At 63.0% G+C, this 452,744-nt stretch carries 413 protein-coding genes, 10 tRNA genes, 3 rRNA genes, 1 other RNA gene and 2 riboswitches (1 of these 429 running past the window's edge); of the genes, 269 read left to right on the plus strand and 158 right to left on the minus strand.

Annotated elements, in window-relative coordinates; all coding sequences use genetic code 11:
- The first annotated feature begins 100 nt into the window (after window positions 1-100).
- From dnaA to gyrB, 3 genes are all read left to right on the plus strand, one after another.
- Window positions 101-1,495, plus strand: coding sequence for a chromosomal replication initiator protein DnaA (gene dnaA / locus GYH29_RS00005; protein ID WP_043592546.1), 1,395 nt, complete (start codon window positions 101-103; stop codon window positions 1,493-1,495).
- Window positions 1,496-1,549: 54 nt separating this feature from the next.
- A complete protein-coding gene (gene dnaN / locus GYH29_RS00010) occupies window positions 1,550-2,659 on the plus strand; it encodes a DNA polymerase III subunit beta (protein WP_043592545.1) in 1,110 nt (369 codons plus the stop codon).
- Between the two features lie 149 nt (window positions 2,660-2,808).
- Window positions 2,809-5,199 carry a DNA topoisomerase (ATP-hydrolyzing) subunit B gene (gyrB, locus tag GYH29_RS00015; RefSeq protein WP_161522996.1) on the plus strand — a complete coding sequence of 797 codons (2,391 nt, stop codon included), beginning with the start codon at window positions 2,809-2,811 and terminating at the stop codon, window positions 5,197-5,199.
- Window positions 5,200-5,628: 429 nt separating this feature from the next.
- Here gyrB and GYH29_RS00020 read toward each other — a convergent pair whose 3' ends face one another.
- The 3 genes from GYH29_RS00020 to GYH29_RS00030 are packed head-to-tail and all read right to left on the minus strand — an operon-like array spanning window position 5,629 to window position 8,559.
- A complete protein-coding gene (locus GYH29_RS00020; RefSeq protein ID WP_161522997.1) occupies window positions 5,629-6,600 on the minus strand; it encodes a PmeII family type II restriction endonuclease in 972 nt (323 codons plus the stop codon).
- A gap of 3 nt (window positions 6,601-6,603) precedes the next feature.
- The gene (locus GYH29_RS00025; protein ID WP_161522998.1) at window positions 6,604-7,980 is read right to left on the minus strand and encodes a DNA cytosine methyltransferase; all 1,377 of its coding nucleotides are present in this window, start codon (window positions 7,978-7,980) and stop codon (window positions 6,604-6,606) included.
- Window positions 7,981-7,992: 12 nt separating this feature from the next.
- Entirely contained in the window at window positions 7,993-8,559 is a 567-nt protein-coding gene (locus GYH29_RS00030) for a recombinase family protein (protein ID WP_161522999.1), read from the minus strand.
- A gap of 612 nt (window positions 8,560-9,171) precedes the next feature.
- Between GYH29_RS00030 and GYH29_RS00035 the strand changes: the two genes are divergently transcribed.
- The gene (locus tag GYH29_RS00035) at window positions 9,172-9,906 is read left to right on the plus strand and encodes a hypothetical protein (RefSeq protein ID WP_161523000.1); all 735 of its coding nucleotides are present in this window, start codon (window positions 9,172-9,174) and stop codon (window positions 9,904-9,906) included.
- Between the two features lie 81 nt (window positions 9,907-9,987).
- Here GYH29_RS00035 and GYH29_RS00040 read toward each other — a convergent pair whose 3' ends face one another.
- The 3 genes from GYH29_RS00040 to GYH29_RS00050 all read right to left on the minus strand — a co-directional run bounded on the left by GYH29_RS00040 (window position 9,988) and on the right by GYH29_RS00050 (window position 12,620).
- Window positions 9,988-10,359: a DUF1484 family protein gene (locus tag GYH29_RS00040; RefSeq protein WP_161523001.1), complete on the minus strand. Its 372-nt coding sequence runs from the start codon at window positions 10,357-10,359 to the stop codon at window positions 9,988-9,990.
- A gap of 373 nt (window positions 10,360-10,732) precedes the next feature.
- On the minus strand, window positions 10,733-11,890 hold the full coding sequence (locus GYH29_RS00045) for a histidine decarboxylase (protein WP_161523002.1): 1,158 nt from the start codon (window positions 11,888-11,890) through the stop codon (window positions 10,733-10,735).
- Between the two features lie 457 nt (window positions 11,891-12,347).
- On the minus strand, window positions 12,348-12,620 hold the full coding sequence (locus GYH29_RS00050; RefSeq protein WP_161523003.1) for a phosphopantetheine-binding protein: 273 nt from the start codon (window positions 12,618-12,620) through the stop codon (window positions 12,348-12,350).
- A gap of 124 nt (window positions 12,621-12,744) precedes the next feature.
- Here GYH29_RS00050 and GYH29_RS00055 point away from each other — a divergent pair, with 124 nt between their 5' ends.
- Window positions 12,745-17,139 (plus strand): amino acid adenylation domain-containing protein, encoded by a 4,395-nt coding sequence (locus GYH29_RS00055; RefSeq protein ID WP_161523004.1) that lies wholly within the window; start codon window positions 12,745-12,747, stop codon window positions 17,137-17,139.
- Window positions 17,140-17,213: 74 nt separating this feature from the next.
- Window positions 17,214-18,530, plus strand: a complete 1,317-nt coding sequence (basC, locus tag GYH29_RS00060; protein ID WP_174243627.1) for a putative histamine N-monooxygenase — start codon at window positions 17,214-17,216, stop codon at window positions 18,528-18,530.
- A 458-nt stretch (window positions 18,531-18,988) separates the two neighbouring features.
- Here the strand turns inward: basC and GYH29_RS00065 are convergent, their stop codons facing one another.
- The gene (locus tag GYH29_RS00065) at window positions 18,989-21,139 is read right to left on the minus strand and encodes a condensation domain-containing protein (RefSeq protein WP_161523006.1); all 2,151 of its coding nucleotides are present in this window, start codon (window positions 21,137-21,139) and stop codon (window positions 18,989-18,991) included.
- Window positions 21,140-21,500: 361 nt separating this feature from the next.
- Here GYH29_RS00065 and GYH29_RS00070 point away from each other — a divergent pair, with 361 nt between their 5' ends.
- The 8 genes from GYH29_RS00070 (at window position 21,501) to GYH29_RS00105 (ending at window position 31,653) form a co-directional block, all read left to right on the plus strand.
- Window positions 21,501-22,070 (plus strand): sigma-70 family RNA polymerase sigma factor, encoded by a 570-nt coding sequence (locus GYH29_RS00070; protein WP_052370690.1) that lies wholly within the window; start codon window positions 21,501-21,503, stop codon window positions 22,068-22,070.
- Window positions 22,067-23,866: an ABC transporter ATP-binding protein gene (locus GYH29_RS00075; RefSeq protein WP_161523007.1), complete on the plus strand. Its 1,800-nt coding sequence runs from the start codon at window positions 22,067-22,069 to the stop codon at window positions 23,864-23,866. Before GYH29_RS00070 ends, GYH29_RS00075 begins: the two co-directional genes overlap by 4 nt.
- Window positions 23,860-25,629, plus strand: coding sequence for an ABC transporter ATP-binding protein (locus tag GYH29_RS00080; RefSeq protein ID WP_161523008.1), 1,770 nt, complete (start codon window positions 23,860-23,862; stop codon window positions 25,627-25,629). Before GYH29_RS00075 ends, GYH29_RS00080 begins: the two co-directional genes overlap by 7 nt.
- Complete coding sequence (locus GYH29_RS00085; protein ID WP_043592528.1) at window positions 25,626-26,570, plus strand: ABC transporter permease; 945 nt, start codon at window positions 25,626-25,628, stop codon at window positions 26,568-26,570. The genes GYH29_RS00080 and GYH29_RS00085 overlap by 4 nt, the downstream gene beginning before the upstream one ends.
- The gene (locus tag GYH29_RS00090) at window positions 26,567-27,517 is read left to right on the plus strand and encodes an iron chelate uptake ABC transporter family permease subunit (protein WP_019102306.1); all 951 of its coding nucleotides are present in this window, start codon (window positions 26,567-26,569) and stop codon (window positions 27,515-27,517) included. The genes GYH29_RS00085 and GYH29_RS00090 overlap by 4 nt, the downstream gene beginning before the upstream one ends.
- Window positions 27,514-28,296, plus strand: a complete 783-nt coding sequence (locus GYH29_RS00095) for an iron ABC transporter ATP-binding protein (protein WP_019102307.1) — start codon at window positions 27,514-27,516, stop codon at window positions 28,294-28,296. Before GYH29_RS00090 ends, GYH29_RS00095 begins: the two co-directional genes overlap by 4 nt.
- A complete protein-coding gene (locus tag GYH29_RS00100) occupies window positions 28,293-29,282 on the plus strand; it encodes a siderophore ABC transporter substrate-binding protein (RefSeq protein ID WP_019102308.1) in 990 nt (329 codons plus the stop codon). Before GYH29_RS00095 ends, GYH29_RS00100 begins: the two co-directional genes overlap by 4 nt.
- Window positions 29,283-29,412: 130 nt before the next feature.
- Window positions 29,413-31,653 (plus strand): TonB-dependent receptor, encoded by a 2,241-nt coding sequence (locus GYH29_RS00105; RefSeq protein WP_081950387.1) that lies wholly within the window; start codon window positions 29,413-29,415, stop codon window positions 31,651-31,653.
- 161 nt (window positions 31,654-31,814) lie between these two features.
- On the opposite strand, the gene GYH29_RS00110 is transcribed toward GYH29_RS00105, so the two are convergent.
- The gene (locus GYH29_RS00110; protein ID WP_118266234.1) at window positions 31,815-32,513 is read right to left on the minus strand and encodes an NUDIX hydrolase; all 699 of its coding nucleotides are present in this window, start codon (window positions 32,511-32,513) and stop codon (window positions 31,815-31,817) included.
- A 133-nt stretch (window positions 32,514-32,646) separates the two neighbouring features.
- Here GYH29_RS00110 and GYH29_RS24950 point away from each other — a divergent pair, with 133 nt between their 5' ends.
- Window positions 32,647-33,459 (plus strand): ribose-phosphate pyrophosphokinase-like domain-containing protein, encoded by an 813-nt coding sequence (locus GYH29_RS24950; RefSeq protein WP_081576231.1) that lies wholly within the window; start codon window positions 32,647-32,649, stop codon window positions 33,457-33,459.
- 26 nt (window positions 33,460-33,485) lie between these two features.
- On the plus strand, window positions 33,486-35,204 hold the full coding sequence (locus tag GYH29_RS00120) for a nicotinate phosphoribosyltransferase (protein WP_161523009.1): 1,719 nt from the start codon (window positions 33,486-33,488) through the stop codon (window positions 35,202-35,204).
- Window positions 35,205-35,264: 60 nt separating this feature from the next.
- On the opposite strand, the gene GYH29_RS00125 is transcribed toward GYH29_RS00120, so the two are convergent.
- The 4 genes from GYH29_RS00125 to GYH29_RS00140 all read right to left on the minus strand — a co-directional run bounded on the left by GYH29_RS00125 (window position 35,265) and on the right by GYH29_RS00140 (window position 40,112).
- Window positions 35,265-36,011 (minus strand): fimbrial protein, encoded by a 747-nt coding sequence (locus GYH29_RS00125; protein ID WP_161523010.1) that lies wholly within the window; start codon window positions 36,009-36,011, stop codon window positions 35,265-35,267.
- Between the two features lie 283 nt (window positions 36,012-36,294).
- The gene (locus GYH29_RS00130) at window positions 36,295-38,691 is read right to left on the minus strand and encodes a fimbria/pilus outer membrane usher protein (RefSeq protein WP_161523011.1); all 2,397 of its coding nucleotides are present in this window, start codon (window positions 38,689-38,691) and stop codon (window positions 36,295-36,297) included.
- A 41-nt stretch (window positions 38,692-38,732) separates the two neighbouring features.
- Window positions 38,733-39,419 carry a fimbrial biogenesis chaperone gene (locus GYH29_RS00135; RefSeq protein ID WP_161523012.1) on the minus strand — a complete coding sequence of 229 codons (687 nt, stop codon included), beginning with the start codon at window positions 39,417-39,419 and terminating at the stop codon, window positions 38,733-38,735.
- Between the two features lie 111 nt (window positions 39,420-39,530).
- On the minus strand, window positions 39,531-40,112 hold the full coding sequence (locus GYH29_RS00140) for a fimbrial protein (protein ID WP_161523013.1): 582 nt from the start codon (window positions 40,110-40,112) through the stop codon (window positions 39,531-39,533).
- A 421-nt stretch (window positions 40,113-40,533) separates the two neighbouring features.
- On the opposite strand from GYH29_RS00140, the gene GYH29_RS00145 reads away from it, so the two are divergent.
- The 6 genes from GYH29_RS00145 to GYH29_RS00170 all read left to right on the plus strand — a co-directional run bounded on the left by GYH29_RS00145 (window position 40,534) and on the right by GYH29_RS00170 (window position 49,489).
- Window positions 40,534-43,470, plus strand: a complete 2,937-nt coding sequence (locus GYH29_RS00145) for a type VI secretion system Vgr family protein (RefSeq protein WP_161523014.1) — start codon at window positions 40,534-40,536, stop codon at window positions 43,468-43,470.
- A 2-nt stretch (window positions 43,471-43,472) separates the two neighbouring features.
- Window positions 43,473-45,413, plus strand: a complete 1,941-nt coding sequence (locus tag GYH29_RS00150; protein WP_161523015.1) for a phospholipase D-like domain-containing protein — start codon at window positions 43,473-43,475, stop codon at window positions 45,411-45,413.
- Window positions 45,406-46,470: an SEL1-like repeat protein gene (locus tag GYH29_RS00155; RefSeq protein ID WP_161523016.1), complete on the plus strand. Its 1,065-nt coding sequence runs from the start codon at window positions 45,406-45,408 to the stop codon at window positions 46,468-46,470. The genes GYH29_RS00150 and GYH29_RS00155 overlap by 8 nt, the downstream gene beginning before the upstream one ends.
- A 61-nt stretch (window positions 46,471-46,531) precedes the next feature.
- Window positions 46,532-47,506, plus strand: coding sequence for an SEL1-like repeat protein (locus GYH29_RS00160; RefSeq protein ID WP_161523017.1), 975 nt, complete (start codon window positions 46,532-46,534; stop codon window positions 47,504-47,506).
- Entirely contained in the window at window positions 47,499-48,545 is a 1,047-nt protein-coding gene (locus GYH29_RS00165; protein WP_161523018.1) for an SEL1-like repeat protein, read from the plus strand. Before GYH29_RS00160 ends, GYH29_RS00165 begins: the two co-directional genes overlap by 8 nt.
- A gap of 149 nt (window positions 48,546-48,694) precedes the next feature.
- Window positions 48,695-49,489 (plus strand): N-acetylmuramoyl-L-alanine amidase, encoded by a 795-nt coding sequence (locus GYH29_RS00170; RefSeq protein ID WP_161523019.1) that lies wholly within the window; start codon window positions 48,695-48,697, stop codon window positions 49,487-49,489.
- A gap of 218 nt (window positions 49,490-49,707) precedes the next feature.
- Here GYH29_RS00170 and GYH29_RS00175 read toward each other — a convergent pair whose 3' ends face one another.
- On the minus strand, window positions 49,708-50,442 hold the full coding sequence (locus tag GYH29_RS00175; RefSeq protein ID WP_161523020.1) for a glycoside hydrolase family 16 protein: 735 nt from the start codon (window positions 50,440-50,442) through the stop codon (window positions 49,708-49,710).
- A gap of 560 nt (window positions 50,443-51,002) precedes the next feature.
- On the opposite strand from GYH29_RS00175, the gene GYH29_RS00180 reads away from it, so the two are divergent.
- From GYH29_RS00180 to GYH29_RS00260, 15 genes are all read left to right on the plus strand, one after another.
- Window positions 51,003-51,443 carry a MauE/DoxX family redox-associated membrane protein gene (locus GYH29_RS00180; protein WP_052052126.1) on the plus strand — a complete coding sequence of 147 codons (441 nt, stop codon included), beginning with the start codon at window positions 51,003-51,005 and terminating at the stop codon, window positions 51,441-51,443.
- Between the two features lie 64 nt (window positions 51,444-51,507).
- The gene (locus tag GYH29_RS00185; RefSeq protein WP_019104277.1) at window positions 51,508-51,939 is read left to right on the plus strand and encodes a carboxymuconolactone decarboxylase family protein; all 432 of its coding nucleotides are present in this window, start codon (window positions 51,508-51,510) and stop codon (window positions 51,937-51,939) included.
- A 104-nt stretch (window positions 51,940-52,043) separates the two neighbouring features.
- Window positions 52,044-53,786 (plus strand): class I adenylate-forming enzyme family protein, encoded by a 1,743-nt coding sequence (locus GYH29_RS00190; RefSeq protein ID WP_043592497.1) that lies wholly within the window; start codon window positions 52,044-52,046, stop codon window positions 53,784-53,786.
- Window positions 53,787-53,789: 3 nt separating this feature from the next.
- Complete coding sequence (gene paaA, locus GYH29_RS00195; protein WP_019104275.1) at window positions 53,790-54,752, plus strand: 1,2-phenylacetyl-CoA epoxidase subunit PaaA; 963 nt, start codon at window positions 53,790-53,792, stop codon at window positions 54,750-54,752.
- Window positions 54,745-55,026: a 1,2-phenylacetyl-CoA epoxidase subunit PaaB gene (paaB, locus tag GYH29_RS00200; RefSeq protein ID WP_019104274.1), complete on the plus strand. Its 282-nt coding sequence runs from the start codon at window positions 54,745-54,747 to the stop codon at window positions 55,024-55,026. Before paaA ends, paaB begins: the two co-directional genes overlap by 8 nt.
- Entirely contained in the window at window positions 55,023-55,793 is a 771-nt protein-coding gene (gene paaC / locus GYH29_RS00205) for a 1,2-phenylacetyl-CoA epoxidase subunit PaaC (protein WP_019104273.1), read from the plus strand. Before paaB ends, paaC begins: the two co-directional genes overlap by 4 nt.
- Window positions 55,790-56,311: a 1,2-phenylacetyl-CoA epoxidase subunit PaaD gene (gene paaD, locus GYH29_RS00210; RefSeq protein ID WP_198001625.1), complete on the plus strand. Its 522-nt coding sequence runs from the start codon at window positions 55,790-55,792 to the stop codon at window positions 56,309-56,311. Before paaC ends, paaD begins: the two co-directional genes overlap by 4 nt.
- Before the next feature lie 10 nt (window positions 56,312-56,321).
- A complete protein-coding gene (locus GYH29_RS00215) occupies window positions 56,322-57,389 on the plus strand; it encodes a 2Fe-2S iron-sulfur cluster-binding protein (protein WP_019100034.1) in 1,068 nt (355 codons plus the stop codon).
- Between the two features lie 22 nt (window positions 57,390-57,411).
- Entirely contained in the window at window positions 57,412-58,593 is a 1,182-nt protein-coding gene (locus GYH29_RS00220) for an MFS transporter (protein WP_043592495.1), read from the plus strand.
- A 76-nt stretch (window positions 58,594-58,669) separates the two neighbouring features.
- Window positions 58,670-59,869, plus strand: coding sequence for an iron-containing redox enzyme family protein (locus tag GYH29_RS24635; protein WP_019100032.1), 1,200 nt, complete (start codon window positions 58,670-58,672; stop codon window positions 59,867-59,869).
- Window positions 59,870-59,982: 113 nt separating this feature from the next.
- Window positions 59,983-62,748 (plus strand): 3-deoxy-7-phosphoheptulonate synthase, encoded by a 2,766-nt coding sequence (locus GYH29_RS24640; protein WP_198001626.1) that lies wholly within the window; start codon window positions 59,983-59,985, stop codon window positions 62,746-62,748.
- The gene (locus GYH29_RS00245) at window positions 62,742-64,259 is read left to right on the plus strand and encodes an anthranilate synthase component I family protein (RefSeq protein WP_161523021.1); all 1,518 of its coding nucleotides are present in this window, start codon (window positions 62,742-62,744) and stop codon (window positions 64,257-64,259) included. The genes GYH29_RS24640 and GYH29_RS00245 overlap by 7 nt, the downstream gene beginning before the upstream one ends.
- Window positions 64,250-64,858: an anthranilate synthase component II gene (locus GYH29_RS00250; RefSeq protein ID WP_161523022.1), complete on the plus strand. Its 609-nt coding sequence runs from the start codon at window positions 64,250-64,252 to the stop codon at window positions 64,856-64,858. The genes GYH29_RS00245 and GYH29_RS00250 overlap by 10 nt, the downstream gene beginning before the upstream one ends.
- A gap of 47 nt (window positions 64,859-64,905) precedes the next feature.
- The gene (locus GYH29_RS00255; RefSeq protein WP_019100028.1) at window positions 64,906-65,334 is read left to right on the plus strand and encodes an acyl-CoA thioesterase; all 429 of its coding nucleotides are present in this window, start codon (window positions 64,906-64,908) and stop codon (window positions 65,332-65,334) included.
- On the plus strand, window positions 65,331-65,723 hold the full coding sequence (locus tag GYH29_RS00260) for a RidA family protein (RefSeq protein WP_081549478.1): 393 nt from the start codon (window positions 65,331-65,333) through the stop codon (window positions 65,721-65,723). Before GYH29_RS00255 ends, GYH29_RS00260 begins: the two co-directional genes overlap by 4 nt.
- Window positions 65,724-65,818: 95 nt before the next feature.
- Here GYH29_RS00260 and pdxR read toward each other — a convergent pair whose 3' ends face one another.
- The gene (gene pdxR / locus GYH29_RS00265; protein WP_019100026.1) at window positions 65,819-67,276 is read right to left on the minus strand and encodes a MocR-like pyridoxine biosynthesis transcription factor PdxR; all 1,458 of its coding nucleotides are present in this window, start codon (window positions 67,274-67,276) and stop codon (window positions 65,819-65,821) included.
- A 269-nt stretch (window positions 67,277-67,545) separates the two neighbouring features.
- On the opposite strand from pdxR, the gene GYH29_RS00270 reads away from it, so the two are divergent.
- A complete protein-coding gene (locus GYH29_RS00270; protein WP_174243653.1) occupies window positions 67,546-68,163 on the plus strand; it encodes a VTT domain-containing protein in 618 nt (205 codons plus the stop codon).
- 11 nt (window positions 68,164-68,174) lie between these two features.
- On the opposite strand, the gene dsbG is transcribed toward GYH29_RS00270, so the two are convergent.
- From dsbG to dsbD, 3 genes are all read right to left on the minus strand, one after another.
- The gene (dsbG, locus tag GYH29_RS00275) at window positions 68,175-68,924 is read right to left on the minus strand and encodes a thiol:disulfide interchange protein DsbG (RefSeq protein ID WP_019100024.1); all 750 of its coding nucleotides are present in this window, start codon (window positions 68,922-68,924) and stop codon (window positions 68,175-68,177) included.
- Between the two features lie 7 nt (window positions 68,925-68,931).
- Window positions 68,932-69,750, minus strand: a complete 819-nt coding sequence (locus GYH29_RS00280; RefSeq protein ID WP_043592492.1) for a TlpA disulfide reductase family protein — start codon at window positions 69,748-69,750, stop codon at window positions 68,932-68,934.
- A gap of 131 nt (window positions 69,751-69,881) precedes the next feature.
- Window positions 69,882-71,660: a protein-disulfide reductase DsbD gene (gene dsbD / locus GYH29_RS00285; protein WP_161523024.1), complete on the minus strand. Its 1,779-nt coding sequence runs from the start codon at window positions 71,658-71,660 to the stop codon at window positions 69,882-69,884.
- Between the two features lie 110 nt (window positions 71,661-71,770).
- On the opposite strand from dsbD, the gene GYH29_RS00290 reads away from it, so the two are divergent.
- Window positions 71,771-72,436, plus strand: a complete 666-nt coding sequence (locus GYH29_RS00290; RefSeq protein ID WP_043642421.1) for a response regulator — start codon at window positions 71,771-71,773, stop codon at window positions 72,434-72,436.
- Window positions 72,433-73,749 carry an ATP-binding protein gene (locus tag GYH29_RS00295; RefSeq protein WP_161523025.1) on the plus strand — a complete coding sequence of 439 codons (1,317 nt, stop codon included), beginning with the start codon at window positions 72,433-72,435 and terminating at the stop codon, window positions 73,747-73,749. Before GYH29_RS00290 ends, GYH29_RS00295 begins: the two co-directional genes overlap by 4 nt.
- On the opposite strand, the gene GYH29_RS00300 is transcribed toward GYH29_RS00295, so the two are convergent.
- The 3 genes from GYH29_RS00300 to GYH29_RS00310 all read right to left on the minus strand — a co-directional run bounded on the left by GYH29_RS00300 (window position 73,724) and on the right by GYH29_RS00310 (window position 78,605).
- The gene (locus GYH29_RS00300) at window positions 73,724-74,821 is read right to left on the minus strand and encodes a ferritin-like domain-containing protein (protein ID WP_019100019.1); all 1,098 of its coding nucleotides are present in this window, start codon (window positions 74,819-74,821) and stop codon (window positions 73,724-73,726) included. The genes GYH29_RS00295 and GYH29_RS00300 overlap by 26 nt on opposite strands.
- A 39-nt stretch (window positions 74,822-74,860) precedes the next feature.
- A complete protein-coding gene (locus GYH29_RS00305) occupies window positions 74,861-76,819 on the minus strand; it encodes a hypothetical protein (RefSeq protein ID WP_161523026.1) in 1,959 nt (652 codons plus the stop codon).
- 181 nt (window positions 76,820-77,000) lie between these two features.
- Entirely contained in the window at window positions 77,001-78,605 is a 1,605-nt protein-coding gene (locus GYH29_RS00310; protein ID WP_161523027.1) for an FAD-dependent oxidoreductase, read from the minus strand.
- Window positions 78,606-78,841: 236 nt separating this feature from the next.
- Here GYH29_RS00310 and GYH29_RS00315 point away from each other — a divergent pair, with 236 nt between their 5' ends.
- The 8 genes from GYH29_RS00315 (at window position 78,842) to GYH29_RS00350 (ending at window position 87,983) form a co-directional block, all read left to right on the plus strand.
- Window positions 78,842-81,451, plus strand: coding sequence for a glycoside hydrolase family 15 protein (locus GYH29_RS00315; RefSeq protein ID WP_198001627.1), 2,610 nt, complete (start codon window positions 78,842-78,844; stop codon window positions 81,449-81,451).
- Between the two features lie 246 nt (window positions 81,452-81,697).
- Window positions 81,698-82,708 (plus strand): taurine ABC transporter substrate-binding protein, encoded by a 1,011-nt coding sequence (tauA, locus tag GYH29_RS00320; RefSeq protein WP_232060466.1) that lies wholly within the window; start codon window positions 81,698-81,700, stop codon window positions 82,706-82,708.
- Between the two features lie 16 nt (window positions 82,709-82,724).
- Entirely contained in the window at window positions 82,725-83,519 is a 795-nt protein-coding gene (locus GYH29_RS00325; RefSeq protein ID WP_081575775.1) for a taurine ABC transporter ATP-binding protein, read from the plus strand.
- The gene (tauC, locus tag GYH29_RS00330) at window positions 83,506-84,378 is read left to right on the plus strand and encodes a taurine ABC transporter permease TauC (protein WP_161523028.1); all 873 of its coding nucleotides are present in this window, start codon (window positions 83,506-83,508) and stop codon (window positions 84,376-84,378) included. Before GYH29_RS00325 ends, tauC begins: the two co-directional genes overlap by 14 nt.
- Window positions 84,379-84,432: 54 nt before the next feature.
- A complete protein-coding gene (tauD, locus tag GYH29_RS00335) occupies window positions 84,433-85,263 on the plus strand; it encodes a taurine dioxygenase (RefSeq protein ID WP_161523029.1) in 831 nt (276 codons plus the stop codon).
- A gap of 188 nt (window positions 85,264-85,451) precedes the next feature.
- A complete protein-coding gene (locus GYH29_RS00340) occupies window positions 85,452-86,279 on the plus strand; it encodes a S1/P1 nuclease (protein WP_081575758.1) in 828 nt (275 codons plus the stop codon).
- A gap of 49 nt (window positions 86,280-86,328) precedes the next feature.
- On the plus strand, window positions 86,329-87,426 hold the full coding sequence (locus GYH29_RS00345) for an AAA family ATPase (protein ID WP_161523030.1): 1,098 nt from the start codon (window positions 86,329-86,331) through the stop codon (window positions 87,424-87,426).
- A gap of 119 nt (window positions 87,427-87,545) precedes the next feature.
- Entirely contained in the window at window positions 87,546-87,983 is a 438-nt protein-coding gene (locus tag GYH29_RS00350) for a DUF2846 domain-containing protein (protein WP_198001628.1), read from the plus strand.
- Between the two features lie 90 nt (window positions 87,984-88,073).
- Here GYH29_RS00350 and GYH29_RS00355 read toward each other — a convergent pair whose 3' ends face one another.
- The 3 genes from GYH29_RS00355 to GYH29_RS00365 all read right to left on the minus strand — a co-directional run bounded on the left by GYH29_RS00355 (window position 88,074) and on the right by GYH29_RS00365 (window position 91,128).
- The gene (locus GYH29_RS00355; RefSeq protein WP_081575756.1) at window positions 88,074-88,508 is read right to left on the minus strand and encodes a lysozyme; all 435 of its coding nucleotides are present in this window, start codon (window positions 88,506-88,508) and stop codon (window positions 88,074-88,076) included.
- Window positions 88,509-89,109: 601 nt separating this feature from the next.
- Window positions 89,110-89,931, minus strand: coding sequence for a class I SAM-dependent methyltransferase (locus tag GYH29_RS00360; RefSeq protein WP_048416074.1), 822 nt, complete (start codon window positions 89,929-89,931; stop codon window positions 89,110-89,112).
- Window positions 89,932-90,195: 264 nt separating this feature from the next.
- Entirely contained in the window at window positions 90,196-91,128 is a 933-nt protein-coding gene (locus GYH29_RS00365; protein ID WP_161523032.1) for an alpha/beta hydrolase, read from the minus strand.
- A 437-nt stretch (window positions 91,129-91,565) separates the two neighbouring features.
- Between GYH29_RS00365 and GYH29_RS00370 the strand changes: the two genes are divergently transcribed.
- Window positions 91,566-91,937, plus strand: a complete 372-nt coding sequence (locus tag GYH29_RS00370; protein WP_019103410.1) for a DUF1484 family protein — start codon at window positions 91,566-91,568, stop codon at window positions 91,935-91,937.
- A 36-nt stretch (window positions 91,938-91,973) separates the two neighbouring features.
- On the opposite strand, the gene GYH29_RS00375 is transcribed toward GYH29_RS00370, so the two are convergent.
- From GYH29_RS00375 to GYH29_RS00455, 17 genes are all read right to left on the minus strand, one after another.
- Window positions 91,974-92,555 (minus strand): GNAT family N-acetyltransferase, encoded by a 582-nt coding sequence (locus GYH29_RS00375; RefSeq protein ID WP_043592479.1) that lies wholly within the window; start codon window positions 92,553-92,555, stop codon window positions 91,974-91,976.
- Between the two features lie 10 nt (window positions 92,556-92,565).
- The gene (locus GYH29_RS00380) at window positions 92,566-93,111 is read right to left on the minus strand and encodes a cysteine hydrolase family protein (RefSeq protein ID WP_107731375.1); all 546 of its coding nucleotides are present in this window, start codon (window positions 93,109-93,111) and stop codon (window positions 92,566-92,568) included.
- 438 nt (window positions 93,112-93,549) lie between these two features.
- A complete protein-coding gene (locus GYH29_RS00385; protein WP_081575753.1) occupies window positions 93,550-94,428 on the minus strand; it encodes a phosphoribosylaminoimidazolesuccinocarboxamide synthase in 879 nt (292 codons plus the stop codon).
- Window positions 94,425-95,111, minus strand: coding sequence for a DNA alkylation repair protein (locus GYH29_RS00390; RefSeq protein ID WP_198001629.1), 687 nt, complete (start codon window positions 95,109-95,111; stop codon window positions 94,425-94,427). Before GYH29_RS00390 ends, GYH29_RS00385 begins: the two co-directional genes overlap by 4 nt.
- Window positions 95,108-95,527, minus strand: a complete 420-nt coding sequence (locus tag GYH29_RS00395) for a fosfomycin resistance glutathione transferase (RefSeq protein WP_161523033.1) — start codon at window positions 95,525-95,527, stop codon at window positions 95,108-95,110. Before GYH29_RS00395 ends, GYH29_RS00390 begins: the two co-directional genes overlap by 4 nt.
- 184 nt (window positions 95,528-95,711) lie before the next feature.
- Window positions 95,712-96,842, minus strand: coding sequence for a 5-(carboxyamino)imidazole ribonucleotide synthase (locus GYH29_RS00400; RefSeq protein ID WP_043592475.1), 1,131 nt, complete (start codon window positions 96,840-96,842; stop codon window positions 95,712-95,714).
- Window positions 96,842-97,330 (minus strand): 5-(carboxyamino)imidazole ribonucleotide mutase, encoded by a 489-nt coding sequence (purE, locus tag GYH29_RS00405; RefSeq protein ID WP_019102123.1) that lies wholly within the window; start codon window positions 97,328-97,330, stop codon window positions 96,842-96,844. Before purE ends, GYH29_RS00400 begins: the two co-directional genes overlap by 1 nt.
- A 102-nt stretch (window positions 97,331-97,432) precedes the next feature.
- On the minus strand, window positions 97,433-98,254 hold the full coding sequence (locus GYH29_RS00410) for a CPBP family intramembrane glutamic endopeptidase (RefSeq protein ID WP_039755302.1): 822 nt from the start codon (window positions 98,252-98,254) through the stop codon (window positions 97,433-97,435).
- A gap of 131 nt (window positions 98,255-98,385) precedes the next feature.
- A complete protein-coding gene (locus GYH29_RS00415; protein ID WP_161523034.1) occupies window positions 98,386-99,864 on the minus strand; it encodes a S8 family peptidase in 1,479 nt (492 codons plus the stop codon).
- Between the two features lie 27 nt (window positions 99,865-99,891).
- Window positions 99,892-101,559, minus strand: coding sequence for an RCC1 domain-containing protein (locus GYH29_RS00420; RefSeq protein WP_083860661.1), 1,668 nt, complete (start codon window positions 101,557-101,559; stop codon window positions 99,892-99,894).
- Between the two features lie 333 nt (window positions 101,560-101,892).
- Window positions 101,893-102,636 (minus strand): tol-pal system protein YbgF, encoded by a 744-nt coding sequence (ybgF, locus tag GYH29_RS00425; protein ID WP_019102119.1) that lies wholly within the window; start codon window positions 102,634-102,636, stop codon window positions 101,893-101,895.
- A 161-nt stretch (window positions 102,637-102,797) separates the two neighbouring features.
- Window positions 102,798-103,325 (minus strand): peptidoglycan-associated lipoprotein Pal, encoded by a 528-nt coding sequence (gene pal, locus GYH29_RS00430; protein WP_019102118.1) that lies wholly within the window; start codon window positions 103,323-103,325, stop codon window positions 102,798-102,800.
- A gap of 14 nt (window positions 103,326-103,339) precedes the next feature.
- The gene (tolB, locus tag GYH29_RS00435; protein ID WP_019102117.1) at window positions 103,340-104,629 is read right to left on the minus strand and encodes a Tol-Pal system beta propeller repeat protein TolB; all 1,290 of its coding nucleotides are present in this window, start codon (window positions 104,627-104,629) and stop codon (window positions 103,340-103,342) included.
- Window positions 104,630-104,703: 74 nt separating this feature from the next.
- Window positions 104,704-105,564, minus strand: a complete 861-nt coding sequence (locus GYH29_RS00440) for an energy transducer TonB (RefSeq protein WP_161523035.1) — start codon at window positions 105,562-105,564, stop codon at window positions 104,704-104,706.
- Window positions 105,561-105,971: a biopolymer transporter ExbD gene (locus GYH29_RS00445; protein WP_019100362.1), complete on the minus strand. Its 411-nt coding sequence runs from the start codon at window positions 105,969-105,971 to the stop codon at window positions 105,561-105,563. The genes GYH29_RS00440 and GYH29_RS00445 overlap by 4 nt, the downstream gene beginning before the upstream one ends.
- A 266-nt stretch (window positions 105,972-106,237) precedes the next feature.
- Window positions 106,238-106,906 carry a class I SAM-dependent methyltransferase gene (locus tag GYH29_RS00450; RefSeq protein ID WP_161523036.1) on the minus strand — a complete coding sequence of 223 codons (669 nt, stop codon included), beginning with the start codon at window positions 106,904-106,906 and terminating at the stop codon, window positions 106,238-106,240.
- A gap of 62 nt (window positions 106,907-106,968) precedes the next feature.
- Entirely contained in the window at window positions 106,969-107,148 is a 180-nt protein-coding gene (locus tag GYH29_RS00455) for a DUF3460 family protein (RefSeq protein ID WP_019101069.1), read from the minus strand.
- Between the two features lie 238 nt (window positions 107,149-107,386).
- Here GYH29_RS00455 and GYH29_RS00460 point away from each other — a divergent pair, with 238 nt between their 5' ends.
- Genes GYH29_RS00460 through GYH29_RS00515 form a run of 12 tightly spaced genes read left to right on the plus strand, consistent with a single transcriptional unit; the run spans window position 107,387 to window position 122,654 of the window.
- A complete protein-coding gene (locus GYH29_RS00460; RefSeq protein WP_081575744.1) occupies window positions 107,387-108,820 on the plus strand; it encodes an undecaprenyl-phosphate glucose phosphotransferase in 1,434 nt (477 codons plus the stop codon).
- Between the two features lie 7 nt (window positions 108,821-108,827).
- A complete protein-coding gene (locus GYH29_RS00465; RefSeq protein WP_019104151.1) occupies window positions 108,828-110,291 on the plus strand; it encodes a mannose-1-phosphate guanylyltransferase/mannose-6-phosphate isomerase in 1,464 nt (487 codons plus the stop codon).
- A complete protein-coding gene (locus GYH29_RS00470; RefSeq protein WP_019104152.1) occupies window positions 110,288-111,202 on the plus strand; it encodes a glycosyltransferase family 2 protein in 915 nt (304 codons plus the stop codon). The genes GYH29_RS00465 and GYH29_RS00470 overlap by 4 nt, the downstream gene beginning before the upstream one ends.
- A 5-nt stretch (window positions 111,203-111,207) precedes the next feature.
- Window positions 111,208-112,014 (plus strand): polysaccharide biosynthesis/export family protein, encoded by an 807-nt coding sequence (locus GYH29_RS00475; RefSeq protein WP_019104153.1) that lies wholly within the window; start codon window positions 111,208-111,210, stop codon window positions 112,012-112,014.
- 27 nt (window positions 112,015-112,041) lie between these two features.
- Window positions 112,042-114,036 (plus strand): GumC family protein, encoded by a 1,995-nt coding sequence (locus tag GYH29_RS00480; protein WP_019104154.1) that lies wholly within the window; start codon window positions 112,042-112,044, stop codon window positions 114,034-114,036.
- A complete protein-coding gene (locus GYH29_RS00485; protein WP_118266310.1) occupies window positions 114,033-115,217 on the plus strand; it encodes a glycosyltransferase in 1,185 nt (394 codons plus the stop codon). The genes GYH29_RS00480 and GYH29_RS00485 overlap by 4 nt, the downstream gene beginning before the upstream one ends.
- Window positions 115,210-116,541 (plus strand): cellulase family glycosylhydrolase, encoded by a 1,332-nt coding sequence (locus tag GYH29_RS00490; protein WP_081575740.1) that lies wholly within the window; start codon window positions 115,210-115,212, stop codon window positions 116,539-116,541. The genes GYH29_RS00485 and GYH29_RS00490 overlap by 8 nt, the downstream gene beginning before the upstream one ends.
- Window positions 116,538-117,800: a glycosyltransferase gene (locus GYH29_RS00495; RefSeq protein WP_198001630.1), complete on the plus strand. Its 1,263-nt coding sequence runs from the start codon at window positions 116,538-116,540 to the stop codon at window positions 117,798-117,800. The genes GYH29_RS00490 and GYH29_RS00495 overlap by 4 nt, the downstream gene beginning before the upstream one ends.
- Window positions 117,784-118,887: a glycosyltransferase family 4 protein gene (locus GYH29_RS00500; RefSeq protein ID WP_043592462.1), complete on the plus strand. Its 1,104-nt coding sequence runs from the start codon at window positions 117,784-117,786 to the stop codon at window positions 118,885-118,887. The genes GYH29_RS00495 and GYH29_RS00500 overlap by 17 nt, the downstream gene beginning before the upstream one ends.
- On the plus strand, window positions 118,884-120,308 hold the full coding sequence (locus GYH29_RS00505; RefSeq protein WP_081549957.1) for an O-antigen ligase family protein: 1,425 nt from the start codon (window positions 118,884-118,886) through the stop codon (window positions 120,306-120,308). Before GYH29_RS00500 ends, GYH29_RS00505 begins: the two co-directional genes overlap by 4 nt.
- On the plus strand, window positions 120,305-121,168 hold the full coding sequence (locus GYH29_RS00510) for an acyltransferase (protein ID WP_019101438.1): 864 nt from the start codon (window positions 120,305-120,307) through the stop codon (window positions 121,166-121,168). The genes GYH29_RS00505 and GYH29_RS00510 overlap by 4 nt, the downstream gene beginning before the upstream one ends.
- Window positions 121,169-121,181: 13 nt before the next feature.
- A complete protein-coding gene (locus GYH29_RS00515) occupies window positions 121,182-122,654 on the plus strand; it encodes a lipid II flippase MurJ (protein ID WP_161523037.1) in 1,473 nt (490 codons plus the stop codon).
- Between the two features lie 61 nt (window positions 122,655-122,715).
- On the opposite strand, the gene GYH29_RS00520 is transcribed toward GYH29_RS00515, so the two are convergent.
- Together GYH29_RS00520 and GYH29_RS00525 are read right to left on the minus strand one after the other, a co-directional pair.
- A complete protein-coding gene (locus GYH29_RS00520) occupies window positions 122,716-123,105 on the minus strand; it encodes a VOC family protein (RefSeq protein WP_161523038.1) in 390 nt (129 codons plus the stop codon).
- Between the two features lie 21 nt (window positions 123,106-123,126).
- Entirely contained in the window at window positions 123,127-123,681 is a 555-nt protein-coding gene (locus GYH29_RS00525) for a cysteine hydrolase family protein (protein ID WP_043642348.1), read from the minus strand.
- A 1,023-nt stretch (window positions 123,682-124,704) separates the two neighbouring features.
- Here GYH29_RS00525 and GYH29_RS00530 point away from each other — a divergent pair.
- Window positions 124,705-125,154 (plus strand): hypothetical protein, encoded by a 450-nt coding sequence (locus GYH29_RS00530; RefSeq protein WP_161523039.1) that lies wholly within the window; start codon window positions 124,705-124,707, stop codon window positions 125,152-125,154.
- A gap of 50 nt (window positions 125,155-125,204) precedes the next feature.
- Here GYH29_RS00530 and GYH29_RS00535 read toward each other — a convergent pair whose 3' ends face one another.
- Window positions 125,205-125,924 carry an ArsR/SmtB family transcription factor gene (locus GYH29_RS00535; RefSeq protein ID WP_161523040.1) on the minus strand — a complete coding sequence of 240 codons (720 nt, stop codon included), beginning with the start codon at window positions 125,922-125,924 and terminating at the stop codon, window positions 125,205-125,207.
- 80 nt (window positions 125,925-126,004) lie between these two features.
- On the opposite strand from GYH29_RS00535, the gene GYH29_RS00540 reads away from it, so the two are divergent.
- The 3 genes from GYH29_RS00540 to GYH29_RS00550 are packed head-to-tail and all read left to right on the plus strand — an operon-like array spanning window position 126,005 to window position 128,084.
- The gene (locus GYH29_RS00540; protein WP_052052119.1) at window positions 126,005-126,631 is read left to right on the plus strand and encodes a DUF6058 family natural product biosynthesis protein; all 627 of its coding nucleotides are present in this window, start codon (window positions 126,005-126,007) and stop codon (window positions 126,629-126,631) included.
- Window positions 126,628-127,734 carry a cytochrome P450 family protein gene (locus GYH29_RS00545; protein ID WP_161523041.1) on the plus strand — a complete coding sequence of 369 codons (1,107 nt, stop codon included), beginning with the start codon at window positions 126,628-126,630 and terminating at the stop codon, window positions 127,732-127,734. Before GYH29_RS00540 ends, GYH29_RS00545 begins: the two co-directional genes overlap by 4 nt.
- Window positions 127,731-128,084 carry an antibiotic biosynthesis monooxygenase family protein gene (locus GYH29_RS00550; protein ID WP_161523042.1) on the plus strand — a complete coding sequence of 118 codons (354 nt, stop codon included), beginning with the start codon at window positions 127,731-127,733 and terminating at the stop codon, window positions 128,082-128,084. The genes GYH29_RS00545 and GYH29_RS00550 overlap by 4 nt, the downstream gene beginning before the upstream one ends.
- Here GYH29_RS00550 and GYH29_RS00555 read toward each other — a convergent pair.
- The gene (locus tag GYH29_RS00555) at window positions 128,056-128,838 is read right to left on the minus strand and encodes a class I SAM-dependent methyltransferase (protein ID WP_052052118.1); all 783 of its coding nucleotides are present in this window, start codon (window positions 128,836-128,838) and stop codon (window positions 128,056-128,058) included. The genes GYH29_RS00550 and GYH29_RS00555 overlap by 29 nt on opposite strands.
- Before the next feature lie 363 nt (window positions 128,839-129,201).
- On the opposite strand from GYH29_RS00555, the gene GYH29_RS00560 reads away from it, so the two are divergent.
- The 6 genes from GYH29_RS00560 (at window position 129,202) to GYH29_RS00585 (ending at window position 142,035) form a co-directional block, all read left to right on the plus strand.
- Entirely contained in the window at window positions 129,202-135,528 is a 6,327-nt protein-coding gene (locus GYH29_RS00560; RefSeq protein WP_232060468.1) for a DUF4347 domain-containing protein, read from the plus strand.
- A gap of 52 nt (window positions 135,529-135,580) precedes the next feature.
- A complete protein-coding gene (locus tag GYH29_RS00565; protein ID WP_052052311.1) occupies window positions 135,581-137,104 on the plus strand; it encodes a TolC family protein in 1,524 nt (507 codons plus the stop codon).
- On the plus strand, window positions 137,101-137,862 hold the full coding sequence (locus GYH29_RS00570) for an efflux RND transporter periplasmic adaptor subunit (RefSeq protein ID WP_019104302.1): 762 nt from the start codon (window positions 137,101-137,103) through the stop codon (window positions 137,860-137,862). The genes GYH29_RS00565 and GYH29_RS00570 overlap by 4 nt, the downstream gene beginning before the upstream one ends.
- A gap of 7 nt (window positions 137,863-137,869) precedes the next feature.
- Entirely contained in the window at window positions 137,870-139,201 is a 1,332-nt protein-coding gene (locus tag GYH29_RS00575; RefSeq protein ID WP_161523043.1) for an efflux RND transporter periplasmic adaptor subunit, read from the plus strand.
- A 2-nt stretch (window positions 139,202-139,203) separates the two neighbouring features.
- Complete coding sequence (locus GYH29_RS00580; protein WP_232060469.1) at window positions 139,204-141,312, plus strand: HlyD family efflux transporter periplasmic adaptor subunit; 2,109 nt, start codon at window positions 139,204-139,206, stop codon at window positions 141,310-141,312.
- A gap of 186 nt (window positions 141,313-141,498) precedes the next feature.
- Window positions 141,499-142,035, plus strand: a complete 537-nt coding sequence (locus GYH29_RS00585; RefSeq protein WP_107731368.1) for a GNAT family N-acetyltransferase — start codon at window positions 141,499-141,501, stop codon at window positions 142,033-142,035.
- Between the two features lie 84 nt (window positions 142,036-142,119).
- On the opposite strand, the gene GYH29_RS00590 is transcribed toward GYH29_RS00585, so the two are convergent.
- Together GYH29_RS00590 and GYH29_RS00595 are read right to left on the minus strand one after the other, a co-directional pair.
- Complete coding sequence (locus GYH29_RS00590) at window positions 142,120-142,452, minus strand: hypothetical protein (protein WP_019104297.1); 333 nt, start codon at window positions 142,450-142,452, stop codon at window positions 142,120-142,122.
- A gap of 79 nt (window positions 142,453-142,531) precedes the next feature.
- Window positions 142,532-143,119, minus strand: a complete 588-nt coding sequence (locus GYH29_RS00595) for a phage tail protein (protein WP_019104296.1) — start codon at window positions 143,117-143,119, stop codon at window positions 142,532-142,534.
- A gap of 324 nt (window positions 143,120-143,443) precedes the next feature.
- Between GYH29_RS00595 and GYH29_RS00600 the strand changes: the two genes are divergently transcribed.
- Window positions 143,444-145,714, plus strand: a complete 2,271-nt coding sequence (locus GYH29_RS00600) for a DNA internalization-related competence protein ComEC/Rec2 (protein WP_161523044.1) — start codon at window positions 143,444-143,446, stop codon at window positions 145,712-145,714.
- A gap of 52 nt (window positions 145,715-145,766) precedes the next feature.
- Here GYH29_RS00600 and GYH29_RS00605 read toward each other — a convergent pair whose 3' ends face one another.
- From GYH29_RS00605 to GYH29_RS00620, 4 genes are all read right to left on the minus strand, one after another.
- Window positions 145,767-146,660 (minus strand): ATP-binding response regulator, encoded by an 894-nt coding sequence (locus GYH29_RS00605; protein ID WP_043594632.1) that lies wholly within the window; start codon window positions 146,658-146,660, stop codon window positions 145,767-145,769.
- Window positions 146,635-149,223 carry a sensor histidine kinase gene (locus GYH29_RS00610; RefSeq protein WP_161523045.1) on the minus strand — a complete coding sequence of 863 codons (2,589 nt, stop codon included), beginning with the start codon at window positions 149,221-149,223 and terminating at the stop codon, window positions 146,635-146,637. The genes GYH29_RS00605 and GYH29_RS00610 overlap by 26 nt, the downstream gene beginning before the upstream one ends.
- 45 nt (window positions 149,224-149,268) lie before the next feature.
- Entirely contained in the window at window positions 149,269-150,060 is a 792-nt protein-coding gene (locus tag GYH29_RS00615; RefSeq protein ID WP_081576133.1) for a ParA family protein, read from the minus strand.
- A gap of 116 nt (window positions 150,061-150,176) precedes the next feature.
- Window positions 150,177-150,659: a surface-adhesin E family protein gene (locus GYH29_RS00620; protein WP_019102160.1), complete on the minus strand. Its 483-nt coding sequence runs from the start codon at window positions 150,657-150,659 to the stop codon at window positions 150,177-150,179.
- Between the two features lie 381 nt (window positions 150,660-151,040).
- On the opposite strand from GYH29_RS00620, the gene recQ reads away from it, so the two are divergent.
- The 19 genes from recQ to speB all read left to right on the plus strand — a co-directional run bounded on the left by recQ (window position 151,041) and on the right by speB (window position 172,460).
- The gene (gene recQ / locus GYH29_RS00625; protein ID WP_161523046.1) at window positions 151,041-152,846 is read left to right on the plus strand and encodes a DNA helicase RecQ; all 1,806 of its coding nucleotides are present in this window, start codon (window positions 151,041-151,043) and stop codon (window positions 152,844-152,846) included.
- A gap of 84 nt (window positions 152,847-152,930) precedes the next feature.
- Window positions 152,931-154,148 carry a bifunctional glutamate N-acetyltransferase/amino-acid acetyltransferase ArgJ gene (argJ, locus tag GYH29_RS00630; protein WP_161523047.1) on the plus strand — a complete coding sequence of 406 codons (1,218 nt, stop codon included), beginning with the start codon at window positions 152,931-152,933 and terminating at the stop codon, window positions 154,146-154,148.
- A gap of 435 nt (window positions 154,149-154,583) precedes the next feature.
- Window positions 154,584-156,119: ribosomal RNA gene (locus tag GYH29_RS00635) — 16S ribosomal RNA — on the plus strand.
- A gap of 87 nt (window positions 156,120-156,206) precedes the next feature.
- Window positions 156,207-156,283 (plus strand) — tRNA-Ile (locus GYH29_RS00640).
- 105 nt (window positions 156,284-156,388) lie between these two features.
- Window positions 156,389-156,464: transfer RNA gene (locus GYH29_RS00645), tRNA-Ala, on the plus strand.
- Between the two features lie 257 nt (window positions 156,465-156,721).
- Window positions 156,722-159,610, plus strand: a 23S ribosomal RNA gene (locus GYH29_RS00650).
- Between the two features lie 122 nt (window positions 159,611-159,732).
- A 5S ribosomal RNA gene (gene rrf / locus GYH29_RS00655) occupies window positions 159,733-159,847 on the plus strand.
- The 16S, 23S and 5S rRNA genes sit together here with 2 tRNA genes alongside, the layout of an rRNA operon.
- Before the next feature lie 187 nt (window positions 159,848-160,034).
- A complete protein-coding gene (locus GYH29_RS00660; protein ID WP_269473809.1) occupies window positions 160,035-160,556 on the plus strand; it encodes a GspH/FimT family pseudopilin in 522 nt (173 codons plus the stop codon).
- Window positions 160,557-160,558: 2 nt separating this feature from the next.
- Window positions 160,559-161,128, plus strand: a complete 570-nt coding sequence (gene pilV, locus GYH29_RS00665) for a type IV pilus modification protein PilV (protein WP_052052115.1) — start codon at window positions 160,559-160,561, stop codon at window positions 161,126-161,128.
- On the plus strand, window positions 161,125-161,883 hold the full coding sequence (locus GYH29_RS00670; RefSeq protein ID WP_043592430.1) for a PilW family protein: 759 nt from the start codon (window positions 161,125-161,127) through the stop codon (window positions 161,881-161,883). Before pilV ends, GYH29_RS00670 begins: the two co-directional genes overlap by 4 nt.
- Complete coding sequence (locus GYH29_RS00675) at window positions 161,880-162,287, plus strand: pilus assembly PilX family protein (protein ID WP_161523049.1); 408 nt, start codon at window positions 161,880-161,882, stop codon at window positions 162,285-162,287. The genes GYH29_RS00670 and GYH29_RS00675 overlap by 4 nt, the downstream gene beginning before the upstream one ends.
- 11 nt (window positions 162,288-162,298) lie before the next feature.
- On the plus strand, window positions 162,299-166,678 hold the full coding sequence (locus GYH29_RS00680; protein ID WP_081576207.1) for a pilus assembly protein: 4,380 nt from the start codon (window positions 162,299-162,301) through the stop codon (window positions 166,676-166,678).
- A 9-nt stretch (window positions 166,679-166,687) separates the two neighbouring features.
- Window positions 166,688-167,137 carry a type IV pilin protein gene (locus tag GYH29_RS00685; RefSeq protein WP_019100700.1) on the plus strand — a complete coding sequence of 150 codons (450 nt, stop codon included), beginning with the start codon at window positions 166,688-166,690 and terminating at the stop codon, window positions 167,135-167,137.
- 293 nt (window positions 167,138-167,430) lie between these two features.
- Window positions 167,431-167,931, plus strand: a complete 501-nt coding sequence (rfaE2, locus tag GYH29_RS00690) for a D-glycero-beta-D-manno-heptose 1-phosphate adenylyltransferase (RefSeq protein WP_043592428.1) — start codon at window positions 167,431-167,433, stop codon at window positions 167,929-167,931.
- Window positions 167,928-168,893: a biotin--[acetyl-CoA-carboxylase] ligase gene (locus GYH29_RS00695; RefSeq protein WP_232060471.1), complete on the plus strand. Its 966-nt coding sequence runs from the start codon at window positions 167,928-167,930 to the stop codon at window positions 168,891-168,893. The genes rfaE2 and GYH29_RS00695 overlap by 4 nt, the downstream gene beginning before the upstream one ends.
- Window positions 168,890-169,606 (plus strand): type III pantothenate kinase, encoded by a 717-nt coding sequence (locus tag GYH29_RS00700; protein ID WP_019100845.1) that lies wholly within the window; start codon window positions 168,890-168,892, stop codon window positions 169,604-169,606. The genes GYH29_RS00695 and GYH29_RS00700 overlap by 4 nt, the downstream gene beginning before the upstream one ends.
- Window positions 169,603-170,418: an SPOR domain-containing protein gene (locus GYH29_RS00705; RefSeq protein ID WP_019100844.1), complete on the plus strand. Its 816-nt coding sequence runs from the start codon at window positions 169,603-169,605 to the stop codon at window positions 170,416-170,418. Before GYH29_RS00700 ends, GYH29_RS00705 begins: the two co-directional genes overlap by 4 nt.
- 146 nt (window positions 170,419-170,564) lie before the next feature.
- Complete coding sequence (locus GYH29_RS00710) at window positions 170,565-171,344, plus strand: YoaK family protein (protein WP_019100843.1); 780 nt, start codon at window positions 170,565-170,567, stop codon at window positions 171,342-171,344.
- Window positions 171,345-171,494: 150 nt separating this feature from the next.
- Entirely contained in the window at window positions 171,495-172,460 is a 966-nt protein-coding gene (gene speB / locus GYH29_RS00715; RefSeq protein ID WP_019100842.1) for an agmatinase, read from the plus strand.
- Between the two features lie 31 nt (window positions 172,461-172,491).
- Here speB and GYH29_RS00720 read toward each other — a convergent pair whose 3' ends face one another.
- From GYH29_RS00720 to cobT, 4 genes are all read right to left on the minus strand, one after another.
- Window positions 172,492-172,956 (minus strand): GNAT family N-acetyltransferase, encoded by a 465-nt coding sequence (locus GYH29_RS00720; protein WP_019100841.1) that lies wholly within the window; start codon window positions 172,954-172,956, stop codon window positions 172,492-172,494.
- An 89-nt stretch (window positions 172,957-173,045) separates the two neighbouring features.
- Window positions 173,046-173,774 (minus strand): adenosylcobinamide-GDP ribazoletransferase, encoded by a 729-nt coding sequence (cobS, locus tag GYH29_RS00725; RefSeq protein WP_043592425.1) that lies wholly within the window; start codon window positions 173,772-173,774, stop codon window positions 173,046-173,048.
- The gene (locus GYH29_RS00730) at window positions 173,762-174,364 is read right to left on the minus strand and encodes a histidine phosphatase family protein (RefSeq protein WP_019100839.1); all 603 of its coding nucleotides are present in this window, start codon (window positions 174,362-174,364) and stop codon (window positions 173,762-173,764) included. The genes cobS and GYH29_RS00730 overlap by 13 nt, the downstream gene beginning before the upstream one ends.
- A complete protein-coding gene (cobT, locus tag GYH29_RS00735) occupies window positions 174,361-175,404 on the minus strand; it encodes a nicotinate-nucleotide--dimethylbenzimidazole phosphoribosyltransferase (protein ID WP_043592424.1) in 1,044 nt (347 codons plus the stop codon). The genes GYH29_RS00730 and cobT overlap by 4 nt, the downstream gene beginning before the upstream one ends.
- Before the next feature lie 149 nt (window positions 175,405-175,553).
- Window positions 175,554-175,798, plus strand: a riboswitch (cobalamin riboswitch).
- Window positions 175,799-175,979: 181 nt separating this feature from the next.
- Between cobT and GYH29_RS00740 the strand changes: the two genes are divergently transcribed.
- The 9 genes from GYH29_RS00740 (at window position 175,980) to GYH29_RS00775 (ending at window position 181,801) form a co-directional block, all read left to right on the plus strand.
- Window positions 175,980-177,830 carry a TonB-dependent receptor domain-containing protein gene (locus GYH29_RS00740; RefSeq protein WP_161523050.1) on the plus strand — a complete coding sequence of 617 codons (1,851 nt, stop codon included), beginning with the start codon at window positions 175,980-175,982 and terminating at the stop codon, window positions 177,828-177,830.
- A 50-nt stretch (window positions 177,831-177,880) separates the two neighbouring features.
- Window positions 177,881-178,673 (plus strand): IS5 family transposase gene (locus tag GYH29_RS00745; protein WP_118268077.1). Its coding sequence is split into 2 segments (ribosomal slippage): window positions 177,881-178,140 and window positions 178,139-178,673, totalling 795 coding nucleotides; the frame shifts between segments, so codons are not numbered across the junction.
- A gap of 20 nt (window positions 178,674-178,693) precedes the next feature.
- Window positions 178,694-179,227, plus strand: a complete 534-nt coding sequence (gene cobU / locus GYH29_RS00750) for a bifunctional adenosylcobinamide kinase/adenosylcobinamide-phosphate guanylyltransferase (protein WP_081576201.1) — start codon at window positions 178,694-178,696, stop codon at window positions 179,225-179,227.
- Window positions 179,224-180,096 carry a cobalamin-binding protein gene (locus GYH29_RS00755; protein ID WP_161523051.1) on the plus strand — a complete coding sequence of 291 codons (873 nt, stop codon included), beginning with the start codon at window positions 179,224-179,226 and terminating at the stop codon, window positions 180,094-180,096. Before cobU ends, GYH29_RS00755 begins: the two co-directional genes overlap by 4 nt.
- A 21-nt stretch (window positions 180,097-180,117) precedes the next feature.
- Complete coding sequence (locus tag GYH29_RS00760; RefSeq protein WP_019101794.1) at window positions 180,118-180,327, plus strand: hypothetical protein; 210 nt, start codon at window positions 180,118-180,120, stop codon at window positions 180,325-180,327.
- Window positions 180,324-180,635 (plus strand): cell division protein ZapA, encoded by a 312-nt coding sequence (locus GYH29_RS00765; protein ID WP_019101793.1) that lies wholly within the window; start codon window positions 180,324-180,326, stop codon window positions 180,633-180,635. Before GYH29_RS00760 ends, GYH29_RS00765 begins: the two co-directional genes overlap by 4 nt.
- Before the next feature lie 31 nt (window positions 180,636-180,666).
- Window positions 180,667-180,850, plus strand: a non-coding RNA gene (gene ssrS / locus GYH29_RS25200) — 6S RNA.
- A 10-nt stretch (window positions 180,851-180,860) separates the two neighbouring features.
- The gene (locus tag GYH29_RS00770) at window positions 180,861-181,478 is read left to right on the plus strand and encodes a 5-formyltetrahydrofolate cyclo-ligase (RefSeq protein WP_051002646.1); all 618 of its coding nucleotides are present in this window, start codon (window positions 180,861-180,863) and stop codon (window positions 181,476-181,478) included.
- A complete protein-coding gene (locus GYH29_RS00775; protein WP_019101791.1) occupies window positions 181,469-181,801 on the plus strand; it encodes a DUF1294 domain-containing protein in 333 nt (110 codons plus the stop codon). Before GYH29_RS00770 ends, GYH29_RS00775 begins: the two co-directional genes overlap by 10 nt.
- Window positions 181,802-181,805: 4 nt before the next feature.
- Here GYH29_RS00775 and GYH29_RS24575 read toward each other — a convergent pair whose 3' ends face one another.
- A complete protein-coding gene (locus GYH29_RS24575) occupies window positions 181,806-181,979 on the minus strand; it encodes a hypothetical protein (RefSeq protein ID WP_162835138.1) in 174 nt (57 codons plus the stop codon).
- A gap of 128 nt (window positions 181,980-182,107) precedes the next feature.
- Between GYH29_RS24575 and GYH29_RS00780 the strand changes: the two genes are divergently transcribed.
- The 8 genes from GYH29_RS00780 to GYH29_RS00815 all read left to right on the plus strand — a co-directional run bounded on the left by GYH29_RS00780 (window position 182,108) and on the right by GYH29_RS00815 (window position 189,727).
- Complete coding sequence (locus GYH29_RS00780; protein WP_039755129.1) at window positions 182,108-182,572, plus strand: EVE domain-containing protein; 465 nt, start codon at window positions 182,108-182,110, stop codon at window positions 182,570-182,572.
- On the plus strand, window positions 182,566-183,375 hold the full coding sequence (locus GYH29_RS00785; protein ID WP_019101788.1) for a sulfite exporter TauE/SafE family protein: 810 nt from the start codon (window positions 182,566-182,568) through the stop codon (window positions 183,373-183,375). The genes GYH29_RS00780 and GYH29_RS00785 overlap by 7 nt, the downstream gene beginning before the upstream one ends.
- 39 nt (window positions 183,376-183,414) lie before the next feature.
- Window positions 183,415-184,368 carry a prolyl aminopeptidase gene (gene pip, locus GYH29_RS00790; protein ID WP_161523052.1) on the plus strand — a complete coding sequence of 318 codons (954 nt, stop codon included), beginning with the start codon at window positions 183,415-183,417 and terminating at the stop codon, window positions 184,366-184,368.
- 74 nt (window positions 184,369-184,442) lie between these two features.
- Window positions 184,443-184,829: a hypothetical protein gene (locus GYH29_RS00795; protein WP_152596936.1), complete on the plus strand. Its 387-nt coding sequence runs from the start codon at window positions 184,443-184,445 to the stop codon at window positions 184,827-184,829.
- 192 nt (window positions 184,830-185,021) lie between these two features.
- The gene (leuS, locus tag GYH29_RS00800) at window positions 185,022-187,640 is read left to right on the plus strand and encodes a leucine--tRNA ligase (RefSeq protein WP_161523053.1); all 2,619 of its coding nucleotides are present in this window, start codon (window positions 185,022-185,024) and stop codon (window positions 187,638-187,640) included.
- A gap of 81 nt (window positions 187,641-187,721) precedes the next feature.
- The gene (locus GYH29_RS00805; protein ID WP_019101784.1) at window positions 187,722-188,282 is read left to right on the plus strand and encodes an LPS-assembly lipoprotein LptE; all 561 of its coding nucleotides are present in this window, start codon (window positions 187,722-187,724) and stop codon (window positions 188,280-188,282) included.
- On the plus strand, window positions 188,263-189,267 hold the full coding sequence (gene holA, locus GYH29_RS00810; RefSeq protein WP_043592420.1) for a DNA polymerase III subunit delta: 1,005 nt from the start codon (window positions 188,263-188,265) through the stop codon (window positions 189,265-189,267). The genes GYH29_RS00805 and holA overlap by 20 nt, the downstream gene beginning before the upstream one ends.
- 67 nt (window positions 189,268-189,334) lie before the next feature.
- Window positions 189,335-189,727: a YidB family protein gene (locus GYH29_RS00815; protein WP_043592419.1), complete on the plus strand. Its 393-nt coding sequence runs from the start codon at window positions 189,335-189,337 to the stop codon at window positions 189,725-189,727.
- 216 nt (window positions 189,728-189,943) lie between these two features.
- On the opposite strand, the gene GYH29_RS00820 is transcribed toward GYH29_RS00815, so the two are convergent.
- Entirely contained in the window at window positions 189,944-190,459 is a 516-nt protein-coding gene (locus GYH29_RS00820; RefSeq protein ID WP_019101781.1) for a YcnI family copper-binding membrane protein, read from the minus strand.
- Window positions 190,460-190,663: 204 nt separating this feature from the next.
- On the opposite strand from GYH29_RS00820, the gene GYH29_RS00825 reads away from it, so the two are divergent.
- The 3 genes from GYH29_RS00825 (at window position 190,664) to GYH29_RS00835 (ending at window position 193,924) form a co-directional block, all read left to right on the plus strand.
- Complete coding sequence (locus tag GYH29_RS00825; RefSeq protein WP_198001631.1) at window positions 190,664-192,670, plus strand: S9 family peptidase; 2,007 nt, start codon at window positions 190,664-190,666, stop codon at window positions 192,668-192,670.
- Entirely contained in the window at window positions 192,651-193,112 is a 462-nt protein-coding gene (locus GYH29_RS00830; protein ID WP_161523054.1) for a YiiD C-terminal domain-containing protein, read from the plus strand. The genes GYH29_RS00825 and GYH29_RS00830 overlap by 20 nt, the downstream gene beginning before the upstream one ends.
- A 185-nt stretch (window positions 193,113-193,297) precedes the next feature.
- Window positions 193,298-193,924, plus strand: coding sequence for a hypothetical protein (locus GYH29_RS00835; RefSeq protein WP_019101778.1), 627 nt, complete (start codon window positions 193,298-193,300; stop codon window positions 193,922-193,924).
- Between the two features lie 198 nt (window positions 193,925-194,122).
- On the opposite strand, the gene GYH29_RS00840 is transcribed toward GYH29_RS00835, so the two are convergent.
- The 3 genes from GYH29_RS00840 to uraH form a co-directional block, all read right to left on the minus strand.
- The gene (locus GYH29_RS00840) at window positions 194,123-194,572 is read right to left on the minus strand and encodes a hypothetical protein (RefSeq protein ID WP_043592416.1); all 450 of its coding nucleotides are present in this window, start codon (window positions 194,570-194,572) and stop codon (window positions 194,123-194,125) included.
- Between the two features lie 399 nt (window positions 194,573-194,971).
- Window positions 194,972-196,225, minus strand: coding sequence for a urate hydroxylase PuuD (locus GYH29_RS00845; protein ID WP_019102212.1), 1,254 nt, complete (start codon window positions 196,223-196,225; stop codon window positions 194,972-194,974).
- Between the two features lie 33 nt (window positions 196,226-196,258).
- Window positions 196,259-196,612 (minus strand): hydroxyisourate hydrolase, encoded by a 354-nt coding sequence (gene uraH, locus GYH29_RS00850; protein WP_019102211.1) that lies wholly within the window; start codon window positions 196,610-196,612, stop codon window positions 196,259-196,261.
- A gap of 177 nt (window positions 196,613-196,789) precedes the next feature.
- On the opposite strand from uraH, the gene GYH29_RS00855 reads away from it, so the two are divergent.
- The 7 genes from GYH29_RS00855 (at window position 196,790) to GYH29_RS00885 (ending at window position 202,728) form a co-directional block, all read left to right on the plus strand.
- Window positions 196,790-197,533 carry a GntR family transcriptional regulator gene (locus GYH29_RS00855; RefSeq protein ID WP_019102210.1) on the plus strand — a complete coding sequence of 248 codons (744 nt, stop codon included), beginning with the start codon at window positions 196,790-196,792 and terminating at the stop codon, window positions 197,531-197,533.
- A gap of 17 nt (window positions 197,534-197,550) precedes the next feature.
- Window positions 197,551-198,489 carry an allantoinase PuuE gene (gene puuE / locus GYH29_RS00860; protein ID WP_232060477.1) on the plus strand — a complete coding sequence of 313 codons (939 nt, stop codon included), beginning with the start codon at window positions 197,551-197,553 and terminating at the stop codon, window positions 198,487-198,489.
- Window positions 198,480-198,989: a 2-oxo-4-hydroxy-4-carboxy-5-ureidoimidazoline decarboxylase gene (uraD, locus tag GYH29_RS00865; protein ID WP_161523056.1), complete on the plus strand. Its 510-nt coding sequence runs from the start codon at window positions 198,480-198,482 to the stop codon at window positions 198,987-198,989. Before puuE ends, uraD begins: the two co-directional genes overlap by 10 nt.
- 11 nt (window positions 198,990-199,000) lie before the next feature.
- Window positions 199,001-199,618: a LysE family translocator gene (locus tag GYH29_RS00870; RefSeq protein WP_052370563.1), complete on the plus strand. Its 618-nt coding sequence runs from the start codon at window positions 199,001-199,003 to the stop codon at window positions 199,616-199,618.
- Between the two features lie 57 nt (window positions 199,619-199,675).
- Entirely contained in the window at window positions 199,676-200,716 is a 1,041-nt protein-coding gene (gene alc, locus GYH29_RS00875; RefSeq protein WP_161523057.1) for an allantoicase, read from the plus strand.
- A gap of 36 nt (window positions 200,717-200,752) precedes the next feature.
- The gene (locus GYH29_RS00880; protein ID WP_019102205.1) at window positions 200,753-201,262 is read left to right on the plus strand and encodes an ureidoglycolate lyase; all 510 of its coding nucleotides are present in this window, start codon (window positions 200,753-200,755) and stop codon (window positions 201,260-201,262) included.
- A 110-nt stretch (window positions 201,263-201,372) separates the two neighbouring features.
- Window positions 201,373-202,728, plus strand: a complete 1,356-nt coding sequence (locus GYH29_RS00885) for a nucleobase:cation symporter-2 family protein (RefSeq protein ID WP_081574443.1) — start codon at window positions 201,373-201,375, stop codon at window positions 202,726-202,728.
- A 23-nt stretch (window positions 202,729-202,751) separates the two neighbouring features.
- Here the strand turns inward: GYH29_RS00885 and GYH29_RS00890 are convergent, their stop codons facing one another.
- The 18 genes from GYH29_RS00890 to GYH29_RS00975 form a co-directional block, all read right to left on the minus strand.
- Window positions 202,752-204,209 (minus strand): sensor domain-containing diguanylate cyclase, encoded by a 1,458-nt coding sequence (locus tag GYH29_RS00890; RefSeq protein ID WP_161523058.1) that lies wholly within the window; start codon window positions 204,207-204,209, stop codon window positions 202,752-202,754.
- A 387-nt stretch (window positions 204,210-204,596) separates the two neighbouring features.
- On the minus strand, window positions 204,597-206,297 hold the full coding sequence (locus tag GYH29_RS00895) for a hydrogenase maturation protein (RefSeq protein ID WP_161523059.1): 1,701 nt from the start codon (window positions 206,295-206,297) through the stop codon (window positions 204,597-204,599).
- 227 nt (window positions 206,298-206,524) lie between these two features.
- Window positions 206,525-207,265 carry a LytR/AlgR family response regulator transcription factor gene (locus GYH29_RS00900; protein ID WP_043592411.1) on the minus strand — a complete coding sequence of 247 codons (741 nt, stop codon included), beginning with the start codon at window positions 207,263-207,265 and terminating at the stop codon, window positions 206,525-206,527.
- Window positions 207,253-208,968, minus strand: a complete 1,716-nt coding sequence (locus GYH29_RS00905) for a tetratricopeptide repeat-containing response regulator (protein ID WP_019102367.1) — start codon at window positions 208,966-208,968, stop codon at window positions 207,253-207,255. Before GYH29_RS00905 ends, GYH29_RS00900 begins: the two co-directional genes overlap by 13 nt.
- A 96-nt stretch (window positions 208,969-209,064) precedes the next feature.
- Entirely contained in the window at window positions 209,065-211,221 is a 2,157-nt protein-coding gene (locus GYH29_RS00910; RefSeq protein ID WP_081574439.1) for a UvrD-helicase domain-containing protein, read from the minus strand.
- Window positions 211,222-211,340: 119 nt separating this feature from the next.
- A complete protein-coding gene (locus GYH29_RS00915; protein WP_161523060.1) occupies window positions 211,341-213,431 on the minus strand; it encodes an acyltransferase family protein in 2,091 nt (696 codons plus the stop codon).
- Window positions 213,432-213,500: 69 nt separating this feature from the next.
- Complete coding sequence (locus GYH29_RS00920; protein ID WP_019102370.1) at window positions 213,501-213,971, minus strand: DUF2269 family protein; 471 nt, start codon at window positions 213,969-213,971, stop codon at window positions 213,501-213,503.
- Window positions 213,968-214,336, minus strand: coding sequence for a DoxX-like family protein (locus tag GYH29_RS00925; RefSeq protein WP_043592408.1), 369 nt, complete (start codon window positions 214,334-214,336; stop codon window positions 213,968-213,970). Before GYH29_RS00925 ends, GYH29_RS00920 begins: the two co-directional genes overlap by 4 nt.
- The gene (locus GYH29_RS00930) at window positions 214,333-215,172 is read right to left on the minus strand and encodes a complex I NDUFA9 subunit family protein (protein ID WP_043592407.1); all 840 of its coding nucleotides are present in this window, start codon (window positions 215,170-215,172) and stop codon (window positions 214,333-214,335) included. The genes GYH29_RS00925 and GYH29_RS00930 overlap by 4 nt, the downstream gene beginning before the upstream one ends.
- Complete coding sequence (locus GYH29_RS00935) at window positions 215,169-215,540, minus strand: hypothetical protein (RefSeq protein WP_019102372.1); 372 nt, start codon at window positions 215,538-215,540, stop codon at window positions 215,169-215,171. Before GYH29_RS00935 ends, GYH29_RS00930 begins: the two co-directional genes overlap by 4 nt.
- 101 nt (window positions 215,541-215,641) lie before the next feature.
- Entirely contained in the window at window positions 215,642-216,169 is a 528-nt protein-coding gene (locus tag GYH29_RS00940; protein WP_161523061.1) for a GbsR/MarR family transcriptional regulator, read from the minus strand.
- Between the two features lie 118 nt (window positions 216,170-216,287).
- Entirely contained in the window at window positions 216,288-216,518 is a 231-nt protein-coding gene (locus GYH29_RS00945) for a DUF2061 domain-containing protein (protein WP_019102374.1), read from the minus strand.
- Between the two features lie 157 nt (window positions 216,519-216,675).
- Window positions 216,676-217,518 carry an isopenicillin N synthase family dioxygenase gene (locus tag GYH29_RS00950; protein ID WP_019102375.1) on the minus strand — a complete coding sequence of 281 codons (843 nt, stop codon included), beginning with the start codon at window positions 217,516-217,518 and terminating at the stop codon, window positions 216,676-216,678.
- Between the two features lie 145 nt (window positions 217,519-217,663).
- Entirely contained in the window at window positions 217,664-218,470 is an 807-nt protein-coding gene (locus GYH29_RS00955) for a DUF3658 domain-containing protein (protein ID WP_043592406.1), read from the minus strand.
- Entirely contained in the window at window positions 218,467-219,249 is a 783-nt protein-coding gene (gene cysE, locus GYH29_RS00960) for a serine O-acetyltransferase (RefSeq protein WP_019102377.1), read from the minus strand. The genes GYH29_RS00955 and cysE overlap by 4 nt, the downstream gene beginning before the upstream one ends.
- Window positions 219,250-219,282: 33 nt before the next feature.
- Complete coding sequence (locus tag GYH29_RS00965) at window positions 219,283-219,993, minus strand: TIGR02117 family protein (protein ID WP_161523062.1); 711 nt, start codon at window positions 219,991-219,993, stop codon at window positions 219,283-219,285.
- 6 nt (window positions 219,994-219,999) lie between these two features.
- Entirely contained in the window at window positions 220,000-221,496 is a 1,497-nt protein-coding gene (gene rng / locus GYH29_RS00970; RefSeq protein ID WP_039755437.1) for a ribonuclease G, read from the minus strand.
- 17 nt (window positions 221,497-221,513) lie between these two features.
- Window positions 221,514-222,110 carry a Maf family protein gene (locus GYH29_RS00975; RefSeq protein ID WP_043592405.1) on the minus strand — a complete coding sequence of 199 codons (597 nt, stop codon included), beginning with the start codon at window positions 222,108-222,110 and terminating at the stop codon, window positions 221,514-221,516.
- Between the two features lie 248 nt (window positions 222,111-222,358).
- Between GYH29_RS00975 and GYH29_RS00980 the strand changes: the two genes are divergently transcribed.
- From GYH29_RS00980 to GYH29_RS01005, 6 genes are all read left to right on the plus strand, one after another.
- Window positions 222,359-223,540 carry a Bcr/CflA family efflux MFS transporter gene (locus GYH29_RS00980; RefSeq protein ID WP_161523063.1) on the plus strand — a complete coding sequence of 394 codons (1,182 nt, stop codon included), beginning with the start codon at window positions 222,359-222,361 and terminating at the stop codon, window positions 223,538-223,540.
- A 176-nt stretch (window positions 223,541-223,716) separates the two neighbouring features.
- On the plus strand, window positions 223,717-224,514 hold the full coding sequence (gene rsmA, locus GYH29_RS00985) for a 16S rRNA (adenine(1518)-N(6)/adenine(1519)-N(6))-dimethyltransferase RsmA (protein ID WP_161523064.1): 798 nt from the start codon (window positions 223,717-223,719) through the stop codon (window positions 224,512-224,514).
- A gap of 123 nt (window positions 224,515-224,637) precedes the next feature.
- On the plus strand, window positions 224,638-225,543 hold the full coding sequence (locus GYH29_RS00990) for a glutamate/aspartate ABC transporter substrate-binding protein (protein WP_019102383.1): 906 nt from the start codon (window positions 224,638-224,640) through the stop codon (window positions 225,541-225,543).
- A 162-nt stretch (window positions 225,544-225,705) separates the two neighbouring features.
- Complete coding sequence (locus GYH29_RS00995) at window positions 225,706-226,446, plus strand: amino acid ABC transporter permease (RefSeq protein WP_043592404.1); 741 nt, start codon at window positions 225,706-225,708, stop codon at window positions 226,444-226,446.
- Window positions 226,443-227,117, plus strand: coding sequence for an ABC transporter permease subunit (locus tag GYH29_RS01000; protein WP_174243629.1), 675 nt, complete (start codon window positions 226,443-226,445; stop codon window positions 227,115-227,117). The genes GYH29_RS00995 and GYH29_RS01000 overlap by 4 nt, the downstream gene beginning before the upstream one ends.
- Window positions 227,114-227,857 (plus strand): amino acid ABC transporter ATP-binding protein, encoded by a 744-nt coding sequence (locus GYH29_RS01005; protein WP_408610175.1) that lies wholly within the window; start codon window positions 227,114-227,116, stop codon window positions 227,855-227,857. The genes GYH29_RS01000 and GYH29_RS01005 overlap by 4 nt, the downstream gene beginning before the upstream one ends.
- Before the next feature lie 204 nt (window positions 227,858-228,061).
- Here GYH29_RS01005 and GYH29_RS01010 read toward each other — a convergent pair whose 3' ends face one another.
- The 6 genes from GYH29_RS01010 to GYH29_RS01035 all read right to left on the minus strand — a co-directional run bounded on the left by GYH29_RS01010 (window position 228,062) and on the right by GYH29_RS01035 (window position 234,606).
- On the minus strand, window positions 228,062-228,403 hold the full coding sequence (locus GYH29_RS01010) for a hypothetical protein (RefSeq protein ID WP_019101103.1): 342 nt from the start codon (window positions 228,401-228,403) through the stop codon (window positions 228,062-228,064).
- 65 nt (window positions 228,404-228,468) lie between these two features.
- A complete protein-coding gene (locus GYH29_RS01015; protein WP_081574430.1) occupies window positions 228,469-228,837 on the minus strand; it encodes a GIY-YIG nuclease family protein in 369 nt (122 codons plus the stop codon).
- The gene (locus GYH29_RS01020; protein WP_019101105.1) at window positions 228,824-230,404 is read right to left on the minus strand and encodes a TerC family protein; all 1,581 of its coding nucleotides are present in this window, start codon (window positions 230,402-230,404) and stop codon (window positions 228,824-228,826) included. Before GYH29_RS01020 ends, GYH29_RS01015 begins: the two co-directional genes overlap by 14 nt.
- 252 nt (window positions 230,405-230,656) lie before the next feature.
- Window positions 230,657-231,802, minus strand: a complete 1,146-nt coding sequence (gene ccsB, locus GYH29_RS01025) for a c-type cytochrome biogenesis protein CcsB (protein ID WP_043592442.1) — start codon at window positions 231,800-231,802, stop codon at window positions 230,657-230,659.
- Window positions 231,802-233,820, minus strand: a complete 2,019-nt coding sequence (locus GYH29_RS01030; protein ID WP_107732974.1) for a cytochrome c biogenesis protein ResB — start codon at window positions 233,818-233,820, stop codon at window positions 231,802-231,804. Before GYH29_RS01030 ends, ccsB begins: the two co-directional genes overlap by 1 nt.
- Before the next feature lie 168 nt (window positions 233,821-233,988).
- Window positions 233,989-234,606, minus strand: coding sequence for a c-type cytochrome (locus GYH29_RS01035; protein ID WP_039755110.1), 618 nt, complete (start codon window positions 234,604-234,606; stop codon window positions 233,989-233,991).
- Window positions 234,607-234,697: 91 nt separating this feature from the next.
- On the opposite strand from GYH29_RS01035, the gene yihA reads away from it, so the two are divergent.
- The gene (gene yihA, locus GYH29_RS01040; RefSeq protein ID WP_039755109.1) at window positions 234,698-235,330 is read left to right on the plus strand and encodes a ribosome biogenesis GTP-binding protein YihA/YsxC; all 633 of its coding nucleotides are present in this window, start codon (window positions 234,698-234,700) and stop codon (window positions 235,328-235,330) included.
- A gap of 179 nt (window positions 235,331-235,509) precedes the next feature.
- Here the strand turns inward: yihA and GYH29_RS01045 are convergent, their stop codons facing one another.
- The 3 genes from GYH29_RS01045 to GYH29_RS01055 form a co-directional block, all read right to left on the minus strand.
- Complete coding sequence (locus GYH29_RS01045; protein WP_039755108.1) at window positions 235,510-236,382, minus strand: septal ring lytic transglycosylase RlpA family protein; 873 nt, start codon at window positions 236,380-236,382, stop codon at window positions 235,510-235,512.
- A 131-nt stretch (window positions 236,383-236,513) separates the two neighbouring features.
- The gene (locus GYH29_RS01050) at window positions 236,514-236,978 is read right to left on the minus strand and encodes a tRNA (cytidine(34)-2'-O)-methyltransferase (protein ID WP_081574427.1); all 465 of its coding nucleotides are present in this window, start codon (window positions 236,976-236,978) and stop codon (window positions 236,514-236,516) included.
- Between the two features lie 40 nt (window positions 236,979-237,018).
- On the minus strand, window positions 237,019-237,729 hold the full coding sequence (locus GYH29_RS01055; protein ID WP_039755113.1) for a ComF family protein: 711 nt from the start codon (window positions 237,727-237,729) through the stop codon (window positions 237,019-237,021).
- A 144-nt stretch (window positions 237,730-237,873) separates the two neighbouring features.
- On the opposite strand from GYH29_RS01055, the gene bioB reads away from it, so the two are divergent.
- From bioB to GYH29_RS01105, 10 genes are all read left to right on the plus strand, one after another.
- A complete protein-coding gene (gene bioB / locus GYH29_RS01060) occupies window positions 237,874-238,857 on the plus strand; it encodes a biotin synthase BioB (protein WP_043592400.1) in 984 nt (327 codons plus the stop codon).
- Between the two features lie 116 nt (window positions 238,858-238,973).
- The gene (bioF, locus tag GYH29_RS01065; RefSeq protein ID WP_043592399.1) at window positions 238,974-240,128 is read left to right on the plus strand and encodes an 8-amino-7-oxononanoate synthase; all 1,155 of its coding nucleotides are present in this window, start codon (window positions 238,974-238,976) and stop codon (window positions 240,126-240,128) included.
- A 72-nt stretch (window positions 240,129-240,200) separates the two neighbouring features.
- Window positions 240,201-243,050, plus strand: coding sequence for a bifunctional diguanylate cyclase/phosphodiesterase (locus GYH29_RS01070; protein ID WP_081950365.1), 2,850 nt, complete (start codon window positions 240,201-240,203; stop codon window positions 243,048-243,050).
- A complete protein-coding gene (locus tag GYH29_RS01075; RefSeq protein ID WP_043592397.1) occupies window positions 243,040-243,669 on the plus strand; it encodes a class I SAM-dependent methyltransferase in 630 nt (209 codons plus the stop codon). The genes GYH29_RS01070 and GYH29_RS01075 overlap by 11 nt, the downstream gene beginning before the upstream one ends.
- A 24-nt stretch (window positions 243,670-243,693) precedes the next feature.
- Window positions 243,694-244,458 carry a pimeloyl-ACP methyl ester esterase BioH gene (gene bioH, locus GYH29_RS01080; protein WP_043592396.1) on the plus strand — a complete coding sequence of 255 codons (765 nt, stop codon included), beginning with the start codon at window positions 243,694-243,696 and terminating at the stop codon, window positions 244,456-244,458.
- A complete protein-coding gene (gene bioC / locus GYH29_RS01085; protein ID WP_043592395.1) occupies window positions 244,455-245,357 on the plus strand; it encodes a malonyl-ACP O-methyltransferase BioC in 903 nt (300 codons plus the stop codon). The genes bioH and bioC overlap by 4 nt, the downstream gene beginning before the upstream one ends.
- A 2-nt stretch (window positions 245,358-245,359) precedes the next feature.
- Window positions 245,360-245,905 (plus strand): GNAT family N-acetyltransferase, encoded by a 546-nt coding sequence (locus GYH29_RS01090; RefSeq protein WP_019101745.1) that lies wholly within the window; start codon window positions 245,360-245,362, stop codon window positions 245,903-245,905.
- A gap of 15 nt (window positions 245,906-245,920) precedes the next feature.
- Complete coding sequence (locus GYH29_RS01095) at window positions 245,921-246,820, plus strand: patatin-like phospholipase family protein (protein WP_161523065.1); 900 nt, start codon at window positions 245,921-245,923, stop codon at window positions 246,818-246,820.
- Between the two features lie 90 nt (window positions 246,821-246,910).
- Complete coding sequence (locus GYH29_RS01100; RefSeq protein ID WP_019101743.1) at window positions 246,911-247,564, plus strand: glutathione S-transferase family protein; 654 nt, start codon at window positions 246,911-246,913, stop codon at window positions 247,562-247,564.
- Between the two features lie 123 nt (window positions 247,565-247,687).
- Window positions 247,688-248,545 carry a sterol desaturase family protein gene (locus GYH29_RS01105; RefSeq protein ID WP_019101742.1) on the plus strand — a complete coding sequence of 286 codons (858 nt, stop codon included), beginning with the start codon at window positions 247,688-247,690 and terminating at the stop codon, window positions 248,543-248,545.
- 293 nt (window positions 248,546-248,838) lie between these two features.
- Here GYH29_RS01105 and GYH29_RS01110 read toward each other — a convergent pair whose 3' ends face one another.
- Window positions 248,839-249,576, minus strand: coding sequence for a glycine zipper 2TM domain-containing protein (locus GYH29_RS01110; protein WP_198001632.1), 738 nt, complete (start codon window positions 249,574-249,576; stop codon window positions 248,839-248,841).
- A gap of 514 nt (window positions 249,577-250,090) precedes the next feature.
- Between GYH29_RS01110 and GYH29_RS01115 the strand changes: the two genes are divergently transcribed.
- The 3 genes from GYH29_RS01115 to GYH29_RS01125 all read left to right on the plus strand — a co-directional run bounded on the left by GYH29_RS01115 (window position 250,091) and on the right by GYH29_RS01125 (window position 254,727).
- Window positions 250,091-251,467 (plus strand): amino acid permease, encoded by a 1,377-nt coding sequence (locus GYH29_RS01115; protein WP_052052110.1) that lies wholly within the window; start codon window positions 250,091-250,093, stop codon window positions 251,465-251,467.
- A 353-nt stretch (window positions 251,468-251,820) separates the two neighbouring features.
- Entirely contained in the window at window positions 251,821-253,197 is a 1,377-nt protein-coding gene (locus tag GYH29_RS01120; RefSeq protein ID WP_043592393.1) for an amino acid permease, read from the plus strand.
- 216 nt (window positions 253,198-253,413) lie between these two features.
- Window positions 253,414-254,727 carry a sodium-dependent transporter gene (locus tag GYH29_RS01125; RefSeq protein WP_161523066.1) on the plus strand — a complete coding sequence of 438 codons (1,314 nt, stop codon included), beginning with the start codon at window positions 253,414-253,416 and terminating at the stop codon, window positions 254,725-254,727.
- Between the two features lie 86 nt (window positions 254,728-254,813).
- Here GYH29_RS01125 and GYH29_RS01130 read toward each other — a convergent pair whose 3' ends face one another.
- From GYH29_RS01130 to GYH29_RS01145, 4 genes are all read right to left on the minus strand, one after another.
- A complete protein-coding gene (locus GYH29_RS01130) occupies window positions 254,814-255,125 on the minus strand; it encodes an AzlD domain-containing protein (RefSeq protein WP_161523067.1) in 312 nt (103 codons plus the stop codon).
- Complete coding sequence (locus tag GYH29_RS01135) at window positions 255,122-255,826, minus strand: AzlC family ABC transporter permease (RefSeq protein ID WP_161523068.1); 705 nt, start codon at window positions 255,824-255,826, stop codon at window positions 255,122-255,124. Before GYH29_RS01135 ends, GYH29_RS01130 begins: the two co-directional genes overlap by 4 nt.
- Before the next feature lie 128 nt (window positions 255,827-255,954).
- Window positions 255,955-256,788 (minus strand): AraC family transcriptional regulator, encoded by an 834-nt coding sequence (locus GYH29_RS01140; protein WP_161523069.1) that lies wholly within the window; start codon window positions 256,786-256,788, stop codon window positions 255,955-255,957.
- Window positions 256,789-256,809: 21 nt separating this feature from the next.
- Window positions 256,810-257,454, minus strand: a complete 645-nt coding sequence (locus GYH29_RS01145; RefSeq protein ID WP_019103921.1) for a MarC family NAAT transporter — start codon at window positions 257,452-257,454, stop codon at window positions 256,810-256,812.
- A 176-nt stretch (window positions 257,455-257,630) separates the two neighbouring features.
- Between GYH29_RS01145 and GYH29_RS01150 the strand changes: the two genes are divergently transcribed.
- From GYH29_RS01150 to dinB, 3 genes are all read left to right on the plus strand, one after another.
- Window positions 257,631-258,104: a copper chaperone PCu(A)C gene (locus GYH29_RS01150; RefSeq protein ID WP_161523070.1), complete on the plus strand. Its 474-nt coding sequence runs from the start codon at window positions 257,631-257,633 to the stop codon at window positions 258,102-258,104.
- Window positions 258,105-258,436: 332 nt separating this feature from the next.
- A complete protein-coding gene (locus GYH29_RS01155; RefSeq protein WP_043592389.1) occupies window positions 258,437-258,742 on the plus strand; it encodes a SelT/SelW/SelH family protein in 306 nt (101 codons plus the stop codon).
- Window positions 258,743-258,755: 13 nt separating this feature from the next.
- Window positions 258,756-259,913, plus strand: a complete 1,158-nt coding sequence (gene dinB, locus GYH29_RS01160; RefSeq protein WP_019103924.1) for a DNA polymerase IV — start codon at window positions 258,756-258,758, stop codon at window positions 259,911-259,913.
- 22 nt (window positions 259,914-259,935) lie between these two features.
- On the opposite strand, the gene GYH29_RS01165 is transcribed toward dinB, so the two are convergent.
- From GYH29_RS01165 to GYH29_RS01190, 6 genes are all read right to left on the minus strand, one after another.
- Window positions 259,936-262,671 (minus strand): M16 family metallopeptidase, encoded by a 2,736-nt coding sequence (locus GYH29_RS01165; protein ID WP_161523071.1) that lies wholly within the window; start codon window positions 262,669-262,671, stop codon window positions 259,936-259,938.
- Between the two features lie 318 nt (window positions 262,672-262,989).
- Entirely contained in the window at window positions 262,990-264,084 is a 1,095-nt protein-coding gene (gene rodA, locus GYH29_RS01170) for a rod shape-determining protein RodA (protein ID WP_019103926.1), read from the minus strand.
- Window positions 264,065-266,005, minus strand: coding sequence for a penicillin-binding protein 2 (mrdA, locus tag GYH29_RS01175; protein ID WP_081574417.1), 1,941 nt, complete (start codon window positions 266,003-266,005; stop codon window positions 264,065-264,067). The genes rodA and mrdA overlap by 20 nt, the downstream gene beginning before the upstream one ends.
- A 15-nt stretch (window positions 266,006-266,020) precedes the next feature.
- Complete coding sequence (gene mreD, locus GYH29_RS01180) at window positions 266,021-266,524, minus strand: rod shape-determining protein MreD (RefSeq protein WP_019101651.1); 504 nt, start codon at window positions 266,522-266,524, stop codon at window positions 266,021-266,023.
- Window positions 266,525-266,530: 6 nt separating this feature from the next.
- Window positions 266,531-267,436: a rod shape-determining protein MreC gene (mreC, locus tag GYH29_RS01185; RefSeq protein WP_081574416.1), complete on the minus strand. Its 906-nt coding sequence runs from the start codon at window positions 267,434-267,436 to the stop codon at window positions 266,531-266,533.
- A gap of 139 nt (window positions 267,437-267,575) precedes the next feature.
- Window positions 267,576-268,619, minus strand: a complete 1,044-nt coding sequence (locus GYH29_RS01190) for a rod shape-determining protein (protein ID WP_043592385.1) — start codon at window positions 268,617-268,619, stop codon at window positions 267,576-267,578.
- A 366-nt stretch (window positions 268,620-268,985) separates the two neighbouring features.
- On the opposite strand from GYH29_RS01190, the gene gatC reads away from it, so the two are divergent.
- The 21 genes from gatC (at window position 268,986) to moaC (ending at window position 291,240) form a co-directional block, all read left to right on the plus strand.
- Complete coding sequence (gene gatC / locus GYH29_RS01195; RefSeq protein WP_043592439.1) at window positions 268,986-269,273, plus strand: Asp-tRNA(Asn)/Glu-tRNA(Gln) amidotransferase subunit GatC; 288 nt, start codon at window positions 268,986-268,988, stop codon at window positions 269,271-269,273.
- Between the two features lie 112 nt (window positions 269,274-269,385).
- Window positions 269,386-270,837: an Asp-tRNA(Asn)/Glu-tRNA(Gln) amidotransferase subunit GatA gene (gene gatA, locus GYH29_RS01200; protein WP_161523072.1), complete on the plus strand. Its 1,452-nt coding sequence runs from the start codon at window positions 269,386-269,388 to the stop codon at window positions 270,835-270,837.
- Window positions 270,838-271,003: 166 nt separating this feature from the next.
- Entirely contained in the window at window positions 271,004-272,431 is a 1,428-nt protein-coding gene (gene gatB, locus GYH29_RS01205) for an Asp-tRNA(Asn)/Glu-tRNA(Gln) amidotransferase subunit GatB (RefSeq protein ID WP_161523073.1), read from the plus strand.
- Between the two features lie 375 nt (window positions 272,432-272,806).
- Entirely contained in the window at window positions 272,807-273,253 is a 447-nt protein-coding gene (mraZ, locus tag GYH29_RS01210; RefSeq protein WP_039755270.1) for a division/cell wall cluster transcriptional repressor MraZ, read from the plus strand.
- On the plus strand, window positions 273,250-274,212 hold the full coding sequence (gene rsmH / locus GYH29_RS01215) for a 16S rRNA (cytosine(1402)-N(4))-methyltransferase RsmH (RefSeq protein WP_019102081.1): 963 nt from the start codon (window positions 273,250-273,252) through the stop codon (window positions 274,210-274,212). Before mraZ ends, rsmH begins: the two co-directional genes overlap by 4 nt.
- Window positions 274,209-274,481: a cell division protein FtsL gene (gene ftsL, locus GYH29_RS01220; RefSeq protein WP_019102080.1), complete on the plus strand. Its 273-nt coding sequence runs from the start codon at window positions 274,209-274,211 to the stop codon at window positions 274,479-274,481. Before rsmH ends, ftsL begins: the two co-directional genes overlap by 4 nt.
- Entirely contained in the window at window positions 274,481-276,229 is a 1,749-nt protein-coding gene (locus tag GYH29_RS01225; RefSeq protein ID WP_019102079.1) for a peptidoglycan D,D-transpeptidase FtsI family protein, read from the plus strand. The genes ftsL and GYH29_RS01225 overlap by 1 nt, the downstream gene beginning before the upstream one ends.
- Before the next feature lie 7 nt (window positions 276,230-276,236).
- Window positions 276,237-277,715 carry a UDP-N-acetylmuramoyl-L-alanyl-D-glutamate--2,6-diaminopimelate ligase gene (locus tag GYH29_RS01230; protein ID WP_081574413.1) on the plus strand — a complete coding sequence of 493 codons (1,479 nt, stop codon included), beginning with the start codon at window positions 276,237-276,239 and terminating at the stop codon, window positions 277,713-277,715.
- On the plus strand, window positions 277,712-279,073 hold the full coding sequence (locus GYH29_RS01235; RefSeq protein ID WP_019102077.1) for a UDP-N-acetylmuramoyl-tripeptide--D-alanyl-D-alanine ligase: 1,362 nt from the start codon (window positions 277,712-277,714) through the stop codon (window positions 279,071-279,073). The genes GYH29_RS01230 and GYH29_RS01235 overlap by 4 nt, the downstream gene beginning before the upstream one ends.
- 1 nt (window position 279,074) lies before the next feature.
- A complete protein-coding gene (gene mraY / locus GYH29_RS01240; protein WP_019102076.1) occupies window positions 279,075-280,160 on the plus strand; it encodes a phospho-N-acetylmuramoyl-pentapeptide-transferase in 1,086 nt (361 codons plus the stop codon).
- A gap of 8 nt (window positions 280,161-280,168) precedes the next feature.
- Window positions 280,169-281,548, plus strand: a complete 1,380-nt coding sequence (gene murD, locus GYH29_RS01245; RefSeq protein ID WP_107732962.1) for a UDP-N-acetylmuramoyl-L-alanine--D-glutamate ligase — start codon at window positions 280,169-280,171, stop codon at window positions 281,546-281,548.
- Window positions 281,545-282,702 carry a putative lipid II flippase FtsW gene (gene ftsW, locus GYH29_RS01250; RefSeq protein WP_019102074.1) on the plus strand — a complete coding sequence of 386 codons (1,158 nt, stop codon included), beginning with the start codon at window positions 281,545-281,547 and terminating at the stop codon, window positions 282,700-282,702. Before murD ends, ftsW begins: the two co-directional genes overlap by 4 nt.
- Window positions 282,703-282,832: 130 nt before the next feature.
- Entirely contained in the window at window positions 282,833-283,915 is a 1,083-nt protein-coding gene (murG, locus tag GYH29_RS01255) for an undecaprenyldiphospho-muramoylpentapeptide beta-N-acetylglucosaminyltransferase (RefSeq protein ID WP_161523074.1), read from the plus strand.
- A gap of 37 nt (window positions 283,916-283,952) precedes the next feature.
- Entirely contained in the window at window positions 283,953-285,344 is a 1,392-nt protein-coding gene (murC, locus tag GYH29_RS01260; RefSeq protein ID WP_043592378.1) for a UDP-N-acetylmuramate--L-alanine ligase, read from the plus strand.
- A gap of 23 nt (window positions 285,345-285,367) precedes the next feature.
- Window positions 285,368-286,279, plus strand: a complete 912-nt coding sequence (locus GYH29_RS01265; RefSeq protein ID WP_043592438.1) for a D-alanine--D-alanine ligase — start codon at window positions 285,368-285,370, stop codon at window positions 286,277-286,279.
- On the plus strand, window positions 286,269-286,994 hold the full coding sequence (locus tag GYH29_RS01270) for a cell division protein FtsQ/DivIB (protein WP_019102324.1): 726 nt from the start codon (window positions 286,269-286,271) through the stop codon (window positions 286,992-286,994). Before GYH29_RS01265 ends, GYH29_RS01270 begins: the two co-directional genes overlap by 11 nt.
- Before the next feature lie 19 nt (window positions 286,995-287,013).
- The gene (ftsA, locus tag GYH29_RS01275) at window positions 287,014-288,252 is read left to right on the plus strand and encodes a cell division protein FtsA (protein ID WP_039755402.1); all 1,239 of its coding nucleotides are present in this window, start codon (window positions 287,014-287,016) and stop codon (window positions 288,250-288,252) included.
- 90 nt (window positions 288,253-288,342) lie between these two features.
- The gene (ftsZ, locus tag GYH29_RS01280) at window positions 288,343-289,533 is read left to right on the plus strand and encodes a cell division protein FtsZ (RefSeq protein WP_039755403.1); all 1,191 of its coding nucleotides are present in this window, start codon (window positions 288,343-288,345) and stop codon (window positions 289,531-289,533) included.
- A gap of 111 nt (window positions 289,534-289,644) precedes the next feature.
- A complete protein-coding gene (gene lpxC / locus GYH29_RS01285) occupies window positions 289,645-290,556 on the plus strand; it encodes a UDP-3-O-acyl-N-acetylglucosamine deacetylase (protein ID WP_039755405.1) in 912 nt (303 codons plus the stop codon).
- Window positions 290,557-290,558: 2 nt separating this feature from the next.
- Window positions 290,559-290,741 (plus strand): hypothetical protein, encoded by a 183-nt coding sequence (locus GYH29_RS01290; RefSeq protein WP_019102328.1) that lies wholly within the window; start codon window positions 290,559-290,561, stop codon window positions 290,739-290,741.
- A gap of 19 nt (window positions 290,742-290,760) precedes the next feature.
- On the plus strand, window positions 290,761-291,240 hold the full coding sequence (gene moaC / locus GYH29_RS01295) for a cyclic pyranopterin monophosphate synthase MoaC (protein WP_019102329.1): 480 nt from the start codon (window positions 290,761-290,763) through the stop codon (window positions 291,238-291,240).
- Window positions 291,241-291,270: 30 nt separating this feature from the next.
- Here moaC and panS read toward each other — a convergent pair whose 3' ends face one another.
- Window positions 291,271-292,212 (minus strand): ketopantoate/pantoate/pantothenate transporter PanS, encoded by a 942-nt coding sequence (panS, locus tag GYH29_RS01300; protein WP_043592376.1) that lies wholly within the window; start codon window positions 292,210-292,212, stop codon window positions 291,271-291,273.
- 171 nt (window positions 292,213-292,383) lie between these two features.
- On the opposite strand from panS, the gene dsdA reads away from it, so the two are divergent.
- From dsdA to GYH29_RS01320, 4 genes are all read left to right on the plus strand, one after another.
- Window positions 292,384-293,742 (plus strand): D-serine ammonia-lyase, encoded by a 1,359-nt coding sequence (gene dsdA / locus GYH29_RS01305; RefSeq protein ID WP_161523075.1) that lies wholly within the window; start codon window positions 292,384-292,386, stop codon window positions 293,740-293,742.
- 14 nt (window positions 293,743-293,756) lie between these two features.
- Complete coding sequence (gene dsdC / locus GYH29_RS01310) at window positions 293,757-294,683, plus strand: DNA-binding transcriptional regulator DsdC (protein WP_118268580.1); 927 nt, start codon at window positions 293,757-293,759, stop codon at window positions 294,681-294,683.
- A 99-nt stretch (window positions 294,684-294,782) separates the two neighbouring features.
- Window positions 294,783-295,481 (plus strand): glutathione S-transferase family protein, encoded by a 699-nt coding sequence (locus tag GYH29_RS01315; protein ID WP_081574407.1) that lies wholly within the window; start codon window positions 294,783-294,785, stop codon window positions 295,479-295,481.
- Between the two features lie 51 nt (window positions 295,482-295,532).
- Complete coding sequence (locus GYH29_RS01320) at window positions 295,533-297,557, plus strand: M13 family metallopeptidase (RefSeq protein WP_232060486.1); 2,025 nt, start codon at window positions 295,533-295,535, stop codon at window positions 297,555-297,557.
- A 153-nt stretch (window positions 297,558-297,710) separates the two neighbouring features.
- Here GYH29_RS01320 and GYH29_RS01325 read toward each other — a convergent pair whose 3' ends face one another.
- Complete coding sequence (locus GYH29_RS01325) at window positions 297,711-298,487, minus strand: AraC family transcriptional regulator (protein WP_048413555.1); 777 nt, start codon at window positions 298,485-298,487, stop codon at window positions 297,711-297,713.
- A 95-nt stretch (window positions 298,488-298,582) separates the two neighbouring features.
- On the opposite strand from GYH29_RS01325, the gene GYH29_RS01330 reads away from it, so the two are divergent.
- Window positions 298,583-299,755: an MFS transporter gene (locus GYH29_RS01330; RefSeq protein WP_081574405.1), complete on the plus strand. Its 1,173-nt coding sequence runs from the start codon at window positions 298,583-298,585 to the stop codon at window positions 299,753-299,755.
- Between the two features lie 90 nt (window positions 299,756-299,845).
- Here the strand turns inward: GYH29_RS01330 and GYH29_RS01335 are convergent, their stop codons facing one another.
- From GYH29_RS01335 to GYH29_RS01350, 4 genes are read right to left on the minus strand one after another with little or no spacing between them, the layout of a single operon-like run.
- Window positions 299,846-301,183, minus strand: a complete 1,338-nt coding sequence (locus GYH29_RS01335; RefSeq protein WP_161523076.1) for a CsgG/HfaB family protein — start codon at window positions 301,181-301,183, stop codon at window positions 299,846-299,848.
- Between the two features lie 27 nt (window positions 301,184-301,210).
- The gene (locus GYH29_RS01340; RefSeq protein WP_081574403.1) at window positions 301,211-301,852 is read right to left on the minus strand and encodes a hypothetical protein; all 642 of its coding nucleotides are present in this window, start codon (window positions 301,850-301,852) and stop codon (window positions 301,211-301,213) included.
- 42 nt (window positions 301,853-301,894) lie between these two features.
- Window positions 301,895-302,959, minus strand: a complete 1,065-nt coding sequence (locus GYH29_RS01345; protein ID WP_118266376.1) for a hypothetical protein — start codon at window positions 302,957-302,959, stop codon at window positions 301,895-301,897.
- Complete coding sequence (locus GYH29_RS01350) at window positions 302,950-304,119, minus strand: hypothetical protein (protein ID WP_198001633.1); 1,170 nt, start codon at window positions 304,117-304,119, stop codon at window positions 302,950-302,952. Before GYH29_RS01350 ends, GYH29_RS01345 begins: the two co-directional genes overlap by 10 nt.
- Window positions 304,120-304,454: 335 nt before the next feature.
- On the opposite strand from GYH29_RS01350, the gene GYH29_RS01355 reads away from it, so the two are divergent.
- Window positions 304,455-304,835 (plus strand): cupin domain-containing protein, encoded by a 381-nt coding sequence (locus GYH29_RS01355; protein ID WP_161523077.1) that lies wholly within the window; start codon window positions 304,455-304,457, stop codon window positions 304,833-304,835.
- A 68-nt stretch (window positions 304,836-304,903) separates the two neighbouring features.
- Here GYH29_RS01355 and GYH29_RS01360 read toward each other — a convergent pair whose 3' ends face one another.
- Window positions 304,904-305,443: a YfaZ family outer membrane protein gene (locus GYH29_RS01360; protein ID WP_081574401.1), complete on the minus strand. Its 540-nt coding sequence runs from the start codon at window positions 305,441-305,443 to the stop codon at window positions 304,904-304,906.
- A 92-nt stretch (window positions 305,444-305,535) separates the two neighbouring features.
- Window positions 305,536-306,177 carry a YceH family protein gene (locus GYH29_RS01365; RefSeq protein ID WP_019103765.1) on the minus strand — a complete coding sequence of 214 codons (642 nt, stop codon included), beginning with the start codon at window positions 306,175-306,177 and terminating at the stop codon, window positions 305,536-305,538.
- Window positions 306,178-306,349: 172 nt separating this feature from the next.
- Here GYH29_RS01365 and GYH29_RS01370 point away from each other — a divergent pair, with 172 nt between their 5' ends.
- Window positions 306,350-307,096: a TlyA family RNA methyltransferase gene (locus GYH29_RS01370; protein ID WP_043635529.1), complete on the plus strand. Its 747-nt coding sequence runs from the start codon at window positions 306,350-306,352 to the stop codon at window positions 307,094-307,096.
- Window positions 307,097-307,155: 59 nt separating this feature from the next.
- On the opposite strand, the gene GYH29_RS01375 is transcribed toward GYH29_RS01370, so the two are convergent.
- Complete coding sequence (locus tag GYH29_RS01375) at window positions 307,156-307,632, minus strand: universal stress protein (RefSeq protein ID WP_107732960.1); 477 nt, start codon at window positions 307,630-307,632, stop codon at window positions 307,156-307,158.
- Between the two features lie 168 nt (window positions 307,633-307,800).
- On the opposite strand from GYH29_RS01375, the gene GYH29_RS01380 reads away from it, so the two are divergent.
- A complete protein-coding gene (locus GYH29_RS01380) occupies window positions 307,801-308,121 on the plus strand; it encodes a hypothetical protein (RefSeq protein WP_161523078.1) in 321 nt (106 codons plus the stop codon).
- A 68-nt stretch (window positions 308,122-308,189) separates the two neighbouring features.
- On the opposite strand, the gene GYH29_RS01385 is transcribed toward GYH29_RS01380, so the two are convergent.
- The 7 genes from GYH29_RS01385 to GYH29_RS01415 all read right to left on the minus strand — a co-directional run bounded on the left by GYH29_RS01385 (window position 308,190) and on the right by GYH29_RS01415 (window position 316,161).
- Entirely contained in the window at window positions 308,190-309,539 is a 1,350-nt protein-coding gene (locus tag GYH29_RS01385; protein WP_161523079.1) for a glutamine synthetase family protein, read from the minus strand.
- 251 nt (window positions 309,540-309,790) lie between these two features.
- Window positions 309,791-311,398: a methyl-accepting chemotaxis protein gene (locus tag GYH29_RS01390; protein ID WP_019103760.1), complete on the minus strand. Its 1,608-nt coding sequence runs from the start codon at window positions 311,396-311,398 to the stop codon at window positions 309,791-309,793.
- Between the two features lie 186 nt (window positions 311,399-311,584).
- Window positions 311,585-312,976, minus strand: a complete 1,392-nt coding sequence (locus GYH29_RS01395; RefSeq protein ID WP_019103759.1) for a DUF2252 domain-containing protein — start codon at window positions 312,974-312,976, stop codon at window positions 311,585-311,587.
- 297 nt (window positions 312,977-313,273) lie between these two features.
- A complete protein-coding gene (locus GYH29_RS01400) occupies window positions 313,274-313,657 on the minus strand; it encodes a hypothetical protein (RefSeq protein ID WP_043592362.1) in 384 nt (127 codons plus the stop codon).
- A 148-nt stretch (window positions 313,658-313,805) separates the two neighbouring features.
- A complete protein-coding gene (locus GYH29_RS01405; RefSeq protein WP_019103757.1) occupies window positions 313,806-314,228 on the minus strand; it encodes a DUF2214 family protein in 423 nt (140 codons plus the stop codon).
- Window positions 314,229-314,299: 71 nt separating this feature from the next.
- Entirely contained in the window at window positions 314,300-314,776 is a 477-nt protein-coding gene (locus tag GYH29_RS01410; RefSeq protein ID WP_019103756.1) for a WbuC family cupin fold metalloprotein, read from the minus strand.
- Between the two features lie 125 nt (window positions 314,777-314,901).
- Window positions 314,902-316,161: a glutamate-5-semialdehyde dehydrogenase gene (locus GYH29_RS01415; RefSeq protein WP_161523080.1), complete on the minus strand. Its 1,260-nt coding sequence runs from the start codon at window positions 316,159-316,161 to the stop codon at window positions 314,902-314,904.
- 209 nt (window positions 316,162-316,370) lie between these two features.
- On the opposite strand from GYH29_RS01415, the gene GYH29_RS01420 reads away from it, so the two are divergent.
- From GYH29_RS01420 to GYH29_RS01435, 4 genes are read left to right on the plus strand one after another with little or no spacing between them, the layout of a single operon-like run.
- Complete coding sequence (locus GYH29_RS01420) at window positions 316,371-317,363, plus strand: sulfate ABC transporter substrate-binding protein (protein WP_161523081.1); 993 nt, start codon at window positions 316,371-316,373, stop codon at window positions 317,361-317,363.
- A 4-nt stretch (window positions 317,364-317,367) separates the two neighbouring features.
- The gene (gene cysT, locus GYH29_RS01425; RefSeq protein ID WP_019103753.1) at window positions 317,368-318,225 is read left to right on the plus strand and encodes a sulfate ABC transporter permease subunit CysT; all 858 of its coding nucleotides are present in this window, start codon (window positions 317,368-317,370) and stop codon (window positions 318,223-318,225) included.
- A 1-nt stretch (window position 318,226) separates the two neighbouring features.
- Window positions 318,227-319,123 carry a sulfate ABC transporter permease subunit CysW gene (cysW, locus tag GYH29_RS01430; protein WP_019103752.1) on the plus strand — a complete coding sequence of 299 codons (897 nt, stop codon included), beginning with the start codon at window positions 318,227-318,229 and terminating at the stop codon, window positions 319,121-319,123.
- Window positions 319,120-320,196 (plus strand): sulfate/molybdate ABC transporter ATP-binding protein, encoded by a 1,077-nt coding sequence (locus tag GYH29_RS01435; RefSeq protein ID WP_019103751.1) that lies wholly within the window; start codon window positions 319,120-319,122, stop codon window positions 320,194-320,196. Before cysW ends, GYH29_RS01435 begins: the two co-directional genes overlap by 4 nt.
- A 114-nt stretch (window positions 320,197-320,310) precedes the next feature.
- Here GYH29_RS01435 and GYH29_RS01440 read toward each other — a convergent pair whose 3' ends face one another.
- From GYH29_RS01440 to GYH29_RS01450, 3 genes are all read right to left on the minus strand, one after another.
- Window positions 320,311-320,760 (minus strand): hypothetical protein, encoded by a 450-nt coding sequence (locus tag GYH29_RS01440; protein ID WP_043592361.1) that lies wholly within the window; start codon window positions 320,758-320,760, stop codon window positions 320,311-320,313.
- A gap of 792 nt (window positions 320,761-321,552) precedes the next feature.
- Entirely contained in the window at window positions 321,553-323,217 is a 1,665-nt protein-coding gene (locus GYH29_RS01445; protein ID WP_161523082.1) for an acid phosphatase, read from the minus strand.
- A gap of 121 nt (window positions 323,218-323,338) precedes the next feature.
- Window positions 323,339-324,226, minus strand: a complete 888-nt coding sequence (locus tag GYH29_RS01450; RefSeq protein WP_052052105.1) for a phytanoyl-CoA dioxygenase family protein — start codon at window positions 324,224-324,226, stop codon at window positions 323,339-323,341.
- A gap of 238 nt (window positions 324,227-324,464) precedes the next feature.
- On the opposite strand from GYH29_RS01450, the gene GYH29_RS01455 reads away from it, so the two are divergent.
- Window positions 324,465-326,075: an FMN-binding glutamate synthase family protein gene (locus tag GYH29_RS01455; RefSeq protein ID WP_043592359.1), complete on the plus strand. Its 1,611-nt coding sequence runs from the start codon at window positions 324,465-324,467 to the stop codon at window positions 326,073-326,075.
- A 2-nt stretch (window positions 326,076-326,077) separates the two neighbouring features.
- Here GYH29_RS01455 and GYH29_RS01460 read toward each other — a convergent pair whose 3' ends face one another.
- From GYH29_RS01460 to GYH29_RS01480, 5 genes are all read right to left on the minus strand, one after another.
- On the minus strand, window positions 326,078-326,482 hold the full coding sequence (locus GYH29_RS01460) for a hypothetical protein (protein ID WP_161523083.1): 405 nt from the start codon (window positions 326,480-326,482) through the stop codon (window positions 326,078-326,080).
- 68 nt (window positions 326,483-326,550) lie between these two features.
- Window positions 326,551-326,976: a DUF721 domain-containing protein gene (locus GYH29_RS01465; RefSeq protein ID WP_019101716.1), complete on the minus strand. Its 426-nt coding sequence runs from the start codon at window positions 326,974-326,976 to the stop codon at window positions 326,551-326,553.
- 100 nt (window positions 326,977-327,076) lie between these two features.
- Window positions 327,077-328,390: an ABC transporter ATP-binding protein gene (locus GYH29_RS01470; protein WP_043592358.1), complete on the minus strand. Its 1,314-nt coding sequence runs from the start codon at window positions 328,388-328,390 to the stop codon at window positions 327,077-327,079.
- A 10-nt stretch (window positions 328,391-328,400) separates the two neighbouring features.
- On the minus strand, window positions 328,401-330,140 hold the full coding sequence (locus tag GYH29_RS01475; RefSeq protein WP_019101718.1) for an ABC transporter permease: 1,740 nt from the start codon (window positions 330,138-330,140) through the stop codon (window positions 328,401-328,403).
- Between the two features lie 358 nt (window positions 330,141-330,498).
- Window positions 330,499-332,538, minus strand: coding sequence for an alkaline phosphatase D family protein (locus tag GYH29_RS01480; RefSeq protein WP_161523084.1), 2,040 nt, complete (start codon window positions 332,536-332,538; stop codon window positions 330,499-330,501).
- Between the two features lie 428 nt (window positions 332,539-332,966).
- Here GYH29_RS01480 and secA point away from each other — a divergent pair, with 428 nt between their 5' ends.
- Entirely contained in the window at window positions 332,967-335,678 is a 2,712-nt protein-coding gene (gene secA / locus GYH29_RS01485) for a preprotein translocase subunit SecA (protein WP_161523085.1), read from the plus strand.
- Between the two features lie 247 nt (window positions 335,679-335,925).
- The gene (locus GYH29_RS01490) at window positions 335,926-336,450 is read left to right on the plus strand and encodes a DUF2087 domain-containing protein (protein ID WP_161523086.1); all 525 of its coding nucleotides are present in this window, start codon (window positions 335,926-335,928) and stop codon (window positions 336,448-336,450) included.
- 45 nt (window positions 336,451-336,495) lie between these two features.
- Here the strand turns inward: GYH29_RS01490 and GYH29_RS01495 are convergent, their stop codons facing one another.
- Entirely contained in the window at window positions 336,496-336,972 is a 477-nt protein-coding gene (locus GYH29_RS01495) for a TlpA family protein disulfide reductase (RefSeq protein WP_039756458.1), read from the minus strand.
- Window positions 336,973-337,094: 122 nt separating this feature from the next.
- Here GYH29_RS01495 and GYH29_RS01500 point away from each other — a divergent pair, with 122 nt between their 5' ends.
- From GYH29_RS01500 to GYH29_RS01530, 7 genes are all read left to right on the plus strand, one after another.
- On the plus strand, window positions 337,095-338,039 hold the full coding sequence (locus GYH29_RS01500) for a carbohydrate kinase family protein (protein ID WP_019103990.1): 945 nt from the start codon (window positions 337,095-337,097) through the stop codon (window positions 338,037-338,039).
- 139 nt (window positions 338,040-338,178) lie between these two features.
- On the plus strand, window positions 338,179-339,468 hold the full coding sequence (gene gshA / locus GYH29_RS01505; RefSeq protein ID WP_019103989.1) for a glutamate--cysteine ligase: 1,290 nt from the start codon (window positions 338,179-338,181) through the stop codon (window positions 339,466-339,468).
- Window positions 339,465-340,082, plus strand: coding sequence for a hypothetical protein (locus GYH29_RS01510; RefSeq protein WP_019103988.1), 618 nt, complete (start codon window positions 339,465-339,467; stop codon window positions 340,080-340,082). The genes gshA and GYH29_RS01510 overlap by 4 nt, the downstream gene beginning before the upstream one ends.
- A 2-nt stretch (window positions 340,083-340,084) precedes the next feature.
- Complete coding sequence (gene gshB, locus GYH29_RS01515) at window positions 340,085-341,044, plus strand: glutathione synthase (protein WP_081546886.1); 960 nt, start codon at window positions 340,085-340,087, stop codon at window positions 341,042-341,044.
- A gap of 122 nt (window positions 341,045-341,166) precedes the next feature.
- Window positions 341,167-341,538 carry a diacylglycerol kinase gene (locus GYH29_RS01520; RefSeq protein ID WP_107732954.1) on the plus strand — a complete coding sequence of 124 codons (372 nt, stop codon included), beginning with the start codon at window positions 341,167-341,169 and terminating at the stop codon, window positions 341,536-341,538.
- Window positions 341,539-341,580: 42 nt separating this feature from the next.
- The gene (locus GYH29_RS01525) at window positions 341,581-341,964 is read left to right on the plus strand and encodes a DUF1622 domain-containing protein (protein ID WP_019102176.1); all 384 of its coding nucleotides are present in this window, start codon (window positions 341,581-341,583) and stop codon (window positions 341,962-341,964) included.
- A 263-nt stretch (window positions 341,965-342,227) separates the two neighbouring features.
- Window positions 342,228-343,514 (plus strand): hypothetical protein, encoded by a 1,287-nt coding sequence (locus tag GYH29_RS01530; RefSeq protein WP_043592349.1) that lies wholly within the window; start codon window positions 342,228-342,230, stop codon window positions 343,512-343,514.
- A gap of 68 nt (window positions 343,515-343,582) precedes the next feature.
- Here GYH29_RS01530 and topA read toward each other — a convergent pair whose 3' ends face one another.
- The 4 genes from topA to GYH29_RS01550 form a co-directional block, all read right to left on the minus strand.
- Window positions 343,583-345,883, minus strand: coding sequence for a type I DNA topoisomerase (gene topA, locus GYH29_RS01535; protein ID WP_043592348.1), 2,301 nt, complete (start codon window positions 345,881-345,883; stop codon window positions 343,583-343,585).
- Between the two features lie 264 nt (window positions 345,884-346,147).
- Window positions 346,148-346,606: a DUF494 family protein gene (locus tag GYH29_RS01540; protein ID WP_019103374.1), complete on the minus strand. Its 459-nt coding sequence runs from the start codon at window positions 346,604-346,606 to the stop codon at window positions 346,148-346,150.
- Between the two features lie 34 nt (window positions 346,607-346,640).
- A complete protein-coding gene (gene dprA / locus GYH29_RS01545; RefSeq protein ID WP_043592347.1) occupies window positions 346,641-347,720 on the minus strand; it encodes a DNA-processing protein DprA in 1,080 nt (359 codons plus the stop codon).
- The gene (locus GYH29_RS01550) at window positions 347,717-348,751 is read right to left on the minus strand and encodes a LysM peptidoglycan-binding domain-containing protein (RefSeq protein ID WP_043592346.1); all 1,035 of its coding nucleotides are present in this window, start codon (window positions 348,749-348,751) and stop codon (window positions 347,717-347,719) included. The genes dprA and GYH29_RS01550 overlap by 4 nt, the downstream gene beginning before the upstream one ends.
- Window positions 348,752-348,901: 150 nt before the next feature.
- Between GYH29_RS01550 and def the strand changes: the two genes are divergently transcribed.
- From def to GYH29_RS01590, 8 genes are all read left to right on the plus strand, one after another.
- On the plus strand, window positions 348,902-349,405 hold the full coding sequence (gene def, locus GYH29_RS01555) for a peptide deformylase (RefSeq protein WP_019103371.1): 504 nt from the start codon (window positions 348,902-348,904) through the stop codon (window positions 349,403-349,405).
- A 37-nt stretch (window positions 349,406-349,442) separates the two neighbouring features.
- On the plus strand, window positions 349,443-350,363 hold the full coding sequence (gene fmt / locus GYH29_RS01560) for a methionyl-tRNA formyltransferase (protein ID WP_161523087.1): 921 nt from the start codon (window positions 349,443-349,445) through the stop codon (window positions 350,361-350,363).
- A gap of 34 nt (window positions 350,364-350,397) precedes the next feature.
- Window positions 350,398-351,255 (plus strand): zinc metalloprotease HtpX, encoded by an 858-nt coding sequence (gene htpX, locus GYH29_RS01565; protein WP_161523088.1) that lies wholly within the window; start codon window positions 350,398-350,400, stop codon window positions 351,253-351,255.
- 96 nt (window positions 351,256-351,351) lie between these two features.
- The gene (gene rsmB, locus GYH29_RS01570) at window positions 351,352-352,602 is read left to right on the plus strand and encodes a 16S rRNA (cytosine(967)-C(5))-methyltransferase RsmB (protein ID WP_043592330.1); all 1,251 of its coding nucleotides are present in this window, start codon (window positions 351,352-351,354) and stop codon (window positions 352,600-352,602) included.
- Window positions 352,589-353,161 (plus strand): DUF4390 domain-containing protein, encoded by a 573-nt coding sequence (locus tag GYH29_RS01575; protein WP_232060494.1) that lies wholly within the window; start codon window positions 352,589-352,591, stop codon window positions 353,159-353,161. The genes rsmB and GYH29_RS01575 overlap by 14 nt, the downstream gene beginning before the upstream one ends.
- Window positions 353,161-355,269: a sensor histidine kinase gene (locus GYH29_RS01580; protein WP_161523089.1), complete on the plus strand. Its 2,109-nt coding sequence runs from the start codon at window positions 353,161-353,163 to the stop codon at window positions 355,267-355,269. Before GYH29_RS01575 ends, GYH29_RS01580 begins: the two co-directional genes overlap by 1 nt.
- Complete coding sequence (locus GYH29_RS01585; RefSeq protein ID WP_019100015.1) at window positions 355,269-356,537, plus strand: sigma-54-dependent transcriptional regulator; 1,269 nt, start codon at window positions 355,269-355,271, stop codon at window positions 356,535-356,537. The genes GYH29_RS01580 and GYH29_RS01585 overlap by 1 nt, the downstream gene beginning before the upstream one ends.
- Before the next feature lie 248 nt (window positions 356,538-356,785).
- A complete protein-coding gene (locus GYH29_RS01590) occupies window positions 356,786-357,541 on the plus strand; it encodes a HesA/MoeB/ThiF family protein (protein ID WP_161523090.1) in 756 nt (251 codons plus the stop codon).
- A gap of 45 nt (window positions 357,542-357,586) precedes the next feature.
- Here GYH29_RS01590 and GYH29_RS01595 read toward each other — a convergent pair whose 3' ends face one another.
- From GYH29_RS01595 to GYH29_RS01615, 5 genes are all read right to left on the minus strand, one after another.
- Window positions 357,587-358,072, minus strand: coding sequence for a TlpA disulfide reductase family protein (locus GYH29_RS01595; RefSeq protein ID WP_161523091.1), 486 nt, complete (start codon window positions 358,070-358,072; stop codon window positions 357,587-357,589).
- A gap of 55 nt (window positions 358,073-358,127) precedes the next feature.
- Complete coding sequence (locus tag GYH29_RS01600) at window positions 358,128-358,541, minus strand: acyl-CoA thioesterase (protein WP_118266402.1); 414 nt, start codon at window positions 358,539-358,541, stop codon at window positions 358,128-358,130.
- 57 nt (window positions 358,542-358,598) lie between these two features.
- On the minus strand, window positions 358,599-358,967 hold the full coding sequence (locus tag GYH29_RS01605) for a VacJ (RefSeq protein WP_081555036.1): 369 nt from the start codon (window positions 358,965-358,967) through the stop codon (window positions 358,599-358,601).
- Window positions 358,968-358,987: 20 nt separating this feature from the next.
- The gene (locus GYH29_RS01610; protein ID WP_081574331.1) at window positions 358,988-359,848 is read right to left on the minus strand and encodes an energy transducer TonB; all 861 of its coding nucleotides are present in this window, start codon (window positions 359,846-359,848) and stop codon (window positions 358,988-358,990) included.
- A 147-nt stretch (window positions 359,849-359,995) separates the two neighbouring features.
- A complete protein-coding gene (locus GYH29_RS01615) occupies window positions 359,996-360,463 on the minus strand; it encodes a Dps family protein (RefSeq protein ID WP_019100310.1) in 468 nt (155 codons plus the stop codon).
- 99 nt (window positions 360,464-360,562) lie between these two features.
- On the opposite strand from GYH29_RS01615, the gene GYH29_RS01620 reads away from it, so the two are divergent.
- Complete coding sequence (locus GYH29_RS01620) at window positions 360,563-360,859, plus strand: DUF167 domain-containing protein (protein ID WP_019100311.1); 297 nt, start codon at window positions 360,563-360,565, stop codon at window positions 360,857-360,859.
- Here GYH29_RS01620 and GYH29_RS01625 read toward each other — a convergent pair.
- Window positions 360,853-361,290 (minus strand): FxsA family protein, encoded by a 438-nt coding sequence (locus GYH29_RS01625; RefSeq protein WP_043592319.1) that lies wholly within the window; start codon window positions 361,288-361,290, stop codon window positions 360,853-360,855. The two genes, GYH29_RS01620 and GYH29_RS01625, sit on opposite strands and share 7 nt — an antisense overlap.
- Window positions 361,291-361,548: 258 nt before the next feature.
- On the opposite strand from GYH29_RS01625, the gene GYH29_RS01630 reads away from it, so the two are divergent.
- The 6 genes from GYH29_RS01630 (at window position 361,549) to GYH29_RS01655 (ending at window position 363,471) form a co-directional block, all read left to right on the plus strand.
- Window positions 361,549-361,624 (plus strand) — tRNA-Lys (locus GYH29_RS01630).
- Between the two features lie 37 nt (window positions 361,625-361,661).
- A tRNA-Lys gene (locus GYH29_RS01635) sits at window positions 361,662-361,737 on the plus strand.
- A gap of 25 nt (window positions 361,738-361,762) precedes the next feature.
- A tRNA-Lys gene (locus GYH29_RS01640) sits at window positions 361,763-361,838 on the plus strand.
- Window positions 361,839-362,093: 255 nt separating this feature from the next.
- On the plus strand, window positions 362,094-362,675 hold the full coding sequence (locus GYH29_RS01645; protein ID WP_019100594.1) for a biliverdin-producing heme oxygenase: 582 nt from the start codon (window positions 362,094-362,096) through the stop codon (window positions 362,673-362,675).
- Complete coding sequence (locus GYH29_RS01650; protein WP_232060496.1) at window positions 362,672-363,106, plus strand: YbaN family protein; 435 nt, start codon at window positions 362,672-362,674, stop codon at window positions 363,104-363,106. The genes GYH29_RS01645 and GYH29_RS01650 overlap by 4 nt, the downstream gene beginning before the upstream one ends.
- Before the next feature lie 35 nt (window positions 363,107-363,141).
- A complete protein-coding gene (locus tag GYH29_RS01655) occupies window positions 363,142-363,471 on the plus strand; it encodes a hypothetical protein (RefSeq protein ID WP_161523092.1) in 330 nt (109 codons plus the stop codon).
- Between the two features lie 13 nt (window positions 363,472-363,484).
- Here GYH29_RS01655 and GYH29_RS01660 read toward each other — a convergent pair whose 3' ends face one another.
- Entirely contained in the window at window positions 363,485-364,078 is a 594-nt protein-coding gene (locus GYH29_RS01660; protein WP_019100591.1) for a DUF4124 domain-containing protein, read from the minus strand.
- Window positions 364,078-364,722 carry an orotate phosphoribosyltransferase gene (gene pyrE / locus GYH29_RS01665; RefSeq protein ID WP_019100590.1) on the minus strand — a complete coding sequence of 215 codons (645 nt, stop codon included), beginning with the start codon at window positions 364,720-364,722 and terminating at the stop codon, window positions 364,078-364,080. Before pyrE ends, GYH29_RS01660 begins: the two co-directional genes overlap by 1 nt.
- Window positions 364,723-364,796: 74 nt before the next feature.
- Between pyrE and GYH29_RS01670 the strand changes: the two genes are divergently transcribed.
- Together GYH29_RS01670 and GYH29_RS01675 are read left to right on the plus strand one after the other, a co-directional pair.
- Window positions 364,797-365,573 (plus strand): exodeoxyribonuclease III, encoded by a 777-nt coding sequence (locus GYH29_RS01670; protein WP_161523093.1) that lies wholly within the window; start codon window positions 364,797-364,799, stop codon window positions 365,571-365,573.
- The gene (locus tag GYH29_RS01675; protein ID WP_161523094.1) at window positions 365,573-366,166 is read left to right on the plus strand and encodes an RBBP9/YdeN family alpha/beta hydrolase; all 594 of its coding nucleotides are present in this window, start codon (window positions 365,573-365,575) and stop codon (window positions 366,164-366,166) included. The genes GYH29_RS01670 and GYH29_RS01675 overlap by 1 nt, the downstream gene beginning before the upstream one ends.
- Window positions 366,167-366,168: 2 nt before the next feature.
- Here GYH29_RS01675 and GYH29_RS01680 read toward each other — a convergent pair whose 3' ends face one another.
- Entirely contained in the window at window positions 366,169-367,005 is an 837-nt protein-coding gene (locus GYH29_RS01680; RefSeq protein ID WP_019100587.1) for a sulfurtransferase, read from the minus strand.
- A gap of 255 nt (window positions 367,006-367,260) precedes the next feature.
- Complete coding sequence (locus GYH29_RS25085; RefSeq protein ID WP_161523095.1) at window positions 367,261-367,926, minus strand: HIT family protein; 666 nt, start codon at window positions 367,924-367,926, stop codon at window positions 367,261-367,263.
- Window positions 367,927-368,105: 179 nt separating this feature from the next.
- Between GYH29_RS25085 and GYH29_RS01690 the strand changes: the two genes are divergently transcribed.
- The 3 genes from GYH29_RS01690 to GYH29_RS01700 all read left to right on the plus strand — a co-directional run bounded on the left by GYH29_RS01690 (window position 368,106) and on the right by GYH29_RS01700 (window position 371,925).
- Complete coding sequence (locus tag GYH29_RS01690; RefSeq protein WP_019100585.1) at window positions 368,106-369,404, plus strand: hemolysin family protein; 1,299 nt, start codon at window positions 368,106-368,108, stop codon at window positions 369,402-369,404.
- A 79-nt stretch (window positions 369,405-369,483) separates the two neighbouring features.
- The gene (locus GYH29_RS01695) at window positions 369,484-369,795 is read left to right on the plus strand and encodes a hypothetical protein (RefSeq protein WP_191186265.1); all 312 of its coding nucleotides are present in this window, start codon (window positions 369,484-369,486) and stop codon (window positions 369,793-369,795) included.
- Window positions 369,796-370,314: 519 nt separating this feature from the next.
- On the plus strand, window positions 370,315-371,925 hold the full coding sequence (locus GYH29_RS01700) for a glycosyl hydrolase family 18 protein (protein ID WP_118266410.1): 1,611 nt from the start codon (window positions 370,315-370,317) through the stop codon (window positions 371,923-371,925).
- A gap of 101 nt (window positions 371,926-372,026) precedes the next feature.
- On the opposite strand, the gene GYH29_RS01705 is transcribed toward GYH29_RS01700, so the two are convergent.
- On the minus strand, window positions 372,027-375,878 hold the full coding sequence (locus GYH29_RS01705) for a DUF3683 domain-containing protein (RefSeq protein ID WP_161523096.1): 3,852 nt from the start codon (window positions 375,876-375,878) through the stop codon (window positions 372,027-372,029).
- A 306-nt stretch (window positions 375,879-376,184) separates the two neighbouring features.
- Between GYH29_RS01705 and GYH29_RS01710 the strand changes: the two genes are divergently transcribed.
- Genes GYH29_RS01710 through GYH29_RS01720 form a run of 3 tightly spaced genes read left to right on the plus strand, consistent with a single transcriptional unit; the run spans window position 376,185 to window position 378,137 of the window.
- Window positions 376,185-376,787 carry a LemA family protein gene (locus GYH29_RS01710; RefSeq protein ID WP_107733151.1) on the plus strand — a complete coding sequence of 201 codons (603 nt, stop codon included), beginning with the start codon at window positions 376,185-376,187 and terminating at the stop codon, window positions 376,785-376,787.
- A 1-nt stretch (window position 376,788) separates the two neighbouring features.
- The gene (locus tag GYH29_RS01715; RefSeq protein ID WP_161523097.1) at window positions 376,789-377,631 is read left to right on the plus strand and encodes a TPM domain-containing protein; all 843 of its coding nucleotides are present in this window, start codon (window positions 376,789-376,791) and stop codon (window positions 377,629-377,631) included.
- Complete coding sequence (locus GYH29_RS01720; RefSeq protein ID WP_118266419.1) at window positions 377,631-378,137, plus strand: TPM domain-containing protein; 507 nt, start codon at window positions 377,631-377,633, stop codon at window positions 378,135-378,137. The genes GYH29_RS01715 and GYH29_RS01720 overlap by 1 nt, the downstream gene beginning before the upstream one ends.
- Window position 378,138: 1 nt before the next feature.
- On the opposite strand, the gene pdxA is transcribed toward GYH29_RS01720, so the two are convergent.
- The 3 genes from pdxA to GYH29_RS01735 are packed head-to-tail and all read right to left on the minus strand — an operon-like array spanning window position 378,139 to window position 382,694.
- Window positions 378,139-379,119 (minus strand): 4-hydroxythreonine-4-phosphate dehydrogenase PdxA, encoded by a 981-nt coding sequence (pdxA, locus tag GYH29_RS01725; RefSeq protein ID WP_118266422.1) that lies wholly within the window; start codon window positions 379,117-379,119, stop codon window positions 378,139-378,141.
- Between the two features lie 2 nt (window positions 379,120-379,121).
- Window positions 379,122-380,411, minus strand: coding sequence for a peptidylprolyl isomerase (locus GYH29_RS01730; protein ID WP_174243630.1), 1,290 nt, complete (start codon window positions 380,409-380,411; stop codon window positions 379,122-379,124).
- Between the two features lie 9 nt (window positions 380,412-380,420).
- Window positions 380,421-382,694 (minus strand): LPS-assembly protein LptD, encoded by a 2,274-nt coding sequence (locus GYH29_RS01735; RefSeq protein WP_043592336.1) that lies wholly within the window; start codon window positions 382,692-382,694, stop codon window positions 380,421-380,423.
- A 74-nt stretch (window positions 382,695-382,768) separates the two neighbouring features.
- Here GYH29_RS01735 and amgK point away from each other — a divergent pair, with 74 nt between their 5' ends.
- From amgK to ruvA, 4 genes are read left to right on the plus strand one after another with little or no spacing between them, the layout of a single operon-like run.
- Window positions 382,769-383,800 carry an N-acetylmuramate/N-acetylglucosamine kinase AmgK gene (amgK, locus tag GYH29_RS01740; protein WP_019100529.1) on the plus strand — a complete coding sequence of 344 codons (1,032 nt, stop codon included), beginning with the start codon at window positions 382,769-382,771 and terminating at the stop codon, window positions 383,798-383,800.
- 2 nt (window positions 383,801-383,802) lie between these two features.
- A complete protein-coding gene (gene murU, locus GYH29_RS01745) occupies window positions 383,803-384,510 on the plus strand; it encodes an N-acetylmuramate alpha-1-phosphate uridylyltransferase MurU (RefSeq protein ID WP_198001634.1) in 708 nt (235 codons plus the stop codon).
- 4 nt (window positions 384,511-384,514) lie between these two features.
- Complete coding sequence (gene ruvC, locus GYH29_RS01750) at window positions 384,515-385,066, plus strand: crossover junction endodeoxyribonuclease RuvC (RefSeq protein WP_043592300.1); 552 nt, start codon at window positions 384,515-384,517, stop codon at window positions 385,064-385,066.
- A 38-nt stretch (window positions 385,067-385,104) separates the two neighbouring features.
- Entirely contained in the window at window positions 385,105-385,698 is a 594-nt protein-coding gene (ruvA, locus tag GYH29_RS01755) for a Holliday junction branch migration protein RuvA (RefSeq protein WP_019100526.1), read from the plus strand.
- A 431-nt stretch (window positions 385,699-386,129) separates the two neighbouring features.
- On the opposite strand, the gene GYH29_RS01760 is transcribed toward ruvA, so the two are convergent.
- The 5 genes from GYH29_RS01760 to ribB all read right to left on the minus strand — a co-directional run bounded on the left by GYH29_RS01760 (window position 386,130) and on the right by ribB (window position 391,114).
- Complete coding sequence (locus tag GYH29_RS01760; RefSeq protein ID WP_118266425.1) at window positions 386,130-386,816, minus strand: BON domain-containing protein; 687 nt, start codon at window positions 386,814-386,816, stop codon at window positions 386,130-386,132.
- 302 nt (window positions 386,817-387,118) lie between these two features.
- Window positions 387,119-388,468 carry a sigma 54-interacting transcriptional regulator gene (locus tag GYH29_RS01765; protein WP_019100524.1) on the minus strand — a complete coding sequence of 450 codons (1,350 nt, stop codon included), beginning with the start codon at window positions 388,466-388,468 and terminating at the stop codon, window positions 387,119-387,121.
- Window positions 388,465-388,995 carry a hypothetical protein gene (locus tag GYH29_RS01770; RefSeq protein WP_019100523.1) on the minus strand — a complete coding sequence of 177 codons (531 nt, stop codon included), beginning with the start codon at window positions 388,993-388,995 and terminating at the stop codon, window positions 388,465-388,467. The genes GYH29_RS01765 and GYH29_RS01770 overlap by 4 nt, the downstream gene beginning before the upstream one ends.
- Window positions 388,992-390,401, minus strand: a complete 1,410-nt coding sequence (locus GYH29_RS01775) for an ATP-binding protein (protein WP_019100522.1) — start codon at window positions 390,399-390,401, stop codon at window positions 388,992-388,994. Before GYH29_RS01775 ends, GYH29_RS01770 begins: the two co-directional genes overlap by 4 nt.
- Window positions 390,402-390,454: 53 nt before the next feature.
- Window positions 390,455-391,114 carry a 3,4-dihydroxy-2-butanone-4-phosphate synthase gene (gene ribB / locus GYH29_RS01780; RefSeq protein WP_019100521.1) on the minus strand — a complete coding sequence of 220 codons (660 nt, stop codon included), beginning with the start codon at window positions 391,112-391,114 and terminating at the stop codon, window positions 390,455-390,457.
- A 124-nt stretch (window positions 391,115-391,238) separates the two neighbouring features.
- A riboswitch (FMN riboswitch) is annotated at window positions 391,239-391,385 on the minus strand.
- Between the two features lie 88 nt (window positions 391,386-391,473).
- Here ribB and ruvB point away from each other — a divergent pair.
- Both ruvB and GYH29_RS01790 read left to right on the plus strand, forming a co-directional pair.
- The gene (ruvB, locus tag GYH29_RS01785) at window positions 391,474-392,508 is read left to right on the plus strand and encodes a Holliday junction branch migration DNA helicase RuvB (RefSeq protein ID WP_019100520.1); all 1,035 of its coding nucleotides are present in this window, start codon (window positions 391,474-391,476) and stop codon (window positions 392,506-392,508) included.
- Between the two features lie 109 nt (window positions 392,509-392,617).
- The gene (locus GYH29_RS01790; RefSeq protein WP_043592294.1) at window positions 392,618-393,025 is read left to right on the plus strand and encodes a hypothetical protein; all 408 of its coding nucleotides are present in this window, start codon (window positions 392,618-392,620) and stop codon (window positions 393,023-393,025) included.
- Window positions 393,026-393,073: 48 nt separating this feature from the next.
- Here the strand turns inward: GYH29_RS01790 and GYH29_RS01795 are convergent, their stop codons facing one another.
- The 4 genes from GYH29_RS01795 to GYH29_RS01810 all read right to left on the minus strand — a co-directional run bounded on the left by GYH29_RS01795 (window position 393,074) and on the right by GYH29_RS01810 (window position 398,500).
- The gene (locus GYH29_RS01795) at window positions 393,074-394,147 is read right to left on the minus strand and encodes an ABC transporter substrate-binding protein (protein ID WP_043592293.1); all 1,074 of its coding nucleotides are present in this window, start codon (window positions 394,145-394,147) and stop codon (window positions 393,074-393,076) included.
- A gap of 78 nt (window positions 394,148-394,225) precedes the next feature.
- Window positions 394,226-395,344: a glutamate 5-kinase gene (proB, locus tag GYH29_RS01800; protein ID WP_043592290.1), complete on the minus strand. Its 1,119-nt coding sequence runs from the start codon at window positions 395,342-395,344 to the stop codon at window positions 394,226-394,228.
- A gap of 199 nt (window positions 395,345-395,543) precedes the next feature.
- Window positions 395,544-397,046 (minus strand): hypothetical protein, encoded by a 1,503-nt coding sequence (locus GYH29_RS01805; RefSeq protein WP_141113105.1) that lies wholly within the window; start codon window positions 397,044-397,046, stop codon window positions 395,544-395,546.
- Window positions 397,047-397,147: 101 nt separating this feature from the next.
- Complete coding sequence (locus GYH29_RS01810; protein WP_161523098.1) at window positions 397,148-398,500, minus strand: adenosylmethionine--8-amino-7-oxononanoate transaminase; 1,353 nt, start codon at window positions 398,498-398,500, stop codon at window positions 397,148-397,150.
- 195 nt (window positions 398,501-398,695) lie between these two features.
- Here GYH29_RS01810 and GYH29_RS01815 point away from each other — a divergent pair, with 195 nt between their 5' ends.
- From GYH29_RS01815 to GYH29_RS01830, 4 genes are all read left to right on the plus strand, one after another.
- Window positions 398,696-399,118 (plus strand): pilin, encoded by a 423-nt coding sequence (locus tag GYH29_RS01815; RefSeq protein ID WP_043592286.1) that lies wholly within the window; start codon window positions 398,696-398,698, stop codon window positions 399,116-399,118.
- Between the two features lie 12 nt (window positions 399,119-399,130).
- On the plus strand, window positions 399,131-399,571 hold the full coding sequence (locus GYH29_RS01820) for a pilin (RefSeq protein WP_043592285.1): 441 nt from the start codon (window positions 399,131-399,133) through the stop codon (window positions 399,569-399,571).
- 59 nt (window positions 399,572-399,630) lie between these two features.
- On the plus strand, window positions 399,631-401,433 hold the full coding sequence (locus GYH29_RS01825; RefSeq protein ID WP_081950357.1) for a PglL family O-oligosaccharyltransferase: 1,803 nt from the start codon (window positions 399,631-399,633) through the stop codon (window positions 401,431-401,433).
- Between the two features lie 75 nt (window positions 401,434-401,508).
- Window positions 401,509-403,293, plus strand: a complete 1,785-nt coding sequence (locus GYH29_RS01830; protein WP_161523099.1) for a PglL family O-oligosaccharyltransferase — start codon at window positions 401,509-401,511, stop codon at window positions 403,291-403,293.
- 75 nt (window positions 403,294-403,368) lie between these two features.
- On the opposite strand, the gene rpoH is transcribed toward GYH29_RS01830, so the two are convergent.
- The 4 genes from rpoH to ftsY all read right to left on the minus strand — a co-directional run bounded on the left by rpoH (window position 403,369) and on the right by ftsY (window position 407,182).
- A complete protein-coding gene (rpoH, locus tag GYH29_RS01835; protein ID WP_161523100.1) occupies window positions 403,369-404,232 on the minus strand; it encodes an RNA polymerase sigma factor RpoH in 864 nt (287 codons plus the stop codon).
- Window positions 404,233-404,417: 185 nt separating this feature from the next.
- Window positions 404,418-405,326 (minus strand): permease-like cell division protein FtsX, encoded by a 909-nt coding sequence (ftsX, locus tag GYH29_RS01840; RefSeq protein WP_019102028.1) that lies wholly within the window; start codon window positions 405,324-405,326, stop codon window positions 404,418-404,420.
- Window positions 405,323-405,976 carry a cell division ATP-binding protein FtsE gene (ftsE, locus tag GYH29_RS01845; RefSeq protein ID WP_043592279.1) on the minus strand — a complete coding sequence of 218 codons (654 nt, stop codon included), beginning with the start codon at window positions 405,974-405,976 and terminating at the stop codon, window positions 405,323-405,325. The genes ftsX and ftsE overlap by 4 nt, the downstream gene beginning before the upstream one ends.
- A gap of 60 nt (window positions 405,977-406,036) precedes the next feature.
- The gene (ftsY, locus tag GYH29_RS01850; RefSeq protein WP_161523101.1) at window positions 406,037-407,182 is read right to left on the minus strand and encodes a signal recognition particle-docking protein FtsY; all 1,146 of its coding nucleotides are present in this window, start codon (window positions 407,180-407,182) and stop codon (window positions 406,037-406,039) included.
- Window positions 407,183-407,419: 237 nt separating this feature from the next.
- Here ftsY and rsmD point away from each other — a divergent pair, with 237 nt between their 5' ends.
- The 48 genes from rsmD to rplQ all read left to right on the plus strand — a co-directional run bounded on the left by rsmD (window position 407,420) and on the right by rplQ (window position 440,595).
- Window positions 407,420-407,977, plus strand: a complete 558-nt coding sequence (gene rsmD / locus GYH29_RS01855; RefSeq protein ID WP_161523102.1) for a 16S rRNA (guanine(966)-N(2))-methyltransferase RsmD — start codon at window positions 407,420-407,422, stop codon at window positions 407,975-407,977.
- A gap of 103 nt (window positions 407,978-408,080) precedes the next feature.
- Window positions 408,081-408,332, plus strand: coding sequence for a YfhL family 4Fe-4S dicluster ferredoxin (locus tag GYH29_RS01860; RefSeq protein ID WP_019100314.1), 252 nt, complete (start codon window positions 408,081-408,083; stop codon window positions 408,330-408,332).
- Between the two features lie 138 nt (window positions 408,333-408,470).
- Window positions 408,471-408,555, plus strand: a tRNA-Tyr gene (locus tag GYH29_RS01865).
- Between the two features lie 53 nt (window positions 408,556-408,608).
- Window positions 408,609-408,682 (plus strand) — tRNA-Gly (locus GYH29_RS01870).
- A gap of 21 nt (window positions 408,683-408,703) precedes the next feature.
- A tRNA-Thr gene (locus GYH29_RS01875) sits at window positions 408,704-408,778 on the plus strand.
- A 40-nt stretch (window positions 408,779-408,818) separates the two neighbouring features.
- Window positions 408,819-410,009, plus strand: coding sequence for an elongation factor Tu (gene tuf, locus GYH29_RS01880; protein ID WP_081555062.1), 1,191 nt, complete (start codon window positions 408,819-408,821; stop codon window positions 410,007-410,009).
- Between the two features lie 11 nt (window positions 410,010-410,020).
- A tRNA-Trp gene (locus GYH29_RS01885) sits at window positions 410,021-410,096 on the plus strand.
- Window positions 410,097-410,165: 69 nt separating this feature from the next.
- A complete protein-coding gene (secE, locus tag GYH29_RS01890; RefSeq protein WP_019100014.1) occupies window positions 410,166-410,522 on the plus strand; it encodes a preprotein translocase subunit SecE in 357 nt (118 codons plus the stop codon).
- Window positions 410,522-411,055: a transcription termination/antitermination protein NusG gene (nusG, locus tag GYH29_RS01895; RefSeq protein WP_043594671.1), complete on the plus strand. Its 534-nt coding sequence runs from the start codon at window positions 410,522-410,524 to the stop codon at window positions 411,053-411,055. The genes secE and nusG overlap by 1 nt, the downstream gene beginning before the upstream one ends.
- Window positions 411,056-411,154: 99 nt before the next feature.
- Entirely contained in the window at window positions 411,155-411,586 is a 432-nt protein-coding gene (gene rplK / locus GYH29_RS01900) for a 50S ribosomal protein L11 (protein ID WP_019100246.1), read from the plus strand.
- The gene (rplA, locus tag GYH29_RS01905) at window positions 411,586-412,281 is read left to right on the plus strand and encodes a 50S ribosomal protein L1 (protein WP_019100247.1); all 696 of its coding nucleotides are present in this window, start codon (window positions 411,586-411,588) and stop codon (window positions 412,279-412,281) included. Before rplK ends, rplA begins: the two co-directional genes overlap by 1 nt.
- A 179-nt stretch (window positions 412,282-412,460) precedes the next feature.
- Window positions 412,461-412,535 (plus strand) — tRNA-Thr (locus GYH29_RS01910).
- A gap of 86 nt (window positions 412,536-412,621) precedes the next feature.
- Window positions 412,622-413,119: a 50S ribosomal protein L10 gene (gene rplJ / locus GYH29_RS01915; protein WP_039755753.1), complete on the plus strand. Its 498-nt coding sequence runs from the start codon at window positions 412,622-412,624 to the stop codon at window positions 413,117-413,119.
- A gap of 36 nt (window positions 413,120-413,155) precedes the next feature.
- Window positions 413,156-413,527, plus strand: a complete 372-nt coding sequence (rplL, locus tag GYH29_RS01920; RefSeq protein WP_019102910.1) for a 50S ribosomal protein L7/L12 — start codon at window positions 413,156-413,158, stop codon at window positions 413,525-413,527.
- A 158-nt stretch (window positions 413,528-413,685) separates the two neighbouring features.
- Complete coding sequence (gene rpoB / locus GYH29_RS01925) at window positions 413,686-417,861, plus strand: DNA-directed RNA polymerase subunit beta (protein ID WP_039755755.1); 4,176 nt, start codon at window positions 413,686-413,688, stop codon at window positions 417,859-417,861.
- Window positions 417,862-417,915: 54 nt separating this feature from the next.
- Entirely contained in the window at window positions 417,916-422,112 is a 4,197-nt protein-coding gene (gene rpoC, locus GYH29_RS01930) for a DNA-directed RNA polymerase subunit beta' (RefSeq protein ID WP_043594667.1), read from the plus strand.
- Between the two features lie 208 nt (window positions 422,113-422,320).
- On the plus strand, window positions 422,321-422,692 hold the full coding sequence (gene rpsL, locus GYH29_RS01935) for a 30S ribosomal protein S12 (RefSeq protein ID WP_019103491.1): 372 nt from the start codon (window positions 422,321-422,323) through the stop codon (window positions 422,690-422,692).
- Between the two features lie 109 nt (window positions 422,693-422,801).
- Window positions 422,802-423,272 (plus strand): 30S ribosomal protein S7, encoded by a 471-nt coding sequence (gene rpsG / locus GYH29_RS01940; protein ID WP_019103492.1) that lies wholly within the window; start codon window positions 422,802-422,804, stop codon window positions 423,270-423,272.
- A gap of 27 nt (window positions 423,273-423,299) precedes the next feature.
- Window positions 423,300-425,396, plus strand: a complete 2,097-nt coding sequence (gene fusA / locus GYH29_RS01945; protein ID WP_043594665.1) for an elongation factor G — start codon at window positions 423,300-423,302, stop codon at window positions 425,394-425,396.
- Between the two features lie 77 nt (window positions 425,397-425,473).
- Window positions 425,474-426,664 carry an elongation factor Tu gene (gene tuf / locus GYH29_RS01950; protein ID WP_081574305.1) on the plus strand — a complete coding sequence of 397 codons (1,191 nt, stop codon included), beginning with the start codon at window positions 425,474-425,476 and terminating at the stop codon, window positions 426,662-426,664.
- Between the two features lie 15 nt (window positions 426,665-426,679).
- Window positions 426,680-426,991 carry a 30S ribosomal protein S10 gene (rpsJ, locus tag GYH29_RS01955; protein ID WP_011137734.1) on the plus strand — a complete coding sequence of 104 codons (312 nt, stop codon included), beginning with the start codon at window positions 426,680-426,682 and terminating at the stop codon, window positions 426,989-426,991.
- Between the two features lie 158 nt (window positions 426,992-427,149).
- Window positions 427,150-427,794: a 50S ribosomal protein L3 gene (gene rplC / locus GYH29_RS01960; protein WP_043594113.1), complete on the plus strand. Its 645-nt coding sequence runs from the start codon at window positions 427,150-427,152 to the stop codon at window positions 427,792-427,794.
- Window positions 427,794-428,414 carry a 50S ribosomal protein L4 gene (gene rplD, locus GYH29_RS01965; RefSeq protein WP_019100829.1) on the plus strand — a complete coding sequence of 207 codons (621 nt, stop codon included), beginning with the start codon at window positions 427,794-427,796 and terminating at the stop codon, window positions 428,412-428,414. The genes rplC and rplD overlap by 1 nt, the downstream gene beginning before the upstream one ends.
- On the plus strand, window positions 428,411-428,719 hold the full coding sequence (gene rplW / locus GYH29_RS01970; protein WP_019100830.1) for a 50S ribosomal protein L23: 309 nt from the start codon (window positions 428,411-428,413) through the stop codon (window positions 428,717-428,719). The genes rplD and rplW overlap by 4 nt, the downstream gene beginning before the upstream one ends.
- An 11-nt stretch (window positions 428,720-428,730) precedes the next feature.
- Window positions 428,731-429,564 carry a 50S ribosomal protein L2 gene (gene rplB, locus GYH29_RS01975; protein ID WP_043594111.1) on the plus strand — a complete coding sequence of 278 codons (834 nt, stop codon included), beginning with the start codon at window positions 428,731-428,733 and terminating at the stop codon, window positions 429,562-429,564.
- A gap of 6 nt (window positions 429,565-429,570) precedes the next feature.
- Window positions 429,571-429,849 (plus strand): 30S ribosomal protein S19, encoded by a 279-nt coding sequence (rpsS, locus tag GYH29_RS01980; protein WP_019099947.1) that lies wholly within the window; start codon window positions 429,571-429,573, stop codon window positions 429,847-429,849.
- Window positions 429,850-429,858: 9 nt separating this feature from the next.
- Window positions 429,859-430,188 carry a 50S ribosomal protein L22 gene (rplV, locus tag GYH29_RS01985; protein WP_019099946.1) on the plus strand — a complete coding sequence of 110 codons (330 nt, stop codon included), beginning with the start codon at window positions 429,859-429,861 and terminating at the stop codon, window positions 430,186-430,188.
- A gap of 10 nt (window positions 430,189-430,198) precedes the next feature.
- Entirely contained in the window at window positions 430,199-430,900 is a 702-nt protein-coding gene (gene rpsC, locus GYH29_RS01990) for a 30S ribosomal protein S3 (protein WP_043594108.1), read from the plus strand.
- A complete protein-coding gene (rplP, locus tag GYH29_RS01995; RefSeq protein ID WP_019101458.1) occupies window positions 430,884-431,300 on the plus strand; it encodes a 50S ribosomal protein L16 in 417 nt (138 codons plus the stop codon). Before rpsC ends, rplP begins: the two co-directional genes overlap by 17 nt.
- Window positions 431,300-431,488, plus strand: a complete 189-nt coding sequence (gene rpmC, locus GYH29_RS02000) for a 50S ribosomal protein L29 (protein ID WP_011137725.1) — start codon at window positions 431,300-431,302, stop codon at window positions 431,486-431,488. The genes rplP and rpmC overlap by 1 nt, the downstream gene beginning before the upstream one ends.
- A 1-nt stretch (window position 431,489) precedes the next feature.
- Window positions 431,490-431,753 carry a 30S ribosomal protein S17 gene (rpsQ, locus tag GYH29_RS02005; RefSeq protein ID WP_043594104.1) on the plus strand — a complete coding sequence of 88 codons (264 nt, stop codon included), beginning with the start codon at window positions 431,490-431,492 and terminating at the stop codon, window positions 431,751-431,753.
- A 203-nt stretch (window positions 431,754-431,956) separates the two neighbouring features.
- Window positions 431,957-432,325 (plus strand): 50S ribosomal protein L14, encoded by a 369-nt coding sequence (gene rplN, locus GYH29_RS02010; protein ID WP_019104491.1) that lies wholly within the window; start codon window positions 431,957-431,959, stop codon window positions 432,323-432,325.
- A gap of 9 nt (window positions 432,326-432,334) precedes the next feature.
- Window positions 432,335-432,649, plus strand: coding sequence for a 50S ribosomal protein L24 (gene rplX / locus GYH29_RS02015; protein WP_019104492.1), 315 nt, complete (start codon window positions 432,335-432,337; stop codon window positions 432,647-432,649).
- A gap of 10 nt (window positions 432,650-432,659) precedes the next feature.
- A complete protein-coding gene (rplE, locus tag GYH29_RS02020) occupies window positions 432,660-433,199 on the plus strand; it encodes a 50S ribosomal protein L5 (RefSeq protein WP_019104493.1) in 540 nt (179 codons plus the stop codon).
- A gap of 4 nt (window positions 433,200-433,203) precedes the next feature.
- Entirely contained in the window at window positions 433,204-433,509 is a 306-nt protein-coding gene (rpsN, locus tag GYH29_RS02025; protein WP_081546296.1) for a 30S ribosomal protein S14, read from the plus strand.
- A gap of 14 nt (window positions 433,510-433,523) precedes the next feature.
- A complete protein-coding gene (rpsH, locus tag GYH29_RS02030; protein WP_019104495.1) occupies window positions 433,524-433,919 on the plus strand; it encodes a 30S ribosomal protein S8 in 396 nt (131 codons plus the stop codon).
- 9 nt (window positions 433,920-433,928) lie between these two features.
- Complete coding sequence (gene rplF, locus GYH29_RS02035) at window positions 433,929-434,462, plus strand: 50S ribosomal protein L6 (RefSeq protein WP_081574304.1); 534 nt, start codon at window positions 433,929-433,931, stop codon at window positions 434,460-434,462.
- Between the two features lie 13 nt (window positions 434,463-434,475).
- Window positions 434,476-434,829: a 50S ribosomal protein L18 gene (rplR, locus tag GYH29_RS02040; protein ID WP_019104497.1), complete on the plus strand. Its 354-nt coding sequence runs from the start codon at window positions 434,476-434,478 to the stop codon at window positions 434,827-434,829.
- A 13-nt stretch (window positions 434,830-434,842) separates the two neighbouring features.
- A complete protein-coding gene (rpsE, locus tag GYH29_RS02045; protein ID WP_043594101.1) occupies window positions 434,843-435,361 on the plus strand; it encodes a 30S ribosomal protein S5 in 519 nt (172 codons plus the stop codon).
- Complete coding sequence (gene rpmD, locus GYH29_RS02050; protein ID WP_011137715.1) at window positions 435,354-435,539, plus strand: 50S ribosomal protein L30; 186 nt, start codon at window positions 435,354-435,356, stop codon at window positions 435,537-435,539. The genes rpsE and rpmD overlap by 8 nt, the downstream gene beginning before the upstream one ends.
- Window positions 435,540-435,542: 3 nt before the next feature.
- Entirely contained in the window at window positions 435,543-435,974 is a 432-nt protein-coding gene (rplO, locus tag GYH29_RS02055; RefSeq protein WP_019102768.1) for a 50S ribosomal protein L15, read from the plus strand.
- A gap of 11 nt (window positions 435,975-435,985) precedes the next feature.
- A complete protein-coding gene (secY, locus tag GYH29_RS02060; RefSeq protein WP_039755684.1) occupies window positions 435,986-437,305 on the plus strand; it encodes a preprotein translocase subunit SecY in 1,320 nt (439 codons plus the stop codon).
- Window positions 437,306-437,566: 261 nt separating this feature from the next.
- Window positions 437,567-437,680, plus strand: coding sequence for a 50S ribosomal protein L36 (rpmJ, locus tag GYH29_RS02065; RefSeq protein WP_011137711.1), 114 nt, complete (start codon window positions 437,567-437,569; stop codon window positions 437,678-437,680).
- A gap of 70 nt (window positions 437,681-437,750) precedes the next feature.
- The gene (rpsM, locus tag GYH29_RS02070; protein ID WP_019102771.1) at window positions 437,751-438,113 is read left to right on the plus strand and encodes a 30S ribosomal protein S13; all 363 of its coding nucleotides are present in this window, start codon (window positions 437,751-437,753) and stop codon (window positions 438,111-438,113) included.
- A 19-nt stretch (window positions 438,114-438,132) separates the two neighbouring features.
- Window positions 438,133-438,528: a 30S ribosomal protein S11 gene (gene rpsK / locus GYH29_RS02075; RefSeq protein WP_008955659.1), complete on the plus strand. Its 396-nt coding sequence runs from the start codon at window positions 438,133-438,135 to the stop codon at window positions 438,526-438,528.
- Between the two features lie 18 nt (window positions 438,529-438,546).
- Window positions 438,547-439,167: a 30S ribosomal protein S4 gene (gene rpsD, locus GYH29_RS02080; RefSeq protein WP_043594097.1), complete on the plus strand. Its 621-nt coding sequence runs from the start codon at window positions 438,547-438,549 to the stop codon at window positions 439,165-439,167.
- A gap of 23 nt (window positions 439,168-439,190) precedes the next feature.
- Complete coding sequence (locus tag GYH29_RS02085; RefSeq protein ID WP_039755788.1) at window positions 439,191-440,174, plus strand: DNA-directed RNA polymerase subunit alpha; 984 nt, start codon at window positions 439,191-439,193, stop codon at window positions 440,172-440,174.
- Window positions 440,175-440,199: 25 nt separating this feature from the next.
- Window positions 440,200-440,595 carry a 50S ribosomal protein L17 gene (gene rplQ, locus GYH29_RS02090; RefSeq protein WP_019102992.1) on the plus strand — a complete coding sequence of 132 codons (396 nt, stop codon included), beginning with the start codon at window positions 440,200-440,202 and terminating at the stop codon, window positions 440,593-440,595.
- Window positions 440,596-440,705: 110 nt separating this feature from the next.
- On the opposite strand, the gene GYH29_RS02095 is transcribed toward rplQ, so the two are convergent.
- From GYH29_RS02095 to GYH29_RS02105, 3 genes are read right to left on the minus strand one after another with little or no spacing between them, the layout of a single operon-like run.
- Window positions 440,706-441,617, minus strand: a complete 912-nt coding sequence (locus GYH29_RS02095) for a glutaminase (protein WP_019102991.1) — start codon at window positions 441,615-441,617, stop codon at window positions 440,706-440,708.
- A gap of 51 nt (window positions 441,618-441,668) precedes the next feature.
- A complete protein-coding gene (locus tag GYH29_RS02100) occupies window positions 441,669-442,466 on the minus strand; it encodes an MOSC domain-containing protein (RefSeq protein WP_019102990.1) in 798 nt (265 codons plus the stop codon).
- A gap of 35 nt (window positions 442,467-442,501) precedes the next feature.
- Window positions 442,502-443,899 carry an aminotransferase-like domain-containing protein gene (locus GYH29_RS02105; protein WP_039755786.1) on the minus strand — a complete coding sequence of 466 codons (1,398 nt, stop codon included), beginning with the start codon at window positions 443,897-443,899 and terminating at the stop codon, window positions 442,502-442,504.
- A 246-nt stretch (window positions 443,900-444,145) separates the two neighbouring features.
- Between GYH29_RS02105 and GYH29_RS02110 the strand changes: the two genes are divergently transcribed.
- The 4 genes from GYH29_RS02110 to GYH29_RS02125 all read left to right on the plus strand — a co-directional run bounded on the left by GYH29_RS02110 (window position 444,146) and on the right by GYH29_RS02125 (window position 450,882).
- The gene (locus tag GYH29_RS02110) at window positions 444,146-446,023 is read left to right on the plus strand and encodes a methyl-accepting chemotaxis protein (RefSeq protein WP_019102988.1); all 1,878 of its coding nucleotides are present in this window, start codon (window positions 444,146-444,148) and stop codon (window positions 446,021-446,023) included.
- A gap of 178 nt (window positions 446,024-446,201) precedes the next feature.
- Window positions 446,202-447,518, plus strand: coding sequence for an aspartate aminotransferase family protein (locus GYH29_RS02115; RefSeq protein WP_019102987.1), 1,317 nt, complete (start codon window positions 446,202-446,204; stop codon window positions 447,516-447,518).
- 41 nt (window positions 447,519-447,559) lie between these two features.
- Window positions 447,560-449,047 (plus strand): CoA-acylating methylmalonate-semialdehyde dehydrogenase, encoded by a 1,488-nt coding sequence (locus tag GYH29_RS02120; protein WP_161523104.1) that lies wholly within the window; start codon window positions 447,560-447,562, stop codon window positions 449,045-449,047.
- A gap of 197 nt (window positions 449,048-449,244) precedes the next feature.
- Window positions 449,245-450,882: a methyl-accepting chemotaxis protein gene (locus GYH29_RS02125; protein ID WP_141113104.1), complete on the plus strand. Its 1,638-nt coding sequence runs from the start codon at window positions 449,245-449,247 to the stop codon at window positions 450,880-450,882.
- Between the two features lie 44 nt (window positions 450,883-450,926).
- Here GYH29_RS02125 and kynA read toward each other — a convergent pair whose 3' ends face one another.
- Entirely contained in the window at window positions 450,927-451,769 is an 843-nt protein-coding gene (gene kynA / locus GYH29_RS02130) for a tryptophan 2,3-dioxygenase (protein WP_081574302.1), read from the minus strand.
- Window positions 451,770-451,934: 165 nt separating this feature from the next.
- A protein-coding gene (gene lnt / locus GYH29_RS02135; protein WP_081574450.1) for an apolipoprotein N-acyltransferase crosses the window boundary here: on the minus strand, window positions 451,935-452,744 show its 3' portion. 675 nt of this gene lie beyond the right edge of the window; only the last 810 of its 1,485 coding nucleotides appear in the window; its start codon lies beyond the right edge, outside the window — the gene reads right to left on this strand; the stop codon is at window positions 451,935-451,937.

The raw sequence follows: 452,744 nt of genomic DNA on the forward strand, positions 1-452,744 counted from the left end.
AACACACGTCGTCCGCCCCGCGTACGGGGCGCGGCGGCTTCTCCCGCCGCTTGGCCGTAACGCCGACAGCGGGTTTTTCGCTTTTACTTGCGTATATGTAATGACCGAACTGGATCAATTTTGGCCTGGCTGCCTGGCCCGCCTGGAGGCCGAACTGTCTTCGCAACAGTTCAATACCTGGATCAAGCCGCTATCGGCCGAAACCACGGAAGAGGGCATCGCGCTGTTTGCGCCCAACCGCTTCATCATGCAGTTCATCAAGGACCGCTTCCTGGCGCGCATTGAAGAACTGGCGGTGGAACTGGTGGGCGAATGCTTGGTGGAGCTGCGCCTGGGCGCGCCCGCCGGCCGGCCGCTGGCCGCGCCCGCGATGGCGCCGGCCAAGGCCAAGCCCGCACCCAGCGTGCCGGCGCCCAGCGCGCCGTCCCAGGCCAAGCAGGCCGCGGTCAAAGCCATTGGCGGCAGCCACGAAAGCACCCGGCTCAACCCCTCGTTCACCTTCGATACCCTGGTGACCGGCAAGGGCAACCAGCTGGCGCGCGCCGCGGCCATGCAAATTGCGGAAAACCCTGGCGACCAAGCCTACAACCCGCTGTTTGTCTACGGCGGCGTGGGCCTGGGTAAGACCCACTTGATCCAGGCCATCGGCAACCACGTGTTCCAAAAGAACCCGCAAGCCAAGATCCGCTACATCCACGCCGAACGCTACGTGGCCGACATCATGCGCGCCTACCAGCACAAGGCCTTTGACGAATTCAAGCGCTACTACCACTCGCTGGACTTGCTGCTGATCGACGACATCCAGTTCTTCGCCGGCAAGAACCGCACCCAGGAAGAATTCTTCTACGCCTTCAACGCGCTGATCGAGGGCGGCAAGCAGGTCATCATGACCTGCGACAGCTACCCCAAGCAGATAGAAGGCATGGAAGAGCGGCTGATCTCCCGCTTCTCCTGGGGCCTAACCGTGGAAATCCAGCCGCCGGAGCTGGAAATGCGCGTGGCCATCTTGATGAAAAAGGCCGAGGCCGACAGCATCAAGCTGGACCACAACGTGGCCTTCTTCATTGCCCAGAACGTGCGCTCCAACGTGCGCGAACTGGAAGGCGCGCTCAAGCGCGTGGTGGCTTACGCCCGCTTTACCAATCAGAACATCTCGCTGGAACTGGTCAAGGAAGCGCTCAAAGACATCCTGGCCGCCGGCAATCGCCAGGTGACCGTGGACGCCATCCAGAAAACCGTGGCCGAGTACTACAAGATCAAGCTGTCCGACATGCACAGCAAAAAGCGCAGCCGCGACATCGCCCGGCCGCGCCAGGTGGCGATGGCGCTGGCCAAGGAACTGACCCAGCTGTCCCTGCCCAATATCGGCGACGCCTTTGGCGGCCGCGACCACACCACCGTGCTGCACGCCTGCAAGACCATTGCCGAAATGCGCGGCAACGACGCCGATATCGCTCACGATTACGACACGCTGCTGGCCATGCTGCGTAACTAAGACCATGAAGCCTAACTTGAACCGACTCACAAACACCCAACGGGAGCCCGCCCCATGCTGATCCTGCAAGCCGAACGCGATGCCCTGCTCAAGCCACTGCTGGCAGTCACCGGCATTGTCGAGCGTCGTCACACCCTGCCCATCCTGTCCAATGTGCTGATAGAGAAAAAAGGCGGACAAGTGGGCTTCCTGGCCACGGACCTGGAAATCCAGATCACCACCGCCAGCAGCGATGAATTACCGGGCGAAGACTTCCGCCTGACCACCTCCGCCAAAAAGCTGCAGGACATCCTGCGCGCCATCCCGGGCAACGCCACCGTGACCCTGGAACAACTGGACGGCGGCCGCCTGACCCTGAAAGCCGGCAAGAGCCGCTTCAACCTGCAAACCCTGCCGGCCGACGACTTCCCGCTCTTGTCCGTGGGCAGCGCCAGCGACTCCAGCTTCAGCCTGAGCCAGCGCGAACTCAAGCGCCTGATCTCCCAGGTGCAATACGCAATGGCGGTGCAGGACATCCGCTACTACCTGAACGGCCTGCTGATGCAGACCGACGGCAACCAAGTGCGCCTGGTGGCCACCGATGGCCACCGCCTGGCCTTTGCCAGCGCGGACGTGGAAGCCAACCTGCCCAAGTCCGAAGTGATCCTGCCGCGCAAGACCATCATCGAGCTGTACAAGCTGCTGCAGGACATCGACGACCCGATCAATATCGAAGTGCTGGCCAACCAGGTGCGCTTCAGCTTCGGCTCCACCGTCATCATCAGCAAAGTGGTGGACGGCAAGTTCCCGGACTACAACCGCGTCATCCCGCTGGACAACGACAAGATATTCCTGATCGAACGCCTGGAATTCCTGCACGCCTTGCAGCGCGCCGCCATCCTGGCCAACGAGAAATTCCGCGGCGTGCGCCTGGTGCTCAAGCCCGGCTCCATGTCCATCCTCTGCACCAACAGCGAGCAGGAAGAAGCGGAAGAAGAACTGGAAATCGCCTACCAGGGCGGCGAGCTGGAAATCGGCTTCAACATCAACTACCTGATGGACGTGCTGACCAACCTGCCGGCGGACACCCTGCAAATGGCCTTTGGCGACTCCAACCGCAGCACCCTGGTCACCATACCGGACGTGAGCAACTTCAAATACATCGTCATGCCCATGCGGATTTGACGCCGGCCGCCACCCGGCAGCCCGCCGGCGGCGGAGGCCCCGCCCCCGCCCCGGCAAACGGATTTTCAGATTGACCGGCAGAGGCCGGCCGCGCGGCGCCAGGAATCACTCCCGGCCCGCCCGGCCCCTCTCCATACAGAAAGCAGCAGATGAGCGAACAGGAATACGGCGCGGATAGCATCAAAGTCCTCAAAGGATTGGATGCCGTACGCAAACGCCCCGGCATGTATATTGGCGACACCTCGGACGGCACCGGCTTGCACCACATGGTGTTTGAAGTGCTGGACAACGCCATTGACGAAGCGCTGGCCGGCCATGCCGACACCATCAAGGTCATCATCAACCCCGACAACTCCATCACCGTGGAAGACAACGGCCGGGGCATCCCCACCGACATCCACCCGGAAGAAGGGCGATCGGCGGCGGAAGTGATCATGACCATCCTGCACGCCGGCGGCAAATTCGACAGCAACAGCTACAAGATCTCCGGCGGCCTGCACGGCGTGGGCGTTTCCGTGGTGAACGCGCTGTCCGATTGGCTGAAACTGAAAATCTGGCGCGACGGCAAAGTCCATGAAATGGAATTCCGCCGCGGCGACGCCGTGGCCCCGCTCACCGTGACCGGCCACACCAACCACCGCGGCACGGAAGTGACCTTCCGCGCCAGCGAAGAAACCTTTGGCCTGGTGGAATACCACTTCGACATCCTGGCCAAGCGCATCCGCGAACTGTCCTTCCTGAATCAGGGCGTGGGCATCCAGCTGATAGACAAGCGCACCGGCAAGGAAGAAAACTTCGCCTTCTCCGGCGGCGTGGCCGGCTTCGTGGAATACATGAACCGCAACAAGACCGTGCTGCACCCCAAAGTGTTCTACGGCATTGGCGAAAAAGACGGCATGAGCGTGGAAGTGGCGATGCAGTGGAACGACTCCTACCAGGAAAGCGTCCAGTGCTTCACCAACAACATCCCCCAGCGCGACGGCGGCACCCACATGACCGCGCTGCGTCAGGTGATGACCCGCACGCTGAACCAGTACATCGAAGAATCCGAAGTGGCCAAAAAGGCCAAGGTGGACACCTCCGGCGACGACATGCGCGAAGGCCTGACCTGCGTGCTCTCCGTCAAACTGCCGGACCCCAAGTTCTCCAGCCAAACCAAGGACAAACTGGTTTCCAGCGAAATTGGCCCGGTGGTCAATGAAGTGATCAGCGAAGCGCTGAAAACCTATCTGCTGGAACACCCCAACGACGCCAAAATCATCTGCGGCAAGATTGTGGAAGCCGCCCGCGCCCGCGAAGCCGCGCGCAAGGCCCGCGAAATCACCCGCCGCAAAGGCATCATGGACGGCCTGGGCCTGCCCGGCAAACTGGCGGACTGCCAGGAAAAAGACCCCAAGCTGTGCGAACTGTACCTGGTGGAGGGGGACTCCGCCGGCGGCTCCGCCAAACAAGGCCGCGACCGCAAATTCCAGGCCATCCTGCCGCTGAAGGGCAAGATCCTGAACGTGGAACGCGCCCGCTTCGACAAAATGCTGCAAAGCCAGGAAGTGGCCACCCTGATCACCGCCATGGGCTGCGGCATTGGCAAGGACGAGTACAACCCGGACAAACTGCGCTACCACCGCATCATCATCATGACCGATGCCGACGTGGACGGCGCCCACATCCGCACCCTGCTGCTCACCTTCTTCTACCGCCAAATGAGCGAACTGGTAGAGCGCGGCCACATCTACATCGCCCAGCCGCCGCTGTACAAGGCCAAACTGGGCAAGCAAGAGCGCTACCTCAAGGACGACTCCGAGCTCAACCAGTTCCTGCTGCAACTGGCGCTGGAAAAAGCCGAACTGATCCCGGCCGAAGGCGCCGCCGCATTGTCCGGCGACACCTTGGGCGAAATTGCCCGCCAGTTCCTGCTGACCCGCTCCGTGATTGAACGCGAAAGCCGCGTGATAGACCCGCTGGTGCTGGAAGCCATGCTCAAAACCGGCCCGCTGTCCCTCAGCAGCCAGCAAGAAGCGGACGCCGCGCTGGCCAAACTGAGCGCGCTGCTGCCGGCGGACGCCATCGAACTGCAACTGCTGCGCGACGAAAAGAACGACGGCCACCTGATCAAAATCATCCGCAAACTGCACGGCAACGTGATGGTAACGGTGATGGACCAGGACTTCCTGGAATCCGGCGACTACGCGGAAATGAAGAAAACCGGCGACATGCTCAGCGGCCTGTTGCGCGAAGGCGCCCACGTCAAACGCGGCGAAACCGTGAAACCGGTGGCGGAGTTTGGCGAAGCGCTGGACTGGCTACTGGCGGAAGTGAAGAAGGGCATGAACATCCAGCGCTATAAGGGCCTGGGCGAGATGAACCCGGAACAGCTGTGGGAAACCACGATGGACCCCACCGTGCGCCGCCTGCTTAAGGTGCGCATTGAAGACGTGATGAGCGCGGACGACGTGTTCACCACCCTGATGGGCGACGAAGTGGAACCGCGCCGGAACTTCATCGAAGGCAATGCCTTGATTGCGCGGAATATTGATGTGTGAGGGTGTAGGGTGACACTCAAAGTGAAATTTGTGTCAGGTTAGTGAAAAAATGCTGACGCAGATAATGAAAAACCCACCGGTTAGTTTCGGTGGGCTTTTTCACGATGGATCAAACTGTTGCTTTTCGACCTGAGCTGCTGGTGGTAGGCGTTATCTTGTGCGGCAGCAATACTGAGATTAGCGCACTCTGTCGAGAGCTCGCAGTCGAGTCACTGCTTTATCTGCTGGCGAACGGTAGAGGCTAAACATCGACCTCGCACCACCGCTACGCGCTATACCTACAATTTACAATTCCCACTCGATTGTAAGTGGAAAAGATATTCTCAACAATAACAGAGGGTTGGTGTCCTTTTGGTGATGAGCTTTATGACAAATGCCATGCGCAGTCAAGGAGACTCACTCCGCTGAAAGTGACCAAGTGAGGCATGCTCAATCAACGAGTTCGTCGCAGAAGTGATGGGCCATCAAGAAGAGCCACGGAAGTTGACTCCTCTGTAGCAACGAAACGTTGTATTCCTCGCGCACGCGGTGGGTTGAAACTATCTCACCCAGATCCCTTATCGTATACTGATAATTGTTAGCATCTGCTGTACCAACATTGACGCATGCGCGTATTAGTGCAGTGAAAACTTCAATAAAGCACAGATCACCACCAAGATGGTGCCACCAATCTAATCCAATTCGCACTGTCACATCGACCGTGACGTCATTCTGTACAAATTGACAGGCCCATTGATTGTCAGGTGATATCGTTAGGGATGATCCCGACTTCTGCTTTATATTTCGCAGAATGTGCCAGTCTTTCTTATTGGAAAGTTTTTCTGTCCCATAAAGTACCCCGTATGTGAACTCGATCCGTCGTTTATCTGACTCGCTCGACCAAGACGAATAGTTGGTAAGAATCGCATCGGCAAAATTCTCACTCATTTCATCATTGAGACATCGGGGGCCACTTTTTAGCGTAGCTAGGTGATAAACGTCTGAGTCAAGACGCTTGCCGTCCAGTGCGGAATTTGATGTGTGCATTTCACTGGCAACACACTCCCAGCCATACTCAGGAAGAACGACCTCCTCTACCATCCTTCCTGCAGAAGTCTCCATCGAAGAGAACTGCTTTGCAGGAAGGATGTCTGCCTCAATTTCGCTAACCTTGGAATAACCTCGCTGGCGTGCGTGGATCAAAAGCACATAGGGGCTAGTGTTAAACTTTTGGAGAACTGCATCCTGCGTCGGCAGTGATGATATATGCGTCTCGATCTTATTCCGAAATGCAGTCTCTAAACGCAGCACTCTCTCCCTTCGGTCCTGGTTATTATCAACTTGCTGTAATTGCCCAAGCAATTGTTGACGGGATAGCGACCTCTTCTGAGCCCGGGGTAAGCCGGAGTGACCTCGAGCCATTTTTCAAATACTCCTTAATTTTCGCTGCGTTTTCGGCTTAGCGTAGCGGACGTTTTCGCTCCCCTCGCCATTGCCCCAGACGATGGTCTCTCCACCTTTAAACCACTGGCGAGTACGCACATGGGACTGCAAGTATATGATACGCGGTTCAAATGAACTCATCGTTTCGAATTTGGCCCCTTCCCTAAGAGCCTTGTCCAATTCTTGAGAAATGACTCCACCAGCCACACACCCCAGTCTGGTTGGGACAGCGTTCCCAATTTGAGCGTACTGTTTAGATAACGTGCCGCTAAATTGCCAATTGTCTGGAAACTCCTGAATTCGCGCATATTCACGAATTGTAAGTGCCCGATTCTCCCTGGGATGACAAAGAGATGTGCTGGCATGATTGGGCATCGTGACCAAGGTTGGGCAAGGGAGGTCGAAGGTCAACCTTCGCCACCAACCGGATCTTCCTCCCTTGGCATGCCATGCGCGTCCCATAGATTCCTTTTGCACTTCTTCCGGCAAACTGCGCCAGTTTGAACCTTCCGGCACCATTGCCAAGAACCCTTTTTTTCGAGGGCTGAAGTCCATAATCTGAGGATTTGGATCGTCCAGCCCCTCCAACGCATCTCCTAGTGTTTTCCACGGCTGAAGGTTCACAGCCTCAAATAGATTATCTTGAGATCCTGTAGTTTGACTAGGCCCATGAGTCGGTGCAGGAAACTCCACCAATCTGCCAAATCTGTTCCCAATAAATAGTGCGCGCTCTCGAAGCTGAGGGGCACCATAATTGACAGCATTCACTTCAAAAATATCTAAGTGGTATCCGCCGTTAATAGTAGATAGATCCTTGGCAAATAGACGAACAACCGACCCAGGTTTTTCTTCTTCGCTCAGAGGTGCTCCACCTTTTTCTGGGCGTTCTGCTATTGGGCGGTGCTTCAGAGCGGCCGATAGCAACCCCCTAACGTTTTCCATCAGAAAGAACTTCGGCTCCACATATGAAACAAAACGAAGGAAGTCCCAAAGAAGTGTCCCGCGAGGATCCTGTGTCGTTCCCCTTCGTCCGGCCGTACTGAACGATTGGCATGGAGGCCCGCCAACCACAACATCAATAGAACTAGGATCAATCCCCATTTTATCTAGTGCTTCTTTAGGATCGAGCTTTGACAAATCGGCCTCCAAGACCCGCAAATCTTGAGGCAACCGACCTGAATCTCGGTTTTGGCGGATAGTTTCGCAGAAGGCCGACTCTTTCTCGATACAGGCCACTATTTTGAACCTACCGGTACTTTCTAGCCCTAGATCAAGCCCCATTCCACCAGAGAATAAAGAAAGAACACGATATTGCTCGGGAACCTTATGCGCATTATCGGCTTTCGGTCGTTGGTACATCAAAACCTCTCATTAACGTGGCGTAACAACGCCAACATACTTGTAAAGTGTGGTGCGAGAGACGCCATAGCGACGAGCTACCTCGGCTACCTGAATATCTGGATCGCGCAACAAGGCTTTAATCTCACACACTTGCCGTGCATCTAACTTGGGCTTCCGCCCACCGGCACGCCCACGAGCACGGGCCGCGGCCAATCCGGCCAGCGTGCGCTCTCGGATCAAAGTTCGTTCAAACTCGGCTAATGCCGCAAACATATGAAATTGCAGCTTGCCTGAGGCGCTGCCTGTCTCGATCTTCTCAGTCAGGCTCTCGAAATGCACCCCGCGCTGCTCCAGGTCGGCCACGATCTGCACCAGATCTTGCAGGCTGCGCCCGAGTCGATCCAACCGCCACACGACAAGGGTATCTCCTGCTCTCAGCGCTTTACGACATTGCTCAAGCTCCAGGCGGGCGGCATTTTTACCACCGGCAGCTTCCTCATAAATCACGCAACACCCTGCCTGATTGAGCACGTCACGCTGCAGGTCTAGGTGCTGGTCATCGGTTGACACTCGGGCGTATCCTATCCGTTGATTCATTGTTGCAACCAAAACATTGAAAACTTGACGCGAATATTAACACCGATGGCCAGGTTAGACGATCAAAAATCGGCGGAAGGCGGATTGTTCAGAAAACGACCGTTTGTCAAATACCAAGCAGAAACCGAGATAGGTCCAGCCACCGTTAGCAATGACCAAGTTTGATAGCTTCCTGACGCTAGCAATCAGTCTATCTCTGGTAGCCGCGCAATAAACTGGTGCCGCAGACAGTGTAGTGTGATCGCAAACAGAGATCCCGTTGGGTTGGATCTGTAACCATACATTTGTCCATGGTTTATTAGTTGCCGCTGACTGGTTACTGGGGGGACGTCGCAACCGCAGCAAGCGAGACATGCTGGCGGCCAAGCCGCATTTGGAGCGTTGGCTGACGCATCTCTCTAGGCATGGAGATGAGCAGGGTGTGCTATTAGCACAGTTGGGCTTTGTCTCGGACCTGAGGTGCTCGCTTAGCGTGGAGGAGTGGGCGTATCAGAATGGTGACGATATTAGCGCCTTCTCTTGGCTTGAGGGTACAAGTTTAGAACGTATTGATTCCAGTTTGGTTGGGTTATTTGCCGTTACTTCTTGATGTGATTTCAAAGGAGGGGTGCGATGAGTTCGCTCTCTAGCAAGTCGTCAGGCTATTTGAAGCGAGGAAGAGAGGTCTGGCGAGATAAGACTCGGTTGGTGCTTCAGATTTGCGAGTTCTTGGTTAAAATTTTTGGAGTGGCAATTACCTTTTTAGGTGTATGTGCCTGGATAGCAGGGAAGGCTTTTTTTAGTGGTTATTGGGCGGCCGTAGGTAATGGTGGTCCACTTTCCTCATCATCAATTCAGGAGGTTGCATTCTTTGGCTTTGCTGCAGCCATTCGTATTTGGTTTTATGCTATTTTCGTGATTGCTTGTTTTGGTGCTTTGGCATGGTTTTTTGGTATAGGTTTAAATAGGAAAAATAAGAAACCAAGTGATAAATTTATCCGCGTGAGAACGTGGTTTTCAGAGCGGTTCTCATACGATAAAGATAATAAATATATTTCCATTTTTATTATTTGGGTTGCGGCCATTTTGTATAGCTTTGTGGTGTTTCCTTTGGCTGGATGGGTTAATTCAGCAAGTGACGCGGGTAGAGAGAGGTTTGATGAAATTGTATGTCATCGGCTAAAAGGCAATGATTTTCCCACTGGGATATCTATGAGTGAAGGTGGGCAGCTACAGGGCTGGGTCTTGGATAGGTCGGAAAAGTTTATGATGCTGGTGGATAGAAGTTTCGTTTACACCATCTCATTGGGTGAGAAGGTCCGCGTGGTAGAAAAAACCGCACTTAAACTAACCTGCAAGAAGCCCTGAAATTGGTTGTGGAGATGATGCTCTCCTTAGGGTTGATAAGAGAGAAGGAAACGCCGCAGCCCCGCTGCGGCGTTTCCACATCTACATCACCGAGCAAATCAGTCTGTGGCTGGTTTGTAGCTCTTGCCGCACCGGTTCCAGCAGGGTCACGATTTGGTCGCAGTTCAGCGTGCTGTCTTCCGGGCAGCTTTGCAGCAGGGTCAGCAGCGCGTGCAGGCTTTGGTTGGCGTAGTGGAGGTGCATGGTGCCGCGGGTGATGCTTTCGTCCACGTCCAGGTAGCGCTGGTCCAGTTGTTGGCTCAGTGTTTCCAGTTCCGGCCGGCCTTGGGCGTTGACGCGCAGTGCTTTCAGCAGGTCTTGCAGTTGTTGCAGGATGGGGGTGGCGCTGGCGCTGGCGGTGATGGTGTCAGCCAAGGGGTCGGGATTGGCTTGGGGGATATTCAATATATTCACTATGGCCTCCACAAACATTTGCTTAAGGAAGCCTGCGCGGCACGCACGGGAGGCGTGGGCAGGCTCATGACAAAGTGGGAGGACCGGAACGTTCCACGGCAGCCCCAAGGGGCTCAGTGCCATGAGCCCGCCCGGTGGTGGCAGACGCATGAGCACATAGCAAGTCGCAGCCAAGCGATTTGCTAAGAAACGTTCAAAACGGGCCTCCCAGCCCATGGCTGCGTTATTTGGCGCAGCGCATGGGCAGAGTAAGGGGGGCTAGGCCCAGCGTCAAGGCGGCGGTGGGCCGGGGGCGGGGATTACAGCAGAAAGCCGCCCTCTTCGGGCGGCTTTTTACGCGGTATTGCCACAAGGTGGCAGATGTAAGCCGGCTCTAAGCCGCGCTCATGGCGGCGCCGGTTGAGACAGCTCCCAAGTCCTGGATGATGTCGTCAATCAGGCGGTCCAGCCGCTGGCTGTCGTGGTGGTGGGGCGTGGTGATCAGGTGGGCCGCGCCGCCGGATCGGGCCAGGCCGTGTTTGTCGCACACGGGTTCGGACGGGCTGGGGAACACCACGGTAATGGAGTTCTGGCAGCGCCAGGCCTGGATGCCGGCGGCCCGGAAGCGGTCTATCGCGTATTGGGCCATGTCCAGGCAGTGGCGCACTTTGCGACGCCATTCCGCCAGCGGCCGGCTCTTGATGGCGGCCCACAGCATCATGGGGGTGTGGCCGTTGCGGGAGCCGCTGATGGTTTGGTCTCTGGCGGAGATGTAGTCGATTTCCACGGAGATGCGCGACACATTGCTGCGTTTGGCCAGCACGATGCCGCATGGCATGGGCGAACCTATCATCTTGTGGCCGGACACGCTGATGGAGTCGATGCCGTCGGCGAAGGAGTAGGGCTGCGGGGCGTCGACAAAGGGCAGGATCATGCCGCTGAGCGCGGCGTCCGCGTGCAGGTAGTAGTCCTGCCGCGGGATGTCGGCCTTAGCCAGCTTGTCCTGGATGATGCCGATGTCGTCCACGGCTCCTTTCATGGTGGTGCCCACGTTGACGAAGACGATGGGGTGGCGTTCCTGGTCTTGCTGGATTTTGGCCACCAGGTCGTCGTAGTCGATTTCGCCGCTGGGTAGGGAGTCCACCGCGCGGGATTTGATGCGCAGCAGCTTGATGATTTTGGCCACGGAGTAGTGGCTGTCTTTGGAGTAGTACAGGGTGGCGTCCGGGAAGAGTTCTCGGGCGAGGTAGCAGCCAAACATATTGCCTTCGGTGCCGCCGTTGGTCACGTAGCCCCAGCTTTCGTCAAAGGGGATGTGGAACAGTTCGGCGAAGAAGTGCATGACTTCGCGTTCGAAGTCGAAGGAGTTCAGCAGGTAGTTGCTGCTTTCGTTCCAGTCGCCGCAGTTGTTGATGGAGAAGCGCAGGAAGCGGTGCAAGGGGGCGTAGTCGAAGTCGGCCGATTCCGGGTAAGCAAGATTGAAATATTGGTGTTGCAAGCAGTACTGCCAGAAAGATTCGATACGGTTTTGGTCTAGAGAAGACAGCGACATGGGATAGCTCCGTGGTTTCTCAGAACCTGCTCACGATCCGCTGCGCGTCGACGGGATAGTTTAGACCGGGCGTTGAGACCACCTTCGAAATGCTCATGCACGCTGTGCGCATTCCGCTTTCTCAGCTGTTCTCGCCTTGTCTCACTTTGTCTTGTCTTGGCTCGCAAGATCGTGAATGGGTCCTCGGTGGGTGGGTATTGCTGGTGTTCTTCCTTGTTGGCTGGGCGTGTGTCGGCGCCCGGTTTTGTCTGTTTTAGGGGTTCTGTTAGTGGTTCTTAGAGCGTGTTTACGATCTCGCGAGCAAGGGCGAGACAAGGCGAAAATGGCTGAGGAAGCGGAATGTACTAGTGGTACATGAGCATTTCGAAGCCGTACTCACCGTGGGGCGTCTCACGACGCGCGGCAGGTCGTAAACAGGTTCTAAGGGCCGGTTCTGCGTGCCGGCCGCAGCCACTCTTCAAGCGCCCGCTTGCCGGGCGTCCAGCAGCGCTTCCCAGTCCGCCAGGGTGGGGGAGCGGCTCAGTTCTTCCGTGCGCACGGGGATGCCGCGGGCGTTGAGTTCCGCGGCCAGCGTCATCAGGCGCAGGGAATCCAGGCCGTAATACATCAGGTTTTCCGTGGGGTTCAGCGCCCCGTCTTCCGCTATCAGTTGCCGCAGCCGGTCATGCAGCCATTGGCGCGGGCTGGCGGCTTCCGTTGGCGATGGTTTGGCTGGTTTTTCATTCGTCATGACGATTTCACCTTGATCATTGCATCACGCTAATGGTGTAAATTATAATCATTCGCATTTAGAGATGCCATATGGAGATGAAAGAAATGCAAGAAATCCATTTGTCAATTTTCAAGGGCGTGAAATGAGAGAGCTGACTTCAATGCAAGCGGCCTGCTGGATGGGCCGGGGCGATCATTCGGATCTGGGTGGCGTCTCTGCGCATTTGTATGCGGAGTTTGACGGCCAAGCCATTGATCTGCCGCGTTTGGTGGCCGCGCTGGGCAGGCTGGGGCGTGAGCACGGGATGCTGCGCGCCTGCGTAACGGCGGACGGCATGCAGGCGCTGGCGGCGGCGGATAAGGCGCCTCATTTGGAGGTGGAGGATTTCACCGCCCTGGAGGGTGAGGCGCTGGCGCAGCGCCTGGAAGCCAAGCGCCAGCAGTGGACACATCAGCGGCTTGACCTGGCAACGGGTCAAGCCGTTCGTTTTTCCATCAGCTTGTTTGGCGCGGGGGATAGCCGGCTGCATGTGGACGCGGACATGATCGCCGTGGACCCGTCCAGCTTCCGTGTGCTGATGGAGGATTTGGCGCTGTTTTACGAATCCCCGGATGCGGAGCTGCCGCCCACGCCGTCTTTCTTTGAGTGGTGCGACCGGGCGCGGGACGAGCCCTGGCTCAAGGCGGCTCGGGAACGGGACCGCGATTGGTGGCGCGAGCAATTGCCCAATATCGCGCCGGCTCCGTCCTTGCCGCGCCGGGCGGCGCCGGCGGGCGCGGCGTCCAGCCATCGCCTGTGCGCCTGGTTGGAGCCGGAGCAGCGCCAGGCTTTGCGGCGCTTGGCCAAGGCGCAGCGGCTGACGCTGTCCGGCCTGATGCTGGGCTTGTTCGCCCAGGCCTTGGGCGCGGCCACCGGGGACCGGCGCTTCCGGCTGAATGTGCCGGTGTTCTGGCGGCCGCCGTTGCTGGAGGGCGCGGAACGCATCATCGGGGAGTTTGCCAACCTGGTGTTGCTGAATGTGGATTTGGACGCGGCGCCAACTACGGGCGCGCTGTGCCGAAGCCTGGCCGCGAAGTTGCTGGAGCGCGCCGGCCATTGCGCTTATCCGGGCGTCAACCTGATGCGGGATCTGTCCCGCCATCACCGCTCGCCGCAGATCGCGCCGGTGGTGTTTACCGCGGCGCTGGACATGCCGGGCGGCGAGTTGTTCTCTGAGCGGGTGCGGCGCGTTTTCGGCGCGATGAACTGGGTGATTTCGCAAGGGCCGCAGGTGGCGCTGGACGCGCAGATTGTCAGCGCGGACGGCGGGGTGTTGATCAACTGGGACATCCGTCTGGACGCCTTGCCGCAAGATTGGGTCACGCAGCTATTCAACGATTTCGTGGCCCTGGCCACCGCCGTGGCGGCGGACCCGGCCGCGCTGGAGCGCCCGCTGGCGCAGCCGGAGGCGGAAACGCCGTTGACGGTGTTGCAGCAGGCGTATTTGCTGGGCCGCACCGCGCAGCTGCCGCTGGGCGGGGTGGCGATGCAGGAATTCCGCGAATACCACGGGACGATGGATCCGGCGTTGTTGCGCGCCCGGCTGGCCGAGATGGTGCGGCGTCATGATTGCCTGCGCACGGTGATAGACGTTGCGCGCTTGCGGCAGCGGGTCCGCGCGCAGCCGCGGGTGAATCTGCGGGAGGTGGATTTGCGCGCCTTGTCGCCGGCGGCGGCTCAGGAGCGGGTGGCGGCGGCGCGCGAGGATTACGCCCACGCGCTGTTTGATCTGGAGCACTCCCCGTGGGAGCTGACGCTGTTCCTGCTGCCGGACGGCTCCTTGACGGTGTTTGCGCGTTTTGACGCCTTGATCGTAGACGGCCGTTCCATCGCCGCGCTGATGTTGGAGCTGTTCCAGGGCGTGGCGGAGCCGAGCAGGCCGGCCGCCGCCGCGGCGGCCGAGGCGTCCGCTGAAGCCCGCAAGGCGGACGCGCTGTACTGGAAAAACAAGCTGGCCGATTGCGGCGGCGCGCCGAGGCTGCCTTGGCGCAAGCCCTTGGATCAATTGGGCGTGGCGCGCTATGAGCGGCAAAGCCTGACGGTGAGCGCGGAGCGTTTCGAGCGGCTGAGCAAGCTGGGCAACGGCCAACGCTTTTTCAAGAACACCACGGTGATGGCGCTGGTGTTGGAGGTGCTGTCGCACTGGCTGGACGAGGGCGGCTTGTGCGTGGCGGTGCCGGTGGCGCCGCTGCCGTCCGGCGGTTTCTCCAACCGTTCCAGCTTCATCGCGGTGGCGTGGCAGGCGGGGCTGGACAGCCTGGCGGAGCGCGGCCGCCGCTTGCAGGCGGACGTGATGGAGGGCTTGCAGCATCTGGCCTTCTCCGGCGTGGACCTGGCGCGGATGTTGTTTGAGAGCCATGGCCCCGGCCCGGCGCTGCCGGTGGTGGTGACCAATGGCTTGTCGTGGCCGGTGGCGGCGGACGGCGCGATGCGCCAGACGGGCGGGCTGACCCAAACGCCGCAGGTGGCGATGGATCTGCGCTTTTCCGCGCGGGCGGACGGCGCGCTGGTGTTTGACATCGACTACGCCCGCGACGCCTTGGAGCCGGCTCTGGTGGGCGCGGTGCTGAGCGCGCTGGAGCGGGCCATCGAGCAAGTGGTGAACAGCGGCGTGTTTGAGGCTCCGGCCGGGCGGGTGCTGGATTACGGCCATTACCGGCTGAACAGCGTGGAAGCCGATGCGCGCAGCGAGGATTTCCTCGGCCGCATCGCCGCCCAGATCTTCGACCCGGACAACGCCAGGGTGGCGTTGATGAGCGGCCAGCGGCGGATACGCTACGGCGAGCTGGGCGAGGCGGTGTCCCGGGCGATGGCGGCGCTGAAGGCGCGCGGCGTGAGCGCGGGACAGGTGGTGGCGGTATGCCTGCCGCGCAGCCCGGAGCACACCATCATCACCCTGGCGTGCGCCTTTAGCGGCGTGGTGTGGGTGCCGATAGACGCGGCGTCGCCGGAGGAGCGGCTGCGTTATCTGCTGGACAACTGCCGGCCAAACCTGGTGGTGGCGGCCCAGCCCTTGCCGACGGAGCATGCGCGGGCTACGCCGGAACAACTGTTGGCCGAGGCCGCGCCGCTCGCCGCGCGCGGCGGCTGGCAGGCGCTGTCCCTGAGCGAGACGCCGGCGTATTACCTGTACACCTCGGGCACCACCGGCAAGCCCAAGTGCGTGGTGTTGTGCAACCGGGCCACGGCCAATGTCATTGGCTCCACGCTGGAACACTGGCAGGTGAGCCAGCGCGATGTGTGCATGTCGGTGACGCCGCTGCATCACGATATGTCGGTGTTCGATGTGCTGGGCAGCCTGAGCGCCGGCGCCACGCTGGTGTTGCCGGAGGCGGGCGAGGAGAAGGACGCGGTGCGCTGGAACCAGCTGGTGGACGAGCACGGCGTCACGCTGTGGTGCACGGTGCCGGCCATGCTGGAGATGTTGCTGTCTTGCCGGCGGGAAGGCGGGCTGCAAAGCCTGCGGCTGGTGGCCCAGGGCGGGGATTACATCAAGCCGTCCATCATCGCGGATTTGCGCGCCGCCCTGCCGGCGGCGCGGCTGCTGTCCTTGGGCGGGCCGACGGAAACCACGATCTGGAGCATCTGGCACGACATCCTCGCCGAGGATTGCGCCAAGGTGCCCTATGGCCGGCCTCTGCCCGGCAACCGCTATTGGCTGCTGAACGAGCGCGGCGAGCATTGCCCGGCCGGCGTGGCCGGACGCATCCACACCGCCGGCGTCAATCTGGCGCTGGGCTATCTGGAAAACGGCGAGCTGACCCAGCACGACTTCGTCACGGTGCGGGACGAGGCCGGCCAGGAGGCGCGGGCCTTCCGCACGAGCGACTGCGGCCGCTACCGGCCGGACGGGGTGATGATGTTCGACAGCCGGGTGAACGGCTACGTCAAGGTGCGCGGCGTGCGGGTGTCGCTGCCGGACATCGAGATGGAGCTGATCAAGCATCCGGCGCTGGCCCATGTGCTGGTGGTGGATGTGGGCGACGAGCGGCAGGGGGAGCTGGGCATAGGCGCGCTTTACGTGGCCAAGCCCGGCGCGGAGGCGAGCGCGGCGGATCTGCGCGAGCACGCGCGCCGCGTCCTGCCGCAATCCCATGTGCCCACGCGCCTCCTGCGGGTGGAGCAGCTGCCTTTGTCGCAAAACGGCAAGCCGGACCGCCGCGGCGCGCGCGCGCTGTTGCAGGCGCCGGCCCAGGTTCCGGCTCAGAACCCTGTGGCGCCGCCCGCGCCCGCTGCCGCCGTTGCCGAGGCTCCGGCCCCGGCGACACGGCACCGGCGCCCGGTGCTGGACATTTATCTGGGCGTGCTGGGGCGTTCCTACCAGGAGCTGGCCGACGAGTTGCTGGATTTCAGCAGCATGGGCTTGCTGCCCCAGCATCTGAAAGCCATTGCGGCGCGCATGCGGGAAACCTTCGCCGTGGAGCTGTCGCCCGGACAGTTGCTGCGTTGCCGCAATGTGGCGGATGTGGAGCGCTTGCTGGTCGCTGGTCAGCCTTAATCAAACTCTTCCCGGGGCGGCTTCTCCGCCCTGGGGACAACCGATAGAACCTTGGGAGTTTTTCGTATATGGAAATGGCGAACGTAGATGTTGCCGGCGTTGGCATCGGGCCGTTCAATCTGGGCTTGGCGGCCTTGTTGTCGCGCCACTCGGACATCAAAGGAGTGTTTCTGGAGCGCAAACCGGCGTTCCGCTGGCATGAGGGTTTGCTATTGCCGGGCACCACGCTGCAAGTGCCGTTCCTGGCCGACTTGGTCACGCTGGCGGACCCCACGCATCCACTCAGCTATCTGAACTATCTGCACCAGCACGACAGGCTTTACCAGTTCTACTACTACGACAACACCCTGGTGCCGCGCATCGAATACGACGATTACTGCCGCTGGGCCGCGCAACAGTTGCCGGCCTGCCGTTTTGGCGAGGAGGTGCGGGACGTGACTTACGACGCCGGCGCGGGGCGCTTTGTGGTGGACAGCGAATCGGCGTCCGGCGGGATGCGCCGCTATGCCGGCCGTGATCTGGTGGTGGGGGTGGGCACTTCGCCGTGGCTGCCGGCGTGGGCGCGCGCCACCCGCCACCCGCGGGTCATCCATTCCGCCCAGTTCATCCCCAATCAACAAGCGCTGTCGCAATGCCGGCGCGTCACCGTGATCGGCTCCGGCCAGAGCGCGGCGGAGTGCGTGCTGGCGTTGTTCCGCGAGCTGAGCCCGGAGCAGGTGGCGGCCGGGGCGTCCATCCAGTGGATCACGCGCGCGCCGGGTTTCCACCCGATGGAGTTTTCCAAGCTGGGGCAGGAGTGCTTCACCCCGGCTTATATGCAGTACTTCCACAGCATTCCGCGGGAGAAGCGCCGCGAGGTGGTGGCTGGCCAGGGTCTGTTGTACAAGGGCATCAGCTTCTCCACCATCGGCGATATCTTCGACTTGCTCTACGAGCGTTCGATAGGCGGGCGCGATCCGGGCCTGAAGCTGTATTCCAATTGCGATGTGGAAGCGCTGGAGGAGCTGGGCGCGGACGGCGCGCTGCGCATGACTTGCCATCACCGGCAACTGGGCCAGCGCTGCCAGCTGGAGACCGACGCCATCGTGGCCGCCACCGGCTACGCGCACGCTTGGCCGCAGTGGTTTGAGCGGCTGAAGGAGACGGTGCTGGAGGTGGACCCGCAGGGCGATTGCATCGTGGAGGAGGATTTCACCGCCCGCCGCCGCGATCAGGGTCCGGGCCGGGTCTTTGTGCAGAACGCGGAGATTTTCCAGCACGGGGTGGGTTCGCCGGACCTGGGCATAGGCCCGATCCGCAACGCGGCCATCATCAATCAGTTGCTGGGCCAGCCGCGTTATCGTCTGCCGCAGCGTTCGGCGTTCCAGCATTATGGGCTGCCGCAGGGGTAGGTTATTTCGGCCTAGCTGGTTTTGAATCCGCTGCGCGGATGATGGTTTTGATTGCCGGGGCTGCCCGGCGAGCAGGGAGGAGATATTTGCTTGGCCAAATATCCCCTCCACCCCTAAAGGCCACCCTGCAAGCCTGGCCTACGGCTCCCCGCCGGTTCCCGTCAGGCCCGAGGCGCGGCTGAACTCGCGATTTGCTAACGTCAAATCGCTCAAACAGGGCAGCCGCTTAAAACCTCGGGCCTGCCACCCGGCGGCAGGCTTGAAGGGACCCAGGGTACGTCGAATACGAGGTTTCCTACGTATTTACGTAACATCTCAACGCACTTACAAAAGATCGTAAACAGACTCTAAGGCTGTTTCGGCCGGCGATGACATTGACGCCCCCGCTCTCGTTTGAGGGCGGGGGCGTCAGATTTTGCGCGTCTTATCACCGACGCGCAGCGGACATGGAACAGGCCTTAGCCCAGCAGCTCTTCTAGCCTCCGCTCGCTGGCGTCGCCCGCGCTCAAGAGCGCGAACAAGCGGTGCAGCGTGGCGCAGATGGCCTCGAGCTGGGCGGCGGAGTAGCGCTCCGCGCGGTAGGTGATGACCAGGCGCAGCGAGCCGTCGTGCGCGTCTTCCATGATCTCGAACTGCAGGCCGAACATGGATTCGCTCTTGTCCGGGTCGATCTGGCGGTAGCGGATCTCGCCGCCGTCCGGGGCCGGCAGCGCGCCGTTGAGCGCGTTGTTGGCGTGAACCTGGATGTAGACGTCGAACAGCAGGCCGTCCGCCGGCGTCATGCCCAGCGCGTTTTGCACCAGTTCCAGCGGAATGTCGGCGTAGGCCATGGAGTCGTTGATGGTCAGGGTCACGTCCTTGAGCAGGCTGCCCAGCGACTGCCGGCGGTCGAAGCGCACCCGGTGCGCCACCATGGTGGTGAAGTAGCCGACGGTGTCGAAATACGCCGCGTCGGTGCGGCCGGAGGACGAGGTGCCGATCACGATTTCCGGCAGATCGCCCAGCTTATGCAGGGCCAGCGCAATGGCGGTGTAGACCACGCTGAACAGCGAGGAATCGTGGCGCTTGGCGAAGGCGGTGATGGCTTCCAGCGCGCCCGGCTCGGGCTTGAACTCCAGCCATTTGGCTTTGAAGCCGGCGGGCTGGTTGGGCGCGGCGGCCGACGCGGCCGGGTCCGGCAGGCGCAGGCCCGGCGTGGCACCGCGCAACATTGAGGTCCAGTAGTCCATGTGGCGCGGGTTGACGCCCTGGCTCTGTTGTTCCAGCGCGAAGGCGTGGAAGGAGGGCGCCGGGGCGGTCCATCGCGGCGCCTGCCCGGCGGCGCGGGCGCGATAGGCCAGCGCCAGCTCGTCCATCATCACATTCAGCGACCATTCGTCGATGGCCATGTGGTGCACCAGGAAGGACAAGGTCTGGCGGCCGGTGGCCGGGTGGCGCAGGAAGCGTATCCGCAGCGGCAGTTCGCGGCTCAGGTCGAAGCGGTGGGCGGCTTCGTCGGCCAGCGTCAGCCCCTCGCTCTCGGCGCTGCTCCAGAACCACTTGTAGCCGCCGGTTTCCGCCAGCGGCACGATGCGCTGGAGCGCGGCGCCGTCTTCTTCATGGAAGGTGGTGCGCAGGCTGGCATGGCGTTCCAGCAAGTCCGTGAAGGCCAGGCGGAACAGGTTTTCATCCACCGGGTCCAGGAAATCCAGCGCGAAAGGCAGGTTGAAGATGGTGCCGAAGTCATAGGCGGCGTAGGCGCGCCACAGCGAGGCCTGCGCCAGCGCCAGCGGGGCTTGGCTTACTTCGCCGGACGGCGCGGCCTGGCGGCGTTGTTCGCTGACGGTGGCGCGGGCGGCCAGCGCGGCGGCGGTGGGGGCTTCAAAGAAGTCGTTGAAGCGGATCTGAATGCCGTGCTTGCTTTGCAGGGTGCCGATGATGCGGGTGGCCAGCAGCGAATGGCCGCCGAAATCGAAGAAGTTGTCGTCCGGCCGCATGTCGGGTTCGGCCAGCACGGCGCGCAGTTCGGCCAGGATGACGGCGGCGATAGCGTCCACGCCGTCGGCTGCGGGCTGGCCGGCTGCCGGCGGGCGGTCAGCGGCTTCGCCGGCCTCTAGCGGCGTCAGGGTCAGCGGCCGGCGCGTGGGCTCCAGTTGCTGATAACCCTGGGTCAGCGCGTCCGCCAAGGCGTTGAACGGCTGGGCGGGGTCCAGGATGGGGTGCAGGCTCAAGGCCAGCACGGCGCTGTGCTCGGTATGGATGATCAGGGCCTGGAACGGCGGCTGTGTCGCCGCGTCCCAAGGCGCCGCGCGCAGCGCCTGCAGGCGGTCGGCCAGTTCGGCTTCCTTCATGCGGGGGAAGGCGATGCAAGGATGCCAGCCGTCCACGTGGGATTTGCACAGATCGCCGTCGTCGCTGAACTCGTAACGGGCGTTCAGCTCCGGCCGGGCCTGGATCAGCTGTTGCAGCGCCAGGGTGAGCAGGGCGAGGTCCGTCTGCGGGTCCAGCCGCCAGGCGTCGATGTGGCGGCTCAGGCGTTCCGGGTGCTGCTGCTGCAATAGCCAGCATTGTTCTTCGTGAAGGCTCAGGGACAGGCGCTGCGACGGGATGTCGGGGTGGGGGTGCGACAAGGGTAGTCTCCTTCTGGAATTCAACGGCCAATAATCGTTGCGGGCGGCGACTGGAGTTGCTTGGTGGTCGCCTGTTCTCTAAGGGCGTCGTCGGGAGATGACGGCCCTGGGAATGGGTGCGGCTGGTTTTTGCGATGAGATGTTTACGGCATGGGAGGCGCGGGATTCCGGCCGTTTCAGTCATGGCCCCATCGGGCTGAGAGGGCGCTTATACGTCATGTCTGGCGGCCGTAAACTGGCTTTTCGGCATAATTAATGCAAAAGACATTGTTTGTTTGCGTTGGGTATGACGTATTGACAATGTCGATGATAATAATAAAAATGATTATCATTTGCAAATTCAAGTGAAAAGGAGAGGGGCGTGGACAATGGCCCGATCACTTTTCAGTCGCAATTGCAGAGCTTGTACCTGGATCACCACGGCTGGCTGTGCGGTTTGCTGCAGCGCAAGTTGGGCAATCCAAACGATGCGACGGATCTGGCTCACGACATTTACCTGCACCTCATTCAGAAAGGGCGGATTCCGCCGGCGGATGAATCCCGTTGCCACTTGGCGCAGATCGCCAAAGGCAAGGTGATTGATTTGCTGCGCCGCCGCCGCTTGGAGGCCAGCTATCTGGAAAGCCAGGCCCAGCAGCCGGAGCCGCGCGCGCAGTCGGAAGAGGCGCGCGCGCTGGTGAAGGAGGAGATCAAGGGGGTGGACCTGGCGCTGATGGGCAAGTCGTTCAAGGTGCGCCAGGCGCTGCTGCTGTCCCGGCTCAACGGCATGAGCTACGGCGATATCGCCGCGGAGCTTCAGGTGTCGGTGTCTTCGGTGGAGAAGTACGTTGCGCTGGGCCTGCAAGCCTGCCGGCGCAGCGTGGAGGCCGGCCTGGGGCCGGGCGCGTGCAAGCAACAACCATTAATCCGTGTTGTAGAGGAGTTGTCATGAGTGTTGAGGAAGAGGTTTTGGGAGAGGCCGCCGCCGCCGGGCCTATCGCCCGCGTGTTGGCGCCGATACGCGGCCGGCTGATCGCCGCCGGCCTGCTGGCGGGGCTGGGCGCCATGCTGAGCCTGGCGCCGCTGGCCGGCGTCGCCCATATCGCGCAGCTGGCGCTGGGTCAGGGCGCGGCCGCGCTGGGCGGCGATGATTTGTGGCGGGTGGTGGGCCTGAGCCTGCTCTGCCTGTTTGCCGGCATGACGCTGATCCTGGCCGGCGACGTGGTGGCCCACCTGGCGGACAACCGCATCACCGGCCTGCTGCGCCTGGCCATTACCCGCCGGCTGGCCAAGGTGCCGCTGGGCTGGTTCACCAGCCGCGCCTCGGGCGAGGTCAAGCAGGCGATGCACGACGATATCGGCATCCTGCACAGCCTGACCGCCCATTTCTACACCACGCTGGGGCGCAGCGTGGGCGCGGTGCTGGCGTCCATCGTCTACATGTTTGCGATGGATTGGCGCATGGCCACCGCCTCGCTGCTGCCCTTCCCGCTGTTCTTCCTGTTTTTCGCGCGGGCGCACAAGGCCAGCGCGGCCAATATGGAGAGCTTTGGCGCGGGCATGGCGCGCATCAACAACGCGGTGGTGGAGTTCGTCAACGGCATTCCGGTGGTGAAGGCCTTTGGCGCGCAGCACAAGGCGCACGGCAGCTACCGCGCGGCGATAGACGCCTTCGCCAGCGCTTTCACGGATTTCACCCGGCAGTTGGTCAGCGCAATGGCCAACGCCAACGCCATCATCGCGCCGGTGTCGGTGCTGGGCGTGGTGCTGGCTTTTGGCGCGCTGATGGTGGGCCTGGGCTGGATCGCCCCGGTGGACGTCTTGCCCTTCGCCCTGGTGGCGCCGGGGCTGAGCTCGCCGCTCTTGATGCTGAGCTACATCACTCATGACCTTAACCACGCCACCGGCGCGGCCCAGCGCGTGCACGCGCTGCTGCAGATCCCGGTGCTGGAAACCGCCGCCGGCGCGGCGCGGCCGGCCGACGCCGAAATCCGCGTGGAAGGGCTGAGTTACGCTTATTCCGAGCAAGAGCCGGTGTTGTCCGGCATCGATTTCACGCTGGCTCCCGGCACGGTGACGGCCATCGTCGGCCCCTCCGGCGCCGGCAAGTCCACGCTGGCGCGGCTGCTGCTGCGCTTCTTCGACCCCAGCGCCGGGCGCATCACCCTGGGCGGCGTGGATTTGCGGCAGTTGGACAGCGCGGAGCTGTACCGGCGCATCGGCTTCGTCCTGCAGGACGTGCGCCTGATCCACGCCAGCGTGCGCGACAACATCGCGCTGGGCCGGCCCTCGGCCAGCCAGGCGGAGATCGAAGAGGCCGCGCGCACCGCCAATATCCACGAACGCATTCTCAGCCTGCCGCGCGGCTATGACTCGGTGATTGGCGAGGACGTGCAGTTCTCCGGCGGCGAGGCCCAGCGGCTGAGCATTGCCCGCGCGGTGTTGCTGGACCCGCCGGTGCTGGTGCTGGACGAGGCGACGGCGGCGGCCGACGCGGAAAACGAGGTGAAGCTGCAGCAGGCGCTGTCCGCCTTCGCCCGCGGCCGCACCTTGGTGGTGATCGCCCACCGGCTGGATACGGTGATGCAGGCGGACCAGATCCTGGTGGTGGACAAGGGCCGGCTGATTGAGCGCGGCCGCCATCAAGAGCTGCTGGCGCAGGGCGGCTGCTACGCGCGGCTGTGGGCGCAGGGCCATTACGGCAAGACCGGGGAAGCAGAACAGGAAGGATTGGTGCCGCAATGTTGAAAACTTTTATTCGGCTGCTGGGGGACGATGCGGCCAAATTGCGCCGCTACGCGTGGCTGGCCTTGATTTACAGCCTGCTGTGCGGCGTGACCATCGTGATGCTGGCGCCGGTGCTCAGTCATTTGCTGGCCGGCGAGGCGCGCGCGGCCGGCATGTGGCTGGCGGCGCAGGCGCTGGGCGTGGCGTTGTGCTGGGGCCTGCGGCGCAAGGTGGAAAAAGCCGGCATCGCTGTCGGCATCGCCGTGTTGCAAGGCGGGCGCCACCGGCTGGCCGAGCATGTGGGCAGCCTGCCGGTGGGTTGGTTCAGCGCCGGCAACACCGCCCGGCTCAACCACATCGCCACTCAGGGCATGATGGAAATGGCCCAGCTGCCGGCCCATGTGTTCACTCCGTTGTTTGTCGGCGTGGTGACACCGGTGGTGGTGCTGGGCGCGCTGTTCGCCGTTAATCCGTTGATGGGCTGGGTGGGGCTGGCCAGCCTGCCTTGCCTGCTGCTGGTGTTTGGGCTGACCGCGCGGCTGAGCCAGCGCGCGGACCAGGCTTACCAGCAAAGCACGGCTCAGAGCAGCCAGCGCATGGTGGAGTTCGCGCAGGCCCAATCGGTGCTGCGCGCCTTTAACGGCGAAAGCGGCGGCACGCGTTTTCTGGAGCAGGCCATCGCCCAGCAGCAGCAATCCGGTCGGCATTTGATCCGGTTGTCGGCGCTGTCCTCGGTGCTCAATGTGTGGGCGGTGCAGGCCAGCTTCGCCGCGCTGTTGCTGGTGGCCGCCTTGTGGCTGGGCGACCACGCCGGCCTGGGCCTGACCCCGGCCACGGTGATTCCGGCGCTGGTGGCGCTGATGCTGATGAGCCGCTTCATCGACCCGCTGCTGGACGTGGCCGGCTACAGCGAGGTATTGCGCGGCGCGCGCGGCCAGTTGCAGGCGGTGGCCAAGCTGTTTGAGGTGGCGCCCATGGCGGAACCGGCCCGTTCCGGCGCGCCGGCGGACGCCTCGGTGGAACTGAACCGGGTGAGTTTCCGCTACGGGCCGGAACAGGCGCCGGTGCTGAACGGGCTCAACCTGCGCATAGCGCCGGGCAGCATGACCGCGCTGGTGGGCGCGTCCGGCTCCGGCAAAACCACTTTGCTGCGCTTGATCGCCCGTTTCTTCGATGTGGACCAGGGCGAGGTGAAAGTGGGCGGCGTGGATGTCCGCGATCTGTCCAGCGAGCGGCTGGCCGGCCAGATCAGCCAGATCTTCCAGGACGCCTATCTGTTCCAGGGCAGCATTGGCGACAACATCCGCATCGGCAAACCGGACGCCAGCGACGCCGAAGTGTTGGCGGCGGCCCGGCTGGCCGGGGTGGAGGAAATCATCGAGCGGCTGCCGCAGGGCCTGGACACCGCGGTGGGCGAGGGCGGCGCGCGCTTGTCCGGCGGCGAGCGCCAGCGCATTTCTATTGCACGTGCGCTGATCAAGGACGCGCCCATCCTGCTGGTGGATGAAGCCACAGCGGCGCTGGACACCGAAAACCAGGCCGCCATCGCCCAGGCGCTGGCGCGGCTGCGCGGCAAACGCACTCTGATCGTCATCGCCCACCAGCTGTCCACGGTGGAGATGGCGGACCAGATCGTGGTGTTGGAGGACGGCAAGGTCCGCGAGCAAGGCAGCCATGCCGAGCTGAGCGCGCGCTCCGGTCTCTACGCTCACTTCCTGGAGCAGCGCAGAAGCGCCAAGGGCTGGCGCATCACCGCGGCGCCCGTCGCAGAGGCCGTGTCTTGAAACGACTTGCCTTGCCGCTGCTGCTCTTGGCTTGCAGCGGCCTGTCTTTGATGGTGGGGGCCAAGCAGATGGCCTGGACCGGGCCGCTGGCCCTGTCCGACGACAGTTGGCTGACCCTCACCGCCAGCCGGTTGCCGCGCTTGGCGGCGCTGCTGCTGGTGGGGGTGGGGCTGTCGGTGTGCGGGGTGATTTTGCAGCAGATCGTGCGCAACCGTTTTGTGGAGCCGGCCACCTCAGGCGGGCTGGACGCGGCCAAGTTGGGCATTCTGGTGGGGCTGAGCCTGGTCCCGGAGGCCGGAAACCTGGGACGGATGCTGTTTGCGCTGGCTTTCTGCTTTGCGTCCAGCCTGGTCTTCATCGCCATCATTCGCCGCATCCAGTTCAAGAACACCGTGCTGGTGCCGGTGATAGGGTTGATGTACGGCAGCGTGCTCAGCGCCGTGGCCGAGTTCTACGCCTATCGCCACAACATCCTGCAAAGCATGCAGGGCTGGCTGCTGGGCGATTTTTCCAAGATCGTCGAAGGCAATTACGAGATCGTCTACCTGATTCTGCCCATCGTCGCGCTGGCTTATTGCTACGCCCACCGCTTCACCGTGCTGGGCATGGGCGAGGAGATGGCCGCCAGCCTGGGCCTGAGCTACGCGGCCACCGCGGCGCTAGGCCTGGTGCTGGTGGCGGTGACGGTGGCCGCCACCGTTATCACCGTGGGCGCGATTCCCTTTGTCGGCTTGGTCATTCCCAATCTGGTGGCGCTGCGTTGGGGCGAGAACCTGCAGCGCACGCTGCCCATCGTCGCCGCTTGCGGCGCCTTGTTGATGTTGGTTTGCGACATCATCGGCCGCCTGCTGATCTACCCGTTTGAAGTGCCCATCGGCCTGACCGCGGGCAGCGTGGGCGGCGTCCTGTTCCTGATGATGATTCTATGGAAGCACAAATGAGGGATGCCCTGATCCGCCGCGGCGTCTGGGCGCTGGCGGCGGCGCTGGCGCTGGCGTTCCTGCTGCTGGGCTCCGGCCTGGATTTCGATTACGTGATACCCAACCGGCTGCTGCGCCTGGCCGCCATCGTGGTGGCCGGGGTCTGCATCGCCGTGTCCGCGCTCACCTTCCAGACGCTGACCGGCAACCGCATCCTCACCCCGGCCATCATGGGCTACGAGGCGATCTACCTGCTGCTGCAGTCCCTGCTGGTGATGGCGCTGGGCGCGCACAGCCTGGCGCTGCTGGGCCGCCACGGCAACGCGCTGTTGTCCATCGCGGTGATGCTGGCTTATTCCTGGGCCATCCACCGCGCGCTGTTCCGCAAGGAACGCAATGATCTCTATCTGCTGCTGCTGACCGGCCTGGTGCTAACCATGGTGCTGGGCACTTTTACCCAGTTCATCCAGCTCAAGACCAGCCCGGGCGAGTTCGCCATCCTGCAGGGCTTCAGCTACGCCTCCTTCAACCGGGTTCAGCCAGGGGCGTTGCTGTTCGCCGCGCTGCTGACCGCGGCCGCGGCCTGGCTGGTGAGCCGTCGGCTGGCGGTGCTGGACGTGCTGCTGCTGGGGCGCGAGCAGGCGATCTCCCTGGGCGTGGATTACCCCGGTAATGTGCGCATGCAGCTGGCGCTGATTGCGGTGTTGGCGGCGGTGTCCACCAGCCTGGTGGGGCCCACCGCCTTCATGGGCGTCTTCGTGGCCAACATCACTTACGCGCTGGCGCGGACTTTCCGGCACCGGGTCACGCTGCCCATGGCCTGCGCCATCGCCATCGCCATCTTTATTGCTGCCCAACTGCTGGTGGAGCAGCTGTTCAATTACAAAACCACCGTCAGCATCCTGGTCAACCTGGTCTGTGGAGCCTACTTCCTGGCGCTGATGGTGCGTAGCAGAGGACATGCATGATCACGCTTGAGCGCGTCTACAAGGCCTATGGCGACAAACAGGTGCTGCGCGACGTCAATCTCAGTTTTCCCTCCAAGCAAGTCACCTCGCTGATCGGCCCCAACGGGGCCGGCAAGAGCACGCTGCTGATGTCCATCGCCCGGCTGTTGAAGCCCAGCGCCGGACGCATCCTGATGGACGGGGAGGAGATAGAGCGGATCCCGCTGCGCGGCTACGCCAAGCGCGTGGCCACGCTGCGTCAGCACCCCAATATCGGCCTGCGCCTGACGGTGGAGGAGCTGGTGGGCTTCGGCCGCTTTCCCTACAGCCAGGGCCTGCTGAGCCGGGACGACCGCCGCGCGGTGGACGAGGCGCTGGCCTTCCTGGAGCTGGAACCGCTGCGCGTCCGTTATCTGGACGAGCTTAGCGGCGGCCAGCGGCAGATGGCTTTTTTGGCGATGTGCATCGCCCAGCAGTCCGATTATCTGCTGCTGGACGAGCCGCTCAACAACCTGGACATGAAGCACGCGGTGCACATCATGCAGGCCATACGCCGGCTGAGCGAGGAACAAGGCCGCACCGTGATCCTGGTGGTGCACGACATCAACTTCGCGGCCAATTACTCGGACCACATCGTCGCCATGAAGGCGGGCGCCGTGCACGGCTGCGGCCCGGTGGCGGAGGTGGTCACCCAGGCGCGGCTGCGCGACCTCTACGGCCTGGCCGTGGACATCCTGCCCAGCGAGCGCGGCTTCGTCTGTAATTACTTCAACCCTACCCCCACTGGAGAACCCGTATGAGCAACGATAAGAAGCCGCGCGCGCGCGCGGCCCTGCTGGCGCTGGCCGTGGCCGGCGGCCTGCTGGGCTGCGACGCCCGTCAGGCGACATCCGAAACCGCCGCCGCTCCGACGACCCAGGCCGCCTACGCCCCGGTCACCGTCAAGCACGAACTGGGCACCACGCAGATCAACAAGCGGCCGGAGCGGGTGGTGGCCTTCGACATGAGCGAGCTGGACGCGCTGGATCAGCTGGGCGCGCCGGTGGCGGGCATCTCCAAAGATTACGTGGCAGGCTTCCTGAAGAAGTACGAGCAGGATCCCAAGGTGATGGACGTGGGCACCACCATCCAGCCCAATCTGGAGCGGCTGCACGCGCTCAAGCCGGACCTGATCCTGATCTCCCCGCTGCAGGCGCAAAGCTATCCGGAGCTGAGCCGCATCGCGCCGACGCTGCATTACGACATCGACCTCAACAACCGCCCCGGCCATACCCTGGACACGGCCAAGGAGCATTTGCTGACCCTGGGCCGGATTTTGGGCAAGGAGGCGCTGGCGCGCGAGAAAGCCGGCGAGATCGACGCCAAGATCAAGCAGGTGCGCGAGGTGACCGCCGGCCGTCCGGAAAAGGCCTTGATCGTGCTGCACAACAACGGGGCCTTTACCTCCTACGGCGTGCGTTCGCGCTACGGTTACATCTTCGACACCCTGGGGGTGAAGCCGGCCAGCAACGAGACCAGCAGCGGCCTGCACGGCCAGCCTATCTCCAATGAATTCATCCAGCAGGCGGACCCGGACATCCTGTACGTGATAGACCGCACCGCGGTAATGGAGCGGCGTCCGGCCTTGAATCTGAAAACCCTGGACAACCCGCTGCTGCGGCAGACCAAGGCCTGGCGCAAGGGCAAGGTGATCTTTGCCGACGCCGAAACCTGGTATCTGTGCACCGCCAGCCTGAGCTGCCTGAACCGGATTGGGGATGAGGTGATCAAGGGCTACCGTAGTTAAACCGGACGTGGCGCGGGAGGCTTGACGATGTGCTATCAAAAATGATTTTCATTTCTATTTGAGGGTTTGGCACTTTGCTTCGGAATACATAGTGAAGTGAAACAATCTCCTCACGTAGAAAGGAACTTGGATGTTGAGTCAGAAACGGTCGGCCTCCCCCATATCAACTACACGCCGACTCGCGCCGCAATCCGCCTTCCCGCTGAATAAACTTCTCTCCGCCACCCGCCTGGCCCTGATGGTGGGCTTTGGCGGCATGGCCTTGGCTCCTGCCGCGCTGGCGCAAGGCACGGACGCCGCGCCGGCCAAGGCCCAGGCGGGCAACAGCGCGCCGGAACGGCTGGAGCCGGTGGTGGTGCAAGGCCGCCGCGTTTACGCCGGCGGCCAGCTGGCCACCGATAGCCGAGTGGGCGTACTGGGCAATCTGGACGTGATGGACACGCCGTTCAGCACCATCAGCTACACCGAGGACTATGTGGCCAATCAGCAAGCGCGTGAGATAGGCGCGCTGATCGGCGCCGCCGATCCCTCGGTCCACGTGGCCAGCAAGGGCACCATCCTCGAGAAATTCAATATCCGCGGCTTTCCCACCTCCGCCAACGATATGACCTTCAACGGCTTGATCGGCATGGCGCCCAATCTGCGCGGCTCCACCGAGATGGCGGCGCGGGTGGAAGTGCTGAAGGGGCCGTCCACCCTGCTCAACGGCATGCCGCCGGAAGGCAGCCTGGGCGGCAGCGTCAACATCGTGCCCAAGCGCGCGGGCAACACGCCGCTGACTTCCATCACCGCGACTTATGAATCCGACAATATGCCCGGCGTGCACGTGGATGCGGGCCGGCGCTTTGGCGACAAGCAGCAATGGGGCGTGCGTTTCAACGGCGTTTACCGCAACGGCGACACCGCGGTGGACAAGCAGAAACAGGGCATGAACCTGGCCTCGCTGGGCCTGGACTGGCGCGGAGAACGCGCCCGCGTCTCGCTGGATCTCTACCACCAGCGCGAGAAGATGGACGGCATCAACTACTTCGGCATCTTCTCCATCGCCCCGGGAGTGACGCAGCTGCCCACGCCCAAGAAGGGCGATTACCAGTTTGCGCCGGATTGGGCCACCAATACCAACACCACCCAGGTGGCCTTGCTGCGCGGGGAGTACGAGCTGAGCGACGCGCTGACCCTGTACGGCGCTTATGGCCATCGCAAGGCGGACTTCGACGCCACGATCACGCGCGACACCCTGCTCAATAACGCCGGCGATCTCAGCGTGGGCGTCTACCGCCTGGTGAACGAGGGCACGCAGAAATCCGGCGAGGCCGGCGTGCGCGGTCACTTCGACACCGGCAAGATTCAGCATAAGTGGTCGCTGGCGGCCACGCGCTTCACCTCCGAGCGCAGCTACCGGGATGGAATGGGCCCAAGCTTCACCACCAATTACTATGCGCCGTCCTTCGGGCCCAAGCCGACGTTCCGGTTTATGGGCAGAAGCGTTGAGGACAAGCTGGGCAGCATCGCCCTGGTGGACACGCTCTCCTTCATGGACGGCAAGGTGCAGTGGACGGTGGGCACGCGGCGTCAGAATGTGCAGAGCAGCAACTACAACGCCGCCGGCGCGCAAACCTCCAACTACGACCAAAGCCGCTGGTCTCCGGCCACTGCCTTGCTGGTCAAGCTATCGGAACAGCTCTCGGTTTACGGCAACTACATCCAGGGTCTGAACCAGGGCGGCGTGGCGCCGGACACGGCCAAGAACGCCGGCGAAAGCCTGCAGCCGTATCAGACCGAGCAGTATGAACTGGGCGCCAAGCTGGATTGGGGCGGCCTCACCCATAACCTGAGCCTGTTCCAGATCGCCCGGCCCAGCGCTTACACCAGCCCGGACAGCAATGTCTTTGGTGTGTACGGCGAGCAGCGCAACCGAGGTTTGGAGTGGAGCTTCTGGGGCGAGGCCAGCCGCGGCCTGCGCCTGATGGGCGGCGCGTCTTACACCAAGGCCGAGCTGACCAAGGCGCTGGATCCGGCGCATCTGGGCAAGCAGGCCACCGGCGTGCCCAAGGTGATGGCCAAGCTGGGCGTGGAATACGACATCGCCGCTCTACCGGGCCTGACTGCCACCGGCAACGCCCAGTACGTGGGCGAGCGCTTTGTTCGCGACAACAACCAGCTGTCCTTGCCTTCCTACACCCTGTTTGACCTGGGCGCGCGTTACACCACCAAAGTGGCGGCCAAGGAAATCACCCTGCGCGCGACGGTGCAGAACGTCGCCAACCGAGCTTACTGGGTAGGGTCGTGGAGCGGCGGCGACGGCAGCGGCTTGTCCGGCGGCCTGGGCGCGCCGCGTACCTTGCTGCTGTCCGGCACTTTGTCGTTCTGAGGCTCTGCTTGCGATCCGCTGCGCGTCGCGGGATTTCGCTTGAGCGGTGGTTTCCGCTTTGGGCCGTCTTGGCTCGCGAGAGCGTGAGCCGGCGCTAAGCGCGCAGGGAAGCTAGTCAACGCCGCGGCTTCGGCCGCGGCGTTGTCGCGTCTGATGCCGGCTTACCAGCGCGCGCGCTTGAACAGGCTGAGCCGGTTGATGCGGAACAGACGCGCCGGGCGCTGCTTGCCGCCCAGGAATTCTTCGGTGGCCTCCAGTATGGCGGCCTCGTCCGCGTATTCGCCGGGCTTTGCGTCGGTTACTTTGATGCCCAGCCGTGAGCGGAAGGTGCCGCGGGACACGGTTTCGCCAAAGATCTGCTCGTAAGTGCGCTGAAGCTGGGTGAGGGTGAACAGCTCCGGCAGCAGCCAGCAGGGCAGGGTGGAGTAGCTGGCCTTGTTGCGTACCCGCTGCACCGCTTCCCGCACCTGCTCCGCGTGGTCGAAGGCCAGCTCCGGCAACTGGTCCACATCGTAAAAGTGGAACACGCCGTCGCCGGCGTCCCGCAGCTGCTGCAGCGGGATCAACGCCACATGGGCGATGGCCACCGACCAGCCGCGCGGATCGCGCCGCGGGCCGGCGAAGGTGCGCAGCTGTTCCAGATAGCGGGGTTCCAGTCCGGTTTTGTCGCGCAACACGCGCATGGCGGTGGCTTCGCAGCTTTCGTCCTCGTCCACATGCACATAGCCGCCGGGCAGCGCCAGCTGGTGTTGGCAGGGGGCATGTTGGCGACGGTGCAGCGCCACTTGCAGGCCGGTGGCGCCCAGGGTGAGCAGGACGATGTCCACGCTGACGGCGGGCGCGGGGCGAGAGGTGCTCATAGGCAGTCTCCGGTGTGGTTTTACGATATTTTCCGCCATATAGTTGCAAAACTCAACTAAGGTCATTTATACTGCGCGCATGTTAGTTGAAATTATCAACTAAGTAAGCCAACACAGCGCAGGAGTCGGCATCATGTTCAAGGTTTTCGCGGTTTCTCAGCAGGGCGCCAGCCAGCCGCTGGCTTTTCAAAGCACGGTGTTTCCCGGTGGGGAAGTGCAGGTGTCGGTGGAGCTGGATGCGCCGGCGGAAGCCTTGCGGCTGCATGCCCACCTGCCCGACGCGCAAGCGGTGATGACCTTGCTGATGCTGAGCGACGCGTTGCGCCGCGCTTATCCGGGCCGGCCGCTGGCGCTGCATCTGCCTTATGTGCCGTATGCGCGTCAGGACCGGGTAGCCAATCCCGGCGAGGCGTTGAGCGCCAAAGTGTTTTGTCAGTTGATCAACGCCCAAGGCTACAGCCGGGTGGTGATCCAGGATCCGCACAGCGATGTGGTGACCGCTTTGCTGGACCGGGTGGAAGTGGAGGACCCGTTGCCGGCGCTACGTCGGGTGCTGGAGCGGGTAGGCCCGGCGGCGCTGGTGGCGCCGGATGCCGGCGCGCGCAAGCGAGTACTGAAGCTGGCGCGGGAGTTGGGCTGCGAGGCGGTGTTGGCGGACAAGGTGCGGGATACCCAAAGCGGCCGCATCAGCGGCACCCAGGTGACCGGCCCCTTGCCGGCGCTGCCGCTATTGGTGGTGGACGATATCTGCGACGGCGGCCGCACCTTCACCGAGCTGGCCAAGGCGCTGCGCGAACGCCAGCGGGAACAGGGGCTGGACGCGCCGCTGCACCTGTACGTGACCCACGGCATTTTCAGCCATGGCCTGGAACCGCTGCTGGCGCATTACCAGCAGGTGTTCAGCCGCAATAACTGGACTGCGGATACCCGCTGCCAGCTGGTTTGACTTACACATTAGATAGGGAATACATCATGAACGCCCCCATTCGCCCCCTGGCCCGTGAACTGAACCAACTGCAGCCGTTCAATCTGGCGGACTTCTACAAAACCGGCCATCCATCCATGTATCCGGCGGCCACCACCAAGCTGGTGGCCAATTTCACCCCGCGCTCGGCCAAGTACGCGCCGGTGCTGCCGGAGCTGTTCGACAACAAGGTGGTGTGGTTCGGCCTGCAGGGCTTCATTCAGCAATACCTGATCGACTTGTTCGACCAGGAGTTCTTCCGCCAACCGCGGGACAAGGCGGTGCGCAAATACCAGCGCCGCATGGACACGGCGTTGGGTGCGGGCGCGGTGCCAGCAAGCCGGCTGGAAGCGCTGCACGCGCTGGGTCATCTGCCGCTGGAGATTCGCTCCCTGCCGGAAGGCGCGCGGGTGGATATCAAGGTGCCGCCGGTGATCTTCAGCAATACGCATCCGGACTTCCCCTGGGTGGCCACCTATTTTGAAACCCTGTTCAGCTGCGAATCCTGGAAGCCGTCCACAGTGGCCACCATCGCGTTTGAATTCCGCAAACTGCTGGACTATTTCGCTCGCCTCACCGGCAGCGCCCCGGAGTTCGTCAATTGGCAGGGGCATGACTTCTCCATGCGCGGCATGAGCGGGGTGCACGACGCCATGCGCTGCGGCGCCGGCCATCTGCTGTCCTTCACCGGCACCGACACCATTCCGGCGCTGGACTATCTGGAGGACTTTTACGACGCGGACGCGGAGCGGGAACTGGTGGGCGGCTCCATCCCGGCGTCGGAACACAGTGTGATGGCGCTGCGCATCCTGTTGACGCTGCAGCGGCTACGCCGCGACCCGGCCCACGCCGGGCTGGAGGAGGGAGCGCTGCGCCAGCTGGCGGAGCGGGAAGTGGTGCGCGAGTTCGTTAGCCAGGATTATCCGCAGGGCATGGTGTCCATTGTCAGCGACACCTTTGATTTCTGGAACGTGGTCACGGTGATTGCCCGTGAACTGAAGGACGATATCCTGGCGCGGCGGCCGGACGCGCTGGGCAACGCCAAGGTGGTGTTCCGCCCGGACTCCGGCGATCCGGTGAAAATCCTCACCGGCTACCGCGACGACGAGCTGGTCCGTGTTGACGGCCTGCCGGCGCGGGACGCGGACGGCGCGTACACAGCGCTGAGCGGCGGCCTGCGGGTGACGGAGGCGGAGCGCAAGGGCGCGGTGGAGTGCCTGTGGGAGATTTACGGCGGCACGGTCAGCGCCGCCGGCTACCGGCTGCTGGACAGCCACGTGGGCCTGATCTATGGCGACTCCATCACCCTGCCGCGCGCCCGCGCCATCCTGCGCCGGCTGGCGGCCAAGGGTTTCGCCTCCGGCAATGTGGTGTTCGGAATCGGCAGCTTTGTCTACGGCATGAACTCGCGGGACACCTTCGGCTACGCGCTGAAGGCGATTTACGCGGAGGTGGACGGCGAGGCGGTGGATATCTACAAGGACCCGGCAACGGACGACGGCACCAAAAAATCCGCCAAGGGCCTGCTGCGGGTGGAGCGTGAGGGCGATCATTACGTGCTGCATCAGCAACAGACGGCGGAGCAGGCGGAAGGCGGCGAGTTGCGGCCGGTGTTCCGCGATGGCCAGCTGCTGTCGCGGCAATCGCTGGCGGAGATCCGGCAGCGGCTGATGGCCTCCTGGCAGTGTCCGGAGCCGGGCAGCATTCGTTGGAGCGTGGAGGACTGAAGCCGCCGCGTCGCGTTTCCAGGCCGGGCGGCATGCCCGGCCTTTTGCGTCGCCGTAGGCTTAATCAAAGCTCAACTCCACGGTGGCGGCGGCATTGACCTCGCCGGGCTGGATGGGGGCGCCGTTGACGGCGTAGCGCACCACCATGGGCAGCGCGTGCTGTTGCCTGGCCGCCAGGCTGGTGAACTCGGTGCCCAGTACATACGCACCGGTTTCGCCCTGGCGCTGCAGCTCCAGTCCAATGCCCTGGGCGTTGTTTCGCCCGCCGGCGATGCTCAGCAGCGTGCCGGTGTTCCCTCGCGCGTTGGCGTCGCTCAGCCTGGCGCGGATGCTGGTGCCGGGCGCGCAGTCCAGATCGATGTTGAACTGCTTATCGCCGGCGCGACCGGTGCCGGCGAAGTCGAGGGTGCTGACGTCGGGCAGGCGGACAGTCTGGCTGGCGTTGCGGAACGAGCAGCCGATGGCTTTGATCGCGGAGGGGTTGAACGCATACATGTAGAGCGGCTGGTTGTAGATGTGTCCTCCCGGCGGGGCGCTGTAGTGCATGGCGTAATGCATGGGCGCAAGCACCCGGCTTGTGATATTGCCGGTCTTGATCAATTCGAAGGTGTCCTCGAGCATCGTTTTCTTCTTGTAATGAATGCCTCGGCGGTTGGTGTCGCTTTTATTGAGTGGCCCCTTGGAGAAGACTTGCGAGGTACTGGTGTTGTGGTTGTGGTTGCTCCAGCGGATGCCTATGCCCTCGGTTTTGGTATTTCTGACATGGCTCACCGAGGATTTGCCATGGTCTTGATTGCTGGGGGACACATGGACTTTCCAGGAGTAGTCCTGTCCCCGACCCAGCTTCAAACCGGTTGAGTTGCAGGAAATTTCTGTTTTGACTCTGGCCGTGGCCAATACCGTGCCGTTTGGCGCATCCCGTAACACCGTAATCTCGTTGGGGAAAGGCTGGGTCACGCTAGAGGTTGCGGAGCAAGTGGCATGAATGTGGTTGGCAATACCGCTTAGCACGAGCAATAGCAGCAATTGGACTCGTGGTAGGTGCGAACAAGTGCTTTGGGGAAGTTTCTGGCGTTTCATCTGATGACTTTCAATGGCAGGCGAGGGTTTGCCGCTGGTAATGCCGCCCCGGCTTGGCTGGCGGCAGCTTATAGCGAGCGGTGCAGCCGCCGTCGCTCCATTTCACGGCCAGCAGGCCTTGCGGCTGCGTGAGCAAGAGTAGCGTCCGGCCTTGCGGGTCCGCGATGCCCAAGGGCCGGCCGGCGGCGTCTTCTACGCTGGCGCCAAACGGCACAGCGCTGCCGTCGCGGCGACGCAGACTGAATTGAACGCGGCGTCCGCTGCGCGCCTTGAACACGGCCTTCACCACCGCGCCGCGGCGCGGCACCACTTGCTTGACGCTGTCTTCCAGCTCCAGCGCGGCGCCCAGCTTGCGGCTGTTCAGGCTCAGGCTGTTGGCGCGGTAAGGCTGAGCGTCGGCGCGCACGGTATAGCCGTTGCCGCCCAGGCCGGCGGCGCCGTCCACTTGCAGCAGGGCGAAGGTGTCGCCGACTGCGCAGCTGAGGTTGACGCCGCCGGCGTGGACGACAACGGCGCCGCTGGCGCCCAGGCTGGCGGATTGATGGTTGCGCGCTGTGCTGTAAGCGGCGCTCAGCTGCGCGACATCGCCCTGATGGACGCCGCTGGCGCTCAGGCTGGCGCCGCCCTGGCTGTCGCGGCTCACGGAGACGGTGTAGCTGTCGGCCTCGCCCAACTGGCCGCTGAGGCTGGTGTGCAGCGCGTTGCGGCCAAGCTGGGCGCTGAGCTGCGGGGCGCGTCTCCCAGTGTCCAGCGGCAGGCTGAAGCCCAGCATGATCTGGCTGGAGCCTTGGCCGCGGCCGTCGCGGCTCCGGCTGAGGCTGAGGTGGTAGTGAAACTGTTTCCAGCGATGGCTGTAAGCCAGGTTGAGGCTGTGGCTGGCGCCGGGCCGGCCCCAATAGTTCTGCCGGCTTAGGCTGAGATAAAGGCTGCCGCGGCGGCCCTCCCGGCCCAGTGTTTGTTGGGCGCTGAGGTCTATCCGGGCGCGCGCGCGGTGTTGGTTGGCGCGCCGGGCCAGGTCCGCCGCGTGGTCATTGAAGCTGCGGTAGCCGGCGGTGGAGTAGCGGTAAGCGGCCAGGGTGAGCTGGGTCTGGGTGCTGGGCAGGGCCTTGTGGTACAGCAGGCGCAGGCTTTGCCCCTGGCTGCGCCCGCCTTGGGCGCGGCTGAGGGATTGGCTCAGGTCCAGCGACAGCGCGCCCAGCGGCGTGTTGGCGCCCAGGCCCAGGTTGACTGCCTGGAAGCGCGGCGAGAGCTGGAAGCCGGCGGCCACCGTGCTGTCGTCGCTGAGGCCGTAAACCAGCGCGCCGGCGGCCAGCCCGGGGCGGGCCGCTTCGCCGCCCTGGTACTGGCCCAGCGCGGCGTGGTATTTCCAGCGGCCTCGGGCCTGCATCAGCGGCAGGCTGGAGAAGCTTTGATGGCTGACGCGGCGGCTGCCGTCGGCTTCGGTCACTGTGATTTCCAGTTCGCCGTTGGAGCCGGAAGGGGCGATGTCGGTGAATTCGAACGGGCCGGGAGGCACGTCGGCGCGGTGCAGCACATAGCCGTTCTGACGCACTTCCACCGTGGCCTGGCTCTGTGCCTGGCCGCGGACCACCGGTCGGTAGCCGCGCTCGCTGTCCGGCAGCATGGCCTCGTCCTGGCTCAGTTGCGCGCCGCGAATGCGCACGCTGTCGAACAAGACGGCGTCGGTGTATTGCTCGCCCAGCGTCAGTTGGCTGCGCAGTGCGGTGATGTCGCGTTGCAGCAGGGTGCGGTTGCTGCGTATCTCTGCGGCTTGGCCCGTATTCCAACTGAGGGTGGCGTCGTTGCGCAGCCGCCAGTCACCCAGGTTGAGCCCGTTTTGCAGGCCGAGATAAAACTGACGGCTGGCGCGGCCATCCTGGCCACGGCTGTATTGGCTGCTCAATTGATAATTGGCGTAAGCGGCGTTGACGCCGGCGTCCCATAGCGTCGGGTCGACATAGCCGTCGGCGCGGCGCAGTAGATGGGCCTGAGGCACGCTCAGCTCAAGTTGCAGCCGGGTGGAGTCGTAGCGTACTTGCGCATGCTCCAGGCGCCGGGGCAGATCCACGCAGACCTCGTCGCCGGCACGGGACGCGGGCAGTTTGACGCCCAGCTTGCGCAGCAACGCGGCGTCCAGGCAGGGGCGCACTTTGCCGTCCGGCTCCAGGCGGAACAGGATGTCGCGGCGGTCGGCCAGTTGATGGTTGAGCAGGATGTCCACGCGATAACTGCCGGGCAGGATGTCGTTGCCCGCGTTCAGTACCGCTTTGAGATCCGCCGCTTGTCCGTCCAGCTTCAGAAAGCGGGTGTTGAAGGCCGGTGCGTCCGCCGCCAGCGCTTGCGCGCAGGCGAGCAGCCAGCAGGCGCAGGCCAGCGAAGGCGCGGCGTTGCGGCGGGCATGGGGCATCAGCGGCTTGCTTCTCATCGTCTCACGGTACAACGGTCGGCTCAGGGCTCCAGCCGGCGCGGCTGAGCGGGCGCTACGCCTTGCAGCTGGGCTTCAAAAGCCTGGTTGGCGCCAAAGTCGTTGATGATCTGGTAGCGCAAGCGCGCATCGTTTGCGGTGTCGGCGGGCAGTGGCCATTGTCCGCCGGTGCCGGGTGCCAGCATTTGGGCGCGGCTGATTTCCTTGGATTTGCCGCCGGAGAGCAGGGTCAGGCCGGTCACGGTCACGTGGTAGCGGCTGGGGTTGTCCGCTTGCAGCCAGCTGTTGCCGCGCTCGCGCCGCAGCCGCCAACGCAGGCGTTCCGGCGCTTGCAGCGCGTCGCCGTCCAGGCCCGGCGGACGGTAGAACACCTTGACGCGCTGGCGTACCGCCAATTGCAGCACATTGCCTTTCCCGGCTGCCTGAGGGATTTCCTGCACATTGAGCCAGAAGGCGGTTTCCTGTTGATGGGACGCGCCGGCGCCGGCGTAGAGGATGCGCAGCAATTGCTCCTGCCCGGCCGGCAGCCGCGTCAGCGGCGGGGTGATGGCGAAGGGCAGCTCGGCCTTGTCGCCGTCCAGCGCTTCCAGCCAGGATTGCACCAGGATGTCCGCGCCGTCGTTGCGCACGGTGACGGCGGCTTCCGGATGCGCGCCGTCGAAAATGACGCGGGTGCCGTTGAGGCTGATGCCGGCGTTGGCGTGGGGCATGGCGAGCCAGGCCGCCAAGCCGGCGGCTTGCAGCAGGGGGTTTTCATGATGGGAGTCCTGAAAATAGACAACGGCGGGAAACCCGCCGCTGTGGGTGGAAGCGAGGAGGGCTTAGTCGTAGCTCAGTTCGAAGGGGAGGTCGGCTGTGACAGTGCCTGCGGTCATGCTGGTGCGCAAAGCACCGGTGGTGACATAGACGGCGTCGAGATCAATGGCTTCCGAGCCATTGAGAGTTGCTTTGGTGAGAACAACGTCCTTGCTCAGGTCCAGCGGAGTGCCGCCTTTATAGACGGCGACGCCCACGCCTTCGGCATTTCCGCCGCCTATGGCATTAGCCAGGGCGGTCGTTTGGCCGTCAAACTTCGAGCCTGGAAGCGCTGTGAATTTGGCTTCTACATTGTTTGCACTGCTGCATTCGATTTTGATCTGAAAAGTCTGTTTCACCAGCGGTACTTGACCCAGGTCTACGATTTTGTCCATGGAGATGGCAGGCATGTTAACGGTGAGAATGGGCGCGATGTCCATGCCGCTTCTTGTCGCACCGGTGCCGCTAACTACTTTGCAGGTGGGAGCGGTTACGCTGCCGGTGAAATGGATGCTGCCCTTTTGGGGGACGATGGCGGCTTGAGACGCCAGCGGAAGCGCGGCGGCAAAGACGGCCGCCAGGGCCAGCAGGCTGTGTTTTGGTTTCATGGTGGTCTCCAATGGTTGCGGCGCGCAGGTGCTTGGCCTGGGCCTTGAGTGGAGACGGCATGATAAAAACACATTCAATTCAGGTCTTTAGCCTGACTTTGAGTGCTTCTTACCTTTTCTTACCAAGCCATAACTTTTCTTGTTTGGACTTTTTGATGTCGCCAAACAAGGTTTAAGCCGTTCAGGGGATTGATAAGAGTTTCAACCTGTCCTTTTGGCCAGTTTGGTGAAAATGGCAATTTTATTGGATTGTCCGCTAAGTGCCGGTTATCTAAAATGTTTTGCTCAAATTTTGTCATCCCACCCTCATTACGCCTCGCGGCACTTATCCGCAGACCTGGCCACAGCCCGTCGCCATGAGTGCTTTGCCTAAGGCCGGTTTGGGGGTGTTTTTATTTTGGATAGTTCGACGGATCGCCCCATGGACCTCAGCACCCTGCTCGCCAGCTTCGCCTCCGCCTTCAACCAGGACCAGCGCCTGCTCACCCTCAGCCTGGGCGACGGCAGCGTGGCGGCCGAGCAATTGCTGCCGCTGAGTTTGGCCGGCGAAGAAGGCGTGTCCCGGCCTTACGCCTACCAGCTCACCTGTCTGTCTCCGGACGGCGCGATCGAACTCAAGACCCTGCTCGGCTTGCCAGCCCGCATTGGTATCCTGGACGCCGCCGGCGCGGAGAGCTTGCGTTGCGGCGTGGTGTCCAAGGTGGAAAGCCTGGGCTCGGACGGCGGCTTCAGCCGTTACCAGCTGACCATAGAGCCGCCGTTCGCGCTGCTGCGTCATCGCGTCAGCTCGCGGGTGTTCCAGGACCTGACGGTGCCGGACATCGTCAAACAGATCCTGGCCGAGCATCAGCAGGCCAACCCGGTGTTCGCCCGGGTGCAGACGCTGGACTTCAAGACCGGCGCGGCGTCCCCGCGCAGCTACTGCCTGCAATACCGAGAATCCGATTACGACTTCATCGTGCGGCTGCTGCACGAAGAGGGTTATGCCTGGCGCTTCGATCACCTCGATGGCGAGGTACCACAAGTGCGGTTGGTCGCCTTCGACGACCCCTACAGCCTGCCGCCGGCCGGCGTCGAGCGCGTGCGTTTCCACCGCAGCGACGCCACCGAGGCCGAGGACGGCCTGACCGAGTGGAACGCCCTGCGCCAGATCGTCCCCGGCGCGGTGGCGCTGGCCAGCTTCGACTACCAACCCGTCAGCACCCAGCACAGCGGCGACGACAGCCGCATTGATCAAGGCCAGAACGGCAAGGCGCTGCAGTCTTCCTTGCACGACTACGACCCGCAATCGCTGTACTACGCCGGCGACGCCGACCAGCTCAGCCACTACGCCCAACTGCGCCAGCAGGCGCATGACCTCAAGGCCAAGCAATTCAGCGGCGGCGGCTCGGTGCGCGGCCTGGCCGCCGGCCAATGGTTTCGCCTGGACGACCACCCGGCCCACGACGGCGACAGCAGCGAACAGCGCGAATTCGTCGTCACCCGCCAAACCCTGAGCGCGCGTAACAACCTGCCGGCGGACCTCAAAGCGCTGGCAAAAGCAGAGGACGCCCAACCCTTCCGCGCCGAGTTCGACGCTCAGCGCCGCGGCGTGCCGCTGACCCCGGCCTATGCCCACACCGAACTGGCCAAGCCCAAATCCCGTGGCGTGCAGACCGCCACCGTGGTCGGCCCCCAAGGTGAAGAAGTGCATACCGATCAGCACGGCCGCATCAAAGTGCAATTCCACTGGCAACGGCCGGACGAACACCCGAGCATCGGCGCCAACCTGGACGACACATCCTCCTGCTGGCTGCGCGTGGTGATGCCCAGCGCCGGCGCCGGCTGGGGCCACCAATTCATTCCGCGCATCGGCCAGGAAGTGCTGGTCGACTTCATCGAAGGCGACATCGACCGCCCGGTGATCACCGGCGTACTCTACAACGGCAGCCACCCGCCGCCGGACTTCAGCGGCGCCGGCGCGCTGCCGGCGAATAAAACTCTGTCCGGCATCAAATCCAAGGAACACCAGGGCGGCCAGTACAACGAACTGCTGTTCGACGACACCCCGGGCGAGGTACGCGCCAAGCTATCGAGCGAACCCGGCAAGACCCAGCTTAACCAGGGCTTCCTGACCCACCCGCGCAGCAACGGCAAGGCCGAAGCGCGCGGCGACGGCTTCGAACTCAGAACCGACAGCCACGGCGCCATCCGCGCCGGCCACGGCCTGCTGCTGAGCACCGAAGCGCAGAACGGTGCGTCCGGCAAGCAACTGGCGCGCGAACAGGCGCAAAGCCAACTGGACGCGGCGCTGGGCCTGAGCCAGAGCCTGGGCGAGACCGCCACCGGCCAGCAGGCCGACACCATGGAAACCGGGCCGGACAAGGTCAATCCGGACAACAGCAAGGCGGGCAAAGGGGATAAGGGGCATTTACAGCAGCAGGCGGCCGCGCTGAAAGCCTGGGAAGCCGGCTCCAATACTGACAAGGACGGCAAAACCGCCAAGGAGCAGACCGGCCGCCAGCCCTTGATCGTGCTGTCCGCGCCGGCCGGCATCGCCAGCCTGAGCCAGCAAAGCCAGACCGTGGCGGCGGGCACCAATCTGGACCTAGTGGCGCAGCGCGACACCAACCAGACCAGCGGCCGGCGCTGGATTCACAATGTGGGCCAGCACATCAGCCTGTTCGTCACCGGCCTGCAAGACAAGATCGCGTTGAAGCTGATTGCGGCCAAGGGCAAGATCCAGGTGCTGGCGCAGAGCGACAGCATCGAGGTGACCGCGGACAAGGATGTGACGGTGACGTCCTGCAAGGAAAGAATCACCGTGGCCGCCAAACAGGAAATCCTGCTCAACGTCAGCGGTGGCGCTTACATCCGCATCGCCGGCGGCAATATCGAGCTGCATTGCCCGGGCAAGGTGTCGGTGAAAGGCGCCAGCCACCAGATGAGCGGGCCGGCGCAAATGACGGTCACGCATCCGGATTACCCGCAAAGCATTCCCAGGATGCCGCTGTCGCTGCGGCTGGATCAATCGCCGCAAGGCGGCAACAGCAGCTGGACCGGCATGCCCTATACCCTGCATGCCGACGGCGGCGAGGTGGAGCGCGGCATCATTGACGAAAGCGGCCACCTGGCGGTCAAACATGCGGTCACCACGCAAAAATACACGGTGGAGCTGGCCAACGGCGTCAAGTTCGATATCCCGGTGGCCAATGAACTGAGCAAGCCAGACAAGGGCGCGCTGGCCAATGCCGGCTTCCATAAAGTGGTGGCCGGCGGCGCGCCGCCGGACGGCCGCGTGGAGCCGGACGAGCATGTGCGCGCGCGCTACCACCGTTTGCTTAATGGCGAGGCCGATGCTTCGCCGGCAGGAGAATAATAATGAGCGCGAACACGATAGTCTCCCCGATCTGCGTCAAAGAACCGCTGCGGGCCAATTTGACCCTGCCCTGGTTTTTGCAGACCAGCGAATACGCGCCGCATGAGGGCAGCTTCCAGCCCCTGGTCAACGGCGAGGCGGCGTTTGCCTCGGTGCATTACGCCATCGCCAAGGCCAAGAAAAACGTCAGCATCATCTGCTGGGGCTTCCAGCCGTCCATGTACTTCGTCCGCAAGGGCGCCGACACGGTGAAGTACGCGGACATCGCGGAAGCCGTGCCGGCGCAGATAGGCAAGTTGCTGGAGCACAAGGCCAAGCAGGGCGTGCAGGTGCGAGTGCTGTGTTTCGCCTCCAAGCCGGCCGGCCTGTACGTCAACAGCACCGGCGCCACGGTGGATGAGTCGCAAACGCCGGGGCGCTGGGAGGTGGGCATCAAGGACAAGCCGGCTTATGAAACCCCGGAGCAGTATAAATACGATTCGCAGTGGTATTCCTGGTATGACGAGGATCAGCCAGCGGCCGGCGCCACGGACAAGGAAGTGCGGGACCAGTTTCACAAGGATATTCCCAGCAAATACCTGCATTTCCGCAGCCGCGGCTTTGGCCCGTATACCCGTACCCATATCGCGACGCAGGATTACGACGACAAGGGCTTGAAAAAAAGAACCAAGACCGCCTTATCGATAGGTCCCAGCCATCACCAGAAAATGGTGCTGGTGGATTACGACGACGCGCAAGCCCATGTCGGCTTCGTCATGGGCCACAATATGTTGGACGAGTACTGGGACACCAATGCCCACAGCGCCAAGCCCAAAGCGCCCAATCTGGGCCGCAACGGCACGGTGGGGCCGCGCGAGGATTTCTCCAGCCTGATTACCGGGCCGGCGGTGGGCGATCTGTTCCACAATTTCCGCCGCGCCTGGCGCGACGAGACCAAGGAAAACCTGCCGCTGCCCGGCTGCGGTTTCGGCGGCTACGCGCCGCGTGTGGACGGGCAGGCCAATAAGGCCGCCATGGTGCAGCTGCTGCGTACCCAGCCGGAATACAAGAAACAGGACATCAAGAAGCTGTATCTGAAGGCGGTCAACAACGTCACCTCCTACATCTTCATCGAAAACCAGTACTTCCGCTGGCCGCCGCTGGCGGAAAAGATCAAGGACGCGGCCAAGGCGCAGAAGCAGGCCGGCCGCCCTTATCCGATCTACCTGTTCGTGATCACCAATACCAGCGACGCCGGCGTGGGCGCCGGCACGGTCAACACCTACCGGATGCTGGACAGCCTGGGCCGCGCCGACACGATTCCCGGCGTGGCGCGTCTGGAAAAGGCGGATGATGTGGAGGCCCGGCTGGGCCAGGCCAAGCAGGCGGAACGGGAGGCCAAAGTGGTGAGCGCCTTGAACGTCATGGCGCCGGCAAAGCTCAAAAGCAAGATCAAGGAAGCGGAGGCAGACGCCACGGCTTATCGGGAGCGGATGGAAAAGGAGTACGAGGCCGCCCAAAAGCCGGACGCCCCCATTGCCGCGGTTGAGCAGCCTGGCCTGAAAACCCATATTTGCTCCATCGTGGCGCCGGACTCCCCGCCGAAGGCATGGGTAGAAACTTACATCCACGCCAAGCTGATGATCATCAACGACGCTTTTCTGACGCTGGGTTCGGCCAATATCAATACCCGCAGCATGCAGGTGGACAGTGAGTTGAACATTGCTTTGGACCGGCCGGAAATCTCCAAACCGCTGCGCCAGGAGTTGTGGGGAAGGCATACTAATAGTTGGTCTGGAGCGAATCCAGATCGGATGGATAAAGAGGCGGAGGCAAAAGGGGTTTACGACCAATGGCGGGTGATACTTGATGCGAACAACTCCGCATTTAAAAACTCTTACTCTCCTATCGCAGCTTTAAGAGAGTTCCGACGTATTGATCCGGCCCGGAGTAATAGTGATTAAGCCCACATTTCTGACCCTGATTCTGACCCTGAGCCTGGCCGCCTGCGGCGGCGCCAAGGAGCGTTCCGTGCCTGATTTGAAAGAAGTCGAAGCCAAGCTGGCCTTCAACTGCGTATATGAGAAAGACCATTTGCCGGCATTGAACCCGGAGGCGGAGCAGCTATACCGCTACGCCCGCTGGTTGCAGAAGAACCAGATCGAGAAGGAAGACCCGCTGCGTTTCCCGGAGATGGAGCGTTATTACCGCATCGCCACGGCTCACGGCCATTACAAGGCCAATCTGGAGCTGCGCGACATGATAGGGCGGGGCACGGCGCGCAGCGACGACCCGGTCAAGGAAACGCTGGACCTGACTCAGGAGCTGATAGACCGCGGCATTCCAGGCGGCTACTACGATATGGGGCGTTATCTGAAGGCCGGCTACGGCGTGAAGCAGGATGAGGAACTGGCCAACCGTTATTACCGCAAGGCGGCGGACCTGGGTAACCCGGACGCGCAGTATCTGGTGGGAGACAAGCTGACGGGTTTGACGAATGCGCAACCAGGACCGTTTGTTATTGGCAATCAGATGATTAGATGCGCTGGAGAGCAAGGGCATGCCAAAGCAGCGAAGGAGTATGCTGTTCAAATGATGAGTGAAGGGAAGCTTGCAGAAGCTATCAAGTATTTTCAAATTGCTACTAGATTGGGAGATGAAGGTGCGGCGGCATTTCTAGCAAATGGGTTTGCGACTCCATCTATTGATAGTAACGACACAGCCAATCGGTATAGATATTTGGGGTTGCCAAAAGACGAAGAACGGATTCGTCGCTATAAATTGATCGGCGGAGTTCTCAGCGACTACTCCTACGCCCACCCCAAAGTGCCGGAACTGGACGAGATCGTACCGCTGCCGCCGGCCGCGCTGCCGGCCTGGGACGGCAAGCTGAAGTGGTTGGAAGCGTTCAAGGCCAATGTGCCACCGGAAAAGCCGTCGGAAGCCCTGATGAGCCAACTGGCCGCGGCCAAGGGCCTGGATGCCAAGACCGGACGGCCGCTGAACGGCAAGCATGGTTAAAACGCTGTACGCCTTGTCGCTGTTGGGGGCTCTGGCCGCCTGCGGCGCCAAGGAGCGCGCAGTGCCGGACTTGAAAGCAGTCGAAGCCAGGCTGGCCTTCAACTGCGTGTATGAGAAAGACCACCTGCCGGCATTGAACCCGGAGGCGGAACAGTTATACCGCTACGCCCGCTGGTTGCAGCAGAAGCAGATCGAGAAGGAAGACCCGCTGCGCTTCCCGGAGATGGAGCGTTATTACCGCATCGCCACGGCTCACGGCCATTACAAGGCCAATCTGGAGCTGCGCGACATGATAGGGCGGGGCACGGCGCGCAGCGACGACCCGGTCAAGGAAACGCTGGACCTGACTCAGGAGCTGATAGACCGCGGCATTCCAGGCGGCTACTACGATATGGGGCGTTATCTGAAGGCCGGCTACGGCGTGAAGCAGGATGAGGAACTGGCCAACCGTTATTACCGCAAGGCGGCGGACCTGGGTAACCCGGATGCGCAGTATCTGGTGGGAGACAAGCTGACGGGGCTGACGATATCGCAGCCTGTACCGTTTGCTATTGGGACCCAAATGCTCAAGTGTGCAGGAGGGCAGGGGCATGCGATTGCTGCGAAGGAGTATGCAGTTCAAATGCAGGGTGAAACTAATTCTGAAGCAGTAAAATTTTTCCAGTTGGCTATCAGATCGGGAGATGCAACTTCTGCGTTGAATTTGGGAAATGCTTTTGGTCCCATCACTGAAGAGAATAAACAGTGGGATGATCTGGGGCTAAAACAGGACGATGAACGTCGGCGACGTTATCTAAACATTATGGGTGTGTTAAGCGACTACTCCTACGCCCACCCCAAAGTGCCGGAGCTGGACGAGATCGTGCCGCTGCCGCCGGCTCCGCTGCCGGCTTGGGACGGCAAGCTGAAGTGGCTGGAAGCGTTCAAGGCCAATGTGCCGCCGGAAAAGCCGTCGGAAGCCCTGATGAGCCAAATGGCCGCGGCCAAAGGCCTGGATGCCAAGACCGGACGACCTCTGAACGGCAAGCATGGTTAAAACGCTGTACGCCTTGTCGCTGTTGGGGGCTCTGGCCGCCTGCGGGGCCAAGGAGCGTTCCGTGCCCGATTTGAAAGAAGTGGAGGCCAAGCTGGCCTTCAACTGTGTATATGAGAAAGACCATCTGCCGGCCTTGAATTCGGAGGCGGAGCAGCTATACCGCTACGCCCGCTGGTTGCAGAAGAACCAGATCGAGAAGGAAGACCCGCTGCGCTTCCCGGAGATGGAGCGTTATTACCGCATTGCCACCGCTCACGGCCATTACAAGGCCAACCTGGAGCTGCGCGACATGATAGGGCGGGGCACGGCGCGCAGTGAGGACCCGGTCAAGGAAACGCTGGACCTGACCCAGGAGCTGATAGACCGCGGCATTCCCGGCGGCTACTACGATATGGGACGCTATCTGAAGGCCGGCTACGGTGTGAAGCAGGATGAGGAACTGGCCAACCGTTACTACCGCAAGGCGGCGGACTTGGGCAGCCCGGATGCGCAGTATTTGGTGGGAGATAAGTTGACAGGGCTGACGATATCGCAGCCTGTACCGTTTGCTATTGGTAATCAGATGAAAAAATGTGCAGCGGAACAGGGGCATGGGAAGGCTGCGCTTGAGTATGCCAATCAGATGTTTTTTGAGAAAAAATTCGCTGAGGCAGCCATGTTTTTTCAACTTGGAACCAAGTGGGGGAATGAGGTTGCTGTTTTCAGCTTGGAAAAAGGTTTTGGCCCAATTACTGATGCGAACCGGCAACGGAATGATCTGGGGATGAAGCAGGATGATGAGCGTAGCCGTCGCTACAAAATCATTAGCGATGTCCTTAGCGACTACTCCTACGCCCATCCCAAAGTGCTGGAGCTGGACGAGATCGTGCCGCTGCCGCCGGCCGCGCTGCCGGCCTGGGACGGCAAGCTGAAGTGGTTGGAAGCGTTCAAGGCCAATGTGCCGCCGGAAAAACCGTCGGAAGCCTTGATGAGTAAGCTAGCCGCGGCCAAGGGTCTGGACCCGAAGACCGGGCGGCCGCTGGGCGGGCGACGCGATTGACGCTGGTTTTGCAGCGGGACGCGGCCCGCCTGTGCTGAACTGACGCCCGTCACCCCCTCCGAACCCCCGCGTCCGGGAGGACTCAGACTCTATGTGCCGGCTGTCTGGCCGGTGCGCATCCCTTCCCATCCCCCTCCTGGAGATTCTTCATGACGCCCATCCTGTTCAATACCTATCGCTCGGTCCAAGGCTTCAACAAACGCGTTCGTTTCCTGATCCTGCATTACACCGCGCTGGACTTCGCCGGCTCCGTCAAGGCCCTGACCGGCTCCGGTCAGGTGAGCGCGCATTATCTGGCGCCGGATCCTTGCGATCCCAGCTATCTGCAGGCCGGCTTCAAGCAGATGAATCTGTTCAATCTGGTGGACGAGAACGACCGCGCCTGGCATGCCGGTGCCAGTTCCTGGGATGGTCGCAGCAATCTGAACGATTCGTCCATCGGCGTGGAAATCGTCAATCTGGCGCGGGAGGACAAGGGCGGCATGGTGTTTCCGCCCTATCACCCGCAGCAGATGGAGGCGGTGACGGAATTGGCGCGGAACATTCTGGCGCGCTATCCGGACATCAGCCCGGTGAACGTGCTGGGACATTCCGACGTCGCCGTGGGCCGCAAGAGCGATCCGGGCCCGATGTTCCCGTGGCGGGAGCTGTATCAAGCCGGGGTGGGCGCCTGGCCGGAGGCGGAGACGCAGCGTAAATACACAGAGCAGTTCCAGCAGCAGGGCTTGCCCGGCCGGGAGAAGATGCTGGAGGCGTTCAAGCATTACGGTTACGAGGTGGCGGCGGCGGGCGGCGACGCCGGCTTCGCCGCCCTGGTGCGCGCCTTCCAGATGCATTTCCGCGCCGGCGATTACCGCGGCGCGCTGGACGTGGAGACCGCGGCCATTCTGTTTGCCTTGCTGGAGCGTTATTGGCCCAAGCGTTTGGCCCTGATCAAGCTTTGACGCTGTTTGTCCGCAATGCGAAACCCGGCCGCCTGGCCGGGTTTTTCATTGCCGCTCTCTTCGCAAAACGCCGCTGCGCGCTAAGAGCCGCTAACAAAACCGCGCAGCGTACCTGAGCCAAGGCGCGCCGACGCAGAAAACGAAGTTTCTGCGAAGCTACAGTACGAGTAGTACGACAAGGAGGCGCAACGCAGGATCAGGGGTTTTGTTAGCGGGTCTTATTTGGCGGCGGCCGGGATGAAGGAGAACTCCTTGATCACGATCTCCACTTCCTTGCCGTCCTTGGGCGGCCGTCCCTGGAACAGCCACAGATTGATGTGCGGCGGCAGCGGCTGTTGCGGCACCAGGCGCTTGGGGTCTGTCGGGGCGAAGTTCCAGCGCGCCATTTCATACAGGTCGCCGTTCTGGTGGCCGTGCAGCGATTGGTAGAGCACCCGGCTGGAGTCCCAGTTGAAGCGATGGGTGCTGTAGTCGCCGTTGAGGTGCGGTTCAAAGGCGTAGGAGGTGGGCTTGGGGCCGGGCACGGCCGGGTAGACGGTATAGTTGCCCATCGGGTTTTGCCGGTTGCCCCAGCGGGCGAATTCGATGTCGATTTCATTGGTGGCGTCCGGGCCCACGTCCGGCGTCGGGTAGTTGAACAGGCCCAGCACGATGTTGTCGTCGAACAGGTCCGGCCGGCCTATCAGCTTGAACTGGTAGCGGCCAAAGCCCAGCCGTTGCGGCAGGTAGACTTCGGCGCTGCTCCACTTGCCGCCGCGTTGGGCGATCTTGAGGTGGAGCCGGCCTTGGGCGTCCACCCAGGCATTGTTTTCATCCCAGTCGTTGGGGCCGGGGCCGCTTTGGCTTTGATTGCGGACTTCCCAGGCGTAGCCGGAGAAATTCAGGGTCTTGGCCTGGACGGCGGCGGACAGGGTCAGGCCGGCGGCGAGGAAGGGGAGCAGGAGGCGGCGCATGGTTTGCCTTTGCTTGTGGATAAGCTTGTCATTTAAGAGCCTGTTTCCAATCTGCTGCGCTGCGGCGATACCGCGTTGAAAACGGCTTAGAAATGCTCATGTGCCATCTGTGCATTCCGCTTCCTCAGCTGTTTTCGCCTTGTCTCGCTCTTGCTCGCTAGATCGTAAACAGACTCTAAGCGCGGCGGCGGCGGCGGGTAAAGGGTGTTTTTGCCAGGCGGGGCTGTCCGTCCGGACAGGCGGCGGCGCGGACGGGGTCATGCCGGCGCGGCGGCGACGGGGTCATGTCCCGGCGGCTTGGATGTTGGCGCGGCCCCGGCCCGCGCATTCTTGTTTTTGTGAATCTATTTTTCTTTTCAATGGTTTGCGCCATTTGGCGTCAGGCGATCCGCGCGTTGTCTTTCCTGTTTCCAAATACCGTCATGCGCTTTGTCATGGTCGGAAAATTCATTCTTGTCCCTTATGCCTATCGAGTATGTCTATTACAGTGCAATCCATATTGCATAACAAGGCGGCGCGCCGCGGCTTGTTGGCATCCATATCGATTGGGAGGTTTAGGCATGCAAAAGGAAAGCGCCTGGAAGGCGGTGTTGCTATTGGCCCGGTTCGCGTTGGCGGCGGCGTTCTTGTCGGCGGTGGCGGATCGCTTCGGCTTCTGGGGCCATATGGGCGAACTGGGGGTGTCCTGGGGAACGATGGAGAACTTCTATCGCCATGTGGCCAAGCTGTGCCCGTGGGCGCCGGCCGGCCTGATTCCGGTATTGGCCTGGGCGGTGAACGCGTTGGAGGCGGTGCTGGGCGTGACCCTGCTGCTGGGCGTTCAACTGCGCGCCTCCGCCTGGATCAGCGCGGCGCTGCTGTTGGTGTTCGCCTTGAGCATGGCCGCGTTCCAGAGCCTGAAGCTGTCGCTGAATTTCAGCGTGCTCACCTGCGCCGCCTGCGCCGCGCTGGTGTATCTGGCCAGCTCGCTGGAAGCTGCGCCGGGCGCGCGCCGCGCTTGAAGTTTCCGGGCGCGGCCGGGCCGCGCCCGCTTCCTGTCCTTATCCAAATTTAGGAGTGTTGATCATGAGTAGCTTGCGTCTTGCTTATTACGAATTGTCCCCGGAACTGCTGCAGGGCTTCCGCCTGGTGAAGCAGGGCCTGGAAAAGAGCGTGTTGGGTCTGCCGCTGATCGAGTTGATCTATCTGCGCGTGTCCCAGATCAACGGTTGTTCCTTCTGCCTGAACATGCACACCAAGGCGCTGCGCGAGCGCGAGGAAAGCGACCGCCGTCTGGCGGAGCTGGCCGGCTGGCGCGTCAGCGCCCAGTTCAGCGAGCGCGAGAAGGCCGCGCTGGAATGGGCCGAGGCGCTGACCTATGTCGTGGACAGTCACGCCGACGACGCCGCCTATCTGCCGCTGAAAGCGCATTTCAGCGATCAGGAGATTTCCGATCTGACCTTCGCCATCGCGCTGATGAACGGCATGAACCGTCTCGCCGTCGGCATGCGTCAGTAAGCGCCTGAGCCAGGGCCCGCTCGCGGAGCGGGTTCGCGGACAGTCCACCCACCCGCCTGGCCGCAAGCGGCGGGCTTAACCAACGCCAGCAGACACACACCGACATGGACCACCTGATTAAAAAGCAAGCCTGGGACGCGCTGTTCAACGATCCGGAACTGGGCGCCGGCAATTTTCTGTTCAAGGCCCACGCCGCCTACGGCGGCAGCCGGGAAGACTATCTGTTCCTGGAAAAGCCTTTTATCGGCCCGCGCGGCAACGCCTATCAGTCCTTTTCCCTGGACAGCCTGTTCCATCTGGTGAGCGATCTGGCGGCCTGGTACCGCCAGCAGGGCATCCAGGCGGGGCGGCATGTCTGCTTGTTCCTGGGCGACGGCATTCCGTCCTTCCTGCACTTCCTGGCGCTGGGCAGCCTGGGCTGCGTGCCGGTGCTGATCAACGGCCATCTGCGCGCCGACATCGCGGCGCTGTACGCGCAGCGCAACCGCTTCGACGTGTTCGTCTACGACAAGGAAACCGACGCGCGCTGGGACCTGGCCGGCGCGCTGCGCGGCCTCACCGCGCTGGACGCGGGCTTCAACGCCGGCGCGGCGGTGGCGCTGGCGCCGTTGCCGGCCTCCGGCTGGCCGGCGGCGGTGAAGGACGAGGACATCGTGATGGTGTGCCACAGCTCCGGCACCACCGGCATTCCCAAGGCGGTACTGTTCGGCCACGCGCAGTTCTTCAACGGCAAGCGCGAACGCCTGCGCGGCTTCGTCGAGCAAGACGAGGACAAGCTGGCCACGGCGATGCCGCCCACCCACGCGGCCGGCATCAGCTATTTGATGACGGCCACCATGCTGCAATTGCCGGCGCTGGCGCTGGCGACGCAAACCGGTCAGGTGGCGGCTAATCTGATCGCCAGTTTCCAGCCCACCATCGTTACCGCGTTTTCCCAGACTTACGCCTCTTTCGCGGAGCTTAACCTGCCGGACGGCTATTTCGATTCGGTGCGCCGCTATTACAACACCGGCGACACCGCGCACGAGGCGCATATCCGCCAACTGCTGCGCCTGGCGCCGAGCGGCCGCTTCACCGATATGTTCGGCGCGTCCGAGCTGGGCATGTCGCAGTTCTTCAAGGTGTCCACGCCGGAGCAGGTGGCCAGCAAGCGCACCGTGGGCGCGGCCGCGTCCTACGCGCGCTGCGACGTGCTCACTCCGCAGGGCGAGCTGCTGCCGGACGGCCAGCCGGGCTATATCGGCGTGCGTTCGCCCACGGTGACGCCGGGCTATTACGGCCAGCCGCACTTGACCGCGCTGACCACGCTGAACGGCTACTGGCTGACCGGCGACATCGGCCTGCGCCTGGACAACGGCGAGTTCGTGCATCTGGACCGCATTGTGGACGCGGTGCCGACGCCGCTGGGCGTGCCGGCCTACACCCTGCTGCTGGAAGAACATTTGCTGAGCCATGCGGATTTGTTCGACGTCAGCGTGATCGGCGTCTCGCGCGGGCCGACGCGTGAAGAGGCGGTGCTGGTGCTGGCGCGCGGCAAGGCCGGCGCGGCGCTGGACGCGGACGAGGTGCTGCGCCAGGCGCTGGACTGCTTCCCGTTCAAAGGCCGCGGCGCGCTGCCGGACTACACCGTGTGCGTGGGCGTGCTGGGCGACGACTACGCGCTGCCGGTGGGCTCCACCGGCAAAGTGCTCAAGCGCGTGGCGCGCGATCAGTTCTGGAGCTGGCAGCGCGACTACGACGACGGCCTGCGCGACGTATTCAGCGCGCTGCGCTGGAACCAGTCCCTGGACCGTCAGCCGGAGGCGGCGGCGGAGCCGCAGAGCCTGCTGGACTACCTGAGGGGCTGAGGGATGGAGACGACGGACGATCTGGAAGCGCTGGAGCTGGCGTTTCAACAGCGGATAGACCGCGGCGAGAAAATAGAGCCGCAGGACTGGATGCCGGAGGCCTACCGCCGCACCTTGCAGCGGCAGATGGCGCAGCACGCTCATTCCGAATACGTGGGCATGTTGCCGGAGGGCGCCTGGATCACCCGCGCGCCCAGCCTCAGCCGCAAATGCATTTTGTTGGCCAAGGTGCAGGACGAGGCCGGTCACGCCCAGTATCTGTACAGCGCGCTGGAGAGCCTGGGCCTGAGCCGGGAGCAGGCTTACGGTCAGTTGCTGGCCGGCGAGGCCAAGTATTTGAACATTTTCAACTATCCGGCCTTGAGCTGGGCGGACGTCGGCATGATCGGCTGGCTGACCGACGGCGCCGCCATCGTCAACCAGGTGCCCTTGTCGCGCTGTTCCTACGGCCCTTACGCCCGCGCCATGGTGCGCATCTGCCAGGAGGAGAGCTTCCACCACCGCCAGGGCTTTGATCTGGTGCGGCGGCTGGCGGAGGGCACGCCGGCGCAGCGGCGGATGGCGCAGGACGCGCTCAACCGCTGGTGGTGGCCGACGGTGATGGTGTTCGGCCCGCCGGACGAGGATTCGGTGCACTCGCAGCGTTCGATGCGCTGGGGCGTCAAGCTGTATTCCAACGACACCCTGCGCCAGAAGTTCGTCGATCAGACCGTGCCGCAAGTGCTGCACCTGGGCCTGACGGTGCCGGACCCGGATCTGCGTTTCAACCCGGACACAGGCCATTACGAGATCGGCCGCATCGACTGGGACGAATTCAACCGGGTGATCCGGGGCCAGGGCCTGTGCAACCGCGAACGCATCGCCAGCCGCCGCCGGTCCTGGGACGAGGGCGCCTGGGTGCGCGAAGCCGCCGCCTGCCACGCCGTCAAGCTGGCGGCGCGGCCGCAAGGAGAACGAGATGCATGAGTGGAAGCTTTGGGAAGTGTTCGCGCGCAGCCAGAACGGCGTGGCGCACCGCCACGTGGGCAGCGTGCAGGCCAGCGACGCGGCGATGGCGCTGCAGCACGCGCGCGATGTGTTCACCCGCCGCGGCGAGTTCGTCAGCTTGTGGCTGGTGGCCGCCGAAGACCTGGTGAGCAGCGGCGAGGTGGAGCGCGCGCCGTGGTTCGAGACCGCGGCGGACAAGGGCTTCCGCCACGCTACCTATTACGAGGTGCCAGAGGGAGTGCAACACCTGTGACCCTGCATCCGGAATTGAAAAACCTGCGCGCGGAATACCTGCTGCGCCTGGGCGACAACGCGCTGATTCTGTCGCAGCGCTTGTGCGAATGGTGCGGCCACGCGCCCACATTGGAAGAAGACCTGGCGCTGAGCAATGTGGCGCTGGACTTGCTGGGCCAGGCGCGGCTGTGGCTGGACGCCGCCGGCCGCGGACTGACGCCGCCGCAGAGCGAGGACGATCTGGCCTACGGCCGCGACGCCCAAGCCTTCCGCAACGTGCTGCTGGCGGAGCTGACCCGCGGCAATTTCGCCGACACCCAGATGCGCCAGTTCCTGTTCGACAGCTGGCATTGCCTGCTGCTGCGCGAGCTGTCGGATTCGGCGGACGCGGAAGTGGCCGCCATCGCCGCCAAGGCGCTGAAAGAGGCCACTTACCACCTGCGCCGCAGCAGCGGCTGGGTGGTGAGGCTGGGCGACGGCAGCCGGCAAAGCCGCGAATTCTGCCGGTTGGCGCTGGAGCGCTGCTGGCATTACGTGGGCGAATTGTTCGAGATGGACGAACTGGAGCAGGCGATGCTGGCCCAGGGCGTGGGCTGCGACCTGGCCGCGCTGTATCCGGAATGGCTGGCCTACGTCAACGAAGTGCTGGCCGCGGCCACGCTGGAGCCGCCGCGCGCCGCGCCCGGCGTTAGCGGCGGCAAGCGAGGCGCGCACGGCGAGGCGCTGGTGGCCTTGCTGATGGAAATGCAGTTCCTGACCCGCGCCCATCCGGGAGCCGGCTGGTGAGCCGGGTGCACGGCCTGGAGGTGCAAAGCGGCACCGAGCGCGTATGGGAGTGGCTGGCCGGCATTCCGGACCCGGAGATGCCCTACGTCTCCATCGTGGACCTGGGCATCGTGCGCGACGTGCGTTGGGAGGACGACGCGCTGCGCGTGGTGGTGACGCCCACCTACAGCGGCTGCCCGGCCAAGGCGCAGATAGACAGCAATATCCGCCAGACCCTGCAAGACCGGGGCGTGGAGGCGGTGCGGCTGGAAACGCGGCTGCACCCGGCCTGGAGCACGAACTGGCTGAGCGAAAGCGGCCGGTCCAAGCTGCGCGCCGCCGGCATCGCCCCGCCCCTGCCGGCGGAGCCGGGCTGGCAGCGGCTGAGCTTCGTCGCCGCCGCCGCGCCGCGGGTGCCCTGTCCGCGCTGCGGTTCCGACGCCACCCGCCCGCAGGGCGAATTCGGCGGCACCGCCTGCAAATCGCTGTACCAGTGCGACGCCTGCCGCAATCCGTTCGAGCACTTCAAGAGTTTATGAGGAAGCAGCCATGCCGCAGTTTTACCCCTTGCAGCTGACCGAGATCCAGCGCGACACGCCGGACAGCCTGCTGTTGACGCTGGAGCCGTCGGAGGAGCATCGCGACCGCTTCCGCCATGAGCCGGGCCAGCATCTGACCCTGCGCGCCTGGCTGGACGGCGAGGAAGTTCGCCGCAGTTATTCGCTGTGCAACGCGCCGGACGCGCCCAAGCTGCAACTGGCGATCAAGCGGGTGGCCGGCGGCCGCTTCTCGCAATGGGCGCACGATAATCTAGGGCCGGGCGCGATGCTGGAAGCCTTGCCGCCGTCCGGCCGCTTCGGCCTGCCGGCGGCGCCGGAAGCGGCCCGCCATTACGCCGGCTTCGCCGCCGGCAGCGGCATCACCCCGGTGCTGTCGATTTTGCAGGCCACGCTGCTGCGCGAGCCGCTCAGCCGCTTCACCCTGGTCTATTGCAACCGCAATCTGGCCTCGCTGCAGTTCCGCGAAACGCTGGCGACGCTGAAGGACCGCTACCCGGCGCGGTTGTCCCTGATCTATCTGTTCAGCGCGGAAGAGCAGGAGATCGAGCTGTTCAACGGCCGGCTGGATCGCGAGCGCTGCCTGGCGCTGTTGCGCGGCTGCCTGCCGGCGGCCTCCATCGACCACGCCTACGTCTGCGGCCCGGCCGGCATGATGGCGGCGGTAAGCCAGGCGCTGAGCGACAGCGGCCTGCCGCCGGAACGCATCCGCAGCGAACACTACGCCGCGGCCCCGGCCGCCGGCCCGGCCCGCGCCGAGCGCGCGCTGGCGGACAGCCCGGAGCGGGTGCGGGTGACGGTGAGGATGGACGGCATGCAGCGCCAGGTGGAACTGGGCGCGCCGGTGGACAACCTTTTGGACGCGCTGCTGCAAGCCGGCGTTACGCCGCGCTATTCCTGTAAGGCCGGCGTTTGCGCTACCTGCCGCTGCCAGGTGCTGGCCGGCGAAGTGGACATGGAGGCGCCGCACGCATTGGCGCCCGAGGAGGTGGCCGCCGGCTATGTGCTCAGCTGCCGCAGCCGCCCGCTGACTTCAACACTGGCGCTGTCATTCGACTGATCCGCGCCTAAGGACACACATCATGACCTCTCAAAACGCCCTGTCCCGCTGGGCGCTGACCCTCTATTGCCTGGCCACCGGGTTTTCCGTGGCGGCGGTGGTCTACCACCAATCGATGACGCAGCTGATCGCCGTCTCCTTCGGCCTGTCCGCGGACTCGCTGTGGGGGCTGTCGGTAGCCACCCAGTTCGGCTACGGCGCCGGCCTGGTTCTGGGCCTGCCGCTGGGCGACATGATCGCGCCGCGTCGGCTGATCCCCGCCGCCATGCTGGCGTTGGGCGTGGTGCTGCTGCTGGTGGGCATCGCCCCGTCGCCTTGGCTGATGGTGCTGCTGTGCGGCCTGGCCGGCCTGCTGTCCATCGCTGGCCAGCTGTTGCTGGCCTACAGCGCCAAGGCGCTGGCGGCGGAGCAGCGCGGGCGGGTGGTGGGCAGCTTGCTCACTTCTTTGTTCGCCGGCCTGCTGCTGGCGCGGGTGCTGGCCGGCTGGGGCGGCGAGCATATCGGCTGGCGCGGCATTTATCTGACGGTGGGCGCCCTGACCTTCGTCATCGGCCTGGCGCTGCGCGGCTGCATCGGCGAGGTGCCGCTGGCCGGCCAGCTGCGCTACGGCCGCATGCTGAGCCAGCAGGGCGCTTTGTGGCTGAAGCTGCCGGAGCTGCGCCGGCTGGCGCTGGTGGCCGCTTGCTTCTTCGCCGCCTCCAACGGCATCTGGGCCAATTTGTCCTCGCTGACCCACTCCACCCTGAACTGGAACGCGGGCCAGACCGGCCTGCTGGCCTTTACCTCCATCGCCGCGCTGCGCGCGCCGTGGCTGGCGCAATGGCTGCAGCGCCGGCTGGACTGGCACGGCGTGATCGCGCTGCTGGGCGTCGGCATCGCCGCCACCTCGCTGGCCGGCGTCTGGCTGGGCAGCCAGGTGCTGATGATAGTTGCCTTCCTGATGGTGACCGATCTGGGCGTGCGTTCGGTACAGACCATTGCCCAGGGCCGGGTGCTGGGCATAGACCCCGCCGCCGCCTCGCGGCTGAACAGCTTGTTCATGACGGTTTTCTTCTTCGGCGCCGCGCTGGGCTCCTGGTTGGGCGGCATCGCCATCCACCGGTTGGGCTGGGCCGGCATGTATCTGTTCCCGGCGGCCTGCGCCGCCGCCGGGCTGCTGTTCCTGAGCTGGCGCAACCCCGCGCTGCGCTTTGCCCGGGCCTGATTTCGCAACACCGCAACACCTGGACGCCGCGGCGCTTTCCGCGCCGCGAACCGCACACTTCGATTGGGAGATGGACATGGAAGCATTGTTGGAAAAGAGCGGCAGCAAGACCCCGTTGATCGCAGGCATGAGCTTGATCTGGGCCGACTGGCTGAAAGAAGAAGACCTGCAGGACCTGGTGGAACACCCGCTGCTGCAAGCGCTGGAACGCAATGAGGCCAGCCTGGCCACCGTGCGCACCCTGCTGATTCAGCACAGCCATTACTCGCGCCACTTCACCCGCTATCTGTGCGCCTTGATGGGTCAACTGAGCGATCCGGCCGACGTGATGGCGCTGATGGAAAACATGCGCGAGGAAATGGGCGTGGACGGCGGCAGCGCCATCACCCACGCGGAAATGTTCCAGCGCACCTTGCGCGTGGTGGGCGCGGCGCCGGCCTCGCACGCGCCGCTGCCGCAGACCCTGGCGATGGTGGACACCATGATGGGCCACTGCCAGTCCTCGGACGCGCTGGCCGGCCTGGCCGCGATGTGTCTGGGCGCGGAAGCCATCGTGCCGCTGATCTACCGCCCCATCCTGCAAGCGCTGCAACACCACGGCTTCGGCGAGGACGCCACCGAGTTCTTCAGCCTGCACATCGAGGAAGACGAAGACCACGCGCTGACCATGCTGGCCATCATGCAGCGCCTGACCCTGGACCAGGACGCGCGCCGCGAGCAGGCCATCGCCGTGGGCCGCGAGCTGATCGCCCGCCGCGTGGCGATGTTCGACGCCATCTGGGCGCATTGCCAGGCGCAGCCGGCCGCCGCGCCCGCCGCGGCCCCGGCCGGCCATTTCTCCTCCGCCGATTTCTGGCGCGTGCCCAGCCAGTTGCAGGCCCAGTTGCCGGCGCGGCTGAGCCACGAGCAGGTGATGGCGGCCAGCCAGGGCGGCGACCAGGCCTTCTCCTCCGAGCGCAAGCACAAGGTGCACATCGTCGATCTGCCCAGCCGCACCATCAGCCTGACCATAGGCCGGCTGGAAGAGGGCGAGTCCACCCGCCTGCACCGCCACAACTACGAGACGGTGATCTACGTCACCCAGGGCCAGGGTTATTCCCGCATCGGCGACCGCCAGGTGCCGTGGCGCGCCGGCGACGCCATCTACGTGCCGGTCTGGGCCGAGCACCAGCACGTCAACACCGGCGCGGAGGAGTGCGTCTACCTGGCCTGCGAGAACGCGCCCTTGTTGCAGAACCTGGGCGGCATCGCGCTGCGCGAAGAACTGAGCGCCTGAAGCCCGGCCGCGTCTCCCGCCCCCCGGGCGGCGCGGCCCGCCAGCCTTGCCCGGCGCAAGCGGCTCTTGCCGGGCGGGCTTTTCCCAATCAGCACCCGATAAACGAGATCACGATGCTGACACTATCCAAAGCCTGGAGCCCAAGCAGCTGGCAGGCGAAACCGCACACACAAATGCCCGATTACGACGACGGCGCCGCGTTGCATGCCGTGCTGTCGCGTTTGAGCGCCTATCCCAACTTGGTGCCCTCCGCCGAAATCCGCCGGCTGCGCGCCGCGCTGGCCGACGTGGCGCGGGGCGAGGGCTTTGTCATCCAGGCCGGCGACTGCGCCGAGCGCTTCGCCGGCCTGCGGCCGGACGTGCTGGGCGGCCACTACCGCCTGCTGGAGCGCATGGCCGCGGACCTGGGCCAGGCGCTGCAACGCCCGGTGCTGCGCATCGGCCGCATCGCCGGCCAGTACGCCAAGCCGCGCAGCCAGCCGCAGGAAGCCCTGGGCGGGCTGAGCTTGCCCAGCTATCGCGGCGACATCGTCAACGGCGTGGAATTTGCCGCCTCCGCGCGCGCCCACGACCCGCAGCGGCTGGAATCCGCCTACTTCCACGCCGCCGCCAGCCTCAATTACCTGCGGGGTCTGGACCGCGAGGCCGCGCCGCGCGACAGCGGCTACTACGTCAGCCACGAGGCGCTGCTGCTGCCCTATGAACAGGCCCAGCTGCAACAGGACGAGCGGGGCGATTGGTATTGCGGCTCCGGCCACTTTTTGTGGGTGGGCGAACGCACCCGCCAACTGGACGGCGCGCACGTGGAATTCCTGCGAGGCGTGAACAATCCCGTGGGCGTCAAAGTGGGCCCCGGCATGGCGCGCGACGAACTGCTGCGCCTGATCGACGCGCTGAATCCGGACAACGAAGCCGGCCGGCTGACCCTGATCACCCGCTTCGGCGCGGCTCACATCCAGCGCTTGCCGGAACTGCTGAACGCGGTAAACGCCGAAGGCCGTCAGGTGCTGTGGCTGTGCGATCCGATGCACGGCAACGGGGTACAGGCCGCCAACGGCGTGAAGACCCGGCGCTATGAAGACATCCTGGCCGAGGTGGAAGCCTTCCTCTCCGCCCACCGCGACTGCGGCAGCCACGCCGGCGGCGTGCACCTGGAATTGAGCGCCCAGGACGTCACCGAGTGCCTGGGCGGGCCGGACGCGCTGGCAGAGGAAGACCTGGGCCGCGCCTACCACAGCAGTTGCGACCCGCGGCTCAACCCACGCCAGGCGCTGGCCCTGACCGATCGCTTGATTGCCGCGTTGACCCAGCCCTCCGGCGCGGCGGCGAGGCCGGCGCCGGACGCCGCCGCCCCGGAACCGCTGATCAATCTGGCCGAGCGCCTGGCCGCCAGCCGGCCGGACAGCGACCGGCTCTGCTTTGTCGGCCCCGGCTTCAGCCTCAGCTACCGCCAGCTCAACCGCGCGGTGCGCCGCCAGGCCGCCTGGCTGCAAACCGAAGGCGTGGCCGCCGGCGAGCGCGTGCTGATTGCCCTGGACGACGGCCCGGAGCTGGCGGTGGCTTTCTACGCCGCGCTGGCGGTGGGCGCTTTGCCGGTGGTGGCCAATCCGCGGCTGGACGCCGCCTCGCTGCACCATCTGCTGGCCGACGCCGCCCCGGCGCTGTGCCTGGGCCAGTCCTCGCAGATCGCGGTGTGGCCGGCCGCGGCCAAGCTGCGGCTGCTGGACGCCGGCGCTCACCTGGAATGGCTGGCCGGCGACAGCGCCGACGACGATTGGGACGATTTCGCGCGCCAGCCGGAAGACGCGCCGGCGCTGATCCAGTACACCTCCGGCAGCACCGGCCAGGCCAAGGGCGTGGTGCACAGCGCCCGCTCCATGCTGGCGGTGTGCTCGCACTTCGCCGCCGGCCAACTGCGGCTGGGCGCGGACGACGTGCTGTACTCGGCGCCCAAATCCTTCTTTGGCTACGGCATGGGCAACAGCCTGTTCTTCCCGCTGTATCTGGGCGCTTGCGGCGTGCTGGACGGCGCCTGGCCGTCGGCCGAACGCGTGGCCGGCGTGCTGCGTCAGTTCCGCCCCACCGTGCTGTTCGCCGTGCCCACTCTGTACCGGCTGCTGCTGGAACACGGCCTGGAGCCATCCGACGTGGCGATCCGGCTGGCCTTCTCCGCCGGCGCTCCGCTGTCCGCCCCCTTGGCGCGGCGCTGGCGTCAGCGTTTCGGCTTTGATCTGCACGACGGCATCGGCGCCACCGAAATGTGCCATGTGTTCGCCACCAGCTATCCGGACGCGCTGCGCTCCGGCAGCGTTGGCCGCATGTTGCCGGGCTGGGAGGCGCGCATCGTCGACGCCGACGGCCGGGACGCGCCGGCCGGCGAATGCGGGGTGCTGCTGGTCAAGGCGCCCAGCCGCGCGCTGGGCTACTGGCGGCGTCCGCAGGAAGAACAGGAGCGTTTCCAGGACGGCTGGTATCGCACCGGAGATCTGTTCAGCCGCGACGAGCACGGCTATCTGAGCTTCCACGGTCGCGAAGACGACCGCTTCAAGGTGTTTGGCCGCTGGGTGGTGCCGGTGGAAATCGAAAACCTGCTGGCCGCGTTGTTGCCGGAACTGGGCGACGCCTATGTGGTGGCCGCGCCGGACCGCGACGGCGAAGCCCGTCCGGCGCTGATTCTGCGCGCCGGCGACGACCGCGAGGCGCTGGTACGCCTGGTGCACGCCACGCTGGAAGCCCATCTGGAAAGCTATAAGCGTCCGGCGCTGGTGCTGGCGCTGGAGGAGATTCCGCTGAACAAGAACGGCAAGCCGGACCGGCGCGCCATGGCGCAGCTGGCCGCCCGGGAACAGGCGGAGCGCAAGGAGGAAAAAGTATGCTGAGCGAAGAGGCGTTTCTGCGTTACGGCGACCACGGCTTCAGCCTGGCGCCGCTGTGGCGGACCCTGCCGCTGCCGGCGGGCGCGGACCCGCTGGCGCTGTACCAGGCGCTGGCCAACCAGGGCAGGGACTATCTGTTTGAAACCGGCCACTGGCGCGACGGCGAATTCCAGCGCGTCTATTCGGTGATCGGCCTGCCCTGCCGCGAGCGGGTGGAACTGGACGAAGGCCGGCTGCGCCATTGGCGCGACGGCCAACTGCTGCGCGAACTGGAGTGCGAGGACCCGCTGGCGGAGCTGGCCAGGCTGCGGCAGGGCTGGACCGCGCCGCATTTCAGCGCCTTGCCGCCGTTCTCAGGCGGCCTGTTCGGCTATTTCGGCTTTGAAACCACCCGTTTGATCGAGCCGCGGCTGCGCCGCCAGCCGCGCAAACCGTCAGGGCTGGCGCTGCCGGACGCGCTGCAATGGCTGAGCCTGGATTTGCTGGTGCTGGACCACCAGCAGGCCAGCGTCTACTGCATCGTCCACGAATCCACCGAGGCGACGGCCGCTTACGCGCGCGGCCAGCGGCGCTTGAGGGAGCTGTGCGAGCGCACCCGCGCGCTGCTGGCGGAACCGCCGGCGCCGCCGCCGGCGTTCGCCGCGGACGCGGCGGCGGACCCCGCGCTGAATCACGCTTTTTCGCGCGAGGACTTCCAGCGGGCGGTGGGCCGGATCAAGGACTACATCGCCGCCGGCGACGTGATGCAGGTGGTGCTGTCCCAGCGCATGAGCCAGCCCTTCGCCGCCGATGCGCCCACGCTGTACCGGGCCTTGTCCGGCCTGGGCGACACGCCTTACCGCTACCTGCTCAATCTGGGCGACGCCCAGATCGTCGGCGCCTCGCCGGAAATGCTGTTCCGCCAGCAAGACGAGCGGGTGACCAGCCGCCCGATGGCCGGTACCCGCCGCCGCGGCGCGGACGCGGCGGAAGACCAGGACCTGCGCCGCGAACTGCTGGCCGATCCCAAGGAAATCGCTGAGCACATGATGCTGGTGGACCTGGCGCGCAACGATCTGGGCCGGCTGGCCGAGCTGGGCAGCGTGCAGGTGGACGAGTTGCTGACCGTGGAGAACTTTTCCCACGTCATGCACATCGTCTCCACCGTGTCCGGCAAGCTGCCGCAACAGGCGCAGGCGCTGGACGTACTCAAGAGCACCTTCCCGGCCGGCACCCTCAGCGGCGCGTCCAAGGTGCGGGCGCTGGAAGTGATCGCCGAGCTGGAGCCGCATTCGCGCGGCGTCTACGGCGGCTCCATCGGCTACATCGGCTGGCGCGGCAACGCCGACCAGGCCATCACCATACGCACCGGCGTGCTACAAGGCGGCCAACTGCACGTGCAGGCCGGCGCCGGCGTGGTGCAGGACTCGCTGGCCGAGCGCGAATGGCAAGAGACCCTGGAAAAAAGCCGGCTGATGCTGCTGGCGGCCAAGCTGGCCGCGGCGGCGCGGCAAGAGGAGGCGGCATGCATTTGATGATCGATAACTACGATTCCTTCACCTACAACGTGGTGCAGTACCTGGGCATGCTGGGCGCGGACATCATGGTGAGGCGCAACGACGAGATCAGCCTGGAGGAGATAGAAGCGTTGCGGCCGCGCTCGCTGATCGTTTCGCCCGGACCCTGTTCGCCCGCCGAGGCCGGGGTCTCGCTGGCGGCGATCCGCCGCTTCGCCGGCCGCCTGCCCATCCTCGGCATCTGCCTGGGCCACCAGTGCATCGCCGCCGCCTTCGGCGCGCAGGTGCGCCGCGCCGACGAAGTGCTGCACGGCAAAGTGTCGCGCATCCATCACGACGGCGAGGGCTTGTTCGAAGGCCTGGCCGACGGCCTCAAAGTGGCGCGCTACCACTCGCTGGTGGCGGACGCGCTGCCGGAGGTGCTGGTGGCCACCGCCTGGGCGCTGCGCGCCGACGGCAGCCGGGGCGAGATCATGGCGCTGCGCCACCGCAGCCTGCCCATTCACGGCTTGCAGTTCCATCCGGAATCGGTGCTGACCGAACAAGGGCTCAGCATGCTGGGCAATTATCTGAGGCTGGCCGAGCGCGCCGCGCAAGCGGAAGCCGAACCCGTCTGACACACGCAAGGGGCGGCCATGGCCGCCCATGCCAAGAAAGCGACAAGATGCAAGATCCCCATTTTTCCAAGGCCTACCCGATCCGCTTCTCCCACTGCGATCCGGCCGGCATCGTTTATTTCCCGCAATACCTGGTGCTGAGCAACTGGCTGGTGGAAGACTGGTTCACCGAAGGGCTGGGCATCAGTTTCGCCGACTTCATCGGCCCGCGCCGCTTGGGCCTGCCCATCGTCAAGCTGGACTGCGAATTCCTGCGCCCGTCCCGCCAGGGCGACCAACTCACGCTGCAGCTGCGCGTGGCGCGGTTGGGCGGCAGCTCGCTGACCCTGGACATCGAAGGCCACGCCAACGGCGAACTGCGGCTGCGTTGCCGTCAGGTGCTGGTGCACATCTCACTGGACAGCGGCGGCGCCATCGACGCCCCGGCCGACGTGCGCGCCGCCTTGAGCGGCTTGCTGGAGGAGGCGACGGCATGATGCAAATTCTGCAACCTCCGGAATGGGCGCGCCCGCGCGGCTACGCCAACGGCATCGCCGCGCGCGGCACCCTGGTGTTCACCTCCGGCCAGCTGGGCTGGGACGCGGAGGAAAAGCTGGTGGGGCCGGGCTACGCCGAGCAGGCGATCCAGATCCTGAAGAACATCGTGGCGGTCCTGGCCGAGGCCGGCGCGCGGCCGGAGCATCTGGTGCGGCTGACCTGGTATGTGTCCGACCGCGACGCCTATTTCGCCGAGGCCCGGGAAGTGGGCCGCGCCTACCGAGAGCTGATCGGCCATTTCCCGGTGATGAGCGCGTTCCAGGTGGCGTCCCTGATGGTGCCGGGCGCCAAGGTGCAGATCGAGGCGACGGCGGTGATTCCGGATTGAGGCTTGTTGGACCGGACGGTTGGGTCGGGTGGGGCCGCGAGGCGATACCCGCCAAACCCCGCCGTTTCCGCCGGCGACATCAAGAGAGCCCGCCCTCAGCCATCCGACGGCAAGGACCGGCCTTCCAGGCATAGGCGCAGATTCCGCGCCTGTTGCGCGGCCTGCTCCGGCGTGGCCACATTGGCGAAACCGAACAACAGCCCTTTGCCGCAATCCGCCTCCAGCGCCCGCGCAGACAGCGCGGCGATGCCGAAGCGCTCGCGCTTGGCGCGCTGCGCCAAGGCGATGTCGTCCTCAGAACGATTCAGCCGCGCCAGCAAATGCAGGCCGCAGGCCGGCACGTCGAAACTCATTCGTTCGCCGAACTCATGCCGCAAACTGGCGATCACCAGCTCGCGGCGCTGGGCGTAGGCGGAGCGCATCTTGCGCAGATGGCGGATGAAGTGTCCTTCCTGCATGAAATCCACCACCACCCCCTGATTCAACAACGGACAGCCGTCGTGCCAGGTGTGGCAGGCGGCGTTGAAGCGTGTCAGCAGGGGCTTGGGTACCACTAGATAGGCCAGGCGTAGCGCCGGGCTCAGCACCTTGCTGAAGCTGCCGACGTAGAGCACGTTGTCGTTGGCCCCCAGGCTTGCCAGCGCCGGCTGCGGCCGGCCGTCGTAGCGGTATTCGCTGTCGTAATCGTCTTCGATGATGAAGGCGTTGTTGTGCTCGGCCCAGGCCAGCAGCTCAAGGCGCCGCACCAGGGACAGCGACACCCCCAGCGGGCTTTGATGCGCCGGCGTCACCAGCGCGAAACGGGCGTGCGGCGCCCTCTCCTTGGCGGCGGCCACCTGCATGCCGTCCCGGTCCACCGGCACCGGCACCAGCTCCGCGCCCATTTCCGCCATCAGGTGGCGGCTGGGTGGGAAGCAGGGGTCTTCAATCCACACCTGATCCAGCGGCCGCAGCAGGGTGCGGCCGATCAAATTCAGCGCGCCGCGGTAGCCGGCGGTGATGAACACCTGCTGCGGCGAGCAGTCCAGCCCGCGCGACAGGTGCAGATAGGCGGCGATGGCCTCGCGCAGCGGCCCGTAGCCGGCTGGTTGCGGATAGGATAGAAAACGGTTTTGCAGCCGCAGCTGGCGGGTGTTCAGGCTGGCCCACAGCTTGCGCGGGAACAGGTCCAGCGCCGGCAAGCCCAACTGATAGGGCAGGGGTTGCCAGTCGGAGGCGGAATCGAACAAGGACAGGCCGGCCGGACGCGGGGCTGGCGCATCCGCCGGGCGGGGCTGCTGCATGCGCACTTCCGCCAGCCGCGGCGACACCACGGTGCCGGCCTGGCCGCGCGCTTCCAGATAGCCTTCGCCTATCAATAATTCGTAAGCCAGCTCCACGGTATTGCGCGACACTTGCAGCTCGCTGGCCAGCGCGCGGATGGACGGCACCCGTTGTCCCGGCGTCAGGCTGCCCTGGCTGATGGCCTGGATGAAGCGTTGATACACTTGGCGGTACAGCGGCAGCGCGTCGTCCTGGTTGGAGAGTTCCGGGGCGGCAAGGCCGGCGCTCACGTCGGCGCTCCCGCGCGCGGACAGGAGGAGAGGGGGGCTTGCGGCAACTGAGGCATGGCGGCTTCCTGAAAGCGGTTTAGTTTGAAAGTCGATAGCCGTTGCAGAATCAATTCTGACATTTGCTGTCATCATTAAAAACAAAACGATATGCCCATGTCAAATTAAGATTCCGCGGCCGCGCCAGCAGGCCGGGGAAACATCCGCCCGGCGCGGCGGTCAAGCACTAGACGCGACGAATTCATTGAGGCAAGGAGAGCAGTGTGTTGACCATGGGGTTTCTGAGCTGGTTGTTCGGCGATGAGAATCTGATGTCTCTGCTGGCGCAGAACTGGGCGCTGGGGGTGTGGATCGTGGCCGCCATCGTGTTTTGCGAAACCGGTCTGGTGGTCTTGCCCTTTCTGCCCGGCGACGGGCTCTTGTTCGCCACCGGCGCCTTGCTGGGCGCGCAGGGCGTGTCGCCGTGGTGGCCGATGGGGCTGATCACGCTGGCGGCCATCCTGGGGGATTTGCTGAATTACAGCATTGGCCGCTCCGCCTTGGGGCAGACGCTGATCCGCCGCGGTTGGGTCAAGCCCCAGCATCTGGCCAAGACCCAGGCCTTTTTCGACCGCTACGGCGCGCCCACCATCACCATCGGCCGCTTCGTGCCCGTTGTGCGCACAGTGGCGCCGTTCCTGGCCGGGTTGACCGGCATGTGCCCGCGACGCTTCGCCTGCTACAACGTGCTGGGCGCGGTGATCTGGTGCGGCGGGCTGGTGTCCATGGGTTACTGGCTGGGGGCGATTCCATGGGTGCAGGACAATATGCTGTGGCTGGTGCTGGGCATGGTCGCGCTGCTCTTGCTGCCGCCCTTGTGGCAATGGCGGCGCAGCCGCCGCAAGGGCTGAGCGACTCGGGCTCAGCGCGGCCCTAGCAGTTTTTGCAGCGTGGCCGCCGTGGGCGCGCCCTGCACTTTTTGCAGCTGGCCCCTGGCGTCGCGGTAGAAGGAGGCCGGGGTGGCGAACACGCCGAAGCGCTCCATCAACTGCTGGTTGGCCGCCAGTTTGGCGCTGACGGCTGCCGGGGGTTTGGCCAGCGGTTGGATTGAAGCGCCGGCCTCGTGGCGCGCCAGCGCGGCGGCCGGGTCCGGCGCGGCCAGCAGGGCGGCGGCCTTGGCCGGACTGTCTTCGGCCAGCAGGCCCACCAGGATGTGGCGGATCTGGACCTTGCCGGCCTGGACCCAGGGCCGGGCGTCGCGCCAGAGCTGTCGGCAGTAGGGACAGTTGGGATCGGTGAAGGTGTAGATCACGCGTTGGGCGCCGGTCTTCCCGTCGGCTATCCAGTGGCTGGTTTCCAGCTGCCGCCACAGCGCGGCGCTGAACTGCCGGTCTAGCCGCTCGGGATTCCATTTTTCGCCCTTGGCGTCGGTGACGTTGCCGACGATGGCCTGCTGGCCGTCCGCTGTCAGGTAGACGGCCTGCGGCCGGCCCAGGTAGAGCGAGGCGTAGCCGGTGAGCCCGGACGGGCCGGGGAAGCTGCCGAGGATTTCATAGCCCTGGGCCTCCAGCGCCTGGATAGGCGCCGGCCAGGGCTGGGCGTGGGCGGGGAGGGCGTTCAGGCTGAGCCAGAGCGCCAGCGGCGCCAGGCGGAGAAGGAGCGGGGCGGTCATGGCGCGTTTATTCCTTGGAGTTTGAGCGGGCGAGCGCTTGCAGTTTGCTGGCCAGGGTGGCCGCGGATAGTTCGCCCAGATGGACGGAGGACAGACGCCCGTCGGCGTCGAAAAACAGCGTGGTGGGCAGCGCCACGGAGCCGTATTCCCGGCCCAGGGCGCCGGCGGGGTCCAGCAGCACGTGCTGAAGCCGCAGCGGCTGTTTGCGGAAGAAATCGCGTACCGCGACTTCATCCTCGCCCTGGTTGGCGAAGATAAATCGTACGTCCGACCTTTGCTGCTGGGCGTCTTGCAGCAGCGGCATTTCCCTCAGGCAGGGCGGACACCAACTGGCCCAGAGATTGAGCGCCACCGGTTTGCCGCTGGCCAGGGCCGGCAGCGAGGCGGGCGGGCCGTCCAACTGGCGCAGTACGCGCGGAGACAGCGCGGTCTCGGCGCCGCTTCGTTGCAGCGCCTCGCCGCCGGCCCAGACCAAAGCGCCGGACAGGACGGCGGCGGCCAGCGGGCGGCGCACCTCCGGGCGATGCCAGCCGCGCCAAGCGGCCAGGGCGAGCGCGGCGGCGATGCCGGCCCAGGGCAGAAAGCCGCCGTCGCGCAGGTCCAGCATCGCCAGCGGCTGGTGGGAGTACAGCGAAAACCAATACAGGACGAAACCGACGCGCGCGGCGACGAAACCCCACAACAGCATGTCGTTGAGGTGGGCGGCCACGCTGACGCGGCGGCTTCTGCCGGCGAGCAGGCCGGCGCCGTGGGCGGCCAGCCAGGCGGCGGCGACGATGGTCAGGCTGATGGGAATGGCCAGCGGGCCAAGGTGGAAAGAAAGCATGGTTCAGTCCTGTGCCGCGCGGAGCGGCATGACGGGGGGCTCCCTTCGCTCCGGCCGCTTAATCAAGGCCGTGCGCGTGGGGGAGGCTTATTTTTTAATCGTTTGAATAGACTGGGTCTTTTCCAAAAGATTCAGCGGGCCTGTCGTGCCTGGTGCAGGCGTTCGAGGAAGGCGTCCGGGCTGAGCGCGCCGACGATGCGCTGGGCGCGGCGCTCCTGGCCGTCGGGGCCGATCAACAGCAGCGTGGGCGGGCCTATCACCTGGCGCGAGGCGAGCAGCGCGGCGCTGTCCGGACTGGACTCGGTCACATCGGGACGCAGCAGTTTCATGCCGGCCAAGGCTTGTTGCACGCGGGGGTCGCCAAACACTTTGTGTTCGATTTCCTTGCAGGCCACGCACCAGTCGGCGTAGTAGTCCACCAGCGCCCACTGACCTTGGCGCACGGCTTCGTCCAGGCCGTCTTGCAGCGCGCGGACATCGCGCACGGTGACGAAGCCGAGTTGTTCCATGCCGGCGGCGGGCGGAGCCGCCGCGGAGACGAAGGCGAGCGGCCGCAGCGGATCGCTTTGCCCGGCGGCCGCGCCGATCAGCATCGCCGCCGCCCACAAGCTCAGCAGCGCCGCCGCGCCGCGCAGCGTCCATTGGCCTGGGCTGGCGCGCCAGGGCCGGGTCAGCGTCAACAAGCCGACGGCGACGGCGAACAGCCACGCGCCCCATAAGGCCAGGCTGGCAGCCGGGGGCAGCACGCGGCCGAGGAACCAGATGGCCATGCCCAGCAGGAGGAAGCCGAACACCGCTTTGACCCGGTTCATCCACAGGCCGGGGCGCGGCAGCAGCTTGGCGCCCAGCGCGCCCACCAGCAAGAGCGGCACGCCCATGCCCAGGCCCATGGCGAGCAAGGCCAGGCCGCCTTTGAGCACGTCGCCGCTGTCGCTGATGTAGAGCAAGGCGCCGGCCAGCGGCGCGGTCATGCAGGGGCCCACCAGCAAGGCGGACAGCACGCCCATCGTCGCCGAGCCGCCCAGGGTGCCGCCGCGCTGGCGCTGGCTGGCCGTGGCCAGCCGGTCGCGCAGCACGGCCGGCAATTGAAGCTCGTAAACGCCGAACATGGCCAGCGCCAGCAGGACGAAGAGCGCGGCGAACAGGCCCAGCGCCCACGGCGTTTGCAGTGCGGCTTGCAGGTTGGCGCCCATGCTGGCGGCCAGCGCGCCCAGCGCCGCGTAGGTCAAGGCCATCGGCAGCACAAAGGCCAGGGCGAGCACCAGGCCGCGCCGCGGCGTGGCGCCGCTGCCCATGATCAAGCTGCTGAGAATGGGCACCATCGGCAACACGCAGGGCGTGAAGGTCATCAGTAGGCCAAGGCCGAAAAAGGCCAGCAAAACCCAGCCCGCGCCGGATTGAGCCAACCGCGCCGCCAGCGCCTGGTCCTCGCCCAAGGCAGGCGCGATGGGGACGGCGGCATCCATCCCTGTCGCTCCCGCCGCGCTGGTGTTAACGGCCTTGCCGCTTCCTGATAGTTCAACGGCGCGATGCTGCGGCGGATAGCACAGTCCGGCTTCGGCGCAGCCTTGCCAGCTCAGCATGAGACGGCGCGCCTGGCCGGCCTGCACCAGTAGTTCCAGCCGCTGGTAATACACCTCGGATTCGCCGAAGAATTCATCACGGATGGTTTTGCCGGCCGGCATCGCCGGCGGCGGGACGCTGCCGACGGGGTCGGCCGCGATCTTGATGTTCTTGCGATACAAGTAATAGCCGTCCCGGATGTCCCAGCGCAGGCGGACTTGTCCGTCGCCCAACTCGCTGACGCTGAGGCGGAAGGCTTGTTCCGGCGGCAGAAAACCGGTTTGCGCCTGGGCGGCGGGCATCCAGAGAAAAAGCAGCAGCAACAGGCTGCGGAAGATGAGCGGCATTGCGGTCTCCATGGCGATGAATGCGCACAGCCTGGATGCCGGGGATTAAGCCGCCGTTAACAATGGGATAATCCGTCGTCGGCAAGCTGGCGGCGGCAAGGAGGCAGGAAATGCGGGTGTTATTGGTGGAAGACAACGAGTTGATCGCGCTGGGCATCGTCGCCGGGCTGCGCGCTCACGGCCTGACGGTGGACGCGGTGGGCAGCGCGGCCCAGGCCGAGGCGGCGCTGGCGACGCTGGACGCCGATTTGATGATTCTGGACCTGGGGCTGCCGGACGAGGACGGCATGCGCTTGCTGGCGCGCTTGCGCGCGCGCGGAGAGGCGCTGCCGGTGCTGGTGTTGACCGCTCGCGACGCGGTGGAGGACCGGGTGGCCGGTCTGCGCGCCGGCGCGGACGACTATCTGCTCAAGCCTTTTGATCTGGACGAACTGGTGGCCAGGCTGCACGCTTTGCGCCGGCGCGCCGCCGGCCGTTGCGTGGATGTGATCGAGGACGGTCCGCTGCGGCTGGACCCGGTGCGCGGCGAAGTCTGGCTACACGGCCGGCCGGTGGCGCTGGCGCGCCGCGAACTGGCGCTGTTGGCGGCCTTGATGCAGGCGCGGGAGCGGATTCTCAGCGCCGAGCAGCTGAAGGACCGGCTCTATGATTACAGCGAGGAAATTGAAAGCAACGCCTTGAACGTGCACATCCACCATTTGCGGCGCAAGCTGGGGCCGGCGGTGGTGGAGACGGTGCGCGGCCTGGGCTATCGCTACGGCAGGGCCGGTGAATGAGTTTGCGCCTGCGCTTGCTGTTATGGATAGGGGTGTCGCTGTGCCTGCTGTGGGGCGGCGTGGCGGCCTGGACGCTGCATGATCTGGACCGGCAGATGCGGCTGACGCTGGACCGGCGGCTGGCGATGTCCGCGCAGATGGTGGCCGGGCTGATGGAGCAGCTGCCCGCGCCGCCGCCGCGCGCCGTGCCGCTTTTCGAGGGCTTAGGCGCCGGCATTGCCTGTCAGATCGTTTCCGTGCGCGGCGAGGTGCTGGCGCGCACGCCGGGCGCGCCGGACACCCGCGCGGATCCGGCGTCGGGTTATGCGGAACAAACCGTGCGCGGCGAGCGCTGGCGCAGCTATACGGTGGTGGCCAACGGCCTGCGGGTGACCACGGCGGACCGGCTGACCGAACGCGACGCGATGTTGACGGATATCCGCTGGGCCGCCGCCGTGCCCTTCATCGCGGCCCTGGCCGGCAGCCTGGTGGCCTCGTGGCTGGGCGTGAGCCGGGGCTTGAGGCCGCTGGAGCGGCTGCGCCGCGCTTTGGCCCGCCGCGCGCCGGAGGCGCTGGAGCCGGTGGCCACTCAGGGCTTGCCGCGCGATGTGTTGCCGCTGGCGGACAGCCTGAATCAGCTACTGCGGCGCGTGGGCGAGGCACTGCAACGCGAGCGGCGTTTGACCAGCGACGCGGCCCATGAGCTGCGAACCCCGCTGACGGCGATCAAGACCCATCTGCAAGTGGCGCGCATCACCCAGGGACCGGACGCGGCGCAGGCGCTGGCCCACGCCGCCGAGGGGGCGGAACGCTTGCAGAACACCCTGGGGCAGTTGCTGATGCTGGCGCGGCTGGAAGGGGCTTTCGATTGGGAAGAAGGGCCTCCGGCCCGCGCGGACGAGGTGGCGCGGCTGGCGATGCGCGACGCGGAGCCCGCGCCGCCGCGGCGCATTGTCTGCGGCCCGTTGCCTGAGGCCGCGCTAGCCTTGCCTCAGGCGCTGGCGGCCACCGCGCTGCGCAATCTGCTGGACAATGCCCTGCGCTACTCGCCGCCGGACGCGCCGGTGCGTTTGGAGGCCGCGCTGAACGAGGCGGGCTTGCGATTTGAAGTGCGCGATCAGGGGCCGGGATTGACGGCGGCTCAACGCGAGCAGGCCGCGCAGCGCTTTTGGCGCGGGCGGCATGCTGGCGCCGGCAGCGGCCTGGGCCTGTCCATCGTCTCCGCGATAGCAGGGCGTTTTGGCGGCCGTCTGGAGTTGCTGGCCGGCGAGGAGGGCGGGTTATGCGCCGCCCTGACGCTGCCGGCGCTCAGCTCGACTGATGAAGGCGCATGAAGGGCGGCGCGGCCACCACGTCCGGCACGCTGCTGCTGACCGGGTTCTGCATCACCTTCTGCGCTACCAGCTTCAGTTCGTACATGATGCCGATGGCGGCGTCCAACTGCTGTGGCTGACCGTTGAAGGTGCGGTCCAACGCGGCCAGCAGGTTTTGATAAGCCTGGTAGAACTGGGCGCCGCTGATGGCCGCGCCGCTGCCGGCCGGGTAGTCGCTGAGCGCGGCGTTGGGCAGCAGATTGAACACGCCGGTTTCGTCCAGCGGCACCGGCTCGCCGGTGTAGGACCAGCCTGAGGGGCTGGCGTAATCGCGGATCAGCCGCTTGCCGTAGTAGATTTCGCCAAACTTGAAATAGTGGGCGTAGCTGCCGCCGGCGTCTTCCTTGGGATTGATCCAGTCGTCCTCTACCTGCACGCCCTCGCCTTGGCGCACGATGGTGTCTATCACCGCGCGGGCGCTGGCCATATCGTAGACCTTGCCGTCCGGACAGCCCGGCACCTCGTGCGGGAACCACTGGCTGACGTCCACCTGCTCGTCCAGCCGCGGCTGGGCGAAGCAGTCGTGGCCGTGGTTTTCCAGGTGTTGCAGCCGTTCCAGTATCGCCTGGTAGAAGCGGCCGATGGAGTCGAAACCGGGTTGGTTGTCGACATAGGCCTGGGTTTCTCCGGGCAGGATGGCCTGGGTGTCCGGACGTTCTATCTCCATGAACACTTCCTGCGCCTGCTGCCGGCTCAGCGCCTTGAGGCTGACGATGAGACCGGTGTCCACGCACATCGGCAGCGGTCCCGGGTAGTTGAGCGCCTGGCCGTCTTCGACGACGCGCGGGTTGCCGCCGATGGCGATCAGGGTGTTGGCGGCCAGGGTCATGTGCAGCATTTCCTCCACCACTACCGATTGCACCAGCGCGCGCGCTTCCTGGTTCTGGCCGGGCTTGATGGAGAACAGCGCGGTCAGGTAAGTGGGGATGGTGGACAGCTCCAGCCGCACCGCGCCGGCCAGCATGGTTCGCACATGTTGGATGTGGTCGGCCTGGCGCAGTTCGTCCATCAGTTCTTGGCGTATCTTCAGCATCGCTTGGTTTCCTTGGAAGGTCGGATGACGGGGCCGAGGTCAGCCGCGGGGCTTGCGCAGCTTGCTGGCGGACGGCGAGCTGAGCGTGGCGGCGATGTCGGCCTGGCTGGGCGGCGCGCTTTGGCGCAGCGGGCAGCGCTTGCCGTACATCAGCTGGCGGTCGAAGGTTTTGCCGGTGCGGTCTATCACGTTCTGGAAGTAATTGATCAGCATGCGCCGTTTGCTGGCGGACAGATCGCGCGTCACCGGCATCTGGTCCGGATCTTCAATGGGCTTGTCGAAGACGAAGCGCATGATGAAGGCGCTGGCGTCGGCCACCGCCTGCTTGGAAAAGTCGAACAAGCCCTGGCTCATCACCGGGTAAAGGTTGGCGTATTGCTGCAGGATGGGCTGCACGTCCTCCCAACGGGGATTGTCCAGATCTATGTCCTGGCCCGGCTGCGGGAAGCTGCTGAACACCACCACCGCCAAGTTGTCGTAATGCTGCTGCAGGGCCGGATCGGAACCGGCCAGATTGTAGGAAAGGGTGAACAGCTGGCCGTCCATGTATTCGCGCGGGGTGCCGAAGCTTTCCGGACCATGCAGGGTGATGGCGGCCCGGCCGGCCTGGTCGGTGATTGGCGCCGCCGGGCTGATGCGGATGGCGGCGTTGGGCACGTTGTTGACCGGCAACAGCGCGCGCGGGGTGGTGCCCATGGTGGCGTCGGCGGGGGTGTTGCCGTAGTCCAGCATCGGCGCGCCGGCCCAGAAGGCCAGCTCCGCGCCGGCCAGCGGCTGGCCGTAGCATGCGGCGTAGATATGAGTGTGCAGGTGGTTCTTGTCCGGGTGGTTGGGATCAAGGCGGATGGCGAAGTCCTCGGCGCGCACCTCATTGCCCAGCAGTACTTCGCGCACGCAGACCGTGGCGCGCCCCTGGGCGTCCACCGGCTGAACGATGGCCAGCGGCAGCGGCTGGCTGGCCAGCCGCAGTTGCGTTTCGCTCAACGGTACGGACTGGATGCCGGACTGCTGGTCTTGCAGCGTTTGCGAGGCGTCCACGCCGGCGATGACGGTGTAGTCGTCAGGCCCTATCTCCGCGTCCTGCGCGGTCAAGGCATTGTGCAGGATGGCGTACTGAAGCGCCGGCAGCGCGGCGATCTGGTTGTTGCCGTCCAACGGCAGCGCGTTGCTCAGGTCCACTTGCAAGCTGGCGCTGTCCGGGTCCAGCCAGGAGGAGAAACAGCCGATGCCGTTGCCGGACACCGAATCCTGCAGGCTGTTTTGCGTGGTGGGCATGAAGCGGCGGCCCAGGATGAAGGAGCGCGGCTGGCCGGTATAGGCCGGGCCGATGGCGCCGAGCACGGTGCCGTAGCCGAACAGCGGCGAGCCGGCGTTCATATCGTAGCCGTAGGTGGTCAGGCGGATGGATAGCCGATCCTGATCGCTCAGTTCGATCAGACGCGCCAGCAGCGGGCTGTCGAAGCCGTCCAGATGCCAATGGATATTGGTGAGCACGGATTGGAAGATCGCCGAGGCGCCCATATCGCTGCCGTTGCCCTGGCCGCGGCCGAACCACAGATCGCGGAAGGGGTTGCTCTGGTAGTCGGCGGTCATCAGCGGCGTGCCGTCCGGCTTGAGCAACGACACCGCCAGGCCGTAGACATTGGAGGCCAGCTGCCAGTCCGGGTCCAGGTCCACCATCTTGGCGGACGGCTTGCCGATGGCGTTGCCCACGCTACAGGACAGCAGCGGGTCTTGCGCCGGGTTGGTGACCAGAATGCCGCTGGGCCCGCGCAGGCTGGTCACCTGGCAGTTGGCGAAGCGCATGATGGCGGTGCCGGTGGGGTGCCACCAGCCGTTGTAAGTCTTGGTGTTGCCGGCGGCGTCCGCTTGCTGGAATTCCTGGAAGTGGGCTTCGAAGTTGGCGTTGTCGAAATGGCGCGGATCGTTGTTGACGGTGGAGACGTCGGCCTGGAACTGGCCAGAGAAGGCCAGGCGGGGGAACTGCAGATAGCTCATATTGGCTCCTTGCTGGCAGGAAAATCCGCGGACGGCTGTCGTGGGCGATTTAATTCCATGGGCATAGCGCGGGTATAGGCAGCGCTGGCCGTAAGGGCAATGTTCTTTAGGACAGGTGGATGCCGGGCCGCGGCGCGGAGGCGAGGTCGGCGCCTTGCGCGCGCCGGCCGGCGTTGAGCGCTTACTCCGCGCCTAGCGACATCGCGTGCTTGAACACATTGCCCGGGTCGTATTTGCGCTTGATCGCCACCAGCTCCGGATACAGCGCGCCGTAATACAGCTCGCCCCAGCTATAGCCGGGCGTGCCCGGCCGCGCGCCGTTCAACATGTCCACGTCCGGGTAGTTGATGTAGCAGCCCTCGTAGGGCGAGTCCGGCAAGGCCGCCGAGGCCGGATAGGGCGTGCCGTTGAAGCCGTCGGCGGCGTAGACGGCGTCGAAGAAGTCGCGCATCCAGCGCAGATGCTCAGCGTCGTTGGCCGGGTCGGTCCAGTAGCTTTGGTACTGCAGCTTCATTACCGAGGCGCGCTGAGGCACCGCGGTCTGGTTGTCGGCCGGGTCGAATCCGTTGTTGCCGGCGCCGCGGTGGTTGATCGCGCCGCCGTAGGAATCCACTTGCAGCAGCGACTGGGCAAGGTCCTGGTTGTTGGGATCGGATGTCAGATGCAGGTGGATGGCTTTGCATTCTTCCGCGGAGAAGTTCTGCTTCATGTAAGCGGATTTGTACTTGCCGCGCTGGTTGTTGCCGGAGCCGTTCAGCGTCTGAGTGGCGTACAGCCAGTCCATCGCCTGCGCGTGTTCCGGCAAGGGAGCGGCGTTTTTGGGCTGCGAGCGGTGCGGAATATGGGGCAGGTGGCCGCCGCCGGGCAGGTAGGTATTGAGCAACTGCGGCCGGGTCACTTGCTTGATGCGCTGGTAGAAATCGTTGAAGGGCGCGGTGTGGTTCAGCTTGCCGTCCCTGTCGGTGTATTGCACCACCAGGCCCAGGTTTTTGGCGCTGATGTGGGTGAGCTTGAGCAGGCTGAACAGGCCGTAGCCTTCGGGTTCGCTGTCCGCATCCTGCCAATATTGGCCATAGGTTTGCAGCAAGTCGGTGAAGCGGCCTAAGTCTTTGAAGTCGTTCCAGTCGAATTGCAAGAGCTGCACGCCCACCTGCTGCGGCGCTGGCGGCAAATCGTCAAAGTAATAGCTGGTGATCAGGCCGACATTGCCGCCGCCTGCCCCCTTGCACAGCTTGAGCAAGTCGGCGAATTCATTGTCGGCGCGGGCGTGCACCTTGCGCGCCTTGCCGCCGTCCGCAAGCAGAATGTCCACCGCGCTCAACCAGTCCACGGTCAGGCCCTGCAGCCGCGACAGCAGGCCGTAGCCGCCGCCGCTGATGTGGCCGCCGGCGCCCACTGAGTAGCAGGAGCCGCCGGGCACGGTCTTACCGGTGAGTTTGTACAGGCCAACGTAACCGTCCCAGTTTTGATTGCCGGCTAGAAGCTGAAAGCCGTAGCGGCGGCCGTCCGCCGCCACGTCGCGGCGTAGGCCGGAGAGCTGGCCGATGTCTATGATCAGGCCGCCGGGATTGTTGCTGACGAAGCCTTCGTAGCAATGGCCGCCGCTGCGGATAGTGGGATTGAGCTTGTGGTCAAGCGCGTATTGCAGAGCGGCGACGGCCTCGGCTTCATCGCTGCAGATGATGATGCCGCCCGCGGCCTGGCCAGCTGCCGGCCAGCGAAGATTGAAGCCTTTTTTCAGCGTTTCGTAGCGATGGTCGTCCGGGGTGATGGCATTCAAGCCCATAGCGTTTTCTCCTTGTGCGGCCGGGGTGGCGGCGTCTATTTGATTTGCATGACATTGTTTTATAGACGAGCCGAAAGCGGAGAAAGCTGGCAAATGCTGAGCGTGAGAGGGTTTGAGTGTTTTATCGCTTCATTGCCGGCGCTCGATGCTTGAAACAGCTGGGTTTTGTTCTGGCATGAAATGACATTTGTATGTTGCTTTGCTACGCTCCCAGCCAAATTCAGGAGCGAGCGGACATGATCAAGCAATGGATGGGCCTGGCCCTGCTGGCGGGAAGTTTGAGCGGCGCGGCGCAGGCCGGCGAAGCGTTTGGCGCGCCGGGGCTGACGGCGGTGCGCGGCCCGGCGGCCAAGTCTTTCGTGGGCGTGGCGGCGGAGGGGCCGTCGCGGGTGTATTTTACCGGCTATCGCGGGGTGGTCTCCGAGGTGTTCTACCCGGCGGTGGACACCCAGGCGGCGGTGGACCTGCAATTCCTGGTGGGCGACGCCGGCGGCGGTTTCGTCGATGAGGAAAAGCGGCAGGACTACCGCGTACAGCGGCTGCATCCGCGCAGCATGAGCTGGCAGGCGCAGACCGGCAACGCGGCCCATCACTGGCGCATCAGCAAGCGCATCTTCACCGATCCGGCGCGCGACGCGCTGATCCAGCGCGTCACCTTCAGCGCGCTGGACGGCCGCCGCGTCGGCGATTTCCGACTCTATTTGCTGTTCAAGCCTTATCTGGACAATGCCGGCGCCGGCAATAGCGCCGCCACCCTGGCGCGCGCCGGCGGCGACGCGGCCTTGGCGGCCAGCCGCAATCAGCGCGCCTCGGCACTGCTGAGCAGCCTGCCGTGGAAGACGCAGAACGGCCGCCGCATGCTGTCCAGCGGTTTTGTCGGTTTGAGCGACGGCTGGACCGATCTGCTGGGCGGCGCGGCGGACAAGCGCATGGACTGGACCTTCGATTCCGCCGGCAACGGCAATGTGGCGCAGATGGGCTGGCTGGATGCGGGCGACCCGCGCGCCACCAGCGTGTCCTTCGACGTGGTGCTGGGATTCGGCGCCAGCCAGGGGCAGGCGCTGGACACGGCCGCCGCCGCCCTGGGCGGTGATCTGGATGCGGCGCAGCGGCGCTACGACGCCGGCTGGCAGGCCTACGCCGCCGGCCTGTCCGATCAGGGCGGCAGCGCCGACGATGGCTACTACCTGGCGGCGATGACGCTGAAAACCATGCAGGACAAGGCCAGCGGCGCGATGGTGGCCGGCCTGGGCACGCCGTGGGGGGCGACCCAGGGCGACGCCAACGCCGGCGGCTACCATCTGGTGTGGCCGCGCGACCTGTTCAAGTTCGCCAACGCCCTGCTCACCGCCGGCGACCGCGCCACCGCCGCGCGGGTGACGGACTATTTGTTCAATACCTTGCAGCAGCGTCGCGACTGCGGCGCGGCGGAATACGACGCCGCCGGCTGCCCGGACGGCTTCAGCCGCAACGGCCGTTTTCCGCAAAACGCCTGGGTCAGCGGCGCGCAGTATTGGCAGGGGACCCAGATGGACGAGCAGGCCATGCCCATCCTGCTGGCCTGGCGGCAGGGGCCGGCGGTGTACTCGCCGCTGTGGCCGCGCATCAAGCTGGCCGCCGATTACATCCTGAACGCCGGGCCGTGGACCTATCAGGAGCGCTGGGAGGAGAACAGCGGCTACTCGCCGTCCACGCTGGCGGCGCAGATCGCCGGGCTGGCCGCCGCCGCCGACATCGCCCGCGCCAACGGCGACGACGCCAGCGCCGCGCGCTATCTGTCTGCGGCCGACTACTGGCAGCAGAACGTGGACGCCTGGACCTTCACCCGCAGCGGCGGCTTTGGCGACGGCCGCTATTATCTGCGCCTCAACCCGTCCGCGCGCGCAGGCGGAGCCAGCCGCGCAGGCCAGGCGCCGGCGCTGGGGCCGGATACGCCGCAAACGCTGGAAGTGAAAAACGGCGGCGGTAGCCGCGACGCGCGCCGGGTGGTGGACGGCGGCTTCCTGGAACTGGTGCGCATGGGGGTGAAGCGCGCCGACGATCCGGCTGTGCTCGCCACGCTGGGCATTTACGACGCGGTGCTGGGCCAGCGGCTGGAACTGCCCGGCGTGCCGGCTTTGCCGGTCAACGCCTGGTTCCGCTACAACTTCGACGGTTATGGCGAGCGCAACGACGGCGGTGATTTCGCCGGCAGCGGCGTGGGCCGGCTGTGGCCCATCTTCACCGCCGAGCGCGGCATCTATGAAATTGCGCGCCAGGGCGGCGGCGCGGCCGGCCAGCCGTATCTGGCCGCGCTGAAACAGCTGGCCACGCCTGAGGGCATGCTGCCGGAGCAGGTGTGGCCGCACAGCGCGGTGCTGCCGGACGGCTGGGCGGTGGAGACGCCGGCCGGTAACCGCGCCGGCACGCCCACCCGCTCGATCGCGCCGCTGAGTTGGGCGATGGGCGAATACATCAGCCTGCTGGCTTCCATCCGCGCCGGCCGCGTCGTCGATCTGCCGGAAGCCGCCTGCGCGCGTTACTACGCCTGCCGCGTTGAACCCAAGGCCGGAGAGGCGACGGTGGAGATCCAGGCTGCCGCCGAGACCAGCTGGGGGCAGCAGCTGTACGTGACCGGCGCGGCGCGCGCGCTGGGCAATTGGAACACCGACCTGGGCCTGCCGGCGGACGCGGCGGCCTACCCGCTGTGGAAGACCCGGGTCAATCTGCCGGCCGGCCAGCGCATCGAGTACAAGTACTACCGCAAGAACGCCGACGGCAGCGTGAGCTGGGAGCAGCGCGCCGGCAACCGGGTGTTGCAGGCGCCGGCCGGCGGGCTGACGTTGAATGATCAGGTGAACTGGTAAGAGCCTGTTCAAAGCCTGCTGCGCTGCGGCGATACGGTGTTGAAAACCAGCTCAAAATGCTCATGTACCACTTGTACATTCCGCTTTTTCGCTCGTTTTCGCCTTGTCTCGCTCTTGCTCGCGAGACTTTGAACAGGCTCCAATACGCTATTGATTTATTTGGAATATTGAAAGCAAATTTAATTACTTTTTGATATTAAACATGGCTTTTATAGTGTGCTGAGTCCCCTTGTTCAGGAACTCGCCATGTCCATGTTCATCTCCCGCCGTTCCCTGCTGGCGCTCAGCCTCGCCAGCCTGTCTCTCCTTGCCTTGGCGGCACACGCCGCCGAGGCCCCCATCGTCATCGGTTACCAGACCGGAGTCGATCCCTCCAAGGTGGCCCAGGCCGACGGCCTGTACGAAAAAGCCATCGGCCGGCCGCTGCAGTGGCGCAAGTTCGAGAGCGGCGCGGAAGTGCTCGCCGCGCTGGCTTCCGGCGACGTGCACATCGCGGACCTCGGCTCCAGCCCGCTCAGCGCCGCCGCCACCCGTCAGCTGCCGATCCAGACCTTTCTGATCGTCGCCGAGATCGGCAACTCCGAAGCGCTGGTGGCGCGCAAGGGCAGCGGCATCAAGACCCCGCGGGACCTGATCGGCAAAAAGGTGGCGGTGCCCTACGTTTCCACCACCCATTACAGCCTGCTGGCCGCGCTCAAACACTGGAAGCTGGACCCGGCCAAGCTGTCCATCGTCAATCTGCGCCCGTCCGAGATCAGCGCCGCCTGGCAGCGCGGCGACATCGACGCCGCCTATGTCTGGGACCCGGCCTTGAGCCAGGCGTTGAAAACCGGCTCGGTGCTGGTCAACTCCGAACAAGTGGGGCAATGGGGCGCGCCCACCTTCGAAGCCTGGGTAGCGCGCAAGGATTTCGCCGCCGCCCAGCCGCAGGCGCTGGCCGCCTTCGCCAAGGTGACTTTGCAGGCCTTCGCCGATTACCGCGCCAAGCCGGCGGCCTGGAGCGCCGGCTCGCCGCAGGTGGCCAAGATCGCGCGGCTGACTGGGGCCGATCCGGCGCAGATTCCCGGCCTGCTGGCCGGCAGCCGCTTCCCGCTGGCGCAGGAGCAGCTGTCGCCGCGCTTGCTGGGCGGCGGCACCGCCAAGGCGCTGCGCGACACCGCGCTGTTCCTGAAGGAGCAGAAGAAGGTGGAAGCGGTGCTACCGGATTATCAAGCCTATGTCGAGCCGCGCTTCGTGCGGCTGGCGCAGCCGCGCTGAGCGCCAGGAGGCCGCGATGGCGAGCTTGATCGTGGAAAACGCCGGCGTCAGCTACGCCGGCCCGTCCGGCCCGGTGCAGGCGCTGGACCGGGTGTCGCTGGAGCTGCGTTCCGGCGAAATCGTGGTGGCGCTGGGGCCGTCCGGCTGCGGCAAGTCCACCTTGCTGGGGCTGATGGCCGGTTTTCAGACGCCCAGCCAGGGCCGGGTATTGGCCAACGGCCGGCCGGTGCGCGGACCGGGAGCGGACCGCGGCGTGGTGTTCCAGGACGACGCGCTGATGCCCTGGCTCAACGCCGAGGACAATGTGGCCTTCGGCTTGCGCCTGCGCGGGGTGCCGCGCGAGCAGCGGCGGCGCGAGGCGCGCCGCATGCTGGGCTGGGTGGGGCTGGAGGCCTTCGCCGGCCACGCGCTCAGTCAGATGTCCGGCGGCATGCGCCAGCGCCTGGGCCTGGCGCGCGCGCTGGCGGCCGATCCCGACTTCCTGCTGCTGGACGAGCCCCTGGGCGCGCTGGACGCGCTGACCCGGGAAAAGATGCAGTCGCTAATCCTCAGCCTGTGGCAGCGCAGCGGCAAGGGCATCTTCCTGATCACCCACAGCATCGAGGAAGCGCTGTTTCTCGGCACTGAGCTTTTGGTGCTGACGCCGCGTCCCGGCCGCATCGCGCTGCGGCAGAAGCTGGGCTTCGCCCAGCGCTACGCCGCCGGCGAATCGGCGCGCTCGATCAAGGCCGATCCCGCCTTTATCGCCATGCGCGAGCACTTGCTGGACTGGATTTTCCGCGCCGAGGAGGCCGACCATGCCGCCGCTTGAACTGACCGAATTGGGCCCGGCCGCGCAAGCCGAGCTGAGCGCGCCGCCGCCGGCCCATCCTCCCGCCCCTCTCGCTGGCCGTTTCGCCGCCTGGCGTCGGCGCTGGCCCACCGCCTTGTCGGTGGGCGGTCTGCTGCTGTTGTGGTGGGCGGCCAGCGCCGGCGGCCTGGTGTCGCCGCTGTTTCTGCCCGGCCCGGCCCAGGTGGCGGCGCGGCTGGCGGACCTGGCGGTCAACGGTTTCATGGACGCCAGCCTGTGGCGTCACGCCGCCGCCAGCCTGGGCCGGGTGGGGCTGGCGCTGCTGCTGGCCGCGGCCACCGCGGTGCCGCTGGGCATGCTGATGGGCCTGAGTCGGCGCGCGCATGCGGCGCTGGACCCGCTGATCGAGTTCTACCGGCCGGTGCCGCCCCTGGCCTATCTGCCCCTGATCGTGATCTGGTTCGGCATCGGCGAAGCGAGCAAGGTGCTGCTGATTTATCTCGCCATCTTCGCGCCGCTGGCTATCGCCACCGCCGCCGGCGTGCGCCGCGCGGACCCGGCGCGGCTGCAGGCCGCGCGCTCGCTGGGCGCCAGCCGTGGCCAGCTGCTGCGGCTGGTGGTGCTGCCCAGCGCGCTGCCGGAAATCCTGACCGGGCTGCGCATCGGCCTGGGCGTGGGCTGGTCCACGCTGGTGGCCGCGGAGCTGGTGGCAGCCACCCGCGGCCTGGGCTTCATGGTGCAGTCCGCCGCCCAGTTCCTGGTCACCGACGCGGTGATCGCCGGCATCCTGATCATCGCCTGGATCGCGCTGGCCTTGGAGCTGGGGCTGCGTTGGGTGGAGCGACGCTTCGCCGGCTGGGTCGCGCCGGAACGGTTTTGAGCGGGTTTTCGATTTTTTGGATTTGAATCCGCTGAGCGGATAAGGAGCACAGTCATGAGCCTGCAACTGCAAGCCATCAGTCCGGCCCTGGGGGCCATCGTTTCCGGCGTCGACTTGAGCGCGCCGCTGTCCGGCGCCGAGCGCGACGCGATCGAAGCGGCGCTGCTGCGCCATCAGGTATTGTTCTTCGAGAACCAGCCGCTGACGCCGCGCCAGCAGCGCGACTTCGCCGCCCGCTTCGGAGATCTGCATCTGCATCCGGTCTACCCGACGGTGGCGGAGCAGCCGGAAATCATCGTGCTGGACACCCACGTCGACAACTTGCCGGACAACGACAATTGGCATACCGACGTCACCTTTATCGCCACCCCGCCGTTGGGCGCGGTGCTGTCGGCGCGGCAGCTGCCGGACGTAGGCGGCGACACGCTGTGGAGCAGCAACAGCGCCGCTTACGAGGCCTTGTCGCCAGCCTTGCGCGCGCTGCTGGACGGCCTCAGCGCCGAGCATAGCTTTATTCATTCCTTCCCGGAAAGCCGCTTCAAGGACACGCCGCAATACGCGCGCTGGCAACAGGCCAGCCGCGACCATCCGCCGGTGGTGCACCCGGTGGTGCGCACCCACCCGGTCACCGGCCGCAAGGGCCTGTTCGTCAACGAGGGCTTCACCACCCGCATCCTGGAGCTGGCGCCGCGAGAGAGCGATGCCCTGCTGGCCCTGCTGTTCGCCCATGCCGCGCGGCCGGAATTCACCGTGCGCTGGCGCTGGAAGGAAAACGATCTGGCGTTCTGGGACAACCGCGTCACCCAGCACTACGCGGTGGCGGATTACCTGCCGCAGCGCCGGGTGATGCACCGCGCCACCATCCTGGGCGACCGGCCGCGTTGAGCGGAGCGGGAGGAAGGGAACAAGCCCGGCTATGCCGGGCTTTTTCTATGGGCATCGAGCTGTGACATATCTCCACGTGAAATGATAATGGCATTTAAATTTAACGATTTTCGGGTAATATCCGTCCGCCATAAAAGCGGCGGGCGGAGCGCCCGCCTTGGCCAATCACAATCACAAGAGAAACCGTCATGAAGAAATTTACGCTCGCCCTGCTGTTGTCCGCCGCCTTCGCGCTGCCCAGCGCCCAGGCGCTGGCCTGGGGTCAGGAAGGCCACCGCATCACCGGCTACGTCGCCCAGCAACTGTTGAGCCCTCAGGCCAAGGCCGCGGTCAATCAGTTGATCCCCAACGCGGACTTCGCCCAGCTGGCCCTGTACATGGACCAGCACAAGCAGGAATTGAAGCAGCAGCTGCCGGGCTCGGATCAATGGCATTACAACGACGAACCGGTGTGCGACGGCGTGGAAGAGGACGATTGCCCCAGCGGCAACTGCGCGTCCAATCAGATCACGCGCTACAGCAAGGTGCTGGCCGACAAGAGCGCCAGCAAGTCCGCCCGCGCCCAGGCGCTGACCTTCTTGCTGCACATGATCGGCGACATCCATCAGCCGCTGCACGCGGCCGACAACCACGACCGCGGCGGCAACGACGTCAAGACGCGGCTGGCCGGCAGCAACAAGACCGGCAATCTGCATTCGGTGTGGGACACCGCGCTGGTGCAGCAGGCCTTGAGCGGTACCAACGAGCAGAGTTGGGCGGCGCAGAACCTCAAGTACTACGCGCGCAACATCGCCGGCTGGCAGAGCGGGCAGGTCAATGACTGGATCAAGGAATCCAATCAGTACGCGCGCAGCGAGGTCTACGGCCCGCTGTCCAACTTTAGCTGCGGCAGCGCGCCCAGCGACGTGGCCTACCTGGACCGCACCTACCAGACCGCCGGCGCTCAGCTGGTCAAACAGCAGCTGGTCAAGGCCGGCGCGCGCATCGCCATGGTGATCAACCAGGCGCTGCAGTAAAACGGCGCGTCCGCGCTAGAATGGCGGCTCCGTCGTCACCGGAGCCGCCATGTCCATTCACGAGCTCAGCCTCAAGGGCTTCCGTTCCATCCGCCAACTGCGGCTGGAGCTGGAGCCGCTCAACGTCGTCGTAGGCCCCAACGGTTGCGGCAAATCCAATCTCTACAAGGCGGTGCGCCTGCTGCACGAGGCCGCTTGCGGCCGCCTGTCCGCGGCGCTGGCGGAAGAGGGCGGCATCCAGAAGGCGATGTGGGCCGGCGGCCCGCGTCGAGGCGACCGCAAGGGCGAGCCCAAGCGCATGGTGCTGGCGGCGCGGCTGGCCGATTACGACTACGAATTGCAGCTGGGCTATCCCGAGCCCAGCCTCAGTCTGTTTTCGCTGGACCCGCTGGTGAAGGAGGAAACGCTGTGGCTGGCCGGCCAGGGCCGCCGCCCCTCGGCCCAGGTGCTGGAGCGGCGCAATCAGAGCGCCTTTCTCACCAGCGTGGACGGGGTCAGGACCACCTATCCATTGGGCCTGCAAGCCGAGGAGTCGGTGTTCGGCCAATTGTCGGAGCCGCATCTCTATCCCGAGGTGTCGCAAGTGCGCGAGACGCTGCGGCGCTGGCGTTTCTACCATGAGTTCGCGGTGTGGCCCGGCTCGCCGCCGCGCGCGCCGCAGGTGGGCATCCGCTCGCCGGTGCTGGCGCACGACGGCGGCAACCTGGCGGCGGCTTTCCAGACCATTGTGGAGATCGGCGACGTCGAACTGCTGCGCAGCGTGTTGGCCGACGCGTTTCCGGACAGCCGCTTCCAAGTGGAGGCGCTGCACGGCCGTTTTCAGATGCTGATACAGCGCGACGGCATCCTGCGGCCGCTGGAGGCGGCCGAATTGTCCGATGGCACCCTGCGTTTCCTGTGCCTGGCGGTGGGCTTGCTCAGCCCGCGCCCGCCGGCCTTCATGGCCTTGAACGAGCCGGAGAACAGCCTGCACCCGGATTTGCTGCCGGCGCTGGCGCGGCTGATCGCCGAGGCCGGCCGCCACAGCCAGCTGTGGGTGACCAGTCATTCGCTGCGCTTGGCGGAGCTGATCGCGCGCCACCGGCCGCTGCGCCGTTTCATGCTGGCGCAGCGTGACGGCGAGACGGTGTTGGCGGACGAGGATTGAGTTGGGCTTGCGAGGTCGTGTAGGTATGGCCGGAAAGTGAAAATGTATGGGTGCGAAGTGGAATGTTTGCATGTAGAATCCCCGCCGCCATACCGTTTGAATATAAGAAAGAACTTTCCGTGAAAAAACTATTTGCCGCTGCTTCTCTGCTGGCGCTGCTGTCCGGCTGCGCCTCCACCACACTGGCCACGCCCGAGGCGGACGCTCAGGCCAAGCAGTTCAATGCCCAGCCCAATAAGGCCCGCGTCTACATCTACCGCAATGAAGCGATGGGCGCCGCAGTGAAAATGAACGTGCAGGCCGACAACAAGGCTCTGGGCGACACCGTGGCCAAAACCTACATCATGGCTGATCTGGAGCCGGGCTCGCACACGCTGGTGGGCAAGGCCGAGAACGACTCCAGCCTGACCATGGATATGGTGGCCGGCAAGATCTACTACGTTTGGCAGGAAGTGAAGATGGGCGTGCTGTACGCCCGCAACAAGCTGCAGAGCGTGGACGAGGCCGAAGGTCAAAAAGGGGTGAAAGAATCCCAGCTGGTGCAGTCGCCGCAATAAGACATGACTCGAACGCGGTTGAGTCAGCCGCGCTCCGTAAAAAAAGCCCAAGCATCCGCTTGGGCTTTTTTCATGGTTCAGACCACAAGCTCAGGCCGGCTGCAGAAACAGCGCCTGCTCCGCCGCGCGGCGGCGGGTGAGGCCGGGCAGGACCTTGCCGCCGGCCTTGTTCCAGCGCGGGAACTGGGCGGCGGCGCCGGCGTAGTCGCGCTGATTGAGCAGGCGCAGCAGCGTGGAGTTTTGCAGCGAGCCCAGGCCCAGGTTGTAGCTGAAGCTGACCAGCGCGTCGAACTGGTTCTGGTTCAGCGGCACCGCGGCCAGCCGGGTGACGCCGGCTTCGAAGCGGCTCAGATCACGCGCCAGCAGCGCGTCGGCCTGGGCCTGGGTGATGACCAGGCCCGGCGTCACGTCCGGACCGGTGTGGCCGTAGCCTATGGTCCAGACGCCCACCGCGTCCTGGTAGGCCTTGAGACGCAGGCCTTCGAATTGCTGGATCAATTTGATGCCGTTGGCGCTGATATTCATGTCGGGCTCCTGTGGGAAGGGCCCCCGGCGGACGCGGAGAAACGCTCGAAAGAATCTGAGGCGGGAGGAGAAGCGGGCGGGGGCGGGACCGGCCGCGCGGGGCGGTCCGGGTGCGTCGTTCCCATTATGCTCAGGGCCCGGAAACGGGCCGTGGCGACGGACGTCAGTGCTGGGCGGTGGGTATCGCCTGCGGCTCCACCCACCCTACGCGCGGCGGCTAGTCATCGGTAGGGTGGGTGGAGCGCAGCGATACCCGCGCGGGAGTCTTCTCGGTATGAAGCGGACCGGAGCTAAAACCTGCCGGTGCGGACTGCGGCGGGCGGCGGTATCGCCTGCGGCTTCAGCCACCCTACGCGCGGCGGCTTGTCATCGGTAGGGTGGGAGGAGCGCAGCGATACCCACGCGGGAGTTTTCTCGGTATGAAGCGGACCGGAGCTAAAACCTGCCGGTGCGGACTGTGGCGGGCGGCGGTATCGCCTGCGGCTTCAGCCACCCTACGCGCGGCGGTTTGCCATCGGTAGGGTGGGAGGAGCGAAGCGATACCCGCGCGGAAACCCCTTGCGTACAAGGTTTCGCGGCGTGTCAGGCTTTGAGCCGGTGTTTAATACACAAAGCGCTCGCGCAGGTCTTCCAGGTTCAACTCTTTCAGAATCGCCTCCTGGCGTTCGCGCGCGCTGTTTTTGCGCTGGCCAGTGTACTTGGCGATGATCAGCTCGTTCTTCATCGAGTGCTCCCAGCCCACCAGCTCGGTGACGGTGAGCTGATAGCCGCGCGCTTCCAACTGCAGGCAGCGCAGCACATTGGTCAGATGGCTGCCGAACTCGCGGGTGTGGATGGGGTGGCGCCACATTTCGGACAGCGGGGTCAGGCCGAAGCTCTGGTTTTTCTTTTGGCGCAGCACGCCGGCCACTTCCGCCTGGCAGCAGGGCACCAGCACGATGTAGCGCGCGTTCTTGGCCAGTGCGAAGCGGATGGCGTCGTCGGTGGCGGTATTGCAGGCGTGCAGCGCGGTGATGATGTCCACCTGCTGCGGCAATTGGTCCGAGGTGATCGACTGCTCCACGCTCAGGTTCAAAAAGCCCATGCGCTCGAAGCCCAGGCGGGCGGCCAGCTCCTGCGAGCGGCTGACCAGTTCCGGCCGGGTTTCGATGCCGTAGACGCTGCCGGCGGCCTTGTCCTTCAGGAACAGGTCGTAAAGGATGAAGCCCAGGTAAGACTTGCCGGCGCCGTGGTCGGCCAGGCTCATCTCGCCTTTTTCCGCCAGCACGTCGGCCATTAGCGGTTCGATGAACTGGTACAGGTGGTAAACCTGTTTCAGTTTGCGGCGGGTGTCCTGGTTGATCTTGCCGTCGCGGGTCAGGATGTGCAGCTCTTTGAGCAGTTCCAGCGATTGCTGTGGTTTGATCTCGGGAATCAGGCTCATGGCGGCCTCCTGCGAAAAACGAATCGCCGGATTTTAGTCCAATTCGCGGCGGCGCGCTTGGGAGCTGGTTTCAATGCTCCTGTCTAACTGTCCCGCCGAAGCGCGGCGGACATTCTCAGGCGTAGAGCCTGTTCAAAGTCTCGCGAGCTAAGGCGAGACAAGGCGGAAACGGCTGAGAAAGCGGAATGTACGCGTGGTACATGAGCATTTCGAAGGTGTTTTCAACGCCGTATCGCCGACGCGCAGCAGACTATGAACAGGTTCTCAGCCTGTACTGACCGGCTGCACGCTAATCCGCTCCAACCAGCGCAGCATGTCTTGCTCCACTTCCACGCGGTTGGTTTCGTTCAGCATTTCGTGGCGGCCGCCGGGGTAGACCGTGGTTTGCACGTCCAGCAGGCCGGCCTCGCGGTAGCGGATTTCCAGCTGGCCCAGCCCCAGCTTGCCCAGGCTGACCGGGTCGCGGCTGCCGGCCAGCAGCCAGACCGGACAGCGGCGCGGCAGGCTGTCGCCGCTCGCCTCGCCGCGTTCCATGGCGATAATGCCGCCGAACAAATCTATCCACAGGCCGGGGCAGGGGTCGAAGCCGCACAATGGGTCCGCCAGGTATTTGTCCACTTCCGCCGGGTCGCGGCTCAGCCAGTCCATGCCGGTGCGGGCGGGCAGAAAGCCCAGGTTGAAGCTGCCGAAAATCAGCCGCGCCAGCAGCCGGCTTGGCCGTTCCGGGCTGCCGAAGCGGGCCACCAGCCGCGCCAGGCCGCGCAGCAGCCAGGCCAGCGGGCGTTGGCGGTAGCCGGTGGCGGACAGCGCCAGGCCGGACAGCGCCGCGCCGTGGCGCAAGAAATAGGCGCGGGCAATGAAGGAGCCCATGCTGTGGCCGAACAGCGCCACCGGCAGGCCGGGATGTTGCTCGGCGGCATGGCGGCGCAGGGTCTCCACGTCGGCCACTACCTTGTCCCAGCCATTCTCGGCGGCGAAATGGCCGCGCAAGCGCGGCGCGGCGCCGTGGCCGCGGTGGTCGTGGGCGTAGACCGCGTAGCCGGCGGCGGTCAGCGTTTGGGCGAAGCGGTGGTAGCGCACCGCGTATTCGCTCATGCCGTGGGAGATCAGCACCACGGCGCGCGGCGCGCCGTCCGGCAGCCAGCAGGCGGCGTGCAGGGTTTCCCCGTCGTCGGCGTTCAGTTGGAAGGTTTGCATGGCGGTGAGCCCTTTTATGGCCTGTTTTGACTACGCCGCGGCATCAGGGTTGCGGTGGAGCGGCGGCTTCACAGCAAAACATGGCGCGGTGATGCTGGCAAGCGCTATCCAAATGTCCTGGCGCTGTCGCCGTTATTGGAGTGGGGCGCAGGGTTTCGGGTCACGCGGGGACGCGCCGCGCTTGACCAGGCCTAGCAGGGTGGGCAACATGAGCCGCGTGCCGTTTCATAAAGCGCGGCATCAGGAATGGAAGCCTGAATTGAGTAGGAGGGATTTATCATCCCTCGCCACGCTATAGTTGCGCCCATCAGGGCAGGTTATGGCAGGGAGGCCTTTGGCCTGCTGGCTCCTACTCGCCTGTCTTCCAACCCTGCCATATGCCTGCCCATCTTGATTGGAAGCGGGGTGGCAGGCGCTCTGTTCAGTAGGAGCCCGTCATGCCGATATTGTCAGTTCTGTCCCTGCTTGCAAAACCGCCTCCATCCAAGGAGGCCGCTGAATCTCCAGCCGCTCTCCCTGCGGCCAGCCGTCTGATCAAGACCGTCAAACATCTGCAAGGTCTGCGTTCGGAAAATACCGCGCTTTCCACCATCGATCCCGTTCTGATTCATCTAGCCCGTTGCTGTGAGCATTACGACGATATCGCCGAAGAGCTGCGTCAATGCAGCGAGGCCTTGGGCGCGGTGCTGTTGATGCTGCGCCACACTGAAAACGCGAAAGTGCGCGGCAAGGCGCTGTGGGCCTTGCTGGAGCCTTTACAGCAGCGTTTGCAGGGGGCGATGGAGAGGCTGGAAGCCGTCACGTCTTGAGCCCGCCGGCCGACGGAGGCGATTGCGGCCGGATGCTCAGGCCAGCATGTGCTCCGGGTCGAAGTCCGGATTGAGCCGCGAGGTCAGCACGTGGTCGCGCCAGCCGCCGTTCAGGTAGAGGTAGTTCTTGGCGTGGCCTTCGACCTCGAAGCCCAGCCGTTTGAGCAGGCCGGCGCTGCGCAGATTGTGCGGCTGGTAGTTGGCCTGGACCCGGTGCAGCCTGAGGGTGTCGAAGGCGCAGCGTATCACCGCTTCCAGCGCTTCGCGCATCAGGCCCTGGCCCTGGCAGTGCTGATCCAGCCCATAGCCCAGATGACAGGACTGGAAGGCGCCGCGGCTGATGTTGCTGAGGCCGACGCTGCCTATCACCCGTTCCGGCTCGGCGTGCAGTGCCAGCAGGAAGCGGCCGCCGCGGCCTTCTTCCCAGTCGCGGGCGCGCTGGCGCAGCTGCATGGTCCAGTACAGCTCGGTGTAAAACATGTCGCCGGGCTTGGGGTCCCAGGGTTCGAAGTGCTGACGGTTGCGGACGTGGAAGTCCAGCATCGCGCGCGCCAGCGCGGGCTGCGCCGGCAAGAGCAGCAAGCGCGGCGTGCTGAGGGTGGGCTGGGCGATGGGCATGCGGGGCGGGTCAGGAGCTGGCGGGAAAGGCGATCTCAGCAGCCGCGCGCAGCAGGATGGGCACGCCGAAGCTGCCCAGCTTGGGCAGAGTGGCGTTTTCATGGGCGCGGATTTGGGCGGCGCTGGCGTGGTCCTTGTCGTGGGTGGTGTGCGCGTCGCTGGCCAGGATGATGGCGTAGCCGTGGGCCGCCGCGCTGCGGGTGGTGGTGTCGATGCAGAATTCGCTGGCGTAGCCGGCGATGACCAGTTGGCCGACGCCCCATTGTTGCAGTTGCTGATGCAGGCCGGTGCGCAGGAAGGAGTCCGGCGTGGTCTTGCGCAGGTAGTGGTCGTCCGGCTGGGCGTCCAGGCCGCGGGCCAGCTGCCATTCCGCCGAGCCGTGGATCAGCGGCGCGCTGGCGCGTTCGTGTTGAACCCAGACCACCGGCGTTCCGGCCGCGCGGGCGGCGGCGGCCAGTTGATTGAGGCGGGCGATGACGGCGTCGGCCTGGTCGGCGCGGGGTTCATTGTCGAACATGCCGCTTTGCACGTCGATGATCAGCAGGGCGGTTTTCATCGGGGTTTCCTGTCGCGGGATTGAGTCGCCAATGTCATATGAAACGCGGCAAAAAGCAAGCCCCGCTAGGGCGGGGCTTGGAACTGGTCCGGAGAATGTGTTTACGATTTTCCGGCAGTGCTTTGAAACATTTTTCAATACTCAGGAAACCGCGTATTCGACGCGCCCCAACTCCCTTCAAGCCTGCCGGCGGGTGGCAGGCCCGAGGTCTTAAGCGGCTGCCTGTTCGAGCAGCGCGACGTAGCGCGCTGCGAGTTCAGCCGCGCCTCGGGCCTGACGGGAACCGGCGGGAAGCCGTAGGCCAGGCTTGCAGGGCGGCCTTTAGGGTAAAGGGAGATTTGGCCGCGCAAATCTCCCTTTCCGTTTGCCGGGCGGAACCGGCCCTTAATCATTATCCGCGAAGCGGATTCGAAAGTACCCGGCAAGGTAAACAGGCGCTTAGGCAGTCAGCCTGTCCAGCGCTTCCCGATACTTCGCCGCGGTCTTCTCGCGGACCTCCAGCGGCACCGTCGGCGCCGGCGCCTGCTTGTCCCAGCCGGAGGCTTCCAGCCAGTCGCGGACGAACTGTTTGTCGAAGGACGGCGGGTTGCCGCCCGGCGCGTAGCTGTCCGCCGGCCAGAAGCGGCTGGAGTCCGGGGTCAGCGCTTCGTCCATCAGCGTCAGCACGCCGTTCTCGTCCAGGCCGAACTCGAACTTGGTGTCGCAGATGATGATGCCGCGGCTGGCGGCGAATTCGGCGGCGGCGCGGTAGAGCTTGATCGCGGTGTCGCGCACCTGAGCGGCCAGCTCGGCGCCGACGATTTCCTCGCAGCGCTGGTAGCTGATGTTTTCGTCGTGGTCGCCCACCGCCGCCTTGGTGGACGGGGTGAAGATGGGTTCGGGCAGCTTGTCGGCTTCGCGCAGGCCGGCCGGCAGCGCCAGGCCGCAGACGGTGCCGCTCTGGCGGTATTCCTTCCAGCCGGAGCCGGCCAGGTAGCCGCGCACCACGGCTTCGATCGGCACCGGCTTCAGGCGCTTGGCCACCACGGCGCGGCCGGCCACTTGCGGCAGGTCGGCGGCGGAGACCACGTCTTCCGGCGCGTCGCCGGTCAGGTGGCAGGGCACCAGCGCTTGGAGCTTGTCGAACCAGAAGTTGGAGATGGCGGTGAGGATCTGGCCCTTGCCGGGAATGGGGTCGTCCAGGATCACGTCGAAGGCGGACAGCCGGTCGGTGGCGATCATCAGCATGCGCTTGTCGTCGATCTCGTACAGGTCGCGGACCTTGCCGGAGTAGATTTTCTTCAAGCTGGTCAGTTGGGTGGTGTTGAGTCCGGTCATCGGAAATCCTCGGTGGAGCGGGCAATGTGTTTCAGAGCTTCGCGCCGGCTGAGCCCGGATAGCGGCGTGGCCGCGACAAAGGCGCGCACGGCGCTGGCGTCGGTGTAAGCGTATTCGCGCAAGGCCCAGCCTATGGCCTTGCGAATGAAGAATTCGGCGTCGCCGGCATTGGCGGCGCAGTAGCGGAACAGCCGTTCGGCGTCGGTGTCGGCTTTCCAGCGCAGCTGGTGCAGGATGGCGACGCGGCGCAGCCAGAAGTCGGCGTCGTCGCTGAGCGCGTCCATGTCGCGCTGCAACTCCCGGTGTTGGCGCACCAGGGCGCCGACCACCCAGGCGGCCAAGCCGTCCACGCAGTCCCACCAGGGCTTGGCGGCGGCGAGGGCCAGCAGCCGCGGCAGGCTGGCGGCCGGCAGCGCTTCGGCACGCGCGGTCAGCAGGTCCACCGCCGCGTACTGGAATTCGCGCTCCGGCTGCCGCCACAACTGCTCGGCCAGATCCAGGCAGTGTTCCGCGGATTGGGTGTTCAGCGCGCGGATCCAGGGCGTGGAGACTTTGCGGCGCGCCGGCGTGGGCACGCCGAGATAGTCGAACTGCTCGCGCATATAGGCGCGCATCGGCGCGGCCCCGGCGGGAACGGCGGCGGCGCTCAGTCCGGCGCGCAGCGCGGCGATGGCGGCGTTCACGCCGGGGCCTCGTCGAAGAAGCGCATGCCGGCGTAAGGCCGGGCGCGGCAGGCGGCCAGCCGCGAGGCCAGCGTGCCGACGTGCAGTTCCAGCTGATGGCCGTCCGGGTCCAGGAAGTAGAGCGAGTCGCCCTCGCTGCTGTTGTCCCGCCATTGACGGACGCCGGCGGCGGCCAGGCGTTCGCGCCAGGCCGGGAAGTCGGCGGCGTCCACGCTGAAGGCGTAATGGGTGTAGCCGGGGGCCGGCGCGGCGGCCGGGTCCAAGGACAGGCACAGCCACAGGCCGTTAAGGCTCAGATAGCCGCCGCCGTCCCAGCGCGCGTGGGGACGGCAGCCCAGGGTGAGGGCGTAGAAGTCCCAGGCGCGCTCCAGATCGCGCACCGCCAGGGTCAGGTGATTGAGGCCGTTCAGTGTCATGGCGAAAAAATGGCGAAGCCCTGTAAGAACCTGTTCAAAGTTTAGCGAGCTAGAGCGAGACAAGGCGAAAACGGCTGAAGAAGCGGAATGTACATGTGGTACATGAGCATTCTGAAGCCGTTTTCAACGCGGTATCGCCGACGCGCAGCAGACATTGAACGGGTTCTTAGGCTTCGCCATGTGCTTACAACGTATCCTTCAAGGCCCGGGCCTGGTCCAAGGCTTCGTCGGCCGTGGCCGCCATCACATTGAAGTGGCCCATCTTGCGGCCGGGGCGCGCGCTTTTCTTGCCGTACAGATGCAGTTGGGCGTTGGGCGCTTCCGCCAGCACGTCCCAGTTGGGCTGGCCGCCGTTGTCCTTCCACACATCGCCCAGCAGGTTGACCATCACCACCGGGCTGAGCAGGTCGGTGCGGCCCGGCAGCAGGCCGCACATTGCGCGCACCTGTTGCTGGAACTGGTCGGTGAGGCAGGCGGTGAGCGTGTAGTGGCCGGAGTTGTGCGGCCGTGGGGCTATCTCGTTGACCACCAGGCTGTCGTCGGCCAGCACGAAGAATTCCACCGCCAGCACGCCAACGTAGTCCAGCGCCTCGGCCAGCCGCATCGCCATGCTCTGCGCTTCGGCCGCCAGCGCCGGTTTGATGCGCGCCGGCACGATGGATTCGTCCAGAATGCCGCCGGCGTGGATGTTCTCGGCCACCGGGAACACCGCGCTCTGAGTGGCGCTGACTCGGGTGACGATGGCGGACACTTCCAGTTGCAGGTCCAGCATCTTTTCCAGCACGCAGGCCTGGCCGCCCAGATTGGCGTAGGCGGCGCGCGCTTCTTCCGCGGTGCCGACCCGTACTTGGCCCTTGCCGTCATAGCCCAGGCGCGCGGTTTTCAGGATGCCGGGCAGGTAGGGCGCGAGCTCAACCTGAATGTCCTCCACGCTCTGGATGGCCAGATACGGAGCGGTGGGCAAGCCGGCCTTGGCGATCCAGGCTTTTTCCGCGATGCGGTCCTGAGCGATGGCGACGCAGTCGCCGGACGGCGATACGCGGGTGGTCTTGGCCAGGACGCGCATGGCGTCGGCGTTGACGTTTTCGAATTCGGTGGTGACGGCGGCGCAGCTTTTGGCCAGGTCTTCCAGCGCGGCGGGGTCGTTGAACGGCGCGCACAGGTGGCGGTCGGCGAAGTCCGCCGCCGGCGCGGCTTCGTCCGGGTCCAGCACGGTGACGCGGTAGCCCATGGTCTTGGCGGCCACGGCGAACATGCGGCCCAATTGGCCGCCGCCCAGGATGCCCAGCATTGCCGGGGGCAGGATGGCGGACATTATTCGATCTCCGGCAAGGTCATCGCCAGCACGGTTTCTTCTTGCTTGCGGCGGAAGGCGATCAGCTGTTCCGCCAGTTCCGGGCGGGTGGCGGCCAGCATGGCCACGGCGAACAGCGCGGCGTTGGCGGCGCCGGCCTCGCCGATGGCGAAGGTGGCCACCGGGATGCCCTTGGGCATTTGCACGATGGAGAGCAGCGAATCCTCGCCGCGCAGGTATTTGGACGGCACCGGCACGCCCAGCACCGGCAGGTGGGTCTTGGCGGCCAGCATGCCCGGCAGGTGGGCGGCGCCGCCGGCTCCGGCGATGATGGCCTTCAGGCCGCGCTCGGCAGCGGTTTCTGCGTATTCGAACAGCAGGTCGGGAGTACGGTGGGCGGAGACGACGCGGGTTTCACAGGCGATGCCGAAGTCTTTGAGCACGCGGGCGGCGTTCTGCATGACTTCCCAATCGCTGTTGCTACCCATCACGATGCCGACTTCAATCATGGCGGAGAAGCTCGCTGGTTGAGGCTAAAGCCGTGATTTTACCCGATTGGGGCCTGCTGCCGTTATGGTTTTTTATTTTGACATCAAGGTACTTAGGGCATATCACATCAGCCGCGGATAAGTGAACAGAATCAGGTGTACAGCGTTGAAAGCGACATGGGCCAGCACCGCCCACAAGACCTGGCGGGTGGCGGCGTAAACCAGGCCGTAACCCAGGCCGGCCAGGGTGGCGAGGCCGACCCAGACCCAGCCGCCGGCGACATGGACCAGGCCGAAGGCCACGGAGGCGGCCATCAAGGCGGCGAAGGGTTCGGTGCGCAGCTCCAGCCAGCGTTGCAGGCCGGCGCGGAAGAAGGCTTCCTCGGCCAGCGAGACCAGGAAGAAGTTGGCGAACAACCAGGGCAGCAGCCAGTGCGGCAACTTCGGCGCCCAGGCGATGACGCCGGCCACGCTGGCCAGGCCCAGCACGATCAGCAGCAGCAGCGCGCCGACGCCGGCGGCGGCCGGGCCCCAGCGTCGCTCCACCTGCGGGCTGGCGCTCAGCACCATCAACAGCAGCCAGCCGGCGGCGCCCTTGTCGTAGCTCCAGTAAAGCCGGTAGGGCGCGCTGTTGGGCGTGCTCAGGCCCTGCCACAGCAAGGGGTTGTCGAAGCCGGGCAGGGCGTGCAGCGCCAGCGCCAGCAGCAGCGCGATCCAGACCAGCCACAGCTCCGGCCGCCGGTAGTGGCGCGCGGCCAGGCTGACGGCGAGGGCGGCGATGAGGGCCGCCGCGCCCAAGGGCTGCACCAGGCCGCATGCGACGGCGACGCCGGCGCTGCTGAGCGCGGCCAGACGCGACGGCCAGCGCAGACGCAGGCTTTCCGCCAGCAGGGCCAAAGCCAGCAGGGCGAAGGCGGCCAGGGTGAGGGTATCGGGCAGGGGCATGGCGGGCTCGCGGAGGATGGGCGGAAAGCCAATGATACTGAAGCGGGGCGGCGACAAAAAGACCGCCGCGGGTCAGGCCGGAACCGGACCCGCGACGGTAGAGCGCTCCCGTGTGCGGGGAGAGGCGATCTTTAGTTGAGTTTGGCCGCGCGCACCGCGGCGGCGGCGTCGGTGATGCCGGCGGAGCATCCTTCGCAGTCCGCCGCCGGTGGGCGCGCGGTCTTGATCAGGATGTTGCGCACCGCTTTCCAGTTGAGGCTGGGGTTGGAGGACAGCATCAGCGCCACCAGGCCGGCGACGTGGGGCGTGGCCATCGAGGTGCCCTGGAAGGCGGCGTAGCTGTCGGCGCCCGGCACGGTAGTGCCGCTGTTCAGCGTGGAGTAGATGCCGGGGTCGCCGCTGTTGAGGTCGCCGCCCGGCGCGGTGACGGTGGTGATCGCGCCGTAGTTGGAGTAGGAGGCGATACCGCCGGATTTGCCGTTGGAGGCCACGGTGATCACGCCGGGGCAGCTGGCCGGGTTGGTGTTGCGCACGTTCTTCATCGCGTTGCCGGCGGCCACCACCACCACGCCGTTGCGGGCGTTGACCTGCTGGATGGCATCGCGATAGGTGCGGCTGCAAGGCTGGGCCCCGCCCAGCGACATGCTCAGCACCCGCGCCACATTGGCGTTGATCGGCGTGCCGGGCACGGTGGCGCCCACCGCCCACAGCATGGCGTCGGCGATGTCCGAGCTGGCGCCGCCGCACTGGCCCAACACGCGCAACGGCAGCAACTTGGCCTTGGGCGCCACGCCGGTCAGGCCGTTGGCGTCGCCGGCGGCCGCGGCGATGGTGCCGGCCACGTGGGTGCCGTGCCAGCTGCTATTGCCGGCGCGGCACAGGCTGCCGTCGCTGTAGTCGCCTTGGTCCAGGCCGTTGTTGGTGCGCGCGCTTTGCACCGGTTGGCCGTTGCTGTCCAAGAGCGGGCTGCCGTCGGCGTTGGTTTGTGCCACGGCGGGCAGGCGGGCGCGTTTGGGGTCGGAGATGAAGTTGTAGCCCGGCTCCAGCAGGTTGGGCTTGAGGTCCGCGTGCGGACGGTAGCCGGTGTCCAGCACCGCCACTGTGACGCCGGCGCCCAGCGACAGGTCCCAGGCGGCGGGCAGGTTCATCGCGCCCGGTTCGCCGGCGCTGGCCTGCATATCCCATTGCTTGCCGGCGTATAGCGGGCTGCTGGGCAGATAGTTGGGGCTCATGACGAAGTCCGGCTCGGCGTATTCCACCGCCGGGTCTTGCTGGATTTTGCGCGCCAGGGTCTGGGCCTCGGCCACGCTCAGCGCTTTGCCGCTTTGATAGACGTAGGCGCCGGTGCCCATCTGATGATGGAATTGCAGCGGGCTGCCGCTCAGTTGCTGCACGCGTTGGGTGCGGGCGGCGAAATCCGCCGGGCGGCTGGACGGCGCGCGGCCGCCGTTGGCGATGCGCGCCTGGGTCAGTTGCAGCTGGGAGACGCTGTGGTATTTGACGATGATGCCGGTGATGCCGGCGGCGGAGGGCGCGGCCGCCGCGATTTCAGCGCCGGCGCCGGCCAGCAGCGCGGCGATCAGCAGGGATAGCGAGTTCTTGCGGTTCATGTTCTGTTGCTCCAATGCGTCGGGGACTTAGTTCTTGACGTAGGGGATGGCGGCAAGACCGGCCGGCGCGTTGCCGCCGGCGGACGGGCTGCCCCAGGCGACGAACTTGCCGTCCTTGGCCACGGCGAGGAAGCCGCCGAGCGGGGTGCTGTAGATGGCGCGGATATTGACCAGGCGCGAGCGGACGGCGGAGCTGTCGCCGCCGTGGGTGGGCGCGCCCCAAGTGACCACGCTGCCGTCGGCCTTCAAGGCGGCGAAGGCGTAGTCGTTGGCGAACACGGTCACCACATCGCGCAGGCGGTGGCGCACCGCGCTGCTGTCGCCGCCGCGCAGTTCATCGCCCCAGGTCACTACGCTGCCGTCCTGGCGCAGCGCGGCGAAGGCCAGTTCGGTGGCGGCGATGGAGCGCACGCGGTTGAGCTGGTGTTGCACGCCGCTGGCGTCGTTGCGGGCGCCGTCGCCCCAGGTGACCACGCTGCCGTCCTTGCGCAAGGCGGCGAAGGCGGTCTTGCTGGCGTAGAGTTTGGCCACGCCCGCCAGGTTGCCGGCCACCGGGCCGGTGTCGGCGCCGCGGTCGAAGTAGGCGCTGCCTATGGTGGCGACCGAGCCGTCCTGCTTCAGCGCGGCGAAGACGTTGAGGTTGGTCTGCACGGCGCTGACGCCGGCCGGCATCGGCTCGCTGCCGTCGTAGTAGTCGCTGGTCTGGCCATCCCAGTTCAGGCCCCACACCACCACACTGCCGTCTTTTTTCAGTGCGGCGAAGTTGTAGTCGGTGGCGGCGATGCTGACCACGTTGTTGAGCTTGGCGGCCAGCGGCGAGGCGTCGCCGCCGGAGTTGGGGTCGCCGAAGGCGAGCACGCTGCCGTCCTTTTTCAGCACCGCCACCGCGCCCAGGTTGTGGCTGACGCTGGCGACGTCCTTCAGCGCGGCCAGGCGGCCGGCGTCGAAGTAGGAGGAGATGGATTTGGAGCCGCCGTTGCCGTCGAAGGTGGTTTCGATATTGCCCCAGCTGGTGGCGCTGCCGTCGCCGTTGAGCGCGACGAAGCCGCGCTTGGTGGGCCACAGTTTGGACACTTTGCTCAGCGGCGCCACCGGCGAAGTGGCATCGGTGCTGCCTATGCCCACCGTGCCGGCGAAGCTGGCGCCGGAGCCGGCGCGGCCCCAGCCCACGACGGTGCCGTCGGCCTGCAAGGCGGCCATCGCGCGTTCATTGCCGGCTACCGCCACTACGTCTTTGGGTTGGGCGGGCAGGGCCGAAGTGTCGCCGCCCAGGCGGCGGCTGCCCCAGACCGCCAGCGTGCGGTCCGCCTTCAGCACGGCGAACACCGACGGCGCGCTGAACACGTTCTGCGGCACCAGGGTCTGGCTGGCGCTGGTCAGCGCGCAGCTGACGGTGGCGGTCAGCGGCTGGTCCGGCGCGCTGTCTTCGGCGCTGAAGCCGCGCGCGCCGTTGCTCCACTGCACGCGCGGCTGGCCCAGGCACAGGCCGCTGGGCACTGCGGTCAGCACGCCGCCGCGGTTGCCGAAGATGTCCACCGCCAGGCGGCCGCTGCCGCCATGATGGCTGGACCCGTCGCCGGGCTGGCTGCCGCTGCCGTCGTCTTCGCAGCCGGCGAGGCCGCCGATCAGCGCTACGCCCACGGCGATAGCGCCAAGCCGGAACCATTGGGTTCCGCTTGCTTGTGTGGTTCTCATCACGGGTAACTCCTTTGTATATCTTGTCGTTTGTGTTTTTATCCTGGGTTTAAACCCAGAATGAATATATTGTCATGCGGTAAGCATGTTTGGTAGAGAAAACGCATGGACGAGGCAAGAGGGAGCGGGAGGAGAAGCGGATGGAAAAGACGGAGCAATGCGCTATTTTGGTGCGGCGTGCCGATAACCAGTGGTTATAATTATTTGTGTTTTAATTTTTTGTTGAAAAATCAGATATTTGCCGGGGGAGAATATGGCGCATAAGACAAAGCCAGCCGCGGCGGGCTGGCGTCAAAATGGGGCATGAAGGCCGGAAGGGAGCCGGCCGGGGTGTTACATTTTTGCCAGTTGCTGACGCGCTTTCTGGGCGGAATCGGTCTTGGGATACAGTTTGATCAGGCGTTTGTAAGTGGTTTTGGCCTGATCCATCTGGCCCAGATCGCGCTGGCAGTTGCCGATATTGCGCAGGGCCTCCGGCGCGAAGTGATTGTCCGGAAATTGCTCGACGAAGCGGCGGTGGATGTCGATGGCGGCGTCGTATTGGCGCAAGGCGGTGTGGGACACGCCCAGCCAGTAAGTGGCTTCAGCCACTTGCGGCGCCTGCGGGTTTTGTTCGATGAAGCCGCGCAGCGCGTCGGCGGCTTTGGCGAAGTCGCGAGCGCGCAGCAAGTTCAGCGCCTTGTCGTAATCCGGGCTGGTGGCCGCGCCGCCGTCCGCGGAGCCCGAGGCGTCGCCGTGCGTGGCGGGCATGGGCTTGGCGCCGCTGTTCTCCAGATGGCCCAGCCGGCCGTCCAGATCGTTGTACAGATCGTTCTGGCGCTTTTGGGTGGTTTGCAGATTGTAGTTCAGCACTTCCACGTCGCCGCGCAGTTTGGCCACTTCGGCCTTCATCGTTTCCAGCTGGCTGACCATTTCCAGCAACTTTTCATTGGAAAGCTTGCTTTCCACTTCATTGAGACGGGTGGAGGCCTGGCGGTTGACTTGGTCCAGCTGGCGGCGGGTTTCTTCCAGATCGCCGGTGGTGGCGCAGCCGGTGAGGACCAGCAGCAGCGCGCTGCAAAGGGTGAGCCGTTTCATGGTTGTCCCGGGATGTCCCGCCGTCCGCCCCGGAGGGGACGACGCTTTTGAGTTGGGTGGCAATGAATACAGCCGGATATCTTAACGGCAAGCGCGTGAAAACGCACCCGCCCGATGTCCGGCTGTAAAAGCCGACCCCGAATCGGGCCGGCGGTCTGGGCTTAGTGCCCTTGGTACACGATGTCGGCGCGACGGTTCTCTGCGAAGTCCGCTTCGGTATTGCCGGTGGCGCGCGGTTTTTCCTTGCCGAAGCTGACCGCTTCCAGCTGGCTTTCCTTGGCGCCCAGCACTTCCATCGCCTTTTTCACGCTTTCGGCGCGGCGCTGACCCAGGGCCAGGTTGTATTCGCGGCTGCCGCGGGCGTCGGTGTTGCCCTGGATGATGACTTTTTTGTCAGCGTTCTGCTTCAGGTAGGCGGAGTGGGTTTCCACTACCGGTTTGCCGTTGGCGTCGACGGAGGAGGAGTCGAAGCCGAAGTAGACGCTGCGCTTGGCCAGCGGGCTGTTGGGATCGTTCAGCGGATCCACGGACACCTGGTTCTGGTTGCCGCTGCCGGTGTCCACCGGCGCGGTGGTCTGCGGCGCGGTGGGCTGCTGGGTGCCAGTGGTGGTGTCGGCCGGTTTGGTGCTGGCGCAGGCGGCCAGCAGGGTTACGGTGGCGGTGCCGAGGACGAGTTGTTTCCAGTTCATATCAATAGCTCCAATTAAGGACGATTAAATGGGCCCCAAGCCGGGTCCTGTACATCGCCGTTGATAACGGCCAATTTCACTTTGCTGCTGCCATCCGTGGTGGCGGCGTACAACACGCTCTTGCCGCCGGCGTCGCTGGCGTACAGCACCATGCGGCCGTTGGGGGCGAAGCTTGGGCGTTCGTTGTAGCCGCCGTCCGACAGCACTCGGCTGTCGTTGGTGGCCAGGTCTTGCGCCATCACGCGGAAGTTGCCTCCCTCGCGACGGATGTAACTCAGGGTCTTGCCGTCCGGCGACACCTTGGGCGACACGTTGTAGCGTCCTTCCCAGGTGACGCGCTGGGCGTTGCCGCCGTCGGCGGACACGCGGTAGATCTGCGGGCCGCCGGCGCGGTCGGAGACAAAGTACAGGCTGCCGCCGTCCGGACTCCATGTGGGCTCGGTGTCGATGCCTCCGTTGTACATCAGCCGGCGCGAGCCGCCGCCGTTGGCGTTGATCACGTAAATCTGCGAATTGCCGCTGGTGGTCAGCACCACCGCCAGCTTGCTGCCGTCCGGGCTCCAGGCCGGGGCGGAGTTGCTGCCCTTGAAGTTGGCGGCGGCAAAACGCTGGCCGGTGGCCAAGTTCTGCACCCAGACCACCGGTTTCTTGCTTTCAAACGACACGTAGGCGATGCGTCCGCCGTCCGGGCTCCAACTCGGGGAGATGATGGGCTCCCTGGAGCGCAGAATGGTCTGGGCGCGTCCGCCGTCCACGTCCGCCACTTGCAAGAGATAGCTGCCGCCGGTCTTCAGCACGTAAACGATGCGGGTGTTGAAGAAGCCTTTCTGGCCGGTGATCGCCTCGTAAATCATGTCGGCGATCGCGTGCGCCACTTGGCGGGTGCGGTCCGGGGTGACGGTGAATTCGCCGCCGGTCAGTTGTTTCTTTTGCGCGACGTCCATCAGCCGGAAGCTGATTTTCAACTGCCCGCCTCCGGCGGCCTCCACCTTGCCGATGGCGACGGATTGCGCGCCGGCGGCTTGCCACAGCGGGTAGCGGATGTCAGCAGGCTCAAACGGCACATTGGCCACGCCGGCCGCGTCCACCATGCGGAAGACGCCGGAAATCGTCAGATCGTTCTTGATCACCGGACCCAGGCCGCCCTGGGCGTTGGCCTCGTCCTTGAACGGAGCGATGGCGATGGCGTGGCGATTCGCCCCGCCGCCGACGATCTCAATAGTCATTTCCGCTTGCGCGCCGCCTGCGGCCATCAGGCCCAGCGTGACGAGCAGCATATTCAACAGAGTTTTAAAGCTGGACATTAGTTCCCTCGAATCAGTCTATCGGCATGAGGCGACGCCGCAGCCGTTCCATCATGGCTTGTGCTTGATCCGTCTTATGACCTGGGACGGAATTCCATTTTGAACTGCCGGTAGCCGTCGTTGAAATTGGCGCCGGGCGGCAGCGCCGGAAAGGTTTTCGCTTCCCAGATCGCCCTTTGCACCGCGTCGTCGTAGGCCTTGCTGCCGCTGCTTTGCAGCAGTTGAACCCGGTTCACTTCCAGCGAGGGCAGCAGGCTGACCTGCAACACTACCTTGGGGTTGCCGCTCAGTTCCGGCGGCACCTGCACCAGCGGAGTGACTTTGGCCTTGACCCGGCTGATCCAGCCGGCCTTGGCCGTTGACGAGCCGTTGGCCGCGCCGCCGGCCACGCCGTTGGGGGAACCGGCCTGGTCGCTGCGCGCATTGGCTTTGCCGTGGGTGCGGGGGCTGTCCAGGCTGGCCAGCAGGTCGTCAGCCTCCGGATTGTAGGTCTTGGACGGCTTGGGTTTGGCCTGCGGCTTGGCGGCCGTCGCCGGCGGCGCTTTGGCCTCCGGTTTTTTCTCGGCCGGTTTGTCCGCTTGTTTGGGTTCGGGCTTCTTCGCCGGCTCGGGTTTGGGCTCCGGCTTAGGCTCGGGCTTGGGTTCAGGTTTGAGCTTGGGCGGCTCCGGCGGTTTCTTGTGGCGGCCCAGGTTGACGTCGGCCGGAGGCTCCGCCACGGCGGGACGCGGCGGCTCCACCACCGGCGCGGGCTTGGGTTCGGCCACCGCGGACGGCGGCGGCGCGGTGGTCCATAGCTCCAGCGCCACCGGCGCTTGTTCCTGCAAGGTTTGGGAATGGAAGCTGCCCCACAGCAGCAGGCCGCCCACGGCGACGTGCAGCAGCACCGAAACGATCAGCGACCAAGGACGCGGCGAGGTGGACACTGCGGCCATCATCCCTGCTTTTGCTGCTTGACCGTCAGCGCCACGCGCTTGACGCCGGCCTGGTGGAGTTTGTCGGCGATGCGCACTACCTCGGCGTATTTGAGGTTGGCGTCGGCGGAGATGGCCACTGGGCGCTCGGCCGCGCCCAGCGCCTGGATCTGCGTGGCCAGGTCGGCGACGGAGGCGACGTCTGTCTTGCGGTCTTGGTCTATCAGTTGAATCTTGCCCTGGGCGTCCACGGTCACTTCCAGCGGACGGGTGTCGATGCTGGCGGCTTGGGACACGCTGGGCACTTCTATCACGCCAGGCGTGAACATCGGCGCGGTCACCATGAAGATGACCAGCAGCACCAGCATCACGTCGATGTAAGGCACGACGTTCATCTGGTTCATCTGGCGGCGGGGACGGCGATTGAGCATGGAGCGTCTGTTAGCGTTGGCAAGCGGTCATGATACACCGGGCTCCGGCCCAAGTGGGCCGGCTAAGAACCTGTTTACGATCTGCTGCGCGTCGGCGATACGGCGTTGAAAACCCCTTCGAAATGCTCATGTACCGTATGTACATTCCGCTTTCTCAGCGGTTTTCGCCTTGTCTCGCCTTAGCTCGCGAGATCGTCAACACGTTCTAAAGCGGGTCAGACCGCGGCGGATCATGAAAAGTTCATGGCCGCGGTCGCCTGTGGGGCTCAGGCCAGCCGCGTGCACAAGGTCAGCCCATCCCCCACCGGCAGCACGCACATGCGGATGCGCGAGTCGTGTTTCAGGCCGGCGTTGAATTCGTGCATCAGGTGGACGCCGGGCGGGTCTTCCGGCTTGGGTTCCACCACGCGGCCGGACAGGAAGATGTTGTCGATGGCGATCACGCCGCCGGGGCGCACCAGTTGCAGGCAGGCTTCGTAATAGTCGCGGTAGGCGGGTTTGTCCGCGTCGATGAAAGCCAGGTCGTACTGACCCGCTTGGCCGGAGGCCAGTTGCTCGCGCAAGGTGGCGAGCGCCGGTTGCAGCACCAGTTCGATGCGATCGGCGACGCCGGCGCGGGCCCAGTAGTCGCGGGCGACGGCGGTGAAGGTTTCGCTGACGTCGCAGGCCAGCGTGCGGCTGTCCGCCGGCATCGCCAAGGTGACCGCCAGCGCGCTGTAGCCGGTGAACACGCCGATTTCCAGATAGCGGCGCGCGCCGATCAGTTGAGCCAGCCAGGCCATGAACTGGCCTTGTTCCGGCGCGATCTGCATTTTGGCCATGCGGTGGGTGGCGGTGAATTCGCGCAGCTCGCGCATCACCGGATGTTCGCTGAGGCTGATGTTCAGCAAGTAGTCGTGCAAGGCGCCGTCTAGCGCCAGGGTGCGGCTGGTCATGGGTATGCAGTGCAATCGGAAACGCCCGCGGCGCGGGCGTCGGGTCAGGCGGGGAGCCGGTTTTATTCCGGCTGGTAAACGTAGGGCTGCTGCGGAACGCGGGATTCTTTCCAGCGCTTCTGGTCGTCGGCGTTCAATTGACGGTCCCACAGGGTCAGGCGCAGCTCGCGGCGCTGGCTGTCCACTTCCGGGTGTTCTTCCAGAAAGCCGTTGATGAATTGGGTGAAATCGGACTGATACATCGCATCGTTCCTTACTAAGGCTGATCTTGTGATTTTAATCGATAAATCGTTGCGCAGTCAGCCTGTGGGCTTCGCTTTACATTCATTTTGACAACAGATTTCACGGTACAGCGTAAATCCTGGTTGCGTTGCTGGCGCTTTGCTGCGATATTTAGCAAAATATTTAAAGACATTAAAGTAAAATTTTAAACTGAAAAGGTGGATTTGTTTAATCAAATTAAACTTAATGGTTTGTAATATGCGAATTCGCAATGTGGACGGCTTGGTGCAGTTCTACCCCGAGACCTTGACCTATCTGCGGCTGCTGGCCCGGTTGACGCACCTGGCGATGGTGCTGGCGCCCGGCTGTATTTTGCTGTTGTTTGATCCGGCCGCCGCGGCGGCCCGCGGGCAGGCCGGACAGCTCTTGTTGTTGGCCGGCGTGCTGGCTTTGTTGTCTTTTCAGGCGTTGGGCGTTTACGGCGGAGGCATGTTTTTACGCCAGTTGCGCCTGCGGCCCTTGGCCGCGGCGTGCGTGCTCTTGTTTTTGGTCTTGTGGCTGGCCCGCGGGCTGTCCCCGGCCTTGGCCGCCTTGCCGGACCGGCTGTGGCCGGTCTGGTTTACGGCGACGCTGGCCTTGTTGCTGGCGCAGCGTTTGTTGGTGCACGTGTGGTGCCGCCGGCTGGTGCGTCGCGGCGTGGGCCTCCAACGCACGGTGATCCTGGGTTGTACCGCCAGCGGCCATTTGCTGGCCGGCTTTCTGAGGGAGAACGCGGACATTCGCGCCTGCGTGATCGGCTTTGTGGACGATCGTTCGGACCGCTTGCAGCACGCCATGGCCGGCCTGCCTTATTTGGGCGGCATGCGCCGGCTGGAGACGATGGTCCGCGAGGGCGAGGTGCAGCAAATCCTGGTGGCGCTGCCGTGGGCGGCGGTCAAGCGGATGGGGGACTTGGTCAGCTTGCTGCGGCGCTTGCCGGTGACGGTGCTGCTGGCGCCGGACATGGCGGGCTTGCAGCACGCTCATCATCGGGTGACCGCGGTGGCGGGGTTGCCGATGTTCAATATTTCCGAGCGCCCGCTCAAGGGATGGTCGCCCTTGCTCAAACGCTGCGAGGACGTGTTGCTCGCCGTTTGCGCGCTGGCGCTGACCACGCCGCTGATGTTGCTGATCGCCTTGTTGATCAAGCTGGATTCGCCGGGGCCGGTGTTGTTCCGGCAAAGGCGCTACGGCTACAACAACCGTTTGATCGAGGTCTACAAATTCCGCTCCATGTACGTGGAGAGGACCGACGCCGACGCCGAGGCGCAAACCACACGCAGCGACCCGCGCGTGACTCGCGTCGGGCGCTTCATCCGCAAGACCAGCCTGGACGAACTGCCGCAATTGCTCAATGTGCTGGGCGGCAGCATGTCCATGGTGGGGCCGCGTCCGCACGCAACCGCCACCAAGGCCGCCGGTGTCTTGTTCGAAGACGCGGTGGCGGAGTATTCCGCCCGCCATCGGGTCAAGCCGGGCATTACCGGCTGGGCCCAGGTCAACGGCTACCGCGGCGAAACCGACACGCTGGCCAAGATAGAGGGCCGGGTGGCGCACGATCTCGAATACATCGAGAACTGGTCGCTATGGTTCGACGCCTACATTCTGATCCGCACTCTGCCGGCCGTGCTGTCGGCCGACGAAGCCTATTGAGGCCGCCATGCAAACCCAAATTCCAGAACTGATTCCCTGCATCGTGTCCGGCGGCGCCGGCACCCGCTTGTGGCCGGTGTCCCGGCAGGCTTTTCCCAAACCCTTCATCCGCTTGGCCGACGATCAGAGCCTGCTGCAGAAGGCCTTTCTGCGCGCCGCGCGCCTGCCGGGGGTGAAGCGGGTGATGATCATCACCAATCAGCAGGCGCAACTGCGCACCCTGGACGAATGCCGGGCGGTCAACGCCGGCGGGTTGGCGTTGGAGCTGCTGTTGGAGCCGGAAGGGCGCAATACCGCTCCAGCGCTGGCGGCGGCCGCCGCGGACCTGCTGGAGCGCGAACCGGCGGCGAATCCCTTGCTATTGGCGCTACCGGCGGATCATCTGATCGCCGACGAAGCCGCCTTCGCCGCCGCGGTGGAGAAAGCCGCGCGGCTGGCCGGCGATGGACGCATTGTCGTTTTCGGCTTGAAGCCCAGCCGCGCGGAAACCGGTTTCGGCTATATCGAGGCCGGCGCGGCGATAGGCGCTGACGGACAGGAAGTAGCTCGCTTCGTGGAAAAGCCGGACCACGCCGCCGCCGAAGGCTATCTGGCTGGCGGACGGCATTTGTGGAACAGCGGCATGTTCTGCTTTTCCGCCGCTGCTTTGTGCGAGGAACTGGCCGAACACGCGCCCGATGTGTTGGCGGCGGTGCGGGATTGCCTGGCGCACAGCCCTGCGTCCCAGAGCGCGGACCACCGCTTGCGGGCGCTGGAGCGCGAGCGCTTTGGCCGTTGCCCGGACATTTCCATCGACTACGCGGTGATGGAGCGCACCCGCGCCGCGGCGGTGGTGCGTTGCGAACTGGGCTGGAGCGATATCGGCAACTGGGACAGCCTGGCCGAGCAGTTTCCCGCCGACGCGGACGGCAACCGCGTCAGCGGCGACGCCTTGCTGCGGGACAGCCATGATTGCTTCATCCAGAGCCGCGGCCGCTTGATCGCGATGCTGGGCGTGGACAATCTGGCGGTGGTGGACACCCCGGACGCCCTGTTGGTGGCAGACCGCGGGCGCAGCCAGGAAGTGCGCGAGCTGGCGCGGCGGCTGCAGGACCAGAATCATCCTGCCTGGCGGCTGCATCTGAGCTCGCAGCGGCCCTGGGGCCATTACACCGTGCTGGCGGACAGCGAACGCTACAAGATCAAGCGCATCGTGGTGAAGCCGGGCGCGTCGCTGTCCTTGCAGATGCACCACCACCGCAGCGAGCACTGGATCGTGGTCAGCGGCACCGCGATGGTGACCCACGGCCAAGAAGAGCGCTTGCTGCACACCAATGAATCCACCTTCATTCCCGCCGGGGAAACGCATAGATTGAGCAACCCCGGGCTGATCGACCTGGTATTGATCGAGGTGCAAAGCGGCGAATACCTGGGCGAGGACGACATCGTGCGCTTCGCCGATGACTACGGCCGCTCGGAGGCCGCGCCGTGAGCCGCACCGCGTTGATCCTGCCTGTGCGCAACGCCGGCCGCCACCTGGACCGGCTGTTGCCGGCACTGGCGGCGCAAAGCTTGCGGCCGGACGAATGGCTGGCGCTGGACAGCGAGTCCAGCGACGGCAGCCGGGCGCGCCTGCTGGCCGCCGGCGCCAGCGTGGTGCCGGTGCGCGCCGCGGATTTCAATCACGGCGGCACGCGCCGGCTAGCCAGCGAACTGACCGACGCCAAGGTGTTGATCTATCTGACCCAGGACGCCATCCCGGCCGGGCCCGACGCCTTGCGCCGCTTGCGCGACGCGCTGCTGGCGGAGGACGACATCGGCGTCGCCTACGGCCGCCAACTGCCGCAGCCGGACGCCGGCCTGTTGGGCGCGCACGCGCGCCGTTTCAATTACCCACCGTTCAGCCGCACCAAGCGGCTGGCCGACGCCGCCGAACTGGGCATCAAGACCTGTTTCAGCTCGGACTCCTTCGCCGCCTATCGCCGCGAGGCCTTGCGGGAGGTGGGGGGCTTCCCCTCCGACGTGATCGGCTCCGAAGACGCCCACGTCGCCGGCCGCATGCTGCTGGCCGGCTGGGCGGTGCGTTACGAGGCCGCCGCCTGCGTTCACCACTCGCACGATTACGGACTGCTGGAGGAAATGCGCCGCTATTTCGATATCGGCGTGTTTTACGGCCGCGAGCGCTGGATCGCCGAGCGCTTTGGCCGCGCTGGCGCGGAAGGGCGGCGTTTTCTGCGCTCCGAGCTGGAAACCGTCCGCCGGGCAGGCCAGCCGTGGCGGCAGTCCGAAGTGTTGCTGCGTTGCGCGCTCAAGCTGGCCGGCTACCGCCTGGGCCATGTCGAGCGCTGGCTGCCGCGCGCGCTCAAGCGCCGCCTCAGCATGTTCCCCGCTTATTGGAAATGAATGCGATGACTACCGCCAAACTCGCCGCCGTTTTGTTGTTCGCCGTTCTGGGCGGTCTGACGGCCTGTTCCACCCCCAGCACCATCGCGCTGCCGGACGCCAAGACCGTGGAAGCGCGGCAGCTGGCGCTGCGCGACATCAGCCAATTGCCGCCGCCCGTCACCAGGGTAATGAACGGCGACACCCTGCGCATTGTCCGCGACGCGCAATCTCCGGCCGAAAAAGACGAGATGGCGCTGTTCTTCGTGCGCCCGGACGGCAGCTTTTCCTACCCCCACGCCGGCCTGGTCCGCGGCGGCGGCCGCACGCCGGAGGAAATAGGGGCGGAGATCACCGACCGGCTGTCCACGCTGTATCGCCAGCCGCAAGTCACCGTCAACATCGCCATCGCGCCGGGCAACCGCGTCTTCGTAGGCGGCGCAGTGCGCAATCCGTCCGCCTTCGAACTGAGCGCCGCCGCCAGCATAGAACAAGCGGTGATCGGCGCCGGCGGCGTCCTGCCGTCCGCCGACAGCGAGCACGTGGCGCTGCTGCGCATGGACGAGACCGGCCTGTATCAGATCTATTTCACCGATCTGGCGCGGATGCTGGACCCGGCCGCCGGACGGCGCGGAGTCATGCTGCAACGCGGCGACATCGTGTTTGTGCCCAAATCCGCCATCGGCAAGGCGGTGGAAGGCGTGGACATGTACGTCAACCAGCTGCTGCCCTTCTCCAAGGCGATAGGCATCGGCCTGAATTACGACCTGGGCGGCAAAGGCAGCAACAACGTCAACATCCAGAACAACCCCACCATCAAGGCCGGCGGTTAGCCCCTGGTCCGCACCGGCGATAGCGACATGATAGAAATCCGCTCCTTCCGCGATCTGGCCCGCCTGTTTTTCATCTTCCGGCGGGAGTTCAAATGGGCGTTCGCCGCCACCGTGCTGGTGGCGGTGCTGGGCGCTTTCTTGCTGCCGGCCCGCTACGAATCCGAGGCGCGGCTGCTGGTCAAGCCCGGCCGCGACACCAGCACGCTGCCGATCGAATACGCCGACCGTCAGACGCTGGTGGCGCCCAGCACCCAGCGCGATCCCATCGTGGATGAGGAAAAGCTGCTGACCGGCCGCCCCATCATCCACCAAGTCGCCGACTACTACCTGAACGAAATGCGTTCTCCGCCGCCGCAAGGCTGGTGGAAAACCTTCAAGTATCAGGCGAAGCAGGCCGCCGCCACGGTGTTGGACGGAGTGCGCGACGCGCTGGCCCTGATCGGGGTGGTGGAAACGCAGACCCCGCAAGAGCGGCTGGCCGCCAGGCTGGAAAAACAGTTCAGCGTCAGCCATCAGAGCGGCTCCGCGGTGATGGAAATCGCTTTCAGCTGGGACGATCCGGCGGTGGCGCAGCAAGTGCTGGCCAAGTGGCTGTCCTTGTACATCGATGAGCGCAGTCGCGCGCTGGGCCGCAAAAGCCTGTACGCGTTTTACGAAACCGAGAGCGGCAAGCTGGCCGAGCAGATCGCCGGCTACAAGGAACGCATCGGCCAACAATTGCGCCAGATCGACGGCATCAGTTCCAAGGAGAGGCTGGACAGCCTCACCGACCAGCTCAACAAGCTGGAGGCGGCGCGCAGCGCCGACCAGGCGGACTGGATGGCGGCGCAGGGCGGCATCGCCAATGCCCAGGCCAGCGGCGGCAAGCTGCCGCGTGAAATCACCAAGGAGCGCGAACTGAGCCTGAATCCGGCGCAGCAGGATCTCAAGCTCAAGCTCAACGGCTTGGAGTTGGAGCGGCTGGACAAGCTCAAGACTTATCTGCCGGACGCGCCGCCCATCCGCGAGCTGGACGAAAACATCGCCGCGCTCAAGGCGCTGATCGCGCGTGAAAAAGACACGGTGCAGCGCTCGGAAAACCGCGTGCCCAGCGACCTCGTCAATCTGCTGGAGCGCGGCAAGCTGGAGCGCGGCATGCGCGCCGGCGAGCTAAAGGCCAAGGTGGCGGCTTACGACAAGGCCATCGCCGCGCTGAAGGACGAGCGCGCGCGCATTCTGAGCGTGGAGCCGGAGCTGTCGCGGCTGGAGCGCAATCTGGCGGTGGCGGAAAAGAACTACCTGCTCTACCGCGACAGTCTGGAAAAAGCGCGCATCGACCGTGAGCTGGACAACAGCCGCATCAGCAATATCGCGGTGATCGAGCAAGCCACCTTTAGCCCGGCGCGAGTGTTTCCCAAGAGCCTGGCCATCCTGTTGGCCGCGGTGCCGGCCGGTTTGGCGGTGGGGCTGTTCGTGCTCTACCTGTGCTACCTGCTGGACCAGCGCATTCACGATGGTGGGGGCGTTGAGCGCCGTTTTGGCGTGCCGCTGTGGAGCACGCTGATGGAATTGGAACCGGGCCAAACCCCGCCTCCGGCGTTCGAAGCCAGTGTCTATCGACTTTACAGCCAACTGCCGGCAGACAAGCTGGCGCGAGACGGCCTGGTGATCGGTCTGGTGTCCTCGCGGCGCGGCGAGGGCGTCAGCTTCATCGCCGGCCAGTTCCTGCGCGTGTTGGCCGAGCGAGGCGTGCCGGCAAGGCTGGCCGCCGGCGACGCGCGCGTCGGCCCCGGCGAAGTGGCGCTGATCGAGGCGCCGGCGCTGCTCGACAATCAACAGGCCTTTGTGCAGTTGAAGCGCGCCGATCTGATCCTGCTGGTGGTGGAGGCGCGCGCCTCCACGGTGCCGGTGGTGGAAAACGCGCTGGCCATCCTCGGCACCGCGTTTGGACAGGTGGACGGCATTGTGCTCAACCGCCGCCGTTTTGAAATCCCCGCCGCCGTGCTGAAACGCGCGGCGCGCTGGAAAGGAGAAGGCAGATGAAGATCGCCCTGTTGGCTCCGCTGCCGTCGGAGCAGAACGGCATTGCCGACTATGCCGACGCCTGGCGCCGGGCTTTGGAAAACGAAGGCGTCAGCGTCGTCTCTCCGCTGGGGGGGCTGCCGCTGGCGAGCAACGCTCTGGAACTGTCCTGGCAGATGCAGAACGTGGACTGGCGGCGTTTCGATCTGGTGCACGCGGAGCTGGGAGGCGGGCGCTGCGGCGAGTTCATGGCGCTGGAGTGGCTGGCGCGTCATCAGCCGGAACTGAGACTGACCGCCACCGTTCATGACCCGGAACGCCTGGTCTGGAGGCCGCCCGGCTTGCCGCGGCGGCTGCCGCGCCCGCTTGGCCAGGCCGCCGCCTTGCTGGCCGCTCCGCTGACGCTGGCGCGAGAGCGGCGGCTGGCCCGGCGCTTGACCCGGCTGGTGACGCTGACGACCATCGGCGCGGAACGCCTGGCCCGGCGGATGCGGTTGCCGGACGGGCGGGTGTTCCATATCGCGCACGGCAATTGCGAGATCCCCGCTCAGCCGTTGCCGGCCTTGCCGCCGCAAGGGCCGTTGCGGCTGCTGTACTTCGGCTACATCTACCAGGGCAAGGGCATCGAGGATGTGCTGGACGCGCTGGCGCTGCTGCAGGAAGAGCCGGATACCCGTGACCGGGTGAGGCTGACCCTGGCGGGCGGAGTGGCGCCGGACGTCGCCTTCGGCCGCTCCGGCTCTTATCTGGAATCCCTGCGCCAGCAAGCCATCCTGCTGGGGCTGCACCGGGACATGCTGGAATGGCGGCCGGACCTGCCGGCGGCCGAGATCCCCGGCCTGATCCAGGCCAATCACGCCATGGTGCTGCCTTATCGGGAATCGTGGAAGCTGGCCTTGCTGGGCCGGATGTGCGGCGCCAGCGGCGCGCTGTCCTGGGCGGTGGCCTGCGGCCGCGGCGTGGTCTGTTCCGACGCCCGCGCCCTGGCCGAGGAGGCCTCCTTCGGCAACGGCGCGGTGTACGCCCGGGGCGACAGCGCGGCGCTGGCCCGGACCTTGAGCGGGCTGCTGCGTCAGCCGGAGCGCTTGCGTCAGCATAGCGAGCAGGCGCGGAGCTTGGGGCGGGAGCGCGCTTGGCCGCGTGTGGCGACGCAATTTCTGCAATTGTTTCAGACGGCGCTGCGGGAGAGAGCGCATGGCTAGCGCGCGCGGCGGCGCGGCGCGGCGGATGTTGGTTCTGGCGGCGGTTCTGGGTTTGGCCGCGGCTGGCCCGCGCGCGGAAACCACCGAGCTGACCGCCGGCCGGCCGGTGGTGTGGCGCGATTTCCTTGGCGTCAACGCGCATTTCCTGTGGTTCACGCCGCCGCAATACCAGCGCCAGATGCAGCAGCTCAAGTCCTTGGGCCTGAACTGGGTGCGCGTGGATCTGCATTGGGATCGCCACGAGCCCAAGGAAAACCAGTTTGTGTTTGCACCGCTGGACCAACTGGTGGACACGCTGAAGGCGCAGAAGCTCAAATCGGTATTTTACTTGGTGGGGTCGGCGCCCTTCGCCAGCAGCGTGCCGCCGCTGCTTGGCTCCAGCGACCAGTACCCGCCCAAGGACGACAAGGTGTTCGCCAAGCGCATGGCCATGTTGGCGCGGCGCTATCCGACGGTGGATGCCTGGCAGGTGTGGAACGAACCCAATCTGCCCGGCTTCTGGCGGCCGCTGCCCAGTCCGGAAGGGTACGGCCGTTTGTTGCAGGCCAGCGCCGAAGCGCTGCGCGCCGCTGCGCCGGGCAAGCCGGTGGTGATGGCCGGCATGGCTTATTACAGTCAGATGCCGGTGCGCGGCGGGCTGATGCTGGAGGAGCTGGGCAAGAAGGGAAGCCTGAACCTGAAAACCATCGTCGCCTACCACCCATACAGCCAGCAGCCGGAGGGCGACGATCCTAAAACGCGGGACTTCGTGCTGCGCGCGCAGCAGATCAACGCCCGGCTGCGTCAGGTCAAGGCGCCGGGGATCTGGGCCACCGAATGGGGCTGGTCCAGCTACGCCGGGCCCAAGGAAGAGCAGGACATCATCGGCCGCGACGGCCAGGCGGATTATCTATTGCGCCGGCTGGCGTTGATGAGCGCGCTGGATTACGACCGCGTCTTCCTGTTCGCGTTGTCCGATCTGGACCAGCGCGCCAGCGCGCGCGACCGCGGCTACGGCCTGCTGGATCTCGACGGCAAGCCCAAGCCCGCCTATAAGGCCCTGGCGCGTTTCCTCGCCATTACCGGCCCGCGGCTGGAGCCGGCGGCGCCGCCGCGCTTGGACGCCGCGCCGGATGGTTTGTACAGCATCGCCTGGCGCAAGCCGGACGGCGCGCGCCTGTGGATGTTCTGGAGCGCGAGCGGCGGCGCGGCGCGTTTGCCCGGCATCGCCCGCGCCACGCTGCGTCAGCCGCTGAGCGGAGGCAGCACCGCCTTGAGCGCCGCTGGAGACAGCCTGCGCGTGACGGTGACGCCGCAGCTGCAAATTTTGGAGTGGCGAGAATGAAACCGGGGTCTCTTCACCGTCCTCTTTCCCTCGGTTCCACCGGCGCGTGTCCGCCGCTGCGTATCTTGTGGACCCTGCCTTATCTGCCCTGGCCCACCACCAGCGGGGGCAAGCTGCGTCAGTTCCAACTGCTGCGCGCGCTGGCGGCGCGCGGCCATCGCATCACCTTGCTGGTGCAGAGCAAGGAGCCCGCCAGCGACGCCTGCCGCCGCCAGCTGGAAAGCATTGTTGAACGGCTGATCGTGCTGCCGCGCCGGCCGCTGAAACACCCGCTGACGCTGTTGGCCGCCGCGCTGGGCCCGTATCCGCTGCTGGCCAGCGTCAACGGCCTGGCGCCGGACTTGAGCCGAACCTTCGACGGCCTGCTGCGCCAGCGTTGGGACGTGGTGCAAATCGAGCACAGTTACGGCTTGCAGCCCTTTCTGGACGTGTTGGGCCGCCACGGTCAGCCTTTCCTGCTGACCGAGCACAATGTCGAATCCGAGCTGGGCGCGGCCACTTATCAGCACCTGCCGCGCTGGTGCGCGCCCTTTGTGTGGTGGGACCGCTGGCGTTATCGGCGCTGGGCGGCCCTGGCGTTGAACGCCGCCGAGCGCGTCGCCGCCGTCACCTGGGAGGATGCCGCGGCAATGGCTCAGCACAGCGGCCGGCTGGTGGACGTGGTGATCAACGGCGTGGACGCCGACGCCTTCTCCGAAGTGCGTCCGGATTACGCCAGCCAGCGCCTGCTGTTCGTCGGCAATTTCGAATACCCGCCCAACCGCGACGCCGTCGTCTGGCTGGCGGAGGAAGTGATGCCGCGGTTGTGGCGGCGGCTGCCGCGGGCGCGGCTGGCGATATGCGGTTACGCGATGCCGGAAGACTGGGCGCGGCGGTGGCCGGACGAGCGTCTGGAGTGGCTGGGCTTTGTGCCGGAACTCTCGACGCAGCAGCGCCGCGCCGCCGCCTTCATCGCCGGGCTGCGCCAGGGCGGAGGCTCCAAGCTCAAAGTGCTGGAGGCGCTGGCCGCGGGCCTGGCGCTGCTGAGCACGCCGCAGGGCGCGTCCGGGCTGGACCTGCGGCCCGACAGCGATTACCTGAGGGGCGACGACGCCGAGCAGCTGGCCGAGGCCGCCGCCGCGCTGCTGAGCCGGCCGGAGCGCGCCGCCAGCCTGGGCGCGGCTGGGCGGGAATACGTGAGGAGGCGGCACGATTGGGCCATCGCCGCCGACCAGCTGGAAACCTTGTATCGGGAGCTGAGACATGCGCATCGGAATTGATTACCGTCCGGTCACCGCCGCGCCGCGCTCCGGCATCGCGCGGCAAGTGCTGGCGCTGGAAGCCGCGTTGGCGGCGCGGCCGAACGTGGAAGTGCTGCGCTTCACCGCCTGTCCGGCAGACCATCCCCACCGGCGGCTGGCCGAATGCCCGGCGCGGCCCAGTCCTGCGGACGGACTGCACCGCCCGCGCGAGCGTTGGCATTTCGAATGCCGTTTTTTGCCGCGGGCCATCCGCGCCCGTCGGCTGGACCTGTACATCGCCACCGCCAACACCGGTCTGCCGCTCTGGCGCGCGCCCGGCGGCGTGCGCTACGCCATGCTGCTGCACGATGTGTTCCAGCTGACTCTGGACAACTATCACGTCAGCCTGCTGCGCGCGCTGGCTTACCGCGTAATCGACTGGGCCGGCACCGCGCGTTCCTTGCAGCGCGCCGACGCGATATGGACGCCGTCGCAATTCACCGCCGACGCCGCCGCGCGGCTGTTCCCGCGTCAGCGCGCCAAACTGGCGCTGCTGCCCAACGCGGTGCCGCAGCCGGCCGCGCCGGCCGCGGTGCTGCCAGCCTCGCTGCCGGCGCGCTACTGGCTGGCGGTGGGCGCGCGCGAACCGCGCAAGAACATGCCCTGGTTTGTTGAGCAATGGCGGAAGGCGCGTCAGCGCCAGCCGGACCTGCCGGCGTTGGCGCTGGTGGCGCGGCCGGAAGACCTGCCGGCGGAACTGCGGCGGCTGGAGGGGCTGATCTGGCTCAGCGATCTGGACGACGGCATGTTGAGCGCGGTGTACGCGGCGGCGGAACGGCTGTGGCAACCGTCCTACGCGGAAGGCTTCGGCCTGCCGGTGATAGAGGCGCTGGCGCAAGGCACGCCGGTGGCGGTGGCCACCGGCTCGGCGCTGGACGAAGTCGCGCCGCCGCAAGCAGCGCGCTTCGCCCCCAACGACGCCAGCGGGCTGCAAGCCCTGATGCACCGGCTGGCCGCGGCCGGGCCGGACGGCGACGCCGACGCCAACCGCGCCTGGGCGCGACGCTACGATATGGATGCCTATCGCCGCCGCGTGGATCAGCTATTGGACCGGCTGCTGGCATGACGCCGCTGAACCGCGCGCTCGCCCTGGTCTGCGGGCTATTGTTCGGCGGCTTACTGGCCTTCAGCCCGGCCGCCGCCGCGCTGGCGCTGGCCGCCGCCTGCGCCGGAGTCGCCGTGCTGCGCGCGCCGCTGCTGGGTCTGGTTTTGTTCGGCTTCGCCGCCACCCTGACGCCCTATTCCACGGTGCAACTGGGCGTGCGCGTCACCGTATCCGAGGCGCTGCTGGGCCTGGCCTGGCTGGGCGCGCTGCCGCGCTTGGCCGTCGGCGTCCTGCAATGGCCGAGCGGCCGCGTCGAGCGGCGCTTGTTGTGGCTGATGGCCTTCAGCCTGCTGCCGTTTTTGGCGGGACAGCTGATGGTGCAGGCCGACGGCAACGGCCCGGTCAACTGGGCGCGCTGGCTGCTTAATCTGTCCGCCTTGTTCCTGGCCCCGCTGTTGCTGCCGGACGAGCGCAGCCGCGACCGTCTGATCGTGATGTTGCTGTTGGGGACGCTGGCCATGCTGCTGCTGTCCATCGGCTACTTTCTCAAGGACCGCGACGCCAACAGCTTCATCCCGGTGCTGGAGAAACTGCGCTACGCCCACCCGGAAGCGGTGCGCGACATCTTCTCCGCCAACTACACCCGCATGGCCTCGCCCTGGGTGCACCCCAACCTCACCGGCGGCGCGTTGGCGCTCTTCCTGCCGCTGGCTTTCTTTTACGGTTTGACGCAGCGCGGCTGGCGCCGGCTGCTGGGCTTGACGGTGGCGCTGTTGGGCGCGGCCGGCCTGTTGTTCAGCATTTCACGCGGGGCCATCGTCAGCCTGGCGCTGGTCTTGCTTTGGCTGAGCTGGCGGCGCGCGCCGCATGCCGGCCGCATCATCGGCCTGGCCGCGGCGCTGGGCCTGGCCTTGGTCCTGTTTTACCCGCCCTTGCAACAGCGTCTGGCCACGACCTTTTCCGCCAGCAACGCCAGCACCGAGGTGCGCATGGACGAATACCGCCGCTTCCCCGACGCGGTGCGCGCTTACCCGCTGGGCCTGGGTTTCAAGGTGGATCCGCCGCCGCCGGACAGCGGCCTGCTCGGCATCTCCAATCTGTGGCTCAACTTCGTCTACAAGCTGGGCGCGCCCGGCATGTTGCTATTCGTCGCCGTCACCGTGGCTTGGTGGCGCGAGGCGCGGCCGCGTGGCCCCTTGTCCGCGCTGGACCCGGAGCGCGCCATCTGGCTCGGCACCCTGTCCGGCTTGCTGGCTGCGCTGCTCACCGGTCTGTTTGACCACTATTACAGCTTCACCATGGTGCTGATCGGCCTGTTCTGGCTGCTGATGGGCGTCAATCTGCAAGCGGCGCGCCGGCTGGCCGGCCGCGGCGACCCGCTGTTGACCCTCTCCGCGCCGGCAGGCTCCGCGCCAATCGATTCGAAAGCGAAACCGCGATGAACCCGACCGACCTTCCCCCCGCGCCGCCGGCGCTGACGCTACGCCACCGTATTTACCACAGCAGCGCGCTGCGCGAGCGCCTGGACGGCTACGCCGCGCGCCTTGGCGTTCCGGCGGCGGAACTGGCCGCCGCCTACGACTGGATGCTGGCCAATAATGTGGCCTTCGAAGAGGGCGACGCCGCGGAGCCGCGCGTCTCCATCGTTTCCGTGAATATGGAAAGCCGCATCCCGCATCCGTTGGCGAGCCGCTTCTACGCGCTGCTGCGCGACGAAGTGCCCACCCAACTGGTGCCGCGTTACGGCCTCAACTGGCCCACTTTCAAGGACCGCTGGCTGCGCGCCTGGGAGCAGTGCTACAACATTCTGATCAACAAACTGCCGTCCCATCATCTGCGCTTGGCCTGGCTGCGCCTGGGCGGCGCGCGCATCGGCAAGGGCTCCAGCGTGTGGCGCAACACCGAGGTGCTGGGGGTCAACAATCTGGTGATAGGCGCGGACAGCTGCGTGGCCTGGCATTGCCTGCTGGACGCCCGCGCCGGGCTGATCATCGGCGATCACGTCGCCATTGCCTCCTACGCCAAAATCATCGCCGGCAGCCACGACCTGAGCGCGCCGGAATTCTGGTCGGTGTCTGCGCCGGTGTATATCGACGATTACGCCTGGATCGCCACCGGCGCGCTGATCGGCCACGGCGCGCGCATCGGCCGCGGCGCGGTGGTCACCGCCAACACCGTGGTGGGCAAGGAAGTGGCCCCGTACAAGATCGTCGGCGGCAGCGGCGCCAAGCCCATGGGCGAGCGGCCGCGCGATCTCAACTACAAGGTGGGCGGCAAAGGGCTGTTCACCCTGTTCCACTAATGACACTGAGCCCATGTTCGGTCCCGCCGCCTTATTGACCCTGGCCACGCTGGCCGGCCTGTTGGCCGGTTTCGCCCGCGAGTGGCTGCTGGTGGCCGCCTGGGGAGCCGGCGGGCGCAGCGACGCCTTTCTGGTGGCGATGTTCCTGCCGGAAGCCTTGCGCACTCTGCTGGCCGGCGGCCTGCTGTCCGCCGCGCTGCTGCCCTTGTGGCAAGCGCAGACGCCGGCGCGGCGCGGCGCCTGGTTGGCTGGTCAACTGCGCCACTGGTTGGGCGTTGGCCTGGGGCTGGCCGCGTTGTTGAGCCTGGCCGCGCCGTGGCTGACGCGGGCGCTGGCGCCCGGCGTCGACGCCGCTCACGCGGCGCAGGCAGCCGCCGCGCTGCGCCGGCTGGCCTGGCTGGCGCCTGGCCTGCTGGCCCAGGCGGCGCTGGCGGCGCCGCTGCAAGCCCAGGGCCGTTTCCTGCTGGCCGGGCTGGGTTCGCTGCTGTTCAATCTGCCGGCGGTGTCCTACCTGTATTGGGCCGGGCCGGCCGCGACGGAGACGGCGCTGGCGCAATGTTTTCTGGCCGGCAGCGGACTGATGGCGGCGGCCTTGCTGCCCGGCAACTGGCGGCAGGGCTGGCGGCCCTGGCTGCGCGCCGGCCGCGGCGAGACCGGCCAAGCCTGGCGGCAGCTGTGGCCCTTGCTGGCCAGCGGCGCGGCCAGCCAGGGCTTGGGCTTGCTGGAACGTATGGCCGCCTCGCTGCTGGGGGAGGGGACGATTACCCTGCTCAATCTGGCGCGCAAGCTGATCAACCTGCCGCTGATCGCGCTGATGAGCTTGAACCAGGTGCTGTTGAGCAAGATGAGCGGCGCGCTGGGCGAGGACCGGCGGCGGTTGCTGGACAGCGGCCTGGCCGCCTGCACCCTGCTGACCCTGCCGGCGGCGGCGGGTTTGATCGGAGCCGCGCCGGCGCTGGTGGCCTTGCTGCTGCCGGCCGGGCTGGCGGCGAGCAGCCTGCCGCTGCTGCTGGCGTTGTACGCGCCGGGCATTGTGTTCGGCGCCTGGAACGCCTTGTTGGCGCGCTATTGCTACGCCGGCGGCGATACCCGCGGGCCGATGCTGCTGGAACTGGCGGGCAGCGCGTTGAGCGCGGCGTTGCTGCTGACGCTGCCGCGCTGGCTGGGCTTGCCGGGTCTGGCGCTGGCCGCCTTGGCGGGGGTATGGCTGACCGGCGCGCTGCTCGCCGCTCGCTTGGGTCAGGGCCTGTTGCCAAGGCTGGCGCGCCAGGGCCTGGCGGCGTCCGTACCGCTGGCCGCCGCCGGCCTGCTGTTGTTTCCGCTGCGCGGCTTTGGCCCGTGGCCGCAACTGGCGTTGGCCGCCGTGGCCGGCGCTGTGCTGCTGTTCGGCCTGGGCTGGCGTTTTAGAGCCGGCTCAAAGTCTCGCGAGCAAGAGCGAGGCAAGGCGAAAACGGCTGAGGAAGCGGAATCTACAAGAAGTACATGAGCATTCCGAAGACGTTTTCAACGCCGTATCGCCGAAGCGCGGCAGACCTTGAACAGGTTCTTTAGGAAATGGGCGAGCACAACTCCAACAGCAAGCCATCCGGACAACGCAGATGGGACACGGTCTGGCCCCAGGGCTTGAGCGACGGCGCGTGCAGCTCAACGCCGCCGTGGCGCAAGGCCTGGGCGTGCGCGGCGGCCACGTCGTCGGTGACCAGCGCGATTTCCATGCCCAGCGGCAGCGGCGAGGCGTCCGCCGCCACATAGCCTTCCGGCAGATTCATCCGGCCCAGCGGGTGGGCGGCGAACGCCAGAGTGGTGGCGCCGGTGTTCAGTTCGCCGTAATCGCCGGATTCGTGCAGGAAGCGGCGCTTCAGGCCGAAGGCGTTTTCAAAGAAGGCCAGCGAGGCGGCGACGTCGGAGACGTAGAGAATGGTGTAACCGAATTGCATGGTTGTGCTCCTGATCAGGGTTTATTGCAGTTGCCGCAGAATGTCGGCGCATTCAACGACGCGAGCGTACTCGCCGTCCAGATTGGCCAGCGCCATGGCGTGCACTTCATCTGCGCTGCGGGGTGTGCCGGCGTAGTCCACTTTGTCGAAGGCGAAGCAGGCGTCCGCGGCCACCAGGGTGCGGAAGCCGAGGTTGCCGGCGCTGCGGGCGGTGGCTTCCACCGAGTTGTTGGTGCTGACGCCGACAATGAGCAGTTGTTCGATGCCGCGCACGCGCAGCCAGCGTTCCAGGCCGCTGTGTGCGAAGGCGTCCGGCACGTTCTTTTCCATGACGTGTTCGCTCGCCAGCGGGGTCAGCGCCGGCTGGAATTCGACGCCGGGCTGACCGGGCCAGAACGGCGAGCCGGGGGTGCGGGAAATGTGGCGCACGTGAACCAGCGGCGCGCCGGCTTGGCGCCAGGCGTTCAGCAGTTGGGCGATATTGGCTTCGGCCTGGGGGTTGTTGCGCGGGCCGGCTTCGGGGCGGCTCATGCCTTGTTGCATGTCGATGATGATGAGGGCGGGGGCGGTGTGCATGGCGGGAATGCCGGGGTCATGGCGGGGGTTTAGTGTAGCAGGGGAGGTGGGGTATAGGGTGAAAGCCCTGGCTGGGCTTTCGCTAGTTTGAATCCGCTGCGCGGATGATGTTTTTGGTGCCGCTTTCCGCGCGGCGAACGGGGAGGGGGCGGGCCGCCGCCCCCTTCCATCCCCCTCGTCCCCCAGGACGCGAAACCCCGAAGAAAAAGGGGCCTGCAAGGCGCGGCTGAACTCGCGATTTGCTAGCGTCAAATCGCTCAAACAAAGCAGCCGCTTAAAACCTTGCAGACCCCTTTTTCTCCGGCGCGCCCCGAGGGGACACTTGGTCGCTATACGAGGTGGTTTTTTTTGAAAAAGAAGGGTGGTTTAGCAAAGCGAATCATTGCTTGTGGGTAACTTGGCTTCACAGCTTTTTCTTGTGGATAAGTCCTACATCCCAAGAATAAACCACGTATCCGACGCACCCTGGGTCCCTTCAAGCCTGCCGACGGGTGGCAGGCCCGAGGTCTTAAGCGGCTGCTTGTTCGAGCAGCGCGACGTTAGCGCGCTGCGAGTTCAGCCGCGCCTCGGGCCTGACGGGTCCCGGCGGGAAGCCGTAGGCCAGGCTTGCAGGGCGGCCTTTGGGGTGAAGGGGAATTTGGCCGAGCAAATTCCCCTTCCTGCCTGCCGGGCAGCCCCGGCAATGAACATCATCATCCGCGCAGCGGATACAAACCCCAAACACCTAGCCACACCAACCACCCCACCTTGACCCCGCCGGCCCCCTCGGCAACAATCCCCACGTTGCCGCCAAAACAAGCGGCACACGGGATTGGCGTCCCGTAATCACTGTTAACTTGCTTGCGCAGAATTCTGCGCAAGCTGCTTTTCCATGGTCGTGCCATTCGGCAGGCGCATGGTGGGAGAGTGCTATGCACTCACCGGGTTAACAGTGTCCGGTACGCCAATCCTGCCACGCGCCTGCCTAATACCTCAGCCTCACTCGGCAGGTGGTTTATCTTGTGTCACAGCAGGAGAAACACCATGCATCACGCTCAAAACTTTCCCCGTCGTCGCCGCTACAAACTGCACTCGCTGGAACAGCAGGAAGCCCTGCTCCCCTTTGTTCGCTTCTGCCCCGGCCGCACCTATCGGCATTACTGGCAAATGCCCGCGCCCCGCAAGGATTACCCCGCCGACAGCGCCTACGGCCGCGAATGCGCGGCTCACCTGTTGCAATGGATGAAGGACAACCGCGAATACGTTGGCAAAGGCCTGCTCAGCCGCGTGGCGCGGGACATCGACTTTGACGACCGCGACGGACGCGGCCAGTGGATGGGCTTTTTCAACTATCTGGAAATCATGATGCTGTTGGGCGCCGACCGGGTCAGGGTCTACCGCCATGTCGATAGCCAACATCAGTTCTATCTGGCGCTGGGACAACGGCTCAAGCTGGAGGCGCGTTTCCGTCGCATCCGCCTGCGCAATCGCTGACCTCCGCCGCGTGGGTATCGCCGTCCGGCGATACCCACCTTATATCCCCCTCACTCCCCCCGCAGCTGCTCGCTGCCCACTCCACATTCCTGCTTCAAGAAGGCGTAACCGGCCGGCGTGATCCGCAAGGCGCGGCTGTCGTTGCGGCGCTCGGTCAGGCCGCGCAGCAAAAAGGCCTGGCACAGGGCCGCGCCCAGGCTGCCGGCGATGTGGTCGCGGCGTTCGCTCCAGTCCAGGCAGGCCCGCGCCAGCGGCCGGCGCGGGCGGGCGATGCCGTCCAGTTGAATGTCCAGCCGCGCCGCCAGCCAGTCCGAGCCGGCCGGCGTCACCGCGAACTCACGCTCCTCGCGCCGTTGCAGCAGTTGCTGCTGTTGCAGGAAGTCGGCGACGGCGATGCCCAGCCGGCCGGCCAGGTGGTCGTAGCAGCTGCGCGCCAGACGGATGTCGGCGTTGCCCTTGGGACGCACCGCGGTCCGGCTTTCGCCGGCGGCTGCGGACAGCGCTTCCAGCGCGTGGGCGATGGCCGGGCTGGCCAGGCCGTAATAGCGGTGGCGGCCGCGCTGTTCCACCCGCACCGCCTGGCCGTGCAGCAGCTTGGCCAGATGGTTGCTGGCCGCTTGCGGCGACAGGCCGGCGGCCTGGGCCAGGTCGCTGGCCGGGTAGAGGCGGCCGTCTTGCAACAGCAGCAGCATCAGCGCGCGGCCGGGATCGGCCAGCAGGCTGGCCAGGCGGCTGATGTCGGGTATGCGGTCGTGCGGGGTTGCAAGCATGGTTCATCCTTGGCTGAAACTTTGGCGGACGCCGCCGGCTACGATAAACCCATCGTCAAGTTGGAACAAGGAGAGCGGGAGTGGAGGATTTGCTGGACTATTTGCGCCGTCATTTTCTGGCGGAACCGGAGCTGTTGGCGCGCAGCGGCGTGAGCCTGGACACTTTGCGCGGCTGGCAGCGGGCCGGCGCGGCGCCGTGGCCGTCGTACCGGCTGACGCTGGCCGGGGAGGCGGCGTCCTGCATGGGCGCGGCGGCCTTGAGCGCGGAGTCGGCCTGGTATCCGTGGGGCATGCTGTGCTGGCTGGGTCAGGCGCTGGCCTTGGGCGGCGAGCCGGAGCGTTTGCGCACCGGCTTTGAGAGCGCGTGGCGCGAGGGGCTGGCGGCGTTGGAGCTGCCTCCTGCCGAGGCGGAGCCGGACTTGGCGGCCGTGTGGCGGGATTTCCTGGCCGGAAGCTACGGGGTGTGCACCCGCGCCGGCTTGCCGGGGGAGGTCGCGCAGAAGGAGGCGCTGGTGTTGCTGATCGACGCGTTGACGGATCGTCAACGCCGGCCCGGGTTGGCGCCGGCCGAGCGGGAGCGCCTGGCGTGGGCGGTGGATTTGCTGGACGCGGTAGCGGCGCCGTTTGCGCCGCATGAGCGGGCGGGCAGTTCGCGCGCCCGCTGTGTCGAGCTGACGCGGCGGCGCTATCTGGGAGCGGCGGCGTGAGCGCCTGGCCCTTGGACCCGCTGGCGGCGGTGGTCCACGCCCATCCCTATCCCTATTACCGGGATCTCGCGCAGCGGCGGCCATTGTATTTTGATGCCGGCCTGGGGTTGTGGGTGGCCGCCGGCCACGCGGCGGCGCAGGCGGTGTTGGCCTCGGCGGCATGCCGGGTGCGGCCGTTGGAGCAGCCCGCGCCGCCGCTACTGGGCGACGGCGGCTTGGCGCGGACGTTCTGTCTGTGGGCGCGGATGAGCGAGGCGCCGAGTCACCCGGCGCTGAAGGCGGCCTTGAACCGGGCCTTGGCGACGGTGGCGGGCGCGGAGGCCGGGCGCTTGGCTGAAAGCCTGGCGCGGGACTGGTTGGCGCGCGAGCCGCTGAGCGGCGGCTTGCTGGACCGGATGGCGCAGGGCTTGCCGGTGCTGACGCTGGCCGGCTTGCTGGGGCTGGAGGTGGAAGACGAGCCGGCGCTGGTGGCGGAGGTGGCGGCCCTGGCGCAAGCGCTGGCGGCGGATGCCGACGCCGAGACGCTGGCGCGAGGGGAACAGGCTTTGGCGGCTTTACAGGTTCGGGTGGCGGAGGCTTTGCCGCGCTCCGACGGCCTCTTGGCGGAGTTGCGACGCGAGTGGACGGTGGAGGAGGCGGCGCTGACGGCGAACGTGATCGGCCTGCTGTTCCAGAGCCTGGACGCCGGCGCCGGCCTTTTCGCCGCCGCGGTCTGGCATCAGGCCCAGGGCCGGCCGCTGGCGGCGGGCGCGGCGGCGGATTGGGCTTGGCTGGCCTTGCATGATCCGGTCTTGCACAACACGCGCCGTTTCGTCGCGCGGGATTGGCATCACGGCGGCCAGACGGTGCCGGCCGGCGCTTCATTATTAGTGGTGCTGGCCGCTGCGGCTTTGGACCCGGCAGGGCCGGGCGAAGGCTTGATGTTTGGCGCGGGCCGGCATGCGTGTCCGGGCCAGGCGCTGGCGCTGGAGATTGCCCGCGGCGGCTTGGCCGCCTTGGCGGCGATGCGGCCGGATTGGAAAACCTTGACGGCGGCGGCGCGTTTTCGCCGGCTGCCCAATGCGCGCGTGCGCATCTACGACGAGGAAGGGAGTGCGGAATGATTGCGGTGATTTTCGAGGTGGAACTGGCCGAGGGCGGCCGGGATGGGTATCTGGGCTGGGCCGAGCATCTGGGGCGGGAGTTGGCGACGGCGGACGGTTTCCTGTCCATCGAGCGCTTCGTCAGCCTGAACCGGCCGGACAAAATGCTGTCGCTGTCGTTCTGGCGCGATGAAGAGGCGGTGGCGGCCTGGCGGCGGCTGGAGCCGCACCGCGCGGCGCAGCGGCAGGGCCGGGAGGCTTTGTTCGTCGATTACCGGCTACGGGTGGCGACGGTGTTGCGGGACTATGGGATGAACGAGCGGGCGCAAGCGCCCGATGGCGTCAGCCCTGAACGGGATGCAAGGCCTTGATCACGTAAAGATCAAAGCGGGTGGACTTGCCGTCCAGCACCGCGGATGGCTTCACGCCTTCGATGGCCGCGCCCAGCCGCGGCCGTTTCACCACCACGCGGTTCTTGGCCGCAGCGATGGCGGCTTGCAACAGCGCGGCGCTGTCCTGGTCGTCGCCTATCACCTGCTGAAAGGCTTGCATGTCCTTTTTGGCGGCCGCGCTTTTCTTGTCGGTATCCGGGAACATCGGGTCGACGAAGACCACATCCGGCCGTTCGGCCTCGCTCAGCGCAGCCAGCCAGGCGATGGAGCTGGCGTGAACCAGTTGCATGCGAGCGGCGATGTCGGCGGTGTCCGGGTGGCCGGCGGCGCGTTCCAGCGCGTCGGCCAGCAGCGCGGCGGCCACCGGCGAGCGCTCCACCAGGGTGACGCGGCAGCCCAGGCCGGCCAGCACAAAGCTATCGCGGCCCAGGCCGGCGGTGGCGTCCACCACATAGGGCAGCTCCTTGGCGCCTTTCAGACCTATGGCCTTGGCTACCGGCTGGCCGCGGCCGCCTCCCTGCTCGCGGCGATGTTTGGCCGCGCCTTCGACGAATTCCGCATACACCGCGCCGTGTTTGCCGGTGGTCAGCAGTTCCAGTCGTTCCTCCCCCAGTTCCAGCCAATAGCCTTGTTGCGGTCTTTGCTCCAGCAGCGGCAAAGCGAAACGCTGGCTTAGCAGGCGGGCGGCGTCCAGACGGCGGGGACAGGCGCAGTACAGCGGGGTGGCGGGCATGGATAAATCCTTGGATGGAGCGGACGGCGGACGAACGATACGGGATGGCGCGGACGAGGGCAAGCCGCGGCACATCGCATATGTTGATCAAATATCGTGTGTGCTACGTATTTGCACTTAGCTTACTTCGCGTGAGGAACAACTATTTTTTAAAGAGGGGCCTTCTTCGTTGCGGTTGACAGCTTTTGTCAGCTTGCCGGCGGCCAGGTTTGTTACGTTGTCGCAGTTGTTCTGGTTTGAATTTATTTAATTGTCATTTATTTTTGCTTTGATACAGGTTCTAATCCGCTGAGCAGTTTTTGGGATGCAGTCATAGGCGAGGTTCGACCGGTGCTTTAAGCCGAAATGATCGGGGAGAGCGTGATGGGGTGGTGGAAATCAGCGGGGCAATCGCAAGGCAGTAATAAGAAGACACCGGTTCTCAAACGCTCCCGCCTGCTGTTGCAGGCCTTGGAGCCCAGGTTGATGTTCGACGGCGCGGCGGCCGCTACGGCCGCCGCCTCGGCGCATGCGGACGCGCCGCACCCCGTGGAGCGCCCGGCTCCGGCGGAAGCACCCGCCGCGCCGCGGTCCGCCGCGGTGGAGCGGCTGGCGGAGAAGTTCGCCGCGGCCTTGGCGCCGGTTGCGCCGGCCAAACAGGTGGTGTTTGTCGAATCCAATGTCGTCAATTACCAGAGCCTGTTGTCGCAAATGCCGGCCGGCATGGAAGTGGTGGTGCTCAATGCCGGCAAGGACGGCCTGAGCCAGATGGCGGAATGGGCCAAAACCCATCACGGCTACGCCGCCATCCACGTGATTTCCCATGGACAGAGCGGAGATCTGATGTTGGGCAGCGTGGAGCTGACCACCGCCAAACTGGATAGCCGTCAGGCGGACCTGAAAGCCATCGGTCAAGCCCTGAGCGCCAACGGCGACATCCTGCTCTACGGCTGCGATATCGCCGCCGGCAGCAGCGGCGCCGCCTTCGTCAGCGCGCTGTCCCGTTACACTCAGGCTGACGTGGCCGCGTCCACCGACGCCACCGGCGCGGCAAGGCTGGGCGGCGACTGGACGCTGGAGCGCAACAGCGGCCATATCGATGTGGATGCGCTGCATTTCAGCTACGACGCCTTGCTGGCGCGGCCGGTAACCGGCACCACCGATTTCACCGCGTCGGATGGCAATTCGTACAACCCTTCAGGCAGCGTGGTCAATGCCAGTCCTGTTCAAGGCTGGGATTTCTCGCTGCAACTGGGCGCCACCAACAACGGCGGCCAGACGATCATTGTCGAAAAAGTCGGTTCGGTGACCACGGAAACGGTGGACGGCTACAGCGACGGCACCATCCCCATCTCCTATTTTAGCGTCAAGTCCAACGACAACAGCCGCTTCACGCTGAATTCCATCGGCGTGGTGCTGAACGGCTACGATTCCGGCACCACCGGCGGCAATCTGCAGCTGGTCGGCTATATCAACGGCGTGGCGGTCAGCGGCGCGACGCTGACGCTGAATGTGGGCGACGCCTTGCAGGGCAGCGGCGGCCTGGTGACCTTCACGGTGTCGGGCAACAGCGCTTTCCAGGGCATCGATTCCTTCCGGGTGCTGGCGGCCAACGGCCATACGGTGACCGGCATGATAGGCATCGGCGCCATCAACGCCATCAATTTCGGTTTCGCGCCGACGCTGACCGCCAGCGGCGGTTCCAGCGCCTACAGCAGCGGCACCGGCACCGCGGTGACGGTGGACAGCGGCATTACCCTGTCCGATTCCGACAGCAGCACCCAGGCCAGCGCCACCGTGTCCGTCACCGGCAACTTCCACAGCGGCGAGGACGTGCTGGCCTTCACCAACAACGGCAGCACCATGGGCAATATCAGCGCCAGCTACAACAGCGGCACCGGGGTGCTGACGCTGACGTCCAGCGGGGCGACGGCGACGCTGGCGCAATGGCAGGCGGCCTTGCGCGCGGTGACTTACTCCGACAGCTCGCTGACGCCGAACACCAGCAGCCGCACTATCAGCTTCCAGATCAACGACGGCGCGATCAACAGCAGCGCGGTGACCAAGACGGTAACAGTGGCGGCGGACGCCGCGCCGGTGATAGGCAACCTCAACGGCGACAATCCCACGTTCACCGAGAAAGGCGGCGCGGTGAAACTGGACACCGGCACCGCTGTGACGGTGACGGATAGCGACACGCCCAACTTCAACAGCGGCAACCTGACCGTGCACATTTCCGCCAACGGCCAAAGCGGTCAGGATGTACTGGGCGTGGACACCAGCGGCACGGTGAGCCTGTCCAGCGGCACAAGCGTGGGCAGCGTGGTGACGGTGGGCGGGGTGAGCATAGGGGTGATCGCCAGCAACGGCGATGGTGTCAGCGGTCATGATCTGATTGTCACCTTCAACAGCAACGCCACTCCGTCGCGAGTGGCCACGCTGGTGGCGGCGCTGACTTACAACAACACCAGCAACGATCCCAATACCGCCACCCGCACCATCAATGTCAGCGTTAATGATGGACGCGGGGGCACCGGGTCCAGCAATGTGACGGTGGCGGTGGCGGCGGTCAACGACGCGCCCACCGGCAGCGCCACTGCCAGCAACCCCACCTTCGCCATGGGCGGCTCCGCGGTGGCGGTGTTCAGCGGCGCCAGCGTTAGCGCGATTGAATCCAGCCAGAGCATCATCCTGCTGACCCTGACCGTGTCCGGTTTGCATGACGGCAGCAGCGAAATCCTGTCCATAGACGGCAGCAATGTGGCGCTGACCAACGGTAACTCGGTCACCACCAGCGGCAACGGCCTGAGCGTCACCGTGTCGCTCTCCGGCGGCACCGCTACCGTATCCATCAGCAGTAGCGGCATATCCGGCAGCACCGCGGCCAGCGTGGTCAACGGCATCACCTATCGAGACAGCAACGGCAGCCCCACCGCCGGCAACCGGGTGGTGACGCTGACCAGCGTCAAGGACAACGGTGGCACCAGCAATGGCGGCGTCGACACCACCACGCTGGCGCTGGCTTCTACCGTCAACGTCGCCGTGGTGCCGGTAGTGACCACCAGCGGTGGCAGCGTCGCCTTCACCGCCGGCGACAACACCGCCTCCACCCCGGTGGCGATAGACAGTGGTCTCACCGTCACTGACAGCGCCAGCCCCACCCTGGTCAGCGCCACCGTTTCCATCTCCGGCAACTTCCAGAGTGGCGAGGACGTGCTGGCTTTCAGTAACGACGGCAGTACCATGGGCAACATCATCGCCAGCTACAACAGCGGCACCGGGGTGCTGACACTGACTTCCAGCGGCGGCAGTGCCACGCTGGCGCAGTGGCAGGCGGCTTTGCGCGCGGTAACCTACACCGACAGCGCGGTAAGCCCCAACACCGCCACTCGCACCATCAGCTTTCAGGTCAACGACGGCAACGCCAGCAGTAGCGCCGTGACGCGCACGGTGACGGTGGCCGCCACCGATCAAACCCCGATCGCCACCGCCAGCGGAGGCAGCGCCGCCTTCACCGCCGGGGACAATACGACCTCCACGCCTGTGGCGGTGGACCCGGGTCTCACCGTCAGCGATTTGGACAACACCACGCTGTCCAGCGCCACGGTGTCTATCAGCGGCAACTTCCAGAGCGGCCAGGACGTATTGGCCTTCACCAACACCAGCGCCATCACCTTCGGCAACATCACCGCCAGCTACAACAGCGGCACCGGAGTACTGACGCTGACCTCCAGCGGCGCCACGGCGACGCTGGCGCAATGGCAGGCGGCCTTGCGCGCGGTGACTTACACCGACAGCGCTGTGACGCCCAATACCGCCACCCGCACCGTCAGCTTCCAGGTCAACGACGGTAGCAAGAACAGCAGCGTCGTGACTCGCAGCGTGACGGTGGCCGCCACCGATCAAACTCCGATCGCCACCGCGAGCGGCGGCAGCGCGGCTTTCACCGCCGGGGACAATACGACGTCCACGCCGGTGGCGGTGGACACCGGCATTACGGTCAGCGACCTGGACAACACCACGCTGGCCAGCGCCCGAGTGTCCATTACTGGCAACTTCCACAGCGGCGAGGATGTGCTGGCTTTCAACAACAGCAACAGCAGCACCTACGGCAATATCACGGCCAGCTACAACAGCGGCACCGGGGTGCTGACGCTGACCTCCAGCGGCGCCACGGCGACGCTGGCGCAATGGCAGGCCGCGCTGCGCGCGGTCACTTACACCGATACAGCGGTGACGCCCAATACCGCCACTCGCACCGTCAGCTTCAGTGTTAACGACGGGAGCAAGGACAGCGCGGCGGTGACTCGCAGCGTTACGGTGGCGGCCACGGATCAAACGCCGATCGCCACCACTACCGGCAGCGCCGGCGCCTATGTGGTGGGCGGCGCGGCCACGCCGGTGGATGGCGGCCTGACCGTGTCCGATCTGGACAACACCACTTTGGCCAGCGCCACGGTGGCGATTACCGGCAATTTCCACAGCGGCGAGGATGTGCTTGCCTTCAGCAACACCAGTAGCAGCGCCTTCGGCAATATCACGGCCAGTTACAACGCCGGCACTGGGGTGCTGACGCTGACGTCGAGCGGTGCGACGGCTACCTTGGCGCAATGGCAGGCGGCCTTGCGCGCGGTGACCTACAACGACACCGCCGGTTCGCCCAATACCGGCGCCCGCACCGTCAGCTTCACCGTCAACGACGGTACCAAGAACAGCGCCGCCGCCACCCGCAACATCGCCATGCAACTGATGCCGCCCAGCGTCTCCGGCCTAACCAGCGGCACCGACACCGGCAGCAGCAATAGCGACGGCATCACCAGCAACGCCACGCCCACGGTCACCGGCACCGCTATCGCCAACAGCATCGTCCAGATTTATGTGGACGGCGTGCTGATCGATGGAGTGACCGCGGACGGGAGCGGAGCATGGAGCTACAGCTTCGTCTCCAGCCTGACGTCGGGCGCGCACGCCATCACTGCCGTGGTTAGCAGCGGCGGGGTCAGCAGCGGCCAATCCAGCGCTTGCAACGTGGTGATCGACACCAGCGCGCCGTCCGCGCCGTCCGGCGTTGCCTTGAGCACGGCGACAGATACCGGCAGCAACCACGGCGACGGCATCACCGGCAATAACCGTCCCACCGTCACCGGCACGGCGGAAGCCAATAGCACGGTGACGGTGTACGTGGACGGCACGGCGGTGGGCACGGCGACGGCGGACGGCAGCGGGGCATGGAGTTACAACCTGAGCAGTGCTTTGGCGGACGGCAATCACAGCATTCGTACCACCGCCACCGATCTGGCCGGCAACGCCAGCGGTCAATCGACAACTTACGTCATCACCGTGGACACCGCCGCGCCGGACAGCCCGGCGAATACCGGTCTGACCCAGGCCACGGACTCCGGCTCCAGTAACCGGGACGGCATCACTAACGTCAACCGCCCCAGCGTGACTGGCTTGGCCGAGGCTGGCAGCAAGGTGGCTGTGTTTATCGACGGCGTGCAGGTAGGCACTGCCACTGCCGACGGCAGCGGCGTCTGGTTGTTCAATCTGAGTCAGGCGTTGGCGGACGGCAACCATAGCGTGCGCGCCACGGCCACCGATGTGGCCGGCAACATCAGCGCGCAGTCGGCGTCGTTCATGCTCACCGTGGACACCGCCGCGCCGGCGCCGCAGTCCTTCACCCGCTTGGATCCGGTTTCCAGCTCCGCCGGCAGCCTGCGTTACGACCTAGTGCTGAACAAGCCCATCGTCGGCCTGAACGCCAGCGATCTGAGCGTGATCACCAGCGGCGGCGCTCGCGCCAGCATCGGCAATATTGTCCGCATCAGCGATAGCCACTACGTGGTGCAGTTGACTGGGGTGGGCGGCGCGGGCTCAGTGGCGTTGGCGCTCAAGTCCGGCGCGGCGGCTGATTTGGCCGGCAATGTGACCCAGCAGCAGACGGTGGCTCCGGCCTATCAACTGAGCTCCGCCACCACTGTGGTGCTGCCGCCGCTGCCGCCAGCGGAAGCGCCGCCGCAGCCCAACGCGGCGCCGGTCATCAACATCGCGCCCATTACGCCCAATATCGTGCTGGCCGCGGTGAGCGGCGCGGGCAACGGCAATGGCAATGGCCCCGCGCAGACGCCGCAAGGCCCTGTCGGGCCTTTGACTAGCAACCTCGTTCAGGTTTCTTTTGGTCAGGACCGTTTCACCCCGACGCCCAGCGAGCCGTTTGGACGCGGCAACGCCGGTCTGCCCTTTGTTTCCAATCTGGGCGGCACCTCGGGCGCGCCGCTGCAAGTGATGCCGGATCTGGGCGTAAGGCCGCTGGTGGCCGGGCAGGGCTTCAACTTCAGCCTGCCGCCCGGCACCGTGATTACCCGCAACCCGGACGCGGTGCTGAACATTCAGGTGCGTCAGAGCAATGGTCAGCCGCTGCCGACCTGGCTGAAGTTCGACCCTCAGACCGGCCGTTTCAGCGGCACGCCGCCGGCGGGCTGGAGTCGATCCCTGTCTTTGGAAGTGACGGTCAGCGACCAGAACGGCCATCGCGGCGTTACGCATATGCAGTTGAAAACCGGCGCGGGCGAACGGGCGGCCGCGGCAACGGCAACGGAGAAGGTCGCGGCGGCTGGCAAGCCGGCTTTGCATGAGCAATTCCGCCAGCACGGCAAACCCGCGTTCGACCAGCAGATCGCCGAATGGCTGCAGGCGGAGGACGTGGTTTGACCGCGGGCTTCATCCATAACTTCACTAAACAAACAAACGCGCAGGGGACGATATGAAGCAACAAACACAGGGGGGAGGGGCCGGCCTCGGCGTTCTTCGAACGCTGGCCGCGCTGACCGCGTTGGCTTTGACCGGTTGCGCGGTCACGCCCACGCCGATGAGCCTGGGAGATCGCCAAGCCACGCTGGCGGCGGACCGCCAGGCCATGTTCGGCAGCCAGGAGCCGCTGGCCGGGCCGGTAACCTTGCAAGAGGCGATGGCGCGCGCGTTGAAGTACAACCTGGATTACCGGGTCAAGTTGATGGAAGAGGCGATGGCGCAGCGCCAGCTGGACCTGTCCAGCCTGGACATGCTGCCCAAGCTGGCGCTGGCCGCCGGCTACACCGCGCGCAACAAGGACAACGCCTCTTCGTCGCAGAACGTCGCCACCGGCGAGCAATCGCTGGTGCCGTCCATCTCCTCGGAGAAGCGCAGCCATACCGCGGACCTCAACTTGAGCTGGAACGTGCTGGACTTCGGCGTCAGCTACTACACCGCGCAGCAGCAGTCCGACCGCATGCTGATCCTGCAGCAGCGCAAGCGCAAAGTAGCGCAGCAATTGATGCAGCAAGTGCGTGAAGCCTGGTGGCAGGCAGTGGGCGCGCAACAGCTGGAGGGCCGTATCGATTCGCTGCTGGCCGAAACCAATCGTGCGCTGGAAGACGCGAGGCAGGTGGAGAAGCAGAAGCTGCGCGCGCCGCTGGAAGCGCTGAACTACCGCCGCCAACTGCTGGACGTGATCCGCCAGATGGGCATGATCCGCAACGCGCTGGCCCAGGCCAAACCCAAGCTGGCCGCCATCATGAACGTGCCGCCGGGCACCGATTTCAAGGTGGCGGTGCCGGCAGGGCTGCCCACTCCTGCCTTGGGCCTGAAGCTGGAGCAGATGGAGGAAATGGCCCTGCTGAATCGGCCGGAATTGAACGAGGCGCGTTATAACGAGCGCATCGGCGTCATCGAAACCCGCAAGGCCATCGCCAAGCTGCTGCCGGGCCTGGAATTCAGCATCGGACAGAACTACGACAGCAATAAATTCCTGGTCAACAACTCTTGGAGCGACGCCGGCCTGCGCATCAGCTGGAACTTGCTCAATCTGTTCAGCGCCGGGCCGATCACCAAAGCCGCAGACGCCCAGCTGCAAGTGGCCAAGACCCAGCGCATGGCGCTGAACATGGCGGTGTTGACCCAAGTGCACGTGGCTTATCTCGACCTCAAGGGCCGTTCACGCCAGTTCTCGCTGGAACAAGAACTCAACGACGTGGAACAACGCATCTACGTGCAGAACCGCAACGCCACAGACAGCGGCGTGCAGGGCCGTCTGCCGGCGATCCTGGCCGACGCCAACGCGGTGTTCTCCACGCTGCGCTTGTACCAAAGCTACGGCGATCTGCAAAACGCCTACGGCCAGATGGGCTCCAGCCTGGGGATGGACCCGCTGCCGGAAAGCACCGCCAGCTATGATCTGCCGGCCTTGTCCGCCGCCTTCAAAGGCGCGGAAACGCGTTGGCAGGGGCAGGTGGCGGGGAGCAAGCCATGAAGTTGACGGCACTTCGGACCGCGGTCTGCCTGCTGGCGGCCGGCTGGGCTCAGGCGGCGACGCAGCCAGCCAAACCGTTGCCGGCGCCGGTGACCAACGCCAGCGACGGCCGCATCCGCGTGCAGTTGATGGCGCGCAACGCCGTGACCCTGTCCGGCGAGGTGGCGGCCAAGATTGCGGCCTTGCCGGTGCCTGAGGGCGCCAGCTTCAGCAAGGGCCAGGCTCTGGTGCAGTTCGACTGCGGAAGTTATCGCGCCCAGCTGCGCAAATCCCAGGCCTCGCTGGAGGCCGCCAGCCAGTTGCTCAAGGTGAACAACCAACTGGCCAAGCTCAATTCCGCCGGCGCGCTGGACGTGGCCCAGGCCCAGGGCAAAGCCAAGGAAGCGGCCGCGGACGCCAGCTATATGCAGACCATCGTAGGCAAATGCGTGATCAGCGCGCCGTTCAACGGCCGCGTGGCGCGCCGCATCGCCGCGGTGCACCAATACGTCAGCCCGGGCAATCCGGTGTTGGACATCGTCGATTCCGGCTCGCTGGAACTACGCATGCTGGTGCCGTCCAAATGGCTGGCCAAGCTCAAGCCCGGCAGCAAGTTCACCGTGGCGGTGGACGAGTTGGGCGCCAGCTTCCCGGCCAGGATAGAACGCCTGGGCGCGCAGATAGACCCGGTCAGCCAATCCATCCTCGCGGTGGGCGTCATCGAGGGCAACGGCGCCAGTCTGTTGCCGGGGATGAGCGGCTGGGCCAGCTTCAAGTAGGCGGTGCATGGGGCACGCCGATAGAAGCCGGGAACTGGCCGGCCTGCTGCAGTTGCTGCACCGCGCGCGCGACGCGGTCAGCGCAGAGCAGCTGGGTTTCATCATCGTCAACGAAAGCCAGCAATTGCTGCCATACCGCCAGGCGGCGGTATGGCGCGAGGGCCTGCATCGCCATGTGACCGCCTTGTCCGGCCTGGCGGAGCTGGACCCCACCGCGCCTTACATGCAATGGCTGTCCCGCGTCTTCCGCCATTTGGCGGAGGTCGGCGGGCAGGAAGCCGGACAGGACAGCCGCTTGCTCGAAGCCGGCGACCTGCCGACGGCGCTGGCCGAAGATTGGTCTTCCTGGCTGCCGGCCCACGCGCTGTGGCTGCCTCTGGGCGAGCAGGGCGCCTGGCTGCTGGCGCGGGAAATGCCGTGGAGCGATTACGAGCGCAAGCTGGCGGAAGAGTTGGCTCATGGCTATGGCCATGCGCTGCTGCGCTTCGCGCCCAGACGCAACTGGCGGGAGCTGGCGGGGCAATGGCTGAGGCCCGGTCGCAAGCAGAGGAGATTGCTCATCGCGGCGTTGTTGCTGGCCTGCATGCCGATTCGCCTCAGCGTGTTGGCGCGCGGAGAAGTGACGCCGCAAAACCCGGTGCTGCTGCGCGCGCCGCTCAGCGGGGTGATAGACCGCATCCAGGTGCAACCCAATCAGCGCGTCAAAGCCGGCGATCCCTTGTTTGATCTGGACGCCACCTCGCTGGCCGGTCAGTTCGCCATGGCCGCGCGCGAGCGAGACGCCGCGCAGGAAAGCTTTCGGGCCAGCGCCCAACTGGCGGTCACAGACGACAAGGGCAAGCTGGCCATGGCGCAGGACCGCGCCAAGCTCGAAGAAAAAAGCATCGCCGCCGAATACACCGGCCTGGAGCTGCAAAGATTGCATGTCACCGCGCCCAGCGCCGGCGTAGTGGTGTTTTCCGATCGCAACGACTGGCAGGGCAAGGCGGTGACGGTAGGTGAAAAAGTGATGACCCTGGCGGACCCCGCCCACGTGGAACTGGCCGCCTGGCTGCCGGCGGCGGAAGCCATAGACGTGGCCCCCGGCGGCAAGATCACCCTCTATCCCAATGCCTCGCCCACCGAGTCCTACGACGCCGAAATCATCCGCGTCGCTTATAAGGCCGAGGCGGTGGAGGGCGGCCTGCTCGCTTACCGGCTGCAGGCCCGCTTCGTTGACGGCGACAAGCCGCGGTTGGGGCAGATGGGCACCGCCCGCGTCTACGGCGACTGGGTGCCGCTGATTTATTACGCTTTGCGCAGGCCGCTGACCGCCGCGCGGCAATGGCTGGGGTGGTGAGCATGTCATCTCCCGCCTTGCCCGCGCTGCGTCAGGAACTGACGCTGCATCCCGGCCCGGTGCTGGCCGACGGCGCGCCCAGTTGGACCTTGCACGATCCCTGCGCTCACCGCTTCTATCAATTGGGCTGGGCCAGTTTCGAAATCCTGTCGCGTTGGCGGCTGGGCACCGCCGAGGCGGTGCTGCAAGCCGTCAATGCCGAAACCACGCTGCAACTTGGCGCTGAAGACATCGAAGCGGTGCTGTTGTTCTTGTCCCGCCATCAACTGCTGCAGGCCGCCAGCGTCGAGCAGAACGGCTGGCTGTGGCAGTTGCGCGAGGCCAACCGCCCCAGCCGCGCGATGTGGCTGTTGAAGAATTACCTGTTCTTCCGGGTGCCGCTGTTGAGGCCGGAGGCCCTGCTCAATCGCCTGCTGCCGTGGACCGGCTGGCTATTCCATCCGCGTTTCTGGCTGGCGATGGGAGCGGTGCTGCTGCTGGCGTTGGCGTTGGTGTCCCGGCGCTGGGACGAGTTCACTCATACTTTTTCCGCCTATGGCGGGGTCAGCGCCGCCATAGGCATCGGCGTGTCGCTGAGCCTGGCCAAAATCCTGCACGAAATGGGGCATGCGCTGACCGCGCGCCACTTCGGTTGCCGGGTGCCGGCCATGGGTGTGGCGTTTTTGGTGATGATGCCGGTGCTCTACACCGACACCAACGACGCGTGGAAGCTGAACTCGCGCCGTCAGCGGTTGCTGATTGGCGGCGCCGGCATGCTGGCTGAGCTGGTTCTGGCCGCCTGGGCCACTTTATTGTGGAGCTTCTTGCCGGACGGCCCATTGCGAGCCGGGGTTTTCCTGTTGGCCACTACCACTTGGCTGGCGACGTTGGCGATCAACGCCAGCCCCTTCATGCGCTTTGACGGTTATTTTTTGCTGGCGGATTATCTTGGTTTGCCCAACCTGCATAACCGCGCTTTCGCGCTGGCGCGCTGGCAGTTGCGCAAAACCTTGTTGGGTCTGGACGACCCAGTGCCGGAGCACTTCCCGGCTGCGCGCCGACGCGGGCTGATTCTGTTCGCGTGGGCCACCTGGCTGTACCGGTTGGTGTTGTTTCTTTCCATCGCCTTCCTGGTCTACCACTTGTTCTTCAAGGCCTTGGGCATGCTGTTGCTGGCGGTGGAGCTGGGATGGTTCATCGCCCGTCCGGTGGTGGGCGAACTGATGGTGTGGTGGCAGCGCCGAACCGATCTGCGCTGGGGCCGCGCAACCCGTCGCAGCGCCGCGGCCTTGCTGGTTCTGACGCTGGCGCTGATTCTGCCGTGGCAGCGCGAGGTGGCCAGCCCGGCGGTGCTGGGCGCCTTGCAGTCCCAGGGTCTGTACGCGCCGGCGGCAGGCGAGGTGGCCGAAGTGTTGGTGCGCGACGGCCAACTGGTCAAGGCGGGGCAGATCATGGCCAGACTCAGCTCGCCGATGCTGGAGGCGCAACTGGCGCTGGCTGGCGCCCGCGAGAGAGATTTGGCCTGGCAGACCGCGCAGCAACCATTCGACCTGGAGCTGCAACAGCGTGGTCCCGCCTTGCGTAAGCAATGGCAGGTGGCGCAGGAACAAGTGGCCGCTTTGCGCCAGCAAATGGCCAGGCTCACCCTGGTGGCGCCTTTCTCCGGTCGGGTCGTGGACGTCAGCGACGCGCTGCGCGCCGGCACCGCGCTGGCCGAGGGCGAGCACCTGCTGGACGTGGTGGGGCCCGACGGGGTCAAGGGCGAAGCCTTTGTAGAGGAGGCGGCGCTGAACGGACTCAAGCCGGGGCATGTCGCCCGCTTCGTCGCCGACGGAGGAGAGTTTTGGAGCGTGGAATGCAGGCTGGGCCAGATCGACAGGCTTAATCTGCCCTTGCTGGATCAGCCCTTGCTGGCCTCCACCTATGGCGGGCCGGTTCCCACCGAGCAACGGGACCGCGGCCTGGTGCCGCTGGCGGCCACCTTCCGCGTACGGCTGGAGCGCTGCGACCGCAGCGGTGCGCCGCTGCGGGAACTGGCCGGCGTGGCGAGGCTGCAAGGCGAGCGTTACAGCTTGCTGGAACGCGGGTTGCGTCAGTTGCTGGCGGTATTTCGCCGGGAAGCGGGGTTGTAAGAACCTGCTCAAATTCGGCGATACGGCTTTAAAAATGAGCTCAAAATGCTCATGCACCGTGTGCGTACTCCGCTTTCTCAGCCGTTTTCGCCTGATTTGCAAGATCTTGCGCGCACTGGCGCGTAGAACGAAACGGGCGCGCCGCCGGCGCGTCCCGCAACAGGTTTTGGAAAGGAGCCGTTCATCATGTCCTCATTCTTGAACACTTCCTCGTTGGCCGAAGGCTTGCATCTACGCCCGGCGCGGCATCTCGACGAGGCCTTCATAGCCGGCCTCTACCGCAGCGCGCGCCCGGACCTGCAGCTGATAGATGGAGAGGAGGAACTGATCCGCACCGTACAGGAACAGCAATACCAGGTGTTGCAACGCGGCGCGGGCGACAACTATCCGGATGCGATGCACTTCGTCATCGAAAAAACCGGGACTAGCGTCGGCGTGGTGATGGTGGATTTCGGCCATAACGAAGTGCGCATCATCTTCCTGGCCATGGTGCCGGAAGCGCGCGGCCTGGGTTACGGCAAGGAAGTGCTGATGGGCTTGCAGCAGGCGGCCTGGCAAGTGCGCGCGCCGCTGGCGGTCGTGGTTTGGCACAGCAATGTGCAAGCGCGCCGGCTCTATCACCAATTGGGTTTTGTGCTGGAAGAAGCCGGCGACATGGCGGACAAGCTTGTGTGGCGGCCCGAGCGCCACTCGCCGCGGGGCGAGGCGCGGGCGGGTTTGTAATATTTCGCCGGGCGAGCCGTGCGGCCGGAGTCTTCGTCCTTTTTCTCCGTCCGCCGGCCGCCCATGGGCTGTCGGCGGGCCGGCTCAATTGAACGGCAGCTGGAAGTAGGCCAGCGCCGGGTCGCGTCCGGCGGGAATCACCCGGCCTATCCACACCAGATCCAGGCGGATGGCGTCGCTGTGCTCGGTGGCGGGCAGTTCCAGTTGGCCCACTGCGTCCTCCAGATCGGTGGCGCCTTCGGCTGCCAGTTCCACCACAAAAGGAGTGCGCCGCGCGGTCTGGTGCGGCGATTGAGCCTGCGGCCGCAGCTTCACGGCCTGCACTTGCAGCGAAATATCGGGATGTTGCGGGTTGCGGAAGATGCAGTGCTTGCCGAGCAGATGCATGAAATCTTCGGCTTGGACGGTGGCGAGCATGGCGAGATCCCCTGAAGACAAAGGCCGCCGCCCCTGCGCGGAGAGGCGGCCGGAAGCGGCGCAACGCCGCGTATTGTGATTATGGACGAACCGGATACAGGCCGTTGATGGCGATACAGAAATTCAGCGCCAGGAAGGGGTTGAGCACGCTGACCGGAGCGTTGCCGCCGGTCAGATCGGTATTGCCGGTGGCGGACAAGCCCTGCACCGAAACCGGATTGTTGAGCGCCGTGGACCAGATGGTGGCCAAGCCGGTGCCGGCGCCGGAAGCGCCCAAGTAGGGGTTGCTGGCGCTGGGCGCGCTGGCCGGGGTGGCCGGCGTCGGCGTGCCGGCGGCGTGGAAGGTCACCGCCATGGAGGTGGCGGTATGGGAGTGAGCCGGCAAGTTGGCCACGCTGAGCGCCACGTTTTGAGTGCCGCCGAACTGGCCGGGGTTGTAGGCAGGCAGATTATAGGCGGGCTGGGCGGGGCCGGTGCCAATGGCCATGCGGCCGGTCAGGTTGGGCAGCTTGAAGTTTTGCGACGCGGTGCCGCCGTAGAGCGTGCCCAGCAGCGAGTACAAGGCTTCGTACTGCGATACCTGATAGGTCTGGCCCTGGCACAGCGCCCAGTCTTGCGGCGCGTAATTGAAGCCGTAGACCGTAATAGTGCCCATGTATGCGTCCATGTGTTCCTCCTGCGAGTGATCCGCCTGGCGGTTGCCAGATGGGAAAACCGTGTTTCAAAGTGAAGCCGGCTGCCGCGCTTGAGACCGCTTGGAGCCAAGCGGGGCTTCGCGGCGACCGGGCGTTTTTGAAAGCGCTTGTCCTAGGTGTAGCCCAGCGCCCTGTTAATGCAATACGCATTTCCACTGCTTATTTTTTTGATATTTATCTGCTACGTGTGGGGTTTTGGCGTGAAAAAAATACATATAGCATGATGATTGGCTAGTGGTTTAGTGAATGTGTTTAATAGATTGCGATGGCGCGGCATCGCTGTCTAAGATGCCGGCATGCTTGTCTTGATCGCACTGCTATGCGGCATTGCTATTTGCGCCGCCTTGCCGGCCTTGCCCGCTGCCACGGGGTGCTTGGGCCTGGCTGTGGGCGCTGCGGCGCTGGCGGCTTGCCTGCCGTTGCGGGCGCGGCCTTGGGCCGCCCTGATTCCCGCCTTCCTGCTGGGGCTAGGCTATGCTGCCTGGCGCGCCGACTACCGCATGGCGCAGCAACTGCCGGCCGATTGGCAGCAGCGGTCCATCGTTTTCGTCGGCGAGGTGCGCGGCCTGCCGCAGGCCGGGGAGTATGGGACGCGGCTGATCATGGAGGTGGAACGCACGCTGACACCGGGCGTCAAGCTGCCGCAAACCGTGCGGCTTACGGATTTTCTTCAGCGCGATTGGCCAACAGGCAGCCGCTGGCGGGCGGAAGCGCGCTTCAAGCGCAGCCGCGGCACGGCCAATCCATTCGGTTTCGACGTTGAACAATGGCAGTGGTCGGAAGGCGTGTTAGCCAGCGGTTCGTTGAGACCGGGCGAGCGCCGGCTGGAGGACAGCCGCGCGCCTCTGGCCTGGGTGGATCGCGCGCGCGCCGCTCTGGTGGCGCGCATAGAGCGGGTGTTGGGCGAGTCGCGCGAAGCGGCCCTGATCGCCGCGTTGACGGTGGGCGCGCAGCAGCGTGTGGCGCGAGAGGATTGGGGTTTGTTCGCCGCCACCGGCCTGACGCATCTGGTTTCGATCTCCGGCCTGCACATCACCATGCTGGCGGGTTTGGCGGCGACGGCGCTGGCCTGGTTGTCGCGAAGGCTGCCGGTCTTAGGCTTTCCGCCGCGCTTGCTGATCGCCGGCGGGGCTTTTCTGACGGCGGCGGCCTATGCCTTGCTGGCTGGTTTTTCGGTGCCGACCCAGCGCACGCTGTTCATGTTGGGCGTCGGACTGGCCTCCCTGTGCCTGCGGCGCGGCTTGTCGCCGTTTCGCATCTGGTGGCTGGCCTTGGCGGTGGTCTTGCTAATGGATCCTTTCTGCGTGCTGGCGCCTGGCGTCTGGCTGTCTTTCGGCCTGGTAGCCGCCTTGATGGCCAGTTCCATCGCCAGACGCCGCGCGCCGGGCAAATGGCGGGCGGCGTTGGCGGGACAGTGGGCGGCGGGCGTATGCACGCTGGCGCCGCTGGCTTGGTGGTTCGGCGGCATTCCGCTGGTGTCGCCGCTGGCGAACGCGCTGGGCATCCCCTATGTGTCGGTGTTGCTGACGCCGCTGGCTTTGGCCGCCGCCTTGTTGCCGTTGGAGTGGCCGCTGCATTTGGCCGCTTGGCTGGTGCGCGGTTTTTACTGGGGGGTGGAGTGGTTGGCGCAAGCGCCGGCCATGTCCTTGGCCGGAACGCCTCTGCCGCTGTTCTTGCTGGCCTTGCTGGGGTCGGCGTGGCTGATCGCCCCGCGAGGCGTGCCGGGACGAGGGCTGGCGGCTTTGATGTTGCTGCCGATGTTGGCCTATCAGCCCCCGCCGCCGGCACAGGGCGAATTCCGCGCCACCATGCTTGATGTGGGTCAGGGCCTGGCGGTGCTGGTGCAAACCCGCAACCGTTCCTTGTTGTTCGATACCGGTCTTGGCGGGGCGGAGAGAATCCTGTTGCCGCAGTTGCGAGGCTTGGGGGTGAAGGAGCTGGATGGCTTGGTGCTGTCGCATCACCATAGCGACCACGACGGCGCCGCCGCCGAGCTGGCTGCGGCCTTGCCGGTGGGGCGGGTGTTGGCCGGCCAGCCGGAGTCCTTGCCGGGGCTGGGGTTGAGCGGCGACGGCTGCCGCCCTGGACAGAGCTGGGCATGGGACGGGGTGCGTTTCGATGTGCTGGGTCCGCCGGACGCGGCTCCGGCCAATGACGAGAACGCGCAGAGCTGTATTTTGCGAGTGGCCGGCATGAAACACGCGCTCTTGCTCAGCGGCGATGCGCCGGAGGCGGTGGAGCGCATGTTGGCCGCTCAGCCTGGGCTGCGCCTGCGCAGCACGGTGTTGGCCGCCGGCCACCATGGCAGCCGCACCTCCACCGGGGCCGCCTGGTTGGCGGCGGCGCAGCCGGAAGTGGTCTTGATCAGCGCCGGTTACCTGAACCGTTACCGCCATCCGCATCCGTCTGTACTGAGGCGGGTGGAGGAGGCTGGCGTCGCCGTGCTGCGCACCGATCTGGACGGCGCGCTGGCCTTGGAGTTCGGCGACGGGGTGGAGTGGACCTGCCTGCGCGACAGCCAACGCCGTTATTGGCGCGAGCGCGGCGATTGCGGCGAGCCGCCTTGAGTCTGTCGCCTGGCGGATTCATGGGGGCGCCGCCGCAGCATGGCGCTGATTCTTAGCCCTCGCTGTTGACGTGGGCCACCACGATATTGCCCCGCCCCTGGTAGTGCAGGCCGTCGAAGGACAGCTTGCGGGCGATCAGGATGCCGCGACCGTGGCTGGACATCAGCGAGGCGGGCTCGGCGTTCTGGTAACGCTCCCAATCGAAGCCCGCGCCCATGTCGCTGATAGTGAAGCGCATTTGCTCGGGCTCGCGGCTGAAATCCACGCAGACCTGGCGCAGCCCTAGCTCCGGATCCTGCATGCGGCGAGCCAGCTCGGCCTCCCACTGCCCTTCGGCCATGTAGTGGCTTTTTTCGTCGAAGCTGATGTCCAGGTTGCCGTGCTCAATGGCGTTGACCAGTAGCTCGAACAAACCGGTGGCCACTCGCTCCGGGTGGGCGCAGGTTTTGGCCAACAGGGCGGTGACGGTTTGGGCTTCCTTGTGGCTGCGGCAGGTGAAGGAGGCTTTGTTCAGATGACGCAAGGCGTCTACATGCAGATTGGCCAACTCGCGGAAATGGGCGTAGCGGTCCCAGTGACCTATCGCCGCTTCGACGATGGCCAGCAGCATGTCGCGGGAAAACGGCTTGGTCAGGTAGTAGAAGGCGCCTGCGGCCAACCCCTCCTGCACGCTGGAGGCCGCCCCCATGGCGGTTTGCATGATGACCGGCAAAAACTCAAGCCGCGGTTCGCTTTTGATGCGTTTTAGCACGTCGAAACCGCTGATGCCGGGCATCATCTTGTCCAGCAGGACGGTGGAGAAAGTTTCGCCTTCGCGTTGCAAGATGGCCAGCGCGGTTTCTCCGTCCTCGGCCTGGACCACTTCGTGGCCGGCGTCCTGCAGCAGCTCGGCCATCAGCTCCAGATTGAAGGGTTCGTCGTCAACGAGCAGTAGTTTGTGGGGCATGGTTGGTGTCCTCCGTGGCGCCGGCCGGCCGGGTGCGCGGAATGATGAAGGTGAACAGCGCGCCGTGTGTCGGCAAATTGCTCGCGAAGATGTGCCCATGGTGGGCGGTGATGATTTCGCGGCAAATGGCCAGCCCCAGGCCGGTGCCGCCGGCGCCGGTCTTGGTGCTGCTGCTCTGGATGAATTTGTCGAAAATGCTTTCCAGCTCGGATGCAGGCACGCCGGGACCGGCGTCCTCCACGGTGACGAGAATGTTCTCGCCGTCAGGGTCCTGGCGCAGACAAGCGTTGACGCCTATTTCACCGCCGCGGGGGCTGAACTTGATGGCGTTGGACAACAGGTTGCGCATCACTTGGCCTATGCGGAAGGGATCGATGTCGGCGTTCAGCGGTTCTGGCGAGCAGTTCAGGTCGATGCGGATTTCGTTGAGCGCGGCAAGCGGCGTCATTTCGTCGCAGATATCGTGCAGGCATTGGCACAGATTGTTGCGGCTTATGGTGTATTCCATGCGACCCACTTCCATCTTGGCCAGGTCGAGCAAATCGTTGAGCAGTGTCAGCAGCCGGTTGCCGCTGCTCTGAATGCGGCTGAAGTATTGCGCCATCTTGTCGTCGTTCTGCCCGCGTGAGCGGGCCTGACCCATTTCGGTAAAGCCGAGGATGGCGTGCAGCGGCGTGCGCAGCTCATGGGACATATTGGCCAGGAATTCGGTTTTGGCGCGGCTGTTTTCCTCGGCCAGCACTTTGGCATGGCGCAGGGTTTCCTCCAGAGCGCGCTGAGCGGAAAAGTCCTGGTACAGCCAGATGGTGCCGAGCTTGGGCACCGAGGGGTTGATGGCCTTGCCATACAGCCGGCACCAGAACAGTTTGCCGGTGCCGGTGCGCAGCCTTTGTTCGGTCTGCACCACCTTGCCGTCGTTGAGTAGGCTGTACAGCGCTTTGCCAGTGCGCTCCCATTGTTCCGGCGATTCAAAGAAGGGCATCGTGCTGTGGCCCAGGATAGCTTCCTCGCGTTGCTCGAACAGGTCGAGGAAGGCGCGGTTCACCTGGAGCAGGTTGCGGTCCACGATGTAGGCCATCGCCATCGGGCTGGCGTCCAGCAGCGCGGACAGCTGGCGGCTTTGCACTTCCACCTGCTCGGCCAGGCTGTTTTTCAGCTCGATCAGCGCCGCTTCTTGTTCCTTGCGGATGGAAATGTCGCGGCAGACCACCACGTAGAACCAATCGTCAGGCAAGGTGACCCGGCTGAGCGAGAGCTCCACCGGCAGCAGATGCTCGTCGCTGCGGCGCAAGCTGGCTTCGAAGGGCCGACCTTCATGCTCTTGGGCGATGTGTTCGAAGCTGCGCGCCGGATTGCGGTCGTACAACTCATCCAGCAGTTTGCCTATCGGCAGTTGGCGCACCATGTCTGCCGATTGGCCGATCAAGCGAACAGCCGCCGGGTTGATCTGCAAGACCAGGCCTTGATGGTCTATCAGGATGATGGCGTCGGAACTGGCCTGCAGAATGGCGCGTTGGCGCGCCTCGCTCTGCGCTAGCGCTTGCTCGGACATCACCCTGTCGTTGATTTGCTCGCGCAGCGTGCGTGTATTCATCTCCAGTTGCTGCTGGCTGCGCTTGAGCTGATCCTGCATCCGGCGGCGGGATTGGGCTTGTAGTTGCTGGAACCAGAACATCGCCAGCAAAAAGCCGGCGGTAGTGGCCAGGATGGCCCAGTGGGTCAGACGCATGCCGGGATTGGCCACGCCTTGCGGATAAGCGCCGAACAAGATCTCGTTGCCGCCCAGATTGTGACGAATGGTGTACAAGGGAGGCATGGACGGCAGCGGCCGGGTGGGCTGAGAGTCCAGCAAGGGCGCGTCGGGCTGCTCCTGGGTCCAGGCGACAATGCGCACATGGCGCAAGGGGCTGGCGGTGCCGGGTTCGCGCTGGCTGTCCTGAATCAGCTTGTCCTTGCGCAGATTCAACAGCAGCAGCGTGTTGTCGTCGTTTAGCCGCACCACGATGTCCAGACGGCTGCCGTTGCTGCCGGGCAGCGTGGTCGGCATCAGCACGGGCTGGGTGCTGTGGCGCGCCAGGTCCATTTTGCGGCGGGCATTGCCGACGCCGCCCAGGTCCAGGCCTTGCGGCAAGGCGTTGCTGTCGTCAGGCAGATAACTGGAGATCGGATAGTACAGCGGGCGGCGCGGACTGGGCGCCAGATGCCGGTCCTGGAGCACGCGAATACTATTGGCGACGCGGCTCTCGAACGCCTCGCGCTGCTCCGGGCGCACATATTCGATGATGCCCAGTCCGCCGAACGGCGTATCGTCGCGTATGGTGCTGCGCGCGAGCACGGCCAGAGAGCGTGGTTGGGGGCTGTTGGCCAGGCTTTGCGCCAGCACGGCGGAGTGGTCCAGCATCGCTTGCATTCGCACGCGCAGCAGTTCGGCGCTCAGCTCGCCCCAGTAATGCTGACGGTCGATGAGCTCGGCGCGTTCATCGTTGATCATCAGCCAATATTCGGCGGACAGCAGGCCGACGCTCAGCAGGCCGCTAATCACCAGCGAGCTCAGGCGATTCAAGGAAAACCGCCTCCGCGCAAGCCGGCAGACGGCGATCCGGGGCGCTTAGGTTCGCCGTCCATCCCGCGCCAGCTCCTGGTAAAGGGCCTCGAACTCGCGCGACAGTTTGTGGCGTGGGTCCAGGTACACCATGGGAAGCGCCGCATCGTGTGACTCCCGGATTTTCACGGATGAAGACAGCGGAGAGGACAGCACCGGCAGGCCTTCTTGCTTAAGTTCCTCCACCAGGCGCACCGGCAAGCTGGCCCGGGCCTGGAACTGGTTGACCACGATGCCTTCAATGAACAGCTCGGGGTTGTGGTCGGCGCGAATTTCCTCGGTGTTCACTTTCAGGTTATAGAGGGCCTGGCGGGAAAAGGCATCGCAGTCGAAGGGAATCAGGCAGCGGTCCGCGGCGATCAAGGCCGAGCGGGTGAAGAAGTTTAAAGCCGGCGGGGTGTCGATCCAGATTTCATCGAACTGGCCGCTCAAACTGTCCAGCGCTTCCTTGAGCTTGAACATTTTGTAGCGCGCCTCCAGTTTGCCCATCAGCTCGGCAAGGTCCGGGTGCGAGGCCAGCAGGCTGAGCCCGGGCAGCGGCGTGGCGCGGACGAAGTCAGACGGCTCCTTGCTGAACATGGAGATATTCAGCATCTGCTCGAACAGGCCGGCCAGCGACGGCGCCTCGTCCCTAGCGGCGGAGCCCATCAGATAATGGCTGGCGTTGCCTTGCGGGTCCAGGTCCACCAACAGCACCCGTTTGCCCTGTTTGGCGGCGACGGCGGCCAGGTTGACGGTAATGGTGGACTTGCCCACCCCCCCTTTTTGATTGAAGACCACTCGTCTAATCGCTTGCATGGGTGCTCCAGGCATGGGGCCGGTTGGGCGGCGGGGCCGCTACGCAGAAGAGGCCCGCTCTCGTTTTGGCGCGACGCGGGGCCGGGCCGCGCGCGAGCGGGTAGGGCGAATCGGGTTCAGAACCCCGGGTCGCCCTTGCATACCAGCAACATTTGTTGATAGCTGGCCGAATTCTGCACCACCGGCATAGGTTTTATCTGAGCGTCATTATAGGTGAAGCTGGCGATCTGGCGGCCGTTCTCATCGAACAACACCATGTCCAGCAGGCGGAAAGTGCGTTGCGAGCAGTCTATCTGCCAAGTATTGATCGACACCTTGTGGCGCGGCGTGGACAGGAAGTTTTCCTTCTTCAGATTGAAGATGGTTTTACGGTCTCGGAAACTGACCAGCTGGCCCTGTTTGCGGACCGACAACTTGTCCAGCTCGTTCAGAATGTTGCCGTTGGGGGACACACCCAGGTTTTGCCAATCGGCGTTGGCTGGGCTGGCGCCGGATTGAATAGGCTTGCCGACGGTCGACGGGCTGGGTGCTTTGCTAGGGGCGCTGGCGCAGCCGCTGATCACTGCGGCCGCCAACAGGACGGGCCAAATATTACGCATTGATGCCTCCACGAAATCGTCGGTCAGTGTCGCACAGCGGAAGAAAGGCTCCAAGCCTGGCGCGCGGGGTGGTTCGAGCGGCGCCGCGCTGAGGTTGGTTGCCGGAAGCCTTCGACAGTGCTGCACCGCAAAAAATCCTCAATGCCATGTAAGTATTTTTTTGCGGGAGAACACCAAAAATAAATGTAAAAAACGGAACTTCGCGAGTGTCCCACAGGTCCATGGTAGTGCGAGAGCATTTTTCCTCTTCGTTTCACATTGTCTCCATCCAACTTTATGGCCGCTGCACTCCAGCGGCCCTTTTTTTGCCCATTGCGCCCGAGACAGGACGCTGCCGGCCACTTGCCGTACAATAGTCCCCTTCTCGCAAGAAGACGGCTTATGCAGGACGCGCTCTCCCTACTCAATAATATCTTCGGCTATCCCGAATTCCGCGGACAGCAAGGGGAGATTGTCGATCATGTCGCCCAGGGCGGCCACGCGCTGGTGCTGATGCCCACCGGCGGCGGCAAAAGCCTCTGTTTCCAGATCCCCGCGCTGATGCGTCCAGGCGTCGCCATCGTGGTGTCCCCGCTGATCGCGCTGATGCAGGACCAAGTGGCCACTCTGGTGGAACAGGGCGTGGCCGCGGCCTGCCTCAATTCCGCCACCCCGCTGGACGAAGCGCGCGACATCGCGCGCCAGGCGCGCGCCGGCTCGCTGGACCTCTTGTACGTGGCGCCGGAGCGTTTGCTGACGCCGCGCTTCCAAGAGTTCGTATCGCAGCTGAACATCAGCCTGTTCGCCATCGACGAAGCGCATTGCGTCAGCCACTGGGGTCATGACTTCCGTCCGGAATACCAGCAATTGGGTTTCCTGGCCGAACGTTTCCCGCAAGTGCCGCGCATTGCCCTGACCGCCACCGCCGACGAACAAACCCGCGCGGACATCATTGATTACTTGAAGCTGCAGGACGCGCGCGTTTTTCTGTCCAGCTTCGACCGCCCCAACTTGTTCTACCAAGTGGTGGAAAAGCACAACGCCAAGAAGCAACTGCTTGATTTCATCCGCAACGAATACCCGGGCAGCGCCGGCATCGTCTATTGCCTGTCGCGCAAGCGCGTGGAAGACACCGCGCAATGGCTGTGCGACAACGGCATTCACGCGCTGCCCTACCACGCCGGCCTCAGCCATCAGCAGCGTGAGGCGAATCAGCGCGAATTCCTGCGCGACGAGGGCGTGGTCATGGTGGCCACCGTTGCCTTCGGCATGGGCATAGACAAGCCGGACGTGCGCTTCGTCGCCCATATCGATATGCCCAAGAGCCCGGAGAACTTCTATCAGGAGTCCGGCCGCGCCGGCCGCGACGGTCTGCCCGCCGCCAGTTGGTTGTGCTATGGACTCAACGACGTGGTGCAGCTGCGGCAAATGATAGAGGGCGGGGAGATGGCTGAACTGCAAAAGCAGGTGGAATTAGGCAAGCTCGAAGCCATGCTGGCCTTTTGCGAAGCCGCGTCCTGCCGCCGTCAGCACATCCTGGCTCATTTCGGCGAACAGAGCAGCCCTTGCGGCCATTGCGACAACTGCCTGCATCCGCCCATCACCTTCGACGCCACCGTGGCGGTACAAAAGCTGCTGTCCTGCATTTACCGGGTGGAGCAGCGCTTCTCCGCCGGCCACGTGATCGACGTGCTGCTGGGCCGCGCCAATCAAAGCGTTGGCCATTACGGCCACGATAAGCTGTCCACCTTCGGCATCGGTCGAGATTACAACCAACGCGTCTGGCGCTCCATCGTTCGCCAACTGGTGGCGCGCAAGCTTTTGCATGTCGACATCGCCCGCGGCCAATCGCTGGTGTTGAGCGATGAATGCCGCAGCGTGCTCAAAGGCCAGGAAAAAGTCTATCTGCGGCCGGTGGCCGACGACAAAGCGTCGCGCAGCACAGCCAGCGCCGACCGTTGGCTGCGCACCGAACGCGAAGAACGGTTGTGGCAGGCGCTGCGCGGCTGGCGCCGACAAATGGCGGACGAACACAATGTGCCGGCCTACGCGGTGTTCTCCGACCGCACCTTGCGAGACCTGGTGGAAAAGCATCCGACCTCCCGTGCCGGCCTGGCCAAGGTCTATGGGTTGGGAGAACTCAAGCTGGCGCGCTACGGCGAGGCGCTGCTCGAATTATTGAGCGCGGCGGCGGCCGAGGCGGGCTGATCCATCTGCCGTTTTAGTTTCCAGTCCGGCGGAACAAATCCGCTACAATCGATGCGAATAATATTGATTGATCTGGAGCGATAGATGGCAGTAAACCTCAAGCCCGTCAGCGGCGAACATCTCTTCCCCATTCCCGGCGTGGAACTGAGCGTCGCCGCAGCCGGCATCAAGAAAGCCGACCGCAACGACGTACTGGTCATCCATCTGGACAAGGGCAACACCGTAGCCGGCGTGTTCACCCAAAACCGCTTTTGCGCCGCTCCGGTGCAAATCTGTAAAAAGCATCTGGACGCCGGCGTGCAAATCCGCGCGCTGGTCGTCAACACCGGCAACGCCAACGCAGGCACCGGCGAACAAGGCCGTAGCGACGCGCTGCAAGTCTGTCGGACGCTGGCCGATGAGCTGGGCTGCCAACCCGAACAGATTCTGCCCTTTTCCACCGGCGTGATTCTGGAACCGTTGCCGGTAGACAAGATCGTCGCGGCGCTGCCGGGTCGGCAAGGCGCGGACTGGGCCGACGCCGCCCGCGCCATCATGACAACGGACACCGCGCCCAAAGCGGTCAGCGCCCGCCTGACGCTGGAGGGTCACCCGGTCAACATCACCGGCATCTCCAAAGGCGCCGGCATGATCCATCCCAATATGGCCACCATGCTGGGCTTCATCGCCACCGACGCCGCGGTAACCCGTCCGGTGCTGCGTCAATTGGTGAAGGAAGTGGCCGATGTTTCCTTTAACTGCATCTCAGTGGACGGCGACACCTCCACCAACGACAGCTTCATCCTGATCTCCACCGGTCAGAGCGGCGGTCCGTTGATCGATTCCCCGCAGCAGGCAGCCTACCAAGCGTTAAAGGCGGAACTGGTTCAAGTCGCCACGGCGTTGGCCCAGGCCATCGTCCGCGACGGAGAGGGCGCCACCAAGTTCATCACCGTTAAAGTCGAGGGCGGTCGCTCGTTCGAAGAATGCAAGGACGTCGCTTACGCCATCGCGCGCTCCCCGCTAGTGAAAACCGCTTTCTTCGCCTCCGATCCCAATCTAGGGCGCCTCTTGTGCGCCATCGGCTACGCTGGGGTGCAGGACCTGGATGTCGATCGCCTGGAACTGTATCTGGACGATGTGCTGGTCGCCGTCAACGGCGGACGCAATCCTCTATATAAAGAAGAAGACGGCCAGCGCGTGATGGCCCAGCCGGAAATCCTTGTGCGGGTGAACTTGGGGCGCGGCGCGGCGGAGGCTACGGTTTGGACCTGCGACTTCTCTTATGATTATGTGAAAATCAATGCGGACTACCGCAGCTGAACAAGGCTTTTGAGCCGTCTTGGCGTGGGAGTTGGCCTGAAAGCCGGCGCCCATTTCAGTAAAAGCCCCGGTTTACGGGGCTTTTACGCATTTAGTTCGCCCCCTTGGAGCAAGGCTAGGCAGAGGGCACGGAAGAAGTCGCTCCTGCCTAAAATGATCGGTTCTTTACAAATCAAAGGTTTGTAGATTTTGTTTGCGGAAATGGGGGTTTTTCTCGCAAAAGGTGTTGACGGGTGTAGGGTCGTGACGTATAGTTCGCCTCCTCAGCAGACAACGCAGCGACGGAAACGAAACGCAGCGATCTGCACCGATCTTTAACAGAACGAATAACCGATAGGTGTAAGTGCTCGGTCGATGACCAAACACTTGCACTGCAAGACGAGAAATGTCTCGATGTTTCTTTGATCTTGCGTGCCAGAAAATTTGCTTGGAATTGAACTGAAGAGTTTGATCCTGGCTCAGATTGAACGCTGGCGGCATGCTTTACACATGCAAGTCGAACGGTAACAGGGTGCTTGCACCGCTGACGAGTGGCGAACGGGTGAGTAATGCATCGGAATGTACCGTGTAATGGGGGATAGCTCGGCGAAAGCCGGATTAATACCGCATACGCCCTGAGGGGGAAAGTGGGGGACCGTAAGGCCTCACGTTATACGAGCAGCCGATGTCTGATTAGCTAGTTGGTGGGGTAAAGGCTCACCAAGGCTTCGATCAGTAGCGGGTCTGAGAGGATGATCCGCCACACTGGGACTGAGACACGGCCCAGACTCCTACGGGAGGCAGCAGTGGGGAATTTTGGACAATGGGCGCAAGCCTGATCCAGCCATGCCGCGTGTCTGAAGAAGGCCTTCGGGTTGTAAAGGACTTTTGTCCGGGAGCAAATCCCAGTGGTTAATACCTACTGGGGCTGAGAGTACCGGAAGAATAAGCACCGGCTAACTACGTGCCAGCAGCCGCGGTAATACGTAGGGTGCAAGCGTTAATCGGAATTACTGGGCGTAAAGCGTGCGCAGGCGGTTGTGCAAGTCTGATGTGAAAGCCCCGGGCTTAACCTGGGAACGGCATTGGAGACTGCACGACTAGAGTGCGTCAGAGGGGGGTAGAATTCCGCGTGTAGCAGTGAAATGCGTAGAGATGCGGAGGAATACCGATGGCGAAGGCAGCCCCCTGGGATGACACTGACGCTCATGCACGAAAGCGTGGGGAGCAAACAGGATTAGATACCCTGGTAGTCCACGCCCTAAACGATGTCAACTAGCTGTTGGGGGTTTGAATCCTTGGTAGCGAAGCTAACGCGAGAAGTTGACCGCCTGGGGAGTACGGCCGCAAGGTTAAAACTCAAAGGAATTGACGGGGACCCGCACAAGCGGTGGATGATGTGGATTAATTCGATGCAACGCGAAAAACCTTACCTGGTCTTGACATGTAACGAACGCCGCAGAGATGTGGTGGTGCCCGAAAGGGAGCGTTAACACAGGTGCTGCATGGCTGTCGTCAGCTCGTGTCGTGAGATGTTGGGTTAAGTCCCGCAACGAGCGCAACCCTTGCCATTAGTTGCCATCATTAAGTTGGGCACTCTAATGGGACTGCCGGTGACAAACCGGAGGAAGGTGGGGATGACGTCAAGTCCTCATGGCCCTTATGACCAGGGCTTCACACGTCATACAATGGTCGGTACAGAGGGTCGCGAAGCCGCGAGGTGGAGCCAATCTCATAAAACCGATCGTAGTCCGGATCGCACTCTGCAACTCGAGTGCGTGAAGTCGGAATCGCTAGTAATCGCAGATCAGCATGCTGCGGTGAATACGTTCCCGGGTCTTGTACACACCGCCCGTCACACCATGGGAGTGAGTTTCACCAGAAGTGGGTAGGCTAACCGTAAGGAGGCCGCTTACCACGGTGGGATTCATGACTGGGGTGAAGTCGTAACAAGGTAGCCGTAGGGGAACCTGCGGCTGGATCACCTCCTTTCTAGAGAAGGTTGTTGATCGAGTACTTACAGCCTATCGGTTATTTGTAGTTAAGGGCGTGTCAGCCAGCGATGGCTGACCGAGAAATGGGTTTGTAGCTCAGCTGGTTAGAGCACCGTCTTGATAAGGCGGGGGTCGTTGGTTCGAGTCCAACCAGACCCACCAAGAATTTGCGTAGCGATACGTAATTTTTGGCTTAGGCAAGGCGCGAAATAGCGAAATGTACAATTGTACATGAGCTGTTGAGCAACGCTGCATAAGGCAAAAAGAGGGGGATTAGCTCAGTTGGGAGAGCACCTGCTTTGCAAGCAGGGGGTCGTCGGTTCGATCCCGTCATCCTCCACCACAACTCAAACACAAGCGAGTTTGCAAAACAGCTTGGTTGTGTTTGCGTTGTATTTTTAACGCCCGATCTTTAACAAACTGAAGAAGCCGAATATATAAAGACGGCGAGAAGGACGATGGAGTTAACTCTTCATTGGCTGGATCGTCATCTTGGGTATTTGATTGTATCTAGGCTACGTCGCCATATCAAAAGGGGCGGTGTAGTCGTCGCACAAACACAACTTGTTGTTTTAGTGATCCAGGTTACTGAAATGATAGGGTCAAGCGACTAAGTGCATCTGGTGGATGCCTTGGCGATCATAGGCGAAGAAGGACGTGTAAGCCTGCGAAAAGCGCGGGGGAGCTGGCAATAGAGCTTTGATCCCGCGATGTCCGAATGGGGAAACCCCTCCGCAAGGAGATCCCGTGCTGAATACATAGGCACGAGGAGGCGAACGCAGCGAACTGAAACATCTAAGTAGCTGCAGGAAAAGAAATCAACCGAGATTCCGTTAGTAGTGGCGAGCGAACGCGGAAGAGCCTGTACGTGTTATGGATTGTGTTAGTGGAAGGTTCATGGAAAGGACCGCCATAGTGGGTGATAGCCCCGTACACGAAAACACATTCCAAGGACTAGGCGTACGATAAGTAGGGCGGGACACGAGAAATCCTGTCTGAAGATGGGGGGACCATCCTCCAAGGCTAAATACTCATGATCGACCGATAGTGAACCAGTACCGTGAGGGAAAGGCGAAAAGAACCCCGGGAGGGGAGTGAAATAGAACCTGAAACCGGATGCATACAAACAGTGGGAGCGGACTTGTTCCGTGACTGCGTACCTTTTGTATAATGGGTCAGCGACTTACGTTCAGTAGCGAGCTTAACCGAATAGGGGAGGCGTAGGGAAACCGAGTCCGAATAGGGCGTTTTAGTTGCTGGGCGTAGACCCGAAACCGAGTGATCTATCCATGGCCAGGATGAAGGTGCGGTAACACGCACTGGAGGTCCGAACCCACTAGTGTTGCAAAACTAGGGGATGAGCTGTGGATAGGGGTGAAAGGCTAAACAAACTCGGAGATAGCTGGTTCTCCCCGAAAACTATTTAGGTAGTGCCTCATGTATCACTTCCGGGGGTAAAGCACTGTTATGGCTAGGGGGTCATTGCGATTTACCAAACCATGGCAAACTCTGAATACCGGAAAGTGCGAGCATGGGAGACAGACGGTGGGTGCTAACGTCCATCGTCAAGAGGGAAACAACCCAGACCGCCAGCTAAGGTCCCAAATGATCAGTTAAGTGGTAAACGAAGTGGGAAGGCCTAGACAGCCAGGATGTTGGCTTAGAAGCAGCCATCATTTAAAGAAAGCGTAATAGCTCACTGGTCGAGTCGTCCTGCGCGGAAGATGTAACGGGGCTCAAACTGATAACCGAAGCTGCGGATTTGCACGTAAGTGCAGATGGTAGGGGAGCGTTCTGTAGGTCTGAGAAGGTGTCTCGTAAGGGATGCTGGAGATATCAGAAGTGCGAATGCTGACATGAGTAGCGATAAAGCGGGTGAAAAGCCCGCTCGCCGAAAGCCCAAGGTTTCCTACGCAACGTTCATCGGCGTAGGGTGAGTCGGCCCCTAAGGCGAGGCTGAAAAGCGTAGTCGATGGGAAACGGGTTAAAATTCCCGTACTTTTATGCAGTGCGATGTGGGGACGGAGAAGGTTAGGTCATCAGACTGTTGGAATAGTCTGTTTAAGCCGGTAGGCTGGGGAGGTAGGCAAATCCGCCTTCCCTTAAGGCCGAGACGTGATGACGAGGGTCTACGGACCTGAAGTGACTGATACCACGCTTCCAGGAAAAGCCACTAAGCTTCAGCTGCATAAGAACCGTACCGCAAACCGACACAGGTGGGCAGGATGAGAATTCTAAGGCGCTTGAGAGAACTCAGGAGAAGGAACTCGGCAAATTGATACCGTAACTTCGGGAGAAGGTATGCCTCTTAGAGTGAATCCCCCGCGGGAGGAGCTTTGAGAGGTCGCAGAGAATCGGTGGCTGCGACTGTTTAACAAAAACACAGCACTGTGCCAACACGAAAGTGGACGTATACGGTGTGACGCCTGCCCGGTGCTGGAAGGTTAAGTGATGGGGTGCAAGCTCTTGATCGAAGCCCCAGTAAACGGCGGCCGTAACTATAACGGTCCTAAGGTAGCGAAATTCCTTGTCGGGTAAGTTCCGACCCGCACGAATGGCGTAACGATGGCCACACTGTCTCCTCCTGAGACTCAGCGAAGTTGAAGTGTTTGTGAAGATGCAATCTCCCCGCTGCTAGACGGAAAGACCCCGTGAACCTTTACTGTAGCTTTGCATTGGACTTTGAACAGACTTGTGTAGGATAGGTGGGAGGCTATGAAGTGGGAACGCTAGTTCTCATGGAGCCGTCCTTGAAATACCACCCTGGTGTGTTTGAGGTTCTAACCTTGGTCCGTGATCCGGATTGGGGACAGTGCATGGTAGGCAGTTTGACTGGGGCGGTCTCCTCCCAAAGTGTAACGGAGGAGTTCGAAGGTTACCTAGGTACGGTCGGAAATCGTGCTGATAGTGCAATGGCAAAAGGTAGCTTAACTGCGAGACCGACAAGTCGAGCAGGTGCGAAAGCAGGACATAGTGATCCGGTGGTTCTGAATGGAAGGGCCATCGCTCAACGGATAAAAGGTACTCCGGGGATAACAGGCTGATACCGCCCAAGAGTTCACATCGACGGCGGTGTTTGGCACCTCGATGTCGGCTCATCACATCCTGGGGCTGTAGCCGGTCCCAAGGGTATGGCTGTTCGCCATTTAAAGTGGTACGTGAGCTGGGTTCAAAACGTCGTGAGACAGTTTGGTCCCTATCTGCAGTGGGCGTTGGAAGTTTGACGGGGGCTGCTCCTAGTACGAGAGGACCGGAGTGGACGCACCTCTGGTGTACCGGTTGTGACGCCAGTCGCATTGCCGGGTAGCTAAGTGCGGAAGAGATAACCGCTGAAAGCATCTAAGCGGGAAACTCGCCTGAAGATGAGACTTCCCTGAGGGCTTGACCCTCCTGAAGAGTCGTTCGAGACCAGGACGTTGATAGGTCGGGTGTGGAAGCGCTGTGAGGCGTTAAGCTAACCGATACTAATTGCTCGTGAGGCTTGATCCTATCATTTGAGTGGCTTGGGAGACTGAGCGACGAGGTGTGGGTGTGCGACACAATTGAATACCGAATATATGTGGGTTGATAGAGTATCAACCTAGGCTTCTTCCAGTTTGTACCAGTTTATGTCTGGTGGCCATAGCGAGGTGGTCCCACGCCTTCCCATCCCGAACAGGACCGTGAAACGCCTTAGCGCCGATGATAGTGTGGCATTCGCCATGTGAAAGTAGGACACCGCCAGACGCCCGATTGCGAAGCCCAGCTCAGACGAGCTGGGCTTTATGCATTGCGCCGCCGTCCGGCGGCTCAATCCCGTTTGCCTCTCTGTTTTACCCTTCTGTCTTGCTTTAGTTGCCGCTTGTCCAGCCAAGCTTGCCTGCATACTCTTCTCTATACAATCCTGAAAAACAGCTTAAGCAACGGGAATGGAATGGGCCGGCGAGCGACGTTGGGGGGCTTCACCATGGTTGAGCTATTGGTGGCCATTGCGGTGGTGGGGGTTGGCCTGGCATTGGCGGTGCCGGCGTTCAACCAATTCATCGACACGAATCGTTACCAGGCGCTGTCGCGCGCTTTGGTGGCGGACATGACCAATGCCCGTGCCGAAGCGATTCGCCGTGGCGTGCCAGTGGGTGTGTGCGCATCCACCGATGGCAGCAGTTGTTCCAATTCAGCCAGCAATTGGTCGGTGGGGTGGTTGGTTTTCGCCGATCTCGATGGTAGCGGCGCGCCTTCGAGCAGTGAAATTCTGTCAGTGCATAATCCTGGAGGCGCAGCGATTGCTTCTAGCACGGTGGCCGGTTTTCGTTTTGCGCCTAGCGGCGAGGCAAGGGGAGCGACGGCTAGCGGCACGCGCCTGACCACCACGTTGCAGATTCAGTTTCAAAGCCAGACCACTACGGCCAGCAGTACGGTGCAGGTAGCGCCGTACGGCTTGATCAGCGGGAATTGAATATGCGAACAGGGAAGAAAGCGGAGGCCGGGTTTTCCTTGCTGGAGGTGCTGATCTCAGTGCTGGTCGTGGCGCTGGGCTTATTGGCCATGGCCGGCATGCAGCTGAAGTCTATCCGCGATTCGCATGATGCTTATATGCGCAGCCTGGCCTCGGAGTTGGCGGTGGAGGCGGCTGAGCGGGTGAGAGCGGCGACCGGCGATCAGATTTATGCCTTGAACTCCGCCAGCAATCAGATGGATTTGAATAGCGCGCTGGGATGCTACGCCTCCGGGGTGGCGACGTCGGAGTGTACGAGCAACATCGCTTCCATTCAGAACATCGCGGCGTCTGATACCGCCTATTTCGCCTCAGCGACTACCAGCATGTTCGGCTCTGGCTCTGTGCAAGTTCTGTTGAAAAAAACGGACGGCACGACGGCCAGCACCTTAAGCGCTTGCAGTTATAGCCTGGCCGGCGCTTCCGGCACAGGCACGGCCTGCCAGGTTTCAGTCAGCGTCAGTTGGCAGGAAAAAGCGGCGAGCGGCACCACGCCCATGCAAACCCAGACCTTCGAGTACCGATTCCGATGAAAACCTTGGCGATGCGCAGCCGCCATGAACGCGGCATGACCTTGATCGAGCTGATGGTGGCGTTGACGCTGGGCTTGATGGTGGTGCTGGTGGTCGGCCAGGTGTTCTATTCCAACAAGACCGTGTTTCGCAGCCAGGCGGCGCAAGCCGAGGTGCAGGAGAAGGGGCGTTTCGCCCTCCGCTGGGTATCGGAGCAATTGCGTCAGGCCGGTTATGTGGATACCACCAGGCTAGCCAATGGCCTGGCCTCCAATTTCCCCATCAGCAACCCCACGTTTGCCAGCGCGGGAACTGTGTTGCTGGAGGCGAGCGGCACTTTGAACTACCGTTTTTACGGCAATGGCGATAATCAGATCGTCGATTGCCAGGGCAGCCCAGTGGCCAGCGCGGTGATTACCAATTTTGCGATTGCCCGTACCGCCAGCGATGTGATGACTTGCACCTCGGCGGGCAGCACCAGCACGGTGCTCAGCGGGGTGAAGCAGTTGGTGCTGATGTATGGGGAGGATCTTAGTACTCCGGCAGACAATGTTCCTGATATATATCGCTCTGCTGCTAGTGTTGCCAATTGGATGAATGTTCATGTGGTTCAGGTCTGCATCCTGGTGGAGTCGGACACCCAGTACACCGCGCCCAGTGGCTATTCGGTGACCGATTGCAATGGCAGCGCTTATCCGGCGGCTGGGGTGTCCAATAATGGCAAACTGGCGCGCACTTTCCGGACGTCCATCTTCTTGCGGAACAATCTGTCATGACGGTCAAGGCACAACAGCAGGGGTTTTCATTATTGGTGGCCCTGATTTTCCTGACGGTGCTGGCGATGCTTGGTTTCGGCGCCGTGCGTTCAGCTCTGATGGAAGAAAAATTGGGCGGCAACAACCGCGAGCGGGCCATCGCCTTCATGGCCGCGGAAGTGGCGATGCGCCAGGCTGAGACTTATATCGCCACGGCGGACAATTTGCCGGCGAGCGGCACCACGGCGAGTGGCACCGTTGCGGTGTCCAATTCGGCCGCGTCCGCTACCTTTACCATCAGCTATGTCAGCACCAGCGGGGGCCGCGATTATTACCTGTTGCGGGCGACGGGTTATGGCGGCCGCAAGACCCTGTTGAACACAACCCAGACGCAATTGGAATCGGTTGTCTGGGTGGAGCAGTAAGGAGAAGGAAGATGGCGCGCATCATATTGCGAGGTTGCTTGAGTCTGATCTTGGCCTTGATCCAGGGAAGCCTGGCCTGGGCGCTGACCATTCCGACCCAGCCCCTATTGCAAAACACTTTGCAAGTGAATCCGATCAACCTGCTGGTGATGGGCAAGAGCCATAATCTGTTTGTCGCGGCTTACAATGACTATACCGATCTGGACGGTGTCGGGATGCCGGACATCGGTTACAAGCCCAAGTCCATCGACTATTACGGCTATTTCGACTCCTTCAAGTGTTACACCTACAGTTCGTCCAGCGGCGCCTTCGTCCCCTACTCCACCACGAGTGACAAGACCTGCGACGGCTCGCACTGGAGCGGGGACTTCCTCAACTACGTCACCATGTCGCGCATCGATGTGCTGCGCAAATCGCTGTATGGCGGCAAGCGGGCCAGCGCTTCGCCGGCCACCCTGATCCGCTCCAATATCCCGCTGGACGCCCATGTGTGGGGCAAGTCTTTCGGTAGCGTCATCTCGACCAGCCCCACAGTGTCCTTGGCGTCCTATATCGACACTACGCTGGGCGTGTCCAAATATGAAAACGGCGCCGGCACCACCACCAGCACCATAGCCAGCATGCTGTCGGCGGGCCGCAACATTGTCATGGTGAATATGGATAGCGGCACCTATCCCGGTACGCCGGTGCTGCGGATCGCGGCTATGGATCCGACCAAGAACGTGATGACGGACTGGGTCAGCACCGAGAGCAACGGTAAGCTTTCGCAGAACTTCACCGCCTTGACCCTGCAAGTGCGGGTTTGCGTGGCGGGTCTGCTGGAGAGCAATTGCAACCAGTACGGTAGCAATTACCTGCCCACCGGCCTGCTGCACAAATACGGCATCAGCAGTAATATGGAGTTTGGCTTGCTGACCGGCTCTTACGATTCGCCGCAACTGGGCGGGGTGCTGCGCGACGCCATCGGCAAGTTCGGCAATGAGTTGAACAGCGACGGCACTTTCAAGGCCGGGGGGATTGCCGACATCATCGACCGCCTCAGGATCAACAAGTCCGGCTCCAGCTACGATACCTCCACCAGCGGCAGCGGCAACTGGGGCAACCCGGTGGCTACCATGTATTACGAGGGCCTGCGTTATCTGGCGGGTAAGAGTGGGCCCAAATTCATCACCGGTTCCACCTCAATCGACACCAGTACTCTGGGTTTGCCCAAGATCACTAGTTGGACCAATCCCTATAACGGCAGGGCCTGGTGCACCAAGCCCTTTGTCACAGTGATCAGCGAGGCCTTGACCTCCTACGACAGCCAGATGCCAGGTTCGCCCTGGGGTTTCTCCTACAGCAATGATTTGAGCGGGATGAACGTTAGCCAGCTGGGCAGCACGCTATGGGGCTATCAGTTTGGCAGCGGCAGCAAAAACGTGATGATAGGCGAGGTGTCCGGCGGCACCGCCGACGGCTTGCCTACCAGCAAGTCCGCCTCCAATTTCGACGTTCGCGGTTTGTCGCCGGAGGAGCCGACGCGTCAGGGTAGTTTTTACGCGGCGATGGCCGCCTATTATGCACGCACCAATATCCTGGTGACACCGACCAGCCCGCCCAGCGGCGCCACTTTGGCGCCGGTGCGCACTTTCGCGGTGGGGCTGTCCTCGCCCTTGCCCAAGATCACCGTGCCCTTGGCCGGCGGTTCGGTGACGCTGGTGCCTTTCGGCAAGGTGGTGAACGGTGCAAGCAACACCATGACTATCACCAACTTCTTCTTGACCAGCGCGGCCAGTGACGGTAGTTCTTATTCTTTTCAGGCGAACTTTGACGACAGCGAGTTCGGCAGCGACTACGACCTGGACTCGATCGCCACCTATCAGATCACCAAGGTGGGCAGCAATCAGGTGCAGGTGACGGTCAACTCCACCTATGCCGCCAGCGGCTATTGGAACCACCTCGGCTTCATCATTTCCGGTGTGCAGCCCTTGGCCGGGGCCTCCACCGAGAACAAGGCCGGTGCTTATCTGGTGGTGCGCGAGAACGATACCACCCAGAACACCGCGACCCAGTGCATTGGCACCAGCAGCGGCCAGACCGGCTATAACCCGTTGAACTATGGTCTCAGCAGCGGCTCTTGCCGCGTGTTGCCGTTGACCTTCACCGCCACCTTCACATTGGACCCCACCAAGGGCTCGACCACGTTGTTTGAGAGCCCGCTATGGTATATGGCGAAGTACGGCGGCTTCACGGACAACAAGACCAATCCCAGCAATCCCAATTCTTTCGACCCCAACAATGTCTGGCAATGGGATGCCGACGGCGACGGCAACCCCGACAATTACTCTCTGGTCAGCAACCCGTCCAAGTTGAACGCCCAGTTGGATCAGGCCTTCCAAAACATCAGCAACCAGAACGGCTCGGGCTCGGCCGGCGTGGGCAGCAAGTCCACGATTAGCGGCGACACCTATTACTACGAAGCCTCCGTCAACAGCGCGGACTGGTCCGGGGATTTGAGCGCGCGCAAGATTTTGGTCAGCGGCACCAGCCTGTCCTTGAGCAGTCCATTGTGGAACGCCAAACTGAAGGTAAACAGCGATACCGGTCGCCAGATTATTACTTCCAGCGGTGGCATCGGCGGGGGGCAGGCCTTCCAGTGGTCCAGCCTGAATACCGTGCAGCAGCAGGCTTTGCGGGCTTCGCTGACCGAGCTTAGCTCAGTGACGCAAAGCCGGCTGAACTATCTGCGGGGCAGCCCGGCAAACGAGGGCTACGGCAGCACCCAGTTCCGGCCGCGGCCCGCCACCAAGCTGGGGGATATCGTCAATTCCTCGCCGGCTTACCTCCCTGCGCCGGCGAGCGGCTCCAGCGATCCCAACTACAATACCCCTAGCTACCAGTCCTTCGTGGGGAGCAAGGGTAGTCGTTCCTCCATGGTGTACGTGGGCGCGAACGACGGCATGTTGCATGGCTTCCAGGCCACGACCGGCATGGAACTGTTGGCCTACATTCCCTCGCCGGTATTCGGCAACCTGAACCAATTGGCCAGCAACTCCTATACCCATAATTTTTATGTCGACTCGACCCCGGCCGCCGTCGACGCCCAGATCGGCACCACCTGGGGCAGCTACCTGGCCGGCGGCCTGGGCGCGGGGGGCAAGGGCCTGTATCTGCTCGATATCACCAGTCCGGACAGCTTCAGTGAAAGCAGCGCCGCTTCCATCGCCAAATGGGAATTCAACGCCACCAACGATCTGGATATGGGCTATGTGTTCGGCGCGCCTCAGATCATCAAACTCAATGACGGCAAGTGGTATGTAGTCAGCCACAATGGTTACAACAGCACCAACGGCGACGCCGCTCTGCTGATTCTGTCGCTGAACCCCAGCGTTAGCTGGATCCTGAACAGCAACTACTACAAGCTCTCCACTTTGTCCGGCACCGCGGTGGCGCCCAACGGCCTGTCCAGCATCGAGCCGGTGGACCTGGATGGCAACGGTACGATAGACGTGATCTACGCGGGGGACCTGAAGGGTAATTTGTGGAAATTCGACCTCAGTTCCAACACTCCGTCCAGTTGGAAAGTGGCGCTGAACGGCGTGCCGTTGTTTAGCGCGAAAGATGGCAGCGGCGTGGCGCAGCCCATCGTGTTGGCGCCAGTGACGGCTACCATGCCGGTTAGTAACGGGGCTACAACGGCGAGCAACACCAACCGAATGGTGATGTTCGGCACCGGCAAGTACATTGAAAGCTGCGACAAGACCAGCAGCTGCAGCCCGGAATCCAACAGCCACAGCGTGTACGGCATTTGGGACTGGGGCGCGCCGGTCTGCGATCGCCGCCTGTTGTTGCAACAGACGCTGTCCACCAATGTGATCAGCGGCACCACATACCGGCAGGCCACCAATACTTCGATCAGTTGGAAAGACTACACGCTGGCCAGCGCGACGGCGAACCTGAGCTGCTCGACGCAATACAGCTCGATCGGCACCACCTCCGGCAAGCTGGGCTGGTACGAGGATTTGAACATCAGCGGCGAGCGGGTGGTGGGGATGTTGAATTATTATTCGAAGACGCTGGAATACCAGACCTACATCCCCTCTTCGGATAGCAGCGACATTTGCACGCCCAAGGACGCCGCCTATATTCTGCGGGTGCAGTACGACAACGGCGGCGCCGGGATCAAGCCCAAGCTGGCGGACACCGTGGCGCAGACGACGGACTCCTCCGGCAGCTACAAGCCCATCATCGGCAAGCAGATGGGCGGTTCGCTAGGCACCACCGATTTTGTCCTGAGCGGCAAGGTCTTTTCACTGTCCAGCAGCACCACGGGCAGCACCTCGATCACGGGCTGGAACCTGGGGCGCAGCTGGAAGCGGGTCACCTGGCGCGAACTGACCAATAACTGAGGGCGGGGAATGAAACATCGCAATAAGCGGACACGGCGCACGCAGCGCGGCTTTACCTTGATAGAGCTGATCATCGTGGTGGCCATCGTCGGGATTTTGGCCAGCATCGCCTTGCCGGCGTACACCAACTATGTGCAGCGCACCTATCGGGCCGAAGCGCAGACCGAGTTGCAAGCCATTGCCCAGGCGCAGGAAAAATACTTCACGCTCAATAACGGTTATGCGTCCACGCTGACTGCGCTGGGCTATGCATCCTCCAGCATCAGCAGCCAGGACAGCCGCTACACCATCACCATGGGCGACCTGAGCGCCTCCGCCACGCTGGCCAATGGCCAGGGGTATTCGCTGCAGGCGGCGCCGGCCGGGGGACAGGTGGGGGAGAGCTGCGGCACGTTAAGCCTGAACAGCTTGGGCAGCAAAGGGGCAGCCAGCGGCACGGTCAGTAACTGCTGGCGTTGATATGCTGTGTAAAGTCTCGCGAGCCAGAGCGGGGAGCAGGGGGAAAACGACGGAGAAAATGGAGTGTACGCATGGCGTACCAGCATGTCGAAGCGGGTTCAACACCCTTGCCTAACTATCCCGCCGAAGCGGAGCAGGTATTGAGCGGGTTCTGAGGGCGAAACGAGACAGCCTCGCGTCGGAGTGCGCTGCGTGGCTAGCGGCAGCGGTGGGGGGCTGTGGTATCCTTCGCAACTTGATGTCCGTGGGGGACGTGTCCGCCCATGAACGATTGCCGAGTTTGAAGGAAGCCGATGTCCTACCCGACGCCTTTGTTCGAAAATAAAGTCTGCACCCAGGAACAGCTGGCGGACAAGCTGGCGGCCTTGCCGCGCCCCATTGTTTTTACCAACGGCTGCTTCGATATCCTGCACCGCGGGCATGTGACCTATCTGGCGCAGGCGCGCGCCTTGGGCGCCAGCCTGGTGCTGGGTCTGAACACCGATGCTTCGGTGCGCCGCCTGGGCAAGGGCGACGACCGGCCCATCAATCATCAGGAAGACCGAGCGGCGGTATTGGCCGCGCTGGAAAGCGTGAGCCTGGTGATCTGTTTCGACGAAGACACCCCGGCGCAATTGATCGAGCTGGTTCGCCCCGACGTGTTGGTCAAAGGCGGCGACTGGACACCGGATAAAATCGTCGGCAGCGCCGAGACGCTGGCGCGAGGCGGCTCGGTGCATTCCATACCTTTCCTGTTTGATACTTCCACTACTGCTACTCTGCATAAGATTCGGGCCAACGAGGCCAAGCAGTGAGCGAGCACGCTTTCGCGGTGTTGCGCCATCTCGCTGACGGCCGCTTCCATTCAGGCGAGGACATCGCCGGCGAATTGGGGTGTTCCCGCACCCTGGTCTGGCAGGCCGTGCGCGTCATCCAGCAGGACTTGGGTGTTACCGTTTTCAGCGTGCGGGGCCAAGGCTATCGCTTGGTGGCACCGTTTGAGTGGTTGGACGTGGCGGCTATCCGCGATGGCCTGGACGAAGCGGCCGCGGACACCTTCACGCTGGCGGTGGCGGAGCGTACGGACTCCACCAATTCCCAACTGTTGGCACGCGCCGCCAGCGGCGGCTTGCACGGCTTGGTGTTGGCGACGGAGTTGCAAACCGCCGGCCGGGGCCGGCTGGGGCGACGTTGGCAGGCTCGGCTGGGCTCGGGCCTGACCTTCTCCCTGCTGTGGCGTTTCGACCGCGGCCTGTCCCAGTTGGCAGGCCTGTCCTTGGCGGTGGGGGTGGCTTTGGCGCGGACGTTGCGGCGCTTGGGCGCGCCGGTGGCCTTGAAGTGGCCGAACGATGTGTTGCTGAACGAACGCAAGCTGGCCGGCATCCTGATCGAGCTGTCCGGCGATGCGCTGGGGCCGACCGCGGTGGTGATCGGCGTCGGCATGAATGTGAGCGATCCGGGCGAAGTGGACCAGCCGGTGGCCTGTTTGGCCGAGGCTGGCGTCAAGCTGCCGCGCAGCGCGCTGCTGGCGGGGCTGCTGAACGAATTGCACCGCGTGCTGAGCGATTTCGACCGCCAGGGCTTCATGCCCTTGCGTCAAGAGTGGATGAGTTTGTCCGCGCATCAGGACGCGCCGGTTTGTCTGAGTTTTTCCCATGGCGAGCCGGTACAGGGCGTGGCGCGCGGGGTGGCCGAAAGCGGCGCGCTGCTGGTGGACACCGCTGACGGGATGAAAACCTATCACGCCGGCGAGGTCAGTTTGAGGAAACTGGCATGAAGTTGTTGATCGACGCCGGTAATAGCCGGGTCAAATGGGCGGTGCATGATGGCCGTGGCTGGTTGGTGCAGGGCGCGGTGGAGCATGGCGAGATCGCCAGCCTGGCCGAAGTCTGGCGGCAATGGCCGATTATGACCGCCTGGGGCGCGTCGGTGGCGCGGGACGAGGTGGCGCAAGCCTTGGCGGCGGCGACGCCCTGCCCCTTGCGCTGGGTGCGCGCGGAGGCTGGTTTCGGCGATGTGCGCAATGCTTACCGCAACCCTGCCGAGCAGGGCGCCGATCGCTGGCTGGCGGTGCTGGCCGCGAGGCAACTGCATCAGGGAGATGTGATCGTCGCCTGCGCTGGCACTGCCTTGACTGTGGAGGCTTTGACGGCGGAGGGCGAATATCTGGGCGGGTTGATTGTGCCCGGGTTGAATCTGATGTTGAGCAGCCTGGCGCGCAATACCGCCAATTTGAACCGCGCCGTCGGCGTGGTGACGCCATTCCCGCAAGGAACCGAAGACGCCTTGGCCAGCGGCGCGGTATACGCGCTGACCGGTGCGGTGGAAGCGCAGCGCCGGCAATTGCAAGCCCATACCGGACGCGCTCCGGTGCGGGTGTTGCTGACAGGCGGCGACGCCGCGAGGTTGGCGCCTTGGCTCGCCGGGCCGGTCGAGATCGTGGATAATCTGGTGTTATTGGGCTTATTAAGAGTGGCCGACGAAAAATGAAGTGGTTTCTAGTTTTGGTCGTGGTGCTGAATTTGTTGGTGGCGATGTATGGCTCGTTCAAGCAGCGTCCGCCGGCGGACGTGCGGGCGCAGGAAGTGAGCCCGGAGTTGGTCAAACTGCTGCCGGCCAACTGGAAGCCGAACACCGCCTCCGCGCCGGCCGCGTCCGCTTCTGCGGCGGAGCCTTTGCGCGAATCCTCCGCGCCCAAGGCGGACCAGCCCGCAGCGCCCAAGAAAGCTCTGGAAGCGTCCGCGCCGAAAACGCCGACGGCCAAAGCCGAAGCTGCCAAGTCCGAACCAGGCAAAGCGGACGCCAAGTCCGAAGCGGCCAAGCCGGCGGAAACCGCCGCGGTTTGTTTGCAATGGGGGCCGCTGGACGAGAAGCTGCTGGCCAGAGTCAAGGGCGGCGTGCCGCAACTCAAGCTCAAGGCCGGTCAGATGAGCGAGGCCAGCAAGGAAGAAACCGGCGGCGGCGGCCGCTTCTGGGTTTACTACCCCCCGCTGGCGACTCAGGCGGAGACCTCGACTCTGTCATCGGAGCTGAAGGGCAAGGGTTTTGACAACTACATCGTCAAGAGCGTCGATTTCAAAGGCCACCTGTCGCTGGGCCTGTTTGGCAAGGAAGAGGCGGCCAAGGGTTTGGCCGCGCGACTGAAGGCGGCGGGCTACGACAAGGCGCTGGTGCAGCAAAAGGGGCAGAAGGCGAGCAAGACCACGCTGAGCTTCAAGACGCTGGACGCGCAGCAGGCCGACAAGCTAAAGGCGCTGCAAAAGCGGCTGACCCCGGGAATCGGCCTGAAATCCTGCGGATGAGGCGGCTAGTCTTGATCTGACTGCTTGCCAGCGCCGACGCGGCGATGCACTATCAAGCATCGCCCGCGGCAGGGCGCAGGCGCAGTGTCTTCATTTCTCAGATAGCGGCGGCCATTGGCCGCCGTTGTTCATTCTGTCAGCAGGATATGTCCAGACGAACCAACATCACCCGGCTGTTGGACCGGGGCCGTTTCAACGACCACACCTTGCGGCATTTGGGATGGTCCATGGCCTTCATCGCCGGCGCGCTCAACGCCGGCGGCTTCCTCGCCGTGCACCGCTACACCTCGCACATGTCCGGGATCGTGTCCGGCATGGCCGACGAGTTTGCGCTGGGCGAGGTGACATTGGGCTTGTCCCTGCTGGTGATGCTGCTGTGCTTCATCGCCGGCGCCATGCACAGCTCCTGGCTGATTCTTTGGGCGCGCCGGCAGCGGCTGCGCGGCGGCTACGGCGTCTCCATGATGGAGGAGGCCGGCCTGCTGCTGTTGTTTGGCTTGCTGGGGGCCGCGCTCTCTTTGCACAAGGGCTTTTTCACTCCGTTAACCGTGATGCTGCTCTGCTTCATCATGGGCATGCACAACACCATCGTTACCAAGCTATCCGGCGGTCTGTTGCGCAGTACCCACATGACCGGCATCGCCACCGACATCGGCATCGAACTGGCCAAGCTCAGTTACTACGGCCGTAAAAGCATGCCCAAGGTCAAGGACGTGCGCGCCAACCGCGTCAAACTGCGCACTTATTTGCTAATCCTGCTGTCGTTTTTCGGTGGCGGCGTGGTGGGCGCGCTGGGCTTCAAGCATATGGGATACAGCTTCACCCTGCCGCTGGCGCTGCTCTTGTTTTTGCTGGGCTTGCGTCCGGTCTGGTACGACGTTCGGCTGCGCTTCCGGTTATGGCGCATCCAGCTGGAAAGCCATTGATTCGATTGGCTCTTGTGCGGGCGCGCGCATCGCGGCAAACTCCGGGGTTCCGCCCCAAGGGGGGCGGCAGCCTCAAGCCGTCGGCTGTGCAAGATGGACGGTAATCGTCGGGACGCCTGAGCCCGGCGTACTCTCTCGCGGAGAGTATTCATGAGCGAAACCATTTTCGGCGACGGCGCGATCCGCCGTCAGGGCCTATACGGCTCTTCCATTGAAAACACCTATGCCGGCGTGCTGTCCTTCATGCGCCGCAACTACAGCCGCGACCTGACCGGCGCCGATGTGGTGGTGTCCGGCATTCCGCTGGACTTGTCCACCACGTTCCGCTCCGGCGCGCGGCTGGGCCCGCAAGCTATCCGCGCCGCCAGCGTGCAGCTGGCCGAGTTGAGCCCCTTCCCCTGGGGCTTCAATCCCTTCGACGACCTGGCCGTGATCGACTACGGCGATTGCTGGTTCGACGCGCACAACCCGTTGACCATCAAGCCCTCCATCATCGAACACGCGCGCACCATCCTGGCCTCCGGCGCCAAGATGCTGACTTTTGGCGGCGACCACTTCATCACCTACCCGTTGCTGATCGCGCACGCCGAGAAATACGGCAAACCGCTGGCGCTGCTGCACTTCGACGCTCACTGCGATACCTGGCCGGACGACGAGCCGGACAGCCTGAATCACGGCACCATGTTCTACAAGGCGGTGAAAGAGGGTTTGGTCGATCCTGAGAAATCGGTGCAAGTGGGCATTCGTACCTGGAACGACGACTTCATGGGCATGAACGTGCTGGACGCGCCCTGGGTACACGATAACGGAGTGGATGCCACCATCGCGCGCATCAAGGAAGTCATCGGCGACAGCCCGGTCTACTTGACCTTCGACATCGACTGTCTGGACCCGGCGTTCGCGCCTGGCACCGGAACCCCGGTGCCAGGCGGCCTCAGCAGCGCCCAGGCCTTGAAGATCGTCCGCAACCTAGGCGATCTGAACATCGTCGGCATGGACGTGGTGGAAGTCGCGCCCGCTTACGACAACAGCGAATTGACCGCTATCGCCGCCGCGCATTTGGCCTGTGACATGCTGTGCCTGATGCGCAATAAAAAGCTGGCCGGCACGCTTTGAACCGTTGACGCATACAAGAACGCCGCTCTCATCAAGCGGCGTTTTTATTTGCGCGGAACCAGGACCAGGCGCGTGTCGGCTGCGCCGCTGGCTCGCGCAGCAGCTCCATATAGCGTTCTCCATCGCGTAGCTCGGTGAAGCCCAGCCGGCGGTAGAAGGGGCGCGCGTCGCGCGACACCAGTAGGAATCGCCGCAGTTGCTGTAGATCGGGGTGGGACAGCGCTGCCTCCATCAAAGCGCGCCCGACGCCTAGACGGCGGGCCTCGGCCAGTACGAACACATCGGATAGATAAGCGAAGCTGACGTAGTCAGTGACGATGCGAGCAAAGCCCAGTTGCCGCTGCCCGCTGTAGGCGCCGAACACCAAAGAGTGCTCGATGGCCTTGTCCAACTGCGTCCGAGTCAGGTTTTGCGCCCAGTGAGTCTGGGCCAGGAAGCGCAGAATCATGTCGCGGTCCAGCCGGCCGCGCTCGCAGCTGATCTCCAGGTGGGCCATGGCGGCTCCGTGCGATGAAGACGCCGCCAGTATCCGCGCGGGGCATCTCCGCCGGATGACAGGGAAATGGCGGAATCTTTACTGCGTAGCTAGAGTGTTGGCCAGCGGACCGTCAGCAGCAGCAAGAGGCCGATTTCGCACAACTCTATACCCGCACCCAGGCAGTCTCCCGTCATGCCGCCCAGCTTGCGCAATAGGAAGCGACGCCAAGCCAGCGCCGCTAACGGCGCCAACAATAAGGATGGGGCCAGCCAGGCCGACAGCCCTGCCAGCAGCGTCGCGTTGACGGCCAGGCTGGGCCAGTGGCGGCGCCAGGCGAAGCGCTCGCCGTTGCCGGGGGCGAGCGCCGGCAGGCTGGCGGACCAGTACACGGCAAAACAGCGACACCAGGCGGGAATCAGCAGCAGGCCCCAAGCCGGTGCCGATTGTTTGGCCAGCAGCATCAGCAAGACCAGTTTGGCGACGATGGCCAGGATCAACGCCAGCGCGCCGAAGCTGCCGACGTGAGGGTCTTTCAGCACTTCAAAGAAACGCTCGCGCGAGCGGTGCGCCGCGCCCAGCGCGTCGGCGAGATCGCCCAGGCCATCCAAGTGCAGGCCGCCAGTGACCCAGGCCCACATCAACAGCGCCAACAGCGCCGCCAGCCAGGGGTCGCTCAGGCGGCCCAGGCTTAGCGCCGCTAGCAGCAGCGCGCCGACGATCAGGCCCACCGCGGCGAACCAGCGCGCGCTGTCTGCCAGCCACTCCTGTTTGAATTCGCGCAGTTGAGGTGTGGGCAGGCGGGTCAGGAATTGCAGCGCCAGAATCAGTCCGCGCACGGGGCTTCCAGACGCATCAGGTAGGCCGGATGTCCTTCCAGGATGGACAATTGGGCAAAGCCGCCGCGCTGCACCGTCATCAGCTTGGCTACCGAGAAATCCGCGCCCAGCAGTTCCGCCAGCAAGGTGGTGATGACGCCGCCGTGGGTGACCAGCACCCGGTGGCTGCCGTTGGCCGTCGTCATCCATTCGGACAGGCCGGCTAGCACCCGAGTGCGGAAAGCTTCGTAGGGCTCGCCGCCGGGCGGCGTCAGTTCGCCGGCGGCCAGTTTGGCGCGCCAGTCCGGATAGCGTTGCGCCAGAACCTGTACGTCCATGCAGTCCCAGTCGCCGAAGTCCATTTCAGCGAACCGCGGGTCCACTTTCAGCGTCAGCGAGCCATGCAAGGCGTGCCGGACCGCGAACTCGCGGCAGCGCTGCAAGGGCGAACTGGCCATCGCCGTTACCGGCGCCAGCGCGCAAATGCGCTGCCAACTTTGCGCCATTTGTATGTGCCCCGTAGCGTTTAGCGGCAAATCGCTGCTGCCGATCAAACGGCCGTCATGGTCGATTTCGCCGTGGCGCAGCAGGGTCAGCGTGTAGGGGTTCATTCCGCTTTCCCGGTGATGCCTGCCTCGGCGAAGGTGGCCATCTCGTTATGCAGGCGGATGGCCATTTGCAGCAAGGGCACGCACAGCGCGGCGCCGGAGCCCTCGCCCAGATGCATGCCCAGGTCCAGCACCGGCTCCAGCTTCAGCGCGTGCAGCGCCAGAAGGTGGCCGGTTTCCTCCGAGCGATGGCTGGCCAGCAGCCAATCTCCCACGCGCGGCTCCAGCGCCTGCGCGCACAGCGCGGCGGCGCTGGCAATGAAGCCGTCCACCAGCGCCGGCGCGCCTTGCGCGGCGCTTTCCAGGTAGAAGCCGGCCATGGCGGCGATTTCCAGGCCGCCCAGTTCGGCCAGGGTTTCCAGGGCGGACAACTCGCGGCCGACGACCCGGGCCAGCGCGGCGCGTACCACTTGGCGCTTGGTTTCCAGACCGGCCTCGTTCAGGCCGGTGCCGCGGCCGACAATGCGTTCCGGTGATAAGCCGGCCAGCCTGCAGATCAGCGCGGCGGACGCAGTGGTGTTGCCTATGCCCATGTCGCCGGCGATCAGCAGGTTGGCGCCGCCGGCCAAGGCGCGGTGTGCGGCCTGGCGGCCCACCTCCAGCGCGGCTTCGGCCTGCGCCGGCGTCATCGCGGCCTCCCTGGCCAGATTGCCGGTGCCGGCCCGCACTTTGGCGTGGACGATGGGCAGCGCGGAGACGTCGCTGAGCACGCCGGCGTCCACCACCTCCAGGCGCGCGTCCAGACTTTGCGCCAGCACACAGATAGCCGCGCCGCCGTTGGCGAAATTGCGCACCATCTCGCCGGTTACCACCGATGGATAGGCGGACACGCCTTCCGCCGTCACGCCGTGATCGCCGGCGAACACCGTGATGGCCGGCCGCAGCGCGTCCGGGCAGACCTTGCCCTGCCAGGCGGCGAAGCGGCAGGCCAGCTCTTCCAGCCTGCCCAGGCTGCCCGCCGGCTTGGTGAGTGTAGCCTGGCGGGCGAGGGCGGCCTGGTAGGCGGCGAAATCGGGTGAGCGAAAGGTATCGATGAATGTCATGAGATGGCCAACTCCAGCCTGGATGAGAGAGTGATTCAGCGGCGACTTTAAGCGATAGCCTGCCACCGGGGCAACCCGCAGCCGGTGGACGATTTGATCCTAACTAAACATATTTCTTTTGGCGCCATCCCGTCGGGATGCTCTCCGGTATAATCCGGAACCTAGCAGGTGTCCGCGGCTCAAGCGCCGCGGATGAAACGGGAAGCCGGTGCAAGACCGGCGCTGCCCCCGCAACGGTAAGGCCTGGCGTGTGAAGCTGTTCAACCGAGTCGCGCTCGACGCGCGAGGCGTTGAACCTCAACGCCCAGGCGATGCAACGGCCACTGTCCATCGGATGGGAAGGCGCATCGCCGCAAGGCCGAGCCCGGAGACCGGCCTGCTGGCATGCGCGATCATGGAAACCACACTCGCGCCCGCCCAATGGCCGCCCGGAAGGCGGCCGCACTGGAGTATCGCGGGGAGGCGATCCGACAGACGGCCCGGCGTCCTGCCGCGGCGTCCCCCTTTTTATGCCTTCTTCGCACTCTTCCTAACCATGCCGCCGCGGCGGCCAGATTCGATGTGGAGTGTGTTTCATGTTCAAACCCCAACAATGCGCGTTGCTGGTCTCGCTGGCCTGCTCCGGCCAGGCCTATGCCGCCAATGTGCCCGAGTTCGCCGGGGATCCGGTAGTGGTGACGGCGGGTCGCGTGGCGCAATCGCTGTCGCGCACGCTAGCCGATGCGACCGTGGTCACGCGCGAGGAAATCGAAGAAAGCGGGGCGCAAACCCTGCAACAAGCGTTGTCGCGTCAAGCGGCTGTTTCTATCGCCAGCAATGGCGGCCCTGGCAGCGCCAGCAGCATCTATATCCGCGGCAACAAGGATAGCCATACGGTGGTGCTGGTGGACGGCGTGCGAATTTATTCCGCCACGCTCGGTACCACGACGATTCAGAATATTCCATTGGCCCAGATCGAGCGCATTGAAATTCTGCGCGGGCCTGCGTCCAGTTTATACGGCGCAGATGCCATTGGCGGGGTGATTCAGATCTTCACTCGCAAAGGCGAGGGCGAGCCACGATGGAACGCGGGGGTGGAGTTTGGCAGCCGAGGCACAGGCAAGCTAAGCGCCGGCGTAGCGGGAAAGTCGGGGAGTACCGCTTATAGTCTGCAGTTCTCGCATGCTCAGTCCGATGGTTTTTCGGCGACGAATTCACGCAACACGGATTACTACAACCCGGACAACGACGGGTATCGCAATGATAGTTACGCCGCTAGCTTGACGCAGACCTTGTCGCCTGGCCATGACTTGACCGTGCGTCTATTCCAGACCTTCGCTGAGGCTGACATTGACTATACCAATGCGTGGAAGGGGCAAGATCGCTCCAAGTCGCGCCTGACTGGGCAGAGCGTTGAATCAAAAAATCGCTTCAATGACGTTTGGACCAGCACTCTGCGTTTTGCTCGCAGTCAAGATAAGTCCGAGGAGTTCCATAACGGTGATTTCGATCGGCGCACCAGCTTTTTCCAGACTACGCAGAACGAATGGCAGTGGCAGAATGATCTGAGTACCAAGCTTGGCGTATTTATTCTGGGCGCTTCTCATTTGGATCAGAAAATCGCTAGTGATGGCACTTATACCAAGAGCAGCCGAACCACCAATGCCGGATTCGTGAGCTACCAGTTGGAGTTGGGCAAGCATCTTCTGCAAGCTAGCCTTCGAAACGATCATGATGATCAATTTGGGGGGAAAATGACCGGTAAAGCCGGTTATGGCTATCGTTTCGCCGATGGTTGGCTTGCGCGTGTAGGTTATGGCACCGGGTATAAAGCACCGTCCTTTAACGATCTGTACTATCCGGACAGCGGCAACCCCAATCTAAAGCCGGAGAGTTCAAAGAATACAGAACTGGCCCTGCAATACCGGAAAGATGGCCGTTCGGCTAGCTTGACCCTATTTCAGAACAAAGTGGAGCAGTTGATTCAGTGGGCACAAACTAATCCCGCTGATTCCAATTCATGGCGCCCGAGCAATGTGGATCGCGCAACGATCCAGGGGCTGTCATTGGAGGCGGCGGCCCAATGGCTCAGCATCGACTGGCAAGGTAACTTGACGTTGATGGATGCACGAGACGATAAGACAGGCAGTTGGTTGGCGAACCGGCCGCGCCAGAGTGCTAGCGTCTCCGCCGCCAAGCAGTGGGAAAAATGGACGCTGGGAGCGGAGCAGCAAGTCGCGTCGCGCCGAGCGGGAGATGCGACTAATTCGGAGGCCAAAGCGCTGCACGGTTACGGCGTGACCAATTTTTTTGCCAATTATCGTTTTGCCAAAAATTGGACTGCCACGGCTCGAGCGGACAATCTGTTCAATCGCGAATATGAAACTGCTTATGGGTACAACACCGGCGGACTGGGTGTTTTCCTTGGGGTTCGTTTCAGTCAGTAAGAACCTGTTCAAAGTCTCTGAGTAGTAGCGTAGTGTGAGAAAATCCAGAGGTGAGAAAAAGCTACCCAAGTGATATCAGTCGCGAACAATTTGAAGTGATCAGACCACTTCTGGAAAGTGCGCGTAAAAGAACAAGCCCCCGTCGAGTGGACTTGTATGAAGTATTTTGTGCCGTGCTGTACCTGCTCCGAAGCGGCTGCCAATGGCGAATGCTTCCTGAAGCGTTTCCCAAATGGCGTACCGTCCATTCGTACTTCACCATGTGGAGTGAGCCGCGTGAAGGGGGCAGCCTGCTGGAGCAGGCGCTAAAAAAATCAGGTTGGCGCGGCCCGAGAGAAACTGGGGCGGAGCGCTTGCAGCAGGTTCTTGATCGTGGACGCGCAGAGCGTGAAGAACACTGATACCGCAGGATTAAAAGGCTACGACGCAGGTAAGAAGGTCTCGGGTATCAAGCGCCATATTGTGGTGGACACGCAGGGCCTGCCACATGCGGTGGCGGTCACCACTGCGGAGGTTACAGACCGCAAAGGGGCGCTACAGGCGCTACGGCAATGTAAATCCAGATTGATTGGGGCTCAGAGCCTGCTGGCGGATAGTGGCTATGTTGGCAAACCCTTTGCTCAAGGCGTGAGCGAGATTCTGGGGGCGGACGTGACGGTGCAGATTGCCAAACGGAGCGAGCTGCACACCTTCAAGGTGATGCCCAAACGCTGGGTTGTTGAGCGCAGCTTCGCTTGGTTGGAAAAGAGCAGAAGGCTGTGGAAGAACTGCGAGCGGAAACTCAATACCAGCTTGCAGTTCATCCATCTGGCCTTCTTGGGGCTCTTACTCAAAAGACTTTGAACAGGTTCTAAGGAATTCCCATGCCCCACCTGATCACCGGCGGCGCGCGCAGCGGCAAGAGCCGCTACGCCGAATCCCTGGCCCTGGCTCATCCCGGCCCGGTTTGCTATCTGGCCACGGCGGAGCTGCGCGGCGGCGACGCCGAGTTCGCCGCCCGCGTCGAGCATCATCGCCGGAGGCGTCCGGCACAGTGGTCGCAAGCGGAGGCCGGTCGTGGGCTGGCCGCTGAGTTGTTGCGCCATGACATAGTGAGCGGCCTGCTGCTGATAGATTGCCTGGGCATGTGGCTGATGCGCTTTTTCGACGAGGACGGCGATTTCGACGCCGCCGGTTTCGAACAGGAGCGTGCCGAGCTGCTGGCCGCGCTGGAGCAGGCGAGGGGCGAGGTGTTGCTGGTCAGCAATGAAATCGGCTGGGGCGTGGTGTCGGTCAATGCCCAGACTCGTTGCTTCGTCGACGAGTTGGGACGTTTGAACCAAGCGGTGGCGGTGGCCTGTCGGCGGGTGACGTTGGTGGCCTGCGGCTTGCCGCTGGTGTTGAAAGGCGAGGCATGAGGCGATTATTGGGTTTGACGCTGCTGTTGAGCGCGCTGCAGGCGACGGCCGCGGTCAGTGCTCAGGACGGCAGCGGACAGACCATCACGTTGGCGCATCCGGCGCAAAGGATTTTGACCCTGGTGCCGCACGCCACGGAAATGTTGTACGCGATCGGCGCCGGCGACAAGCTGGTGGCCACGGTGGAGTATAGCGACCACCCGGACGCCGCCAAGCGTTTGCCGCGGGTGGGCAGCTTCACCGGCTTCAGCCTGGAGGAGGTCATGCGCCAGCGGCCGGACCTGGTGGTGGCCTGGAGCGACGGCGGAGCGCCGCGTGAACTGGAGCGTTTGCGCGGCCTGGGCATTCCCGTTTATCTGAGCCACCCCTTGCAGCCGGACGACGTGGCCAAGGAAATGCTGGCGCTGGGGCGGCTGGCCGGCGCGGATGGGAGCTCCGCCAAGGCGGCGGCAGGCTATCGCCAGCGCTTGGCGGACCTACGCCAGCGTTATGGCGCGCGCGCGCCGGTGAGGGTGTTCTACCAAGTCAGCCAGACGCCCATCTTCACCGTCAGCGACCAAAGCTTCATGGGGCCGTTGATTCGCCTGTGCGGCGGCGTCAATGTGTTTGGCGATGTCCGGCAACCTGCGCCGCAAGTGTCCGCCGCCACTGTGGTGGCGGCGCGTCCGCAGGCGATTCTGACCGGAGACGAAGCCAGCCTGCGGATGTGGCGTCGTTGGCAAACGCTGCCGGCGGTGGCCAAAAACGCGCTGTTCGCCCTGCCGGGCGACGCCATGGTCGTGCCCGGCCCGCGGCTGGTGGACGGCGCGGAGGCCTTGTGTCTCGCGCTGGACACAGCGCGGCAGCGGCTGGGTTTGACGGCCAAGTGAGCGCCGGCTATCCTCGCCGCCATGGACAAGGAACTGGAATATCTCGAGTCGAGGGTGACGGCGTTGGTGGCGCGCATTCGCGAACTTGAAACACAAAACGGCCGTTTTGCCGAAGCGCTGTCCGAAGCGCTGCGCGACAATGCGGAGCTGAACTTCAAAGTCAACGAAACCCGCGCGCGGGTGGCGGCTCTGGTCGAGCGCCTGCCCAAGGCGTCGGAGGATGCGGAATGAGCGACGTGGCTCAGGTTGAAATCGAACTGCTGGGGCGTTCCTTCACCATTGGCACCCCGGCGGAAGAAAAGGAAACGCTGCAAGAGGCGGTGCGTCTGCTGGCCGGCAAGATCGAAATGATCCAGCAGCACGGCAAGGTAATGGACGCCGACAAGATAGCCATCATGGCCGCGCTGAACATTGCCCACGATTTGTTGAAGACAAAAGTGGGAGAGGGCTTGGAGATGGCGGCGTTTCAGCGTAAAATACGCAGTATGAGCGAAGCCGCCGACCAAGCGCTTCGCGAAAGCCAGCAAGCGCTGTTTTAAACGCAGAGCCGCTGGCGAACACCAAGGTCAGTACCCTCTGCGGTGTTTGTGAAGGCACACAATTCCTTTGTACCAATGCGTTCGCTTCAGGCTGCTAGCGTGAGTCATGGGCGTGCCGCGTCCTCTTGAGGATGCGCCCGAAATGACTGGCAGGCGGCCCTCCCTGGAAACAGGGTACAAGCGAATTTTGCCCGAACGACACTCGCGGGGGCTCCCCCCTCTGCCATGACCGCACTTTCCTTTGTTTCCGATCCGGTTTCCCTAGACAAGCCCGCATTGCGCAGGCGGATTCGCCGTGCGCGCCAGGCGCTGAGCCCTGGCTATCGTTTGCAGGCGATGAGGGCGATCGCCCGTCATGCCTCGCGGCTGCTCAAACGCGGCAAGCGCGTGGGCGCTTATCTGGCCGCCGGTTCTGAGCTGGATCTGGAGGTCCTGATGAGCGCCGCGCTGTGGCGCGGCGCGGAAGTCTATCTGCCGCAGATCCCGCGGCGCGGCCGTCGGCTCTGGTTCAGCCGCTTGGGCGCGGCGGACCGCTGGTATCTGCATCCGCGTTACCGGATCGTCGAATACGATGGCCCGGCGCTGCGCGCGGAACGGCTGGACGTGTTGTTTGTGCCGCTGCTGGCGATTGACGACGATGGCTATCGCATGGGCCAGGGCGGGGGGTTCTACGACACCACGCTGGCCTTCCGCCAGCGCGCGCGCCAGTTCGGCAAGCCCTTGCTGGTGGGCGTGGCCTATGATTGCCAACGCGTGGAGCGGGTGCCGCGCGAAGCGTGGGACGTCCGGCTCGATTATTTGTTGACCGAATCCGGCCTGCGCCGGCTGCCCTTATGCCCCTAGCCGTCGTCTTTCTGGCCGTTTTGCCGGCGCTTGCTCTGCTGGGGCGTTTGGAATGGGCGGTGGCGTGGCTGTATCTGAGCCTGAGCCTGCTGTGCTTTGTTTTGTATTGGCGGGACAAGCGGGCGGCGGAGCGCGGCGGGCCGCGTACGCCTGAGGCCAGGCTGTTGTGGCTGGGCGTGTTGTGCGGCTGGCCGGGCGGGCTGATGGCGCGCAGGTTGTTCCGCCATAAAACCGTCAGGCAGCCGTTCCGGCTTTTGTTCTGGTGCGGCGCGGCCTTGAATCTGGCCGCGCTGGGCGGCTGGCTGTACTTGCGGACACATTGAGCGATCAGCGCCAGTCATGGCGGCCGCCGTAGTAATAGCCGTAAACCGGCGTCACCACCACCGGGGCCGGCCTGACCACCACCGGCCTGACGGCCACCCTGGGCGGTTCTACTACGCAAGCGCTTAAGCCGGCGGCCAGCGCCAGTCCCAGCAGACATTGTTTGGCACGGGTATTCATCGCCTTCATCCTTTCTTTCAGTTATCGCCATATCCCCTTGGGATGCCAATGTCAGCATAAACGGCAATCTTTCCAGTAAGATTGAGCAAGCGTTAACCCTTTCCCTGACTAATTAACAGACATTGCCCATGCGATATTGGCTGATGAAGTCCGAACCGGACGATACTTCGATCGACGATCTCGCCGCCGAGCCCGAACGCTTGTTCGAGTGGACCGGCGTGCGCAATTACCAGGCGCGCAATTTCATGCGCGACGGCATGCAAGTGGGAGACCGGCTGCTGTTCTGGCATTCGTCTTGTCCGGAACCGGGGGTGGCCGGTCTGGCGGAAATCGCCGCCGCCGCTCATCCAGACTCCAGTCAGTTTGATCCGGAAAGCCCTTACTACGACCCCAAGTCTTCAGCCGACGCGCCGCGTTGGCTGGCGGTGGACGTGCGTTTTCTGCGCAAGACCCGGCTGCTGTCGCCGGCGGAGCTGCGTCAACACCCGCCCCTGGCTGAGATGACGGTGCTCAAGCGCGGCAATCGGCTATCCATCACCCCGTTGAGCGAGGACGAATGGCGCTACATCACTGAACAGTTGCTGGCATGCTGAGCGTTCCGCTGATTCTGGCGCTGCTGGCCTGCGGCGCGGTGGCCGGCTTCCTGGCCGGATTGCTCGGCGTCGGCGGCGGCCTGGTCATTGTGCCGGTGGTTTTGGGCGTCTTGTCCGCCGCGCAGTTGGGCGGCGATCATGCCCAACATCTGGCGGTGGGCACTTCGCTGGCGGTCATGGTGTTCACCAGCCTATCTAGCGTGCGGGCCCATCATAAGAAGGGTGCGGTGGATTGGCGCATCGTGAGGGCGATGGCGCCGGCGATGGTGGTTGGCACCTTGCTGGGCAGCCTGGTGGCCGGCGCGATCTCCGGGCTGGCGCTGAAATGGTTCTTCGTGGGCTATGCCTATCTGGTTGCCGTGCAGATGTTCTTCAACCTCAGGCCGCACGCCAGCCGCGGAATACCGGGTCAGGCCGGGCAATGGGGCGCCGGCGGGCTGATCGGCATGATCTCCAGCTGGGTGGGCATAGGCGGCGGCTCAATGAGCGTGCCTTTCATGAGTTGGTGCAATGTGCCGGTGCACACCGCCATCGCCACCAGCGCGGCGCTGGGCTGGCCTATCGCCGTATCCGGCGCCGTCGGCTACCTTTATAGCGGCTGGGGCGCGGCCGGCTTGCCGGCCGGCGCCTTGGGCTTCGTTTATCTGCCGGCCATGCTGGCGCTGATGCTGATGACGGTGTTGATGGCCCCCTTGGGGGCGCGCGCCGCGCACAAGCTGCCGGTGGCCCGCTTGAAGCAGGTGTTCGCCGCCTTGATGGCGGTAATGGCCAGCGAGATGCTATACAACCTGCTGCGCGGTTGAGCGCGGCGCGTTTTCCCTTGTTCCCCGTATGGAGAGGCCATGTTGTATCCGCCTATAGCACCGTTCGCCAGCGGCATGTTGCCGCTGGATGGCTTGCATGCGATGTACTGGGAGCAATGCGGTTTGCCGCAGGGCTATCCGGCGCTCTATCTTCACGGCGGACCGGGCGATGGCTGCGTGCCGGCCTGCCGTCAGTTGTTCGACCCCGGCTTTTACCGCGCGGTGCTGTTCGATCAGCGTGGCAGCGGCCGTTCGACGCCGCGCGGCGAGCTGCGCGACAACAGCACCGCCCATCTGGTGGCGGACATCGAGCGGCTGCGCGAGCACCTGGGTATTGAGCGCTGGCTGGTGTTCGGAGGCTCCTGGGGCAGCACGCTGGCGCTGGCTTACGCCCAGGCGCATCCGGACCGTGTCAGCGGGCTGATCCTGCGCGGCATCTTCCTGGGCGAACGCAGCGAGATTGACTGGTTCCTGCACGGCATGGGCCAGTTCTTTCCCGAGGAATGGCAGCGTTTCGTCGCGCCCATCCCGGAGGCTGAACGCGGAGACTTGCTGGCCGCGTACTACCGGCGTCTGACCGATCCCGATCCGGCGGTGCACCTGCCGGCTTGTCGCGCCTGGGGACGTTACGAGGGCGCTTGCGTCGCGCTGCGCCCCAACGCCGACGCCGCCGAACGCGCCGGCAGCGAATACGTGGCATTGTCGCTGGCGCGGCTGGAAGCTCATTACTTCGTCAACCGCGTGTTTCTGCCGGAAGGCGCGCTGTTGGACGGGCTGGCGCGCATCCGCCATATCCCCGCCGCCATCGTGCAGGGCCGTTACGACGTGGTCTGCCCGCCGGTCACCGCGCTGCGCTTGGCCCAGGCCTGGCCGCAAGCCCACTACGAACTGGTGGAGGCCGCCGGTCATTCGCTGTGGGAGCCGGACATCCTGGACGCGCTGCTGCGGCAACTGGAGCGTTTCCGCGACGCCCATCTGGCCGGCCGGGTTTGAGTCGGCGCAACTAATTAGCCGCAGCAGGAGTCGAACCCAACTTTCCACTTTCCCCGGATAACTCAAGGATGGACATGAAAGCGATAATGCTCTGCGCCGCCGCCTTGGCCGCGATTCCCGCCGCCGCCTCTGCCTACAGCGACGAAGCGCGCTTGCCGTTTGCCGGCCAGCCGGGCGAACTGCCGCTTGAGGTGGTGCTGCGCTTTGCCAAGAACCGCCTGGGCGAGGACGGCCAGTTCGAATACCGCAGCCTGAAAGTGATCCAGACCAGCCAGCCGGAAGCGTTCGACAAAGCCAGCATCGCCTTGCTGCGCGAAGGCCTGATGGACGACAGCGTCAAGGGCACGCGCCAGCGCTTCAAGCTTAGCCGCGAGAACGATGTCTGGACCATACGCGCGGTGAAGGAGGACTTCTCCTGCTGGCGCGGCCGCAAAGGCTGGGGCGTCAAGCTCTGCCCGTGATTGCGCTAGGCTGAGTAGCCGGCCAAGCATTTGTTTTTTTGGGGTCTTATCGCGGGAGCGAAGACGCCGTTATAATGGGGGCAACCTTTTTGCGGACGGGCTATCCGGAGCGCGGCTCATCACTGGCGCCTCCGGGCAGCCCGCCTTTTGTATTTCCGCCTTTTGAATTTCAGAGTCCAGACAAAGATCGCCATGCAAGAACAATACAGCCCGCGCGCGGTTGAAGCCGCCGCCCAGCAGAAATGGCAGAAGACTGCCGCCTTCAAAGCCGTGGAAGACGCCTCGCGTCCCAAGTACTACGCTTTGTCGATGTTCCCGTATCCGTCCGGCAAGCTGCACATGGGCCATGTGCGCAACTACACCATCACCGACGTGCTGGCCCGCTTCAAGCGCCTGCAAGGCTTCAACGTGCTGCAGCCGATGGGCTGGGACGCCTTCGGCCTGCCGGCCGAGAACGCCGCGATGAAAAACGGCGGCGCGCCGGCTGCCTGGACTTACGCCAACATCGAGTACATGAAGCAGCAACTGGACAGCCTGGGTTTTGCGCTGGACTGGGAGCGCGAGCTGGCCACCTGCAAGCCGGACTACTACCGTTGGGAACAGTGGCTGTTCACCCGTTTGTTTGAAAAAGGCGTGATCTACAAGAAAAATGGCGTGGTCAACTGGGACCCGGTGGATCAGACCGTGCTGGCCAACGAACAAGTGGTGGACGGCCGCGGCTGGCGCTCCGGCGCGCTGGTGGAAAAGCGCGAAATCCCGATGTATTACTTCCGCATCACCGACTACGCCGAGCAGTTGCTGGCGGACCTGGACAAGCTGGACGGCTGGCCGGAGCAGGTCAAGACCATGCAACGCAACTGGATAGGCAAGAGCTTTGGCTCCGACGTGGCCTTCGCCTACGACGAAGCCAGCATCGGCCATGCAGGCCAGCTCAAGGTCTACACCACCCGCCCGGACACCCTGATGGGCGCCACTTATGTCGCCGTGGCCGCCGAACACCCGCTGGCCACCCAGGCCGCGGCCGGCAAGCCGGAGCTGCAAGCCTTCATCGCTGAATGCAAGGCCGGCTCCGTGGCCGAGGCCGACGTGGCCAAGATGGAAAAGAAGGGCATGGACACCGGCTTGTTCGTTGTCCACCCGCTGACCGGCGCCAAGCTGCCGGTATGGGTGGCCAACTACGTGCTGTGGGGCTACGGCGAAGGCGCGGTGATGGCGGTGCCGGCGCACGACGAGCGCGACTTCGAATTCGCCAACAAATACCAGCTGCCGATCCAGCAGGTCTACGCGCCGGCCAACGGCGACGACAACTTCGACGCCGCCGTTTGGCAGGACTGGTACGCGGCCAAGGACGACAGCATCCGCACCGTGAACAGCGGCAAATACGATGGCCTGAACTTCGCCGCCGCCTTCGACGCCATCGTCGGCGATCTGGAAGCCAAGGCCGCCGGCCAGAAGAAAACCCAGTACCGTCTGCGCGACTGGGGTATTTCGCGCCAGCGCTACTGGGGCTGCCCTATCCCCATCATCCACTGCCAGAGCTGCGGCGATGTGCCGGTGCCGGAAAAAGACCTGCCGGTGACGTTGCCGGAAAACGTGATTCCGGACGGCGCGGGCTCCCCGTTGGCCAAAATGCCGGAATTCTACGAAACCAGCTGCCCGAAATGCGGCGGCGCGGCCAAGCGCGAAACCGACACCATGGACACCTTCGTCGAGTCCAGCTGGTACTACGCGCGCTACGCCTCGCCCAAGTGCGACACCGCGATGGTGGACAAGAAGGCGGCGGACTACTGGCTGCAAGTGGACCAGTACGTCGGCGGCATCGAACACGCCATTTTGCACCTGCTGTACGCGCGCTTCTTCCATAAGCTGATGCGCGACGAAGGCCTGGTGTCCAGCGACGAGCCGTTCAAGAGCCTGCTGACCCAGGGCATGGTGGTGTGCGAAACCTTCTACCGCGAACTGCCCAACGGCGCCACCGATTGGATCGCGCCGCAGGACGTGGTGCTGGAGCGCGACGCCAAGGGCAAGATCGTCGCCGCCAAGCATCGCGTCGACGGCCTGCCGGTGGTGGTGGGCGGCATCGAGAAGATGTCCAAGTCCAAGAACAACGGCGTGGACCCGCAGGAATTCATTGAAAACTACGGCGCGGACACCGCACGTTTGTTCATGATGTTCGCGGCTCCGCCGGAACAGAGCCTGGAATGGTCGGACGCGGGTGTGGAAGGCGCGTTCCGCTTCCTCAAGCGTTTGTGGAAAGTGACGAACGAGCATGTAGCCGCCGGCCTGGCTCCGGCCTACAGCGGCGGCGAACTGTCCGCCGGCCTGAAGGATCTGCGCTTCAAGCTGCACGCCACCATCCAGAAAGTGGCCGATGACTACGGCCGCCGTCAGCAATTCAACACCGCCATCGCCGCGGTGATGGAACTGCTGAACACCTACGACAAAACCGACAAGTCCGGCGACGCCGGCCGCGCGGTGGCGCAGGAAACGCTGGAAACCGTCGTGCTGCTGCTGTCTCCCATCGTGCCGCATATCTGCGACGCGCTGTGGAACGCGCTGCGCCCGGGCAGCGAACTGCTGCAACAAACCTGGCCGAAAGTAGACGAGAGCGCGCTGGTCAAGAGCGAGATCGAACTGATGGTGCAGGTGGGCGGCAAGCTGCGCGGCAGCGTCACCGTGGCCGCGGATGCGGCCAAGGACGCGATCGAGGCCGCGGCGCTGGCGCATGAAAACGTGCAGAAGTTCATGGAAGGCAAGCCGGCCAAAAAAATCATCGTAGTGCCGGGCCGCCTGGTCAACATCGTGGTGTAAACCGACGTGGCCCCGGTCCTGGGCGCGGCCTGCGCGCTGGACCGGGCCAGGCAAGCATTGTTTCCCGATAAGGAATCGTGAATGAGACTTTCCCTGCAATGGTTGTGGCTGGCGCTGCTGGCCGTCACGCTGAGCGCTTGCGGCTTCCACCTGCGCGGCCTGGGCGGCCCGATGAAGCCGCTGCCGTTCGCCTCGCTGTATTTCGACGGCGGCGGCACCGCGGTGGCCGGCGATGTGCGCACCGTGCTGGCGCGCGACCCGCGCCTGCAAGTGCTGGACAATTCCAAGCAGGCCGAGGCGGTGGTGACCATCCTCAGCGAAAACCAGTCCAAGGACATCCTGACCCTGAACGTGGGCGGCAAGATCAACGAGTACCAGCTGACCTATACCGCCGTGGTGCGCACCGTGCTGTTCGGAGTGCCGGTGGAGCCGGACATGACCGTGGTCGTGCGACGCAGCATGAACTACTCGGATAGCGCCATCCTCGGCAAGGAGCAGGAAGAAGCCCTGATCTGGGCCGACGCCCGTCGCGACGCGGCCGAGCAGATCGTGCGCCGGCTGGCTTACCTGAAAAAGCCGGCCGCCGCGCCGCTGACCGGCCCGCAAAGCCTGAAGCCCGCCGATGCCCAGCCTAAGCCCTGACGCGCTGATCGCGGCGCTGGGCAAGGGCCTGGCGCCGCTGTACCTGATCCACGGCGAGGAAGCGCTGCTGGCGCTAGAGGCCGCCGACGCGCTGCGTCAGGCGGCGCGCGATCAAGGTTATCAGGAGCGTGAAGTGCTGACGGTGGAGGCCGGTTTCGACTGGTCGCAGCTGCGCGACGCGATGAGCAGCGTCTCGCTGTTCGCCGAGCGCAAGCTGCTGGAAATCCGTATTCCCAACGGCAAGCCCGGCACCGAAGGCGCCGAGGCGCTGCAACAGCTGGCGGCGCAGCCGCCGCAGGACACGGTGACCCTGATTACCCTGCCCAAGCTGGAGCGCGCGCAGCAGCAGTCCAAGTGGTTCCAGGCACTGGAAAAGCTGGCGGTGACCGTGGAGGCCCGATTGGTGGGCCGCGCTGAGCTGCCAAGCTGGATCTCGCGCCGGCTCAAGGCCCAGGGCCAGTCGCTGGGCGGCGAAGCGCTGGCCTTCTTTGTTGATCGCGTCGAAGGCAATTTGCTGGCCGCGCGCCAGGAAGTGGACAAGCTGGCCCTACTGTACCCGGCCGGAGAATTGACGCTGGAGCAACTGCGCGCCGCGGTGGCGAATGTGGCCCGCTTCGACGTGTTCCATTTGTCCGAATCCTGGCTGGCCGGCGATGTGCCGCGGGTGTTGCGCATGTTGGACGGCTTGATGGCCGAAGGCGAGGCGCCGGTGCTGGTGTTGTGGTCGCTGACCGAAGACGTGCGCATGTTGCTGCGCCTGCGGCAGGGCCTGAAGGATGGACGCAACGCGCGCGACATGGCGCGCGAACTGCGTTTATGGGGCGACAAGCAGCGTTTGGCCGAGCCGGCCTTGCGCCGCATCGGCCCGCGCAAGCTGATGACCGCGCTGGATGAGTGCGCACGCATAGACCGTCAGATCAAGGGCGTGGAAACCGGCGATCCTTGGCAGACGATGCGAGGGTTGGCGGGTTTGCTAGCGGCTTGAGCCGGCGCGCTAACGCTGCCGTTTTTACCGAGATTCGCGCCCCGTGCGCGGCAAACAGGAGAGCACCATGGCTTTATTCGATTCCTTGAGCGGTTTGCTGTCCGGCGGCGCGGAAGGCGGCGCTGGCGGAGCCTTGCAGGCCTTGCTGCAACAGCAGGGCGGCCTATCCGGCCTGTTGGAGCAATTCCAGCAAGGCGGCCTGGGCGAGCTGGTGTCGTCCTGGGTGGGCCAGGGCGGCAATCTGCCGGTGTCCGCCGAGCAGATTCAGCAAGTGCTGGGCTCGGAGCAGCTGTCCGGCCTGGCCGAGAAGTTTGGCCTGGAGCAGGGCCAACTGTCGCAGCTGGTGGCTGAGCACTTGCCCGGTCTGGTGGACAAGCTGACCCCCAACGGCCAGGTGCCGCAAGGCGAGGATCTGTTGTCCCAGGGGACGGACCTGCTCAAGGGCTTATTCCGCAGCTGACCCTGTTTACGATCTGCTGCGCGTCGGCGATACGGCGTTGAAAACCCCTTCGAAATGCTCATGTACCGTATGTACTTCCGCTTTCTCAGCGGTTTTCGCCTTGTCTCGCTCTAGCTCGCAAGATCGTAAATAGGCTCTGGCCCCACCCATCCATGCAACAACGCCGGCCGCGAGAGACTCGCCGTCGGCGTTTTTCATGGGAGCTAGGGAGAAGGCTTAATGATGATGGCCGGCCGCGCCTGCCGCCGTCACCGTCAACTCCGCCGCCGGGCTCTTCAGCTCATGCGCGTCCTGGCCGGCGGCCGGAATCTCCGCCCAGTTGGTCTCGCCCTGCTCGCATTGCTGCTTCACCTTGAAGAACAGCTTGCCCGGCTGGGCGGCGATCTTGGCCTGGAACACGAACTCATCGTAGAAATTGGACGGCAGCTTGCCGCCCTTCCAGGTGATGCGGCTCACATCCTCGCTCACCTTGCGGCCGTAGTTGTCGAAAGGCTTGACCGCGCTCTTGACCACTTCCACTTCCCAGCCGGCTTTCGGCATCGGCTGCGCCAGGCGCACGCCTTCCGGCATTTCCACGCTGACGGCGGTGGTGGGGCTGCCGTTGCAGCCATGGCCGATTTTCAGCACGCCCTTGTAATAACCGCCGCTGGCGGCGGTGGGGGTTTCCAGGGTGACGTGGGCGAAGGCGGAGCCGGAGGCGGCCAGCAAGGCCAGCAGGGCGAGTTTTTTCATGGAAGTTCTTTGCGGATAAAGGTTAGCGCCGTTGCCGGCCAGGGGCGGCAAATGCGAATGAGGATTGACCGCATCAGTTTAGCGCCTGCCCATTCCTTCCGCATGCGACAAAGTGTCGCATAGTTCGTATGAGAATAATACATTTGTAACGTCATTGTCATGGTCGCTATACTGGTCCGCCCACCGAATGGTTCAGGAGCAGTCATGATGGTTCGTGCTTTATCCGCGGCAACGCTAATGATGCTTTCCACTCATGGCTGGGCCGCTAGCGGCTACAGCGGCCTTGGCGCCGCCAGCGTCAGCGCGGAGGACGTGGCGCGCTACCGCGCCGCGCCGCTGCCGGCGGAACTGAGCCGCAAAGTGCAGAACATGTTGGACCTGCGCGCGCCCGGCGCCGGCGTGCTGGCCCCGGACGGCAAGGCCTTGTACTTCAGCTGGCGCGTCACCGGCGTGCCGCAAGTCTGGAAGCTGGACGGCCCGCAACGCTTCCCGGTGCAGCTGACCGGCGGCGAGGACGCCACCCTGATTCAGGAGGTCAGCCCGGACGGGCGCTGGCTGGTGCTCAGCCGCGACCGCAAGGGCGAGGAAAACCCCGGCCTCTATCTGCAAGCCGCCAACGGCGGCGCGCTGCGCGAAGTGCAGCACAAGCCCGGCGTGCAGACCCAGTTCCAGTTCCTCAGCAAGGACGGCCAGTGGCTGTACTACCGCAGCAATGACGAGCGGGCCGACAGCTACACCCTGTACCGTTACCGGCTGGCCGACGGCCGCCGCGAGCGCCTGTTCGGCGAGCGCGGCGCCTGGAGCATTGCCGGCCACCGCGACGACGGCCGCCTGTTGCTGCAAAAAACGCTGAGCAACGCCAGCGCCGAATTTTATCTGTGGACGCCGGACGGCAAGCCCTTGCAGCCGCTGCTGGGCCAAGGCGAAACCACCGACTATCGTATGGACTTCGGCCTGCGCGACGGCGAATACCTGGTGCGCACCAATAAGTTCGGCGAATACCATCGCCTCTATCTGTGGCGCGCCGGCGCGTTCCAGCCGCTGACGCCGGAAACGCGCGGCGACGTCGAGAACCTCAACATCGACCGCGAGCAGGGCCGCGTTTACTACACGCTGAGCCAGGACGGCTACGGCAAGGCGCTGGCCTTGGACGGCCGCCGCCATTACCGCGCGCTGAAGCTGCCGGCCTTCCCCGGCGCGGCCCAGGTCAATGTGGTCAACCTCAGCCGCGACGGTCGCTACGTCAATTTCAGCGTGGAAACCGACACCGCGCCGGCCAGCAGCCATGTTTGGGACAGCAAGAGCGGCAAGCTCGGCCAATGGTTGCTGCCGTCCACGCCGGAGCTGGATACCCGTGGCTTCGCCAAGGCCAGCCTGGAAAGCTATCCGGCGCGCGACGGCACGCCGATTCCGATGTTTGTGCGTCGACCGGCTCGCTGCGCGGCCACGCCTTGTCCGGTAGTGGTCAACTTCCACGGCGGCCCGGAAGGACAGAGCCGCGCCGGCTTCTCGCCGCAGGCGCAGTTGTTCGTCGACGCCGGCTTCATCTATGTGCAGCCCAATGTGCGCGGCTCCGTCGGCTACGGCAAGAGCTGGCTGGACAGCGACAACGGCCCGCGCCGGCTGCAAGTGCTGTCCGATATCGAAGACGCCGCGCTTTACATCCGCAGCCAGTGGGGCGCGGCCGGCGTTGCGCCCAAGGTCGGCGTGATGGGCGGCAGCTACGGCGGCTACTCCACGCTGGCGGCGATGACCATCTTCGCCGGCGCCTACGACGCCGGCGTGTCCAATGTCGGCATCGCCAACCTGGTCAGCTTCCTGCAAAACACCGCGCCTTACCGCCGCGCGCTGCGCGCCGCCGAGTACGGCGAGCTGGACCGCGACCGCGCCGCGCTGGAGCAATTGTCGCCCATCAACCATATCGACAAGCTGCGCGACCCGCTGCTGATCATCCAGGGCGTCAGCGACCCGCGGGTGCCGGTGGGCGAGGCGCTGCAAATGTTCCGCGCCATGGCCGGCAAAGGCGTGGACGGCGGCCTGATCCTGTTCCCGGACGAAGGCCACGGCGCGGCCAAGCGCGAAAACCAGGTGCTGCAACTGGGCCACAGCCTGTGGTTTTTCCAACGCCACCTGTTGGGGCAGAATGGAGGCGGCGCCGCCAAAGCCGGCCGCGCCGAACCGGGAGAAAAACATGAGTCCACAGGCGCTTGAAGACTACCTGCACCAACACATCCCGCTGTCCGCCGCGATGGCGGTTGGCGTGGTCGAGGCCAGCGGCGATAGCGTGATCCTGCGCGCGCCGCTGGCGCCCAATATCAACCACCGCGCCACCGTGTTTGGCGGCAGCGCCTCGGCGGTGGCCATCCTCGCCGCCTGGTGTCTGGTGTTCATGCGCTTGTGCGAACGCGGCTTGCCCGGCCGCGTCATCATCCACGGCAACAGCATGCGTTACGACAAGCCCATCGCCGCCGGCTTCCTGGCCCGCGCCGCCGCGCCGGAGCCGGCCGCCTGGGACAAACTGGAGCGTGCCTTGCGGCGCGGACGCATGGGACGGCTGCGGCTGGCGGTGGCGCTGAAATGCGACGGCGAAGCGGTGGGCGGCCTGGACGGCGAGTTCGTGGTGCTGCCCGGCGAAGGGGATGCCCAAGACTGAAACACGCCCCGCGGTGGCGCGGCATCGCTTATCAAACTTTAAATCCAATCTGAATAGCTTATTTTTTGTGCTAAAAAGAAATATCTTGTGCCGGGTTGAGTTGAGCGATAGCCAAAATAACCGCGTCTCGGCGTTTCGGCCACCGCCGCGCCGCAACGCCGCCGGACGTGCGCAGGGGGAGGCCGATGGCGTTAAAAGCGCAGAAGGAGCAGGAACTGGTGCTGCGGTTATTGCAGCGCAAGGGTTTGCACGCCGTGGACCGGCAGTCCTGGCCGCCGCCGCTGCCGGATGTCGGCGCCACCCTCAGCGACGGCCGGCGAATCGCTTTTGAAGTGACGGAAGTGCATGCGGACGAGCATCTTTTTGGCGGCGGCAAAGGCTGTCTGCGCGCGCGCGAAGTGCGCCAGGCGCAACAGGGCGAGGATGTGGACATCAGCGTGCCCAACGCCCCCATCGCCGCGATCAAATACCGGATTCAGGCCAAATGCGTGAAGCGTTACGCGGCCAAGCCGGGCTATGAATTGAGCCTGCTGCTGGCGGCCAATATCCCGCAGTTCGGCGGCGTGGCCGCCACCACCCTGTTTCCCGCCTTTATTCAGGAAGCGGCGCTGACTGCCGCTACTCATGATTTGCTAGAGTCGTCGGCATTCGAGCGCGTCTACCTGCATCTGATCCAGCCCGGCGTCTTGTATGAATGGAGCAAGCAGGAGGCTTGGGTGGAAATGGCCAAAGTCTCGGACGAGGGAACCCGCCCGCCTTTCTGGGCGGAACCTCTGCTTGGCGGCGTCTGTTGGCAGGGCGGCGCGTCCTGAAAGACAGGACGCGCGTTTTCATTCCGGCTCTTGTTTGCGGTAGCCGTCGCTCCACAAAATCCTTAACCGTGACGCACAAGGAAAGGCGGCGAGGCTAATCCCCGGCGGGGCTTGGTGGGTATTGCCTGCGGCTCCACCCACCCTACAAGACCATTCGCCGTAGGGTGGGTTGAGCGTAGCGATACCCACCAGCTTAGGTCAGCGGTTGCGCAGCCGGATACGGCGGAAGCGCGCTTCCAGGCTGAAGCGCTGTCCCAGCGCCAGATAGAGCTGATGTTGGCTATCCACATGGCGATAGACCCGGACCCGATCGGCCCCCAGCAGCATCATGATTTCCAGATAGTTGAAGAAGCCCATCCACTGGCCGCGTCCGTCGCGGTCGTCAAAGTCGATGTCGCGCGCCACACGGCTGAGCAGGCCCTTGCCGACGTATTCGCGGTTGTCCTTCATCCATTGCAGCAAATGCGCTGCGCATTCGCGGCCATAGGCGCTGTCGGCGGGGTAGTCCTTACGGGGCGTGGGCATTTGCCAGTAATGCCGATAGGTGCGGCCGGGGCAGAAACGAACAAAGGGGAGCAAGGCTTCCTGCTGCTCCAGCGAGTGCAGTTTGTAGCGGCGGCGACGGGGGAAGTTTTGAGCGTGATGCATGGTGTTTCTCCTGCTGTGACACAAGATAAACCACCTGCCGGGGAAGGCTGAGGTATTAGGCAGGCGCGTGGCAGGATTGGCGTACCGGACTGTCTCCAAACCGGCGAGTGCCATGGCACTCCCCCACCATGCGCCTGCCAAATGGCGCGGCCATGGTAAAGCAGCCTGCGCAGTTGCTGCGTAGGCCACAAAGATGGAGATGTACCGGGACGCCAATCCCGGGTGCCGCGTGTAGGCGGCAACGGGGGGATTGTTGCCGAGCGGCGGGCGGGGGTCAAGGCGAGGCGGCTTCTTCTTGATCGTTTCAAGATATCCACAGATGAGGCGGAATGGGAAAGTTATCCCCAGTCAACCCATATGGCTAAGCCGCTCGCTATTTTCAAACGGGTCGGCGTTGCGTTAGCGGCCGGGTGCCGGTCCCCATTTCGCCAGAGTCTCGCGCTCTTCCTGGGTCATCTGGGTCAAATTGGCCAGCGGCATGTATTTGGACGCCACCGCCTGCTTGATTCTGTGGGCGTTGATGAGGATTTCCTGCGCATCGTCAAACTTCAAACCGGCCGGCGGCGCCACGAAGCCGGCCTGGCTGGGCGTGGCCGAGTGGCAGGACAGACAGCGGTTCTGAATGATGGCGTGAATCTGGCGCAGACTGTCGGCTGTTTTTTGCGCCGTCGACGCCGCCAGCGAATCCGCCGCGGCTTGCGGTGCGGTTGGCGCGATGGTGGGCGGCGGCGGCGCGGCCAACAGCGCCATGCCGGCCAGCAACAGGCCGCCCAACGCCGGCAGCAGCGGCCGCTTGCGGCCGGAGTGACGCAGCACGAAGTATTGACGGATCAGCGCGCCGGACAGGATGAACAGCACCATGATCAGCCAGGCGTGGCGGTTGCCGTAGGTGAAGGAGTAGTGGTTGCTGATCATCAGGAACACCACCGGCAGCGTGAAATAGGTGTTGTGCACCGAGCGCTGCTTGCCGCGCAGGCCGTCCAGCGGATTGGGTTTGTCGCCGGCCCGGATGGCGCGCACCATGCGGCGCTGACCGGGGATGATCCAGAACAGCACATTGGCCGACATGCAGGTGGCCATCACCGCGCCGGTGATCAGGAAGGCGGCGCGGCCCTGGAAAATTTGGCTGCTGGCGTAAGCCACCAGCGTCATCAGCAGCGCCACCGCCATGCTGAGCGGGCCGTCGCGGTTCATGTCCGGGCTGATGCGGCGGCAGAGTTGGTCGTAAGCCAGCCAGCCGCCCAGCAGGAAGGCGGTGGCGATCAGCGCGGCTTGGCCGCCGGACAAGGCCGCCGCCCAGGCCCAGGGGCTGGCCGGGTTGACTAGGTAGAAGGAGGCGTTGAACAGGTAGAGCAGGGAGAACAGGCCGAAGCCGGACAGCCAGGTGGCATAGGATTTCCAAAACGACCAGTGCAGCTTGTCGTCCAGCGGGAACGGCGGCTGGCCCAGGTATTTCTGGTTGTGGTAAAAGCCGCCGCCGTGCACGGCGAACATCTCGCCGTGCAGGCCGCGCCGGGCATCGGCGGCGGAGGGCGGGGACAGGCTGTTGTCCAGCATGACGAAGTAAATCGATTCGCCTATCCAGGCGATGGCGGCGATCACGTGCAACCAGCGCAGCAGCAGGTTGCCCAGCTCCAGCAGGTAGTTTTCCATGGCGAGGTTTCCGGGTGGGGGACGGGAACAGCGTCAACTGCCGCGATAGGTGGAGTAGGACCACGGGGTCACCACCAGCGGCACATGGTAGTTTTCGTCCGCATTGGAGATGCCGAAACGCAGCGTTACCTGATCGAGGAAGCGCGGTTCCGGCAGTTTCACGCCCTGGGCGGCGAAGTAATCGCCGGCATGGAACAGCAGTTCGTACACGCCGGCGCGCAGTGATTCGCCTTCCAGCAGCGGGCGCTCGCAGCGGCCGTCGCGGTTGGTCGCCGCATCGGCCAGCAACTGGCGTTGCTCTCCGTCCAGCCGGTACAACTGGCAGCGCACGCCTGCCGCCGGCTTGCCGTGCATGGTGTCCAGCACATGGGTGGTCAATTTGCCCACGGTTGTTTCTCCTTTGTTGTGCGGCCCGATCTGGCGGACCTGTTGTCGATCTTGTTGTTCGCGATGGCGATTTAAAATTGTCGACAATTTGTGTTGACGATAGTGTTTGCTCACGACAATAATTGTCAACAAAATTCTGAAAGCATAGAGCAGGATATGGAAATACCAGGAGGAGACATGTTGCATTCCGCTAACGGAACCCAGGCCGCCGCCGCGCCCAGGGCGTCCACCCTGGTGGGCGACGGCGCGCCGAGCAATGACGCCGACCGCTTGTACTGGGAAATCTTCGACGCGGTGATCGATCAGCGGCTATTGCCGGGGGTCAAGCTAACCGAGGCGGTGTTGTGCGACGCCTTCCAGTGTTCGCGCAGCAGCGCCCGCAGCGCGCTGGCCCAGTTGGCGCACGACAAGATTGTGGACATCCAGCCCAACCGCGGCGCCTTCGTCGCCAAGCCGGACGAGAAGGAAACCCGAGATGTGTTCGAGGCGCGGCGCATGGTGGAGGCGGCGATTCTGGACAAGCTGCTGGCCTTGTCCGATCTGGCCGAGCGTTTGCCGCCGATGCGGCGCATGGTGGCCGACGAGCGCGCGGCTTTCGAACGCGGCGACCGGGTCAGCTGGATTCGCCTGTCCAACGCTTTTCACGTGCAGCTGGCGCGGCTGGCCGACAACGAGGTGTTGACCGAGCTGATGCACGGCCTGTGCTCGCGCACTTCGTTGATCATTGCTTTGTACGATGTGCCCGGCCGCAGCGCCTGCTCCTTCGACGAGCATGAGGCGATTCTGACGCGGCTGGAGGCGGGAGACCGCGCCGGCGCGGCGGCGGCGATGCATCATCATCTGGAAGACTGCGAACGGCGGATGAAGGTGGAAGCCCCCAGCCGCCTGGACCCGTGGACGGTGTTCAACCTCAAACGCTGATTGCGGGAAGGATGGCCATGCAGGGGGATTATCCACGCGATTTGATCGGCTACGGCCGCGAACTGCCGGAGGCTAATTGGCCGGGGGGGGCGCGCATCGCCGTGCAGTTCGTGCTCAATTACGAGGAGGGCGGCGAGAACAATGTGCTGCATGGCGACGCCGGCTCCGAGCAGTTCTTGTCGGAAATCATCGGCGCGGAGACGTATCCGGCGCGGCATCTGTCGATGGAGTCGGTTTACGAGTATGGCTCGCGCGCCGGAGTATGGCGCGTGCTGCGCGAGTTTGAGCGGCGGGGTCTGCCGCTGACGGTGTTCGGCGTGGGCATGGCGCTGGAACGACACCCGGAGCTGGCCAGTGCGCTGGCGGAGCTGGACCATGAGGTGGCCGGCCACGGCTATCGCTGGATTCATTACCAAGAAGTGGACGAAGCGGTGGAGCGCGAGCATATGCGGCGTTGCGTGGAGGCGATCCGCCGCCTGACCGGCCAGCGTCCGTCCGGTTGGTACACCGGCCGGGACAGCCCCAACACGCGTCGGCTAGTGGCGGACGACGGCGGCTTTCTCTACGACTCGGATTACTACGGCGACGATCTGCCGTTCTGGACCCTGGTGCGGCGCAGCGACGGCGGCGAGCAGCCGCATCTGATCGTGCCTTACGCGCTGGACACCAACGACATGCGCTTCGCCACCGCCCAGGGTTTCAATACCGGCGAGCATTTCTTCAGCTATCTGAAAGACGCGTTCGACGTGCTCTACGCCGAGGGCGCCGACAAACCGCGCATGTTGTCGGTGGGGCTGCATTGCCGGCTGATCGGCCGGCCCGGCCGCTTTGCCGGCCTGTGCCGCTTTCTCGATTATCTGGAGCGGCATCCGCGAGTGTGGGTGTGCCGGCGGGTGGATATCGCCCGGCATTGGCGGGAAGCGCATCCTTTCACCGGAGACGGGTCATGTCCTTGACGCTGACGCAGTTGAACGCGCTGCCGACGGAGCGGTTCGTTGCCGCGCTGGGCGGCATTTTCGAACATTCGCCCTGGGTGGCGGCGCAGGTAGCCGATCAGCGGCCATTCGCCAGCATGGCTGACTTGCACGACTGCATGCGGCGACAGGTGGAGGAAGCGGGGGTGGAGGCGCAATTGCGTCTGATCCGCGCGCATCCGGAATTGGCCGGCAAGGCGGCGCAGCACGGCGACTTGACCGTCGAGTCCGCCGCCGAGCAAGGCGACGCCGGCTTGGATCAATGCTCGCCGCAGGAGCTGGAAGTGTTGCGGCGCTTGAACGCCGACTATCGGGCCCGCTTCGGTTTTCCCTTCGTTATGGCCGTCCGCGGTTATGAGCGCGCGGGCATCATCGCCGAGTTTCAGCGGCGGCTGGCCGCTGAGCCGGAGGCGGAACGGCAGGCTTGTTTGCAGCAGATATACCGGATCGCCGGCCTACGTCTGGCCCAACTGATTGCTTAGCCGGAGCGGCCATGTCCAGCCAGATTCTCGTCATGTATTTGTTGTCCATCCTGGTGGTGATCGCCGTGCCCGGACCGCTGTCCCTGTTCATGGTAACCACCAGCGCCGAGCATGGCCTGCTGCGTGCCTGGCCGGCGTTTGCCGGCGGTGTGCTGGCTTCTTTGTCGCTGCTGCTTTTGTCCGCATTGGGCGTGGGCGCGCTGATTCTGGCGTCGCCCGGCCTATTCGCCGGCTTGCAGTTGTTGGGCGCCGCTTATCTGTTGTGGCTGGGGCTCAAGGCCTGGCGGGGCGCAGGGCAGGCCGCGGGCGCGCAGGACGGCCGGAGCGGCGCTCCGACGCAATGGTTTTCCCATGCCTTTCTGTTGGGCATCAGCAATCCCAAGGACATCGCCTTTTTCGTGGCGCTGCTGCCGCAGTTCATCGACGCCCAAGCGCCGCTGGCGCCGCAATTGGGGTGGATGGCGGCTGGCTGGGTGGTGGTTGATTTATCGTGCAAGACCGCTTACGGCGTGTTGGCGCAGTTGTTCTTCCAGCGTATGGCGGTGTTGCGCATCGTGTTTCTCAAGGCTTCGGCCTTGTTTTTCCTCGCCTTGGGGCTGGCGCTGATCTGGGGCCGGCTAGCGGCGTGAACGGCGGGCGGCGCGGCCTGCCGGCGCGCGTCGACGCACTGAGAAGGAGAAAATCTGATGGCGCTTGTCAATCACCCGGCGGGAACGGTGCTGCACGCACCGGCGGCCGATGTGCCGGAGTTCGCTCGGCGTTACGCTAACTTGGCCGCCGCCGATTTCGGCGCCAGGGTCCTGACCTGTTCTGATCAGTGGTTCGCCGCGGCGGAGCGGATGCTGCAAGCGTCCGAGCCGGTGTTTATCGTCGGCGAGTTCGACGATCACGGCAAATGGATGGACGGCTGGGAAACCCGTCGCCGCCGCAACGGAGGCTACGACCACGCGGTGATCAAGCTGGGCCTGCCTGGCGTGATCAAAGGGCTGGACATCGATACCAGCCATTTCAGCGGCAACTATCCGCCGGCGGCTTCGGTGGAGGCCTGCCGATCGGCCGACGATCCTGACGAACGGACAGAGTGGGTGGAGATTCTGCCGGCCGTGTCCTTGGGCCCCAGCGCTCATCATTTCATCGCGATTGAGGATGCGCGCGATTGGACCCATTTGCGCTTGAATATCTATCCGGACGGCGGTGTGGCGCGCTTCCGCGTATACGGACAACCCGCCTGCGACTGGGCGCGGCAGGACCCGGCCGCGCTGCATGAGGTGTCGGCGCTGACGAAGGGCGGCCGCATCGTCGCCTATAACGACGCCCATTTCGGCGTGCCGTTCCGGCTGCTGATGCCGGGACGCGGTGTCAATATGGGCGACGGCTGGGAAACCCGACGCCGCAGGGAGCCGGGCAACGATTGGTGCATCGTCGAGCTGGGGCATGCGGCGCTGGTGGAGAGCATCGAAGTGGACACCGCCCACTTCAAGGGCAATTATCCGGACCGGATTTCGGTGCAGGCCGCCTATGTCCGCCATGGCACCGATCAGTCCATCGTGACCCAGGCGATGTTTTGGGATGTTTTGCTGCCGGAGCAGAAAACGGAAATGGACCGGCAGCATTTTTATGGCAAGGAGTTGCTGCGCGATCTGGGCGCGGTCACCCATGTCCGCCTGAACATTTTCCCTGACGGCGGGGTCAGCCGGCTGCGAATCTGGGGACGGTTGGCGGATTGAACCGCCTGGGTCCGCCACCCCACGGAGGAGCGCGGCATGATGATTTTAAGCTTGGAGCCTTTGACCAAACAGGCTTTCGCCCCGTTTGGCGACGTGATTGAAGCCGATGGCAGCGATTGGTTTCCCATCAACCAGGGCAGCACTCGCCGCTATCACCGGCTGGGTCTGATCGATGTCGCCGGCGACGGCGGCCTGCCCGGCATCAGCATGGCGCGCGGCGACGCGCATCATCTGCCGCTGGAGATCCGCATGCTGGAGCGGCACCCGCTGGGCAGCCAGGCTTTCATCCCTTGCAACGGCGTCCCTTGCGTGGTGGTGGTGGCACCGGCTTGCGTCGGCGACCGGCCGGACGAAAGCCGGATCCGAGCCTTTCTGGCGCGCGGCGATCAGGGCGTCAACTACCATCGCGGCACTTGGCATCACCCGCTGACTTGTCTGGAGCGGGCCGGCGATTTCATCCTGCTGGACCGGATCGGCGCCGGCGACAATTGCGACGAGGCGATGCTGTCGCAGTCCTATCTCATCCAATCGGTCAGCGCGGACTAGCCTGCGTAGGCCTCCTTTTTTAGCGGTCAAGGAGTCGTTGTGTAATACCAGCAAGTCGTCAGGGCTGCGGTGTTTGAAAAAGCGGCCCGGCATCTATAAAGGAGACGAGCATGGATTCCAAGCTGTCGGTACACCCCGTGGATCAACGCCTGCCCTTGGGCAAGCTGTTCACTCTGGGCCTGCAACATGTGTTGGTGATGTACGCCGGTGCGGTGGCGGTGCCGCTGATCATCGGTAGTTCCCTGGGCCTGCCCAAGGAGCAAATCGCGTTTTTGATCAGCGCGGACCTGTTCTGTTGCGGGGTGGTGACCTTATTGCAGTGCGTGGGCGTCCGCGGCTTGGGCATCCGCTTGCCGGTCATCATGGCGGTGACTTTCGCCGCGGTGGGGCCGATGGTGGCCATAGGCGGCAATCCGGCGCTGGGCCTCCCCGGCATTTTCGGCGCGACCATCGGCGCCGGAGTGCTCAGCTTGTTGCTGGTGCCGCTGATGGGACGGTTGATCGGCCTGTTTCCTCCGCTGGTCACCGGAGTGGTGATCACCTCCATCGGCCTGTCCATCATCCGCGTCGGCATTGACTGGGCCGCCGGTGGCAGAGGCAATCCGGATTACGGCCATCCGCTCTATCTGGGAGTATCGGTGGCGGTGCTGGTGTTCATTCTGCTGGTTACCCGTTATCTGAAAGGTTTCTTCTGCAATATCGCGGTGTTGCTGGGTTTGTTGTTCGGCTTTGCTCTGGCCTTGCTGCTGGGCAAGGTCAACTTGGGCGGCTTGGGCGAGGCGGCCTGGTTCGCGCCCATCGCGCCCTTCCGTTTCGGCATGCCGCGCTTTGAGTTGTGGTCCATCCTGACGTTGACCGTGGTGATGCTGATCATCTTCGTCGAGTCCATGGGCATGTTCCTGGCCCTGGGGGAGATTGTGGAGCGTCCGGTGGACAGAGCTGCCTTGGTGAGCGGTTTGCGGGTGGATGCGCTGGGTACGGTGATTGGCGGTCTGTTCAATTCCTTCCCGCATACCTCCTTCTCCCAGAACGTCGGCCTGGTGGGCGTTACCGGCGTCAGCAGCCGCTGGGTATGCGTGATGGCAGGCGGCATTCTGGTGGTGTTTGGCTTGGTGCCCAAGATGTCGCTGATCGTGGCGTCTATTCCGCCCTTTGTGTTGGGCGGGGCTGGCCTGGTGATGTTTGGCATGGTGTTGGCCACCGGGATCAAGATTCTGGGCAAGGTGGATTATCAGACTCAGCGGCATAATTTGCTGGTGGTGGCCATTAGCCTGGGTTTGGGCATGATTCCGACGGTGTCGCCCGGCTTTTTCCGGCAATTGCCGGAGGTGCTGGCGCCCTTATTGCATAGCGGCATCCTGCTGGCCACGGTTAGCGCGGTGGCATTGAATGTCTGGTTCAACGGCCTGGCGCGGCCGCGGGAAACGGCGTCGCCGGGCGTCGCGCTTGGGGAGGCTGCGCATTAGGGCCGTGTTGCGGCGGCCTGGGATCAGGCCGTCTCGGCGCCCGCCGCCGCGATCTCGCGTTTATTCCCGTACATCTTCCGGTCAGCCACCGTCAGCAGCTCGTCGATCAACAAGCCGTCCTCCGGGTAATAGGCGATGCCGATACTGACGCCCACTGAAATTAAATGATCGTTGACCTCGTAGGGTTGGTGGATCACTTGTTTCAGGCGATTGACGATTTTGTCCGCCTCGCGGTTGGATTCGATGTCTTCCATCAACACCACGAACTCGTCGCCGCCCAGCCGCGCCACGGTGTCTTCGCCGCGCAATTCTTCCTTGATGCGGGCTGCGATCAGTTGCAGGATGCGGTCGCCTGTGATGTGGCCGTAGGTGTCATTGACCGGTTTGAAGCGGTCCAAGTCCAGAAACAGCAGGGCCAGCCGTTTGCCGCTGCGATCCACGCGCGAGATGGCGTGCTGCAGCCGGTCGTAGAATAAGTTGCGGTTGGCCAGCCCGGTAAGTCGGTCGTGGTTGGCCAGGTAGAACAGTTGGTTTTCTCGTTGGCGGCGGCCGTGCGCCAATTGCAGGTAGTGATGGGACACCAACAGCAAGCCGGTCAGCAGAGCCAGCGACAGGACCAGCAGCATGCCCCATTCGAACGTGCCGATCTGTCGCCAGCCCAGTTGCTGGTTGATAGTGAGCAAGAGCGGTTGGTTGGCGCCGCCCAGCGGGTGGCGAGCTTCCAAGCGCGGGAACAGCAGGGTCTCCAAGGCGCTGGCGCGCTCGGGGCCGCGCAGCAGGGCGGGTGGGCCTGGCGGAGGATCGTTGCGGTGGAACAGGCGAACTTCCACGCCTTCCCGCAGCGACAGCGGGCTGGGCAGCAGGCTGTCGGCGCGTATAGCCATGGCGGCGAAGTGCGCCGGCGCTAGGGAGGCGGCCAGCGGTTTGCTCAGCATGTCGTCCATGGCGCGGATGAGCAGGTAGCCGGCCGGCAGGCCGGGCAGTTTGATCTGGCTGGAGATTTCCATCCGGCCGCTTTCCAGCGTGTTCTGCAGGGCTTGGCGCGCGGCTTGCAGCCGGCCCAGGTCCGCGGCCAGCAGGTTGGACTGGGGCATGGGTTCGATGAAGACTAGCGGGAACAGGCCAAAGCGGCCTTCCCAGCCGCCGCCGCTGGCGGTGGGCATGGGCAGCGCTTGGCCGTACAGTTGCTTCAGGCGTTGGCCGAACATCGGCAACTGGTCAGGGCTTATGCGTTCGATATGACCCAGCCACTGGATTTGCGGATAGCGGCGGAGCAGTTGCCGAGCCAGTCTTTTTTCAGACGGCAGATCCCGGCGGCGATCCAGCGCGCTGAAGGTGGCGTAGCTGTCCAGCACGGTTTCATGGCTTTGTAGTTTTTGATTGAGCTGTTCGGATAGCAGTAGAGCGTCACGGTTGAATTGTTGCTCGGCGCCCAGCAACGCGTGACTGGCGATCGACAGAGCGACTAGCGCACTCAGCACCAGCCATATCGCGATGCATCCTGCATAAACCAGCCGTGTCCGCATGTAGCAACCGTAGGAAGGGGGAAAGAGGGGATGACAGATTTTATAAGAAGGCGCGGCTATTTTTTAGCTTTGACTGATGAAAAAGCGGGTTTTAAGTAGTTGTACGTAAAACAATACTGTTGTTTTTCGTCATGAAATTGAAACCAAACGGCCCGCCTAGGCGGGCCGTTTTGGTGATTGAAAACCGGCTGGGCGCTGCTTAGCGCCTGTTCAAAGTCTCGCGAGCAAGGGTGAGACAAGGCGAAAACGAACGAAAAAGCGGAATGTACGAGTGGTACATGAGCATTTTGAGCTTGTTTTTAACGCCGTATGGCTGAAGCGCAGCAGACTAGGAACAGGTTCTTAGCGCGTCTGCGCCCAATCGGCGACCAGGCGTTGCGGCGTGCCGCAGGCCTTGCGCTTGAACACGAAATTGCGGCATTTCTCCAAAAACTGGCCGCGGTTTTCCACCATGTCCTGGCGCATTTCCAGCAGCTCGGTTTGGCGGCAGCGCTCCATCCGTTCCAAGTCCAGCTCGGCCTTGCGCGCGCGTTGCGGGCGGAAGCGGTCGTCGTTCAGCGCCAGCCCGGCGGCTTGTCGCAACCAGACGCCGAAGTCGTGCGGGTCGTGCGGGCCGATGTCGTGAACCATGCCAAGACGCCAAGCTTCGCGCGCGCTCAGCGGCAGGCAGGCGTCGGTGAGCAGCCGGGCCTGTTCTTCGCCCACCGCGCGCGGCAGGCTGTAGGTCCAGTATTCCGAGCCGTACAGACCCATGGTCTTGTAGTGAGGGTTAAGCACCACGCCGCCGCGGGCGAAGACCAGGTCGGCGGCCAAGGCTAGCATCACGCCGCCGGCGCCGGCGTTGCCGGTCAGGCCGGATACCACCAGTTGGCGCGCGGTCAACATTTCCTGGCAGACGTCGTCGATGGCCTGGATATTGGCCCATGCCTCCAAGCCCGGTTCCGGCGCGGCCTGAATCACGTTGAGGTGGACGCCGTTGCTGAAGCTGCCGCGGCCGCCGCGCACCAGCAACACGCTGGTGTCCTGGGCCTTGGCCCAGCGCAGCGCCTCGCTTAGCCGTTGGCATTGTTCGGTACTCATCGCGCCGTTGTAGAACTCGAAGGTGAGTTCGCCTACGCGGCCGTATTCGCGGTAGCGGATGGGCTGGTAGCTTTCCTCGCAGTGTGGGTGGGTATTGATGGACCAGTCCAGCCGCGGCACGCCGTCCAGCAAACCGGCCAGCACATGTCGCGCCGGGCGCTTGAAGGTTTCCTCGCCGGCCTCCGGTTTGCGCCGCAGCGCGCCCAGCCACAGGCTGTGCTCGCCGGCGCCCACCAGCACGGCGTCGTCGTGCACCGCCAGTAGTTTGCCGGGCTGGCCGGCGCGGTGGTCCAGATGGGCATCGTAGACGTAGTAGTTGCCACCGGCCAACTGCGTCAGCACGCCGGGCTGGCCGTCGGCGGCGTCGATGCGGCGCTTGATCTCTACGGCGGGCTGTTGCCACAGGAAAGCGCGGTCGCTTTGCTTCATATTGGGTTGCAACCGGCCGCGCACATGAACTTGGCCGTAGTCCAGCGGCGCGGGCTCGAAGCCGGTACCGAACTTCTCCACCACGTCGCGGATGCAATACATGGCGGCGTCGCTGACCGGGCCGTTGTAGAGCTCGGATTTACGCGTTTCCGCCGGCATGTCGAATTCGCAGCTGGACCAGATCGGGCCGGCGTCCATTTCCTCCACCGCTTGCAGCGCGGTGACGCCCCAGCGTTTTTCTCGCAGGGTGATGGCCCAATCCAGCGCCGAAGCGCCGCGGTCGCCGACGATGCCGGGGTGGATGATGACCACCGGCCGGCTGGCGTCGCGCCATAGGGTTTCCGGTACCCGGTCTTTGAGGAAGGGGCAGATGACGAGATCGGCGCCGGATTGCTGGATGTTGGCGCCGACCTCTTGCTCATTGGTGAATAGCTGCACGCTGACTTGGTGACCGGACTGGCGTAATTCCAGCCAAGCGCGTTGGGTGAGACCGTTGAACGCCGACGATAACAAAATGATTTTCAAAGACTGCATGACCACTCCTTGCCCAAAAATGAATGCATGGCCGGCGGTGGATGGCTGCCGCGTGGACCGTGCGCATGGGCGAGGATAATAGTTTTAGTTCTGATAATGACAAATGACTAATGTCAAGCTTGATGCGATTGAAAATCAAAACGCATTATTCTGTCTAAAATAATGACAGATACTTTATTTTTGTGATCTGTATATTGCTTGCGGTGGAATCAGAGGGGAGGTGCTGCCTAGTCCTGCTGGTTCAAGCATTGCTTGATGCTGGCCAACTGTCGCCGGCTGACCGGCAGAGGTTGGCCGATATCGGCCAGACGCACTTGCCATTGTTCTTCGCCGTCGGCGTTGGCGCGGAACAGTTCGCGCAGCGCGTGACGCATCACCAGGCAATTGCGATGGATACGCACGGCAGCGTCGCCCAGGCGTTGTTCCAGCGCAATCAGGGTTTCGTCCAGCAGGTATTCCGCGTCCGGGGTCACCAGAGTGACGTATTTGAGTTCGGCTTTGAGATAACGGGCCTGGGAGAAAGGGATGGGCAGTAGGCGGTCGCGCTGGCGCACTGTGAAGCTGGCTTCCGGCTGCGGCGCATCGCCGCGCTGGCGGCAGGCGCGTTCCAGCGCCTGGCGCAGCCGTTCGCGACGCACCGGTTTGAGCAGGTAGTCTATGGCTTCCAGTTCAAAGGCGTTGACCGCGTACTGTTCATGGGCGGTGGTGAAGATCAGCTGCGGCGCCAACGGCTGGCGGCGCAGCTGCTGGGCCAGTTCCAGGCCGGAAACGCCGGGCATGGAGATATCGGCCAGCACGATATCGGCTAGGTTCTGTGTCAGCCAGGCCATGGCCTGGCGGCTATCGGTCAGGCAGTAGACGTGTTGCAGCCCTTGTTCCCGCAAGAGCTGGCGCAGTCGTTCACAGGCCAGCGGCTCGTCGTCCACCACCAGCGCGCGCCAGTCTTGCCAGGGGCTTACAGCACCCATTGCGGCTTGCCCAGCTTTTCCACCAGCATGCGCCAGGCTTGAAGGATTTTCTGGAACTTGTTGTTGGTGGGGGCGATGTCGCGCACCTTGCCCAGCATGTCGTGGGCGCGGCGCATATGGCTTTCGTGCCAGCCTTGACGGTGGACGTAGGCCATGGTGGCGTTGATCAGGTTGAGCATGACCTGGATGTTTTGCGGCATTTCCTCGTGGGCTTTGACGAAGCGTTCGATGGCGGAGTCGAATTGCCCTGCCTGGGCTTCCCGCACCGCCTGGTTGTTGAGCTCCAGCACCGATTGCACGTTGTCGGCGATCAGCTGGCGGCCGTCTTCGCCCAGGCCCACTTCTTCGAACATGTCGCCGAAGCGTGCGAGCAGTTCCTCGTCGTCGTGATGGTTGCGCACCAGATCGCGCATCACATTGTTGCCGGCGTCCTTGTGCCCCTGGGCGTAGCAGGCGCGGGCGAACTCCATCTGCGCGTCGCTGCTGAGTTTGGGCGCCAGTTGGCGGAATTTGGCTTCGGCGTCGCTGAACAACTGTCGGGCCTTGTCGCGGTTGCCCTTCTTGTTTTGCAGCTGGCTGTCCACCACGCCGGCCATCCATTCGCCTTCTTCGTTGTAGCGATAGTCGCGGCGCAGATTGGACAGGGTGCGGCCGACGTTGGCGGTGTCGCCGCGCGCCAGTTGCACCCGCGCCAGCGCGGCGTAGTGGGTGGGACTGCGGTGCCAGGTGTATTTGGCGATGTCCAGCGTGGTCTGGCAGGCGTTTTCCGCCACTTCCAGCTGATTGTTGAGCAGGGCCACTTCCGCTAGCTGTTGCTGGCGGCGGAACACCACCGGCGAGATATCGGTGGCCTGCTTCAAGGTGGCCTGAGCTTCGTCCAGATTGTGGTTGCTGCGATAGAGTTTGGCCAGCCAGTCGTAGGCTTCCATCACCCGGTCGTTGTCGGTGAGCACTTCTTCGAACAGCAGCCGCGCCTCGTCGTAGGCTTTCAGGCCGGTCAGCGATTTGGCCAGGCCCATCTTGGCCCAGGGCACCGGCTTGATGCGCAGCACGTCCATATACAAGGAGCGCGCGCTGTCGAAGTCGCCAATCTTCAGCGCCAGCGAGCCCTTGAGTTTCATGAAGTCCAGCGTGAATTCGCCGCGCTCGCTAATCAGACGCGAGCAGACTTCGATGGCGCTCAGGTATTCGTGGCGCATGATGGCCTCGTCCACGAGGCGGAAGGCTTCGCGGCGGCGCATCGCCTTCTCCAGTCGTTCGCGCAGCACTTCGCCGGTGAAGGGTTTGAGCAGGTAGTCGTCCGGCCCCAGTTCCGCGGCGGAGATCACGCGCTGGGAGCGGCGCTCGCCGGTGACGATCATGAACACGCAAGACTGTTTGATCAGATTGCGCTCCTTGACCTCTTCGAACAGATAGAGGCCGTCGTAGCCGTTACCCAGATCGTAGTCGCACAGCACCACGTCGAACTCGTACTTGGCCATCTTGGCCAGCGCATCGCCGGCCTTGCTGGCGTACTCCACCTTGTCGGCGCCGAAGGACGACAGGGTCATCGCCAGCGCGCGTTGCATTTCCGGCAGGCTGTCGATGATCAGGAACAGGCGCTTGCTGTACGGATCGTCGTAGTTCTTCCGCGCGGAGGCGCCGGGCTTGCTCGCGGCGGCGACGCTCTGGAAGGTGGTGGAGTTGGTGTTGGCTGTGCTCATCTGGCTATCTTTGACGATTCTCCGCAAACTGTCATCAGTGCGACTTACAAAAATCGCTCAAGCGGCCGCCGCGGCGGCAAGCGGCTCAGCCCGAACTCAGCCGGCGCTCAGCTTGGCGTAGCGTAAATCCAGCCACTTCACGCCGTGTTCGGCGAAGTTGATTTGCAGGCGCACATCCTCGCCGCCGCCTTCGGCGTTGATCACCACGCCGCTGCCGAACTTGGCGTGTTCCACCGATTGGCCGATGCGGAAGCCCTGGCTATTGTCGGCGGCCACGCGGCCCACCTTGGGAGCCGCGCGCCAGGAAGCGTTGGCTGATGCATTTGTCGTGGCCTGCGTTTTCACTTTAGCAGATAGGTCGTGGGTGAGCTCCGTCGGGATTTCGTCGACGAAGCGCGAGCGGATGGGGTAGCGGCTCTGGCCGTGCAGCATGCGGCTTTGCGCATTGGACAGATAGAGCCGCTGGCGGGCGCGGGTGATGGCCACGTACATCAGCCGGCGTTCCTCTTGCAGGCCCTTGCCGTCGTTCATGCTGTTCTCGTGCGGGAATAGGCCTTCTTCCAGGCCGGAGACGAAGACGGCGTCGAATTCCAGGCCCTTGGCGGCGTGCACCGTCATCAGTTGCAGCGCGTCGCTGCCGGCTTCGGCCTGGTGTTCGCCGGCTTCCAGGCTGGCGGCGCTGAGGAATTCGGTCAGCGCCTGCGCCGGCTCGTCCGGCATGAAGCCGGCGGCGGCGTTGATCAATTCGTCCAGGTTGGCTAGCCGCTCTTCGCCTTCTTTCTTGTCTTGCTCGTACATCGCGCGCAGGCCGGAGTCGTCTATGGCCAGGCTGACGGCTTCGGCCAGCGGCAGCTCGCGGCCCCGTTCGCGCATGCGTTCCACCAGCAGCACGAATTCGCCCAGTTTGGCCGCGGTGCGGCCGCCGCCGGAGGCGCAGGCGGCCTGCCACAGGGTGACGCCCTGTTCGCGGCTGACGGCCTGAAGGCCTTCCACCGTGCGCGCGCCGATGCCGCGCGCCGGCACATTGATCACGCGCAGCAGCGCGTTGTCGTCTTCCGGATTGGCGATCAGACGCAGATAGGCCAGTGCGTGCTTGACTTCCTGGCGCTCGAAAAAGCGCAGGCCGCCGTAGATGCGGTAGGGAATCTGGGCGTTGACCAGCACATGCTCCAGCAGTCGCGACTGGGCGTTGGAGCGGTAGAGAATGGCCATGTCGGACAGATTGAAACCGTCGCGCTTGAGGCTGCGCACCTCGTCGGTGATGAATTCGGCTTCCTCGCCGTCGGAGTAGGCTTCGAACAGGCGGATCTTTTCGCCCTCGCCGGCGTCGGTCCACAGATTCTTGCCCAGCCGGCCGTCGTTCTGCTCGATCAGCGCGTTGGCGGCGTTGAGGATATTGCCCATCGAACGATAGTTCTGTTCCAACCGCACCGGCTCGCTGACCGAGAAGTCGTTGAGCAGGGAGCGCATATTGCCCACTTCCGCGCCTCGGAAGGCGTAGATGCTCTGGTCGTCATCGCCGACGGCGAACAAGGCGCCGCCGTCGCCGGCCAAGAGCTTGAGCCAGGCGTACTGCAGGCGGTTGGTGTCCTGGAACTCGTCCACCAGGATGTGGCGGAAGCGGCTGCAATAATGTTGGCGCAGCGCCTGGTTGGCGCTCAGCAGCTCGTAGCTGCGCAACAGTAGTTCGGCGAAGTCCACCACGCCTTCGCGGCGGCATTGGGCGTCGTAGGCGGCGTACAGTTCCACCAGTTTGGCTTCGTAGGGGTTGAGCGCGGGCGGCAGCTTATCGGCGCGCAGGCCGGCTTCCTTGCTGCCGTTGATGAAGCTTTGCACCGCGCGCGGCGGAAATTTCTCGTCGGATAGCTCCAGGCTTTTCAGCAGGCGCTTGATGGCCGCTTGTTGGTCGGCGGAGTCCAGGATCTGGAAGGTTTGCGGCAGGCCGGCGTCGCGGTAGTGCGAGCGCAGAAAGCGGTTGCACAGGCCATGGAAGGTGCCTATCCACATGGTGCGCACGTTGACCGGCACCATGCTCGCCAGCCGAGTCTGCATCTCGCGCGCGGCCTTGTTGGTGAAGGTCACCGCCAAAACGCCGCTGGGGCTGGTTTGCCCGGTGGACAGCAGCCAGGCGATGCGGGTGGTCAGCACCCGGGTCTTGCCGCTACCCGCGCCGGCCAGCACCAGCGCGCTCTTGTCGGGCCAGGTGACGGCGCGCAGTTGTTCTGGATTGAGGCCGGCGAGGAGATCTGTCATGGCGAGGTGTCTATCTGGTTCAGGCAAAACGCCATTTTACACTAGGCGTCGACGTCGTCGGCATTGCGTGGGGAAAAGCGCGAATGGCAGCCAAGAGGCTGCCATTCGCGGGGCCGGGTTTAGCGTTCGGCGTTTCTTGCCCAGTCGAAGCTGGGACGGAAGCTTTCCGTCAAGGTCAGCGCCATGCTGGCGGTGATGTGGTCCTTGTCTTGATAGCGCACTTTGCCGTCACGGCTGGCGAAGCAGGTCTTGGCGTCGCAGAACTGGTCCAAAGGATCCCACAGCCGGATATTGGCGTGACGGGCGGCAACGCGTTGCAATAGTTGAACAATCTGCAGGCGACGGCTCTCAACTTCCGCGCGCGGAGCATCGCAGGCCGCCGCGCCCAAACGGGCCACGCATTCCGGCGGCGGCTTGCTCATCTCCGCTTCCGGCAGCACTAGGACGACTTTCAAGCCCAGGCCGGCCATGTCTTGCGCGCTGCGGTCCAGCGATTGCTCCAGGACCTGCAGCGAGGAGGTGCGGTCCAGCGGAGCGACGCCGGCCTTCATGCCGCCGGAGACGCTGGGGACGCCTTCGAGGCCGGCCGCCACCAGACCGGTCATGGCCGGTCTGCCCGGCAGATCTTGGGCGGTATAGCTGTTCCAGCGCGCGTTGAGCAGTACGCCGGTGACGCCTTGGGCCGCCAGCTGCGGCAATTCCGCGCGCACGGCCCGCGCGAAGCTGGGGCACCAACTGCGTTTTTTGCCTTCGCCCACCGGCATGGCGTCGGCCAGAGGCGGGCAACCGTGGTAGACCCTGCGCAGGATGGCGATGCCGCGCTCCTTGGCCAGCGCGTCGTACAGCGGCATCAGATGGTCGGTGTGGGAATCGCCCCAGGCCAGCAGTTTAAGCGGCGCGCCGGGCGCACCGACCAGGCATTGGGAGCGCGGGGACAAGGGGACGCCGGAGGTCGGCATGCCGCAATCGCCGACAAAATGGAAAGCGTCGCGCTTGGCTTGCAGAATGTTTTGTTGTCCCGGCCAAGGAAAGTGCTTGGGCAAATACATGGCGGCCGTGCCCAGCAACCACAGGCTTAGGGTAATGCTCAGGCCGGTCCGCAGCGTGGGTTTGACGTCGCGCAGCTTTCGCCATTGTCCCCGGCGCAGCGGCTGCTCCACATAGCGGTAGCTGAGCCAGGCCAGCGCCAGCGCCAGGATGCCGCCCAAGAGCAGGTCGCGCGTCAGGTCGCGCTCGCCCAGGCCCCAGTAACGGCCCAGCGCCAGCAGCGGCCAGTGCCACAGATAAAAGCCGTAGGACAAAAGGCCGACGTTGGTCCAGGGGCGGGAGCCGATGCAGCGGCTGATCGGGTTGGACGGGTCCAGCATGCCGGCCAGAATGAACAGCACGCTGCCGGCGACCGGCAGCAACACGATGACGCCGGGAAAGACCATGCGCTCATTCAGCAGCGCGATGGACCCCAGCAATAGCGCCAGGCCGAGCGCGGCGATGGGCAATGCCCAGCGCCTTCGCTTGCGTGGAGGCGGCAGCACCGCCAGCAAGGCGCCGGCGGCGAATTCCCAGGCGCGGGCGGGCATCAGGTAAAAGGCCTGCGGCGTATCGCGATAGGACAGCCATAAGCTCAGGGCCAGCGATCCGAGCAAGACCGCGCCAAGCGTCAAGCGCATGCGCACGTCGGTGATATGGCGATCCGCCTTGCTTAAGCGGAAGACGCCCCAGAGCAGCAAGGGCCAGACCAGATAGTACTGCTCCTCCACCGCCAGCGACCAAGTGTGCAGCAAGACTTTGAGATCGGCGTCGGAGTCGAAATAATCGAAGGCGTGCTTGAGAAAGTGATGGTTGGCGGACAGGGTGGCGACTGCGCGCACCTCCCGCCCCAGCTTGATCTGGTCGTCCGGCAGCATCACGAAGTAGGCCAGGATCAGGCTGGAGATCAATACCAGTGCCAGGGCCGGCGCCAGCCTGCGGATGCGACGCGCGTAGAATGCCTTGAAGTCAATGCGGCCTTGCGCCAGCAATTCTTGACGCAGCAGGCCGCTGATCAGAAAACCGGAAATGACGAAAAAAATGTCTACGCCGACAAAACCGCCGCCAAACCCAGGCAGGCCGATGTGGAACGCGACCACGCTGAGCACGGCCAGCGCGCGCAAGCCGTCGATGTCCGGCCGGTAAGCTTTGGCGTCGATGCAGGAATGAGGAGTGAGCGACATATTGCAGAGGGATCAAGCCGTGATTCGGGCTTGAATAATAAAAACCAAGCATTTTATCTGCTTTTCAGCTCAAACAGCCGGTTTTATCACCATAAGAAAGTATGTTGTTAGCATTGAAAGGAAGGCCGGATAGCCTAGGAACTCCCAATAGCGGGCGTAGCGCCAGTAACGCGCCGGCAGCGGCTGGCCGGCGGCCACGGCCGTGAGTGCTATCTCCGCCATGCGGACTTGCAGCCGCAGCACCGGCAGCCAGCACAGGCCGGCGAACAGGAACAGTCCGATGGAGGCGAGCAGCCAGCCGCTGGCCAGAGGCCAACCGGCCTGCCGCGCCAGCCACAGACCGGACAGCGGCTGAAAAATCATTGCTGGAGTGGTGAACCACCAGTCGGCGCGCACCACAAGCCGCGCTACCTCGGCCTGGGCGGCGCTCTGGCGGCGGCGGTTGACGAAGAACATGTAGAAGGCTGAGCCGAAGCCGGTGCCCACCATCAGGGTGGCGGACAGGATATGCAAGGTTTTGACCACGAGATAGGCGTTCATGCGGAAGTCTCCCGGCGAGCGCCAAGCCAAAGCAGCATGGCCAGAATGGGCAGGTTTTTCATTAAGGGCGCGAACGGATGCAGCCAGTTTTCCGGCAGCCAGATCGCCAGCGTAAGGCTGTAGCCGGCGACCGCGGCGGCCTGGGCCCGCCACAAGGCGCGGCAGGGGTGCAGTAGGGTCAGCAGACCGAAGGCGAGGTCTAGGCCGCAGGCGGCGAGGAAGAGCGGCGCTGCCCAGCCGGTGGGTAGAGGCAAGCGCTGCAGCATGACAATGGATATGTCCCAAGCGCTGAGCGGCGGCTGTAGGCCGCTCCACAGCCACAGCGCCGCCAGCGCGTATTCGATATTGCGTGTGGACGGGTTCATGGCGCTTCCCGGAATTGGCTGCTGGCCAGCGGGGCGCGTTGCAGCAGCGCGCCGAGGGCGGCCGGGTCGCCGCAGCTGCCGCGGTTCAGCATGGCCAGGGTATCGCGGCTGATCAGGCTGGCCGGCCAGCGTTCGGCCAGCGTCGCCAGCGCCCGACTGGCTTGAGGCGGCAGGTTGAGTATGTAGGCGGGCGAGGGCAGGCCTTGCAGTTGGCGCAGCTGGCGCAGATAGTCGGCCAGCGTCAGCGCTTCGGCGCCGACGAAATCGACGACGCCCTCCGGCGCTTCATCGGCCGCGGCCAGCCTCGCCAGACCGTCGATCACGTCGTCGCGCGCGACCGGCTGCACCCGTTGGCTGCCGCCGTCGGGCAGCAGCCACAGCGGCAGCCGCGCCAGTTGCAGCAGCAGACGGCTGCTGGCGCCTTGTGGCCCGTAGATCAGCGAGGGGCGCGCGATGCGCGCCTCCAGGCCGCTGGCCAACAGGGCGGCGTCGCCGCGGCCCTTGCCGGCCAGGAACAGGGTGTCCGCTTGCGGATCCGCGCCGAGGGCCGACAATTGCACCCAGCGGCGGACATCGGCCTGATAGGCCATGCTGGCCAGCTGCAGCGGCCCCAGGTGATGAATGGCTTCCAGCGCGCCGGCCGGGCGGTCCAGCAGCTGGCCGGCGGCGTTGACCACCACGTCGACGTTTTCCAGCCAGTGACGCCAGTCGGCGCGCGGCTGGCGCAGGTCCAGCTGACGACGGCTGGGCGCGCTGACGTGATGGCCGTCTCGTTCCAGGCGCTGACGCAGCGGCCGGCCGATGAAGCCGCTGCCACCCAAGAGCAGTATCTTCATTGCGCAGCCTCCAGGGGAGCGGCCGGCGCGGTTTGGACCTGATGGGCGCCGGGACGCGGCGCCACTTGTCGCCACACCAGACGCAGCAGCACCAGCATTTGCGCCACTACGCCCAGCAAGGCCCACATCAGGATGCCGCGGATGTCCAGCCATAAGGAGGCGGAGGGGACATCCGGCGCGAACAGCAGCACGGCTAGCAGCGGGCCGGCCAGGATCAGGATCAAGAAGGCGCGTTGCCAGAACGGGCCGCCAGCGCCGTGCTCGCAAAGCGCTTGGGTCACTTGCCGCAAAGGCCCGGCCAGCAGCCACCAGCACAGCAGGCCGCACAACAGGGGGATGATGATCATACTGATGATGAATCCGCTCATGGTGTTCTCCTTAGTTTCTGAAATTTCTGTCAAAACAGAAATTTAGTGGCAAAAAAAAGGGCGGGCATTGTGGCTGCGCCGATCCAACCCGCGCCGTGTGTTTACTTGTCCCGGCCCAGCAGCTTCTGGATGCTGGCGCCCATCTTCAATACCCGGCTCAGGGTGGCGGTGGACAGTCGCAGCATTTCACGGGTCCAGGAGGTCAGCGTGTCCATGAACTGCCAGGTGTTGCGGATGCGTTCTTGCGCCAGCGGGCTTTCCTGCTGAAAGTGCGGGCTGTCCATGCATTCCTTCAGCACCAGCAGCGTGGGTTCGATTTCGCGACGTTGCCGCTCCGCCACGATGATGCGGAACAGTTCCCAGACATCGCCCGAGGTCTCGAAGTGGTCGCGGCGGTCGCCCAGCACATGCACGGTGCGGATCAGTTGCCAGTTTTGCAGCTCTTTCAGACTATTGCTGATGTTGGAGCGGGCCACGTTGAGGGTGTCGGCCAGTTCCTCGGCGTTCAGCGGGCGTCCGGTAATGAACAGCAGCGCGTGTATTTGAGCAACGGTGCGGTTCACGCCCCAGCGGGTGCCCATTTCGCCCCAGTGCAGCACGAAGCGTTGAGATACGGGTGTCAGTTCCATGGGGTTAACAATATTTGTTTCCGAAATTTCTGTCAACACAGAAATTCATTGGCATGATGAAAAAAGGGAGCGGAGGGGAAGGGGCCGTGCCCGGTGAGCGGGCACGGCGTCGAAGAAGTCAGTGCTGATGGAACAGGGCGTTGTGCCCGGCAGCGCCGGTTTCGGCGGCTTGGGCCTTGCGGCCGCGGATGCGGTCCCACACTTTTTCGTGGAAGTAATAAGCCACGGTGTTGACCAGCGGTTCCACCAGGGCCAGCAGGCTGGAAACGCCGATATTGCCGGTCAGTAGATAGGCCACGCTAAAGGCGACAGTGAAATGGCAGATGGCGAAGGTGATGGTCTTGAGCATGGCTAGGCTCCTCGGTGAGAATCAACTAAATGATAGTCATTCTCATTTCTGTGCGCCAGTTGATTCTTTTGCTCAAGTCGATAGCGTAACACTAATGAATGTTTGATCTTAATTGTGGAATCCGCCGGCGGAGAGTGGGGCTTCCGCCGGCAGGGGCTTACTGTTTGACGCCCAGTTCGCGTAGGCGCTCGTTCAGATAGCTGTCCGCGGTGTAGCGGTTGGACAGCACGACTTCCGGCCGCGGGTGCAGGAACAGCGGCAGCGAGATGCGGCTCTTGGTCGCGCCTTCGCCGGTGGGGTTGACCACGCGGTGCTGGGTGGACGGGTAGTAGCCGCCGGAGGCTTCTTGCAGCATGTCGCCGATATTGACCACCAGGGTGCCGAAATCACAGGGTACGTCCAGCCACTCGCCTTGCTTGTCCTGTACTTGCAAACCGGGTTCGTTGGCGGCGGGCAGGATGGTCAGCAGATTGATGTCGCCGTGGGCGGCGGCGCGCAGCGAGCCGGCGGGTTCCCGGCCGGTGAGCGGCGGATAGCGCAGCACGCGCAGCAGGGTCTTCTGGCTGTCTGCGATCATGTGGGACAGCGGTTCGGTGTAGCTGGCGGCGATGTGGGCCGGGGTGTATTGCTGCACCCAGGACAGCAGTTCTTGAGCCAACTGGTTGGCGACGGCGTAGTAGCGGTCGGCATCCGCCTTGAGTTCCGGCGGCACACGGCCCCACGGGTAGATGTGGAAGTATTCCTTGATGTCTTTCAGGCTTGAGCCCTTGGCGGTTTCCGACACCTCCGGGGAAAACCAGCCATCCTGGCGCTCCATGGAGAAGGCGTAGTCGTATTTGGCCTGGCTGTTGAAGAAGGCAAGCCAGTCCGCATAGATTTTTTCGACCAGGTCCTGGGGTACCGGATGATTGACCAGCACGCCGAAGCCGGTTTCGTGCAGCGAACGGGTGAATTGTTCCGCGGCGTCCGGCGCGTGGTAGTCGACAACTCTGACATTCATGGGGTGGGGTTCCTGAGGATTGCAGGACGCTGCCATTCAATGGCGGGGCAGGCGTCAAGGGCTGGGATTTTACCCGCGCGGCTGTGCATCACCAAGCGCTTGCTGTAGTCCTTCAGGGCAGATGTCGCGCTGTAGCAACTGGGCTTCAGGCGCAGCGGCGGATTCGGGGGGAAGAACCCGTCGTTCCTGCCGCGCTTTCGGCGCAGAGCCGACCTGCGCGCAGCAGTTGCTGCACGCGCCAGAACAGAAGGTCGGATGAAACCAGTGCGTCCCGGATGCGGATGAACGCGGCGCCGACCAGGCGCTGGATAGCGAGCGGGTCCGCGCCGGCCTGTTCCAGCAGCAGCGCATCGTAATGCTCCAGCGGCGCTTCAACGATGGTGTTGTCCTGCCAGCGGCGTAGTCCCTGGCCGCGTTCGCGCCAGTGGCGCCATTGCGCGGCCAGCGCTTGCCGTTCCGCGGCGCTGAGCGGGCGTTGCAGCGACCTGCAGGCGGCCAGCCGGTCCAGCGGCAGCATGGCCAGGCTCCATTCCGCCATCTCGTCGCCGGCTTGCCATGCCGGCTCCGGCACGGTGATGACGGACAGCGGGCAGTGCGCCGGCAGTTGTTCTGCCAGCAGCGCCAGCGTCAGGTGGTCGCCGGCGTTGCGGCCCAGCCAGACGGTGAGCGGGCGCGGCTGTTCCAGAAGCCGCAGCAGCGCTTTGCGGCTGGCTTGGTGGCGGAGCAGCCAGCCGTCCTCGTATTCCGGCAGCCAGGGTTGAGCTTGTAGCAGCTGTTGGTGCCAGGCCATGCGCAGGCCTTGATCGATGGCGTCGGCGTCCAGAAGCGGGCCGGCGCTCAGATCTTCGATGAAGGGTAGGACGTCGCCGTTGAGCAGGCCGTCGCGTCGCAGCGCGTTCAGCATGCCGGCGGCGGAGTCGCCGACAGCGAGGTGGGCCCGCTCAGCGCTCATACGCGCTGATCCATATCCAGCGCCGGGGTGCCTTCGCATGCGCGGGCCACCACGCGGGCGGGTACGCCGACTACGGTGGTGTGGGCCGGCACGTCTTCCAGCACCACGCTGCCGGCGCCTATCTTGGCGCAGGCGCCCACCTGGATGTTGCCGAGGATGGAGGTGTTGGCGCCGATCAGCACGCCGTCGGCGATCTTGGGATGGCGGTCGCCGTGTTCCTTGCCGGTTCCGCCCAGGGTGACGCCCTGCAGCATCGAGACGTTGTCGCCGATGACGGCGGTTTCGCCCACCACGACGCCCGTGCCGTGGTCCAGCATCACGCCCTGGCCGATGCGGGCGGCCGGGTGGATGTCGGCTCCGGTGACTTCGGAAATGCGGTTTTGCAGGAACAGCGCCAGGGTTTTGCGCTCTTCCCGCCACAGCCAGTGGGTGATGCGCTGGCACTGGATGGCGTGGAAGCCTTTGAAATAGAGCAGCGGGGTGGAGTAGTTGTCGCAGGCCGGATCGCGGTCAAAGCAGGCGCTGATGTCGGCGCGCGTGGCGGCGCTGATGGCCGGGTCGGCGTCCAGCGCTTCTCGGAACAGTTCCATCAGCGCGCGGGCGTCCATCACCGGGCTGGCGAGCTTGCTGGACAGGTGAAAGGCCAGCACGTCTTCCAGGGTATTGTGGCGCAGCACGGTCATGTGCAGGAAACTGGCCAGCATGGGCTCGTCTTGCGCGGCTTGTTCGGCTTCCTGCCGGATGGCGAACCAGAGCGGATCGCCGTTTTCTTCGTTCATTTTGCGAAACTCCCTTACGCCGAGGCGATCGTCTCAGCGGTCTTTCAATTGCCAGAATAGCGCGTGGTCGAATGGGGACCACCAAGCGGTGCGCACGCCGCTGGCCGCCAGCGCGTCGCGCACCCACTGGTTGCAGGTGGTCAACGGGCTATAGCGGCCGTTGGCCAGATAAAACGCATCCTGATCATGATAATGATAGCCCCGCATCCAGAGGGCTTTTCCGATTGCGTCGCGGGCGACGGAGGCCTGGATGAAGCCGGCCAGCCGCCGGTATTGTTCCGGCGCAAGCATCAGGCGCCGGGTGGCGGCACCTTCGCGCGGCATCGGCAGATATTCCACATGCAGTACGGCGCCGTCCAGCCCGGACAGGGCGTAAAGCGCTTTGCCCGGGGTGAGGTCCAACCAGTCCCGCGTTTCCAGGAAAAAGCTGCGGCTGCCCCAGCCTATGCCCACATAGGGCAGTTTGTCCAGATTGGGCCCGGCGCGCGGATGCCCTGGGGGAAAGGTCTCGTCCCAGTTCATGCCGGGGCCGCTGCGCGGCAGCAGCAGGCCAGCGTGCACACCATTGCTGTCCAGGAAAACCGGAATGCCGGCGCCGCTCTGCCGCCAGTCACGGTTGACCGGGAGCAGCCCAAGCGTCAGCGCGGCGAGCAGGTAGAGAGAAATCAGCGCCAGCAGGCCCAGCGCCGCGCGGGACAACAGACGCGGCAGCCGGGCCGCCAGACGAAACGGGCGGAATGACATGGCGGCTTACAGCAGGACGACGTCGAATTGCTCCTGGGTGTAGGTGGCTTCCACAGACAGCGAGATCGGCTTGCCGATGAAGTCGATCAGCATCGCCAGGCTTTGCGATTCTTCGTCGATGAACATGTCGATCACCGATTGCGCGGCCAAGATGCGGTAACCCTTGGCGTCGAACTGACGCGCTTCGCGCACAATCTCGCGCTGGATCTCGTAGCACACGGTTTGCGCGGTCTTGATCTCGCCGCGGCCCTGACAGGTGGGGCAGGGCTCGCACAGTACGTGGGCCAGGCTTTCGCGGGTGCGCTTGCGGGTGATTTCCACCAGGCCCAGGCTGGTAAAGCCGTTGAGGGTGACGCGGGTACGGTCGCGCGCCATCGCCTTGGCCAGCTCCGCCAGCACCGCGGATTGGTGCTCGTCGTTGTCCATGTCGATGAAGTCGACGATGATGATGCCGCCCAGATTGCGCAGCCGCAGCTGTCGGGCGATGGTCTGGGTGGCTTCCAGATTGGTCTTGAAGATGGTTTCGTCGAAATTGCGGTTGCCGACGAAGCCGCCGGTGTTGACGTCAATGGTGGTCATCGCCTCGGTCTGGTCGATGATCAGATAGCCGCCGAACTTCAGGTTGACGCGGCGCGCCAGCGCCTTGTCGATCTCGGCCTCGATGCCATGCAGCTCGAACAGCGGGCGTTCTCCGCTGTAGCGTTCTATCTTGTCCACGGCGATCTGCACGTATTGCTCGGCGAACTCCACCATGCGGCTGTAGTTTTCCGTGGAGTCCACCACCACCTGGTCGGTGAAGCCGCTGACCATGTCGCGCAGCACGCGCACCGCCAGCGGCAGGTCCTCGTAGAGCAGGCTTTGCGCCGGCAGATGCTGGGATTTGTGGCGGATGTCGGACCACAGCTTGGACAAGTAGCCGATGTCGGCGGCCAATTCGTCGTCGCGCGCGGTCTCGGCGCTGGTGCGGATGATGTAGCCGCGAGGGCTGTTGGCCGGCAATAGCTTTTCCAGCCTGGATTTCAGATTGTGGCGCTCGCTTTCGCTGTCTATCTTCTGCGATACGCCAATGTGCTCTTCCTGCGGCAAGTGCACGAGGAAGCGTCCGGCCAGCGAGATCTGGGTGGACAGACGCGCGCCCTTGGTGCCAATCGGATCCTTGATCACCTGCACCAGCACGGTCTGCCCCTCGAAGAGCATCTTCTCGATGCGCTGGGGTTCGGTCGGGTGCTGGCGCTGTTCCAGCACGTCGGCGATATGCAGAAAAGCGGCGCGTTCCAGGCCGATTTCAATGAAGGCGCTCTGCATGCCGGGCAGCACGCGCTTGACCTGGCCCAGATAGATGTTGCCGACAATGCCGCGGCTGGCTGCGCGCTCCACATGCAGTTCCTGAACCACGGCGTCTTCCAGCACCGCGACTCGGGTTTCCTGCGGGGTGATGTTGACCAGAATTTGTTCCTTGGGGCGCGGCAGATCGCGCGGCAGGGGTATCGATTGATGCAGCATGGTGGTCCCCCGGGCGCTCATGGAAACTGGAAGCCGAATTCGCTCAGCAGCGCCGCGGTTTCGAAGATAGGCAGGCCCATCACGCCGCTGTGGCTGCCGTGGATGCGCTCGACGAAGACGCTGGCTTTGCCCTGGATGCCGTAAGCGCCGGCCTTGTCGAAAGGCTCGCCGCTGTCCAGGTAGCGCTCAATGTCCTGCTCGCTGAGCGGACGGAAGAACACCTCGGTGACCGAGGTCTTGAGCCGCACCTTGTCGCCTTCGCGCACCGCCACGCTGGTGATGGCTTGATGGCTGCGGCCGGAGAAGGCCCGCAGCATGCGGCGGGCGTCGTCGGCGTTTTCCGGCTTGCCGAAGATTTCGCCGTCCATCGCCACCGTGGTGTCGGCGGCCAGCAAGGGCCGGGACGGCAGTCCGCAAGACACCACGACCTGCCAGCCGGCCTCGGCCTTGGACCGCGCCAGCCGTTCTGTGTAAGCGACGGCGGATTCGCCGGGCCGCACCGATTCGTCGATATCGGCGTGGATGCGCTCCAGGTGCATGCCCAACTGTTCCAGAATTTCGCGGCGGCGAGGGCTGCCGGAGGATAGGTAAATCCGGGTGTCATTTGCGGTCATGATAGTCTGCTCATTTGTTCTTTCGGTCGCTGTCTAGGTTACCAGACGCGTGATGCCGCAACCATCGAATCCATCAGGCGCCAGGCTTTTTCAGGCCGCCGCTGTCCGTGTTAAGTGGCATCAATTTACTGTTTTTAAAGGCGCGGAAGCGGCGCCCACGCGGGTTTTTTTCTGGCGTTCTGCTGCGGCGACGCGCGCTCCCCGGTATCATGGCGGCTTGCTTCTCCATCCCCTGCCGTCATACCCCGATGCCGAATTCCAGCGTTTCCCCGTTTGCCCGCGCCGCCACCATAGCGGCCATCCTGTTGATCCTGTTCAATCCTCTGGGGATCGATCTTTACCTGTCGGCGATGCCGGCGATGCAGCGGCACTTCCAGGCCGATGTCGCGATCAGCCTCAGCGTGTTCATCTTCAGCCTGGGACTGGGGCAGTTGCTGTTCGGCCCGCTGGCGGACCGGATAGGCCGCAAGCCGGTGGCCTTGGGCGGCCTGCTGCTGTACGCGGCGGCGGCCTTCCTGGCCAGTCGCAGCGACAGCCTGGGCGGATTCCTGGGGCTGCGCGCGCTGCAGGGCTTGGGCGCCAGCGCCAGCTCGGTGTGCGCGTTCACCCTAGTGCGCGATTGTTTTTCCGGCAATGCCGCCGCGCAGCGCTACAGCCTGCTCAATGCCGCTCTGAACGTAGTGCCGGCGATGGCGCCCTTGCTGGGCGGCTGGCTGACCGCGCGCTGGGGCTGGCAGTCCTGCTTCCTGGCGCTGGCGGGCAGCGCGATGTTGGCGGCGGCGTGGCTGGCCTGGAAGATGCCGGAAACCCGGCCCGTAGTCGCCAGCGCCGACGGAGGGCCGGCGATCAGCATGCGCCAAGTGCTGTCCACGCAGGCGCTGCGCCGCTACGGGGCTTGCTGCTGCGCGGCGCTGGCTTTGATCGTCAGCTATGTGACGCTGGCGCCGGCGGTGCTGATTGAGCGCGGCGGGGTGGACGCCACCACCTTCGGCCTGCTGTTCGGCGGCAACGCCCTCTTGGTGATGGCGGCCAGCTTCCTGGGCCTGAAGCTGATCGGCCGCTTCGGCCAGAAGGCGATGTTGCGTTACGGCCTCAACATCATGTTGCTGGCTGGCGTCTTGCTGCTGGCGCTGTCGGGGCAGCCGGGCGCTTGGCACTATATGTTGCCGATAGGCGTGCTGAGCGTGGGTTTCGCCTGGACGCTGGGGCCGGCCAGCGGCATGGCGATGGCGCCGTTTTCCCAGGCGGCCGGCCGCGCCGCCGCCTTGCTGGGCTGCGGCCAGATGCTGTTCGCCGCCGGCGTGTCGGCTGGCCTCGCCGCTTTGCCGTTGCCGGGCGAATGGGCGCTGGGCGCAATGGTATTGCTGCTGGCCGGCCTGTGTCGCTGGCTGACCCGCCCCGCCGCGGCGATTCGGGAAAATCCTCACTGATTTTCAAGTGTTTGGCATGTATTGTGAGATTTGTGGCGAATGGCCGGCTTTAGCTCTTGTCGGGCAGCCTACAATCGGCAGACAATTGGCCAAAACTTGAGAATTAACTTCGACAATGAGGCGCGACGGCAAGCTGCCCGGCGCTTCTCCGTTCTTTGTACTGATTAGCAGATTTCATGAACAAACATATTCCGCGCAAGCGCTTCGGCCAGAATTTCCTGCAGGACGCCAGCGTCATCGCCAACATCGTGCATGCGGTGAATCCGCAGCCGGACGATGTCGTCATCGAGATCGGCCCCGGACTAGGCGCGATCACCAAGCCGCTATTGGCCGCGCTCAAGCATTTGCACGTGGTGGAGATCGACCGCGACATCATCAGCCGTTTGCAAACGGAGTTTCCCGCCGAGCGTTTGAGCATTCACGCCGGCGACGCGCTGGTGTTCGACTTCGCCTTGGTGGCGGAGGGCAAACTGAAGATCGTCGGCAATCTGCCCTACAATATTTCCACGCCCTTGCTATTCCATCTGGCTACTTACGGCCAGAAGGTCACCGACATGCATTTCATGTTGCAAAAAGAGGTGATCGAACGCATGGTGGCGGAGCCGTCCACCGCCGACTACGGCCGGCTGACGGTGATGTTGCAGTACCGCTTTGAAATGGAGAACATCCTGCATGTGCCGCCGGAAGCGTTCTGGCCGCCGCCGAAGGTGGACTCCGCGGTGGTGCGGATGATTCCGGCGCCGGGCCGTTGCGGCGTGGCCGTCGACGAGGCGCTGCTGGAGCAGGTGGTGACCACGGCGTTCTCGCAGCGGCGCAAGACGCTGAAGAACAACCTGAAGGGCCTGCTGGACGCGGACGGCTTCGCCGCGCTGGAGCTGGACCCCGGGCTGCGGCCGGAAAACCTGCCGGTGGAGGATTACGTCCGCCTGGCCAATTATCTGAGCGGGAAAGGCCATAAGGCCAAACGCCCGTAACGGGGCGTTGTAAAGCAAAAATACGAGCGGGCGTTCAGCGCCCGCCGCACTACAAAGAGTCGTCCGTCCCCGTCCTTGTCGGCGGGGGCTGTCTATCACAGGAAGTGAAAAAGGAGAAACTTCATGCGTATTCGCTCCACCCTGATCTGTGCCGCCACTCTGGGCGCCTTCTGCGCCGCGCCGGCCATGGCCGCCGAACTGACCGGCACCCTGAAGAAGATCAAGGATTCCGGCGTGATCGTCCTGGGCAACCGCGACGCGTCCATTCCGTTTTCCTACTACGACAACAATCAGAAGCCGGTGGGCTACTCGGTTGACCTGGCCAACAAAGTGGTCGAGCAGGTGAAAAAAGAGCTGAAAATGCCCAACCTGCAGGTCAAGTACAATCTGGTGACCTCGCAGACCCGCATCCCGCTGGTGCAGAACGGCACCGTGGATCTGGAGTGCGGCTCCACCACCAATAACGTGGAACGTCAGAAGCAAGTGGCGTTCTCGGTGGGCATCTTCGAGATCGGCACCCGTCTGCTGACCGCCAAGACCTCGGGCATCAAGGACTTCCCGGACCTCAAGGGCAAGAATGTGGTCACCACCGCCGGAACCACCTCCGAGCGCCTGATCAAGGCGATGAACGCCGACAAGAAGCTGGGCATGAACATCATCTCGGCCAAGGATCACGGCGAATCCTTCCTGATGCTGGAGTCCGGCCGCGCCGCGGCCTTCATGATGGACGACGCGCTGTTGTACGGCGAGATGGCCAAGGCCAAGAGCCCGGCCAACTGGGTGGTAACCGGCAAGGCCCAGTCCTACGAGATCTACGGCTGCATGATGCGCAAGGAAGACCCCGCCTTCAAGAAGGTGGTGGACGCCGCGCTGAGCAACACCTTCAAGTCCGGCGAGGTCAACAAGATCTACGCCAAGTGGTTCACCAGCCCGGTGCCGCCCAAGGGCCTGAACCTGAACTTCCCGATGTCCGATGAATTCAAGGAGCTGATCGCCAAGCCGACCGACAAGTCTGCCGAGCAGATGTAAGTCGCGGTTGGCGCGCCGCCGCCCCGTCCTCCTCGCCGTTGCGCGCGGAGCCGGGGCGCACGGCCGTACCCGCTTTCTTTGTGTGTGGCCGGGCGCTTGCGCCGGGCCGCGGCCCGGCGGCGCATGAGCGCGCCCGACGGGCTGGCGTTGTGGGAGTGAAGCATGAATTACCACTGGGACTGGATGGTGTTTTTCAAGTCCACCGGGGTGGGTAGCGAGATCTATCTGAACTGGTTCGTCTCCGGCCTGGGCTGGACCATCGCCGTGGCGCTGGCCGGCTGGGCGATCGCCCTGGCTTTGGGCTCGGTGCTGGGCGTGATGCGCACGGTATCGAACCGGTGGGTGGCGGGCATCGCCACCGCCTACGTCGAGTTGTTCCGCAATGTGCCCTTGTTGGTGCAATTGTTCGTCTGGTACTTTCTGATCCCGGATCTGCTGCCCGAGGGCGCGCAAACCTGGTTCAAGCAGGACCTGGCGCCGGCCACTTCCGCCTTTTTGTCGGTAGTGGTGTGTTTGGGGCTGTTCACCGCCGCGCGGGTGTGCGAGCAAGTGCGCACCGGTATCGAGGCCCTGCCGCGCGGTCAGCGCAACGCGGCGCAGGCGATGGGCTTCACCTTGCCGCAAGCCTACCGGCACGTGTTGTTGCCCCAGGCCTTCCGCATCATCATTCCGCCGCTGACCAGCGAGTTTTTGAATATTTTCAAGAACTCCTCGGTGGCTTCGCTGATCGGCCTGATGGAGCTGCTGGCTCAAACCAAGCAGACCGCGGAGTTCTCCGCCAACATCTTTGAGGCCTTCACCCTGGCCACCATCATCTATTTCGTGCTCAATATGAGCTTGATGACGCTGATGGCCTGGATCGAGCGGCGCGTGCGCATTCCCGGCATGATGGGGGGCAAATGATGGAATTGGATTTCAGTCAGATCGTTCCGGCGCTGCCGGGTTTGTGGCAAGGCATGCAGTTGACCCTGAAGCTGCTGGTGATGGCGGTAGCGGGCGGCGTGGTGTTGGGCACCTTGCTGGCCCTGGCCCGGCTCTCCGAGCACCGGGTGTTGTCGCCGCTGGCCAAGTTCTATGTTAATTACTTCCGTTCCATCCCCTTGCTGCTGGTGATCTCCTGGTTCTATCTGGTGGTGCCGATGGTGTTGAACTGGATTACCGGCAGCCTGGAACCGGTGGGCGCGTTTACCTCCTGCCTGGTGGCCTTCGTGATGTTCGAGGCGGCGTATTTCTCCGAAATCGTCCGCGCGGGCATCCAGGCGATTCCCAAGGGGCAGGCCGGCGCGGCCTACGCGCTGGGGATGAACTATGGCCAGGTGATGCGGCTGGTGATCTTGCCGCAGGCCTTCCGCAAGATGACGCCCTTGCTGCTGCAGCAGTCCATCATTCTGTTCCAGGACACTTCGCTGGTGTACGCTGTGGGTTTGATGGATTTCCTGAACACCGCCCGCTCCAAGGGCGATGTCGTCGGTTTGCCGCATGAGTTCCTGCTGTTTGCCGGCGCAGTCTATTTCGTGATCAGTTTCGGCGCTTCGCGGCTGGTGAAGCGCATGCAAAAAAGGTTGGCTGTATGAGCGCAATGATTTCCCTGAAGCAAGTCAGCAAGTGGTACGGACAGTTCCAGGTTCTGACCGATTGCACCACCCAGGTCGCCAAGGGCGAGGTGGTGGTGGTGTGCGGGCCGTCCGGCTCCGGCAAATCCACCTTGATCAAGTGCGTGAACGCGCTGGAGCCGTTCCAGAAGGGCGAGATCATCGTCGACGGCATCTCGGTGGGCGATCCCAAGACCGATCTGCCCAAGCTGCGCAGCCGCGTCGGCATGGTGTTCCAGCACTTCGAGCTGTTCCCGCACCTGTCCATCACCGAGAACCTGGCCATCGCCCAGATCAAGGTGCTGGGCCGCGGCCAGGACGAGGCGCGCGACAAGGGCCTGAAGCTGCTGGACCGCGTCGGCCTGAAAGCGCACGCCGACAAGTTTCCCAGCCAGCTGTCCGGCGGCCAGCAGCAGCGGGTGGCGATTGCGCGCGCGCTGGCGATGGACCCGATCGCGATGCTGTTCGACGAGCCGACCAGCGCGCTGGACCCGGAGATGATCAACGAGGTGCTGGACGTGATGACCGAGCTGGCGCACGAGGGCATGACCATGATGTGCGTGACCCACGAGATGGGCTTCGCCCGCCGCGTGGCCAATCGCGTGATCTTCATGGACCAGGGGCATATCGTCGAGGATTGCGCCAAGGACGAGTTCTTCGGCAACCTGGACGGCCGTTCCGAGCGCGCCCGTCACTTTCTGTCCAAGATCCTGCAGCACTAAGCAGCTATTTACGATCTCGCGAGCTAAGGCGAAACAAGGCGAAAACGAGAGAAAAGGCGGAATGTACACGTGGTGCATGAGCATTTTGAGCTCGGTTTCAACGCCGTATCGCCGACGCGCAGCAGATGGTAAACAGGTTCTAAGCCAGGCTCTGGTCAAAGACAAAGCCCGCCGTTTGGCGGGCTTTTTGTTTGGGCGGCGCGCTCAGTTGCCGTTCTTGATCTGCTGGCTGACCTGGTTTTCCTCCTGGTTCAGCGTCTTTTGTTCCTGCCGGGTGATGTGGCCGTGGTCCAGCTTGGCCATGCCCTGTTCCTGCCGGCGGATGTCGCGGTCTTCGCCGCGCAGCTTGCGCGCTTCGTCGCGGCTGATTTTGCCTTCCTTCAGTTCGTGGTGGATGCGGCGATCCTGGTGGTGCAGCCGCTGATTGACTTCCTCGCGGCGCGGGTGTTCCTTCTGCCATTCGGATTCGGCCCGGGCCTGGGAGGCGAACAATAGGCTGGCGGCGAGCAGGCCGGTCAGCAGGAGGGGGCGAGCGTTCGTTTTCATCTTGATCTCCTTGGGTGGCAATGATTGCCAGATGTCAGCCTAGGAGAGCGCGCGGCAAGTGTTTGTTAAGGCTGGTTAATCTGTGTTGCCGGCGGCGGGGGCGACATGAAAACTGAGAAATCCCCGTCCGCGGGCGCGTGGCGGTTCAGAAAGTCCAGCTTGGCGGCGCGGTCCAGCCGCTTGAACGCGTATTCGGCCTTCAGCGCCTCGGAACGGCCGGCGCAGACCAGCACCAGGGCCAGCGCCTGCGGCGGGTTGAGCCGGGTGTAGCGCGCGCCCTTGCCGGCGGCGTGCTGGGCGTAGCGGCGCGCCACGTCGGTGGTGACGCCGGTGTAGAGCGCGCCGTCGCGGCAGCGCAGCACGTACAAAAACCAGGGCCGGGGGGAAGCCCGGCCCTGAGTGTCCCGCGCGGCGGCGGATTTAGATGCTGGCATCCAGATTGACCAGCGGGCTAATCAGCACCCGCTCGGTGCGGTTGCCCTTTTGCACGGTGACGCGCAGCTTCCATTCGCCGACGGTGATTTCATCGCCCTCGCGCGGAATGCGCTCCAGGCAGTCCATCAGCAGGCCGGCCACGGTGTGGAAGTCTTCGTCCTCGAAGTCGCCCAGCGCGATGTGCTGTTCCAGCGTCACCAGCTCCAGGCTGCCTTCCACGTCGAAGCTGCCGTCGGCCTGCTGCACGATGGCCGGCAGCTCGTGACGTTCGTGCTCTTCCGGAAACTCGCCGGCGATGGCCTCCATTAAGTCCTTCTGGGTGACGATGCCTTCCAGGCTGCCAAATTCGTTGACCACGAAGGCCATGTCCGCCGAATGTTGGCGGAAGCTCTCCAGCGCCTTGAGCACGGTGACGGTCTCCGGCAGCACCAGCGGCTGGCGCAGCGCGGCGTCGATATTCATTTCGCCGCCGTCCAGCAACTGGGTCAGCAAGTCCTTGCGCGCGACGATGCCCAGCGGCTCGTCGATGCTGCCGTCCTTGATCACCACCAGCCGCGAGTAGGGGCTGTCGCGCAGCACTTTGCGCTGCGCGTCGTGGCTCTGGCTCAGGTCCAGGCGATGCACGTCGGCGCGCGGCGTGGCGATCACGCGGATCGGCCGCTCGGCCAGGGTCAGCACGCTGTGTATCATCGCGCGCTCGTTCTGGGCGAAAGCCTCTTGCTGCTCGGCGTCCTTGCTGTCCTCCACCTTGCCTTCGTCGGCGCTGGGGCTGGTCAGCTTGCTGCCCATCAGGCTCAGCACCGCGTTGGCGGTGCGTTCGCGCAAGGACTGGTTGCGGTTCAGGTAGCGGATGCGGTTAGCCTGCGATACCTGGTTGAAGGCTTCGATCAATACCGAGAAACCGATCGCCGCGTACAGATAGCCCTTGGGAATATGGAAGCCGAAGCCTTCCGCCACCAGGCTGAAGCCGATCATCAGCAGGAAGCCCAGGCACAGCATCACCACGGTGGGGTGGGCGTTGACGAAGGCGGTCAGCGGTTTGCTGGCGGCGATCATCATCAGCATGGCGACGATGACGGCCAGCATCATCACCGGCAGGTGTTCGGCCATGCCGATGGCGGTGACCACCGAGTCGATGGAGAACACCGCGTCCAGCACCAGGATCTGGGCGACGACGGTGCCGAAGGCGGCGTAAGCCTTCTGGCCGTTGCTCTTCACTTCATCCACGCCTTCCAGGCGTTCGTGCAGCTCCGTGGTGGCTTTGAACAACAGGAACACGCCGCCGCCCAGCATGATGAGATCTCGCCCCGAGAAGGGTTGGCTGAGCACATGGAACAGCGGCGAGGTCAGCGTCACCAGCCAGGAGATGCTGGCCAGCAGCACTAGACGCATGATCAGAGCGAGCGACAGGCCGGTGATGCGGGCGCGGTCGCGTTGGTGCGGGGGGAGCTTTTCCGCCAGGATGGCGACGAAGATCAGGTTGTCAACGCCCAGCACCACCTCCAGGATGATCAGCGTGAGGAGGCCAAGCCAGGCGGAAGGGTCAGACAGCCACGAAACGTCCATGATGAAAACGAAGATTCCTTATAGATAAAAACGGGGTAAAAATAGCACAGTCGGGGCGCGATTAACAAAAATCCGTCGCGACCGGCCGCACCGGCAAGAGAAAAACCCCGCGTTGGCGGGGTGGCTCGGGAGGAGGTTTAGAACACGCTCACGTTCTCGCGAGCTTGAGCGAGACACGGTGTTGAGGCGGAGAACGCGGGGTGTATCTGTTTACACCCCGTGCCACCAGAGCAGCAGATCGCAAGCAGGCTCTTACAGGCCGCCGTAGGAATGCAGGCCGGCCAGGAACATATTGACGCCGAGGAAGGCGAAGCTGGTGACGAACAAGCCCACCACCGCCCACCAGGCCAGCGGCGCGCCGCGCCAACCCTTCACCAGGCGAATGTGCAGCCAGGCGGCGTAGTTCAGCCACACGATCAAAGCCCAGGTTTCCTTGGGATCCCAGCTCCAGTAACCGCCCCAGGCGTCTGCGGCCCACATTGCGCCCAAGATGGTGGCGATGGTGAAGAACAGGAAGCCGACGGCGATGGCTTTGTACATCACCTCGTCCAGCACTTCGGCCGGCGGCAGCTTGTCCTTGAGCCAGCCCTTCAGTGAGAGGAGTTCAGCGATGCCGAGCATGGCGGCGATGGCGAAAGCGCCGTAGCCGACGAAATTGGCCGGCACGTGTATCTTCATCCACCAGGATTGCAGCGCTGGGATCAGCGGCTGGATCTCATGGGCCTGGCGGTCGAAGGTGTACCACAGGATGAAGCCGACCGAGGCGCAGATCACCAGCAGCACGAAGGCGCCCATCTGACGCGCCGCGTACTTGGCTTCGTAGTACAGATACATCAGCGAGGTGATCAGCGTGAACAAGACGAAAACTTCGTACAGATTGGACACCGGTATGTGGCCGATGTCCGGACTGATCAGGTAGCTTTCGTACCAACGGGTGAACAAGCCGGCCAGGCCCATCACCGACGCGGCCCAGGTCAGGCCGGTACCCATGCGGTTGAGGGTGTCGGAGCGAGTCAGCAAACCGATCCAGTACGAGAAGGCGGCCAGGAAAAACAGCGTGCACATCCACATGATGGAGGATTGACTGGACAGCATGTATTTGAGCAAGAAGGCGGTCTGCCCGCGTGCGAGCTCATGCTGATAAACCTGGATCGCCAGCAGCGAGATACAGCCGGCCAGCGGGAAGAACCAGCGCCAGGATTTCCAGAACCAGCCCAGGCCGATCAAGCCCAGCGCCGAGCCGGCCAGGATAGCCTGCTCGTAGCCGTCCATGTAATGGTTGTACAGCGCGTAGCTATAGACGGCGGCGCCCAGCACCAGCAGCGCGTAGAGCCAGTCGGCCAGATTCAGCCGTTTCAGCAGCGGCTGTTGCGAGAAAGAAGCGTGGGCCAGTTCCATCATGCACCTCGTACCAGCTGTTTGATAAGTTGAGTATGGCGCGCAAAGTCGCCGTCCAGATCGCGATTATGCCGGTTTGACGTCATCGCGACCCGTACTTTGGAACCGTTGACGCGAACCCACAGACGCAGCTCGCGCACGTAGAACATCAGGATGATGCCGAAGACCAGCAGCACCGAGCCCAGGTAGACCAGGTTCTTGCCGGGCGAGCGGGTCAGCTGCAGACCGGAGGCTTGAACCTGCTCGAAGCCTTCCAGTTGCAGGAACACCGGCGCGCCGTAGTCGTGCAGCGAGCTGACCGCCACCAGGCTGTCCAGCAGGAAGCGGTAATGCTCGCTGTCCAGCTTCATCGCCGGCAGGCCGGCTTTTTCGTCCGCCACCGCCATCACGTCCGCCACCGCGCCTTGCAAAATCTTGATATAGGTCTGCGCCACCGCCTGGCGTTTGTCCTGCGGCACGCGGTCGTCCAGGAACTTCTCCAGGCCAACGAAGCCGCTGTCGCCGAAGCGGGCCAACACCCATTTGACGCTGTCGGTGAACTGCTGCTGCATCGCCGGGCTGATGGCGTCGCCTTTCAGCGCTTTGTGCGCGGCGCGGCGGGCGATCTCGTCATAACGCGCCGGGTCCAGCAAGGCGGCGCGCAGGCGCATGAAGCGTTCCACGCTCATATCCTCGTCCAAGGGAATGCGCACGTATTGGAACGGTTCAGCCACGGTCTTGCGCACGCCGGCCATCTGATAGCTGGCGCCGTCCTGCTGAATCGGGGCCATGTAATGCATGAACTCCACCGCCTGGCCCTGGGCATCGCGCAGTTTGAAGCTGATCGACGGGCCCTGGTTTTTCAGCTGCTTGTCTTGCTTGACCTCGCGAGCGTCGTGCATGCGCTGCGATAGAGTGCGCTGCTCGTCCTGAGGCTTGCCGATATTTTCTATGTTGAATACGCGCAGTTCTCCCACTTCCAGCGTGTAGTCCTTGCCGTTGGCTTTCAGGGGTTGGCTGGACATCGACACTGCCGGAATCTCGGTGGGACGCGCCTGCGGCGCGGCCAGGTTCCAGGCCTTGAACTTGAGCGGGGACGCGCCGTCGCCGAAGCTGGACTGGTAGATTGCGATGCCGTCCACGATCAGCGGGTGGTTGACCTTGACCGTGGCTTCGGTGGTCTTGCCGCTGGCCTTGTCGGTGACCACGATGTCGCTGGCGAACAGCTTGGGCATGCCGTTGCTGTAGTAGTCGACGTGGAATTTCTTCAAGGTGATGATGAAGGGCAGTTCCTGCACCAGATAGCCGTTGCCGGCGTTGAGGAAGGTGACGTCGGCGCTCTTGTTCTCCGCAATGGTGACGTTGCCGCGGAAGGACAGATTGTTCGAACCCAAGCGGCTGGCCGCCGGAATCTGGTTCTGCGGCACATCGCGGGTCTCCGGCACCACCTGGCCGGTCAGCTCGCCGATTTTCAAGGGCAGGTTGCCGTCCAGCAGGCCGCCGATGCAGATCACCACCAGCGCGATGTGGGCGAAGAAATAACCCAGCTTGCCGGCCGCGCCTTTCTTGGCCGCCAGCACCAGGCCGCCGTCCGCGCGCGGCTGCTCCTTGAGGCGGAAGCCCTGGGCCTGCAGATAGGCGCGCGCCGCGTCGGCGTCGAAGCCTTCGGCCTCGAAGCTGGCGCTGTGCTTCATCGCCGCCAGCGAGTTGTCGGAGGCTTTTTCGCGGTAGGCGCGCATTTCCTTGATGAAGCCAGGGCCGTTGCGCAGAATGCACAAGCTGGTGGACAGCACCAGGAAGGCGAGAATGGTCAGGAACCACGCCGAATGGTAGACGTCGTACAAGCCTAGCCATTCAAACGCTTGAAACCAGAATTGCCCGAATTCGAAGGCGTAATTGGGATAGGGTTCGTTCTGTTTCAGAACCGTCCCGATGACCGAGGCGATGGCCAGTATCGTCAGCAGACCGATGGCGAAGCGCATCGAGCTTAGCAACTCATACCAGGCGTGAGCCAGGCTGTTGCGGCTAGTTTTTTTCATAGTGGCGTAAAGTGCAAAAAGGAAAGCTCGTTGACGAGTCTTCCCTTTTGAGCCGGCGTGCCGGCCAAAGTTGCCGGCGCGCCCCGGAGCGCGGGCGGCGGAGCCCCCGCAGGGGCGGCCCCTGAGGGGCCGTCAGGCTCGGCCGGTGGCGGCCGGGCTGCTCAACGCTTAGCGCAAGCCGGAAATGTACTCGGCCACCGCCTTCATTTCGGCGTCGCTCATGCGATTGGCGATGTCCTGCATCGGGCCGTTCTTGCGGTCGGCACCGGCCTTGAAGTCTTGCAATTGCTTGACGATGTAGCCGGCGTGCTGGCTGCCCAGACGCGGGTACTGGTCGGGCAGACCCTTCCCGGCGGGGCCGTGGCAGGACATACAGGCGGGGACTTGGGTGCCGGCGTTGCCGACGCGGTAGATCTTGGCGCCCAGCGGCATTTGCGTCTTGTCGGAGGCCTCGCGGTCCTTCGGCTTTTGCTCGCTGTAGTAGGCGGCGACATTGCGCATATCGTCTTCGGACAGCGTGGAGGCCATGCCCAGCATGGTCGGGTTCTTGCGCACGCCCGCCTTGAACGCCTTCAACTGGGTGTACAGATAGTGCGCGTTCTGACCCGCCAGCGTGGGGTTGGCCGCGGCTACGCTGTTGCCGTCAGTGCCGTGGCAAGCCGCGCAAACCGTTTCTACGATCTGTTTGGCCTTCACCGGGTCCGCCTTGACGGCTACCGGCGTAGCCGCCAACGCGTTTCCGGCCAGGGTTGCAGCCGCCATCGCCAACAGCATCATACGTTTCATGGTCGCTCCTTTAGGGGCTATCCCTAAATATCTGTAAAAGTGGCAATTTCAAACCTGCTATTCTATACCAACTGATTTCACCCTTACTACTATGTCGACTTTTCAAAACGCCCGATTTTATACCACCGTCAACCACATGAAGGACTTGCCGCCCACCCGCGCGGAGGTCGCCTTCGTGGGCCGCTCCAACGCCGGCAAGTCCAGCGCCATCAACACACTGGCCAATCACGCCCGTCTGGCGCGGGTGTCCAAGACGCCGGGCCGCACCCAGCACATCAATTTTTTTGAGCTGGGCAACGAATGTTTTCTAGTCGATTTACCCGGTTATGGCTATGCCGAGGTGCCGGAAGCGGTGCGCGCGCACTGGGTGGAGCTGCTGGGACGCTATCTGCAATCGCGCCAGAGCCTGATCGGCCTGCTGCTGATCATGGACGCGCGCCATCCCTTGAAAGAGCTGGACCGCAAGATGCTGGAGTTCTTCCGCGTGACCCGGCGGCCGGTGCACATCCTGTTGTCCAAAGCCGACAAGCTGTCGCGCCAGGAGCAATCCAAGGTGCTGGCTCTGGTCAAGCGCGAGCTGAATGACTATCCGGACGTCAGCGTGCAGATGTTCTCCAGCCTGAAGAAAAGCGGGGTAGAGGACGTGGAGCGGGTGGTGAACGGCTGGTTCGGCCAGTACATGGAACCGCCGGCTTCGGACGAGGCCGAGCCGCCGGAACTTTAGGAACAGGCCCGCACCTAAACAAGCAGGTGGCCAACACCTCCCGCTTGCCTCCCTGAGCGGGGCCTGGATTGATCAGGCTTGCCCCGGCAGCAGCTTGCCGGGGTTTTTTATCGGCGGCGGAAACAAGAAAGGCGAAGGAGATGACTCCTTCGCCTTTGTCATGAACGCGGTCTTGCGGTTTACAGGCTGGTGACCACGGTTTCCACGTGCAGGTTCTCGGCGGCGTTGCGCACCGCGTCGCTGGAGCGGAACGGCCCCAGGCGCACTTTATAGATGCCTTCTTGGTTCACGATGCCGAGCTTGGACTCGTACTTGTCGTCCATCTCGCCCAGCATTTTCTGCACCATCGCCTCGGCGTTGGCCAGTTTGGAGAAGCTGCCCAGTTGCAAATACTTGGGCGTGTCTTCGGCTCGGCGCGCGGTGCTGACGGGACGGGTGCTGGCGACGTTCTCGCCGCCGGCGTCCGGCCACACGCGTTCGATGGCTATCTTGGCGCTGCCTTGCTTGACGAAGCCCAGGCGATAGGCCGCCGCATAGGAAAGGTCCATCAGGCGGTTCTTGTGGAAGGGGCCGCGGTCATTGACCCGCACCACCACGGATTTGCCGTTATTCAGATTGGTGACCCGGGCATAGCTCGGGATCGGCAGCGTAGGATGGGCGGCGGTCATGGCGAACATATCGTATTTCTCGCCGGAGGACGTTTTGCGGCCATGGAACTGCTTGCCGTACCAAGAGGCGCGGCCCGTGGCTTGATAGGGCTTCTCGCGCGTGTCGGGGCGGAAGCTCATCCCCAGAGCCGTGTAGGGCAGGTTGGCTGATCTGATCAGCGGCTCTTCCTGCGGCACGGCGTCCGGCACCAGGTTCAGGTTGACCGGAATATGGTCGGCGGGACCATCGTTCTGGAAATAAGCTCCATTCTTGGCAACGGTTTTCTTGTTGCCGGTCGACGAGGAGGCCGACTGGTTGGTGGCGCTGGCCGTCTTCACGGTGGAACAGGCCACGAGTACGAGACTGACGAACACAAGCCACAGCCATCGGAGTACTGATTGCATAGATCTCCCTTATGCTGTCGGAACCACTGCAAACCTCGGCGCGCCGCTTCAACGTCGGCGCTTCGCGCTTGCTAGCAAGCGCTCGGACCAGGTTTTTCAGAGTCCCTTGTTGGGCCGATCTGCGAACCGCTTCAGCTTCCCCCTGAGAAATCTAGCTGTCGCCAAGCCTCGAACACCGTCACCGCAACCGCGTTCGAAAGATTGAGACTTCTTGATTCTGGACGCATCGGCAAACGAATCCTCTGCTGCGGAGGCAAAGACTCCAGCACTTCAGGCGGCAGACCGCGGGATTCGGGACCGAACAAAAAAACGTCCCCAGGTTGATAGGAAATCCGGTCATGGCGCTCGGAGCCCTTGGTGGTGGCGGCGAAAATCCGCCGTCCGCGCAAAGTCTCTTGACAAGCCGCCCAATCCTCATGAACTACAACGCGAGCGTACTCGTGGTAATCGAGTCCCGCGCGCCGCAGTTTGGCATCCTCCAGAGGGAAGCCCATGGGCTTGACCAGATGCAGTTCACAGCCGGTGTTGGCACATAAACGAATCACATTGCCCGTGTTGGGCGGTATTTCCGGCTGAAAAAGAATTACAGTGAACATCGTTGGCAGCCTGGATTGTTCCAAAGAATCAAAATCTTGGTCAAGTTTTAGGAGAAAAGGCCCTGGCGAGCACCCAGCCATCGACCCGTTTTGCCCCCTGTTTTTTCAAAATTTCGGCCAGCGCCGACAGGGTGGCGCCGCTGGTGGCGACGTCATCGACAATGGCGATGGAAAGCCCGTCACAGCGGCAATTTACGCCGAAAGCATGGCGGAGGTTTTTCCGACGTTCGATGCGTCCGAGAGAGGCTTGGGGCGGAGTGTTGTATTTTCGCCAACAAACTTCGGCGCTTAAACGGCTCGCCATTGTAGCAGCGAATGCTTTTGCCAACTCATGACTTTGATTGAAACCGCGCTCGGCCAGCCGTTCTTTTGCCAGTGGAACAGGAATGACGAGGTGATATTTTGGGCTGAGCGGGAGGGCGAAATCAGCGAGCAAGCCACCCAAGGCCGCGCCCATCTGCAGCTGTTTTCCGTATTTGAAGGCGTGGATCAGCGCGGCGAGTGGGTAATCGAACAAATACGGCGCGTACAGCGCGTCGAAGGCGGGTGGCCGGCGCTGACACTGACCGCACAAGCCGGAGACGGACAGCGGCTCCGCGCAGCGCGCGCATTGCGCCGACGGCAGAGCCGGCAACTGCCGGCGGCAGTCCTGGCAAAAGCCCCGGTCTGCCCGCCAGTCCCCGCAGAGCAAACATGGTTGATTAAATATTGTGCACTTGTTAGATATGAACCTTTTCAGGTTTGACAGCATGGCGCCCTCCCCAGCAAGATGCGCGGATTCGCCCCACGCCCGGCCGGGCGTGGCACTCTGACGGTCCTGACGGCGCAATCCGGAATTATCCTTGCCTGATCAAGGTCTTCCATCGCTGGGCAGTGACCACAGCCAGGATAGACCATGCATTCTTCCGCTATTGAATTCAAGCCTTCCGCCACCCCGCACCCGGAATCACCCAGCTGGACTGTGGCGGAAATCGAAACTCTGCTGGCCTTGCCCTTCATGGAGCTGGTGTTCCGCGCGGCCGAGATTCATCGACAGTTCTTCGACCCCACCAAGGTGCAACTGTCCACGCTGATTTCCATCAAGACCGGCGGCTGTCCGGAGGACTGCGGCTACTGCCCGCAATCGACGCATCACGACACGCCGGTGCCCAACCAGCCGATGCTGACGGTGGACGAGGTCTTGAGCGCCGCGCGCTCGGCCAAGGCCAACGGCGCCAGCCGCTTTTGCATGGGCGCGGCCTGGCGCGGCCCTAAGGACGCGGACTTGGAGAAGACGTTGGAAATGGTCAAGGAAGTCAAAGCCTTGGGTCTGGAAACCTGCGCCACCTTTGGTTTGCTGAAGGGAGGACAGGCGGAAAAACTGAAGGCGGCGGGCCTGGATTATTACAATCACAATCTGGATACCTCACCGGATAAATATTCCGATATCATTGCCACGCGGGACTATGAAGATCGCCTCGACACTTTGGGAAAAGTACGCAGCGCGGGTCTATCGGTGTGCTGTGGTGGTATTGTTGGCATGAATGAAACCCGCAACGATCGCGCAGGTCTGATTGCACAGCTAGCGAATCTTGAGCCGCAACCGGAATCGGTGCCTATCAACAAGCTGGTCAAGGTAGAGGGCACGCCGCTGGAAGGCGCCGAGCCGCTGGACTGGACCGAGTTTGTGCGCACCATCGCGGTGGCCCGCATCGTGATGCCCAAAACCTATGTGCGATTGTCCGCCGGACGCCGCGAAATGGATGAGTCCACGCAGGCTTTGTGCTTCCTTGCCGGGGCCAATTCCATCTTTTACGGCGACAAGCTCTTGACGACCGGCAACCCCGAGGTGGATGCCGACCGGCAGCTGCTGGAAAAGCTTGATCTGACGCCGCTTTGAACGGATTGGGCGGCGGATTCGCGGGCGATGTAAAAAATGTATATATAAGGAATAGCTTGGGCGGCCGGCGAGGCTGGTTCCGGCCAAGCCCTTTTCACGGGATATTTCGAGCCGATATGCGCCTTCAAGACCTGCCTGCCGCCCTGCTGGACCTTTCCGCCACCCATTGCCGTCGCCAACGCGCGGTCATCGACAGCCCTCAAGGGGTCGAAGTGGTGGTGGACGGGCGTTCCTATGTCTCTTTCGCCAGCAACGATTACCTTGGATTAGCCGATCACCCGGTTCTGGTGCGCGCCGCGCAGCAGGGTCTTGAACGTTGGGGGGTGGGCGGCGGCTCCTCGCATTTGCTGGCCGGTCACTTCAGCGTGCAACAGCAGGCCGAGGAGGCGTTGGCGGAATTCGTCGGCCAGCCTGCGGCATTATTGTTTGGCTCCGGCTACGCGGCCAATCTGGCGATTGTCAGCAGTTTGCTGGACCGCGGCGACGCGGTGTTCGCCGACCGGCTGAACCATGCCTCGTTGAACGACGCCTGTAGACTGAGCCGCGCCGAGTTCAAGCGCTTTCATCACAACGATTTGGCGCAGCTGGAGCGTTTGCTGGCGGAGTCCAAGGCGCGCTCTAAACTGATCGCGGTGGAGTCGGTGTACAGCATGGACGGCGATGAAGCCCCGCTGTCGGCGTTGCTGGCCTTGGCCGAGCGCTATGACGCCTGGCTGTATGTGGACGACGCCCATGGCTTCGGTGTGTTGGGCGATGGCCGCGGCGCGCTGGCCGAGCATGGGTTGTCCAGCCCGCGCTTGATTTACATGGCGACCTTGGGCAAGGCCGCCGGCGTGGCCGGCGCCTTCATCTCCGGCGGGACGGACTTGGTGGAATGGCTGATCAATTCCGCGCGCAGCTATATTTACACCACCTCTCAGCCGCCGGCGTTGGCCTGTGCGATTCTGGCTAGTCTGCGTTTGATTGCAGAGGCGGACGAGCGACGCGCGCGGCTGCGGGAATCGATAGAAACCGTCAAATCCGGACTATCTGAATTCAAATACTCCGTAGGGGCTTCCCGAACGCCGATTCAGCCACTTATCATAGGCGGCGAAGAACAGGCGTTGACCCTGGCCGCCCGTCTGCGCGACCAGGGCTTGTGGGTGCCGGCGATTCGCCCGCCCACGGTAGCGGCCGGGACGGCGCGCTTGCGTCTGTCTTTGTCGGCCATGCATCAGCCGGAACACTTGCAGCGCCTGCTGTCCTGTATTCAGCGCGCCGCGGCGTCCTGAGCCGGCGCGCCCATGGGGAGGGGCGCACCGGCATGGCCGGATTTTCCAGCTAACTCATACTACGATAATCACATGAAGAGCATGGCTGAATATCTGGCGACGCCAGAGCAGGCCGCCGCAATGGCGCTGTCTCTGCTGCAAGAGCAGGGAGGGGTGCGCGTTGCCGCGGTCTGGCGTCAGCTGGGGGCAGCCTGGCAGCTCTTGGCGGCCTTGGGCGCCGCCGACGCTTTGCCCAGCGCGGAGACGCTGGAGGGCGGAGGCCGGTTGGACGCGGGCTGTGAGGCGATGCCCTTGCGAGCCGGGGAGCAGGTGCTGGGATGGTTGGTGTGGCGCGGGGACGCCGGGCCGGCGCTGAACCCTTCCGCCGCCTTGCTGTGCGCCCATCTGCTGTGCGCGCGGCTGGGCGCGGAGCAGGTGGCCGCGCGAGAAGCCAATGAAGCCTTGTTCGATATTTCGCAGTTGGCCGAAGAGTGCGGCACCATCGATCAGGTTCTGCCCGGCCTGCACCGCCAGATGATGCGGTTGATGGACGCCAGCAACTTCTACATCGCGCTGTATGACGATGAAGCCCAGGTCATCCACTTTCCTTTCTACATAGACCAACGCGATCCCGCTCCGCCCGCCAGCGACGCCATTTTTCCGCTGGCCGGCCACGCCCAGTCCTTGACTGCCTGGTTGATCCGCGGGGGCAAGCCGGTGGTGCTGAGCCGGGAGCGCCTGCTGGAAGTGTGCCAGCAGGAGGGGCTGAGCCGGCAGGGACTGCTGCCGGCTAGTTGGATGGGCGCGCCGCTGGCCAATGCCGGCGGCCATGTGATCGGCGCAGTGGTGTTGCAGCTGTACGAGGATCAAACGCCGCTGACTTCGGCCGAGCAGCAGTTGTTTCTGTTCGCCGCCCGCCATGTCGGTTTTGTGCTGGAGCGGGTGCTGCATCGCAGCCAGTTGGAGCGCCAGGTTTGGCTGCGCACCAGCGAGCTCGAAGGCGCCAACGCGCGATTGCGCGCGGAGGTGGCCGAACGCAAGCGCGCCGAGCGTTTCCAGGGCGCCTTGTTCCGTATCGCGGAGTTGTCCAATACCAGCTTGTCGCTGGAAGCTTTTCTCGGCGGTTTGCACCGGCTGCTGGCCGAAATGGTGCCGGCGCGCAATTGTCTGGTGGCTTTGTACGATCAGGCCGAGGATTGCATCAGCTTCCCCTACTGCGCCGACGAATACGCACCGCCGCTCAAGCCGCATCGGCCCGGCAAGGGCTTTGTCGAACAGGTGCTGCACAGCGGACGGCCTTTGCTGATTGATCCCTATTCGCAGCAGAACCGCCAGCCCGAGGCTGATGAGGAGCTGCCCCGGCCCAAGAGCTGGCTGGGCGTGCCCTTGTATTGCGGCACCGATCTCCTGGGCGTGCTGGCGGTGCAAAGCTATGAAGAGGACGTGGTCTACAACTTCCGCGATCAAGAAGTGCTGGAGTTCGTCGCCAACCATATCGGGGCGGCGCTGACCCGGGTCAAGGCGCTGGAGAGCCTGCAAACCGCTTACGTGGAGCTGGAGCAGCGGGTGCGCGAGCGCACCAGCGAACTGGACGCGGTCAACGCCCAGCTGGAGTTCGACAGCCTGCACGATCCGCTGACCAAGCTGCCTAACCGCAGCTATTTTTCCAAGGCCTTGCGCCGGGCCTGGGAGACGTATTCGCATGGCGGAGGCGAGCGCTTTGCGGTGCTGTTCATCGATCTGGATCGCTTCAAGCTGGTCAACGACACCTTGGGTCATCTGGCCGGCGACCACCTGCTGTTCGAGGCCGGCGCGCGCATCCGTTCCTGCTTGCGCCATTACGATTTTCTGGCGCGGCTGGGCGGCGACGAGTTCGCGGTGTTGATGTTCGGCATGGACGGCGGCGGCGACTGCGAGCGCATCGCGCAGCGCATCGTCAGCGAGTTCGAGCGGCCGGTGATCCTGGCCGGGCGGGAGGTGTTTTCCACCGCCAGCGTCGGGGTGGTGCTGGCGGACCACGAGCATTACCACAAGGCCGACGACCTGCTGCGCGACGCGGACCACGCGATGTATTGCACCAAGCAGCAGGGGCGGCAGGGTTATACCTTGTTCAACCATGAGTTGCGCATCAACCAGGCGGACCAGTTGGCGCTGGAGAGCGAACTGCGGCGCGCGCTGGAGGAAGAGTGGCAGCTACTGCCGTATTTCCAGCCCTTCATCGAAGGCGACAGCGGCGAACTGGTCGGCTTTGAAGCTTTGGCCCGCTGGCAGCATCCGCAGCGCGGTCTGATTTCGCCCGGCTTGTTCCTGCCCATCGCGGAGGAAAGCGGGCTGATTACCCGTCTGGACCGCTATATGTTGAACGCCGCCTGCGCTCAATTGAGCGCGTGGCGCGCTCAGGGCCGGGTGGGGCCGGAGGTGGCCCTGCACATCAATCTGTCGTCGGCCCATTTCCACGATCCGGAACTGGCGGCCTGGATAGGCGAGCGCATTCGGCATTACCGGCTGCCGCCGGCGACGCTGCATCTGGAAATCACCGAAAGCGCGCTGATCGATCAGCCGGAAATCGCCGCTACCGTGATGCACGCGCTGCATGAACTGGGAGTGAGGCTGGCGTTGGACGACTTCGGCACCGGTTATTCGGCGCTGTCCTATCTGCACCGCTATCGCTTCGACGTGCTGAAAATAGACCAGTCCTTCGTGTTCGACCTGGACCGCACTCAGGAATCGGCGGCCATTGTGCGGGCTATTCTGGCGTTGGCCAAGGCCTTGGATCTGGAGGTGGTGGCCGAAGGCGTGGAAACGGCCGCTCAACTGGCCATGCTCAAAAAGATGGGCTGCGGCAAACTGCAGGGCTTTTACTTCGCGGCTCCGGCGCCGGCTCAGGGCGTGGACTGGGAGCGGCTGGCTCGCTTCCGCAAGGAGTTCCAAGGTGAGCGCTAGCGGATGGCGGCGCTGGCCGCAGGCATTCAACCGCTGGCGCTACAATCTGTACGCGCCGGTCTACGACAGGGTAGCGCAGGCTTTCGCCGCGCGCCGTCGCCGTTCCATCGCCCTGCTCAATCCGCAGCCAGAGGAACGCATCCTGTTGGTGGCCGCCGGCACCGGCTTGGATCTGGACTTTATGGTGCGCTGCCGCCATGTGGCCGCCATCGACATCTCGGACGGCATGCTGGCGCGGCTGAGCGCTCACGCGGAGGCCCTGGGCATGGCGGTGGACGCCAGGGTGATGGACGCGCAGGCGATGGATTTCCCCGACGCCAGCTTCGACGCGGTGGTGCTGCATTTGGCGCTGGCGGTGGTGCCGGACCCGCAAGCTTGCATCCGCGAAGTGGAGCGCGTGCTCAAGCCTGGCGGCCGGGCGGCGGTGTTCGATAAATTCCTGCCCGACGGCCGGCGGCCGTCTTTGTTGCGCAGCGCCGGCAATCTGCTGTCGCGCGTGATCGCCACCGACATCAACCGCCGGCTGGAGGATATCCTGGCGGCCTGTCGTTTAAGCAAGGTTCATGACGAAGATGCCGGACTAGGTGGTTTCTTTCGCATCGCGATCTTGCGAAAATGAAGGTTTCACCCCATCTGGTCGTCCATGAGTCTGTTTGTTGAAACGCTGGGTCAAGGCCCGGACGTAGTCCTGCTGCACGGTTGGGGCTTGCATGGCGGCGTGTTTAGCCGCGTGGCGGCGCAATTGGCTGCCCGTCATTGCGTGCACCTGGTCGATCTGCCCGGTCACGGCGCGTCCGCCTCATTGGCCTCCTTCGACGCCGACGCGGTGGCCGATCTGTTGGATCAGGCTTTTCCCTTGCCGCTGCAATTGGTGGGCTGGTCGCTGGGCGGCTTGATCGCCCAGCATTGGGCGGCCCGCCATCCCGACAAGATCAAGAGCCTGGCCTTGGTGGCGACCAGCCCGCGCTTTGTGCGCGAGGAAGGCTGGCCGCACGCGCAGGAGCGCAAGTCCATTGAAGCCGTGGCCGCCAGTCTGGACGGCGCCTTCGAGCAGACGCTGGAACGTTTCCTGGCTTTGCAGATGATGGGCGCTCCCTCCGCGCGCGACACGCTGAAGGCCTTGCGCGCGGACTTGTTCGCCCATGGCCGGCCGCAAGGCTTGCTGCCGGCGCTGGAGCTGCTGCTTATGGCCGACGCGCGCGCGCTGGCCGGCCGCATTCAATGCCCGGTGGGCCTGTTCTACGGCGCCCGCGACGCCATCACGCCGATAGGCGCCGGCCGTTGGCTGGCCGACGCGCTGGGCGATGCCCGGCTTTATGAATTTCCGCAAGCGTCGCACGCGCCGTTTCTGTCGCACGAAGCCGAATTCGTCGCCGCGCTTGCCCAGCATTTGGAAACCCATGCATGACTGAAGCGTTTTACACCGACAAGGCGCGCGTGCGCGCCTCGTTCGAGAAGGCCGCCGCCAGTTACGACTCCGCCGCGGTCTTGCAGCGCGAAGTCTCCGATCGGATGTCCGAGCGGCTGGATTACATCAAGTTTCAGCCGCAAGTGGTGCTGGACGCCGGCGCCGGCACTGGTTACGGCTCGGCCCAACTACGCGCCCGTTATCCAGATGCGCGCGTGGTGGAGCTGGACCTGGCCCAGGCGATGCTGCAAGCCTCCCGCGCCAAGCAGCAGAGCGGCGACGGCTTGTTGAAGAAACTGTTTCGCCCCAGCCTGCCGTGGCAGGTTGTGGCCGACGTCGAGCGCTTGCCGCTGGCGGACGCCAGCGTGGATATGATCTGGTCCAGCCTCACCATCCAGTGGGTGAATGTGCCGGATAGCGTGTTCGCCGAATTCCGCCGCGTGTTGAAGCCCGAAGGCATGCTGATGTTTTCCACCCTGGGCCCGGACACCCTGCATGAATTGCGGGGCGCCTTTGCCGGAGTGGACCGCGCCACCCACGTCAACCAATTCATCGACATGCACGATCTGGGCGACGCGCTGATGCGCGCCGGTTTCGCCGAGCCGGTGATGGACATGGAAAAAATCGTGTTGACCTATGGCCGCGCCCGCGAGGTGATGGCGGACCTGAAAGCCATCGGCGCGCACAACGCCACCAGCGGCCGCGGCCGCGGCCTGATGGGCAAGCACGCCTGGCAGCGGGTGGAGGCGGCGTATGAGGATCTGCGCCGCGACGGCAAGCTGCCGGCCACCTACGAGGTGGTGTATGGCCATGCCTGGAAGGGCGGCGACAAGAAACTGGCCAAGTTCAGCGACGACGGCCGCCAGGTGATCGAGTTCGTCAAGAGACGGCCGGAATAAGGATGCCGATCATCCGCTCGGCGACGCAGGCAGACGCCGCTTGCCTGGCCGCCTTGTCGATTCAAGTGTGGCTGAGCACCTACGTGACCGACGGCGTCCGCCGGGACATGGCCGACTATGTGCTGAACGAATTCACACCGGTCAATTTCGAGGCGCTGATCGCCAGCCCCTCGCATCATCTGCTGGCGATGGAGCAAGATGGATTTTTGCTTGGCTATGCGCTGATGAAGCTGGACAGCCCATGCCGAGGCTGCGATTTCCCCACCGTGGAAATGCTCCGGCTTTACCTGGTGGAGAGCCGAACCGGGGAAGGCCTGGGCCGACGTTTGCTGGAAGCGGCGCGGCGATGGGCGCTCGATCTTCCCGGACAACCGCGTTTGTGGTTGACGGTGTGGCACCGCAACGAGCGCGCGATCGCGTTCTACCGCCGGCTAGGCATGACCGTTCACGGCGAATGCCATTTCGAATTGGAGGGCGCGCGGCATCTGAATTACATGATGCTGGATTGCGCGTCCGTTGGGGCGGTTCCGACCACCGCCGATGCCTGAAAGCCCGATGAAATCATGATGAGTAAACACACACTCCGCCCCTGGCTGTTGGCGGGCATGGCCGCGCTGCTGTCGGCTTGCACCACCTTGTCTTCCCCTCCCGCTGCGGTGGCGCCCAAGCCGGCGCTGAAGCCCAAGATAGGCTTGGCGCTGGGCGGCGGCGCGGCCAAGGGCTTCGCCCACGTCGGCGTGATCAAAGTGTTGGAAGCCGCCGGCCTCACGCCGGACCTGGTGACCGGCACCAGCGCCGGCAGCGTGGTCGGCAGCCTGTACGCATCCGGTCTCAGCGGCATGCAGTTGCAAAGCCGGGCGATTCAATTTGACGAATCCAATCTCACCGACTGGACCTTGTCCAGCAAGGGCGTGATCAAGGGCGAGAAACTACAGAATTGGATCAACGCTCAGGTGGCCAACAAGACCATGGAACAACTGCCGCGCCCGTTCGGCGCGGTGGCCACCGAACTGGACAGCGGCCGCAAAGTAGTGTTCCGTCTGGGCAACACCGGCCAGGCCGTGCGCGCCTCTGCCAGCATTCCCAATGTGTTCCTGCCGGTGAAGATAGGCAACAAGAGTTATGTGGACGGCGGCCTGGTCAGCCCGGTGCCGGTCAGCGCCGCGCGCGAGATGGGCGCGGACTTCGTCATCGCCGTCGATATCTCGGCGCGGCCGCGCAAGGGCGCCGCCACCGGCTTTCTGCCCATGCTGGACCAAAGCCTGAACATCATGAACGGACCGGCGCTGGCGCAGGAGCTGAAGCAGGCCGACGTGGTGATCCGCCCGCAAGTGCAGAATATCGGGTCCGCTCAATTCGACGCGCGTCATCAGGCTATTCTGGAAGGTGAGCGCGCCGCGCAGGCGGCGCTGCCCCAGATCCGGCAGTTGCTGCAGCAAAAAGCCATTGCCATGAATAAGTAATGGCATAATGCTGCCGGGCTGGTCCTGCATCGCAGCATGGCCGGCCGTCTTCCATCAGCAACCGCAGGCACGGCCTGCCTGGAGACCTGAATGATCAAGCTTTACGGCGCTGCGCTGTCCCCTTATTACAACAAGGTCAAAATCGCCTTGCTGGAAAAGGGCGTCAACTTCCAAGAAATCCTCACCGCCCCTTCGCAGCAGGAAGAACTGCTGGCGAAGAGCCCGATGGGCAAGATTCCTTTTGTCGAAGTGGGCGGCCACGCCATGGCGGAGTCATCGGTGATCCTGGAGTGGCTGGAGGACGCTTATCCCACCGCCTCCTTGCTGCCGCCTACGCCGAACGGCCGCGCTCACGCGCGCCAACTGAGCGCAATGCTGGATTTGTACGTGTTGATGCCGGCGCTGCCGCTATACCGCCATTGGTTGTTCGGCAGCCCGCTGGAAGCCGGCGCCATTGAAGCCGCTCGCCAGCAGATCACGCGAGGCGTGGCGGCCTGCGCGCAGTTGCTGGATTACGGGCCTTGGGCCTGTGGCGAAGATTTCAGCAGCGCCGACATCAGCGCCGCCTGCATCCTGCCGGCGCTGGAGCAGATGAGCAAAGCCTTGCTGGGCGAAGACATCACCGCCGGTTTTCCCGACCGCGAGGCTTATCTGCAGCGTCTGTCCGGACGCAGGAGCGTGAACCGGACCTGGAGCGAGAGGGAGGCGGCCTTGACCGCGTTCCGCGCGCGTCAGCAGCAGTAGGGTAGACCGCAGGACAGGGCTGATCCGCTTGCCGGCATTCGGCGTTTGAGTAATTATAGAGCTCAAACTCCAATCAAGTGTTTGCGTTAACGCGTGGACACAGTTCCCAAGCGGGAGGCGGTGATGAAGTTTGACATTCAACTGCTGCTGCTGGCGATGGCGCCGGTGTTTCTGGCCTTCGTGGCCGGCGAGTTGTGGCATCTGCGCCGGCAGGGCCGGCTCAGCCTTTACGACTGGCGGGACTCGGTGTGCTGCGCCTGTTTGGGTTTGTTGCATCAGGGCGCGGACAAGCTGGCCTGGGTGCTGGTGCTGCCCTTGTACGCATGGATTTATCAGCAGCACCGCTTGTTTCAGTTTTCCGATTCCTGGCTCAGCTTCCTGCTGTTGTTCATAGGCCAGGATTTTCTCTACTACTGGTTCCACCGCGTCAGTCATCGCGTGCGCTGGCTGTGGGCGGCGCACAGCGTTCATCACAGCTCCACCCGCATGAATTTCACCACCGCCTTCCGTCAAAGCCTGATGTATCCATTGGCCGGCATGTGGGCGTTCTGGCTGCCGCTGGCCTGGCTGGGTTTCCCGCCGGAGCAGGTGGTGGGCGTGGTGTTGCTGAACCTGGCGTTCCAGTTCTTTGTGCATACCCAGGCCTGCCCCAAACTGGGCTGGCTGGAGTACGTGCTCAACACCCCGTCCATCCATCGCGGCCATCATGCCAAGAATCCGCGCTACATCGACCACAACTACGCAGGCGTACTGGTGGTCTGGGACCGCCTGTTCGGCACCTATGTCGAAGAGAGCGCCGACGATCCTTGCGACTACGGCACGGTCAAGCCGGTGAACAGCTTCAATCCGCTGTGGGTCAGCGTGGTGGAATGGCGCGACATGCTGCGCGAAGCCTGGCGCGCGCCCAACTGGAAAGACCGTTGGACGGTCTTGTTCGGCCCGCCAGAAGAGGCGGAGGCGGTTGCTGCGCGTTGGCGCTGAGAACCTGTTTGCAATCGGCCTCCGCGTCGGTGGTGACATTGCGCGATGCGTATCGGTTTCGAAATGCTCGTATACCGTATTGAGCAAAGCGGGCTTCGCTGCGGCAGCGCTTTGCTTCACTTTAGCGCGCGAGACTTTGAACAGGCCCTGAGGGTATGAAAAAAGCGGACCGGGAGGTCCGCTTTTGCGTGGCAAGGCTTGGGGGGTTAAGCGCGACCAAAAAATTCAGCTTTTACGGCTGAAGCAAGTCGCGCGGCAAGTCGGTGCAACGCAGCATCAGGATTTTAGCCGTTCTAAACCAGCACCTTGCCGTTCTTGGCCGGCAAGGTTTTACCCTTGGGCTTGCGATCCATGCGTACGGTGCCGGTCTTGCCGTCCAGCGAGTATTTGACGTCGTAGCCGACGACCTTCTCGCTGCTTTCGTTCACTTCATTGCAAATAGTCTGGGTGCTGTTGACCTGATCGCGTTGCTGCATGCCTTCCTGCACCTTGTTGCCAGCCAGACCGCCGGCCAATGCGCCAATCACGGTGGCGGCCTTCTTGCCGTTGCCGCCGCCCACTTGATTGCCCAGCACGCCCCCGAGTACGCCGCCTATCACGGAGCCGGCGATGCGGTTTTCATCCTGCACCGGCGCCTGGTGAGTCACTTGCTGCTGATGGCAGACCTGCTTGGGCGCATTGACGGTTTCCTTGATTGGCGTCACCGCCAGAATGCGGGCATGCGTGGCGTGAACCGGCGCCGCCGGCTTGGCCGGCGCGCTTGGTTCGGTGGGCTTCGCAACGGCTTGAGCCGTTTGAGCGGCGGCCGGCGCGGCCGCCGCGACGGTAACCGGAGCGGAGGCCACCGTGGGCGGCAGAACCGCGGCGGCGGATGCTGCGGCGGCGGATGCTGCGGCCGGCGCGCTGGCGGTTTGCTGAGGCGCGGTCGCGGTTTGCGGGTTGGATTTCACGGCCTGATAGCCGGCTACGCCCAGGCCGCCAAGGGCAATGCCGCCGCCCAGCACGCTGGCGATCAATAAGGATTGTTTCATGGTTCGTCTCCAAAAAGCAGGCCGTCTATGCGGCCGTAATCATGATGAGTGAGATGAAATTCAGACACTTTATGGTGGCAGACAGTTGCAAATTAAATGTTTTCCATTTGTTACTAAAAGTGGCGAGTCGTTAGCGTTTACGGGAGCGGGGACGGGGGGTGACTATCGATAGCGGTTTGATTTAAATCAAGATATCGGCAAGCAAACGCTTGCTTATGTGTCATTGTACTGATAAGGGCGGAGGAGAGGGCGCGTGGCAGAAATTTGCAGTAGTCTGTAGCTTGTTGAGCAATTTGAGCAAAGTATTTGTTTAAATAATCGAATTTAATTTCATTGTATTCAATATATGACGTGATCGAGGCATAAAAATCCAATGTCGTCGTTTGACTCAGTCTGCGCTTAGGTGCTTAATGTTCAGCTTGTCGATGTTTGCAACAGGAACGACGCGGCTTGCCTGAATTGTCATGCTGTTGGTATTAATGTTGCTGGAAAATGATGATTTGAGGGGGCAGCCTTGACTGATATCTCCACCGAAGCCGGTTTGAAACGCGGCTTGAAAAACCGCCACATACAATTGATCGCGCTGGGCGGCGCGGTCGGCACCGGCCTGTTCCTCGGTTCGGCCAGCGTGCTGAAAGCCGCCGGCCCGTCGATGATTCTGGGCTACGCCATCGCCGGCCTGATCGCCTTCATGATCATGCGCCAACTGGGCGAAATGGTGGCACAGGAGCCGGTGGCCGGCTCGTTCAGCCACTTCGCCTATCGTTACTGGGGCGATTTCGCCGGCTTCTTGTCCGGCTGGAACTACTGGGTGTTGTACATCCTGGTCAGCATGGCCGAGCTCACCGCCGTAGGCGCCTATGTCCAGTACTGGTGGCCCCATGTGCCGACCTGGGTGTCAGCGCTGGTGTTCTTCGTCTGTATCAACGGCATCAACCTGGCCAACGTCAAAGTTTACGGCGAAGCGGAGTTTTGGTTCGCCTTGATCAAGGTGGTGGCGGTGATCGCGATGATTCTGTTTGGCGGCTATCTGCTGCTGACGGGCACCGGCGGTCCGCAGGCCTCGGTGAGCAATTTGTGGAGCGACGGCGGCTTCTTCCCGCACGGCTTTGGCGGCTTGTTCATGATGATGGCGGTGATCATGTTCTCCTTCGGCGGCTTGGAGCTGATTGGCTTGACCGCGGCTGAGGCGGACAATCCGCGCACCACCATCCCCAAGGCGGTGAATCAGGTGATTTACCGTATCCTGATCTTCTACATCGGTTCGCTGGTGGTGCTGCTGTCCTTGTATCCGTGGAGCAAGGTGGCGTCCGGCGGCAGCCCTTTCGTGATGATTTTCCAGCAGATTGGCTCCGGCCTCACCGCCAACCTGCTTAACTTTGTGGTGTTGACCGCGGCGCTGTCGGTGTACAACAGCAGCGTCTACGCCAATAGCCGCATGCTGTACGGGCTGGCCAAGCAAGGCAATGCGCCCAAGGCCTTGATGCAGGTGGACAAGCGCGGCGTGCCGGTGATGGCGATCCTGGTTTCGGCGGCGGCGACTTTCGCCTGCGTGATCCTCAACTATGTGTTGCCGGGCGAGGCATTGGGCATCTTGATGTCGCTGGTGGTGGCCGCCTTGGTGACCAACTGGGCGATGATCAGTCTGACGCACTTGAAGTTCCGTCGCGCCAAGATCGAGGCCGGCGAACAGCTGGTGTTCAAATCCTTCTGGTTCCCGCTGACCAACTGGGTCTGCCTGGCCTTCATGGCGATGATTTTGCTGATCCTGCTGCTGACGCCGGGTGCCGCGGTATCGGTCTATGTGTTGCCGATATGGTTGGGGCTGTTGTGGGTGGGTTATCGCGCCAAGGGCACACCGGCGGCGGAGCCCGCGCGTCAAACGCCTTGAGGATGACTTCATCGGTCGCCGCTCTGGCGAGACCGTAATCGGCAGGGCCGCCTCAGCAGGCGGCCCTGCTCTTTTACGCCGGTTTCTCCGACATTGAAATGTTTTTGGACAAAGTGTCCGATAATTTGAAGCTATAGCATTGGTCGGCAATTCTTTGCTAAATGCAGTGAAATGCTTTTTGACCTTATGTCTTGTTTTGTTTAATCTGGTCGTGGTTTGTTTGAAGTTGATGTATGTAATAGGGATGTCTTGCTGGTTTTGTTGGACTTATTGTCCAATTTTGAGTGGTAAGGGCCTTGCTGCATTGATGAAGCAATACCGTTCCATTCACTCAATCAGCAGGAGGCGCCAAAGTGAGCGTTACCCCCACTTCCACCGGTTTGAAGCGCGAGCTGAAAAACCGCCATATTCAGTTGATCGCGCTGGGCGGCGCGATCGGCACTGGTCTCTTCCTGGGCTCGGCCAGCGTGTTGAAAGCGGCCGGACCGGCGATGATTCTCGGCTACGCCGTCGCCGGCTTCATCATTTTCCTGATCATGCGCCAATTGGGCGAGATGTTGGTCGAGGAGCCGGTGGCCGGCTCGCTCAGCCATTTCGCCGATCGCTACTGGGGCAAGTTTCCCGCCTTCCTGTCCGGCTGGAATTACTGGGCGCTGTATGTGCTGGCCGGCATGGCCGAACTGACGGCCGCCGGCGAATACGTGCGCTACTGGTGGCCGGATGTGCCCACTTGGGTCACCGCGCTGGTCTTCTTCACGGTGATCACCGGCGTCAATCTGAGCAGCGTCAAATATTACGGCGAGACGGAGTTCTGGTTCGCGCTGATCAAGGTGGGCGCGGTCATCGCGATGATCGTGTTCGGCGGCTATCTGCTCTTGTCCGGAAACGGCGGTCCGCAGGCCTCGGTGAGCAATCTGTGGCGCGATGGCGGCTTCTTCCCGCACGGCGTCGGAGGCCTGTTCATGACGATGGCGGTGATCATGTTCTCCTTTGGCGGCCTGGAACTGATAGGCATGGCGGCGGCGGAGACCCAGGACCCGCAGAAAACTATCCCCAAGGCGGTGAATCAGGTGATCTACCGCGTGCTGATTTTTTACATCGGCTCGCTGTTGGTGCTGCTGTCTTTGTATCCGTGGAGCAAGGTGGCTGCCGGCGGCAGCCCCTTTGTGATGATTTTTGAGCAGATCGGGGCTGGTTTCGCCGCGCACGGGCTTAATTTCGTGGTGCTGACCGCAGCCTTGTCGGTGTACAACGGCGGCGTCTACGCCACCAGCCGCATGTTGTTCAGCCTGGCTCAGCAGGGCAATGCGCCCACGCGCATGGCCAAGCTGGACAAGCGGGGGGTGCCGGTCAACGCCACTTTGTTCTCGGCGCTGGCGACTTTCGCCGGCGTGGTGCTCAATTACCTGCTGCCCAACGGCGCGCTGGCGCTGTTGATGTCGCTGGTGGTCACCGCGCTGGTGATCAACTGGGCGATGATCAGCTTCACGCATTTGAAGTTCCGCCGCGCCCAGGGCGGCCGCAAGCTGGTGTTCGCCTCCCTGTGGCATCCGTTCGCCAACTGGCTGTGTCTGGCCTTCATGCTGATGATTCTGGGCGTGATGTTGTTCACGCCGGGCATTGCGGTGTCGGTGTATGTGTTGCCGGCCTGGTTGCTGGCGCTGTGGCTGGGTTTCCGGCTGAAGAGGACGGGGCCGTCCGCGACGGGCTTGGCCGTCGACAAGGCGTGAGCGTGCATGCCGGGCTTGACGCGCGGGGGCGGAAACCGGCATGCTGACGCCCTTATGAAGCAGATCATCCCTTTCCAGACCAAATCGTGGTGGTGGCGCAGCTAATCGGCGCGCCAGGGATTTTTGCATCTGTTTTCCGGGCCGCCGTCATGGGCGGCCTTGTTGTATCCAGCCTTACCCCGTGCGGCGGCAAATTGTTCTGACTCAGGAGTTGTCATGTCTCGCACGCAATGGGGTTCCCGCCTCGGTTTCATTCTGGCTTCGGCCGGCGCCACGGTCGGTCTGGGCTCCATCTGGAAGTTTCCCTACGTCACCGCGATGAACGGCGGCGGCGCGTTTCTGCTGATCTATCTATTGTTGACCTTCACCCTGGGCATCGCCTTGCTGATGGCCGAGATCGCCATCGGCCGCGCGGCGGCCTGCGGCGCGGTGAGCGCGTTCGCGCGGCTGGGCTCGCGCCGCTGGAAGCTGGTGGGCTACGCCGGCGTGTTGTGCGGCTTCCTGGTGTTTTCCTTCTACAGCGTGGTGGGCGGCTGGACCCTGGGCTATCTGCTGCGCGCCCTCGACGGCCGGGTGATGAGCAACGACCCGGCGGCGCTGGCGCGGCTGTTCGGCGATTACGTGTCCGACCCCTTCGAATCGCTGCTGACTCACGCCTTGTTCACCGGGCTGACCTTGCTGGTGGTGATGTGCGGGGTGCAGAAGGGGATTGAGCGGGCGGGCAAGGTGTTGATGCCGCTATTGTTCCTGCTGATGCTGGGCTTGATCGCGCGCTCGCTGACCTTGCCGGGCGCGGAGGCCGGCGTGGCGGCCCTGCTGACGCCGGATTTCTCCAAAGTGACGCCGGGCATGCTGGTGGAGGCCTTGGGTTTGGCATTCTTCTCCTTGTCGGTGGGCGCCGGCTGCATGATCGCCTACGGTTCCTACCTGGGCAGGGACGCGAAATTGGCGGGCGCGGCTTTGTGGGTCACCGGCCTGACCACGCTGACCTCGGTCCTGGCCGGCCTGATGATCTTCCCGGCGATCTACGCTTTCGGTCTGGATCCGCAGGCCGGTCCGGGCCTGACCTATATGACCATGCCGGTGGTGTTCAACCACCTGCCTTTCGGCCAAGGCTTGGCGGCGGCTTTCTTTCTGCTGCTGCTGATGGCGGCGCTGACTTCTTCGGTGTCTCTGCTGGAGTTGGTGGCGGTGTTTCCCATCGATGAGTGGGGCGTCGGCCGACGCAAGGCGACGCTGCTCATTTGTCTGCTGGTGTTTTGCGCCGGGGTGCCGGCGGCGTTGTCCTTTGGGCCGCTGGCGGGTTGGAAGTTTTTCGGCCGCAATGTGTTCGAGCTGATGGACTACACCGCGTCCAACATCCTGCTGCCGCTGGGCGGCATCGGCACCGCCTGCTTCGCCGGCTGGGTGATCTGGCCGACCATGCGAGCCGAGTTGAAATTGCCCAGCGCCTTGGCCTCCGGCGTGCGCTTTATTTATTGCTGGGCGGCTCCGGTCCTGATCAGCTTGGTGCTGGTCTACAATATCTGAGCCGAGGTTCCGCGCGCGGCCCGCGGCCCGCTGCCCATTGCCGGCCGCGCGCCGCAAAGCGGCTCACGCTGGCTCCGAACGGGTTCTTAGAGCCAGCGCAGCAAGCCGTAGACGATGAAGCTGACCACAATGGCGAGCAGAGTCTTGCCGTTTTTCCACGCCACCGCGACGGCAACCAAGGTGCCGATCAGGTAGGCGTTGCCCAGCGACAGGTCGATGTGTCCGGCGGGAGCCAGGGCCATCGGCGCCACCAGCGCCGACAGCACCGCCGCCGGCACATAGTGCAGCGCGCGGTTCAGCCAGTCCGGGAAAGCCAGCCGCTGACCGAATACCAGGAAGCTGGCGCGGATCAGCAAGGTGGCCGCCAGCATGCCGAGTATCATCCACCAATGATTCATGCCGCCTCCTTGCGCTTGCCTTCCAGCAAGAATCCGGCGCCGACGCCCAGCAGCGCCGCCAGCATCAGATCCAGTTTGTAGGGGAGGCCGCGCGCCAACAGCGCGGTCAGGCCGGCTACTGTCGCGGCCGCCAGCGTGGGCCGTTTTTTCAATTGCGGCGCGACGATGGCGGCGAAGGTGGCCACCATGGCGAAGTCCAGCCCCAGTTGCGCCAGCCCCGGCACTGAACGTCCCAGCAGCACGCCGGCCAGCGTCCATGCCTGCCAGTTGCCGTACATCGCCAGCGAAGAGCCCAGCCAATACCACTGGCCGCCGGCCGCGCCCAGGGTGCGGAAGCGGTGCTCGACCACGGCGAAGGTTTCGTCTGTGAGCCAGAACGCCAGCGGCCAGCGCCAGGCCAGCGGCCATTGCCGCGCGTAAGGCAGCAGGGTGGCGCTGTACAGCGCGTGGCGAAGATTGACCACGAAGGTGGTCAGCCACAGCACCGGCAGCGCGGCGCCGGCCGCCACCAGGCTGACGGCGATGAATTGCGAGGAGCCGGCGAAAACCAGCAGGGACATGGCTTGGGTTGTCAGCGGGCTGAGGCCGGCGGCGATGGCCAGGGTGCCGAAGATCACGCCGAAGGGCGCGGCGCCTATCAGCATGGGCAGGCTGTCGCGCGCGCCTTGCAGCGCCCAGGCGGCGGGGGTGGGGCTCGTCATTGGAACGGGTCCTTGCGGAAACGAAGTCCATTCATCATGCAGCCGAAACCAGCCGTCGTCTTGAACGATTTTGCAGGACGGGCTTGCGGTGTGACAGGGCGTTTGCGCGGGCTAGCGGGAACAGGCGCTCAGCGGCGCAGGCCCAGCGCGCGCTGATAGGCCGCCGGTGCCAGGCCCACGGTGTGGCGGAAGGCGCGGGTCAGGTGGGCCTGGTCGGCGAAGCCCAGGCTGAGCGCCACCGCGCCGGGCGTTTGGCCCTGAGCCAATAGCTGGCGCGCGCGGTTGACGCGCAATTGATTGCGCCAGGCCACCGGCGGCAGGCCGAAATGCTGGCGGAACTGGCGGCACAGCTGCCAGGGGGAGAGCTGGGCCGCCGCCGCCAGCGCCTGCAGCGACAGGTTGTCGCTGATCGCGTCGGCCAGCATCTGCCGCGCCAGCTCCACCGCGCGCGGCGCGGCGGCCTGGGTCTGGTCGCGCACTTGCATATGGCGTTGCAGCACCGCGCCGAACATTCGCTGCAAGGCCGATTCGCGCAGCAGCCGGTCCTGGCTGTCGCGCAGCAGGCGATGCAACTGATCCATGCCGGCGGCCAACGGCGCGTCCAACACCACGGTGTCGCGAAAATAGGGCCGGGCGTGGGCGTCGCCGTTGATGTCGGCGGCCAGCCGCTGCAGGAAATCGGCGGACGGGTAGAAGCCGCGGTAAGCCCAGCCGCGCGCGTCGGCGGTTTCGCCGGTATGCACTTCGCCGGGGTTGATCAGCACCAGCGCGCCGACGCCGGCGCGGTGGGTGCCGCCGCGGTGGCGGTAGGACTGCGCGCCCAGGGTCAGGGTGTTGACCACATACTCTTCATGAAAATGCGGTGGAAACACGCGCTGAGCGTAGCTGGCATCCAGGCATTCCAAAGCGCCGATGTCGTCGGCGCGGAAGAAGTCGGAACGGTCGGACGCCTGAGGGAGCATGGCTAGGCGTCGCGGCCGGTCTCAGGAGCCGGCCATGAAGGTGCGGATGCCGGAACCGACAAACTGCACGCCGATGCAGATCAGCAAAAAGCCCATCAGCCGCGTCATCACCTCGCGACCGCCGCGACCCAGGCGTTGGGCGATCAGCTGTGAGGATTTCAGCGTCAGCCACATGCCGAAGCAGGTGCCGCCGATGGCGGCGAAGGTCATCGCGAAGGCCAGTGCCTTGGCCGGCAGCGTGGAGAGTTCGGCGATCTCGGTGGAAATGCCGATGACCACGGCGATGGTGCCGGGGCCGCTGATGCCGGGCATGGCCAGCGGGAAGAAGGCGTAATCCTCGCGTTCGCCGGTCTTGGGCGCGTTGCCCGGGTCCTGAGACAGGAACAGCATGCGGTAGCCGAGCACGGCGACGACGAAGCCGCCGGAAATGCGCAGCGCGCCGTAGGAGATGCCGAAGGCCGACATGATCACGTTGCCGGCCAGCAGGCTGACCACCATGATGGCGGCGGCGAACACGCAGGCGCGGCGCGCCTGATTGTCGCGCGCAGAGTCCGTCATTTCGCGGGTCAGGGTGATGAACAGCGGAATTTTGGATAGCGGGTTAGTGATGGTGATCAGGCTGAGTAGCCCGCCGAACAGGAATTGGAGCGACAACGTCTTGAGCATGGCACTACGCTGATGAAGCGAACATTACAAGGAATGGACGCAGTCTGCCTGAGGCCGCGGGCCGGTGACAAGGGAAATTCTACGGCGCGCGCGCGACATGACATTGGCTGTGGCATTATGCCGCACGGCGGTCCATAAGGGCTGTGCTAGAGTGCCCCAAACCCAAGGAGTCCATTATGCGAAAGACATTGAGCGCGTTGCTGTGCCTGTGCCTGCTGAGCGCCGGCGCGATGGCGCACGAATTCAAGCTGGGCGATATCAAGATCGGCCATCCGTGGAGCCGGGCAATGCCGGAAAGCAGCCCCACCGGCGGTGTTTATCTGTCGTTGAACAATCAGGGCAAGACCGCCGACAAGCTGCTGTCGGCCAGCACGCCGCGCGCGGCCAAGGCCGAGCTGCACACCCACATCAACGACAAGGGCGTGATGCGCATGCGCGAAGTGGCCGGCGGCGTGGAAGTGGCGGCCGGCCAGCAGGTCAAGTTCGCGCCCGGCAGCTATCACGTGATGCTGATGGGCCTGAAACAGCCGCTGCGCGCTGGTGATCATTTCCCGCTGACCCTGCGTTTCGAGAAGGCCGGCAGCGTGACCGTGGATGTGGCGGTGGAAGACGGCGTCGCCGCCGCCGCGCCGGCCGAACACGCGCATTGAGAAGCAGGGGGCGATGCTACCGGTAACGTTGCGCCGAAGTTACATCGTGCAGCGCAGCAATCGGCGCGCTCTGGAGTAAATGCTTTACCGGGTGCCGGCGACTGGGCAGACTTGGCCTCGGGAATGTGTTGCGAACAAGACGTCATTGCCACTGCCGGCTCCCTGACCAAAGGTCACACGCCAAGTCTGCACAAAGAGAGAAACGATGGAGGAGCGGGCGCTTGCGCCCGCACACAACAAAATCCAGGGACGCCGGCAGTTCCTTTCCCCTCCATGCCCCCTTCTATACTGTTATGCTGTCAGCCATCCTGTAGCCGACCGCGTTTTCCCGCATGACATCTTCTATCCCCCCCGCCAAAACTCCGCGCCTGAGCATTGAGTACTGCACCGGATGCCGCTGGCTGCTGCGCGCCGCCTGGATGGCGCAGGAGCTGCTGACCACCTTCGAGAAGGAATTGGCTGAAGTAGCCTTGCAGCCCGGCAGCGGCGGCGTGTTCCGCGTGGAGCTGGACGGCGAGCTGTTGTGGGACCGCAAGGCCGACGGTGGCTTCCCCGACATCAAGCTGCTGAAGCAGCGGGTGCGCGACCGGGTGGCGCCGCAGCGTTCGCTGGGCCATAGCGACGGCGCCGTCTCCTGATTCAAGCATCGCCATGAGCGAGCCGCAGCGCAAAATCATCCACGTCGATTGCGATTGTTTCTACGCCGCCATCGAGATGCGCGACGACCCCGCCTTGCGGCCCTTGCCGCTGGCGGTGGGCGGCCGGCCGGAGAGCCGCGGCGTCATCGCCACCTGCAATTACATCGCGCGCCGCTACGGCGTGCGCTCGGCGATGTCGTCGGCGCGCGCGCTGCGCCTGTGTCCCGATCTGCTGATCCTGCCGCCGGACATGGCGCGCTACCGCGAGGCCAGCCAGCAGATCATGCGCATCTACGAGCGCTACACGCCCTTGATCGAACCCTTGTCGCTGGACGAAGCCTATCTGGATGTGAGCGGCCAGCCGCACGAGCAGGGCAGCGCCACGCGGATGGCGGAGGCGATTCGCCGCCAGATTCGCGAGGAGGTGGGCATCACCGCCTCGGCCGGCATCGCGCCGAATAAATTCCTGGCCAAGGTGGCCAGCGACTGGAACAAGCCGGACGGGCAGTTCCTGATCCGGCCGCAGGATGTGGCCGGCTTCGTTGCCGCGCTGCCGGTGGAGAAGATACACGGCGTGGGCCGGGTCACTGCGCAGCGGCTGAACGAATTGGGCATCCGGCGCTGCGGCGACATGCTGGCCTGGGAGCTGGCCGATCTGCTGCGCCACTTCGGCCGTTTCGGCGAGCGCCTCTACGAGTTGGCGCGTGGAGTGGATCCGCGGCCGGTGTCCACTGACCGCAGCCGCAAATCGATCAGCGTTGAGGAGACCTACGCGGTGGACCTGCCCGACGCCGCCGCCTGTCTATCCAAGCTGCCGGAGCTGATAGACCGGCTGAGCGCGCGCATCGCGCGCAGCGGCAATCCCGCGTTCAAGGGCTTGTCGGTCAAGCTCAAGTTCGACGATTTCAGCCAGACCACGGTGGAGCACACCGGCGGACAGTTGTCGCCGGCGCGTTTCGGGGAGTTGCTGCGGGTGGGCTTCGAGCGCGGCCGGCGGCCGGTGCGCTTGGTGGGCGTCGGCGTCAAGCTGGCGGACGAGCACGACCTGCCGCGTCAGTTGCGCCTGTTCGGCCGCGACGGCCGTCCGCTGCCGGACCAGCCGGCGGACGCTGCCGCGGGCGAGGCGGAGCCGCCTATGATAGACGCCGACCAGCCCCCGCAGAACAGCTGAGGCCAGCCGGCGCAAGGCCGGATCAGGGGCGCTTGAAGTCGCCGGCGTAGACCTGGAGCAGTTGGGCCGGGTTGATGTGTTTGCGCAGCGCGGCGTTGACCTGCTCCACCGTCAGCGCGGCGATGGCGGCATCCACCTTGGCGTTGAACTCCATGCCGCGGCCGATCTGCAACTGGCCGTCCAGCGCGCCGCTCAGCGCGCCGTCCTGAGCGCGGGCGATTTCCCTTTCCTGTTGCAGCGCCTTCTTGGCGTCGGCCAGCTCGGTGGCGTTGACGCCGTCGCGGATGAAGCGCGTCAGCTCCTCGGCCACCCCCTGTTTCAGCTTGTCCAGGTTCTGCGGCGCGTAGATGGCCACCAGGCTCAGGCTGGCCACCGGCTCGAAGCTGCCGGCCTTGAACTGGCTGCCGGCGTAGTAGCTGATGCCGTCCTTCTGGCGCAGGCGGTCCAGCAGTCGCGATTTGACGCCGCCGCCCAGGATCTTGTTGGCGACCAGCATTGCCGGGTAGTCGGCGTCGCTGTCCTGCATCGCCAACGGCGCGGTGGCCAGGTAGAAGGCGTTGGCTTTGTCCTTGGCATGCAGTTGTTGTTGGCCCGGCTTGGTCGGCGGCAGCAAGCTGGGCGCGCGGCTGTACGGCACAGGGCTGTTCCAGCCGCTGAACAATTTTTGCAGCTGGCTTTGCGTGGCCTTGGCGTCGAAGTCGCCGACCAGGGCGAAGCGGGCGTGGTTGGCGCCGTAGAACTGGCGGTGGAAGCGCTTGAGCTCGTCCAGCTTGGCGGCTTTCAGCTCGGCGGCGGCCTCGTCCAGCGTCGGGCGGTAGCGCAGATCGCCCTTGCGATAGATGTTGAGCGCCTGGCCCACGGCCTGAGTGGCCATGGCCTGCGGCTCATTGCGCTGGGCGTCGATGGCGGTCAGTTCTTCCTTGCGCAGCAGCTCGAACTCGTGTTCCGGGAAGCTGGGCTGCTTGAGCAGGCCGGCGATCAGGTCCAGCAGCGCCGGCAGATGGGCGCGGGTGGTTTCAAAATCCACGCTGACTTCCTGACCAGAGCCGGAAACGCTGAGCTTGGCTTTCAGCTGATCCAGGCGATTGCTGATTTCGGCGCGGCTGAGCTTGCCGCTGCCGCGTTCCAGCATGTCGGCGGCGAGGCTGGGCACGGCGCCGCGGCCGAACAGGCTTTTCTCGTCGCCGAAGGCGAAGCTGAAACTGCCGTTGACGGTTTCGCCGCGGGTCTTCTTGGACAGCAGCGCCAGCTTGGCGCCGTTGGCGAGCGTGGTTTTCTCGGTGCGGGCGTCGATATTGGCCGGGCTGGGATCGAAGGCCTCGCCCTGGCTGATCGCGGCGCGGCCCTTGTAGCCGTCCACCAGCTTGGCCACGTCCGGCGTGGCCGGGATCACACTGCGGTCCGGCTTGGCGGTGGGCACGAACTGGCCGTAGGTGCGGTTGGACGGCTTGAAGTAGTTTTCGGCGGCCCGCTCCACGTCCTTGACGCTCAGCGCCTCGATGCGGTCGCGGGTCAGGAAGAACAGGCGCCAGTCGCCCTTGGCGATGGCCTCGGACATCTCCACCGCCAGCTGCTGCGGATCGTTCAGGGTCTTGTCGATGTCGTTGAGCAGGCTGGTCTTGGCGCGCTTGAGTTCGGCCTCGGTCACCGGCTTGCTCTTGAAGCCTTCGATGGCGGCGAGCAGCGCCTGGCGCGCGTCGGCCAGTTTTTGGCCCTTGTTCAGCTCTGCCCAGAAGATGATGTAGCCGGGTTCGGCCAGCGCGAACGGCCAGGCCTCGACGCCGACAGCTTTCTTTCCGCCCACCAGCGCCTGATACAGCCGGCCGTTGGGGGTGCTGGCCAGGATGTCGGCCAACACGAGGAGGGCGGCCGCGTCCGGGTGGCTGCCAGCGGAGATCGGGTACAGCACGGCGGCCAGTTGGGTGTCGCCGACGCGCTCCACCGTCAGTTCGCGCGCGCCGTCGCGCTGCGGCTCCTCGGTCCAGGTGGGCGTCAGCTGGCGCTGCGGCTTGGCGATCTTGCCGAAGGCCTGCCGGACGACGGCCAGCGTCGCCGCCGGGTCGAACTTGCCGCTGATCATCAGCACCGCGTTGTCCGGCTGGTAGTACTTGCGGTAGAAGGCCTGCAGATTGTCGATGCGGACCTTTTCCACGTCCGAGCGCGCGCCTATGGTGTTGTGGCCGTAGTTGTGCCAATCGTAGCTGACCGCGGTCATCTGCTTCCACAGCACGCGGCGGGGATTGTTTTCCCCCATCTCCATTTCATTGCGCACCACCGAGAACTCGGTGTCCAGATCGCTACTGGCGATCTTGCTGTTGACCATGCGGTCTGCTTCCATCTCCAGCGCCCAGCGAAGGTTTTCGTCGTTGGCCGGGAAGGTTTCGTAGTAGTTGGTGCGATCCAGGAAGGTGGTGCCGTTGAACTGCATGCCGCGCTTGCCCAGTTCCTGCATCAGATTGCCGCTGCTGGGCGTGCCCTTGAACAGCATGTGTTCCAGCAAGTGGGCCATGCCGGTTTCGCCGTAGCTTTCGTGACGGCTGCCCACCAGATAGGTGATGTTGACGGTGGTGGTGGGCTTGGAGGCGTCCGGCGCCAGCAGGACGCGCAGGCCGTTGGGCAGCCGGTATTCGGTGACGCCTTCCACGCTGGTGTAGGCTTGCAGCTGGCTTTGGCTGGCGACGACGGGTTCGGCGGCGATGGCCGGCAGGGCGTGGCCCAGGGACAGGGCGAGCAGCAGGCTCAGGATCTTGATGCGCATGCGGTGGCGTTTCCTCTGGCATGAATGCGGGATGGCGGCGTGCGATGGCGCCGGAATGCTATAGGCTTGCGATTTTGCCTGCGTTCGTCAAGTCGGAAACCTTCCGGGCATGACGTAAGTCTGGGGCAAACAGGGGTAGGCCGCCGCGGCGGGGCATTGGTTCCCGCCATGGAACTCAGAGCCTGTTTACGATCTCGCGAGCAAGAGCGAGACAAGGCGGAAATGACCGAAGAAGCGGAATGTACATACGGTACATGAGCATTCTGAGGTCATTTCCAACGCCGTATCGCCGAAGCGCAGCAGATCGTAAACAGGCTCTCAGCGTTTTAGATTGCTGATGCTCATCAGCATGCCCATGCCGACGAACAAGGTGACGGTGGCGGTGCCTCCGTAGGACATGAAGGGCAGCGGCACGCCCACCACGGGCAGGATGCCGGACACCATGCCCATGTTGACGAAGGCGTAGACGAAGAAGGACAGAGTGATGGAGCCGGCCATCAGCCGGCCGTACAGCGTTTGCGCGCTGGCGGTGATCATCATCGCGCGGCTGAGCACCAGCAGATAGAGCACCAGCAGAAGCACATTGCCGGCCAGGCCGAACTCCTCCGAGTACACGGCGAAGATGAAGTCCGTGGTCCGCTCCGGGATGTAATCGAGGTGGGTCTGAGTGCCGTTGAGCCAGCCTTTGCCCCAGGGGCCGCCGGAGCCGATGGCGATCATGGACTGGATGATGTGGTAGCCGTCGCCCAGCGGGTCGGTGGTGGGGTCTATCATGGTCAGCACCCGGCGGCGCTGGTAGTCGTGCAGCAGGTTCCAGACGATGGGCAGGCTGGCGGCGCCCAGGCCGATGCCGGCGAAGATCACTTTCCAGGGCAGGCCGGCGAAGAAAAGCACGAACAGGCCGGCGGCGGCGATCAGCAGCGTGGTGCCCAGATCCGGCTGCTTCAGCACCAGCGCGCTGGGCACGGCCATCAGCAAGGCGGCCACCAGGTAGTGCCACCAGCGCATTGATAGTTCGTATTTCTGGAAGAACCAGGCCAGCATCATCGGCAACGCGATCTTCATGATCTCGGACGGCTGGATGCGGGTAATGCCCAGTTCCAGCCAGCGGGTGGAGCCGTTGACGGTGACGCCCTTGAAGTGGACGGCCAGCAGCAGCAGCACGCCCAGCCCGTAGATGGGCGGCGCGAAGTTCATGATGCTTTGCGGCCGCATGCGGGCGATGATCCACATGATGATCAGCGACAGGCTGGTGTAGATCAGCTTGTTGTCTATCTTGTCGAAGGACTGGTTGTTGGCCGAATACAGCAGCACCATGCTGACCACGAAGATCATGCCCAGGAACAGCATCAGCCAGCCGTCCAGCGGTTCTTGGATCTGTTGCCAGACGCGTTTAATTAGAGAGGTCTGCATTGTCGTTGGCGGTGTCGGTGGGCATGGTCTTCAGTGTGCCTTCGATGTCTTTCGGCACCTTGCCCAGCAAGTAGTAATCGAACAGCGCGCGCACGATGGGCGCGGCGGCGGCGGCGCCGAAGCCGGCGTTCTCCACGATCACCGCCACGGCGATGCGGGGCTTGTCCACCGGGGCGAAGGCGATGAACCAACTGTGGTCGCGGTATTGCTCGGCCAGGGCGGAGGCGTTGTACTTGGCGCCTTGTTTGATTTGCACGACTTGGGCGGTGCCGGTCTTGCCCGCCATCGAGTACTGCAGGCCCACGCCCAGCCGCGCGCCGGTGCCGCGCGTCATCACGCCCTCCATGCCGCGCTTCACGTATTCGAAGTTTTCCTGCTTGAACGGAATCTGGCGGATGGGCATCGGTTCGATGATGCGCGCCTTGCCGCTGCGGGTGTCCACCACTTGCTGCACCAGGTGTGGCTTGAACACCTGGCCGTCGTTGGCGAGGATGGCGGTGGCGTTGGCCATTTGCAGCGGGGTGTAGGCGTTGAAGCCCTGGCCGATGCCGATGCTGACCACGTCGGCCGGATACCAGCGGCGGAATTCCTCTTTGTAGCGGGAGAAGCGGCGCGCCTTCCATTCCTTGGACGGCAGCACGCCGATGGACTCGCCGTCCAGGTCGATGCCGCTCTTGCTGCCCAGGCCGAACTGCGCCAGCGCAGGGTGGATCTTGTCTATGCCCATGTCCCAGGCCAGCTTGTAGAAGAAGGTGTCGCTGGAGACTTCGATCGCGCGCTGCAGATTGATCATGCCGTTGCCGGCCTTCTTGCTGTCGCGGAACTGGTGGCTGGAGCCGGGCAGGGTGAAGTAGCCGGGCGCCGGGCGGATGTCGCGCATGCCGATGGCGTGGTTCTCCAGCGCCGCCATCGCCATGAAGGGCTTGAAGGTGGAGCCGGGCGGGTAGGTGCCGCGCAGCGCGCGGTTGATCATCGGCTTCTGCCAGTCGTTGTTCAGATTGGTCCAGGTCTGGGTGTCGATGCCGTCGATGAACAGATTGGGGTCGAAGCCCGGCTTGGACAGGAAGGCGAGCACGCCGCCGGTGGACGGCTCTATCGCCACCAGCGCGCCGCGGCGGTTGCCGAACAATTTGTCCGCCATTTCCTGCAGGCGGATGTCCAGCGCCAGCTTCAGGGTATTGCCGTTGACCGGCGGCGTGCGGCGCAGCGAACGCACCGCGCGGCCGCCGGAGTCGGTTTCCACCTCCTCGAAGCCGACTTTGCCGTGCAGGTCGTCCTCGTACACCGCTTCCAGACCGGTCTTGCCTATGTAGTTGGAGCCCTTGTAATTGGCGGTTTTTTCTTCCTCTTCCAGCCGCTCCTTGTCGCGCTGGTTGATGCGGCCGATGTAGCCGAGCACATGGCTGGTCATTTCCTTGAACGGATAGTCGCGGAACAGCCGCGCCTTGACTTCCACGCCAGGGAAGCGCCAGGCCTGGGCGGCGACCCGAGCGGCCTCTTCCTCGCTGAGCTTGGTTTTCAGCGGGATGGATTCGAAGTTTTTGCTTTCAGTCAGCAGGCGTTTGAACTGGCGCTCGTCACGCGGGGTGATCTCCACCAACTTGCGCAGCTCGGCCTCGGTGGCGGCCAGGTCCGGGATCTTGCTGGGCGTCAGCTCCAGCGTGTAGGCGGAGTAGTTCTGCGCCAGCACCACGCCGTTGCGGTCCAAAATCAGGCCGCGGTTGGGCAGGATGGGCACCAGCGAAATGCGGTTGTTCTGAGCCAGCGTGGAAAAGTGTTCGTGCTGCAGCACTTGCAGCCAGATGAAACGCGTGAGCAATACCAGAAACATCAGCACGATCAACGCGTAAGCGACGATCAAGCGCAGCTGGAACTGGCTGTCTTCGGCCTGCGGGTTCTTGAAACGGGTGGGTTGAGGCATGGACGGTCCGCGGCGCTACACCGCGTTGTGGCGGTAGGGCATCAGCATCAGCTTGGTCAGCAACGGCCATAGCAGGGCGCCGATCAAGGGCGGCAGGAAGTAACCCCAGCCGACGAAGGCGGAGCCGGTGAGCATGCGCACCACCACCATGATGATCTGGTTGGTCAGCAACAGGCCCAGCACCACCAGCGTTTGCTGGCCCAGGTTGAACATCACCACCTGGCGCTGGCGCGCCAAGGCCAGATAGGCTGTGATCGAATAGGCCAGCGCGTGCTGGCCGAACAATCCCGCGGTGGAGATGTCTGCCACCAGGCCCAGCAAGAAGGCGGTGCCGATATTGACCCGGCGCGGCTGGTTGATCACCCAGTACAGAATCAGCATGCCGATGAAATCCGGCAGCCAGCGCGTGCTGCCGTGCGGCAGCGGGATCAGTTCGATCAGGACGGCGAAGATGAAGGTGAACAGGATGAAGCGGCGCTTCACCGGTTTGAGCAGTTCCTTGGGGCGCTCGAACGTCATCGGGGCTTACTCCTCGGCGGCGGCTTTCTTGCCGCCCCTGCTCTTTTTGACGATGGGGGCCGGTTCCGGCGGGCGCGGCGGCGCCTGCTTTTCGCCCAGCACCAGCATGTAGCGGGTTTGCTGCACGCCGGCTAGCGGCGCGGTGGCGATGCGTGCGAAGGTGGCGCCTTGGTTTCGCTCCACCCGGGTCACGCGGGCCACCGGGATGCCGGCGGGATAAACGCCGTCCACTCCGGACGTGACGATGTGATCGCCGTCCTTGATGTCGGCGCTTTGCGGCAGATAGCGGATTTCCACGCCGCCGCCGTAGCCGTACAGGATGGCGCGCTGGCCGGTGCGGGCCACCATGACCGGCACCATCTGGTTCTTGTCTATGACCAGAGTGACTTCCGCGGTCAGCGGCTGCACCCGGGTGACTTGGCCTAGCAGGCCGGTGGCGTCCACGACCGGCTGGCCGGCCTTCAGGTTGGCGTCGCTGCCTTTGTCGATGATGATTTTGTAGGAAAACGGATCGCGGCCGGTATACAGCGTTTCGGCCATCTGCGCCTGTTGGTGATAGCTGGACTTGATGCCGTTTAGCTTGCGCACTTCGTCCAGTTCCCGTTGCAGGGTTTGCAGCCGCGACAGTTGCGCCGACATTTCCAGCTGGCGCACGCGCAAGGCGGTGTTTTCCTGTTTCAGTTCAGTTTGGGAGCTGAGAAAGTCGCTGACGTGGCGCATCGCCTGCGCGGGCATGTTCACCGCGCGCTGTACGGGGTAGAGCGCCAGCGAAGTGGCTTCGCGCGCCTGTTCCATCAGGCCGAAATAGCTGTCGCCGACCAGGAGCGCCACCGAGGCGGCCACGGCCATGGCCAAGCGCGCGCCGGGCGGCGGCCCGGAGCGGAAAAAGCTGGGGGTGTTGGCAAAGTCCATCGGCTCAGACCTCGCCCCTTGACACGGGGCGCTGTGCTTCAAAAACGGGCGCGCTTGCCGCGCGCCCGCCATCATCGCTTGCTTTACGAGCGGCCGCCGCCGCCGGAGCCGGGCTCAGGCGGACGGCGGCCGTTCCGGTTTAAGGGACGTTGGTGAAAATAGTGCCAATCTTGTCCATTTTCTCCAGCGCCTTGCCGGAGCCGCGCACCACGCAGGTCAGCGGTTCTTCGGCCACGAACACCGGCAGGCCGGTTTCTTCGGCCAGCAGGCGGTCGATGTCTTTCAGCAGCGCGCCGCCGCCGGTCAGCACCATGCCCTTGTCGGCGATGTCGGCGCCCAGTTCCGGCGGAGTTTGTTCCAGCGCGATCTTCACCGCGGACACGATCTGGTTCAAGGGTTCGGTCAGCGCTTCCAGGATTTCGTTGGACGACACGGTGAAGGCGCGCGGAATGCCTTCGGCCAGGTTGCGGCCCTTGACTTCCATTTCGCGCACCTCGGCGCCCGGGAAGGCGGAGCCGATGGTCTTCTTGATTTCTTCGGCGGTGGTTTCACCGATCAGCATGCCGTAGTTGCGGCGGATGTAGTTGATGATGGCTTCGTCGAACTTGTCGCCGCCGACGCGGACGGAGTTGGAATACACCACGCCGCCCAGCGAAATCACGCCGACTTCGGTGGTGCCGCCGCCGATGTCCACCACCATGGAACCGGTGGGTTCCTCAACCGGCAGGCCGGCGCCGATGGCGGCCGCCATCGGCTCTTCGATCAGTTCCACGCGGCGCGCGCCGGCGGCCAGCGCCGAGTCGCGGATCGCCTTGCGCTCCACCTGGGTGGAGCCGCAGGGCACGCAGATCACGATGCGGGGGCTGGCGGCGAAGAAGCGGTTGGGGTTCACCTTCTTGATGAACTGCTTGAGCATCTGTTCGGTGACGGTGAAGTCGGCGATTACGCCGTCCTTCATCGGGCGGATCGCCTGGATGCTGCCCGGGGTGCGGCCCAGCATGCGTTTGGCTTCCAGGCCCACGGCCAGGATGGATTTCTTGTTGGTGGGCGCGTCGCTGTGAATGGCGACAACCGAGGGCTCGTCCAGCACGATGCCTTTGGCGCGCATGTAGATGAGGGTGTTGGCTGTGCCAAGGTCAATGGCGAGGTCGTTGGAGAAGTATCCGGTCAGCGAACGAAACATTGGGCGATCCTGGTCAGTTTTCGTCATGTGGCGGACGCGCCGTCGCGTCCGCGTTTAATCTGTTGTTTGTTGTCTACTCGTACGACCCGAGTCTACCCGCCGCGTGGCAAAACGACGCTTGGCGCCCACTGGGCGACACCGGCTAAGCGGCTTCGCCCGGCTGGCCTTGCGCATCATTTTCCGACGCTGTGTCGGGTTGATGAGGCCTGCACGATCCGGCCCCGGCGCGGCGGCTTGCCGCCTGTCGGCCGCGCGGTGAAAGCGCTGCCGAAATAACGCCGTGGCGTGATGTCGATCTTGGGAGAATCAAGCGGGCTATGATACCCTATAACGCTTGAAATATTAAAGGTTTTGAACGAGGACACCATGTCGCTGACGCATCAGGATGTCGCACGAATTGCCAAGCTTGCCCGCATCAATGTCAATGAAGCGGAAATTGCCGCGACAAGCAAGCAACTCAATAATATTTTTGGCCTGATCGAACAGATGCAAGCGGTGAACACCGACGGCATCGAGCCGATGGCCCATCCGCAGGATGTCTCTTTGCGTTTGCGCGAAGATATCGTTACCGAAACCAATCAGCGCGAAGCTTTCCAGGCCGTGGCCCCGCAAGTGGAAAAGGGCTTGTTCCTGGTTCCCAAGGTCATCGAGTGATGCTCTGATTGCCTGCGCCGGTTTAGGTTCCCTCCCGCGCGGGAGGCCGGCGCCGGTCGCTGTCTGAAAGGACGGCGGCGCCATTCCCGGATAGCTAAAGATTCCATTTGAAATGACACAGTCTACTTTAAAGCAACTGTCGCGGCAGCTGGCGGCCAAGGAAGTCTCCAGCGTTGAGCTGGCCACCCAATATCTGGATCGGATCGAGGCGCTGAACCCGGCGCTCAACGCGCTGGTCACCGTCGACCGGGCCAAGACCCTGGCCGAAGCCGCGGCCGCCGACGCGCGCATCGCCGCCGGCGACGCCCATGCGCTGACCGGCGTGCCCATCATCCACAAAGATCTGTTCTGTCAGCAGGGCTGGAGAACCAGCTGCGGCTCCAAGATGCTGGACAACTTCGTGTCGCCTTACAGCGCTCACGTGGTTGAGCAATGCCAGGCCGCCGGCCTGGTGACGCTGGGGCGCGCCAATATGGACGAGTTCGCGATGGGTTCGTCCAACGAGAACTCCTTCTACGGCGCCGTGAAAAATCCCTGGGACCAGAAGGCGGTGCCGGGCGGCAGTTCCGGCGGTTCCGCCGCCGCCGTGGCCGCGCGGCTGACGCCGGTGGCCACCGCCACCGACACCGGCGGCTCCATCCGCCAGCCGGCTTCCCATTGCGGCGTTACCGGCATCAAGCCGACTTACGGCGTGGTGTCCCGATACGGCATGGTGGCCTACGCCTCCTCGCTGGACCAGGGCGGCCCGATCGCGCAGACCGCCGAGGACTGCGCGTTGATGTTGAATGTGATGGCCGGCTTCGACCAACGCGACTCCACCAGCCTGGAACGCGCCCGCGAAGACTACGCCCGCGATCTGAACCAGCCGCTGGCCGGCCTCAAAGTGGGCCTGCCGCGCGAATACTTCGCCGCCGGCCTGAGCGCCGACGTGGCGCGCGCCGTGGACGAGGCGGTGGCGGTGTTGAAGAAGCAGGGCGCGCAGGTGGTGGAAATCAGCCTGCCCAATACCGAGCTGTCCATTCCGGCTTACTACGTGATCGCGCCGGCCGAGGCCTCGACCAATTTGTCGCGCTACGACGGCGTGCGCTACGGTCATCGCGCCGCCGAGTACAAGGACCTGGTGGACATGTACGAGAAGACCCGCGCCGAAGGGTTCGGCAGCGAGGTCAAGCGCCGCATCCTGGTGGGCAGCTATGTGCTGTCGCACGGCTATTACGACGCCTATTACCTCAAGGCCCAGAAGATCCGCCGTCTGATCGCCAACGATTTCAAGGCCGCCTTCGAGCAGTGCGACGTGATTCTGGGGCCGGTGGCGCCGACCGCGGCCTTCGACATCGGCGCGATGAACGACGATCCGGTGCAGATGTATCTGTCCGACATCTACACGCTGTCGGTGAACCTGGCCGGTCTGCCGGGCATGAGCGTGCCAGCCGGCTTCAGCGCCAATGGCCGCCCTATCGGCTTGCAGATCATCGGCAATTACTTCGGCGAAGCGAAGATGTTGAACGTCGCGCATCAGTTCCAGTTGGCCACCGATTGGCATAGCCGCGCGCCGGTGCTGTGAAGCCAGCCGCTGCGCAACGCGAATACGACGTTGGGCGCGCTTGCCGTACTTAAATGTACTGCTTGCGCGCGCCTTGTCTTCAAGCGCCGCTCGCAGGCCGGCTAAGTTTACGTTTACGAGGGCGGCGTTTTAGCTCCGTCCTGGCATCAAAAAGGATTTTCCGACCATGAAATGGGAAGTCGTCATCGGTATCGAGGTGCATGTGCAGCTCAATACCGTCTCCAAGATTTTCTCCGGCTCCAGCACCGCCTTCGGCGCCGAGCCGAACACTCAGGCCTCCGCGGTGGAACTGGCCTTCCCCGGCGTGTTGCCGGTGCTGAACAAGGCCGTGGTGGACAAGGCCATCCGCCTGGGCTTGGCGCTGAACGCCAAGATCAACCAGAAAAACGTGTTCGCGCGCAAGAACTACTTCTATCCGGACCTCCCCAAGGGCTACCAGATCAGCCAGATGGACCTGCCTATTGTTGAGCACGGCCAGCTGAAAATCCTGGTGGGCGAGCAAGAGAAGGTGATAGGCGTGACTCGCGCCCATATGGAAGAGGACGCTGGCAAGAGCCTGCACGAAGACTTCCATGGCCTGTCCGGCATCGACCTCAACCGCGCCGGCACGCCGCTGCTGGAAGTAGTGTCCGAACCGGACATGCGCTCGGTGGACGAGGCGTTGGCCTATGTCAAGGCGCTGTACGCGCTGGTGACCTGGCTGGGCATCTGCGACGGCAATATGCAGGAAGGCAGCTTCCGCATGGACGTCAACGTGTCGGTGCGCCCGGAGGGGCAGAAGGAATTCGGCACCCGCCGCGAGATCAAGAACCTTAACTCCTTCCGCTTCCTGGAGCAGGCCGCCAAGTACGAAATCCAGTGGCAGATCGACACCCTGGAAGACGGCGGCAAAGTGCAGCAGGCCACCGTGCTGTTCGACCCGGATACCGGCGAGACCCGGATGATGCGCAGCAAGGAAGACGCGCATGATTACCGCTACTTCCCGGACCCGGACCTGCTGCCGGTGCGTATTTCCGACGAGCAGATCGCCCGCATCCGCGGTGAGATGCCGGAGCTGCCGGCGGCGATGCAAGTCCGTTTGGCCGAGACCTACGGCGTGTCCGCCTACGACGCAGCGCTGCTGACTTCCAGCCTGGCCCTGGCTCAGTACTTCGAAGCCGCGGCCAAGGCCTCCGGTCAGGGCAAGCTGGCCGCCAACTGGATCAATGGCGAGATCGCCGCGCGGCTGAACCGCGACGGCAAGGAGATCGCCGATTGCCCGATTTCGGCCGAGCGTCTGTCCGGCCTGATCGCGCGCATCGCCGACAACACCTTGTCCAGCAAGCTGGCCAAGCAGGTGTTCGACGCCTTGTGGGACAGCGAACTCTCCGCCGACGACATCATCGAGCGCGACGGCCTGAAGCAGGTGTCCGACGTCGGCGCCATCGAGAAGATGGTGGAAGAAGCGATCGCCGCCAATCCCAAGGCGGTGGAAGAATTCCGCGCCGGCAAGGAAAAGGCGCTCAACGCCTTGGCCGGTCAGGTGATGAAGGCTTCCAAGGGCAAGGCCAACCCGGCCCAGGTGCAGGATATTCTGCGACAGAAGCTGGCCTAATCCGGCGGAACTCCGGGACGGCGGCGCCGAATGTGGCGCCGCCGTCCTGTTTTTGTGTTGCGGCGCGGCAAGTGGTCTTGCATTGGACTGTCCTTGGAAATATTCCCAGGCCCGGGGTGTGGTGTTTCGGGAATAGTTCGAGTGTTAACAGCTCACTTTGACTGATGTTTTTAAGCCTCTGATTTGACAAGGAATCCGCTTTTTGCGCTGTCCGCTAAGTCATTGTCTCAAAAGGTGAATTAGAACTTCTCGATGTTGACCGTGGAGAAGTTCTTTCTTATAGTGGCGGAAAGTGGGGCGAAGTGGGTGAAAGTGGGGCATTTGCCCCAGGGGGCGACGGCCCCTTAGGTTTATTCGGTCAGCGGGCTCGAAATCATGATTGGTGGTGTCAGCATCTTGTCTCTCGATAGCAAGGGGCGTTTGGCTATTCCGGCTAAACACCGCGAGACACTGCTGTCCGCTTTCGGGCACAAACTGGTCGTCACCCTCGAGTCCCAAGACCACTTGCTGATCTACCCCGAACCCAACTGGCGTCCGGTCGAAGCCCGTCTGTTAGCCCTTCCCACCGGCAATCCCACTCTGAAACGTTACCAGCGCCTCGTGCTCGGCCACGCGGAAACGCTGGAAATGGACAGTGCCGGACGCATTCTGCTGCCCGCGCGCTTGCGCGATCTCACCGGACTCGACAAAGACGTCGCGCTGGTGGGCATGGGCAACCGCTTCGAGCTGTGGAACGCAGAGGAATGGGACAGCCAGACCGCTGACGCCCTGGCCATCGATCAAACCGATCTGGCCCAACACCTTGGAGACTTTACGCTGTGAGCACCACCCCTTTCGTGCACCTGACGGTGCTCTTGACCGAAGCGGTCGACGCGCTTGCCATCCGGCCGGATGGCACCTACGTCGATTGCACTTTCGGTCGAGGTGGCCACAGCCGCTTGATCCTGTCACGACTGGGGCCGCAAGGCCGCCTGATCGCCTTCGACAAGGATCCCGAAGCCATCGCCGTGGCCACGCGGCTGGCGGAGGAAGACCCGCGCTTTCAGATCGTGCACAACGGTTTTGAAGCGCTGGGGCAGGAACTGGACCGCCTGGGCGTGCCCCAGGTGGATGGCGTGTTGATGGATCTGGGCGTGTCCTCGCCGCAGATCGACGACGGGCGGCGCGGTTTCAGTTTCCGTTTCGACGCGCCCCTGGACATGCGTATGGATACCACCCGCGGCATCACCGCGGCCGAATGGTTGGCGACGGCAGACGAGGCCGATATCAGAGAGGTCATCAAGACTTATGGTGAAGAGCGGTTTGCTCGCAAGATCGCAGCAGCCATTGTTGCGCAAAGGGCTGACGCCCCCCTCCAGACCACGCGTGAGCTCGCCGTGCTCGTTGGGCAAAACGTCCGTACTCGGGAACCGGGTCAGGACCCCGCAACGCGTACCTTCCAAGCGATCCGGATCTTTGTGAACCGCGAGCTGGACGAACTCAAGGCGGTGCTGCCGCAGGCGGCGCGCCGCCTGGCGGAAAACGGCCGTCTGGCGGTGATCAGCTTCCATTCGCTGGAAGACCGCATCGTCAAGCAATACCTGCGCGACGCCAGCAGCGAGGAAAAGCTGCCGGCTTGGGCGATGGTGCGTGCTTCCGACATGGCGCAGCCGCCGATGTCCACCGTGGGCAAGCCGGTGCGCGCGGGCGATGAGGAGGTGCGCGCCAATGCGCGCTCCCGCAGCGCCATCATGCGCGTGGCCGAACGCACCGCCGCGCCGTGGCGGGAGATCGACGCATGAACAAGCTCAACGCGATACTGCTGGTCATCGTGGTGCTGTCCGCCTGGTCGGTGGTCACCTCGACCCATGTGTCGCGCAAGCTCTACAGCGATTTGCAGAAAGAACGCAAATCCGCCCAGCAGCTGGAGATCGAGTTCGGACAGCTGCAGCTGGAGCAGAGCACTTGGGGCGCGCATGCGGTGATTGAGAAAGCCGCGTCCAGCCGCCTCGACATGCATACCCCGGATCCGCGTCAGATCCAGGTGGTTTCACCTGGAAAGGGGATGTGATGCGCACTTACTCCCCGCGCCACCAGCAACGCATCCCGGATGCCAGCCCCGCGCTGCGAATGAAGCCGGGCCGCGTGCGTTTCGTGCTGCTCATGCTGGCGCTGTTGTTCCTGGCGCTGATCGGCCGCGCGGTTTACCTGCAAGTGATGCAGCAGGATTTTCTGCAGAACCAGGGCGAGGCCCGTTTCCGCCGTGCGCTGACGCTGGAGGCCAACCGCGGCGTGATCACCGATCGCAACGGCGAACCGCTGGCGATCAGCTCGCCGGTGCAGACCATCTGGGCCAGCCCGGCGGACATGGAGCCGGTGCCGCCGGCCAAGCTGCGCGAACTGGCGGCGATGCTGGATCTGTCGCCGGAAGAGTTGTCGGCCAAACTGTCCGACCGCAAGAAAGAATTTGTTTACATCAAGCGCCAGATCAGCCCGGAGTTGGCCGACAAAGTAATGGCGCTGGGCGTGCCCGGCATCGCCAAGCAGCAGGAATTCCGCCGTTTCTACCCGGCCGGCGAGATTGTGTCTCACATCATCGGCTTCACCGGCGTGGACGGCAAAGGCCAGGAAGGCGTGGAACTGGCGCGCGAGAAGATGCTGGCCGGCAAGGATGGCCGCCGCGTGGTGCTGAAGGATCGCCGCGGCCACATCATTGAAGACGTCGCCGCCATCGAGCCGCCGCGAGACGGCCAGAAGCTGGCGTTGGCGGTGGATCACCGCATCCAGTATTTGGCTTACCGCGAGCTGAAGGCGGCTGTGGAGCTTAACAAGGCCAAGGCGGGCAGCGTGGTGGTGCTGGATGCCCACACCGGCGAACTGCTGGCGCTGGCCAACTATCCGTCGTTCAACCCCAACAACCGCAGCGGTGTGACGCCGGAAATGATGCGCAACCGCGGCGTGATCGACCTGTTCGAGCCGGGTTCGACGATGAAGCCGCTGTCCATCGCGCTGGCGCTGGAAAACGGCAAGGCCGGCCTCAACACGGTGCTGGACACCCACACTTACATGATAGGCCCGGCCACCATCCGCGACGTGGCGCCGCGCCCCAGCCTGGACATCCTCGGCATCATCCAGAAATCGTCCAACGTCGGCACCAGCAAGCTGGCGCTGATGAGCTCGCCGGAACAAACCTGGAAGCATTACGACGCGCTGGGCTTCGGCCGCGCGCCGGAAACCGGCTTCCCCGGCGAGGCCGGCGGCCGGCTGCGAGACTGGCACAACTGGCGGCCCATCGAGCAGGCGACGATGTCCTTCGGCTACGGCATCTCGGTCAGCCTGATCCAGATGGCGCGCGCCTACACCGTGTTCGCCAACGACGGCGTGATGCTGCCTATCTCGCTGTACAAGACCAATACGCCGATGCCGGGCAAACGCGTGCTGGCGGAAAAGACCGCGCATGAAATGCGCGACCTGCTGATCGCCAACAGCCAGCCGGGCGGCGGCGCAGTAGGCGGCCGCATCATCGGTTACAGCATCGGCGGCAAAAGCGGCACCGCGCGCAAGCTGGAGGGCCGCACTTACGTGGCCAACAAGCACCGCGCGCTGTTCATGGGCTTCGCGCCGGGCAAATCGCCGCGCGTGATTGTGTCGGTGATGATAGACGAGCCCTCCGCGGGCAAATATTACGGCGGCGCGGTGGCTGCGCCGGTGTTCTCGCAGATCGCCGGCGGCGCGCTGCGAGTGCTGAACGTGCAGCCGGACGAGCCCTCCAACAACACTTTATTGCCGGAATCCACCCCGGTGCCGGTGGATTTTTGATCAAATCATGAAAAGCCGTTTGACCCCCATGCCGGATTGGAATCCGGCCGACATCAAGCAGTTGGGACTGCCCGTCAAGCGGGTGGAGACCGACAGCCGCCGCGTGCTGCCCGGCGACGTGTTCCTGGCGTGCCCCGGCCTGCATTCCGACGGCCGCGACTACATCCAGGCCGCGCTGGCGAAAGGCGCGGCCGCGGTGTTGTGGGACGATGCCGGCGGCTTCGCCTGGAACCCGCTGTGGCAAGCGCCCAATCTGCCGGTGCCGCATCTGCGCGACCGCATCGGCATGCTGGCGGCCGAGGTCTACGGTTACCCCAGCCGCGCGCTGCGCGTAATCGGCATCACCGGCACCAACGGCAAGACTTCTATTTCCCATTGGCTGGCGCAGGCTTTTTCGCTGCTGGGCCAGAAGGCGGCGCTGATCGGCACCGTCGGCAATGGTTTTTACGGCGAACTGACCGAAACGACCCACACCACGCCGGACCCGGTGACCATTCAGCAGAAACTGGCTGAATACCGCCGTCAGGGCGCGCATGTGGTGACGATGGAGGTATCCAGCCACAGCCTGGATCAAAGCCGCGTCAACGGCGTGGACTTCGCCACGGCGGTGCTGACTAATCTGACTCGCGATCATCTGGACTATCACGGTTCGATGGAAGCCTACGGCGAATCCAAGAAGAAGCTGTTTTTCTGGGAAGGCCTGAAACACGCGGTGATCAACGCCGACGATGAATTCGGCAGGCAATTGGCCGCCGAAATCGATCCGGCCCAGACCCAAGTGGTGACTTACGGCCTGGAGCAAGGCGATGTGCGTCCGCTGGCGCTGGCCGCGACGCTGGACGGCCTGCAACTGACGGTGACCACCCCCTGGGGCATCGCCGATGTGCGCACCGGCTTGGTGGGACGCTTCAACGCCGCTAATCTGCTGGCCTGTCTGGCCACCTTGTGCGTCAACGGCGTCAGCCTGCGCGACGCCGCCGCGGTGATGGCGCGCATCCAGCCGGCGCGAGGCCGCATGCAGAGCGTGGGCGGCGCGCACGAGCCGCTAGTGGTGATCGACTACGCCCACACCCCGGACGCGCTGGAAAAAGCCTTGTCCACTTTGGCCGAGATTCGCCCGGAAGGCGGCCGCCTGTTCTGCGTGTTCGGCTGCGGCGGCGACCGCGATCCGGGCAAGCGCCCGATGATGGGCGCCATCGCCGAGAAAATCGCCGACGTGGCGGTGCTGACCAGCGACAACCCGCGCACCGAAGACCCGCAAGCCATTCTGCGCGACGTGCTCGCCGGCATGCAGCGGCCCGGCCATGTCGAAGTCGACCGCGAAGCCGCCATCCATTGGGCGGTGAGCCAGGCGCGCGCCGGCGACGTGGTGCTGGTGGCCGGCAAGGGGCATGAGGAATATCAGGACATCGCCGGCGTCAAACGGCCGTTCTCCGACTTCCGCGTGGCGGAAGAGGCGCTGACCGCTTGGGGGGAACGCGCATGATGACGCTGCTGCAGGCCGCCGAACTGGCCCGGGGCGCATTGAGCGGCCCGGACGGCGACATCCTGCGCGTAGTGACCGATAGCCGCGAGGCCGGTCCCGGCGATCTGTTCGTCGCCTTGAAGGGCGAACGCTTCGACGCCCACGACTTCGTCGCCGAGGTTGTCGCCAAGGGCGCGGCCGCGCTGGTGCGCGCGGATTTTGACTTGCCCGGCGCCAGCCTGATCCGCGTCGACGATACCCGGCTGGCCCTGGGCCGGCTGGCTTCCGGCTGGGCGCTGCGCCAAGCGGCGCTGCGCATTGGCGTCACCGGTTCCAACGGCAAGACCACGGTCAAGGAAATGCTGGCGGCGATTCTGCGTCGCCACGCCGGCGCCGACGCGGTGCTGGCCACCGCCGGCAACTTCAACAACGACATTGGCCTGCCGCTGACCCTGCTGCGCCTGACGCCGGAGCATCGCTACGCGGTGCTGGAGATGGGCATGAACCATCACGGCGAGCTTAGCTATCTGACCGGTCTGGCCCGGCCGCATGTCGCACTGGTCAATAACGCGATGCGTGCCCATTTCGGCTATTTCGGCTCCACCGAGGAGGTGGCGCGCGCCAAGGCGGAAATCTTCGAAGGCCTGGATGAGGGCGGTGTGGCGGTGTTGAACGCCGATGACGCCAATCTGGCGCTGTTCCGCCGCGCGGCGGACGGCCATCGCCAGATCGCCTTCGGTCTGAACCCCGAAGCCGATGTTCACGCCGTCGACATCGAGCTGGGCGCCTTGAACAGCCGCTTCACACTGCGCTGCGCCGACGGCGAGCGGCGGATAGAACTGCCGGCGCCGGGCGAACACAATGTGCGCAACGCGCTGGCCGCCGCCAGCCTGGCGCTGGCCGCCGGCGTGCCGCTGGACGACATCGCCGCCGGTCTGACGGCCTTCGGCGGGGCCAAGGGCCGTTTGCAGCTCAAGCAAAGCCCGCGCGGCTTGAGCGTGATCGACGACAGTTACAACGCCAACCCGGACTCGATGAAGGCCGGAATCGACGTGCTGACGCGCTTGCCCGCGCCGCGCTGCTTCGTGATGGGCGACATAGGCGAATTGGGCGAAGCCGCCGATGCGCTGCACGCGGAAGTGGGCGAGTACGCTCAGGCGCGCGGCATTGATCTGCTGCTGACCTTGGGCGAAGCCTCGCGTCACGCCGCCGTCGCTTGCGGCGCGGGCGGCAAACATTTTGATTCGATTGACGAGTTGTACGAGTTTCTCGACCGGCAGTTGCCGTCGGGTGCCTCCGTTCTGGTCAAGGGGTCGCGCTTCATGCGCATGGAACGGGTGGTGGAACACCTGATGCAACAATTTAGAGAGGAACAATAACGTGCTGCTCTGGCTGGCTGAAATGCTGGGCTCCCACATCCGGGCCTTCAACGTCTTCAACTACATCACGCTGCGCGCGGTGATGGCGGCGCTGACCGCGCTGGCGATCTCGCTGCTGCTGGGGCCGTGGGTGATCCGCAAACTGACCGAGCTCAAAGTGGGCCAGGCGGTGCGCAACGATGGCCCGCAAACCCATCTGGTCAAGGCCGGCACCCCGACCATGGGCGGCTCGTTGATCCTGCTGGCCATCGGCCTGACCACGCTGCTGTGGGCGGACCTGTCCAATAAATACGTGTGGCTGCTGCTGGCGGTGATGTTCGGCACCGGCGCGCTGGGTTTTTACGACGATTGGCGCAAGGTGGTGTACAAGGACCCGAAAGGGGTGTCCGCCAAGTTCAAGATGGTCTGGCAGTCCGCCATCGCCATCGGCGCCGGCGTGTTCCTGATCGCCACCGCCAAGCTGCCGGCGTCCACCGAGCTGATCGTGCCTTTCGTCAAGACCATCTCCTATCCGCTGGGCGCGATCGGTTTCTGCATCCTGACCTATTTCGTCATCGTAGGCACTTCCAACGCGGTGAACCTGACCGATGGCCTGGACGGCCTGGCGGCCTTGCCCACCGTTCTGGTGGCGGCCGGTCTGTCCATCTTCGCCTATGTCGCCGGCCACGCGGTGTTTTCCAAATACCTGGGCCTGCCCTTCATTCCCGGCGCCCACGAGGTGGTGGTGTTCTGCGCGGCGATGTGCGGCGCCTGCCTGGGGTTCTTATGGTTCAACGCCTATCCAGCCCAGGTGTTCATGGGCGACGTCGGCGCGCTGGCGCTGGGCGCGGCGCTGGGCACCGTGGCGGTGATTGTGCGTCAGGAAATCGTGCTCTTGATCATGGGCGGCCTGTTCGTGATGGAAGCGCTGTCCGTGATGATCCAGGTGGCTTCGTTCAAGCTCACCGGCAAGCGGGTGTTCCGCATGGCGCCGCTGCATCACCACTATGAATTGAAAGGCTGGAAGGAAACGCAAGTGGTGGTGCGTTTCTGGATCATCACCATGATGCTGGTGCTTGCCGGCCTGTCCACCATCAAGCTGCGTTGAGGAAGAACATGGATTACGCGAATCGTCACGTCGTGGTGGTGGGCTTGGGAGGCTCGGGCCTGGCGGCCGCGCGCTACCTGGCCGCGCACGGCGCGCGCGTGAGCGTGGCCGACGCAAAACCGTCGGCCGAGCGCGTGGCCGAACTGCGCGCCTTCCTGCCGCAGGCGGAAGTGCGCGGCGGCGACTTCAACGAACAGACCTTCGCCGACGCCGACCTGCTGGTGCTGAGTCCGGGCGTGCCGCTGAAGAACCCGGCCGTCGCCGCCTTCCGCCAAGCCGGCGGCGAGGTGATAGGCGATATCGAAGTGCTGGCGCGCGCGATTCGCGGCGACGGCAGCAAGGTGATCGCCATCACCGGCTCCAACGGCAAGAGCACAGTCACCAGCCTGGCCGGCCATCTGTGCGCCGTAGCCGGCCTGGACGTGGTGGTGGCCGGCAATATCGGTCTGGCGGTGCTGGAAGCGCAGCTGGAGCGCGAGCAAAGCGGCAAGCGTCCGGACGTGTGGGTGCTTGAACTGTCCAGCTTTCAGCTGGAATCCACTTACAGCCTGGAGGCCGACGCGGCCACGGTGCTGAACATTTCCGAGGACCACCTCGACCGTTACGACGACCTGCTGGACTACGCCCACACCAAGACCCGGGTGTTCCATGGCGCCGGCGTCCAGGTGCTGAACCGCGACGACGCGCTGGTGCGCGCGATGGTGCGGCCCGGCCGCGCGGTCAAATGGTTCTCGCTGACAAAGAATGCCGCATTCGCGTTGCAGCAGGATGACGGCAGCTACTGGCTGAGCCTGGACGGAGAGCGGGCCTTCGATTGCGCCGAAATGCGTCTGCAGGGCCTGCACAACGCCGCCAACGCGCTGGCCGCGCTGGCTTTGTGCGAAGCCGTGGGCGCGCCGCGCGCGGCGCTGCTGCAAGGGCTGAAAACCTTCCAGGGTCTGGAACATCGCGTCGAACTGGTAGACGAAATCGGTTCGGTTGCGTTTATCGATGATTCCAAGGGCACCAATGTCGGCGCCACCGAGGCGGCCCTGAACGGCATGACCCGTCCGGTGGTGTTGATCGCCGGCGGTGACGGCAAGGGACAGGACTTCGCGCCGCTGGCGCCGGCCTGCCGCCGCATCGCCCGCGCCGTGCTGTTGATTGGCCGCGACGCCGGCAAGATTCGCGCCGCGCTGGCCGCCACCGGCCTGCCGCTGCAGGACTGCGCGACGCTGGAAGAAGCCACCCGCCGCGCGGCGGAACTGGCGCGGCCCGGCGACGTGGTGCTGCTGTCGCCAGCCTGCGCCAGCCTGGACATGTTCCGCAACTACGCGCATCGCGCCCAGGTGTTCATCGACGCCGTGCGCGAGCTGAAGGCGCGGCAAGCGGAGGCGACGCGGCCATGATCGTGCACGGAGCCCGGCGCTACGCCGCCATCAAGCCGTTCGACGAAGCGCTGTCCTGGGCGCTGGCCCTGCTGTTGTCGATCAGCCTGGTAATGGTGTACTCGGCGTCCATCGCTTACGCCGAGGCCGACGCGGCCACGCACAACCGTTACTTCTATCTGATCCGTCACATGATCTTCATGACGATAGGGCTGAGCGCGGCCTATATCGCCTTCCAGATTCCAACGGCGTTTTGGCAGAAGTACTCCGGCAAGATTTTTCTGATTGGGCTGGTATTGCTGGTGCTGGTGCTGATTCCCGGCATCGGCAAGATGGTCAACGGCTCGCGGCGCTGGATCAACTTGATCGTGTTGAACCTGCAGCCGTCCGAAGTGATGAAGTTCGCCACCGTGCTGTACGCGGCGGATTACACCGTGCGCAAGAGCCATCTGCTGCACAGCCTGAAAGAAGGCTTCGCGCCGATGTTCGCCGCCATGGTAGTGGTGGCCTTCCTGCTGCTGCGCGAGCCGGACTTCGGCGCGCTGATGGTGGTGATGAGCATCGCGATGGGCGTGCTCTTCCTCGGCGGCATCAATATGCGCATCTTTAGCGGGCTGGCGGTGATGGCGGTGGGCGCCATCGTGGTGCTGATCATCTCCTCGCCGTATCGCTTGAAGCGAGTGTTGGGCTTCATGGACCCGTGGGACGACCCGTACGGCAAGGGCTATCAGTTGTCGCACTCCTTGATCGCCATCGGTCGCGGCGAGTGGTTCGGCGTCGGTCTGGGCGGCAGCATAGAGAAGCTGTTTTACCTGCCGGAGGCGCATACCGACTTCATCATGGCGGTGATTTCGGAAGAGTTCGGTTTTGCCGGCATTTGCGTGGTGGTGGGTTTGTACGCCTGGATTGTGCGGCGCGCCTTCCACATCGGCGTGGAGTCGAAAAAGCTGGAGCGCTATTACCAGTCGCTGGTGGCGCAGGGTCTGGGCATCTGGCTCGGCATCCAGGTGTTTTTCAACATCGGGGTGAATATGGGCCTGCTGCCGACCAAGGGTTTGACCTTGCCGCTGATGTCCTTCGGCGGCTCGGCGATGTTGATGAATTTGATCGCGGTGGCGGTGCTGCTGCGGGTTGATTATGAAAACCGCCGCATCATGCGCGGCTACAAAGTGTAGCCGCGCATGAGCAGCGCTGTCAGGCGCGTGAGGGCGTAAGCCCGTAGGTGGCGGTTTCTGCGAGCCCGAAGGGCGAAGCAAAAACCGGCGCATGATGCGCGGCAACGAGAGTTAACGGAACGGATTAGAGATGGCGAATCGCACGGTCATGGTGATGGCGGCTGGTACGGGTGGACACATCGTCCCCGGCCTTGCCGTGGCCAAGGAATTGCAAAACCGGGGCTGGAACGTGGTGTGGCTGGGCACCCGGCGCGGCATGGAGAACAAATTGGTGCCGCCCACCGGCATTCCGCTGGAGCGGCTGAACTTCCACGGTGTGCGCGGCAAGGGCCTGTTGGGCTCGGCCAAGGGCGCGTTGCAGCTGCTTGGCGCTTTCTTCAGCAGCGCGGCGCAGATTTTCCGCCATCGCCCGGACGTGGTGCTGGGCATGGGCGGCTACGTCTGCCTGCCCGGCGGCGTGATGGCGGGCCTGCTGTGGAAGCCGCTGGTGTTGGTGAACGCCGACGCCGGCCTGTTGTTGAGCAATAAGGCTTTGCTGCCCTTCGCCAAGAAACTGGTCTGCGGTTTCGATGGGGACGCGGCGCGCAACGGCAAGGCCCTGGTCACCGGTAATCCGGTGCGCGGCGAGATCGAGAGCATCGCCCCGCCGGCTGAGCGTTTTGCCGGCCGCAGCGGGCCGCTGAAGGTGCTAGTGGTGGGCGGCAGCCTGGGGGCCAAGATTTTGAATGACACTTTGCCGCAGGCGATGGCCAAGTTGCCGGCCGACAAGCGACCGCAATTGACGCACCAGACCGGCGAAGCGAATTTCGCCGCGGTCGAAGCCGCTTATCAGGCCGCTGGCTTGCGGGATCAGGTGGAATTGTTGCCCTTTGTCGACGACATGCCTAAGCGCCTGGCCGAATGCGACTTGGTGATTTGCCGCGCCGGCGCGATCACGGTCAGCGAATTGTGCGCGGCCGGCGTGCCCAGCGTGCTGGTGCCGCTGGTGGTGTCCACCACCGGTCATCAGCGCGACAACGCCGAGTGGATGGCGAAGGCCGGCGCGGCCTGGCATCTGCCGCAGAAAGAATTGAACGCCGATGGGCTTGCGGGCTTGTTGGCGGGTTTGGATAGAGACCAGTTGCTGGACAAGGCCGAACGCGCGCGCGCGCTGGCCCATTCCGGCGCGGCCGGCCGGGTGGCCGACCTGTGCCAGCAGCTGGCCAGGGAATGACAGGGCGTCATATGAGCGCTCAAGCAGAGACACAGACATGAAACACAGGGTCAAACACATACATTTCGTCGGCATCGGCGGCGTGGGCATGTGCGGCATCGCCGAGGTGCTGTACGGCCTGGGCTTTACCGTGTCCGGCTCCGACATGACGGAGAGCGCTACCAGCAAACGGCTGATCGATCAGGGTATTCGCGTGTTCTACGGCCACGACGCCACCTATATGCATGGTGCCGACGTGGTGGTGACCTCCACCGCGGTCAAGTCCGACAATCCTGAAGTGCTGGAAGCGCGCGCCAACAAAATTCCGGTGATCCCGCGCGCGCTGATGTTGGCTGAGTTGATGCGCTTTAAGCAGGGCATCGCCATCGCCGGCACCCACGGCAAGACCACCACCACCAGCCTGACCGCCTCGGTGCTGGGCGCGGCCGGTTTGGATCCCACCTTCGTCATCGGCGGCAAGCTGACCGCGGCCGGCACCAACGCGCGGCTGGGGTCCGGCGAATTCCTGGTGGCCGAGGCCGACGAATCGGACGCCTCCTTCTTGCACCTGACTCCGGTGATGGCGGTGGTGACCAATATCGACGCCGACCACATGGACACCTACGACCACAGCTTCGACAAGCTCAAGCAGGCTTTCGTGGACTTTCTGCAGCGCTTGCCGTTCTACGGCCGCGCGGTACTGTGTGTGGACGACCCCAATGTGCGAGAGATCCGCGGCCGCATCACCAAGCCGGTGACCACTTATGGCCTGGACGATTCCGCCGACATCTACGCGGAGAACGTCCGCGCCGCGGCCGGACAGATGCATTTCGACGTGGTGGTGAAGAACGGCAAGGAAGTGCGCTTCCCGGTTGTGCTGAACATGCCGGGCCGCCACAACGTGCTCAACGCGCTGTCCGCCATCGCCATCGGCCTGGAGTGCGGCGCCAGCGTGGAAGCTATCCAGCAAGGCCTGGCCGAGTTCGCCGGCGTCGGCCGCCGCTTCCAGCGCTATGGCGAAGTGCCGGCCAAGGACGGCGGCAGCTTCACTCTGGTGGACGACTACGGCCATCACCCGGTGGAAATGGCCGCCACGCTGGCCGCGGTGCGCGGCGCCTTCCCGGACAAGCGTCTGGTGCTGGCCTTCCAGCCGCACCGTTACACCCGCACCCGGGATCTGTTTGAAGACTTCGTCAAAGTGCTGTCCAGCGTGGACGCCTTGTTGCTGTCCGAAGTCTACGCCGCCGGCGAAGCGCCCATTGTGGCCGCCGACGGCCGCGCCTTGGCGCGCGCGGTGCGGGTTTTGGGCAAGGTGGAGCCGGTGTTCGTCGAGGACATCGTCGAGATGCAGCAGACCATTTTCGATCAGGCTCGCGACGGCGACGTGGTGGTGACCATGGGCGCGGGCTCCATCGGCGCGGTGCCGGCCAAAGTGGCGGCGGGCGCGTGATGATGAATGACAAGGACAAGGCAATGACGCAGTACGGCAAGGTGGCGGTGATGATGGGCGGGAGCTCCTCCGAGCGTGAAGTGTCGCTGATGAGCGGCGCGGGCGTGCTCAAGGCCCTGCAGTCCCGCGGCGTGAACGCTCACAAGTTCGATCCGTCGGAACAACCGCTGAGCGCGTTGAAGGAAGAAGGCTTCGACCGCGTGTTCAACATCCTGCATGGCCCCTTCGGAGAAGACGGCACCTTGCAAGGCGTGCTGGAAAGCATGGGGCTGCCATATACCGGCTGCGGGGTGATGGCGTCGGCGATCTGCATGGACAAATGGCGCACCAAGCTGTTGTGGCAGGGCGCCGGCCTGCCGATCCCGGAGTTCGAGCTGCTGGACGAGAACAGCGACTTCGCCGCGGTGGAGGCCAAGCTTGGTCTGCCCATCTTCGTCAAGCCGGCCACTGAGGGCTCCAGCATCGGCGTGACCAAGGTCAAGCAGCCGGGCGAGCTGAAAGCCGCGTTCGAAGAGGCGCGCAAATACGACAGCATCGTGATTGCCGAGCGATTCATCGGCGGCGGCGAGTACACCTGTGCGGTGATAGGCGACACCGCCTATCCGACCATCAAGATCGAGCCGGCGACCGAGTTCTACGACTACGACGCCAAGTATTTCCGCGACGACACCGTCTACCGTTGCCCGTCCGGCCTGAGCGAAGCGCTGGAACAGCGCGCGCGCGAACTGTCGCTGGCCGCGTTCCGCGTATTGGGCGGCCGCGGCTGGGGCCGGGTGGATTTCCTGATGGACGAGGCCGGAGGCATTTACTTGCTGGAAGCCAACACCAATCCGGGCATGACCAGCCACAGCCTGGTGCCGATGGCGGCGCGGGCGATGGGCATCAGTTACGAGGATTTGTGCCTCAAGGTGCTGGATATGGTGCATGTGGGATAACCATCGGTTGCTAAGAGGCCTGGCCAATTTGATGCTGGCCGCCGCAGCGCTGATGTTGCTGTATGCAGGAGGGTTCTGGTTGACGCACGCTCCGGTGTTTCCGGTGAAGAAGATCCAGATTCGCGGCGACATGAAACGCGTGACGCCGGAACAGCTGAAGTTCATTGCCGAGCATGAACTGTCCGGCACCTTCTTCACGCTGGACATCGACAAGACGCGGGCGGCCTTCGGCAAATTGCCGTGGGTGCGGGATGCCCAGGTGCGACGGCGCTGGCCGGACGCGCTGGACATTTCAGTGGAAGAGCATGTGGCGCTTGCGCGCTGGGGAGAGAACGGCCTGGTCAATACCCGAGGAGAGCGGTTCGACGCCGCCAGCGATCAGGACCTGCCGGTGTTTTACGGGCCGGCGGGGGCAGAGAAGGACATGAGCGAAATGCTGGGCGGCCTGCGCCAGGATCTGGCTCCGGCGGGCGTCAAGCCCGCGGCGCTGTGGCTGTCCAGCCGCCGCGCCTGGAAAGTGGGGCTGGACAACCAGGTGCAGCTGGAGTTGGGACGCAACGACGTGAGTCCGCGCGCCCGCCGCTTCGCCCAGTACTGGAAGAGCAAATTGGCGGCGTTGCCGTACCACGTGGAATACGTGGATATGCGCTACCCGAATGGATTCGCCGTGCGGATGCCCGATTACAAGGCGCCGCCGGCCAAGGGAAACAAGTAATTAGCAGTTGGAGCGACAGGTGAGCAAACCAAAGGAAAGCAAGAACATGCTGGTTGGCCTCGACATCGGCACATCCAAGATCGTGGCGATCGTCGCAGAAGTCCTGGAGGACGGCCAACTCAATATCGTCGGCATGGGCCACACCCCGTCGCGCGGTTTGAAGCGCGGCATGGTGGTGAACATCGAATCCACGGTGCAGGCGATCCAGCGCGCGCTGGAAGAGGCCGAGCTGATGGCCGACTGCAAGATTCACGAAGTGTTCGCCGGCATCGCCGGCAGCCACATCAAGAGCGTGAACTCGCACGGCATGGTGGCGATCAAGGATCGCGAAGTCACCAAGATGGACATCGACCGCGTGATTGAAACCGCGCGCGCGGTGACCATCCCGCCCGACCATCAGGTGCTGCACATCCTGACTCAGGAATACAGCATCGACGGCCAGGAAGGCGTGCGCGAACCGCTGGGCATGAGCGGCGTGCGGCTGGAGGCCAAGGTGCACATCGTCACCGGCGCGGTGTCCGCCGCCCAGAACGTGACCAAGTGCGTGCGCCGCTGCGGTCTGGAAGTGTCCGACCTGGTGCTGCAGCCGATGGCCTCCGCCATCGCGGTGCTGTCGGAAGACGAAAAAGACCTGGGCGTGTGCCTGATCGACATCGGCGGCGGCACCACCGACATCGCGGTGTACGCCAACGGCGCGATTCGTCACACCGCGGTGATTCCGATCGCCGGCGACCAGATCACCAACGACATCGCCATGGCCTTGCGCACGCCCACCAAGGAGGCCGAGGACATCAAGATCCAGCACGCGGTGGCGCTGGTGGCGATGGCCGACCCCAGCCAGATGATAGAAGTGCCGGGCGTGGGCGAGCGCGGGCCGCGTCAGATGTCGCGCGCCACGCTGGCCGAAGTGGTTGAGCCGCGGGTGGAAGAGCTGTTCCAACTGGTGCAGCAGGAACTGCGCCGCAGCGGTTTTGAGGATTTGCTGTCCTCCGGCATCGTGCTGACCGGCGGCGCCAGCCTGATGCCGGGCATGGTGGAGCTGGCGGAGGAAGTGTTCCACATGCCGGTGCGCGTCGGCGTGCCCAAGTATGTGGGCGGCCTGGCGGAAGTGGTGAAGACCCCGCGCTTCTCCACCGGCGTCGGCCTGCTGTTGTATGGCAAGGATCAGATTCAAACGCATACCGGCCCCAAGGTGGAGTCGGCGGGTGTAGGCCAGATGTTCACGCGCATGAAGGCGTGGTTCGCTGGCAATTTCTAAGCGCTACGCGGCCGGCGCACTCGCTGGCCACGATAGCGATCGGGCAGATGTATATGAAGTCGGTAGCTCATCTTTATTGAGGAGAGGAAAATGAGCGGAATGGTCTTTGAAGTTATGCAAGAAACCGCCAATGTGGCGATCATCAAAGTCATCGGCGTTGGCGGCGGCGGTTGCAACGCCATCGACAATATGATCGACGGCAATGTGCACGGCGTGGAATTCATCTGCGCCAATACCGACGCTCAGTCGCTGCTGCGCAACAAGTCGCCGCAGAAACTGCAGTTGGGCAACAACCTGACCCGCGGCCTGGGCGCGGGCGCCAATCCGGAAGTGGGCCGCAGCGCGGCGCTGGAAGACCGCGAGCGCATCGCCGAGATGCTGCGCGGCTCCAATATGGTGTTCGTCACCGCCGGCATGGGCGGCGGCACCGGCACCGGCGCGGCGCCGGTAGTGGCGGAAGTGGCCAAGGAAATGGGCATCCTGACCGTGGGCGTGGTCACTCGTCCGTTCGAGCACGAAGGCAAGCGCATGAAAGTGGCGCAGAACGGCATCGAAGACCTGAAAAAGCACGTCGATTCGCTGATCGTGATCCCCAATGAAAAACTGATGGAAGTGCTGGGCGACGACGTGACCATGCGCGAAGCCTTCCGCGCCGCCGACGATGTGCTCAAGGGCGCGGTGGCCGGCATTGCCGAAGTCATCACTTGCCCGGGCCTGATCAACGTAGACTTCGCCGACGTGCGCACCGTGATGAGCGAAATGGGCCTGGCGATGATGGGTTCCGCCTACGCTTCCGGCATCGACCGCGCCCGCGTGGCCGCCGAGCAGGCCGTGGCCAGCCCGCTGCTGGACAATATCACTCTGGAAGGCGCGCGCGGCGTGCTGGTCAACATCTCTACCGCGCCGGGCTGCCTGAAGATGAGCGAGTATCGCGAAATCATGGGCATCGTGCGCCAGTACGCGGACGAAGACGCGCAGATCAAGTTCGGCACCGCCGAAGTGGAAGACATGCCGGAAGACACCATCCGCGTGACCTTGATCGCTACTGGTCTGGGCCAGAAAAAGACCGCGCGCAACACCGAGGAGCGTCCGGAGTACATCAAGATCGTGAAGACCGGCACCGACGACCGCGCGGTGGAAGTGGTCAGCTACGACGACTTCGACACCCCGGCCATCATGCGCCAGGGCCGTCGCCGCGCCGCGCCGTCCATGGACTTCTCCAATCCGGAAGTGAGCGAAAGCTACGATATCCCGGCCTTCCTGCGCAAGCAGGCGGACTGAGGCGGAGTCGCTATAGAAGAAAGCTATTTAATACTGCAAATCAATCAATAAAGTGCGGTTTTTGACTGTGCTAGAATCGGGCATTCCCATCCGTTTGAGAAGTCCGACATGATATTGCAGCGCACGCTGAAACAAGCGATAAGCGCCACGGGTGTGGGTTTGCACTCCGGCGAGCGGGTGAAACTCACCCTGCTGCCGGCCGCGCCCGACACCGGGATCGTCTTTCGCCGCACCGACTTGCCCGAGCCGGTGGAGGTGAAAGCGGATCCATCGCTCGTCAACGACACGCGACTCTCCTCCACGCTGGTGACTGACACCGGCGTGCGTGTCGGCACGATCGAGCATTTGATGTCGGCCCTGGCGGGCTTTGGCATCGACAACCTCGTGATTGAGGTCACGGCGGCGGAAATCCCCATCATGGACGGATCCGCCGCCCCTTTCATTTACCTGCTGCAGACCGCGGGCGTGGCCGAGCAGAACGCCAAGAAGCGTTTCATCCGCGTCACCCGGACGGTGGAGGTGGAAGAGCGCGGCGTGTGGGTGAAGCTGGAGCCGCACGACGGCTTCAAGGTCACCCTGTCCATAGACTTCAACCATCCGGCTTTCAATCTGGCGCCTCAGACCGTGGCGGTGGATTTCGCGCGCCATTCCTATACCGACGAGATCAGCCGCGCGCGCACCTTCGGCTTCATGCACGAGGTGGAATACATGCGCAACCACGGCCTGGGCCGTGGCGGCAGCCTGGACAACGCCATCGTCATCGACGACGAATATGTGCTGAACCCGGAAGGCCTGCGCTTTCCGGATGAATTTGTCCGCCATAAAATCCTGGACGCCATCGGCGACCTTTACATCATCGGCCATCCGCTGATCGCCGCCTTCTCCGGCCACAAGTCCGGCCACGCGATGAACAACAAGCTGCTGCGCAAGCTGCTGGAAACGCCGGAAGCCTGGGAATACGTCAGCTACGACGATCCGCTGGACGCGCCGTCCAGCTTCCACCGGCTGCCGGAGGTGGCCTAGCGGTGTTCGGCTTCTGGCGCTTGTGGCTGCTCGTCACCATCCTGTTGTTGGGCTGGGCAGGCGTCTGTTATCTATTGACCCGCAATCCGCTCTACCTGCGCTACCTTGGCCGCATCGCCCGCTGGAGCGGCGGCCTGGTGGTGCTGGTCAGCGCCTTCTGGCTGATTTACCGGCTGCTGTCCTAGCAGGCCGGAGGAGATATCCATGTCCGAATTGACCCATTTCGATGCCGGCGGCCAGGCCCATATGGTCGACGTCGGCGCCAAGGCGCACACCCGCCGCCGCGCGGTGGCCGAAGGCCATATCCGCATGCTGCCCGCCACCTTCGCGCTGGTGAAGGGCGGCGGCCATAAAAAAGGCGACGTGCTAGGCATCGCTCGCATCGCCGCCATCATGGCGTCCAAGAAAGCCGCCGACCTGATCCCGCTCTGCCACCCGATCGCGCTGACCCGCGTGGCGGTGGACTTCGAACTGCTGGAGGCCGACAACGCGGTGCGTATCGAAGTCACCGCGGAATGCAGCGGCCAGACCGGGGTGGAAATGGAAGCGCTGACCGCCGCCAACGTCGGCCTGTTGACCATTTACGATATGTGCAAGGCGGTGGACCGCGGCATGGTCATCGACGGCGTGCGGCTGCTGGAGAAAGAGGGCGGCAAGAGCGGGCATTGGCGGGTGGAGAGCTGATCCGGCGCGATGTCGCGCGCAGTTTCATCGTTACCCGTGTTGTTCCGCACCGGCCGGCGTCCGCTCGGCGGGCTTGTCCCGCCAATAGCCGGCCAGCAGCGAGCCGGAAATATTGTGCCAGACCGAAAACAGCGCTCCCGGCAGCGCCGCTAGCGGGCTGAAGTAGGCCTTGCCCAGCTGGGCGGCCAGGCCGGAGTTCTGCATGCCTACCTCGATCGCCAGCGTGCGGCATACCGATTCGTCGAAGCCCAGCAAGCGTCCTCCCCAATACCCGCCCAACAGGCCGATGGCGTTGTGCAGCATCACCGCCAGAATAGTCAGACCGCCCACCGCGGCGATGTGGTTCTTGCTGCCGGCGACGATGGCGGCGATCAGCGCGACGATGGCCAGCATCGACAACAGCGGCAGCAGCGGCTCCAGCCGGCGGACCTGAGGCGCGAAGAAACGGTGGGCCAGCAAGCCCAGCCCTATCGGCAGGATGACGATTTGGAGAATGCTCAGCAGCATCGCCGCCACTTCCACCTTGATCGCCGCGTCCACGTACAGCCGGGTCAGCAGCGGCGTGGCCACCACGCCCACCAGCGTGGACAGCGAAGAGATAGTGACCGACAGCGCCACATCGCCGCGCGATAGATAGATGATCACATTGGACGCGGTACCGCTGGCGACGCTGCCCACCAGAATCATGCCTATGGCCAGCTGCGGCGGCATCTGGAACAGCCGCGCCAGCGCCCAGGCCGCCAGCGGCATCACCAGATAGTGCAGACCGAGTCCGGCCAATACCGGTGCCGGCCGGCTCAGCACCCGTTTGAAATCGTCCAGCGTCAGCGTTAGTCCCATGGCGAACATGATCACCGCCAGCAGCAGGCCGGTATGTGGCAGCAAGGGGGTGAACGCCGCCGGTCGCTGGTAAGCGATGGCGGATAGCAGCAAGGCCCATAGCGGAAACAGGCGGGTGATCTTGGCGAGCACGGCGACTCCTGACGGCGGATAATCCGCACATCATAGGCGATGGACCCCGGCGCGTGGCAAGTCCCCGAGTCCGCATGGCTGATCCAGCGTCAGCCGTCGCTTGCGCAATCGTCTTTTGCCAGCGGCGGCGCGGCGCGGTTTAATCGGGTCTTCGATTCCATGGAGCGCGCGATGCAAGCGACGATTGCCGGCAAGACCGTGGCCGATTGGCAGGCCAGCCACCCCTTATTGACGCCCTTGATGGCCTTGCAGCCTTTGAGCTGGTTCAATCCCGCACGGGCTCCGGCGGCGGAAGCTTTGGCCGACGTGGGCTTGAGCCGGGCCGAGGTCGAGGACGCCGACGCGCGGCTGCGCCGCTTCGCGCCCTATCTGGCGCGGGTGTTCCCGGACGTGGCCGCCAGCGGCGGCATCATCGAGTCGCCGCTGTTGCCACTGCCGGCGATGCGCGCGGCCTTATGGGCCGAGGCTGGGCTGGAGGCGAGCGGCAGCCTGTGGCTGAAGGCGGACAATCTGCTGCCGATTTCCGGCTCCATCAAGGCGCGCGGCGGCATCTACGAGGTGCTGAAACACGCGGAAGACTTGGCGCTGAGCCACGGCCTGCTGCGGACCAGCGATGATTACGCCGGGCTGGACAGCGCCGAGGCGCGCGCCTTTTTCGGCGACTACCGGGTGGCGGTGGGCTCCACCGGCAATCTGGGCCTGTCCATCGGCATCATTAGCGCCAAGCTGGGCTTCCAGGCCAGCGTGCACATGTCGGCGGACGCGAGGCAGTGGAAGAAGAATTTGTTGCGCAGCCATGGCGTCGAGGTGGTCGAGTATCCATCCGATTACAGCGTGGCGGTGGCCGAGGGCCGCAAGCAGGCGGCGTCCGATCCGCGCTGCCATTTTGTCGACGACGAGAATTCGAAGAACCTGTTTCTAGGCTACGCGGTGGCGGCTGAGCGCCTGCGTGGCCAATTGGCGGAGCAGGGCGTCCGGGTGGACGCGGAACACCCGCTGCTGGTGTATCTGCCCTGCGGCGTGGGCGGCGGGCCGGGCGGGGTGGCCTTCGGCCTCAAACTGGCTTTCGGCGACGCCGTGCATTGCCTGTTCGCCGAACCCACCCACGCGCCCTGCATGCTGCTGGGCGTCTACACCGGGCTGCATGACGCGGTGGCGGTGCAGGATTTCGGCATCGACAATCTGACCGCCGCCGACGGTCTGGCGGTGGGGCGTCCGTCCGGCTTCGTCGGCCGCGCGATGCAGCGGCTGATCGACGGTTATTACACGGTGGACGATGGCGAGTTGTACCGTTTACTGGCCTTATTGGAACGGGAGCAGGGGTTGAAGCTGGAGCCGTCGGCGCTGGCCGGCATGCCGGGCCCGCTGAGGGTGCTAGGCGAGTCCCAGGGCTACCGCCAGCGGATGGGCTTGAGTGCGGAGAGGCTGGCGCGCGCCGCGCATCTGGTATGGGGCACCGGCGGCGGCATGGTGCCGCCGGCGGAAATGGACACCTATCTGGCGGAAGGCCGGCGGCGGCTGCCTGCGTGAACGATAATGGCGGCATGCTGAACCTTCCCCCACGCGCCGGCGTTCGGCTGGACGGCGCACAATGGTCCAATCTGCACACCTTCGCGGCGGCGGCGCGGCATCTGAGCTTTGCCCGCGCCGCCGAGGAACTGTGCCTGAGCGCCAGCGCGGTCAGTCATCGCATCGCCCGGCTGGAACGGGCGCTGGGCACCCGCTTGTTTCTGCGGCTGACCCGCAGCCTGCGGCTGAGCGAGGACGGCGAGCGCATCTACCAGGCCTGGCTGGCCGGCCAGACGCAATTGGAGGCGGCCCTGAATCCACAGGACGACGCCGAGCCGGCCGGCGCGGTGGCGCTGTACGCGCGGCCCTCGCTGGCGCAATGCTGGCTGGCGCCGCGGCTGGCGGATTTCACCGAGCGCCACCCACGCATCGCGCTGGACATCCGCAGCGGCAACGAGATGGTGGATTTTCGCACCTGGAACATCGACCTGGCGCTGTATTACTCCACCGGCGAGTTTCCCAGCCTGGAGGCGCAGCGCCTGATGGACGAGCAAGTAGCGCCGGTGTGCAGCCCGGAGTACGCGGACCGGCATGGCCTGCGCGGTAATCCGGCGGCCCTGGCCGATTGTTTGCTGTTGCACGACGCCCAGGCTTGGGAGCGGGCGGCCCACGATGCTGAATGGCGCGAGTGGGCGCGCCGCCGCGGCGTGGCGCTGCCGTCGCGCGGCATGAGTTTTGACCGTTCCGATTTGTGCGCGCAGGCGGCCGCGCATCACGCCGGGGTGGCGCTGGGTCGGCGGCGTCTGGTTCAAGAACGGGTGGAGCGCGGCGAACTGATGCTGCCGCTAGGGCCGTTCGAGCCGCTGGGACCACAGGCGTATTATCTGGTGCGCGCGCCGCAAGCGCCGTCCCCTCGGGTGCGGGCGGTCATGGACTGGCTGCATCGTTGCGCGGCGGATTAACTCTCTTCTCCCCCTTTTCACGCAGCCCTCTCGCGCGGGCTCCCGACGGCGTGCTAGTCTGCCTCAGTTCAATGTCATGTTGGCAGCGGGAGGCGCTTGATGATCACCCTGTACCAGTTTGGCCCGGCCATGGGCCTGATGGATCCCAGCCCCTTTGTGGTGAAGGCGGATCTGCTGCTTAAGCTGTCCGGCCTCCCGTACCGCCGCGTGCGCGGCGATATGCGCAAGGCCCCCAAGGGCAAACTGCCCTGCATCGACGACGACGGCCAGATGGTGCCGGACTCCACGCTGATCCGCCTGCACTTGGCGGACAAGCATGGCATCACGCTGGACGCCGGCCTGAACGCCGAGCAGAAAGCGCTGGCCTGGAGCGTGGACTGTATGCTGGGAGAGCATTTCTACTGGGGCATCGTGCATGAGCGTTGGATGGTGGACGCGCATTTCGAGCGCGGCCCCGGCGTATTCTTCAAGGGCGTGCCGTCGTTGCTGCGCGGATTGGTGGTGGCGCTGGTGCGGCGTAAAGTGCGCGCCAATCTGTGGGGGCAGGGCATGGGACGTTTCAGCGAGGCGGAGCGTTTGCGGCTTCTGGAAGCGGATGTGGAGGCGCTGTCAGCCTTGTTGGGCGAGCGGCGTTATTTCATGGGCGACGCCGCCACATGGATTGACGCCAGCGTCTACGCCTTCGTCAGTGGCGCGCTGACCGACGCCATGGGCGAAACGCCGTCGCGGGCGCTGGTGTCGGCGCGCCCCAATCTGGTGGCGTATGCGGAGAGGCTGCGGGCTGAGTTTTACCCTTGATAAGTTAGAGGATCCGCCGCGAGGCAACACGATAAAAGCAAAGGGGAAAACATGAAGATGAACAGACTGCTGCCTTTGGCGGCCTGGTTGTGCGCGGCCGGCGCATGGGCGGATAGCGGATTGGACTACGGCCGCTACGGCATCGATTTGAACGGCATCGATCCGGCGGTGCGGGTGCAGGATAATCTGTCGCTGCACGCTAACGGGGGCTGGCTCAAGCACGCGGAGATTCCGGCCGAGCGTTCCTCTATCGGCGTGGCGGAAGTGTTGGCGGAGCGTAATCTGGAACGGCTGCGACAGTTGATAGAGCAGGCCGGTCAGGGCGCGGACGTCGGCAAGGAGGCGAGTCAGATAGCCGCCTTGTACCGCAGCTTTATGGACGAGGACACCATTGCCCATCGCGGGCTGGAGCCGCTGCGCGAATCGCTGCGGGCGGTGGCCGGCCTGAATTCGACGGAGGAGGCGGTGCGTTATATGGGCCGGTTGCAGGATCAGCCGGTGGATACGCCGTTTCGCTTCTATGTCAGCCAGGACCCCAAGGACTCCGCCGTCTATCTGGCTGGAGTCGGCCAGTCAGGCCTGGCGATGGACCAGGATTACTACCTGGGCAAATCCGCGGATTTTGCCGCCGCGCGTCAGGCTTACTTGAAGTATCTGGAGCGCTTGTTCGAGCAGGCGGAACTGGACCAGCCGCAAAGCCGCGCTCGTGATGTGCTGGCTTTCGAAACGCGCTTGGCAAAAATCCAATGGACCAATGTCGAGAACCGCGACATCCAGAAAACCTACAACAAGCTGAGCCTGGCCGAGCTGGCTCGCCGGCAGCCGGGCTATGATTGGTCGGCTTTGTTGAGCGACGCCGGCCTGGGCGCGGCCAAGCAATTGAACTTGGATCAGCCCGGCTATCTGAGCAAGCTGGCGCCGCTGCTGCGGACCACATCGGCGGCCACATTGCGCAATTATCTGCTGGCGCGCACGCTGGACGCCTACGCGCCCAGCCTGACGCCGGCCTTCGTCGACGCCCACTTCGATTTCTACGGCAAGACGTTGGAAGGCCGCAAGCAAAACCGGCCGCGCTGGAAACGCGGCGTGAGCGTGGTGGAAAGCGGGCTGGGAGAGGCGCTGGGCAAACTTTACGTGGCGCGCTATTTCACGCCGGAAGCCAAGCGCCAGGCCGACGAACTGGTGCGCAATCTGCTGAAAGCCTATGACCAGTCCATCGACACTCTGGACTGGATGAGCGAGGCCACCAAGCGGCAGGCTCATGTCAAGTTGTCCAAATACGCATTGAAGATAGGCTATCCGGACAAGTGGAGGAATTACGAGGGCCTGGAGCTGTCCCCGGACGATTTGGCCGGCAATGCGCGGCGCATCGCAAGCTTCAACTACCGGTATATGATCGGCAAGCTAGGCCAGCCGGTGGACCGCAAGGAATGGAGTATGACGCCGCAGACGGTCAACGCCTATTACAACCCGGCCAATAACGAGATCGTGTTTCCAGCCGCCATCCTGCAAGCGCCGTATTTCGATCCCGGCTTCGACCCGGCGGTCAACTACGGCAGCATTGGGGCCACCATCGGCCACGAAATCAGCCACGGTTTCGACGACCAAGGCAGCCAATTCGACGGCGACGGCAATATGCGCAACTGGTGGACCTCCACGGACAACGGGCGCTTCAAGGCCGCCACGCGCAAGCTGGTCAAGCAATACGGCCGTTACCAGCCGGTGCCCGGCCATTACGTCAACGGCGAGCTGACGCTGGGCGAGAACATCGCCGACAACGCCGGCCTGGAAGTGGCGTACAAAGCCTACCATTTGGCGTTGGGCGGCAAGGAGGCTCCAGTGCTGGACGGCATGAGCGGCGACCAGCGCTTCTTTATCGCCTTCGCCCAATCCTGGCGCAGCAAAACCCGCGACGAGGCCACGCTCAAGCAACTAGTGTCGGACCCGCACACGCCGGACCTGTGGCGGCCTATCGGCACCGCCAGCAATATGGAGCCGTTTTACCAGGCTTTCGGCGTCAAGCCGGGCGACAAGATGTATTTGCCGCCCAAGCAGCGCTTCCATTTGTGGTGGTAAGAACCTGTTCATAATCTGCTGCGCTGCGTGAGACGCCCCACGGTGAGTACCGCTTCGAAATGCTCATGTACCACTTGTACATTCCACTTTCTCAGCCGTTTTCGCCTTGTCTCGCTCTTGCTCGCAAGATTTTGAACAGGCTCTAAGACATTCTCAGAGTAAACGTTTGAGTTGGCCGGGCGTGAGCCCGGCATGGCGGCGGAACATGGCGATGAAGGCGCTGTCCTGCGCATAGCCCAGTTCCGCCGCCACCCGGCTTACGCTTTCCCCCTCGGCCAGCAGCCGGCTGGCCTCCATCATTTTCAATTGCCGCCGCCAGGCGCTGAAGCCGAGGCCGGTCTGTTGCTGGAACAGCCGGTTGACGGTGCGGGCGCTGGCGCCGGCCTGCGCGGCCAGTTGCTCCAGCGTGGCCTCGTCGCCGGGCTGCTGCAACAGCTGCTCGGCGATGCGCAGCAGCCGCCGGTCCTGCGGCAGCGGCAGACTCAGCGCCTGCTCCGGCGCGCGGCCGGCCTCGTCCAGCAACACCTCCACCAGCCTTTGCTGCGCCGGTTCCAGCGGCGACAGCGGCCATTCCGCCACCCGCACGATCAACTCCCGCAGCAACGGGCTGACGGCGATGACCTGCGGCCGCCGCGGCAGCGCGGGATAGGCCGCCGGGTCGAAGTACAGGCTGCGGTAGGCGAAGGGCTTGCCGGTTTCGGCCTGGTGCCATAGCCCCGAAGGAATCCAGGCCGCCATCGTGGGCGGCAGCACGCAGCGGGTATGGCCGATGCGGATTTGCAGCACGCCGCTGACCGCGTACATCAGTTGCGCGCGGCGGTGGCGGTGCAGGCCGGAATCATGCGGCGCCGGCGCGTCTATCGCCATGCCCACGATGGGGTCGGCGAGTTGATCCGGGTCCGGGGCCGTGGCGGGCTGGTAGCGCGGCATTATGTCCGATTCTCAATGTTTCATGGCTATCCATCGATAATAGGCGGAACTTCGTTCTCCTACAATCCGTGCTCGATGTTTGAAGGAGAACAAAAATGAAATCCGCGATCCGTGCGGCGCCGCTGGCGCTGCTGATTCTATTGCTGGGTTTTCCGCAATTGAGCGAAACCATTTACGCGCCGGCCTTGACCGAGATCGCGCTGGCTTACCATGTCAGCGCCGGCCAGGCGCAATTGACGATGAGCGTCTACTTCCTGGCTTTCGCCTTCGGCGTGGTGTGCTGGGGACGTTGCGCCGACGTGTACGGACGACGGCCGGCTCTGCTGGCCGCTTTGGCCTGCTACGGTGCGGGCGCGTTCCTGGCCGTGCTGAGCCGCGATTTCACCGTGCTGTTGCTGGCCCGCCTATTGCTGGCCTTCGGCGCCAGCGCTGGTTCGGTGGTGGTGCAGACCATGCTGCGCGACCGTTATCAGGGCCCGGCCTTGCTGGCGGTGTTCGCCACCGTCAGCGCCGCCTTGTCGTTGTCGCCGGCGCTCGGCCCGCCGCTGGGCGCGTTGCTGGTGGCCGGTTTCGGCCACCAGGGCGTGTTCGCCGCCTTGTGCGGCTTGGCGGCGCTGTTGCTGCTGCTGTCCTGCAAGCTGGCCGGCGAGACCCGGCCGGCGGACTTGCCGCCGCCGGCGGCGTTGGGCGCGGTGGCGGCCAGGATGGCGCGCGATCCGCGGGTGCTGGCCACGGTATGGCTGGTGGCCGGCTTCAATCTGTTGCTGTTCGGCTTTTACACGCTGGCGCCGTTCACGCTGCAATTGCTGGGCATGCCGCCCTGGCTGTTCGGCCTCAGCGGCTTGCTGGTGGCCGCCGGCGGTTTGTTCGGCGCCTTCGTCAACCGCCGCTTGGCGGTGCGCGGCGGCGGCGAACGCTTGCCGCGTCTGGCGCTGACGGCCGCCACGGCGGCGGCGCTGATTCAGTGGTTCAGCGCCTGGCCGGGCCTGTGGCCGATCGCGGCCGTCGGCGTGTTGCTGGTTTGCCAGCTGGCGATCGCGGCGGCCTTCGGCTGCGCGATTCCGCCCTTGCTGGCGGAAGCGTTGAGGGATTATCGCCAAGTGCAAGGCACGGCCGGCGCGCTGCTGGGCCTGATGTACTACCTGCTGATCGCCGGCGGGCTGGGCCTGATCAGCGCGGCCTATCAGCCCCATGTCTGCTACCAGCCGCTGGTCATGGCCTTGCTGTGCGCGGCGATGTGGCCGGCGGCGCGGTGCTTGAGCCGGTGAATCCACCTTCCCAAAAAAACAGCCCGCGGCGATACGCCGACGGGCTGTTTTTTTGGTTGGCGCGCGGTGGAGCCTATGGCGACGAAGGGCTTACCACTTGTCCTTGTCGCCGGCGAACAGGTTTTCCTCCGCCTTGCGCTTTTTGCCCGCGGCCGCTTTCTTGCCGGCGGCTCCGGCGGACGCCGTAGCCTTGTCCGCGGCGGGCGCGGGGGCGAGTTCGCGCAGCTGCAAGCCGCCGGGCGGCACCTGTTCCAGCGGGATGCGCACGTTTTCCAGATGGCCTTGCGACATGGTGGGCGTGACTTTGTCCACGATCACTTCGCAGCAGTCATACTCGGTGCGCCCCAAGGATTGTCCGGTCTGCGGATCCTTGATTTCCTCGCCCAGCGAGACCAGCTTGTAGCGCGCGCCTTCGCGCACCGACTGCCCGCCTTGGCTCAGCACCACATTGTTGCCGGTGCGGGACGCGACGGTGATCGGGAAGGTCCGCACCAGGATGGCGTTGACGACGCGATCGACGATCTGGCCTTCCATGCCCTGGCGTACCTGCTCCGGGCTGCCGTTGCCCAGCTTGCCCACATTGCCCTTGAGCATGCTGGAGAACTGAACCTGGCGGTTGGCGACGTTGATCACCCGCTGCGACAGCATCCAGTTGCCGGCGGACTTGTCGTAGTTGAACGCGCTGATGTGGCCGGTCCAGATCAGGTCGGCGCTAACGGCTTGGCTCATCTTGGAACGTTCCGCCGACGGCGCCTGGCCTGAACCGATCATATCCAGTTCCTGGCGGACATCGTCGCCCAGTTCGCGGTCCAACACGGTGAAGCGGCCGGTATTGGTCAATGCGTCCAGGGTTTGCTGATGGATTTCGCGGGCGACTTGTTCCGACGGCACGGCAACGCCGGCCACCTTGAACGAGTCCCGATCAATCATGATCGGTCCCACGACGATCCGCAGCTTGCCGCTGCCGGCCGGCTGGCTGAACTTGGCGATCTTGGCTTCGATCGTGGCCTTGTAGGTCTTGCTCAGCAGGCCGGGCTCTTCCAGCTTGACCAGTTTGAAGCCGGTGACCACGCCGCCGGACTCCTGCTGGACATACTCGGTGAAGGCGTTGGCGCTCAGTTGCGCGGCATCCTTGCCGGCCGCGGCGCTGAGCGTGGCCTTGAGCTGTTCCGAAGCCATGTCGAAGGAAACGCCGTTGACTTGCTTGATCGCCAGTTTCAACGCTTCTTCCACCGCCTCCGCCGCGCTGGCGCCGGTTCCGGTGGCGCTGGCCGCCACCGATTCCACCTTGCCCACGTCCGGCATGGCTTGCGCCAGGCTCTTGTTGGCGGCTTTGGCTGGCTGGGGCTGAGCGGCTTCTTCCTTTTGGGAACAAGCCGCCAACGCCAGCGCCAGCCCTGCCGCGCCAATAGCGAGAGTTAACTTCATGCGCCCTCCAGAGCGGAATCCGCTGGCTTACAGCGCTTGGGTCGCGTCTTTGGGCACGGGGATGTCGTTGCTCTTGGCGAAGCTGACGGCCTGTTTCAGCGTTTCATACAGATTCTTGCTGTTGCTGGGCAGGCTGGTCAGGATGTAGGAGCCGGTGGACAGTTTGGGCAGGTCCATCGGGGACGCGCTGCTCAAGGCCGATTTGAAGCCGTCGAACTGCTTGGTCATACCGGCGTATTTCAGCAGGCCTTTGCCCAGGGAAGCCAGGCCTTCGGTGTAGGTTTTCTTGGCTTCGGCGTCCATGGCGCTGCCGGAGGCTTTCTGACGCTCGCTGATGATTTTGGAGACGTTGCTCTGCACCGAGTCGGCTTTGCTCAGATTGTCCTTGGTGGCGCCGGAGGCCAGGGCGTCGGCTTCCGCCTTGGCCAGTGCGGCGGCGTCTTTGGCGCCCAGCGCGTTGGCCATCTTGTACTGGGACAGCAGGATTTCCTTGTTGGCGGCCACGTAGGAGTTCACCAATTGCTCCTGCTGGGACACCAGGTCGGCGCCGGCGGCGCTGTTGTTGTTGCCGCCGGCCAGGCTGGTGACGGCGTCGAACATGCCGGCGTGGGCGGGAACGGCTGCCAGGGAAGCGGCGGCCACGGCCAGGGCGATCAGGGTTTTGCGCATTATCATCTCCGGTTGATTTCAGGTGTTGTTGTGGTTGGGGGGTTATTTGAGGCCGACGTTGGTCATCTGGCTCAGCAGTTCGCGGGCGACGTCCTGCGCGGCTTTTTTCAGCGCGTTGACTTGGGCTTCTTCTTCGGTCGGGCCCAGGCCGGCGGCCTGGATCGGGCCGACTTCCGCCTTGGTCTCGGGGATGGATTCGCTGGCGTCCAGCAGCTTGCCGGTGGCGGCCACGGAGACGCGGTACATGCCGGTGGCAGGGTCGGTGTCGGCCAGGCGCACGTCCAGGGTGCCGTAAGCGATGTAAGGCACTTTGGCGTTCTGCAAGCCGTTGGCCACGTCGCGCTCGGTTTGCGGCTGCAAGTCGTTGCCGGACTTGAAGTCGGCTTCGACGCTCTTGATTTTCAGCAGGCCTTTGCTGTACGGCTCAAGGTAGGCGGCGTCGACCACCTTGAAGCCGGCGGAGGCGAACACGCCGTTGAACACGCTTTTCAGGTAGTTGCTGGGGAAGATGGTGTAAGTCTTCTTGGTGGCCTTGCGAGTGGTGCTGCCGCCGGTCTCCGCCGACGCGCGATAGCGGGCGGCGTTCTTGCTGGCCTTGCCTTGCTCCTTGACTTCGACGCTCTGGTACTCGCGATCATCGAAGCGCTGCGAGGTGTCGGTCTGACGAGAAACGAAGATGAAGGTCAGCTTGGACTTCTGGCCGTTGCCGGCCTGGGCCACCGCGGAAGTGGACTTGACCGCGTTGTTGAGTTGAGACACGTTCAGCGTGGCGCGGACAGTGACGGTGTACTGACCCATGTCCGGGCGGTCCTCTTCGCTGAGGATGGCGGTTTCCAGAATGTAGCGCTCGGGGTCGGCTTTGACCTTGTCGCGTATCGCGTCCAGGTTCTGAGTCTGGGCGTCGCCGGCTTCGGCATAGTGTTTTTCCACCGCGCGCAACTGGGCCTGCAGCAGCGCCTGGGCCCGCACTTCCGGCGTCACTTTCTTGCCGAACAGCGAGGTTTCGTATTTGACGGTGGCTTGGCCCTTGGCGGTGGCCGTGGCGGCGCTGGCCTGGTGGCCCACCACCAGCAGCAGCGATAGCAATAGTGCGCGGATCATTTGCATGACTTGAGTAGCTCTTGTGTGGACGAAATTTGTTTGTCGATATCCGAGGCCGAAGTGGCTGATTTCAGCCAGGCGCTGCGGTTGCCGGCCAGGTTGTCGGACAGCTTGTTGTACAAGCCCTTGATGGCGTCGTAATAGGCGGGGAAGTCGTCTATCGTGTCTTGGGACGCCGGAACGAGCTTGACTTCGCCGTTCTTGAAGTCCGCGTCCAGATAGCGTTTTCCGGACACAGGCTCCTGGATTTCGACATGAGAGTAGGCGCCGTAAATGTAGCTGGCGCCGGCGGCGGCTTCGCCGCTCTTGATGCGTTTGAAGCGCGGCAGATCCAGGGTGATGGCGTAGTCCGCCTCCGGCAGCTTCAGCATGAAGACTTCGCCGTCGGAGATGCGCATGGACATCACATTGCCGATGGCGTAGCCCTTGGAGTAAGGCAGCAGCGGCACGTCGGTTTTACTGGACAGGCTCTCGGCGAATAGGTCGGCCACCCAGGTTTCGGCGGTGCCGGGAGTTTGGGTCAGTTTGGCGGGCAGCGCCTGAAGGGCCTCAGGCCCCAGCTTGACCTTGGCGACTTGCAGGTAGCGCGGCACCTGATTGGGCAGCGCAGCCTTGTTCACGATGTCGGCGAAGCGGGCGATGATGCCCGGCTTGTCCTGATCGCCGAAGTACACTGCCTGGAAGCGCCGCTGCATTTCCTTGGGGCTGGGTTCCCGGTCGATCAGATCCAGGTGCGCGAAGCTGAACGGATAGGAGCGCAGCACCGTCATGGTCTTGAAATCGAAGAACATGGCCTGGGCGTTGACCTGGGTCATCAGTTTGGCCACGCCGCCGAATTGTTCCGCCGATACGGTTTCGCCGGTGATGACCAGGGCCAGCACAATCGCCTGGTCCTGACCTTTCAAGGAGGAAAGGCCGGCCTGATTCAGCTCGAAGTGGCGCGGCGGGTTTTGACTCAGTACGGCGTTGAGTTGTTTGTTGAGCGGAGCGCCGGAGGCTTGCAGCGCTTTTTCCAGACGCAGGCTGTAGGGAAAACGGGCGGCGACGGATTTGCTGTCTCCGGAGTAGGCCAGTCCGGCGAAAGTGACGCTGGCGGCTTGAGTGGCGTTGACGACGAGCAAGGCGAGCATGCCGGCCAGACAAGACAATAGGAGTTTGTTACGCACTGCCGAATCCATCCTCATTCTTTTTGGTGAATCTGGCTGCCGTCATACACAGCCTTGATAGTTCACTTGTGAATATTCTACAAATCAAAAGCCAGCATGATACACCCATGACATTCGATATTCCATTTGTTTAAAAATTTACTTTATTAATAGTTTGTATGTATATGAATTAAATGGAATGATTTGGAGTCGCTGATGCGCGAATGAAGGAGGATGGGCGTTTTGGAGGAGGCGACGAAGTGAGGATGGAGGCTTGAATCTTATGGATGCTTGAGTATTTTGATCAACTCATGGCATTGTGTTGAAAATTTCAAACAACCATGGAGAGCAGAGCGATGAAACAGGCCTGCGATATCATTGTGTTCCAGCGTCACGACGTGGCGTTGGAATCGTTTGTGGCGGCCGAAGATCGCCGCATCGCCGGCGAGTGCCGGCAAAGCGTGACCAACCATTATTCCGATCCCAGCGGCCAGTTTCACGCCGGCATTTGGAGCGGTGGTCTGGGCAGCTGGAAAGTGCGCTACAGCGAACATGAGTTCTGCACCTTGCTGCAAGGCCGGGTGCGGGTCAGCGACGAGGCCGGGCACAGCGTGGAGTTGGCGCAGGGCGACCACTTTGTGATCCCCGCCGGCTTTGTAGGCACCTGGCAAGTGCTTGAGCCGGCTTGCAAGACGTATGCGGTGTTCGAGCCGCGGCAGCCGCGGGACCGGGAATAGGGCGGTTGCCCGGAAAAGCGAGACAGCCCCGCACTGCGGGGCTGTTTTTTGTGGGGGAGGCGCTGAGCTTAAAAAGTGAAGCCGGCGCCGATGTACATGCCGTCGGCCAAGCGGCGGTTGCGGTTGCCGTCCTTGCGTTCGATGTCGAAGTAGCGGTAGCCGGCTTCGACGGTGAACGGGCCGATCGGATTCCAGCGCACGCCGGCGGCGAGGTCGCTGACGTTCTTGACGCTGCCGCTGGCCATGCTGTCGCCGGCGTAATAGGCCTGGCCGTAGAGGCTGACCTTGGGCGCCAGCTGGATGTTGGCGCGGCCGCCCAGCAAGGCTGCGGTGCCGGAACCGCTATCCGGGTTCAGGCTCATCAGCTTGCCGCCGCCGGCCAGGGTGACCGGGCCCAGCGGAATCGCGAACTCCAGGCCGGCGCCGCCGGCGTTGCCCTTGTGGTCGCTGTTCAGGTAGTCGATGGAAAGACCCAGGCCCAGTCCTTGCGGGGTGCGGCTGAATTGCTGGAAATCCTTGCCGGCGATGAAGCTGTAATCGGCGGCGTGGGCAGCGGCGGCAGCCAGGGAGAGCAGCGCGGCGGTGGCGCCCAGTTGCAGAGTTTTCATGGGGTCACTTCTCTTGGGTGAGTTAGACAACAAGGGAAGTGACCGCTTTTTAAATTACAAGTTCGCATTCCACCCAATATTTCTTGTGCGGATCATTCGCTGGCGAGCAGATTTTCCAGTTCCAGCAGCCGGGTCTTGAGGGCGGCCACTTCCGCTTCCAGCGCGGCGACGCGGCCGGCCATGCCCACTTCGATCACGCCGCAGCCGTTGTCGCCTGCGGCCGGCAAAGACGGCGGTTCGCCGCTGAGCAAGTGAGCCCAGCGCGCCTCGCGTTCGCCGGGCTGGCGTTCCAGCTTCAGCACCAGCGGCGGGTATTTGTCGGCCAGCGCGTTGAGCGCGATTTCAACTTCCTCCACGCCGCTGAAGCCGTAGATGCGGCCTGAGCGGGTGCGGATCTCCGCCGCTGTCTGCGGCCCGCGCAACATCAGCAGCGCCAGAGCGGCCAGCCGCGCGCCTTCGATATTCCATTCGTAATTGAGCCTGTGCTCGTACTTGGCTACCCGGCTGCCGGCCGGCAGCCGCTCGTTCACCAGTTTCTTGGCGATCAGGCTGTCCAGCGCCGCGCTGATGTCGGCTTCGGACAGTTGCATCACTGGTTCGCGACTGGTCAGCTGATTGCAGGCCGAGGCAAGACCGTTCAAGGTCATCGGGTAGGCGTCCGGGGTCAGCGCCTGTTTTTCCATCAGGGCGCCCAGCACGCGCACTTCATGCGCTTCCAGTTGATGTGTGTCCATCCATGTCTCCGCTTGAGGCTGCCGACGCCGGGGGCGGCGGCGGGCCGGGTTGGCATATAGCGATTCTAGCGCGGTTGGAGGGGCCTCCGCACGGTGAGATCGTGACCTTGGCTTGACAGCGGCTGGCGCGCTTGCCACGCTGTGCGGTTTTGTCGATGGTTGGGAGAGCGCTATGACGCGAGTGGACGTGTTGCTGGTGGAACTAGGCCTGGCGGCTTCGCGCACGGCGGCGCAAAACTTGATCGCCGCCGGGCGGGTCAGTTGCGATGGCGCGCTGGTGAGCAAGCCCAGCCAGAAATGCGCGCCGGGCAGCCGTTTCGATATCGCCGCCGATCCGTCCGATCGTTTCGTCTCGCGCGGTGGGCTGAAAATGCTGGGCGCTTTGGAGTCGTCCGGCCTGGACCCGCGCGACGCGCTGGCTTTGGATGTGGGCCAGTCCACTGGCGGTTTTAGCGATTGCCTGCTGCAACAAGGCGCGCGGAGGGTGGTGGGGGTGGACGTGGGCCACGATCAATTGCATCCGCGGCTGCGGACGGACGCGCGCGTTCGTTATTTCGAAGGCGTAAACGCCAGGGCGTTGGACCACGCCGCCTTGTTGGCGGCCAATGACGGGCTGCCCTTCGACCTGATGGTATGCGACGTGTCCTTTATTTCCCTGACCCTGGTGTTGCCGTCGGCGCTGCCCTTGATCCGTCCCGGCGGGCATCTGCTCAGCCTGGTGAAGCCGCAGTTCGAGGTGGGACGCGAAGGTTTGGCCAGAGGGGGTATCGTACGCGACGAGAGTCTGTATCCGCGAGTGAGGGAAAAAATCAGCGAAGCCGTGCGGGAGCAGGGGTTCGAGCTGTTGAAGTGGTTCGACAGCCCGATCACAGGCGGCGACGGCAACCGCGAGTTTTTCATCTACGCGCGCAAACGCTGAGCGGCGCGAGGCGAAGCTTTTTATGATGAAGGCATCGCCACGGCCGCGCGTCGCGGTTATTATTCCGCTTGGCCGAATTCGCTTTGTTCGCTGCGCAACACCATGACCGGACAGTTGGCCCGACGCAGCAGGTTTTGGGCGAAGCTGCCCAGCAACAGGTGGGCGATGCCGCTGCGGCCATGCGTGCCGAGCACGACCAGATTGGCGTTGTGGCTGTCCGCATAGCGCACCAGCAGTTCCACCATGTCGGCGCCGCCGTCCCAGCTTTCCGCCATGTGGATCTGCACTTGTTCCACGCCGGCTTCCACTGCTTGCTTACGTGCGTGTTCCAGCACGCGGTTGCCGTCGCGGAAGGCTTGATCGTGTAGTTCGTGGGTGCCGAGCAGGCCGACGCCTTCCACCGCCAGGTCGCGCAGGCTGGCGATGTGGAACAGCGTCAGGCTGGCTTTGCAGAACTTGGCGATGCGAATGGCCTCCAGCAGCGCCTTGTCCGAATTGCTGCTGCCGTCCAGCGCGGCGATGATGTGTTGGTACATGTTCGATGTCCTTTATGGCTGGTGAGACGGAGGGCTATCGTGACAGCATATCGCGGAGGCCTGCTCAGGCCAAGTCGGCATAGGCCGGGCTTGACCTGGCGCAAAGCATTGACGAAGGGGCTGGGCGGTGTTTTACAATTCAATCTTCAGTTAAAGGTTTGATTTGAAATGCTTGTTTTTCTATTGATCATCGGCTCGTGCTTGCTGGCTTTGCTGGGGTGGATTTTGTACTCGCGCCGCGCGCCGCGCCAGGTCAAAAGGACGAGGGCCGAGGACAAGGTGTACGCCTTGAATACTCAGATCCGCGCGGTGGAGCCGCCGGAGCATTCCACGGGGATGGCTTTCGGCGTGTTGCTCAAGGCCGCGCGCGGCGATCGCGCCGCGGTGGAAAAGTGGATAGTGGCCGAGCAATATCGCGGTAACGTGCCGGTCAGCCGCGATGAGGCGATCGAGCTGCTGGCGAGACGGCTATTATTGAGCCGGAGCTGAGGTTTTCGGCGCGAGAAAATGAAAACAGGCCCGCAGAAACGGGCCTGTTTGTATTGATGAATGGGCTCTCAGGCCAGCAGGCCCAGGTATTGACGCTCCCACGGCGTAATCTGGCTATGGTAGTGGCTCAGTTCCACCTCCTTCACCGCGAGATAGGCGGCGCTGAACTCCACGCCGAACAGCCGCTTGGCGGCGTCGCCGCCGGCCATGGCCTCGCAAGCCGCGTCCAGGGTGTTGGGCAGGCTGGCGCGTTCGCTTTTGAATACATTGCCGGTGGCGGGCTCGCTGGGCCGCAAGCGCTCTTCAATGCCCAACAGGCCGGCGCCCAGGCTGGCCGCCAGCGACAAATAGGGGTTGGCGTCGCAGCCGGGCAGCCGGTTTTCCACGCGGCGGCCTTCGGGGCCGGACACCGGCACCCGCAGCCCCACCGAGCGATTGTCCAGACCCCAGCTCAGGTTGACCGGCGCGGCCATGCCCTTGACGAAGCGGCGATAGGAGTTGGGACTGGGGCAGAACAAGGGCATCAGTTCCGGCAGATAACGCTGCAGTCCGGCGATGAAGCCGTGGAAAGTGTCCGAGGCTTCACCGTCGGCGCGGCTGAACACATTGTCGCCGCGCTGGTCCACAACGCTTTGGTGCAGGTGCATCGAACTGCCCGGCTGGCCCGGCAGCGGCTTGGCCATGCACACCACGCTGAGGCCATGGAGGTTGCCTATCTCCTTCAGCGCGGTCTTGAACAGGAAGGTTTGGTCGGCCAGCGCCAGCGCGTCGCCGTGTTTGAGATTGATTTCAAACTGGCTGGGGCCCATCTCGTGGACGAAGGTGTCGGTGGCGATGCCCAGCATCTCGCAGGCGCGGTACAGATCGTCGAAATAAGCTTCCAGATCGTTGAGCGAGGAGAAGCTGAAGGAGTCGAAGCCGGCTTCGCGGCGGCCGCTGCGCAGCGTTGGAGGTTGAAACGGCTGTTGCGGGTCGCCGTGGGCGGCGAAGATGTAGAACTCCAGCTCCGGCGCCACCACCGGCGTCCAGCCTAGCGCCGCGTAGCGCGCCAGCACCGCTTTCAGCGCCGAGCGCGGCGCCAGCGGCGTGAGGTTGCCGTCGTGATCGACGCAGTCGCAGATCACGCTGGCGCGCGGGGTCTTGGCCCAAGGCACCTGGCGCAGAGTGGCGAAGTCCGGCGCCAGGGTGACGTCGGGATCGTGCTCGCCGTAGAAGCGGTAGTCCGGAAACTCCCCTATGCAGCTTTGAATGGGCACCGCCCGCGCAATGCGCAGCGGTTGCCCCTTGATGAAGGCTTTGGCCGGCAGGGTTTTGCCGCGGGCAAAACCGTGCACGTCGGCGAAAGCCAGTTCTACGTCACGAACATTCTGTTGAATCAGCCATTCGGCCAAGTCCGCCGGGATGGTGGCCTGGGACATGAGTCTCTCCCGATGCGCTTGCGCGTTATTGTTTGCATGTTTGGGTCTGTCTGTCCGTGGCGTGGTTTTATTTTTGGAGCGTTTGCTCTGCGGCCATTATGCCATCAGGCAGGGGCGGGAGGGCAAGCTCGGAATGAAGGCGGCAAAAAGCCCCGGCGGACCGGGGCTTGGGGGAGGGAAAGGCTTGGAGCGTGTTTTCAACGCCCTTTTCTATCGGTCTAGCCGCAGCGCAGCAGATCGAAAACAGGCTTTTAGAGGCGGAAGCGGCCCACGGTCTGCTGCAATGTATCCGCCTGCTGATCGATGGCGCGTACTGCTTGCACTGCGTTGCTGACCGAGTTCTGGGTTTCCTCCACCACGCCGGCCACCTGTTCGACATTGCCGGCGATATTGGTGCCGGCCTGGCTTTGTTCGCCCATCGCCACTACGACATTGTGCACGTTCTCCAGCGCCTGGCTGGCTTGCTTGCTGATGGCGTCCAGGGTCTGGGCCGCCTGCTGCACCTGTTCAACGCCGCCCTCCACCGCCGGACGGATGTCGTCCATCTGGTTGGATACGCTGCCGGTTTCGCTAACCACCGCTTGCACGATGGTGGAGATTTCATCGGTGGCGGTGGCGGTGCGTTCGGCCAGTTTGCGCACCTCGTCGGCCACCACCGCGAAGCCGCGGCCGGTTTCGCCGGCGCGGGCGGCTTCGATGGCGGCGTTCAGCGCCAGCAGATTAGTCTGGTTGGCGATATCGCGTATGGTCTCGGCGATGCCGCTGATGTTGCGGGTGCGCTCGGCTAGTTTGCCCACCATATCGCTGGCCGCATGCACTTGGCCGGCGATATTGCGGATGCCGTCGGCAGCCTGGGCGGCCAGCGCTTCGCCTTGGCGCGCCAGTTCCACGGTGCCGCGCGAGCCGGACTCGGTGTCGCGAGCGCTGGCGGTGACGTGGTCGATGCTGACCGACAGCTGTTCAATGGCGGCGGCGGCGGAACTGGTGGAGGAGCTGGCCACGCCGGACACTTCGTGCACCTTGTCCATGTCGCTGGACAGCTGGCGGCTGGCCTGGTTGATATTGGTGGCCGCCAGGCGGATCTCTTCTATCATCTGGCGTAGTTTCAGCTGCATTTCGCGCATCGCCGCCAGCAGGCTGTGCGGCGGGCCCTGCACCGCGATGTCGGTGCCCAGGTCGCCGTCGGCGATGGCCTTGACCACCTGCGCGGCGTAGTTGGGGTCGCCGCCCAGAGATTGCATGATGCTGCGCGACACCAGCAGGATCAGCCCGGCCAGCGTGATCATGCCGATGGCGGCGATGATCAGCAGCGTGCGCGCCTGACTCCAGAACAGTTGGTCGATGTCGTCGATGAAAATGCCGGTGCCCACCATCCAGCCCCAAGGCTCGAAGCGCACCACGCCGTTGAGTTTGGGAAACTCTTCCTTGCTGCCCTTGCGCGAGGTCTGGATGGTCACCAGGCCGTAGTGGTCCTTCTGCAGCGCCTCTTCATACACCGCCACCGTGGTGCGGCCGTCCGGCAGCGTGCTGCCCATGTCCACCTTGCCCACCCGGTCCTTGTTGGGGTGGAACATCACCACGTTTTGCGGATTGCGGCCGAAGAAGTAGATGTCATCCACCTTGAGCGCGTTGAGCGCGGCGATGGCTTGTTTTTGGGCGTCGGCGCGCGGCAGGCCTTTTTCTTCCAGCTTTTGGAAGTGGCTCATCGTGCCTTCGGCCATGCGCAGCAGGTGGGTGATTTGCTCGCGCTTTTCCTGGACCAGCGTGGCGCGGGTGGAGAGCAGCGCCACGGCCGCGATGCTGAGCAGAGCCAGCAGGCTGGCCGCCATGATGATGAACAGTCTGGTATTGACCCGCATGATGTTCGCTTTTCGAAGGTGGATGTCTGATTTTGGGCGGTAGTACTGCCTTTGCCGGCGGCAAGAGCAGGACCGGGATTATCGCCTGTTGTAGTATGGTTTTATGACATTACAAGCAGCAAGATCAAGGGTTTGGTATTAATACGGTAGGCTTGGCGCCGCTGCTGGCGGCGCCGTTGCGGGTTTTTAGTCGTGGACTTGCAGCCGTCCGCTGGCGATGGCGGCCTTGAACACTTGGTAATCGGCCTCTACCTGATCCGCGTAGGCCAGCGCGTAGTCGGCGATGGCCTGGTCCAACCTGTCGCTGTCGCCCACATAGCCCGCCAGCTGGGCGGCTTGGCCGCCGGATTTGGAATGCGCCCGCGCCAGCGCCCAGGCGCAGGCCTGGCCGTAGGCGGTTAGCGCCTCCGGCGTGGCGAAGGCTTCCAGCGACGGCGCGGCCTTCATGTCGCGCAGCTGGCGCACGTAGAAGTGGCGGCCGGCGGGGCCGGTGGTCCAACCCAGGAACAGGTCGCTGGCGGCTTGCATCAGGCGTTGGCCAAACACGACTCGCTTGCCCTGATGGCCATGCACGCAGGCCTGGGTGTAGGGCTCCAGCACCGAAGAGCGCGCCTCCTTCAATTGCAGGAACAGCGGTTGGTCGAAATTGTCCTGCAACAGCATCACCAGACAGCGGGTGCCCACGCTGCCCACGCCCACTACCTTGAACGCGCAATCCACAAGCCGGAAACGCTCCAGCAACTGGCGACGGTCTTCCTTCAGAGTGGCGATGTAGTTGTCCAGCATCGGCTTGACCAAGGCCTCGGCGTCGGAGGTGGACAGCCAGCTGTCGTCGTTGTCCAGCAGGGTGTTCTTGTCGTGCAGGTGGAAGATCACTGGTGGGTTGTCGCGCAGCCGCAGTGTGCCGTCCTCCAGCTCAGTCATCTTGGGCAGCAGCTTTTCTTGGGTCTGATGCCTGGCCTTGTCGGAGAGCTTGAGCATTTGCTGGCGGATGGCGTCGGTGGGCGCGCGCTCCAGCAATTGCTCGAAGCCCACCTTGGTGTACCACAGCTCCAATTGGCCCATGCGGGCGTACTCGTTGACGCGGCGGCGGTAGACCTCGCTGGCGCGGCTCACCATGTCCCGCGCCTGGCTTTCGCTGAAGCCCTGGCCGCGCGCGGCCAGCACTAGGCTGACCGCCAGCCGTTTCAAATCCCACTCCCATGGGCCGTGGTGGGTTTCGTCGAAGTCGTTGATGTCGAAGATCAGTTGCCGCTCGGGGGAGGCGAAGAAGCCGTAGTTCATCAGGTGGGCGTCGCCGCAGATCTGCAGCTTCAAGCCGCTGGAAGGGTTGGCGGCCAAGTCGGCGGCCTGGATCATGGCGAAGCCGCGGAAAAAGGTGAACGGAGATACCTGCATTCGGCTGTAGCGCAGCGGAATCAGGCCTTGCACCCGCCCCTGAGAGGTTTGCTCCACCATGGCCACCACGTCGCGCGGCGCGCTGAGCCGGTTTTCCGCTTGCAGGGTGCGGGAGCAGGATTGACGCAGCGCCTTGCCGGCGGCGTAGTGCAATTCGTACTTGGCGTGGTAATTGGACATGCGGGCTCCTGGACAAAGATCTCCTGTCCAGTGTAACCGCTGGAGAATTTTTGTCAGGTGGCAGCGGCGGCTAGGTTTATCCACAAAGTTGTCCCCGTTTCATCCACATTGCGCACAGCGCGGCGGGCGTTCCAGAAGTTGTGCACAAAGTAGAAAGGCAAGCGGACGCAATCAAACCGGGCGTCTGCCGGGGTTTTTATTATTTTATCCACAGATTTGTGCACAGTTTGCGCACACTTTCCACAGCGGCGGGGCTGCGGACAGCACTGTCCACAGGCCCGCAGGGGGGGGGAGACGTCAGCCGCGTTGCGCGCAGTCATTGACCAGTTTGCGCCATGCCTTGCTGTAGCTAAGGCCGTGGGTGTTCACCGTTAGCTTGCTGGCGTCGCCGTCCGGGCGGATGAGGATTTCCAGTCCGTCTTTATTAGTGGCGGGATTGGTCAGACGCACGGTTTCTCCGCGGTCTTTGCCGCGTTCGCGTTCGATGTATTCGCTGGGAATGCGCAGCTTGCGCATGCGCTCGTCCAGGCAGGTGGCGACGACGGGCGGAGGCGCTTTGGCTTTCAGCGTGGCGACCGGGTCGTTCAGGTTGGCGAGCGCCGGCACCACCGCGCAGCTCAGGGCGACGCCGAGCGCGGTTTGCAGCAATAGGGATTTGCAGTGTTCGATCAGATTGGGCATGGCTTTTACTTGCGTGAAGGACGACGTACCAGGATTGGAAACGCCGCGGCGCACGCAAGTTCGAGTGAGGCCAGTTGCAGGTGTTAAGGAGTTTGAGGTCCGAGGAGCGTCCAGAACCGGCTCAAAGTCTACGAGCGTGAACGGGGCTTCACCCGTGTAGCGCGACGGATTCGCCGACGACGGCGAGCAGCAGCCAGATTTGCCAATAGCTGCTGCGCGCCAGCGAATCGGCGCCGCGCAGTTCCAGGCTGCGCTGGATGCGCAGCTGACTTTGCCAACGCATCAGACCGCGGGAGGCGCGGACTTCCAGCAGCAGCAGCGGGGTCAAGGTCAGCAGTTTGAGAATGAAAAGCGGATGTTGCAGACGGGAGGGGTCTAGCGAGAGCAGGCCCAAGCCGCTGATGGTCCACAGCATCAGCGCCAGCAGCCACCAGCGATGGCTGCGGAATAGCTGAGAGGTCTGGCTGGGGAATTGCCGCTGGCGCAGCAGGCCGGCGCGGCTCCATAGCGCGGCCAGGCCGGCGCCCAAAGCCAGTAGATGCAAGCTTGCCAGCAGCCAGTGCCACAACATGGTTTGCCTCCCGTCCCCAAGAGATGCCCTACACGGTAAACAGGGGCGCGGCGGCTGGCAAGCTTATTTGCTTAGCTGTCGAAGCGCTGGCCCGCTTGGGCGCGGCGCAGGAAATCCAGCATCGCCGGCACGCGCTCGGAGCCTTCGGCTGGCGACCAGGCCGCCTGGTTTTGCGGCTGCAAGGGCAGGTAGGGGCCGTGCTTGACTTCAAACACCACGCTGCCCGGCAGCAGCGACACCACGGAATGCCAGGTGTTGGCCGGCATTTCGAACACCTTGGCGCCGTCTTCGCCCAGGCGATGGCGGCCTTGCACCACGCCGGCCTCGTCGAACACGATCACCTCGAAGGCGCCGCTGAGCGCGATCAACATTTCCCAGCTGTGGTCGTGGCGGTGCGGGCGCACGTAGGTGTCCGGCTCCATGGCGATGGCCAGGCGCTGGATGGGGTCTTCCAGTTGAGCGTGGAAATTCTGGTTGGCGCGCAGGCGCGGCGCACAGGCGGCTTTGGCCGACAGCGCGGCCAGGTCTTGTTGGTTCAGGGTCAGCATGGAATCGCCCGGTAGGGAAGCAAAGCAGCGATTATCAATGAAAACGCCGCCGGCAGCGAGGCCGGCGGTGTGTGTCCCGCCAGAGCGAGAAGCCTGCCACGCGGCCGGCTCCCAAGGCGGCGAAATCAGGAACGGATCTGGCCGTCGCCCAGCACGATCCATTTCTGGCTGGTCAGGCCGGTCAGGCCCACTGGGCCGCGCGCGTGGATCTTGTCGGTGGAAATGCCGATTTCCGCGCCCAGCCCGTATTCGAAACCGTCGGCGAAGCGGGTGGAGGCGTTGACCATCACGCTGGCGGAGTCCACCTCGCGCAGGAAGCGGCGCGTGCGCCCGTAGTCCTCGGACACGATGGCGTCGGTGTGGTGGCTGCCCCAGTGATTGATATGCTCGATGGCCTCGTCAAGGTCTTTGACCACCTTGATGGCTAGAATGGGCGCCAGATATTCGCTGGCCCAGTCCTCGTCGCTGGCCGGCCGAACCTTGTCGCCCAGGATGGCGCGCGTGCGTTCACAACCGCGCAGCTCCACGTCTTTTTCCCAATAGGCCTCGGCCAGGCGCGGCAGGATGAATTCCGCGAAGGCGGTGTGCACCAGCAGGGTTTCCATGGTGTTGCAGGTGCCGTAGCGGTGGGTCTTGGCGTTTAGAGCGATGTCGAAAGCTTTGTCCGGGCTGGCGGTGTCGTCAATGTAGACATGACAGTTGCCGTCCAGATGCTTGATCACCGGCACCCGCGCTTCGGCGCTGATGCGGGCGATCAGGCCCTTGCCGCCGCGCGGCACGATCACGTCCACGTATTGCGGCATGGTGATCAACTCGCCTACCGCGGCGCGGTCGGTGGTGGCCAGCACCTGCACCGCTTCCGCCGACAGTCCGGCCGCGCGCAGGCCTTCGTGCACGCAGGCGGCGATAGCCTGATTGCTGTGGAAGGCCTCGGAACCGCCGCGCAGCAAAGCGGCGTTGCCGGATTTCAGGCACAGGCCGGCGGCGTCGGCGGTGACGTTGGGACGCGCCTCGTAAATGATGCCCACCACGCCCAGCGGCACCCGCATCTTGCCTAGCTGAATGCCGGACGGCCGGTAGGCCATCTCGCTGACCTCGCCCACCGGGTCCGGCAGTGCGGCGATTTGGCGTAGCCCTTCGGCCATGCCGACGATGGTTTTCTCAGTCAAAGCCAGCCGCTCCAGCAGCGCCGGTTCCAAGCCGGCCTTGCGCGCCGCCTCCATGTCCTGAGCATTGGCGTCCAACAGCTTGGACTGATCGCGTAGGATGGCGTCAGCCATCGCCAGCAGCGCGCGGTTTTTCTGCGCGGTGTCTGCGCGGGCCAGCTCGCGGCTGGCCTTGCGGGCGGCCTTGCCCGTCTGTTGCATATAGTCTTTGACGTTCATCGTGGAAACTTCCGAGAGCCAGAATAGAGAATTGACTCTGAGAGTAAACCAAAGCGGGGAGGGGGGCCAGAGCGGGAACGCCTTGGGGGCGGGTTGGTTTTGTTAGATGATTGAGGGATAAGAGTATTTCACAATATTATTTATGGATATAACAGTCCTTGGGTATAGTCGGGAACATCGCCGATCATCCATTAAGAAAAGGTCTGTCCATGAAGCTCCGCCTTGCCCTGGCCGCACTGTTGCTGGCCGCGACCGGCTCCGCGCTGGCCGACGCCACTCTGCTCAACGTGTCCTATGACGTGATGCGCGACTTCTACAAGGACTACAACCCGGCTTTCCAGAAAGCCTATAAGGCCAAGACCGGCGAAACCGTCACCCTGCAACAGTCGCACGGCGGCTCCAGCAAGCAGGCGCTGGCGGTGGCCAACGGCCTGGCCGCCGATGTGATCACCATGAACCAGGCCACCGATATCGACTTGCTGGCGGGCAAGGGCTTGGTGCCGGCCAACTGGGCCAGCCGGCTGCCCAACCACGCGGTGCCGTTCACCTCCACCATCGTGTTCCTGGTGCGCAAGGGCAACCCGCAGCAAGTGCGCGACTGGAGCGACCTGGCCAAGCCGGGTTTGAAAGTGGTTATTCCCAATCCCAAGACTTCCGGCAACGGCCGTTACAGCTACCTGGCGGCCTGGGGCTATGCCTTGAAGCAGCCGGGCGGCAATGAGGCCAAGGCCCAGGACCTAGTGGGCAAAATCTTCAAGAACGTGCCTGTGCTGGACGGCGGCGGCCGCGCCGCCACCACTACCTTCATGCAGCGCCAGATCGGCGATGTGTTGGTGACCTTCGAGAACGAGGCGGAAATGATCGCCCGCGAATTCGGCCGCGGCGGCTTTGAAGTGGTTTACCCCAGCCTGTCGGTGCTGGCCGAGAACCCGGTGTCGGTGGTGGACAAGGTGGTGGACCGCAAGGGCAGCCGCAAGCAGGCGGAAGCCTATCTGCAATACTTGTGGAGCCCGGATGGCCAGAAACTGGCCGCGGAAAACTACCTGCGTCCGCAAGACCCGGTGGTGGCCAAGCAGTTCGCCTCCCGCTTCCCGGCGGTGAAGACCTTCACCGTGGCCAGCGTGTTCGGCTCCTGGGCCGCGGTCAACCAGAAGCATTTCGCCGACGGCGGCAGCTTCGACCAGATCTTCAGCAAGAAATGAGCGCATGATGGCGGCCAGCGGCTTTAATCTGATCAATAAGCGCCACTCGGTGCTGCCCGGCTTCGGCCTGTCCTTCGGCATCACCCTGTTCTGGCTGGGCCTGATCGTGCTGTTGCCCTTCGCCGCGCTGCTGTGGTCCGCGCACGGCATGGGCTGGGCGGCCTTCGTCGATGCGGTGGCCCATGAGCGCGTGGTCGCCGCCATCCGCCTGTCCTTCGTCTCCGCCGGCATCGCCGCGCTGATCAATCTGCTGTTCGGCTTTCTGGTGGCCTGGGTGCTGGTGCGTTACCGCTTTCCCGGCAAACGGCTGATTGACGCGTTGGTGGACCTGCCGTTCGCGCTGCCCACCGCCGTGGCCGGCATCGCGCTGACCACGCTGTACGCGCCCAACGGCTGGATAGGCCAATACCTGGAGCCGCTGGGCCTGAAAGTGTCGTTCACCCCGCTGGGCATCATCGTGGCGTTGACCTTCATCGGCCTGCCCTTTGTGGTGCGCACGGTGCAGCCGGTGTTGGAAGACCTGGAGCGCGAACTGGAAGAAGCCGCCACCTGCCTGGGCGCCGGGCGCTGGGACATCTTCCGGCGCGTGATCTTCCCGGCGGCGCTGCCGGCCTTGATTACCGGCGGCGCGATGGCCTTCGCTCGCGCCACCGGCGAATACGGCTCGGTGATCTTCATTGCCGGCAATATCCCCATGGTGTCGGAAATCGCCCCGCTGATCATCGCCGCCAAGCTGGACCAGTTCGACCAGCACGGCGCGGTAGCGGTGGCGCTGGTGATGCTGGCCATCTCCTTCCTGATTCTTTTCGCCATCAACCTCATCCAATGGTGGGCCGCGCGCCGCCACGGCGCGGGTAAATGATATGCAAAGCCTGACCACTGAATCGCGCCTGGTGCGCTATCTGTTGACCGGCCTGGCCTTGGTCTTTTTGTTCCTGTTCCTGTTGGTGCCGCTGTTGGCGGTGTTCTGGGAAGCTTTCCGCAAAGGTTGGGACCTGTACCTGGCAGCGCTGACCGAGCCGGACGCGCTGGCGGCGATCAAGCTGACCTTGATCGCCGCCGTCATCGCCGTGCCGCTGAACCTGGTGTTCGGCGTAGCGGCGGCCTGGGCCATTGCTCGTTTTGAATTCCGCGGCAAGAGTTTCCTGACCACGCTGATCGACCTGCCGTTCGCGGTGTCGCCGGTGGTGGCCGGCCTGATGTACGTGCTCTTGTTCGGCGTCAACACCGCGCTGGGCGGCTGGCTGCAACAGCATGGCCTGCAAGTGATCTTCGCCGTCCCCGGCATCGTGTTGGCCACCGTCTTCGTCACCTTCCCCTTCGTGGCCCGCGAACTGATTCCGCTGATGCAGGCGCAAGGCGCGGACGAGGAGCAGGCGGCGCTGGTGTTGGGCGCGTCTGGATGGCAAACCTTTTGGCGCGTCACCCTCCCCAATGTCAAATGGGGCCTGCTCTACGGCGTGATCCTGACCAATGCCCGCGCGATGGGGGAATTCGGCGCGGTGAGCGTGGTTTCCGGCCATATCCGCGGCCAGACCAACACCATTCCGCTGCATGTAGAAATCCTGTACAACGAGTACAACTTCGTCGGCGCCTTCGCCTGCGCTTCGCTCTTGGCCTTCCTCGCCCTGGTCACCCTGGGCGTCAAGAGCCTGGTGGAGTGGCGGATGGCGCGACAGAGCGACGCCGCCGCGGAACGCAGCGCGGCCGCTCGCCTGGCCGCCGCCGGCCGCGCCATAGCTAAGGACCAGCCCGCATGAGCATAGAAATCCGCAATATCCGCAAACAGTTCGGCGACTTCGTCGCGCTGGACAATGTCAGCCTCAACGTGGAGGCCGGCGAACTGCTGGCGCTGCTGGGGCCGTCCGGCTGCGGCAAGACCACCTTGCTGCGCATCATCGCCGGCCTGGAACAGCCGGACGCCGGGCAAGTGCTGTTTGCCGGCGCCGACGCCACCCACACCCACGTGGCCGAGCGCGAAGTGGGCTTCGTGTTCCAGCATTACGCGTTGTTCCGCCACATGACGGTGTTCGACAACGTGGCCTTCGGCCTCAGCGTCAAGCCGCGCAAGAGCCGGCCTGGCAAAGACGAAATCCGCGACAAAGTAATGCAGCTGCTGAAAATGGTGCAGCTGGACTGGCTGGCGGACGCCTATCCCGGCCAGCTGTCCGGCGGCCAGCGTCAGCGCATCGCCCTGGCGCGTTCGCTGGCGGTGGAGCCCAAGGTGCTGCTGCTGGACGAACCCTTCGGCGCGCTGGACGCCAAGGTGCGCAAGGACTTGCGCCGTTGGCTGCGCGACCTGCACAACGATATGCACATCACCAGCGTGTTCGTCACTCACGATCAGGAAGAGGCGCTGGAAGTGTCGGACCGGGTAGTGGTGATGGACCACGGCCACATCGAGCAAGTGGGCCGCCCGGACGACATCTACGAAAACCCGGCCACCCCCTTTGTCACCCAGTTCCTGGGCGATGTGAACCTGTTCCACGGCCGCATCGAGCGCGGGCAATTGCAGATTGGCGGCTACGCCCATGCGCTGGAAGGGCTGAGCCTGGCCAGCGGCGACGAGGCGGTGGCCTATGTGCGCCCGCATGATCTGGATCTGTCGCGCCAGGCCGACGGCGCGCTGGCGCAGGGCACGGTGGAGCATATTCACGCGGTGGGGCCCATCGTGAGGGTGGAACTGGTGCAGGCCGACGGCCGGAGCATTGAGGCGGCGGTGAGCAAGGAGCGTTACCGCGAGTTGGGCGTCTTGCCCGGCGACAGCCTGTACGTGACGCCGAAGAAGCTGTCGGTGTTCGCCAAACAGGAAGGTCAGGATTACGTGATCTGAGAGCTTGTCGTCTTCATTCAAAACGCCCCGGAAACCGGGGCGTTTTTTGTTTGAACGATGGTTGGTCTAGCTTGTTGGTGGGTATCGCCTGCGGCTCCACCCACCGCAAGGCGCTTAGCGGTTTCGCAGGCGGATGCGGCGGAAGCGCGCTTCCAGCTTGAGCCGTTGTCCCAGCACCAGGTAGAGCTGGTGTTGGCTATCTACATGGCGGTAAACCCGGACCCGGTCCGCGCCCAACAGCATCATGATTTCCAGATAGTTGAAAAAGCCCATCCACTGGCCGCGTCCGTCGCGGTCGTCAAAGTCGATGTCCCGCGCCACGCGGCTGAGCAGGCCTTTGCCAACGTATTCGCGGTTGTCCTTCATCCATTGCAACAGGTGAGCCGCGCATTCGCGGCCGTAGGCGCTGTCGGCGGGGTAATCCTTGCGGGGCGCGGGCATTTGCCAGTAATGCCGATAGGTGCGGCCGGGGCAGAAGCGAACAAAGGGGAGCAGGGCTTCCTGCTGTTCCAGCGAGTGCAGTTTGTAGCGGCGACGACGGGGAAAGTTTTGAGCGTGATGCATGGTGTTTCTCCTGCTGTGACACAAGATAAACCACCTGCCGGGGGAAGCTGAGGTATTAGGCAGGCGCGTGGCAGGATTGGCGTACCGGTCCGAAGTCTAGCCGGCGAGTGCATAGCACTCTCCCACCATGCGCCTGCCAAAATGGCTTTGCCATGGATAAAGCAGCCAACGCAGCATGCTGCGTTGGCTTGTCGACTTCGGAAACGAGACGCCAATCCCGTGTGCCGCATGTGGGCGGCAACGTGGGGATTGTTCCTGAGGGAGTGCTTGGGGTCAAGGCGGTGTGGCTGGTTCAGCAAGGTGTGCGGGTGAGGATTAGGCAAGCGCGTAGCGGGATTGGCGTACCGAGTGAACTCCAAACCGGTGAGTGCATTACACTCTCCCTCCATGCGCCTGCCAAATGACGTAGCAAGGCTGGGATTGTTGCCGAGGAAAAGGGGTGGATCAAGGCGACGTGGTGAGTTTGGTTAGGTGAGAGGGTTTTGAATCCGCTGCGCGGATGATGATTTTCATTGCCGGGGCTGCCCGGCGGGCAGGAAGGGGAATTTGCGCGGCCAAATTCCCCTTCACCCCAAAGGCCGCCCTGCAAGCCTGGCCTACGGCTTCCCGCCGGGGCCCGTCAGGCCCGAGGCGCGGCTGAACTCGCAGCGCGCTACCGTCGCGCTGCTCGAACAGGTAGCCGCTTAAGACCTCGGGCCTGCCACCCGTCGGCAGGCTTGAAGGGACTGGGGGCGCGTCGGCTACGTGGTTTCTTCTTGAAACATCATCCGCAAAGCGGATGCAACAATCCCCTCACGCAAATACCAAAGCCCCGGTCAAATCCCCCGGCGGCTGCGCGCCGCGCGCGCGGAAGGCCGCATTGCGCGCGCTCACCCCCTCCAACTCCGGCAAATCATGCAGCCGGCTGATGAAACGGATGATGGACGTCGTATCGTAAAAGGTGTGATCCACATGCCCGCGCTTGGCGAACGGCGACACGATGATCGCCGGAATCCGCGAACCCGGCCCCCAGCGGTCCCCCTGCGGCGGCGCCACATGGTCCCACCAGCCACCGTTCTCGTCATGGGTGATCACCACCAGCATGTGCTTCCATTGCGGCCCGCTCATCAAATGCTGCAACACATTGGCCACGTGACGGTCGCCGGACTCCACGTCGGAATAACCGGCGTGCATGTTCAGATTCCCCTGCGGTTTGTAGAAGGCCACCGCGGGCAGTTTGCCGGCCACGGCGTCGGCGATGAAGCGGTTGGAAATCGGGCTATCGCCCAGGCCGCCGTCCAGCAGATGGCGCTCGCGGGCGGCGCTGCCGGGCGCGAACTGGCGGAAGTAGTTGAAGGGCTGGTGATGATATTGGAAGTTGGGCGCGTCGCCGCCGCCCTTGCCGTCCAGCGCCGCCTGCCAGCTGCCGCCGTACCAGGCCCAGCCGATGTGTTTTTCGGACAAGAGATCGCCTATGGTGCGGTAGCTTTGCGGCGGCAGGGTGCTGGGGTCTTGCGGGTCGGCATAGCGGTTGTCGCCGCCTTCCGCCGGCCGCACGAAGCTGGGTTGGTAGGGCGGGGCCATGGTGTTGACCGCGTAGCCGTCCGGGGTGATGGCGCCGTTATTGACGAATTTGGGCGGGCCGTCCAGCGCCGAGGCCGGGGACTTGGGGTCCAGCGCCAGCCGGCGGCCGGTGGGGCCGTCGGCCAGCACGGCGATTTTTTTCTTGGCGGGGGTGTTGGCGGCGTTGAAGTATTCCGGGGTGCGCGCGGCGATCAGGAACTGGTGATTGAGGTAGGAGCCGCCGAAGGCCGCCATGAAGAAGTTGTCGCACAGGGTGAAGCGGCGGGCGATCTGCCATTGATTGAGGGTGCGCGCGGTGTCCGGGTAGTGGCCCATCACCAGCGCGCCGGAATCGGCCCAGGCGACGAACTGGTCGTTGCGGCCGTCGTTGATCTGCATCTGGTTGTGATAGAACAGATGGCAGAGGTCGCGGGTGATCACCGCTTCCGGCAAGGGCTGGCCTTCGGCATCTTTCAGCGGGAACGGCGCGTTGGGTAGGCCGTGGATGTCTTTTTCTTCGATGAAGTAGCGCTTGCCGGCCACGGTCTGGCCGGTGGGCACCAGGCCGCCCCAGATCTTGGGCAGGCCGGACAGCGGGCGGCCGTCGCGGTCGTTTTGCAACGCCTGCTCCGGCTTGACGGCGCTTAGCGGCTGGGCCACGCCGGGGAAGTTGCCGTAGAGGTTGTTGAAGCTGCGGTTTTCCAGGTAGATCACCACCACATTCTTGATATTGGCCTTGAGCAAGGCGTCCAGCTGGCCGCGGCGTGGATGGCCGGACGGCGTTGCCGCCGCCGTGGGCAGCGCACAGCTAGCGCCGATGGCGGCCAGGCCTTCGAACAGGCGGCGGCGGGAAGGGTCTTGCGGGGCGTCCGTTTCGGCTTGCTGCGGGCTGTCCTGATCTTCGCTGGCGTTCATGCTGTGATCCTTGGTCTAGAGAGTGCGGTGGCGGCGCGCGTCAGCCGGATGGCCGGCGTGTTCCATTGTCCATCATCCCGCCGCGGTATTGCGGCGGGATGTCGGCGTGCGGAGATTAAGATTAATCGATGCGCAACGCGGCGGCGCGCGCTTCCGCCAGCGGTTGGATAATTTCCTCCGGCAGGAATTCGCGGAACAGCGCGTCCGCCGGCGGCTGGTCGCGCAGCAGTTCTATCGGGTCGCGGCCGTCTATGCTGCCAAGGTTGGGCGCGTGGACAAAGTAACCCAGCAGCCGTTGCAACCGCGGCGGCAGCGTGCGGGCCAGTTCCCGGGAGACGGCGAGGTATTGGTTCTCCGCCTGGCGCAGCCAGCCCAGGTTGTAGCTGATGACGACGCCGGTGCGCGCTTGTGCGCTCTGGTTGGCGCCGCCGCCGTGGATCAGCGAGCCCAGATAGATCAGCACCGAGCCGGCGGGCATGGCGGCGCTGATGACTTCTTCCGGCTTGGGATCGCGCGGTTCCGGCCAGCGGTGGCTGCCGGGCACTACGCAGGTGGCGCCGTTCTGTTCGGTGAAGTCGTCCAACGCGTACATGCAGTTGATCATTTTTTCCGATCCGGGCGCGGTGCCGGGAAACATCAGGTCGTCGCTGTGCAGGAATTGACGCGGTTCGCCGGGGCCGATGCTGATGGCCTGGGTGAGGTTGAGCTGGTATTCGCGGCAGCCGCGCAGCAGGAAGGCGTCCATCACTTGCAGGATCAAGGGGTGGATGGCGAGTTCGCGGGTGACGGGCACGCGTTCTATCAGGCCGCTGATCCTGCGGGTGGCGTAGCCGTAGAAGTCGCCCTGGCAGGGGGAGGAGCGGTCCAGCAGCGGTTGCAGCTGGGAGCGGAACTGCGCCAGGCCATCCGGGGTCAACAGATGTTCTATCACGATGCCGCCGTCTTGTTCTAGCGCGGCGATCAGGGTTTCCGGAGCGGTGTCCGGGAGGAAGCGTTGCAGGCAGGGCATGTCTTGGGTTCCATCGTTTTATTAAAGAACCGGCGGCAGGGCCGCGGCGGTGTGGATGTCGAGAGATGTTATCTTCTGGATATTTACCGTGCCTGCGGAGCCGGCCTTTAGGTCAGGTGATAGATTATCTTTATAGTGAATGTATTTATTAATGTGAATTCGCGCCTGCCGCGCCTTGTGTCCGGCGGGTTGTCGACCTTACCCTGAGCCTTCCCCGCCACCCCAGTCTGGAGTCCACATGAGTGTGTCCTTGTTGAGCCGCTACGCTTTTTTCTCCTGTTGCCTGTTGTTCACGCTGTTCAGCTTGCCCTTCGTTCACTATGAGTGGTTGTGGCCGTTCACGCTGGCCGCCGCCGCGTTGACGCTGCTGGGGGTGTTCGATTTGCTGCAAACTCGCCATGCGGTGCGTCGCAACTATCCGATTCTGGGCAATATCCGTTACCTGGTGGAAAGCATTCGCCCGGAAATCCGCCAGTACCTGCTGGAGTCCGACCGCGAGCAACTGCCGTTCTCGCGCGCTCAGCGTTCTTTGGTGTACGCGCGGGCCAAAAACGAGGGCGCGGACAAGCCGTTCGGCACCTTGATCGATGTGTATCAGCCAGGTTTCGAGTTCATCAGTCATTCGATGCGGCCGGCGCCGCTGAGCGATCCGGCCGGTTTTCGCGTGGAAATCGGCGGCCCGCAGTGCAGCCAGCCGTATTCGGCTTCTTTGTTCAATGTGTCGGCGATGAGCTTTGGCGCGCTCAGCGCCAACGCCATCCGCGCCTTGAATCAGGGCGCGCAGCGCGGCGATTTCTACCACGACACCGGCGAGGGCAGCATCAGCCCTTATCACTTGGAGCATGGCGGCGCGCTGGTGTGGGAGCTGGGCAGCGGCTATTTCGGCTGCCGAGACGCGGCCGGCGGTTTCGATGCGGAGCGCTTTGCCGAACAGGCGCGCAATCCACAGGTGAAGATGGTAGAGATCAAGCTGAGCCAGGGCGCCAAGCCCGGCCACGGCGGCATTTTGCCCAAGCACAAGGTGACGCCGGAAATCGCCGCCACCCGCGGCGTGCCGTTGGGGCAGGATTGCGTGTCGCCGTCGCGCCACAGCGCGTTTTCAACGCCGATCGAGCTGATGCGCTTCATCGCCCGGCTGCGTGAGCTGTCCGGCGGCAAGCCGGTGGGCTTCAAGTTTTGTCTGGGTCATCCGTGGGAGTTCATGGGCATTGCCAAGGCGATGCTGGAAACGGGGATTCTGCCGGACTTCATCGTGGTGGACGGCAAGGAAGGCGGCACGGGGGCGGCGCCGCTGGAGTTCACCGACCATATCGGCGTGCCGCTGCGCGAAGGTTTGCTGTTTGTCCACAATGTGCTGGTGGGCTTGAATCTGCGGGACAAGATCAAGATCGGCGCCAGCGGCAAGCTGGTCAGCGCTTTCGACATCGCCAGCGTGCTGGCGATAGGCGCGGACTGGGCCAATTCCGCGCGCGGCTTCATGTTCGCCATCGGCTGCATCCAAAGCCAGAGCTGTCACACCAACCGTTGCCCCACCGGGGTGGCGACGCAGGACGCGCTGCGTCAGCGCGCGCTGGTGGTGCCGGACAAGGCGGATCGAGTGTTCCATTTTCATCGCAACACCATGAAGGCGCTGGCGGAGATGCTGGCCTCGGCCGGGCTGGAGCACCCGTCGCAGTTGCGGCCGCACCATTTGGTGCGCCGCGTCAGCGACACCGAGATCAGGCTGTTTTCGCAGCTGCACGTCTTTTTGCAGCCGGGCGAGTTGCTGGAGCCGGAGATCAAGGCGGCGTTCTACGGCCGCATGTGGCAGATGGCGCGGGCGGACAGCTTCGAGGCGCAGCCTGTCTGAGTCTATTGCGGAGAGGGCGAGACGCCGGCTTCTTCGTCGTCCGCGTCCTTGGACGGCGGCACGATGCGCCATTGGCCGTCCTGACGGCTGAAGCGCATCCGCTGCTCGCGCTCCACCGGCTTGCCGGTAAGTTTGCGGCCCTGGTAGCTGACTTCGCAGTCCAGGGTGGCGTTTTCTTCATCGTTCTGACAATCGCTCACTGAGGTGACGCGCAGGTCCTTGAGCATGGATTCCAGCATCGAGCGCATCAGCACGGTGTGGGTGGATTCCGGCTTGTTGTTGAATTCGGCGAGGGCCTGGGTCTTGAAGGCGGCTTCCGCCTCGGCCGGCGTTGGTTGCTCGCTCGGGGCGGCTTGGGAGAGGCCGGCGGCCAGGCCGGTGAGCGCCATGATGATGTATTTTTTCATGCCGCGACTTTAAGCCGGTTTGCCCGGCGGCGGCAAGATAGTAGGCGGTGTCGACCCGGCGCGGGTTTTTATTTGCGGTGGTGGGCGATCAGCTTGGCCAGCGCGGCGCTGACCAGCGGGTTGCTGACGCTGGCGGCGGCCTCTTCCATGCCGTCCAGTGCGTTCTGGCTGATCTTCAGCGTTTTTTCCTTGGGTTTGCGAGCCAGGCGGATATCCACTTTGACCCGTACTTTGCCGGCCACATAGCCTTGCTGCGCCAGTTGCGGCAGCAGGCCGGGGGCCAGCATGCGCAGGCGAGCGGCGATGATGCCGGTATCGGTGTAAATCACTAGTTCGTCGTCGCGGATGCGCACGGCGCGGCAAGTGCCGGCCAGTTGCGGCGGCAGCAGTTTCTGGAAGGCGCGGTCCAGCCGCATCAGCGCCTGGGCTTCGGCGGTGAGGCGGGTCAGGGTGCCGTCGAGACGGGCGATATCGGTGAATTGGCGTCCGGACATGGCGGGCTGCGGAATGAAAACAAGTCATTGTAGCCGCTGGCGGGCCGTGTTTGGAGATAAGCTGGCGTCCTCGTCCCGTCGACCAGGCCGCCAGCGGCGCTTATTGACCGCCTTCCACGTCTTCCAGACTGAAGGTTTCGGTGTGGTCGTTGTAGGAGAAGATTTCCGCGTAGCGTCCCCAGCTGATCACGGTGTCCAGCGTCTCCTCGGCGGTTTCGTCGGACAGAGAGTCCTCCAGTTCCTGAGCGAAGCGCAGCCGCGGTGCGCGTTGGCCTGGACGCTCTTGCAGCACTTTGCGGATGTGGGCGGCCATGGGCACATGGCGCAGCAGGTGTTCGGCGAACTGCACTTTGCGTTCCTGGGTGCCGTAGTCGGCGAACAGTTTGCCGGCGGCGGTGAGCAGGATGTCGCCGTCTTTCAGTTCGGCGAAGCCCAGATGTTCCAGGATTTCGGCCACCGGGAACAGTTCGTCCACTTCCAGCCGTAGTTTCTCCGCGATTTCCGGCATATCCGCTTTGCCGTGATAGGGCGCTTGAGCCACTTCCTCAATCAAGCCGGCCATCAGGTTGGTGGACACCTCGCTTAACTGGCTGCCGATTTCCAGCGGCAACTTGTGCAGGGTGTGGGCGCTGCGGCGCGCGGTCATCAGCGCGTAGATGTCGTCCACCATTTTGCGGAAGGCCGGGTCCAGCCGGTTGCGGCGGTGCGGGAACGGCACTTTGATTTCCGCCACCACGCGGCCGGGGTTGGACGACAGCACCAGGATGCGGTCGCACATGAATACGGCTTCTTCGATATTGTGGGTGACGATGAGCACGGACTGGATGGGCAGCTGGCCTTCGCTCCACAGGTCCAGCATGTCGGTGCGCAGCGTTTCGGCGGTGAGCACGTCCAGCGCGGAGAAGGGTTCGTCCATCAAGAGCAGGGTGGGGTTGACCACCAGGCCGCGGGCGAAGCCGACGCGTTGGCGCATGCCGCCGGACAGTTCGCGCGGGTAGGCGTTCTCGAAACCGTCCAGACCGATCAGGTCGATGGCGGCCAGCGCGCGGCGGCGGCGTTCCTTGGCTTCCACGCCCAGCGCCTCCAGCCCGGCTTCCACGTTTTGCAGCACGGTCAGCCAGGGGAATAGCGCGAAGGTCTGGAACACCATGGCCACGCCTTCGGCCGGGCCGGTCAGGGGCTTGCCGTGGTAACTGACATTGCCGCTGCTTTGTTTGATCAGGCCGGCGATGATGCGCAACAGGGTGGATTTGCCTGAGCCGGAGCGGCCTAGCAGGCCGACGATTTCGCCTTCGCGCAGCGTCAGGTTGACGTCGTCCAGCACCTGGATTTCATCATTGCCCTTGTTGAAACCGCGGCAAACGTTTTCCAGCCGGAAAATCTCCCGCCCCGGGGTGATGGTGTCTTGAGTCATGGTTGCCCCCTTAGTTGAGACGGAGTTTGTTTTCGGCGGCGGCGTACATCGGCCGCCACAGCAGGCGGTTGAACAGGACGACAAAGATGGACATCACGGTGATGCCCAGCAGGATCTTGGGGTAGTCGCCGGCGGCTGTGGTTTGGGCAATGTAAGCGCCCAGGCCGTGAGCGGCCAGCTTGTCGTCGCCCCAGGACACGTATTCGGACACGATGCTGGCGTTCCAGGCCCCCCCCGATGCGGTAATCGCGCCGGTGACGTAGTAGGGGAAGATGCCGGGCAGCATCACTTGCCGCCACCATTGCCAGCCGCGGATGCGGAAATTGGCCGCCGCTTCGCGAAAATCGTTGGGGAAGGCGCTGGCGCCGGCCACCACATTAAACAGGATGTACCACTGGGTGCCGAGCACGATCAGCGGCGACAGCCAGATATCCGGGTTGAGTTTGAAGTGGACGATGAAGACCACGAACACCGGGAACAGCAAATTGGCCGGGAAGGCGGCCAGGAACTGGGCCAGCGGCTGGATCTTTTCCGCCAGCGCCGGGCGCAGGCCGATGTGCACGCCCAGCGGTACCCAGACGATGGAGGCGAGCAGGATCAGCAGTGATACCCGCACCAGGGTGATCAGACCCAGGCCCAGCACGCGCAGCACTTCGGAGACGCCCACCTCGGTGTGGATGAAGGTCACCAGTTTCCAGCTGGTCAGCAGGCCCAGCACCGCCACCAGCAGCCACCAGACCACGTCTATGCCGCGAGACACCGAGGTTTGCGCCTCCGAGTGCAGACCTTGCGGCAGGCGGTAATTGAGGCGTAGCCGGGCGGTTTTGCGCAGTAACTTGCCAAAGGGTTTGAGCAGCAGCTGGATGGCGCGGGTGCGCTGGATCAGCTTGAGCACCCAGGACTCCGGCGCGGATTGGCTGGCGGTGTCTTCCAGGCGGAATTTATCGGCCCAAGCCACCATCGGGCGGAACAGGAACTGGTCGTAGATGACGATGACCACGGTCATGGTCAGAATCACCCAGCCCACGGCGGCCAGATTCTTGTTCTGTATGGCCATGGCCAGGTAGGAGCCGACGCCGGGCAGGGTGACGGTCTTGTCGCCGACGGTGATGGCTTCCGAAGCCACCACGAAGAACCAGCCGCCGGACATGCTCATCATCATGTTCCAGATCATGCCGGGCATGGAGAACGGCACTTCCAGCTTCCAGAACTTTTGCCACGGCGTGAGCCGCAGATTGAGCGAGACTTCTTCCAGATCGCGCGGCACGGTGCGCAGCGATTGGTAGAAGCTGAAGGTCATGTTCCAGGCCTGGCTGGTGAAGATGGCGAAGATGGCGGCGAACTCCGCGCCCAGCACCCGGCCGGGAAACAGCGCCAGGAAGAAGGTGACGGTGAAGGAGATATAGCCCAGCACCGGCACTGATTGAAGGATGTCCAGCATGGGCACCAGCAGCAGGCCGGCTCGGCGGCTCTTGGCCGCCAGCGTGCCGTAGATCAGCGTGAAGACCAGTGCGGCGGCCATGGCGGCCAGCATGCGCAGCGTGGTGCGCAGCGCGTATTCCGGCAGGTTGGCCGGGTCCAGCGTGATGGGCACGGTTTGCAGCGCGGTCAGCGGCGCCCAGGTTTCGCGGATGCCGGTGGTGGCCATCAGCAGGAAACCGAGCAGGAGCGGAAACGCGATCAGATCCCAGCGGTTGGGAATCAACCGTTTGGCCGTGGCGGGCATGAAATGGCGGACAACGGTAGTCATCTGGCCTCTCCGATTTAGCGCCGCCGATGCCGGCGGTTTGTTGTCTGTTTTGTCCGGGCGGAGTTGCGGCGGAAAGCCGGCCCGACGATCTGGCATTGCGGCGCGACGCGCGGCCGGGATCGGCCCGGCTGCCTTCACAGCATAGGTCAGCATCACGGCTGGCGAGGCTGTCGCGAGGGCGGATTGGTGGCAGGGAAATGCGCGTGGCGTAGGCGCTGGATACTAGCAGAGTTGCGTGGATGGGAATGTTACCGGCGTCGCAGATTTGTTGGGGTTTTGTGACGGATTGTACGGTTTGAAACTGAGTGGCGTTTCGCCACCCGCGCCGGCCGTTCCGTGCGGGTGGCCGCGCCGATGCTTACAACACGTTGACGGCGGCGCTGCCGGCCGCCACCTCCACGGTTTTGACGCTGGCTGTGGCCGGGTTGGGCGCCGAGCCGCCGCTCAGCGTGCCCACTTTGTGGAAGGCGCAGCTGAGTTTGGCCGGCGTCAGCGTCACTAGCGCGTAACCCTGAGCGTCGCTGTCCACGTATTTGAGCCAGCTGTTGAAGTTTTGCAAGGTGCTGGTGAAGGTGTTGACCACCTGGCCGCTGACCGTGGTGTAGATCAGCGGTTTGGCTTTGGAGAAGGCCGGCACGGTGTCCACCACGTTCTTGAAATAACTGAACAGCGAGTTGCTGGAAACGCCGGCGGTGACCAGATCCACCATCACCGGGCTGGGGCTGGCGGCGTCGTAGTCATCCATTACCGGGCCGGCGAAGAAGGCGTGGATGTCGCCGGTGAGCGCCACCACATTGGCGATGCCTTGAGCTTTCAGATAGGTCATCAGCGCTTTGCGCTCGGCATTGTAGCCGTCCCACTGGTCGGCGTTGAGGATGAATTTGTCGAAGAACATCGACGGGGGCAGGCTGGCGTCCAGGCCGGGCTTGATGGCGGTGTTGAACATGCCAGCGGAGATCGCGCCGCCGCTGAGGGTGCTCAACAGCGGCTGGGTGTTGGTATAACTGACGACGGGTGTGGAGCCGCTGGTGTTGGCGGCGGCCAGGTCCAGATAGAGCGCGCCTTGCAACTGGGCGATCTGCGGCTGGGTCAGCGTCAGGCCCAGGCCGGCCAGTTGCGGCGCCAGGCCCTGGGTCAGCAGCGAGGCCACCGCGATGGTGCCGTCGAAACCCATGCGCAGCAGCGAGACCTCATTGCCCCAAAGCTTCCACGTGGTGGAGGCGGACTTCATCTGGTTCTGCCACCAGGCGCGCTGGGTTTCACCCAGGATGGAGACATTGAGCAGATTGCCGCCAGTGGAGGCCATCTTGCTGGCCTCCACCTGGGCCAGGGTGTTTTTCTGCACGAAGTAGCGGCTGCCTATCTCGCTGCCGGCCTGGGTTTCCGGAATGATGTGGTCGCTGCGGTACAAGCGCTCGTCGGTCATCACCAAGGTGGCGAGGTCGCCGAACGTAAAGCTGCGGTAGATCTGGATGTTTTGGAACGAGGGGTTGTTCAGGTCCAACTGCACGTCGGCCGGCATATTCTCGAACCAGGCCTGGCTGGCGCTGCGGCGGCGCGCGGTTTGCGGCGAACTATCGTCGGTGGTGGTGTACTCCTGGCGGTCTTGCCAGCAGTCGTCGGAAAACTCGTGGTCGTCCCAGATCGCAATCATCGGGAAGCTGGCGTGCAGTTTCTGCAAGCGGGCGTCGTTGCGGTAGGACTTGTACAGCGAGCGGTAGTCCGCCAGCGTGGTGGCGTAGCGGGCGCCGTCGGCGCGCTGGGTACCGTTGGGCAGGCTCAGCGCCGGATGGCGGGTTTCGTTGCCGCCGCTCTGGAAGCCGGCGCCGACAGTTTCGTAGATGTAGTCGCCCAGATGGACGATGAAGTCCAGGTCCTGATTAGCGAGCTCGTCAAAAGCGCCCCAGTGGTTGACGCTCCAGTCCTGACAGGAAATGAAGGCGAACTTGAGCTGTGACAGCGGCGCGCCGGCGGCTGGCGCGGTCTTGGTGCGGCCGGTCATGCTGACCGCCGGGCCGGTGAGGAAGCGGTAGTAGTAGGTGGTGGCGCTGCCAAGGCCGGTGACTTTGTGGCGTATGGTGTAGTCCCAGTCCGGCTGGGCGCTGAGCGCCACGTTCACCAGCAGGGTGGAGAAGTCCGCGCGGTCGGACAATTGCAATGTGACCTTGACGTTTTGGCGGCCGTCGCCGCCGTCTGCCCGGGTCCACAGCACAATGCTGTCCGGCTTGGGGTCGCCGGAGGCTACGCCCTGGCCAAAGCCGCTGCCGTTGATGCCTAGCGCCGAACCTGCGCCTCCCGGCAGGCTGCCGGCGCCTCCTCCGCCGCACGCGGTCAAGCCGCCGGCGGCGGCGGAAGCGGTCAAGAAGCCGCTCCACTTCAGAAACTGTCTGCGGTCCATCGATGTCTCCCCTCTATTGTCTATGCGTGCTTGTGCTTGAATCGGGCCGTGGACGGCCCTTGTTGGAAAGGCGCTATTGTTGGAGGGGATTATTAAAGTGGCATGACAGCCAGTGTCAATTTAATTGAGTGTTTACTCGAATTCGTCCGGAAAACGTGGATTAAAACCAACACTTGTTTGAGTTGGGGTGGGTTCCGCCCGCAAGCGCGGCGCCATGGCCGCGCGCTTGCGGACAAGGCCTCGCCGCGACGGGCGGTTTTCACGCTGCGGTGGGGCGCAAACGAAAATAAAGACCGCGCGCAGGCGCTTGCCCCCTTGATACAGCGCAAGCGCGCCCCCATAAAATAAGGCGGCTAATGTGCTACACTTTCAAGCATTTTTGCGGACACCTTACCTAAACAGCCCGCTGGTCTCTGGAATTCGATTACATGATTTCTTCTTTGCTTAAAAAAGTATTCGGCAGCCGCAATGACCGGCTTCTGAAGCAATTCCACCAGACGGTGGTGCGCGTCAACGCTCTGGAAGAGGGCTTGAAAGCGTTGTCCGATGAGGCGTTGGCGGCCAAAACCGATGAGTTCAAGCAGCGCCTGGCCAAAGGCGAGACGGTGGACGACTTGTTGCCGGAAGCCTTTGCGGTGTGCCGCGAGGCCTCGCGTCGCGTGCTGGGCATGCGCCACTTCGACGTGCAGCTGATCGGCGGCATGGTGCTGCACTACGGCAAGATCGCCGAGATGCGCACCGGCGAGGGCAAGACTCTGGTGGCCACGCTGCCGTCCTACCTGAACGCGCTGACTGGCGACGGCGTGCACGTCGTCACCGTCAACGACTACCTGGCCAGCCGCGACGCCGGCATCATGGCCAAGTTGTACAACTTCCTGGGCCTCTCCGTCGGCGTCAACCTGTCCCAGATGCCGCACGACGAGAAGCAGCAAGCCTACGCTTGCGACATCACTTACGGCACCAACAACGAATTCGGCTTTGACTATCTGCGCGACAATATGGTGTTCAGCGTGGAAGAGAAGGTACAGCGCAAGCTGGCCTACGCGGTGATCGACGAGGTGGACTCCATCCTGATCGACGAAGCGCGCACCCCGCTGATCATCTCCGGCCCGGCAGACGACAATATCGACATGTACCAGCGCATGAACGCGGTGCCGCCGATGCTGAAGCGTCAGGAAACCGAAGAGGGCGAGGGCGATTACTGGGTGGACGAAAAGGCCAACTCGGTGATGATGTCCGAAGCCGGTCACGAGCACAGCGAAGAAATCCTGACCCGCTTGGGCCTGCTGAAGGAAGGCGACAGCCTCTATTCCGCCACCAACATCACGCTGATGCACCATCTGATGGCCGCCCTGCGCGCCCATTCGCTGTTCCACAAGGACCAGCACTACGTGGTGCAGGACGGCGAAGTGGTGATCGTGGACGAATTCACCGGCCGCCTGATGTCCGGCCGCCGCTGGTCCGAAGGCCTGCACCAGGCGGTGGAAGCCAAGGAAGGCGTGGAGATCAACCGCGAAAACCAGACGCTGGCTTCGATCACCTTCCAGAACTACTTCCGCTTGTACGGCAAGCTGGCCGGCATGACCGGTACCGCCGACACCGAAGCTTACGAATTCCAGAGCATTTACGGCCTGGAAACCGTGGTGATCCCGACCAACCGGCCGATGATACGCAAGGACGCGCAGGACAAGGTCTACCGTTCCGCCAAGGAAAAGTACGACGCCATCCTGGCAGACATCAAAGACTGCCACGAGCGCGGCCAGCCGGTGTTGGTGGGCACCACCAGCATCGAAAACTCCGAGCTGATCGCTGATCTGCTGCAAAAAGCCAAGCTGCCGCACAATGTGCTGAACGCCAAGGAACACGCGCGCGAAGCCGACATCGTGGTGCAGGCCGGCCGCCCCGGCGTGATCACCGTGGCTACCAATATGGCCGGCCGCGGCACCGACATCGTGCTGGGCGGCAATCCGGAGCCGGAGATCAAGGGCATCGAGTCCGACGACAGCCTGTCCGCAGAGGAAAAGCGCGCGCGCATCGACAAGATCCGCGCCGATTGGAAAGTGGTCCATGATCAGGTGTTGGCCGCCGGCGGCCTGCACATCGTGGGCACCGAGCGCCATGAGTCGCGCCGCATCGACAATCAGCTGCGCGGCCGTTCCGGCCGCCAGGGCGACCCGGGTTCCTCCCGCTTCTATCTGTGCCTGGAAGACCCGCTGCTGCGCATCTTCGCTTCCGACCGCGTCGCCGCGATCATGGACCGCCTGAAAATGCCGGAAGGCGAGGCGATCGAGCACCCCTGGGTGTCCCGCTCCATCGAGAACGCCCAGCGCAAGGTGGAAGGCCGCAACTTCGACATCCGCAAGCAATTGCTGGAGTACGACGACGTCGCCAACGACCAGCGCAAAGTGATCTACCAGCAGCGCAATGAAATCCTGGTGGAAAGCGATGTGTCCGACGTGGTGGTCAATATGCGCGAAGGCGTGTTGTCCGACCTGGTGGACCAACACCTGCCGCCGGAATCCATGGAAGAGCAATGGGACCTGACCGGCCTGGAAAAAACGCTGGAAGCCGAATTCCTGCTGCCGATCAAGGTCAGCGAGTGGCTGAAGGCCGAGCCGGCGCTGGACATCGAAAGCATCCGCGAACGCATCATCGAGCAAGCCGCCGAGACCTATCAGGCCAAGGTGGAACTGGCCGGCGACGGCGTGATGCGCCAGTTCGAGCGTAGCCTGGTGCTGCAGATGCTGGACAATCACTGGCGCGAACACTTGGCGGCGATGGATCATCTGCGCCAGGGCATTCATCTGCGCGGTTACGCGCAGAAGAACCCGAAGCAGGAATACAAGCGCGAAGCCTTCGAACTGTTCGCCGACATGCTGGAGCGCATCAAGCGCAGCGTGGTCAATGTGCTGATGACGGTGCAAATCCGCAGCCAGGAAGACGTGGACGCGGTGGAGCCGCACCAGGTGGGCGAGTATGAAATGCAGCACGCCGCGCCGGGTTCTGCCCTGGGCGATGAAGAAGAGAATCCGCTGTCTCCGGACGCGCTGGCCGCGCAGGGCCTGCGCATTGGCCGCAACGACGCCTGCCCTTGCGGCAGCGGCAAGAAGTACAAGCAGTGCCACGGCCGTTTGGAGTGATCCAGTAGCAAGAGCGTATAAAGCCGACGCGAGGGCGTCGGCTTTTTTCATGTTCATGCGCTTTGCAAGCCGACGGCGCGGTGTTAGCATCGTCGCGGGTCAACAGTTCACCCAGGCGTCGCCGGTGCCCTCACCACGCTAAACCTGTCTTGGCTAGACTCATCTCGCTTGGCTCGAACCCGTGCCAGGCCGTAAAGGCGACCGCGGCAGTCCATTCCGACCTTGGCACGACGACAGGATTCGAACCATGTCTCGTACGCTTTATCCCTTTTATTGCAGTGATATCTCCGCGCTGGCGCGTTCGCTCAAGCAGCAATGGGCGCAGGAAAGCGCTCCGCCCAGCCATGTGCACATTCTCAATATGCTGGCGCGTTCCGCTGGTTTTCAGAATTTCCAGCACTGGCGCGCGGAATGCGAACGTCCGGCTCCGTCAGCAGCTTTGTCCGCGGAGACGACGCGGCTGTTGCGTCATTACGACGCCGAGGGGCGCTTGACGCGCTGGCCGAAGAAGTTCAGCGAGCAGCGTCTCTGCCTATGGGCGTTGTGGGCCGGTTTGCCGCAGGGCGGACAATGGTCCGAGCCGGAGGTAAACGCCTTGATCCGCGCGGGCGAAGTCTTTGGCGATCATGTGCTGTTGCGGCGCGAGCTGGTGGAGCAGGGCTTGCTGGGGCGCACGCCGGATTGCCGGCGCTATTGGCGCGTGGAGCGGCAATTGACGGCGGAGGCGGGGGAGCTGGCAGCGGAAGTGAGCCGGCGTAGAGCCGGCCGTTGAGGCGTGATTGGCGGCGGTTGACGCCAGAGGCCGCCGCCGGCTGATTTACAACTGGGTTTTGATCGCCGCTTCCAGCTTTTTCTCGTCCAGCAAGCCGGTGAGCTTGGCGGCGATCTTGCCCTTGCGGTCCAGGATCAGGGTGTAGGGCAGGCCGCCGGTGGCGTTGCCCAGGCTGCGCATCAGGTTCAGGGTGTCGCTGTCGCCCAGCAGGATTGGGTAGCCTATCTTCAACTGGTTGACGAAGGCGCTGACTTCTTCTTTGTTGTCCAGCGCCACGCCCACCACTTCCACGCCTTTGGGCGCCAGTTTGGCGCGCAGGCGGTTCAGCATCGGCATTTCTTCGCGGCAAGGCCCGCACCAAGTGGCCCAGAAGTTCAGCACCGTGACCTTGCCCTTATAGGAGGCGATGGTGGCGTTGCCGCCTTGTAGCTTGGTGAAGTTGGTTTGTTCCAGCGTGGGCGCGGCCATGGCGGATAGCGGCAGCAGCGCGATCAGCGCGGGGGCGAGCAGTCGTTTCAGCATTGTGTTGAGCTTCCGGTAGGTGTTTGAAGTGTATTGGATATCCGACAAGGTCAAAGTTCTCGATGTGAACCAAACAAATGTTTCATGTTAAAATGGTCGATTGACCTTTTTGCGGAGTGGGCATGTCTATCCTCGTCTGCGGGGCCCTCGCATACGATACCCTGTTCTCGTTTCATGGCCGTTTTGATAGCCAGATCCTGCCGGATCAGCTGCACAAAATTTCCACGACTTTCCTGGCCCCGACCATGCGCCGCGAATTTGGCGGCATGGCCGGCAATATCGCTTACAGCCTGTGTCTGTTGGGCGAAACCCCCATCGTCATGGGCGTGGTGGGTGAGGATTTCGAGCCGTATCGCCAACATCTGAAACGCGCTGGCGTGGACGACCGCTTCATTCGCTTGATCCGCAAGCAGTATACCTCGCAGTGCTTCGGCATCGCCGACAAGGATGGCAATCAGTTGATGGCCTTCCATCCCGGCGCCATGGATTTTGCCATCGAAAACCACGTATCGGATATCCCGGACCCGATCGAGCTGGCGATTCTGTCGCCTGGAGGCTATCGCGCCTTCCTGCAGCATTCCAAGGAGCTGGCCGCGGCCGGCATTCCCTTCATCTTCGATCCGGGTCAGGAGCTGCCGCTGCTGTCGCGCGACGAGATCCACGAGATTGTAGAGCTGGCCAGCTATGTGGCCATCAACGATTACGAGAGCGAACTGATGCGCGAACGCGCCGGATTGTCGGTGGAGGATCTGCGCAAGAAGGTAGACGCGTTGATTGTCACCCGCGGCTCCAAGGGCGCTGAAATCTACGTCGGCGACACTGTGCACCTGATCCCGCGCGTGCAGATGCCGATCAAGCCGGTGGATCCGATGGGCTGCGGCGACGCCTTCCGCGCCGGCCTGCTCTACGGCATCAGCCGAGGCCTGGACTGGAAGATTACCGGCCGGCTGGCCAATGTGATCGGCGCGATCAAGGTCACCACTCCGGGTTGTCAGAATCACTTCTTCGACTGGGAGTCGCTGAAGGACTTGTATCAGCAGGCTTACGGCGAACCCTGGCCATTGTGACGAGGCGGCCGGTGGGCCAAACCGACAAGGACGCGCAAGCGTCCTTTGCTTTTTGACGGTCCCAACACAACAAGTCTTGAATTCATCCCGCGCCACCCCCACCATTAGCGAATTCAATTCGAAAACCCAAGGGGATTCCATGCCGCCCGTTCCGCATCTGGCAACCGCACTGACCGGCCCGCTTTACGAGCTGGAAAGCCGCATCCTGACTGCCCAGCCTCAGATCGAACACTGGTTCCGCAGTCAATGGCATAACCACGCGGCGCCGTTCTATGGCTCGGTGGACCTGCGCAACAGCGGTTTCAAGCTGGCGCCGGTGGACATGAACCTGTTTCCCGGCGGCCACAATAACTTGAACCGCGATTTTCTGCCGCTGGCGGTGCACGCCGCGCAAAGCGCGGTGGAAAAAGTGTGTCCGGAAGCGCGCAGCGTGCTGCTGATCCCGGAAAACCACACCCGCAACACCTTCTATCTGCAGAACATCGCCGCGCTGGTGCATATTTTCGAACAGGCCGGCCTCAAGGTGCGCCTGGGTTCGCTGAACCCGGAAATCACCGAACCGACCGAGCTGCAGTCAGCCAACGGGGACACCGTGCGGCTGGAGCCCATCGAACGCCGTGGCAACCGCCTGGTGCTGGCGGACGGCTTCAACCCCTGCGTGGTTTTGCTCAACAACGACTTGTCCGGCGGCATCCCCGACCTGCTCAAGGGCCTGGAGCAGAACCTGCTGCCGCCGCTGCACGCCGGCTGGGCGGTGCGCCGCAAGAGCAATCACTTCGCCGCCTACGACAAGGTGTGCGAGGACTTCGCCCGCTTGATCTCCATCGACCCCTGGACCATCAACCCGTATTTCGCCAGCTGTAGCGGCCTGGACTTCCACGCCCGCACCGGCGAAGAGCAATTGGCGGACGAGGTGTCGCGGATGCTGGACAAGATCCGCGTCAAATACCGCGAGTACGGCATAGACAACGATCCCTTCGTCATCGTCAAGGCCGACGCCGGTACCTACGGCATGGGCGTGATGAGCGTGAAGAGCCCGGACGAAGTGCTGGGCCTGAACCGCAAGGCGCGCAACAAGATGTCGGTGGTCAAGGAGGGCCTGGAGGTGTCCGAGGTCATCGTGCAAGAGGGTGTGTACACCTTCGAGACGGTGGAGGACGCGGTGGCCGAGCCGGTGGTCTACATGATGGACCGCTATGTGACCGGCGGCTTCTACCGTGTGCACACCGGCCGCGGCATCGACGAAAACCTGAACGCGCCCGGCATGCATTTCGTGCCGCTGTCGTTCGAAACCGCCTGCCTGCCGGACAAGCAGGGCACGCCGGACTGCGCGCCCAACCGTTTCTACTCCTACGGCGTGATTTCGCGGCTGGCGCTGCTGGCTGCCTCGCTGGAGCTGGAAGCCACCGATCCGGACGCCGAGGAATGAAAGCCTGGCTAAGCATGGCGCTGCTGGCGGCTACGGCCCCCGCGCTCGCCGACGAAGCCTTGACGCCGCAGGCGCTGGAGGAACTGGTGCAGTGCGCATCCTTCGAGCGCTACCAGGCGCTGCAACCGGCCTTGCTGGACGTGGTGTTCGACAAGGGGCCGGACTGGATACGCAAGAACGAGCGGGCCAGCACCCTGGGGGTTTACGCCTACGATCTGAAGCGGCCGATCCGGGTGTTCGGCGCGGAGACGACGCGGCTGGCGCTGCACAAGGAGTACGTGTCGGTGCCGCTGCCGTCTGGCTGGACGATGGCCGAGGCCGCGTCGCGGTTGCGGCTCAAGCGGGCGCCGATCAAGGCGGCGGAGCAGCATTACCGCTTTGTCGGTAATGACGGCCCGATGTTGTCCGCCTACGAGATGCCGGCCAATCCTCTGGCGGCGCTGCTGGGCGCGCCGCAGGGCGAGCCGCTGCGCTATCTGGGCTGTTCCTATAATGGGGCCAGCGAAGAAACCTTTCTTTCCGTTGCCGCCCAGGCCGACGAGATGATGCAAAAAGCGCGCGGCGACATGGAGCGCATGTTGCGCGACGTCGCCAAGCCTAGCGAGGACCAATAAACATGCGCATCCTGTTCATTGCCGATCCCCTGGATCACTTCAAGCTTTACAAGGACACCACCTTTGCGATGATGCAGGAGGCCGCCGCGCGCGGCCACGCCTTGAGCTTCGCTCAGGCTCATCAACTGTCGGTGGAGGGCGGGCGCGTGTTGGTGGACGCGCGCGATCTAAGCCTGACTGGCCAGTACGAGGGCGAGCACCCGGCCTGGTTCAAGCTGGGCGAGGTGCATCGCCAGCCTTTGCAGTCTTTCAGCGCAACCGTGATGCGCAAGGATCCGCCGTTCGACATGGAATACCTGTACGCCTCGCAGCTGTTCACGCTGGCGGAGGCGCAGGGGGCCAAGGTGTTCACCAGCGGTCAGGCCCTGCGCGATTTCAACGAGAAGCTGGCTATCTTGCAGTTTCCGGAGTTGACCGCGCCCACGCTGATCACCGGCGAATCGCATCGCTTGCGCGCCTTCGTCAATCAGCATCAGGACGTGATCCTGAAGCCGCTGGACAGCATGGGCGGGGACAGCATCTTCCGGGTGCGTCCGGACGACGCCAACCTGTCGGTGATTATCGAAACCATCACTCTGCGCGGCAAGCGAACGGTGATGGCGCAGCGCTACATTCCGGAAATCCGCGACGGCGACAAACGCATTCTGGTGATAGACGGGGTGCCGGTGGACTGGTGCCTGGCGCGCATTCCGGCGGCGGGCGAGACGCGCGGCAATCTGGCCGCAGGCGGTCGCGGCGAGGCGCGGCCGCTGACCGAGCGCGATCGCGAAATCGCCGAGACGGTGGGGCCGGAGTTGAAGAAGCGCGGCATCCTGCTGGCGGGCCTGGACGTGATCGGCAATTATCTGACCGAGGTTAACGTTACCAGCCCGACCTGCTTCCGCGAAATCATGGACCAGACCGAGATCAACGTCGCCGGTCTATACATCGACGCGCTGGAGCGGCGCTGCCAGCCGCACTGACGCCGCTGTTTCTCCATTTCGTCACGGCCGGCCGCGTTGCCGGCCGTTTTGTTTTTTATTGGCGTCATCTTGGGCTGGCATGCTGAGGCGCCGGCCGCCGCGCCAATCTTACGGACTCCCCCATGAAAGAAAGTCCATTCAAAGGCAAAACCGGGATTACCCGCCTGATCAACGCTTTCGGCTATTCGCTGGACGGCCTCAAGGCGGCATTCCGGCATGAGGACGCCTTCCGCCAACTGGTGTTGCTGGCGGCGGTGCTGATCCCGCTGGCCTTCGTCATCCACGCTCAGCCGCTGGAGCGTGCCTTGCTGGTGGCCAGCTCGCTGGCGACCCTGATCATCGAATTGCTGAATTCCGCGATCGAGGCGGCGGTGGACCATACCTCGCTGGAGAGACACCCGCTAGCCAAGCGCGCCAAGGACATGGGCAGCGCCGCCCAGTTGCTGGGCCTGATCAATCTGACCGCGGTGTGGTGTCTGGTGTTGTTTGGCTGAAGCGGGTAAGGTGACGGCTGCCTGAAACAAGAGGAAGCCGTCATGATGATGTCGCCAGTAGAGTCCGGAGTCGAGGAGTGGGTGTTGAACATCGTGCTCTGGCTCAAGCTGGGCGTGGAGGCGCTGGGCGCGCTGGTGATAGGCGTAGGCATCCTGGCCCTGGGCGTTCGCTATGTTCGCCGCTGCCTCAGCGCCAACCATGACGATTACAACCAGGTGCGGCTTAGCTTCGCCCGCTTCCTGGCGCTGGCGCTGGAGTTGCAACTGGCGGCGGATATTCTGTCCACAGCGGTGGCGCCCAGTTGGGACCAGATCGGCAAGCTGGGTGCCATCGCGGTGCTGCGCACCGCGCTCAATTACTTTCTGGGCAGGGAAATTCGCGAAGCCGAGGCTGCGCGTCAGACTAGTGATCTCCCTATCCACTGAGTCAATCCCGGTTTGGTGGCGTCTGCTGCGTGCCTGGCGCTTCTGCGTTTCCCTAATGTCTTTCCTGATCGTTCGGTCAGTTTGATCTAAGCGCAGTCAATTCTTGCTGGTGATATGTGGCGTAAGGTATATGCTTATGCCATACAAAAGCGAGGTCAAGGATGCCGCGGCTGGCTGGCGTGGTGAATCTACTTTGCCCGCGTGCCATGCCTGTTATCGGGTGAGTGTTTTCTCTTAAATCCGTGTGAATAGGAGTTTAACTCATGAACGATAAAGTAAACGAGGCAATAGTTTCTCCCCCCAATATCGGTGATATCGACGGGCTGTGGCAGGCGGCAATCAACTATCGCTTGAATGGCGTCAATGATGTTCAGGCGATGGATCATATCTATGATGCGCTGCCGGCAAGCCTAGGATTTCAGGATATGGCAAACGTCTTCAGCGGTGTTTACTGTGATGCTTACTGGGAAACCGACCGCGAGAAACCGGCCATCCTTGCTCAGCATATGACCCAGGCTTTGTCTATTGCCCTGACTTCGTCCACCCAGTACGCCAATAAGGCGATGCAACAGTGGCGAGGTGTTTTATGCCGTAAGAACTTTGGCGATAACGGGGTGATCCCAACCATAGGGGCTTATACCGACTCCCCTGATATTATTTGTAATCAGGACGTGGAGCTACCGCCGGCCAAGTTGATTGATAATTGGAATACTGAATTCTGGAAAGTGCCCAAGGTTGGGAAGAACTATATCTACACGCGGTGCCAGAATAAGTCATTCTTCGGCAAGATCAATGACTCCAAGGTGAGGATGTACTACGCCAATGGCGGCTTCAACCAGCCGCCGTCGTCTTGGATACAGTGTTTGACCGTGAGCGGCAAAAACAAGGATGGCAAGGTGTTGAACCGGGATGGTCGGAATGCGATTCTGACTGTGGGCGAGCGCGGCGCCTCTGAAGCCTTCATGCTGGATTTGAAGTCTACGCAGCATATTTGCCTGATTGCTACCGTCAGCTACCCCTTTTTCACTGAAAATAATCCCTTGCAATTTTCTGAGGGCAACTGGAATTCCGTGCAATGGATTCTTTATAACGGCGCCGGGGCATGGCGTAATGTGACACCTGTATCCAAGAGCGGGGGGGAGGAATCCCTGACGTTCCATAACCAGGATTCCACGCCTGAGCAGTTCAGCTTCAGCATGAGGTGTCGCCGGGTGCCGGAAGGCTCCACCTTGCGGATGTATTCCGACGATCCTGTGGCTTCTTTTGACACCCGACGAGTGAAAGTGCTGAGAAGCAGCCAGGAGCTCAATATTGCGGTTCAGTTGCCGCCGCACTACGCCGGTCATATCAAGGTGCAGTTGGAGGGGCCGGATGGCAAGCCATTGCCCAGCAGCGCTGCGGTGCAGATTTGCATGCATTGGTGCGTGCCGCATTCGAGTCCCCATTATCTGCGGGCGGCAGCGATGTTGGGGGCCTTGGAGGCGGTGCCGACCTTGCAGAGCCTGCAGTTGCCGGTGGGCTACTTCACGTTTGTCGGCGCAGGAGACTAGACTCGCGCAATAAACAACAGCCCTGCACGGAAAACCGTGCAGGGCTGTTGTCGCAAGCGCGGGCCGTGTTAGCCCGGTTCGGCTTCCTTGCCTTCCGGCGGCGCGATCACCTCGCTATAGCCGCATTCCTTCTGCGGGCAGACTTTTTCAGTGCCGCGGCGCTTGGTGGTCTTGATGGTCAGGATGGGCCAATTGCATTTCGGGCAGGGCTCGGCCACCGGCGGGTTCCAGGTGGCGTATTTGCACTTGGGATAGGTATTGCAGCTGTAGAAGAGCTTGCCGTAGCGGCTCTTGCGTTCGATCAGCTGGCCAGCCTTGCATTCCGGGCACTCCACGCCGGTTTCGCGAGGCTTTTCCAGCGGTTCGATGTGCTTGCACTTCGGATAGTTGGCGCAGCCGATGAACTTGCCGTAGCGGCCCTTCTTGATGTGCAGTTCGCCGCCGCATTCCGGGCAGCTGCGGCCCTCGATCACCGTCGGCGCTTCCGCTTCCTCCGCAGCCTGCTCGGCGGTTTCACCCATATTGCGGGTGTAATCGCAGTCCGGATAGCCGGTGCAGGCGATGAAGCGGCCGCGTTTGCCGAACTTGATGGACAGCGGCTTGCTGCATTTTGGACAGGCTTCGTCCAGGCTCTCGGTAGTGACTTCGGCGCGGGAAATGCTTTCCTTCTCGGCGATCTGCTTGGAGAAGTTTTTCCAGAAGCTGTCCATCACCGGGACCCACTCGCGTTGGCCATTGGCCACTTCATCCAGCTGGTTTTCCAGCTTGGCGGTGAAGTTGTAGTCCACGTATTGCGCGAAGTGTTCGGTCAGGAATTTATTGACGATGTCGCCGGTATCGGTGGGCTGGAAGCGCTTCTTGTCCAGCACCACGTATTCGCGGTCTTTCAGCGTCGAGATGATGCTGGCGTAGGTGGACGGACGGCCGATGCCGAACTCTTCCAAAGCCTTCACCAGCGAGGCTTCCGAGTAACGCGGCGGCGGCTGGGTGAAGTGCTGGGTGCCGTAGAGCTTGTCCACCGGCAGGGTCTCGCCCTCTTCCAGCAGCGGCAGCTTGGCGTTGTCCTCGTCCTCGGCGTCGTCGACGTCTTCTTCATACACGGCGAGGAAGCCGGCAAAGGTCTGCACCTGGCCGGTGGCGCGGAACACGCCTTCGCCGACGGCGATGTCGATGCTGGTGGTGTCGAACTTGGCCGGGGCCATCTGGCAGGCCAGCGTCCGCTTCCAGACCATGTCGTAGAGCTTGAACTGGTCCGAGGTCAGGAAGGGCTTGACCATGTCAGGGGTGCGCAGAATGGACGTGGGGCGGATCGCCTCGTGCGCCTCCTGGGCGTTCTTGGACTTGTTCTTGTAGGCCACAGGGTTCTTCGGCAGATAATCTCCGTCGAATTTAAGGCCGATATAGCCGCGGATTTCCTCCACCGCCTCGTTCGCCAGCGCCACCGAGTCGGTACGCATATAGGTGATCAGGCCGACGGTACCCTGGCCGATATCAATGCCCTCGTACAGCTGTTGCGCGGTGCGCATGGTGCGGTCGGTGGTCATCCCCAGCTTGCGCACGGCTTCCTGTTGCAGCGTGGAGGTGGTGAACGGCGCGGCCGGGCTGCGCGATTTCTTTTTCTTCTCGATGCTGCTGACCACCGCCGGGTGGCCTTCCAGCCTCGTCAGGATGCTGGCCTGTTCGGCTTCATTGGGGATGTCGAACTGTTCCAGCTTCTTGCCGGCCATCGTGGTCAGCTTGGCGCCGAACTTGGTGCGGCCCTTGTGGCTGTCCAGATGCACCGACCAGTATTCCTGCTCGACGAAGGCGCGGATCTCGTTCTCGCGCTCGCAGATCAGCCGCAAAGCCGGGCTCTGCACCCGGCCGGCGGACAGGCCGCGGCGGATTTTCTTCCACAGCAGCGGCGACAGGTTGAAGCCCACCAGATAGTCCAGCGCGCGGCGGGTCTGCTGCGCGTCCACCAGGTTTTGCGCGATCTCGCGCGGGTTCTGGATCGCTTCCAGCACCGCGTTCTTGGTGATTTCGTGGAACACCACGCGCTGAGCGGTCTTGTTTTTCAGCAGCTTCTTGCCGTTGAGGATCTGCACCAGATGCCAGGAAATGGCCTCGCCTTCGCGGTCCGGGTCAGTTGCCAGGTAGATGTGCTGGGCGTCGCCCACCGCTTTGACGATGGCGTCGACGTGCTTGCTGTTGCGCGCGATCAGCTGGTATTTCATGGCGAACCCTTTTTCAGGGTCCACCGCGCCATTCTTGGGCACCAGATCGCGGACATGGCCGTAGGAGGCCAGGACTTCAAAGTCCGAGCCTAAATATTTCTTTAGCGTTTTCGCCTTGGAGGGCGATTCGACGATCAAGAGACTGGTGGGCATATTATCTTTTCGTATGTGCAATCGCCGGCGTGCCGGCCGGTCCGTCCAGACCGGGCGCTTCTGCGGAGCGGCAGAAGGGCGCCTGGCCCGTGCGTGGGCTGCTGCGTTCCCGTCGACAAGGGGATGAGGGCTTCATCCTAAAATTTCGCGCCGACAGAAAATATATTCGTCAAATAAAACAAGAGCGCAAGAGCGCTCTTGGATTGGACGCCGGCAGCGGCGTCCAAGGGCGGCATGTTAAGCCCGCTCCATGAGGCTGACAAGTCATTGCATGGTGGGTTCGCCATGCACGGCATCCAACAACGCCTCGCCCAGCAGAATGGGCAGTTCCGCTTGTTGCGCCCACAACACCATCAAGGCCACCAGCTTGGCGCTGCCGACGTTGATGTCGTCGCTGTGCAGTTCCATCAGGCGGTCGATGACCATTTCGCGCTGCGCGGGCGTCAAGGCGCCGTGGTCCTCCAGAAACTGAAGCAGGCCGCGCACGTCGGCGGGTAGGTGCTCCAGTTCGTCTTCGGCGTAAACACGCATGCCGCTGGCTTCGTTGGCGCCGACGTAGACGCTGTCGTCCAGGCCGCTGATGCCGTCCAGCCAATCCAGCGCGTCGTTGATCTCCTCGTCCTCGAAACCGGCGGCCTCCAATTGGCGCATCAGCACGCCGCGGTCGCCGAAAGCGTCCGGATCGCGGAATTGTTCAAACAGGAAGGCGAGTACGTCAAACATCAATCTATCTTCTTAAAGTGCGGGTTAGCGCGGTTCAGCCCAGGTTCAGGCGCTGAAAAAGCCCGCCGGGATGGCTGGCCACCAGGCCGGCCAGCTCAAGTTCGAGCAGCATCGCGTAAAGCTCCCCCACAGTCAACCCGAGCGTGGTCGAAAGCGCATCCATACTGATGGGGTCAAATCCCATGGCTTCAAGCAGCGGCGATTCCGCGGTGGGGGCCGCCGGTTTGGCGCGGGGGCGTTTGCGTTGCAGCCTGCCGACTTCGTCCAGCACGTCGTCCACGGTTTCCACCAGCTTGGCGCCGTCCTTGATCAGCCGGTGACAGCCGCGAGACTGGGGGTTGTGGATGGAGCCGGGGATGGCCATCACTTCGCGATTGTTCTCCATCGCCAGCCGCGCGGTGATCAGCGAGCCGGATCCGGTGTTGGCCTCCGCCACCAGGCAGCCGCGGCTGAGGCCGGCGATGATGCGGTTGCGACGCGGAAAATGAGCGGCCAGCGGTCCCATGCCCAGCGCGAACTCGGACAGAATCAGGCCTTCCTCCGCGATGCGGTGCGCCAACTGGCGGTTGCTGGCCGGATAGACTCGGTCTATGCCGGTGCCGACCACCGCGACGGTGGAGGACGCTTGTCCGAGCGCGCCGTGATGAGCCGCGGCGTCTATGCCGCTGGCCAGGCCGCTGACGATGCAATAGCCGTGTTCGGCCAAGTCGCGGGAGAAGTTCTCCGCGTTCTGCTTGCCCTGAGGCGTGGCGGCGCGGCTGCCCACGATGGCGAGCATGGGTTCGGCCAGTAGTTCGCGCCTCCCGCGGGCAAACAGCAGCGGCGGCGGCGCGTTGGATTCGGCCAGTTGCGGCGGGTAGTCGTCGTCCAGCAGCGACACCAGCTGGCAGCCTGGCGTCTGCGCCCACTCTAGCGCCGCTTCGGCGGAGGCGGCGGCCTCGCGACGCTGCAGGGCTTCGGCCGCTTCTTTGCCGATCAAGGGCTCCGTTTGGCGGCTGTTGGCGTTTAGAGCGGCGTCCGCGCCGCCGAAGGCGTCGATCAACCGGAGAAAGCCGGCCGGGCCGATGCCGGGCGTCAGCGCCAGCAGCAGCCAGTCGTGCGGCGGAGCTTTCATTCTTGCTCGGGGCTGGCCACGCTGTCGCCCACGTAGATCGGCCCGCGGCTGTCCAGCACCAGCGCGTAGGAGACTTTGTCGAACACGCGGTAGACGAAGGCGTTGCCGGCGCGTTCCGCCGGCAGCGTCACCGTGCGCTTGCCTTGTTCGTCCTTGATTTCCAGCGGGCGTCCTTTTTTGAACAGGCCGAACACATGGCCATTTTCGACGCCCTGCGACTGGCCCAGATTGAGTACAATAGTAGAGTATTGGGCCGCGCCGTCCACGCCGTTGTAGACCGAGACCACCTTGCCGCTCAGATGGGCGTCGGCCGGGTGCGGCGCGTAGTTGTTGAAGTTTTGCAGCGGCGCGCGCATCAGGTGGTCGCCCACCAGGATTTCCTCGCTGACGCTCCGGACTTTCAGAGTCTGGACTTCGCCCTGAGGCTTGTCCGCGGTCAGATCGCCGCTGTAAGTCGCCTCCACGCCCAGCACCTTCTTGGTGTCCGGGTCCAGCAGCGGCTTGCCCAGCCGGTAAGCCTGCCAGGTGCCGGCCTCGTTGACGCCGGTGGCGTAGACGCGGTCTCCGGTGGCGACGGTGAGATGCTCCTCCGGCCCGGCGATCAGCTTGGGCGACTGCAGGAACTGCGCCATGTCCACCACCAGCGGCCGTTTGAGGAAGGGCTCGATCGCCGAGGCGGGAATGCTGGCCACCGCCTGGTCCAGCATCTCGACGCGGGCTTGCGGCGACAGCTTGACTTCGCGCTGAGCGCCGCGAGCCAGCGATAGCCGCGGCTGGCCGTCCACGTAGTCCAGCGCCAATACGTCGCCCGGGTAGATCCAGTGCGGATTCTTGATTTCGCCCTGGTTCATCCGCCACAGGCGGGGCCACTTCCAGGGGCTATTCAGGTAGCGCCCGGAAATGCTCCACAGCGTGTCGCCGCGCTTCACGGTGTAGCGGCTGGGCGCATCCGCTTTCAGTTGCAGGTCTGCAGCGAAACCGGGCATGGCGAACCCGAGGGCCAAGGCGAAGGATATAATGCTTTTACGCATGGGAAATGCCCCAATATGAAGGTGGACGGACACCTGCGGGGGGTGACCCGCATGCAACGAATCGCGTTTCGAACATGTCTATTATCGGCGTGCCGATTGCGATACGACAACTTGATGAGTGATTGAAACGATGGGGAGTCATTAAATCCGATGGCATTGTTGAATATTTTGCATTACCCGGATGAACGGCTGCACACCGTGGCCAAGCCGGTGGAGGTCTTCGACGAGGCCTTGCAGACGCAGATCGACAATATGTTCGAGACCATGTACGAAGCCAAAGGCATCGGCTTGGCCGCGACTCAGGTCGATTTTCACCGCCGCTTGGTGGTGATGGATATTTCCGAGGAAAGAAATGAACGCCGCGTGTTCATCAACCCGGAAATCCTGAGTAAGGACGGCGAGACGGTGTATGAAGAGGGCTGTTTGTCCGTGCCCGGCATTTACGACAAAGTGACCCGCGCCGAGCACGTCAAGGTGCGCGCGCTGGACCGCAACGGCAAACCGTTCGAACTGGAAGCCGACGGCCTGCTGGCGATTTGCATCCAGCACGAGATCGATCATCTGGACGGCAAGGTGTTTGTCGAATACCTGTCGCAGATGAAGCAGACCCGTATCAAGAGCAAGCTGAAAAAGCGTGAAAAACAGAATATGTGACGGCGGTGCCGTGGGCGCCCTGTCCGGAATGGTTTGAATGAAATTGATCTTTGCCGGTACGCCGGAGTTTGCCGCCGCCGCGCTGCGCGAGTTGATCGCCGCCGGCCATGAAATCGCCCTGGTGCTGACCCAGCCGGACCGTCCGGCCGGCCGCGGCATGAAATTGAAGCCCAGCCCGGTCAAGGAAGTCGCGCTGGAGCACGGTCTGCGCGTGGAGCAGCCGGCGTCCTTGCGCAATGACGAAGCGCAGCAGATGCTGCGCGACATCGGCGCCGAACTGATGGTGGTGGCCGCTTACGGGCTGATCCTGCCGCAGGCGGTGTTGGACATTCCCGCGCGCGGCTGTTTGAACATCCACGCCTCGCTGCTGCCCCGCTGGCGCGGCGCGGCGCCCATCCAGCGCGCCATCTTGGCGGGCGACGCCGAAACCGGCATCACCATCATGCAAATGGACGTGGGTCTGGACACCGGCGACATGCTGTCCATCCATCCGGTGGCCATCGCCGCCGACGAGACCGCCGCCACGCTGCACGATAAGCTGGCTGCGGAGGGCGCGCGCGCCATCGTGTCCACGCTGGCCGGATTGGAGACGATTCAGCCGGTCAAGCAGCCTGAAGCGGGCGTCACTTACGCGCAGAAGCTGAGCAAAGCAGAGGCTCTGGTGGACTGGAACCTGCCGGCGGGAGATGTCGCTCGGGCCATCCGCGCCTACAATCCTGCCCCCGGCGCGCATACGCTGCTGGCCGGCGAGGCGCTGAAACTGTGGATGGCAGTCGCGGAAGCCGGCCAAGCCGAGCCCGGCCTGGTCATCGCCGCGGATGCGGACGGCGTGTTGGTGGGCTGCGGTTCCGGCCTGGTGCGGCTGACGGTGTTGCAGGCGGCTGGCGGCAAGCGCTTGGCCGCGCGTGACTTCGTTGCGGGCAGAAGCCAACTGACGGGCACGCGTTTGGGTGTGTGATCGGATCGGCTGAAGCGAGATGAAAGGGTAGGGGATGACGGACAACTGGTTCAAGACCACCTTGCTGATGGCGGCGATTCTGGCCTTGTTCGCCGTGATCGGCGGCATGATAGGCGGCAAGAGCGGCATGATTCTGGCGCTGTTGTTCGGCGGGGCTATGAATGTGTTCGCCTGGTGGAATTCCGACCAGATGGTGCTGCGCATGTACAACGCGCAGGAGGTGGACGCCCAAAGCGCCCCGGAGTTCTACGGCATGGTGGCGGAGCTGGCGCAGCGCGCCGGCCTGCCTATGCCGCGCGTCTATGTGATCCATGAAGAGCAGCCCAACGCCTTCGCCACCGGCCGCAGTCCCGAGCACGCGGCGGTGGCCGCCACCAGCGGCATCATGCGCATGCTGGACTATCGCGAGCTGCGCGGGGTGATGGCGCACGAGCTGGCCCACGTCCAGCACCGCGACACCTTGATCTCCACCCTTTCCGCCACCATGGCCGGTGCGATTTCCGCGCTGGCCAATTTCGCCATGTTCTTTGGCGGCCGCGATGAGAACGGTCAGCCAGTGGGTTTGTTGCCGCGTTTGGCCATCGCCCTGTTGGCGCCGTTGGCCGCCAGCCTGATTCAGATGGCGATTTCCCGCGCGCGCGAATTTGAAGCCGACCGCGGCGGCGCCGAGATTTCCGGCGATCCGCTGGCTTTGGCTTCCGCCTTGCAGAAGATCGAATACTACGCTCAGGGCATCGTGATGCCCACCGCCGAGGCGCATCCGGAAACGGCGCAGATGATGATCATCAACCCGCTGTCCGGCGGCGGCGGAATGGGCGATCTGTTCCGCACCCATCCGCAAACCGCGGACCGCATAGAACGGCTGCAAGCGATGGCGCGCGGCGTATATTAATTGACGAGCGTCGGGCGGCCGCCGCGCCGTCTGGATCGCCCAAGGCCAATGCCGTCCGGCATTGGCCTGTTTGTTATGGTTTGATAGAAAGCACCCATGCATCATATTCAGCAATTGGCCGCCAATATTCTGTTGCGCGTCGAATCCGGAACCAACCTGACCGAGGCGCTGGCCGAAGCTCAACGCAAGGCGCCGGAGTTGACGCCGTCCGAGCGTGGGGCTTTGCAGGATTTGACCTATGGCAGCCTGCGTCATTTGGCGCGGCTGCGTTTTTATTTGCGCCAGTTGGTGGCCAAGCCCTTGCCTGAGCCGGTGTTGGAGCGGGTGTTGATCGTGGCTTTCTATCAATTGCTGCATACCCGCGCCGCTGAGTACGCCGTGGTGAACGAGGCGGTGACCCTGGCCAGCCGGCTGGCCAAGGGCAATTTCAAGGGGCTGGTCAACGGCGTGCTGCGCAACTTCCTGCGTCAGCGCGCGGCGCTGGAGCGGGCGGCGGAAAGAGACATCGAAGCCAGCTTCAACCACCCGTTGTGGTGGATCAAGGGTTTGCAGCGCGCTTATCCCGATGCCTGGCAAGCTATTTTGGATGCCGACAACGGCCATCCTCCGATGACTTTGCGCGTCAATCGCCGCCATGGCGACGCCGCGGCCTATCTGGAGCGGCTGCGGGCCGCGGGACTGGACGGGGAGGCGCTGGACAGCGGTTCGATCAAGCTGGCGCGGCCGGTCAATGTGCGCGAGCTGCCTGGCTTCGCCGATGGCGAAGTGTCGGTGCAGGACTGGGGCGCGCAGCAGGCCGCGCATTGGCTGGATCTGAGCGCTGGCCAGCGGGTGCTGGACGCCTGCGCGGCGCCCGGCGGCAAGACCGGCCATATTCTGGAGAGCGCCAATGTCGAAGTCACCGCGCTGGACATCGACGAGCAGCGCTTGCAGCGTGTGGCGGACAATCTGGAGCGCATCGGCGCCACCGCGCGGCTGTATGTGGCCGACGCCGGCCAGCCGGCCGGCTGGTGGGACGGCCAGCCCTTCGACCGCATCCTCGCCGACGTGCCTTGCTCCGCCAGCGGCGTGGTGCGCCGCCATCCGGACATCAAGTGGCTGCGCCGCCCGGGCGATTTCGCCGCGCTGGGCGTGCAACAAGCTGCGATGGCCGATGCGCTGTGGCCTTTGCTCGCCTCCGGCGGCAAAATGCTTTACGCTACGTGCTCCATTTTCCCTGAAGAGAATCAGCAACAGCTAGACTCCTTTCTGAAACGCCATGCGGATGCCGCGTGCTTGAGACAGGAGCAGTTGCTTCCTTGTGAGCGTCATGACGGCTTTTATTACGCGTTGCTTGAAAAACGTTAGCCTGCTGCTGTGTTTGCTGGCCGGCCTCGCCATGGCGGCGCAGGCGGAGACCATCGGATCGCGTCGCGCTGAAGCAGAGGTGACGACGGACGGCCAGCTGTCCGTCAGCACCCGTTTTCAGACGCGGCTGACGCCCAGCCTCAGTGATGCGCTGGAGCAGGGCGTGGTGTTGCCGTTCCGGCTGGAGTTCCAGCTGACCAAGCCGCGGCTGACCGCTTACTATCTGAACTTCAGTGAGTGGTTCGATCCGCACGCCCAACTCGGCTTCAAGCTGTCCTATCAGTCGCTGACCAATCGCTATCGCGTCACCATCGGCGGCCTCTCCAATTACTATCCCTCCCTGCGCGAGGCGCTGGGCGCGGTGGGCGCGATCCAGGGCTGGCGAGTTCTCAACTCCGGCACCTTGGACCCGCGGGCTCCGGGGCGCGTTGCCGGCCAGGTGCGGCTATTGCTGGACATCGGCGAGCTTCCCAAACCATTCCAACTGAACGCGCTGGGCTCGGCGGATTGGTCGCTGTCGTCCGACTGGGTCAAGCTGGACGTAAAGGATGGCGGCTGATGCGCTACGCGGTGATCGCGCTGGCGACGCTGGGCGCCATCCTGCTTTATCTGTTGGCCTTGGCCACCGGTAACGCATCCAAACTCAACGAATATTACTGGTGGGTGTTCGGCCTGAACGGCCTCTTGCTCGCCACGCTGCTGGGCGTGGTGGCCCGACAGTTGCTGCGGCTGCGTCAGCGGGTGCGGCAACGGGTGTTCGGCGCCAAGCTGACCCAAAAGCTGGTGATGATGTTCGCGGTGGTGGCCTTGGTGCCGGGCATCCTGGTGTTCACCGTTTCCGCCCAGTTCCTGACCCGCAGCATCGAAAGCTGGTTCGACGTTCGAGTCGAGTCGGCGCTGGAGCGCAGCCTGGGCCTGGCGCGCAATTCGTTGCAGTATGTGCAGGAGGATCTAGGCCGCCGCGCGCGTTCGGTTCAGGACGATATCGAATCCTTGCCTGAAAGCCTATTGCCGGCGCGGTTGGAGCGCTTGCGCGAGCAATTGGGATTGCGCGAACTTGCTGTCTATAGCCGCAGCGGCCAGTTGCTGGCCTTCGCCGGCGGGCTCAGCGAGCGAGTGCCTCCTCCGCTGTCGCGCGAGAGCATAGGCAAGCTCAAACCGCGTCAGACGCTGGGCAGTTACGAGAACGACGGCGGCAGCGGCCTGGTGCTGAAGTCGCTGTTGATTTACCGCAATCTGGATAGCCAGCAGCGTGTGTTGCAGGCCCTGCAATCCGCGCCAGGACGCATTGCCCAGGATGCGGAACAGATCGAGACCGCGCGGGCGGAGTACCGTCAGCTGTTGTTGGGCCGCGAAGGCCTGACGACCTTCTACATGCTGACGCTGGCCTTGTCCGCGCTGCTGGCTTTGACCGCGGCGCTGGCTTTCGCCTTATTCCTGTCCGAGCGACTTTCCGCACCCTTGTCCGAGTTGGCCGCCGGCACCCGGGCAGTGGCGCAGGGCGACTTCTCCAAGCGCCACCCGGTGTACCGGCGAGACGAATTGGGCATGCTGACCACCTTGTTCAACCGGATGACCCAGCAGCTGGAGGACGCGCGCCACGCCGCGGACCTCAGCCGCAGCGAACTGGAAAGCAGCAAACTTTATCTGGAAAGCATCCTGGCCAACCTGAGCGCCGGGGTGATCGCCTTCGGCGCCGACTGGCAGCTGCGTGCCGCCAATACCAGCGCTTCGCGCATTCTGGGCGTGGATTTCGCCGAAGTATCCGACCAGGACTTTCCGCACTGGGCCACGTCGATTCCTGCGGTGGCGCCGCTGGTGGAATGCGTGCTGGAGTACGCGTCCAAGAACAGCGACAGCGACTGGAAAACCCAGCTCAACTATTTGACGGTGCAGGGCGAGCGCACCTTGCTGGTGCGCGGCGCCCATCTGCCGGAAGCGTCCGCAGTGGGGTACGTGGTGGTGTTCGACGATATCACCGAACTGGCGCGCGCCCAGCGCGACGCTGCCTGGGGCGAGGTTGCCAAGCGCCTGGCGCACGAAATTCGCAACCCGCTGACGCCTATCCAGCTGTCGGCGGAACGGCTGGCGATGAAGCTGCAGGACAAGCTGGCCGGCGCCGACGCCGACATGCTGCGACGCTCCACCGACACTATCATCAAGCAGGTGGGCGCGCTCAAGGCCATGGTGGACGCCTTCCGCGATTACGCGCGCGCGCCGCGCACCAAGTTGACCGAATTGGACCTGAATCAAGTGGTGCGGGAGGTGATGGCTCTTTACGAATCCAACTCTGCTGTTAAGATGGCGCTTGATGAAAGGCCGTTGATGATCATGGCGGATGCGGCATTGTTGCGGCAGGTTTTACATAACCTGATTCAGAACGCGCAAGATGCGGTCCTTGACGTTGACATCCCGATGATTCAAATTAGCAGCCGAAAAGAAGAAGGCTATGCGCTCGTTTGCGTGGAGGATAATGGTCCGGGCTTCGCTCCGGAGATCCTGCAACGCGTGTTCGAACCCTATGTGACTAGCAAGACCAAAGGCACCGGTCTTGGCCTGGCGGTGGTCAAGAAGATTCTTGAAGACCACCACGGGCAGATCAAAGTGGGCAATCTCGAACCCAACGGCGCGCGCATCCTTCTCTCCCTGCCATTGCTGGAGGCCTAATGCGTAGCAGCGATATTTTGATTGTTGACGACGAGATCGGTATCCGTGAATTGCTCTCCGAGATACTGCAGGATGAGGGGTACACCGTCGCGCTGGCGGAAAACGCCGAGGTAGCCAGACAGTTGCGCAACCAGACGCGTCCAGCGTTGGTGTTGCTGGACATTTGGATGCCGGATTGCGACGGCGTGACTTTGCTCAAGGAATGGGCCAAGTCCGGTCAGCTGAACATGCCGGTAGTGATGATGTCCGGTCACGCCAGCATAGACACCGCGGTGGAGGCGACTCGCATCGGCGCTTTCGACTTCCTCGAGAAGCCGATTGCGCTGCAAAAGCTGCTGACCACCGTACAGCGAGCGCTGAAGTACGGCGACATGCAGGCCAACACCTCGCTGAACCTGGACAAGCTGGGCCGCAGCGAGCCGATCCAGGAACTGAAGCGGCAATTGGAGCGCGTGGCCAAGGTCAAGTCGCCAGTGTTGCTGACAGGCGAGCCCGGTTCCGGCTTCGAACTGGTGGCGCGCTTCTTCCATCAGGGCAATACCCCGTGGGTGACGCCGGCCAAGCAGGAGCAATTGGCGGACGCCCCGCTGGAGCTGCTGCAAAAGGCCAATAACGGCGTGCTGTTCCTGCCGGAGATTGGCCAGTACGGCCGTCGCGTGCAGCAAGGCCTGCTGTTCCTGCTGTCCAAGCTGGACCGCTTCAATGTGAGGCTGCTGTGCTCTTGCAGCCGTCCGCTGCAGGAGTTGCTGGTGGATCCCGAGTGCGACAACCGGTTGCTGACGGCCTTGTCCAGCGTGATCGTGCCGATTCCGCCGCTGCGCGAGCACTCCGAAGACATCATTTTCATCGCCGAGCAGATTCTGACCGAGTTGGTGGAGTCCAAGCAGGTGCCGGCGCGCAAGCTGACCACGGCCGCGCTCAACGCGCTGCGCCAGTACGACTGGCCGGGCAACCTTGAGCAGTTGCGCAGCATCATCAAGAGCCTGGCGCTGACTTCCGAGTCGGACGAAGTGGACGCGGGAGAAGTCAACAAGGTGCTGGCTCAGTTCCGCCACGAGAAGCCGGTGGAGGAGTCCGGTTTCGACTTCAACATGCCGCTGCGCGAATTGCGCGAACAGTTGGAGCGCCGTTACTTCGAATACCATATCTCGCTGGAGAACGGCAATATGAGCCGGGTGGCGCAGAAAGTCGGCCTGGAACGCACCCATCTGTATCGCAAGCTCAAGCAGTTGGGCATCAAGTTCGCCCGCAAGACGGTGGAAGAATAAGTCCGCTTTGCTGTTTGACGCATAAGAACGTGTTTACGATCTCGCGAGCTAAGGCGGGCCAAGACGTTGAGGCTGAGAAAGCGGAATGTACATGTGGTACATGAACATTTCGAACGTTGCTCTAGTCCAAACACAATTCCGCTGACGCGTAGCAGATCGAAAACAGTTTATAAGGCCAGCCGCATCCCGGCTGGCCTTATGCTTTTGGGCGATGGCGCAACGGCGTTGTTCGGATTAGGCTAGCAATCATGATTGAACTCAACGATGAGGCGCTTTTGCGCTATAGCCGGCACATTCTGCTGCCGGAGATCGACATTGTCGGCCAACAGCGGCTGAGCCGGGCGCGCGCGCTGATCGTCGGCGCAGGCGGTCTGGGCTCGCCGGTGGCGCTTTATCTGGCCAGCGCCGGAGTAGGACAGATCAGCATCGCCGACGACGACGTGGTCGAGCTGTCCAATCTGCAGCGTCAGATTGTTCATGACAGCGACAGCCTGGGGCGTTTGAAAGCGGAGTCCGCCGCCGAGCGGATGCGCCGCATCAATCCCGTGGTGGACGCGCGGCCTCTGGCGCGGCGGCTGGACCAAGCGGCTTTGGATGAGTTGGCGGCTGGTCATGACCTGGTGCTGGACTGCAGCGACAATTTCGCCACCCGCCACGCGGTGAATCGCGCTTGCGTCGCCGCCGGCACGCCGCTGGTGTCCGGCGCCGCGGTGCGCTTCTCCGGACAACTGGCGGTGTTCGATCCACGAGACGCGGCGTCGCCTTGCTACCATTGCCTGTTCCCCGACGAGGGCGAGGCCGGCGACGGGCCCTGCGCGACTTTCGGCGTGCTGTCGCCGCTGGTGGGGGTGATCGGCAGCCTGCAGGCGGTGGAGGCGGTCAAGCTGCTGGCCGGCGTGGCGCCATGCTTGGGCCGCTTGACCCTGTACGATGGTCTGGCCGGCGAATTCCGCCAAATCAGGGTGCCGCGCGATCCCGCTTGCGCGGTGTGCGCCGCGCGATGAAAAACGCCCCGGCGAACCGGGGCGTTTGTTTTGAGAGCGGCGGGCTCACAAGTGCTGCTGCACCAGCTTGCGCACTTCCTTGAAGTCCATCACGCCGACGTAGCGCTTGATGATCTTGCCCTGCTTGTCGATCAGGAAAGTGGTCGGCGCCAGCTGGATGTCGCCGAAGGCCTTGGCGATCTCGCCGTTGCTGTCCAGCGCCACGAAAAAGGGCAGCTGATATTTGTCCACGAAGCTCTTCACGTAATTGGGCGGGTCGTAGCTGAGCGCCACCGCGATGGTTTCATAGCCCTTGCCGGCGAACTCCTGATGCATCTTCTTGATTTCCGGCATCTCCTCGACGCAGCCCGGACAGCTGGTGGCCCAGAAGTTGACCAGCACCACCTTGCCTTTCAGCGATTCGGTGCTGGCGGTTTGGCCGTTGAGCGAGGTGTAGCTGACCTGGGGGGCCGGCGAGCCGGCGAACAGCGCCATATAGGCGACGGCGGCGACCAGCGCGACGCCCAGCAGCGCGAGCAGACCTTTCTTCATTTCCTTGTCCTGCGGTAAGGTCCGGGCGCGGCCCGGACTGTTTATGCCATGACGATCAAGCCTGTTCGGCCAGCATTTGCTCCAGTAGTTCCTTCAGCTTGCCGTCCAGCGCCACCGCCTTGCCTTGTTTGGCGTCAAACACCGCGAAGGTGACGTCGGCCTCGGCCACCAGCTTGCCGCCGCCGGCCAGGCTCACGCGCTGATGCATCACCGCGCTGCGGGTGCCTATGCTCTTGACCCCGGTCTCGATCACGAGCTCGTCGCCCATGGTGGCCGGGTAGCGGTAGTCGATATTGATGTTGACGACCACCAGCGCCAGGCCGGATTGCAGGAACCAGGGGAGATCCCCGCGGCTCTCGAAGTAGTTCCAGCGCGCCTCTTCCAGAAACTCCAGATAACGGGCGTTGTTGACGTGGCCGTATAGGTCTAGATGGTAGCCGCGCACTTTGATCTTGGTATTGTGCTGCATGATGGTGTTTCTCCCTTGCTCGTGATGGCGCCCGGCGACGCCGTGGCGCGCGTATGCTTATTCGCCCAGTTCCAGCGGCACGAAGGCCTCGCGCTCCAGCGCCTCGTCGACCAGATCGGTGACGATGGAATGGATTTCCAGCGAGAACCATTGTTGGAACAGTTCCAGCGAAAGTTCTTCCGGCCACAGGGCGTCATCCTCGCACCAGTCGGCCAGCTCGGCTTGGAACAGCTGTTGATAGCGTTCGAAAACGAAGGCTTGGGCGTCGGCGTAATCTTCCGCCGCCGGGATCAGCAGGGCGTTGCAGTCCTGGCCCAGGTGCGCCAACGAGATCTCCTCATCCAAGCCGCCGGGCAATGATTGCAGCCAGGCGTGGAAGGGGGCGAGGGGACGGATCAGGGCGATACTGCGATTGACTTCGTACATGGAGATTCCTTGAAGATGTGTCAGCGACTGGACAGCTGGTTGTCGCGAGTGAAAACGAATTTTTGACGAATGCGCTGCGAGCTGTATTGTTCCGCGAGCGACGCCGGGAACGGCGGGTAGGGCGCGGCCAGTTCCACGATGCGACGCGCGGCCTCATCCAGCACGCCGAAGCCGGAACTGCGCAGCACGCGCACCTCGCGGAGGCCGCCGTCGGCGGCGATCAGCACTTCCAGCGTCACCGCGCCGTGAATATTCTGGCGGCGAGCCGCTTCCGGGTAGTTGAGGTTGCCGATGCGCTCCACTTTGAGTCGCCAGTCTTCCTGATAACGGGCCCAGGGGTAGCCGCGGGCGCTTTCGGCCAGCTTGCCCTGTTTGCCGCCGCTTTCCTGTTCGTTGTCGGCGAGACCGCTGTCGCCCAACTGCCGGCTCATCTCTCCGACCTGGGCCAGCAGGCTGCCGGCGCTGACATGTCCGACCGTGCCGGATTGAGAGGGCGGCAGTGCAGGCTTTTTGCCTGCCTCCGGAGGGCGGGCGATGGTTTGTTGCCGCGGGGAGGCGTCGGCGGGTTCGGGCGTGCCTGGATCGGCCGGGACGGCGACTGGCTTAGCGCGATGGCTGGCAAGCTTGTCCGCCTGCGCGCTGTTGCCCGTGCCCAGGTTGTTCTGTTCCGCCAGCCGGCGGGTTTTGGGCGTCAGGCGGCTGGGCGTCTGGTTTAGCTGCACATTGATGATTTGGGCGGAGGCTGGCGCGGGCGGGCTGGAGCGCGGGCGCATCTCCAGGCTGAACAGCAGCGCATGGACCAGCAGCGAGGCGAGCAGCGTCAAGCCCAGCGGCAGCATGGTGGCGCTGGAGGACGTGGACGAGGACGGGCTAGTGGACATGGATGGCTGTTGGCTTTCACCGGGTATGCGGAGTTCGCCGCGGCTGCCGCCGCAGGCGGAACCGAGTGCAGCTGAAAGTGTAGCACGGCGGCCAGCAAAAACGCCGCGCTGAGCGCGGCGTGGCGGATGGCTGAGGGTCTGCGGATATTATTTTTCCAGCAGGCTGCGCAGCATCCAAGCGGTCTTCTCGTGAACCTGAAGGCGCTGGGTCAGCAGGTCGGCGCTGGGCTCGTCCGAAGCGCGCTCCACCACGGCGAAAATGCTGCGCGCGGTGCGACATACGGTTTCATGGCCGTCCACCAGTTGGCGGATCATTTCCTCGGCTTTGGGCGGGGCGCCGGCGGCTTCCTGGATCGCAGTCAGTTTGGCGTAGTCGGCGTAGCTGCCCGGCGCGTGGTGGCCCAGGGCGCGGATGCGCTCAGCCACCGCGTCCACTGCCAGAGCCAGTTCGTTGTACTGGGTTTCGAACATCAGGTGCAGGGTGTTGAACATCGGCCCGGTGACGTTCCAGTGGAAGTTGTGGGTTTTCAGATACAAGGTGTAAGTGTCGGCCAGCAGGCGGGACAAGCCATGAGCGATTTCCTGGCGGTCTTGTTCGTTGATTCCAATATCCATCGCGATATCCTCATAAGTGAAGGGAGAGCCGACGCCTCGTCGGCTGACGCCGGCGCTGGGTCTTTTGGACTACACTCTCCCGATTTGCGGGAAAAAATCATGAAACCTTGGCTGGACTGCCGTAACGGCACCATCCGTCTTACTCTGCATGTGCAGCCCGGTGCCAAGAAAACCGAGGCGGCGGGAGAACATGGAGACTGCCTGAAAATACGCTTGGCGGCGCCGCCGGTGGACGGCAAGGCCAATGCGGCCCTACTGGCCTGGCTGGCGCAACGCTTCTCCGTGGCCAAGCGCGACGTTCAACTATTGTCCGGCGACAAGAGCCGGCGCAAGGTGGTTTTGCTTCAGTGCGAGGCCTCTGAAGAGGACGCTCTGCAGCGGCTGGACCTTCAGTGAAGGCGCCGGTCGGGCGGAGTGGTTTTGTCCACCCGAGTATATTCTCCATCAATGATGTCGGGGTCGGCGGCGGGGCCGGGCCCCTGCGCCGAGTGGGTATTGACGGCGATGCTGGGGCCTTTGAAAGGCAGCAGCAATAGTACGGCGGCCAGGTCGCTGATGACGCCTGGTATCAGAAACAACACGCCCGCCAGCAAGTAGCGCAGCGGCCAGAGCAAGGAATACAGCGATACCCGGTCGCCCTGGCGCATCACGCTGCCCAAGGTGAACAAGGCGCCGATCTGCTGATTGCGCAGCATCCACAGGCCCAGCAAGGAAGACAGTACGACGAACAGGAAAACGGCTAAACCTCCGAAGCGATCCGCCAAAGCCACCAGGGCGGCGATTTCTGCGAAGGGGTACAGCAACAGCAGGATGAGGAAGGTGCGCATGGGCAACTGAATCCGATAAGTGGGTGTCGCGATCAAGACGACGGACGAGTCAATCTGATCCCTTGTTGTACACATGGGTATGGCTGGGCGGCTTTCAAGGCCGGCTTGGAATTATCGTTCGGGCTTAGATGATATCTTGACGCTTCGGTTCCCGTTTCAATCCGGCTTTCCTGTGCGTGTCAGTGTCATTCTCATGAAAAAAAATACAAAAACCCGTTGACGACCCTGAACTGTTTCATTATAGTTGCGCTCTCTCTTGGGTCGTTAGCTCAGCTGGTAGAGCAGCGGACTTTTAATCCGTTGGTCGCAGGTTCGAATCCCGCACGACCCACCAGTTTCCGATACTGGAAATTGCCAAGAGTTTTGTTCGAGGGTCGTTAGCTCAGCTGGTAGAGCAGCGGACTTTTAATCCGTTGGTCGCAGGTTCGAATCCCGCACGACCCACCACGACAAACTCTTAGCGCTCAGGCTCGGGTCGTTAGCTCAGCTGGTAGAGCAGCGGACTTTTAATCCGTTGGTCGCAGGTTCGAATCCCGCACGACCCACCAAATTTATAGCAATCAGGCCAGTTCGCGAGAACTGGCCTTTTTGTTTTTGCTTTACCTTCCGTGTTCTGTGTTTCCTCTCCCCCCATGTTTGTCTGCGCCTTGACGGGTCTCGGTGCGTCAATGGCCTTGCTATGGTAAATTTGATAATGATTGTAAGAATCATTCGCATTATAATGGCGAGTTAACCGCATCATCCCGCCGTCCGTGCTGTCGAGCGCGGACCTTCGGTTTCGCATCAAATAGGAAACGCAGAGCATGACTACCGTTGTCGAGAACACCCGCACACAGGACCTGAAAGCCCGCACCCACGAAACGCACGATGCGCTGGACCAACGCATCATGGCGAATCAGCCGTTCGCCACTCGTGAAAACTACGCGCGCTTTTTGCTGGCGCAATACCGCTTCCTGCGAGACGCCGACGCGCTTTACGACAATCCTGAGCTGGCGCGCTTGTTCCCGGATCTGGCCGAGCGCCGCCGTTACGACAGCATCGCCGCCGATCTGCGGGATCTGGGCCGGCCGCTGCCGGAATTGCGCGAAGCGCCGATCAGCAGCACGCTGGACGTGGCGAGCGCGATGGGTTGGCTCTACGTGGTAGAGGGTTCCAAACTGGGCGCGGCAATTCTTTACAAGCTGGCTGGCAAGTTGGGCTTGGATGAGAACTGCGGCGCTCGCCACCTAGCCGGCCATCCGGATGGTCGCGCTCGTCACTGGCGCGCCTTCACCGCCGTGTTGGATGGCTTGCAACTGGACGAGGCGGCCGAGCAGCGCGTTACCGCCGGCGCGGTGGCTGCGTTTGCCTGCATGAACCGCCATCTGGATCAGGTGTACGCTTGAGTCATCCCGCGCGGCACCCCGCGGTGCGCTGGTTCTACTTGTGCGCCGGCGTGGCGATGCTGGTCTTGGGCATTATCGGTGCGCTGTTGCCGGTGATGCCCACTACGATCTTCCTGATTTTGGCGCTAGCCTGCTTCAGCAAATCCTCCCCGCGGCTGGAGCAGCGGCTATTGGCGCATCCGCGTTACGGACCGGGGCTGCGCCGCTGGCGCGAGCAGCGCGTGGTGCCGGCCAAGGCCAAGTGTTTTGCCGCGCTGGGCATGGGCATGGGTTTCGCCGCTCTGCTGCTGACGCGGCCGCCGCACTGGGTCCCGTGGCTGGTAGGAGCGATTGAGCTGAGCGTCTTGCTTTATTTGTTGTCGCGGCCTTCGCATGTGAAGCCGGTCTTGGCGCCGCAGCCGGATTTAGCCAAAACGCTTCCGCCGCGTTAAGCTTGCGCATCTACACCAAAAACGGGAGCTGTGTGATGAAGGTAAACGGAATCGTAGCGGTCTTGGCCGTACTGGCGTTGCCGGCGCTGGTTTTGGCGCAGACGGCGGATGAACAGCTGTTGGCGGCACAGATGTACTATCAGCAAGTGCGCGGCACGCAGCAAAAGGCGGATGCGCGTTTGGCGCAGGCCGAGTCCGACAAGGTTAAGGCGGAACAGCGTTTGGCGGAAGCGCAGGCGGGCTTGAGCGGGGCCAACGCGGAATTGGAGGCGGCGAAGTCGGCTCAAGCCGCCGCGGCGCAGATCAGCGAGGCGGCCACCAAGGCCTTGAACGAGGCTTGGCAGCGCAAGGACAGCGGACAGTAATGCGACCGGCTCGCTATTCGCCGCGTAATTGCCGGTAACGGTTCAGATCGTTCTGGGTTTTTTGGCGGAATGCGGCCAGCTCCTGTTGCTTGATGGAGATCTGCTTGGCCAGTTCGCTTTGTTCCGACTGCAGCACATGCAGATTGCGTTGGCTGTTTTGCGGTGGCGCTTGTTTGTTGCGCAGGCTATGGGCAATGTCCTGCTGAATGCCTTGAATCTGCAGCGTCAGGCCGCGGGCGCGTTGTTGTAGCGCGTCCAGCGCGCTTTGCAGCACAGCCTGTTGTTTGGCCCGCTCGGCTTGCAGTTGCTGCAGGTTGGCGTAGCTTTCCACCAGTGCGTTGTCGCGGCGGGTATTTTCCAGTTGATGGGCGTCGCGTTGTTTTTGCGCCGCTTCGGCGGCCTCTCGCGCTTGGCGCGCGGCGGGGCTTTCCGCCGGTTTGGTGACGGAACCCTGCTTGGAAAGCTCGGCAACGCCCTGCTGCTGACTCTGGAGCGGAGGCGAGTCGCTGTAATGCACTTTGCCGGACTCGTCCACCCACTTGTAGAGTCCGCCGGCATAGGCGACGGTTCCCAGTATCAGCAGCGCGAATCCGGCAAGCGGTTTCATCAGTCGTTGACTCCGTATTGCGCCCGGTAGGCGCGCACTGCGTCCAGGTGCGCCGCCAGTTCCGGACTATGTTCCAGGAAGCCGAGCAGGTCTTTCAGCGTGGCGATGGCGATGACCGGCAGGCCATGTTGCTGGGCTACTTCCTGCACCGCCGATAATTCGCCGCTGCCTCGCTCCATGCGGTCCAATGCAATGGCCACCCCCGCCGGTTCGGCGCCGGCGGCGCGGATCAATTGCACCGATTCGCGCACCGAGGTGCCGGCCGAGATCACGTCGTCGATGATCAGAACCTTGCCTTGTAGCGGGGCGCCCACCAGGGTGCCGCCTTCGCCGTGGTCCTTGGCTTCCTTGCGGTTGTAGGCGAAGGGCACATTGCGGCCTTGCTCCGCCATGGCCATGCACGCGCCGGCTGCCAGGATGATGCCTTTATAGGCCGGACCGAAGAGCATGTCGAATTGCACGCCGCTTTCCAGTATCGACTTGGCGTAGAAGCGGGACAAGTTCAAAGTGGACAGGCCGTCGTTGAACAGGCCGGCGTTGAAGAAGTAGGGTGACTTGCGGCCGGCCTTGGTGATGAACTCGCCAAACTTCAAAACCTGCTTGTCGAGCGCAAAACGAATAAAATCCTGACGGAAATCGCTCATCGTTACTCCTTATTAACTGTTAACTGTTTGAACGGCTGAAAAAATTGCCGGCAAGCATATCACGGGAGAGTCTCTTGCTTCGAATCGTTTCCGCTAATTTGAACGGCATCCGCTCCGCCGATAAAAAAGGTTTCTTTGACTGGTTGGCCGGCATAGACGCCGACTTTGTCTGCGTGCAGGAACTGAAGGCCCAGGCGGCCGACCTGTCCGAACGCATGCGACAGCCGGACGGGATGACCGGTTACTTCCACTATGCGGAAAAGAAAGGTTATAGCGGCGTGGGCCTGTATACCCGTCATCAGCCGGATGCGGTGGTGGAGGGATTGGGCGTTGATTGGATAGACGCCGAAGGCCGCTTTCTGCAACTGGATTTCGGCAATCTCAGCGTGATTTCACTGTATCTGCCGTCAGGCTCCAGCAGCGATGAGCGCCAGCAAGTGAAATTCGATTTTCTGGACGTGTTCATGCCCCATCTGGAAACGCTGTGCGCGGCCGGCCGCGACATCGTGATCTGCGGCGACTGGAACATCGCTCATAACGAGATCGATCTGAAAAACTGGAAGGGCAATCTGAAGAACTCCGGCTTCCTGCCGGAAGAGCGCGCCTGGATGACCGACTTGCTGGACCGCGTGGGCTGGTGCGACGTGTGGCGCCGCCTGTACCCCGACACGCCGGGCTACACATGGTGGAGCAACCGCGGCCAGGCTTACGCCAAAGACGTGGGTTGGCGCATCGATTACCACATTGTGACGCCGTCGTTGATGGCGCAAGCTCGCAGCGCATCGGTGTATAAGGACGAGAAGTTCTCCGATCATGCGCCGCTGATCGTCGATTACGAGCGGAGCCTGTGATGTTGGACGAGGACGACGTCACCTTGATCACGGTGCCGGGGTGGGGCAACTCCGGCGCCGAACACTGGCAGACCAGTTGGGAGCGCTGCTATCCGTTAGCCCGCAGAGTGGAGCAAGACGATTGGCTGTACCCGGAATGCGAGGCTTGGGTAGAGGGCATCAGGCGCACGCTGGAGCAGGTGCCGGGCCGCTGGCTGCTGGCGGCGCACAGCCTGGGCTGTCATGCGGCGGCGGCCTGGTTGCGCACCTTGTCCCTGTCTGAACAGAAGCGCTTGCAAGGGCTGTTGCTGGTGGCGCCGCCGGCCTTGCCCATCAGCGAGGCGAGGGCGCGCGCCAGCGGCGAATTGCCGGATGACGCGCCCTTGCCTACGTTTGCCGGCTTCAGTGCGCCCACGCTGCGCTTGCCCGCCCCCGCCTTGCTGGTGGCCAGCCGCGACGACTTGTTCTGCGAGATGGCGGAGGCGGAGGCGATGACCCGCGTTTGGGGCTGTCCCTTGGTTGATGCCGGCGCGAATGGGCATTTAGGCAGCGCCGCGCGTCTTGGGCATTGGCGCTTCGGCCAGGATCTGCTGCAGGAACTGATGCTGGCCTGAGTCTAGCGGGCGACCGGCCGCGTCGGATCGCTGCACCACTCACTCCAGGAACCGGGGTAGAGCCGGGCGCCTTCGAAACCGGCGTGACGCATTGCCAGCAGGTTGTGGCAGGCGGTGACGCCGGAGCCGCATTGATGAACAATGCTCGTCGGATCGGCGTCGCCAAGCACGGCCAGCCATTCGGCGCGTAGTTGTTCTACCGGCTTGAAGCGGTTGTCGGCGTCGACGTTGTGCATGAAGAAGCGATTGGCCGCGCCGGGGATATGGCCGCCCACCGGGTCCAGTGTTTCGCCTTCGCCGCGGTAACGTTCGGCGGAGCGAGCGTCTACCACGGTGAAAGCCGCTTGCTCGATATTGGCCAGCACGGCGGAGGCGTCGACGGTGTCTTCAAGCGCCGGCCTGATCGAGAAACGGCAGGGGCGGCGTTCCGCGGCCTGCTTGTCTAGAGCGTAGCCGGCCCGGGTCCAGGCTTGGATGCCGCCGTCCAGCACCGCAACCGCGGAGTGCCCCAGCCAGCGGAGCAACCACCAGGCGCGGGCCGCGTATTGCCCGGCGGCGTCGTCGTAGGCGACGACTTGGGTGTCCGGCGTGATGCCGATTGCTCCGAAGTCCACGGCCAAGCGGCTGCCGTCGGGCAGCGGGTGACGGCCGTTGTCGCCGGTCTTGCTGCCGGAAAGGTGGTACTCCAGATTCAGGTAGTGCGCGTTTGGCAGATGGCCGGCTTCATAGACGGTCAAGCCATAATCCGCTTGTTCCAGCCGGAAGCGGCAATCCAGAATCACAAGGCGTTCAGCCGGCAGAGCCGCCAGTTGTTCCGCGGAGATCAAGGTTTGGTGCATGGCATTCCTCTTTCAGATTGGGGGGCTGCAGGTCCTGCGCTTGTCGAATCCGCTGCCTGATTGGCGGCATTGGGCGTGTTGATTCGGCCTTTTACGATGCGGAAGACCGCCAGCGGGTCTCGGAACCTGTTTACGATCTGCTACGTGTCGTGGAGCGTTGCACGGTGGGCGCGTCTTCAAAATGCTCGTGTGCCGTGTCTACACTCCGCTTTTTCAGCCGTTTTCGCTTTGACTCGCGAGAGCGTCAACACGCTCTCAGTGCAGGAGTTCGGCTTGATAAAGGCGAGAACAGGGCAGTTGCCGGTAGCTGCCGGGCTCCAGGCGCAAGGTATCCACTTGTTCCGCGCCATCCCGGCCGCAGCGGCGCAGGGCTAGCCAGTGACGTCCATCGGCGTCAATTCCGTCGACAGGCCAAGCCAGGCCGGATTCCGCGAAGAAGCGGTAGCAGGCTAAATCGGCGCCTTCGAGCCCGTCCGGTATCTGATCGACCTGGATCTGATAGTCCAGCCAGCAATGGCTCTGAGAAGAGGCGAGTTGCCGGCGTAATTGTTCCGCCAGCTGCGGCCAGGCGCGCGGGGGGCCTTGGCGGCGGGCGGCAGCCCAGATCGGGGCGGGGAAATGGGCGTCGTCGGCGAAGCGGGGAATCACGTGCCAATGCAGGTGCGGCACCATATTGCCCAGGCTGGCCAGATTGATCTTGTCGGCTTGCGTGCAGCGCCGCAGTGCGGCTTCGACGTTATGGACCCAGTCCAGCAGGTGCAAACGGTCGCAGGGGGACAGGTCCGTCATTTCCTTGATGTGGGTCTTCCAGATCACCCGGCAGAAGCCGGGATAGCCTTCCTCGTTGACCAGTAGGACTTTTAGGCGGTCGTCTTCGTGCAATACTTGGCCGGACGGGCCACGGCACAATTCACAATCCATGATGGCGGCCTTTTGAAATGCGGGAACCTTATTGTAACGGTTGCCGCGAGCTTCGGCTAAACCCCGGTTCGCTGCTATCATTACGGAAATTATGATTTGAACTATTTATCATGCCTTCTGCCGTATGCCGTCGCCTGTGCGGTGTTCAGGCGCTGCGGCGGGCACAAATGGAGAGCTTGATGACGGATATGATGATTATTCTGGCGCTGATCCTGGCCAGCGCCTTTTTCTCAGTGTCGGAGATATCGCTGGCGGCCTCGCGCAAGATCCGTTTGCGTCAAATGTTGGACGAGGGCAACGACAACGCCGGAAAGGTCTTGGCCTTGCAGGAGCATCCAGGCCATTTTTTCACCGTGGTGCAGATCGGCGTCAATGCGGTGGCTATTCTCGGCGGTATTGTCGGCGAGGCGGCGTTCACGCCTTTCTTCGCCCGAGTGCTGGGTTTTTTCTTGTCCCCCGAACTGGCGCAGAGCCTGGGTTTTCTGGCTTCCTTCCTGCTGGTGACCAGCCTGTTCATCCTGTTCGCCGACTTGACTCCCAAGCGCGTGGGCATGGTGGCGGCGGAGTCTGTGGCGGTTCGCATTGTGCGGCCGATGCTGTTCATGGTGCTGCTGTTCAAGCCGCTGGTGTGGTTGTTCAATGAAATGTCCGGCGTATTGCTGCGTTTGGCGGGCATGCCCACCAGCCCGCGCGACGAAATCACCAGCGACGATATTTCGGCGATGATGGACGCCGGCGCTGAAGCCGGCGTGCTGCATCGGCAAGAACATCAAGTGATTGAAAACGTATTCGAACTGGAAAGCCGGCTGGTGCCGTCGTCGATGACGCCGCGCGAGAGCATCATCTACTTCACCTTGGACGAGGGAGAGGAAAGTATTAAGTCGAAAGTGGCCGAGCAGCCGCATTCCAAGTTTCTGGTCTGCGACAACGGCATCGACAATGTGGTGGGCTACGTCGACTCCAAGGACTTGCTGCGGAGGGTGTTGGCCGGGCGCGCAATCTCCTTGAAGGAGCCCGGTTTGTTGAAAACGGTTCTGATGATTCCGGATTCCCTGACCTTGTCGGAATCCTTGGATCAATTCAAGGGCACCCGAGAGGACTTCGCCGTCATTCTGAATGAATATGGTTTTGTGGTGGGTCTGATTACCCTTAACGATGTGATGTCCACGGTGATGGGTGACCTAGTGGGGCAGGGGCAGGAGGAACAGATCGTCAAGCGCGACGAGAACTCCTGGCTGGTGGACGGCATCACGCCTGTGGAGGATGTGCTGCGGGTATTGGAGATCGACGAATTGCCCGACGATCAGAACTACGAGACGGTAGCGGGTTTCATGATGTATATGCTGCGCAAGATTCCGCGGCGCACCGATTGCGTGCAATACGCAGGTTACAAGTTCGAGGTGGTGGACATCGACAACCACAAGATCGATCAGATTCTGGTCACGCGGGTGGCCAGCAAGGAGCCGGCGCAAACTTGAGCTTTGTACGATCGGTTACATGATTTAACACAGGCCTCACAGACTGCGGCGAGTCGGCTTGCATATGATGAATACAAGGATGCACCAGGACGGTGCCCTGACAACCGCTAAGTCGCAGATTTGGAGAAACACCATGAAAAAAATCGCCGCACTGATTCTGGCTTCCGTACTCGGCCTGACTTCCGCTGCCTCCTTCGCCGCCGACGCTTCCGCTCCGGCCGCCAAGGCTGCCGCTCCGGCGCATGCCAAGAAGCATCACGCCAAGAAGCACCATCACAAGAAGCACGCCAAGAAAGCGGCTTCCGCTCCGGCCGCGCAAAAAGCCCAAGCAGCCAAGAAGCATGCCAAGAAGCATCACCACAAAAAAACGCATGTGAAAAAAGCGGCTTGATTCTGCGGCTACAGGCAGGGTATCGAAAGGAGGCTACGGCCTCCTTTTTGTATTGTTGGCTGGCTGTTTTAGGGTGTGATTAAAAATGTAATGGTTTTGTAGTGGCATGGCTTTGTGAAGTCTCTGCTTGTTCTGTGAAGTTTTGTCTCCAATTGCCAACAGGCAACCCTCCTACGCTTGGATTGTTTTCTTTCTGAGGAAACAGCCCTCTCCAACTGCGTTTTTTACGTCCTTTTTTCCGCTTTATTTGCGATAAATTCCATCAAATCAACGAAATTATGATTTTTTGTCACTTTTTGTGCACCCGCCGCATCAGTATCAACGTAAGGCAATCATTTTGACCTGTTTTAACTGTTATTAAGGACAGGTTGGTGAAATTTGGGTTGGCAGTCGTGGAGTGATTGCTCGAATCTGATACCACTGTAATACCACATGTCCGAACTAAAACGCCGGCTTGCGGTGCTGCAGCGGGGACAGCATGACGCTGCCGTGATCACTGACAGAATTGAGGAGGTCCGAATGTCGAAACTTTCGTTGACGTTGTCGGCGCTGTTTGGAGGGGCTGGCTTGTTGTTGAGCAGCGCGGCGGCGTTCGCCGCGCCGGCCTGCAGCGCGTGGAGCAATGCGCAGACCTATAACGGCGGCGATTACGCCTTATACGCCAACAAGACCTGGCGCGCCAAGTGGTGGACGCAGAACAATCAGCCGGGCGCGGATCAATGGGGACCGTGGGAGGAGAGGCCGGCTAGCGAATGCACCCCGGGCGGCGGCGACCCCGGCCCCGGGCCGGGCACGGGCGTGCCTCCCGAGCCGACGCCGACGGTGGGCCGCCATGTTGGTTCCTATTTTGCGCAATGGAGCATTTACGGCCGTAATTACAAGCTGCGCAATCTGGTGGACGCAGGCGGCGACAAGAAGCTGACCTTCCTGAACTACGCTTTCGGCAATGTCTACGCCGACGGCAAATGCGGCATGGTGACTCGCGCGGAGAACGGCAACGGCGATGGCGGCGACGCTTGGGCCGATTACCAGAAGTCCTTCGGCGCCAACGAGTCGGTGGACGGCAAGGCCGACACCTGGAGCGACCCGTTGCGCGGCAACTTCAACCAATTGCGCAAGTTGAAGCTGGCCAACCCCTCGCTGAAAGTGCTGATTTCGCTGGGAGGCTGGACCTGGTCTAAGAATTTCGGCAAATTCGCCGCCACCGACGCCGGCCGCAAGGCCATGGTGGCATCCTGCATCGACCTGTACCTGAAAGGCAATTTGCCGGTGGGCGAGAACGCCGGCGGCGCCGGAGCGGCCAAGGGGGTGTTCGACGGCATCGATATCGACTGGGAATACCCGGGCGGCGGCGGTCTGCCGAGCAATAGCGTGGACCCCAACGACAAGCAGAACTTCACCTTGCTGATGGCGGAATTCCGCAGCCAGTTGGATGCCTTGACCTCGCAGAACAAGCGTCGATACTACCTGACCGCGGCCATTGGCTCCGGCGTCGATAAAATCCGCCAGACCGAGCCGGCCAAGTACGCGGCCTACATGGACTGGATCAATGTGATGACCTACGACTTCAACGGCGGCTGGGACGCAAAAGGGCCGACCAACTTCCAGTCCAATCTGTTCCGCGATCCGGCCGCTCCGGTGACCGGAGATCGCGTTTACTACAATGTGGACGACTCGATCCAGACCTTGGTCAAGGCCGGCGTGCCCAAGACCAAGCTGAACGTGGGCATCCCGTTCTATGGACGCGGCTGGGCCGGCGTGGCGGCTGGACCCAAGGGCGATGGCTTGTACCAAGTGGCCACCGGCGCGGGCAAAGGCACTTACGAAGCCGGCATTGAGGACTACAAAGTGCTGAAAACCCGCTCCGCCAAGCAGTTTGTGCACCCAGTGAGCAAGCAGCTGTGGACTTACGACGGCAACGAGTTCTGGAGCTATGACGACCCTGCCACCATCCGCACCAAGCTGGACTATGTGCGTCAACAACAGCTGGGCGGGGTGTTCAGCTGGTCCTTGGATGGCGACGACGCCCAGGGCTCCTTGCTGAAGACCACCAGCGAAGTGCGTCAGGATGCCGCCGCGGCCAAGAAGAAGGCGGCGGCCAAGACCTCGGCCGCATCGCCGCTGAAGTAAGCCGGCAGCCGCTATAGAGACGCCGCCGGGCATGCCCGGCGGTTTTTGTTTAAGAGTGTGTTTACGATTTCGCTCTTGCTCGTGAGATCGTAAACACGTTCTTACAACAGCACGCGTTCGATGCCCCCGTCACGCGCTTGCTCCACGTACTGCTTCAACCAATTCGGGCCCAGCACATGCTTGGCGATTTCCACCACAATGTAGTCGGCCTCGGTGCCGGTATCCGGGCTATAGCGCGACAGACCTTGCAGGCAGGACGGGCAGGAGGTCAGGATCTTTACCGGTTGGGCCGGTTTGGCGCCGCCGGTCAGGGTTTGCAGATTCTTGTTGATTTCCTCTTCCTTGCGCGAGCGAACCTGGGTGGCGATGTCCGGCCGGCTGGCGGCGAAGGTGCCGGACTCCCCGCAGCAGCGGTCCGAAAGGGCCACGCCGCCGCCCAGCAGTTCATTGACCACCTTCATCGGCTGGTAGGCCTTCATCGGTGTATGGCAGGGATCGTGATACAGGTACTGCTGACCGCCGACGCCGTCTAGCTTGACGCCTTTTTCCATCAGGTATTCATGGATGTCGATGATGCGGCAGCCGGGGAAGATGTCCTCGAAGCGGTATTGCGACAACTGGTCGTAGCAGGTGCCGCAGCTGACCACCACGGTTTTGATGTCCAGATAATTCAGCGTGGTGGCCACGCGGTGGAACAACACCCGGTTCTCCGTGGTGATGGCGTCGCCCTTGTCTTGATAACCGGCGCTGGTCTGAGGATAGCCGCAGCAAAGATAGCCGGGCGGCAGCACCGTCTGTGCGCCGACATGCCACAGCATGGCCTGGGTGGCGAGGCCGACCTGGCTGAACAAGCGCTCCGAACCGCAGCCGGGGAAGTAGAACACCGCTTCAGCGTCTTCCGAGAGCTTGGGGTTGCGGATGATGGGCACGATGCTGGCGTCTTCCACGTCCAGCAGCGCGCGCGCGGTTTTCTTGGGCAGGCCGCCGGGCATGGGTTTGTTGATGAAGTGGATCACCTGCTCCTTGACCGGAGCCTTGCCGACGGTGGCCGGAGGTTGCCGGGTCTGGGAGCCTATCAGCCCCAGGCGTTTACCCATCGCGTTGCCCAGTCGTTGGGCTTTGTAGGCGATGCCGACCAAGCCTGTGCGCAGCGCCTTGATGGTGGCCGGATCCTTGGCGGTAAGAAAGGCCATGCCGACGGCGGTGCCGGGGTTGAAGCTCTTGTTGCCGGTCTTGCGCAGGAAGTTGCGCATGGCCACCGAAACATCGCCGAAGTCGATCTTGACCGGGCAAGGTTTGACGCAACGATGGCAGACCGTGCAATGGTCGGCCACGTCGGACAGTTCCTCGAAGTGCTTGAGGCTGACGCCGCGGCGGGTCTGCTCCTCGTAGAGGAAGGCCTCGGTCAGCAGGCCGACGCCGAGGATCTTGTTGCGCGGCGAGTACAGCAGATTGGCGCGCGGTACGTGAGTGGAGCACACCGGCTTGCATTTGCCGCAGCGCAGGCAGTCCTTGATCGAATCGCTGATGGCGCCGATGTCGGACTGTTCCAGAATCAGAGACTCGGCGCCCAGCAGGGAGAACGACGGGGTATAGGCCATGGCGAGGTCGGCGCCGGGCAGCAGTTTTCCGCGGTTGAAGTGGCCGTTGGGGTCCACTTGCTGTTTGTAGGCGCGGAAGGGGGCGATTTCCTCCTCGCTGAGGAATTCCAGCTTGGTGATGCCGATGCCGTGCTCGCCGGAAATCACGCCGCCCAGCGCGCGCGCCAGCGCCATGATGCGTTCCACCGCCTTGTGCGCGGTTTGCAGCATCTCGTAGTCGTCGGAGTTGACCGGCAGGTTGGTGTGGACGTTGCCGTCGCCGGCGTGCATGTGCAGGGCGACGAAGACGCGGCTGCGCAGCACTTTTTGCTGGATGGCGCGGATGGCGGCCAGAATGGGGCCGTCGGTGTTGCCGGAGAACAGTTGTTCCAGTTCCGCCTGCATTTCGCGCTTCCAGCTGACACGCACGACCAGATCGCGCAACGCGTGAAATACGGTGTCCGGAGCGGCGGCGGCGTCTTCCAGCGGCGCGTGCGGCCAGCGTTCGCGGTATTCGTGGAAGGGACGGTCAAGGTGTTCCAACAGCCACTGCCAGCGGTCGCGAGTGATGGCGAGCTGGGACAACGCCGAGGCGCGGCGGTCGCCGATCAGCTCTTCAGACGGCAGATTGGTGTCCAGCTTGTCCACCGGCAGCCGGCCGTGGAAATACTCGGTCAGGGTGTCGAGCAGGCGCAGCTTGTTCTGGATCGACAATTCGATGTTGATGCGCTCGATGCCGTCGCTGTAGTCGCCCAGCCGCGGCAGCGGAATCACCACGTCTTCGTTGATCTTGAAGGCGTTGGTGTGCTTGGCGATGGCGGCGGTGCGGCTGCGGTCCAGCCAGAAGCGCTTGCGCGATTCCGGGGTAATGGCGATGAAGCCCTCGCCGTGGCGCGCATTGGCCAGCCGCACCACTTGGCTGGCGGCTTCCGCCACTGCATCCTCGTGGTCCGATACGAGGTCCGCAATCAACACCATCTTGGGCCGGCCCTTGCTTTTGGCCTTGGTCACATAGGACACCGCGCGCACATAGCGCCAGTCCAGATGTTCGAGGCCGGCCAGCTGCACGCCGGCGGCCAGTGCGGCGCCGCCGGGCTTGAACAAATCGGTGATTTCGACGATGGCCGGCGTGGCTTCGGCCACGGTGCCGAAGAATTCGAGGCAGACGGTGCGAATATGCTTGGGCATGCGGTGCAGCACGAAGCGCGCGCTGGTGATGATGCCGTCGCAGCCTTCTTTTTGCACGCCGGGCAGGCCGGCCAGGAATTTGTCAGTAACGTCTTTGCCCAGGCCCACTTTGCGGAAGGCGCTGCCGGGGATGTCCAGCTGACGGCTGGATACGACGGTGCGACCGTCATCCTTGAGCTGGCTGATGCGGAAGCGGGCGACGTCGACGTCGTGGATCTTGCCGTAGTTGTGGCCCAGGCGTTCAATGAATTGCCATTGGCCGTCCGCGTCCACCATTTTCCAGCTGGCGAGGTTGTCCAGCGTGGTGCCCCATAGCACTGCTTTCTTGCCGCCGGCGTTCATTGCGATATTGCCGCCGATACAGGAGGCCTCCGCCGAGGTGGGATCCACCGCGAACACCAGGCCGGCTGCCGCCGCGGCCTCGGCGACGCGGGCGGTGACCACGCCGGCGCCGCACTGTATGGTGGCGCGGGGGCCGTCCAGGCCGGGCAGCTCAATCTGTTCGACGCCGAGGTGGCGGTCCAGCTTCTCGGTATTGATCACTGCGCTCATGCGGTCCAGCGGCACCGCGCCGCCGGTGTAACCGGTGCCGCCGCCGCGGGGGATGATGGTGAGGCCCAGCTCAATACAGGCGCGCACCAGCGGCGCGATTTCAGCCTCGCTGTCCGGGCTCAGCACCACAAACGGATATTCGACTCGCCAGTCCGTCGCGTCGGTGACGTGGGCGACGCGGGACAGGCCGTCGAACTGGATGTTGTCGCGGCGGGTGAGCCGGGACAGCTTCTTGAGAATTTTGGCGCGCAGCTCGCGGGTGTCTTCGAACTGTTCCGCGAAGCGCTCGACGGCGGCGCGCGCCGCCGTCAACATTTTGCCGACCTTGTCGTTGCCCTCGCGGCGCTTCTCCACCTCGGCCAGCCGGTGGCGCATCGCGTCGACCAAGGCCGCCAGCCGCTTTGGGTTGTCCAGCAGATCGTCGACCAGATAGGGATTGCGGTCCACCACCCAGATATCGCCCAAGACCTCGAACAGCATGCGGGCGGAGCGGCCGGTCTTGCGTTCGGCGCGCAGCTCCTCCAGCAGTTTCCACATCGGCGCGCCCAGCAGGCGGATGAAAATCTCGCGGTCGGAATACGAGGTGTAGTTGTACGGGATCTCCCGCACACGGGCTTGGGTGGTGGTGGTCATTGTCCGTGCAGCTGTCATTATTGGAAAAACGTCCACCAGTGTAGCCCAATTGTTGCGTTGCGAAAAACCCGCATTCACTAGGGATTTCCTTCTTTACTTCAAGATATTGGGGCGGATTGTATATTGTTGGGCAAGACAGCGCGCCCCCATCTCGGCGGCTTGGCCGCGCTGGGGAAGGAATGGTGTGCGCTATTCCATTTACAGGGCGAAAGCTGCTGATTTTATGCTTTTTATGGGTAAACTGAGGCTTGAACGCGCCGCGCTGATCGGGATGGCGCGGCCACGATGGGAATGGAGAATGTGATGATGTGGAAGAAGTGGGCTATGGCCTTGCTGCTGGCGGCGTCGCTGAGCGGCTGCGGCTACAACGCGATGCAGACTCAGGACGAGGCGGCCAACGCTGCCTGGTCCGAAGTCATCAATCAGTATCAGCGGCGTGCGGATCTGATTCCCAATCTGGTCAAGACGGTGCAGGGCTACGCCAAGCATGAAAAAGAAGTGCTGACTCAAGTGACCGCCGCGCGGGCGCGGGTGGGTAGCATTCAGATGGACCCGGGGACGGCGACCGACGAGAAAAAGCTCAATGACTTTGCCGCGGCGCAGAATCAGCTGGGTTCGGCGCTGTCACGCTTGTTGGTCGTGTCGGAGAACTACCCGCAGTTGAAGGCGGATCAATCCTTCCGCGATCTGCAGGCGCAGCTGGAGGGCACCGAAAACCGCATTGCGCTGGCGCGCAAGCGCTATATCGATTCGGTGCAGGCGTACAACAGCACGGTGCGCACCTTTCCCAATAATTTGACCGCGATGATGTTCAGCCTGAAGACCCGGCCTAATTTCACGGTGGAGAATGAGAAGGCCATCTCCGCCGCGCCTCAGGTCAACTTCGGCGAGCCGGAGGCGAGCAAATAAGATGACGGCGCTATGGCGTTGCTTGGGCTTCGCGTTGCTGCTGTGCGGGCAGTTGGCGCGAGCGGAGCTGGCGGTGCCGCCGCCCAGTTCTCCCGTGGTGGACCTTGCCGGCTTCTTATCGGCGGACGAGCGAGGGCAATTGGAACAGCAATTGCTGACGTTTCATCAGCGCAAGGGCAGCCAGCTGGCGGTGTTGATCGTGCCGTCGGTGGAGCCGGAGACGCCGTTTGATTACGGCACCCGGGTGATGGATGCCTGGAAGCTGGGCCGCAAGGGAATAGACGACGGGGTGTTGTTGCTGATCGTTGCGGACCAGCGCAAGAGCCAACTGCTGGTGGGGCGCGGCTTGGAGGGTGCGATTCCGGATATTTACGCCAAGAGCATTCTGCAGGATACGCTGCGTCCGCTGTTTAGACAGGGACTGCGCTTCCAGGGCATACAGGCGGCGATTGCACAGCTGGAGGGCCTGATAGACGGGGAGAAGCTGCCGTCGCCGCCGGCTCAGACCCCGCAGCAGGGCTGGGAGGATAGCTGGCCGGCGTTGGCGTTCGCGGTCTTGTTCGGCGCCGGCGTGGTTAGCCGTCTGTTCGGACGGCTGATCGGCAGCTTCATCATGGGCTGTCTGGGCATTGTCGCTGCCTTGCTGTTGGGCGCCGGCGTCATGTTCGCCTTGTTGGCCGGCGCGGTGGCGGCGCTGCTTTGCCTGGTGATCGGTTCCCATGGCGTCTCGTTCGGTGGGGGCGGCGGCGGTTGGGGAGGCGGATCTGGAGGCAGCCGCGGAGGCGGCGGCTGGTCCGGCGGAGGCGGGGGTTTTGGCGGCGGCGGCGCTTCGGGAGATTGGTGATGTGGAAATCATGGAGTAGAGCGCTGCGTCACTTGGCCAGCACCGGCTGGTTGGCGCGGCGGCGGTTTCCCGCCTCGGAATTGGCGCGCTTGCAGCAGGGGATCGCGGCTTCGGAGCGCGAGCATGCGAGCCAGCTGCGCTTTGTGGTGGAGTCGGCGCTGGACTGGCGAGACGCTTGGCGCGGCATGAGCGCGCGCGAACGGGCGTTGGAGTGGTTTGGTCTGTTGCGGGTATGGGACACCGAGGAAAACACCGGCGTGTTGGTGTACGTGTTGCTGGCGGAGCGTCGTATCGAAATCATCGCCGACCGCGGCATTGATAGGCGGGTGCCGCCGCGAGCCTGGGAGAAGATTTGCGCCGAAGTCGGTGACTCGATGGCGAAGGGGCAGCGGGTGGCTGGCCTGGAGACCGGCTTGCGGCGCATACACGCGCTATTGGTCGAGCATGCGCCGCGCCGGGGTGGGCCCGGCGTCAACGAGCTACCGGACGAGGTGATCGTCCGCTGAGTCAGCTGGCGGCGTTGACGGCGAGCTGTGTCGCCAGCTGCACGGCTTCGAACAAGCTGCCGGGATGTGCGCGGCCGCTGCCGGCTAGGTCCAGCGCGGTGCCGTGGTCGACGGAGGTGCGGATGATGGGCAGGCCCAGCGTGATATTAATGCCGGCTCCGAAGCTGGCGTGCTTGAGCACCGGCAAGCCTTGGTCGTGATACATCGCCAGCACCGCGTCGCAATGCCGCAGTTTGTCCGGATTGAACAGGGTATCGGCGGGCAGGGGCCCGATCAGGTCCAGGCCCTCGCCGCGCAACCGCGCCAACAGCGGTTCGATGATTTCGATTTCCTCGCGCCCCAGGTGGCCGCTTTCGCCGGCATGGGGGTTCAGACCCGCCACCAGCACGCGCGGCGCGGCGATGCCGAACTTGACGCGCAGGTCCGCGTGCAGAATGCGGATGACCTGCCCCAGGCTGTCCGTGGTGATGGCGTCGGGGACATCGCGCAGCGGCAGGTGAGTCGTGGCCAGCGCCACGCGCATGCCGCCGCCGGCCAGCATCATCACTACCTTGGGGGTTCGCGTGCGTTCGGCCAGGTATTCGGTATGGCCGGAGAAGGCGACGCCGCCATCGTTGATCACGCCCTTGTGCACCGGCGCGGTTACCATGGCGGCAAATTCTCCGGCCAGGCAACCGTCGATGGCGCGGTCCAGCGTCGCCAGCACATAGCCGGCGTTGGCCGGGTCCAGCCGTCCGGGGACGGCAGGAGCCGCCAGCGGGACATGGCAAATTTCCAGTCCCTGTGTTGGCGCCGGAGCGCCCGGCGCGTAATCATGCAGCGGAAGCGGGAGGCCAAGCTGGCGCGCGCGCGCGGCCAGCATGGCCTTGTCGCCGATCAGCACGTACCGCGAGCCGATGCCGGCTTCCGTCAGCCTCAGCGCCAGGTCAGGCCCTACGCCGGCGGGTTCGCCGGTGGTGACGGCCAATACGGGGACGTCCATGCTTACTTCTCGTCCAGCCGTTCTTCGACGAAGGCCGAATCGCGCAGCTGGCGCACCCAGTCGGCGTACGCTTGTTCGATCTTGCGGGAACGGATCTGCTGTTTGACCGCCAGTCGCTCGCGGTCGCCGGATACGTCCTGATTGCGCTTGCCTTCCACCAGGATCAAATGCCAGCCGAAGGGGGTGCGCACCGCTTGCGACAGTTGGCCGATGGGCAATTGCGTCATCGCGCTTTCAAAATCCGGCACCAAGTCGCCCAGATTGACCCAGCCCAGATCGCCGCCTTTGGCGTTGCTGCCGTCTTCGGAGTAGAGCTTGGCCATGTCTGCGAACTTGGCGCCGCGCTGGATGCGATCGCGCACTTGTTCGATGCGGGCTTTGGCGTCGCTGGCCGACACCGCTTCGTTGGTGCGGATCAGAATGTGGCGCACATGGTATTGCTCCACCATCATCGGCGCGCCGCTGTCGCGCTTGTCCTGGAGTTGGAAGATGAAGAAGCCTTGCTGGGTGCGGATCACATTGGTGTGCTGGCCGGTTTTCAGTTGTTCCAGCATCTGTACGAATTCAACCGGCAGCGACACCGCGCTGCGCCAGCCCATGTCCCCGCCCTTCAGCGCATTGGGCGCATCGGAGTAGCTGGCCGATACTTTGGCGAAGGACTGTCCCGCCTCCAGCTCCGCCAGCGCTTTTTCGGCTTTCTTCGACAGGGCGTCGATCTGCTTGGCGTCGGCGCGTTCGGGAACATTGACCAGGATGCTGGCCAGGTGGTATTCGGCGCGGTTGCCGCTCTGTGCGCTTTTCAGCACTTGGTCGACTTCGGTTTCGTTGACGTTGACCTTGGCGGCGACCTCGCTGTCGCGCAAGCGAGCGATGGTCAGTTCTTTTCGGACTTCGGCGCGCAGCTTGTCGAAGGCTAGGCCTTCCTTGGCCAATTGGGCTTTCAGGCCGGCAACGTCCATCTTGTTCTGCTTGGCCAGATTGGCCACCGCCTGATCCACGGCGGCGTCGTCTATGCGCAGGCCGCCGCTGGCGGCGTACTGCAGTTGAACCTCCTCGGTGATCATCTGTTCCAGCATTTGCTTTTCCAGCACGGCGCGCGCTGGCGGCGTGACTTTCTGAGCTTGAAGCTGCTTGATGGCCTCGTCGACGCGGGTTTGCAGGTCCAGCCAGGTGATCACATTCTTGTTGACCACTGCAACGATGCGGTCCACTTCTTTGACCGGGGTTGCGGGAGCGGCGATGGCGCCTTGCAGGGCGCCGGCTAGCAGCAGGGCGAGCAGAGTCTGTTTCATGATCATCGCTTATAAATCGTTAGTCTTGCTATAGCCGGGAATCGCCAGCTTCAGCGTGTTGAGCGGATTGTTGCCGAAGCCGCCAAGTCCCTTGAATTCCAGCTGGAAATAAATGGCGTTCTTGGTGGTGGTCAGGTCGCTGACATAGCGCTGGCCGACCAGCCGCGCCGACCAGCAACCGTCGTTGTACTCGAATCCGGCCAGTTGTTCCAGCGGCTTGCGGTCGGCCAGCGAGTAATTGTAGCGGCCCAGCGCATACCATTTCTTGGCGATAGGCCACTGGGCGCCGATGTCGATCTGGCGCAAGGGGCCATACAGGGAGGTGTTGTCCTGTTGCTCGTAGCGGCCGTAGCGATAGCGCGCGCTGAGCACCTTGCCGGGCGCCGGGTTGTAGCGCAGTTGAGCGTTGTAGCGCTCGGTGGTTTTCAGCGCCTCGTTCCATTCATAGGAGCTGTCCAATCGCCAGCCCTTGGCTAGGTCGCCGCTGGCGCCAAGCAAGAGATTGGAGCCACTGACGGTTCGTTGTTGCGGCACGCCGGCCAGCGAGATGTCATCCTGGTTGAAGTAGTAACGCTTGCCCACGGTCAATCGGATTCGTTCCAGACCGTTTTCCTGGTTGATCAGGCGGCTGGTCAGCGCAGTGGTCAGCTGGTTGGCGCCGTTAACGCGGTCGGAGCCGGAGAAACGGTTCTCGGTGAACAACTGCGCAAAGTTGAAATCATTCTCCGAGGTGTCGAAGTTGGGCAGATTGTTTTGGCTGCGAGTCGGGATATTGACGTAGAACAGTCTCGGCTCCAGCGTCAGCAGGTGATCCTGTCCCAGGAACTCGGTATCGCGGTCGAAGTAGAGGCCGGCGTCGGTGCTGAAGATGGGCAGGCTGCGCGACACCGAGCGGGCTTGCTGACCGGGCAGCGCATCCAACTGGTATTCAGTCAGATGCATGCCGATCTTGGGCCGTAGAAAGCCCCAGCTTTTGTCCAGACTCCAAGTGAGGCTGGGATAGGCGACCAGGCGGTCGCCGTTTTGCAATGTCGGGTGAGAAAAGCGGGTCAGCTCGCTCTGAAGGTTGGCGCTGAAGCCTTGCGGCAGTTTCTGGTTGACGTTGAAAATCAGCTGAGGCAACCGCGCGTAAGGGATGTCGCCTGGGGCGGGCTTCTCCAGTAGCGTCTGGTAGCGCTGCGCGCGCAAGGTGGTGTTGGCCGAACCGCCCTGCCAGCCGAAACCGTAGCTGAGCCAGGCTTCGCGCACCAAGTTGACGTTGGCGGCGATGCTAAGACGATCGCCGAAATCCTTGAAGTAGTTGGGGTCCGAGACGTAGTTGGCGTTGTAGCCGAAGGTCAGGCCCGGCGCCAATGTCTGGTTATGAGTCGCATACCAGGCGTAGCGGTTTTTGTCGGTGACTTTGTCCTTGGGTAGTTGCTCAGTGTAGATCGAGCCGGAATAGCTGGGCTGCAGGTAGCGAAACTCCGCGCCCAACATGGTGCCGTGCTTGTCGTTGAAGTGCGGGGTGATGGTCGCGTCGTAGTTAGGCGCGATATTCCAGTAATACGGTAGCGCTACTTCAGTGCCGTTACTGCCGGTTTTGAAGGAGGGCGGCAGAAAGCCGCTTTTGCGGTTGCCGTTGAGCGGAAAATCCATCCACGGCGTGTATAGGATGGGCACGCCGTAGAAATTCAGCCGCGCGTTGCGGGCGGTGCCGACGCCGTTGACATAGTCCAGATCCAGCAGCGAGGAGTTCAAATACCAGGAATCGTCGCCGGGTTCGCAGCTATTGATGCGGCTGTTGTAGACCCGGTACTGGTTCTGGCCGCGGAAGTCCACTTGCTGGCCGTCGCCGCGCATTGGCACCGTGCTCATGGGACGGGGGCTGGCAGGCGCGCCTTTGGCGGCCGGCGCGGGTTTCCCCATGGCGAATACCGGGTCCATGCCGGTGCCGCTGTAGTTGGCCACGTTGTAATCCAGCGTGGTGCCGGTCACCACATCGACTCCGCGCGTCATCTTGAAGCGGTCGCCGGCCTTGACTCGGTCCTTGTTCTGGTAATAGTCCAGCCAGTCGGACTCCAGCTTCTGGTCGTCGCGAGTGACCACCACGTTGCCGCGGGCCTTCAGCTCCACATTCATCTCGCCGTCCATATCGTCGGCGGTGACGTGGGTCTGGCCTTCGGCCTTGGGCGGGGTAGGCAGGGCGATCGGGGCGTCTTCATCGGCCAAGGCCAGCGCCGGCTGCAGTGAAAACGCGGCCGCCAGCGCCAAGGCTAGCGGATTGGGTTTGATTCTGGGCATGCACAAAGCCATATCTAAGGGGCGGCGGGGCAGTATAAAATCAGCCAATTCTATCAGCACCAAGACGAAGCGACATGCATAGACAGGAACTCATCAAAAAATGGCTGGCGGATTTGTACCCGGGGCAGGACATCGGGCTCGAATTCGCCGCCGCGGATGCCGACTTCCGGCGCTACTTCCGTGCGACCTGGCCGGATGGCGCGAGTTGCATCGTGATGGATGCGCCGCCGGAAAAAATGAGCACCGACGCCTATGTGCAAGTGCGCGACGTTTTCGCCATGGTCAATGTTCCCAAGCTGCTGGCACGTGATCGCGAACAAGGTCTGTTGTTGTTGGAGGACCTGGGCCGGGTGACCTATTTGGCCGCCTTGGAGCATGATGGACGCGAGCAGGTGCGGCGTCATCTGCTGTTGGAGGCGCTGGATACCCTGGTGGAGATCCAGTCCGCCAGCCAGCCGGGAGTGTTGCCGGAATACGACGAAGCGTTGCTGACGCGCGAGTTGAACCTGTTTCCGGAATGGTTCTGCGCCAAGGAATTGGGACAGCCGCTGAATGTTGCCCAACGTCAGTTGTGGGAGGCTGGGGTCAAGGCTTTGTTACCAGTGTTGCTGGCCCAGTCCAAGGTGTTTGTGCATCGGGATTTCATTGTGCGCAATCTGATGCTGACCCCTGGAAAGCCGGGGGTGTTGGATTTCCAGGACGCGGTGTATGGTCCTATTAGCTACGACATCGTCAGTCTGTTGCGCGACGCTTTCATCGAATGGGACGAGCCTTTTGTGCTCGATATTGCGATCCGCTATTGGGAAAAGGCGCGCGCCGCCGACCTGCCGGTGCCGGCGGAGTTCGACGTTTTCTACCGTAATTTCGAGTGGATGGGGGTGCAGCGCCACTTGAAAGTGGCTGGCATCTTCGCGCGTTTGTTCCATCGAGACGGCAAGGACAAGTATCGCGCGGAGATTCCGCGTTTCATCAAATATCTGAAACGGACCACCCGTCGTTACCAGGAGCTGGCGCCGTTCTATCAATTGCTGTTGCAGTTGGTGGGTAAGGATCAGACCGACGAAGAACTACAGTCGGCCTATCCGGTAATGAGCTACAAGGGGTGAGCATGCCTAAAGCCATGATTCTGGCTGCCGGCCGCGGCGAGCGGATGCGGCCGCTGACCGACCATGCGCCCAAGCCCTTGTTGGCCGTGGGCGGTAAGCCCTTGATTGTTTGGCAGATCGAACGCCTGGTGGCTGCGGGTTTCGCCGATATCGTGATCAATCACGCCTGGCTTGGGGCGCAGATTGAACGGGAACTGGGCGACGGCGGCCGCTTTGGTGCGCGTATCGCTTACTCCGCCGAGGGCGAGCCATTAGAGACCGCCGGCGGCATCGCCAAAGCCTTGCCCCTATTGCGAGAAGGCAGAGAGCGCGCCTTTCTGTGCGTGGCGGCGGACATCTACACCGATTATGACTATGCCTGCCTGCTGCCGCGGCTGGATGCGCTGGAGCGGCGGGAAGAGCCGGGAATGTACCTGGTGATGACCGATAATCCGGACTTCCACGCCGGTGGCGATTTCGCGCTGGCGCCGGATGGGGGCTTGCGAGCCGACGGCGAGCGCAAACTGACTTTCTCCAGCATCGGTCTTTACGATACCCGTATGTTTGCCGGGCTTCTCGCGGGCCGTTTCGCGCCGATGCGCCCGTTATACGACGCCGCGATCGCGGCGGGGCGGGCCAGCGGCGAGTACTTCAACGGCGTCTGGCACAATGTAGGCACGCCGCAGCAATTGCAGCAGTTGGATGCGCAATTGCGCGCCGGTCCGGGTTGAGGCAATGTCGGCTTCGTCTCTTCCCGGCGCGCGTCGTATTCTCGGCATCGATCCCGGCAGTCGCATTACCGGCTTCGGGGTGATCGATTTGCTGGGGCAGCAGCGCCATTACGTGGCCTCCGGCTGCATCCGCACGCCGCAGGGAGCGCCCTTGAGTGAACGCATACGCGTGATCGTCGACGGCTTGTTCGGCGTGATCGATACCTACCGGCCGCAGGCGGCGGCGGTAGAGCAAGTGTTCGTCAACGTTAATCCCGCTGCCACGCTGATGTTGGGTCAAGCGCGCGGAGCCTGCATTACTGCGCTGGTGTTGAGAGATTTGCCGGTGGCGGAATATACCGCGCTGCAGGTCAAACAGTCCGTCGCAGGTCACGGTAAGGCCGCCAAGGAGCAGGTGCAACACATGGTGGTGCGTATGCTGAATTTGTCCGGCACGCCCCAGGCCGATGCCGCCGATGCGTTGGCGGTGGCCTTGGCGCACGCCAACCTCAGCGCCGGAGCCTTAGGCCTGCTGGCGCAAAGCGGCCTGAAAATTCGAGGCGGCCGGCTGGTGTAGCCGGCGTGCCTGTAATCGCTTGAAGAAAGAACCCGAACATGATTGGACGCCTGAGCGGCAACCTCATCGAAAAACTCCCTCCGCAAGTGGTGCTGGACGTCAACGGAGTCGGCTATGAAATCGATGTGCCGATGACCACTTTTTACCAACTGCCGGCTTTGGGTCAAAAAACCACGCTGTTCACCCACCTGGTGGTAAGAGAAGACGCCCACCTGCTGTTCGGCTTCGCCAGCAAGGAGGATAGACAGACCTTCCGGCAATTGGTGAAGGTAACCGGCATCGGCGCCAAGATCGCCCTGGCGATCCTCTCCGGCATGACTACCGACGACTTGGCGGTGGCGGTGGCCAGCGAGGATATCAAACGCCTGTCCGCGGTGCCGGGCATCGGCAAGAAAACCGCGGAACGCCTGGTGCTGGAGTTGCGCGGCAAATTGGCCACCGGCAGCAATCTGACCGCCCCGGGAGGCCTGGCTTTCGCCGCCACGCCGGATGAGAAGGGCGACATCGTCAACGCCTTGTTGGCGCTGGGGTACAACGAGAAGGAGGCTGCCGCCGCCACCAAGGGCTTGCCGGCTGACGTGACGGTGAGCGAGGGCGTGCGTCTTGCCTTGAAGAGTCTGATGAAGTTTTAAGAACCTGTTTACGATCTCGCGAGCAAGAGCGAGATAAGGCGAAAACGAGCGAAAAAGCGGAATGTACTCGTGGTACATGAGCATTTTGTGGGTGTTTTCAACGCCGTATCGCCGAAGCGCAGCAGACTTTGAACAGGTTTTAAGACCCGCTAACAAAACCCCTGATCCTGCGTTGCGCCTCCTTGTCGTACTACTTGTACTGCCTGCGTCGGCGCGCCTTGGCCCAGGTGCTCTGAGAGGTTTTGTTAGGACCGTCAAGGAAGAGTGGTGTGCGTTGGCCTCGCATAAAAAAAGCCGCCCAGAAGGGCGGCGAATGGAGGCGGGCACACATGCGTGTGTTCCTTGGGACGACTCCGGGTAAAGCGAGTATCGGCGCGACAGGTCAGGGCAAGCGAGCCAGGCGGGTTGTGCGCCGATGAATGAAAGCGGAATTAGCCAGCGGCTTTGAGAGTGACGTTGGTGCGTACCGAGGTTACGCCCGGTACGCGGGAAGCTTCTTCAGCTACGCGGCGCAGCGCTTCTTCGCTGGGCGCGGTGCCATTCAGGGTGACTTCGCCTGCTTTCACACTGGTCTGGATATTGGCGCCAACCTGAGCCGCGGCTTTGGCGACGGCCTCCTGAACCGCCTGGTTCAGACCGGTGGCTGCGCTTGGCGTAGCTTCGGCGATAAAAGCTTCAGTAGCGCTGGCGTCGCCTTTGGCTGCGGTAGCACGCTGGGCTTGCTCGGCCGGGGCGCTGGCGTCGCCTTTGGCTGCGGTGGCGCGTTGGGCTTGCTCGGCCGGAGCGCTGGCGTCGCCTTTGGCTGCGGTAGCGCGCTGTGCTTGCTCGGCCGGAGCGCTGGCGTCGTCCTTGGCTGCGGTGGCGCGTTGAGCTTGTTCGGCCGGAGCGCTGGCGTCGCCTTTGGCTGCGGTAGCGCGCTGGGCTTGCTCGGCCGGAGCGCTGGCGTCGCCTTTGGCTGCGGTGGCGCGTTGGGCTTGCTCGGCCGGAGCGCTGGCGTCGCCTTTGGCTGCGGTGGCGCGTTGAGCCTGCTCGGCCGGGGCGCTGGCGTCTTGAGCCGCCCAGCTGGCGCCGGTGAACAGGGAAGTCATCAGAGCAATGGCAAGAGTGGATTTCTTCATGGGATTAACCTTTTTGAGAGAGTGAGTCACATCGCTTGCGCTTGAGTCTGTCGCGCTTCGATCATTTGCGCTCTCCCTATGGCAAAAGGCGTGCCAGCTTTGATTTTTTCTTATTTTTCAGTGGCTTGAGTTTTTTGTGGCTGGAGTTGGCTTGCAGGATGCGGCTATTCTGTCGCTGTTTGGCGACAGGGAGGAGGGGGGGCGGGGTAGGGCTTTGATTTCGCTGTGATTTTACCTGTCGCCGATTGGCGACAGGCGTTGGCGGCGCTTCATTTTTTATCACGCCTGTCGCGTCGCCACGCTTATTCCAGCTTGAAGGCGGCGGGCGTCAGCTCGTGTTTTTGCAGCAAGCGGTAAAACTCGGTGCGGTTGCGGTCAGCCAGTCGCGCGGCGTCGCTGACATTGCCACCGGTCAGCCGCAGCAAGCGTTCCAGGTAGTCGCGTTCAAATTGTCGCTTGGCTTCAGCCAGCGTTGGGATCGCGCTTTCTTCGCTGGCGACGGCTTTCTGTACTTGCGCCAGCGTCACTAGGGAGCCGGTGGTCAGCACGCAGCATTGTTCTACCACATTGGCCAATTGCCGGATATTGCCCGGCCAAGGCGCGGCGCTCAGGTATTCCAGCGCGTCGGCGGCGAAACCGCTGACGGCTTTCTGATAGCGGGTGGCGATTTTTTCCAGGAAATGAGCTGCCAGCAGAGGGATGTCTTCGCGGCGTTCGGCCAGTGGCGGCAGGCGCAGCGACACCACGTTCAGGCGGTAGAACAAGTCCTCTCGGAAGCTGCCTTCCTGGATCAGCGCTTCCAACTCGCGATGCGTGGCCGACACCAGACGGATATCCACCGGGGTCGCCCGGATCGCGCCGACCGGACGTACTTCGCGTTCCTGCAGCACGCGCAGCAATTTGACCTGCAGAGGCGGCGGCATGTCGCCGATCTCGTCCAGGAATAGGGTGCCGCCGTCCGCCTGTTGGATCAGGCCGGTCTGGCGCGCGTTGGCGCCGGTGAACGAGCCTTTTTCATGACCGAACAGCTCGCTTTCCAGCAGATTGTCCGGAATCGCTCCGCAGTTGACCGCGATGAAAGGTTGGCCCGCGCGCGGGCTGGCCAGGTGAATGGCTTTGGCCAGCACTTCCTTGCCGGTGCCGCTTTCGCCGCGCAGGAGCACGCTGGCGCCGGTGGCTGCGACCATACGGGCCTCGGCCAGCAGTTCCTCCATCGCCGGGCTGCGGCTGACCAGGCCGGAGCGCCAGCCAGTGGCGGCCTGGTCGGCCGGCCGGCCAGGTCCCGCCAGCGACAAGCCCTGGGCCACCTTGTCCAGCAGCGCCTTGCCGTCGAAGGGTTTGACCAGGTAGCCGAACACGCCGCGGCTGACAGCCTCCACTGCGTCCGGCACCGTGCCGTGGGCGGTCAGTAAAATCACCGGCATCGCAGGGTAGCGCTGGCGGACTTGTTCAAACAGCTCCAAACCGTCCATGCCGGGTAGGCGCCAGTCCGTCAGCAATAAGTCGGCGCGGCGAGCCGCTAGCGCGTTTAGCGCCGCCTCGGCGCTGTTTAGCGCCTCAACCTCGTAGCCGGCGGCGCCGAGCCGCAGTCCGAGCAAGCGCAATAGGTCGGGATCGTCGTCGACCAAGACGATGCGGGCGATGGCGCTCATGGCTGGCCTCCTTTGGTTTTGCTGGGCTTCAGCTGGAGTTCGCGTTCGACTTCGCGCAGGGCGTTGAGCTTGCCGCTTAGATCGTCGTAGCGTTTCTGCAGGTCGCGGTTCTGCGCCTGTTGCCGCTCCAGCGCTTCCGCCAGCTTGCGTCGTTCTTGAAATTGTTGGAGCTGCAGCCGCGCAAGACCTAGGCTGGCCGGGTCCAGGTTGTCGGTCTTGGCAAGCAGGCTCTCCAACTGAGTCAGTATTTTTTGCGTATCGGCTCGGTTCTCCGCCGTTTGCGCTTGTTGGAGCAGAGACAGCAAGCGGCTGCTGCCGCAGCTTTCCCGCCCGGTCAGGGACAGGGTCTGGATTTCCCGCGTCTGGTTCAGCAGCAGCAGGATTTGATTGGCGTCCGGGCAACGGATGATGGGCGCGGCCGGCGCGGCGGCCGGCTGACGCTGATGAGCGCAGGCGCTCAGGACCAGCAGGCTGCAAAGCCAGAGCAGCCGTCGTGTGTTGAGGGTCAAAAGGCAAAGTGTCTTCATGTCTTGTTCTCCGGTTCCGGCCACTGAAGGCGGAAGCAGGCGCCGTTCTGGGGCGTGGGTTCCAGCGTTAGTTCGCCTCGCATCAATTGGGCGAAACCGCGCGCCATCGCCAGGCCCAGCCCGGTGCCGGGCAATTCGTCCGGCGGCGGCGAACCGCTCCAGAACGGCTCGAAAATCTTTTCTCGATAGGCTTCCGGCACGCCGGGGCCTTGATCGCTGATTTCCAGCCAGACGCCGCCGCCATCGCGGCCGTGACGGATGTTCAAGGCGCTGCCGGTGGGGCTGTGGCGAATGGCGTTGATTAATAGGTTGTCCAGGATGGTCTCTACTTTAGAGCGGTCGCCGTTAACCCGCTCTGCGTCGCCCTGGACTTTGGCGGCGAGACGTTTGGCTTGCAGCAGAGGACGACAGACCTGCAACCGTTCCGTAATCAGCGCCGGCAGATCGAAGGTTTCCACGGTTAGCGTCTCGGACAGCCATTGGCCGGCATCATAGCGCAATAAGGCTTCCACGCGTTGGCGCAGGGTCTGCGCATTGTTTTGCAGGATGGCCACAATTTCCTGTTGTTGGGCGGATAGCCGTCCTATCACTTCTTCACGCAATAGCGCGGCGGCCTCATGGATGGCGGCCAGCGGGGTTTTCAGCTCATGGGAGGCTTGACGGAAGAAACGGCCTTTCTGTTCTTCCAGCGCCGCCAGCCTGCGGTCCAGTTGGGCCAGCTCGCGGGCCAGTCGCTGCAGGTCGGCGGGGCCGGACTGGCGCCAGTCCTGCAGCCGCGCGCCATCGCTCATCCGCGCGATTTTGGCTTGCAGCTTGCGTAGCGGCCAACTGATCAACAAGGTCATCGCCAGCGCCAGCGCCAGCGCGGAGGCTAGCGACAACCAGGCCAGACGGTCGGCGGTGCGGCGCATCTCGGTGATCGAATCCTGCCATTGACGCTGGCTCTGTTCCAGTTGGCGGTTGATCAACTGGCCCTGCGCCGTCAGGTGCAGGTCCAGCTGGCGGAACAAACGGTCGCGTTGCGCGCCGGAGCGCGCCGGCAGGCCCTGGAGCTGCGGCTGGATCGCTAGGATGGCCCGGGCGCTGAGCGCCAGCTCGTCGTCGTCGCCACGCTGCAGCTTGCGTTGCGCCAGTTCGATTTCCTGCCAGGCGCCGGCGGCGGTGTTGGCCAGCGCGCGGTCTTTCAGGATCTGGGCCTGGCGGGTGGCGCGTTCGAACTGAATGGATTGTTCGCGCGACACGCGGTTGGCGTCCAGCCATTCCTTGGCTTGTTCCTGATGCGAGCGCAGTGTGGAGGCGGCGTGTCCCAACTCGTTGCGCAGTTGGATCAGCACGGCGGAGGGCACGACGGCGACGATCAGAAAGCTGGCCAGCAACAGGCTGCGGAAAGAAACGAAACGAAGCATGATGGGGTCGGCGTCGACGCCGCGGGCGCATGCCCGCGGCTTAAGGGCAAAGATCAAGCAGACAGCGGAGCGGCGGCTAAGTTCTGGCGGGAAATCCATTCAGCCAGCTCGGCCACGCTCAGAATGGGCAGCGTGTGCGTTTGAGCGTAGTCCGCGATTTGCGCGCCGCGCATCATGCTGCCGTCCGGGTTCATCAGCTCGCAGAGCACGCCGGCGGGCTGGAAGCCGGCCAGCCGCGCCAGCTCCACAGCGGCCTCGGTGTGGCCGCGGCGGCTCCGCACGCCGCCTTCTGCCGCCACCAGCGGAAAGACATGGCCGGGACTGACCACGTCCCCGGCCTGCGCTTGCGGGTGGACGGCTGCCTGAATAGTACGCACCCGGTCGGCGGCGGATACGCCGGTGGATACGCCCTGCGCGGCTTCGATGCTGACGGTGAAGGCGGTGCCGTAGCGGCTGCCGTTGCGTTGGGTCATCGGAGGCAATTGCAGCCGTGCGGCGTGCTCGGCGGTCAGGCACAGACAGACGATGCCGCTGCAATCGCGGATCAGGCGCGCCATTTCGGCTTCGTTCAGCGCGTCGGCGGCCAGGATCAGGTCGGCTTCGTTCTCGCGGTCGTGATCGTCGGGAACGATGACCGGCAGGCCGCGGCGCAAGGCGTTCAGCGCCGTTTCGACGCGTTGGGACAGGGTGTCGGGGTGTGTGGCGATACTCATGGAAACGGTCCTCGGATAGTTTGAGAAACAGGTTCCAGGGCGTGAAAAGGGCAGGCGCGAACCCACCCGCGCGCCAAGCGCGCAGCGAACACGCCGCGACCGCGCGCAGCGCGGCGGACGGCGATGTCGTCTTCTCTCATCCGGACTATTACCGTCGGCTCTGGCCTGTCACCAGATCTGCTGACCTTCCGCCGGGAAGCGGAAGCGCTCGCGGGCTCGATCTTGCGATCATACCGCCGGTGGGGAATTGCACCCCGCCCTGAAGACGTTGCGTTGGCTCGCCGCGATGGGCGGGCCAGCGGCGATTATAGCGCGGTGGTAAGATTGGACATTCGTTTTTTTGGCCGGCGGCTGACACCATGATTGAAACCGACAACCTGTACGGCGGCGCGCCCGAGCCCCGCATCGTCACCCAGCAAAGCCTGTCCAGCCAGGAGGAGGCGTTGGAGCGCGCTTTACGGCCCAAACTGTTGGACGAGTACGTTGGCCAGAAAAAGGCGCGCGAACAGCTGGAAATCTTCATCGAGGCGGCCAAGCGCCGCAGCGAAGCGCTGGACCACGTGCTGCTGTTCGGCCCGCCTGGGCTGGGCAAGACTACCTTGGCGCATATCGTGGCCCGCGAAATGGGCGTCAATCTGCGGCAGACCTCCGGACCTGTGTTGGAGCGGGCCGGGGATTTGGCGGCGCTGCTGACTAATCTGGAGCCGCACGATGTGCTGTTCATCGATGAGATTCACCGGCTGAGCCCCGTGGTGGAGGAAATCCTTTATCCGGCCTTGGAGGATTATCAGATCGACATCATGATAGGCGAGGGGCCGGCGGCGCGTTCGGTCAAGATTGATCTGCCGCCGTTCACCCTGGTGGGCGCCACCACCCGTGCCGGCATGCTCACCAATCCGCTGCGCGACCGCTTTGGCATCGTCGCGCGGCTGGAGTTTTACAACGCCGAGGAACTGACCCGCATCGTCAACCGTTCCGCTGGCTTGTTGAACGTCAAATTGGCCGACGACGGCGCGTTCGAAGTGGCGCGCCGCAGCCGCGGCACGCCGCGTATCGCCAATCGGCTGCTGCGCCGGGTGCGGGATTACGCCGAAGTCCGGGCCGACGGCGTGGTCAGCTCCCAGGTGGCGGACGCCGCGCTGGCGATGCTGGACGTGGACCCGGCCGGCCTGGACGTGATGGACCGCAAGCTGCTGCAAGCCATTTTGGAGAAGTTTTCCGGTGGGCCGGTGGGCTTGGACAACGTCGCGGCAGCCATCGGCGAGTCCACCGACACTATCGAGGACGTGATCGAACCCTTCCTGATCCAGCAAGGCTATCTGCAGCGCACCCCGCGCGGTCGGATGGCGACGGCGCTGGCTTATCAGCACTTTGGCTTGCCGCTCAAGGATTGAGGTGGTGTCGCCTGCGCGCAGCAGGACGGCAATCCCTTGATCGCCGCCGCCGGCGCTCAGGCGTACAATTCCGGATTCACACGGCATTCCGCTGCGGCGGGGGACGATTATGTTTTACGCTTTGTTTGGCCTGACCTTGGCGGTGGCGATAGCCACCTCGGTATTCACCGCGCGTTTTTTCGATCCGGCGGTCAACAAAATTCTGGCGCGGGTTCTAGGGCGTGATTTGACGGACGCCTGGCGCAAGTACATTTTCTTCGCCATCGTGGTCACCGGCGTTTCCGGCGGGGTGCGGCAGTGGTCGCTGGAGAAGTACTTGCCGCCGGCCGCGGGCAAGGGCAGCACCGTGATGGAGCTGACCGGCGAACGATGGCTGCTGGAGTTGTTCAACACCTTCATCGACACGCTGCGCTCGATTGCCTGGGTAATGTTGTTGTTCTTTCTGTGCGCGATGCTGGCCTATGTGATCATGAAGGCGGTGGAGATGCGTAAAGGCGAGCAGCCTCCAGAAGAATGAAAAAATCCCGGCCATGGGCCGGGATTTTTCGTTGAAACGGGGCTTGGCTCAGCGGCCGATCTTGATCTGCGACCACAGGCGGTTCAAGTCGCGGCGGGACTTCACGTCCAGATCTTTCAGCGCCACGTACTTACCCTTGGCCGGCTCCAGCATGATCACAGAATTGGCCTTGATCTGCGGTTTGAAGAAAGCCTCGGCTGCCTTGACCGGGTTGGTCGCGCCGATCTGGTTGGAGATTTCGGCGGCGTTCTTGCCATCCAGCATGAAGTTGATGAAGCGGTGCGCCAAGTCCGGGCGCGGAGCATCCTTCAGAATCACCATATTGTCCACCGCCAGGATATTGCCTTCCTTTTGTGGCTGGTAGCCCAGTTTGAACGGTCGTTTGGCGTGCTGCGCGTCTTGCTGCGCCTGGAACAAATCGTTGGAATAGCCGTGGGCCACCCAGATATTGCCTACGGTCAGCTCTTTGATATAGCTCTGGTTGTTGAAGGCGGCCCAATAGGGCTTGGCTTTGCGGATCACGTCGGCCGCGGCCTTCCAGTCTGCTGGCTGGACGGAGTTGGCGTCCTTGCCCAGATAGAGCAGGGCGGCGGACATCAGTTCGCGCTGCGAATCCAGTACAGTGACCCGGCCTTTGATTTTTGCCAGCACCGCAGGATCGAAGATCAAGGCCCAACTGTTGGCCTGCGGCAACACGCCGGCTTTTTGCAACTGGGTTTCGTTGTAGCCGAGCAAGGTCAGCGACACAACGGTGGGGGCTGCCACCTTGTTGCCGGCGTCGAACGGCGCGTTCAGCCTCAGGTAGCCTGAATTGAGGTTCTTCCAGTTGGGCAGCTGCGCCTTGTTCAGCGGCTGGGTTTTGCCCTGCTTGATCAGAGTGCTGACGGCGAAGGCGGTGGGGAAGACCATGTCGTAGCCTTTGGCGCCGGCGGCCAGTTTGGCGAGCATCTCCTCGTTGTCCCCGTAATAGTCCTGCACCAGCCGGCATTTGCACGATTGCTCAAAACGCTTGGCGGTGTCTGCGGACAAGGCGTTGTTCCAGTTGTAGATATGGAGTACGTCCTCGGCCATTGCCGAGCCCCAAGTCAGAGCCAGAAGCGCCGAAAGGGCCAGCTTTTTCATACGCGTGAATCCTTTAGTTCAAAGAATGGAATGGAAAAACGGAGACGGAGCGGAGGCGTCGAGGCGCCACCGCATCCGTTACAGAGCGACCATATTGTCGCGATGAATCAATTCCGGTTCGATCATATAGCCGAGTGAGGCTTCAATCTCCCGGGTGGGCTTCTGCATGATGGTGCGCGCTTCGCTGGAGCTGTAGTTGACCAGGCCGCGCGCTACTTCTTTGCCTTCCTGATCGACGCAGGCCACCGCCTCGCCGCGCAGGAAATCGCCTTCCACCGCGCAAACGCCGATAGGCAGCAGGCTGGTGCCGCGTTCCCGCACCGCCAACGCCGCGCCGGAGTCCAGAACCAGGCGTCCGGATAATTTCAAATGATCGGCCAACCATTGCTTGCGCGCCGCCATGCGGTTGGTGGGCGGCAGCAACTGGGTGCCGATGCCCTCGCCGTCCGCCAAGCGCGACAGCACCTGATGCTCGCGGCCGCAGGCGATCACGGTGGCCGCGCCGCTGCGCGCCGCGCGCTTGGCGGCGAGAATCTTGGTGATCATGCCGCCGGTGCCCACACTGGAGCCGGCGCCGCCGGCCATTTCTTCCAACCGAGGCTCGCCGGCAATGGCTTCATGGATGAATTCCGCGTCGGGGTGTTTGCGAGGGTCCGCGCTGTACAGGCCTTGCTGATCAGTGAGAATGATCAGCGCGTCGGCCTCTATCAGATTGGTCACCAGCGCGCCCAGGGTGTCGTTGTCGCCGAAGCGGATTTCGTCGGTGACCACGGTGTCGTTTTCATTGATGATGGGCACCGCGTTCAGGTTCAACAGGCTGGTCAATGTGGAGCGGGCGTTAAGATAGCGGGTACGGTCAGCCAAGTCCTCGTGGGTCAGCAGGATTTGCGCGGTCTGCAAGCCAAAGCCGCGAAAGGCCGTTTCATATGCCTGGCACAGGCCCATCTGGCCCACTGCGGCGGCAGCCTGCAATTCATGCACGCCCTTGGGGCGCACGGTCCAGCCTAGTCGTTGGCAGCCTTCGGCAATCGCGCCGCTGGAAACCAGCACCACCTGTTTGCCGCGCCGTTTCAATTCGGCGATTTCCGCCGCCCAGCGATTGAGCGCCGCCATATCCAGGCCCTTGCCGTCATTGGTGACGAGACTGGAGCCGACTTTGACCACAATCCGGTCAGCGGCGTGAATAACCGAGCGCATCCAAAACTCCATGAGTCAAAACGATAGATGCGGGGGAGTTTACCCGAAAAAGAGCATGCCGGACCGTCTCCGGCGGGGCGGAGATCCGATGGCGGCAAAGCGACGCCATCATGGTGTCGGCAGCCTGTTGATTACACGGGCTTTGATGCGGACCGTGCAATTCGGCAGGGTCCGCGGCAAGATAAAAGCTTGATCTGAGTCAGAAATGCTCGCTATCGCGGTATTCCATGATTTGGAACAGCGGAGTCTGCGTGTGTAAACGCGATACCCGGATCAGGCTTTCCCGTTCGCCGTCATGTAGGCGGAATTCGCGTAACTGGCTATACGGGCGTCCAGCCATCAACAGCAATCTGGGCATTCCTGCAGGCGTGGCCAGCAGCAAGGCGAACTGAAAGCTGTCACCGGGGTGGGTAATGCTGGGCATGGCCAGCGCGGGTTGGGGCGGTCCGCCGATGAACTCGACACCGCATTCGATTTCCCGCCCATCCGCGCGAAGCGCAACCCAGCGGGCGATGCCGAGCTTGGCGTTTTCCGGCTGGTTTGGCGGGGTGACCAGCAGCAGTTCCCCTGCTCGTAGGGATTGATCTCGCGGTTGGCCGTGCAGCAGCAAGCCGGTATCGCTCTGATTGGATATGGCCAGCAAGCAGGGCGGCGGCGGCGGCCGGTGGCGAGGCGTGTCCTCTTCAGCGGAGATGCCGGGCAATTGCCAACTTAGATCGTTGCGATGGAACCAGATGCCCGGCAGTGCCGCGACGATTTCGATGATGGTTTGGGTCTTGAGTCGTGGATGACGGCGACGTTTGGGCTGATGCCATTCTTCCACCAGTAAGGATAACAACTGCAATTCATCAATCATCAGGCCCTGTTGACGATTGTTCTGAGCTTTTTGCAGTGCCTCGCGGCTTTTCTCCAGGATGTCTCTGAGCGGCTCCAGATCCAGCAGAAAGCAGCCGGGGCCCAATTTGCTTGCGGAAATCGGCAGAAAGCGTGGGGGGGAGTCGATTTGTTGATCAACCAGATAGCCATGCACGGGCTGGGTCAAGGCTTCAACTGGAATCAGCCGGGCTTTGGCTGCTAGATCGAAGATCAGCTGTCGCGACAAGGCTTGCTCGGTGGGGGCGAGGCGGTTGCTGGGGGTCAGCCCCATCAATAGGATCTGCAAGTAGATGGTCTGGATGGAGTCATCGTTAGCCAGCCCCTTGTCTTGCCAGCCGCGGCCGCTGGCGAAGACATGCAACTGGTGGCAGTCGTACCAGAAGTCCGGCGTGATCGGGGTATAGCATTGCTGGCTGATGCTCAGCAGCTGGCGCGCCGCCATCATGGTGTAGGCCATCAGCTCGATTTTAGGGTGCTCGCGATCAAGCAGGCCGCGCTTGGCAAGGCGATCGTGCAGAGTCTGTTTGAACGTGATGAAAATCAGAGCGAACAGCTCGACGCTCAGCAAGGCCAGTTGGCGCACCTTTGGCGTTCCTAAACTGTCGTGTTGGCGAATCTCGTTTTCCAGCAGCGGGTAATAGCGATCCACCGCTTTCAGGTACAGCTTCAGGAGCTTGTGGCGCAAATGGCTGTCCAGTGGAACTCGGGACAAGTTTTGCATGGACTGGCTCAATAAGCGTCCGCATTCGGGCAGATCGGTGAATGGCAGCCGCTCCAGCCATGCCGCCACGCTATCCGGTTGAGTATCTATCAGCAGAGGATCCATAGTTTGTTCTGGCAGGGTGGGCAGCGGCATGCAAGGCGATTCACAATGTAAATTGTGCCGTTTCCATGCTATGGGCACTCACCCCGCCATGGCAAGGCGGATCACGGCAAAGCGATGCTTTGGCCGTCGGCGGTGTTGGATGCGCGCGCCAGTTCCTCCAGTATGGCTGCGGTGGCGGCGATCAGGAAGGCCATCTCCTCGTCGGTGATCGTATAGGGGGGCATGAAATACACGGTGTTGCCGATGGGGCGCAACAGGCAACTTCGGCGCAGCATCGCGGCAAAACAGGCTTGGGCGAAGTCGGCGCGTGAAGTGTCGACCTCGAAGGCCCAGATCATGCCCTTGTGGCGGAAATTCCTGACGTCCGGACGCGCTTGCAAATCAGTCATCATCGAATTGAAGCGCTGAGCTTTGTCGGCATTGGCGGCCAGGACATCCTCCTCCGCGAAGATATCCAGCACTGCCAGCGCCGCGGCGCAGGCCAATGCATTGCCGGTATAGCTGTGCGAATGCAAGAAACCGCGAGTGACATCGTCGTGGTAGAAGGCCTGATAAATTGGGCTGCTGGTCAACACGCAGGAAAGTGGCAGGAAACCGCCGGTGATGCCTTTGGACAGACAGAGGAAGTCCGGGGTGATGTCGGCTTGCTGGTAGGCGAACAGGCTGCCGGTCCGGCCAAAGCCCACGGCGATTTCATCGGCGATCAAGTGCACCTGGTATTGATCGCACAGTCGGCGTAGCTCGCTCAGATAGAGCGGGTCGTACATTACCATCCCGGCCGCGCCTTGCACCAAGGGCTCCACAATGACGGCGGCCACTTCTCCAGCGTGTTTGGCCAGCAGGTTTTCCAGCGCCTGGATCGCTTTGCGCGCGGCATCGGCCGCGCTTTCACCGGGCAGCGCGCGCCGGGCGTCCGGAGACGGCGCGCGCAGGCCCGGCTTCAGCAAGCCGGCGTAGGTGTTGGAGAACAAGGGCACGTCGGTGACGGCCAAGGCGCCCACGGTTTCGCCGTGATAACTATTTTCCAGGCTGATGAAACGCGTCTTGTCCGCTAGCCCCTGATTGCGCCAGTAGTGAAAGCTCATCTTGAGCGCAATTTCCGTGGCGCTGGCGCCGTCGGACCCATAAAACACGTGGGCCAGGCCGCTGAGCTCGCATAGGCGTTCGGACAGCTCCACCACCGGCTGGTGCGTAAAGCCCGCCAGCATCACGTGTTCCAGCTGGTCCAGCTGATTCTTGATCGCCTGCTTGATGCGAGGGTGGCCATGGCCAAACAGATTGACCCACCAGGAGCTGACCCCGTCCAGATAACGCTTGCCGTCGAAGTCTCTGAGCCAGACGCCGTCCGCGCTGGCGATGGGTACGATGGGCAAAGCCTCATGACGTTTCATCTGGGTGCAGGGGTGCCAGACAGTATTGAAGCTGCGCTGCAGCCAGTCTTGGTTATCGCTCATATCTGTTCTATGTATTCAGACTAAGAGTTCGATGCTATCACAGGGAGAGCGAAGCAGCGGACTGACCAAAAACGTCACATTTCTACCCGCTGCGCTGTTTATGACTGGCGGATTGGCTGTAATGAGCGTGAAGAAGGGGCTGGCATACTTTCTGCATAAGTCGCTCTCTATAAAACTAAGCTCTGGAGCCGAGAGATGAGGAAGGCGGCTGGTTTTACCTTGATTGAGCTAATGATTGTTGTCGCCATTATTGGTATTTTGGCGGCGATTGCGATTCCGGCTTATCAGAATTATACGATTCGAGCTAAGGTGGCGGAGGGTCTGACTTATGCGGATCATGCTAAAACGACCGTTTCGGAGTACTACTTGACAAATAATAATTGGCCTAGCTCGAATGCCAGTGCAGGTTTGCCGGATACATTGTCTGGCTCATATGTCAGTAATGTTCAAGTTAGTAGTGGTAGTGGTGGTATTAGTACTATAACGGTGTCTTTCAATAATAGTGTCGCCTCTGGTTTAGTAGTAATATTTACCCCTGCAACGAATAGCGGTGCCGTTGTATGGTCGTGTTCCTCCGATGCGGCTTATACACAGTATCTGCCTTCTTCTTGTCATTAAATGGAGTGCGTAATGCAAAAAACTCAACAAGGCTTTACTCTCATCGAATTGATGATTGTCGTCGCTATTATTGGTATTTTAGCGGCAATTGCTATCCCTGCCTATCAGGACTATACGGCAAGAGCTAAAGTAACCGAAGGAATGAACGCGGCCGGTGCGGCAAAAACCGCCGTTTCAGAATATGCGATTAGTCAGGGGGCGCTACCAAGTAGTTTGGCATCTGCAGGAGTCTCTTCTGCGAGCTCAACTTATGTTACACAAACACTGATCTCTGCGAGTGGTGTGATCTCGATTCAGATGAGAAATATTAATACAGATGTTAATGGGAACTATTTCTCCTTGGTTCCGACGCTTTCTTCTGGTACGGTAACTTGGGCATGCCGAGCTGGTGATGGCTCTGGGTCAGGCTCGAATGCTATCCCCACGAAATATTTGCCTGCTAACTGTCGATAATATTGCTGTTTCGCTAAAAAGCGCTGCATATGCAGCGCTTTTTTTCTGCAAGGTGATTTATGACCAAGAAGTTTGAGATATATTTTTTGATTTTTGCAACTACTGTTCCATTTTTTAATTTTTACAGATTTTCACCCGCTCCGGATTGGTTTACTAATGCGGGGGTGGTTTTTTTTGTGAGTGTTTTTGTAATTGTTTCTGCCTTGAGAGGTGCCCCAATAAAATGGTCAGTTTCGCCTGGTGGGCTTTTCTTGTTGGCGGGGGGTGTTTTTTGGGTATTTAGGGCGCAGTATTTTGATGCCGCCTATATGGCGCTAATTTTATTTTTGTTGATGATGGTGTGTTTTTGTATTCGTAATTATGACCTGAAAGAAGTTGTGAAATGTATTGCTGAAGTGGTTTTGATTTGTGCGATGATTCAAGCATTTTTGGGCGGGCTTCAAGCTGCTGATGTTGCAAAATATTTTGATGGATATATTGTTTTTGATTCTGCGCGAAGCGTGGTGGGAAATATTGCGCAACGTAATCAGTATGCAAATTTTTTAGGATGGGGGCTTATTTCCGTATCCTACTTGTATGCACATAGAAGTTTAAATACAGGCATTTCTATTGTATTGGCAGTATTTTTTGCTCTAATGATGTGTTGGTCTGGATCGCGCTTGGCGCTTTTATATGGTTTGGCGCTTGTGTGTTTGGCATGGCTATGGCTTAAAACGAGTTCAGATGCTGAAGTGATGAGGAGAATGGCTTTAGCTCTGGCTCTAGCTGTTTTGGCGTTGGCAATAATTCAAATTTTCAATCACGATATATTGTTGGCTCTGAAAAGAATTGGTTTGGATTTTCAGACGGTTAGTGGGTCGGAACGTATATTGGATGGAGATGTGGGGGCGCGGCGAAAAATAGAATGGACTAAAGCGTGGGATGTTTTTCTTGAGCACCCGTGGATGGGTGTTGGTGTAGGAGGTTTTGCTGCGAAGTCTGTTGCGATGGAAGTGGCTTCAGGTCTGCCTAAGGCTCCGGAGAGTTGGCTCTATGCTCATTGTCATAATCTGATTTTTCAAATGCTAGCAGAAGTGGGGGTTCTAGGTACGGGAATGATTGTTTCTGGTTTAGTTGTTACTATAAAATCGTATTTTAAGAGATGTAATAGAACAATAGAAAATTTTTTCCTGTTGTCGCTTGCTGGGGTGATATTGATCCACAGTATGTTTGAGTACCCTTTGTGGTATCTTCCTTTTTTGTTTATGCTGGCCATCGTTGGGGCCGCTGCTCCTGAGAAAAAAGTGTTTATATTGGATATAAGGCCCAGCATTGTCCGCGGTATAAGCATTTTTTTTGGTGCGATAGGGGTTTGGTATTGTGTGGTAGGGGTGTCCAATTTTTGGATGCTGGTTCGTTATAGTGCCCCGTCGGCAGACTTTAAGGAGAATTTAATAAGAATAGAGAGTCTTTCCAGCTTGGCTAAAAACCCTTTTTGGGTTTCAAGCGCAGATATGATGCTCGGTAATTATTTGCTCCCAACGAAGGAGCAGCTGAATTTTAAGTTGATGCACTTTGAAAAATTGGCGAGCTTCCAACCATACGCCAGCGTTCTGACCCAGCTTTCCATTTTACGAGCGCTTAATGCTCAACCAGACAGTGCAAGAAAGGCATTGTATATGGTGATAGCAAATTATCCGGAATCAGTGCCCAGATTGGCAGTGATCTTGTCCTCACGTGCTGAGCCCGAGATTAAGCCTCTCCGTGAAATCGTAATACGCGCAGCCCAAGCCTATGCCCAACATCCTCCTCACAGTCAGGCCGCGCAGTTGGCCGCAGTGATGACCGTGGCCGCGCCTGTGACGCGCAAAACACTGTTTTGACCGCCAGGATACGGTTTGTTTGAGCGCGTGCTTGCGGTATCCTGCATCCTTCATCTAGCAAACGACAGCCGTAATATGAGCGTTCAAAGATTTTCCACATACATGGCGATGCTGGCTCTATGCCTCATCGCCATCCTGCCTTTCGCCTCGCGCATTCACTATGTGCCGTTGCCGCAGTGGTTTGGCGAAATCAATGTGGTCTGGCTGCTGCTGGCGGCGGCGGTTTTCCTGTTGCCCAGCGGGGGATTGTTCCGGCGTATGACGCGCAGCGCCTGGTGGTGTCTGGGCATGGGGCTGCTCTGGGCAGGGCAGCCGTTCTGGGTGGATGCGCTGTTCCCAGGGATGAATTACGCCACCGCCTTGGCCTGGCTGGCTGCCGCTTTGCTTGCGGCTGTCACCGTGTCTTTGCGCGAGGAAATGGGGGAGCGGCCGTTTGCGGTTTGGTTGGCTTGGGCCTTGATCATTGGCGGTTTGGTGCAGGCGGCGATAGGCGTGGCTCAGCTGACGGGTTACGCCGCGGAGCTGGGCTTGTTCTACGATGGCTCTCACCCCACCAGCAATATCTTTGGTCATATCGGCCAACGCAATCAATACGCGCATTATTTGATGTGGTCGGTGGTGGCTGGGGTGTACTTGTATGCGGCTGACCGGCTGCCACGCTGGGGCTTGGCTATTCTCGTGCTTGGCCTGGCTTTGATGCTGGGGTGGGCGGGTTCGCGCACCATTCTATTGTACCTGGTGGCCCTGTCCGGGCTGGCGGCGCTCTGGCATTGGCGCATCGGCAGTGCGGAATCACGCCGGATGCTGTGGGCGATGTGGCTGTCTTGTCTGGTAGTGTTGGCGATGCAGTTCGCCCTGCCTTGGTTCAATCAGTTGATTTCCTGGCTGACGCATGAAAACTTGCAAAACACTTCCGGTCTCGCCCGCTTGGCGGCGAACGGCGACGATATGGGGTCGCGGCGCTTCGCTGAAATGCATAAAGCATGGCTGAGCTTCCAGTCGCATCCGCTGACGGGGGTGGGTTGGTCGCAGTTTGCCGCGGAGAGTGTGCGTTTGCAGCCGCTGCCGCAATTTGCCGCATCCGGTTTCAACAGCGGTTTGTTTACCAACTCCCATAACCTGATCCTGCAATTGCTGGCCGAGATGGGGGGCGTGGCCACTTTGCTGATCGTCGGCGGCTTTGTCTGGGTGCTGTGGCCGTTCTTTGGTCGTCGCGCCACCCTGGAAGGGGTGTTGGCCTTGGGCTGCTTGGCGGTGACCCTGACGCACAGCATGCTCGAGTATCCGCTGTGGTATTACTACTTCCTGGCGATGCTGGTGATCTTCGCCGCTATGGCGCCGCGGGGTGATCGTCAGCTGGCTTGGCCGCTGCGTCTGCCATTGTTCGCGGCGCTGGTTTGGGTGGGTTGGCTGTCAATCAGTAGTCTGTCGATGTTCTGGGAGCTGGTGGGCCTTTATACGCCGACTAATGATGCTAAGCGCGATGCTGCGAGAATGGAGCGGCTGATCGAGATCGCCGACACCAAACCGCTATTCGCCTACCACGCGCTTTACACCGTGGATGACTACTTGAAAGTGGGGCCGGAGCAACTAGGGCGTAAATTGGCGCTGGAGAACCGGCTAACCGCATTCCGTCCCTATCCGGAAGTGATGTTGAAACGCGCGCAGCTGGAGGTGTTGGCTGGAAAACAAGCTAAGGCGGAGCAGACCCTGCGGACGACGCTGGCCTCTTTTCCGACTTACGCCGGTGTGTTCCTGAATACCCTGGATGACGATAGGGCGGAATGGGAACCTCTGCGCGTGGTGGCTCGCGCAGCTTACGCCAAGTTGCCGGCCAAGTACCAGACCATGCCCGAATAAGCCCCTTCGAGGATAGGACACAAAAAAACCACAGGCCTTGGCCTGTGGTTTTTTATTGAGCGGGGAAGGGTTTATTTAGCCTTCGATCACCACGCCCTGACTGAGCGCGGTCTTCATCTTGCTCAGTGCCTTGGCCTCAATCTGACGGATACGCTCAGCGGATACGCCGAATTCGGCTGCCAGCTCATGCAGCGTGGAGCCGCTGTCGTCGGCCAGCCAGCGCGCTTCAACGATGCGGCGGCTGCGCGGGTCCAGCGTGGCCAAGGCCTGCTGCAGGCCTTCGGTCTGTAGATGGTCGAACGCGCGGCGTTCAAGCTCGCGGGTTGGCTCATTGTGATGGTCCGCCAGCCAGTCGATCGGCGCGTAGCCGTCGTCGTCATTGTCGTCAGCCAGCAAGGCGACGTCCTGGCCGCTCATACGGGTTTCCATTTCGCGGACTTCTTCCGGCTTGACGCCTAGATCGGCTGCGATTTGGCGGGCCTCGTTTTCCGACAGCGCGGAGAAACTGCTCTTCATGCTGCGCAAATTAAAGAACAACTTACGCTGAGGCTTGGTGGTGGCAATGCGCACCAAGCGCCAGTTGCGCAGGATGAATTCGTGAATCTCGGCCTTGATCCAGTGCACGGCAAAAGAGAACAGGCGCACGCCGCGATCGGGTTCGAAGCGCTTGACGGCCTTCATCAGGCCAATATTGCCTTCTTGAATCAAGTCGGCTTGCGGCAAACCGTAACCGGAGTAGCCGCGGGAAATTGATACCACCACGCGCAGGTGCGAGAGCACCAGCTGGCGCGCGGCTTCCAGGTCGTTTTGCTCCTGAAAGCGCGTTGCAAGCTCGTTTTCCTGCTCAGGCGTCAGCATGGGTACGCTGTTAACAGCTTGGATGTATTGCTCCAGGCTGCCGCTGGTGGACGGGACGGGCAAAGCAAATGTTGTGGTCATCTGTATAACTACCTCCTTGGGTAGTGATATGTTAGCACTCGTATATGGAGAGTGCTAGCAATGAAAGGTTCCAGCGTCAATGATTTTTCCTATCGGCTCGATAGTAACGCAGCCGATGCGCCGACGTTGTCTGCTCTGATTAACAGTTGTTGCGCCGCTTACATGCGCTGGCAAGCGGCCGCGTTTCATTTGGGTTCTATCTTGCGTAGATGATGGTCGGAAGCGAGGCGGGCGCCTAGCATCGCCAGTAGGGCGGAGACGGCGACGGCGACGGCCAGTTCGACCGGGCTCAGATTGCGCAGCTCCACCCGTTCGCCGTACAACTGGGCGAATTCGCGAATAGCCGGGTTGGCGACCGAGGTCAACCAGCCTGTCAGCGCCCAAGCGGCCAAGCCAGCCAGGATGCCTTGCCACATCGCGTGGTACATGAAAGGGCGGCGGATGAAACTGTCCGGCGCGCCTATCAATTTAGAGACCTCGATTTCGTCCTGCCGCGCCAGGATCTGCATGCGGATTGCGTTATTGGTCACCAGCACCAGCGCCAGTCCCAAGGCGATGCCCATGAACCAGGTCAGATGCTTGCCCATTTCCACCATGCCGTACAGGCGCTTTGCCCAGTCTGCGTCGAACTGCGCTTGTTCCACCATGGGCAGGCCGGACAGTTCCTTTTGCAGCATCTCCAGTTCGCGGGGCTCCAGCGCCTTAGGCGTGACGACGAAGGCGTCCGGCAGTGGGTTGCTGTCCAGGCCATCGGCCAAACCCGGCAGGCCGTTGCGTTTCTCCATGTCCGCCAGCGCCTTGTTCTTGCTGACGAAGCTGTAGCTCTTGACCTTGGGGTGATGGGTTAAGGTGGAAGTGACCGCGGCGAGATCCGCTTCTTCCGATGATTGCTCCATGAACAAGGTGATTTGCGGCGTGGCGCTCAAGCGGCCCACCCAGTCCTGCACGCTGCTGACGGTCAAATAAAGCGAGAGTGGCAAGGCCAGTGCCAGCGACAGCATCAACAAGGTCAAAAAGCTGCCGAAAGGTTGGCGCAAAATTTTGATCAGCGCTTGTTTGGCGCTTTGCCAGTTCAGATAGAGATAATGTTTCATGCGGCAAATTGTCCTTCCCGCAGGCGAATGATTCGGCGGCCGTAGTCTTCCATCAGGGTTTCATCGTGAGCGGAGATGAGCACCGTGACGCCCACCTGGTGGAAGGATTTGAACAATTCCATGATGTCCAGCGCATAAGCGCGATCCAGATTGGCCGAGGGTTCGTCGGCCAGCAGGATGCTGGGGCGGTGCACCACGGCTCGGGCGATGCACAGGCGCTGTTGTTCGCCGCCTGACAGGCGGATCGGCATGCTCTTTTCCTTGCCGAGCAAACCAACCTTGTCCAGCGCTGCGCGCACGCGCTTGGCGGCGTCGCGGCGGTCAAAGCCGATAATGTCCAAGGGCAGCATCACATTGTCGAACACGCTGCGGTCGAACAGGATCTTGTGGTCCTGGAAGACAAGGCCGATGTGCTGGCGCACATAGGGGATCTGGCTGGAGCGCAGCTTGGACAGGTTCTGGCCGTTGACCACCACGCCGCCCGCAGTGGCGCGCTCTATGCCGGCGATGAGCTTGAGCAAGGTGGATTTGCCGGCGCCGGAATGGCCGGCGAGAAAGACCATCTCACCGGTATCAATGTTGAAAGACAGGTTTTTCAGAGCTTCGTTGCCACCTGGGTAGCGTTTGGTGACCTGGTCGAACTGGATCATTATTCTGTTCCCGCGTTAGCTGGTGACGGCAAGAGTGAGAGCTTGCAATGGCTGATGCGTTCAGTCGAACAGCGCGTCGATGTAGTCCTTGGTCTTGAACGGCCGCAGGTCGTCTATGCTTTCGCCTACACCGATAAAGCGCAGCGGAACGGGGCGTTGTTTGGCGATGGCCGCGATTACGCCGCCCTTGGCGGTGCCGTCCAGCTTGCTCAAGATTAGCCCGGTCAGGCCGAGGGCGTCGTCAAAAGTCTTGACCTGAGTGATGGCGTTCTGGCCGATATTGGCGTCCAGAACCAGGATGATTTCATGCGGCGCGTCCGGCAAAGCCTTTTGGATTACCCGCTTTACCTTCTTGATCTCTTCCATGAGGTGCAGTTGGGTGGGCAGGCGGCCAGCGGTGTCTGCCAGCACGATGTCGATGCCGCGGGCGACCGCGGCTTGAATCGCGTCGTAGCAAACGGCGGCGGAGTCGCCCCCTTGCTGGGCGATTACGGTGACGTTGTTGCGCTCGCCCCAGGCCATCAGCTGTTCGCGCGCCGCGGCGCGGAAGGTGTCGCCGGCAGCCAGCAGCACGCTCTTGCCCTGGCTTTGATAGTACTTGGCCAGCTTGCCTATCGAAGTAGTCTTGCCGGCGCCGTTGACGCCGGCCATCATGATGACGAAGGGTTTCTTGCCGCTAACGTCCAGCGGTTTTTCCAGTGGCGAGATCAAATCGCTGAGCGACCCTTTCAATGCGTCTTTCAGTTCAGAAGCATCCTTCAGCCCTTTCAGCGAAACACGCTCGCGCACGTCGTCGAGCAGGTGCTGTGTGGCGTCCACCCCCATGTCGGCTGTGAGCAGAACGGTTTCCAGTTCCTCGTACAACTCTTCGTCGATCTTGCCGCCGCCAAACAGACCAGCCAGGGATTTCCCCAGCTTGTCGCGGGTTTTTGACAGGCCGGCTTTCAGGCGTTCCGCCCAGCTCATTTTTTTCAGAGAAACCTGAGGGGGCTCGGGCGGCGTGTCGGCGCGCGTCGAGGCTGGGGCGGCTTCGGCGGGTGCTGCCGTGGAGTGACGCTGCTCGGGCGCGCGTGTTTCCGGTTGTTGGATGGCAGGGGCGGCCACTTCGGGCGGAATGATGGTTTGAGCGTCGGCCGCAGGCTCCGTTTGGACTGTTGTCGGGGGCGTGGGCTCGGACTGGGGTTTTCTTTTGAAGAAGCTAAACATGCGTTAAGGCCGGCAGAATTCGGTAAATGGCTAAATTGTATCCTCAAATGGAGATGCGTACCCAATTGTTGCAGCGCAGAGGCGGGTGGAGCTATGGGATCGTTGAAATCTATATATAAGGAATAGATGGTTTTTTGTGGCGCGAGGTGCGACAGATAGTGGCCGGTTTGCGCGACAATGAGGCGCAATGACGCGGATCGGGTTACACTCAGCCCCTTGTTTTTTGAGCTTGGAATTATGAGTCAGTCGCGTAACACGGTCAGAATCATAGGTGGCGAGTATCGGCGCCGGCTATTGCCGTTTCCCGACGCTCAGGGTTTGCGGCCAACGCCGGACCGTGTGCGGGAAACCTTGTTCAATTGGTTGGGCCAGCAACTGTACGGCAAATCCTGTCTGGATCTCTTCGCCGGCAGCGGGGCGCTGGGCTTCGAAGCGGCTTCTCGCGAAGCGCGTCGCGTGGTGATGGTGGAGAAGTCCCGCACGGTGGCCGAGTCCCTAAAGGCCAACCGGCTATTGTTGTCGGTTGCTAGCATCGATGTGGCGCAGTTCGACGCCTTGGCGTATCTGAAGGTCTGTCGGGAGCGTTTTGACGTCGTTTTCGTCGATCCGCCGTTTGACTCCGATTTGCTGGCCCAGGTTTTGCCTATGCTGGCTCAAGTGATGAGCGAGGACGGTCTGGCATATATCGAGAGCCGCCGCTGGCCCGAGGAATTGCCGGGCTGGGAGGTGCTGAAGCGGGCCAAGGCCGGCCAGGTGCATTACGGTTTGTTGCGCCGGGCGGCGGAGCCAGGCTGAGCGGTTTGTTCGCCGCGCTCTCATAAATATATAACGGGGCGAACTTGCGAGCCCGACTGTCGGGTGACAGAATTCATGCTGTGGAATACTTGAGGAATTTACTATGTCTTTGATGATTACCGACGAATGCATCAACTGCGACGTCTGTGAGCCGGAGTGCCCCAATAACGCGATTTCCCAGGGTGAGGAAATCTATCAAATCGACCCCAATCTGTGCACCCAGTGCGTTGGCCACTACGACGAACCGCAATGCCAGCAGGTCTGTCCGGTCGATTGCATCCCCCTGGATCCGTCTCACGAGGAGACGCAGGAGGCGTTGCATCAGAAATATCTGCGGATTTCTGGGCAGGCGTGAACTGCTAAGCTTTTGAATTTATTGAAAGCGCCCCAGGCTTGCCGGGGCGCTTTGCTTTTGTCCGCAAAATAATTGGAAAAAAATGCAAAAACCGGTTGACGGCCATTGGGGCTATCTATAATATTCGGGTCTCTTTCAGGAGGGATTCCCGAGCGGTCAAAGGGATCAGACTGTAAATCTGACGGCTCAGCCTTCGAAGGTTCGAATCCTTCTCCCTCCACCAGAATTTAGCGTCTTGGCGTGTGCGACGAAAGTTGCTCGAGGTTGTTGTTGCAGGCGGGTGTAGCTCAATGGTAGAGCAGAAGCCTTCCAAGCTTACGACGAGGGTTCGATTCCCTTCACCCGCTCCAAGCGTGTAGCCTGTTTGAAGGGCCCATGTAGCTCAGGGGTAGAGCACTCCCTTGGTAAGGGAGAGGTCGGCAGTTCAATTCTGCCCATGGGCACCACCATTTACTTTGTGTTGTTTCGTATCCAGGAAATTTTGCCATGGCTAAGGAAAAGTTCGAGCGGACTAAACCGCACGTAAACGTCGGCACCATCGGTCACGTGGACCATGGTAAAACCACTCTGACCGCTGCTATCACCACTATTCTGTCGAAGAAGTTCGGTGGCGAAGCCAAAGACTACTCCCAGATCGACAGCGCGCCGGAAGAGAAGGCTCGCGGTATTACCATTAATACCGCTCACGTAGAATACGAAACCGAGTCCCGTCACTACGCTCACGTAGACTGCCCGGGTCACGCCGACTACGTTAAGAACATGATTACCGGTGCTGCCCAGATGGACGGCGCTATCCTGGTGTGCTCGGCCGCTGACGGTCCGATGCCGCAAACCCGCGAACACATCCTGCTGTCCCGTCAGGTTGGCGTTCCGTACATCATCGTGTTCCTGAACAAGGCCGACCTGGTGGATGACGCTGAGCTGCTGGAACTGGTTGAAATGGAAGTTCGCGATCTGCTGTCTTCCTACGACTTCCCGGGCGACGACACCCCGGTGGTGATCGGCTCCGCTCGTCTGGCGCTGGAAGGCGACCAGTCCGAATACGGCGAACCGGCCATCTTCAAGCTGGCTGCTGCTCTGGATTCCTACATTCCGACTCCGGAACGCGCCATCGACAAGCCGTTCCTGCTGCCGATCGAGGACGTGTTCTCGATCTCCGGTCGCGGCACCGTGGTAACCGGTCGCGTAGAGCGCGGCATTGTTAAAGTCGGCGAAGAACTGGAAATCGTGGGCCTGAAGGCAACCGCGAAGACCACTTGCACCGGCGTGGAAATGTTCCGCAAGCTGCTGGACCAAGGTCAGGCGGGCGACAACGTTGGCGTGCTGCTGCGCGGCACCAAGCGTGAAGACGTTGAGCGTGGCCAGGTGTTGGCCAAGCCGGGTACCATCACCCCGCACACCAAGTTCGGCGCTTCCGTGTACGTGCTGAGCAAAGACGAAGGTGGCCGTCACACCCCGTTCTTCGCGAACTACCGTCCGCAGTTCTACTTCCGCACCACCGACGTAACGGGCGCAGTAACCCTGTCGGAAGGCGTTGAAATGGTAATGCCGGGCGATAACGTGGAAATCACCGTTGAGCTGATCGCTCCGATCGCCATGGAAGAAGGTCTGCGTTTCGCCATCCGCGAGGGCGGCCGTACCGTCGGCGCCGGCGTTGTTGCCAAGATCATCGCTTAATTAAAGTTTAAAGGCCAGTAGCTCAATTGGTAGAGTATCGGTCTCCAAAACCGAGGGTTGGGGGTTCGAGACCCTCCTGGCCTGCCAATTAAGACCAGCCGGCGCTTGTGCGCCGGTTGGTCTTTTGTCGCATACGCGCATTGAGAAGATATCGACATGGAAATGCAAGATAAAATCAAGCTGGCGCTGGCCGGTTTGCTGGTGGCGGCTGGTATCGTCGGCTTTTACATGATTCCGGCGGATCAGGGTATTTTGCGCGCGCTTTCGTTTGTGGCCGGTGTGGTTCTGGCGGTTGGCGCGATCTGGTTGTCGCAGCCGGGGAAGAGTTTTGTCTCTTACGCCAATGAGTCTCTGGTTGAGGCGCGCAAGGTGGTGTGGCCGACTCGCAAAGAGGCGATGCAGATGACCGGCATGGTGTTTGTTTTCGTGCTGGTGCTGGCCTTGTTCATGTGGTTGGTGGACTCCAGTCTGTCTTGGTTGTTTTATGATGTGATTCTTGGTCGAGGTAAATAATGGCAATGCGCTGGTATGTGGTTCACGCTTACTCGGGCTTTGAAAAGAGCGTGCAAAAGGCGCTGCGCGAGCGCATTGAGCGTTCTGACGTCGCCGATCAGTTTGGCCAGATTCTGGTGCCGGTAGAGGAGGTTGTTGACGTGAAGAACGGTCGACGCTCCATTACCGAGCGCAAGTTTTTCCCGGGTTATGTGTTGGTTGAGATGGAAATGACCGACGATACCTGGCACCTGGTTAAGAGCACTCCGAAGGTGACCGGTTTTGTTGGCGGTACCGCCAATCGCCCCGCGCCGATTTCCAAGAAGGAAGTCGAGGCCATCATGCAGCAGATGCAAGAGGGTGTGGAGAAGCCGAAGCCGAAAGTTCTGTTTGAGGTGGGTGAGAAGGTGCGCGTCATCGACGGCCCGTTCAATGACTTCAATGGTTCCGTCGATGAGGTGAACTACGAGCGCAACAAGCTGCGAGTGTCGGTGCAGATTTTTGGTCGCGACACCCCTGTTGAGCTCGAATTCAGTCAGGTTGAAAAGTTGTAAGCCTGCCTCTTGGCAAGTGTTTTTTAGGCGTGTATACTGTTGCGCTTTCGTCGGGAAGCGAGTTGACGCTCGCGTTATACCCAAACTAGGAGTTTAATCGTGGCAAAGAAAATTGTCGGCTATATCAAGCTGCAAGTGCCCGCTGGTAAAGCCAATCCGTCGCCGCCGATCGGCCCGGCTCTGGGTCAGCGTGGTTTGAACATCATGGAATTCTGCAAGGCGTTCAACGCCGCGACTCAAGGCGTTGAGCCGGGTCTGCCGATTCCTGTGGTGATTACCGCATTCGCGGACAAGTCTTTCACCTTCATCATGAAGACCCCGCCGGCCACCATCCTTCTGAAGAAGGCTGCTGGCATCAAGTCCGGCTCCGCTAAGGCGCATGTGGACAAGGTGGGTAAAGTGACTCGCGCTCAGCTGGAAGAAATCGCCAAGACCAAGCAGCCGGACCTGACCGCTGCCGATCTTGACGCTGCTGTTCGCACCATCGCCGGCTCCGCCCGTTCGATGGGTCTGGAAGTGGAGGGCGTGTAATGGCTAAGGTTTCCAAGCGCTTGCAGGCTCTGAAGGCTAGCGTTGATCGCAATAAGCTGTACGCAATCGACGAAGCGATTTCCCTGGTGAAAGCCGCCGCCACCGCCAAGTTCGACGAGTCTATCGACATCGCCGTAAACCTGGGCGTGGACCCGCGCAAATCCGACCAAGTGGTTCGTGGCTCCGTGGTTCTGCCGCGCGGCACCGGCAAGTCGGTACGTGTAGCCGTGTTCGCCCAAGGCGCGAACGCTGAAGCCGCTAAAGCCGCTGGCGCCGAAGTCGTTGGTTTCGACGACCTGGCCGAGCAGGTTAAAGCCGGCAACCTGGACTTCGACATCGTGATCGCCTCCCCGGACGCCATGCGCGTTGTGGGTCAGCTGGGTCAGATCCTGGGCCCGCGCGGCCTGATGCCGAACCCGAAGGTTGGCACCGTGACCCCGAACGTAGCCGAGGCCGTGAAAAACGCCAAAGCCGGTCAGGTTCAATACCGTACCGACAAGGCCGGTATCGTTCACGCCACCATCGGTCGCGCTTCCTTCGAAGCCGAAGCTCTGCGTGAAAACTTCTCCGCTCTGGTTGATGCCTTGGTGAAAGCCAAGCCGGCAGCTTCCAAGGGCGTGTATCTGAAAAAGATCGCCGTATCCAGCACCATGGGTGTCGGCGCTCGTGTAGATACCAACTCGATCAGCGCTTAATCGCTGTTTGAGTTTGGCGGGACGGTTCGCCGTCTCGCCAAGGCTTTGGGCTGGCAAGCTTGCTTGTCAGGTTGTCAAAGACCGTAGGCGCCGCAAGGCTTAATCGCAGATTTGCTTGTATGGAAGTCCGCAACCTACGCAGATGGTGTACCCGAAACAGGCTTCTGAACAAAGTTCAAGCTCATGTAGCTCAGGGGTAGAGCACTCCCTTGGTAAGGGAGAGGTCGGCGGTTCAATTCCGCCCATGAGCACCAGTTCTTTATGATGTCTCCTGATGTAGGTCGCCGCTGCAAAGCGAAGCGAAAATCCTTTCGCTTCATTTCAGTCTAGGAGGTAGACCTTGAGTCTCAATATCGAAGATAAAAAGGCGGTCGTAGCTGAAGTATCTGCCACGCTGGCAGACGCTCAGACCCTCGTTATCGCTGAATATCGGGGCATCGAGGTAAGCAGCATGACCAAACTCCGCGCTCAGGCGCGTGAGAATGGCGTATACCTGCGCGTTCTGAAGAACACGCTGGTGCGCCGTGCTGTGGAAGGCACTCCGTTTGCCGGTCTGGCTGACCAAATGGTCGGCCCGCTGGTTTACGCTGTTTCCGCCGACCCGGTAGCTGCTGCCAAGGTGCTGCATCAATATGCCAAGGCTGACGACAAAATCATCGTCAAGGCAGGTTCCTACGATGGCCAGGTGCTGAACGCCGCTCAGGTTGCTGAGCTTGCGTCCATCCCGAGCCGCGAAGAACTGCTGTCCAAGCTTCTCTACGTTATGCAGGCTCCGGTCGCTGGCTTCGCCCGCGCGCTGGCCGCCCTGTCCGACAAGAAGCAAGCCGAAGCCGCTTAACTTATTTGATTCTTATAGAATTCAGGAGATTTTCACATGGCAATCACCAAAGAAGACATCCTCGAGGCCGTTGCTGGTCTGACCGTGATGGAACTGAACGACCTGGTTAAGGCGTTCGAAGAGAAGTTCGGCGTTTCCGCCGCTGCTGTTGCTGTTGCTGGCCCGGCTGGCGCCGGCGCTGCTGCCGCTGAAGAAAAAACCGAGTTTGACGTTATCCTGACTGGCGCTGGCGACAACAAGGTTGGCGTGATCAAGGTTGTGCGCGCAATCACCGGTCTGGGCCTGAAAGAAGCCAAAGACCTGGTTGACGGCGCTCCGAAAGCCCTGAAAGAAGGCGTGGCGAAGGCTGAAGCCGACGACATCCTGAAACAGCTGACCGAAGCCGGTGCTAAGGCTGAAATCAAATAATCTTCTTTGAAAAAAGAGGGTGAGGCTGGCGGAGTAATCCGCCAGCCTTATTGCGCTTGTAGTTGGCCGAAACGAAGAAGGTAAAAGCCAGCAATTATTGAGCGTGGCTGCTGACTTTTGGTTTCTTGCTTGCGCCACCCCACCTCGATGGAGACTCTATGAGTTATTCGTTTACTGAGAAGAAGCGTATTCGTAAAAGTTTTGCGAAGCGTGCCAGTGTTCTCGATGTCCCATTCCTGTTGGCGACCCAGATTGATTCCTACACCGAATTTCTCCAGTTGGGTGTGCCGCTTGACCAGCGTAGGGATGTGGGCCTTCAGGCTGCGTTCAAATCGATCTATCCGATCATCAGCCACAATGGCTACGCGCGTTTGGATTTCGCTCATTACATCTTGGGCGAGCCGCCGTTCGACGTGCAGGAGTGCCAGCTGCGCGGCATCACTTACGCCGCTCCGCTGCGCGCGCGCATCCGCCTGACCATTTTCGATAAAGAGTCTTCCAAGCCTGTAGTGAAGGAAGTGCGCGAGAACGAAGTGTACATGGGCGAGATTCCGCTGATGACGACCAATGGTTCGTTCATCATCAACGGTACCGAGCGCGTCATCGTTTCTCAGTTGCACCGTTCCCCGGGCGTTTTCTTCGAGCACGACCGCGGCAAGACTCATTCCTCCGGCAAGCTGCTGTTCTCCGCCCGCGTGATTCCTTACCGCGGTTCCTGGCTGGACTTCGAGTTTGATCCGAAAGACCTGCTGTACTTCCGTATTGACCGTCGTCGCAAGATGCCGGTGACCATTTTGCTGAAGGCGCTGGGTTACACCAACGAAGAAATCCTGTCCGAGTTCTACAGCTTCGACACCTTCTATCTGACCAAAGGCGGCGTGTTCATGCGCGTGGTGCCGGATCGTCTGAAGGGTGAAGTGGCCAAGTTCGACATCGTTGCCGCCGATGGCAAGCTGATCGTGGCCAAGGACAAGCGCATCACCGCCAAGCACATCCGCGACATCCAGACTGCTGAGCTGGATCGCATCGAAGTGCCTGCCGACGCGTTGCTGGGCAAGGTGCTGGCGCACAATGTCGCCAATACCGATACCGGTGAACTGATTGCGCGTGCCAACGACGAGATCACCGAGGAAGTGCTGGCCAAGCTGGCGCTGGCGGACATCCAGCAGGTGGAAGTGCTGTTCACCAATGACCTGGACCAGGGCTCCTATATTTCGCAGACCCTGCGCGCAGACGATATTCAGGACCAGCTGCAAGCTCGCGTGGCAATCTACCGCATGATGCGCCCGGGCGAACCGCCGACTGAAGACGCGGTGGAAGCGTTGTTCCAGCGCCTGTTCTTCAGCGAAGAAACCTACGACCTGTCGCGCGTGGGCCGCATGAAGTTCAGCTCGCGCACTTATCAGTACAAGTTCGACGACAAGACTCCGGAGTGGTTCAAGGTTCTGATCGGTGAGAAGTTCGCCGGCCGTCGCGATGTGATGGAAGGCACGTTGTCGACTGAAGACATCGTTTCCGTGATCGCCATCCTCACCGAGCTGCGCAATGGCCGCGGCGAAGTGGACGACATCGATCACTTGGGCAACCGTCGCGTGCGTTCGGTGGGCGAATTGGCCGAGAACCAGTTCCGTGCCGGTCTGGTGCGCGTCGAGCGCGCGGTCAAGGAACGTCTGAACCAGGCGGAATCCGACAACCTGATGCCGCATGACCTGATCAATGCCAAGCCGGTATCCGCCGCGATCAAGGAATTCTTTGGTTCCTCGCAGCTGTCCCAGTTCATGGATCAGACCAACCCGCTGTCCGAGATCACCCACAAGCGCCGCGTATCGGCCCTGGGCCCGGGCGGTTTGACCCGCGAACGCGCCGGCTTCGAAGTGCGAGACGTGCATCCGACCCACTATGGCCGTGTATGCCCGATCGAAACGCCGGAAGGCCCGAACATTGGTCTGATCAACTCGCTGTCCGTGTTTGCGCGCACCAACGAGTTCGGCTTCCTGGAAACGCCGTACCGCAAAGTGGTGGACAGTAAGGTCACCAACGAGATCGATTACCTGTCTGCGATCGAAGAAGGCCGCTACGTGATTGCTCAGGCCAACGCCGAGCTGAGCGAAGAGGGCAAGCTGATCGACGAGCTGGTGACCTGCCGCGAAAAGGGTGAAACCATTCTGGCGACCCCGGACCGCGTACAGTACATGGACGTGGCCACTGGCCAGGTGGTGTCCGTTGCCGCCTCGCTGATTCCGTTCCTGGAGCACGATGACGCCAACCGCGCATTGATGGGCGCCAACATGCAACGCCAGGCCGTGCCTTGCCTGCGTCCGGAAAAAGCTCTGGTGGGCACCGGTATCGAGCGCTCGGTGGCGGTAGACTCCGGCACCACCGTCGTGGCGCGCCGTGGCGGCGTGGTCGACTATGTCGATGCCGGCCGTGTGGTGATTCGCGTCAATGACGAGGAAGCGACCGCGGGCGAAGTGGGTGTGGATATCTACAATCTGACCAAGTTCACCCGTTCCAACCAGAACACCAACATCAACCAGCGTCCGATCGTGAAAGTGGGCGACCGCATCGCGCGCGGCGACGTGGTGGCCGACGGCGCCTCCACCGACCTGGGCGAACTGGCGTTGGGTCAGAACATGACCATCGCCTTCATGCCGTGGAACGGTTACAACTACGAGGACTCGATCCTGATCTCGGAGAAGCTGGTCGCCGAAGACCGCTACACCTCGATCCATATCGAAGAACTGTCCGTGGTTGCCCGCGACACCAAGCTGGGACCTGAGGAAATTACCCGCGACATCCCGAACCTGTCCGAGCGCATGGCCGGCCGTCTGGATGAATCCGGCATTGTGTACATCGGCGCCGAAGTTGAGGCGGGCGACGTGCTGGTGGGCAAGGTGACGCCTAAGGGCGAAACCCAGCTGACGCCGGAAGAGAAGCTGCTGCGCGCGATTTTCGGCGAGAAGGCTTCCGACGTGAAGGACACCTCGCTGCGCGTGCCGACCGGCACCGTGGGCACGGTGATCGACGTTCAGGTGTTCACCCGCGAAGGCATCGAGCGCGACAAGCGCGCTCAGTCCATCATTGATTCGGAACTGAAGCGCTATCGTCTGGACCTGAACGACCAGCTGCGTATTTTCGACAACGACGCCTTCAGCCGTATTGAGCGTTTGATCGTGGGCAAGGTTGCCAACGGCGGTCCGAAGCGCCTGATGAAGGGCACGGTTATCGATCAGGAATACCTGGCCGACCTGCCGTCCAAGCATGATTGGTTCGACATCCGCATGTCGGATGAAGACATCGCCAAGCAGCTGGAGCTGATCAAGGAAAGCCTGGCGCAGAAGCGCGAAGAATTCGATCTCAAGTTCGAAGACAAAAAGCGCAAGCTGACCCAGGGCGATGAACTGCCGCCGGGCGTGCAAAAGATGGTCAAGGTATATCTGGCCGTTAAGCGCCGCCTGCAGGCGGGCGACAAGATGGCCGGCCGCCACGGTAACAAGGGTGTGGTGTCGCGCATTCTGCCGATCGAAGACATGCCGTACATGGGCGACGGTCGTCCGGTCGACATCGTGCTGAACCCGCTGGGCGTACCGTCGCGTATGAACATCGGTCAGATCCTGGAAGTGCATCTGGGCTGGGCCGCCAAGGGTATTGGCGAGCGTATTGACCGCATGGTCAAGGAGCAGCAGTCCGCCGCCGAGATCCGTGGCTACCTGGAGCGCATCTACAACGAAGCCGGCAAGGCCGAAGACATCGCTTCGCTGAGCGAGGACGAAGTCCTGTCCCTGGCGGACAACCTGCGCAAGGGCATGCCGTTCGCCACGCCGGTATTCGACGGCGCCAAGGAGACCGAGATCAAGCACATGCTGGATCTGGCCTATCCGGAAGACGACCCGCTGACCCAGAAAATGGGCTTTAATGAGTCCAAGACTCAGATGACCTTGTACGATGGCCGCTCCGGCGAAGCTTTCGACCGCAAGGTCACCGTGGGCGTGATGCACTATCTGAAGCTGCATCACCTGGTCGACGACAAGATGCACGCGCGTTCCACCGGCCCGTACTCGCTGGTGACCCAGCAGCCGCTGGGCGGTAAGGCCCAGTTCGGCGGCCAGCGTTTCGGTGAGATGGAGGTGTGGGCGCTGGAAGCTTACGGCGCCGCCTACACTCTGCAGGAAATGCTGACCGTGAAGTCGGACGATGTGACCGGTCGTACCAAGGTGTACGAGAACATCGTGAAGGGCGAGCACAAGATCGATGCCGGCATGCCGGAATCCTTCAACGTGCTGGTGAAGGAAATCCGTTCGCTCGGCCTCGACATGGACCTGGAACGTTATTGATTGGGTTGAATGGGCGCGGCAAACCGCCGCGCCTGTCCCCTGACTGGAGACGCAATGAAAGCTCTGCTCGACCTCTTTAAGCAAGTTACGCAAGAAGAAGAGTTTGATGCGATTAAGATCGGCATCGCCTCGCCTGACAAGATCCGTTCCTGGTCTTATGGTGAAGTAAAAAAGCCTGAAACCATCAACTATCGTACCTTCAAACCGGAACGCGACGGCCTGTTCTGCGCGCGCATCTTCGGCCCGGTGAAGGACTATGAATGCTTGTGCGGCAAGTACAAGCGCCTGAAGCATCGCGGCGTGATCTGCGAGAAGTGCGGCGTGGAAGTCACCTTGTCCAAGGTGCGTCGCGAGCGCATGGGCCACATCGAGTTGGCCAGCCCGACCGCGCACATCTGGTTCCTGAAGTCGCTGCCGTCGCGTCTGGGCATGGTGCTGGACATGACGCTGCGCGACATCGAGCGCGTGCTGTACTTTGAAGCGTTCGTGGTGACCGATCCGGGCATGACCCCGCTGCAATATCGTCAGCTGCTGACCGAAGAGGACTTCCTGGACAAGGAAGACCAGTACGGTGAAGAGTTCGTCGCCATGATGGGCGCCGAAGCCGTCAAGGAATTGCTGAAGAAGCTGAACCTGGACAGCGAGATCGAGACCCTGCGCGCCGAGCTCAAGGCCACCAGCTCCGACACCAAGATCAAGAAGATCTCCAAGCGCCTGAAAGTGCTGGAGGCCTTCCAGCGTTCCGGCATGAAGCCGGAGTGGATGATTCTGGAAGTGCTGCCGGTGCTGCCGCCGGAACTGCGTCCGCTGGTGCCGTTGGACGGCGGTCGCTTCGCGACTTCCGATCTGAACGATCTGTACCGCCGCGTGATCAACCGGAACAACCGCCTGAAGCGCCTGCTGGAACTGCGCGCGCCGGATATCATCGTGCGCAACGAGAAGCGCATGCTGCAGGAATCGGTTGACTCGCTGCTGGACAACGGCCGTCGCGGTAAGGCGATGACCGGTGCCAACAAGCGTCCGCTGAAATCGCTGGCCGACATGATCAAGGGCAAGGGCGGTCGTTTCCGTCAGAACTTGCTGGGTAAGCGTGTGGACTACTCCGGTCGTTCCGTGATTACCGTGGGCCCGACTCTGCGTCTGCATCAGTGCGGCCTGCCTAAGAAGATGGCGCTGGAACTGTTCAAGCCCTTCATCTTCCACAAGTTGGAAGTGATGGGTCTGGCATCCACCATCAAGGCGGCCAAGAAGCTGGTAGAGCAGGAAGTGCCGGAAGTCTGGGACATCCTGGAAGACGTGATCCGCGAACATCCGGTTCTGCTGAACCGTGCGCCTACGCTGCACCGTTTGGGCATTCAGGCGTTCGAGCCGGTGCTGATCGAAGGCAAGGCCATCCAGCTGCATCCGCTGGTCTGCGCGGCGTTCAACGCCGACTTCGACGGTGACCAGATGGCTGTTCACGTGCCGCTGTCGCTGGAAGCGCAGATGGAAGCCCGCACTCTGATGCTGGCCACCAACAACGTGCTGTCCCCGGCCAACGGCGATCCGATCATCGTGCCGTCGCAAGATATCGTATTGGGTCTGTACTACATGACCCGCGACAAGGTGAACGGCAAGGGCGAAGGCATGGTGTTTGCGGACACCAAGGAAGTGCATCGCGCCTACGAAACCCGTCAGGTTGAGCTGGCGACGCGCATCACCGTGCGTCTGCGCGAGTGGGAAAAAGACGAGCAGGGCGAGTTCCAGCCGGTGATCAAGCGTTACGACACCACCGTGGGCCGCGCTATTTTGTCCGACATCCTGCCGAAAGGCTTGCCGTTCGAGCACATCAACAAGGCGCTGAAGAAGAAAGAAATCTCGAAACTGATCAACGTTTCGTTCCGTCGTTGCGGCATCCGCGACACGGTGATCTTCGCCGACCAGTTGATGTACACCGGTTTTGCCTACTCCACCCGCGGCGGCATCTCCATTTGCGTGGACGATATGCAGATCCCGGCCAAGAAGGTCGATCTGCTCGCCGACGCGCAGAAGGAAGTCAAAGAGATTGAAGAGCAGTATCGTCAAGGTCTGGTGACCCAGGGCGAACGCTACAACAAGGTAGTGGACATCTGGGGCCGTACCGGCGACAAGATCGCCAAGGCGATGATGGACGAGCTGTCCAAGCAGAAGGTCCTGGACCGCGAAGGCAAGGAAGTCGATCAAGAGTCCTTCAACTCCATTTACATGATGGCCGACTCGGGCGCGCGGGGTTCCGCAGCCCAGATCAAGCAGCTGGCCGGTATGCGGGGTTTGATGGCCAAGCCGGACGGCTCGATTATCGAAACGCCGATTACCGCGAACTTCCGCGAAGGCCTGACCGTATTGCAGTACTTTATTTCCACCCACGGTGCGCGTAAGGGTCTGGCGGATACCGCCTTGAAGACCGCGAACTCCGGTTACCTGACTCGTCGTCTGGTCGACGTGACCCAGGATTTGGTGGTGATCGAGGACGATTGCGGCACCAGCAACGGCTTCACCATGAAGGCCGTGCTGCAGGGCGGCGACGTGATCGAACCGTTGCGCGACCGCATCCTGGGCCGCGTGGCCGCGATCGATCTGGTGGATCCGTCTACCGGTGAAACCGTGATCGAAGCCGGTTCTTTGCTGGACGAGCATCTGGTGGACGTAGTCGACAGCCTGGGCATCGACGAAGTGAAGGTGCGTACCGCCATCACTTGCGACACCCGCTACGGTCTGTGCGCCAAGTGCTATGGTCGCGACCTGGCGCGCGGCAAGCGCGTCAACGCCGGCGAAGCCATCGGCGTGATCGCCGCCCAGTCCATTGGCGAACCGGGCACCCAGCTGACCATGCGTACCTTCCACATCGGTGGCGCGGCTTCTCGTAACGCCGCCGCTAGCCAGGTAGAGGGCAAGTCCAACGGCACCGTGCGCTTCTCCAGCCAGATGCGCTACGTGGCGAACACCAAGGGCGAACTCATCGTCATCACCCGCTCCGGCGAAGTGGTGATTCACGATGATATGGGCCGCGAGCGCGAGCGTCACAAAGTGCCGTACGGCGCGACGCTGATGGTGACTGACGGTCTGCAGATCAAGGCTGGCGCCGTGCTGGCCACTTGGGATCCGCATACCCGTCCGATCATCACCGAGTACGCGGGCCGCGTGAAGTTCGAGAACGTGGAAGAGGGCAACACCGTTGCCAAGCAGACCGACGAAGTAACGGGTCTGTCGACGCTGGTCGTGATCGATCCGAAGCGCCGCGCCGGTTCGCAGTCCAAGATGCTGCGTCCGTTGGTGAAGCTGCTGGACGACAACGGCAACGAAGTGAAGCTGGCCGGTTCCGAAGCCTCGGTATCGATCACCTTCCAGGTGGGCGCCATTATTACGGTGCGCGACGGTCAGGAAGTGGGCAAGGGCGAAGTGCTGGCCCGCATCCCGCAGGAATCGTCCAAGACCCGCGATATTACCGGTGGTCTGCCGCGCGTGGCCGAGCTGTTTGAAGCGCGTTCGCCGAAAGACGCCGGCATGCTGGCGGAAGTGACTGGTACGATCTCCTTCGGCAAGGACACCAAGGGCAAGCAACGTCTGATCATCACCGATCTGGAAGGCAACGGTTACGAAAACCTGATCCCGAAAGACAAGCACGTGCTGGTGCACGACGGTCAAGTGGTGAATCGCGGCGAATCCATCGTCGACGGTCCGGTGGACCCGCACGACATCCTGCGTCTGCAGGGCATCGAGGCGCTGGCCCGCTACATCGTCCAAGAGGTGCAGGAGGTTTATCGTCTGCAGGGCGTGAAGATCAACGACAAGCACATCGAGGTGATCATTCGCCAGATGCTGCGTCGCGTGATCATCTCCGACAGCGGCGATACCGACTTCATCCAGGGCGAACAGGTGGAGCGCGCCGACGCGCTGGAAATGAACGACAAGATGCTGGCGGAAGGCAAAGAGCCTGCGCAGTACGAAAACGTGCTGCTGGGTATCACGAAGGCGTCCTTGTCCACCGACTCGTTCATCTCCGCGGCTTCCTTCCAGGAAACCACTCGCGTGCTGACCGAAGCGGCCATCATGGGCAAGAAGGACGACCTGCGCGGCCTGAAGGAAAACGTGATTGTCGGTCGTCTGATCCCGGCGGGTACCGGTCTGGCTTACCACCGCACCCGTCGCGGTTCGACGCAGCACACCTTGGAAGCGGCCGAAGCCCAGTTCTTCGATATCGCTCCGGCGGATGCGCTCGACAGCAACGAATAACGCTTAGTCGTCTTGGCCGGAAAGAGGCGGAATTGCCCGCTTGCGGACGGCCCTGACGCAAAGTGTTGAAAAAACGCTGCCCTATCAACGGTTAAGGTGATAGGGCAGCGTTGTTTTCATTGACGGTGGGACGTTGACTAAAATATAATCCTCCGTCCTTTCTGGCGGCGTGTTGCCGTTGGAGAGCTTCAACTAGGAACTGATAGTAATGCCAACCATTAACCAACTCGTTCGCAAAGGCCGCGTCGCCATCAAGGCGAAGAGCAAGGTGCCTGCGCTGGAAGCCTGCCCGCAGAAGCGTGGCGTGTGCACCCGTGTCTACACCACCACTCCGAAGAAGCCGAACTCGGCTCTGCGTAAAGTGTGCAAGGTTCGTCTGACCAACGGTTTCGAAGTGATTTCCTACATCGGTGGTGAAGGCCACAACCTGCAGGAACACTCCGTAGTGCTGCTCCGCGGCGGTCGTGTAAAAGACTTGCCGGGTGTTCGCTACCACACCGTTCGCGGCTCCCTCGACACCGCAGGTGTTAAAGACCGTAAACAGGCTCGTTCCAAATACGGCGCCAAGCGTCCTAAGTAATTGGGGTGCTCTCAAGGCGGCCTGATCAACACTCAGGGTCGTCTAGTAAGTGACTGCTCCATTGGGTAGTCATGAGCCAAAGCTCAACTGAATAATCTAAGGAAGTAACATGCCACGTCGCAGAGAAGTCCCCAAGCGCGAAATCCTGCCGGATCCGAAGTTCGGTTCCCAGGACCTGTCCAAGTTCATGAACGTAGTCATGATCGATGGCAAGAAATCCGTTGCAGAGCGCATCATTTACGGTGCTTTGGAGCAGATCGAAAAGAAATCCGGCAAGAATGCCCTGGAAGTATTCAACACCGCTCTGGCCAACGCCAAGCCGGTTGTTGAAGTAAAAAGCCGCCGTGTAGGCGGTGCCAACTATCAAGTTCCTGTTGAAGTACGTCCGTCGCGTCGTATGGCTCTGGCCATGCGTTGGCTGCGCGACGCTGCGCGCAAGCGCGGCGAAAAGTCCATGGACCTGCGCCTGGCTGGTGAATTGCTCGACGCGGCCGAAGGCCGTGGCGGCGCGATGAAGAAGCGTGACGAAGTGCACCGCATGGCAGAAGCCAACAAAGCCTTCTCGCACTTCCGCTTCTAAGCAGACCCACTATTTAAGGTGTAGATCGTGGCAAGGAAAACCCCCATTGAGCGTTACCGTAACATCGGTATCTCCGCTCACATTGACGCCGGTAAGACGACCACTACCGAGCGTATTCTGTTTTACACCGGTGTGAACCACAAGCTGGGCGAGGTTCATGACGGCGCTGCCACCACCGACTGGATGGAGCAAGAGCAGGAGCGTGGCATTACCATCACCTCCGCTGCTGTGACCACCTTCTGGAAGGGTATGGGGATGCAGTTCCCCGAGCACCGTTTCAACATCATCGACACCCCGGGACACGTGGACTTTACCATTGAGGTAGAGCGTTCCATGCGTGTGCTGGACGGCGCGGTGATGGTGTACTGCGCGGTGGGCGGCGTTCAGCCCCAGTCTGAAACCGTATGGCGTCAGGCTAACAAGTACAAAGTTCCGCGTATCGCTTTCGTGAACAAGATGGACCGTCAAGGCGCCAACTTCTTCCGTGCGGTTGAACAGGTGAAAACTCGCCTGCGCGGCAACCCGGTGCCCATCGTAGTGCCTATCGGCGCTGAAGACGGCTTCACCGGCGTGGTTGATCTGCTGAAAATGAAGGCCATTATCTGGGATGAAGCTTCCCAGGGCATGAAATTCGAATACGGCGAGATCCCGGCCGACCTGGTTTCCGTGGCCGAAGAATGGCGCGAGAAGATGGTTGAAGCCGCGGCTGAGGCCAGCGAAGAAATGATGGACAAGTACTTGGGCGGCGAGACGCTGACCGAGGAAGAAATCATCGCCGGTCTGCGCGAGCGTACCCTGAAGTGCGAAATCCAGCCGATGCTGTGCGGCTCCGCGTTCAAGAACAAGGGTGTACAGCGCATGCTGGACGCCGTGGTTGAGCTGCTGCCGGCTCCGATCGACATCCCGGCCATCGCTGGTGAGACCGACGGCAAGCCGGCGGAACGTCACGCTTCCGACGACGAGCCGTTCTCGGCTCTGGCGTTCAAACTGATGAACGACCCGTACGTCGGTCAGCTGACCTTCTTCCGCGTCTACTCTGGTGTGGTTAAGTCCGGTGATACCGTGCTGAACTCCATCAAGGGCAAGAAAGAGCGTATCGGCCGTATCGTGCAGATGATGGCGAACGACCGTATCGAGCTGGAAGAAGTGCGTGCCGGCGACATCGCCGCCGCCATCGGCCTGAAAGAAGTGACCACGGGTGAAACCCTGTGCGACCTGAACGCCAACATCATCCTGGAGCGCATGGAGTTCCCGGAGCCGGTGATTCACGTTGCCGTTGAGCCGAAAACCAAGGCCGACCAGGAGAAGATGGGCGTTGCCCTGAACCGCCTGGCCAAGGAAGACCCGTCGTTCCGCGTGCGTACCGACGAAGAATCCGGCCAGACCATTATTTCCGGTATGGGCGAACTGCACCTGGAAATTCTGGTTGACCGCATGAAGCGCGAATTTGGCGTTGAAGCCAACGTTGGCGCTCCGCAAGTGGCGTACCGTGAAACCATTACCAAAACCGTTACCGATGTTGACGGCAAGCACGTCAAGCAGTCCGGTGGTAAGGGTCAGTACGGTCACGCGGTTATTACCCTGGAGCCGTCCGGCGAGGGTAATGGCTACAAGTTTGTCGACGAGATCAAGGGTGGCGTGATTCCGCGTGAATTCATCCCGTCCGTGGACAAGGGTATTCAGAACACCCTGTCCAGCGGTATTCTCGCCGGCTTCCCGGTGGTTGACGTTACCGTGCGTCTGACCTTCGGTTCCTACCACGACGTCGACTCCTCGCAGATCGCGTTCGAACTGGCTGGCTCCCTGGCATTCAAAGAAGCCATGCGCCGCGCCGGTCCGTGCATCCTCGAGCCGATGATGGCGGTAGAAGTGGAAACCCCGGAAGAGTACATGGGCGATGTGATGGGCGACTTGAACCGTCGTCGCGGCATCGTTCAGGGTATGGACGACGATGGTTTGGGTGGCAAGAAGATCAAGGCCGAAGTACCGCTGGCCGAGATGTTCGGTTACTCGACCGACCTGCGTTCCGCTACCCAGGGTCGTGCGACCTACTCGATGGAGTTCAAGCACTACTCCGAAGCTCCGAAGCATGTTGCCGATGCCGTAATGGCCGCTCGCAAGTAATGCGCGCTGAGGCTGGCCGAGCCGTAAGGGCTTGGCCAGTCCCGATCTAATGTTCTTTAATTAAGGATTTTTGCAAAATGGCAAAAGAAAAGTTTGAGCGGACCAAACCGCACGTAAACGTAGGCACCATCGGTCACGTGGACCATGGTAAAACCACTCTGACCGCTGCTATCACCACTATTCTGTCGAAGAAGTTCGGTGGCGAAGCCAAAGACTACTCCCAGATCGACAGCGCGCCGGAAGAGAAGGCTCGCGGTATTACCATTAATACCGCTCACGTAGAATACGAAACCGAGTCCCGTCACTACGCTCACGTAGACTGCCCGGGTCACGCCGACTACGTTAAGAACATGATTACCGGTGCTGCTCAGATGGACGGCGCTATCCTGGTGTGCTCGGCCGCTGACGGTCCGATGCCGCAAACCCGTGAGCACATCCTGCTGTCCCGTCAGGTTGGCGTTCCGTACATCATCGTGTTCCTGAACAAGGCCGACCTGGTGGACGACGCTGAGCTGCTGGAACTGGTTGAAATGGAAGTTCGCGATCTGCTGTCTTCCTACGACTTCCCGGGCGACGACACCCCGGTGGTGATTGGCTCCGCTCGTCTGGCGCTGGAAGGCGACCAGTCCGAATACGGCGAGCCGGCTATCTTCAAGCTGGCGGCTGCTCTGGATTCCTACATTCCGACTCCGGAACGTGCCATCGACAAGCCGTTCCTGCTGCCGATCGAGGACGTGTTCTCGATCTCCGGCCGCGGCACCGTGGTAACCGGTCGCGTAGAGCGCGGCATTGTTAAAGTCGGCGAAGAACTGGAAATCGTGGGCCTGAAGGCAACCGCGAAGACCACTTGCACCGGCGTGGAAATGTTCCGCAAGCTGCTGGACCAAGGTCAGGCCGGCGACAACGTTGGCGTGCTGCTGCGCGGCACCAAGCGTGAAGACGTTGAGCGTGGCCAGGTGTTGGCTAAGCCGGGTTCGATCACCCCGCACACCAAGTTCGGCGCTTCCGTGTACGTGCTGAGCAAAGACGAAGGTGGTCGTCACACCCCGTTCTTCGCGAACTACCGTCCGCAGTTCTACTTCCGCACCACCGACGTAACGGGCGCAGTAACCCTGTCGGAAGGCGTTGAAATGGTAATGCCGGGCGATAACGTGGAAATCACCGTTGAGCTGATCGCTCCGATCGCCATGGAAGAAGGTCTGCGTTTCGCCATCCGCGAAGGCGGCCGTACCGTCGGCGCCGGCGTTGTTGCCAAGATCATCGCTTAAGGATCGGAGAATCTAATGTCTAGCCAGAAAATCCGCATCCGCCTGAAGGCTTTCGATTACAACCTGATCGATCGCTCCGCTCAGGAAATCGTTGAAACCGCCAAGCGCACCGGCGCCGTTGTTAAAGGCCCGGTTCCGCTGCCGACCAAAATCGAGCGTTTCAACGTTCTGCGCTCCCCGCACGTGAACAAGACTTCCCGCGATCAGCTGGAAATCCGCACTCACCTGCGTCTGATGGACATCGTGGACCCGACCGACAAAACCGTCGACGCTCTGATGAAGCTCGATCTGCCGGCCGGTGTGGATGTGGAAATCAAGCTGCAGTAATCGCTTAAGTTCAAGGGTTTGCGAGCTAAGTTCTTGCGATTCTTGAATTTTCTGTGATACATTAGCGGACTCGCCATTTTGGCGAGTCCGTTTTTGTTTTTTCTGTCGTGTTTTTTATGCCGGTCAATCGTAATCGGCGCCTGAAAAAGGAAATAAACATGAGTTTAGGTCTTGTCGGTCGCAAAGTCGGCATGACCCGCATTTTTGCCGAAGATGGCGCAACCATCCCGGTAACTGTGCTGGACATGTCCGCTAACCGCGTCACGCAAATCAAAACTGCTGAAACCGACGGCTACAATGCCGTGCAGGTTACCTATGGCTCCAAAAAGGCCAGCCGTGTTGTTAAGGCTGCCGCGGGCCACTTCGCCAAGGCTGGCGTTGAAGCAGGTCTGGGTCTGGTCGAGTTTCCGCTGACCGCCTCCGATCTGTCCAGCTTCAAGCCGGGCGATGCCATCGCTGTTGAGATCTTCACCGTTGGTCAACTGGTTGATGTAACCGGCACCTCCAAAGGTAAAGGCTTCTCCGGCGTGATCAAGCGTCACAACTTCTCTTCCAACCGTGCTTCCCATGGTAACTCGCGTTCGCATAACACGCCGGGTTCCATCGGTCAGGCGCAAGATCCGGGTCGCGTTTTCCCGGGTAAGCGCATGGCGGGCCAATACGGTAACGTCAAGAGCACCGTGCAGTGCCTGGAAATCGTTCGTGTCGATGCCGAGCGTCAACTGATTCTGGTTAAAGGCGCTGTTCCTGGCGCCAAGAACGGTGACGTAGTCGTTCGTCCTAGCGTGAAGGCGGGTGCGTGATGGAATTGAATGTAATCAATACCCAAGGCAAGGCTGTTGGCAGCCTGCAAGTGTCCGACTCTTTGTTCGGCCGCGAATACAACGAAGCCCTGGTGCATCAGGTTGTTACCGCATTCCTGGCGAATGCTCGTAGCGGCAACCGCGCCCAGCTGACCCGTGCTGAAGTGAAGCACTCGACCAAAAAGCCTTTCCGTCAGAAAGGTACTGGTAACGCTCGTGCCGGTATGACTTCCACCCCGAACCGTCGTGGTGGTGGCCGTGCCTTCCCGAACAAGCCGGACGAGAACTTCACTCAGAAAGTTAACCGCAAGATGTTCCGTGCAGGCATGGCCGCGATTCTGTCGCAGCTGGTCCGCGACGAGCGTCTGATCGTGGTTGACGAGCTGAACGTTGAAAGCCCGAAGACCAAAGAATTCGTTGGCACCGTTCAGCCGATGGGCCTGGAACAGGCTTTGTTCATCACTGGCGAACTGAGCGAAAACCTCTATCTCTCTTCGCGTAACCTGCCGAACGTGCTGGTTATCGAAGCGGTTCAAGCTGATCCGTACAGCCTGTTGCGCTTCAAGAAGACCGTGATCACTCGCGACGCTGTGAAGCAACTTGAGGAGCAGTGGGCATGAACCAAGAACGTCTGTTGCAAGTAATTCTTGCTCCCATCGTTTCCGAAAAGAGCACCATGATTGCTGAGAAGAACCAGCAAATGGCGTTCCGCGTTGCCAAAGACGCGACCAAGCCCGAAATCAAGGCCGCGGTTGAAATGCTGTTCAACGTAAAAGTTGAAGGCGTTTCCACTGTGAATGTCAAAGGCAAGGTTAAGCGCTTTGGCCGTTCCATCGGTCGTCGCAGTGACTGGAAAAAGGCCTACGTTAGCCTGGTGGAAGGTCAAGAAATTGATCTGACCGCTACCCCGGCCGCAGCGGAGTAAGGAGATAGAGCATGCCTATCGTTAAGGTAAAACCGACTTCCGCGGGCCGCCGTGCCGTTGTCAAGGTAGTAAACCCTGACCTGCACAAAGGTGCTCCGCACGCCGCCCTGTTGGAAAAGAAATCTTCCACCGGTGGCCGTAACCACAATGGTCACATCACCACGCGTCATCGTGGCGGTGGCCACAAGAAGCACTACCGCATCATCGACTTCCGTCGCAACAAGGATGGCATCCCGGCGAAAGTGGAACGCATCGAATACGATCCGAACCGCACCGCTCACATCGCTCTCCTGTGCTACGCCGATGGCGAGCGTCGCTACATCATCGCCCCGCGCGGTGTGAAAGCAGGCGCTGAGCTGTTGTCCGGCGCGGAAGCTCCGATCAAGGCCGGTAACGCTCTGCCGATCCGCAACATCCCGGTGGGTACCACTATCCACTGCGTGGAAATGCAGCCTGGCAAGGGCGCTCAGATGGTTCGTTCCGCTGGCGCGTCCGCGATGCTGCTGGCTCGCGAAGGCGCTTACGCTCAACTGCGTCTGCGTTCGGGCGAAATTCGCCTGGTGCACGTTGATTGCCGAGCGACTGTTGGTGAAGTGGGTAACGAAGAGCACTCCCTGCGCAAGCTGGGCAAGGCTGGCGCTACTCGCTGGCGCGGTATCCGTCCGACCGTTCGTGGCGTTGCCATGAACCCGGTTGACCACCCGCACGGTGGTGGTGAAGGCCGTACTGGTGAAGGCCGTGTGCCGGTTAGCCCGTGGGGCACTCCGGCTAAGGGCTTCCGTACCCGTCGCAACAAGCGTACCGACAATATGATCGTACGCCGTCGCTATTCCAAAAAAGGGTAATTGACAATGGCACGTTCGCAGAAAAAAGGCCCGTTCGTTGATCTGCATCTGCTGAAAAAAGTAGATGCGGTGCGGGCAACCAGCGACAAGCGTCCGATCAAGACTTGGTCTCGTCGTTCGACCATCCTGCCGGATTTCATTGGTCTGACCATCGCTGTGCACAACGGTCGCACCCATGTGCCTGTTTATGTTTCCGAAAACATGGTCGGCCATAAACTGGGCGAATTCTCGCTGACTCGTACCTTCAAAGGCCACGCGGCCGATAAGAAGGCGAAGAAGAGATAAGGTGAAGCGATGAGAGTATCTGCAAATCTGAAAAGCGTTCGCCTGTCGGCACAAAAATGCCGCCTGGTGGCCGATCTGATCCGCGGCAAGTCCGTTGATCAGGCTCTGAATATCTTGGCCTTCTCCCCGAAGAAGGGCGCGGTAATCATCAAGAAAGTGCTGGAATCTGCCATCGCTAACGCCGAGCACAACGAAGGCGCCGACATTGACACCCTGCGTGTCACCGGCATCTTTGTTGACAAAGGCGCTAGTCTGAAGCGTTTCACCGCCCGTGCTAAGGGTCGTGGCAATCGCATCGAAAAGCAGACCTGCCACATCTCGTTGACCGTTGGCAATTAAGGGGTAAGAAATGGGTCAGAAGATTCATCCGACGGGATTCCGTCTTGCCGTTAACAAAAACTGGTCTTCCAAGTGGTTCGCGAATTCGCAGAACTTCCCGGAAATGCTGAAGCAGGATATCGAAGTTCGTGAATTCCTGAAAAAGCGTCTGGGTCACGCTTCGGTTGGCCGTGTGACCATCGAGCGCCCGGCTAAGTCCGCCCGCATCACCATTCACAGCGCCCGTCCGGGTGTTGTGATCGGTAAAAAAGGCGAGGACATCGAGCTGCTCAAGCAAGAACTGCAAAAGCGCCTGGGCGTTCCCGTGCATGTGAACATCGAAGAAGTTCGCAAGCCGGAACTGGATGCTCAAATCATCGCCGACGGCATCGCTTCCCAACTGGAGAAGCGCGTGATGTTCCGTCGCGCCATGAAGCGCGCTATGCAAAACGCAATGCGCATGGGCGCTCAAGGCATCAAGATCATGAGCTCCGGCCGTCTGAACGGTATCGACATTGCTCGTAGCGAATGGTACCGCGAAGGCCGCGTGCCGCTGCATACCCTGCGCGCAGACGTAGACTACGCTACCTCCGAAGCCAAAACTACCTACGGTATCATCGGCATCAAGGTATGGGTATACAAGGGCGAGCTCAAGCCGGGTCAAGTTCAACCGGCTCCGGTAGCGACCGAGAAGAAATCGAGAAAGGGTGCTCGAAATGCTGCAGCCAACTAGACTCAAGTACCGTAAACAGCATAAAGGCCGCAACACGGGTATCGCTACTCGTGGCAACAAAGTGAGCTTTGGTGATTTCGGTCTGAAGGCGGTTGGTCGTGGTCGTCTGACCGCGCGCCAGATCGAAGCTGCGCGTCGCGCGATGACCCGTCACATCAAGCGTGGCGGCCGCATCTGGATCCGCATCTTCCCGGACAAGCCGATTACTTCCAAGCCTGCTGAAGTTCGTATGGGCGGAGGTAAAGGCTCTCCGGAGTACTACGTGGCCGAAATCCAGCCTGGCAAGATGCTGTACGAAATGGATGGTGTTTCCGAGGAACTCGCTCGTGAAGCTTTCCGTCTGGCCGCAGCCAAGTTGCCGATCGCCACTGTGTTTGTAACTAGACAGGTAGGTCAGTAATGAAAGCGTCCGAACTGAAAGCCAAAACTGTTGACGAGCTGAAGGCGGAACTGCTTAGCCTCTTGAAGGCCCAGTTTGCTCTGCGCATGCAGCACGCCACTCAGCAACTCGCCAAGACCTCTGAACTGAAGAAAGTACGTCGCGACATCGCTCGCGTGCGCACCGTTCTGAAAGAAAAGGCAGTTTAAGATGAGCGAAACCAAAGTGGTACGTACGCTGACCGGTACCGTAGTCAGCGACAAGATGGATAAAACCGTGACCGTGCTGGTCGAGCGCAAAGTAAAGCACCCGATCTACGGCAAGATTATCCGTCGTTCTAAGAAGTTCCACGCGCACGACGAGAACAACGAGTTCAAGGCCGGCGATATCGTTGTTATCAGCGAGTCCCGTCCGCTCTCGAAGACCAAGACGTGGGTGGTAACTGCCCTGGTAGAGAAATCCCGCCAGGTGTAAAGACTTGCAGGGGGCGAAAGCTCCCTGTATAATGGCCATCTTCCTACCCCTATCGGGTAGGAGTTCCGCCCTTACGGGGTCCAAAACTGGCCGTTGGATACGCCACAGTTTCTGTGGCGTTTCGTCTGTTTGGTCTTGCTCTTATGCGAGAAACCGGCAGGTGAGAGTGACGGATAAAGTTGGATTAGAAAGGTAATCATCACATGATCCAAATGCAGACCATGCTTGAGGTCGCTGACAATACAGGTGCGCGTCACGTTATGTGCATCAAAGTGTTGGGCGGTTCCAAGCGTCGCTATGCAAGCGTAGGCGACATCATCAAGGTGACCATCAAGGATGCTGCACCGCGTGGACGCGTCAAAAAAGGCGACGTTTACAACGCGGTTGTGGTTCGCACTGCCAAAGGCGTGCGTCGTCCGGATGGCTCGTTGATCAAGTTTGACGGCAACGCCGCCGTCCTGCTCAACAACAAGCTTGAGCCTATCGGCACTCGTATCTTCGGGCCTGTTACGCGTGAACTGCGTACCGAGCGCTTCATGAAGATCGTTTCGCTGGCTCCTGAAGTACTGTAAGGAGATCGCATGCGCAAAATTCGCAAGGGTGATGAAGTCGTAGTAATCACCGGCAAAGACAAAGGTAAGCGCGGCACCGTTCTGCGCGTTCTGGACGAGAAACTGGTTGTTGAAGGCGTGAATGTCGCCAAGAAACACCAGAAGCCGAATCCGGTGCGTGGCGTGGCCGGCGGCATCGTTGAAAAGACCATGCCTGTTGACGCATCGAACGTCGCCATTTTCAATCCGGCAAGCCAAAAGGCTGACCGCGTAGGCTTCAAGATTCTTGAAGACGGCCGCAAGGTACGCGTGTTCAAGTCCAACGGCGAAGTCATTGGCGCGTAAGGAACAAAACATGGCACGTCTCTACGATTTCTACAAAGACACCGTAGTGCCTGAACTGATGAAACAGTTCGGCTACAAGTCCATCATGCAAGTCCCGCGCATTGAGAAGATCACTGTGAACATGGGTGTGGGCGAAGCTGTTGCCGATAAAAAGGTAATGGATTTCGCCGTGGGCGACCTGGAAAAGATCGCCGGCCAGAAGCCGGTTGTCACCACCGCTCGCAAATCCATCGCAGGCTTCAAGATTCGCGATCACTATCCGGTGGGTTGCAAGGTAACTCTGCGTCGCGAACGCATGTACGAGTTCCTGGACCGCCTGGTGACGATCGCGCTGCCGCGCGTTCGCGACTTCCGTGGTGTTTCCGCCAAGTCTTTCGACGGCCGCGGCAACTACAACATGGGCGTTAAAGAACAGATCATCTTCCCGGAAATCGAGTACGACAAGATCGATGCTCTGCGTGGTATGAACATTACTGTTACCACCACCGCGAAGACTGACGAAGAGGCCCGCGCTTTGCTGGCCGCGTTCAAGTTCCCGTTCAAGGGTTAAGCACATGGCAAAACTTGCACTGATTCAGCGCGAAGAGAAGCGTGTCAAGCTGGCTGCAAAATTTGCTGCCAAGCGCGAAGCCCTTATCGCGACTATCAACAATCAAAGCCTCTCGGAAGAAGAGCGCTTTGCAGCTCGCCTGCAACTGCAGCAGCTGCCGCGCAATGCTTCCCCGGTTCGCCAGCGTCGTCGCTGCGCCATTACCGGTCGTCCGCGTGGCGTATTCCGCAAATTCGGTCTGGGTCGTAACAAACTCCGTGAAATCGCTCTGAAGGGCGAGATTCCGGGGGTTGTGAAGGCCAGCTGGTAATAGGAGACACATAAATGAGCATGCACGATCCTATTTCCGATATGTTGACCCGCATCCGCAACGGCCAAATGGCTTCCAAGGTGGCTGTTTCCATGCCGTCTTCCAAGCTGAAAATTGCGCTGGCGCAGGTGTTGAAAGAAGAAGGCTACATCGAAGACTTCGCCGTTGCCGGCGAAGAGAAGAAGCCTGTTCTCGATATCCAGCTCAAGTACTATGCTGGCCGTCCGGTGATCGAGCGCATTGACCGCGTTTCCCGCCCTGGCCTGCGTGTGTACAAGGGCTCCACCGAAATCCCGAAAGTCATGAATGGCTTGGGCGTGGCTATCCTGTCCACCTCCAAAGGCGTTATGACTGATCGCAAAGCGCGCGCGGCCGGCATCGGCGGCGAGTTGCTGTGCGTCGTGGCTTAAGGGGGTCAAATGTCTCGCGTAGCTAAGAATCCCGTAATCATCCCGGCTGGCGTCGAAGTGAAATTCGGCGCTGCAGAAGTGACTGTGAAGGGCGCCCTGGGCTCCCTGAGCACCGCTCTGTGCGAAGAGGTAGATGTCAAGCTGGACAACGGCCAACTGACATTCGCCGCCAAGAACGACAGCAAGTTCGCTCGTGCCATGTCCGGCACTCTGCGCGCGCTGCTGAACAATATGGTGACCGGCGTGTCCAAAGGCTTCGAGAAGAAGCTGCAGCTGGTAGGCGTGGGCTATCGTGCCCAGGCCCAAGGCGACACCCTGAACCTGTCTCTGGGTTTCTCCCACCCGGTGGCTCATCAAATGCCTGAAGGCGTTAAAGCTGAGACTCCGAGTCAGACCGAGATCCTGATCAAAGGCGCTGACAAGCAGCGCGTTGGCCAGGTGGCTGCCGAAATCCGCGCTTACCGCGCTCCCGAGCCGTACAAAGGCAAGGGCGTTCGTTACGCTGATGAGGTTGTGGTTCTGAAAGAAACCAAGAAGAAGTAACTGAGGCACTGATATGGACAAGAAACAAGCTCGACTCCGCCGCGCACGTAAAACCCGTGCCCGGATCGCGGAGCTCAAGATGGTGCGTCTCACTGTGTATCGCACCAATAGCCACATTTATGCCCAGATCGTTGATGAGACTGGCAGCAAAGTACTGGCCAGCGCCTCTTCGCTGGAAACCGACGTACGCGCTGATCTCAAAAACGGCGGCAACGTGGCAGCTGCAGCCGTGATCGGCAAGCGCATTGCTGAAAAAGCAAAAGCCGCTGGCATCGAGAAAGTCGCTTTCGACCGCTCTGGTTTCAAATACCACGGTCGTATGAAAGCGCTGGCTGACGCCGCTCGCGAACACGGTCTCGTATTCTAATTCGGAGTGAAGAATGGCTAAACACGAAACGGAAGATCGTGGCGACGGTCTGGTCGAGAAAATGATCAGCGTCAACCGCGTCACCAAAGTGGTTAAAGGCGGCCGTATCATGGCTTTCTCCGCCTTGACCGTGGTAGGTGATGGCGATGGCGGAATCGGCATGGGTAAGGGCCGTTCCAAGGAAGTTCCGGTTGCCGTACAAAAGGCAATGGAACAAGCTCGCCACAACATGGTTAAGGTTCCGTTGAAAAACGGCACTTTCCACCACACTGTGGTTGGCAAGCACGGCGCTACCACTGTATTCATCCAGCCCGCTAAAGAAGGTACCGGTGTGAAAGCCGGCGGCCCGATGCGCGCTATCTTTGATGCTATGGGTGTTCATAACGTCTCGGCAAAAATTCATGGTTCCACCAACCCGTACAACGTGGTGCGTGCAACTCTGGATGGTCTGAGCAACATCAACACCCCGGCGCAAATCGCCTCCAAGCGTGGCCTGAGCGTCGAGGACATCCTGGGGGTGAGCCATGAGTAACGCCAAGACTGTAAAGGTCACTCTGGTAAAGAGCCTGATCGGTCGCCTGGAGTCTCACAAGGCTTGCGCCCGTGGTCTGGGTCTGAAGAAAATTCGCCAGACTGTTGAAGTGCTCGATACCCCTGAAAACCGTGGCATGATCAACAAGATCAGCTACTTGTTGAAATTCGAGGGCTAAGAGATGCTGCTGAACACTGTACAGCCGGGTGCCGGCGCCAAGCATGCCAAGCGCCGTGTAGGCCGTGGCATCGGCAGCGGCCTGGGCAAGACTTGTGGCCGCGGTCACAAAGGTCAGAAGAGCCGTGCAGGTGGTTTCCACAAGGTTGGTTTTGAAGGCGGTCAAATGCCGCTGCAACGTCGTCTGCCGAAACGCGGCTTCAAGTCGCTGAACGCAGGCAAGGTTGCCGAGATTCGCCTGTCCGAGCTGAACCTGCTGCCGGTTGATGAAATCGACCTGCTCTCTCTCAAGCAAGCTGGTCTGGCTTCCATCCAGGCGACTTCCGCCAAGGTGGTGCTGTCCGGCAAGATTGAGCGCGCAGTAAAACTGCGCGGCGTTGGCGTAACTGCCGGCGCTCGCGCCGCCATCGAAGCTGCCGGCGGCAGCGTAGAATAAGGCAATAATCTGTGGCGAATACTTCTCTAGTGGCAAATGCCAATAAGTTTGGTGATCTCAAGCGTCGAATCTGGTTCCTGATTGGTGCCCTGATCGTTTATCGCATCGGTGCCCACATCCCGGTTCCGGGTATCAACCCTGCCGAGCTAGCGAAGTTGTTCCACTCATCGCAGACGGGCCTGCTCGACATGTTCAACATGTTCTCGGGCGGCGCCCTCTCGAGGTTTACGGTTTTTGCCATTGGCATTATGCCGTACATCTCGGCCTCCATCATTCTTCAGCTCGCCTCCGAGGTTCTTCCGAGCCTCAAACAGCTGAAGAAGGAGGGCGATGCGGGACGTCGTAAGATAACCCAGTACACACGTTACGCCACCGTTCTGCTCGCGACTTTCCAAAGTTTCGGCATTGCGGTGATGCTGTACAAGCAGCCTAACCTGGTGGTGACTCCGCAGTGGGAGTTCTACCTGACGACTGTCGTATCGCTGGTAACCGGCACCATGTTCCTCATGTGGCTGGGCGAGCAGATTACCGAGCGCGGGATTGGCAACGGCATTTCGTTGATCATCTGCGCAGGTATCGCCGCTGGCGTTCCGGCTGCGATCGGCAAGACCTTGACTCTAACCAGTCAGGGTTCTTTGCCTATCCTGTTTGCCGTCGTGTTGTTTGTCGGAGTGATCGTGGTGACTTATGTGGTGGTGTACGCCGAGCGCGGCCAACGCAAAGTCCTGGTGAACTACGCCAAACGGCAGGTGGGCAATCGCGTCATGCAGGGCCAGAGCACGCATTTGCCGCTCAAGCTCAACATGGCGGGGGTGATTCCGCCGATTTTCGCGTCCAGCATCATCCTGTTCCCGGCCACCGTTCTCGGCTGGTTCGGTCAGGGCGAGCACATGGGCTGGCTGAAGGGCATCGCAGACAAACTGCATCCCGGTCAGCCGATCTACGTGCTGCTGTATGCGGCGGCCATCGTCTTCTTCTGCTATTTCTACACGGCGTTGGTGTTCAACCCGAAGGAAACGGCTGACAACCTGAAGAAGAGCGGTGCCTTCATCCCGGGTATTCGTCCTGGTGAGCAGACTTCCCGGTACATCGAGAAGATCATTCTGCGGCTGACGCTGATTGGTGCGATCTACATCACACTGGTCTGCTTGTTGCCGGAATTCCTGATCTTGAAGTGGAACGTGCCGTTCTACTTCGGCGGCACATCGCTGCTGATCATTGTGGTGGTAACCATGGACTTCATGGCGCAGGTACAGTCTTACGTGCTGTCGCATCAGTACGAGAGCTTGCTTAAGAAGGCCAACTTCAAAGGCAACGCGCTCACGCGCTGACAACTTGAGCTTGCGCTGGGTTATTGGCTAAGGAAGACACCATCCAGATGCAGTGCGAAATTCCGGAGTCCGCTTCGGAGTTTTGCTTGTGAATGGACACGTGGTAACCGGGCACTTCAGACGGGGTGCGATTGCATAGGCATTCGCATCCAATCTGACTGCGGTTTGGGGCGAGGGGTTTCTCCTCGGTCCTGCCCGTCCCGGATAGTGTTCCGTGCGAAATAACGCACTTGCTCTTTTAGAGGATTGAAAGGAACTGACATGCGAGTACAGCCTTCGGTAAAGAAGATTTGCCGCAACTGCAAAATCATTCGTCGCAATCGCGTAGTTCGCGTGATTTGCACGGATCCGCGTCACAAGCAAAAACAAGGCTAACATTTGTTAGACCTGGATTTGCGTGTTACAATCGCAAACTTTTCAAGGTCTTAAGGCTTAAGGAAAGAGTATGGCCCGTATTGCAGGGGTAAACATCCCCAATCATGCGCATGCCGTTATCGGCCTGCAGGCAATTTTCGGCATCGGTCAGACTCGCGCCCAGCAGATTTGTGCTGCTGCCAGCGTGAACCCTTCCACGAAAGTGAAGGATCTGACTGACGCTGAAATGGAAGCTCTGCGTGACGAAGTCGCCAAGTTCACCGTTGAAGGTGATCTGCGTCGCGAAGTCACCATGAGCATCAAGCGTCTGATGGACATGGGCTGCTATCGCGGCTTCCGCCATCGTCGTGGCCTGCCGTGCCGCGGTCAGCGCACTCGCACTAACGCTCGCACCCGCAAGGGGCCGCGTAAGGCGATCGCCGGCAAGAAGTAATTAATAGGAACAACAGATAATGGCTAAAGCAAACACAGCAGTTCGTGTACGCAAGAAAGTGCGCAAGTCTGTTAGCGAAGGCATCGTGCACGTGCACGCTTCGTTCAACAACACCATCATCACGATCACCGACCGTCAAGGCAATGCATTGTCTTGGGCTACCTCTGGCGGCGCTGGTTTCAAGGGCTCGCGCAAGAGTACACCCTTTGCTGCTCAGGTAGCAGCAGAGCACGCTGGTAAAGTTGCCCAAGAATACGGTGTGAAGAACCTCGAAGTTCGTATCAAGGGCCCGGGTCCGGGTCGTGAATCCGCTGTTCGCGCACTCAACGCGCTGGGTTTCAAGATCACCAGCATCTCCGACGTGACGCCGGTACCGCACAACGGTTGCCGTCCGCCCAAAAAACGTCGTATCTAATTCGGAGAGTGTGAGAACATGGCACGTTATATCGGCCCTAAGTGTAAGCTCGCTCGTCGTGAAGGCACCGACCTTTTCCTGAAGAGCGCGCGTCGTGCACTGGATTCCAAGTGCAAACTGGATAGCCCTCCGGGCCAGCATGGCGCTCGTAAGAGCCGCCTGTCTGACTACGGTGTGCAACTGCGTGAAAAGCAGAAAATCCGTCGTATTTACGGTGTACTCGAGCGTCAGTTCCGCAATTACTTTGCGGAAGCTGTGCGTCGCAAAGGCTCCACGGGTGAAAACCTGCTGAAGCTGCTCGAGGCCCGCCTGGATAACGTTGTATATCGCATGGGCTTTGGCTCCACTCGCGCCGAAGCGCGCCAGCTGGTTAGCCACAAGGCTATCGTTGTGAACGGCCAGGTTGTGAACATTCCGTCCTACCAGGTTAAAGCCGGTGACGTAGTGTCCGTCCGTGAAAAAGCCAAGAAACAGGCCCGTATCGTAGAAGGTCTGGCTCTGGCCGAGCAGGGTGGCTTCCCGTCTTGGGTTCTGGTTGACTCCAAGAAAATGGAAGGCACTTTCAAATCCGCTCCGGAACGTTCCGAACTGTCTAGCGATATCAACGAACAACTCGTTGTGGAATTCTACTCCAAGTAATCGCTAGCTCTTAGGGAATGACTATGCAAAACAGCGCTTCGGAATTTCTGAAACCTCGTCTTATCGACGTTCAGCCGGTTTCCGCCACTCACGCTCGTGTGTCGATGGAGCCGTTCGAGCGCGGCTACGCTCATACTCTGGGTAATTCGCTGCGCCGGATTCTGCTGTCGTCGATGCCGGGCTATGCTCCGACCGAAGTGACTATCGCTGGCGTTTTGCATGAGTATTCCGCACTTGATGGCGTGCGCGAGGATGTCGTAGACATCCTCCTCAACCTCAAGGGCGTAGTGCTTAAGCTGCATGGTCGTGACAGTGTTGTGTTGTCCTTGAAAAAGGACGGCGAAGGCGCTGTCTTGGCTGGCGATATCGAACTGCCGCACGATGTGGAAGTGATCAATCCGGACCACGTGATTTGTCACATCTCTTCTGGCGGTAAGATCGACATGGAGATCAAGATCGAAAAAGGCCGCGGCTATCAGCCGGTGTCGGTTCGATCCAATCATGAAGACAACCGTTCCATCGGTACCATTCAACTGGATGCTTCCTTCTCGCCGGTTCGCCGCGTGAGCTTCGCTGTGGAAAGCGCCCGTGTTGAGCAGCGTACCGATCTCGACCGCCTGGTTCTCGATATCGAGACCAACGGCGTGATTGAGCCGGAACAGGCAGTGCGCAACGCTGCCCGTATTCTGATGGATCAGCTGTCGATCTTTGCCGATCTCCAAGGCACAGCGGTTGAAGAAGTCGTTGAAAAGGCGCCGCCGATCGATCCGATCCTGCTGCGTCCGGTAGACGATCTTGAACTGACGGTTCGTTCGGCCAACTGCCTGAAAGCTGAGAACATTTATTACATCGGCGATCTGATCCAGCGTACTGAAACCGAGCTTCTGAAGACTCCGAACCTCGGCCGCAAGTCGCTGAACGAGATCAAGGAAGTTCTCGCTTCCAAAGGCCTGACTCTCGGGATGAAACTCGAGAACTGGCCGCCTGCTGGCCTCGAAAAGCCGTAAGGTTTGAGATAAAAGGACATTAACAATGCGTCATCGTTACAGTAATCGTAAACTGAACCGCACGACCAGCCATCGTCTGGCGATGCTGCGCAACATGGCGAATTCGCTGCTGAAGCACGAAGTTATCGTGACCACGCTGCCGAAAGCCAAGGAACTGCGTCGTGTGGCCGAGCCGTTGATTACGCTCGGCAAAAAGCCGTCTCTCGCCAACCGTCGTCTGGCGTTTGACCGCACTCGTGACCGCGATATCGTGGTTAAACTCTTCGACGTTCTCGGCCCGCGCTTCTCCGCTCGCAATGGTGGTTATGTGCGTATCCTGAAGTACGGTTTCCGCAAGGGCGACAACGCCCCGATGGCTCTGGTAGAGCTGGTGGACCGTGCGGAAGATGCCGTAGCGGTTGAAGACAACTCCGCCGAGTAATCGACGAAGTTGAGAAAGAAGCCAGGCGCAAGCCTGGCTTTTTTCATTGCCGGAAAAAAACCCGCCTTTGAGCGGGCTTTTTCTTATCCGGCGCCAGCTGGCGGGGTGGCTTAAAAAATCGAGAGGCCTGTGCGCGTGGTGAAGCGATCCAACGCTTCCAGGCCCAGCACCGAATTGCCCTTGCTATCCAGTTCGGGGCTCCACACGGCGATGCTCATTTTGCCGGGTATGATGGCCAGCATGCCGCCGCCAACGCCGCTTTTCACTGGCAGGCCGACGCGGTAGGCGAACTCGCCGGCGGCGTCGTAAGTGCCGCAGGTCAGCATCACCGCGTTGATTTGCTTGGCCTGGCTGCGGCTTAGCGACTGCAAGCCGTCTCGGGTGATGCCGTGGTTGGCGAGGAATAAGCCTGCATTGGCCAGCTCCACGCAGTTCATCGTGATGCTGCAGCTGTTGAAATACTGCTGCAGTACGGTTTCCACCTCGTTGTCGAGGTTGTCGTAGCTTTTCATGAAGTGCGCCAGCGCTGCGTTCCGATGACCGTGGGCGCGCTCGGATTCGGCGACGCGGGCATTGCCGCATAGCGTGGCGTTGCCGGACTCTTGGCGCAAGCGGGTCAGCAAGGCGCCGTGGGCGTCTTCAAAATGGCTGATGGCGCGGTCGGTGACCACCAGCGCGCCTGCGTTGATGAAGGGGTTGCGAGGAACGCCGTCTTCGTATTCCAGCTGCACCAGTGAATTGAACGGGTTGCCGGACGGTTCTTTGCCTACATGGCTCCATAAGGAGTCGCCATCGGCCTCCAGCGTGAGCGCCAGCATGAAGGCTTTGGAAATGCTTTGGATGGAGAAGGGGACGGCGGCGTCGCCGCAGCGGTAATGGCGGCCGTCCAAGGTGGTGATGGCCATGCCGAATTGGCGTGGCGGCACTTCGGCCAGCGCCGGGATGTAGTCTGCGACGCGGCCTTGGCCGTAGTAGGCGGCAACTTCGTCGTGGATTTGATCGAGTAAGTCTTGCAGATTCATTAATCTATTCAGCATAAATCAGTCAAAACGCCGATGGCCGGCGTTGGAAAATCAAAACTCGTAGCGGGTTTCCAGCACGCTGAATTCAGCGCCCAACTCCAGCAGGCCTTCATTGCGAGGCACCAAGTTGACGCCGAAGCAGACGCCTTCCGGCAAGGTGCGGATGCTGACCAGCGTGCGTAAAGGCTGCTGCTCCGGCGACTTGATGCCGGTATCCGGGTCTACCGTGGTCAGCACGCAGCGAGTGCAGGGCTTGGCGACATCGAACACCACATCGCCGATCTGCACGACTTTCCAATCGTCCTCTTCCCAGGCGTAATCGCCATTGACCACCAGATTGGGGCGGAAATGCCGCAGAGTAACCGGTTGATCCAGTTCGTCGTTCAGCGCATCCAGCGATGCCTGATTCACTAGTAAATAAGGATAGCCGTCGGCGAAGGACATCGCGTGTTCGCTGTCCTTCAGCCGGCGATTGGAATGCATGCCTAGCCATAGCAGCCGGCAGGGTTCGTCCAGTACTTCGCTGAACCAACGATCGACCGCGGCATCGCCGTGATAGGCGGCGAAGTTGTCCTTCCATACTGTGGCCGGCGCTTCTTGCTGGTATTGAGTGCTCATTGCCAGCACCGGCGGCTTGCCTGGAAATTTGAACAGCGCGCCGCCGGGAATCAGGTCCACCTCCACGCGCACTAGCTGCGGGTGGGAGCGGGCGGTGAAGAAGCGGCCGTTCTCGCTCGCCAGAAGCCACTCGCGGTCATGCAGCAGGCCCTGCTTGCCGGCGAAGGCGCGGCTGTAGGAAAGGCCGCGACAGGATTTCAACGGATGGACGAACATTTCGACAAGTTGCATGAAGGGCTCCGCTAGGCTGTGGTTACCGCATGTTATCACTGTGGCGGGCAACTCAGAAAATCCCACAGCCGACGGTCCTGGCTGAAGGCGACATTGAAGCGCAGCCAGTCGGAGGGCATGCCGTAGGCGCGGAATAGATGGCCGGGCGCGAGGAGGATCTTGTGTTGCTGCGCCTGTTCGGCCAGCTGTCTAGAGTCCAGTTCGCCAGGCGGCCGCGCCAGCAGGAACAGGCCGTTGGACGGCCGCGCGAACAACTGCCAGCCGTGTTCGAGAAACAGTTGCTGGCATTGCGCTTGGGCTTCGGCCAACCGTGCGCGCAGCCGCTCCAGCTGACGGCGGTAGCGGCCCTCTGACACCAGTTCCAGCGCCAGCCTTTCGTTCAGCTCCGGCGAGGTCAGCCCGGACATCATCTTGTAATGGACGATGCGCTCTAGCAGTTCGGTCGGGCCGCATAGATAGCCCACGCGCAGGCCCGGCGACAGCGACTTGGAGAAACTATCGATGTAGAGCACGCGCTTGAGGCCATCCAGCGCCGCCAGCGCGGGTTGGCGGTCGCCGGCGAAGTCCGCGGAAACATTGTCTTCCACGATCAGGAAGTCGTACTCCTCTGCCAGCCGCAGCACCTGGTGAGCGACGGACGGCGAATAGCTGGAGCCAGTGGGGTTTTGCAGCCAGGGATTGGTGAAGAAGGCCCGCGGTCGATGCTGGAGCAGCAGCGCGCGCAACTGCTCGAGATCGGGGCCATGTTCGGTCCAAGGCACGGGAACCAGCTTGAACTCGCGAAACGCCAGGCAGGACAGCAGGTTGCAATAGCCTGGATCGTCCACTAGCACGGTGTCTCCGGCTTGTAGCAGCGCGCAGGCTGCCATGTCCAGCGCGCGGCTGGCGCCCTGAGTCAGCGCGATGTCGTCGGCGCGTGCCGGGATGCCCCGTTCGGACAAGCGGTCGGCCAGATGCTCGCGCAAGGGCAGAAAGCCTTTTGGATCGCCGTAGCCGGGAGCAGCGACGGCGTCGCGGGCTAGTTGCCTTAATGCTTTTTGCTGCGCTTCGGCGTCGTACCAGTGGGAGGGCAGCCAGCCGCAGCCAGCGAACAGGGTATTGGCGTCCTGCTGGTAAATCTTGCGAAGCAGCCAGTATTCGTCCACTGGCCAGACGCGAGGAGCTGCCGGCAGATCGGGGGGGCGGCTTTCCCGTCTAGCCTCCACGTAAAAGCCCGAGCCCGGCCGCGCGGCCAGATAGCCCAGAGTCACCAGCCTATCGTAGGCCTCAGCCACGGTGAAAGGGCTGACGCCCAGTTCCCCTGCCATTCTACGAATAGATGGGATTTTTGCGCCTTTGCGCCAATGGCCGCATTGGATGGCGGAAATAGCTGAATTGACGATGTTTTCAACCAATGTAATGCCATCCATGGGCATAAGATTCAGGCTAGCCATTGCGCGTTATTTGAGCATCATTGATATTGGGCCTGTCCGTTGAGAACAGCTTGTGATAAATATCTTGTCATAAGCCGGATGGCATGTCGCAGCCGTTGATCTGTATGTTTTTTGTTGAGCTTTGCGGACGAAACGGCTAAGACAAGAATAGAGCCTACTGGCATTGAGAATGATCATAACAGTGCTTTGTCGTGGATTGACAAGCAATCGCGGCAGGCCAAGTCGAATTGGGGATGGAGGACGGAAATGCGCTCTTTGCGTGTAAAGTTGATTGTATTCATTGCGGTGTTGCTGGTTTTGCTGGGCGCCATTATTACGGCCCTGGTGTATACCCAGATGCGCAACGAGATTGTCCAGGGAGTGGACAATGAGCTGTCCAGCACCTCACGCGGTTACGCCAATCTGGTCAAGGACTGGTATGGCAGCAAGGTCAAGGTGGTGATTGCCGGCAATCCGGTGGTGGGAACGCCAGAGCCTATGCCGATGCTGGCGCGCTTGAGTCAGGCCGGCGGCTACGACATGACCTATATCGGTACCGCTGACCACAAAATGATCCGTTCCGACTTCAAGCCGCAGCCGGCGGGTTACGATCCGGTGGCGCGACCTTGGTATCAGCAGGCTCAGGCCAGCGGCAAGCCGGGCGTATCCGATCCCTACGTCGATTTCGACACCAAGAAACTGGTAGTGACTTTCGTGTCACCGGTGTTCGACGGTTCCACGCTGAAAGCAGTGGTGGGCGGCGACATCTTCATCGACGATCTGGTCAAAACCGTGCTGTCCGCCAAGCTGCGCGGCAACGGCTACGCTTTCCTGGTGGATAAGGCCGGCAAGGTGATCGCGCACCCGGACACCACGCTGACACTGAAGCCGCTGGCGGAAAAAGTGCCGGCGCTGACCGGCGAGAAGCTGGTGCAGCTGTCCACCAGCAGCGCGATGGAGGAAATCGAAGTCAACGGCGAGACCAAGCTGGTGCAAGTCGACCCGGTGGAAGGCACTAACTGGCTGCTGGGCGTGATGATAGACAAGTCCGTGGTCAGCGAGCCGCTGGAAAAACTGCTGCTGACCGTGGTGGGCCTGGGCGCGCTGTGCGTGGTGGTGCTGATCCCGGTGGCCAGCGTGATGCTGAGCAAGATGCTGGCCGGCTTGGGCCGCTTGCGCAATGCGATGCTGGAAATCTCCAAAGGCGAAGGCGATTTGACCCGCCGCATCGAGGTGCAGGGCCAGGATGAGATTGCCGAAACCGCTACCGCGTTCAACAGCTTCATCCATCGCTTGCAAAGCATGTTCGTGGCGGTGCGAACCGAGGCGGAAAACGTCACCAACGGCGTGCAGAGCGTGGCCAGCACCGTGGATCAGGTGGCGCGCGACTCTCGGCAGATTTCCGATGTGTCCAGCTCCAACGCCGCGACGCTGGAGGAAATCACCGTCAGCATTTCCCATATCGCCGACGCCGCGCGCGAGGCGGATTCGCTGGTCAACCACACCGGTACCGTATCTAGCGAAAGCGCAGACGAAATGCAGCGCATCTCCCGCGAGATGAACAGCACGGTGGAGGCGGTGAAGGGCTTGTCCGGCATGTTGGTGTCGCTGGATCAGCGCTCGCAGCAGATCAGCGGCATCACCAATGTGATCAAGGATATCGCCGATCAAACCAACTTGTTGGCCTTGAATGCGGCGATTGAAGCGGCGCGCGCCGGCGAAATGGGCCGCGGTTTCGCGGTGGTGGCGGACGAAGTGCGCAAACTGGCCGAGCGCACCGGCCAGGCCACGGTGGAGATTTCCAGCATGGTCAGCACCATCCGCGAGGAAACCAGCCAGGCGGTGACCAATATGCAGCGCACCGTCAACTCGGTGGACGACGGCGTGGAACTGACCGACAGCGCGGTGCAGCGTATCGAGCAGATCCAGCAGGCGATGCAGGAAGTGATGGCCAAGATGAACGAGATCACCTTGTCCACAAGCGAGCAGCACAAGGCCACCACCTTGATCGCGCAGAGCACCGAGCAGATCAACGGCCGCATTGTCGACAGCGACGGCGCCTTGCAGACCGTGCACGACACCTTGAACGATTTGTCGCAGGCGGCCAAGGATATGCGGCAGCTGTTCTCCAGCTTCCGCGTCTGAGTCGATTGGCGCGACAGAGGAAACCCGGCTACGGCCGGGTTTTTTCATGGTTTTGGACTGTACTGGCGACTTTGCCGATACGGGGCGGTGCAAATTCGCGCTAACTGTACCTGTAATTGTATTGGTGTCGCGGCTAGATTAGTTGTCATCATTCGGCCAAGAGCCAGGGGAGACAACGATGAATCAGCCGCAGATGGACGCGTTCTGGATGCCGTTCACCGCCAACCGCCAGTTCAAGAGCGCGCCGCGCATGCTGGTGAGCGCCGACGGCATGTATTACACCGACGACCAGGGCCGCAAGATCCTGGACGGCAGCGCCGGCCTGTGGTGCGTGACCGCCGGCCACAACCGCAAGCCCATCGTCGAGGCAGTGCAGCGACAGGTGGCGACGCTGGACTATGCGCCGCCGTTCCAGATGGCGCATCCCAAGGCTTTCGAGGCCGCCGACAAGCTGGTGGCGATGGCGCCCAAGGGCTTGAGCAAGGCGTTCTTCGTGGGTTCCGGCTCAGAGGCGGTGGATACCGCACTGAAGATGGCGGTGGCTTATCACCGCGTGCGCGGCGACGCCGCCCGCGTTAAGCTGATCGGCCGCGAGCGCGGCTATCACGGTGTCAACTTCGGCGGCATCTCGGTGGGCGGCATGGCCGGCAACCGCAAGCATTTTCCGGTGTCCTTGCCGGCGGTGGACCATTTGCGCAGCACTCACGACCTTGCCCGCAACGCTTTCAGCCGCGGCGAGCCCGAGCACGGCGCAGAATTCGCGGACGAATTGGAAGCGCGGATACTGACCCTGCACGATCCGTCCACCATCGCCGCCGTCATTGTCGAGCCGATGGCCGGTTCCACCGGCGTTCTAATTCCTCCCAAGGGCTATTTGCGGCGTTTGCGCGAAATCTGCGACCGCTACGGCATCCTGCTGATTTTCGACGAAGTGATCACCGGTTTCGGCCGTTTGGGCGCGGATTGGGCCGCCAACAAGTTCGGCGTGCTGCCGGACATCATCACCTGCGCCAAGGGCCTGACCAACGGCGTGGTGCCGATGGGCGCCTTGCTGGTGAAGCCGGAGATCCACGACGCCTTCATGGCCGCCGCCGGCGAGCGCATGATCGAGTTCCCGCACGGCTACACCTATTCCGCCCACCCGCTGGCTTGCGCCGCGGCGATCGCCTCGCTGGACCTGTACCGCGACGAGCAATTGTTCGAGCGCGCCGCCGGCCTGTCCGCTTATTTCGAGGAGCGTGCGCACGCTTTGCGCGGCCAGCCCTACGTCAAGGACATCCGCAATTTGGGCCTGGTGGCCGGCATTGAACTGGACAGCCGGGCGGGCGCGGCTGGACAGCGCGGTTTCGATGTTTTCCTCAAGTGCTGGGAACAAGGCGTGCTGGTGCGTTTCACCGGCGACATCCTGGCGGTTTCGCCGCCGCTGATCATTGAGAAGCACGAGATCGACCGGCTGTTCGAGACCATTGCCTCCGCCTTGCGCGCCTGCGAATGAGCGCGGCGCCGAATACCCAACCTATACCCATCGGAACGAACATGCAGACCATTCCTCATTACATTGGCGGCGAACGCTGCGAAGGCCGCAGCGGCCGCTTTGGCGATGTCTATAACCCGGCGCTGGGCAGCGTCGCCGCCCGCGTGCCGCTGGCGAGCCCGGACGAGGTCCAGGCCGCGGTGGCTGCGGCGCGCAAGGCTTTCCCGGCCTGGGCGGAAACCTCGCCGCTGAAGCGGGCGCGGGTGATGTTCAAATTCAAGGAGTTGCTGGAGCAAAACCAGCAGCGGCTGGCGGCGCTGATTTCCAGCGAGCACGGCAAAGTAGTGTCCGACGCCATCGGCGAGGTTACCCGCGGCCTGGAAGTGGTGGAGTTCGCCTGCGGTATTCCGCAGCTGCTGAAAGGCGAGTTCACCGAGCAGGTGGGCGGCGGCATCGATAGCCATTCCATGCGTCAGCCGCTGGGCGTGGTGGCCGGCATCACCCCGTTCAACTTTCCGGCCATGGTGCCGTTGTGGATGTTCCCGGTGGCGCTGGCCTGCGGCAACTGCTTCATCCTCAAGCCGTCCGAGCGCGACCCGTCCGCCGCCTTGCTATTGGCCGAACTGCTGCAGCAGGCCGGCTTGCCGGCCGGAGTATTCAACGTGGTGCACGGCGACAAGCAGGCGGTGGACGCCTTGCTTGTCCATCCTGACATCGCCGCGCTCAGCTTCGTCGGCTCAACGCCCATTGCCCAGTACATCTACGAAACCGGCGCGCGCCATGGCAAGCGGGTGCAGGCGCTGGGCGGCGCCAAGAACCACCTGGTGGTGATGCCGGACGCGGATCTGGACGGCGCGGTGGAGGCGCTGATCGGCGCCGCCTACGGCTCGGCCGGCGAGCGCTGCATGGCGATCTCAGTGGTGCTGGCGGTGGGCGATATCGGCGACGCGCTGGTGGAGCGGCTGGCAGAGCGCGCGCGCAATCTGAAGATAGGCGTGGGCGACGACGCGGCGGCGGAAATGGGGCCGTTGGTGACGCGCCAGCATTTGGACAAGGTGACCGGCTATGTCGATCAGGGCGTGGCCGAAGGCGCGCAACTGGTGGTGGACGGCCGCGGCTACCGCCATCCCGGTCACGAGGACGGATTTTTCCTCGGCGGATGCCTGTTCGACCATGTGACGCCGGAGATGACCATCTACAAGGAGGAAATCTTCGGGCCGGTGCTGGCGGTGGTGCGGGTGCCGGACTTCGACAGCGCGGTCAGCCTGATCAACGCCCATCCCTTTGCCAACGGCACCAGCATCTTTACCCGTTCCGGAGGCGCCGCGCGCGAGTTCGGCCACCGCATTCAGGTGGGCATGGTGGGCATCAATGTGCCGATTCCGGTGCCGATGGCTTTCCACAGCTTTGGCGGCTGGAAAGCTTCGTTGTTCGGCGACCATCATATGCACGGCCCGGAAGGTGTGCGTTTTTATACTCGGATGAAGACGGTGACCAGCCGCTGGCCGGTCAAGATGACCGCCGAATTCGTGATGCCGACGATGAAGTGAGCATTGGCGAACTAAAAGCAGAGGAATGACGACTCTGGATGCGGGCATGCGTGCTCGCGTCCAGCTTAACCCGGAGCGATCCGGGTTTTTTTATGCTATTGATGCTTTTCATCGAAATGCCTCAAACTGGGACTAATCGCATAAAAAGAGCGATAAGCACTGTCTAGAATAAGTTAACAAGGTGTGGGGAGATGGAGATGAATAAAACAACAATGAGCCTGCGCGGCCGGCTGCTTTTGCTATTAGTGGCGATGGCGCTGCTGGTGACGGCGATAGGTGTGCTCTCGGTGATGCGAGAGCGGGACACCATGTTGCAGGACCGCAAGGACAAGACGCGCAATCTGGTGGAGTCCGCAGCGGCGCTGGTGACGTCTTACGAGAAGATGGCGGCGGACGGCAAGATGAGCGAGCCGCAGGCCAAGCAACTGGCGGCGGCGGCCTTGAGCAGCATGCGCTACGACGAGCGCGAGTATTTCTTCGCCTTCGACAAGGGCCTGACCTACGTCGCACACGGCGTGAAGCCGGCTTTGATCGGCAAAAATCTGCATGGGGTCAAGGAGGGGAGCGGCCAGGACATGGGCCAGCTGTTCGACCAGGCCTTGAGCGCAGGAGGCGGCAAGGGCTATGCCGCTTATGTATGGGACAAGCCGGGTTTTGACGCGCCGCAGCCCAAGATCTCCTATTTGATGACCTCCCCCGGCTGGGGCTGGGTGCTGGGCACAGGCATTTATCTGGACGATGTGGCGGCCGCCTATCACAAATCGTTGTTCAACCTGGCGTTGGAGGTTGGCGTGATCCTGCTGCTGCTGGCTGGTCTGGGCGGCTACATCATGCGCAGCGTGCTGGGCCAGTTGGGCGGCGAGCCGGCGGTCACTGTGGACATCGTCAAGCGCATCGCTGCCGGCCAGCTGGATATGGCGGTGCCGGTGAAGGCTGGTGACCGCGATAGCCTGCTGGCCAATGTGGCCGGCATGCAGGGAGAGTTGCGGCAGCTGGTGGGCGAAATCGCCGCTGCGGCCAATCGGGTGTCGGAGATGAGCGCGGATGTCAGCAGCCATGCCAGCGAAGTGGCGAACGGCTCGGAACGGCAGAGCGAGGCGGCTACCTCGATGGCGGCGTCGATAGAAGAACTAACTGTCAGCATCAACCATATTTCCGACCGCGCGCAGGACGCCCGCAGCTTGTCCGAGCAGTCCGGTGAATCGTCGCAGCAGGGCAGCGAGGTGATTTCGCGCGCGGTGGCGGAAATGCGCCGCATTAATGAGTCAGTGGAGCTGGCCGCCGGCACCATCAACGAGCTGGTGGATAAGGCCCAGGTGATTTCCGGCATCATGCAAGTGATCAAGGACATCGCCGATCAAACCAATCTCCTGGCTCTGAACGCGGCGATCGAGGCTGCGCGCGCCGGCGAGCAGGGCCGCGGCTTCGCGGTGGTGGCGGACGAGGTGCGCAAGCTGTCCGAGCGCACCGCTCAGGCTACCGAAGAGATTGCCGGCATGATCGCCGAGATCCAGCAAAGCTCAACCCAATCGCACGGTTCGATGGAAGAGGCGGTGCGGCGCGCCAAGAACGGCCTGGAGCTGGCCGAGCAGGGCGGCGCGGCGGTGGGCGAGATCAGTCAGAGCGCCGGCGGGGTACTGGGCGTGGTCAACGATATTTCACACGCGCTGAAGGAGCAAGGCACCGCCAGCCAGGATATCGCCCAATACGTCGAGCAGATTGCGATGAGCTCCAGTAAGAACGCGCAGGCGGCGTCCACCGCCTCGGCGGCACTGGCGGACATGCGCCAGCTGGCCGGCAGTCTGCGCGGGCTGGTGTCGCGCTTCCGCTGTTGAGAGGAGACGCGGCGGCCTGGGCCGCCGCCGTTTCCCCCGCCGCCTCAGCGGCCGATCTCGGTGCGCACGTCCAGCAACTCCGGGAAGAAAGTCAGCTCCAGCGCCTGCTTGAGGAAGCGCACGCCGCTGGAGCCGCCGGTGCCCTGTTTGAAGCCGATGACCCGTTCCACCGTCTTCATGTGCCGGAAGCGCCACAGGTGGAAGTATTCCTCCACATCAACCAGCTTTTCCGCCATCTCATAGGCTTCCCAGTGCTGCTGCGGGTGATCGTAAATGGTCTTGAACAGCGGGATCAGTTCCGGATTGCGCTGATAGGGCTGCGACCAGTCGCGCTCCAGGCTGGAGGCCGGCACCGGCAGGCCGCGGCGCGCCAGATGGCGCAGGAATTCGTCGTAGAGGCTGGGCGCGTCCAGAATGGCTTTCAGCGCCGCGTGCTTGTCCGGCTCATGGGCGAACACGTTGAGCATTGCCTGGTTCTTGTTGCCCAGCAGGAATTCGATGGAGCGGTATTGGTGCGACTGGAAACCGGAGGAGTTGCCTAGCACGTCGCGGAATTCCATGTACTCGGACGGCGTCAGCGTTTCCAGCACCGCCCATTGTTCAAACAGCAGGCGCTGGATCTGTTTGACCCGCGCCAGGCATTTGAAGCTGGGGCCCAGCGTGTCCTGCTGGACGAAGCGCACCGCGGCCTGCAACTCGTGCAGCATCAGCTTCATCCACAATTCCGACGTCTGATGCTGGATCACGAACAGCAACTCGTCGTGGTGCGGCGGGTTGGACAGCGGCTTCTGGCAGGCCAGCAGTTCGTCCAGGCACAGATAGCCGCCGTAGCTCATGCGCTCGGAAAAGTTGGTGACGATCCCGGCTTCCAGTTTTCTCTCGTTCATGGTTTTTCCCTTGTAGAGGCGGCGCGTCTTTCTTGGTGTGGTTCCGGTGCGGGACCGGTTCGCGCCGCCGGCGAATGATGATCGGGAATCCGGGGCCGAATGTCAAAACGCGCGATGTTCCGGTGAGGAAACATCGCGCGTTTTCAAGGCGAAGGTAGCCAAGGCTCAGGGCCGGTGCTTGCGGCCCAGCAGCATGGCCAGCAGCAGCAGCGCCGCGCAGCCAATCAAGACCGGCGCATTGCCGTGGCGCATATAGGGGGTCAGCCCCTGGCGGCCCTGGGCGAAGCCCTGCAGCACCTGGCGGGTGTAGGGCGCCGCCACCGAGGCGATTTCGCCGTCCGGGCGGATGATGGCGGTCATGCCGTTATTGGTGGCGCGCAGCATGTAGCGGCCGTTTTCCAGCGCGCGCGCCTGGGATAGCTGCAGGTGCTGGCTCATCGCCACGCTCTTGCCGAACCAGGCCAGGTTGCTGACATTGGCCATGATGCTGGCTTGGGAAGCCGGGCCTATCAGCTCTTCGCCGAAGCTGTCTTCGTAGCAGACGTTGAAGGCGATTTTCTCGCCGGCCAGTGCCAGCGGCGGTTGATTGGCGCCACCGCTGCTGAAGCCCGACATCGGCATGTTCATGAACTGGTAGATCCAGCCTATCAGGCCGGGCACAGGAATGAATTCGCCAAACGGCACCAGATGGTCCTTGGCGAAATACGGTCGGCCCGGTGTGGTCAGCGCCACCACCGCGTTCAAATAACCGCGGCCGTCGTTGGTGCGGCGGGGCACGCCGGTGGCCAGCGCCATGCCGGCGCGCTGGGCCTGCCCTTCCATCATGCTCAGGTAGCCGGACGGCAGGTCGTCGAGGAACAGCGGCAGCGCGGTTTCCGGCAGCAGCATCAGGTCGGCGCGGGCGGTGGCCACTTGCTGGTAATACACGCGCAGGGATTCTTCCAGGTTTTCCGGCGACCATTTCAGTTCCTGGGC

The organism is Chromobacterium haemolyticum (genome assembly GCF_009936155.1).
Taxonomy (GTDB): Bacteria; Pseudomonadota; Gammaproteobacteria; order Burkholderiales; family Chromobacteriaceae; genus Chromobacterium; species Chromobacterium haemolyticum.

Coding starts and splice junctions, on each gene's coding strand:
- dnaA (WP_043592546.1), top strand. CDS start 101: ATGACCGAACTGGATCAATTTTGGCCTGGCTGCCTGGCCCGCCTGGAG.
- dnaN (WP_043592545.1), top strand. CDS start 1,550: ATGCTGATCCTGCAAGCCGAACGCGATGCCCTGCTCAAGCCACTGCTG.
- gyrB (WP_161522996.1), top strand. CDS start 2,809: ATGAGCGAACAGGAATACGGCGCGGATAGCATCAAAGTCCTCAAAGGA.
- GYH29_RS00020 (WP_161522997.1), bottom strand. CDS start 6,600: ATGGCTCGAGGTCACTCCGGCTTACCCCGGGCTCAGAAGAGGTCGCTA.
- GYH29_RS00025 (WP_161522998.1), bottom strand. CDS start 7,980: ATGTACCAACGACCGAAAGCCGATAATGCGCATAAGGTTCCCGAGCAA.
- GYH29_RS00030 (WP_161522999.1), bottom strand. CDS start 8,559: ATGAATCAACGGATAGGATACGCCCGAGTGTCAACCGATGACCAGCAC.
- GYH29_RS00035 (WP_161523000.1), top strand. CDS start 9,172: ATGAGTTCGCTCTCTAGCAAGTCGTCAGGCTATTTGAAGCGAGGAAGA.
- GYH29_RS00045 (WP_161523002.1), bottom strand. CDS start 11,890: ATGTCGCTGTCTTCTCTAGACCAAAACCGTATCGAATCTTTCTGGCAG.
- GYH29_RS00050 (WP_161523003.1), bottom strand. CDS start 12,620: ATGACGAATGAAAAACCAGCCAAACCATCGCCAACGGAAGCCGCCAGC.
- GYH29_RS00055 (WP_161523004.1), top strand. CDS start 12,745: ATGAGAGAGCTGACTTCAATGCAAGCGGCCTGCTGGATGGGCCGGGGC.
- basC (WP_174243627.1), top strand. CDS start 17,214: ATGGCGAACGTAGATGTTGCCGGCGTTGGCATCGGGCCGTTCAATCTG.
- GYH29_RS00075 (WP_161523007.1), top strand. CDS start 22,067: ATGAGTGTTGAGGAAGAGGTTTTGGGAGAGGCCGCCGCCGCCGGGCCT.
- GYH29_RS00080 (WP_161523008.1), top strand. CDS start 23,860: ATGTTGAAAACTTTTATTCGGCTGCTGGGGGACGATGCGGCCAAATTG.
- GYH29_RS00090 (WP_019102306.1), top strand. CDS start 26,567: ATGAGGGATGCCCTGATCCGCCGCGGCGTCTGGGCGCTGGCGGCGGCG.
- GYH29_RS00095 (WP_019102307.1), top strand. CDS start 27,514: ATGATCACGCTTGAGCGCGTCTACAAGGCCTATGGCGACAAACAGGTG.
- GYH29_RS00100 (WP_019102308.1), top strand. CDS start 28,293: ATGAGCAACGATAAGAAGCCGCGCGCGCGCGCGGCCCTGCTGGCGCTG.
- GYH29_RS00105 (WP_081950387.1), top strand. CDS start 29,413: ATGTTGAGTCAGAAACGGTCGGCCTCCCCCATATCAACTACACGCCGA.
- GYH29_RS00110 (WP_118266234.1), bottom strand. CDS start 32,513: ATGAGCACCTCTCGCCCCGCGCCCGCCGTCAGCGTGGACATCGTCCTG.
- GYH29_RS24950 (WP_081576231.1), top strand. CDS start 32,647: ATGTTCAAGGTTTTCGCGGTTTCTCAGCAGGGCGCCAGCCAGCCGCTG.
- GYH29_RS00120 (WP_161523009.1), top strand. CDS start 33,486: ATGAACGCCCCCATTCGCCCCCTGGCCCGTGAACTGAACCAACTGCAG.
- GYH29_RS00130 (WP_161523011.1), bottom strand. CDS start 38,691: ATGCCCCATGCCCGCCGCAACGCCGCGCCTTCGCTGGCCTGCGCCTGC.
- GYH29_RS00135 (WP_161523012.1), bottom strand. CDS start 39,419: ATGCCCCACGCCAACGCCGGCATCAGCCTCAACGGCACCCGCGTCATT.
- GYH29_RS00140 (WP_161523013.1), bottom strand. CDS start 40,112: ATGAAACCAAAACACAGCCTGCTGGCCCTGGCGGCCGTCTTTGCCGCC.
- GYH29_RS00145 (WP_161523014.1), top strand. CDS start 40,534: ATGGACCTCAGCACCCTGCTCGCCAGCTTCGCCTCCGCCTTCAACCAG.
- GYH29_RS00150 (WP_161523015.1), top strand. CDS start 43,473: ATGAGCGCGAACACGATAGTCTCCCCGATCTGCGTCAAAGAACCGCTG.
- GYH29_RS00165 (WP_161523018.1), top strand. CDS start 47,499: ATGGTTAAAACGCTGTACGCCTTGTCGCTGTTGGGGGCTCTGGCCGCC.
- GYH29_RS00170 (WP_161523019.1), top strand. CDS start 48,695: ATGACGCCCATCCTGTTCAATACCTATCGCTCGGTCCAAGGCTTCAAC.
- GYH29_RS00175 (WP_161523020.1), bottom strand. CDS start 50,442: ATGCGCCGCCTCCTGCTCCCCTTCCTCGCCGCCGGCCTGACCCTGTCC.
- GYH29_RS00180 (WP_052052126.1), top strand. CDS start 51,003: ATGCAAAAGGAAAGCGCCTGGAAGGCGGTGTTGCTATTGGCCCGGTTC.
- GYH29_RS00185 (WP_019104277.1), top strand. CDS start 51,508: ATGAGTAGCTTGCGTCTTGCTTATTACGAATTGTCCCCGGAACTGCTG.
- GYH29_RS00190 (WP_043592497.1), top strand. CDS start 52,044: ATGGACCACCTGATTAAAAAGCAAGCCTGGGACGCGCTGTTCAACGAT.
- paaA (WP_019104275.1), top strand. CDS start 53,790: ATGGAGACGACGGACGATCTGGAAGCGCTGGAGCTGGCGTTTCAACAG.
- paaB (WP_019104274.1), top strand. CDS start 54,745: ATGCATGAGTGGAAGCTTTGGGAAGTGTTCGCGCGCAGCCAGAACGGC.
- GYH29_RS00215 (WP_019100034.1), top strand. CDS start 56,322: ATGCCGCAGTTTTACCCCTTGCAGCTGACCGAGATCCAGCGCGACACG.
- GYH29_RS00220 (WP_043592495.1), top strand. CDS start 57,412: ATGACCTCTCAAAACGCCCTGTCCCGCTGGGCGCTGACCCTCTATTGC.
- GYH29_RS24635 (WP_019100032.1), top strand. CDS start 58,670: ATGGAAGCATTGTTGGAAAAGAGCGGCAGCAAGACCCCGTTGATCGCA.
- GYH29_RS24640 (WP_198001626.1), top strand. CDS start 59,983: ATGCTGACACTATCCAAAGCCTGGAGCCCAAGCAGCTGGCAGGCGAAA.
- GYH29_RS00245 (WP_161523021.1), top strand. CDS start 62,742: ATGCTGAGCGAAGAGGCGTTTCTGCGTTACGGCGACCACGGCTTCAGC.
- GYH29_RS00250 (WP_161523022.1), top strand. CDS start 64,250: ATGCATTTGATGATCGATAACTACGATTCCTTCACCTACAACGTGGTG.
- GYH29_RS00255 (WP_019100028.1), top strand. CDS start 64,906: ATGCAAGATCCCCATTTTTCCAAGGCCTACCCGATCCGCTTCTCCCAC.
- GYH29_RS00260 (WP_081549478.1), top strand. CDS start 65,331: ATGATGCAAATTCTGCAACCTCCGGAATGGGCGCGCCCGCGCGGCTAC.
- GYH29_RS00270 (WP_174243653.1), top strand. CDS start 67,546: ATGGGGTTTCTGAGCTGGTTGTTCGGCGATGAGAATCTGATGTCTCTG.
- dsbG (WP_019100024.1), bottom strand. CDS start 68,924: ATGACCGCCCCGCTCCTTCTCCGCCTGGCGCCGCTGGCGCTCTGGCTC.
- GYH29_RS00280 (WP_043592492.1), bottom strand. CDS start 69,750: ATGCTTTCTTTCCACCTTGGCCCGCTGGCCATTCCCATCAGCCTGACC.
- dsbD (WP_161523024.1), bottom strand. CDS start 71,660: ATGCCGCTCATCTTCCGCAGCCTGTTGCTGCTGCTTTTTCTCTGGATG.
- GYH29_RS00290 (WP_043642421.1), top strand. CDS start 71,771: ATGCGGGTGTTATTGGTGGAAGACAACGAGTTGATCGCGCTGGGCATC.
- GYH29_RS00295 (WP_161523025.1), top strand. CDS start 72,433: ATGAGTTTGCGCCTGCGCTTGCTGTTATGGATAGGGGTGTCGCTGTGC.
- GYH29_RS00300 (WP_019100019.1), bottom strand. CDS start 74,821: ATGCTGAAGATACGCCAAGAACTGATGGACGAACTGCGCCAGGCCGAC.
- GYH29_RS00305 (WP_161523026.1), bottom strand. CDS start 76,819: ATGAGCTATCTGCAGTTCCCCCGCCTGGCCTTCTCTGGCCAGTTCCAG.
- GYH29_RS00310 (WP_161523027.1), bottom strand. CDS start 78,605: ATGGGCTTGAATGCCATCACCCCGGACGACCATCGCTACGAAACGCTG.
- GYH29_RS00315 (WP_198001627.1), top strand. CDS start 78,842: ATGATCAAGCAATGGATGGGCCTGGCCCTGCTGGCGGGAAGTTTGAGC.
- tauA (WP_232060466.1), top strand. CDS start 81,698: ATGTCCATGTTCATCTCCCGCCGTTCCCTGCTGGCGCTCAGCCTCGCC.
- GYH29_RS00325 (WP_081575775.1), top strand. CDS start 82,725: ATGGCGAGCTTGATCGTGGAAAACGCCGGCGTCAGCTACGCCGGCCCG.
- tauC (WP_161523028.1), top strand. CDS start 83,506: ATGCCGCCGCTTGAACTGACCGAATTGGGCCCGGCCGCGCAAGCCGAG.
- tauD (WP_161523029.1), top strand. CDS start 84,433: ATGAGCCTGCAACTGCAAGCCATCAGTCCGGCCCTGGGGGCCATCGTT.
- GYH29_RS00340 (WP_081575758.1), top strand. CDS start 85,452: ATGAAGAAATTTACGCTCGCCCTGCTGTTGTCCGCCGCCTTCGCGCTG.
- GYH29_RS00345 (WP_161523030.1), top strand. CDS start 86,329: ATGTCCATTCACGAGCTCAGCCTCAAGGGCTTCCGTTCCATCCGCCAA.
- GYH29_RS00355 (WP_081575756.1), bottom strand. CDS start 88,508: ATGAATATCAGCGCCAACGGCATCAAATTGATCCAGCAATTCGAAGGC.
- GYH29_RS00360 (WP_048416074.1), bottom strand. CDS start 89,931: ATGAGCCTGATTCCCGAGATCAAACCACAGCAATCGCTGGAACTGCTC.
- GYH29_RS00365 (WP_161523032.1), bottom strand. CDS start 91,128: ATGCAAACCTTCCAACTGAACGCCGACGACGGGGAAACCCTGCACGCC.
- GYH29_RS00370 (WP_019103410.1), top strand. CDS start 91,566: ATGCCGATATTGTCAGTTCTGTCCCTGCTTGCAAAACCGCCTCCATCC.
- GYH29_RS00375 (WP_043592479.1), bottom strand. CDS start 92,555: ATGCCCATCGCCCAGCCCACCCTCAGCACGCCGCGCTTGCTGCTCTTG.
- GYH29_RS00380 (WP_107731375.1), bottom strand. CDS start 93,111: ATGAAAACCGCCCTGCTGATCATCGACGTGCAAAGCGGCATGTTCGAC.
- GYH29_RS00385 (WP_081575753.1), bottom strand. CDS start 94,428: ATGACCGGACTCAACACCACCCAACTGACCAGCTTGAAGAAAATCTAC.
- GYH29_RS00395 (WP_161523033.1), bottom strand. CDS start 95,527: ATGACACTGAACGGCCTCAATCACCTGACCCTGGCGGTGCGCGATCTG.
- GYH29_RS00400 (WP_043592475.1), bottom strand. CDS start 96,842: ATGTCCGCCATCCTGCCCCCGGCAATGCTGGGCATCCTGGGCGGCGGC.
- purE (WP_019102123.1), bottom strand. CDS start 97,330: ATGATTGAAGTCGGCATCGTGATGGGTAGCAACAGCGATTGGGAAGTC.
- GYH29_RS00410 (WP_039755302.1), bottom strand. CDS start 98,254: ATGCCCCTGCCCGATACCCTCACCCTGGCCGCCTTCGCCCTGCTGGCT.
- GYH29_RS00415 (WP_161523034.1), bottom strand. CDS start 99,864: ATGAACCGCAAGAACTCGCTATCCCTGCTGATCGCCGCGCTGCTGGCC.
- GYH29_RS00420 (WP_083860661.1), bottom strand. CDS start 101,559: ATGAGAACCACACAAGCAAGCGGAACCCAATGGTTCCGGCTTGGCGCT.
- ybgF (WP_019102119.1), bottom strand. CDS start 102,636: ATGAAACGGCTCACCCTTTGCAGCGCGCTGCTGCTGGTCCTCACCGGC.
- pal (WP_019102118.1), bottom strand. CDS start 103,325: ATGAACTGGAAACAACTCGTCCTCGGCACCGCCACCGTAACCCTGCTG.
- tolB (WP_019102117.1), bottom strand. CDS start 104,629: ATGTCCAGCTTTAAAACTCTGTTGAATATGCTGCTCGTCACGCTGGGC.
- GYH29_RS00440 (WP_161523035.1), bottom strand. CDS start 105,564: ATGATGGCCGCAGTGTCCACCTCGCCGCGTCCTTGGTCGCTGATCGTT.
- GYH29_RS00445 (WP_019100362.1), bottom strand. CDS start 105,971: ATGCTCAATCGCCGTCCCCGCCGCCAGATGAACCAGATGAACGTCGTG.
- GYH29_RS00450 (WP_161523036.1), bottom strand. CDS start 106,906: ATGACCAGCCGCACCCTGGCGCTAGACGGCGCCTTGCACGACTACTTG.
- GYH29_RS00455 (WP_019101069.1), bottom strand. CDS start 107,148: ATGTATCAGTCCGATTTCACCCAATTCATCAACGGCTTTCTGGAAGAA.
- GYH29_RS00460 (WP_081575744.1), top strand. CDS start 107,387: ATGCGAATTCGCAATGTGGACGGCTTGGTGCAGTTCTACCCCGAGACC.
- GYH29_RS00465 (WP_019104151.1), top strand. CDS start 108,828: ATGCAAACCCAAATTCCAGAACTGATTCCCTGCATCGTGTCCGGCGGC.
- GYH29_RS00475 (WP_019104153.1), top strand. CDS start 111,208: ATGACTACCGCCAAACTCGCCGCCGTTTTGTTGTTCGCCGTTCTGGGC.
- GYH29_RS00480 (WP_019104154.1), top strand. CDS start 112,042: ATGATAGAAATCCGCTCCTTCCGCGATCTGGCCCGCCTGTTTTTCATC.
- GYH29_RS00485 (WP_118266310.1), top strand. CDS start 114,033: ATGAAGATCGCCCTGTTGGCTCCGCTGCCGTCGGAGCAGAACGGCATT.
- GYH29_RS00490 (WP_081575740.1), top strand. CDS start 115,210: ATGGCTAGCGCGCGCGGCGGCGCGGCGCGGCGGATGTTGGTTCTGGCG.
- GYH29_RS00495 (WP_198001630.1), top strand. CDS start 116,538: ATGAAACCGGGGTCTCTTCACCGTCCTCTTTCCCTCGGTTCCACCGGC.
- GYH29_RS00500 (WP_043592462.1), top strand. CDS start 117,784: ATGCGCATCGGAATTGATTACCGTCCGGTCACCGCCGCGCCGCGCTCC.
- GYH29_RS00505 (WP_081549957.1), top strand. CDS start 118,884: ATGACGCCGCTGAACCGCGCGCTCGCCCTGGTCTGCGGGCTATTGTTC.
- GYH29_RS00510 (WP_019101438.1), top strand. CDS start 120,305: ATGAACCCGACCGACCTTCCCCCCGCGCCGCCGGCGCTGACGCTACGC.
- GYH29_RS00515 (WP_161523037.1), top strand. CDS start 121,182: ATGTTCGGTCCCGCCGCCTTATTGACCCTGGCCACGCTGGCCGGCCTG.
- GYH29_RS00520 (WP_161523038.1), bottom strand. CDS start 123,105: ATGCAATTCGGTTACACCATTCTCTACGTCTCCGACGTCGCCGCCTCG.
- GYH29_RS00525 (WP_043642348.1), bottom strand. CDS start 123,681: ATGCACACCGCCCCCGCCCTCATCATCATCGACATGCAACAAGGCATG.
- GYH29_RS00530 (WP_161523039.1), top strand. CDS start 124,705: ATGCATCACGCTCAAAACTTTCCCCGTCGTCGCCGCTACAAACTGCAC.
- GYH29_RS00535 (WP_161523040.1), bottom strand. CDS start 125,924: ATGCTTGCAACCCCGCACGACCGCATACCCGACATCAGCCGCCTGGCC.
- GYH29_RS00550 (WP_161523042.1), top strand. CDS start 127,731: ATGATTGCGGTGATTTTCGAGGTGGAACTGGCCGAGGGCGGCCGGGAT.
- GYH29_RS00555 (WP_052052118.1), bottom strand. CDS start 128,838: ATGCCCGCCACCCCGCTGTACTGCGCCTGTCCCCGCCGTCTGGACGCC.
- GYH29_RS00560 (WP_232060468.1), top strand. CDS start 129,202: ATGGGGTGGTGGAAATCAGCGGGGCAATCGCAAGGCAGTAATAAGAAG.
- GYH29_RS00565 (WP_052052311.1), top strand. CDS start 135,581: ATGAAGCAACAAACACAGGGGGGAGGGGCCGGCCTCGGCGTTCTTCGA.
- GYH29_RS00570 (WP_019104302.1), top strand. CDS start 137,101: ATGAAGTTGACGGCACTTCGGACCGCGGTCTGCCTGCTGGCGGCCGGC.
- GYH29_RS00575 (WP_161523043.1), top strand. CDS start 137,870: ATGGGGCACGCCGATAGAAGCCGGGAACTGGCCGGCCTGCTGCAGTTG.
- GYH29_RS00580 (WP_232060469.1), top strand. CDS start 139,204: ATGTCATCTCCCGCCTTGCCCGCGCTGCGTCAGGAACTGACGCTGCAT.
- GYH29_RS00585 (WP_107731368.1), top strand. CDS start 141,499: ATGTCCTCATTCTTGAACACTTCCTCGTTGGCCGAAGGCTTGCATCTA.
- GYH29_RS00590 (WP_019104297.1), bottom strand. CDS start 142,452: ATGCTCGCCACCGTCCAAGCCGAAGATTTCATGCATCTGCTCGGCAAG.
- GYH29_RS00595 (WP_019104296.1), bottom strand. CDS start 143,119: ATGGACGCATACATGGGCACTATTACGGTCTACGGCTTCAATTACGCG.
- GYH29_RS00600 (WP_161523044.1), top strand. CDS start 143,444: ATGCTTGTCTTGATCGCACTGCTATGCGGCATTGCTATTTGCGCCGCC.
- GYH29_RS00605 (WP_043594632.1), bottom strand. CDS start 146,660: ATGCCCCACAAACTACTGCTCGTTGACGACGAACCCTTCAATCTGGAG.
- GYH29_RS00615 (WP_081576133.1), bottom strand. CDS start 150,060: ATGCAAGCGATTAGACGAGTGGTCTTCAATCAAAAAGGGGGGGTGGGC.
- GYH29_RS00620 (WP_019102160.1), bottom strand. CDS start 150,659: ATGCGTAATATTTGGCCCGTCCTGTTGGCGGCCGCAGTGATCAGCGGC.
- recQ (WP_161523046.1), top strand. CDS start 151,041: ATGCAGGACGCGCTCTCCCTACTCAATAATATCTTCGGCTATCCCGAA.
- argJ (WP_161523047.1), top strand. CDS start 152,931: ATGGCAGTAAACCTCAAGCCCGTCAGCGGCGAACATCTCTTCCCCATT.
- GYH29_RS00660 (WP_269473809.1), top strand. CDS start 160,035: ATGGGCCGGCGAGCGACGTTGGGGGGCTTCACCATGGTTGAGCTATTG.
- pilV (WP_052052115.1), top strand. CDS start 160,559: ATGCGAACAGGGAAGAAAGCGGAGGCCGGGTTTTCCTTGCTGGAGGTG.
- GYH29_RS00670 (WP_043592430.1), top strand. CDS start 161,125: ATGAAAACCTTGGCGATGCGCAGCCGCCATGAACGCGGCATGACCTTG.
- GYH29_RS00675 (WP_161523049.1), top strand. CDS start 161,880: ATGACGGTCAAGGCACAACAGCAGGGGTTTTCATTATTGGTGGCCCTG.
- GYH29_RS00680 (WP_081576207.1), top strand. CDS start 162,299: ATGGCGCGCATCATATTGCGAGGTTGCTTGAGTCTGATCTTGGCCTTG.
- GYH29_RS00685 (WP_019100700.1), top strand. CDS start 166,688: ATGAAACATCGCAATAAGCGGACACGGCGCACGCAGCGCGGCTTTACC.
- rfaE2 (WP_043592428.1), top strand. CDS start 167,431: ATGTCCTACCCGACGCCTTTGTTCGAAAATAAAGTCTGCACCCAGGAA.
- GYH29_RS00700 (WP_019100845.1), top strand. CDS start 168,890: ATGAAGTTGTTGATCGACGCCGGTAATAGCCGGGTCAAATGGGCGGTG.
- GYH29_RS00705 (WP_019100844.1), top strand. CDS start 169,603: ATGAAGTGGTTTCTAGTTTTGGTCGTGGTGCTGAATTTGTTGGTGGCG.
- GYH29_RS00710 (WP_019100843.1), top strand. CDS start 170,565: ATGTCCAGACGAACCAACATCACCCGGCTGTTGGACCGGGGCCGTTTC.
- speB (WP_019100842.1), top strand. CDS start 171,495: ATGAGCGAAACCATTTTCGGCGACGGCGCGATCCGCCGTCAGGGCCTA.
- GYH29_RS00720 (WP_019100841.1), bottom strand. CDS start 172,956: ATGGCCCACCTGGAGATCAGCTGCGAGCGCGGCCGGCTGGACCGCGAC.
- GYH29_RS00730 (WP_019100839.1), bottom strand. CDS start 174,364: ATGAACCCCTACACGCTGACCCTGCTGCGCCACGGCGAAATCGACCAT.
- cobT (WP_043592424.1), bottom strand. CDS start 175,404: ATGACATTCATCGATACCTTTCGCTCACCCGATTTCGCCGCCTACCAG.
- GYH29_RS00740 (WP_161523050.1), top strand. CDS start 175,980: ATGTTCAAACCCCAACAATGCGCGTTGCTGGTCTCGCTGGCCTGCTCC.
- cobU (WP_081576201.1), top strand. CDS start 178,694: ATGCCCCACCTGATCACCGGCGGCGCGCGCAGCGGCAAGAGCCGCTAC.
- GYH29_RS00755 (WP_161523051.1), top strand. CDS start 179,224: ATGAGGCGATTATTGGGTTTGACGCTGCTGTTGAGCGCGCTGCAGGCG.
- GYH29_RS00760 (WP_019101794.1), top strand. CDS start 180,118: ATGGACAAGGAACTGGAATATCTCGAGTCGAGGGTGACGGCGTTGGTG.
- GYH29_RS00765 (WP_019101793.1), top strand. CDS start 180,324: ATGAGCGACGTGGCTCAGGTTGAAATCGAACTGCTGGGGCGTTCCTTC.
- GYH29_RS00770 (WP_051002646.1), top strand. CDS start 180,861: ATGACCGCACTTTCCTTTGTTTCCGATCCGGTTTCCCTAGACAAGCCC.
- GYH29_RS00775 (WP_019101791.1), top strand. CDS start 181,469: ATGCCCCTAGCCGTCGTCTTTCTGGCCGTTTTGCCGGCGCTTGCTCTG.
- GYH29_RS24575 (WP_162835138.1), bottom strand. CDS start 181,979: ATGAATACCCGTGCCAAACAATGTCTGCTGGGACTGGCGCTGGCCGCC.
- GYH29_RS00780 (WP_039755129.1), top strand. CDS start 182,108: ATGCGATATTGGCTGATGAAGTCCGAACCGGACGATACTTCGATCGAC.
- GYH29_RS00785 (WP_019101788.1), top strand. CDS start 182,566: ATGCTGAGCGTTCCGCTGATTCTGGCGCTGCTGGCCTGCGGCGCGGTG.
- pip (WP_161523052.1), top strand. CDS start 183,415: ATGTTGTATCCGCCTATAGCACCGTTCGCCAGCGGCATGTTGCCGCTG.
- GYH29_RS00795 (WP_152596936.1), top strand. CDS start 184,443: ATGAAAGCGATAATGCTCTGCGCCGCCGCCTTGGCCGCGATTCCCGCC.
- leuS (WP_161523053.1), top strand. CDS start 185,022: ATGCAAGAACAATACAGCCCGCGCGCGGTTGAAGCCGCCGCCCAGCAG.
- GYH29_RS00805 (WP_019101784.1), top strand. CDS start 187,722: ATGAGACTTTCCCTGCAATGGTTGTGGCTGGCGCTGCTGGCCGTCACG.
- holA (WP_043592420.1), top strand. CDS start 188,263: ATGCCCAGCCTAAGCCCTGACGCGCTGATCGCGGCGCTGGGCAAGGGC.
- GYH29_RS00815 (WP_043592419.1), top strand. CDS start 189,335: ATGGCTTTATTCGATTCCTTGAGCGGTTTGCTGTCCGGCGGCGCGGAA.
- GYH29_RS00820 (WP_019101781.1), bottom strand. CDS start 190,459: ATGAAAAAACTCGCCCTGCTGGCCTTGCTGGCCGCCTCCGGCTCCGCC.
- GYH29_RS00825 (WP_198001631.1), top strand. CDS start 190,664: ATGATGGTTCGTGCTTTATCCGCGGCAACGCTAATGATGCTTTCCACT.
- GYH29_RS00830 (WP_161523054.1), top strand. CDS start 192,651: ATGAGTCCACAGGCGCTTGAAGACTACCTGCACCAACACATCCCGCTG.
- GYH29_RS00835 (WP_019101778.1), top strand. CDS start 193,298: ATGGCGTTAAAAGCGCAGAAGGAGCAGGAACTGGTGCTGCGGTTATTG.
- GYH29_RS00840 (WP_043592416.1), bottom strand. CDS start 194,572: ATGCATCACGCTCAAAACTTCCCCCGTCGCCGCCGCTACAAACTGCAC.
- GYH29_RS00845 (WP_019102212.1), bottom strand. CDS start 196,225: ATGGAAAACTACCTGCTGGAGCTGGGCAACCTGCTGCTGCGCTGGTTG.
- GYH29_RS00855 (WP_019102210.1), top strand. CDS start 196,790: ATGTTGCATTCCGCTAACGGAACCCAGGCCGCCGCCGCGCCCAGGGCG.
- puuE (WP_232060477.1), top strand. CDS start 197,551: ATGCAGGGGGATTATCCACGCGATTTGATCGGCTACGGCCGCGAACTG.
- uraD (WP_161523056.1), top strand. CDS start 198,480: ATGTCCTTGACGCTGACGCAGTTGAACGCGCTGCCGACGGAGCGGTTC.
- GYH29_RS00870 (WP_052370563.1), top strand. CDS start 199,001: ATGTCCAGCCAGATTCTCGTCATGTATTTGTTGTCCATCCTGGTGGTG.
- alc (WP_161523057.1), top strand. CDS start 199,676: ATGGCGCTTGTCAATCACCCGGCGGGAACGGTGCTGCACGCACCGGCG.
- GYH29_RS00880 (WP_019102205.1), top strand. CDS start 200,753: ATGATGATTTTAAGCTTGGAGCCTTTGACCAAACAGGCTTTCGCCCCG.
- GYH29_RS00885 (WP_081574443.1), top strand. CDS start 201,373: ATGGATTCCAAGCTGTCGGTACACCCCGTGGATCAACGCCTGCCCTTG.
- GYH29_RS00895 (WP_161523059.1), bottom strand. CDS start 206,297: ATGCAGTCTTTGAAAATCATTTTGTTATCGTCGGCGTTCAACGGTCTC.
- GYH29_RS00900 (WP_043592411.1), bottom strand. CDS start 207,265: ATGGGTGCTGTAAGCCCCTGGCAAGACTGGCGCGCGCTGGTGGTGGAC.
- GYH29_RS00905 (WP_019102367.1), bottom strand. CDS start 208,968: ATGAGCACAGCCAACACCAACTCCACCACCTTCCAGAGCGTCGCCGCC.
- GYH29_RS00910 (WP_081574439.1), bottom strand. CDS start 211,221: ATGACAGATCTCCTCGCCGGCCTCAATCCAGAACAACTGCGCGCCGTC.
- GYH29_RS00915 (WP_161523060.1), bottom strand. CDS start 213,431: ATGTCGCTCACTCCTCATTCCTGCATCGACGCCAAAGCTTACCGGCCG.
- GYH29_RS00920 (WP_019102370.1), bottom strand. CDS start 213,971: ATGAACGCCTATCTCGTGGTCAAAACCTTGCATATCCTGTCCGCCACC.
- GYH29_RS00925 (WP_043592408.1), bottom strand. CDS start 214,336: ATGAACCCGTCCACACGCAATATCGAATACGCGCTGGCGGCGCTGTGG.
- GYH29_RS00930 (WP_043592407.1), bottom strand. CDS start 215,172: ATGAAGATACTGCTCTTGGGTGGCAGCGGCTTCATCGGCCGGCCGCTG.
- GYH29_RS00935 (WP_019102372.1), bottom strand. CDS start 215,540: ATGAGCGGATTCATCATCAGTATGATCATCATCCCCCTGTTGTGCGGC.
- GYH29_RS00940 (WP_161523061.1), bottom strand. CDS start 216,169: ATGGAACTGACACCCGTATCTCAACGCTTCGTGCTGCACTGGGGCGAA.
- GYH29_RS00945 (WP_019102374.1), bottom strand. CDS start 216,518: ATGCTCAAGACCATCACCTTCGCCATCTGCCATTTCACTGTCGCCTTT.
- GYH29_RS00950 (WP_019102375.1), bottom strand. CDS start 217,518: ATGAATGTCAGAGTTGTCGACTACCACGCGCCGGACGCCGCGGAACAA.
- GYH29_RS00955 (WP_043592406.1), bottom strand. CDS start 218,470: ATGAGCGCTGAGCGGGCCCACCTCGCTGTCGGCGACTCCGCCGCCGGC.
- cysE (WP_019102377.1), bottom strand. CDS start 219,249: ATGAACGAAGAAAACGGCGATCCGCTCTGGTTCGCCATCCGGCAGGAA.
- GYH29_RS00965 (WP_161523062.1), bottom strand. CDS start 219,993: ATGTCATTCCGCCCGTTTCGTCTGGCGGCCCGGCTGCCGCGTCTGTTG.
- rng (WP_039755437.1), bottom strand. CDS start 221,496: ATGCTGCATCAATCGATACCCCTGCCGCGCGATCTGCCGCGCCCCAAG.
- GYH29_RS00975 (WP_043592405.1), bottom strand. CDS start 222,110: ATGACCGCAAATGACACCCGGATTTACCTATCCTCCGGCAGCCCTCGC.
- GYH29_RS00980 (WP_161523063.1), top strand. CDS start 222,359: ATGCCGAATTCCAGCGTTTCCCCGTTTGCCCGCGCCGCCACCATAGCG.
- rsmA (WP_161523064.1), top strand. CDS start 223,717: ATGAACAAACATATTCCGCGCAAGCGCTTCGGCCAGAATTTCCTGCAG.
- GYH29_RS00990 (WP_019102383.1), top strand. CDS start 224,638: ATGCGTATTCGCTCCACCCTGATCTGTGCCGCCACTCTGGGCGCCTTC.
- GYH29_RS00995 (WP_043592404.1), top strand. CDS start 225,706: ATGAATTACCACTGGGACTGGATGGTGTTTTTCAAGTCCACCGGGGTG.
- GYH29_RS01000 (WP_174243629.1), top strand. CDS start 226,443: ATGATGGAATTGGATTTCAGTCAGATCGTTCCGGCGCTGCCGGGTTTG.
- GYH29_RS01005 (WP_408610175.1), top strand. CDS start 227,114: ATGAGCGCAATGATTTCCCTGAAGCAAGTCAGCAAGTGGTACGGACAG.
- GYH29_RS01010 (WP_019101103.1), bottom strand. CDS start 228,403: ATGAAAACGAACGCTCGCCCCCTCCTGCTGACCGGCCTGCTCGCCGCC.
- GYH29_RS01015 (WP_081574430.1), bottom strand. CDS start 228,837: ATGCCAGCATCTAAATCCGCCGCCGCGCGGGACACTCAGGGCCGGGCT.
- GYH29_RS01020 (WP_019101105.1), bottom strand. CDS start 230,404: ATGGACGTTTCGTGGCTGTCTGACCCTTCCGCCTGGCTTGGCCTCCTC.
- ccsB (WP_043592442.1), bottom strand. CDS start 231,802: ATGGAACTGGCCCACGCTTCTTTCTCGCAACAGCCGCTGCTGAAACGG.
- GYH29_RS01030 (WP_107732974.1), bottom strand. CDS start 233,820: ATGAAAAAAACTAGCCGCAACAGCCTGGCTCACGCCTGGTATGAGTTG.
- GYH29_RS01035 (WP_039755110.1), bottom strand. CDS start 234,606: ATGAAACGTATGATGCTGTTGGCGATGGCGGCTGCAACCCTGGCCGGA.
- yihA (WP_039755109.1), top strand. CDS start 234,698: ATGTCGACTTTTCAAAACGCCCGATTTTATACCACCGTCAACCACATG.
- GYH29_RS01045 (WP_039755108.1), bottom strand. CDS start 236,382: ATGCAATCAGTACTCCGATGGCTGTGGCTTGTGTTCGTCAGTCTCGTA.
- GYH29_RS01050 (WP_081574427.1), bottom strand. CDS start 236,978: ATGTTCACTGTAATTCTTTTTCAGCCGGAAATACCGCCCAACACGGGC.
- GYH29_RS01055 (WP_039755113.1), bottom strand. CDS start 237,729: ATGCTGTCAAACCTGAAAAGGTTCATATCTAACAAGTGCACAATATTT.
- bioB (WP_043592400.1), top strand. CDS start 237,874: ATGCATTCTTCCGCTATTGAATTCAAGCCTTCCGCCACCCCGCACCCG.
- bioF (WP_043592399.1), top strand. CDS start 238,974: ATGCGCCTTCAAGACCTGCCTGCCGCCCTGCTGGACCTTTCCGCCACC.
- GYH29_RS01070 (WP_081950365.1), top strand. CDS start 240,201: ATGAAGAGCATGGCTGAATATCTGGCGACGCCAGAGCAGGCCGCCGCA.
- bioH (WP_043592396.1), top strand. CDS start 243,694: ATGAGTCTGTTTGTTGAAACGCTGGGTCAAGGCCCGGACGTAGTCCTG.
- bioC (WP_043592395.1), top strand. CDS start 244,455: ATGACTGAAGCGTTTTACACCGACAAGGCGCGCGTGCGCGCCTCGTTC.
- GYH29_RS01090 (WP_019101745.1), top strand. CDS start 245,360: ATGCCGATCATCCGCTCGGCGACGCAGGCAGACGCCGCTTGCCTGGCC.
- GYH29_RS01095 (WP_161523065.1), top strand. CDS start 245,921: ATGATGAGTAAACACACACTCCGCCCCTGGCTGTTGGCGGGCATGGCC.
- GYH29_RS01100 (WP_019101743.1), top strand. CDS start 246,911: ATGATCAAGCTTTACGGCGCTGCGCTGTCCCCTTATTACAACAAGGTC.
- GYH29_RS01105 (WP_019101742.1), top strand. CDS start 247,688: ATGAAGTTTGACATTCAACTGCTGCTGCTGGCGATGGCGCCGGTGTTT.
- GYH29_RS01110 (WP_198001632.1), bottom strand. CDS start 249,576: ATGAAACAATCCTTATTGATCGCCAGCGTGCTGGGCGGCGGCATTGCC.
- GYH29_RS01125 (WP_161523066.1), top strand. CDS start 253,414: ATGTCTCGCACGCAATGGGGTTCCCGCCTCGGTTTCATTCTGGCTTCG.
- GYH29_RS01130 (WP_161523067.1), bottom strand. CDS start 255,125: ATGAATCATTGGTGGATGATACTCGGCATGCTGGCGGCCACCTTGCTG.
- GYH29_RS01135 (WP_161523068.1), bottom strand. CDS start 255,826: ATGACGAGCCCCACCCCCGCCGCCTGGGCGCTGCAAGGCGCGCGCGAC.
- GYH29_RS01140 (WP_161523069.1), bottom strand. CDS start 256,788: ATGCTCCCTCAGGCGTCCGACCGTTCCGACTTCTTCCGCGCCGACGAC.
- GYH29_RS01145 (WP_019103921.1), bottom strand. CDS start 257,454: ATGCTCAAGACGTTGTCGCTCCAATTCCTGTTCGGCGGGCTACTCAGC.
- GYH29_RS01150 (WP_161523070.1), top strand. CDS start 257,631: ATGCGAAAGACATTGAGCGCGTTGCTGTGCCTGTGCCTGCTGAGCGCC.
- GYH29_RS01155 (WP_043592389.1), top strand. CDS start 258,437: ATGACATCTTCTATCCCCCCCGCCAAAACTCCGCGCCTGAGCATTGAG.
- dinB (WP_019103924.1), top strand. CDS start 258,756: ATGAGCGAGCCGCAGCGCAAAATCATCCACGTCGATTGCGATTGTTTC.
- GYH29_RS01165 (WP_161523071.1), bottom strand. CDS start 262,671: ATGCGCATCAAGATCCTGAGCCTGCTGCTCGCCCTGTCCCTGGGCCAC.
- rodA (WP_019103926.1), bottom strand. CDS start 264,084: ATGCAGACCTCTCTAATTAAACGCGTCTGGCAACAGATCCAAGAACCG.
- mrdA (WP_081574417.1), bottom strand. CDS start 266,005: ATGCCTCAACCCACCCGTTTCAAGAACCCGCAGGCCGAAGACAGCCAG.
- mreD (WP_019101651.1), bottom strand. CDS start 266,524: ATGACGTTCGAGCGCCCCAAGGAACTGCTCAAACCGGTGAAGCGCCGC.
- mreC (WP_081574416.1), bottom strand. CDS start 267,436: ATGGACTTTGCCAACACCCCCAGCTTTTTCCGCTCCGGGCCGCCGCCC.
- GYH29_RS01190 (WP_043592385.1), bottom strand. CDS start 268,619: ATGTTTCGTTCGCTGACCGGATACTTCTCCAACGACCTCGCCATTGAC.
- gatC (WP_043592439.1), top strand. CDS start 268,986: ATGTCGCTGACGCATCAGGATGTCGCACGAATTGCCAAGCTTGCCCGC.
- gatA (WP_161523072.1), top strand. CDS start 269,386: ATGACACAGTCTACTTTAAAGCAACTGTCGCGGCAGCTGGCGGCCAAG.
- gatB (WP_161523073.1), top strand. CDS start 271,004: ATGAAATGGGAAGTCGTCATCGGTATCGAGGTGCATGTGCAGCTCAAT.
- mraZ (WP_039755270.1), top strand. CDS start 272,807: ATGATTGGTGGTGTCAGCATCTTGTCTCTCGATAGCAAGGGGCGTTTG.
- ftsL (WP_019102080.1), top strand. CDS start 274,209: ATGAACAAGCTCAACGCGATACTGCTGGTCATCGTGGTGCTGTCCGCC.
- GYH29_RS01225 (WP_019102079.1), top strand. CDS start 274,481: ATGCGCACTTACTCCCCGCGCCACCAGCAACGCATCCCGGATGCCAGC.
- GYH29_RS01230 (WP_081574413.1), top strand. CDS start 276,237: ATGAAAAGCCGTTTGACCCCCATGCCGGATTGGAATCCGGCCGACATC.
- GYH29_RS01235 (WP_019102077.1), top strand. CDS start 277,712: ATGATGACGCTGCTGCAGGCCGCCGAACTGGCCCGGGGCGCATTGAGC.
- murD (WP_107732962.1), top strand. CDS start 280,169: ATGGATTACGCGAATCGTCACGTCGTGGTGGTGGGCTTGGGAGGCTCG.
- ftsW (WP_019102074.1), top strand. CDS start 281,545: ATGATCGTGCACGGAGCCCGGCGCTACGCCGCCATCAAGCCGTTCGAC.
- murG (WP_161523074.1), top strand. CDS start 282,833: ATGGCGAATCGCACGGTCATGGTGATGGCGGCTGGTACGGGTGGACAC.
- murC (WP_043592378.1), top strand. CDS start 283,953: ATGAAACACAGGGTCAAACACATACATTTCGTCGGCATCGGCGGCGTG.
- GYH29_RS01265 (WP_043592438.1), top strand. CDS start 285,368: ATGACGCAGTACGGCAAGGTGGCGGTGATGATGGGCGGGAGCTCCTCC.
- GYH29_RS01270 (WP_019102324.1), top strand. CDS start 286,269: ATGTGGGATAACCATCGGTTGCTAAGAGGCCTGGCCAATTTGATGCTG.
- ftsZ (WP_039755403.1), top strand. CDS start 288,343: ATGAGCGGAATGGTCTTTGAAGTTATGCAAGAAACCGCCAATGTGGCG.
- moaC (WP_019102329.1), top strand. CDS start 290,761: ATGTCCGAATTGACCCATTTCGATGCCGGCGGCCAGGCCCATATGGTC.
- dsdA (WP_161523075.1), top strand. CDS start 292,384: ATGCAAGCGACGATTGCCGGCAAGACCGTGGCCGATTGGCAGGCCAGC.
- dsdC (WP_118268580.1), top strand. CDS start 293,757: ATGCTGAACCTTCCCCCACGCGCCGGCGTTCGGCTGGACGGCGCACAA.
- GYH29_RS01315 (WP_081574407.1), top strand. CDS start 294,783: ATGATCACCCTGTACCAGTTTGGCCCGGCCATGGGCCTGATGGATCCC.
- GYH29_RS01320 (WP_232060486.1), top strand. CDS start 295,533: ATGAAGATGAACAGACTGCTGCCTTTGGCGGCCTGGTTGTGCGCGGCC.
- GYH29_RS01325 (WP_048413555.1), bottom strand. CDS start 298,487: ATGCCGCGCTACCAGCCCGCCACGGCCCCGGACCCGGATCAACTCGCC.
- GYH29_RS01330 (WP_081574405.1), top strand. CDS start 298,583: ATGAAATCCGCGATCCGTGCGGCGCCGCTGGCGCTGCTGATTCTATTG.
- GYH29_RS01335 (WP_161523076.1), bottom strand. CDS start 301,183: ATGAAGTTAACTCTCGCTATTGGCGCGGCAGGGCTGGCGCTGGCGTTG.
- GYH29_RS01340 (WP_081574403.1), bottom strand. CDS start 301,852: ATGCGCAAAACCCTGATCGCCCTGGCCGTGGCCGCCGCTTCCCTGGCA.
- GYH29_RS01345 (WP_118266376.1), bottom strand. CDS start 302,959: ATGCAAATGATCCGCGCACTATTGCTATCGCTGCTGCTGGTGGTGGGC.
- GYH29_RS01355 (WP_161523077.1), top strand. CDS start 304,455: ATGAAACAGGCCTGCGATATCATTGTGTTCCAGCGTCACGACGTGGCG.
- GYH29_RS01360 (WP_081574401.1), bottom strand. CDS start 305,443: ATGAAAACTCTGCAACTGGGCGCCACCGCCGCGCTGCTCTCCCTGGCT.
- GYH29_RS01365 (WP_019103765.1), bottom strand. CDS start 306,177: ATGGACACACATCAACTGGAAGCGCATGAAGTGCGCGTGCTGGGCGCC.
- GYH29_RS01370 (WP_043635529.1), top strand. CDS start 306,350: ATGACGCGAGTGGACGTGTTGCTGGTGGAACTAGGCCTGGCGGCTTCG.
- GYH29_RS01375 (WP_107732960.1), bottom strand. CDS start 307,632: ATGTACCAACACATCATCGCCGCGCTGGACGGCAGCAGCAATTCGGAC.
- GYH29_RS01380 (WP_161523078.1), top strand. CDS start 307,801: ATGCTTGTTTTTCTATTGATCATCGGCTCGTGCTTGCTGGCTTTGCTG.
- GYH29_RS01385 (WP_161523079.1), bottom strand. CDS start 309,539: ATGTCCCAGGCCACCATCCCGGCGGACTTGGCCGAATGGCTGATTCAA.
- GYH29_RS01390 (WP_019103760.1), bottom strand. CDS start 311,398: ATGCGGGTCAATACCAGACTGTTCATCATCATGGCGGCCAGCCTGCTG.
- GYH29_RS01395 (WP_019103759.1), bottom strand. CDS start 312,976: ATGTCCAATTACCACGCCAAGTACGAATTGCACTACGCCGCCGGCAAG.
- GYH29_RS01400 (WP_043592362.1), bottom strand. CDS start 313,657: ATGCCCAATCTGATCGAACACTGCAAATCCCTATTGCTGCAAACCGCG.
- GYH29_RS01405 (WP_019103757.1), bottom strand. CDS start 314,228: ATGTTGTGGCACTGGCTGCTGGCAAGCTTGCATCTACTGGCTTTGGGC.
- GYH29_RS01410 (WP_019103756.1), bottom strand. CDS start 314,776: ATGCTGACCCTGAACCAACAAGACCTGGCCGCGCTGTCGGCCAAAGCC.
- GYH29_RS01415 (WP_161523080.1), bottom strand. CDS start 316,161: ATGAACGTCAAAGACTATATGCAACAGACGGGCAAGGCCGCCCGCAAG.
- GYH29_RS01420 (WP_161523081.1), top strand. CDS start 316,371: ATGAAGCTCCGCCTTGCCCTGGCCGCACTGTTGCTGGCCGCGACCGGC.
- cysT (WP_019103753.1), top strand. CDS start 317,368: ATGATGGCGGCCAGCGGCTTTAATCTGATCAATAAGCGCCACTCGGTG.
- cysW (WP_019103752.1), top strand. CDS start 318,227: ATGCAAAGCCTGACCACTGAATCGCGCCTGGTGCGCTATCTGTTGACC.
- GYH29_RS01435 (WP_019103751.1), top strand. CDS start 319,120: ATGAGCATAGAAATCCGCAATATCCGCAAACAGTTCGGCGACTTCGTC.
- GYH29_RS01440 (WP_043592361.1), bottom strand. CDS start 320,760: ATGCATCACGCTCAAAACTTTCCCCGTCGTCGCCGCTACAAACTGCAC.
- GYH29_RS01445 (WP_161523082.1), bottom strand. CDS start 323,217: ATGAACGCCAGCGAAGATCAGGACAGCCCGCAGCAAGCCGAAACGGAC.
- GYH29_RS01450 (WP_052052105.1), bottom strand. CDS start 324,226: ATGCCCTGCCTGCAACGCTTCCTCCCGGACACCGCTCCGGAAACCCTG.
- GYH29_RS01455 (WP_043592359.1), top strand. CDS start 324,465: ATGAGTGTGTCCTTGTTGAGCCGCTACGCTTTTTTCTCCTGTTGCCTG.
- GYH29_RS01460 (WP_161523083.1), bottom strand. CDS start 326,482: ATGAAAAAATACATCATCATGGCGCTCACCGGCCTGGCCGCCGGCCTC.
- GYH29_RS01465 (WP_019101716.1), bottom strand. CDS start 326,976: ATGTCCGGACGCCAATTCACCGATATCGCCCGTCTCGACGGCACCCTG.
- GYH29_RS01470 (WP_043592358.1), bottom strand. CDS start 328,390: ATGACTCAAGACACCATCACCCCGGGGCGGGAGATTTTCCGGCTGGAA.
- GYH29_RS01475 (WP_019101718.1), bottom strand. CDS start 330,140: ATGACTACCGTTGTCCGCCATTTCATGCCCGCCACGGCCAAACGGTTG.
- GYH29_RS01480 (WP_161523084.1), bottom strand. CDS start 332,538: ATGGACCGCAGACAGTTTCTGAAGTGGAGCGGCTTCTTGACCGCTTCC.
- secA (WP_161523085.1), top strand. CDS start 332,967: ATGATTTCTTCTTTGCTTAAAAAAGTATTCGGCAGCCGCAATGACCGG.
- GYH29_RS01490 (WP_161523086.1), top strand. CDS start 335,926: ATGTCTCGTACGCTTTATCCCTTTTATTGCAGTGATATCTCCGCGCTG.
- GYH29_RS01495 (WP_039756458.1), bottom strand. CDS start 336,972: ATGCTGAAACGACTGCTCGCCCCCGCGCTGATCGCGCTGCTGCCGCTA.
- GYH29_RS01500 (WP_019103990.1), top strand. CDS start 337,095: ATGTCTATCCTCGTCTGCGGGGCCCTCGCATACGATACCCTGTTCTCG.
- gshA (WP_019103989.1), top strand. CDS start 338,179: ATGCCGCCCGTTCCGCATCTGGCAACCGCACTGACCGGCCCGCTTTAC.
- GYH29_RS01510 (WP_019103988.1), top strand. CDS start 339,465: ATGAAAGCCTGGCTAAGCATGGCGCTGCTGGCGGCTACGGCCCCCGCG.
- gshB (WP_081546886.1), top strand. CDS start 340,085: ATGCGCATCCTGTTCATTGCCGATCCCCTGGATCACTTCAAGCTTTAC.
- GYH29_RS01520 (WP_107732954.1), top strand. CDS start 341,167: ATGAAAGAAAGTCCATTCAAAGGCAAAACCGGGATTACCCGCCTGATC.
- GYH29_RS01525 (WP_019102176.1), top strand. CDS start 341,581: ATGATGATGTCGCCAGTAGAGTCCGGAGTCGAGGAGTGGGTGTTGAAC.
- GYH29_RS01530 (WP_043592349.1), top strand. CDS start 342,228: ATGAACGATAAAGTAAACGAGGCAATAGTTTCTCCCCCCAATATCGGT.
- topA (WP_043592348.1), bottom strand. CDS start 345,883: ATGCCCACCAGTCTCTTGATCGTCGAATCGCCCTCCAAGGCGAAAACG.
- GYH29_RS01540 (WP_019103374.1), bottom strand. CDS start 346,606: ATGTTTGACGTACTCGCCTTCCTGTTTGAACAATTCCGCGATCCGGAC.
- dprA (WP_043592347.1), bottom strand. CDS start 347,720: ATGAAAGCTCCGCCGCACGACTGGCTGCTGCTGGCGCTGACGCCCGGC.
- GYH29_RS01550 (WP_043592346.1), bottom strand. CDS start 348,751: ATGCGTAAAAGCATTATATCCTTCGCCTTGGCCCTCGGGTTCGCCATG.
- def (WP_019103371.1), top strand. CDS start 348,902: ATGGCATTGTTGAATATTTTGCATTACCCGGATGAACGGCTGCACACC.
- fmt (WP_161523087.1), top strand. CDS start 349,443: ATGAAATTGATCTTTGCCGGTACGCCGGAGTTTGCCGCCGCCGCGCTG.
- htpX (WP_161523088.1), top strand. CDS start 350,398: ATGACGGACAACTGGTTCAAGACCACCTTGCTGATGGCGGCGATTCTG.
- rsmB (WP_043592330.1), top strand. CDS start 351,352: ATGCATCATATTCAGCAATTGGCCGCCAATATTCTGTTGCGCGTCGAA.
- GYH29_RS01580 (WP_161523089.1), top strand. CDS start 353,161: ATGCGCTACGCGGTGATCGCGCTGGCGACGCTGGGCGCCATCCTGCTT.
- GYH29_RS01585 (WP_019100015.1), top strand. CDS start 355,269: ATGCGTAGCAGCGATATTTTGATTGTTGACGACGAGATCGGTATCCGT.
- GYH29_RS01590 (WP_161523090.1), top strand. CDS start 356,786: ATGATTGAACTCAACGATGAGGCGCTTTTGCGCTATAGCCGGCACATT.
- GYH29_RS01595 (WP_161523091.1), bottom strand. CDS start 358,072: ATGAAGAAAGGTCTGCTCGCGCTGCTGGGCGTCGCGCTGGTCGCCGCC.
- GYH29_RS01600 (WP_118266402.1), bottom strand. CDS start 358,541: ATGCAGCACAATACCAAGATCAAAGTGCGCGGCTACCATCTAGACCTA.
- GYH29_RS01605 (WP_081555036.1), bottom strand. CDS start 358,967: ATGTACGAAGTCAATCGCAGTATCGCCCTGATCCGTCCCCTCGCCCCC.
- GYH29_RS01610 (WP_081574331.1), bottom strand. CDS start 359,848: ATGTCCACTAGCCCGTCCTCGTCCACGTCCTCCAGCGCCACCATGCTG.
- GYH29_RS01615 (WP_019100310.1), bottom strand. CDS start 360,463: ATGGATATTGGAATCAACGAACAAGACCGCCAGGAAATCGCTCATGGC.
- GYH29_RS01620 (WP_019100311.1), top strand. CDS start 360,563: ATGAAACCTTGGCTGGACTGCCGTAACGGCACCATCCGTCTTACTCTG.
- GYH29_RS01625 (WP_043592319.1), bottom strand. CDS start 361,290: ATGCGCACCTTCCTCATCCTGCTGTTGCTGTACCCCTTCGCAGAAATC.
- GYH29_RS01645 (WP_019100594.1), top strand. CDS start 362,094: ATGACTACCGTTGTCGAGAACACCCGCACACAGGACCTGAAAGCCCGC.
- GYH29_RS01655 (WP_161523092.1), top strand. CDS start 363,142: ATGAAGGTAAACGGAATCGTAGCGGTCTTGGCCGTACTGGCGTTGCCG.
- GYH29_RS01660 (WP_019100591.1), bottom strand. CDS start 364,078: ATGAAACCGCTTGCCGGATTCGCGCTGCTGATACTGGGAACCGTCGCC.
- pyrE (WP_019100590.1), bottom strand. CDS start 364,722: ATGAGCGATTTCCGTCAGGATTTTATTCGTTTTGCGCTCGACAAGCAG.
- GYH29_RS01675 (WP_161523094.1), top strand. CDS start 365,573: ATGTTGGACGAGGACGACGTCACCTTGATCACGGTGCCGGGGTGGGGC.
- GYH29_RS01680 (WP_019100587.1), bottom strand. CDS start 367,005: ATGCACCAAACCTTGATCTCCGCGGAACAACTGGCGGCTCTGCCGGCT.
- GYH29_RS25085 (WP_161523095.1), bottom strand. CDS start 367,926: ATGGATTGTGAATTGTGCCGTGGCCCGTCCGGCCAAGTATTGCACGAA.
- GYH29_RS01690 (WP_019100585.1), top strand. CDS start 368,106: ATGACGGATATGATGATTATTCTGGCGCTGATCCTGGCCAGCGCCTTT.
- GYH29_RS01695 (WP_191186265.1), top strand. CDS start 369,484: ATGCACCAGGACGGTGCCCTGACAACCGCTAAGTCGCAGATTTGGAGA.
- GYH29_RS01700 (WP_118266410.1), top strand. CDS start 370,315: ATGTCGAAACTTTCGTTGACGTTGTCGGCGCTGTTTGGAGGGGCTGGC.
- GYH29_RS01705 (WP_161523096.1), bottom strand. CDS start 375,878: ATGACCACCACCACCCAAGCCCGTGTGCGGGAGATCCCGTACAACTAC.
- GYH29_RS01710 (WP_107733151.1), top strand. CDS start 376,185: ATGTGGAAGAAGTGGGCTATGGCCTTGCTGCTGGCGGCGTCGCTGAGC.
- GYH29_RS01715 (WP_161523097.1), top strand. CDS start 376,789: ATGACGGCGCTATGGCGTTGCTTGGGCTTCGCGTTGCTGCTGTGCGGG.
- GYH29_RS01720 (WP_118266419.1), top strand. CDS start 377,631: ATGTGGAAATCATGGAGTAGAGCGCTGCGTCACTTGGCCAGCACCGGC.
- pdxA (WP_118266422.1), bottom strand. CDS start 379,119: ATGGACGTCCCCGTATTGGCCGTCACCACCGGCGAACCCGCCGGCGTA.
- GYH29_RS01730 (WP_174243630.1), bottom strand. CDS start 380,411: ATGAAACAGACTCTGCTCGCCCTGCTGCTAGCCGGCGCCCTGCAAGGC.
- GYH29_RS01735 (WP_043592336.1), bottom strand. CDS start 382,694: ATGCCCAGAATCAAACCCAATCCGCTAGCCTTGGCGCTGGCGGCCGCG.
- amgK (WP_019100529.1), top strand. CDS start 382,769: ATGCATAGACAGGAACTCATCAAAAAATGGCTGGCGGATTTGTACCCG.
- murU (WP_198001634.1), top strand. CDS start 383,803: ATGCCTAAAGCCATGATTCTGGCTGCCGGCCGCGGCGAGCGGATGCGG.
- ruvC (WP_043592300.1), top strand. CDS start 384,515: ATGTCGGCTTCGTCTCTTCCCGGCGCGCGTCGTATTCTCGGCATCGAT.
- ruvA (WP_019100526.1), top strand. CDS start 385,105: ATGATTGGACGCCTGAGCGGCAACCTCATCGAAAAACTCCCTCCGCAA.
- GYH29_RS01760 (WP_118266425.1), bottom strand. CDS start 386,816: ATGAAGAAATCCACTCTTGCCATTGCTCTGATGACTTCCCTGTTCACC.
- GYH29_RS01765 (WP_019100524.1), bottom strand. CDS start 388,468: ATGAGCGCCATCGCCCGCATCGTCTTGGTCGACGACGATCCCGACCTA.
- GYH29_RS01770 (WP_019100523.1), bottom strand. CDS start 388,995: ATGAAGACACTTTGCCTTTTGACCCTCAACACACGACGGCTGCTCTGG.
- GYH29_RS01775 (WP_019100522.1), bottom strand. CDS start 390,401: ATGCTTCGTTTCGTTTCTTTCCGCAGCCTGTTGCTGGCCAGCTTTCTG.
- ribB (WP_019100521.1), bottom strand. CDS start 391,114: ATGAGTATCGCCACACACCCCGACACCCTGTCCCAACGCGTCGAAACG.
- ruvB (WP_019100520.1), top strand. CDS start 391,474: ATGATTGAAACCGACAACCTGTACGGCGGCGCGCCCGAGCCCCGCATC.
- GYH29_RS01790 (WP_043592294.1), top strand. CDS start 392,618: ATGTTTTACGCTTTGTTTGGCCTGACCTTGGCGGTGGCGATAGCCACC.
- GYH29_RS01795 (WP_043592293.1), bottom strand. CDS start 394,147: ATGAAAAAGCTGGCCCTTTCGGCGCTTCTGGCTCTGACTTGGGGCTCG.
- proB (WP_043592290.1), bottom strand. CDS start 395,344: ATGCGCTCGGTTATTCACGCCGCTGACCGGATTGTGGTCAAAGTCGGC.
- GYH29_RS01805 (WP_141113105.1), bottom strand. CDS start 397,046: ATGGATCCTCTGCTGATAGATACTCAACCGGATAGCGTGGCGGCATGG.
- GYH29_RS01810 (WP_161523098.1), bottom strand. CDS start 398,500: ATGAGCGATAACCAAGACTGGCTGCAGCGCAGCTTCAATACTGTCTGG.
- GYH29_RS01815 (WP_043592286.1), top strand. CDS start 398,696: ATGAGGAAGGCGGCTGGTTTTACCTTGATTGAGCTAATGATTGTTGTC.
- GYH29_RS01820 (WP_043592285.1), top strand. CDS start 399,131: ATGCAAAAAACTCAACAAGGCTTTACTCTCATCGAATTGATGATTGTC.
- GYH29_RS01825 (WP_081950357.1), top strand. CDS start 399,631: ATGACCAAGAAGTTTGAGATATATTTTTTGATTTTTGCAACTACTGTT.
- GYH29_RS01830 (WP_161523099.1), top strand. CDS start 401,509: ATGAGCGTTCAAAGATTTTCCACATACATGGCGATGCTGGCTCTATGC.
- rpoH (WP_161523100.1), bottom strand. CDS start 404,232: ATGACCACAACATTTGCTTTGCCCGTCCCGTCCACCAGCGGCAGCCTG.
- ftsX (WP_019102028.1), bottom strand. CDS start 405,326: ATGAAACATTATCTCTATCTGAACTGGCAAAGCGCCAAACAAGCGCTG.
- ftsE (WP_043592279.1), bottom strand. CDS start 405,976: ATGATCCAGTTCGACCAGGTCACCAAACGCTACCCAGGTGGCAACGAA.
- ftsY (WP_161523101.1), bottom strand. CDS start 407,182: ATGTTTAGCTTCTTCAAAAGAAAACCCCAGTCCGAGCCCACGCCCCCG.
- rsmD (WP_161523102.1), top strand. CDS start 407,420: ATGAGTCAGTCGCGTAACACGGTCAGAATCATAGGTGGCGAGTATCGG.
- GYH29_RS01860 (WP_019100314.1), top strand. CDS start 408,081: ATGTCTTTGATGATTACCGACGAATGCATCAACTGCGACGTCTGTGAG.
- tuf (WP_081555062.1), top strand. CDS start 408,819: ATGGCTAAGGAAAAGTTCGAGCGGACTAAACCGCACGTAAACGTCGGC.
- secE (WP_019100014.1), top strand. CDS start 410,166: ATGGAAATGCAAGATAAAATCAAGCTGGCGCTGGCCGGTTTGCTGGTG.
- nusG (WP_043594671.1), top strand. CDS start 410,522: ATGGCAATGCGCTGGTATGTGGTTCACGCTTACTCGGGCTTTGAAAAG.
- rplA (WP_019100247.1), top strand. CDS start 411,586: ATGGCTAAGGTTTCCAAGCGCTTGCAGGCTCTGAAGGCTAGCGTTGAT.
- rplL (WP_019102910.1), top strand. CDS start 413,156: ATGGCAATCACCAAAGAAGACATCCTCGAGGCCGTTGCTGGTCTGACC.
- rpoB (WP_039755755.1), top strand. CDS start 413,686: ATGAGTTATTCGTTTACTGAGAAGAAGCGTATTCGTAAAAGTTTTGCG.
- rpoC (WP_043594667.1), top strand. CDS start 417,916: ATGAAAGCTCTGCTCGACCTCTTTAAGCAAGTTACGCAAGAAGAAGAG.
- rpsL (WP_019103491.1), top strand. CDS start 422,321: ATGCCAACCATTAACCAACTCGTTCGCAAAGGCCGCGTCGCCATCAAG.
- rpsG (WP_019103492.1), top strand. CDS start 422,802: ATGCCACGTCGCAGAGAAGTCCCCAAGCGCGAAATCCTGCCGGATCCG.
- tuf (WP_081574305.1), top strand. CDS start 425,474: ATGGCAAAAGAAAAGTTTGAGCGGACCAAACCGCACGTAAACGTAGGC.
- rpsJ (WP_011137734.1), top strand. CDS start 426,680: ATGTCTAGCCAGAAAATCCGCATCCGCCTGAAGGCTTTCGATTACAAC.
- rplC (WP_043594113.1), top strand. CDS start 427,150: ATGAGTTTAGGTCTTGTCGGTCGCAAAGTCGGCATGACCCGCATTTTT.
- rplD (WP_019100829.1), top strand. CDS start 427,794: ATGGAATTGAATGTAATCAATACCCAAGGCAAGGCTGTTGGCAGCCTG.
- rplW (WP_019100830.1), top strand. CDS start 428,411: ATGAACCAAGAACGTCTGTTGCAAGTAATTCTTGCTCCCATCGTTTCC.
- rplB (WP_043594111.1), top strand. CDS start 428,731: ATGCCTATCGTTAAGGTAAAACCGACTTCCGCGGGCCGCCGTGCCGTT.
- rpsS (WP_019099947.1), top strand. CDS start 429,571: ATGGCACGTTCGCAGAAAAAAGGCCCGTTCGTTGATCTGCATCTGCTG.
- rplV (WP_019099946.1), top strand. CDS start 429,859: ATGAGAGTATCTGCAAATCTGAAAAGCGTTCGCCTGTCGGCACAAAAA.
- rpsC (WP_043594108.1), top strand. CDS start 430,199: ATGGGTCAGAAGATTCATCCGACGGGATTCCGTCTTGCCGTTAACAAA.
- rplP (WP_019101458.1), top strand. CDS start 430,884: ATGCTGCAGCCAACTAGACTCAAGTACCGTAAACAGCATAAAGGCCGC.
- rpmC (WP_011137725.1), top strand. CDS start 431,300: ATGAAAGCGTCCGAACTGAAAGCCAAAACTGTTGACGAGCTGAAGGCG.
- rpsQ (WP_043594104.1), top strand. CDS start 431,490: ATGAGCGAAACCAAAGTGGTACGTACGCTGACCGGTACCGTAGTCAGC.
- rplN (WP_019104491.1), top strand. CDS start 431,957: ATGATCCAAATGCAGACCATGCTTGAGGTCGCTGACAATACAGGTGCG.
- rplX (WP_019104492.1), top strand. CDS start 432,335: ATGCGCAAAATTCGCAAGGGTGATGAAGTCGTAGTAATCACCGGCAAA.
- rplE (WP_019104493.1), top strand. CDS start 432,660: ATGGCACGTCTCTACGATTTCTACAAAGACACCGTAGTGCCTGAACTG.
- rpsN (WP_081546296.1), top strand. CDS start 433,204: ATGGCAAAACTTGCACTGATTCAGCGCGAAGAGAAGCGTGTCAAGCTG.
- rpsH (WP_019104495.1), top strand. CDS start 433,524: ATGAGCATGCACGATCCTATTTCCGATATGTTGACCCGCATCCGCAAC.
- rplF (WP_081574304.1), top strand. CDS start 433,929: ATGTCTCGCGTAGCTAAGAATCCCGTAATCATCCCGGCTGGCGTCGAA.
- rplR (WP_019104497.1), top strand. CDS start 434,476: ATGGACAAGAAACAAGCTCGACTCCGCCGCGCACGTAAAACCCGTGCC.
- rpsE (WP_043594101.1), top strand. CDS start 434,843: ATGGCTAAACACGAAACGGAAGATCGTGGCGACGGTCTGGTCGAGAAA.
- rpmD (WP_011137715.1), top strand. CDS start 435,354: ATGAGTAACGCCAAGACTGTAAAGGTCACTCTGGTAAAGAGCCTGATC.
- rplO (WP_019102768.1), top strand. CDS start 435,543: ATGCTGCTGAACACTGTACAGCCGGGTGCCGGCGCCAAGCATGCCAAG.
- rpmJ (WP_011137711.1), top strand. CDS start 437,567: ATGCGAGTACAGCCTTCGGTAAAGAAGATTTGCCGCAACTGCAAAATC.
- rpsM (WP_019102771.1), top strand. CDS start 437,751: ATGGCCCGTATTGCAGGGGTAAACATCCCCAATCATGCGCATGCCGTT.
- rpsK (WP_008955659.1), top strand. CDS start 438,133: ATGGCTAAAGCAAACACAGCAGTTCGTGTACGCAAGAAAGTGCGCAAG.
- rpsD (WP_043594097.1), top strand. CDS start 438,547: ATGGCACGTTATATCGGCCCTAAGTGTAAGCTCGCTCGTCGTGAAGGC.
- GYH29_RS02085 (WP_039755788.1), top strand. CDS start 439,191: ATGCAAAACAGCGCTTCGGAATTTCTGAAACCTCGTCTTATCGACGTT.
- rplQ (WP_019102992.1), top strand. CDS start 440,200: ATGCGTCATCGTTACAGTAATCGTAAACTGAACCGCACGACCAGCCAT.
- GYH29_RS02095 (WP_019102991.1), bottom strand. CDS start 441,617: ATGAATCTGCAAGACTTACTCGATCAAATCCACGACGAAGTTGCCGCC.
- GYH29_RS02100 (WP_019102990.1), bottom strand. CDS start 442,466: ATGCAACTTGTCGAAATGTTCGTCCATCCGTTGAAATCCTGTCGCGGC.
- GYH29_RS02105 (WP_039755786.1), bottom strand. CDS start 443,899: ATGGCTAGCCTGAATCTTATGCCCATGGATGGCATTACATTGGTTGAA.
- GYH29_RS02110 (WP_019102988.1), top strand. CDS start 444,146: ATGCGCTCTTTGCGTGTAAAGTTGATTGTATTCATTGCGGTGTTGCTG.
- GYH29_RS02115 (WP_019102987.1), top strand. CDS start 446,202: ATGAATCAGCCGCAGATGGACGCGTTCTGGATGCCGTTCACCGCCAAC.
- GYH29_RS02120 (WP_161523104.1), top strand. CDS start 447,560: ATGCAGACCATTCCTCATTACATTGGCGGCGAACGCTGCGAAGGCCGC.
- GYH29_RS02125 (WP_141113104.1), top strand. CDS start 449,245: ATGAATAAAACAACAATGAGCCTGCGCGGCCGGCTGCTTTTGCTATTA.
- kynA (WP_081574302.1), bottom strand. CDS start 451,769: ATGAACGAGAGAAAACTGGAAGCCGGGATCGTCACCAACTTTTCCGAG.